The following is a 454,286-nucleotide window of genomic DNA, read 5'->3' on the forward strand; positions in this document are numbered from 1 at the left end:
CCTCTATGGCCTGGGTGCCGGCGTCTGGAGCCGCGATGCCAATACCTGCTACCGCTTCGGTCGCAATATCCAGGCCGGGCGCGTTTGGACCAATTGCTACCATGCCTATCCCGCCCACGCGGCCTTTGGCGGTTACAAACAATCGGGCATTGGCCGCGAGACCCACAAGATGATGCTGGACCATTATCAGCAGACCAAGAACATGCTGGTGAGTTACAGCCCCAAAGCCCTCGGCTTCTTCTAAACCCGTTGTAAATCCGCCCCGCTGGGCTGCAAATGGTCATGTTCTGCGCTTCCGGTGCTCACGTACTTATGTACGCTCCGCTCCGGTTCTCGAACATAACCATTTTCGCCACCTCCAGCCGCGAATCTCGACGGGTTTAGCCGTCGAGTTCTTGGTTTTATGGGATTCGCGAAGGTTTGCGGTTCTTGCATTCTTCTCCCCAGCGGGGAGAAGGTGGCGGCAGCCGGATGAGGGGGGCGAAGCCAAGACGGACTTCTTTCATTTTGAAACGAGGCAGTTATGGACACGATTTTGGATGGTGAACCAAGGGTCGTCGCGACAGCGGCGGCCATCGATTTGATCGGCGAGATCCGCAGGGATTATCCGCAGATCCTGTTTCATCAGTCCGGGGGCTGTTGCGATGGGTCATCGCCGATGTGTTATCCTGTCGATGATTATATAGTCGGGGATACCGATGTGAAGCTCGGCGAGATTGATGGCGTGCCCTTCTATATCCATCAGAGCCAGTATGAAGTCTGGAAACACACCCAGTTGATTATCGATGTCGTTCCGGGGCGAGGGGGCATGTTTTCACTGGATAATGGCCGCGAAAAACGCTTTCTGACCCGCTCTAAGCTGTTTGGGGGTGAGGTCTGCGCCTTGCCTGCCCGCTAATAATTTAGCCGGAGCGTTGACATCTCGCTCTATAGCAAGCCGCATTTGGCGCAGGCGGTGTCGATAATCTCGAGCTTTACGGTTTGTGCCCTTTCATATTCTCGCCGGAATTGGTTGGAAACCCAGAGTTCCGAGCGCCCGCGCCGTCCTTTCCAGCCGATGGTCCCGACGTTTGCTGCATCCAGCAGTTTGCGGGTGAGGTGTGAGCGAGACAGGTGGAATGTCTCGGCCATGGTCTGGATCGATACGGTGCCGATTAAAATCTGCTCAGCGTCCGCATCGGTATCCTGGCTCTTGGCAATCAGCCAGTCGATAATGATATTGCCGTTGTTCAACCAGACGAAGGGATCAAAAATCTTCGGCTGCTCGCGCAGTTCAGGGGTCTGCATGAAGGCGGAGGCGACAAGCGGATGCAGCTTGCTCATGTCCCGGCCGTTGGCCTCGAAGTTTTGCAGCCGTGCGCCATCGTCAAACCCGTCCAGGCTTCGCAGATGGATTTCCATCCAGCCCGCCGCACTGCCGAGACTGGCCTCGCTCGGCACCAGCGGTCTGCTGCGCCGGTCGGTGGTGGTTGTTTCGCGGGCGATGCCATAGGTTTCCATTTCTTTCAGAAATGAGTCCGCCGTATTGCGGCTGGCCACGCCAGTGGCTTCGACAAAGTCGAAATAGCGGGCAGGTAGGATCTGGCCCGCCTCGAAATATTGCATCAAGGCAATCTGTCCGAGAAGCCAGCGCTGGTGACTGGCAAAAACCCTGGCGATCTGAGGATGCTCCTCAAACCGTTTCAAAAAGGCCTCCGCCTGCACGCGGATGATCGGATGAATCCGCGGATGGGATAGCATGGCGCTGGATGTGAAAGGCATGGCCTGGTGCTTTGTCGGCTGCGCTGGAATGTCGTCTTGAGCTTGCGTGCAGGTCATGGTGTCCGGGCCAGTTTTTCAATGCAAATAGAAGGGTATCCGAAGCTCAACCATTCATCAATGGAATAGCGGCCTGCAACCGTTCTGTTTTGACCGGATTGTTTCTGCTCTTCGTGGATCGCAGCAACGCTCTCGCTCTTTGTTTTTAAGCATTTCCGGTTGGTAAAACCGGTGTCCACCTTTCCTGGAAATGCTCAATAGATTTTTGGTGGAAATTTTTACACCGGATCGGTGCTGACGTCATGCCAGCCGGAAAAGCATGTGCGACGAATAGGGTATTTCCGTTTTGCATCGGAATGCGAAAAGCGCGGTCCGTCTCCCCGAAAAGACAAACGGCAGCAAACGGCGCTGTAACACGTTAAATTTGCCAGGTAATCCCTGAAACCGATTTCGGTTCAGGGATTTATGCAAGTGTGCCGTGACGATTAATCGAACAGGCTGGAAACTGAGGCTTCGGCGCTGGTGCGGTTGATGGCTTCGCCAAGCAGGGTGGCGGTGCTCAGCACCCGGATATTATGGGCCGATTGGACGGCGACGGTCGGCTGGATGGAATCGGTGATCACCAATTCGCGCAGCTTGGAGGAGGTGACGCGGGTAACGGCACCGCCCGAAAGCACGCCATGGGTAATATAGGCGGTAACGCTGGCTGCGCCCATGTTCAGCATCGCTTCAGCCGCGTTGCAGAGCGTGCCGCCGCTATCGACGATATCGTCGATCAGAATACAATCCTTGCCTTCGACATCGCCGATGATGTTCATCACTTCGGATTCGCCTGGACGATCGCGACGCTTGTCGACGATGGCCAGAAGACAGTCCAGACGCTTGGCAAGTGCACGCGCACGCACCACGCCGCCGACGTCAGGTGAAACGACCATGAGATTGGCAAGGTCGTAGTGTTCCTTGACGTCACGGGCGAGGACGGGTGCTGCAAAAAGGTTGTCGGTCGGGATGTCGAAAAAGCCTTGGATCTGGCCGGCATGCAGGTCCAGCGTCAGAACACGGTCGGCGCCCGCCTCGGTGATCAGGTTGGCAACCAGCTTGGCCGAGATCGGTGTGCGGCCAGAGGCGCGACGGTCCTGACGGGCATAGCCGAAATAGGGAATGACGGCTGTGATCCGCCGCGCCGAAGAACGGCGGAAGGCGTCGATCATGATCAGCAGTTCCATCAGGTGGTCATTGGTCGGAAACGACGTCGACTGGACGATGAAGATATCCTCGCCACGCACGTTTTCCTGAATTTCCACGAATATTTCCTGGTCCGCAAAGCGGCGAACGCTGGCTTTTCCAAGGGGAACATTGAGATATTTACAGACCGCTTCAGCAAGTTGCCGGTTCGAATTACCTGCGAAGACCTTCATTTGTGCCCGCCTGTTTGCATCCCGCTACGCGACCCCGTCTGGGCATCCCGCCTCGGATTAAAACTGTTACAACCGACCCCAGCACACTTGTTTCATGCGCGGCGCTGCAATGCGGGCTTTTTAGCGCCCTTGCCCCTGAATGCAAGTGGTTTGCGACAGTTCTCACGGAAATTCGTAAACGAAGCGATTTTCCCGCAGGTGGTGTTCCGAATCCATCTAGGTTCTGTGCGAAAAACAGCGGATTTAATGAACAGGGCGACTATGCGCCAAAAGCGGATGTCGATATCGTCTGGGTATCTGATGAGAGTTGGCCGGTGAAAAAGTAGGATGCCCTCAAGTATTGCCGATAGCGTCATCGACCTTTATCAGGAAAACGCCGTTGCCTGGACAAAACGGCGTGGACGAGACTTAGTCGAGCGTTCTTGGCTTGATATCTTCCTATCCACTATGACGCGGGACGGATCGGACGTCATCGACATCGGTTGTGGATCAGGTGAACCAATAGCGCGCTATCTGATTGATAACGGCTGCCGTGTCACCGGCGTGGATGGTGCTGCTGCGTTGATCGAAGTCGCGAAGACGAATTTCTTTGATCATCTATGGATTACTGCTGACATGCGTAACCTGCCCTCGCTAGGCAAGTTTCACGGTCTTATTGCCTGGCACAGTCTATTTCACCTGAAACCAGAAGATCAGCGTCCAATGTTCGCTACGTTCAGTCATCTCGCTCTTCCGGGTGCCGTTATGCTATTTACCAGTGGTACAACATATGGCGACGCGATTGGCACCTTTGAAGGCAAGCCTTTGTATCACGGGAGTTTGGATCGCGCCGAGTATGAAGAGTTGTTGCACACTAACGGCTTCGAAGTTGTACAGTATGTCGGGAACGATCCTTCATGCGGCGGTGCGACGATCTGGCTAGCACGAAAACGCCCCACCAAACGACCTTGATCGTTTTCCACCGTCACCCGGTATTTTTCGCACGCCAGTCAACATACTCCTCAAGCGTCTTGTTGGCGATGATCTGCATGACGGAGGCGGGGACGGCGGCCCAGGGGTCTTGGGCTTTGCCCGGCACGGTCTGCTGGCCCTGGATGCGGTGCAGGCGGTTGCCGCTGGCGTCGAGAACGTCCCAGACATAGACGACGGTGATCTTGCCGCCCTCGCCGTAGGCGGAGAAATAGCCTTTGAGGATATGGCGAGCCTGTTCGCCGCTTGAACTGCGCATCATCAGGCCTTTGGCGCGGGCCTCTGCCCCCAATTGACGCGAGAGCGGGGTCACTGCTTCGACCGGCGCGCCGATGATCGGCAGGAAGCGGATCGAGTCTGGTCCGGCATCGCCAGCCGGAGCAAGCGAGGCTTGCTGCGAGGGGGCGGGCGAGGCAGGAGCGGCGGCCTCCTCATCGGTTTGCGGCGCGAGAGCGGCCTGTTCTTCAGGCTCCGGTTGGCTGACCGATGATCCAGCATCGGCCTGCTCATGCATCCGGTTCTGTTGCCGCTCGGGCTGCTGCCAGCTTTGCTGGCGGCGGGGTTGGCCGTCCAGTGGTTCGGAGGCAACCGGATTATAGCCGTTTTGGAGAGCTTGCGCCTGGGCTTCAAGCGAATTTTGTGGCTGGGCCTGCTGTTGCGGATAGGGGGAGTAGGCCTGTTCCGGTGCTTGCTCACGCATCTGGCGATGCGGGCGGCGGGGAACATCCTCATTCTGGCGCATGGCCGTCTGCATGTCTTCACCGGTCAGCGGCTTGCTGATCGAGCCGCTGGTGCCGACATCAAGGGGGGGCGTCAGCGTGTCGGAGACGCTGCAACCGGCCAAACCGGCACTGGCCAAGCCAGCGCTGGCCAGACCACCAAGGGCCAGAACGAGCGCGGAGCCGATGCTGGAAGCGGGACGTCTCATTGGCTGCCTCCTTAACGGCTGCGTTCGTATGAGAATCCCGCGATTATCTTCCTAAAACGTTAAATTTTGCTTCAAACGCGACCTACATGTCGCCTTTTATCGCCAAAAATGCATCTTTGATACCAAGGTATCGAAGATGCTTACGCCTTGACGATCAGGTCCAGCGGATGGCGCGACAGCGCACGGGGTGCGCCTTCGGTGGTGAGATAGGTATGGCCGAGCGTCATCGCAGTCTCGCGTTCGGAATCCATGATGATCATGTGGATGAATAGTGACATGTTGGGCAGGATTTGCTGCGGATTGCCGATGTGGAACATCTGGTGTTCCATCCAGGACGGGGAGAAGCGGGCCCCCAGCGAATAGCCGCAGGCATTCAGCCGGTGGCGGGTCAGACCGCGTTCGTCCAGCACTCTTGCATGGGTCTCGAACACGTCCCCGAAGGTATGGCCGGGCCGCAGCACGGTTTCGATTTCCTGGATCGCCTCGCGGCAGGCGGCGTAAAGTTCACGGTGGCGGGGCGAGGGTTCGCCGACCAACACGGTGCGCATCATGGCGACATGGTAATGGGCAGAAGCGCCAGCCCATTCCAGCGTCAGCTGGTCATTGGCCGACAGTGTCCGGCGGCCCGCCTTGTAGCGGCACAGCAGCGCATCCTGGCCGGAACCGATAATGAATTCATTGGCCGGATAATCGCCGCCGCCAGCAAAAACAGCGCCCTGCATGGCCGCGAGAATGGCGGCTTCGTCTCCCCCGGCTGAAATCAGCGGCAGGGCTGCATCCAGCGCGTCATCGGCCAGACTGGCGGCCTTTTCGACATAGGCAATCTCTTCCGCGCTCTTGATCAGCCGCAATTCGCTGACCAGCATCGAGGCGTCGATCAATTCACCGAAGCTGAGCAATTGATTGTCCAGCAGCCGTGCGACCCGTCCGGTCATGCCATGGGTGTCGTATTCGATGCCAAGACGGCAGCCGAGCAGGTCGAGATCGTTGAGCAGATCCTTCAGGTCGCTGGTCGGATCGGCATTGGTACGGTCAACCCAGATCAGGATATTGTCGATGGTCGAGGTCTGGCGGGCCTGACGCAGATCCGCCGAGCGGGTCAGAAGCGTCATCGAGCCATCGGCCTTCACCACCAGCGTCTGAAAGAAGCAATAGCCGAACGTGTCATAGCCGGTGAGCCAATACATGCTTTCCTGGGCAAACAGCAGCATGGCATCCAGCTTCTGTTCGCGCATCCTGTCGGTCAGGCGTTCCAGCCGGGCGGTGTATTCGGCGTTTGAAAAATGCAAAGTCATGCGCGAGGCCCCTGAAGCATGATGGCGGAGATCTGGCGGCCGTAGTCCGGCTCGCTGGCGTGGGTGGTGCGGCGATAGGAGAAGAACTGATCCGGGTCGCCATAGGTGCAGAGGCCGAGCATGTCGGCGGCAATCCCGGCATCCGTCAGCCGCTTCACGGTCAGTCCCGGCAGGTCGAACATCGCGTGGCCGGGTTTGGTCGAAGGCGTGAAGAAGTGCTGATAGGCCGGATCATGGGCCAAAAACCGCTCGACGAATTCCGGGCCGACCTCATAAGCTTTGGCGCTGATCGATGGGCCAAGCGTGGCGACGATGCTGGCACGGTGAGCGCCAAGCGCGATCATTGCCTCGATGGTGTTTTCCAGTACGCCGGTCAGGGCGCCCTTCCATCCGGCATGGGCAGCCCCGATGATCCGGTTAACCGGATCGGCAAACAGGATCGGTCCGCAATCGGCGGCAAGCGCGCCAAGAATGAGACCGGGTTGGTTTGTGACCATGGCATCCACCTGTGGCCGATTCGAACCGAAAGGCGCGGTCACCGTCACCACATCGGGGGAATGGACTTGATGAACGGTAACAAGATCCGCTTCGGTGCCGCCAAACCAGCCAGCGACGCGGGCGCGGTTTTCATGCACATGCGCCGGATTGTCATTTGATCCGAGCCCGATATTCAGCCCGGCGTAAATGCCGGTGGAGACGCCGCCATGCCGGGTGAAAAAGCCGTGAACGATTCCGTCCGATCCGCAGGGAGCCAGAAGGGTACTCTGCAAGGGGGATGGTTTGGTTTCGGGTTGAAGGTGGGCCACATCGTGTGTCGAGGACGGCATCGGTGTCCCTTTCGCATGTCTTAATCCGAATCAATCGGCATTATGTCCAGGATTTTGCCCGCAGCGTGGTCAGATCCGGCGATTTGGCCGGATGTGACCATCACTGCGGTAATCTGTCAATCCAGGGTCAAAGCTCGGCCAGGGTCAAAGCTCGGCGTGAGCTAAAGATCCGCCTGGGGCAGGGGCCGGAACGGGGCGAGAGACAGGGTGGGGCTGGAGAGGGCAAGCACCTTGAACAATTCGCCCATCCGCCCGACCCCGGCACCGGCCAGACGGTTGACGGCCTCGGCCAGTTCAAGCTGGGTGACCTCGTCCTTGCCGCGTCCAAGAATTCCGGCTCGTTCCTTGATGCCAAGGCCGAGCAGGAAATCGCCCTGGCGCAGGCAACCGCTGGGCGTGACCCCGGCGGCAAGGGCGGTGCGGGCCAGATCCTCGAAATCGACATGGCTGGTCAGGTCGGCAATGCCGGGATTGGCCAGCGGCGGATCGTAATCATGGGCGCGCAAGGCTTGCAGCGTATCGCCGAAACCGGTGGAGATATGGCCGTAATCGATGATCAGTGCCGCCCCGCCTTCGGCCTTCAGCCGCTCGCACATGGCCGCCATCACGGCGCGGCGGGCAGGTGAAAACTCAAACACCGTACCGTCAGGCTGGGCGCTGGCGCCCGGCGGCAGAAGAGCCGGATCGAGTGTCGCAACCCCGGTCGAGAAGATCAGCTCGTCGTCTAAGCCGAGGCTGACCATGCGTTCGCGGTAATGCGGGCCGAGCTTGACGAACTGGCGGATGGGAATGGCGTCGAACAGCTCATTGGCCACCACCAGCACGAAGCCTTCCGGCACATCGCCAAAGCTGTCATGCCAGTCAATCTTTTCGATATGCGGTTCCAGGCTGTTGCGCTGGATCTGGCGCAGCCGGTCGCTGGTTTCCACCAGATGCACAGTGGAATCCCGGTAGAGATCAGGGGCAAGCCGGGCGATCACCCGCAGCATGTCGCTCATCATCGTGCCGCGTCCGGGGCCAACCTCGGCCAGCCGCACGGGGGCGGGCAGGCCATGGCGCTGCCAAGCATGGACAATGAAAACCCCGATCATCTCACCGAAGATCTGGCTGATTTCCGGCCCGGTGATAAAATCGCCCGAGGTGCCGAACGGCTCACGGGTCTTGTAATAGCCGAATTCCGGATCGGCGAGGCAGAGAGCAAAGTAATCCGTGACGCTCAACGGACCGTTCAACCGGATGAGCGCCTTGATCTTATCACCAAGCGTGGTGGTCATGGTCAGCGTTTCCCGATTCATCCCTTTAGTCCTGACGGCTCTTGGCTGCGCCCGGCACGTCTTGCCCGCCAGACGGCCCACAGCCCCAGCGCCAGCATCGGCAGAGAGAGTACCATGCCCATGGTTAACCAGCCACCTACCAGATAGCCGAGCTGCTCATCTGGTTCCCGGAAAAATTCGACAAAAATACGCGCCAACGCATAGCCGCAGATAAACACGCCGCTGATGACGCCAGAGGTTTTCAGCGCGTGGAACTGGCGGGCAAGCACTTGCAGCAGCACAAACAGCACAAGGCCTTCCAGTGCTGCTTCATAAAGCTGGCTCGGATGGCGAGTGAAGGGACCGCCGGTCGGGAACTGCATGGCCCAGGCGACATCGCTGATCCGGCCCCACAATTCGCCATTGATGAAATTGGCGATCCGCCCGAAGAAAAGACCGATGGGGGCGACACAGGCCACAAGGTCGAACAGCATCCATACGGGCAGACCGTTGCGGCGGGCAAAGACGATCATTGCCAGCGTAGCCCCGGTCAGGCCGCCATGGAAGGACATGCCGCCGCGCCAGATTTCCAGTGCCACGACAGGATTGTCCAGCACCGGTTGCAGGTCATAGAACAGGATATAGCCGATCCGCCCGCCCAGCACTATGCCGATCGCCGCCCAGACCAGAAAGTCATCCAGATGCTTTTCGGTGATCGGAGTGGCATTGCCGGGCCAGAGCGACAGATTGGCGATCATCCGGCGCGCCAGCCACCAACCGATGAGAATGCCCGTAACATAGGCCAGCCCATACCAGCGAATGGCAACGGGGCCGATGCTGAGGGCAATCGGGTCGATCTGCGGATAGGGCAGAATGGCGAAAAGGCTGGCTACTGTGTTCAAGGATATGCTTTCATTCGATTTCTCCGAAAAATGGCGGGCAGGCTTGCGCTGGTCAAGGTGAATCTGCCTGATGGATGTGATCCGCTCTGATTAAGGTGAAAATTGCACCGAGAGCTTAAAAAAAGACATGAGATCCGGAATGATCTGTGCAAAGGGCGGTCAGGTGCTTTTGAGCGATGTTTGGCACGTCCTGCCCTGTGTTGAGGCGGTGAATGCAAAGACCGATCATCCCCAGGGCGTTTTCTCTTGCATAGCCTGCCCCGAATCCCTACCTCCAGAGAATGCCGCGCCCCAGTCGGGCGCCTTGTGGTGGAGCGTAAGGAACACGATCATGAGCACCGGAACAAGCCGTATCATGGATGAATTCGCCAAGTTGATGACCGATGCCGCTGGCGCCGCCCAGGGTGTGCGCAAGGAAGCGGAAACCGCCTTGCATGCCCAGGCCGAGCGCTGGCTGAACAGCCTGGACGTGGTGCGCCGCGAGGAATTCGACGTGGTGCGCGAAATGGCCTTGAAGGCATTGGAAGAAAACGAAGCCCTCAAGGCCCGCATCGAAGCGCTGGAAGCGCAAGCCAGTGCGACTGCGATCCCTGATTCGACTCACTGATCACATATACGGAACAATCAGGCTTCGGCCTGTTTGCCCGTAGATAGACTTGCAAATCATCAATCACGCTATCCAGCGGTTGTGCTCGCGCGCAGCCGTTTTTTATGTGCGCTATGGGGGCATCGAAGCGTTAACCGGGCATTGTGGTTAATGATTGCTTACGTTTTTTTTCCACATGTGGATTGTTCCAAAAAAGGCAATTCCATGAGTCAGTTAAGCCTGTGCATCGGGGTGTTGATACACGCGCTGTCCACAGTGACGCTCGTGAAATCGGCGGGGAGGGGCTGGTTTGGGGCAGTGCCCGCTATACACTGATTTTAAATGATGATTCGAAACGAACCCGACCAGTTTCGGGCAGGGTGCCGCAAGCATTCTGGGGCTATCGGGTGTCATTCGAAGCGTATTTCCGGTCAGTGCGTTGTGGTTTGTCGATGGTGTCAGCGTGTCGTCATCACAAGGGCATTCCCGGTTTAGAAGGTGCGGCATGAGCCTAATGGAATTTCAATTTGAACGTCAGTCCAACCCGGTCGATACGATCGAGTATGTGGCCTCCAATAATGACTGGTCTTTCGAGCGGTCCGGCGAAGATGAAATCGCCATGACCGTGGATGGCCGCTGGGCTGCCTATCACGTCTCCTTCTCCTGGATGGAGGAATGCGAGGCGCTGCATCTGGCCTGCGCCTTCGATATCAGGGTGCCGGAACCCAGGGTCAACGAGATCATCCGGCTTCTGTCGCATATCAATGGTCAGGTGCTGATGGGCCATTTCGATCTGTGGCGCCAGGAAGACGTGGTGATCTTCCGCCAGTCGCTGCTGTTGGCCGGTGGTGCCGAGCCGACCAACCAGCAGGTTGAAGTGCTGTTGTCCAGCGCAGTCGAGGCCTGCGAGACCTATTTTCAGGCGTTCCAGTTCGTCGTCTGGTCGGGGCTCGATGCCAAGTCAGCCATGGATGCGGTGCTGTTCACCACGGTTGGCGAGGCCTGATCATGGGAAGTGCGCAGACCTCGGGTCCGATCGTTCTTGTCGGCGCCGGCAATATGGGCGGCGCCATGCTGTCCGGCTGGCTGAAGAACGGCGTCGATCCGTCGACGGTGATCGTCATCGATCCCGGCGCGAGTGATGCCGCCAAGGAGCGGTTTACCCAGGCTGGCGTGCGTCATCTCACGCAGGCACCGGACGATATCGTGGCTGGTCTGCTGTTTCTGGCCGTCAAGCCGCAGGTGATGGAGGCGGTACTTGCGCCGCTCAAGCCGCTGGTGGGTGCCGATACGGTTGTGGTGTCCGTGGCTGCCGGAAAGACCCTGTCTTTCATGGAAACCCATTTGGGGGTTGCGGCCATGGTCCGCGCCATGCCCAATACGCCTGCGATGGTTGGGCGCGGTGTGACCGGCGCTTATGCCAATAGCGAGGTCAGTGAAGATCAGCGGGCTCGGGTGACGGCGCTTTTGGCCGTTTCCGGTCCAGTGGAGTGGGTTGCTAGCGAAAGCGATATCGACGCGGTCACCGCCGTTTCGGGCAGCGGTCCGGCCTATGTGTTTTATCTCGTCGAGTGCATGGCTGAGGCAGGCCGTAAAGCCGGTCTGCCAGCGGACCTCGCCATGCGTCTTGCGCGGGAAACCGTCGCGGGGGCTGGTGAAATGTTGCACCAGTCCCCGGACGATGCCGCCACGCTGCGCAAGAATGTTACCTCGCCGGGCGGCACCACCGCCGCAGCCCTTGCAGTGTTGATGGCTGACCAGGGCATGCAGCCATTATTCGACACGGCGATAGCCGCCGCGAAACGCCGGGCCGAGGAGCTTGCCTCTTGAGCGGGACGGAAAAATCCTCCGACGAGATCACTTATGGCGATTTCGAAAAAGTCGATATCCGGGTCGGGACGATCATTGAGGCAGAGCCTTTTCCTGAGGCCCGCAAGCCAGCCTACAAGCTGCGGATTGATTTCGGGCCTGAGATCGGCATCAAGCGATCATCGGCGCAGATCACCGTACATTATACGCTGGAAAGCCTTGTTGGCCGCCAAGTGCTTGGCGTGGTCAATTTTCCGCCGCGCCAGATCGGGCCTGTGCGGTCCGAGGTTCTCACCCTCGGTTTTGAGGATGAGGCCGGAGCCATCGTGCTGGCTTCGGTGGAGCGCGGCGTGCCGAATGGGCGCAAAATGATGTAGTGTGCCGCGCTTGGGCGTTCCGTAACCGGCCTACGGTGTTAAACTGGAATACGGATCGTGGCGCGCAGGCCCCCCAGTGGGCTGTCGCCAAGCGTGACATTGCCGCCATGGCTGCGGGCGATGTCGCGGGCAATGGCAAGGCCAAGTCCGGTGCCTGACGCATCCTGGTTGCGGGCCTCGTCGAGCCGGAAAAACGGCTTGAACACATCGTCGCGGGATTGGGCGGGAATGCCGGGACCATCATCATCGAAGACGATGGTCAGCCATTTGGCCCCGTGGCGGGCTTCGACATGCATGGTATTGGCATAGCGGCGGCCATTGGCGGCAAGATTGCCCACCAGCCGCCAGAAGGCATTCGGACGCACCCGAATCTGCTCGTCCCCCTCAATCACATAGCTGAAGGTCTTGCCGTGCAGCCGGTAATCGGCGCTGATTTTCTCCAGCATGTCCTTCAGGCTGAAGGGGCCGAAATTCTCCTCGGCCTCACCCTTGGCAAAGGCCATATAGCCTTCCAGCATCGTTTGCATGGCCTCGACATCTTCATTCAACGGTTCAAGATCGGGATTGTCGCCTGCTAACGCCAATTGCAACTTGAACCGTGTGAGGATGGTGCGCAGGTCGTGACTGACGCCGGTCAGCATGGCGGTGCGCTGTTCCATCTGCCGCTCGATGCGCTCACGCATCAGAATGAAGGCGAGGCCTGCCCGGCGGATTTCATCGGCGCCACGCGGACTGAACTCTTTGGCGGGCTTCTGCCCCTTGCCAAAGCTTTCGGCGGCCTCGGCCAGCGACAGGATCGGGCGGATCTGGCCGCGCAGGAACAGTGTGGCGATAACGATCAGCACCAGCGACGTGCCGAACATCCACAACAGGAAGATATGGGTATTGGAGGCATAGGCCTGGTTGCGCCGGGCGAAAATCCGCAGCACCTCGCCATTCAACTGGATACGGATTTCGATCAGCGGCGAATCGCCAACGGTATCGATCCAGAAGGGCCGCTTGATCTGGTTGCGCAATTCATCGCTGAGCAATTGATCGAGAATCGAAAAGAATGGCTTGGGGCGAGGGGCGGGCAATTCGCCGTTCTTTTCCAGCGAGGCGACCAGACCCAGCTTGGAATTGGCAATTTTCAGCGTGTTGGCTGCGTCCTGGGGATAGGTTTCAAGCAAGACGATCACCGTGGCAATGTCACGGGTGACGGCGGCGGACAGGCGTTGCGTCACCATCTGCCAGTGGCGCTCCATGAACACGAACAGCAAGACGGTCTGGAGGATCAGCATCGGCAGGATGATGATCAGCAGGGCACGGGCAAACAGGCCGGTCGGAAACTGGCGGCGCAGCCAGCGGCTGAACCAGCGCAGGTCGATCCACGAAATGCGCCGGTATTTCAATCGGCTGAAGGCTTGCCTGAACGTCATGGTCGTTTCCGTTATGGTTGACCGCTGCTGGTCGGATGCAGCCTTTAGAGCATCAGAACGATGCTCTAAATTTTTGTTTGCGCATCGGATTCATCCGAAAACCGGTTCCCACTTTTCGGTCCGATGCTCTAATCCCGGCTGAGGCGATAACCGATGCCGCGCACGGTTTGCAGCCAGACCGGATTGGCCGGGTCGTCTTCGATCTTGCGGCGCAGCCGGTTGATCTGCACGTCGATGGTGCGTTCACCGACATCGGTATCCTCGCCCACCAGCTCGTGGCGCGGAATGGTATCACCGGCCCGGTTGGCAAACAGCAGCATGATATCCTGTTCGCGGTCGGTCAGATGAATGACCTCTGGCCCCTTTTTCAGCTCCTTGCGCAGGATGGAGAATGTATAGGGGCCGAACATTACCTGTTCGATTTTCGGCGTATCGGCGCCGGTGTTGCGCCGCAGGATATTGTTGATGCGCAGCACCAGTTCGCGCGGGTCGAAGGGCTTGGCCAGATAGTCGTCGGCGCCTGCCTCCAGCCCGGCGATACGCGAATCGGCTTCTGTGCGGGCCGTCAGAAGAATGATCGGCGCATTGATCTCGCCGCTCAGCGATTTTGTCAGCGACAAGCCGTTTTCGCCGGGCATCATCACATCAACGATCAGCAGGTCATAGGCCAAGCCCGCCAGCTTGCGGCGGGCTTCCTGCGCTTCAGCAGCGACAGTGACGCGAAAGCCCTGCTCGGTCAGGTAGCGATGCAAGAGATCGCGGATGCGTGTATCGTCATCGACAACAAGCAGGTGCGGGGCATCGTCGGTCAGGTCAATACGCTTCATACTGCTCAAGGCTCCTGATCTAGCGGGGTTGCCGCGCCATTCTCACTGCGCATGGCAGCCAGAAAAGTGCGAACGGCCTGTCTCTGTTCGCCTGAAAACCCTTCGAAGGCACGGGCAATCCGGCGCGATTGCGGGTCCGACAGAGCCAGCGCCAGTTCGCGTCCGGCCAGTGTCGGGTAGAGGCGGCGTTGGCGCCGGTCGGCGGGGCCGGTCATTTGTCGAATATAGCCCTCGTCGATCAATTCCTTCAGAACCCGGGCGAGGCTTTGCTTGGTGATGCGAAGCAACCCCAGAAGGTCGGCCACTGTCATGCCCGGCTGGCGGTTGACGAAATGCACCGCCCGGTGATGGGCGCGGCCATAGCCCAGCTTGGCCAAAATCTCGTCCGGATCGGAAATGAAATCACGATAGGCGAAGAAGAATGCCTCGATCGTTTCGAAATCGATGCTTTTATCGTCGATATGCGGCATGTCCGGCAGCTGTTTTTTCGCCGTTCTTACCGATGACGTTTTCTGCACGTGTTTCAATTCCTTTTTCTACCGGTCATGGCACCGCGGCGGTGCTTCGGCGTGGTCCATGCACTTGAAATTCGGTGCAAAACTATGACGAGTGCGATCAAAACGCTATTAAAAAAGCCGGTTTTCCAAAGATGCCGTCAAAAGAGGCTTTTCTGCCTGAGAAATATTTTCAAGGCCATGCAACCAAAGCTCCGCTCAAGGCTTTATGAGGACAATAGATGGGGAACGGGGTGGCGATTGTCGATGGAGACAGTCGCGATCCCTTCAAGGCGATGAGGATGCTTTGGCATTTTCATGCACTGGTAGAACAAGAGGCTGACTGCAATGTCATCAAATCTCGCGTCGGAGACCGTACCGGAATTCTCGTCCGACATTCCTGTCGCACAGGCCGTCGAAAACACCCTGAAGCCGGTGATGATCCTGGTTTTCACCTTAAAAATCGCCGTGGCAGCGCTTCTGGTCGGCAATGTAATGATGCCGAACCTTCATTCGGCCGAAGCCGAAATGGTCGCCGTACCCTGACCATCTTCGATGGTATGAGACGCTGCTTGATGCGAGATTACTATAAGCTTTTCCGCGAGACCGCTGTCCACTTTTCAGTTTGATGCTGTATATGACGTATCAAGGCCGCCATTGGTTCGCGGCACGCCGATCGTCAGAGGTTAAGTATGGGACAGCTTCAGGCCGGGATTATTCCCGTTACGCCATTTCAGCAGAATTGCACGGTTTTCTTCGATAGCGAGACAAAGGAAGGTGTGGTGGTCGATCCGGGCGGCGATGTCGAGGAGATCCTGCGCATGGTGCGGGAAAACGGCATTACCCTGAAGGAGATCTGGCTGACCCACGGCCATCTCGATCATGCCGGCGGCGCAGAAGACCTCAAGGACGCGCTCGGCATCCAGATTATCGGCCCGCATCGCGACGACAAGGTGCTGCTGGATGCGCTGGAGGGGCAGAGCGCCCGCTTCAATCTTCCCATCAAGCTGCGCAATGTGACGCCCGACCGCTTTCTGGAAGAGGGCGACGTCGTTGGCTTTTCCGGTCATGAATTTGAGGTGCTGCATTGCCCCGGCCATGCACCTGGTCATGTGGTGTTTTTCAATCGCGTCCAGAATTTCGCCCATCTGGGCGATGTGCTGTTCAACGGTTCCATTGGCCGCACAGATCTGCCGGGCGGCAATCATCAGCAATTGCTGGCTTCGATCCGAGACAAGGTCTTGCCATTGGGGGACGATGTCGGCTTCATTTGCGGTCACGGCCCCGGCAGTCGGATCGGCGACGAGCGCCGCAGCAATCCGTTTCTGAAAGGCCTTTGAAAAGGTCTTTGAAGGGTAGAAAAAACCCGGCAAAACTTGCCGGGCCGCTGGGCGAAATGAAATGTGTGAACGAGGGTCTCAGCCTGCGATTTGCAGATTGACGGCCTTTGGTCCCTTGCCGCGGCGGTCCGGTTCCGTATCGAAGCTTACTTTTTGATTTTCACTCAGCCCGTTCAGACCGGAAGCCTGAACGGCGGAGATGTGGACGAAAATATCCGCACCGCCATTGTCCGGCTTGATAAAGCCGAAGCCTTTGTCGTTGTTGAAGAATTTTACAATGCCAGTTTCGGCCATGCGTCAGGTCCTTTTGTCTCTGTCCGGGATCGGCGGACAGCATTGCTCAATCCCGCCCAGGGTCGAGGCAGGGGTCTAGGCGAGCAAGTTTAAATTGTGAGGAAAGGTCCCTGTTACCGCAGCCACAAGCTGTGAACGACGCCAGTCGTATCCCCTTATGGATGCCCGGAACTTCTGCGTCTCCGGTGCCAGTCGAAATTTAGATCTTTCCGCGCCTTTAAATTGCCCGAACCCTTCAAGAGTGCTTGGTTTGTGGGAAATTGGCAAGCAAAAGTTTTTTTACCAATCTATGATCTGGCATGGTTCAAGCCGGAGCAATTCGTGCCTTTCCGGGCCAAATCTGTGCTGATTTCGCCGAAAATTGCGGAAACTGCATCGTGGACGATGTAATTCATCCTCAATATGCCGGTTGCAGCGGTAAAGTTTTTCAAAGTTGTAAAATAAGGCGTGACTTAAAATTTATTGCCTGACAGCGCGCTGTTTGCCCCATTCAGGTACGATTTCCACTGCCAGCATGGCGAGAAACATCAGGGCACAGCCGAGATAGCCGATTGGCGCCAGGGATTCATGCAGGATGACAGCGCCCAGGAGCGCACCAAACAGCGCCTCCGACGACATGAAAATCGCCGCCTGAGACGAGGATGTGTAGCGCTGGCCAATGATTTGCAGGCTGAAGGCCAATCCGCTCGACAACAGGCCGCCATAAAGGATCTGCGTCATCGAATTCTCGATATCGGCAAAGCTGATCGGCTCCAGGCTGAGGGCGGCGAGCGTGCAGAGCAGGGCGGTGACGGCAAACTGGATGGCGGCAAGCGCCAAGGGCCGCGACAGGGTCTGGATAATCCGGCCTGTCAGCAGGATTTGCACCGCGAAAAACCCGGCGCACAGGATGGTCAGGCCGTCGCCGGTACTCAGTGCTGACAGGCTGCCGCCGCTGAGCAGAAGGATGCCGAGCAGGGCGGCCAAAGCCGCTGGCCAGATGATCCAATGGGGCCGGTGCCGAAGAAACACCACCGCCATGACTGGCACGATCACTACATAGAGGCCGGTGAGGAAGCTGGCATTGGTGACGGTGGTGGTTTTCAGGCCAAATTGCTGGGCGGTCTGGGCGGCAAACAGCAGGACGCCGATAATGACGAACATCCTCACGTCACCCACCGACAATCTGTCGCGGCTACGTCGGCTTTCGAGCACGGCAAAAGGCAGCAGAACGAGTGTTGCAATGCCAAATCGCAGGGCGTTGAACCAGTTGGCGCCCAGATGATCCATGGCGGTGGATTGCGCCACGAACCCACCGCCCCAGATGGCGGCAGCCAGAAGTAGAAGGAGATTGGCCTGAATACGGGTCACTGAAACATCCTGATCCTGCCCTGCGGCTGGTATTTTGGCTACGCAGGCAATGCGGTGCCTCTATCAGGCGTCATCAATGGCCGCAAGAACAGCGATGGCTGTTTTGGACCATCCCAGGGTTGTTTTCAGGTGTTTCAAAAAATACGAAACTTCCCTGCGGAAACGATCTACAGATCCTGATTGTTTTTTGGCGGTGCCCGGTTAAGCCAGACGACCAGCAGACCGAACAGGCTGAGCAGGGCAAGAACGCGGCGGTCGGCCAATACCGAGAGATAGCCCGGGACATGCACGGAGGAAACGGTGCCAGCCACGGCTCGGTCGACGCCGTTGTTGCGGGCAAGTGTATTGCTCAGCAGATCTTTCTGGGTGATCGGCAGGGCAATGCTGCCGGTTTCCATCGTATCGACGGATGGTTGGCCGGGCGTCGTGCTTGCCGCCACTGAAGGGGCCGATTGCCCGCTTGCCGGGGCTGCCGAAACCCATGCGGTCGGCAGGGTCAAAGCCGCCAGCGCAATCCAGGCCGCGAACATGGTTTTCCGGCTAAAATCCCAGGGTTTCGAGGGGGTATTTTCCGTCCTGTTCCGTCTCATCTCGCCGCTTCCTTCTGCCCAACCGCAGGATGATAAAAGCCGGTCGAAATCGTCGGCAAAGGGACCGAATTGCGGCACTGCACTGCAAAAATTGAGGCGATATTGTGGCGCGTTAACATTTGGCCATTCCGACCGGTTAACGGAGCTTTCTGTCGTCCTGGCCAGCATCCTTGGTGGTGGTTTTTGTGCGGTCCTGTCACGGTGACAAGAAAAGCATCGGCACTGGCCGTTTCCGCTTGATCCGGGCAGGCAGAATTGTCATACAGCTGTAACCTGAAGCCTTGGGCAAACCAAGGTTTGCAATCGATCAACAGCTTCAGGATAATTTCATGGCTTTTCTTGCCGACGCCCTTTCCCGTGTTAAGCCTTCCGCCACCATTGCCGTGTCGCAGAAAGCTCGTGAACTGAAAGCGAAAGGCCGTGACGTGATCGGCCTTGGCGCGGGCGAACCGGACTTCGATACGCCCGACAACATCAAGCAGGCCGCCATCGACGCCATCCATCGCGGCGAGACCAAGTACACGCCGATCTCGGGCATTCCGGAACTGCGCAAAGCGATTGCCGACAAATACAAGCGCGAGAACAATCTGGACTACAAGCCGGAGCAGACGATTGTCGGCACCGGTGGCAAGCAGATCCTGTTCAATGCCTTCATGGCGACGCTGAACGCCGGCGATGAAGTGATCATTCCGACGCCTTACTGGGTCTCCTATCCGGAAATGGTGGCGCTGTGCGGCGGCATGCCTGTCTTCGTTCCCACCACGCAGGAGAATAACTTCAAGCTGACGGCTGAAGATCTCGAAAAGGCGATCACGCCGAAGACCAAGTGGTTCCTGTTCAACTCGCCGTCCAACCCGTCGGGTGCTGCCTATACCGAGGCCGAGCTGAAGGCACTGACCGATGTGCTGTTGCGCCACGAGCAGGTCTGGGTCCTGACCGACGACATGTACGAGCACCTGGTCTATGGTGACTTCAAATTCACCACGCCAGCGGAAGTGGAGCCCAAGCTCTATGACCGCACGCTGACCATGAACGGCGTGTCCAAGGCCTATGCGATGACCGGCTGGCGGATCGGCTATGCCGCAGGCCCGCTGCCGTTGATCAAGGCGATGGACATGATCCAGGGTCAGCAGACGTCGGGCGCTTGCTCTATCGCTCAGTGGGCGGCTGTGGAAGCGTTGAACGGCACCCAGGACTTCATTCCGGAAAACAAGAAGATCTTCGAAGGTCGCCGTGATCTGGTGGTCTCGATGCTCAACCAGGCCAAGGGTATCGTATGCCCGTCGCCGGAAGGGGCTTTCTATGTCTATCCGTCCTGCGCAGGCCTGATGGGAAAGACCGCGCCGTCGGGCAAGGTTCTGGAAACCGATGAGGATTTCGTCACCGAACTGCTGGAAACCGAAGGCGTAGCCGTGGTGCATGGCAGCGCCTTTGGTCTTGGTCCGAATTTCCGCATTTCCTATGCGACCTCGGAAGCCCTGCTGGAAGAAGCCTGCAAGCGCATTCAGCGCTTCTGCGCCGCCTGCAAATAATCATTGTTGCAAGACATAAAAGGAAAGGGCGGGATGGTGATGCCATCCCGCCCTTTTTCTATTGATCTATCTGCAGCACCGGTCAGGCGTTCTGCATCTGCTTTCCTGCCGGGGCGGGAGCCGGAACCGGTTTTGGTTGCGGGGCCGGGGCAAAATGGATGTCGCGTTCGCGGTAAAGCGCTGGCAGAGCCAGAAGCGACACGCAGAACACGGCAATCGCGGTTTTCGACAGTTCCGAGAACGGTCCGATCCGGCCATCGATATAGCGCACCGCAAACACCACCAGAACATGCCAGAGATACACATGCAGGGAGTGACGGCCCAGCAATTGCAAGAAGCTGAGGCTGAAGACACTGTTGACCACGCTTGCGGTCTTGCGGACGATAGCGCTGTCATATTTCGGACCAGCAATCAGCAACCAGGCAACCAGACTGGCCATGGCGGCGAAATTCAGCAGATAGACCGGGCCGAAATCGGCGCGCACTTCCATCGTGCCGAACTTTTGCAGCACGACATCCGGCATCAGCCCGTGGGCGGTCATGATCCTGAGCGGCAGGAAGAAGATGAGGATGGCGAGGGCCGTCTTGGGGATCAGTGTCTTTTCCGGGCTGAACACCTTGCTCCAGTTGATATTGCCCGTCGCCGTCAGGCTTCCGGCAATCAGGCCACCGAAAAATACGATCTGCCAGCCCAGCAGGTTGAAGCTGGCGCGAATACCTTCCTTTTCGGCAGCACCCAGCCAGGCATCGAGCGGGTAGGTGATCAGGCGGTGCAGACCAAGCTGGCCTGCCATCCAGACGACCAATGAGCCGATAGCGACGCTGGCCCAGCGACCGGTAATGCAGAGCCAGATCAAGACCGGCGCAAACACCATGTAGATGATATATTGCGGCAGGATATCCATATAGGTCGGCTGGAACAGGAATGTGGCGATTGAGGCGAGGCGCAGTGGATCGCTGAGCGACACTTCGCCCAGCCAGTCGTGCCAGATCCCTACGGCACCCGGCAGCACGAATCGGGCCACGAGGACCAGCAGAATAATGCCCATGGCATAGCGATAAAGCTCCAGCGCTCGCGCCCAGATCCGCTCGCGTCCCGCTTCATAGCCGCTTTTCAGCATCTTGCGGCCATAGACCATGCCGACCAGCAGTCCGGACATGAACACAAAGCCCTGCGCATCCTCGACAAAGGTCAGGTTGCGGTGATTGACCTCTACCAGCAGATAGCCGCCCGTGAAGATCAGGTGGTTCAACATCATGAATACAAGGAAATATCCCCGCATTCCGTCTAGGACATCTAATCTTTTCAAGGTCCCGGCTCCCGGTTTGCGTCCTGCCCAGCAGGTCGGTTTTTGCCCTTCATCGTGGTGACAATGCGGCGGACCGGGTAACGACCCGATCACATAACCGCAACGAGTGTTTGCAAGAAAGGTTCCGGCATCAAAATCTTGTGACTGGATTTTGACCGGAAACCGCTGCCATCAAAGGCCCAGAGCAGACAGCATGATGAAGGTGGCAAACAGGATGAAATGGGTCATGCCCTCGATGGCATTGGTCTCGCCATCGTTGAGGTTGATGGCCGCCGCAACAAGGGTGATCAGCACCATCACCGTCTGCACCGGGGTCATCGCCATGATGAAGGGCTGGCCGGTGTAAAGGGCAATGGCCTCCATGACCGGCACTGTCAGGATAACGGTCGACAGCGATGCCCCCATGGCGATGTTGACGGTGGCCTGCATACGGTTGCGCAAAGCCGCCTTCAGGGCGGTCATAATTTCGGGGGCAGCCGAAATGGTGGCAACGACGATGGCCATGATTGTCGGCGGCGCGCCGGTATCGCGCAGACCCTCGGTCATCAGGGCGGACATGAATTCAGCGAGAATGCCGATCAGCACCACGCCAAACAGGATGACGGCGATGGAGGATGCAATGCTGCCTTCTTCCTCGTCATGGGCTTCGCTCTCATGCGGGGCCTGCTGTGGTTCTGCGGCGTTTGTGGTGGTGTCGATGCCAGAGGATGGGACCTTCGCGGTTTTGGGCGCGGCGCGCCCTGTATAGCTGTAGCTGAAGAAATAACTGTGCTGCCCGACCTGCATGCGCAAGAACAGCCCATAAAGCGCCAGCATGGCAAAGATGGTGAAGGTTGAATAATAGGTCCATTTATCGACGGGGATGAATTCGGGCACGATCATCGAGATGCCCATGGCCGTCAGGATCATCACACCATAGGTCTTGCCGCTATCGTCATTATAGGGCTGTTCGCCGTGTTTTAGCCCGCCCAGCAGGGCGGCAAGGCCTAGAATGCCGTTGATATCCAGCATCACAGCCGAATAGATCGTGTCGCGCACCAGGGTAGGAGAGCTTTCGCCCTGCATCATGATGGCAAGGATCAGCACTTCCACGGCCACGGCTGACAGGGTGAGGATCATTGTGCCATAGGGATCGCCAACCCGGCGAGCCAGGATTTCCGCGTGATGCGCGACCCGGATCGAGGCCACCAATATGCCGCCAATCAACACTGCCGCAGCGATGAGGCTGATGGTTGGCCCGGCCTCAATCAGGGAATGTTCGAGGAAGAACACGGCGATCGCCAAGGCGATGGGGATCAGCAGGGACTTTTCCCGGAGCAAAACTGTCACGTCTCTTCATCCTTTGAAACCGCAGGCGCGGCATTATTTGTCATTCAAGCAGGGTAGTCGGGCAAGCAAGAGCCATTCAGGGGCTGAGTATGGATTTCTGTATAGCGATATAGCGATTCGCCATTGCGGTGCGTCCATTCTCTTTCGCACCTGCAACGTGCTGAGGCAATTTGCAGTTCCGTCCTCAAGATGCGATAGTTACACCAACGGCATTGAAAATGGCCGTTGGTGTTCCTCTTTCGAATATCTCAAGCCGTTGACGCATTTGAGATATTCGAAACGCCTTCAAGGTGAGGATGCGGTAGCATCTTCGAGCCTTGGTATCAGATGACAGGGAGCTCATTCATTGCACAGGGAGAAGATACATCATGGTCAAGGTTACCTATGAAATCGTTCCGCATGATGAAGGCTGGGCCTATCGGCTGAATGGTGCCTATTCCGAACGCTTCGATACGCATGACCAGGCATTGGAAGCGGCGCGGATCGTCATGCAGGAAATCGCCCAGGCCGATGAGCCGGTGCGGATCGTCTATCAGGATGAGAGCGGCAAGTGGCGGGCGGAAATGAGCAATGGCGATGATCGGCCCGAGGTGGAAATCCTTGACCACTACGACCAATCCCGCACCGCCTGAACGACCGGCATCGCCTGAACGGCCCGCACTGGCTTAACAGGTTACGCAATCCAGGTTGGCTCGCGGACCAGGACTGCATTGCGCGTTCGCGGTCAATGTCATTCGCGCAGATAGGCCAATAATCCCTCGACCACGGCGTCGAACACCGTCCGGCAGCGGCGGCTTAGTTTCAGGTCCTCATGCATGACCACGAATGTGTCGAGCGCGATATTGAGGGCTCCGGGCAGGACTTCGATGAGATCCGCATGGCGGCGGGCGAGGCCGGGCTGACACATGCCGATCCCCAATCCGGCGCGGATGGCTGCAAATTGTGCCAGGTTGCTGTCACTGCGAAACTGAAAATGCAGGGCATGCAGATCCGGGCGGGTTTTCAGCAGGTCCCTGATATAGGCCAATTGCCGGTCGAAACCGATGAGGCGATGATCCGCAAGCTGCGCCAGACTTGATGGCGTACCATGACGCTCGAGATAGCGCCGATGGGCATAAAAGCCGATGCCAATCGCCCCGATATGGCGGCTAATCAGGGCGAGTTGGGTTGGCGCTACCATACGCACGGCAATATCCACTTCCCGGTGGAGCAGATCCTCCATCTGGTCGGTGGCCGATAGCTCGATTTCCAGCCCGGGAAACTGCTCCTGCAAACGGGTGAACATTGGGGGAAGCACTTCCACGGCGATCATTTCGCTGGCGCTGATCCGCACCGGTCCGCGCAATTCTCCTGCCTCTCCCTGCTCCCCGGCTGCGATGCGCGCCAGCGATGTGCTGGTGGCGGCCATCAGGGCAGCGTGGCCCCGCATGGCAAGGGCGGTTTCCGTTGGCAGCAAGCCGCGCTGGCTGCGCAGGAACAAGGGCGTGCCAAAAGCCTGCTCCAGCATCTCGATATGGCGACCGACTGTCGGTTGGGTCAGGCCGAGCTGACGCGCTGCGGCAGACAGTGAACCCTCCGTGATTACGGCGAGAAGACTGCGATAGAGATCCCAACTCAGTTGATCTGCGTTCATGCATTTTTGTATAGCATGGATAAGAAAATATACAATTTCGAATACATCAGTCATGAGGGATGATCGGCAATCGAAACAGCACACGCCTGGAGATTGCTATGACAGAGATCGACAATATCATTGGTTCTGTTCCGCAGCCCGGCCCGATTGCTCTCGTGCTTGGTGCAACGGGAGGTGTCGGGGGTGCCGTCGCACGGGCGCTGGCCGGTCGGGGATACCATGTGCGGGCTTTGCACCGCGATGCGGCCCGAATGGTGGCAAAACATAAGGAAGGGCAGTCAGCACTGGAATGGGTGCAGGGCGATGCGATGAATCGCGACGATGTCATCCACGCGGCCAAAGACGCCTCAGTTATCCTGCATGGCGTCAATCCGCCCGGCTATCGCAACTGGGGGACACTGGTGCTACCGATGATCGACAACACTATTGCCGCCGCCCGTGCCAGCGGTGCCTGTATCCTGATGCCGGGTACGATCTATAACTACGGCCCGGATGCCTTCCCACTGCTCAGCGAGGCGAGCCCGCAACATCCGCGGACGGTCAAGGGCGAGATCCGGGTAGAGTTGGAGCGGCGGCTGGAACAGGCGGCAGGCGAGGGGGTGCGGGTCATTGTTGTCCGGGCTGGTGATTTCTTCGGGCCTGAGGCGGGAAACAACTGGTTTGCTCAAGGGCTGATTACCCCCGGCAAGCCCGTGACCCGGGTTAACCTGCCGGGCAGGCCGGGCGTCAGCCATAGCTGGGCCTATCTGCCTGATGTCGCGGAAACCTTTATCCGGCTACTGGAACGCGTGCCTGATATGCCAGCCTTCGCCCGTTTTCACATGCAGGGCCATGTCGATACGGACGGATATGCAATGGCACTGGCGATCCGGCGAGCAAGCGGCAGCGATTCTGTCCGGTTCAAGCGCTTTGCCTGGTGGATGGTGCCGCTGTTGTCACCCATCCTGCCTGTGTTCAGGGAATTGCTGGAAATGCGCTACCTGTGGCGCGAACCCATTGCGCTGGATAACCGACGTCTTGTCGAGGTGCTTGGCGAAGAACCTAGGACGAAGCTGGACGTGGCGGTTGCCACGACCTTGAAGAGCCTGAAGTGCTTGCAAACCTCTGCGGTTCACCCTGACGGAAGCCGTTCGATGGCATCTGAAACCGCGCCGCAATAATGCAAAAAGACCCCGCCGGATGGCGGCGGGGTCTATATTAAGGTCTACGATCAGTCGTCGAGTGTCGGATAGTCGATATAGCCCTTTTCTCCGCCGCCGTAGAATGTGCTCTGGTCGGCTTCGTTCAATGGTGCGTCTTCCTTCAGGCGGCGCACCAGATCCGGGTTGGCGATGAAGGGCTTGCCAAAGGCGACCATGTCGACCTTGCCGGATGCAATGTCATCCATGGCCATCTGCCGGTCATAGCCGTTATTGCCGATCCAGACAGCCTTGCCGCCCGCATTGCTGTAGGCGCCTTTGAAGGCATCCCAGTCGAAGGGCTTGTCGCCCTGGCTGAAATCACGCGGGCCGCCGGTCGCACCCTCGATCACGTGAATATACGCTAGATCGAAGGCCGCCAGCTTTTCCACCAGCGTGGTATAGACCGACTGCGGATCGGGATCTGAAACGTCATTGGCGGGCGTGACCGGCGATAGGCGGATGCCGGTGCGGCCGCTGCCGATTTCACGGGTCACGGCCTGGACGACCTCAATCGTCAGGCGGATACGGTTTTCAATCGAGCCACCATAGGCATCGCTGCGCTGATTGCTGCTCAGCCGCATGAACTGTTCCAGCAGATAACCGTTGGCGGCATGGATTTCGACGCCGTCAAAACCGGCATCAATGGCGGCGCGCGCCGCCTTGCGGTAATCCTCGATCAGGCCGGGGATTTCCGAGAGTTCCAGGGCGCGGGGCTCGGAAGTGTCGACAAACGCACCGCTGCCATCCGGATTGATCACATAGGTCTTGCCCTTGGCGGTGATCGCCGAAGGTGCAACCGGCTTGCCGCCATTTGGCTGAAGCGACGTATGGGAAATGCGCCCGACATGCCAGAGCTGGGTGACGATCTTGCCTCCCGCCTCATGCACCGCCTTGGTGACGGCCTTCCAGCCTTCAAGGGCTTCAGGCGTATAGAGGCCCGGAACATCGGCATAACCCTGGCCCTGATGAGAAATAGCCGTGGCTTCGGTGATCAGCAGACCGGCGGTAGCGCGCTGCTGGTAATAGGTGGCGGTGATTGGCTTTGGAACGGCATTAGGGGAGCGGTTGCGCGTCAGCGGCGCCATGGCGATGCGGTTTGCAACAGCGATATCGCCGACTTGCAAGGGGTCAAAAAGAGTGGCCATTGAAATGTCCTTCTTGGGGTCATGATGAGAGTGTGATGGGGGAGGTCAGAGTTCCAACGACAGCCGGGATAGAAAAGCCGCAATGGCTGCCTCGTCCCGCTTGTAGAAAATCCATTGTCCGACCTTGTGTGAGGTGATCAGTCCGGCCTTGTGAAGGCTCGCGAGATGGGCCGATACGGTGGATTGCGACAGGCCGCAGCGCTCGAACTGCCCCGCGCAAATGCCCATTTCCAGCGGATGAGCCTGATCGCTGAAATGCTTTTCCGGTTCGCGCAGCCATTGCAAGATCTCACGCCGAACAGGATGCGACAGCGCTTTCAGCGCGTCATCCATGTCCGGCTTGCCAAGGTCTTCCAGCGTGTCAGAGTTCGTATCGTCCATGAACGATATATGGATCGTAAAAATCCGATATCAAGAGAGGTGACCTCTGTTTTTGGAGCGGCCAAAAAAAAGCACCCGCGAACGGATGCTTCAAGTGTGAAGGTCGTCAAACCTCCAGAGGGGAACAGCTACAAAAAACTACCAATGATAGTTTCTTCGCAACTATACAATTATATAGATTAATCCTTAGAACTTTCAAGGGTGCGTGCAAAAGTTTGCTCCCCGTAAAAACGAGGACCCAAAAAGAAAAAAGCCAAAAAAAAGGGGCCACCGGATTACTCCAGGGCCCTTAAAGTGTGAAGGTTAAAAACCTCCAGAGGGGAACAGCTGGTGCGGTGGGAACTGGGAGGAAGCCACCGTGTGCATCAGCTATGAGCGATATGGTGGTTTTTTGTGCAGTGAACAATGCTTTTTTGTGCATAGGAGGCATGCAAATGTCGCATGTCTGCTATTTGCGTCGCAATTGAAAAACGATTTGACGATGATTCGCGACCTTGCTGCGACTGCTCAGTAAGGCCTATGCATAGATGCGCATAAGACGATCTGACGGATTCAAAAATTCCAGTTGCGCGCCTTGCTAACGATGAAGTCGCGGAAAACTTTTAGCTTGGCCGCATTTTTCATCTCGTCCGGATAGCAGAAATAGGTATCGAAGGACGGAACTTCGGCATTGATCGGCAACTGAATCAGTCCCGGATCGCGTCCGACAATGTAATCGGGCATGCAGGCGACCCCTATGCCCAGCAGGCAGGCGCGCTTGATCGAGGTTTGGCTGTTGATTTGCAGATGGGGAATGCGGCGATTGTCGGAGGAGCGCCCGGCCACTTCCAGCCAGTTAACGTCAAGCAGGTAATTGGGCGCTGGTTCGCCAAAGCTGATGATCCGGTGGTTATCGAGATCCTCGATGGTCTGCGGCTCCCCATAGCGATTGATATAGGAGGGCGCGGCATAGACATGCATATGCACGGTAAACAGCTTGCGCTGGATCAGGTCCGATTGCTGCGGCTGGCGCAACCGAATGGCGCAATCGGCGTGGCGCATGTTGACGTCCAGTTCCTCGTTGTCGAGGATCAGCTGGATCGACATATCAGGGTAAAGTTGCAGGAATTCCTGCACTTTGTCGGTCAACCAGCCCTGGCCAAGCCCGACCGTGGTGGTGACGCGCAGCTTGCCGCTCGGCTTTTCGGTGGTCTCAGTCAGCTGCATTTTCACTGTTTCCAGCTTCAGCAGCACGTCATGGGCGGTGCGATAGAGCAATTCGCCCTGTTCGGTCAGAATCAGGCCGCGGGCGTGGCGGTGAAACAGCTTCACCCCCACATCCTGCTCCAGCGCGCTCACCTGTCGGCTGATTGCCGATTGCGAGAGATGCAGCTTATCTGCCGCATGGGTAAAGGACCCGGCTTCGGCTGCGGCATGGAAAATCCGCAGTTTGTCCCAATCCAGCGGTATATTGCTGCTGCCTCGCATCATGCCCTCACCCCGCGGCCTGAGCCGGGATAATCTCCGCGGCAAGATAACGTTCTGCCTCAAGGGCGGCCATACAGCCCATGCCGGCAGCAGTAATAGCCTGGCGGTAGATATCATCCGTCACGTCGCCGGCGGCAAAAATGCCGGGCACGTCGGTCGCGGTCGAATCCGGGGCGGTCCACAGATAGCCATTTGGCTTCAATTTCAGCTTGCCCGTGAACAGTTCCACCGCCGGCGCATGGCCGATGGCGACGAAAACGCCGTCGATGGGAGTATCGGTAACGATGCCGCTGTCGAGGTTCTTCAGCCGCACGCCGGTGACGGAGGGCGGCATAGGCGGCTTGGCCGGGATGCCGGTGACTTCATCAATAACGGTGTTCCAGAGGACCTTGACATTATCCTTGGCAAACAGCCGCTCCTGCAAAATCTTCTCCGAGCGGAAACTGTCGCGGCGATGCACGACGGTGACGGTCTTGGCGATATGCGACAGGTAGAGGGATTCCTCGACCGCCGAATTGCCGCCGCCGACCACGATCACATCCTTGTTGCGATAGAAAAACCCATCGCAGGTGGCGCAGGCCGAAACCCCGAAGCCCTGGAAATGCTGTTCGCTCTCAATGCCCAGCCATTTCGCCTTGGCGCCAGTGCAGATGATCAGCGTATCAGCGGTCCAGACGGTGCCGGAATCGGTCTTGACGGTGAAGGGGCGGCGGGTGGTTTCCACCTCGGTCACCAGGTCGTTGACGATTTCCGTACCGACATGGGTGGCCTGTTTCAGCATCTCACCCATCAGCCAGGGGCCCTGGATCGGATCGGCAAAGCCGGGATAGTTTTCCACATCGGTGGTGATCATCAGCTGGCCACCCTGTTCCATGCCGGCGATCAACACCGGTTTCAGCATGGCGCGGGCTGCATAAATGGCGGCGGTATAACCGGCGGGACCAGAGCCGATAATCAGCACTTTGGTATGGCGGGCGGACATGGTCTTTCCTTTCCGTGGCGAGGGACGTGTGGTGTGCGGCATATAGGATGCCTGCCTCGCCTTTTCTTCATTTCATTTATGAAGGCTCCATGCATTTATTCAAGGGCAGCTCTGCGTTTATAACAGGGCAATTCCATCCACCGTAATTTTACTGCGGCAAACGGACATTTTCTTGCGTTGGAACCCGGTCAGGGTCATAAGCGCGCATGGAGTTTGATAAAAGGGTGACCGCGTGTTTCGCGCTGATTTGGATGCCATCGACATCAAAATTCTAAGAGAGCTGCAACGCGACGGTCGGATGACCAATGTCGAGCTTTCGGAGCGCGTCGGTATTTCCGCACCGCCCTGCCTCCGCCGGGTGCGCAAGCTGGAAGATTCTGGCATTATTCAAGGCTATCATGCGGCTTTAAGCGGCCCCAAACTGGGCTTCGATCTGGTTGCCTTCTGCATGGTAGGCCTGAAACATCAGTCGGAAGCCAATCTGAAGAGCTTCGCCGCTGCCACCGAACAATGGCCGCTCGTGCGCCAGGCCTGGATGGTGAATGGCGAAAGCGATTTCCTGCTGCACTGCGTGGCCGAAAACCTCACCAGTTTCCAGGATTTCGTCATCGAGACGCTGACGGCCAATAGCCATGTCGATACGGTGAAAACCCTGTTGACGATCCGGCAGATCAAGCGGCTGGGTCTGGTGGATATTTGATGCTGGTGGATATTTGATTGCGCCTTGCCGCAAAATCATCGTCCATGATTCGCGTTGTTATCTCTCAAGACTTGATGTGGGCTTGAGCAGGCCAATGATCTGGTCGATCAGCGCATCGACCGAGTAGAGCGCCATGACATGCGGCGAGATTTCGACGAAGGGCGCCTTGCAGAAATCCTCTATTCCTTCCAGGCCCTGTGGGCGGTTTGAATGCTCACCGAGAATGAAGACATTGTCTGGATGATAAAATTCCTCGTCGCGCACAGACCGATTGTTGGTCATGAGCTTGCGTCCGTAGAGAGCGGCTTCCAGCGGTCGCAGCGTTAAGCCCTTCTGGCCGTCCTGGACGATATCAATGATGCAGCGTGCGGCAAGATTTTCGGCGAGATAGGCGGGATAGGGCTTATTGACCGGTTTCTTGGCGAGACGTTCGGTCAGTGTCTTGCGGTGTTTTTTCACCTCGGTGAAGCGGATAGACGTGCTAAAGCCCTTTTGTGTCAACTGATCGCTGAGTGTCTCTATCAGATCCTTGCGTCCCTTGTCCTTGCCCAGAAAGGCGAAGTCGTAGACTGGAGTGACCGAGCGGACACCGTCTACCGCGGCGATAAATTGCCTGTAGAATTCAAAGCCGTAGCGCTCGCAATCGGCCTGGTCGAAGGACAGAACCGGATAGCCGGCGGCATGAAGATCGCGCAGCAGAGGTCCCATGCCGTTCTTTGTGGCAATTGGATTGCGCACGACCACGGCAATAGAGGCCCTGGGGCGCGTGCGGTGAAGATAATCCACGATCTCCTCGCGCTCGTTGACGATGAACAAGGCGTCGGGATGGCGGGCAATATGATCCGTGAGTATCCTCTCGTAAACGTATTTCCGGCAGAAGCGCGGCAGGACCTTGAAGATCAGCTGACGGCGCGCTTGCTGTTTGACGTTGACGACTTCGACATTAAAGCGCGTGGTATCGGCCTTGGTCCAGAAATAGTCTTCATAATCTGCCCAGAAGCCAATGCATACGACTTTCAGTCGCGCGTGGTGTAAGGGGGCAGATATCACGTTTGGCTCCTCGAAATCCGACGCTGTTCTGCTTACGGTCAGCGCCCTGATTTTATCTCAAACAGATTTTCTACGAAGAGTCATTGAAAATGATCGCGTCTATCATTTTTGCAAATATCTCAAGCGATGCAAGCGTTTGAGATATTTGCATGCCTTCACGGCGAGGACGCGGCTCACATTTTCGGGAGTGGGTATCAGGAGCCGAATGTATAGTTGAACACGCGGATTTCCTCCTGGAAATGGGCCTCAACAAAGGCTCTGGTTTCCTCATCGAAATAGCGGGTATAATTGCCGCGTTTCGAGCTGTTTTTCTTCGGCACCGGGCTGGTCAGACGCAGTCTTTCCATCAAGGTCGGCTTCAATCCGATCCGTTTGCGGATATGGCGGAAATCCGAATTGATGTTTTCGATCTTTCCGATGAAGTCGCAGCCGGATAACCAGAATAGCTGCGAGCGGCGTTGAAGAGGGGGCAGGATTTCATCCGGCCAATGTTCGTCATGCCGCGAATAATATTCATCTTCAAGCAGCCAGGCTTTGAAGCCGATATCGCGAATATGCTGTTGATAATCGGGGCACTCATAGGCTTGTAGCCGTTTCTGGCAAAGAAACGAGTAAAGGGATACCATTCGGTCCCATGGGTTTCGAACGAAGCCGAAGCTGAAACGCTTGTCGATGCCGAAATTGGCGAGCTTCGTGTACGGCGTATGGGTCGGAACCCCTTGCGTCTCGCCACCCAGCACCCTGGTGATGGATCTCCCGGCGGATTTCGGAACATGTACAAAGACAAAGTTTGGCGCAACGACCGTCATGGTCCCCCCTTTTGAAGTGATAGCGCTGTCCCAGCGCCTCAACATCCATACATTTTCTCAAATGCATGATGCTGTAATGTTCCCAATCTGCTGCGCGATTCCTGATGCCGTATACCGGCACAACAATCCCGCATCGATAGAGGGATCAAGTTCATCTTGATCCCAACATCTGACGTTATCCGCTTTGCGCCAGATGCGGCGCTTGGAGGATAGAATGCTCTGATATTGTAGTAACCAATAAGTTACTGATTCGCGCCAGGGTTTTTTAAAAAAATCACAAGTTCGTCCGGGGCTGGGAAGGCCTGTTCAAAAATACGGGTGTATCCGCGTTTCTTTTCAGGGAAAACTGGGAGAAATCGCGGTTGTCCAGTGAATACAAACACGAATTGATTGGTCCCGTGACAATCACGGGTTTATGATCAGTAGTTTGGAATCCCGGTACTTTACAGCCTGGAGATTGCCGTGTGACGGGCAAGAGGACACCGAAATGCAGGTATCTGATGCGATAAACGTCAATGTGTTTCGGGCAACCAAGAAGGAATTCCCCTTCGAGGCCTTTGCGAAACATTCTCATCCGTCTCTTCGCGTGTCGCTCGTGGAGGACGCGAGCTATAAACCCTGCGACGTCGCCGTGATCTTCGGATCTTTCGGACGTGACTCGACGCCGGTCCATGCCTTGCGCACCGCTATTGCCGTTCAGCATAAGGGGCCGTTGCTGACGGTCGAAGTCGGCTTCTGGGGGCGTGAGACCAGCAAGCGATCGTTTAACTGGTATCATACCCTGCTTGGACATCGCCGCAGCCTGTATAAATTCAAGCATAATTTCTACCGGATCGCCCTTGACGGTTCCCTGCCCGGCGAGGGTGATTTCTGTAATGCCAATAGCCCGCCGGACCGCTGGGAACAGCAAAGTGCTGCGCTGAATATTCGGCTGAAGCCCTATCGCAGTGCTGGTGAGCATGTGTTGATCATCGGGCAGATTCCCGGAGACGCGGCCATGCGTGGCATGGATGTTCGGCAGTGGTTGGTGGCAACCGCTCGCCACGTGCGCAGGCTGACGGATCGGCCCATCATCGTGCGGCCACATCCGGGCATGAAAAACGAGGATTTCGCGGCGCTGGAGGCAGAGCTTGCGACAGTTTCCGGCCTGCACCTTTCCGGGCTATCGTCCCTCACCGTTGTCGATGAGCTGGCGCGGGCGCATTGCACCATATGCTATTCCTCGTCTTTTTCGCTGGATTCCCTGCTGCAAGGCGTGCCGGTCATCACGCTATCACGCTTCAATATCGCCGCGCCGATTTGCTCCAAACAGATCGAGGATGTGGTCGATCCGCCTTTGCCGGAACGCGAGCAACTTTTCTATGATATCGCTTATGCCCACTGGACGCTGGACGAAATCCGCGCCGGAGATGTGTTGAAACGGTTTGCACCTATTCTCGCCATGCGGTGCGCCAACATTAGCCGTCAGGCGCGCCATAGTCTTGCCCATTCCGTTCTGCCTGGTTTTCAGCTACAGGGACTGTGACGCGCCTTGTTGCGCTTTGTGTGGCTGCCCCGCATCAGGCTGCCGCGACCTTCGTGACAGGATAGGGCATGTTCGGCAAGAAAACCCGACCTCGCAAGAAAACCCGGCTTGAGCGGTTCTTTTCCCTTAACCAGCATCGCAAGCGCTGGGGCGCGGCGCGCTATGCTGAGGGGGATCTGGATTACCAGGCACTCAAACATCAAATGGTCGAAGGTGACACTGCGCAGCAGACGCGCGGCTCGGAAAAATCGCTCGATCTGCATCTGGAAAACCTGCGGAGGGAGTTTGCGGGCCAGCCGGAACTGCTCTGGCATCATGCCCGGCTGATCGTGCTGCTGCGCCGGGAATTCCAGGTGGAGCAGACATTTGTGCAATTGCAGGCACTGTGGGAGGCGGAGGCTGATTTCCTCTGCGAAAACCTCAATCTGCGTTGGCTGGTTTCGGCTGCTGACAGTTTTGTCGATCATCACCCGGATGCCGGGGAGCGGGCAAGAGCCATGCTGGTGTCGCTGCTGGTCAATACGGTGAAAATCTATGAGACCGAGCGGGTGCTGGCGACAGCTTCGGCACCGGCCGACGCGCAGAAGCTGGAGCGGCTGCAATCCGAGCTGATTCCGCTGTTTTCCGGCCTGTCCTGCTTTACCATCGGCACTGACGATACCCTGCGCAACATGCGCTGGCGGCTGGACGGATTGATGGCGCAAGGCCCTGTTGGACTGATGCTGAAAACCGTCTTCGACCGGTTGCAGGTGGAAGATACCGCCTTTTCCCGCCTCAAGGCGCAGCACCACCGGGGGCGGACGGGCTGGTGGTCTGAGTGACCGCCAAGCTCTTCAGATAGTCGAAATCCTCGCGCCGGACCGGCACCTGCCGCCGCTGCGCATTCTGGCTGTGGCAAAGCTGACGCAGGCCCATTCGCAACTGGGCCTTGATTCGCCTGAGCCGAAAGGCGAGAGCAGGGCGCTGCTTTTCTGATTGAGCGGGGGAAATCGAAGACTGCGTTTCGATTGGTTCGGGCAGGCCATAGGGCGCGCAGCGGTCCAGTTGCACGGCCAGAGCCGGATCGGCCTGGAAAGAGGCAAGCTCATAGGCCGCGCAGATCACCGCATCGGCAATGGCGCCGTGGCGCGAGCTGCGCTGGAGAAGCTTGGCGGCTCCCGTTGGCCAGAGAATATAGGCCGCAGCCCCGGAACGATCCTGATAGAGCCGGCGCAGTGACAGATCGGAGAAGTTGGCGCGAGCGACAAGTTTTTTGCGGCTGCGCGTTTCCAGCGTCACATGGTCGAGATCGGTTCGATGGCGCAGTGCTTCCAGAAGAGCAGGCACCTTATCGGACAGAACCGCATCGTCTTCCAGCACCAACACGGGGTTTGCGCCTGCGACAATGGTCTCCCAGATCTGGCGATGGCTGAGCAGGCAGGCCCGTTCCGCAGGGCGAATCGGTCTTTCCCAACCGCTCCAATAGGCCTCGTCCAGCTCGGGAAGATGGTCGGCATCCAAGGCTGCTATGCGGGTGAAGGCTAGCCCAAGTGCCTGCATCTGCGCTTGCTGGAAGGCTAGCCGCTCACGGGCACGGTCGAGATTGATGATCATCACCTGCATGGCGTCGGCTTTACGGTTGGGGCTTTGGCGGCGCGATGACCGGCCTGCCGAGCAGCTGACTATAGACTGCCTCCAGCCCTGCCGCTTCTCTGGCAAGCGCAAAATTTTCCCGCACATGGGCAACGGCAGCCTTGCCATGCAGGCAGGCGCGACCGGGATCGGCCAGATAAGGCTCGATTGCGTCACGCAGCGGTGCATAGGCATCAGCGGCAACCACGGCGCCAGTTGCGCCTTCGGCAATCAGTTCCGCATAGGCCCCGGCATCCGAGGCGACCACAACGGTTTCGGACGCCATGGCTTCCAGCGGCGTTAGTCCAAAACCTTCATTGCGCGAGGGCGCGACATAAAGCGTCAGCCGCCGATACCATGGCTTGATATCCTCGACTTCGCCCAGAAAAACGATCCGCTCCGTCAGACCGGCAGCGGCGATTTGCGCCTTAAGGCCTTCGGCAAAACTCTTGTGTTCTGGCGTGACGCGGCCGGAGACCACGGCTGTCCAACCGGGATAGCGGGGTAGAAGTTCGATCATTGCCTTGACGAACAGATCGGTACCCTTCTGATGGCGCACCCGACCGAAGCAGCCAATCAGATAATCGCCCGGCAGGTTGGTGGCTGGCATCCTGTCCTCGGCACCTTGCGGCGGATGAAACAGCTCAGTGTCGATACCGTGGCGGATGACGCTATGCGGCACCTGCAAAAACGAGCCGGAGCGGGCGCTGGTGGCAACCACGGCATCCATTTTCGAGATCAGCCAACGGGTATAGCGGCTGTGGTGACGCTGGGCCGCCGAGGTAAACAGCAGTTTCAGCGGCATGCGCAGCACATCGCGCAACACCACGCCTGCCAGCATTTCCAGATTGCGCCGGGCATGCCAGACGCGATGGGAAGCGCCGCGCGGCTTTTTCCACAAGGCTGGCATTTGTGCGAAGGTGAGGGCGGGCATGGTCTCCGGCAGGCCGGGACCAAGTGTGGCAATGGCCAGCCCACGGCGGCGCTGCTGCGGGATCAATTGCACCACGGTGGAGGTTACGCCCGAGAGTCGCCGCTTGAAATGAGGAGCCACCACAAGGATTGAAGCAGGATCAAGCACGCACAGGGTACCTTTCGCCATCATGGCTACATTTGATGTTACGCACTCACAGAAAAAAGACGCACCTGCAAGGCGCGCCTTTTTTCAATAGCAGAGGCTGTAGATCAACCCCAGTTGACCGCGATAATTTCGTAAGCCTTTGATCCCCCGGGAGCAACGACTTCGATACTGTCGCCGGCTTCCTTGCCAATCATGGCGCGGGCAATCGGCGAGGAAATCGAGATACGCCCAGCCTTCACATCGGCTTCCTGATCGCCGACGATCTGGTAGATTTTTTCCTCGTCGGTATCTTCATCGATCAGCTTGACGGTGGCGCCGAACTTGATTTTCGAGCCGGACATTTTCGACAGATCGATGACTTCCGCGCGCGCAGTCAGATCTTCGAGTTCGGAGACCCGGCCTTCATTATGGCTCTGGGCTTCCTTGGCGGCATGATATTCGGCATTTTCCGAAAGGTCGCCATGGGCGCGCGCTTCGGCAATGGCCTCAATGATCCGAGGACGTTCTTCTTGTTGACGCCAGCGCAGTTCCTCCTGAAGCTTGGAGAAGCCGTTCTGCGTCATCGGTACCTTATCAACCATGTCCTCTTCCTTCACCTTTCATGCCCGCATGGCGTGGCCATGAAAATAAAACAGGTTCCGAAGCAAAGCTACGGAACCAGCCACATATCCAACTCGTGACATTATAGCAGACTGTAACAGTCAATTTCCAGAGATTTCGAATGGACGTATTTTCAATCTGTCCATCAGGCACAACTGCCCAGGCGCAACCCATGTCACTGCGCTGATATAAGGTTCCAGATGTCGTTAACAAGGGCAATGGCGACAAGCCACATCGCAATTGAAATCGCAAAGACCAGAAGCAGGTATTTCATCCTTGGGGTCATTATCTCTGCCGTCTATCGCCGGTTCTACGCTCAACTCTATGCGATGATTCGGCCTGCGTGGATGTTAACCTTCGATCAAGGATGATTTTTTGTAAATGCGAAGGCGGGGCTGTCTCGTTTTGGTTCATGGAGCGCTCTGCCGGTCAATCTTCAATCGGCTTGGTAGACCAAGGCTCGATTGAGTAATCGCCGGGCGGCGGCATATTGGGTGGCCTGTAGGGGGTCGTCCTCGATGGGTGGTCCAGCCGGTCGATGACGGATTGATGGATGACGCTGCCTTTTTCGATAGAGCGAGGGTCGCAGAGCGGCAGATACCAGCCCTTGGGAGGCCGGCAGCGCCAGGAGGAAAAGGGTACGCGACGCGGCACGATCTCGAACGGCAGCCAGGACCAGGTCATGGAATCATGGATCGGGGCCAGGGGATCGAGCTTCACATGGTCGTTGTCGTCATCTTCGCCATAGACGATGTCATGGACGGTGTCTTCGTCATAATGCAGCCCGAATGGCCTGCTTTCGGCGATCATCCAGGCCAGCGGAATCTTGGCCGTCGCGCTCTGCGCCTCGCTATAGCCGCCGCCGACATCGCCATGGGAGCCAGCAAACCAGACCTGCTTGAAATCCTGAGGCTTGATCATATGCGGGTCCTCCGGCTTGAACGGGCTGCCCCAGAATGGCTGGCCGGACTTCCAATAGACCGGTCGAAACATTGTGCGCCGTTCATCAATGGCCAGGGCCTGGCGGACAGCGGCTACGCTCGGATTGCGGGTCGTGAAGGGAAAGGTCTGGAACGTGAGACCTCTCTGTGTCTGGTTGATCACCGTCGATACGGTGTCGAACAGGCCGAGAAAGGCAATCGCCGGACGGTAGCCGCGCAATGTCCGCTCATAAAGTCGCATGGCGGCAAAGGCGGAGGGTGCCGAGTGGCTGACGATGTCAGCCGTTTCGCCATGCCGCTCGCTTATGGGAATGGTTTTATAGGTCCGGTAGGCGTAGTCCACAAGATTGAGAAAATTCGGCGTAATAATGCCCAGGCTGTTGATGAAGCCGGCCAGAACCCTGGCGCTATAGGCGCCGCGGCTGAAACCGAGGATGTAGATCCTGTCGTCCTCGCCAATTGTGTTGCCGGCGTCGTCCCTCGGTGCGGCCCGATAGTTCTCAACAAGAAACCGGTAGGCGCGCTTGACATTGCGGTCGAGACCCCAGCCCGTTGCCAGGCCCCAGACTTCGGCGGATTGGCGTGCAAGTCGCAACCAGGCGTCGTCTGCACCGAACGTGCCGACGCCCGGCTCATAATAGACCAATTGCTCGTCGCTACGGGTCAGGCAGCCAAGCAGTCTGACGATATTGGTTCGGCTGGCTGAAATTTCATTCGACGTGCCGTCAAACAGGATGACGATGTTTTTGCCCACGCTGTCCCCTTGCCAGATAAGAGGCTTTTCATAGCATTATCAGCGGGGTACGGCATCCCTGGCTTTTGAAGGGTCAGGCGGAAAGCCTCACCCTTCGGTCGCATTCGCTCACAGTCTGTTCAAGAACGGCCATGTGCTGACGGACAGCGTCGATTATTGGGCGGGCTGTCAGAAATAGCTTTGCAGCGGACGAACTTCCAACTGGCCCTTTTTCAGCGCCTCAATGGCTTCGGCAGCGGCAAGCGCACCGGCCATCGTGGTGTAATAAGGCACTTTCTGCATCAGGGCCGCGCGGCGCAGCGATTTGGAGTCCGAGATCGCCTTGTTGCTATCGGTGGTGTTGATCACCAGCTGGACCTGCCGGTTGCGGATGGCGTCCTCGATATGCGGACGGCCTTCCAGAACCTTGTTGATCTTGACCGCCTCGATGCCCTGTTCGGCGAGGAAGCGTTGCGTGCCACCGGTGGCCAGAACCTTGAAGCCGATGGAGGTCAACAGCTTGATGGCGGGCAGAATGCGGACCTTGTCCTCATCACGCACCGACACAAACACCGCGCCGTCGCGGGGAAGCTCGACGCTGGCACCAAGCTGGCTTTTGGCGAAGGCCAGCGCAAAGCTGGTATCTAGGCCGATCACTTCGCCGGTTGAGCGCATTTCCGGGCCGAGCAGCGTATCGACGCCGGGGAAGCGGGCAAACGGGAACACCGCTTCCTTGACGGCAATGTGCTTCAAATTGCGCGGATCGGGCTTGGCGCCGTAAGCGGCAATTGCCGCATCCAGCTTTTCACCGGCCATGATCCGGGCAGCGATCTTGGCAATCGGCGCGCCGATGGTCTTTGCCACGAACGGCACGGTACGCGAGGCGCGCGGATTGACTTCGAGAACGTAGATAACCCCATCCTTGATGGCATATTGCACATTCATCAACCCGCCAACATGCAGCGCCTTGGCCATGGCGGCTGTCTGGCGCTCCAGCTCGTCAAGGACTTCGGTGCTCAGCGAGCGCGATGGCAGCGAGCAGGCGCTGTCGCCGGAATGGATGCCAGCCTCTTCGATATGCTCCATGATACCGGAGACGAACACGCTTTCGCCATCGCACAGCGCATCGACATCCACCTCAATTGCGTTGGTGAGGTAGCTATCGAACAGCAGCGGGTTCTTGCTGAGAAGGGTGTTGATCTGGCCCGTCTTGTCATTTGGATACCGCTGCTTGATGGCTTCCGGCACCAGGCCCGGCACGGTATCCAGCAGGTAGCTCTGCAACATGCTCTCACTATGGATGATCTGCATGGCCCGGCCACCCAGCACGTAGGATGGGCGCACCACCAGCGGGAAGCCGATTTCAGACGCGACAAGGCGCGCCTGCTCGACCGAATAGGCAATGCCATTGTTGGGCTGGTTGAGGTCCAGCTTCATCAACAGCTTCTGGAACCGGTCGCGGTCTTCGGCCAGATCGATCATGTCAGGCGCGGTGCCGAGGATCGGGATACCATTCTTTTCCAGGGCCTCGGCCAGCTTCAGCGGGGTCTGGCCGCCAAACTGCACGATAACGCCGACCACTTCGCCCTTTTCCTGTTCGGCGCGCAGGATTTCGATGACGTCTTCCGCCGTCAGGGGCTCGAAATACAGGCGGTCGGAGGTGTCATAGTCGGTGGAGACGGTTTCCGGGTTGCAGTTGATCATGATCGCTTCAAAACCTGCATCCTTCAGGGCAAAGGCGGCGTGGCAGCAGCAATAGTCGAACTCGATGCCCTGGCCGATGCGGTTCGGGCCACCGCCGAGGATGACGATTTTCTTGCGATCCGACACGTGCGCTTCCGAGCGCAGCGCGCCGACGAACGGTGTCTCATAGGTCGAATACATGTAAGCCGTCGGTGACGCAAATTCGGCCGCGCAGGTATCGATGCGCTTGAAGACCGGGCGGACATTGAGGCCGTTGCGCAGCTCGGCCACTTCCTTCGGACGCTTGCCCGACAGGCTGGCAAGACGGGCATCGGAAAAGCCCTTGGCTTTCAGCATCCGCAGGTTTTCAGCGTCTTCGGGCAGGCCATGCTCACGGATGCGGGCTTCCAGATCGGTGATTGCCTTCAACTGGGCGATGAACCACGGATCGATCTTGCAGCCTTCATGCACTTCGGCTTCCGACATGCCGAGCCGCAATGCCTGGGCCACCATGCGCAGCCGGTCCGGGGTCGGCGTGCCGATGGCGGCGCGGATGGCGTTCTTGTCGTCGCCCTGGCCAAGGCCGGGGATCTCAATTTCGTCGAGGCCGGTCAGGCCAGTTTCCAGGCCACGTAGCGCCTTTTGCAAGGATTCGGCGAAAGTGCGGCCAATCGCCATGACTTCGCCCACCGACTTCATCGCAGTGGTCAGCGTCGGTTCGGCACCGGGGAATTTTTCAAAGGCAAAGCGCGGGATTTTGGTGACGACGTAATCAATCGATGGTTCGAATGAGGCAGGCGTCGCGCCACCGGTAATGTCGTTGTCCAACTCGTCCAGCGTATAGCCAACCGCAAGCTTGGCGGCGATCTTGGCAATCGGGAAGCCGGTCGCCTTGGAGGCCAGCGCCGACGAGCGCGACACGCGCGGGTTCATCTCGATGACGACGAGGCGGCCGTCCTTGGGGTTGACCGCAAACTGCACGTTGGAGCCGCCGGTCTCAACACCAATTTCGCGCAGCACCGCAATCGAAGCGTTGCGCATCATCTGGTATTCCTTGTCCGTCAGCGTCAGAGCCGGGGCAACGGTGATGCTGTCGCCGGTATGGACGCCCATCGGATCGATATTTTCGATGGAGCAGATGATGATGCAATTGTCCGCCTTGTCGCGGACAACTTCCATTTCATATTCTTTCCAACCCAGCACCGATTCCTCGATCAGCACTTCGGTCGTCGGCGATGCATCAAGGCCGGAGCCGATGATCTCGAAGAATTCCGAGCGGTTATAGGCAATGCCGCCGCCGGTGCCGCCCATGGTAAAGGACGGGCGGATGATGGTGGGCAGGCCGACAACATCAAGCGCCTGGGCTGCAACCGCCATCGCATGGTTCATATAGCGCTGCTTGCGGTCGGTTTCGCCGAGGTTCCACTGGTTTTCCAGCTCATCCAGCGCCTTGTCGAGCGCGTCGCCGGAAAGCCGTGCCTTTACTTCGTTGCGGGCAATCTCATGGGTCTTGCGGTCAGCATCCTTGATCTCGGTGGCATTGGCCAGCATGGATTTCGGCGTCTCAAGGCCAATGCGGGCCATGGCTTCCCGAAACAGGGCGCGGTCCTCGGCCATGTCGATGGCGGCAGGCTTGGCGCCGATCATTTCGACATTATAGCGGTCCAGCACGCCCATCCGCTTCAGGGAGAGCGCGGTGTTCAGTGCCGTCTGCCCGCCCATGGTCGGCAGGAGCGCATCCGGGCGTTCCTTGGCGATGATCTTGGCGACCACTTCCGGGGTGATCGGCTCGACATAGGTTGCGTCGGCCAGGCCCGGATCGGTCATGATGGTCGCCGGGTTGGAATTGACCAGGATGACCCGGTAGCCTTCTTCCTTCAGCGCCTTGCAGGCCTGGGTGCCGGAATAATCGAATTCACATGCCTGGCCGATGACAATCGGTCCAGCGCCGATGATAAGGATGGATTTAATGTCTTGGCGCTTTGGCATGTCTCTATCCGATCTCTTCACCTGCGCGAAAAACCGGCCAAGGTGAGGGGCATCACCGGTCGGGCGCAGATCCATGGTATTTCAGGCTAGAAGCGGCTTATAGGGAATTGTGGCGATCAGCGGAACCCCCGTTTTCGCTTTTTCTACGGATAAGTGAAGGGCAGGCGCGGCGGGGATGTGGTCCGGCAATTTCCCCTGGGATATTACCGTGAAAAATGGACCCGTTTGTCACATGCCATTTGCGCAGGCGCTGTAGAAAACCTGTTCGGTTTCAAAGGAGATGGCCCTCATGCCGCAGACGCAACTGTCGTGCGACCTCATTCGTTTCTCTGCGGCTGGCCGCCCTGGACCATCGAAACATCTCGGCATCCGTTTCGATGCTGAAGGCAATTTCCTACCCGAACCGGGCAACACCATTGTTTGTCATCTTCGCCCGGGAAGTGAAAGCCAGAAGGCGATTGTCGCCTTGCAGGAGCGCTACAAGCAAATGCCGGAGGCTGACCACCTGGCCGTTACCCCTGCCTCCAGCCTGCATATGACCCTGTTTCAGGGCATTATCGAATATCGGCGCACCGCCGCTTTCTGGCCAAAGGATCTGCCGCTGGATGCGCCAATCGACGACATGACGGAAATCCTCGCGCAGCGGCTGACATATTTTGCGCCCGGGCCAGATTTTCGCATGAAGATTGCCCGGATGCTCCCGACGGGGCTTCGGTTGGAGCCAGTGGGTGAGGCGGATCGCCGGGCATTGGCCCAGTGGCGTGACAGGTTGGCGGATCTGTTCGGCTATCGCCATCCAGACCATGAGACTTACGAATTTCATATCACCTTTGCCTATGTCATCAGGCCATTTTCCGAGGCGGCCCTTTTTCAGTGGCAGGCCATGCTGGAGACGGCGCGAGAAGAATTCCTGGAGCAATTTGAGGATATCGCCCTTGATCCTCCGGCTTTCTGTGCCTTTAACGACATGAAACATTTCGAAGAACTGATCGTATTGCAGGATAATATCGAGTGAAAAAAACGACTGTTAAGCAATACGATATTGTACCGTTTTCGCGTCGCAGGTATCTAAAACCCTGTTGGCTTTTCCAGATCGATGCCATGGGGTTTTTATGCTTTTCGCAAACAGAGTCTGCCGCCGTTTTGCGACATTCCTATGCTTCTCTGGCCTCGGTTTTTTTTAGAAATTCTCAACAAGACGACTGTTTAACTATTTGATCCCACGGGAATTTATGGGAAACGGACGCCGTCCTCGACCATTTCCCCTAGCTGCCCCTTTTTAGTGGCGCCTTCAAGGCGAATGGCATTTTTTAATGCACTGTCAGGGTTGCAAAATTGGATATCGACTTGCCAGGGCAAGGGGTGCAGCCTGATTTTCGTCATGTCCCGTGCCTGTTCTGGCAAATGCCAGGGGCATGACAGCAGATTTTAAAAATCCAAGGTATTTTCATGAGACATTTTTTCAATCATCACCTTTGCGGACGTAAAACCGTTTCACACTTATCCTGGAAATGCTCTGGCTGCGGCCTATCTGCCCAGGCAACCGATATAAGCCAGGAGACCTGCCGATGATTACCGTCCATTATCTGGAGCATTCCAGGGCGCACCGCATTCTCTGGCTGCTGGAAGAGCTGGGATTGTCTTATGAGGTGAAAACCTACAAGCGCGGTGCTGATATGCATGCCCCGGCGGCATTGAAGGCCGTGCATCCGCTGGGAAAATCACCTGTCATCGAAGACGAGGGCCGGATCTTCGCCGAAAGCGGTGCCATTATCGAATATTTGATCGACACTTATGGCGCTGATACCAATGACAAGACGGTTTTGCGTCCGGCACCGGGCAGCGACGCTTTCCTGCGCTACCGTTACTGGCTGCATTATGCCGAAGGCTCGGCCATGCCCCTGCTGGTGATGAAGCTGGTATTCTCCCGGTTGTCCAAGCAGATGCCGTTTTTGTTGCGCGGTGTGGCCCAGCGGATCTCCGATGGCGTTTGCGGCAAGATGATCGATCCGCAGATCGGCGAACATCTGGCCTTCTGGCAGACGGAATTACGCAAGGACGGCTATTTTGCCGGGCCGGACTTTACCGCCGCCGATATCGCCATGAGCTTCCCGGTGGAATCGGTGCTGTCGATTTCCGGCGATACGGGCGATGTTACAGTCCTTCGTTCCTATCTTTCCACAATCCGCGCCAGGCCGGCCTATCAGCGCGCCCTGGAACGTGGGGGTGCCTATATGTTCGCCAAGACCTGACCGGTTTTTTCTTCAAACCCAGTGTTTGGAACACTGTTGAGCTTAAGAGTGTTTGGAACACTGTTGGCCCCAATCCGTTACCAGCCTGCCGCCGTTGCTGTTGCACGGCGGCAGTTTTTGCTGAACATAAGCGTTCTGCATATGCGGCCGGGGAGAGAACCGATGGAATTGGATGGGCGTCGTCAGTCCGAAAATGTCGAGGATGTCAGGGGTGCATCAGGCGGCGGCGGCTTTGGCCGGCGGGGCATCCGGCTGCCGATTGGCAGCCGCGGGCGTGGTTTGAGTTTTTCAACCATCATCGTTCTGGTGCTGATCTATTTCGGTCTTCGCCTGATGGGCATCGATATGTTGCAATTGCTGGAGGAGGGCAGTGGGTCCGCGCCATCCTCCTCGCAGCAGCAGGTCAGTGACACGCCAGAACAGGCGGACATGAAAGTATTCGTGAGCCGCGTGCTGGCGTCTACCGAGGATGTCTGGACCACCGCATTTCAAGAGCGCGACGCAACCTATGAAATGCCGAAGCTGCGGCTGTTTTCCGGTCAATATCCCTCTGCCTGTGGCGCAGCCTCTGCTGCGACCGGGCCGTTCTACTGCCCTGGAGATCGCCGTATCTATCTCGATACCGCGTTTTTCACGGAGCTTTCCAAACGGTTCCAGGCATCAGGCGATTTTGCTCAGGCCTATGTGATTGCCCATGAAGTCGGCCATCACGTGCAGAACCTGACCGGGATTCTGCCGAAATTCAACGAGATGCGCGCCTCGATAAGCGCTGCCGACGCCAACCGGATGTCGGTCCGTGTCGAATTGCAGGCCGATTGTTTTGCCGGGATCTGGGGCCGGAAGGCCGACCAGCAGGGATTGTTATCCGCTGGTGATCTTCAGGAAGCGATGAATGCAGCTCAGCAGATTGGCGACGATACGATTCAGAAGCGTTCCCAGGGCTATGTCGTGCCTGAGAGTTTCAACCATGGCTCCGCCGCACAGCGGATGAAATGGTTCAAAAAGGGCTATGACCAGGGCCGGATGGATGCCTGCGACACCTTTTCCGGCCCGATTTGATGGTGGCTACTTCTCGCTGTCCAGATGCGCCATCTGCGCCTCTGCATAGCGGGAACCGGCGGCGCTGCCTTTGGGGACTGCCGCCTCGAGGGCGGCGATATCCTCCTGTGACAGGGTAAAGTCGAGCGCGCCAAGCGATTCCTTCAACCGGTCGCGGCGGCGAGCACCAATCAAAGGTACGATATCCTCGCCCTTGGCCAGCACCCAGGCAATGGCGGCTTGCGCTGTTGTCATGCCTTTTGATGTCGCGACCTGCGTCAGGGCTTCGACGAGCGCCAGATTGTGGTCGGCATTCTCGCCCTGGAAGCGTGGGCCTTGGCTACGGAAATCCGTTGGCGCCGTCGGTGCGGTCCAGTGGCCGCTGATCAGACCGCGCGACAGAACCCCATAGGCGGTAACACCGATGCCGAGTTCACGGCAGGTCGGCAGGATCTGATCTTCGATGCCGCGGGATATCAGCGAATATTCGATTTGCAGGTCAACGATCGGATGAACGGCTGCTGCCCGACGGATGGTATCTGCGCCGACTTCCGACAGGCCGATATGCCTGACATAGCCGGCCTGGACCATCTCTGCGATGGCGCCGATGGTTTCCTCGATCGGCACATTGGGATCGAGCCGGGCCGGGCGGTAGATATCGATATGGTCGGTGCCCAGCCGTTGCAGCGTGTAGGCCAGCGCCGTCTTCATCGCTGATGGGCGTGCGTCGTACCCGATCCAGCCGCCGGCCGGGTCGCGCTGAGCGCCAAATTTGACGCTGATTTGCACTTTGTCGCGCAGGCCGCCCTTCAACCCTTCACCAATCAACATTTCGTTGTGGCCCATGCCGTAGAAATCGCCGGTATCGATCAGCGTTACCCCGGCATCTATGGCGGCGTGCAGGGTAGCGAGGCTTTCCGTGCGGTCGGAAGGCCCATACATGCCTGACATGCCCATGCAGCCTAATCCAAGGCGCGAGGTCTGAGGGCCGGATTTTCCAAGTTTTACCGTTTGCATATCCAGTTTCCTTTTCTGCTGTCTGTCTGAAAACAGGTTTACGCTGTTTGGTTTTGTGCGATAATCCTGTTTATTCCGCATGCGTTGTTTGGAATTATGCACAATGAGTGATCTACCGCTGGCCGATCTCGATGCTTTCGCCACCATTGCCCGGTTGAGAAACTTCCGGGCAGCCGGAAAGTTGCGCGGTGTTTCGGCCTCGTCATTGAGCGAGGCGATGCGGCGGCTGGAGGCGCGGGTTGGCGTGCGGCTGCTGAACCGCACCACCCGCAGCGTGACCCTGACCGATGCCGGAGCGCGGCTGTTGGAACGGTTGTCGCCGACGCTGGCCGATATCGAGCTGGCACTTGACGATATCAACCAGTTTCGCGAGCGCCCCTTCGGACGGTTACGGCTTAACGTGCCGGGTATCGTCGCCCGCTGTGTGCTGCCGCCGATTGTGACCGGCTTTCTGGCTGCCTATCCAGACATTTTGCTGGAGGTGACGGTCAATGATGCGCTGATTGACGTGCTGGCTGAAGGCTGCGATGCGGGCATTCGCTATGAAGAGGCGCTGCATCAGGACATGATCGCGGTTCCCATTGGCCCGCGCCGCCAGCGCTATGTTTGCGTGGCAGCCCCGTCTTATCTTGCCCAGTATGGCCGACCGGAACATCCGCGAGACCTGATCCATCACCGCTCCATTTTGCATCGTTTCAACAGTGGCCGGGTGAATGAATGGCATTTCGAACGCGAGGGTGAGGCGATCAATGTCTCCCCGCCACCCCGGCTGATCGCCGAGACAGTCGATTTGGAACTGGCCGCGGTGCGGGCTGGACTAGGCATGATGGGCACATTCGAGGACTTCGTGATCGAGGATTTGAATGCCGGACGGCTGGAGCGGGTGCTGACCGATTGGGAAGACGAGTTTTCCGGTCCTTTTCTCTATTATCACAGCCGTCGCCACATGCCCGTACCCTTGCGGGTTTTCGTCGATTATATCCGCCAGCATGGCGATCCCGGTTGATCGCCCATCAACAACTGTGATGAGACGACGAGTTTTTCTGAAGCATCTGCTTGTGTCTTGAAAACGTCACGGCTTTGACGTACCGAGGCAATTGCATATTATTTCCTCACGCCGCCGTCGGTTGAGCAGAAAAACGTCGGTTGAGAAGAAAATATGCATTGCAGCTGACCTGTATGCGCCATGTCCGGTATACGATGCTGAAATCCCGCCGCTCGTCCAGCCTGACTGGAAGCGGCTTTTTTTCGTTTTGGAAGTTCTCATGACTTATGCCTCGTCCCAGCGCATTGACGCGCCCATTGAAAGTTGGCTTAGCCATGTTCGCGCCACGCTGGCGCTGGGCATTCCCCTGGCGGGTGCGCAACTGGCGCAGCTGGCAATCCACACGACCGATGTGGTGATTGTCGGCCGTCTCGGAGCCGAGTCGCTGGCGGCTTTGGTGCTGGCCGGGCAATTCTTCTTCACGGTGTTCATTTTCGGTTCTGGTTTCTCTATCGCGGTCATGCCGATGGTGGCCAATGCCTATGGCAAGGGCGATGTGCGGCTGGCACGCCGCTCCATTCGCATGGGTCTGTGGGTGTCGCTTGCCTATAGCGTGGTGACGTGGCCGCTCTTCCATTACTCGCGTGATGTGCTGCTGGCCCTGGGGCAGGTGCCGCAGGTGGTCGAGCTTGCCTCAAGCTATATTCGCATCATGTGGCTGAGCCTGCCAGTGGCGCTGATGTTTGCGGTGATGCGGGCGCTGGTCAGCGCTATAGGGCGGGCGCAGATCGTCCTCTATATCACCATCGCCACGTTGGTGCTGAATGCCGCCCTGGCCTACTGCATTGTGCTGGGCCATTTCGGCTTTCCGGCTTTCGGCATTCTGGGGGCTGCCTGGGTGGCGGTTTCGGTCAACGTCTTCGCCATGATCACCATGGGTCTCTATCTGCATTTCAACAGTGTCACCCGGAAATACGAATTGTTCGTGCGCTTCTGGCGGCCCGATTGGGATGCGTTGCGCGATGTGATCAAGCTTGGCCTGCCGATTGGAGTGACGGTGTTGGCCGAAGTCAGCCTGTTTACGGCTGCCTCCCTGTTGATGGGCAGCATTGGCACGATTGAACTGGCTGCACATGGCATTGCCCTGCAATTGGCCTCCATCGCTTTCATGATCCCGCTGGGGCTGGCGCAGGCCGCCACCGTGCGGATCGGCGTTGCCCATGGGCGCGGCGATTTTACCGATGTGGTGCGGGCCTCTATTACGGTTGTCTGCATGGCAGCCCTGATCTCGGTGATCGGCGGGTTGCTGTTCTTCTTTTTCTCCAATGAATTGAGCGGAATGTTCCTCGATCGGGGCCGCGGCGATGCGGCGGCGGTGCTGGATTATGCAGCGCCGCTGGTGGTGGTCGCCGGTATCTTCCAGCTGGTGGATGGCATGCAGGCGGTTGCCACCGGGCTGCTGCGTGGCCTGAAGGATGCCAGCGTGCCGATGGTCCTGGCGCTGATTTCCTATTGGCCAATTGGCTTTGGCCTGGCCTGGTTCATGGCGTTTCCCTTGGGGATGGGCGGCCTTGGCGTCTGGTTCGGTTTCCTGATCGGGCTTTCCAGCGCCGCCGTCATGATGGGGCTGCGGTTCTGGCTGCGCCTGCGCCACGAGATGAGGATGATGAGCCGGTAAAGCTTTCTGGTCTTGTCATAAGGCTCTGCATGAGAATCAAATAAGCCGACCAAGTGATTGGTCGGCTTATGTTTTTTATGGGCTATTATCTGTGGTTCAGCGTTCAGCCAAAGCCGGTTCGCCCTTCTTCTCGCGCACCATGTTGATGAAGCGGCGGAACAGGTAGTGGCTGTCTTGCGGGCCGGGCGATGCTTCCGGGTGATGCTGGACAGAAAACACCGGCTTGCCGGTCAGGCGCAGGCCGCAATTGGTGTTGTCGAACAGCGAAATATGAGTCTCTTCAACGCCTTCCGGCAGGGACTTCGAATCCACCGCGAAGCCGTGGTTCATCGATACGATCTCCACCTTGCCGGTGGTGAAATCCTTGACCGGATGGTTGGCGCCGTGATGGCCCTGATGCATCTTTTCTGTCTTGGCGCCCAGCGCCAGACCTAGCATCTGATGGCCAAGGCAAATACCGAACAACGGGATGTCGGTGTTGATCAATTCCTTGATGACCGGCACGGCGTATTCGCCGGTTGCCGCCGGATCGCCGGGGCCGTTGGAGAGGAAAATGCCATCCGGCGACAGCGCTAGGATATCTTCGGCGCTGGTATTGGCGGGCACAACGGTGACCTTGCATTTCAGGCCGGTAAACAGCCGCAGGATATTGCGCTTCACGCCGAAATCCACGCAGACGACGTGATAATCGGCATCCTTGTCAGCCAGTTCGGAAAAGCCTTCGTTCCAGACCCAGGGCTTTTCACCCCAGGTCGAGGACTGGCCGGAGGAGGCGACCTTGGCAAGGTCGAGACCTTCCAGCCCGCTCCAGGCCTTGGCCTTGGCCTTCAGCGCTTCGATGTCGAAATTGCCGTTCGGGTCATGGGCGATGACGGCGTTCGGCGCGCCGTTTTCGCGAATCCAGGCGGTCAGTGCCCGCGTATCGACACCTGACAGGCCGATCATGCCGCGTGCCTTCAACCAGGCATCGAGATGCTTGGTGGCGCGGAAATTGGATGGTTCGGTAATGTCGGCCTTGAAGATCACCCCGACCGCGCCGTGGCGGGCGGCGGGCGTCAGGTCTTCAATGTCTTCCTCATTGGTACCGACATTGCCGATATGGGGAAAGGTGAAGGTAACGATCTGGCCGAGATAGGAGGGATCGGTGAGGATTTCCTCATAGCCGGTCAGCGCGGTGTTGAAGCACACCTCGGCCTGAACATCGCCGGTGGCGCCGACGCCCTGACCTTCGATGACGGTGCCGTCAGCCAGAACCAGAAGCGCTGTCGGCTTGGTTGTTGTCCAGGCTGCGGTGGGCAATGGCGATGTTGCGGTCATATCCGTTCCTTTTCCAGCCGCTTGCCCCGGCCGATGCAAACCGGCGGCGCGTGGCTATCTGTGTGTGCCAGTATCTAAGTGTGCCAAGGCTCCTCGCGCAGCAAAAGATGCGCGTGCGGGAACCTGATGTCGATGTCTGTGCAGGCGATGGTACATAGACGAGAAGCGTGGGCCGGGTCAATTGTTCCTCAGGTAAAAGAGGTGTTTTCCCTTGAAGTCTTGAAAGACCCCCGCATTGCGCGGAACCTCCGGGAGGGGTATCACCACGCCTGAAGCGAGCCGCGATGCCGTTTGAACGGCGGCCAGGGGCTCCACAGTCACCCAAGGAGATGAAGACATGCTACGCGAGGATCTGACGACTGCGCTGAAGGAAGCGATGAAAGCCAAGGATAGCCGCCGGCTTTCCACCATCCGCCTGGTGCAATCGGCCATCAAGGACCGCGATATCGCCAATCGCGGCGAGGGCAAGGATGAGGCCAGCGACGACGACATCCTCCAGCTGATGGCCAAGCTGGTGAAGCAGCGTGAGGAATCGGCGAAGATTTACGAAGACAATGCCCGCCCCGAGCTTGCCGCCCAGGAGCGCGAGGAAGTGGCGATCATCAAGGGTTTCATGCCCGAGCAGATGGATGACGATAAAGTCCGCGAAGCGATTTCCGGCATTATCACCGAAATCAGCGCCGAAGGCGTGCGCGACATGGGCAAGGTGATGGCCGCTTTGAAAGAACGCTATGCCGGTCAGATGGATTTCGCCAAGGCGTCCGGCTTGGTGAAGGAGTTGCTGACGAAGTAAGGCTGAAGCCTCCGCATACAGCGTTGTGCGCCATAGATGGCGCACAACGGGTCGCTACTGCGCTTTATATCTATAGCGGCTTCCCCTTTTCTTTATTCTGCGGCGAGTGGCACAGCCTCGTGTGGCAATGGGCCGATGGCGGCAAACAGCGCCTCGTCCTCACCTATTCCGGCATTGGGCGTGGTTAGCAGCGTATCACCGTAGAAGACTGAATTGGCACCGGAGACCAGGCAGAGGATTTGCGCTTCCCGATTTAATGTCGAACGCCCAGCCGACAGGCGAACCGTGGATCTCGGCATGACGATCCTCGCCGTCGCCACCATGCGCACCAGCTCCAGCGGATCGATCCGCGGCATGGCGGCAAGCGGCGTCCCCTCCACAGGCACCAGCGCGTTGATCGGTACGCTTTCGGGATGCGGGTGCATGGATGCCAGCACCTGGAGCATGGAGGCGCGATCGCGGATGGTTTCGCCCATGCCGATAATGCCGCCGCAACAGAGGTCGATGCCGAAAGAGCGGACGATGGACAGGGTTTCCAGCCGGTCTGCATAGCTGCGGGTGGTGATGATCTCACCGTAAAATTCGGGACTGGTGTCCAGATTATGGTTGTAAGCCGTCAATCCGGCCTCGGCCAGTTTCTCAGCCTGATGCTTTTCCAGCATGCCAAGTGTCACGCAGGCTTCCATGCCGAGATCGCGGACGCCGCGCACCATGGTCAGTACCGCGTCAAACTCCTTGCCATCGCGCACCTGCCGCCATGCGGCTCCCATGCAGAAGCGCTCGGCACCGGCATCCCTTGCTCGCTTTGCAAGCGCCAGCACGCTCTCCGGCTGCATGAGGCGATCCTTTGTCAGCTTCACCTCCCGGTGATGGGCCGATTGCGGGCAATAGGCGCAGTCTTCCGGGCAACCGCCGGTCTTGATCGACAGCAGGCTTGCCTTCTGCACGGCATTCGGGTCGTGGTGGCGGCCATGGACAGCGTTGGCATGGCCGATCAATTCCAGAAGGGGCAGATTGTGAAGGGTGACGATCTCTTCCACGCTCCAGTCATGGCGAATTTCGCTCGCCGCCCCACTCATTGCTCCGTCTCCTGCTGGCGTTTTGCCTTTGGTGGCCACTGGCTGGCGATCAGCGCCGCAAGCACACATTTCACCACGTCGCCGCCCAGAAAGGGCAGGAGGCCAACGGTCAGCAGTGTTGCGGCAGGAACGAAGAAGACAAGCCATGCGAGACCTGCCGCATAGACCAATGCCAGACCAGCAAAACTGGCAACAAGGTGCATCGCCAGCCCGCGTCCATGGCCGATCAAACCGGTTAGCCACGCCGCAAGCCAGTATCCGGCAAGATAGCCACCGGTTGGCCCCATCATATAGGCAAGGCCGATGCCGCGTTCCGGAGAGCCGGAAAACACGGGCGCACCAACAGCACCGACGGCCAGGTAGGTGGTGAAGATGGTCAGCGACATCTGCGGCCCAAGCATCAGCGCGAACGCCATCACCGCAAAGGTATGCAGTGTCATTGGGACCGGCCAGAAGGGGATTTGCACTTTGGCAGCCAAGGTCATCAGCAGCACACCGGCTGACACAACTATTATTTTATCGATAAAAATTGAAAATTTATTCTTATTGGTTCGAGAAAGAAGAGAAATGTCCATGTCGTCTCCAATTTTTTGTCTATTTTAAAAAATTATCGATAAAATATCGGGCGTGGGCTTAATGTCAATCCCGACACTCGCTCATCCGGAGCCGTTGTCTCTTTTTGAGGCCCGGTGATTTCCCTCATTGTCGACTGGGATGTGCCCTTATGATGGGCGAAAGGCCGGAAAGGGATTGGAGACGCTGGAGCTTGGAAGGCGCAAAGGGGGAAGCGCATGTGAATAGCGGGTACATTCCATGAAAGCCGTGGCGCTTGTCTTTCATACCTCCTATATAACCAGATCATTCCTCAAGGTTGCCCAATGCGCTTTTCAAACGACTTTCTCGACGAGATCCGCGACCGCGTGCCGATTTCGGCCGTGATTGGCGCGCGTGTGCCGTGGGATCGCAAGAAAACCAACGTGTCGCGCGGCGATTACTGGGCCTGCTGCCCGTTTCACGGCGAAAAAAGCCCGAGCTTTCACTGTGAGGATCGCAAGGGCCGTTACCATTGCTTCGGCTGCGGGGTGTCCGGCGATCATTTTCGCTTTCTGACCGATCTGGAAGGCTTGAGCTTTCCAGAGGCGGTCGAGCGGATTGCCGACATGGCCGGTATCGCCATGCCCAAGGTGGATGTGCGCGACATAGAGCGTGAGCGCGAGCGCACCAGCCTTCAGGACGTCATGGAAATGGCCACGCTGTTTTTCCAGGACCAGCTGCAAGCAGCCCAGGGCGCCAAGGCCCGGGCCTACCTGCGGGAGCGCGGGCTTTCGGGCCGCACCATCGAGACCTTCCGGCTGGGCTATGCGCCGGAAAGCCGCAACGCGCTGAAGGAACATCTGGCTGGCAAAGGCGTGCCGAAGGAGCAGATCGAGGCTTGTGGGCTGGTGGTGCATGGGCCGGATATTCCGGTCTCCTATGACCGTTTCCGCGACCGGATCATGTTTCCGATTCTGTCTTCCCGCGACAAGGTGATTGCCTTTGGCGGTCGGGCGATGTCGCCGGATGCGCCAGCCAAATATCTCAATTCCAACGAGACGGAACTGTTTCACAAGGGCAATGTCCTCTATAATTTCTCCCGCGCCAGGCGGACGCTTCAGGGTGCCGATGGGGCAGAGACGATCATTGCCGTCGAAGGCTATATGGATGTGATCGCGCTTTATCAGGCGGGCGTCGAAAATGCCGTTGCGCCACTCGGCACGGCGCTGACCGAAAACCAGCTGGAGCTGATGTGGAAAATGACGCCGCAGCCGGTCCTGTGTTTCGATGGCGACGGTGCCGGGCAACGCGCAGCGTTTCGCGCCGTCGATCTCGCCCTGCCGCATCTGAAGCCCGGCAAGAGCGTCCGCTTTGCCATGCTTCCGGATGGCAAGGACCCTGACGATCTGGTCAAGCAGGATGGTCGCGCGCCTTTTGACCGGGTATTGGCCGAGGCCCGCTCGCTGGATGAGATGGTCTGGGTACGCGAAACAGGCCAAGGCCGGTTCGATACGCCAGAGCAGCGTGCCGAGTTGGAGGCGCGGTTAAAGCAGATCGTCAATATCATTGCCGATGAGAATGTGCGCCGCCACTATCAGCAGAATGTCCGTGACCGGCTCTATGGGTTCTTCCAGGGGCAGGGGACGGCTCGCGCCGGGCGCGGCAATTTCGAGCGGGGTGGTGGTGGCTTTGCCGGCAACCGGCCCGGCGCTGGCCGTTTTCAAAACGGGGCGGGCGGTCGCGGCGCGCCGGGTGGCCAGCGTCCCGGCAGTACGGTGGCCTCCGACCGGCTGACGCGGTCGGGCATGGTCAGCCGCAGCCATGACCAGCCAAGCCTACGCGAAAGCGTGCTGGCGCTTACCATCGTCAATCATCCGCAATTGTTGCAGGAGGATTATGACGAGATTTCCTGCATCGATTTCGACAGTCGCGATCTGCAAAGGCTTTGGCCTGCGGTGCTGACGGCGGTTGCGCAAACCGGGGCGCAGCTAACCCGCGAAGATCTGTCCGAACGGCTGACGGCAAGTGGTTTCGATACGCTGTTGAAGGCATTGGACCAGCAGATCCGCAATGCCAGGCTGTGGACGGCAACCACGGTGGCGGCGCTGGAAGATGCCCGCGAGGGCTATACCCAGGCACTGTCCCTGCATAAGCGCGCCAAGGCGCTGCGCCGCCAGCGCATCGAGTTGGAACGCGAGATTGCCGAGGCGACCGAAGCCGATGACGCCGGGCGGATTGATGGGCTGATGTCGGTTTTGCAGGAAGTGCAGCTGGAAATCGTTCGGATGGAGAACCAGGAAGCGATCATCGATGGCTTTGGCGTGATGTCGGGCCGCGTCAAGGGACCGGCTTATGGTCACAATTCATAACGGTTTTGCAAGCTTTGTTATGGCAGATACCAACCGCGCCCCTTGTATCGGCGGCGTGAGTGCCTAGATTTCAGTTCAAACCGGGTGAAGTTCCTGAGATCGAGGCCGTGCCTGTCCCGAAAGGATGTTCCCAAAGGACAGGTTAATGACGTGACGATTGAATGGCTCCCTGCCGCTTGAGGCGCGTGTGGAGGCGTTTGGATAAGGAGCGTAGAGCGAGATGAATGGTTTTTTCGCGATATCAACAGGCACAATCGCTTTAAAAGGCTTGACGTATCGATAAATTGTGGGAATCACGGTCAAACGAAAAAACAAGGTGACGCAGGTTGCGCCGGGTCTATGCTGGCGGGCTTCGTCGCCTGTTTGTGTAGTTATACCGCAATCGACGGGAACCGTGGTGGTCAACCGGGAATTAGACATTGCTTGGTCAACGTGCCATTTCCTTCAGGAAAGCACCAAGGCTGACGGAATGTTTCGCATCTAAGGCATGGTTTTTCTTCGGCCTCATCTGGTTTGAGAAGTTGTGCTGCACATTTAAGGTTTTACAGCGTGTTTCGTGCGTATGGTCCGCGCATGGCGCTGTAGGTCATAACCAGTGATTCGTAGTGGTCGGTGCAAGGCTATGCCCCATCTGGCGCGTGACAGCACTGCGGAAAATTGAAGCGTCAGGGAAAGCGACGAGATACATGGCAACCAAGGTCAAGGAAAACGAAGAAGCCGAGAACGAGCGCGATGGCGCGACCGACGGTCCGCTTCTCGATCTTTCGGATGACGCGGTCAAGAAAATGATCAAGGCCGCCAAGAAGCGCGGCTACGTCACTATGGATGAGTTGAATTCGGTTCTGCCGTCTGAGGAAGTGACCTCGGAGCAGATCGAAGACACCATGGCGATGCTTTCCGACATGGGCATCAACGTCGTCGAGGACGAGGACGCTGAAGATCCGGCGGCCGAAGAAAGCGATAACGACGAAGAAGCCGAAAGCGAAGGCGGCGAACTGGCGCCTGCTGGCAATACCGCTGTTGCCACAGCCAAGAAGAAAGAGCCGACCGACCGCACGGACGACCCGGTTCGCATGTATCTGCGCGAAATGGGCTCGGTGGAGCTGTTGTCGCGCGAAGGCGAAATCGCCATTGCCAAGCGCATCGAGGCTGGCCGCGAAACGATGATCGCCGGTCTCTGTGAGAGCCCGCTGACCTTCCAGGCGCTGATTATCTGGCGTGACGAGCTGAACGAAGGCACGACGCTGCTGCGCGAGATCATCGATCTCGAGACCACCTATTCCGGTCCCGAGGCCAAGGCCGCGCCGCAATTCCAGAGCCCGGAAAAAATCGAGGCGGACCGCAAGGCTGCCGAGGAAAAGGAAAAGACCCGCCGGGTCCGCTCCAGCGAAGATGACATCACCAATGTCGGCGGCGACATGCCCATGCCGGAAGAAGAGGAAGAGGACGAAGACGAGTCCAATCTTTCGCTGGCCGCCATGGAAGCCGAGCTGCGCCCCCAGGTCATGGAAACCCTCGACCTGATCGCCGATACCTACAAGAAGCTGCGAAAGTTGCAGGACCAGCAGGTGGAAGCGCGCCTGGCCTGTGCCGGCACGCTGTCATCAGGCCAGGAGCGGCGCTACAAGGAGCTGAAGGATCAGCTGATCACGGCAGTCAAATCGCTGTCGCTGAACCAGAACCGGATCGACAGCCTTGTCGAGCAGCTCTACGACATTTCCAAGCGCCTGATGCAGAACGAAGGTCGACTGTTGCGGCTGGCTGAAAGCTACGGCGTCAAGCGCGACAGCTTCCTGGAGCAATATCAGGGTGCGGAACTTGATCCCAACTGGATGAAGTCGGTCGGCAATCTGGCTGCCCGCGGCTGGAAGGATTTCGCCCGCGAGGAAAACAACACGATCCGGGAAATCCGTCAGGAAATCCAGAATCTGGCGACCGAAACCGGCATTTCCATCGCCGAGTTCCGCCGTATCGTCTCCATGGTGCAGAAAGGCGAACGCGAAGCCCGGATCGCCAAGAAGGAAATGGTCGAGGCCAATCTGCGTCTGGTTATTTCGATTGCCAAGAAATACACCAATCGCGGCCTGCAATTCCTCGACCTGATCCAGGAAGGCAATATCGGCCTGATGAAAGCGGTCGATAAGTTCGAATACCGGCGCGGCTACAAGTTCTCCACCTATGCGACGTGGTGGATCCGGCAGGCAATCACCCGTTCGATTGCCGACCAGGCCCGCACGATCCGTATTCCGGTGCATATGATCGAAACGATCAACAAGATCGTTCGGACCTCGCGCCAGATGCTGCACGAAATTGGCCGCGAACCGACCCCGGAAGAACTGGCTGAAAAGCTGGCCATGCCGCTCGAAAAAGTCCGCAAGGTGCTGAAAATCGCCAAGGAGCCGATCTCGCTCGAAACCCCTGTGGGCGACGAGGAAGATTCGCATCTCGGCGACTTCATCGAGGACAAGAACGCGCTGCTGCCCATCGATGCCGCCATCCAGGCCAACCTGCGCGAAACCACCACCCGCGTGCTGGCCTCGCTGACACCCCGTGAAGAGCGTGTCCTGCGCATGCGCTTCGGCATCGGCATGAACACCGACCACACGCTGGAAGAAGTCGGCCAGCAGTTCTCGGTTACCCGCGAACGTATCCGCCAGATCGAAGCCAAGGCCCTGCGCAAGCTCAAGCATCCAAGCCGGAGCCGCAAACTGCGCAGCTTCCTGGATAGCTAAGTTTAATGAAGAGACAAGAGTAGAAAACCCGGCGGAAACGCCGGGTTTTTGCGTTTAAGGGTGGGGAAGGATGATTGCTGATGGAGCGGGGTTTACCCCCCTCTGTCCTGCCGGACATCTCCCCCTCAAGGGGGGAGGTCGACGTGGAGCAGGCCTCTCATGCGCATGACAATCGATTCTATTTCGCAATAGGCTTGATGGGGAAACGGGTATGCACCACCATCCGATCTCCCCCCTTGAGGGGGAGATGCCTGGCAAGGCAGAGGGGGTAAGCGGCATATTAAAACGTTTGCTCCGTGTCCTGTGGTTCAATCTGAACCTGACAAAGTCTAGCGAAGAGACAAGAGTTGAAAACCCGGCGGAAATGCCGGTTTTTTGTGGCCAGAATTATCAGTGTCTCTTCTCCCGGATTAGGACTTTCGCGTCACATTATCACTGCCAACGCATCGGCAATCACGCTCTATCGGGAACCATAAGAGGCTATGCCTATCCGATCTCCCCCCCTTGAGGGGGAGATGCCTGGCAAGGCAGAGGGGGGTAAGCGGCATATCAAAACGTCTGCATCGTATCTGTCGTTCAATATGAACCTGCAAACTCTCGCTGCCGAGTGCTCACGTATCGCGGACGGATAGGGCGGCAATGGTAGACGGAATGCTGGCGGCAGACGAGGTGGCCACAGTGGGTTTTGCAATGGGCGGCGCGGGGTTCGCGGCAATCAAATATCCCGTCCGGGAGGGGGCTGGTGGGATGCTGGCTGCTATGGCGGATGCAGATGTCATTTTGTTCTCCTGACCGGCCTTTTCCGTATCATGTGGCATCGTCCGGTTGACAGCGAGGCCGTCATCGCCCCGCCAGAATAACCGGGCTTGCCCGGCGCACGACAATTTCCTGTACATCCGTAAGTAAATTCTAATTTTAAAAAGGATAATTTTATCGATTGTGCATAATGCAGCGCAAAAATTGCTGCTATGGCGAAATTCTCGCTCTCCTTGTGTGATTTCTCAAAAAAGCGTGCCGCAAGCCCGCGCGGTAAGGGGCTGATCTTGCTGCATCAACGCCCTCGTCCCTGCCCAATAAAATCCCATCTGCCCCACTTCCAATCCCCACCCTTTATGCGCTAAACATTGGGTGAGATCGGTTGTAACGCGCCGATCTTGGGGCGTGGAAACCCCTTACACAACGGCCTGTGTCGGTCGTTATAAAGACACCCCTCAGCCATAGGTTTGTGGCTGAGGCGGTGAACTGTATCTATACGGTTCGCTCTCTACCATTCTCTATGGTCGGGGAGGCCTCGGCGTATGTCCAGAGCTTCGGCTTAAAGGTCGGGGCGGTCGTCTTGTGTACGGCTTTCCAACTCCCCGATCACCAGAGGGCAAGACCCTCCGGTGATCGCTCGTGTTGTTCACAGGGAGCGCCTCAATGGAGACTTACGATATCTGGGCTGACCTTCTCGCTACCTTCCGCGCCTCACCGGATGCGATCAAGGCCCTCTGGCTGCTGATCCCGCCGGGCATGTTTCTGGCCGTCCTGGCACTGCTGCTCCGCTACCGCCTGCGACGCAGAGAAACAGACAAAAACACCGAACTGACCTACACCGTCATCCGCCAGGACGACCAGACCGTGCAAATCTACAGCCACGGCCCCGGCAACCCCCACACCGACCCAATTTTCCTACCCGTAACAAGAGCCGACAGCGGCAAATTGCTGGAATACTGGGAGCGGTCCGAGCATTCTTAGTGGTGCAGTGTGGTTGGTTCCGGGGCGAAACCACCGTTGCATTTGCTTTATGGTGGAAAACGGAGAGCGAATGATGGTTGGAGCAACTTTGCCTTGTTGGTTAGGGCTCGGTTGTGCATGTTGATGTCGGGGCTAAGGGCAGGGGTGTTTATGGCAGATCAGGTGCCGACGATTGATGAGATTGATAATGTGGATAAGCTTGACGCGTATCTGAGGGGAAGGCCTGTCGAAGAGGCGCAAGTAATTGCGTTTCGAGCGGCATTGCGAGTTATGCCTTTGCTTTCCTCAAGCCTGAACTCCAAGCGAGATGTAAAAAATAAAATTACTAATGAAGCGATTATGCGAGTTTTCCGTGCAAGCGTCGTGTCATGGATTTCGGTTGCTTTTGCAAATACAGAAATAAATGCCTCTCCTGCTGCACTTGAAGTTAAAAGTGCCAAGCCTTTAAATTATGCTAAAGCTATGGCTGGCATTAGCAGAAGAGGATTAGTTAAGATATCCACCAGATCAGCAGCGATGGCTGCTTTTGCCGGCAACAAAAAATCAGCTATAAGGTTAACCTGCCGTTCGGTTTCTATGGCGGAAAGAGCTATTAGCTCTACTGGTATCAACTCTGAAACTATCTGGCATGCTGTTCGATACGATCTTACTGGTATGATAAATAGCGCTGTTCGGAGTACTTTTTATTCAGCGTTGTGGTTGGATGTCGCAACATTATATCAATTTGATATATTGGAAACTGAATTTAAGGATTATCTTTTCGAAACTGGTGATGACTGGTTTTATGTTATCTGGAGTTGGTACTCATCTTTTCGATTAGGAGTGCTGCCTTACTCACATTTGGAACATAGGCTTGAGACTGTTATAAGTCAGGTTGCTAAAGAATTAGATGATTTCTGGGAGCGCGATCCTGATGCGGTGATGCTGGATATCTCTGGAAAACTGCATTTCACAGAATTACAACCAAAAAACATTGACTGTACCGCAATCGAACAAATCGCGGACCAGCTTGTCCAAACTCCGGCGGACTTTCGGTTTTCCAGTCATGACAATCAGCCAATTGATGCGGTGCCGTTCAAGGATGCAGCAAGCAATAGGGCGTTTGCCGAAACAACACTTATTGATGCCGTCGAGAAGGCGCAGGAGTTCCGTGAAGGACTGGAGAAGGCGAATGCTGACCCGAGTGTAAAGCGGTCGGTTGATCGTTTGCTTGCCGTGTTGCCTCCGCACCTTGACGCTCTCAATCCTGCACTTATGCGTTCTAAAACGCGCAGTTTGGAGGCGAGTGCTCTTGCCTATGCCTCGGCAGGAGCGGAAGCTGAGTTGTTTCCTAATGCGGTGGCCGAGCTGCTTGACTTGGTTGGTACCCTCAAAGACCTGCAAGGCTGTTTTCCGCAGATTGCCGAGGTGGAACGCAATACGGTTGCGATTGAAATCGCTGGTCGTGAACAGGAAGTTGAAACCGCCCTGTCTGCCATTACGGCATCCGCTAGGGCGTTGAGCGCGAATTATCCAGGCATTATCACGGCATCAGCGGTGGAGGCAGTCGCAATATTGGATGACGATATTGCTGATGCATCAAATCAGAAGGTCAAACGTAATCTTCTTGCTGGGTCAGCGCTTATCAAGCACAATTATCTGAGCGCGGTCTATCGAAGAGTCCTGTCTCCGATTGGCGTTGAAGCGGTGAGAGTTGGAAAATTATATTATAAAAATACTGTAGACGGCTCCGTCGTCGGTGTGAAAACAGCCGCTGAAAAAGCTTTTCCGGCTTTCGTGGCTTACCAAATAGGCGGGACGCTTGCTGCGGCCGCTGTTTTTCTTCCAGATCTTTTTAAAATCTTGAAGCAGGCCAATGAATTTGCAGAGGATTTGGCGAAAGACAATGAAAATGAGCCAAACGCACAGTGATCTTCCGACGCCGCTTCTTGATGTGGAAGTGGGTGAATGCCGAACATTCCACCACCTCCAGGGCTTGCTCAAAGACAAAACCAACGGTCGCGCTCTCTCTATCGAAGAGATCAACGAAGCCATCATTGACGGTTGCCTCGCGGCCAATCACCCCAATCTCCCCCGCACCACCCGCATAAACACCCTCGCCCCAACCTCAATCAACGCATCTGGAAAGTCATAATCCGGGTTGTGCAGGGCCGGGTGTGTCTCGCCTGCGCCGAGGAAGAACATGGCGGCCGGGGAGGTGGTGCGGAAGCGGCCGAAGTCTTCGGAGGCGCGCATTGGTAGGGCGCGGGCGTCGTGGGTTATGCCTTCGGCATCGAGAGCGGTGGTGAGGGCGGTGACGGCTTGCGTGGCGTTTTCGCAGTGCAGGAAGATGTCGTGATAGGTGAGGGTCAGGCCAAGGCCGTGCTGCTCTGCGGTTGACTGGGCGAGGGCTTCGGCTTGGCTGCGAAGCCCGTCCATGCCCTCATCGGTCAAGGTTCTCAGCGTCACCCAGATTTCGCCGTCGCCGGGCGCGATGCCGAAGGCCGGTTCGCCAAGTTTTGCGTGGGTCACGGTGGCGAGGCGGAAGTCTGTGGCGGGCGGGGCGCTGTGGGAGAGGGCGGTCAGGGCTGGCATCAGGCTGCTGATCGCCTGCATCGGCGACAGGCCGGTTTCGGGCTGCGAGGCATGGGCGGTCTTGCCGGTGAGCGTGATTTTCAACCCGCGTGAGGCGCAATTGACCGGGCCTGCCTTCAGCGCCACATGGCCGAGCGGAATGCCCGGCAGATTGTGCAGGGAAAAGGCCAGATCCGGCGCAATCTCAGCAAAGCGCGGATCGGCCAGCACAGCGGCGGCACCCGCGCCATTTTCCTCGGCAGGCTGAAACAGCAGCACAACACGGCCCGTGGCAGGCGGCTGGCGCGACAGGCCAAGCGCCAGCGCCAGCAGAATGGTCGAATGGCCGTCATGGCCGCAGAGATGGCCTTTTCCCGGAATTGTCGATCCATAGGGCAGGCCGGTTTTTTCCGTAATCGGCAGGGCGTCGAGTTCGGAGCGAAACAGCAGGGTCGGACCGGGTGCCGCGCCCGAAAACACCGCTGCCACACCATGGCCGCCAAGCCCGGTCAGGATGCGGGTGGGGTTGAGCGGTGTCAGTGCCTCGACGATCCGCCGGGCTGTCTCTTGTTCCTCACCGGAGACTTCAGGATAGCGATGAAGCTCGTGGCGGATGGCGGTGAGAGCGTGCAGATCGGTAGGGCTGAGGAACATGGTGGCTCCGCAATGGCGTGGCTGACATGCGTCTGTTAGCACGCCCTTGTGTCGGTCTGAAAGTATTGTGTCGGGCTGAAAGTGTCGAAACGCGGCTTGCGGGTTTGCGGCGGGCATCAGCCCCGTGTATGGATCGTGCAATGCAGGAAAAGCCGCAACCGATGCATAAACGCTTTGTCTGGGGCGTCGCCGCCTCGGTGCTGCTGCATGGGTTTTTGGTTCTGGCATTCCTGGCCCATTGGCCCACCCCGGCGCCGGATGCACCGGAGGAAGAGGTCGTATCGGTTTCCATTGAACCGCCACCAGAGGAAAAACCTCAACCTGATAAGCCAAAACCGGAACAGCAATTGCAGCTGGAGCTGAAGCCGGAGGCCAAGCCGAAGGAAGAACCGGCGGCACCAGCCCCCAAAGCCCCCGCACCGAAAGCAGAAGAGAAGAAGCCCGAGGAAAAGCAGGAAGCCAAACCGCCTGCACCCGCACCACCGGAGCCGCCAAAGCCTGCCGAGGATAAGCCCCAGGCCTTCGAATCCGCGCCGAAGGACGAGGAGGCCCCGAAGGAGGATGCGCCGCCCGTGCCACCGCCTGCCGAGGAACCGGCAGCGCAAACCCAGTCACCACCTCCCGATGCCCCGAAAGCCGGGCCGGACAAGTCTGCTGCAGGCGATCCGCAAAAACCCGATCCGCCACAACCGCCCGCGCTGCCTAAAGATGTGACGCCGCCGGATGCCGGGCTGGCTGGACAATTGCCGACGCCGGACAAGGTGGAAAAGCCGGGCGGCGGGCTGGTGACGGAGCAACGCTTTGCGCTGGATGAGGAGAGTGCCACGCAGCCACAACAAAAGCGCGAGGCGTCGCCTTCGCCTGTTCTGGCGGACAAGAAAGCCGGACCGGTTGCGGCGTTGAAGCCTGCCAAGCGGATTTATTCCAAGGCAACGCTGTCCGATCCGCGGGTACGCCAAGCCCTCGGCACACTGCCGCCGGAACGCCGGATCGTGCAGATTTGCAGCATCGAAATGCTCGAACAGATCCGTCGCGCCGTGCCCGGTGCCGTGCCGGATGTGATCGCGGGATCTCCGACGACACGACAGACCGTTACGGCTCGGTTGATGGATGTGTCGGGCGCTGCCTTCCGCAGCCGGGGCCAATGGTATGATATCGGCTATCATTGCGAAACGGATGCCAAGACCCAGGCAATCACCAGTTTCAGCTATTCACTCGGTGCCGCCGTGCCGAAAAGCCAGTGGCAGGCGCGGCGGTTTCCGGTGAACTGACGCTTACGAATGCCGGAGCAGCCCGATGGCGATCCAGGCCATGACCACGGCGATGATCGCATCCAGAATGCGCCAGGAGATGGGCCGGGCAAAGACCGGCACCAGCAACCGTGCACCATAGCCGAGCGAGAAGAAAAACAGGAAGGAAGCTGAAACCGCGCCAAGGCCGAAGGCTGTCTTGTGATCCGCAAAGCGGCTGGAAATGGAGCCGATCAGCAGCACTGTATCCAGATAGACATGCGGATTGAGAAAGGTGAGGGCGAGGCAGGTGGCAAGGCTGGCGGTGAGCGTGCTGGTCTTTGCCTCGCCGGGTGTCAAGCCGTTCTCGGGTTTCAATGCGGCCAGCGCATGCCGGGCGCTATAGGCCAGAAGAAACGCCGCGCCACCATAGCGCAGCACCGGCTCAAAAGCGGGCAGAAGTGCGGTTACTGTCGCCAGCGCGGAAATGCCAAGCACGATCAGCAAGGCATCGGAGGCGGCACAGGTCAGGCAGAGGACAAAGACATGCTCGCGCCGCAAGCCCTGGCGCAGCAGGAAGGCGTTTTGCGCACCAATGGCGACGATCAGGCTCAGGCCGAGAAACAGGCCGGAAAAATAGGCGGTTTGCATAGGCGGCTCCAGGTTGGGAGCCTTTGACTAATGCAAATGAATTCATTAGAAAAATTAACAAATATAACCAGGCATAAGAATTTCTAATGGCATTTGATGGTGAGCATTTATCGGCGCTGGTGGCTGTGCTGCGCAGCGGCAGTTTTGAAAAAGCCGCCCGTCAGTTGGGGGTAACGCAATCGGCGATCTCGCAGCGGATCAAGCTGCTGGAGGAGCGATCCGGCACGGCGCTGATCATTCGTGGGCAACCTTGCTTGCCGACTTCGGCGGGGGCGCGGCTGTGCCGCCATGCCGAGGAAGTGGCCCTGCTGGAGCGCGAGGTGATCGGTGATCTCGGTCTTGCGCAAGCGGCCCAGGTGACGGTGCGGCTGGCAATCAATGCCGATAGTCTCGCGACATGGTTCGTGCCAGCCATGGCTGCGGTAGAGGGCCTGTTGTTCGATCTGGTGCTGGATGATCAGGACCACAGCGCCGATTGGCTGCGGCGCGGTGAGGTGCGGGCGGCGGTGACCTCGCTTGCCGCGCCCGTTCAGGGCTGCGATTGCCGACCGCTTGGTTTGCTGACCTACCGCGCCACGGCCAGCCCGGATTTCGCGGCGCGATGGTTTCCCCAGGGCGTCACCGCTGAGGCTCTGGCTGTCGCCCCTTGCCTTACTTTCAACGCTAAGGATGGATTGCAAACCGCCTGGATGGAGCAGGTGGCCGGATGTCCATTGTCACCCCCTTGCCATTGGCTGCCCTCCAGCCAGGCTTTTATCGACGCGTCGCGTCTGGGGCTGGGCTGGGGCATGAACCCGGCGGTCGCGGTGGCGCCTTTGATTGCCGAGGGCGCGCTGGTGGATCTGATGCCGGATCAACCGCTTGCCGTGCCGCTTTATTGGCATTGGAGCAGGGCGCTGGGCCGGGCGCTCGATCCGCTAACGGCAAGCGTCCTTGCCGCAGCACGCCAATGCTTGCTGCCCATGGCGCGTAAACTTCCATCAATGCGGTAAGACTGCATTCACCACAAAGTATATTTGGGTCGTAGAGATGGATGGTACAACGCTTTGTTGTTAAGTTTTCCCTCATATTGTTGCCTCGCGTCGATAGCTGGGAGGCATTGGGATAGACTATGAAAGGGATGGTTTTTACGGAAATGCTCGAATTCGTCGCCGCGACCTGGAATGAAGACATGGCCGACGACATTATCGAAGCCTCTCTGCTGACCAATGGGCTTGCCAGTGGCGGAGCCTATACCAGCGTCGGCACCTATGACCATCGTGAAATGATGGCGCTGCTGGCTGCGCTTTCGCAACGCTCCGGCCTTGGCGTCGATGCATTGATGCAGGCGTTCGGACTGCATCTTGCGGGACGTTTCGCCGTGTTGTTTCCAGGCTTTTTCGACCGCAGCGGCGGTCTCTTCGGCTTTCTCGCCAGCATTGACGCCCATATTCATGTCGAGGTGAAAAAGCTCTATCCCGACGCGGAATTGCCTTCCTTTGAAATTCTCAGCCAGAACGGTACGTCCCTGTCCATGCTCTATCGGTCCGGGCGGAAAATGGAGGCCCTGGCTGAAGGCCTGATCCAAGGGGCTGCCCGGCATTTTGGAAGCATTGTTACGGTCGAACGCAGCGCGCGCGACGATGGGGCTACTCTGTTTGTGATCGCCGAGAGCGCATCGTGATGGTAAATCAGCCACTTGAGGTTTCCGAGCCTGATCGGATCGACCGGCTGACCCGCCGTCTGGAGCGCGAGCGCGCGGCCCGCCGCCAAGCCGAGACATTGCTGGAAGCGCGTGCGCGTGAGCTTTATATGGCCAATTGCCAATTGGCACGACAGGCGGAAGATCTCGAACAGCGGGTCATGCAGCGCACGGAGGAGCTGGTTCAGGAGCGCGAACGTGCCATTGCGCTGGCCCAGCAGGACCAATTGACCGGGCTTGCCAATCGCCGCAGCTTTACCGCGGTTTTGACCGACGCTTGCCAGAAGAGCCGCCTTCGAGGCGACCGTGTTACGGTTGTTCTTGTTGATATGGATAGGTTCAAGGCGATCAACGACGCTTATGGTCATGAGGCGGGGGATGCGGTGCTGCGGGAATTTGCCCGCCGGCTGATGGTTGCGGCTGGACCTGGAACGGTGGCACGGCTGGGTGGTGACGAATTTGCATTGATTCTCGACCATCTGTCGGATGTGACGGCCGATCATGCCTTTGTCTCGAGTTTTCGCGCCAGTTTGCAGGAGCCAGTTCTCTTCAACGGCAAGCGTCTGGAGGTCTCGGCGTCCATCGGATATGCGAGCCTGCCGGATCATGCCGCATCGTCCACCGAATTGCTGCGGCATGCCGATATGGCGCTTTACGTTTCCAAGAAAGCTGGGCTGTCGCTGGCGACCGCTTTTGACGACGACCTTTGGGCCGAGGCCAACGAGCGACGCTTGCTGGAACTGGAACTGGTGCTGGCCATGGACCGCCATGAAATCATGCCCTGGTACCAGCCGATCGTTGATGGAGCCAGCAAGCGGATACTGGGGGTGGAAGTGCTGGCACGCTGGCAGCATCCCTATCGCGGTCTGGTGCTGCCGGGTGTATTTCTGCCACTGGCGGAAGAGCGCAACCTTCTGGATCGGTTGTTTGCGCAGGTCGCCCGCGCCGCCTGTGCGCAAACAGCGCCGCTGGTCAAGGCCGGCAAGCTCAACTACGTGTCGGTCAATATTTCTCCAAGCCAGTTCAAGTCCGGTAATCTGGCGATGGTCATCGCGTCCATCCTGGAACAGACCGGTTTTCCAGCCACGGCATTGGTGGTGGAGATTACCGAGGACCTGATCATGTCGGACCTGCTGCGGGCCGGGCGCGAGCTTTCCGAACTTTCGCGGCTCGGCGTTCGGGTCGCGCTCGATGATTTCGGCACCGGCTATTCGAATATTTCCTCTCTCAGCAGCCTGCCGATCCAGTGGTTGAAGCTGGACCGTAGCCTGATCAGCCGGGTTGGGGACGACCGGGTTGGGCAGGTTATCGTTCAGGCCGTGCTGCAAATGGCCCAGGCGCTCGGCATTGATGTTGTCGCGGAAGGTATCGAAACGGAGGTGCAGGCACGCTGGCTTGTGGAAGCCGGATGCCGCAAACATCAGGGTTTTCTCTATGGCCGCCCGGCTCCTCTGGAAGACTTGCTGTGTTTCTCCCAACCGGAACGTCTAAGCCTTGCAGCTGGAAAGAGCCCTTGACGCAGGCGTTCTATGGGCCATTTCCTTGACGGAGCGCAATTCGAGGACCATGCCATGCCGCAAACCAGCCTGTCGATTTCCACGCGTGGCCAGGGTCTGTACGAATTTACCGATCAGGTCGGTGATTTTGTCAGGCATGCGGGCGCCCAGGAAGGACTATTGACTGTTTTCGTGCGCCATACGTCCTGCTCGCTGATCATCCAGGAAAATGCCGATCCGGATGTGAAGCGTGATCTCAAAGTGTTTTTTCAGCGCCTGGTCCCGCCGTGTAACGATTCGTCCATGGCATGGATCACCCATCGCCAGGAAGGGCCCGATGATATGCCGGCCCATATAAAAGCGGCGCTGACGCAGGTGTCGATTGGTATTCCGGTGGCCAATGGACGGCTTTTGCTTGGAACCTGGCAGGGTATTTACCTGTTCGAACATCGCGACCAACCCCATACGCGCCAGGTAGTAATGCATCTAAGCTCTTGAACCACAAGCTGAAATTAATGAACCGAGACTGAATGGGCGCTTCTGATGGCGTTCAGTATTGCGGCGTTAATCTCTCAATCAATCGCTTACGGAAACGGGCTGTCCGACGCGAGATCTTGGTTGGCTTTTCTGCGTCGGTGTTCTGCGCAGATCAATCAAACCCATGATTAGATAAGGGTTTTCGGGGCGGTGAGCCGGTTTTTCAAAGAGAAACCCATGCCGTCCTTCGAGGAGAAAAACAATGCGAAGCATTTTTGCGAAAACAGCTCTGGCCGGACTGGCCTTGATCGGCGCGGTGGTTGCCACGGTTGGCCCGGCCGCGGCCCAGCCGGACGTTCGCCTGGGCGTCTATATCGGCGGCGATGCGCCGCAACTGGTGCAGTCCTGGGACGGTGACGGTTATCGCCGTCCACCACCGCCACCGCCGCCGTGGGGTGGTCCGCCGCCTCCGCCATGGGGTGGCCCACCGCCTCCGCCGCCACGGCGTTGGGATGGTCCCGATCCGCGTTACGGTGGCGTTTGCTCGCCCGGTGATGCGATCCGTCAGGCCCGCCGTGATGGCTTGCGCCGGCCGAATATCGAACGTGTCACGCCGCGCCGCGTGATTGTCGGTGGTATCCGCTACGGCGAATACGATCGCGTCGTTCTCGCAAACCGCCCCGGCTGCCCCTTCGCGAATTGACTGTGAAGCCGGTCTTGAATTGAAGAGTTATTTTAAATGATTGGCGGCGCGCGTCCCGACAGGAGGCGCGCCGTATCTACGTTTGTCTGGTGATCGCACATTTGTAATCGCGCTGGACTTATTGTTTTATTCGTCTGACTATGGATACGGATCAGATCAAAAGGCGCTGTCGTATCGATACGAGAGGCAATGGCGATGTCATAGAGTGTGTCGCTTGGTCTGATCGAAGCATTTCAGAGCCTACTGCATCATGTGTGTTTTTATAAACCGGACACAGGATGCGAGTAACATTCACATTAATATTTATATTTAGTAATTTTTAAAATTCGTTGCTGGAGACATGTCTCAATGGACAGGCTTTCTTCTGAAAACACCGCAGATTCCATTTCTGAAATAACCGATATGACTGTCAGCGCGCTTCACGCGCTTGCCTATCCAATCGATACCCATCTGGATTCGCTGTTTCTATCGCGACTGGCCGGATATGATTTCTGGAAGGGAGACTGGAAGGCGCATCGGCGCTCCCTTGTGGTCTGGCTGATTCGCAAAACCTCACCCAGAGGGCGCAACAGGCCATTGTCCGAACATGTCAGCGGGCCTGATTTTCTGGAAGGCGGTTATGGTGGGGCCTGTTTCAGCGCCCATGCCCTGTGGGAAAACCTTATCCCGGCTCCCTTCCTCGACCCCTGGAAAAACTGGGTGGATCATCACCGCTATGTGGAAGAGGTTATCAGGCGGAGCCAGGGCCGGATGCGGCTGGCGCGCAACGCCCACGAGGTCCGCGCCGCCAAGGCGGAGGGTGCGCGATGCGCGATCCTGTCCATGGAAGGCGCACATATGCTGGGGCCGGGCGGTGCGAAAAGCCAGGCCCTGCGGCTGGACAGGTTGGGAGAGATTGCCAGGGCCGGTGCCGCCTATCTGACCCTCAACCATTTCAGCCATACCGATATCTCCGAGGCCGGTTATGCGCCGGTCAATCCGTGGGGCAAGATCGATGGTGGCGGGTTGTCTGCCTTCGGCAGGCAGGTGGTTGAGCGCTGCGTCGATGTCGGACTGCTGGTGGATGTCACCCACACATCCACGCAGGGGATTCTCGATGCTTGTGAGATTTGTGTTCGCCGCCATGTTCCAGTCTTGGCCTCGCACGGCGCATCGCGCACGGTGACACGGGGCGGGGAGGAGAGACCTTCACGTCATCTCGATCGGGCCTTCAGCGATGAAGCCATCCGTGCCATTGTCCGGACCGGCGGCTGTATCAGCGTTATCCTAGCACCGTATTTCCTTCAGAACCGCTATCTTGCGGATGGCAAGCCGGACATGGACGCCGACATTGCCTTCGTGATCGCCTATTATGAAGCGTTCGCGCAGCTCATCGCCAGTATGGACATTGTCGAGGATCCCTGGAAGCACCTGTCCTTTGGCAGCGATTTCGATGGTGGCATTTCCAGCCTGCCGACCGGCATGCAGAGCGGCGCCGATCTACCGAAACTGACCGAAGCCATGGTGGCCGCCGGTTGGCCGGCGCAACGGATCATCGATGTCTATAGCGGCAATTTCCTGCGTGTCTGGGAACAGGTTAGGCCCTGAGGCCGCCGATTTTGTCTTCGGCAGAAAATAGAGCAGCGCCGTCCGCAAGATTTGGCGGGCGGCGCTGTAGCGCTTTATATGTGCCGCATAATTTTCTCCTTAAATCGATGCCGGTTTAAGAAATTATGCAGTGTCTTCGAGCCGTGGTGTCAGTCTTCCATGCCGGTCCAAAGCCGCTTGTCGGGAAGCAAGGGTGTGTGCCTGTTCCACTTGGCAAGCTTTTCCCGGTAGCGCTGCCGATAGGTGTGATCGTCCTCGAAATCGATATTCTCCATGGCGAATTCGACACCGATCTCGTAATAGGCTTCCATATTGAGCAGCTCGGGCTTGGGTGTTTCCCCCCGCTCGCATTCGCCTTGCATCTGCCAGAACAATTCTTCGAGCCGGCGGGCGAGGCCGGGCATGTCACGCAGGGCGCTGGTTTCGAATTGTCGGCTCAGGCTTTCCTTGACGGCCATAAGGCTCTGGCGATCCTGGGCGAAGGCGATGGCGCGCCGCACATAGTCATCTGGAGATTGGCAGATCAGCTCCGGCGCTCCCGCTGATGCCACGACGCTGGCGCAGAAACGCGATGCGAAGCTTTTGCCGGGGAAGGTCAGGACCGGCAAGCCCATATTGATGGCGTCGGCCGCGGTGGAATGCGCACCGTAAGGGAAAGTGTCGAGAAAAAGATCGGCAACAGCGATGCGGGCAAGATGCTGCGCATTACCGGCCTTGGCCGCAAACAGCAGCCGAGCCGAATCGACGCCGCACCGGGTTGCCGTATCGCGCAGACGCTGATTGACCTCTTCGTTGCCGGACAACAACCAGAGCACACTGCCGGGTGTCGCCTGCAGGATGGTCATCCAGCGGGTAAAGCCGCTTTGCGTAATCTTCTGCATCCCGTTGAAGCAGGCAAAGACAAAGGCGTCTTCGGGTAGGCCCACTTCGGCGCGTGTCGGGCGCGGCGCCACCTTCCGCTTGCGATCGACCGGCTGGTTGCAGGCGATCCGCAATACTTTTTCCGAGTAATAGATCTCGTGTTCAGGCGGAACAATATGATTATCCGCAATCATATATTGATGGAAGGGGCTCGCCATTGAGCCGGGATAGCCGCAGAAATTGACGATAACAGGCGCGGGCCGATAGGCAAAAATCCGGGTTCTTGCATGTTTCGTATAGCCGTTAACATCGATCAGCACGTCGATTTCATCGGCTGCGATCAGCCGGGCGGCATCGACATCACTCAGCGCAAAAATATCGCGCCAGCCATCGACCGCCTGTTTGATACGTTGCTGGGTTTCGTCGAGTGCTATCGGTTCGCCACAATAATAGGCGAACACTTCGATACTGGTCTTGTCATGTAACTCCAGAACTTCGCGCAGCGCAAAGCCGACCGCATGGTCGCGAAGGTCGGATGACAGATAACCGACACGTAACCGCTGGCCGGTTCCGGTCTTTTGGCGTGGCGACTGGCGTGGTACGGCGCTGAGATCCGGACGGCCGATCATTGTTTTGTTGCAGCGATAGGCCTTGGCCAGATGAAACAGCGGATCGTCTGAGTAGCAAGAGATCGTCAAGGGCGACACCGCATCCAGCAATTGGCGCATGGTGACATAGGGAGATTCTTGAAGGACAGGCCATTTGCATTGACGCAACCGTATGGCCGACCAATGCTGACCGGCCTCAGTCTTGTCGGGCCGCAGCTCGATTGCTTTCCACAGGGAGGCTTCAGCCTCTTCCATCAGACCGGCATTTTCCAGCACGCGACCAATATGCTCCAGCACCATGATGCGATTGGCAAGCCGGTCAGGCGAAATATCCGTGGTCATTTCGGCAAAGCTGCGCCATTGTTGCAGGGCATCGTTGAGCAGCCCGCTGTCTTCCAGAGACCGGCCCAGATTGACATGGGCTGCGCCGAATTCCGGATCAATCTTCAGGCAGGCGCGCAGGGCATTGATCGCCCCTGCCATATCGCCAAGCTGTCTCAAGGTGACGGAATAGTTGAAATAGACCATGTGCACCAGCGGATGGGCGCTGTTATAGGCAATCCAGGCCTTGTAAAGTTCCATGGCCTGATCGACCCGACCTGCTCTGGCGAATTGCTCGGCGGTCTCGAACAACTTTGTCAGCGAGAGCTGTTGAGTGCGTGCCTGCTCCACGAAGTCGGCAGCAGGTGTTGCGATAGTCGATGTTACAATGCCAGTGTCCATATCCACCCCAGGAACAGTCGGCCGCAAGGCCGGGTAACGACAGCAGGCCTATGCCGATGGGCATGAGGCATGACGCATAACACTTTTCCACGGTAAAACTGGATCGCAATGTCATGCTTGGCCTTGGTAGCGGCATTAGCTTGCATCGGGCTTGACGAAGGGTTGCCAGCAAAAAACACGGGCAAAACATTGCATTTGGGCGGAATGGAGCCTGTAAAAGCAAATGCGGCGCCTGTATGAGGCGCCGCATCTGGTCTTTGTATCGAAGGTTTTGCAAGCGCGGCCTAAGCCGCGCCTGTCAGCAGTTAGATGCTTTGATATGCCAGGATGATGGCCTCAACCTGCGACGAACTGAAAGCCTGGACCTGCGAAGTGGTTAGAGACTGCAACTGGTCGCTGGTCAGGACGCCGATATCCTGGGTGGTCAAGCCGCTGATCGATTTGACGTTGATTGCAGCAATGTCGCCGGTGGAGAAGGTGACGATATCGGCGGTTTCGATCGCAGAAATCTGCTTGGAGCTCAGGTTGGCGACTTGGCTGGTTGTCAGAGCTTCCGCTTGAGCGGTCGTCAGGGCCGCAATCTGGCTTGTCGACAGGCCGCCGATTGACTTGGTGGAGATCGATGCGACCTGGTCTGTCGACAGGCTGGCTACGGTATCGGTGGTCAGAACCCCAACCTGGGCTGAAGACAGGGTTGCGACCTGGGTTGTCGACAAGGCAACGACCTGGTCGGAAGACAGGGCCTTGACCTGTGTAGTGGACAATGCGGCGATCTGTGCCGTTGTCAGGGCAGCTCCATCTGCAGTTTCCAGTGCAGCCACCTGGCTGGTGGTCAGGCCGCTGATGGATTTGGCGCTGATTGCAGCAACCTGGGTGCTGGAAAGGGCAGCAATAGCGTCGGTGGTCAGGGCGGCGATTTGCTTTGCGCCGAGGGTAGCGATCTGGCCGGACGACAGCGCGCTGACCTGATCGGTGGACAAGGACCCGATCTGCGTGGTCGTCAGGCCGACAATGGTCTTGGTGCTGATGGCAGCGAGATCGGCGCTGTCGAGCGTTGCCACATCAGCTGTGTCGAGGCTGCCCAGCTGAGCCGAAGAGAAGCCGGAAATCTGCGTGGACGACAAGGCCGAGACCTGGTCGGAAGACAGGGCTTTGACCTGTGCAGTGGACAATGCGGCGATCTGTGTCGACGTCAGGGCGGCTTCATCCGCGGTCTCCAGCGCAGCTATCTGGCTTGTGCTCAGGCCGCTGATGGACTTGGCGCTGATTGCAGCAACTTGGGTGCTGGAGAGGGCGGCAACTGCATCGGTGGTCAGGCCAGCGAGCTGCTTGGCGCTGAGAGCGGAGATCTGGCCGGTTGACAGCTGAGTGACCTGGTCTGTGGACAAGGCTCCGAGCTGCGACGAGGTCAGGCCGGTGATAGCCTTGGTGCTGATTGCCTGGATCTGGTCGGAGGACATCACGGCGATATCATCGGTGCCGAGTGCAGCGACTTGTGTCGCGGACAGAACCGAGACTTGCGATGACAACAGATTGGCTGTTTGCGTCGTGCCGAAATTGCCGATCTGGGACGCCGTCAGTGCTGCCACAGCCTTGGTGCTCAAGGCGGCTTCCTGACCCGAGCTCAACGCGGTCAGCTGGCTGAGCGTCAGGCCGACAACGCCGGTAACGGAAATCGCGCCCATCTGGTTGGAGTCCAGCACAGCCAGGTCTACCGTTTCGATCGCGGCGATCTGCTTGGAAGACAATGCGGCAACCTGAGTGGTCGATAGTGCAGCTGCATCTTCGGTATTCAGTGATGCGATCGCTGTGGTCGACAGCGCCTTGATTTGTGTGATGGATAACGACGAAACAATAGAAGTCATTGAGATGTGCCCCTTGGGTTAACGGAATGCCAACATCACCCTCCCACCATGGATTCTAACGGGTCACGACACGTCGCACCGTCGAATCAAATCGCGTCAGAAGAGAAAATGCTACTCAGGACATGGCTCGGATGAGCCGGCACGTTAGGAGCGCATCATGCATAAGAGCTCACAGAAGCTCTGATCCTACGTCAATTGGCGATAACGTGTTGCAAAGGTGCATGTCGTTTCGCCAAAATTTGCCTTTAACATAGTCCACCTCCGTTCTGCACGAGAGATCGACTTATGCGATCATATGTACCCGAGGAATTACTAATTTTCATTTAATGGGCGGCGGTAGAGCGATGGTGCAACTTCTGTTGTTAGAAACGTTATTTGATCCCTGATGTCTCTCGTGGCGCAATTCTCAAAAAACATTGCATTTGTTGAATGTGTTGCTCTGGAAATAGATTATTGACAATAGCAAATTCCAGAAACCCGCGTTATCTGGTGGAGATGTAGATCTCTTGTTGATCTCGGCCTTCTTATCGCAAACACAATGATTTACCATTCGCCTTGAACAGCAATGGGGAATCGGGGTTGATGAAAGAAATTGCAATTGTCGGCGCAGGACTTTCAGGAGCGGTCATCGCTCGCGAACTCGCCGCAGCGGGGCACAAGGTCTCCGTATTCGAGGCGCGCGACCATATCGCCGGCAATTGCCACACGGCGCGCGACCCTGAAACAGGTGTCATGGTGCATGTCTACGGGCCGCATATTTTTCATACCGATAATGAGACTGTCTGGAACTACATTACGGGATTCGATACTTTCCAACCCTATACCAACCGGGTGAAGGCCATAACCGAAGGTCGGGTCTTTTCTCTGCCGATCAACCTTCACACGATCAACCAGTATTTCGGTAAGACCTTCAACCCGACTGAGGCCCGCGCCTTTATCGAATCGAAGGGCCTGAAAATGGATCAGGAGCCGCAATCCTTTGAAGAACAGGCGCTGAAATTTATCGGCAAGGAGCTCTATGAAGCATTCTTCAAGGGGTACACGATCAAGCAGTGGGGTGTGCAACCGGACCAGTTGCCGGCCAGTATTTTGAAACGGCTTCCGGTCCGGTTCAATTACGATGATAACTACTTCAATCATCGTTTCCAGGGCATGCCAAAGCATGGTTATACACAGATCGTCGAGCGGATACTGGATATCGATGGCGTTGAAGTTCACCTGAACAGGCCCTTTTCTCCGGCAGAAAAGGATGATTTCGACCATGTTTTCTATAGTGGTCCGCTGGATGCCTGGTTTGATTATCGCGAAGGCAGGCTTCCTTATCGCACGCTGGACTTCGAAATCCTGCGGGGGGAGGGCGATTTTCAGGGAAATGCAGTGGTGAATTATTGCGGCTCTGACGTGCCCTATACCCGGATTACTGAACATAAGCATTTCTCGCCCTGGGAAACGCATGAGAAAACCATCTGCTACAAGGAATATAGCCGCTCCTGCACGGAGAAGGACATTCCCTATTACCCGGTACACCTCACCGGTCTGTCGGATAACCTCACCCGGTACCAAGAACTGGCTGCAGCTGAGAAAAATGTAACCTTCGTCGGCCGGCTCGGCACTTTCCGATATCTCGACATGGATGTCTCCATCGCCGAAGCGCTTGATTGCGCAAAGAAATTTGTGTCTGGTTGAGAAAGGGTAAACTCAGAGGTGAGGCAGAACTCTTGAGTTCATTGAGGTCTTCAGGTCTCTATAGCTGCGGTGGGAGAAGGACAATGCCAAGCTGAAGCAGATCGTCACCGATCTGTCTTTGGATAAGGCTATGTTGCAGGCCAGTTCTGTCGGCTATGACGAGTGCCGCGATAATTTTTGCGACGTCACCCAGGTCGAAGCGGTGTTGAAGACCTATTTTAAAACCGGAAGAAGCAATCAATTCTGCCAATTAGCTTTCTATCTCTGTGTTGGTGGTTGATCGACAGGGGATCACGCTATAAAAGTCTGGCGCGGAGTCAAACGGCTACGGGAATTCAAGAGGAAATGTCATGCCTACTGGTACTGTGAAATTTTTTAACGACGACAAGGGTTTTGGTTTTATCACGCCCGAGAATGGTGGAACGGATGTATTCGTTCACGTGTCTTCCCTGCAGCGCGGTGACTCGCTCAGAGAAGGTGACAAGGTCAGCTTCGAAATCGGGCAGGACCGTAAGACCGGGAAGTCGAAGGCTGAAAACGTCAGCGTGCTTTAACAACGGACTCGCGTTCACTGCACAGCGATGCGCGCAAACGTATTGCGTGGTTTGAACCCGAATTTGTCGACATGCTCGAGTAGAAGGCGAGAAGATATTCTGATCGCCTATTCTAGCTCGATCTGTTCCTAAAGAATCAGACCGAAAAGTGGTTACCACTTTTCGGTCTGATCGTTTAGCCTGTGCTAACAGCGATGGCTCGTGTTTTCCCGGTCGTTAAGCGCGCGGCCTTTCTTCCCATACATCTGGATTGACGACAAATGCCATCTGTCCGCAGCGAGGCAATTGCATTGTCGTGTGTTGCGTCTTGGTTTTAGTATTGCCAGCACCAACAACTTGTAATGCCGTCTTCGGCGTTAGCCCTAAGGGCTTCTACATCCGCAGTTCATCGACATCCTGAAGTTCCAGATCACCAGCCGCCGCGAATTCGAGCGTCTGAAGGCCTGTGATCCGGCAACGCTGACCGATCTGGAACGGGCGGCGCGTTTCATCTATCTCCAGAAGCTCGCCTTCGGCGGCAAGGTCGCAGGCCAGACCTTCGGCGTCCAGCACGAGGGCAGCGCCCGGTTCAACCTGACCCGCCTCGCGCCGCTCCTGGAAGATGTCCACGAGCGCCTCTCTGGCGTCGTCATCGAGAACCTGGACTGGCTGGCCTTCATCAACCGCTATGACCGGCCGGGCGTGCTCTTCTATTGTCAATCGGCGCGGAAAGTTGACCCCATATCGGCGTCCAATGTTGACCCCCGTGTTGACGATCAGCACCTGGATCGCCCGGCGCTGGCCGGGGTTGCAGAGGGCGAAACAGGTGCGGGTGATGGGGCTCTTCGGCTTTAGCTTTGAGAGCGGTTTTTGAAGCGCCAGGACTCGTTGCCGGTTTCGACGATCTCGCAGTGATGGGTGAGCCTGTCGAGGAGCGCGGTGGTCATCTTGGCGTCGCCGAAGACGGTTGGCCATTCGCCGAATGCCAGGTTGGTGGTGACTATGATGGATGTGCGCTCGTAGAGCCTGCTGATCAGGTGGAACAGAAGCTGGCCGCCGGCCTGGGCGAATGGCAGGTATCCGAGTTCGTCGAGGATGATGAAGTCGAGGCGGTTGAGATAGTCCGCCGTCCGGCCCTGCTTGCCGCTGCGCGTCTCCGTCTCCAGCCGATTGACCAAGTCGACGACATTGTAGAAGCGCCCGCGTGTGCCGTTGCGGATGAGCGCGCGGGCGATCGCGATGGCCAGGTGGCTCTTGCCGGTGCCCGTGCCTCCGACGAGAACAACATTGCGCTGATCGGCAACAAAGGCTCCGGTGGCCAGGTCGCGGACAAGGCCTTCATTGACGGGCGTGTTGGTGAAGTCGAAGTCGTCGATATCCTTGGCGAGCGGCAGCTTTGCGCCAGAACCGGTCATTGCTGCTAGTGCAAATTCCAATAAGGGGATTATGAATGGCAGGTCACAGTCCAAGCCGTGTAAGAGTGATCCTTCTGTCTCCGCTTGAGCGGCTTCTGCTTATCCGGTATCGCAATACTGATCGATCTGGCGTCGACAACCCCTGTTGGACAACAACGGGTGGCGGAATCGAACCGGGAGAGACCATCATCGAGGCTGCATTACGCGAAATCACCGAAGAAACCGGTCTTGTAGATGTTCGATTCGGCCCTGTCGTTTGGTATGGAGAGGACAGCCGACGCAGTGGTGATTGGGGTATAACGTTCAAGGAGCATTTTATCGTTGCTCATTCAACGAGCGAGTCTCTTAGTAACGTCCAATGGACTCGCCATGAGCATAACCAAATATTGGAAATGCGATGGTGGAGTATTCAAGAAATTGAGAATAGTAGCGATGTTATTTACCCTATAGACCTTCATCGTTTTATGAAGCCTATATTTGATGGAGATTATCCAATAAAATTATTTGAAATTCCGTCTATCTAAAGACTGGCTCCTTCTTGGAGGCCGCACAACGCGGTTCAGCATGAACTTATAAGAAGGATATCCTGTGCGGGTGGCGGCTTCAATGCACAGTTAGGAGAGCTACGTGACATTGGTTTGATATCCGCTTCGGGCCGAAAGCCGCCATGGCCGGTTCGCGCCAGAAGAAGACGTGTTCCCTTTCGCAACGCTTGACCTTGAGGCCAAGCAAGCAAATTATTCTCGGTCTCAGGAGGCGGATTAACCGCTGATGTCGGAGGTCACGAGGTGATTATCGTATTCATTGTTTTTCTTGTCTTGGCTTGCGGTGTCGTCGGTGCGACGATGCCGCCTCGTAGATTGGGGTCTGGGTTCACCAAGCTCGATTACTCCCAAGCATATGAAAACTTCCAGAAGCCGATTTCTCGTAAAACGGCATTCTGGATGAAAATACGGCTTCTTCTTTTGCTTGTCGCGTTGATTGGATTGATCGGATTTCTCTGTATAGTTCTGTAGGGTTTTGTCCCCGATGCACCGTAACCGGTGTGCTGCCCCCACATTGTGCGCTGTCGCCTGATCTGTGATCGACGTTCCATGGACAAGCGATAAGGAGTTTCTCCATGGAGTCTACATTGGAGTTTCTCACGACGCGGCGAGGTCGACGTGAGATGCATCGCCACTGGCCTGATGAGATGAAGGCGCGGATCGTTTCGGAGAGCTTGCGTCCGGGCGTTACGGTGAACGAAGTGGCGGACCGCTACGGGATGAAGGCTAACCACCTGTCGAGTTGGCGCACGCTGGCGCGGCAAGGCAAGCTGCTCTTGCCACAGCCGGAAGACGTGGTCGAATTCGCAGCCATGATTGTCGAGCCGCCCGCGCCAATTTACGCGCCGGAGCGCCCATCTGCCAAATCAGTCTCCCGCGCGGAGATCGTGTTGGGTCCGGTCACGATCCGTCTTGAGGAAGGTGCGTCGGCTGCTCGGATCGCCGCTATTGCGCGTGCCTTGGCGTCCACGGCATGATCTTTCCGTCGAACCGCGTGCGGATCATGGTGGCGACCAAGCCGGTAGACTTCCTTAAAGGTCACGACGGATTGGCGGCGCTGGTAAAGAACGAGCTGCACAAAGACCCGTTTACCGGAACGGTCTTCGTGTTCCGGTCTCGTAAGGCAGATCGGCTGAAGCTGATCTATTGGGATGGCTCCGGGATCGTCCTGGCCTACAAGAGGCTGGAAGAGCACACCTTCACCTGGCCCGGTATCAAGGATGGCCTGATGACGCTGACACACGCCCAGTTCGAAGCGCTGTTTGCGGGCCTCGATTGGCGGCGGGTTCATGCCGTCAAGACGAGAACGCCAGAGACCATCGAATAGCTGCGGCACGATGACTCAGGACTGTAGATTCCAAAGGCAAATCGGCGCGGTATTTGGTAGATTCCGGCCATGCTTGATACCGCCGACCTTCCTGATGATGTCGCTGCCCTGAAGGCGATGCTGATCGCGGCGCAGGCACGCGAGGCAGGCAAAGATGCCCAGATTGCCCGCAAAGATGAGCGGATAGTACGGCTTGAGAAGCTGGTCGCGGCCTTCAAGCAGGCCGCCTTTGGCCGCAAGTCCGAGAGGACCGATCCCGACCAATTCGATCTGGCACTAGAAGACCTGGAAACAGCCATGGCAGCGATCCGTGCCGAGGATGAGGCGGACGCTCCTGCTGGAAACAGGATTAGCAAGCCACGTGCGATCAATCGTGGCTCCCTTCCAAAGCATCTTCCCCGTATCGAAGAGGTGATCGAGCCGGAAAGCCTGATCTGCGCCTGCGGAGGTTGCCTGCATTGCATCGGCGAGGATGTCTCCGAGCGTTTGGACGTCGTCCCGGCGCAGTTCCGCGTCCTCGTCACCCGCCGTCCCAAATATGCATGCCGTGCTTGCACCGACGGCGTCGTCCAGGCCCCAGCTCCAGCACGGCTGATCCAGGCAGGCCTGCCGACGGAAGCGACCGTCGCCCATGTGCTGGTTTCCAAATATGCCGATCACCTTCCGCTTTATCGACAGGCCCAGATCATCGGCCGCCAGGGCATCGATCTCGACCGCTCTACCCTTGCCGATTGGGTCGGCAGGGCAGCGTTCGAATTACGTCCCGTCTTCGATGCACTGATTGCCGACCTGAAGCGGTCAACCAAGCTGTTCATGGACGAGACCCGTGCTCCGGTGCTTGATCCCGGCTCGCGCAAAACCAAGACCGGATACTTCTGGGCGTTGGCACGGGATGATCGTGCATGGAATGGTGGTGCTCCGCCGGGCGTCGCCTTCACCTATGCTCCCGGTCGAGGAGGCATTCATGCCGAACGGATACTGCAGGGCTTCTCCGGCATCCTGCAGGTCGATGGGTATGCCGGATACAACAGACTGATCGCATCTGACCGTATCGATGCAGAAATTCGGCTTGCCTATTGCTGGGCACACGCACGTCGCAAGCTGGTCGAGATCACTCGAACCGGAGCAGCACCCATCGCCGAGGACGGCGTCAAACGGATCGGTGAACTGTATCGGATCGAGGGCGAATTGCGTGGCCTCGATCCTGAGGCTCGCCTCGCCGGGCGACAGGAACGGTCTGCGCCCCTGGTCGCCGACATGCATGCCTGGCTCGTCCATCACCGTGCCCGTATCGCGGTCAAGTCCCCAATCGGCGAGGCTCTGGCCTACATCGCCAAATACTGGGATGGCCTGAAGCTCTTCCTGTCTGACGGACGCATCGAGATTGACAACAATACCGTCGAGCGAACCATCCGGCCGATTGCTCTCAATCGCAAGAATGCACTTTTTGCCGGACATGACGCCGGGGCTGAGAACTGGGCGACTATCGCCTCGCTCATTGAGACCTGCAAGCTCAATGCAGTCGATCTGTTGGCCTATCTCACCACTACGCTTACTGCCATAGTCAACGACCACAGGCAAAGCCGGGTCGATGAGTTGCTGCCATGGAACCATCCGACCACGAACCTTAGTGATCGCCGATAACGTAGCAACGCTCATCCGTTCCTTCTCAAAATGTCGTCCAAGACCTCCTCACCGAGGACGTCTTCGTTTCCGACAAAGCGAGATATCTCAATGTGGTCGTCGTCAAACACGGAGATTTCTACGCGCTCTCCGACAATCGTGGCCGTGATATCAATCGTGTCAGGGCGATACCGGCCGATAAAATAGTGAATCTTCGCATCATCGAGGCGACTCAAAACTTCGAATACCTTGGACATCGATTAGAAGCTCCTCACACCACGTAACGGAACGACTTTAGCTGCTCAGAAGATTATCTCAACGAGTTTGCTGCCAATGTGGGAGCGGAACATCGCTTACGATGCACCACGTCAACACCCGAGGTAAATGGCCATTTGAGCGGCCTTCAAACTATGTTCGAATCAACGTTTGGATATGCGATCCGGAATTTTCATTTTTCCGGTTCTGCGTTGTTGTCAGTCAGGCAGATGTGGAATTGGCGGGAATTTGCGAAATTTCATGGGAACAGGTGGGAGTGGTTGTTTCAAAAAGATATTTTGCCAATCGAACTGCGTCATTGCCTGGGTAAAATAAGCGGGATGGGCGTGTGATCTGGGCGTAAGCGTAGTTTATGACCAAACTTAACGTGTGCCTTCAAAAACCCTTCAGAGCAGGTGTGACGTTTTTCAACGGATTGATATTGCAGGAACATTGCACCAGCGTAGGTCGCTACGCCTCGCCACATTTGCCGTTAAACTCAGACAGTAAAAATTTCGCGCCGGAATTATCCTTTGCGAGCCAAAAATGCATGGAAATGAATGACTTGTTCGATGCTGGCCATTGGAAGAAAATTTCACGGCGGACCTTCGGCTCCAGGCTATACTGAAGCGCCGCTTAGGTTCCATATTTGCATCTTATCTGACAATCAGGCTCAAAATGGCGTCCATTGCCACGCCAGAAAGACGATGCGATCGCGTCTGCGGCTGGGTTATTCGTCGTCAGAGGTTGTGAAGGCGCCAAGATGGAGTTCTCTGTTTGCGCTTCGACCAAGGACCTCGAAATGAACGGTGGTTTTAACGCGCTTGTAGGAGCAAACCGGCCTTCCGCCATCCTCAAGCGATCGCGCCATCATATAGTGGCCAAGACTTCGAAATGGCATGTCACGGTAAGTGCCAGGCTTGACTGGCACGATACCGCCTCCGAAATAACCGACCGGGATGCCATCGTAAGAAAAGATCTGGTTTGCGTTATCATCGAACGGCAGTTTTTCCATCTGACGTAAGCTAGTGGAGCGACAACGCACTTCAATGCTTCTGATAGCGGGGTGATCTGACCTTATTTGGGGGTACCAGTCTCGCTAGTGCTCCGAGGACCTGAGAATCAGTGCCAGAACAACAGCAGACCAATCCCGACGACAACAGGCACAATCCACCCGTAATTCTTGATGCGTTTTTCGATCTTGGTTTTTGCCGGCGCCGCCCCGAACAGGCTGCCGATGATCATTTCGATGAATGTGCCCATGCTGACCAATTTAGCAGCGACGCATCCTTGATCAAGGCGAAGGGAGTTTGAGACGTGTTTTAAAGGGAGATTAAGTGAGTGGTCATGACGTTGTGCCGCTATGCCGGTTCAAATTTCGACCTTATCTAATGTCGGAGCCGATTTAGAAAGTATTCCATATTGGACTATTGTCTTATTTTGAAGCCGGTTTTCGTGGGCCAGCTGCTTCGGCAGGGGCATCATGTCTTCGACATCGGAAGTGTTGGCCTAGAAGAGGCCATGAAGAGTGTTCGCGATATCAAGGAGACCCCGGTCCTGCCGCCGGTAATCAGCATCAACTGCCCCCTTCGAATATCAGTTCGCCAAGGTTGCCCAAATCGGTCATTTCTGTATAGGGATTTCCATCACCGAGTGGAGCGCGGGCCGACCAGCCGCGGCTATTCCTCGATATGGTTACAATCAGATATGATAAGTCGCTTTACTATGCCGTTTGACGACTCGACTTTTCTGGCCTCGATCTCGAGTTTCTTCTTTGTGTCGAGATTGCTTCCGTGAAGGGACCAGCTTAGCAACCCTCGCTTTCCCTCGGGGAAATCGATGCTACGCTTGAACGGAACGATTATACCGAACGAGTCGATGAACGCTCGACCGTTAGGAGATACGGAATTGAAGCGTGTGATATTTCCGGTGAAAATCTGGGGAAATGCGTCCGTAGACCGCGTATTGACCCAAAGACTTGTCTCCTGATCAAACTCGACAAGCTGTTCCCCCCGAGGTCTTTGAACAGATACTTCAGTTACTCCGCCTTCGGATATTACGCGGTGAGCTCTCTGTAAGCTGCCTTCCAGATGTTCAGCCAAGTCATCGAAAAAGGGCTTATCCGGACCAATCAAGCTGTCGACATATGCAGTCTTGGGCGCGGTAGGCGTCCGGCCTACTGCCTGATTGAAAGCAAATGTAATAAAATCATAGAAAGTTGGGGCGTTGACCGTTACGCCTTTGGGTTTCCGAGTAATGACTGTCGTGAAGTCAGCTATAAAACTGCCCTGCCGTGCTGGCCGCATATAGACTTTTGCGTTCTTCAGTGCCGTCGAGTAGTTTGTGATATCCTGGTTGATATAGGCATTCGTCGCAATTTGAAGCGCCTGTGCAAAGCCATGTAAAGACGTAGATCCGTCATATGCATCAAGCATATGATGATTCGCGTCACCGCCGCTAAAGTGTAAACGCAGACTAAAACTTTCTTCAGTCATCCCCAACCCCTTGCTAATAACAACCAGGACGGTAATAAACCTATTTGGAAAAATCAACTCACGCGGCAATCGAATGATTGAATTCATTAGAAAATCTTTTGTGTCTGCATCCGAACTCATAAAACCTGAACCGAAGTTCGGAAGCTACTGGATCAACCTTCTTTTCGACTGGCAAACGCTTGCAGCCGCCATTTTGGCCGGCGTCCCAGCAACCGTAGGCGCTTACCTATTGTGGAGACAAATCGAGATTCAGCGGCTTGAGCTCGGACGTGTCCGACGGAAAGAAGAAATGAGCGCCCGTATCCAATTAATTCCGGTGCTGGCTTTACTAACGAGATATTACAAAAGCTGCATCACTCCGATTATGGATGGCTCTTACGTACTGGTGGATGTTCCGGATCAATCGCTGGCAGTGCTTATGTTGTCTGCGCCTACGTTGGACGACAAGGTGTTTCGACACATTCAAAGTCTGATTGTGGAATTTCACATTTTTACGTCTCGGTATCATTCAACCTCTGGACCACTTGCCAACGGCTTGCAAGAGATCATCCTAGTTGACCTTGGGCGACTTCACTCTGCAACTAACGCTCTATATCCGTACGCGCGCTTCGAAACCGATACCGTTGAGCCAGCAGCATCGACGAAAAATACTATTCGCGATGCCATCAAGAACCTGATCTCTGTCACGAACCGTCCGGTCAGCGAAAATGACATCAAACTGATCGGGCGAGCTCTTGACGTCCGATTTCCTCCCAAAACGTCTTCAATGATACCCAATGTTGAGGCTTGAATCGGCGACGGCTATCGCCTTCCCAGCTTTGGTTTTTGCTGGTGCCGCTGCGGACAGGTTACCTTTTATCATGTCAATGAATGTCATCCCGACTACTTTGCAGCGACGCATGCTTAATCTAGACAAGCGAATTTGAGAAGCATTCGAAAGCCGTCCTTTTTGCGGCTGTACATCGCCGCGTGCGCAACCGATAGTTTACGTTTAGGTGGTAGTGGTCGATACGACTTATAAACAAGAGATCACCATGTCATTTGAACGCTCCCGCTTATTTTCCGAATCGTTTTTGCAGGACCGCCCCGGAATAGATTCCAATGAGCAGGAACGTTTTAAAGGATATTTTTTGGCAATGAGGGCGCGAGTCGAGCCCCTTGTCGCTCGAGTGCTCCGGGATATGCCCGAATACACCGTTCACGATATAACCCATCTTGACGCATTATGGGAAACTGCAAGTTTGGTTGCCGCTGATGATCTTTGGCTAAATCCGGCTGAAGCGTTTGTATTTGGCGGCGCTATTCTTCTTCATGACGCATCGATGACGATTGCTGCTTATCCGGGTGGCATAGATGATTTAAAGATGTTGCTCGAATGGCGGGATTTTGCTGCGCTGTTTAAAGCGCAAAACGGATACGTTCCTGACGACAAGTTTGTGCTGACGAATGTTCTAAGAATACTTCATGCAAGGCATGCAGAGGAGTTAGCAGGTCAATCTTGGCCAAGCCCGAGTGGCGGTGCGAGGGAGTATTTGATTGAGACAAGTGAAATAAGACAATACTACGGACCGACAATTGGCAAAATAGCCTACAGCCACTGGTGGCCCATTTCTCAAGTTCAAGCAAAATTAAGCGGTCACCTTGGGCCTATGCCGCCGTTCACTCAATATAGCGTCGACAGACTGAAGTTGGCTAGTCTTCTGCGGGTTGCGGACGCAATACATTTAGATAGGCGTAGAGCGCCACCATTCGTCCGGGCGTTAGATCGTCCAAAGGGATATTCTGACCTGCATTGGATTTTCCAAAGCAGGTTGGGGTTTCCTCGTGTCGAGGGAGACGCCCTGCAGTTCTCTGCGGGCGAAGCCTGCCCTGTAGAAGAGTCTGAGAGTTGGTGGCTTGGATATGATGCGCTGACTCTAGCTGACCGGGAATTAAGAGAAACAGATTTACTTTTAAAAGATGCGGGGCATTCGGGGCTTAGGGTTCGCAGAGTGAAAGGTGTTCAAAATCCCTCTGATCTTGCTCATGATGTCCCTGTTGTCGGCTGGAAGCCCGTAAACTCGCCTTTTCATATTTCTGATGTTCCACGGATAATTTCTATATTCGGGGGAGAGAAGCTCTACGGGAGTGAGTGGTACGCCCCGCTTCGAGAACTTATTCAAAATGCCGCTGATGCCATCCAAGCTCGAAGACTGTTGCAATCTCTCGATGGCATTGGTGTCATAGACGTCACATTGGAAGATCGCGACGACGGTAGTTGGCTAATTGTAGAAGATGATGGCGTCGGCATGTCAGAAACTGTGCTGACGCAAAATCTTGTCGATTTCGGAAGCTCGTTATGGCGGACAACCGCAGTTAATGGAGAATTCCCCGGACTCGCGGCGAACGGTATGAATGCTGTAGGCCGGTTTGGCATCGGGTTCTTTTCAGTTTTTATGATCGCCAAAGACGTAAACGTTGTTACGCGTCGATATGATCAAGCCTCTTCCAGCGCGCTCAAGTTATCGTTCAATAATGGCTTCAACTCGCGTCCAATTTTAATGGTAGCCGGAAATGTGGAAACGCCAAAAAACGGTGGAACGCGTATCGAACTTAAATTACTAGGGAATCCTCAAGGCGAAGACAAATTTAAATTCGTAGTTGATGGTAATATTCGTAACAGTGAAAAATCTTCTGGGTCTATTTTTGAATATAATATGGCTCCCTCTGATCTTTGTCAGCTTATAAAGGAGATTGCTCCTTGTAGTGAAAGCCGCATTCGCGTCACAGTAAAAAATCAGACAGACATTGTGGTTGAGGCAAATGATTGGCTCACGATTGATCCTCTGTCGCTCTATGGGCGGATTTCTGATGATATACCAACTCATCTTTCCAAAAATATTAACAAACTTATGAGGCCTATTCGAGATACATCAGGTAATGTTATTGGTAGGGCGGCGATATGGCCATCTATTGGATATAGCAAGCAATCTGGTGTTTTGGTCTCAGGAGGGTTCCGCATTCAGAGCGTATCACATTTAGCGGGTGTGCTACTTGGTGAGGTTCAAACTGCAGCACGGAGCAGTGGTACTGCAATAATCGATAATGCTGAGATAAAGGAATGGGCGGCCGAGCAGTCTAATTTGATTTTAAAATGTGACATCTCTGATGAGAGACGTGCATTGATGGCTGAGGTGATATTAGAGCTCGGAGGAGACATCAACCGTCTGCCAATTGTTCAGCGTGATGGAAAATGGTATAATGAAATACAACTCGCTAAATTATTTAGGAGTTTGGATGAAGTTACTTTTCATTTGGGGGATGTGATTTATGATGATGATGACGATACATCCAGTTCAGCATTTGAAAACAATTTTGAGATTGACGACCAGGTTTTTTTCATACCGACTTTATCTAATAATTTTGGCGTTAGTCGGAGTAGAGTGGGCAGAAATCGGCGATCACAACTTGAATCAATATTCGTAAAAACGTTGGCTAAATCCTGGAAAATCGAAGCGACAGTTTCAGAAGATTGGACAGTTGTAGGTAAAGTCGGTTATACTGATATTTTGCGCCACACAACTACTTTTGCAAAGTGACATGAGTTTGGCGGCGGTAAAGCCCGTAATCATCTCTGTTAGATTTAGTTATAACGCCAATCACGGTGGATGCCCCACAAAAATCACCCGTCCAACAACTGCCAGATCCTCAACCCGGTTCGCGTCGAACGTCTCCACCGGATACTTCCCGGCCGTGTTGTCTGAGATCAGGTCTAGTCTTCCGTCCATTCGCCAGTTTGCGCGTTTGACCAGGACGGCGTTGCCGACGCTGAAGACGTAGATGCGGCCGTGGTCGACGGTGGTTTGGCTGGCGTCGACGATGAGGAGGGCGTTGTCGGGGATGGTGGGCAGCATGCTGTCGCCGGTGGACCACATGAGGAAGCAGTGGTCAGGGGCGCCGCCGAGATCTCGGAGGAATTTTCGCTCGAATGCTGTTTCGCTGGTTGGCATCTGGTTGACAGGGAGGAGGCCAGTTCCGGCTGAAGCGCAGACATCGTATTGGGGCATCATGACGAAGTCGGGTTTAACGACCTCGGGCAGCTCAATTTGTGAGGTGTTGGCAAACATGGCGCCATTGCCGGTGATCAGCCAGCTCAGATTGACCCCAAACAGGTCGTTGTAAGCGCTTAAGAGCGTCATATTGGGTTCGCTCACGCCGCGCTCGTAAGTTCCCAAGGTATCGGCAGGAATCCCAAGAAGCTCCGCGAAGCTCTTCCTATTGTCATGCCCTATCGCTTTCCGGACATCCGTAAGCCTTTGGCCGAGCGGTGTTTTTATGTTTTCTGGACGCGCCATGCCATTAAACGAAGAAATATCGTTTACAAAACGATGAAACTTCGTTATCCTCTCTATAAATACAGATCAAATCACCCATGAAAAAGGAGGCCAGTCAGGGCCTCCCCGTTCACAACGAGGAACTATTATGCACCGTGCCCGTGTTACGGACAAGGCAGCGAAACTGCGCCTTGATGAGATAAATCGCATAAAAGCCAGGCTCAATGTGGCCGGTCTCACGCTGCTGGCGATCGACCGGGAATATGGCTTGCCGCGCGGCACGGCCGGGAACACGTTGCAGCAGGCCAATCTGGCCGGAGAACGGGCGATTGCCGCTGCCTTGAAGACCCGCCCGCATCTGTTGTGGCGCAGCCGGTATCATCCTGATGGTCAACGCCGCGCACCGCAGCCGCCTGAAAACTATCAGCGCCCGCCCAACATGGAAAAGCGCCGCCTTGAAAGCTCCGGCACCCGCAAGGCTGCCTGAATTGGTGCGGATCGCTTGCTGTTCTAGCCTTTGGCATCCGGGTTTTCACCGGCAGAGCAAAAGCACGCCCTCTCAGAAGTTCCTTCGTTCCGGCTGTCCAGTCCAGCGATCCACGCCACACGCAAACATTCACCCAGAACATCGAGACGAACAATGACAAATCGACACGCTCAAATTGTCACCGAAAACCCTTCCATCGCGGAGGATGCTGCTGATGCCGTCCTTCGGAAGCTGATTGGTGCAGCCGGTGAAGATGAAACCGCCGCCCGGCTTGTTGAGCTTGCCCTTGAAGCTTTGCTTTACAAGCAAGATGAGGCCATCGCCTCGCAGCTTCTTTCCTCAATCCTTCTTCACGACAATCTCGCGGAGGCGCTCAATGGCCGCCTCTGAAAATTCCCGTCGCAATAACGCCGAAGCATTGGTTTCCGTAACCTCCGGATGTGCAATCAGGCTTTCGATCGTCACTGGCTTGCCGTCTTCAAGAAGGTCTACGGTCGCGTCTGCCAAGGGATGCCGCCATAGCAGCGGGTCGAGCGCACGTGCGCGTTTCATCGTGGCCGTGATGCGCTCTTCTATCGTTCTCTTCATTCGGATCGTCTCCTCGTATCCTCGTTGCGGGGTGATGACAGGTCTCGGCGCTGCGTTCGGGCAGCTCCGAGACCGCTATGCTCCCCTGATTCGCCCTGACCAAAACAGCCGGTTGGGTTACCGGATGTTTCGCCGAGTAGGGGGCGTCCCATGCTGAACCTCCACTCCCAGGCGTCGCTGCATGACGGGGCGTTTCATGCCTGCGTGATGGCTGTGCATGAGGGTTTTCCGCATCTCACAGTCCAGGCCATCATCGATCCGCCGCATGAATGGTTCGATGCGGCACTGGCCCGGCAGGTGGTTATTCACCTGATGGTTCGGGTGTTTCTGATCCCCAAACGACGGGTGGTGGAGCATCAGGAAAGATCCCGCGAGGCCGTGAACCGGGCGCTTCGAACGATCGACCGCCGCCTGCTGACCCCACGATTTGAACAGCATTATTGCAGGATGGCGGCTGCGGCTCGCGCCTCACTGACTGCCCGCATGGAGGACGCCGCCTGATGGCCGAGTTCAAAACCATCCCTATCGACCAGATTGTGGTTCCGGAGCGCCTGCGGGCGGTCGAGGAAGATCATGCACTGGCGATTGCCCAGAGCATTGTCGAACATGGGCTGCTCAACCCGATCACCGTGCGTAGCACCCGGGCTGCCAAGGGCGGAAACTATACGCTTGTCGCCGGCGCTCATCGCCTGCGGGCCATGGTGCTGAATGACGAAAGTGAAATCGAGGCCATGGTGGTCGAGGCCGACAAGGCCGAGGCGCAATTGCTTGAGATCACCGAGAACCTGTTTCGCAACGAGCTTTCGGTGATTGACCGGGCGATTTTTGTGCAGAGCTACCGCGATGTGTGGGAGCAGAAGTATGGGAAAATTGACCCCGCGAACAACCTCAAGCAGTCGAAGGGCCAAGTTGGCCCTTCGGTAGGACACCGAGCAAATTTGGTGCAATTGTTTGAGGACGAGGCCGAGCGTGGGTTTTCTGCGCACGTTGCCCAACGTATGGGGCTTTCGAAGCGGTCCGTAAAACGGCTTAATCAGATAGCCCAGAGCCTTTCCCCCGCACTTCGTACCGCGCTTCGCGGCACCCCTGCCGCCGACAACCAATCGCTTCTGCTCAAGCTCGCTAAAGCTGGTCCGAGCAAGCAGGCCGGGATTGTTGCCGGGCTGGAGAAGGAACCGGATATCAAAAAGGTTCTGGCCTGGGCGAAAGATCCAGCACCTCCGATCTCGGAGGCCGACAAACAGGCGATCGCGCTTCACCAGCTAAAGACGGCCTGGAAGGGAGCCGACGAGGCGACACGCCAGCGCTTCCTGCAATCCATCGGTTTGCTGGATGATGTTCAAGAGGCTGCCCAATGAGCAAGCCCGATCCTTCCCAGCTCGACTTTTTCGCCCAGCCGGTGTTCCCGGTGCGCGATGGCGCAAAGCAGGTCGATATCGATCGCTACCGCGCCAAGATCAAACGGGCGATGGCCCGCGCCATTCGTGAATGCGACTATGACCGGCCCACCATTGCCGCCCGCATGGCGCACTATCTCGGCCTGCCGAATGTCAGCAAAGCCACGCTGGACGCCTATACCGCCGAAAGCCGCAATGGTCACGATGTAACGCTGATCCGCTTCACGGCCTTTGTTCATGCCACGGGCGCGCTCTGGCTTTGGGATGAGGTTGCCTCTGTTCAGGGCGTGACCGTGTTGATCGGTGACGAGGCACGGCTGGCCGAAATCTCCAGGCTGCGGCAGGAGCGCAAGCGCATCGAGGCGGAAATCCGCCGCCAAAGCGCGCGCCCCGTGACGCTGGTTTCCAGGGGGCGGTCATGAAGGAGTGGTTTTCGCTGGCCGAGCTTGCGGAGCTGAAGCTGCCGGATCTGCCGCACAATGTTGCGAGCCTGCATCGGCTTGCCACCAGCCAATATTGGAGGGGCCATGACGGCCTGGCGCGGCAGGTCGCAGGCACGACCAAAAAGGTCTGGGAATATCATGTCTCCCTTCTGCCGCACGCTGCGCAGACACGGCTGACGATTGCTGAGGGATCGCAAACGCCTGAGAAATGGCAGGCGATCATGGCGCGTAAGAACCGGATTTGGGCGCGGTTTGAACGGCTTTCAAACGAACATCGAGAGATCTGCAAAAGCCGGCTGGATGTGCTTTGCCGGGTGGAAGTAATGGCTGCCCAGCCGGGTGTGACCCGCGCCGCTGCGATTGCCATTGCCACCGCCGATGCCGGTGTCCAGAAGTCGGCCTATTATGCCTGGAAGGCGCTGACGAAGGATCTGAGCCGCGAAGACTGGCTGGCGGCTTTGGCTCCGTCTCTGTCGCCCAGCTTCGAGATCATGCCTGAAATGGCTGACATCCATCCCGAAGCATGGGTGTTCCTGAAATCCGATTATCTGCGGCCGGAAAAGCCTGCCTTTGCAGCCTGCTATCGCCGAATGATGAAGGTCGCCAAGCGCGAACATTGGTCGCCGATACCCTCCGAGCGGTCGCTGCGCCGCCGTTTTGACCGCGAAGTCGGCAAGGCCGTGACACTGTTGAAGCGCGAGGGCAGGGACAAGGCAAAGGCACTCTATCCGGCCCAACGCCGCAGCCGCGCCCACCTGCATGCGATGCAGATGGTCAATATGGACGGCCACAAGATCGACGTGTTCGTTTCGGTTCCCTGGTCGAAAAAGCCGGTGCGCTTCTTCATCATCGGCATTCAGGATCTCTTCTCCGGCAAGATCGTCGCATGGCGGCTGTCGGAAGCCGAAACATGGGAAGCGGTGCGGCTGGTGATCGGCGACATGGTCGAGGCTTTCGGCATCCCGGAAGACATTTACATCGACAATGGCAGGGCCTTTGCCAGCAAATGGATCACTGGCGGCACGGTCAATCGTTTCCGTTTCAAGGTGAAGCCGGAAGACCCGCGCGGCCTGCTGACCACGCTTGGCGTTGAGGTACATTGGACCCGGCCTTATTCCGGCCAGTCCAAACCGATCGAGCGCGCCTGGCGCGATCTGGCGGAAAACATCTCCAAGCACCCGTTCTGCGCCGGGGCCTATACCGGTAACAAGCCGGACGCCAAGCCGGAAAACTATATGGAGCGGGCCATTCCGCTCGATGATTTTCGCGCCCATGTGGCGGCGCAGATTGTCGAGCATAATGCACAAGAGGGACGCCGGGCCGAGAACTGCAAAGGTCGCAGTTTCGATGAGACCTTTGCCGCCTCGATGGCCGCGCCGACCACGATTGTTCGGGTTCCATCCAAGGCACAGTCCTCGCTTTGGATGTTGGCGTCTGAGGCGATCAGGACCCAGAAGTCGAATGGCGGGATTCATTTCCAGGGGAACCGCTATTTTGATCCGGCCCTGAACGAATGGGCTGGAAAGCAGGTCATCATCCGGTTTGACCCCGATGCCCTTCATAAGCCGATCAGGGTTTATGACTTGAAGAACCGGTTGATCTGCGAAGCCGGCTGCATGGATGATGCGGGCTTCAGCAGCAGGGACGATGCGCGTGCGCATTCCCGTCTTGCCAGCACTCACAAGAAAGCCGTCCGCCTCAAGGCGGATGCGGAAGCAGCCCTCAGCGCCCAGCAGCTTGGCGAGATCTATTACAAGGGATCCAAGCCCAAGCCGGTGGAGGCACCAGAGCCGATCCGGCCAGCCGTGACGCGGTTGATCACCCGCAGCCAGCAGGTGGAAGCCCCGGTCGAGGCGATTTCCGATCAGCATTTCGAAGACAGTTTTTCCCGCGCGCTGGGCCTGGTTCAGGGCGGCGGGGTCATTGAATTCCCGCGAGGGAATAGCCCGGTGTCGCGTGTTTCGGACGCCGGGAACAACGAGCCGAAGAGTAATGCGTACGGTTCCGGAAAAAAGAAGGGCAGTCCTAAGACTGCCCGATAACAGGCCCGAATGGGCTATTTCACGGAGCTATAATTAGATGAACAAACATGCTTTCACAAGCCCCCCGACCGGTCAGTTGAATGGCGGATCGTGGGAGCGGCCATTGCAGGCCCCGGAAGTCTCGGCCAACAAGAGCGAGGCCGATATCGAAAAATGGTGGGAGCTGGTCGACCGGGTGATTGCCGTTGCCCGCCAGTTTCGCTGGACAAAGGCCGAGGTCACTCGCCGTTCAGGCATGAAGGACGCAACGTTCAGCCAGTGGTTTTCCGGGCGTTACGAAGGGCGGCTGGATAACCACAACGCGATGATCGAACAATGGCTGGATGCACTGCAGGCCGCCGCCAGCGTGGCCGCGATGATCCCGCAGGCACCCTCATTCATGCAATTGCGCGGGTCGGCCGAAGTGCTGGAAACCCTGACCTGGGCGCAGATCTGCCCGGATCTGGTGATGATCACGCTGGGCGCTGGGATGGGCAAGACGGCAACCTGCGAATATTTCACCAACACGCGCCCGCATGTCTATCACGCCACGGTCTCGGAAAGCACCAAGACGGTGCATGGCATGTTGACCGAGCTGGCCGAGCAATTGGGCGTTCAGGAGAACAATCCCGCTCGACTGGCGCGCGCCATCGGCGGCAAGCTGAAACGTACCGGCGACGGCACTCTGTTGATTGTCGATGAGGGCCAGCATCTGAATGACGAAGCGCTCAACCAGTTGCGCCATTTCGTTGACGTCTACAGATGCGGGGTGGCGGTTGTCGGCAATTCCGAGGTTTACAGCCGTTTTACCCGCGGCAGGCAGGGGCCATCCTATGCCCAGCTGAAAAGCCGGATCGGCAAGCGTCTTCAACGGGTGCAGCCATACCCCGAGGATCTGCAAACCTATATTGCCGCCTGGAGCGTGACCGATCCGGCCTGCATCAAGTTTCTGATGGGCATTGGCATGAAGGGCGGGGCGTTCCGCCAGATCGAAAAGACCATGCGCATGGCCCGGATGGTGGCAACCGGTGAGGGGACCGAGGTCAGCCTCAAGTTCATCCAGGCTGCCTGGAAGAACCGCGACGTGGAGGACATGGCATGATCAGCCTCCACAAGGAAATTCACGCTGTCGCCGGTCGCATTCGCCGTCTGGCAGACCGGCCAACGATCCAGACCACCGAACTGCTGCTGGAAGCTGATTTTCTCGACGGCCTGACCAGGCTTGCCCGAAACATGGAGCAGGAACTTGCCGTCCATCGGCTGACGGAGGCGGGCAAAGCAGGGCGACAGATTGTCGATGAACTGGCCAGCGAACAGTTCGCCGGTCTGGCCAAGGACGCCGATGCCAAGGTCATCCGCCCGGATTTCGGAGGCCGCTCATGAATTGCGCTCCACGTCCTTCGGATCTGATCCACTCGATCTGCCAGCGCTTGCGCGAATTCGAACAGACCGGCCTTCAACTGGCGCCTGATCATGTCACCAAGCTTTTGACCAATCTCAGGACGGTTCGAGAATTGTCGCGGGATATGGAAGAGGAGATGCGCATCCTCGAGCATCGCCTTCAGATGGCCGGTGAGGGGGGATCTGACCGGCGCAAATCCGGCCCGATGATCGATATCTCGGCCGGTAACGTTGTGCGCTTTCCAACCCGGGTTCGTGTCATCGATCCCTGCGGCAGCGGGCCATATGACGGTGGAGACGCCGCATGAAAAAGCTCGTCGTTCCCGTGGAGATCCCTGTCGATCAGTTGGCCGATGCCGTCGGTCCGCTGGTGATCAAGGCCCTGCGGGCGGCAGAGCGCGAGGACGAGGCGGCCGTTCTGCGCCGCCCTCCTATCCAGGCATTGATCCAGGCGGGCCGCACACTCTGGCACGCTCTCAACCGGTACGAAGCCAGCGAAGGCACACGCGATGAAAGACGCGCGCTGAACGCCCTCCTGGCGGCTTCAAAAGGCGTTCGAAACGCCGTCAAAACCATCAGGGATTAGCAACATGGAAGCGATTATTCTCGAAGAAACCAGCGATGACGGGATCACGATCATCAACGGTCGGCCGTTCATGGAAGATGCCAAGGGCAATCTTCTGCCCACGGCCAATATCAAGCCGGAAGACAAATTACAGGACGAGACCGTCCGCAAGATCATGAAATACGCCATTGAGCTTTCAGCCCGGATTGCCCGGTTTCGAGGGCATACGGTGGCCGATCTCGGCGCGTTCGATGCGCTGCTAGCCCAGGAATACGGTGCCAAGATTGGTGGGCAGAAGGGCAACCGGACCTACCAGACTGTCGACGGAAAGATGAAAGTCGTGGTGCAGGTTTCCGACCAGATCAGCTTTGGTCCGCAGCTTCAGATCGCCAAGGGCCTGATCGACGAATGCCTGACTGAATGGTCGGCGGAAAGCCGGCCTGAAATCCAGGCCATCGTGACGCGCGCCTTCAACACGGACAAGGAAGGCCAGATCAACAAGTCCGAACTGTTCATGCTGCTGCGCCTCGACATTGAAGATCAGCGCTGGAAGCGGGCGATGGAGGCGATCCGCAACTCGATCACGGTGACAGGCTCCAAGGAATATGTGCGGTTTTACACGCGCCAGAGTGCGGCCGATGGCTGGCAGGCGGTGACGATCGATCTGGCGAAGGTGTGAGGAGAATGGTGATGATGGCTCTTTATACAAAGCTGAAGGCTGAAAAAACCTGCCCGGTCTGCGGGCAGCCCGCCATGCCTGTCACCGAACAGCAGGAGCGCATGCTGTTGGTACGCTATGAATGCGGTGCGACCTTCGGGGTGAGCGGCATCCTGAATGTTATCAACGCCAACGAGCCATGCCCGACACCGTCGCAGGTGGCGGCGGCTCATTTGATGGTGGAAGCGGATTTAGCGGGGGCGGCATGACCTCCTCCATCGCCGCCATTCACGTCGCAAAGAAGCAGCTCGGCCTGGATGAGGATACCTACCGGGCCAAACTCAAAAACATTACCGGCAAGCCATCCGCCAAAGACATGACCGAGGCCGAGCGTCAGAAGGTCCTGAAGGTGTTTCGGGGTGAAGGTTTTGCTCCGGCTCCGGCCGCAGCAGGCAGGCGCAAGCCGCTTGCCGGCCGATACGCAAAGAAGCTCCAGGCGTTGTGGATCGCCGGCTGGAACCTCGGTGTTGTCGAGAACCGTGACGACAAAGCGCTGATCGCCTTCGTGACCCGGCAGACCGGATTGGATCATGTTCGGTTCCTGCATCATGCCGACGATGCGAAATCCGCCATCGAAGGCCTGAAACGTTGGCTCTCCCGTGAAGCCGGCGTCGGTTTCGGGAATACCAATGGATATGATTGGCTGGCCAGCGACGGGGCAAAGATCGCCTGGGCGCAGTGGAAGATCCTGCATCGCGGCTGTAGCCTGATGGTTCGCCAGGGCTTTGATGCCGAGGTTATCGCCCTTGCCGGTGAACAGGTGAGCTGGATCGGCGATCTCAAGGCAAGCCATTGGCAGATGGTGATGAATGCGCTCGGCGAGCGCATCCGGCATCGAGGAGACCAGGTCCGTGGCTGAGATCCGCGTCCCCGCCCATATCCAGCCCTATGTGACGGCGATCGGCATCGAAAGGACCGTCCAGTTCCTGTTGGCTTTTGGCGGGTCCTACGTCTATCTCTCGGAAAACCCGCAGGATCGTTCGCCGGTGGCGCGGGCGATCGGCAAGGTGGCGGCAACTGAACTTGCCCGACACGTCGGTCCCGGTGGGTTCCGCTGCCCGACCGGAAAGCCCTTTATTGCCGCCCATTTAAAGTATAATAAGGGCTTCACCACCAATGACATCGCTCGGGAACTTCACACCACAGATGTCACCATTCGCAACTGGCTTAAAGCCGGCGAAAGCTCTCAACTCGACCTTTTCGGCCTCTGACCCGCAAACCCTTGCGGCTGTTTTGATGCGCCCATAACGATCAGAATCGTCCTCAGCAAAGCCGGTCTTGCCCGGCTGTTTTCTTATGCTGGGAACGATCATGACCAATTGGCCTCAACAGTCTGCCGCTGCCGATTTCTACGGCAAGAACCTCAAAATCTCCAAAGGCGTTGCCGGACCTGATCCGGCCTGGGAAAGGGCAAACCTCGTCCTTGTTGCGATCCCGTGGAAGGCAGTAGCGGCCTGGGACAAAACCATCCCGCTTAAATCGTTCCGCGTCCACACCAGGGTCGCTGGCAGTCTTGGTCGCGTTCTTGGCAATATCTGGGATGTGTTCGGCAAGTCCCAGAAGGCCATTGAAGCCAAGAACCTGCATCTGATCGGTGGTGGCTATAACTGGCGGCTGATGCGGGGCAAGGCGGCTCTGTCCATGCATGCCTATGGCTGCGCCGTCGATATGGACCCGACGCACAATGCGCTTGGCGATCCGACACCGGACATGGACCCGCGCGTTGTCGAAGCCTTTGAAGCCGAGGACTGGATCTGGGGCGGCCGCTGGTCGCCGCAGCGCCGTGACGGCATGCATTTTCAGGCGGCGATCGTATGAAGATCAGCCTCAAACGCAAGATCGGGATCACGGCGTTTTTTGTCGCGGTCTACCTGTTTGTGTCCGTCGCTTCAGGCTGGGTCATTGGTACCGGCTTTCTGCACGCGGTTGCCTGCGGTTTGCTGGCCATCCCCTTCGCCTGGATGGTCAACCAGACATGGAGTGACGACTGATGCAAAAGCCGTCCTACACCACATCAAAGCAATGGCTCTGGTGTTCCGGTGCCTTGGCCTGGACTGTCATTCTGGCGCTCACTATCGCCGCTTGCCTTGGCTCTGAACAGGCTGTGGCGTTCGGCACCATTGCTGTCCCGAGCATGGTCGGCCTGATCGTTGCGCTGCTGGGTGTGCATCGCGCCTTCGGCTCTCTTGATATGCGGGCAATGACGCGGGGCGCAAAACCGGATCCGCCATGTGTTGAGCCTCCCGCCGGAGGTCAGTCATGAGCCGTTACGTTATCGCCGGTCTGGCTGCTCTTGCGGTTCTCGCCGCCATCATCTGGGGCGGAGTGGCCGGGATCAGCAAAATCAAGACCATGGTGGACACAGCCGCCAAAACGGCCCGGAGCGAGCGCGATGCTTACTGGAAAGGCGAGATCGAAAAATCGAACGCGCAGGCCCAGGCCAAGATTGCCGAGACCCTCAAGCAAACCATGGCAGCGCAGGACGCCGCCCGTGATCAGATCGAGGCCGCCAATCAGCGCGCCGATGCACTGGAGAAACAGAATGCGTCTCTGCCGGATGATGGCACTGGTGGCATTGGCCGCGACCGCGTCCGGCTGCTCAACCAACGCTGAGAGCCCGCCCGTGGTCAAGACTGTTTATGTCGAGCGTGAAGTTCCCGCCGCCGCCAAGGTGCAATGCGCCCCTCCCGTGCCACTGCCGGATCGAAGGCTGAACGAGCGGGAAACCCAGACCTATTGGGGCAAGGACAGGACGGCTCTGAGGACCTGCGAAGCGCGCCGGGCTGCCGCTGTTTCGGGGGTGATCCATGCTCAGTAACCTTCATTTCGAGTTGGCCGAGGTGCGGGTCGAACAAGAGCGTGACGCCAAGGTGGCAGCGGCCCGCGCCGACCTGAAGAAGGCCGGGGCAACGGAATGCCTGGATTGCGGCCGAGCCATTCCGCAGGCGCGCCGGTTTGCCTATCCATCGGCCATCCGGTGCTTCGACTGTCAGGTATCGATCGAGCGCGAGGTCTACTGCCGATGATTCTGGATATGACAGCCATCGGCGTTCTGATCTCGTTGGCGCTCAACAGCATCAACCTGCTCACGCAGTTTCGCACCATGATGTCGACCGGCGAAAAGAAGCTCGAAGAACGCATGGTGAAGGCGGAAGCCAAGCTGGTTGAATACGACCGGCGTATCCAGTCGCTCGAAAGCGAGCTGAAACACCTTCCCGATCGCGGCACGACCCACCGTCTTGAACTGTCGATGGCGGAAATCGCCGGACGTCTCAACACGATCGAAGTCGCACAAGCAGGCCGATTTTCGGCCATGGAGCAAAAACTAGCCCCCATCCAGGCCATGGGCGAGCGGTTGAACGAAGTCCTTTTGGAGCAAGCAAAGAATGAGCAGCATCGCGGTTGATTATGAAAAGTTGACCAGGGAGAAAGCCCGCCTGGTCATTCTCCAGGAGCTGGCAAAGCAGCAAAGCGAAAGCCTTTCGTCTGCCTTGCTGGCTCCGGCACTGCGGCTCAATGCGATCTATCAGGATCGGCCCTGGCTCAACCAGCAGATCGAATATCTGCGGAACCTCGGCGCGCTGACCGTCATCGATATCGATGAAGACATCAAGCTCGCGGCCTTGTCCGATCATGGCAAGCGGCACCTGGATCGTGAAATCACCATTGAGGGCGTTGCACGCCCGCGTCGGCCGGGGATCTGATCATGGGGCGCGGACGCTTAAGTGGCATCGAACTGTTGCCGGAAGAATGCGGACCGATCGTTGCCTGGGCATCCGAGGCCCTGCAGGACCGCGACCGGACGCAGACCGACCTTTATAAGGAGTTCGTCGCCAAGCTTCAGGCGCTCGATCGGGAATATCGCGGCGAGCTGGAGATCTCTATCCCGTCCTTCAGCGCCTTCAACCGCTACTCCGTGCGCCTGGCATCGATGACCCGGCGGCTGGATGAAACCCGTGAGATCGCAACGGCGATCGCTGGCAAGTTCGACGCTCAATCCAGCGACGATCTGACGTTGATCGCGGCTGAAGCCATCAAGACGCTGATTTTTGAACTGCTCACCAGCAAGGGTGAAAGCGGCATTGATCCGAAGGGCGCGATGGCTCTGGCCAATGCGCTGCGCGCCTCCACCCAGGCGCAAACTGTGTCTACGGATCGCAGGCGCAAGGTCGAGGCTGATTTCGCCGAGAAGGCGAAAGCGGCCGTTGCAAATGTCGCCAAGGCGAGGGGCCTGACCTCCGACACGACGGACGCGATCCTGTCGCAGATCCTGGGCGTGGAAAAGGATCGGCCATGAGCGGTCCGATTACCAAGGAGGAATGGGCGAACGCCCGCCGCCTTTCCACCGACGAAATGCAGAACGTCATTTCCTTGGTCGGATTGCCGAAGGCGCTCCTTGGATACCAGCAGCGCGTGGTCTCGCTGTTGGAGAGTGCTGGCGTCGAGGTTCTGTTTGTCGAAAAGTCTCGCCGTATTGGCCTGACATGGGGCTTTGCCGCCTATGCCGTGCTGCGGGCCGCTCGCGAGAAAAAAGCGGGCGGCATGGATGTCATGTACATCTCCTATGCCCAGGACATGACACGCGAATTTGTTGATGCCTGCGCCATGTGGGCTCGGGCCTTTTCGCACGCCGCCATGGAGGTGGAAGAAACCTTTTTCGAAGACAAGTCGCCTGATGGTGACAAGTCGATCCAGGCATTCCGGATACGGTTTGCCTCGGGCTTTGAGATCATGGCGCTGTCGTCGGCGCCACGCACTCTTCGCGGCAAGCAGGGCGTGGTGATGATCGATGAGGCCGCCTTTGTCGATAAACTTGCCGAGCTGCTGAAGGCGGCGATGGCCTTTCTGATGTGGGGCGGCCAGGTCGTCGTCTGCTCGACCCACAATGGGTTTGAAAACGAGTTCAACACCCAGATCCAGGATATCCATGCGGGCAAGCTGCCCTATGAGCATATCAAGATTGATCTCGATACGGCGCTGAAGGAAGGGCTTTACGAGCGCATCTGCTTTGTCACGCGAAAGACCTGGTCGCCGGAGGCCGAGGCCGAATGGCGCGAAAAGATCATCAAGTTCTATGCGGCCGGCGCTGACGAGGAATTGTTCTGCATTCCGTCCCAGTCAGCCGGTGCCTACCTGTCGCGTGCGCTGATCGAGGCTCGGATGAACCCGGCCGTGCCGATCATCCGCTGGATGCCGCCGAAGGGCTTTGTCGATTGGCCGGAGCATGTGCGCAAAGCCGAGGCACTTGCCTTCTGCCAGGAACACCTGAAACCCGTTCTGGATCAGGTCGAACGCTCGTTTCGCTCCTGCCTCGGCCAGGACTTCGCGCGCAACGGCGACCTGTCCGTCGTGCATCCGATGCTGGTGACCACCAACCTGCAACGCCTGACACCGTTTATTCTGGAAATGCGGGATGTGCCGTTCGAGACCCAGAAGGAGATCCTGTTCTTCATCATCGACGGATTACCTCGGTTTTTCCATGCCGCGCTCGATGCGGGCGGCAATGGTGCCTATCTGGCGGAAGCCGCGCGCCAGAAGCTCGGTCCGTCCCTGGTGTCGGAAATCAAGTTCAGCCTGGACTGGTACATGCTGAACATGCCCAAGCTGAAGGACGCCTTCGAGAACGGCTACATCGAGTTGCCACGCGACGATGACACCATGGGCGATTATCGCCTGATTCAGATGACGCGCGGCGTGGCGAAGGTTCCCGACAATGTCCACACGGTCGGCTCGGATGGCCATAAGCGCCACGGCGACAGCGCGATTGCAGGCGCTCTCGCCTACTTCGCATCCAACCAGGACACCGGGCCGATCGGTGGCGAGGCGGTTGGCGGCAACAAGGACAGTACCCACCAATTGGCTGACTTCGTCAAAGCGATGACTGGAGCCTCCCTGGGTGAGAGCCTGACCAATTTTTTGAGGATGTGAGATGGCCAAGCCTGACGTCGCGGAAATCGCAACCATACAGTCGGATCCGTTCGTTCCGATCTATCAGACGACCATGCAGCCGACCGATGAAGTGCTTGTCTCACGAGGTGGCGCGTCGGCTTATAAGGTCTATGATGAGATCCGACGTGACCCGCATGCTTTCGCCGTTCTGCAGAAGCGAAAGCTGGAAGTCGTCAGCCGGGAGTGGGACGTGTTTCCGGTCTCGGAGCGACGCATCGACAAGAAGATCGCGGACGAGGTCAAGCAGTGGTCGAAGGCGATCAACTTTGACCGGCTGACCAAGGGGCTGATGGGCGCGGTGCTGAAGGGGTTCGCGGTCGGCGAAACGATCTGGACGAACGATGGCGGTCGATGGACGCCAGCCGCGATCAAGATCAAGAAGCAGCGCCGGTTCCGGTTCGACATGGACAGTCAGTTGCGGATGTTGACCCGCTCGGCTCCGGCCGATGGCGTGGAGGTGCCTGATCGCAAGTTCATCGTGCATCGGCATTCTGTCGATGACGACGATGACGATCCCTATGGCATCGGCATCGGGTCCGTGCTGTTCTGGCCTGCCTGGTTCAAGCGGCAGGTTCTTGCCAACTGGCTCCAGGCTACCCGCAAACATGCAGCGCCGACCACACTCGGGCAGTATCAGGGCGCTTTCGACAAGACCAAACAAGACCAGCTTGCAGCGGTCTTTTCTGCCATGCAAGGGTCTGACAGCCTGGTCTTTCCCGAGAACGTGAAAGTCGAGCTGCTTGAGGCAAAAAGCACCGGCGACCCGTTCAGCAGCATTGCCCGCTATCTGGATGAGTTGATGAGTGAGGCCGTGCTTGGCGAGACACTCAGCACCAATTCCGGCGAGCGCGGCGCTCGTTCACTTGGGGATATTCATAACGAAGTCCGCGTTGCGATCGCCAAGGCTGACGCTGATCTTGTGTGCCAGACCTACAGGGATAGCGTGGTTTCCTGGTACGTTGGCATCAACTATCCCGGTGAAGCCGTACCGGATATCTGGCGCGATTTTTCAGAAGCTGAGGATTTGAACGAGAAGGTTGGTCGGGACAAGTCGATTTATGACATGGGCTATAAGCCAGCGTCCGTCGATTACATCAATGAGACCTATGGCGGCGAGTGGGTTGAGCGGCAAGTGCAGTCGGCCGATCCGGAAAAGCCGGAGCCAAAGCCTGGTGCAACGGCGGGGCTGGCATTCACCGATCCGGTCCGGCCGCAAACGCAGGCAGAACAGACAGTCGGCGCCCTATCGCAGCAGATGGGCGAGCTTGGCCGACCGGTCATCGACGCGATGATCGAGGATGTCAGGGCGGCGTTTGCCGAGGCGATGTCTTACGACGATTTGATGGAGCGCCTGGCGCGACTGTCCGGCGATCTTTCGGTGGACGAGCTGGCACAACTGATGGCCCAGGGAAACCTGCTTGCCAATCTCGAAGGGCGGGCCAGCGCCGATGGCTGACCAGCTCCCGTTCCAGGAGGCGATCGACTTCCTGAAAGGCAAGGTCAATCTGCCGACCAGGCGCTATGACGATGTGATGCGTCAGGGGCAGGTTCGAGGCTTTACCGTTGCCGGTGTGACGCGCGACGACATGCTGTCGGATTTCATGGCAGCGGTGCTGAAGGCCAGATCGCAAGGCACGGGCTTCAACGAGTTTCGTAAGGATTTCGACGCCATCGTCGATCGCACCGGCTGGGCGTTCAACGCCAAGGGCGCAACGGAGGAAGAGCGGCGCGATTGGCGGGCGCGGATCATCTATACGACCAATATGCGCACCTCCTATATGGCCGGGCGCTGGGCGCAGCTCACAGATCCGGACGTTTTGAAATACCGGCCCTATTTGCAATATGTGCATTCCGGCGCCCTGCATCCGCGTCGCCAGCATCTGGCCTGGGATGGGTTGGTGTTGGCCACGGAAGATCCGGCCTGGAAGATCATGTATCCCCCAAACGGCTGGGGCTGGGGCTGTGGCTGTGACGTAAAGGCCCTTTCAAAGCGCGATTTAAGCCGGCTTGGAAAGGATGGTCCGGACCCGGCTCCCGATCTCAATCCCTATGAGAGTGTCGATCCGCGCACGGGCGTTCCAGAGGTGCGTTATCCCGGCATCGATCGTGGCTGGGATTATAACGTCGGTGAGGAATGGCAGACCGGCATTGTGCCGACGGAGCTGCGCAAACCACTGCCAGCCGTTGGCGCGACGATCCATGAAAACTTGCCTCCCTTGCCAGCCCCGGCACGGGCAAAGCCTGACGACATACTTCCCGCCGATCTGGAACCCCAGGCTTACGTTAATGCGTTTCTCACGCGGTTCGGGCTGCAGGGGAATGAGGCAGGTTATTACCGCGACGCTTCGGGTGGCCTTATCGTTATCGACAAGGCGATGTTCGAGCAGCGCATGCCTGATGGTACGGTTGTCGGTCTGAAGAGCGGCAAGCGCGGACGCGGCCAATATGCCGGGCTGCTGGCCGATGCCATCCAGTCACCGGACGAGATCTGGGTCGATTGGGCCGCTGTCAAATCCGGTATCGTGCTGCGGCGTGCCTATCTGAAGCGCGTCTTGCTGCCAGACGGCAAGAGCCTGTTCGTTCGATTCGAATGGACCAAGATGGGGTGGACGGCGATCACCGGTTTCGATTCAACGGATGCCTATATCGAGGGCTATCGCCGGGGTGCTTTGCTCTACCGGAAAAAGTAAAGGCGCGCATTCCGGTGCGCGCCTTGGCAGGTCGGCCGATCTACGGAGGGGTCCGGAAACCCTCGATCAGTCAAGACCTATAATACCACGCGGAAGCGCCCAAAACAACGGAGAGCCAGATGGTTGCCACGACGATCACGATCAATGCCACGCAGGTCGAGGATGCGCTTGAACGCTTTCTGGCCGCTGCCGCCGATCTGGCGCCGGTGTTCAAGAATATCGGTGAATACGAGGCGCAAGCGACCAAGCAACGGTTCCGGGATGAGAAAGACCCCGATGGCAATGCCTGGGCGGCTCTCAATCCGCTTTACAAAGAGACCAAAAAAGGGCCGCGGATCCTGACGGGCCAAACCGGCGACCTGTCGCGCATCATCTGGCAATTGGCATCCTCGACCTCGGTCGATATCGGCTCTGACATGATCTATGCCCGCATCCATAACGAGGGCGGAACCATCGTTCCCAAGAGTGCAGCGGCACTGATGTTTTCGATGGGCGGCAAGAGCTTTGCGGTCAAAAGCGTGAAAATGCCGAAGCGGCAATTTCTTGGGATCAACAATGAGGATCGGGTGCGGATCGAGGAAATCATCGAAGACCATTTTCTCGACGCTATCGAACAAGCCGGCGCTTAAAATTAAAGCTCAGGGAGCGCCTTCAGACCCCAAAGACGATCAGTTGTCGCACTGGGCGCGCAAAACGCGCCTAAGGGCTTCAAATCGGGTTTGAATTCGATGCCTTGTCCTTGTGGTCGGCTGTGATATGTAAACCAGGTGCCGATCATACCTATCGGCCATCTCCCACAAACCGTTGCGGCTGTTTTGGGAGCCTGCTTTGAGCGATTCTGCTCGGCATGAAACCGATCAATATTTTCCGTTCTGGCACCCATACCGACAGCCGAGGCAGGCAGTTTGCTTTCTCGGATGCCGATCTGCAGGCTGTTGCCTCCCAATATGATCCGGCGCTGCACCATGCGCCGATCGTCGTCGGCCATCCCAGGGATGATCATCCGGCCTATGGCTGGGTCAAGTCGATCTCGTTCCAGGACGGCCAGCTGGTTGCCGAGCCTGAGGATATCGAACCTCAGTTTGCCGAACTGGTCAAAGCGCGCCGGTATCGCAAGGTGTCCGCCAGCTTCTATTCGCCTGACCATCCCAACAATCCGGTTCCCGGAAAATACTATCTTCGCCATGTCGGCTTTCTCGGGGCAGCTGCGCCGGCCGTCAAAGGCCTGAAGGCGGTCGAATTTGCCGACGACGAGGATGTGATCGCATTCGATGATGTCGTTGCACCGACGCGGGCAACCTCAGGCTTCGACATGGTCTTGAAGGCCATTCGAGGCATGCGGGATTTCATCGTCGCCGAAAAGGGCGCCGATTTTGCCGATGGCCTGATCCCGTCCTTGCAGATCGATTCCATCACCGAGACGGCCGACCCATTGCGCATGGCGGACGATATCGCGCCTGCGCCTGACGCCACCAACTACTCAGCCAAAAAAGAGGACGACATGGACAAGGAACAGGAAGCCGCCCTGAAGGCGCGCGAAGAAGCGTTGGCCAAACAGGAGGCGGACTTTGCCGAAAAGGTAAAGACTGATGTCGAGGAACGGCGCAAAACGCGCGCGGTGGAAGATGCCGCCTTCGTTGAGCAGCTGTCTGCTGCCGGAAGGCTGCCGGTTGGCCTCAAGCCGCTGGCCACTGTACTGTTTGCTGACCTGAGCGATGGCACGATCTCGTTTTCCGAAGACGGAACCGAGAAGTCGATTTCTCCGCGCCAGGGCCTGCGGGATCTGTTGAGCAAGCTGCCTTTGCCGGTCGCAACCGGAGAACTGGCCACCGGCGACGGTCCGGATTTCTCCGATCCGCTTCACGTCAAGGACGCCATCAATGTCGAAATCGCGGCGGCAAAGGAGCGTGGCGAACACTTGTCGGCCGCAGAAGCCGCCATGCGTCTCACCAAGCGCTGAGGCCGGAAAGGGTCAACCATGAACAAGCTTATCAAGTCCTTCATCGCCTCGACGGCGATCGGTCATCAAGTGCAGGTCAAGGCTGGAGCCAATGATGGCGAAGTGACGCTGGCGACGGCATCCACAGACACCATCATCGGCGTGACCGATTACCCGGGCGGAGCCGCCATCGGTGAGCGGATCGACGTGGTCCTGCTCGGCGAAACCGAAATCCAGGTCGGCGGCACGATCGCGTTCGGTGCGTTTTTCACAGCCGACGCCAACGGCAAGGCCGTCGCGGCCGCACCTGCTGCCGGCGTCAATGCCCGAACCGGAGGCATTCTAACGGTCAATGCCGTCCTGGGCGACATTGCCCGCGTCCTCGTCACCCCGAACCGGATCCAGGGCTGATCGCCCTAAAGCCCAAGGAGAGCACCTATGAGCGGCACGCCGTTCCCTATCGATCCGGTCCTGACCGGCATTATCATCGCCTACAAGAACAATACGCTGATCGCCGATCAGGTCTTGCCGCGCCTGACGCCAAACCTTCCCAAGAAGAAGTTCACCTGGTGGCAGTTCGACTTCGGGCAGTTCATCACCGTGCCTGACACGAAGGTCGGCCGCAAATCCACGCCGAACGAGGTTGAGTTCCAGGCTGAAGAGGTCGAGGACAAGACCGAAGACTACGGTCTCGATGACGTGATCCCGCTCGATGACATCAACAATGCACCGCCCGGCTATGATCCACGTGCCTTCTCGGCGCAAAAGCTGATCGACCTCGTGCTGCTCGATCGGGAGGTCCGTGTCGCCAGCAAGGTCTTCAACAGTGCGACCTATGACGCGGCAAACAAGGAGACCCTGACTGGAACGGACAAATGGTCCAATGCTGCAAGCGATCCGATCGCACAATTTTCTCAGGCGGCCGACAACATGATCATTCGTCCGAACAACCTGGTTATCGGCCGGGTCGAATGGACGGCGCTGCGCACCAACGCGAACGTGCTCAAGGCTCTGAATATCTCCGGATCCGATAAGGGCATGGCGCGAAAGGACGCGGTCGCGGATTTGTTGGAGCTGGATGACATCATCATCGGCGAAGGCTGGATCAATCGGGCAAAGAAGGGCCAGCCCGTGACCCGCCAGCGTGCCTGGGGCGACAAGGCGCTGCTGATCCACAAGGCGCCGCTCGCCAGCTCCATCGATGCAACGCCGACATTCGGCTGGACCGCTCAGCATGGCGACCGCATCGCCGGTTCGATCGACGAGCCGAAGGTCGGTCTGAAGGGTTCAGTGCGCGTCCGCTCCGGCGAAAGCGTCAAGGAAGTCATCTCTTCCAGGCAGCTCGGCTACCTGTTCGAAGGCGTCATCTGACGGTCCTCAATGTGATGACGGCCTCCAGCGGCATCTGTGCCGCAGGAGGTTCTTTTCCCAAGCATCGCCAGGCGTCGTCGTTTTGGCAAGCAACCTCAGGAGACCATCATGGCTACGAAGAATACCGAAGCGACCGGCTCGGCCGAACCGAAAACCGAAGTCGTGCTGATCAAGCCGGCGCGCATCGATGGCGTCAAGTGCATGCCGGGCAAGATGGTTTCCGTCGACGCGACTGTGCTTGAGCAACTCCGCGATAATGGTGCGGTCGTCAAGCCGGACGAGGACGCCAATGCAAAGCCGACCGGGAACGCCGAATGACCATCTATGCAACGCTGTCCGATATCATTGAGAGGGCCGGGGAGGACGAGATCCTTCAGGTCGCCGATCGTGACCGCGACGGCGTTGCAGATCCAGATGTGATCGCGGCGGCAATCGCAACTGCCGGCAGTGAGATCGATGGCTATATCAGCGTTCGCTATCGCTTGCCGCTTCCAGCCGTGCCGAACCTCATCAAGACATGGGCGGTGTCGATCGCGCGCTACCACCTGCATATCAACGGCGCGCCGGATCATGTCGTGCGCGATTGGAAGGCGGCGATGGATGGCCTCAGGGACGTTGCACGTTCGGTTATCAACCTGCCTGTCGATGAAGCCGGCAGCCAGCCGGTCGATGGTGCCGGCCGGGTCATCCTGGTGAGGCCGACGAAAGATTTCGGAGGCTTTCTATGATCGGCCAAATCATCGTGCGGCTGAAGGCCAAGACCTCGATCACCGACATTCGGCCGGCCGAGGATCTGGAAGCCCTTTCCAACGGCGTGTTGCCGCCCAATCGCACGGTCTTCGTTTTACCGTTTCGAGAGGCAGGAAACCCGAACCAGTTTGCGACGGGCGGGTTTCGCCAGTCGGTCGATGTCTGGTTCATCGTCGCCTTTTTCATTCGCCGCTATGACGACGCCAAGGGCGGCAGCCGGGTGACCGAATTCGAGCAAATCCGACAGGAGATCGAAACTGCGCTCGCCGGCTGGGCGTGGGATGAGCACGAGGACTTGTTCGAGCTTGTCTCCAGCCAAGCCAGCGCGTTCGGCAAAGGCACAACGATCTTTGCCCAGACCTGGAAAACCACCAGAACCCTGGAGGCATCATGACCAACCCGCAGACGGGCGGCAGCTATCGCCGCAATCCGGACGGCAGCCTGACCCTGATCGAGGCCGACGCGCCAGCCCCAATCGATCAGGAAATGACTGCGGCCGAGCCAAGAACCGAAACCCAAGACGCGGCAGACGAGAGCAGCGGCAAGAAGGGAAAGGCCTGAGCCATGACGAAATACGCACGCAACAAGGCCCTGCTGGTCAAGATCGAAGGCGCCTATGGCACCGATGCCGCACCGACCGGGGCCGCCAATGCCATTCAGGCCAGCAATTTCAATTTCGAACCGCTGCTGGGAACCGATGTCAGCCGCGATCTGATCCTGCCCTATATGGGTCACCAGGGCGTGATCCTGACCGGCAACTATGCGCGGGTCGGATTCGATGTCGAGGTTGCCGGTTCAGGCGCGGCCGGGACAGCGCCGGCCTGGGGCGTGCCGATGCGCGCCTGCGGCATGGCCGAAGTGATCACGGCGGGAGCCGACGTCAAATATACGCCGATCTCCAACGGGTTCGAATCCGCCTCGATCTATTTCGTGCAAGACGGCACCAGGCATGTCCTGCTTGGCGCGCGCGGTACGTGGAAACTCTCGATGCAGCCGAGCCAGATTGCCCGCTACAGCTACACGCTGACCGGTTTGCTTGGCACGATCACCGATGCCGCCAATCCAGCCATTGATCTGACCAAGTTCATCAAACCGGTCCCGGTTTCCAAAGCCAACACGACATTTTCTTTGCTCGGCTATGCCGGTGACTGCGAAGCGTTTTCGTTCGATCTGGGCGGAGACATTCAAACACGCTTGCTGATCAACGCTGAGAGCGTCGAATTTACCGATCGGCAGATGACGGGCGAAGCAACGATGTCGGCGACGACGCTTGCAACCGTCAACTGGTTTGCCAAAGCCCAGGCGCACGAGACCGGCGTGATGGCCGCCCAACACGGCACGGTCGCCGGCAATATCGTCCAGTTTGATGCCGCCCGTGTGCAGATCGGCCGCACGACCTACGAGGAAAACCAGAAGATCCTCAACAACAAGATGCCGCTGATGGTCCTGCCGACCATTGGCAACGACGAATTCACCATCACCGTCAAGTAAGCCCCAAGGGCGTTTCAAAGAGGCTTTGAAGCATGTTCAAACTCGTTCCAACCCTGACTGCCTGGTGGCCGGTTTCCGTGCTGGAACCGGACAATGACCATCCTGGCACGCTGAAGGAGAGCACGTTCGACGTTGAGCTGGTGATCCGGGGCAAGGACGAACTGAAACCCTATGACGACAAACGGGCCGAGCTGGTCAAGCAGCTGCCGACCGCCGAAGAGTTCGCAGCCGATTACAAGGCCGCGTCGGCAAAGGCGGATGATATCCGCAAGCAGATCGAGGCGCATGACCAGAGCATGTTCCATCTGATGGTCAGCAATTGGCGGGGTGTGATTGACGCCAACGATCAGCCGCTGCCGTTCTCGGCCGACAATCTGGATATGGCGCTCGGCTTGGACCGGATCCGCGTCGGCCTCAACCGGGCTTACGAAGAAGCGGTGTCAAACGACAAGGCACGCTTGGGAAACTCCAAAGCCTTGCACTGAGCTGGGCATGTCATCGGACAGGCAAGACAGACCGAACCAAGCCGCAGCAAATGACGGACACTGTCCGCGACGAGTTCGCGGCCTTCGGTCTTCAGATCGAAGCGGATGACGATGGAGGCGATGAGGGCTTCGATCCTGTCGCCGCCTGCAATTGGAACAGCCTCATGGCGTTCCTTGCCTGCGACACGCAGTGGCGCGTCGTCGGTGTCGGCCGTGGCGGCATGATCTGGATCGGCCTCGATTACACCGCCTGCGATGTGGTGTTTCGCAGGGGCAGATACGGCGATCCGGTATGGGATGATTTGCGGGTGATGGAAGAGGCGGCACTGCCCGTCCTCAACAGTGGAGACGAATGATGGCCACCCCTTTGAAACTTGCCGCCACCGTCACGCTCGATGCCAGCCAGGTGCCGGCTGGCGCACAGGCGACCAAGCAGGCGATTGCCGGTATCGGCACTGAGGCATCGACCAGCACCACCAAACTCCAGCAGATGATTGCCGCACAGACCGGTTTGGGATCTCCTGCCGCCAATCAGAATGTCCGCGAGTGGACTGGCGCTCTGGCAATGCAGGGGCGTTCGCTTGACGAGTTGCGGGCCAAATACAATCCGTTGTTTGCGACCATTAATCAGTACAAGGCGTCGCTGACCGAGATCCGCACCCTTCATGCTCAGGGCGTGCTGTCCACCGACGAAATGACGGCTGCGATCTCGCGCAATCGGCAGGCGACGCTTGCCTCGATCGATGCGATCAAGGGCCGTAATTCGGCGATGAATGGCGATCGGGAAAGTCAATTCCGCCGCCAGAACCTGACCTATCAGGTCTTCGATATCGGGCAGTCGGCGGCACTTGGCATGCCGCTCAGCATGGTGGCCATGCAGCAAGGCCCGCAAATCATCCAGATGTATGCCGGCCAGGGCGGCGTGAATTCGGCCCTGAAGGATCTCGGCACCATTGCGTCTGGGGCAGGGCGGTTGATCACGCCGCTCACGGTTTCAATCGGTGGCCTCACGGCCGCTGCACTGGTCGGTGCCAGCGCCTGGAACGGCTATCTCACATCCACCAAAGAGGTTTCGACGGCAGCCAATGGCCTGGGCCGCGCCGTTGCCGGAACGGCCACGCAAATGGAAGCGGCTGCTCAAGCCGGAGCGGCCAGCGCCGGCGTCTCGGTCAAGTCGGCGCGCTCGATGGAAGCGGCCTTCTTACGCACCGGACGGATCGGCAATGAGAATTTCGAAGGCTTGATTTCGATCAGCAAGGATTTTGCCGCAACGATTGGCACGGATGCCGCCTCGGCCGGCCAGGCGCTGGCTGATTTGTTTGCCGATCCGGCCAAGGCTGCCCAGGTTCTCTACCAGCAATATGGGCTGATCGATGCGGCCACGGCCAAGCAGGCGACCAATCTGGCCGCGCAGAACCGGCAGTCCGAGGCGCAAGCCGTGTTGCTGAAGGCGCTTCCCCCGCAGCTGGCGTCAGCTACGCAAGCGACAACCGCCCTGGGTCGGGCTTGGGAAGGGGTTAGCACGGCGTCCAGCAATGCCTTCGATTGGATCGGAAAAACAATCGATAAGGGAGCAGGCATCAAGACCCTGGCAGAACGGATTGCCGGGCTTCGAAACCAGCTCTCTGTCGGTGGACCGACCGGGCGCGGCGCGCGCGGGTCTGATAAAATCCAGGCTGAACTCGACGCCTTGCTGGCGCAGCAGGCCAGTGAACAGGCTGCCGAGGCTGAACGCCAGCGCAAGGCCGCCGAGATCCGCAAGAGCCAAGCCGCCTTGAGTGCGGCCGACGCCGTGCCTGCCAATGCAGATGCCGCCAAGCGCCAAAGCTTGACCAACAGCATTGCGGCCATGCAATCGGGCCTGACCATCCAGTCACTCAGCCCCGAGGATCGTGCCAAGCTGACCGCTGGCATCGAGGCGCAGACGAGGGCGCTCGATGCGCTCAACAATCGCCAGGCCCGCGCAGCGGAAATGGACCGGCTGGATATCCAGATCCAGAACGAGCGCAATCCTTTGGTTCGTGCCGATCTGGAAGCACGCCGTACCCGGCTGCAAATGGCCGACCAGGAATTGAGTGCCGAGCAGGTCTCGGCCGAGGCCGCTCGCGCCCGCAATCGGGTTATTCAGGAGACGATTGCATCGTCGCAGGCGCAGGCGGCGGATATGCAAGCGGAAGCGTCGATCCGGGAAAAACTCAATGCCCAGGTCGCGGCTGGCACGCTGACCAGCGAACAGGCGCAGACCCGTCTTGAAGCCGAATTGCAACTGCGTCCGCTGATCGCTGCTGCGGCCCTGGCTGAAGGGGATGCAAAGACCAAGCTGCTCGACACCATCAACCAGCTGCGGGCCGGTTATGAGGGACTTGCCGCCTCGCAGCGCGATGCCAGTGCGGCCTCCTATCTCCAAAGCCAGACCGCCACGGTTGATCGGCTGCGCTACCAGACCTCGATTGCCACGAGGCCGGCCTCCGATCAGTCCGCTTTGCTGGCGCAGTATGACGCCGAAGTCAAAATCCGCGAGTTAGGCACCGACCCGACATCGAAGCGGGCCGACGATATCCGCCGCGTCGCCCGCGAAACCGCTGCCTGGAATACCCAGCTCGCCAAAACCACGGAAGCCTGGAATTCAGTCCAGCAATCGGCCGGCAACACGATCGACAGCATTGTCGACGGCCTGTCGTCCGGCAATATCAAGGATGCGGCCAAAAACATTGTCAGCGACATCAACAAGACCTTCCTGGAACTGGCGGTCAAGAACCCGTTGAAGAATGCCCTGCTTGGCACATCCTCGGGAACCCTGAGCGATGTCGGCGGGATCAGCGGCATCCTGTCACGGTTGTTTGGCGGTGGATCGGATACGGCTTCGATTACCAGCAAGGCGTTGGGACAATCGGTCGGCTCGATGCAGGTGACGGCTGGTACCGTCATGTTGAATGGCGGAGTAACCAGTGGATTAACCGGCCTGCTCGGCGGCTCGCAATCGGCTGCCAACAGCAATTCGAACATCCTGGATTTGTCGGCGTATCGCAAAGCCATCAGCTCGATTGAAAGCGGCGGCAATTACTCGGCGCTTGGTCCGGTGACGGCCTCCGGCGACCGTGCTTACGGTGCGTATCAGGTGATGGGGTCTAATATTCCTTCCTGGACCAAATCAGCGCTTGGCACCTCGATGACGCCGAACGAATATCTGGGCAGCTCGCAGGCGCAGGACGCGGTGTTTAACAAGTATTTTGGCGCGTCGGTTTCTAAATACGGCAATGCCCAGGACGCGGCCTCTGTCTGGTTTTCCGGCAAGCCGATGGCCAGCGCCGGCAATGCCACGGACGTTTTGGGGACCACCAGCACAGCCTATGTCGATAAATTCAACTCGGCCCTGGGCAATGTCACGGGTTCCACCAACAGTGCGGCCTCCGGACTTGGCGGCTTGAACAGCGCAACCGGCGTTGCCGCCAAAGGCCTCGACGGTCTCGGTTCCGGCATGGGCAAGTTCGGCCAGGTGCTGGCCCAGGCGCAGGCATCGGGCAATGGCGGACTGGCCTCCTTGCTTGGCGGCCTGACTTCGTACGGTCAGTCGGTCTTTAACTCATCAAGCCAGTTCCAATCGGCGATCCTGAGCGGCGGGATCGGTCTTTATTCGGGAGGTGGCTATACCGGCGCCGGCGGCGTCTATGAACCGGCCGGCGTGGTCCATAAGGGTGAGATCGTCTGGAGCCAGTCCGATATTGCCCGTGCCGGTGGTCCGCACACGGTTGAAGCCATGCGGCTTGGCAAACGCGGTTACGCCGATGGCGGCGTGGTGGACAGCTATCCGACACCGAAGCGGCTCTGGTCTGCGGCCAACGGCAATGACCAGCCGGGGGCAGGGGTATCGGCGCCGCGCAGTGCCACCATCACCCTCAACATGGCCGGAGCCTATGGCAAGGATGAGATGCGGGCCGAAGCCTATGCCGGCATGCAGCAGGCGCTCGATGAATATGACCGGGCGATGCCGGACCGCATGCAGACGATCAGCGCGCATCCGAGGTGGCGATAATGGCGGCTCTTGCCCTATCCGAGGTCTTTGACTTGTTAGCAATCTCGTCAGTGACCTGGAGCATCCAGCGCAATGACGAATTCGACAGCCTTGGTTCTGGCGATGTCTGGCAGGCAGAGCTTGCCGCACCGCTCTGGACGGCCGAGGTGACGCTCGGCACATCCCGAAACGATCAGCTGACACAAGTCGCCGCCGTGATCCGCAGCCTGGATGGTGTTCGCATCGCCTTCCTGATCTGCGACCTGATCCGTCAATATCCGTTGCTCGATCCCAAAGGCACAGCGATCGCGGGCCGCAACATCACGGTTCGGGAAATCGGCGCTGACCGCGTGACAGCGAGAATGACCGGGTTTCCGGCAGGCTATCAGCTATCGCCGGGCGACAAGCTACAAATCACCTATGGCGACCAGATTGCTTTTGCCGAGGTGTCGCGCCCAGCAGCGGCCGATGCGAACGGCAATCTCGATGCACCGATTTTCCCGCGCCTTCCTTTGGCCGTTGCGAGCGGCATGGCGGTCATATTGATCCGCCCGGCCTGTCCGGTGGTCATCGTTCCCGAAAGCCATAACCCCGGCGAAGCCAAAAGGACGGTCACGTCGGGAGCCGGCTTCAAAGTCATTCAAAAGCGGAGGGTCTGATGCGAGACATTGACAGTGCCACGCTGGCCGCGCTGGAGCGCGCACCGATCGACAGCTTTGCTCCGAGAACGCTCGCCTGGTTCACCGCAAAGGAAAGATCCACCGGCCATACCGTGGGACGCGGTTTCTGGTCCGGCGACGAGGATCTCAACCTCACAGTCTTTAGCGGCCTGGACGGGTCGCTGGTCAGCCGTTCCTATATCGCTGCTGGCAATTTGTTGAAGGTCAGCGATATCCCGCAGACCTCCGACTTCACCGTTCAGACGATCACCATCGACATTTCCCAGATTGCCGATGCTGCCCGTCAGCTCGTGCGCGAATATGATCTGCGGCTCGGCAAGGTCGAAATCCACGAGCTGCTGATCGACCCGAAAACCGGCGAGCAGATCGCGCCGGGCATGATCATCTTCATGGGCGAGATCGACGGTGCACCGATCAAGACGCCGCGTTCGGGCGGCACGGGATCCGCTTCGATCAAGGCGGTCTCGGACGTCATGTCGATGCTGACCCGCTCCAACCCCGTGAAAAGCTCCTATGAGGGCCAGAAGGCCCGCAGCAACGATCAATGGGGTAAGGACACGGCCGTCATCGCCACCTGGAAGATCGCCTGGGGCCAGAAATCCACCTGACCGGCGTAACCGGCAATCTTGCTGTCTCGCCATTGTGTGCTATGTCTTCGAAGAGTGTTTGAAGCGGGTTTGAAAGCCCGCTAACGCCGCCCCCACAAGTCCTTGCGGCTGTTTTGACGGGCTGCCTTGAGCCACTTTGCTCGGCATGAACCCGACCCCAAAAGACCATCAGTTTCTGCCGTTCAGCGATCCCGCGAGGTCGCGCTGATGCAGACGCTTGTGCGCTTGAAAGACTGGCGATCGCGTTTCGAGGTGGCGATAGACGAGATCAAGGCCAAACCCTTCGAATGGTATGTGCATGATTGCGGACCAGGCCTTGCCGGCCGGCTTGTCCAGGCGCTGACAGGCGTCGATCTGGCAACTGACATCATCGCCAATCCCTATCATGACGAGGAAAGCGCTGCCACGATCGTTCGGGCGGCCGGGTTCGAGACGCTCGGTGCGCTGGTCGCGTCCTTGCTGCCGGAAATCCATCCCAGCCAAGCGCAAATCGGTGATATCGCCGCCATCGCTCATGACGGTCCTGTCGGTCATGCGCTGGGCGTGGTGAATGGTGAGCGGATCTTCGTGCTGCGACCGCAGGGCCTGGGGACTGTCAGCCTGCTTCATGCCACCATGGCCTTCAGGGTGGGTTAAATGGCGGTCAAAGCCCTCTTAATCCTGGTTTACCTGTTGCTCTCGGCCAATGCGGCCCACGCCGGACCGGTTGCTGGCGCGGTTGCCGCTATTGGTTCGTTTTTTGCGACGGGCATTGGCAGTGTGGTCGCGCGTGTTGCGGTCGGCTTTGGCTTTTCCCTGCTGCAAAAGGCATTGACCGGCAAAACCAAGACGGCGGCTTCCGGCCAGGTGCTGGAAATCAAGATGGGTGAAGACCAGCCGATGAGCTTTATCATCGGCTCGCGGGCCGTCGGTGGCCGGCGCAAATATATCGGCACCTGGGGCAGCGATGGCAGCACACCCAATGCTTATCTGACCGACGTCATCGAGCTTGCCAACCTGCCGTCCTATGCCGGACCCCAGGGGCTGAACAGCGTCTGGATCGATGACAAGAAATGCACGGTCGACTGGTCAAAGCCGCATGCGGATGGACGTGGTTATCCCGTGACCGAGTTTCGCAAGAGCGGCAAGGATTACCTCTGGATCAAATATTACGACGGCACCCAGACCGCAGCCGACAGCTTCCTGGTGGCGAAGTTTGGCGGCAATGCCGATCGACCCTACGGATCGGACCGCATCGGGCGTGGCGTTCAATATATCATTCTGACGGCCCGCTATAATTCCGATCTGTTTTCCGGGATGCCAACCGGCATCTATGAGCCGAAACCGACGCCGTTCTACGATCCGCGCAAGGATAGCACCAATGGCGGCAGCGGGACGCATCGCTGGAATGATCCTGCGACCTATGAGGCCACGCTCAATCCGATCACCGCCGCCTATAACATCGCCCGTGGCATCTACTACGGTGGCGACTGGTTTTACGGCGGCCAGAATGTTTCCGCGCACCGCCTGCCCAATGCCTCATGGTTTGCCGCCGCCAATGAATGCGACCGAACCATCAAGAATGCGCCACAGTTCCGCTGCGGCCTGGAAGTCACGCTCGATACCGAACCGCTGGACGTGCTTGAGGATCTGCGCATCGCCTGCGCCGGGCGCTTTGCCGAGGTAGGTGGTTTCATCAAGCCGCTGGTCGGCGCGCCTGGCTCTGCCGTTTATTCCTTTGACGATGACGGCATCGTCATCACCAAGGATCAGGATTTCGAGCCATTCCCGTCGCTAAAATCGACCCATAACCGCGTGACCGGCACCTATCCGGAGCCGGCCGAGAAATGGGCGACGAAAGACGCCCCGGAAAACCGCAATCTGACGCTGGAGGCAGAAGACGGCAGTCGTTCGCTGCCGGTTTCCGTTTCCTTTGCTGCCGTTCCCTATTCGGCGCAGGTCCAGTCGCTGATCGAAACCATGGTGAAGGAGCAGCGCCGGTTTCGAACCCATGTCGTCACCTTGCCCCCTTTGGCAGCAGCCCTGGAGCCGAATGACGTTGTCGCCTGGACCTCAGCGCGCAATGCCTATTCGAACAAGAAGTTTCTGGTGACGGGAAACACCGGTCAGTCCGGCATGTTGCGGCAGGTGGCGCTAACGGAGATCGATCCGTCCGATTACGATCCTCCGGAAACCATCGTGGCGCCGGTGATCGGCTGGACAGGACCGGTCGCGGCTCCGGTGCAAGCGATGACCGGCTTCCAGGTTTCGGCGGGTTCGGTCACCGATAGTGCCAGCCAGCAGCGCCGTCCGGCCATTGTGATCTCCTGCGCCAGCGATCTCGATGACGTTGCCCGTGTGTGGGTCAAAGTCCGTGTCAAGGCGACCGGTGTGATTGTTCTGGACAGCGACGCCAATCCCTATGGTGCGCCCGCCAGTTGGACGCTGTCGGGGAGTTGGTGCCTGGCGCTGACGGAATACGAGGTGCAGGGCAAACTGGTGCCGGTCAGCGCACGTCAAACGGAGGCTTCCGCGTGGATCGCGGTGACCACGCTGAACCTGTCGGAATCGTCTGACGTTCTTGACGGCTCGATTGTGTCGTCGAAAATTGCCGACGCTGCGGTGACGGCGTCCAAGATCATGGACGAGGCGGTCACCAATCTGAAGCTGGCGGATGCGGCGGTCGGCACGTCCAAGCTCCAGGTCGAGGCGGTGACGCAGGAGATCCTGGCGGCAAAGTCTGTCATTGCCGACAAGCTTGCCGATGCAGCGGTGACGGGTGCAAAGCTTGCTGCCCAGGCGGTCGATGAGACCAAGTTTGCCGCCAGTATTGAACCGGTGCACGTTGTCAGCGCCCTGCCGACCAGCCGCGTTTCTGCCTATGTCACCTTCAATGGCGAGGCTTATCGCTGGAACGGTGCGGCCTATGTGAAGACGGTGGCCACGGCTGAACTGACCGGGCAATTGATCGGTTCGCAAATCGCTGACCTTGCCATTGTCGCCTCCAAGATTGCTGACGGGATTATCACCGGGACCAAGGTCGCCGCCGACACCATCGGTGCCAATAACCTGGCGGCGAACTCGGTCACCGCCAAACAGTTGGTGCTGACAGACTTTACCAATCTGGTGCCTGACAACCAGATGCAGAATCCCGGCAGCTCTTGGGTTGGGTCCGGCTGGTCGTCCTGGACGGACCCCTATCTTGGCGGCATGGCATCCCGGTCGCAGATGAAGTTCACCTATGTGGCAGGCACCACGGGATACGGCAACGAGCTGCTCGGCAAGGCGTTTCCGGTCCAGGCCGGTGCGCAATACCGTGTGACCGGATCGGCCTATTCGAACGGCAATCAATCGCCGCTCTTGCGGATAAAATGGCTGGATCGAACCGGCGCCCTGATCAACTACATCGATTTCCTCCTCGGGGATCGCGGGGCCGGGCCGGTCACGGCAACGGTCAATCTGACGGCCCCGACAGGTGCCACGCAGGCGGTGATGGCCGCATATGTCTGGCGCACGACGACCAACAGCGATGTCTATGTCGGCGGTTTTGTTGTCCAGAAACGCAATGCGGCCGAGCTGATCATTGATGGCACGATCCTCACCAACATGCTGACGGCAGGCTCCGTGACCACGGACAAGCTGGCAGCCAATTCTGTCATCGCCGGCAAGATTGCTGCCGGCGCTGTCAATACCGACCAACTGGTTGCCGGTGCAGTGACGACGGCAAAGGTCGCCGCTGGCGCCATCACCACCACTCTGCTGGCGGTCGGTCAGGGCGCGAACTTCATCAAGAACTCGGACTTCTCGGCCGGGATCACCGGCTGGGGTGTGGAATATGCCAATGCCGATCTCGGCAAGTGGACCATGACCCTTCGGACCGACACCTTCGCTCCCGTACCCGGCGCCCTGGAAATCCGCCAGGTCAATGGGACGCAAGGGCTTGAGATCGGCGCTACCTATAAAAAAGACGGCTCCAACTACGACTATATCTCTGTGGAGGGCGGCAAATGGTATGAGCTATCGACCTATTACCTCGGGCATCGCTGCAACGGCATCCAGCCTTACATCGCCTTTGCCAATGCGGCCGGCAATGTCCTGGCCTTTGCCAATGCTGGCGTGTTTCCCGCAAACCAGAACATCGATCCGGGCAAGCAGCTGTCAAATTATCAGCGCGCCTGGTTCAAAGCCCAGGCACCGGCTGGCTCGGTCTATGCCTGGATTTTCTTCCGTCACAAGGGAACGATCAACGGGCAGAACGATAGCTATCTCTGGATCCACAAGCCGTTCTTCGGGGAGGCGACCGCCAATCAGAGCGAACCGACGCCGTGGTCTGCGGCCGGCGTCACGCTGATCCAGAACGGCAATATCGTTGCGGGATCGGTGCAGGCCGATAGCCTGGCTGTCAATTCGGTCATTGCCTCCAAAATCTCGGCCGGTGCGATCACCACGCCTGCCATTGCGGCCGGTGCTGTCGTTGGCACCAGCATTGCTGCATTGACGATCACCGGGACGAACATTGCAGCCGACACTATCGGTACAGACAAGCTGGCGGCCAATTCCGTGACAGCCAAACAGCTTGTTCTCACCGATTTTTCCAATCTGGTGCCTGACAATCAAATGCAGGACTTCGGAAACTCCTGGTCAGGCGCTGGCTGGTATCCTTGGACGGATCCGTATGTTGGCGGAATGGCGTCCCGCTCCCAGGCGAGGTACCCCTATGTTGCGGGCGCGACCGGCTATAGCGCTGAACTGGCGGGGAAGCTTTTCCCCGTGCAAGGCAGCACGCAGTACCGGGTGACGGGAACAGCTCTTGGCATCGCCAATCAATCTCCTCTTTTGCGGATCATTTGGTACGACGCAGCCGGCAACCTCATCTCCTTTATCGACTATCTCGCTGGGGATTCGGGGCCTGGGTTTCGCACGGCAACCGTCAATGTAACATCGCCCGCAAATGCCCGGCAGGCCCGGATGACGGCTTATGTCATGCGGACAACAACAACCGGGGACGTCTATGTCGGCGGCTTCGTCGTCAACAAGCGCAACGCCGCCGAGTTGATCGTTGACGGCGCGATCACCGCCAACCAGCTCTCGGTCAACAGCCTCTCCGCCATCACCGCAAATCTTGGCACCGTGACAGCCGGCGAGATCCGCAGCTCGAACGGCAAGATGATCATTTCCCTCAACGCCGGCACGATCCTGATCACCGATTAAATGGACTGGAGATTTCTATGAGCAACAGACTGTCCATCACACCGGGCCGGATGATCGTTACCAAAGCGGGATACGATGCGGCCGATCTGTCCGTTGCCGATCAAAACAAGGTCTTTGACAGCAATTGGGGCTTTACCGGCCTGATCATCGCGCGGGGTCAGATCACCGACCCCGCGCCCGCCAACGGCTCCGGGTCTGAGGCGTATTTTACAACGACCAGCACGCCGCTTGTCATCACGTTTCCGACGATTGGTTATGTGCCTGCGGCCTATGTGCTGAATGACTACACCCCTAACGCCAACAGTTTTCAGTCGCAGGGTGGCGTTGGCATGATGTGTACGGAGCCGGTCGGCAACAAGTTTGCCAGCACCCCGCCAACCATTGCCGATGGCTCGATCACTATTCCCAGACGAAACCACAACAATGGGAATTATGAGCGCTTCACCGGCGTCATCCGATACATCGTGTTTGCGATCTCCCAATGACCAACAGAATTCACATTGGCAGCCTGAACGGCGAAGTCGGTATCTTCATCAGTCAGCCCGGCGATGATGTCTATGCACCCACCAAGAGCCGCTTGCTCGATACGCGATTTGAGACGCTGGACCTGCACGTCAAGGGCAGCGTCAATATGCAGAACACCTATTACAACACCTCGACGCTGACAGCGACGATCTACTACAGCGAGATCACCTTCCCGGATCTGGGCTATACGCCGATCTTTCATGCCTCATTTTACAATCGTCTGAGCGGGCTTTCCGATCTGCCGGTCGGCAGTTGCTTTTACCCGACCACCTGGGGGCAGAACGACCGGCGCAGCAACATGGCGAACGCACTCAGCGCCAGCGACGGGCAGAGCAATATTCTCCGCTATACCGGGGCCTGGCTCGCCAACAACACGACGCTGCGGGCCAAGGTGGTCATTCTCGATACGTCGACCGACACCAACAGGTTTCAGTTCTGTTACATGATTTTCAAAAACCGGGGCGCGTGATGACCAACAGGATCTTCATCGGCCAGAACGGCAACAGCTATCAGATCCGGGTGTCGAAAGCGGGCTATGACGTGACTACTGTCACCGACCCCACGCAGCTCGCGTTCTATGAGACGCTTTCCGGCCTCGTACCCTTCGAGCAGGGGCTTGTGACGGTTGGATCAGGGGCGACAGTCAGCGTCACCCTGACCGGCACCTATACCTATTACCCGTTCATCGTGCTGCGCAACAACCTCAATCAGGTGCCGGGCAATTGGTATTACGCCCGCCTGACCCTCTCCACCAAATCACTCACCTTCAAGAACAATTACAGCGCCAGCATGGTGATCAAATACTGCGTGTTTCGAGAACTCGACTGGTAACGAAAGGAAATCCGACATGTACAATATCAGCAGCATGTATGAGGCCATGGTCGATGGCGTTATCGTCGAGGTCACGGCCGGCCGCTCCAGCCGCTGGGCAGCCATGGCCGCCTGGTGGCTTGGTCGCCAGCAGATCCTCAATGCTCGCACCTTCTGGTACGGCGTCGCGGCCCACATGACCAATGGCCTGACTTCGGAAGAGCAGACCGCTATCCAAGATCAGCTATTGAGTGATGAGCGGGCCTATCTCTCTGCTGTCACCGAACTGCCGGCCATTCCCGACTTCGTTGCCAGCACGGTGGACGGCTGGGTCAACGTGCCGATCTCCGACGAGACGTTGAAGGCGCGCTATCAGCTGGCCATTCAGCAGTTCATGAACGCCAAGGCGCGTGAGCGGGGCTATGACAGCCTGACCACCGCCGTCACCTATGTGGGCGACAAGCACGCGACCTTCGCGGCCGAGGCCGCAGCGCTCAAAGACTGGCGCTCCGATGTCTGGGTTTATTCCCTTGCCGAGCTGGAGAAGGTCATCGCCAAACAGCGGCCGATCCCGACGGTCGCGGATTTCCTCGCCGAGTTGCCGGCCTTCACTTGGCCCGAAACCCAAAGCGCGGAGGCTTGATCCATGAGCATTCTCGAAACGGCGTTGCGTGAGCGCAACAAGATGCTGGAGCAGCAGGCCGATCAATATGCGGGTGCAGTGGACAGCCTGTCGAACAGGTTGGCCGAGGCACTGCGGCGGCTGGCTCCGCACGATCCTGATTATGTCAGGGGCGAAGCGCCGGACCTGGTTCCGGTTGCCAGCGATCCGCCGACATCGGACGACGCTTCCTGATTTCGATTTGGGCTTGCGGCCTCTTTGGTCGCAAGCCGGATGCCGGGCGTTAATTCGCCCGCGACGGGCCTAAGATTGGCGTCCAAACCCGTCCGACAGCACTCTACGATAACCGTCGCACCCGTACCCTGCAGGGCGGGGCCTGTGTGACTGAGTCGTGAGATTTTTGAAATGGTGAATCATGAAGCCTTCCGGCCCGTCCCCAACACTCAGCCGCCGGCCGCCTGGATCGGTGGCAAGCGCAGCCTGGCACCGCGCCTGGTCAAGATGATTGAGGCGATACCGCACCAGACCTATGCCGAGCCGTTTGTCGGCATGGGCGGTGTGTTCTTTCGGCGGCGGAATGCGCCCAGGACCGAGGTGATCAACGACCGCAGTGGCGAGGTTGTGAACCTGTTCCGCATTCTTCAACGGCACTATCCGCAGTTCATGGATACGCTCAAATTCCAGATCACCAGCCGGCGCGAGTTCGAGCGGCTGAAGGCATGCGATCCTGCAACGCTCACCGATCTGGAGCGGGCCGCTCGTTTCATCTACCTCCAGAAGCTCGCCTTTGGTGGCAAGGTCGCAGGCCAGACCTTTGGCGTCCAGCACGAGGGCAGCGCCCGGTTCAATCTAACCCGGCTTGCTCCGCTCCTGGAAGATGTCCACGAGCGCCTATCCGGTGTCGTCATCGAGAACCTGGACTGGTTGGCCTTCATCAACCGCTATGATCGGCCGAGCGTGCTGTTCTATCTCGATCCGCCGTATTTCGGATGCGAGGACGATTACGGGAAGGCGCTGTTTGGACGCGATCAGTTTGAGGTTCTTGCAGGGCGTTTAAAGACCCTTCAAGGGCAATTTATCCTGTCCATAAATGACCGTCCGGAGGTCCGTGAGATATTCGTGGGCTTCAAGGCTGAAGGCGCAGAACTGACATATTCCGTTTCTGGCGGTAATGGGACCGAGGCGCGAGAGTTGATCTACTATGGCGGGCTGGAAGCAATTCATGATGGCTTTGCAGCTTGATGGTTGAGCGCGAGTCAGATTTACTCTCGGAACGCTAAAAAGGTTGGGGGGCTCTGCGTGTCAAATTCTATCGTGTCTGCAGTCGTTCATGATTTGAAACGTGACGATACAGGTTTCTCAATCAAGTTGGCCGAAAAACCTCTCGAAATCGGGAGTACTGCGCAGCGCGTGATTGATACGCTTTACGAGCTTTATGGACGTAGAGGATCCAAATCACACGGACGTTTTTCTGAGAATGAAGACAACTTCCCTACGTCTAAGCATCTGCGCAGTTATGTTGAAGATGACGCGATAGATTTTGCCGAGCTTACCGCCTCAATGATGGAAACTTTGCGTAAAGAGGCTAGTAGCCGACCTGCCGCGCAGCCTGGACACGTCTTTTTCGCTCATTTTACTCGGGCGGATTTGCATTACCTTCTTGTGGCTATCATTACCGACAAGTTGGGTGCCGCCTTGACGAATGATTTTGGCGTAATGGACGTGGAGCATTTGGATATCGAAGGTTTCCGGTTTGCGGGGCGAATCGGAATCTCCGCGTGGCTCGCCAATGAGCCTCGCTACATCAGCTTTCTCAAGGGCAAGGGGAATGTCGCCGATTATTTTCGCGATTTCCTCGGTTGTGACGCGTATGTCCAAGAACGCGAAGATACAAGGCGTTTGATTGGAGCTCTTAAGAAATTTGCCACCGATAAGGGTATGTCTCCTACGGAAAGGGATGAATTCTTCAAGCGGACGAAAGAAGTCTGCCAGCGGTACGCACGAAAGAGGGAAGAAATTTCGCTCGCGGCTCTTGCAAACGAGTTATATCCAACCGATCCCGGACCTTTAACTGACGCATTGTCTGATACGGACCTCGGGCTAAACGACAACTTTGTTCCAAACTCTCAGGCACTCAGTGCTCTAACTCGAATTAAAGCGTCTACGAAAAACTGGACGCTTGATTTTGACAGAGATGCTCTTGCTACTGGCCAGATCGTCTATGATAAGGATGCTCGCTCGCTACTGATCACCAACCTCCCCGACGCGACGGTCCAAGATTTAGAGGACGAGTTCAACGATGGAACGGGTCACCTTTGATCAGCTTCTCGAGCTTTATCGAAATACCGAATTTCTGTCCGTTGGTCGGGAAGGACTGCTGTCTGTTTCGACAGAAGAAATTCGAGGAATTTTGGGTCGGATAGATGCTGACCCTCGGGAAGCGGATCGTATTGGGTTTGCTTTTCAGGACGATATAAGTTCATGCGAAGTTGGCGACAAAATAAATGTGGAAGTAGGTAGTCCACGTCCTGGAATCGGCATATTGGTCGACAAGTTTGATGACCTTCTCCGCTCACCAGAGGCGTGTTTTTCTGAGCCTCAAAATTACTTTGTTATTGAATATAAAATTCACCGCAAAACTTCGCCGCCACACCGCCTTCAAACGATCTATCGTCAAGTCTTGGCTGTAATTTCAATTATTGCCGAGGCCGCCACATTCGCCGACCGGACTCGTCGGGAGTTGGTATTTATTGGAGATGGCAGAACGGTCATTCCTGCACTGTTTCAAAAGGCTGAGCTTGACGTTGTCGATCTAGGACAATGTTCAAAATTTTTGTCCTTGTTTGACAGTGTAACCCACAGGGATCAGAAGCTGGGCATTCTTAATGCTACGATCGTTAGAATGGTTCAGTCACTTCCGCGAGAAAGCAGATTACACCACCTTCTTTCGAACTTGGATGTTATCAACGATGACATTCAAAACGGTTACCGGCTTTTTGCATCCAGCTTCTCGTACTCAAAGGTGCGAAGCGAGCTTGCTGCCGCTAAACTTGAGTTCACCGGAAAGATTCATAAAACGATTGTCGACATCCAGGGGCAATTGCTCGGAATTCCCGCTGCCACGATCATTGTTGCGACTCAGATGAAAGAGCCCGGCTCTTGTCTTCAGTCATGGACGAACACGGCTATAATAGTTGGAGCATGGCTATTTGTGGTGCTTCTCCTCTTGTCGCTCATTAATCAATGGCTGACGTTGGCAGCCATTTCGGCTGAAATAAGCCGTCAAAAGCAAAAACTAGAGACGGATTATGCTGATCTTGGCAGCGAGTTGACCTCTACGTTTAACGGGGTAGCGGATCGGATTTGCTGGCACCGGATCGCCCTCGTGATAATTGGCTTAGTTAGTTGCGGCGGGGCGATGATTGCAAGTGCGGCGTATATTTACATCAAGCCTCTCTCGAACATCTGTTCTTGAATTAGGCTAGCGAAGTTGGGCGAATTATTTCGAGCAGTTTCTACGAATTCATTTTTCCGGTTCTGCGTGTCAAAATTCCGGAACTTCGCGGCGAGCTACACCGGAAGTGCGCGGCGAGCTACATTAATTTTTCCAGATCTTGGTGTCAAAATTCCGGAGGTGCGCGGCGAGCTACACCGGTGATATAAGAATGGTGGGCCTGGAGAGACTCGAACTCCCAACCAAGCGGTTATGAGCCGCCGGCTCTAACCATTGAGCTACAGGCCCGGCCTGGCGCGAGGGCCGGCGGTGGGGTTGGCAATGGTTCCAACGTCCATGGTGACGCTCTAGCGGAAAACGTTGGGTGCGACAAGTGTTTGCCGCAATGGTTTCGCAATAGGTTGTTTAGAGAGCGATTGAGCAATCAGAAAGCGGAGCCTGGGAGACGAGATGGTGAATTTGGGTGCGGTTTTGGGCCTTGGACGGTTTGGTTTTATGTTGGCGTCTCTGGCTTTTGTTTCTCCGGCTATGGCGCAGGAGGCCTCACGGCAGGAGGCGGTCATCAATGTGTCGGGTGAAGGAGAGGTCAGTCTGGCGCCGGATATGGCTTTGATGCAATTGGGTGTCGTGACTGAGGCTGCCGAGGCGGCCCAGGCGTTGAAGGACAATAACGAGGCTTTGGCCAAGGTGTTGAAATCTCTCAAGGACAAGGGATTGGCGGATCGCGATCTGCAGACATCCGGCTTTCAGATTACGCCGCGCTATCGGCAGGAGCCGGAAGACAAGGCCGATAGCCGCCCGCCGGTGATTGAGGGCTATTCCGTCAGCAATGGGCTGACGATTCGGGTGCGTGATCTGTCCAAGCTGGGCGGGGTAATCGATACGTCTGTTGGGCTTGGCGTCAACCAGGGTGGAGAGATCCGCTTCACCAATGACAAGCCGGAAACGGCCATTGATGAGGCCCGCAAATCAGCCATGGCGGATGCCTTGGCCAAGGCGAAAGTGCTGACGCAAGCGGCTGGCGTTAAGCTTGGCCGAATCATTTCCATCAATGAAAATTCAGCGCGGCCCTTCGAGCAGGGCATGATGATGAAAGCCAGCATGGCCCGGGATATGGCGCCCGCCCCAACGCCGATGGCGGCGGGTGAGAATACCTATCGCATCACTGTGAATGTCAGCTTTGCATTGGAGCAATAGTCAGCAATCACAAAAACAGCCCCGGTCGTTAAGCCGGGGCTGATGTCTGAGGCAGTCTATCAGAATTTGATGCCGATGCCGAGATTGACGACATTCTGCTTGCTGTCGAAATCGATGCCGCTAATATTCTTGGTGCCGTAATCGTTGTAGCGATATTCGAGGCGGGTAAAGATGCGATTGGTAATCGCATAATCGACACCAGCGCCGATGGTCCAGCCGTTCAGGGTCTTGTTGAAATCGCCGGACGAAGATTTGATATAGGTTCTGTCTGCCGTCCAGCCGCCAGCCACAAACAGCAGGGCGCGGTCAATGGCGTAACCGGCGCGGGCGCGGGCAGAGCCGGAGACATCCATGCCTACCTTGACGCCGGAATAGTTGTTTTCGTTCCAGTCGTAGTTCACATCGGCTTCTACGCCGAGAATCACGTTGTGGCCGACATCGAAGTTCCAGCCGCCAAAGCCGCCAATGCGGCCGCCATCGAAATTATCCGAGAGCGATGCGCCGCCCTGTGACAGTGTGGCATCCAGCCAGCCGTAACCACCGTAAACGCCGATATAGCCGCCTGCCCATGAAAACGCCGCAGGGGTTTCAACAGCAGCAGGAGCTGTCGGAACCTGGTCGACTGCATCGGCGGCCATGGCAATGCCTGTCGATACGAAGAGGGTTGCAGCGGTTGCAAGGAGGGTCAGTTTGTTCATAGTCGTCTCCACTCGTTTAATGAGTGAGTGAGATATAATCTATTCATTTGCGTGTATGTAGCAAAAATATCACGGTTTATGCAATTATGAGCTTTAAATTCCGCAAATGAGGCCAGTGCGCAGCTTATTCGTGTGTTTTCCTGTCAAATTTTCCGGGTTTTTGCTGTTTCTTTCCCTTCGATAGGGCGGGGAAAAGCCTGTGCATTTTGCTTTTGTGATGAATTTTTAGTTATTGGGGGCAGGGAAAGCCAAGGGCGCTCAGCGCCTTGGTATTTCCTGGCCGGTGTTTTGGTGAAGGCTATAGTGTAGCCCTTCTGGCACCAGTGACGCAGGCTACGATGGCAAGGGTGGTGACCAGCATGGAGGCGCTGACGGTTTCGTGGAGAAGGGCGGCGGCGAGCGCCAGGCCGAAAAACGGTTGCAGCAATTGCAATTGACCGATGGCGGCAATGCCGCCTTGGGCAAGGCCGCGATACCAGAAGATGAAGCCGATCAACATGCTGAACAGCGAGACATAGCCAAGGCCGAGCCAGGCACCAGCCGTGACACCACTGAGCGTTGATGGCAGGGTGAAGGCGGCGGCCACGACGCTGATAGGCAAGGCCAACGTCAGCGCCCAGCAGATCACCTGCCAACCACCCAACCGCCGCGATAGTCTCGCGCCTTCGGCATAGCCAAGGCCGCAGATTAGGATGGCGAGGATCATCAGCATGTCGCCGTAGGATGCGGTGGCGGCCCCTTGAGACAGGGCAAAGCCGATAACCAGCGCACTGCCGAGGCTGGAAAACAGCCAGAAGATCGGCCGCGGACGCTCACCGCCGCGCAGAACGGCAAACAGAGCGGTGGAAAGCGGCAACAACGCGATGAAAACCAGCGAACGGGCCGAGGGTATATGTTGCAAGGCGTAGGCCGTCAGCAAGGGAAAGCCAATCACCACGCAGAGTGAGACCATGGCGAGCGCTGCGATCTCCGCGAGGTTGGGTTTTGCCGGTCGAAACACCAGAAGCAGGCCGCAGCCGAGCAAGCCGGCGATGCTGGCGCGGGCGACGGTTAGAAAAACCGGATCGAAACTGCCGATCGCAGCCCGGGTTGCCGGGAGCGAGCCGCTAAAGATCAGCATGCCCAGAAAACCATTGATCAGCCCGCTCGTCGTCTTGTTCATGTGATGCTCCTGTTTTTGTTGTTCTTGCGCCGAGGTGATGGTTATGCCAGAGACGGTACAATACAATTTTGCCAAACTGTTATGGGTGTTTGAGCAATACAGAGGCGATGGTGAGCGATTTGGACGCGCAGGGAACAAGCCGGATCGAGACGGTAATGGCGGCTATCCGCACGCGTATTTCCTCCCGAAGTCTGGCGACGGGCGCGCGACTGCCCTCTGTGCGCGGCTTTGCCAAGACCATGCAGGTTTCGGTATCCACAGTGGTGGAGGCTTACGAACGGTTGGCGGCGGAAGGGTTGATCCGCTCGCGGCCGGGTTCCGGGTTTTTCGTGGCAGCCCCCTTGGCACCGCTGTCCTTGACCAATCTCGGACCTCGGCTGGAGCGGGAGATCGATCCGTTCTGGGTTTCTCGCCAATCGTTAGAGGCCGGTGGCGATCTGCTGAAACCGGGATGCGGCTGGCTGCCGCCTGATTGGTTGCCGCAGGCAGCTCTTCGCCGCGCCATGCGTATCCTTGGCCGTGCCGATGGTGCGGTGCTAACGGATTATGGTTCTCCGTTGGGTCTGCCGGGGCTTCGGCAATTGCTATCGCGGCGGATGGCCGATCATGGGCTGACGGTTGCGGCGGATGCGATCATGCTGACGGAATCGGGGACCCATGCCATTGATCTGGTCTGCCGGTTTTTTCTGGAGCCGGGCGATTGCGTTCTGGTCGATGATCCCTGCTATTTCAACTTTCATGCTCTACTGCGGGCGCACCGCGCCACCATCGTCAGCGTGCCTTATCTGGCGGATGGGCCGGATCTGGAGGCCTTCGCAGCCATTGTTGAGGCGCATAGGCCGCGGCTTTATATTACCAATTCGGGCGTGCATAATCCCACCGGCGCAAGCCTTTCGGCGGTGAATGCCCATCGTTTGCTGACACTTGCCGACCGGGCCGACCTGACCATCGTCGAAGATGATATTTTTGCCGATTTCGAAGATGTCCCCTCGGCGCGGCTATCGGCTTTCGATGGATTGAACCGGGTGGTGCAGATCGGCAGTTTTTCTAAGACATTATCGGCTTCGGTGCGCTGCGGTTATATCGCCGCCCGGCGTGATTGGATCGAGGGTCTGACCGACTTGAAGATCGCCACGAGTTTTGGTGGCGGGCGGCTTTCCGCCGAGCTGGTGCTGGCCGTGCTGACGGATGGTGGCTATCGCAAACATCTTGAAGGGCTGAAAACCCGGCTGGCCGGAGCGCGCAGCTCCGTGGCGGCGGAGTTGTCGTCGCTTGGCTTCACGCCCTGGCTCCAGCCGAAGGCAGGCCTTTTTCTGTGGTGTCGAATGCCTGACGGGATCGAATCAGGCGCTCTGGCCCGCCATTGCCTTGACGATGGTGTCATCCTGGCACCCGGTAATGTCTTCAGCCTGTCGCAGAATGCGGGCCGGTTCATGCGTTTCAATGTGGCGCAAACCATGGATGCGAGGGTTCTTGGCTCATTAAAGGCGGGTTTGCAGCAATTCCGGTGAAGGGTACGGCGCGTTCAGAGCGCTGTCAGCAATGATCATCATAGGTGGTGTCAGAAGAAACCCAATCAGGAGTTTACATCATGATGTTCAAGACCGGTCTTTACGCAGCCCTTATTGCAACGAGCCTGACGGCATCGGTGGCTTTCGCGGCTGAAACCCAGATCAAGGTCACCGAAACCGGTGAGGGTGGTGGCGCCATGGGGCTGAAGATGGAGCCTGCAACGGTTGCCGCTGGTCCGGCGGTGTTCCACGTTCATAACGATGCCATGTCGGAAGACCATGAGATGATCGTGGTAAAGCTGGCGACGCCGGATGCCAAGATCCCGCTCGATACAGCCAAGCACCGCGTTGACGAAAAGAAGTTGAAGAGCCTTGGTGAAGTGTCGGATTTGAAGCCCGGCGCCGATGGCAAGCTTAAGGTGACGCTGAAGCCAGGCAGCTATCTGGTGTTTTGCAATATCAAGGGCCATTACGAGGCCGGTATGCAGGGCACCCTGACCGTTACGCCCTGATCGGCATCCGATAATTTGATTGCCTCTTAATGATAAGCCCGCAGCGCTGCGGGCTTTTTCATGTCTGTGTCCTGGGCCGGTGCAGGGGCATGCTGTTTCATTTTGGAAGAGCTTTTCCCTTGAAGGCGCCAACCTTTTAGAAACTCTTAACGACGATAATGCCGCCATTCGATAAGGAGTTAAACATGGCGGCTAGAAAAGCAGCGGGAGGGGCAAGGCGCGGGGGCGCAAACAAACGCCGGTCATCCGGTGGGACGAGAGCAAAACGGACCGGGTCGGGCGGCAGCCTTTGGCCATGGTTTGGTGCGCTTGTCGTGGTGGTGGCCGGTGTTTCGGCCTATGACCACCGCAAGGAATTGCCGGGACTGATCGACAAGACGTTCGGAACAGGTGGCAAATATATCGCGCAATTGCAGGGCCATGCACCCCGCGAGACCAGTAGCCGCAGCGAGACTGGCCCGGTTCCGCCCGCAAGCGTTCCAACGCCGATGGCCCGCAGGCTTGATCCGACGCCACTGCCACCTGCCACGACGATGATACCGACAGCATCGATGATGCCGCGTTCAAGAGATGACAGTCCCTTGCCGCCCGCTACCACGCTGGTACCGGGACAGGTCGTTGCCTCGCTACAGCCGCGCGGGGTCGATAAGCAGCGGGTGTCCGGCAAGTTCTACTATTGCGGCACGAGTGGGCTCGACAATTGCGTTGTCGATGGCGACACATTCTGGGTCAACAAGACCAAGATCCGGGTTGCCGATATCGATGCGCCGGAAACCGAACAGGCGAAATGCAAATCCGAGCGCGACCGGGGCTTTGCCGCCAAGGTCCGGTTGCGTGATCTTCTCAGTGCCGGCAGTTTCGATCTTTCTCCCTTTGGCATGCGGGATGAAGACCAATATGGCCGGAAATTGCGCGTGGTGAGCCGCAATGGTCGTTCACTCGGTGCGATGATGGTCGATGAGGGATTGGTCAGACCCTGGACCGGCCATCGCCAGCCCTGGTGCTGAGAGAGTTTGCCTTAGGAAAAGTGGAACCCGGCTTTCCCGAAAAGACAAACGAAAAAAGCTAAGAGTGTGTCTGGTTCAATCTGAACCTGACACACTCCGGATGTTTTTTCTGTGCCGTTTTGAGGGATGCACGCCTATGTTGTGCCATTTCGTGTCGCACGCCTCCAAAACTTGCCAGTCTTGCCACTTTTGCGCCATCTGCACGACATCAGATCGTAACACCTTGGCTTTATGCTTTCCTCCATAAGCAGAGAATAAAAAACTTTTGGAACTCATGGAGCAAAATCCGGTTTGCGGCGTTCCTAATTGTTTGCTGACTTCAAAGAAGCCTAAGGCAAAGATTGCGCGGCACGCACAGCACGGACAAAGGGAGAAAAGACCAGTGACCTACGATATGACTGACCTGACCATGTCCGAAGTTCTCAAGGACCCAATGATCCGTCAGCTCTTGCGGGCAGACGGAGTATCCCTCAGTGCTTTTGCCGTCCTGCTGGACGATGCAGCCCGCCAGCGTAATCTGGCCTTGCGTTGCCGCAAAGCTGGCGTTCCGGCAGCCCATGTGATCGACAGTCTTTCCCATGTGCAGGGACCAGCCGACTGCCTGTAACGTTTGACGTAATCTGTGCCAGCAGCCCCATTTTCAATGGCCGCTGTTATTCTGCCGCGATGACCACGCAAGGCTCGCGGCAGTTTCGTCTTCTACCACGATTCATGGTCCGAAGTTGAGGCGAGCGTAAGGGTTGGCAATGAAGATAGCTCGGTTGTTTTTGGCGCTGTCCGTGGCTGCAATTGGTTCTGCGACAGTTGTCCATGCCGCAGGTGCCAAGGAAACGGCCCAGCCGCAGTTTGCGTCGGTCAAGGGGCGATGCCTGCGGGTTTCCATTGGCGATCAGGATCTGACCAAGGCCTGCTCTTCCGAAATTGGCCGCAGCCTGCATAGCGATGGCCGCTCCGGCCTTTATTTCTTCATGGGCACTACGCATATCATTACCTTTACCGGCGTCCCCTCCAAGGAAAAGCCGCGCGACAAGGGCCAGATTGAGACGCTCAAGCTGGACGAAGTCATCCTCAATGATGGAAGCACCAAGAGCGGCTTGCAGCGGATCGCTGCCAATGGCGCCTGCAATACCAGCCAGATCAATAATGATCGTTTCTTGGTGGCTTGCACCGGCACGCTGCAAAAAGGCACGAAATTCGCGGCCAGTTTTGAAATCGACAAATCGCTGAAATAGAGCATTTCCAGGAAAAGTGTGAAGCGGTTTTCCGTCCAGAAATGCGTAAATGTTTCAGATAACCCGCCTTCGGGTTGAAGGCGGGCTTGCAACAGGTGCTTGTCGCTCTTGAATTACACGTCCAGCGGATATTCCTGGATAACCTTGGTCAGGCTGCCTTCGGCTGGAAACAGCGGAATAAGGCAGGCTTGAAGGGCGTGATAGATGTCACCCTTGCCCGGAAACAGGCTGTTTGATGGCACAAGGTCTTCCGTCATTTCTTCGTGCCAGCCACCGAATTGCTTGTCGATGGTGTTGTTGGCGATGAAATTCCAGATCTTGCGGTAGTTTTCCTCGTTCAGGTCGCGGCCCTGGTGCTGGTTGAGGTAATGGGCAGCGCCTGCGGCCTCGCAAAGCGGCCACCACAGTTTGAAGGTTTTGGCGGGGACATTGTCCCAATCCAGCGTGTAGTAAAAGCCGCCTTTCTTGCGGTCCCAGCCCAGCAGCATCGATTGGTAGAACAAGCCGCTTGCCGCTTCCGGCATCCAGTCATGCTGCTTGCCGGTCAGCACCCAGAGCTGCAACACCAGGCGCGCCCATTCCAGCCAATGGCCGGGTGTGGTGCCAGCGGGGCGGAACATTTCATTAGGGTGATAGTAATTGCGGTCCACCACCCATTCCTCATCGAAATGTTCGGCAACGCGGAAGGCTTCTTCGCGGGCGCGGCGGTTGATGATCAGATCGGCGATCCGGGTGGCCTTGTCGAGATAATGCTGCTCGCCGGTCGCCTCGAAGGCGGCCATCAGCGCTTCGGTGAGATGCATGTTGGAATTCTGGCCGCGATAGCCGGCGACCGGCTGCCAGTCCTCCGAGAATTCCTCGGCAATGGCGCCGTGGCGCTCCTCCCAGAATTTGGTCTCCAGCACCTCGGTAATGTCTTCCAACATCCGGTCGGCCAGCGGATGGCCGACGGTTTTGGCCGAAGAGGCGGCCAGCAGCACGAAAGCATGGCCATAGCCCTGCTTGGAGCCATCGGCGACGCCATCGTCGTTCAATTGCCAGACATAGCCGCCGTTCTTTTCATCACGGTGTTTGCGCCACAGATAACGCATGCCGTGGTCCACCACATCGGCAGCGCCGGGACGGCCCAGCAGATCGCCGATCGCATAGCAATGCACCATGCGGGCGCTGGCGTGGATGCCGCGCACCGGATTGTCTGTCGTCAATGGTGTGCCGTCGCGGGCAAGATCGTAGAAGCCGCCCTTGGGGTTGATCGCAGCGGTTTGGAAAAAATCAAACAGGCCATCGGCCTGATCCAGCAGCCATTTGCGATGGTAAGGCCGTCCGCTCCATTGGTCAGCTAGCGGTTTTCCTTGATTGACGTTCGACATATCATCCTCCACGCGGTACAAAATCGCCCGTGTCTATACTGCATAATGGACGAAATCGAAATCGATTTAAGGAGAAAATTATCCAGCAGCCATAGAGTGTTACCGCTCCGTTCACCCTTTATGATAGACTGTGCCGCGATGCGTTTGGAAGGCACGGTGCCGGCTGAACGGCGCGATCTAATGGTGTGGTCGTATATTGACATAAACATATCTTTATGTGATTGGGTACGTAACCCTGGGAACGGAAGGAAGTCGCTCATGCTCGATCAATTGTTTGGACGTGAAGGGGCGAACCGCGACGGCGCAGAGATCCTCAAAGCTCTGCAACAGGCGGCGCGTGAGCGTATTCTGATCCTCGACGGTGCTATGGGCACGGAAATTCAGGGCCTTGGCCTGGATGAAGATGATTTTCGCGGCGAGCGTTTCATTGGTTGCGCCTGCCACCAGAAGGGCAATAATGACCTTCTTATCCTGACCCAGCCGGAAGCCATTGAAGACATCCATTTTCGCTACGCGATGGCGGGGGCGGATATTGTCGAGACCAACACCTTCTCATCGACCCGAATCGCGCAAGCAGATTATGAGATGGAAGGCGCTGTCTACGATCTCAACAAGCATGGCGCGCAGGTCGTGCGCCGCGCGCTTCTTCGTGCAGAGCGCGAAGATGGCAAGCGCCGTTTTGTGGCCGGTGCGATTGGCCCGACCAACCGCACGGCGTCCATTTCGCCCGACGTCAACAATCCCGGCTACCGCGCTGTGTCGTTTGATGATCTGCGCCTTGCCTATGGCGAGCAAATCGATGGCCTGATTGATGGCGGTGCCGATCTCATCCTGATTGAGACGATTTTCGACACGTTGAACGCCAAGGCGGCGATTTTTGCCTGCGAGGAGCGCTTCCTCGCCAAGGGCATTCGTCTGCCGGTGATGATATCAGGCACGATCACCGACCTTTCAGGCCGCACCCTATCTGGCCAGACGCCTTCGGCGTTCTGGAACTCGGTGCGCCATGCCAAGCCATTTACCATTGGCCTGAACTGCGCGCTGGGTGCTGATGCCATGCGTCCGCATTTGCAGGAACTGTCGGGCCTTGCTGATACCTTCGTTTCTGCTTACCCCAATGCCGGCCTGCCGAATGAGTTCGGCCAATATGACCAGAGCCCGGAATATATGGCAAAGCTGGTGGAAGGCTTTGCTGAGGAAGGCATCGTCAATGTGGTTGGCGGCTGCTGTGGGTCCACACCTGCGCATATCCAGGCCATTGCCGAAGCGGTAAAGGGAAAGACGCCACGCCAGCCGGTTGAGCACCGCCCGTTCATGTCGCTTTCGGGCCTTGAGCCTTTCGTGCTGACCAAGGATATTCCCTTCGTCAATGTCGGCGAGCGCACCAACGTCACTGGTTCGGCCAAATTCCGCAAGCTGATAACCGCTGGTGATTACAACGCCGCCCTCGTGGTGGCGCGTGATCAGGTCGAAAACGGCGCGCAGATCATCGACATCAACATGGATGAAGGTCTGATCGATTCAGAAAAGGCCATGGTTGAATTCCTCAACCTGATTGCCGCAGAACCGGACATTGCCCGCGTTCCTGTGATGATCGATTCATCCAAGTTCCAGATCATCGAATCTGGCCTGAAATGCGTGCAGGGCAAGCCGATCGTCAATTCCATCTCGCTGAAGGAAGGCGAGGAAAATTTTGTCGCCCAAGCCAAGCTGATCCGCAATTACGGTGCCGCTGTTGTTGTCATGGCTTTTGACGAGACAGGGCAGGCCGATACTTACGAGCGCAAGGTTGCGATCTGTGAGAGGGCCTACAAAATTCTCACCGAAGAAGCGGGCTTCTCACCGGAAGACATCATCTTCGACCCGAACGTGTTTGCCGTTGCCACCGGCATTGAAGAGCACAACAATTACGGGGTTGATTTCATTGAGGCGACCCGCACCATCCGTCAGCGTATGCCACTGGTGCATATTTCCGGCGGTGTCTCCAACCTGTCCTTCTCGTTTCGCGGCAACGAGCCGGTGCGCGAGGCCATGCATGCGGTGTTCCTCTACCACGCCATTCAGGCGGGTATGGACATGGGCATTGTCAACGCTGGCCAGTTGGCGGTGTATGAAAGCATTGATGCCGAGCTGCGCGAAGCCTGCGAAGATGTGGTGCTGAACCGCCGCCCTGATGGCACAGAACGCCTGCTGGAAATCGCCGAGCGCTATCGCGGCACGGGCGAGGCGAAAGCCCGCGTGCAGGATATGTCTTGGCGCGAACTCCCTGTGGAAAAGCGGCTGGAGCATGCGCTGGTCAACGGCATTACCGAATTTATCGATGCTGATACTGAGGAAGCGCGGCAGAATGCGGCGCGGCCTCTGCACGTCATCGAAGGTCCGCTGATGGCGGGCATGAATGTGGTGGGCGATCTGTTTGGCGCGGGCAAAATGTTCCTGCCGCAGGTGGTAAAATCCGCCCGCGTGATGAAGCAGGCCGTGGCTGTGCTGCTGCCTTACATGGAAGAAGAAAAGCGCGCCAATGGCGGCACGGGCGAGCGCGAAGCCGCAGGCAAAATCCTGATGGCCACCGTGAAGGGCGACGTGCATGACATTGGCAAAAACATTGTCGGCGTGGTTTTGGCCTGCAACAATTACGAGATCATCGACCTTGGCGTGATGGTGCCTGCGGCCAAAATTCTGGAAGTGGCGATCAAGGAAAATGTCGATATCATCGGTCTTTCCGGCCTGATCACCCCATCGCTGGATGAAATGGTGCATGTGGCCGCTGAAATGCAGCGCCAAGGCTTTAACGTGCCGCTGCTGATCGGTGGCGCCACCACCAGCCGGGTGCATACGGCGGTGAAAATCCATCCGCAATATCAGAAGGGCCAAGCGGTTTACGTGCTGGATGCCAGCCGCGCCGTGGGCGTAGTCTCGTCCTTGCTGTCGCCGGATACCCGCGACACGACGATTGAAACCTTGCGCACTGAATATGCCAAGGTGGCCGATGCCCACGCCCGCGCCGAGCTGGAAAAACAACGTCTGCCAATTGCCCGCGCCCGCGCCAACGCCGCCAAGGTGGATTGGACCAATTATAAGCCGAAAAAGCCAAGCTTCACCGGCATCAAGGTGTTTGACGATTACGACCTCAAGGAATTGGCACAGTACATCGACTGGACACCTTTCTTCCAGACATGGGAGCTGAAAGGCCGTTATCCCGCTATTCTGGAAGATGAAAAGCAGGGCGAAGCCGCCCGCGCGCTCTTTGCCGATGCGCAAGCCATGCTGACCAAGATTATTGACGAAACATGGTTTCGCCCCCGCGCCGTCATCGGCTTCTGGCCAGCCAACAGCGTTGGTGATGATATCCGCCTGTTCACGGACGATGCCCGCAGGCAAGACCTCGCCACCTTCTTCACGCTCCGCCAGCAGCTTTCCAAGCGCGATGGCCGCCCGAATGTCGCCCTGAGTGATTTCGTGGCCCCGGTTGATAGCGGCGTGGAAGATTACGTTGGCGGCTTTGTGGTCACGGCAGGTATCGAAGAAGTGGCGATCTCTGAGCGGTTCGAGCGTGCCAACGACGATTACTCCTCCATCATGGTCAAGGCCCTTGCCGACCGCTTCGCCGAAGCCTTCGCCGAGCGCATGCATGAGCGCGTGCGCAAGGAATTCTGGGGTTACGGTGCAGACGAAGCCTTTGCGCCAGAAGAGCTGATCGCAGAATCCTACGCCGGTATCCGCCCAGCCCCCGGCTATCCTGCCCAGCCTGACCACACCGAAAAGGTCACGCTGTTCAACCTGCTGGACGCCACGGCCACGACAGGCGTAACACTGACGGAAAGCTACGCCATGTGGCCCGGCTCCTCCGTCTCCGGCCTCTACATCGGCCATCCGGATAGCTATTATTTTGGCGTGGCCAAAGTGGAGCGCGATCAGGTGGAAGATTACGCGGCCCGCAAGGGGATGGAAGTGCGCGAGATTGAGCGTTGGCTTGGGCCAGTGCTGAATTACGTGCCGAAGGCAGCGGTGGATGAGGATGCTGCGGCGTAACGTCTCAAGGCGTATCGGTTGTTGTGCTGCATCAAAGCGATATGATTTGGCATAGCAACCTTTAGCCTTGGAGGTCACGATGACGCTGCTTGCAACGTATCTTCCAAACTATAGCTTCCGGGAAGTGCACTCCTGCGTGATTTCAGCATCGACGGATACGGTCATTAGCGCAGCGGCAGACTATTCACCGGAGGCTGACCCAATATTTCGAAAGATGATTGGTCTTCGGGAATTACCTACGCGCTTTGCCAGCTTTCTGAGAGGGAAGCAGTCGCAACTGCCGCCACCCTTCGGTATGCACAATTTTACGCTGCTGGAACGGCGCGATGGTGCCGAACTGACCTATGGTCTGGTTGGTCGGTTCTGGCGGCCTGATTTTGGTCTTGTTCCTATCAAAGATGGAAGCGCGTTTCTCCGTTTTGATACGCCGGGCGTGGCAAAGCTCGCCCTGGGTTTTTCGGCTGCTCGCCAAGCGGATGGCACGACCCGCCTTGTCACGGAAACCCGCGTATTCTGCCCGGATCGCGCCTGCTGGCTGAAATTCGCACCCTATTGGTATGTGATCCGTCCTGTGAGCGGCCTTATCCGGGGTCGGATATTGGCTGCGATGAAGCGAGCGAGCGAAAGTGTCCCTCCATCCGTTATCGTCTAAGATTCTGATTTTGCGTATAAAATTCGCACAATGGCGTAGGTCGATGGGAGCCACATAGGCTGCTTATTGCGGCCTATGATATTTTCTCCCGCTCTATTTCCGTCTTCTTCATCCTATTGAAATTGCAGGTTCGGCTTGGTAGGCGCGGTGGAGCAGCTCCGTTAACGTGCTGGTCTCTGTGAAATTCGTAGTCTCTATGCTGCTGATCGCAATGCCGGGTGTCCATGAATTCATCAGGGCGGCGCTTGTCATGTTTTTAAGGTCTTCCAGCCTGACCTCCTGTTGCCGCTGAGGAATGCCCAGTTTTTCCAACTGACGGCGAATGATGCCCATTGTTACGCCATGCAACATATCGGCGCGGGGCCAGACAACGGCTTCACCATCCCAAAACACCAGATTCCAGATTGTTGCCTCACTCAGCCGACCTTTTGTATCCAGAAAAGCAGCATCGTCAAAGCCACGTTCAACGGCTTTGCGCAGGTAATATGTTTTGGTAGATTCGCCAACATGCTTAATCGAGGCGAGAGGGCGTTCATGAAGAACGACATCCAGTCGCAAAGGTCCTGCTGGGCCATTCGAGGGGCGGGCTGTGCGCACCAGAATGGCGAGATTGTCTGGTGCAGCAGGAACTGTGAATTCACCGCTGCGGGAGAATATCGTTGCGGTGAGTGACAGATCATTTGGCGCTCCATTGAGCACTGTGCGCAAATGGGCGCGGACCTGCTCATCGGGCAGTGCCATTCCGAACATTGCAAGAGATGCCAGACGCAGGCGTTCCAGATGCAGGTCAAGTCCTCGCACGCGCCCTTGCCGCACTTGCATGGCGGTGAAATGCGCAAAGCCTGAGAAGGCGAGTGGGGCGAGATCGTCCGCCGATACGGCGTGGCCATTGAGCGTGGTCTTGCAAGGAAAACAATCGGACATGGTGTTGCTCCTGTGTGGGTTCACATTGGTGAGCATTGGCTCTACACTGTGACAGCACTGTCAGGGTCAAGAGGATTTATGAGAATTGGCGAATTTGCCCGGCAGACGGGCACGAGCATACGCATGCTGCGTTATTACGAGGCGGAAGGGTTGTTGACACCCACACGAACGGCCAGCGGATATCGCGACTATGGGCAAGCGGAGAAAAATGTTATCGAGCGCATCAAGCTGCTTGGGGCTGCCGGCATGACGCTTCCTGTGATTTTGCAGTTTTTGCCATGCGCCCTTGATGCCCGCGCTGAGTTTGAGCCTTGCGACGAGCTTCGGTCAATCCTGCGCCAGCATGTTGCGCTTGTTGACCAGCGTGTCGATAAGCTGGTGCAAAGCCGTACATTGCTCTCGGAGCTTTTGACCACGCTGGATGAGCAGGACCCAAATCTGGTTGAAACCCAAGCTTGATTTGATCTTGCCGTATGGTTGCAGCTTGGCTCCAAAGGTAGAAGCAGTATTGTTGTGTCCCTGTGATATTTGGAGAACAGTTGACAATGTTAATCAGACCTTCGACCTCTCTTGATGCACAAGGGATGAGCGATGCCCTGAACGAGATTTTTGCAGCAGGCTTGCGCAAAAGTGCTGGTGATCCGCAATTGGTGCTGGCGAACTATATTGAGCACAAGGACCGTATCGAGTGCTCAGTCGCGCAGGATGATGAGGGCCGTATTTTCGGCTTTCAGTCACTACGATTTGCGACTGTGGATAATCCTTATGGCACGCCAGTGGGGTGGGGCATTATCGGTACGCATATCAGTCCGCTTGCGGCCAGAAGAGGCATTGGTTCGGCCCTGTTCCGCGCAACATTGCAGGCCGCAAAGAGTTTTTCGCTGGATAATATTGAAGCCGCGATCGGTGCCGATAACGAAGCAGGCTTGGCTTACTATGAGGCAATGGGTTTTCGGACCTATCGCTCTTCAGAAGTGACGATTTGCAAGGTGTATCGTATCGAGGCTGATGCGCATAAGCCTGTTTGAGGGTGCATTTCTGCGATGGGGTGGATCGCAGAAATGCTTTTATGTCACGCTGATCGTGTAACGGCAGCAGCCTGTGGCAAAACTTCCTTCTCTTCACCCTTCTGGGCCGTAAAGCTGAATTTCTTCCTTAGCCGCAGGATCGGTTTTTCAATGAAATGCCACGACCCCATGGCAATTACGGTTGCGATGGGAAGGGATATGGCAAAGTGCAGCCATGGGGATGTCAGCTTCGGAAACAGGTTCACCAGGGCCTGCTGAAAGGGATATCCATAGAGATAGATCCCGTAGGAATAATCTCCCCGATGGTAGATCGGGATGGGTGGAATGCGCACCATTCCGACATAGACGGTGAGATAGACCAGCATTGGCGCAAAAATGGTGCAGAGCGTGCTGCCGCTGACGTCAGGAAGCGCGAAAGAGGTGGCAATCGGAACGATGCAGGAGATAACTGCCAGCAGCCAGTGCTTCGGAATGAAGCGGCGGAACAGGAAGAACACCGATCCCAGCATGAAATTGACATAGAGCATCAGGCCGCGCAGGCCGATAAAGTGGTTAAGCAGGGTGTAGCCGGAGCTTTCGGGTGCAAAAAGACCGCCCATGCTCGAGGGGCTGATGTTTTCGACCTTCAGGGCGATGATGATCACGGCGACACATGCCGTCGCCACCAGTGCCATCATAGGGCGCTTTAGAAAGCCAAAAATGATCAGCGCAGACATGATGGCATAGCAACCGATCTCATAGGGAACGGTCCAGAGAGAGCCATTCACGGTGGCCGGAAAGGGATTGTGCTCGAAGACGCCCGGTAGGACATAATGGATAACGCCAAATATATTGGCGAAATAGGCCCAGAATTCATAGGACTGAAAATAGGTCGGCAGGCTGACCGTGGTAAACAGTGGACCGAGGATCAGGGCAGCAAACACAATGTCGACCGCAAGAGCGGGCACGATCCTGATGCCGCGATTGAGCAGGAAGTCCTTCAGGCGCAGGCGGATGGCGCTGCCGGTAATCAGAAAGCCGCTCAGCGCAAAAAACATCGGCAGGATAGCAGCCTGCAAGACCGTGATTCCGGGCTGCGAAAACTGATATTTTTCACCTTCGGCAATCAGGAACGAATGGTCGAGTAAAACCATGACTGCCAAGAAAATTCGCAGAAAATCAAATCCCGGACCGATGCCTCGATGCTCATCCAAGACAGAACCAATCGACTTCATCTGAAATACCTCGATTACAAAAGACTAGAATTAGTTATATTGTAAAACTGATATGAACTAATTCGTTATTTGATCAATTAATTTCCATATTCAGGAAAATACTGTTCAAATTTTGATCGATATATTTAGTTGAAGTTTTTGATACTGCAATTTCGTGGGAAGGGGGCTGCTTTGCCCAAGCGATGGACCAGAAAATGTACGGTGCTCAGGCCTCGGCGCTGCCATCAAATGCCGGGACTAAACAGTTAGGCCTGGTATTTTACCGGCTTAAGGAGCTTGGAGGTGCGCGGACTTTGCCGCCGTGCCGGCCTAGCTCTAACGGGCAGATGCAATCTGCTCGATAATGGAAATAATGATTTTGCGTGTATTGGAGTTTTTAATGCTGGCGAAACATGTGTTGAGTTCAAGCGCGTCTGAACGCGATGTCGCTTTCACCAGATCTGTCAGCTCGCTTGTGGTATCCTTGGGCGGTGCCACGGCACTATCGGCTGTATAGAAAAAATCGGGGTCCATTCCCAAGAGAGTGGCTGCAGCGGCAAGTCTGCTGGCGCTCATGCCGTTGATGCCCTTTTCATATTTATGCAGCTGTTGGAATGTCACCCCCAGTTCTCTTGCAACGTCGGCTTGGCTCATCCCCTTATTCTTGCGGGCGCTTTTCAAACGTTCACCCGCCAGAATGTTATAATCGTGCACGTCTGGTGTTTTTTTGAGCAATGTCATTGGCTATCTCAATACATTACAGCGGAAATTATCTCATGTTTCGATCTGTGTTTTACAATATGATCGATGGTCAAAAAATGAGAGAATATTGTCGGCTGTCCGTCCTATTTTAAGACGTAATATTGTAAATTGTGTTTATTTTTTGAGCTTGCTAATCAATTATCGGGATTTTATGTGTTGAAAACCTTAGGTAGAATTTTTTAATCAGCGTTTTAATCATTTGAACGGTTGATTTTGGCGTAAGTATTGAAAATTTTAAATAATACAAAAAATTTGAAATCCGCGTAGTAGAGGAAAAGCCACCTTGACAGATTTCAGCATATCAATTTTTGCCGGAAGGCTTCTGCAATGGCGTGTGATCTGCTGACGGCGCCGAGTTTCATCATGATATTGCCAACATGCTTGGTCACGGCCTTTTCGGAGACTCCGAAAATCACGCTGATTTCCCAATCCGTCTTGCCATTGGCAATCCAGCCGATGACTTCCCTTTCCCTCGGGGTCAGTCGAGTGGTCTGTTTCTGGTTTGCGCCATATAGTTCTAGCGCGCGTGCGAAGACGAGGCTTGCGATCAGCGCCATGCCGGTTCTTGCCTGGGGTGAATCATCGATGTCGCTGCCGGCGAATGTGACACCAGCGCAGCGTCCGTCCAGGGATAGGATGGGGAGAGTGAAGCCATTGCTGACAAAAAACTCCTTGGCCTGATCCATCAGCCATTTTTCGTCACGGCTTATAGGTAATGTTTTGGAAAAATCCGACCAGACAAAGGAGGGTTCCGAGTTGACGATGTGTCGGATGGCAGGGTCTTGAAATGCAAGGTTGTCGCGAAAATAAAGATGCGACCATTCGTCAGGCCAGTCTGCAAGTAAAATACCCTGCATTTGCTGGCTGGGTAGCATTCCGATTTCTGGTGGAAATCCTATAACGATATTTTTAACACCGTATCGGCTTGTCGCATGTTTTGTTAAATCTACAAGATTTTTGACTGTGTCTGTTTGCTTTATTTGAGATAGAAATGATAGGGTTTTATCAAGGTTTGGCGATGTCATGTCTTCAGTCATGGCTACCCCCATTTTTTAATGGGTTTATATTACTTGTTTTGTGTGAAAATTATATAAGACATACTATCAAAAAAAGTCAAACCCCGCGAGAGAGGATCATTTTGGCTTAAGCTTTTGGGTTGTGAGCGCAGTCGCCATTGAACCTGGTGAATAGTGTTTTTCTTGCGGCATTCGAACCGGCGGCAATGCCGAAAGCGGTATGATGCATCAGCATCTCCGGTGCCTTGGCATCAATCTCCGCCTGAGATATCAAAAATGAAAATTGATTGCCGCCGCACTCTATTCTTCCTTCTATCCGTGGAGAATTTCCATGAGCAGATTCTGGAGCCCGATCGTTCGATCCCTGATGCCTTATGTGGCGGGCGAACAACCCGCCATCAGCGATCTGGTCAAGCTGAACACCAATGAAAGCCCTTACGGTCCTTCGCCGCATGCGATTACCGCGATGCGACAGGCAGTGGATGACACGCTTCGGCTTTACCCCGATCCGACTGGCCTGCCGCTTCGCCATGCGATTGCCAAGAGCCACAATCTCGACCCGGGCGAGGTGTTTGTCGGTAATGGTTCCGATGAGGTCTTGGCGCATACGTTTCAGGCCCTGTTGAATCACGATAAGCCGCTGCTGTTTCCGGATGTCAGCTATAGTTTCTACCCAACCTATTGTCGGCTCTATGGTATCGATTTCCGGGAGGTTGCCTTGGACGATGCCATGCGAGTGCGGATTGAGGATTACCGGCAGCCGTGTGGGGCGATCATCCTGCCCAATCCCAATGCACCGACGGGTATTGCCCTGTCGCTTTCGGAGATTGAAACTCTCGTGCGTGACCATCCCGATCAGGTGGTGGTGATTGATGAGGCCTATGTGGATTTCGGTGCGGACAGCGCCATTCCACTGGTCAAAACCTATCCGAACCTGTTGGTGGTTCAGACCTTTTCGAAATCGCGGGGCCTTGCCGGATTGCGGGTTGGCTTTGCTGTTGGGCAACGGGCGCTGATCGAGGCCTTGGAGCGGGTCAAGGACAGTTTCAATTCCTATCCGCTCGACCGGCTGGCGCTTGCTGGGGCCGTTGCCTCCTGGGAAGACCGGGAATGGTTCGAGCGTCACCGCGATCTGGTTGTCGCCAGCCGGGAGCGTCTCTCCCTCGGTCTTCAGGAGTTGGGTTTCGAGGTCCCGCCATCCTCAGCCAATTTTGTGTTTGCCCGGCATTCGGACCGGAGTGGTGCGGATCTTACATTGGCGCTGCGACAAAAATCCGTGCTGGTGCGCAATTTTCAAAAGCCACGGATCGGTGATTTTCTACGCATCAGCATCGGCACGGATGCCGAATGCGACCGGCTACTGGGGGCTCTAAGAGAGATATTCGGCTAAGCTTAACGATCGATCCGGCAGAGGATCGCCGTCGTGTCGCCACTTTGCTTGAAGCGCGGAAATTGTAGCCCGTCTGGATCGACCTCGCGTTCCAGATGTCGCAATTCGGTGACCAGGGCCTTCAATCCGGCGGTAGCGGCGCGTTTGACCAGACCGGCAGGATCATAGGCCTGGTATAGGCTGACGAGATCGGCCAGCCCATCCGAGCAGATTAGCGCGGTGGCGCCCGTCTCGATGGTCAGGGCTGTACGAACCAGATGATCGGCGGCATCCGGCACCAGGCCAAGCGACCATATCCAGCCGTCCGATGTGTTTTGCTTTTCTCTGGTGCGGCGGAGTTCTTCCAAAGTTTGCGGATCATTGGCGGCCATGCCGCTTGCGCCGATGCCGCCCAGCCGCTCCACATGGGCGCGGGCGGCTTGCTGTTCACGCTCGAATGCATCCGGCAGGGCCATATGAGTTTCCACCCGGCCATCATCATGCAGAAGGTAGAGCACGCTATCGCCAAGGCCAATGAATTGCGCACCATCAGGCGTTACCCGCAAGGCGGCAAGAGCCGCCAGCGGCCAGGCGTAGCGGGGCTGGTCACCTGCGGCTGCGGTAAAAAGCTCATGGGCGTCGAAAGCGATGGCGCGGATCACCTCGGTGACATTGGTGTCGCAGGTTAGTTCCGTGGTCAGCCGCTTTGCCGCAAACTGGGCGATCCAGGCAGCGTCGGAACCGTAACCGTCCATGAACTGGTCATCGCCCAGCCCGGTTGCGCCGTCGAGCACGAAGGCGGCCTGCTCGTTATATCCTAGTCTGTCCTCGTTGCTGCGGTCGCTTTTTCCCGGATCGCTGATCGTGTCGATGATGGCCAGGGCAGGGGTGGTCAAGGCTGGCTTGGCAGACATAGGCACTCTTTCGTTCAGCCGCAGCTTGGAAGATGCGCGAAAATTGGCCTATCGCCTCACGGACCGCAAAATAAAAATGCCGAAAACGAAACACACTGCCGATGTTTTCGCCAATGTGTTGCTGAAAGGTGGTGTGCTGGCTCAAAGGTCTTTCAGTCAGGCTGCGGACCGGTTGTTTTGCCGCCTGCTGCCTTCGCGCATCGCAGCGGAGCTTTCCGGCCCACGGATCGTTGATCGTCTGTTCAGCTGGAACCGGCTGGCCAGTTCTGTCAGCTTGGCAGCGCCGCTGGAAAGCGCGTCGCTGATGGTGTTGATCGTATTGACCATGCCGGCGTTCTTTTGCGTCATCTGATCCAGCGCATTCACTGCGGAACTGATTTCGCCAAGGCTGGTGGATTGCTTTATTGCGGCTGTGGCAATGGCCTCGATATTGTCATCGATGGACTGAACGAAGGATTCGATCCGGTTCAGAGCACTGCCTGTTTCCCCGACCAAACGCACACCGTCTTTTACTTCATTGCTGGATTTGCCGATCAGCTCCGAGATTTCCTTGGCGGCCTTGGCGGAACGCTGGGCCAGTTCGCGCACTTCTTGTGCCACGACAGCAAAGCCCTTGCCGCTTTCGCCGGCACGGGCGGCCTCCACGCCCGCGTTCAAGGCCAGGAGATTGGTCTGGAAGGCGATTTCATCGATGACGCTGATGATGTTGCTGATTTCCTTCGAAGCACCCTCGATGCGGCTCATCGCGTCCACCGTCGAGTTGACGACTTTCACGGATTCGGTCGCTGCCTGACGCGCATCACGCACCAGATCTCTGGTGTTCTTGGTGCTCGCACTGGATTGATTAACGACAGTGGTAATGTCCTCCAATGCGGCTGAGGTTTGCTCAAGTGCGGCGGCCTGTTGTTCAGAGCGTTGGGCGAGACTCGTGGAGCTTTCCTGGACTTCCCGGCTGTTGGCGGCCACGGATGCCGTTTCCGTCAGCACCTGTACAAGTGTCTCCTGAAACTTGCTGATCGACATGTTGAAGTGTTTGCGCAGGTGGTCGAAGGTCGGAATGAACGGTTCGTCGATTGTCATGCGGATATTGCAGTTTGAAAGACGTTCCAGACCGGCAGCGATGGCGTCGATGGCTTTGACGCGGCCAGTCACATCGGTTGCGAATTTCACAACCTTAATGACTTTCCCCTTTTCATCGAAAATTGGATTGTAGGTGGCTTGAATATGAACGTGTTTTCCACCGTTGCCGATGCGCAGAAATTCGTTGCTCTGATATTCGGCGGCAGCAAGGCTGCGCCAGAATTGCTTGTATTCAGGCGAGGCAGCATAGGCGGGTTCGCAGAACATCGAATGATGCTTGCCGACGATTTCGCTTAAGCTGTAGCCCAATGTTTTGCAGAAATTCTCGTTGGCTGTGAGAATCTGGCCGGTTGGCGTGAATTCAATGACGGCTTGAGAGCGCATCAGCGCATCAATCTTGCCGTCACTGTCCATGGTCTTGGTCTTCGCAGCCGTTATGTCGGTTGCGATTTTCACGACCTTGTAGGGCTTTTTGCCCCGAAAAACCGGATTGTAACAGGCTTCGATCCAGATCGATTCCCCGGTCTTGGTCAATCGTTTGTACTGCCCTTGATCGAACTGACCGGAGCCGAGTTTCGCCCAGAACTCTGCATAGGCTGGATTTTTCACGTCTTCGGGATCGACAAAAATCCGGTGGTGCTTTCCGACGATCTCCGATCTTTTATAGCCGATCGCTTTGCAGAAATTTTCATTCGCATCAAGGATATTGCCATTGAGGTCAAATTCAATAATGGCCTGGGACCGATTGACGGCTTCCAAAACGCCTTTATTGTCCGCACCGAAGCCAAACGACAACAGTCCCATTTAAGATGCCTCCTACGTGATGAGGCTTTATATTTGATTTCTATTGATAATGCGTAAACACATGAATTAGCATGTTTAAATTCAATTCATGGGTGGACTTTTGCGCTCTGTCAATTCTGGGTATGGTGCGGAAAGATCATCAATCCGCCACCACCATCAGGTCGTCACCTGCAAATTTCAGGGTGACAGTTTCGCCAATCACTGCCGGCGTAACGCCCGGATCGTTGAACATGTCGAAGGACAGGGTGGCGCCGCCGACATCCAGCCGGGTACGGATCACCGAGCCGAGAAAATGGCTTGATGTGACTTTGCCGCTGATCCGCACATCGCCCTTGGCGCCTTCGGCGGGCGATCCTGCCTCTGGGCGCAAAGCCACGGTGACGGTTTCACCATTGGTCTTGCCCAGCGGCTTTTTCAGGCTCACCTGCTGGTCGCCGATCAGGATTGTATTTGTGGATGTATCCGTGACCTTTGCGTCAATCAGGTTGAGCGTGCCGACGAAGGAGGCAACGAAGCGGGTCTGGGGATGGTTGTAGATTTCCGATGGTGTGCCGATCTGGTCGGCGCGACCGCCATTCATCACCACGATCCGGTCGGAAATTGATAGGGCCTCTTCCTGGTCATGGGTCACGAAGACAGTGGTGATACCAAGCTGACGCTGGATCTGGCGGATCTCCTCGCGCAACGACACGCGGATCTTGGCATCCAGCGCCGACAGCGGCTCATCCAGCAGCAGAACCTGCGGCTTTGGTGCCAGTGCCCGGGCCAGCGCGACGCGCTGCTGCTGGCCGCCGGACATCTGGTAGGGATAGCGCTCGGCCAGATGATCCAGATGGATCAGCTTCAGCATTTCCATCACCCGGCTGTGGATTTCCGCTTTGGGCTTTTTGGCGATCTTCAGGCCGAAGGCGACGTTGTCGAATACATTCATATTGGGAAACAGCGCATAGGCCTGGAAGACCATGCCGATCCGGCGTCGATTGGGCGGCAGTTTCGTTACATCCTGTCCGTCGATGACAATCGAGCCGGAGGAGGGCGTTTCAAACCCGGCCACCATGCGCAGAACGGTTGTCTTGCCACAGCCGGACGGTCCCAGGAAGGAGATGAACTCGCCTTTATTCACCGGGAGATCGAATTCCTTGACGACGGTATTGGCAGCGAAACTCTTGCTGACCGCTGCGATCCTGAGGAAACTCATCGGGTTGCACTCCTTGGGGGCATGGAAGAGGACATCGGGGCCTGGCGTATCATACGGCGTGGCAACCAGCGCTGTCCGGGTTTTTTATTGGCGAATAATTGCATCAGGACCATGCAGCCCCAGGTGAGCGCGAAGGACAGAACGGCGAGCGCTGCCGGTTCATAGGCGCGGTCCTGGCCCATCTTGACCATATAGGGGCCGAAGGCCGGGCGATTGAGCAGGCTGGCGAAGACGAATTCGCCCAGCGAGATCGAAAAGGTCAGAAAGGCGCCGGACACAATGGCCGAGCGGACATTGGGGAAAATCACCTCGGCAATGGTGCGCAGCCGCGATGCGCCGAGGCTTTCGGCGGCTTCCGTCAGAGTGGTGATGTCGATGGCGGCCATGCCATTGTCGACGGCCCGAAACATATAGGGCAAGGACAATGTGACGTAGCCAATCACCAGCAGGATATTGGTGCCGTTTTCCGACATGGTGAGCGGCAGATAGGAATTGGAACCAAACAACCGGATATAACCGAACACCAGCACGACGGGCGGAATGATCAGCGGCAGGAGGCTGACGAACTCGACGATTGGCCGCAGTTTCGGCAGACGCAGCCGCACCCAATAGGCGGTGGGCACGACGATGACGGCACCGACCACAATCGCCATCAGCGAGGCAAAGGCCGAGTAGCCAAGGGTGGACAGAAACTCGTCGCTGGAAAACACCGAACGGTAAGCGGCAAAGCTCCACTGGCCCCGCAGCATTTGCAGGGAAAACTGGAATGTCGCATAGAGCGGAACGAGGAAATAAGCGGCGGCGACAAGGACGATGACGGTCGAGACCAGCGGAAAGGGCTTTTTCATTTTTGCCACCGTTCGGCGCGGCTGCGCAGGATAAGATAGAGGGTGTTGGTGACGGCCATGATGGCCACCATGCCAACCGCCAGCGCATAGCCAAGATTGGGATTGTAGAGCACATTGCCTTGAATCTGCTGGTAAAGCACGATGGGCACCACGCCGAAGCTCGAGCCGGTCAGGGCATAGACGGTGACCAGCGTGCCAAAGGCATTGGCAAACAGCAGCAGGAAACAGCCGAGAATGGAGGGGGTCAGCACTGGCAGGGCGACCATTTGCCAATATTGGCGGCGGGTGGCGCCGAGAATTTCCGCCGCTTCGCGCCATTCGCCCTTTAAGCCGTCGAGGGCAGGAGTGATGATCAGAACCATCAGCGGCAGCTGGAAATAAAGGTAGGTGATCGCCAGGCCCCAGAAGGAGAACAGGCTGAAGCCCGTGCCATAGAGGTTGAAGCCGAACATGTCACGCAACAGAACGGTGACAAGGCCCAACCGGCCGAGCGTTGCTATGAAGGCGAAGGCCAGCGGAATACCAGCGAAGTTCGAGGCAACGCCAGAAAAGGTCATGAAGGCCGTGCGCACCCAGCGCGGCAGGCCACCGAGAATAATGGCATAGCCCACCAGAAGACCAGCCATGGCGCCAAGACAAGCTGCGGCCAGGCTCAGGCGCAGCGACAGGGAATAGGCGGCCATGATATTGGGTGTGGCCAGGCTGATGAAATTCTCCAGCGTGAAATCACCCGCCGGATTTTGAAACGAGCCTTTGACCAGATAAAGGATCGGGCCGATCAGAAACAGAACGGCAAACAGGAAAAACGGCAGCACACCCAGCCAATCCCAGTTTACCCGGCTTTTGGGGCGAGGTGCTGGTTGCTGTCTGGAGCCTTCGACGATGGGTAGGCTGGGCAGGGGGGCGTTGAGCGTCGGTGCACTGGGCCTGGATGAATTTGGCACGGATGCACTGGCTGGCGAATGAAGCTCGGTCTCCGCAACGGTCATGCCACTTTTTCCCTTCAAATTAGGCACGCAGGCCGGTAAAAACCGGCCTGCGCAAAGGTGGAGTGAAATTTCAGCATTGGCGCTAACTTATTGCGCGCCCATCTGCTTTGCCCAATCGGCGGCAACCACTGCCTTGGCAGCGGACTGTTCGTCCAGAGTGGGGAAGATCGCCTTGGCATAGCCTGCGGCATCCGGCATCTTGTCGAGCAGGGCCTGCGGAATCTTCTTCTTTTCAGCCAGATCGTTGAAGCGGATCGGATGGCAATAGCCAGCCAGCCAGCCGAGCTGACCTTCGTCGGAATAGAGATATTCCATCCACAGCTTGGCAGCGTTCGGATGTGGCGCGAAGGCCGAAATCGCCTGAACGTAAACGCCGGCGATGACCGAATCCGAGGGAACGACAACGTCCATCGGCGGGTTGCCAGCCAGCTTGTCGCGCATGGCAAGCACGTTATAGTCCCAGTCGAACAGGATCGGCGTGGTACCCTGCGCCATGTTCTGGGCCGAGCCGTTGACCGGCACGAGATTGCCCTTTTCCTTCAGCGACTTCATGAACTCGATGCCTGCCTTGGCGGCATCGGCACCAGTCTTGCCGGACTGCGCGACGCCAGCGGCATATACCGTCATCATCGAGCTATTGCCGGTGCGTGGATCGCCAGGCATGGCAACGGAATTGGCATATTTGGAAGCGGTCAAGTCGGCAAAGCTCTTCGGCACATCCTTGACGATATCCTTGTTCACACCGATGGCCAGAACGCCGTAATAATCGCCATACCAATAGCCGTCGGCATCCTTGGCCGAAGCCGGGATCGAATCCCAGGTGGAGACCTTGTAAGGCTGAACGAGACCGTCTTTCTTGGCAGCAGGACCGAAGGACAGGCCGACGTCGATAACATCGGGAGCCTGCGGGCCGGTATTGCCCTTATTGGCCTTGATCGCTTCGATTTCGTCGCCGGAACCTGCATTCGGGTTCAGTTCGTTGACCTTGATCTCAGGGTATTTTTTCTTGAAACCAGCGATCACATCGCCATAGCCGCACCAGTCATGGGGCAGGGCGATGGTGGTCAGCATGCCTTCTTTTTTGGCAGCTGCGATCAGCTCGGCGCTTGGCTCGGCGCTCGCATAGGCGGCCGATGCGACGACCATGGCGGTCGAGAGGGAAAGAATGCGGTGCAAACGGATGTTCACGGGTGTCCTCCTTGTGGATCTGCAAATCTTCGATCTGCAAAATTGTCTGCGGTAAGCCGAGCGACTGCATAGGGGGCGCAGATGATAGTTATGTGACGGATAGGGTGGGTGAGCACTGCTATAACGGGCATATCTTCAAGTATTTCTGCAACGGTATTCTTGGAGACAATCTGCGGTATCGCTGATAGCACGGATGACCCGGCCGAGCAGGTAAAAGCCATGACCCTGGATTTTGCGCGCGCTGCTGCTGAGATGACAGGTATCTGCAAGCGTCGATTGTTCCCCTCCGGTCTTTGCCGGTTTATTGCGCAAAGATAAGACGACAGAGGGTCATCGAGTCAATCTGCCCCAACTGGAAAAAATGACTTTTCCCTGTTCAGCCTAAGGCAACATCGGGAAACTGGCGCTTAGTTCCTTGATTTAAAAAAGAAAATAAGTTCTTTGTCTCGAAGATTCAGTCCTTTGGCTTTGTTGTGCAGGCAGGCCCGTGGGGTACTCGTTGTCATTCGCGCCTCTGTGCCTGTGCAAATAGCGGGGTTTCATGAAGCGCTTTTCCAGCATTCCCTGTTGTTACGACGGTTGCAGGCTGGGGAATGACGCGAACAGGCATGTGAATTGCATTGGCATTTGAAAAGCTGGAGATTGATTTTTTTCTCGACTGCAATTGATTTTAGGCAAAGACTAAAAACAGGGGCCTGCATCACAGGATCGTGACGGGTCTCCAAGCCATTCGGCCATGCCGGTCCGGCTCAAGATAACAAGATCCAAAGGGAGCAGCGAAGACTGCGTGCGGCTTGCAACGGTAACAACCGGCAAACCGAAAGGCAGAGGCTGCCGAGGTGTTTTGCCTCGGCTTAACTGGGGGTCATCATGACCGGTTATAGCGACGTCGATAAGCAGGAAGACCTGCATATCCTCCATTCCATGGGCTATGCGCAGGAGCTGGAGCGGCGCATGAGTTCGTTTTCGAACTTTGCGATTTCCTTCTCGATCATTTGCATTCTGTCCGGCGGCATCAATTCGCTGGCCCAGGCGACATCCGGGGCCGGTGGGGCGGCCATCGGCATCGGCTGGCCGTTGGGCTGCCTGATTTCCGGCGTTTTCGCGCTCGGCATGGCACAGATTGCCTCGGCCTATCCCACGGCGGGCGGGCTTTACCATTGGGGTTCGATCCTCGGCAACCGGTTCACCGGCTGGGTGACGGCCTGGTTTAACCTGATCGGTCTGGTCACTGTGCTCGGTGCCATCAATGTCGGCACCTGGGGCTTTTTCGCCGGATCGATTGCCGGCTGGTTCGGCATCAATGTCGATACGACGACGGCAGGCGGCTTTGCCAATCAGATCCTGTTCGTGGCGGCGATCACAGCGGCGCAGGCGCTGATCAACCATCTCGGCATCAAGCTCACCGCCAAGCTGACCGATCTCTCAGGTTATCTGATCTTAATCACCGCCATCGCCTTGACAATCGTCTGCCTGATCGGCGTGAAAACCTGGGATTTCTCTCGCATCTGGACCTTCACCAATTATTCCGGCACGCCGGCTGGCGATGCGCCAGTCTGGCCGCAGACCGGCAGTGTCTGGTATATTTTTGCCCTCAGCCTGCTTTTGCCGATCTATACGATCACCGGCTATGATGCTTCGGCCCACACGTCTGAGGAAACTATCAAGGCTTCGGAATCGGTGCCGAAGGGGATTATTTCCTCGGTCTTCTGGGCATCGCTGTTCGGCTACATCATGTTGCTGGCCTTTCTCCTGGCTATTCCCGATATGAATGAAGCCGCAGCCCAGGGCTGGAACGTGTTCTTCTGGACGTTGAACAGCGTCACCCACCCGGTTGTCGCCAATATCCTGTATCTGGCGATTTTCATCGCGCAGTTCATTTGCGGTCTGGCAACCGTCACCTCGGTGTCGCGGATGATCTATGCCTTTTCGCGTGATGGCGGCCTGCCTGCCTCCAAGGCGCTTTCCAGCGTCAGCCCAAGGTTCCGCACCCCGGCGACAGCCATCTGGGTCGGGGCTGTGCTGTCGGTGCTGTTTGTCTGGGGTGCCTCGCTTGTCACCATTGCTGGGGCCTCGGCCTATACGATTGTCGTGTCCTGCACGGTGATTTTCCTGTTCCTGTCCTTCGCCATTCCGATCGTGCTCGGTATGAAGGTGATCGGTACGGCGAAATGGCCGAAAATGGGACCGTGGAATATGGGGATCGGCGCTTACCGGTTTGTCGGTCTGCTGGTCATCCTGGCCATGGTTGCCATCTTTATCATCGGGGTGCAGCCGCCCAACCAGTGGGCGCTGTATATCACTGTCGGTTTTCTGGCGCTGACGGCGCTGATCTGGGTTCTGTTCGAGCAGCGTCGCTTCAAAGGCCCGCCGATTGGCGATGAAGTGGCAAAGCGGCAGGCGGAAATTGCCGCTGCGGAAAAAGCTGTCGGCCAAGCCTGAATAGCCTGACCTGATACGAAGAGGGGTCGCCCGGATCGGCGGCCTCTGTTTATCTAAATGAAAGCGTGAGATTGTTTTCTTTTGAAATTTGAAATTGTGGTGGCGAAGCCACCGATTTTCCCTTTTTGATTAGTAGTTATTTATATTAGATACCCTACCATGGCCGTTGTGGGTGAGGAGGAAAGCCCGCATTCGGGAGGTTCAAATTCTCTGAGGTTTGCACTGGTCAGACGCAAGCAGCGGCATGACCCGCGCTAATCCTTTTTGCCTTTTCCGATCCCCTCTTCGATCCTCCGGTGGAAGGAGTGATGCGATCATGAAAATCTTTGCGAATTGGAGTTATCCGACCGACATCAGGGTCGGGCGCGGTCGGATAGAAGAGCTGGGTGAGGCCTGCAAATCCTTGGGCATGCGCAATCCTTTGCTGGTCACTGACCGTGGGCTGGCAGCGCTGGCGATTACCAGGGTGGCGCAGGAAACGTTGAGTGACGCAGGGCTTGAGCATGCGCTGTTTGCCGATGTCGATCCCAACCCGACGGAGCTTAATCTGGAAGCCGGGCTTGCGGCCTTCCGGCAAGGCGGTCATGACGGTGTCGTTGCCTTTGGCGGAGGCTCCGGCATTGATCTTGGCAAATGCGTGGCGTTCATGGCGGGGCAGACCCGCCCGGTCTGGGATTTCGCTGCTGGCACTGAGGGCTGGCGTGATGCCAACGAGGCGGCAATCCTGCCGGTGGTGACCGTGCCGACCACCGCGGGAACCGGTGCCGAAGTGGGGCGTACCTGCGTAATCACCAATACAGTCACCCACGTCAAGACCGCGATCTTTCATCCGAAAATGCTTCCGGCAATTGTCATTTGCGACCCGGAACTGACAGTCGGCATGCCGAAGTCCATCACCGCTGGCACCGGCATGGATGCCTTCGCCCATTGCCTGGAAGCCTATTGTTCGCCGGTCTACCATCCGCTCGGCCAGGGTATTGCTATCGAGGGGATGCGGTTGGTCAAGGAATTTCTGCCCAAAGCCTATCGTGATCCGGTGGATCTGGAAGCCCGGCTCAACATGATGTCGGCGGCGGTCATGGGGTCGATTGCCCTGCAAAAGGGGCTGGGGGCCATTCACGCGCTGTCGCACCCGATCGGCGCGGTCTATAATACCCATCATGGCACAACCAATGCGGTGTTGATGCCGATGGTGGTGTCTTTCAACCGCAAGGCCATAGAGCGCAAGATCGAGAAACTGGCGGGCTACCTGGAAATCCAGGGCGGCTTCGATGGTTTCCATGATTTTCTGATGGTGTTTCGTGAGGATCTCGCCATTCCTCATAATCTGAGCGAGCTTGGCGTGCCGGGTGACCGGCTGGACGATCTGGCTGCCATGGCGATCCGCGATGCAAGTGCCGCGAGCAATCCTGTCAAGATGACTTTGGAAAATACCACCGCATTGCTGGCGGAATGTTTTTGAAAATCTGGCTCCAGCTTACGGCAAGCAAGGTAACCTAGAATTTCATTCACAAGAACTGATATATGTCATTTGCTATTTATTAACCATTTTTAGCAAGGATGTATTAACCGGGCGCCATGAATAGCCGGGTGCCTGTTAGAGCGATGAGTGGCTCAATCATAGCATCGAGGACACCAATGCCAGTCATCTCATTTGCCAATGCCAAGGGCGGCGCAGGTAAAACCACCGCAGCTCTATTGCTTGCCACAGAACTTGCTCATCAGGGCTACCGGATCTGTATTCTCGATGCCGATCCGCAACGCTGGATTACCCAATGGTCGGAAGCCGCGGGTTTGCAGCACAATATCGAAGTCATTTCCGAAGTAAGCGTTGGGTCGCTGCAGGGCCATATCCGGGAAGGCCGCAAAACTGCCGATTACGTTATCATCGATCTGGCCGGTGCGCGGGACGCCATCGTCACCATGGCGATCGGACTTTCCGACCATGTGATGATCCCTGTTCAGGGTTGTGCCATGGACGCCAAGGGAGCCGCCCAGATCCTCGACCTGATCGAACAGATGCGGATCGCCGGTAATCTTGTCATCCCGCATTCGGTGGTTCTGACACGGGTTGCCTCGATGGTGACGACACGGGCACTTCTCGCCATAAAGGGCCTGTTGGCGGCGCGTGGGGTGAATGTTATCAATACTCCGATTGCCGAGCGCAACGCCTTCCGCGATATTTTCGAGACCGGTGGTACTGTCTATTCGATGGACCCGGCCAAGGTCAGCAATCTGGATAAGGCGCAGGACAATTCACGCGCCTTTGCTGCTGAAGTCGTGCATCTGCTTCCGGTAAAAGTGGTGCGCAGCCTGCGCCCGCGCCTTTTGCGGCTGATCGGCGATGCCGCCTGAGACTTATAACTGATAGAAGCCACATAAAAACGCCCCGCTACGACAACCGTCGGCGGGGCGTTATCTGTTGCGTAAAACTTCCTGCACTCAGTCCACGAATTCCACAGTGACGCCCGGCTGCACCATCTTGGCGAGTTCCGTTGCATCCCAATTGGTCAGGCGGATACAGCCATGGCTCTGGGTGCGACCGATCTTCGAAGGCTCCGGCGTGCCGTGGATGCCGTAGGTGGGCTTGGACAAGGCAATCCAGACGGTACCAACAGGACCATTCGGGCCTGGCGGAATATTCAGCACCTTGTCATTGGCGCCCTGCTGGAAATTGACTTTCGGATTATAGGTATAGCCGGGATCGAAGGCGACGCGCTGCACCTGCACGGTGCCGGATGGCGATGGCGTGTCATTGGAGCCGATGCTGGCCGGATAGGCGGTGATCAACTGACCATCCTCGCCGTAAGCCAGAACCTGTTTGCGGCCCTTGTCGGCAACGATGCGGGCAACCCGTCCACTATGGGGCTGGCCGATGCTGACCACTTTGACCGTGCTGCCGGGAACAGTGAAATCGACACCGGGATTGAGTGCCTTCAGATAGCCCTCATCCATATGGAATTTCTCAGCCAGCATTTCCGTCGTGGATGTATAGCCAAGCGACGGCATCGCAGCCTTCTGGCTGTAATCCTCGGGGATTTCAGCCACATAGGGACCTGCAGCGTCGGCAGCGGTCAGCGTATAGCTGGTGAAGGGCAGGCCGCCATTCATCCGCAGCCGCTCCATGATGGCGTCAGTGTCGTTAGGGTTCAGCGTTTCGCCGGTCTTCTGCTGCCAGGCTTCCAGAGCCTTTTGAACGTTCATGCCCATATGGCCGTCGATAGCGCCTGGGGAAAATCCTTCGCGGGCAAGAAAGACCTGAAGCGCGGTGATTTCCGGCTTGGCCTTGCCGCTGCTGCCAAGCGTCGACGGTGCTGCGGTCGAAGGAGAGGCCGGCCGCGCCAAGGCATCGTCGCTCACCGAAGGATCGTGGTTGACGTTTTGTGGGTAGCCTTGATCGAGGGATTGGCGCTCAACGGGTTGGTCCCCGGGAATGCCGCCGGTCGCCATGTCCTCGTCGTCATAGCCGCCGCCAGAAGGAGCTGGCGGATAATAATCATTGGGATAGCGGTTACGGTCGGCACGGCCATACACCATGTCGGCAGGCATTTCCGTGGCGATCAGATTGCCGGAGCGGTCAATCAAAACCGTGCGGCCCATGCGGTCGCGGCTGATCATCACCGAGCCTTGTTCGGGTACGAAATCCAGAACTTCTCCCGAGGGCGTAATCAGCACGGTATTCGCGTTCTGCCCCGTATAGGGGCTGCGCGCCAGCGCGGGCTGCGACACGGTTGAGAGAAGCGCGACGACGATGAGACCAGTTTTCCAAAGCGGCTGCACGGGTGATCTTTCCGGTTGGTTTCTTGCATAACGCCCCAAACCCTATCCGGTTCAGGGGAAATCGAGGCGCTCGCGCCAAAGCATGGACAATTGCTTATCATGCGCTGAAACACCGTAATTTTGACGCTAATATGGAAAAATGAAAACGAAGTGAAGAAACTGTTAAACCCGTGCGCATCGCTCCAGATGGACGCCCCAGCCAAGCTTGGAGAAATCGTTGCATAAACAACGTGCTAACGCATGGTAGGACGAACCACGTGAATACATCAGTCCATCAAAATTAACAGAGTTTTACACGGGAAAATCATAGGCTACTGCGTTTTTACACGGTTTAGGACATGGCATACGCCGCTATCAGCGCGGTAATGCTGAGCGGATTGTAGGAGGAGACGAATCATGAAGCTACAGGCAACCAAGGGACCAATCGTTGAGCTGGACCCGACATCGGTTCTGGATATTCGCACATTGATCATCGATGGGGTCGATCTGTCGCCGCATCGGGCCATCCCCGATGATGGCGATCCGCGCATTGACCATTCCCTGGAAGGCTTTCTTTTCACCTGCGGCCCGGACCATATTCGTCACCCGGAACCGATTGGCGATGGCAGCGGTCGTCGCTATCCGCTGCATGGTTCGTTTTCATCACATCCGGCAACGATCCTTCATCAGAGCGACAGTGAGTGCCGGGCTGAAATTCCGGTGCGCCATGCCGATGGCGGCCAGTCGCTTCTGGAGCGCCATTGGCGGATCGACGGTGAAACCGGTGTTGTCGCGCTGCGCGACCGGATCACCAATAGCGGCCATGCGCCGTTTCCCACCATGTTGATGTATCACATGAATGTCGCCGCTAAACTGTTCGACGATGCAGTGCGGTTGGAAGGGGCAATGCTGGACGAAGGCGGTTTCGGTTGGCGTTTCGGCGTAGAGCCGGGCGGAGTGTTCTGCGTTGCCGCCAACGGCGACACGGCGGGAGCGGATGGCTGGGCAGAGTTTCGGCTCGGCCCAATTGCCTCGGTTGGCGGGCTGACGTTGGTGGTGCGTTTTGACACGGCAAGCCTGCCCTTCCTGCAAATCTGGCGCAACCAGCAGGCTCCGGCCAATGTCGTGGGCATCGAGCCGGTCTCGCATCGCTGGGTCGGACGGGAAGATCTCGCCAAGTGCGGCGAACTCGATCTGCTGGCGCCCGGTGAGAGCCGTGAATTCGGGCTGGATTTCTTCTTCGTATAAGAACTGGCGCGTCTGGAATCCGCTTGCAGCGTTGACGCCCCGGTATCCACATCGTAAATGTTTGGCCGGTTTCGATTAAGCCGGTTTTGAAAAGGATGCGACGATGAATATCAGGCCGATCAACGAGGAATATTCCGTCAGCGGTCAGATCAGTCTGGATGATCTGGATGATATCAAGGCGCTGGGTTTCAAATCCATCGTTTGCCATCGTCCGGATGGCGAAGAGCCCGGCCAGCCGGATTTTGCCGCCATTGCTGCCCGGGCCGAGGAACTTGGGCTTACTATCCGCCATATCCCCGTTGGCCCGATGGGGGTCACGCCGGATGCCGTCGCCGCCATGGTCGACGCGCTTGATGATCTGGAGCGCCCGATGCTCGGCTATTGTCGTTCGGGTGCCCGCTCCACGGCAACCTACGAACACAGCTTGCGCCAGCGTTAAGCGGTCAAAAAAACTTACCCACGCTGCGGCAAGTTCCGCAGTGTTTTCGTGTTTCACAACCTCAAGGAGATATTCCATGTCCATCAAGCGTATCGAGCCCGGCAAGCGTATGAGCGGTGCTGTCGTCCACGGCAATACCGTCTATCTGGCTGGCCAGGTCGGCGAAGGCACTGGTGTCACCGAACAGTCCAAGTCGGCGCTGGCCGAAGTGGATCGCCTGCTGGCCGCTGCCGGTTCCGACAAGTCGAAGATCCTGCAAACCATCATCTACCTCTCCGACATGTCGACTTTCGCTGAAATGAACGCTGTCTGGGAAGCCTGGATCGACCCCGCCAACCCACCAGCCCGCGCCACCAGCGAAGCTGCTTTGGCAACCCCGGATTACAAGGTCGAGTTCATCGTGACGGCTGCGATTTAAGGGGCTTTTACAAGCCGCTTAGGGGCTCTCGGTAATGCCATAAAGTCTTTAGATGGACACTTCTGCTTCTACACGAGGCAAAAGTGTCCTTCTTAAATCGTAGCACTCCATCATGCCTTTGTTGCAAAAGGAGATGCAGTTGTCAGTTTTTATTGATCCTAAAACCCTTTTTTTTCTGAAGATAGGGACTTTTGTATCTTCAACCTTGTGTGCACTTATTCCTTACGGATATTATTCCAGGTGTGAATCAGAAAGCCCGTTTACAATTTTATCAGTTTATTCAATTTATTTTTATTTTTTGATTTTTTATCTTTTTTCCTCTTTGATGGCCGAATATTTTAATAAAGGATATTTATTTTTAATTACCGATGTTATTTTCTGTGTTTTTATTGTTAAACATGTTGTTGTAATCGAAATACTCATGCCTTTGGTGCATGGAGTTTTATCTGAAATATTTGGAAATATAGAGGATTCGCTGACGGGCAGAGGCCCATGCAATGCCGACGTCGTATTCCATTATCAGTGGGGCTATCTCTTCTATGTTCTTGCCGTTAGCAGTTTCTTTTTATCGACGATTCTGGGTTTAATTGTATTCCTATCCGATCGGCGACATGAAAAGCATTGATCACCTACTTGTTTGGATTAGCCCTTTTGGAGATGTCTAATTCGGCGTTGAAGTGCTTTTCCTTGCGGTGAGGGGATTTCATGCCTAACTGATTTTATCGGCGGATAATATTATGGCTTCCTTACTGAATTCCAGGGTTAACTTACTTCTTAGATTTTTTGCGCTGTGTGCGTTCGTACTGTCTGTTTACTACCCACAAGGTTATTACGCGACTTGTCATCTAACCACGGATATCTCCTGGTTTCAGGAAAAATCCTTCTTATTTTATGGGGTTTTGTTGTATCTTCTGACCTCATTTGTTTCTGCTGTTTTAAAATATGAAAAATGGCTTTTGATACCTGATCTATGTTTTCTAATGGCTCTTCTGTATTATTTTTTATTCGACTTTGTAACGGGGTCGATTTTGCACGGCGGAGCCAACCTCATTTTAGATTATTTTTTCAGCTCGCTTTCCAATATCCTTACGCAGGATGTCGCCTGCGGTAGGGATGTGGGCTTACATTATGAAAACGGATATTTGTTCTATATTGCGTTTATCATCAGCTTTTCGCTATCCGCGCTACTCGGTTTGGTTCTTGTTCTCAAACGGCCACGGGAACACCAGCAGTAGCTGAAGTGGTGTCTGCTTGTGTTCCCGGTGGCCGCTTCCGTCCTCAGCTCTTCTCCCTGATCTGTGTCAGCGTGCGGGTCGGCGTAATTGCTTCTGCATCCAGCTTGATTTCGATGATCGACGGTTTGCCAGAAGCGCGTGCCCGCTTAAACGCCGCCGCGAAATCCTCAGTCTTTTCCACCAGCTCTCCATGTCCGCCATAGGCCTGCGCAAAGGCCTTGAAATCCGGGTTCACCAGATCAGTGGCGCTGACGCGGCCCGGGTATTCGCGCTCCTGATGCATGCGGATCGTGCCATAGGTGCTGTTGTTGATCAGCAAAACGATAATCGGAAGGTTATACCGCACGGCAGTGATGAATTCCTGGCCGTGCATCATGAAGCAGCCGTCTCCGGCAAAGCAGATGACTTCACGTTCGGGAAACTGCGCCTTGGCGGCCACGGCAGCGGGCAGGCCGTAGCCCATGGAGCCGGAGGTGGGGGCTGCCTGGGTGTTGTAGCCCTGAAAACGATGGAAGCGGTGCAGCCATGTGGCGTAATTGCCCGCGCCATTGGTGAAGACGGCATCTTTGGCGGTATTGGCTTCGATCCACTCCATGATCGGCCCCATCTGCACGGCACCGGGTCCGGTCTTAGGCGGCGTGGACCAGGTCAGATAGGCGGCATGCATGGCTTTTGTCCGCTCGGCCCAATTGGGCGAGGCTGGCGCTTTGAGGCTTGCCAAAGCCGCGACAAAATCCTTGGGGCTGGCGCAGATGGCGAGATCCGGACGATAGACGCGGCCAAGCTCTGACGGGTCGGGATAGACATGCACCAGCTTTTGCTTGGGGTAGGGGATGTCCATCAGCGTGTAGGACGATGACGGCATTTCAGAGAAACGACCGCCCAGCAACAGGATCAGATCGGCCTCCTTTACCTCTTTAGCAAGGGCTGGATTGATGCCGATGCCGACATCGCCTGCGTAATTGGGATGCAGATGGTCAAACAGCATCTGGCGGCGGAAGGAGCAGCCGACCGGCAGTTTCCACTGCGCGGCAAAATCTTCAAACGCCTTCACTGAGGCCTCGTCCCAGCGGGTGCCTCCGAGAATGACCAGCGGGCGCTCCGCCTTTTCCAGCATCGCGCCAAGCGCGGCAATCTGGCTAGGGCCGGGATGCGCGTCCACCGGCATATAGGGGCGGGCTTCTGGCGCGTCCGCCTCTTCCACCAGCACATCTTCCGGCAGGGTCAGCACCACAGGGCCGGGACGGCCCGAAGTGGCGACCGCAAAGGCGCGGCTGATAAATTCCGGGATACGGGCGACATCATCGATCTCGCCGACCCATTTGGCAAATTCAGTAAAGGCGCGGCGGTATTCGACTTCCTGAAACGCCTCGCGTTCGCGCATGTCGCGGGCAACCTGTCCGATAAACAGGATCATCGGCACCGAATCCTGCCGGGCGATATGCAGGCCCGCCGAGGCATTGGTGGCGCCGGGACCGCGCGTTACCATGCAAATGCCGGGCTCGCCGGTCAGCCGGCCCCAGCAATCGGCCATCATCGCCGCCCCGCCTTCCTGACGGCAGACGACGGTTTCAATCTGGCTATCGACCAGCGCGTCCAGCACCGCCAGATAGCTTTCGCCCGGCACGCAGGCAACGCGCTTCACGCCATTGGCCTTCAGGGCTTCAACGATCAATTGTCCGCCGGTTCTTTTCATCGCGTAATCCTTGGATGTGGTTTGGCCGAATTTAAGGTTGTGGCGGCCCGCTGCTGTCGGAAATAGGCCGGGATGCGTGTTTGCGCTCCCGCCAGATGATGGTGAGGCCGGAGCCGATGATGATGGCGATGCCCAGCCATTTCAGCGCATCCGGCAGGTCATGGAAGACCAGCCAGCCAAACAGGGTGGCGGTGACGATTTCCAGATATTGCAGCGGGGCCAGCATTGAGGGTGGTGCTGCGCGATAGGCAAACACACCCAGCACACCGCCGACGGCGGCAGTGGCCCCGGTGCAGACAAGCCAGATGGTGCCGGTCAGGTCCGGCTGGACCAGATCGAACATGGCGAGGTCCATCGTCTGGCCTATGGCGATCATGATGGTGCAAAACACCATGGCCCAGCAGCCGGTTTCCACCTGCATGACGAAGGGGTCCTGATGACGCGACAAAAGCCGCGTCAAAATTGCAAAAATGGCGATGCAAAAGGCGGTGATGATCGGCAGGAAGGCGACAGCTCCGACTTCCTGGAAGCTGGGCTGCACCACCAGCATGGCGCCGATAAATCCGGTGCCACAGGCGAGGTAGCGGCGCCAGCCGATTTTTTCCTTGAGGATAATGCCGCTCAAGATCGTCAGGATGATCGGCTCGACGAAAAAGATTGCCACGGCATCGGCCACTTCCATGGTGCGCAGCGCGGTCACGAAGGTCAGCATCGACAGGCACAGCACCCCGCCACGGATCATGTGCAGGCGGGTGTTGGACCAGGACAGTTTCGGCCAGGTGCGGCGTATCATCAGCACGGGAAGCATGAAAAGGATCTGAAAGAAAAACCGGGCAAGGCTGATTTCGGCAGCAGGCATGGTTTGCGTTGCCAGCTTGGAAAACACATCCACCAGCGGCGTGACCAGTACCGACAGCACCATCATGCCAAGTCCGAACGTGACGCCGGAAAACAACGGCGTTTGGCTGGATGTGCCTGACGTGGCACGCGGTGGAGTGGACATGCGGAATTGTCTCGCTTTTGATCGTCTGTCTATACCGTCCATCATGCCGGACGGCACGTGACTTTCTGTTATAGGGTCATTCCAAACCGGAATGAACTGCCGTTAGGCCCAGTGCCTTTCGTGCCCAATCCCGAAACGCCGCCATGGCCTCGTCACGACCAATTTCGTTCAGCGTTTCATGCCGCATGGCGGGATAAAGGGTCAGCGTGACATCGGTCAGACCGGATTGCCGCAGGCGATGATCCAACGCGCGGGTGGCCTCGCCGCCTTTGGTGGCCGGGTCCTGCCCGCCACCGACCAGATGAATGGGCAGGTCGGTCCGCAGCCGGGCAAGGCGGGGCAGGGTGGCGGTCTGCGCCGTCAGGTCAAGCACGTCCATCCATAGGGAATTGCTGGCCTGAAACCGGCAGAGCGGATCATTGGCATAGAGATCGACTTCCGCGTCATCGCGGCTCAGCCAATCGAACAGAGTGCGCCTGCCGGGTACGGACTTGCCCCAGGCCTCGAAGGTCGCCTTGGCCATCAGCAGGCTTGGCACGTCAGAGCCTTTCAAGGCCCGCTCGATCTTCAGAACCAGCCGGGCGAACCGGGTCTCGATGCTGTTGTTGAAATTGGAATTCCACACCGCCAGCGCCTGAAAGCTTTCCGGGAACTCCGTGGCAGTGCGCAAAGCGATCAGCCCGCCCATGGAATGACCGAACAGCAGAACTGGCAGGCCGGGATGATTGGCAATGGCAAGATCGCGGATTGCCTTGGTATCTTCGATCACCAGTGACACCCCATCCTTTCGCGCAAAGCGGCCAAGCGGCGCATTCGGGGCTTGGGTTTCTCCATGGCCACGGTGGTCATGGGCGTAAACGTGAAAGCCCGAAGCGGCCATGAAGGCGGCAAAGCGGCGATAGCGACGCGAATGTTCGATCAGCCCGTGATTGACGAGCAGAATGGCCTGCCCATCCGTTGCCTGATGGTAGTGGTAGGCGATCCGGGCACCATCCGGCCTTTCCAGGTAAAGCGTTTCGTCAAACATGCTGTCCTCCCGATAGTGCCGAACGCGAATGGTATATCGCGAGTCTCAACTCGTTCTGCCCCGAAAACCGGCCCGCCCCGAAAAATGACGTGATTTTGCTGCCAAGTGCAATTGCTGAAAGGCAGGTTCATGCCTTTATTCAAGGTTGCAAGCCTGTTTCAACCGTTCCATGAAGACCTGAAGCGATTCGGTGGAGAGAACATCATGAAGCATTTTCACTATCTGGGTCTGGCTGCGGCGGTCTTTTTGGCCGGTCATCCGTCTTTCGCAGCGGAAAAAGGCAGGACGACCAGCATTCTGGCCGTCAGTTGGCAGCCGGGTTTTTGCGAGACCAAGCCGGACAAGCCGGAATGCAAGAGCCAGACGGCGGACCGCTATGATGCCAGCCATTTTACCCTGCATGGTCTTTGGCCGATGCGCCAGAACTATTGCGGTGTTGATCAGGCCGATATCGAAGCCGACAAGAAAAGCCGCTGGACCGATCTGCCGGAAGTGACACTGTCTGCCTCCACTCGTCAGGCGCTGGACCGGGTCATGCCCGGCACGCAGTCATCATTGGAACGGCATGAATGGATCAAGCATGGCACCTGCACCGGTCTTAATCAACAAGACTATTTTGCCGAGGCGATCGCGCTGATCGAGACCCTGAACGGTTCGGCGGTCAACGGTCTGTTTGCCGCCAATGTGGGCAAGACGGTCACCCAGGAAGATGTGCAGACATCGTTTGATGCCAGCTTTGGTCCGGGCGCTGGGCGGCGGGTGAAAATGAGCTGTGAACAAGACGGTAACAGACGGATTGTGACGGAATTGACCATAGGACTTGGCGATGGCGATGCCGGGACGCCGCTACAGGAGCGCATCCAGGCGGCAGGCTCAACCAAGTTTGATTGCAATCAAGGTATTGTCGATCCGGTTGGGCTGCAATGAGCCTGCTTTAAGACCCAATATTGCGCCCGCATCCTCTCCCGTAAACAGGGCAAGACCTGAAGGAATTGCGCGGGCGGCATTGCCCCGGCTTGCGGTTTCGCCTACATAGCGGGCAATTCCATTTACCCGTGCGGAGCATTTTACCGATGGCACGTCAGTTCATCTACCACATGTCCGGGCTTAACAAGTCCTATGGCGCCAAGAAGATCCTTGAGAACGTCAACCTGTCCTTCTATCCCGATGCCAAGATCGGTATTCTCGGCCCGAACGGTGCCGGTAAATCGACGGTGCTGCGCATTATCGCCGGCCTCGACAAGGAATATACCGGTGAAGCCTGGCTCGCCGAAGGCGCGACTATGGGCTATCTGGAGCAGGAACCGAAGCTGAACCCGGATAAGACCGTGTTCGAAAACGTCATGGAAGGCGTTGCTTCCAAGACCGCCGTCCTCGACCGTTACAACGAGTTGATGATGAATTACTCGGACGAGACGGCTGACGAGGGCGCAAAGCTTCAAGATATTATCGACAGCCAGAACCTCTGGGATCTGGAAAATCAGGTCGAAATGGCCATGGATGCGCTGCGTTGCCCTCCGGGCGACAGCGATGTAACCAGCCTTTCCGGTGGTGAGCGCCGTCGCGTGGCGCTGTGCAAGCTGCTGCTGTCAAAGCCCGACCTGCTGCTGCTCGACGAACCAACCAACCATCTGGACGCTGAAACCATCGGCTGGCTGGAAAACCATCTGCGGGAATATCCCGGCTCCGTGCTGATGATTACCCACGATCGCTACTTCCTCGACAATGTCACCGGCTGGATTCTCGAACTCGACCGTGGCCGTGGCATTCCTTACGAAGGCAATTACTCGGCCTATCTGCAAGCCAAGGCCAAGCGCCTGATGCAGGAAAGCCGCGAAGATGCGTCGCGCCAGAAGGCGCTGTCGCGCGAGCAGGAATGGATCGCATCCAGCCCCAAGGCCCGTCAGGCCAAGTCCAAGGCCCGTATCAAGTCCTATGAGCAACTGGTGGAAGCAGCTGAAAAGCAGCGTCCCGGCGATGCGCAGATCATCATTCCCGTTAGCGAGCGACTGGGCCAGGTGGTCATCGAGCTGGACGGGATTTCCAAATCCTACGGCGACCGTCTGCTGATCGACAATCTGAGCCTGAAACTGCCGCCGGGCGGTATTGTCGGCGTGATCGGCCCGAACGGTGCCGGTAAGACGACGCTGTTTCGGATGATCACCGGCCAGGAAACGCCGGATTCAGGCTCGGTCAAAGTCGGCGACAGCGTGCAGCTCGGTTATGTCGACCAGAGCCGCGATACGTTGGCTGCTGACAAAACGGTCTGGGAAGAAATTTCCGGTGGCGCCGAAATCATCAAGCTCGGCAAGTTCGACATGAACTCCCGCGCCTATTGCGGCGCCTTCAACTTCAAGGGCGGCGACCAGCAACAGAAGGTCGGCAATCTCTCCGGTGGTCAGCGCAACCGCGTGCATCTGGCCAAGATGCTGAAGGCTGGCGGCAATGTTCTGCTGCTCGACGAACCGACCAACGACCTCGATACCGAAACGCTCGGCGCGCTGGAAAATGCGCTGGAAAGCTTTGCCGGCTGCGCGATCATCATTTCGCATGACCGCATGTTCCTCGACCGTCTGGCCACCCACATTCTCGCCTTCGAAGGCGATAGCCACGTGGAATGGTTCGAAGGCAATTTCGAGGACTACGAAAAGGACAAGATCCGCCGGTTGGGTGCCGAAAGCGTCAACCCGAAGCGCGTCAGCTACAAGCGCCTGACCCGGTAATTGTGATTATTGGCAACCCTGAGATGGTTTTTTCATCTCAGGGCTGTTTCTCGGATATCGTAATTTTAACAGTATATTAGTTGTTTACGTGATGAAATTCATCCAGGGGTTTAGTGCCTTTGGGGGGAATTATGTTTTCTATACGGAACGTTCTGGTTTCAGTTTTTCTTATTATCAGCATTGCCTTGGGCGCCATGGTGTCGCGATCGCTCTATGTCGCTTACAACCAGTTCGGTGTGTTCCGCGATGTCGCAAAACTGACGGCGGTCAATAAGGCGCTGTTTGATTTTCTGTTGAATTACCGCCTGGAACGCGGCCATACCAACACCGTCTTTATGACAAGCCCGGAAAAGGCTGGAACGACTGCGAAGGATGTTCCTGTCGATCGCCAGAAGGTCGACGCGGCGATGAAGGATTTTACCGCAGCGGTCACCGTTGTCGGTACGCCAGAATTTGCGGCGATGTTGAACAAGATCAAAGGACATTACGACACGATCGTCTCGATGCGCCAACCGCTTGACGCGCAGTTTTCCCTTCCTCTGGAAAGCCGCAATAAGGAGCTGAATGCAAAGCAGCTTTCGTATGGCGATAGCGTGCTTGATGATCTCGAAAAAAGCTCGGTTTTTACCGAATCCACCATTCGTTCGCTGGATAACAGCCTGACAGATCTTTTGCAGGTCAGGACCAATGCATGGGTAACCCGCTCAGCGGCCGGAGCGGAAAACATCCTGCTCAACAAGGCTATCGCTCTACAGACGCCTCTCGCTATGCCTGATGTTCTTGAGGTTGCGAACCAGCATTCAAAAATCATCACCGGCTGGCTTCAGGTTCGCGCACTCGTCAATCATTCGACGATGCCGGAAGAATTGAAACAGGCGCTTAGCAAGGCTGAGTCAGTCTATTTTGGTGGCTCATTCGCGGATATGCGCGATACCCTCTACAAAAAAGTCGTTGCTCGCGAACCAGCTGATTTGACGCTGGATCAATGGTTGTCTCCGAGTTCCAAAGCGCAAGCCAGCATAGCCGATGTCGTGGTTACGGCCATGAAGGTTGTGAATGATAAAGCGAATTCGTTGGCTAACGCCGCATTCTCCTTGGTCATCTTGTATAGCGCCTTGCTGGTTGGCTCAATCCTCCTGACCATTGCAGGCATGGCGATTGTCGTGAGACGCGTTGTTGCTCCCATCGGCACTCTCACACAGTCCATGCGAGCCCTTGCCGATGGCGATACGCTGAAAAATATCCCCTTCACCATCCGTCAGGATGAAGTGGGAGCCATGGCCCGCTCGGTTGAGATTTTCCGGGAAGCGGCCATTCGTAACAAGCAGCTTGAATCTGAAACCGAAGAGATGCGGCACCGTGGTGAGCTTGAACGCATTGAAGTTCAGCGCGTTGCGGAAGCGGAGGCCGAGGAGCGTCTGAACCGCGCGACGGGTTCGCTTGCAGCCGGGTTGAAGCGCTTGGCGTCAGGGGATATGCTCTGTGAAATCCGCGAGGAATTCGCTCCACGGTTTGAAGCGCTTCGCCATGATTTCAACCGCTCTGTCGAGCAATTGCGTACAGCTTTGCTGGACGTCGGCAGTGCCGCGCATGCGGTGCGCAATGGCAGCGGGGAAATCTCCCAGGCGTCCGACAATCTGTCAAAGCGGACGGAACAGCAGGCGGCCTCCCTGGAGCAAACCGCCGCCGCACTTGAGCAGATTACCGTTAATGTCAGGGCAACGTCGCAACGCACGAGCGATGCGCGAGATCTGGTGCGCAATACGCGCACGCGCGCCGAACACTCCGGGGCGGTGGTAGGCAATGCGGTCACTGCCATGGGGCGTATCGAAGAGGCCTCCTCAAAGATTACCCAGATCATCAGCGTCATCGATGAGATCGCGTTCCAGACCAATCTCTTGGCGCTCAACGCGGGCGTCGAGGCAGCGCGCGCCGGGGAGGCCGGTAAGGGTTTTGCCGTCGTTGCCCAGGAAGTACGCGAGCTTGCGCAGCGTTCCGCCAATGCGGCCAAGGAAATCAAGGCGCTGATTGCCAATTCGGAAGTGGCAGTCGGCGATGGCGTTAGGCTTGTGAACGATACCGGCAAGGGCCTGAGCGAAATCGCCGAACTCGTGCAGGCCATCAATGCGCATATGGATGCCATCGCGACGGCGGCGCAGGAACAGTCGGTCGGTCTTAGCGAAGTCAATACCGCCGTCAATCACATGGACCATGCCACCCAACAGAACGCGGCCATGGTAGAGGAAATGAGCGCGGCGGGGGCGGGCCTTGCCAGTGAAGCAACCAGGCTTGCCTACCTGTTGGCAAATTTCGAGACGGGCGGGCAAAAGGCTGGTTTGTCTCTCGCCTCGACAGGTGGCGTGCAGCGCTCCACCCGACCGGCTGCGGCGGCCCCGGCCCGTACGGAGCGGCAGCCAGCCAGCCTCACGCGAGCCAGCCGACCGGTAGCAATTCAGAGCCGAGGTAACGCCGCCGTTGCCGTTTCAAAGGATGCCTGGGAAGAATTCTAAACCCCTCTTCAACCCAGAAAAGCCGGCACCGCTCAGGTGGGGGCTTTTTTGTTCAAGGTGAGGACTGGCCCGATGCCTTGCCCGCCGCTTGAGAGAATTGTGCTCGAAAAATTTCAAGGGCATTTTTCGATTTATATGACGCAAAGCTTATTATCCCTGCGATTAATAAAGAAAAAAACATCTCCAAGTTGATTCCGTTTGTTGTAATTTACTTACGGAAAAATAACAAATTTCTCGCAAATTGACAATCAATATGAGCGTTTGTTGCCCCGTGCAGCAAATTCTGTAATTTTTGGGGGGTATTTATGCGAATTATTTCGGCTTTGCCGTTTAAGGTGCTTTTGACGAGCCTTGGGATCGTGCCTTTATTGGCGGCGATCGTGCTGGGTGCGATCCTGAGTTGGGAGGCCTGGGAAAACTATACGAAAACGTCCAAGGCCGTGACTCTGGAGCAACTGGCACGGGCCGGGGGCAATCTGTTGTTGGTCATGCCCCTGGAGGGCGCGGCGCCGCCGGCAGCCAGGACCGAGGCGCGGGCAACATCGGATGCGGCCTATGCGAAGGTGGTGAGCGCCTATGACGACGCCATCGCTGCTGGCTATGACGATGCAATCCTGAACGGCCTGAAGAACCGGCTTGTTGATTCTTTCGCCAAGATCGGCGAATTCCGGTCCGCTGTCGATGCCGATCGCGTTGACCCGATCATGCCCCTGAAATATCTCCAGCCTATTTCCGCCATGGGAATGGAATTGGCCGGCCGTGCTGCCAATCTGGTTGATGATCGCCTCCTGTCACAAGGCATCCAGGGCTATTATTCCTTGTTGCAGGTCAACGATTCCTATCTGATCATCAACCGGATCGGCCAGGTTTATACCCAAAAAGGCACGCTTTCTCCAGAAGAGTCGGCCCGTTTCCATGCTGGTTTCAATAAGGCCATGATCTACTTGAAGCCGATGCAGCAATTCCTGCCCAAGCCATTGAACGATCAGTACGACCAGTTCTGGCGAGGAAGCGATGTCGCGCCTGTCCAGAACGCCGTAGATGCGATGGCCGTGGGTCGTACCTATACCCCCGCCACAGGCGATCTCGACACCTGGAACACCATCATGGCCAAGCGACGGGATTTCGTTGCCAACCTGATCAAATCCACGTCGCAAGATCTGGGCGCATTTGCCGATGCGCAGCTGTCGGACGCGCGTAACTCCCTCTATTTCATGGTGACGGCCCTCGGCATCCTGGTTTTGGTCACCGCACTGTTCAGCATTTCGGTCCTGCGGATTCTTTCGAATGCCATTCGCCGGATATCGGGCCGGATGACCGGCCTGGCCGAGGGAGACAAGGCTAGCGCTATTCCCTATCTTGACCGGAAAGATGAGATCGGCGACATCGCCCACTCCGTCGAGGTGTTCCGCCAGGCAGCACTTCGCAACGATGAACTGGAACGGTCGGCCCAGGAAAACCGCCGTCGTGCCGAAATAGAGCGCGAGGAAATGCAGGCCAAGGCCGAGGCGGAGGCAAATGAGCGTCTCGCCCGCGCCACCGGTGCCCTGGCCGCAGGGCTGCGCCAGCTGGCGGCGGGTGATTTGCTCTGCGAAATCCAGGAGCAGTTTGCACCGCAATTCGAGGCATTGAGGCATGACTTCAATACATCGGTCAACCAGCTGCGGTCCGTTCTGATTTCCGTCGGCATATCCGCGACTGGCGTGCGCAACGGCAGCGGTGAAATTTCCGATGCCTCCAACGATCTTTCCAAGCGGACCGAAACCCAGGCGGCCTCACTGGAGCAGACAGCCGCGGCTCTGGAAGAAATCACCGCCAATGTGAAGGCGACATCGCTGCGAACCGGCCAGGCCCGTGATCTCGTTCGGGATGCTCGCGGCCGTGCCGACAAGTCCAGCAACGTGGTCGGCAATGCGGTGACCGCGATGGGCCGGATCGAGAATGCGTCTCGGCAGATTGTTCAGATCATCGGCGTGATCGATGAAATCGCGTTCCAGACCAATCTCCTGGCGCTCAACGCGGGCGTCGAGGCAGCGCGCGCTGGAGAAGCGGGCAAGGGCTTTGCTGTCGTTGCCCAGGAAGTGCGCGAGCTTGCGCAGCGTTCCGCCAATGCGGCCAAGGAAATCAAACAGCTGATTGGTAATTCGGAAGTTGCGGTTTCCGAGGGCGTCAAGCTGGTCCACGATACCGGTGAGGGCCTGGGTGCCATCGCGCAGGTGGTCGAGGAGATCAATGCACATATGGATGCCATCGCGACAGCCGCTCAAGAGCAATCGGTGGGGCTTGGCGAAGTCAATGTCGCCGTCAACCATATGGATCAGGCCACGCAACAGAATGCCGCAATGGTCGAAGAGATGAATGCTGCGGGTGCAGGGCTTGCCGATGAAGCAGCCAAGCTCTCGGAACTGCTGGCGAATTTCAAGACAGGCCACCAGAACTCGGGTCGTGCTGCGATCTCCTCCGGACGGGCGGATTTCGCGCGCCAGCGGGTCGCCTAGAGTTCGTCAGGGAAAATCCAACCGATTTTTCCGAAAAGGCAAACGATGCCGAGCCTGTTTGGTTCAGCACGCAGGGCTTTCAATACCGCCGGTGGCACTCGTCACCGGCGGATTTTTGTTGATTCACTGTGCCGCAAGGATGGGCAACGGCAATTTGGGGCTTGCGAAAACTCCGCGTATCACATAAAGATATGTTTATATCTTGATTGACGGAAGCGACATGAGCATGTCTTTTACATTGGACGGTCTGGTCGATCTTCTCAAGGCTGCAGGTGAACCAACCCGCCTGCGTCTGCTGGCGCTTCTGGCGGCGGGAGATCTGACTGTATCTGACCTGACCGACATTCTCGGTCAATCCCAGCCGCGTATCTCGCGCCATCTCAAGCTTCTGGCTGAGGCGGAATTGGTGGATCGTTACCAGGAAGGTGCCTGGGCCTATTTTCGTTTGAAGCAGGAGGGGGCGGCGGGCGATCTCGCGCGTCATCTGCTGGCGGTTGCTTCCACGTCCGATCCTGTTTTGGCGCGTGACGGCGAGCGGCTTGGAGCAGTCAAACGGGCGCGGGCGGAAAAGGCGCAGGCCTATTTCAGTCGCAACGCCGCTGAATGGGACGAGTTGCGTCGGCTGCATATCAATGACCGCGAGGTCGAAGATGCACTGGTGAAGCTGATCGGCGAAGACACAGTCGAGGCTTTGCTGGATCTTGGCACCGGGACCGGGCGTATCCTGCAATTGCTGGAAAGCCGCTATCACCGGGCGGTGGGTATCGATGCCAGCCGCGACATGCTGGCGGTTGCCCGGGTCAATCTCGACAAGGCTGGTGTGGCCAAGGCTGCCGTACGCCAAGGGGATATTCTCAATCTGCCGCTTGATGGTGGCGAGTTCGATGTGGTGATTATTCATCAGGTGCTGCATTTCCTGGTGGAGCCGGAGCTGGCGCTGAATGAGGCGGCGCGTATGCTGAAGCCCGGCGGTCGGCTGGTGATCATCGATCTCGCACCACATAAGCTGGAGCATTTGCGCGAGGATCATGCGCATGTGCGGCTGGGCTTTTCCCATCAGTTAATGGAGGGCTGGCTCGTCAAGACCGGTTTTGACGTCACAAACGCAATCGATATTGCGCCGAACCATAGGGATGGGGAGGCGCTTACAGCAACAATCTGGCTGGCGACCTATGGTCAAGCCGCAGCATCCGTGGCGCAACAGGCCGCGCGGGCGGGAGTTTACTGATGGCACACACATCTTCCAAAAGAGATCAGGCACGGCCCTTCAAACTGTCCTTTGAATTCTTTCCGCCGAAATCCGAGGAGATGGAAGCCCAGCTCTGGGCAACGGTCGATGAGCTGACCGGCTGGGCGCCGGAATTCGTCTCGGTTACCTACGGCGCTGGCGGCACCACCAAGGCGCCGACCCTGGCCGCTGTGCGCCGCTTGCTGGCGGAAACGCCACTCGCCACCGCATCGCATCTCACATGCGTCGGTGCGACACGCGAGGAAATCGCCCAGGTGGTCGAGGATTTTCGGGCGGTTGGCGTCAAGCATTTCGTGGCACTGCGCGGCGATCCACCGACCGGTGTCGGTTCGGCCTATCAACCCCATCCGGGTGGTTTTGAGAATGCGGCAGCCTTGGTGAAGGGCTTGAAAGAGCTTGGCGATTTTGAGATCTCCGTCTCGGCCTATCCGGAAAAGCATCCGGAAAGCGCCGATCTCGCCATGGATCTCGACATGTTGAAACGCAAGGTCGACAACGGCGCGACCCGGGCGCTCACTCAATTTTTCTTCGATAACGAACTTTTCGAGCGCTATCTCGAAAAGGTCCGGGCCGCCGGGATCAGCATTCCTATCGTGCCGGGCATCATGCCGATCCTCAACCTCACCCAGTTGAAGCGCTTTGCTGGAATGTGCGGCACATCCGTTCCCGCCATGCTGGACCAGCGTTTCGAAGGGCTGGACGACAAGCCCACTGAGCGCGCCAGTGTCGCCGCGGCACTGGCTGCCGAGCAGATCGCCGACCTGCAGGCGCGCGGTATCGACGAATTCCATATCTATACGATGAACCGGGCCCCGCTGGTCAATGCCACGCTGGAACGGCTGGGATTGCAGCGATCTGATACCAAAGCCGCCGACCGGGCAGGGGTGGTGGCGTAAAGCGTGCAACAATTTTGCGATAAGGATAAAGCAAAAACGCAAAACCTTAAAGCGTGAGACGCTTACCTGATCGCGACATGCTTGATAGCGGAGACGAGGGCGGTTTTCTGCTGGTTCTCCGCAATTGACGAGCCATTTGTTGGCTCATCAATCTCGCTCAATAAAAACCGCCGTGCGCCATCAAGGGCGCACGGCGTTTTTAGCATAGTTGATGATGAAAAGTGTCATGGCGGTCCATGCCGCCGCCGCATACGGTGTTGGAGTTGTTGTCGTCCTCAGATGAAAAGCATCGCTGCGACAAAAAGAAACGCTACTCCGACTGCCAGGATGTTGAACGAACGTGTCAGTCCCATCTCGGTCTCCCTTGCGTTAACAGTTAAAGAATATGACCGTTTCGTGTCATTTGAAAAGCGAAATTTGTGCTGCGATGCAGCAGCCTGTCTGTATAAGCCCTTGGAAGAAAAGGTAACGTACGGAAACATATTGTTAAAATTGCGTGATAACGAAATATTTCATCGTTAATGGCGGCAATGTCATCGGCTTGAATCTGCACCGTTCCAGGACGGACGACTCGGTTTTGGTGAGGTCAGGGACTGCGCAATGCTGTTGGCGTTCCGCCGTGCAACTTTTTCCAGGCGCGGCGCATGTGTCGGGTGGATGCAAAACCAGAGCGTTGCGCAACGGTTTCCATATCCAACCGCGAAGCGGTGACCAGCTGATGGGCCAAGGCGACCCGAAGGCGGTTGACATAATCGGTTACGCTCATGCCGGTTTGCTCGTTAAACAGGCGCGAGAGGCTACGGGCGCTGGTGGCCGCAATGGCTGCCATGCTGGCAACCGTCCAGTGAGCGGCGGGGTCAGCCGAAACCGCATCCTGCACCTTGTGAATGACGGGATGGATATGATTACGCCCCTCAAGCCATGGGGAGAGTTGCGGGTCGTTCCCCGCCCGGCGCAGATAAACGACCAGGTAACGGGCAACGTTGAGTGCTATCGTGTGTCCTGCCTCTTCTGCTACCAAGGCCAGCATCATGTCGATACCGGCGGTGATGCCTGCCGTGCTCAACCTGTCCCGGTCCTGGATATAGAGGCGATTTTCCGCCACTTTTGCGGTGGGTGCCAACTGCCGCAACTCATCAATCTCGGTGTGGTGAGCGGTACAGGTATAACCTTCCAATAGTCCGGCGCGGGCCGCCAACAAGGCGCCAGAGCAAATGGTGACGAGCTTTACACCTGGCCGGACAGCAGACCGCAACCAGGCGACGATAGCGGCCTCATGGAGAAGATCGTCCGGCTCCGGCTCCGCATCGATTGCACCGAGCGGATGTGCGGCATTGCCCAGGACGATAATCATCGCGCCGTCGGCTACGGCATCCGGCAGCGGTTCGATCCCGGCAAGCGCCAGGCCGACCGAGCTGTTGACGTGGGGGGAGGGACCGACATATCGAACCGTGAACCGCACACTGTCCTGCTCAAGATTGGCCTTGCGCAGGACTTCCATCGGCCCTGCCAGATCCAGCAGCAGCAGGCGTGGCGGCACGACGACGATCATTTCGATAAGGCGCTGCGGCGGGATCAGTCCTGTCATCAAGTCTATGCCGCGAGTGTTGTGGGTGGGAGTGACAATGCCTGCTCGACCGTGGCAATGCGCGCGAAGCGACCGGCCAAAACCAGTTCGGTGCGGGCGCGGATCTCCGCCGCGCTCCATTCACGGCCCTGATCGTCGGTCATCGGAAAGGTGAGGGTGGCTTCACCAACAAAATCCACGCTATAGCCCAGGTCCGAAGCATGACGTGTCGTGGTTTCGCAACATTGCTCCGTACGGATACCTGATACGATCACATGGCGGATATTGTTTCGGGTCAGCCAGACATCAAGCCCCGTACCAACCAGCGCGCTATGCCGATGCTTGCGGAAAACCGCATCCGGTTCAATCGTCAAAGGGGACAGTGTGGAGACGAATCCGGAGGCCTCGCTAAAAGGGCCAGTGTCGTTCAAATGGAAAATCTGCACGGTGGCAATGCCCGCCTTGCGGGCGCCATCAATCAACGCCTGCTGCCGCTCCAGATAGGCGGGCAACTCGTCCTCGCGGAAATAGGAACTGTGGCGGAAGGATTGCTGTGCGTCGATGACCAGCAGGGCGGTGTCGGAATGTGTCATGGCCATTGCCTCCAAGGGAGCTTTTATCGTGAAGATGATGTCAGTCTAACGATGAAATTCCCCGGCGAAATACCGCTTTCTGACGAGGATGGGACAAATCGCGCCAATCTTTATTGACGATGCGCTCTGCTCTGTCGAGCATGAAAAAGCCGCGCACTCATGAGAATGCGCGGTTAAAACAACCGGAATTTTTGCTGAGGCTTAAAGTGCGGCCAACAGCGCCGGCGTTGGCCAGCCATCGGCAGGGATATTCCGCTTCAGCTGTTCCTTCTGCACGGCGTCACGGGTGCCGCCGCCCAGAATGCCGTCGATCTCGCCGACATCATAGCCGAGACCCTTCAGCTTGGTCTGCAATTCCTTCATCTGCACATCGGTCAATCCCTGTTCCGGATTGCCCTTCAGATAAGCCTCGGCACCTTCGAGACGTGTGGCGAAATAGGCGGCAGAGGTCGTGTAGATAAACGACTTGTTCCATTCCAGATAAATGCCGAAATTGGGATAGGTGATGAAGGCCGGTCCCTTGCGGCCCTGCGGCAGTACCAGTTCGCCCTCCAGATCGGCAAATTTGGTATTGCCATCGCGCGGCTTGACGCCGAGCTTGAACCAGTCGCCTGCCTTCATGCCGCTGTCGAAGCCGCTCTTTTCCCAGGGCAGGGTGTCCGGCACGGTGACTTCCTGAATCCACGGCTCACCGCGTTTGAAGCCGAGGTGCTGGATGAATTTCGCCGCCGTCATGATTGCATCGGGTGAGCTGGATTTCAGCGCCACATGGCCATCGCCATCGCCATCGACGCCGAAGGCAACGATATCCTTGGGCAGCATCTGCACCTGGCCAACTTCACCGGCCCAGGCACCGGTATTGGTGGCGGGGTCGAGATCGCCATGCTGAACCATGGTGATCAGAGCCAGCAATTGCGGGCGAAACAGTTCCGGGCGGCGGCAATCATGCGCCAGCGTTACCAGCGCATTGCGGGTGTTGAAATCGCCTTGGACAGCGCCGAAATCGGTTTCCATCGCCCAGAAGGCGGCGATCACGCCGGGGGCAACGCCGTATTCTTTTTCGGCCCGGTCGAAGACCGCGCTATATTGCTGCAATTTCTGCTTTCCCTGGTCCAACCGGCCTTTGGAAACGGTGCGGGAGGAAAATTCGGTAAAGGTCTGTTTGAACACGCCCTGGGCGCGGTCGCGGCCCAGCACTTTCTGGTCGATTTGCGCACCGGCCAGTGCCTTGTCGGCAGCCTCGGCCGACGCGCCATTGGCAACAGCTTCCGCCTTGACGCCAGCCAGAAAAGCGCTGAGATCACCGCCGCATTGCGGTGCCTGGGCAAAGGCCGTGCCGGCCATAAGGCCGCTCAACATGGCTGCGAGCGTGAAGCGAGACAGGATATGCATGGATAAAGCCCCCGGATATGAAAAGAACATGCTCCGCTCTGCCCAAGCTTTGTGACGGAAGCATGGAGAGGAGCCGGGTTTTGCCCGGCATGACGCAAAACTCCGGTCTGGAATTGTCAGTTTGCTGCGGTTTGCTGGGTCGGTAATGAGACGGCCTGCACCCATTTGCGCCAGTTCTGCTGGGTACCCGCAAAGACGTTTATGTCGGTATCGCCCTTGATGCCGGGGATGACGCCGGTCGAGGTATATTGCCAGAAGGCCCAGCGGCGGTCTGGATAGATTTCCGAGGGGTGCTTGGCGACGGCGCGGACCCAGAAATAATGATCCTGGAACGCGCCTTGCAAATTGTCCTTATGAAAATCGACCGATGTATAGATGATCGGCCGCTTGCCGTAATAGGCTTCCAGCCGGTCCATGAAGCGTTTCATCTCGCTGCGCACCACCTCAGCCGGGGGGCGTTTGGTGCAGGTCTTGGACGTGTGGTTCCACTCAACATCCAGAACGGGCGGCATGTCCATCGAGGCCTTCGGCACATTGGCGATGAACCAGTCGGCCTGCTCGTCGGCGCTGGAGCAGAAATAGTAGAAATGATAGGGCGCATGTGGCAGGCCAGCGGCATTGGCCTGCTGCCAGTAATCCGCAAATTTCGGATCGATCACATCCTTGCCTTCTGTGGCCTTGATGAAGGCGAAGGAGACGCCGGACTGGCGGACCTGCATCCAGTTGATATTACCGTTCCATTTCGACACGTCGATGCCGTGCACCTGATGGCGATGCGGGGAATTGATGCCGAAGTCCTGCGGGTCCTTGTCCTGGAATTTTGGCTGGATCGAGCCGGTTTCCATGAAATCGTAGCTCGTCGAAGTACAGGACGCCATTGCCAAACAAATCGGAATAAGTGCCAGGACCAGCGACCGCATCGAAAACCCATTCATTCAACTGTTATGCCAAGGCAGCGCATGCCCATGGCAAGATCAAAAGACGCGGAAAATCAGGAGATCACCGATCCGATGAAGCCAGACTGGGAAACCTCCAGCCTGACTTTGCTTCATCATCGTTAAAATGTGGTTATTTTCAACCGCTCATATCGATAGATCGAAAATACCGGCCTATTGGGCCGGAAAGAGCAGCGAACTCTCAGGCCGCTGGGCGGCGGATAATGGCATGCCACGCATAGCCACGATAGAGCGGTGAAAAGCTCAGTGTTGCGCCTGCGGCTTCAGTCTGGGCGGCCAGTTCGTCGCGCAGATTGGCCCGTGGCGTGACGTGAAACCGGGCAAGCCAGGCATGTAGGCCTGTTCGGAACCAGCCTGGCAATTGTTCCTGCTGGCCAAAATCGACGATATGCAGCGAGCCGCCGGGGTTTAAGGCGGCAAGCGAACAGGCAATTGCTTTTTGCCAGTCGGGGATCATCGACAGGGCATAGGAAATCAGCACGCGGTCGAAACCGGTCACGGCAAAATCCGCGGCGGTGAACGCCGAAGCGTCGGCGATGCGCAGATCTGGCTGGCGGGGGCGACCGCGAAAGTTACGCCTTGCCTGCACCAGCATTTCGCTGGAAATGTCGAGACCATAGAGATGCGACATCGGATAGAGCCGTTCGGTGCAGATCAGGTTGCGGCCTGTGCCGCAGGCCACTTCCAGCAGGCTACCATCCTTTGGCAGGTCCAGATCGACAATGGCGGTGTCACGCCCGAGCAGGTAATATTTGCGGGTCAGGTCATAGATATGACGCTGGCTGCGATAGACCTGATCCATCTTGCTGGCATGGTGCCGGTCCAAGTTCGGGCCGGAATGGTCCTGACCAATACGGGCATCGCTCATGCCGTCTTCTCATAGATATGGAAGCCGCCGTAAATCGCCGAGCGGTCAAGCGCGTTGAAATGCACGGACAGCTCTTTCAGATAGGACCATTGCTCGGCGAGCGCCGGGGAAATCCGACCTTCGATTACGCTTTTTTCGGCGGCGGTCCGGAAGATGACCCGCGCATCCTTGGCGGCGGTGCGGGTGATTTCGGTCCAGAGATCGTTCAACTGCTCGTCGGTCATCCAGTCCTGGGCATCGAGAAGAATGAAGCGGTCGACGCTGGCTGCGGGCTTGGTGGAGAGCAATTCGGTATAGCTGGCATGATGGACATTGACGCGGTCGACGCTGGTGCGGATCGTGCGGTAATAATCGGCCCGCAGATAATCCGGCAGCGCGCCTTCATGGGATTTTGGATAGCGGCGGGCGAAGGCCTGCCAGGCAAAATAATTATCCCGCAGCGAGAAGTGACAGGCGAGCTTTTCCAGCCGACCTTTCAGCACCGGGGCAATGGTGCCGGTTTCCGAAACGCTGGCCAGTTCGTCATATTGCTGCGGCGGAATGCCGAGGCCGAACAGCGAGCTTTTGCGATTGGTCAGCCAGCGGATAACAGGCTTTTCAAACAGCGGCGCGATGCGGGTTTCGAAAAACTGCCGTTGTTCGCGCGGGGTGCGGCACTGGGTGATTTCTTCCAGCTTGACGCCATGCAGGCGGGCCAGAAGATGCGTGGCGGTGATGAAGCGGCCCAAGAGGCCGGTACGGTAGAAATTGCCGTTGAACACCCGGATGCGGCGGCGTCCGGTCAGGGTGCGGCGGCTCCAGTAGCGCCGCGTGGTGGCGTCCAGATGCGGTGCCACATATTGCTCGACCATGGAGGCATTGCTGCGGGCATTGTCGGTTCCCAGCAGGCGCACCACGGCGGTGTGATCGGGCAGATGCCGGAAGGCGGCGAGCTTCAGCTTGTTGAGGGCGATGTGATGCGGGTTGAGATCGACGACGTCGATGCTGTCAGGCTCGCGCGACAGATAGGCCAGCATGTTGCAGCCACCGGAGCCGATGGTAACGATACGGTGTCCAGCGCCAAGCTGCATGGCCTGCATGTCGACATCCGGGTCTTCCCAGATCTGCGGATAGACCAGGCCGGAAAACAGCAGGCCGAACAACCGTTCCGACAAGCCCTTGCGTGACAGTGCATTGTGTTGAAGCAGCGCCGATTTCAGCTTCTGGTTTTTGCGGAATCCGGCATCTGGAACAAGTTCTGTCATGTGAAGGGTGCCCCGTTCTGAAGTTTTTATCGGAATAGTGGTTGTCCACTACAGTTTGATGACGGGGCCTGTTGACCAGTGGCCGGGCTGCGCGCCCGGTGAAAATACCGTGGTTTTTCAACCGTCATCCCCTTTCATGCCCGCTGTAATCATGCTTGCATGCAGACCTCGTGTGGCGGGTTGTGAAACAGAATCACCTTTCCGCTCCAGGTTATTGTTTAAGCATCGGATTTTCCGGATGTCGGTTCACAGTTCCCGATCCGCGACACCATCCGGGGCGGGAGGAAATCGCATGCGTTTGCTGATCAGGTTTGTCCAAGGACTGTTGCTTGGTGTCCTGGTGGTTATCGTCGGGGCTGCCACGTGGCTTTGGCTGGCTCCGCCGGAATTGCTGCGAGTCGGGACAGGCTACGCCGCCAAGATTGTTTGCTCAAATGTGTTCATCGCCAAGCGTGATCCGATGGACGTTTTGGCTGAGGATGTGCAGGCGCCGGGCCATCCGCTGTTGCGTTTCCTGCGGCTGGATGTCGACAGGGATGCAGGCATGGTCACGGCTTATATGTTTGGGGCTTTTGTACCCAGCACGGCCATTGCCCGACCCGGTCTGGGCTGCGCCAACGTGCCCGATGGAAAAATCGATGCGGCTCGCAAGGTGCATCTGCCGCAGCCGCTTGCCGTTGCGGCGGCCCCGAACCCGAACCCGGCACCCTGGCCGGATGGAACGGGCGCACCGCACACTGACCCGGTGCTGGCGGGCATTCTTGCTGATCCAGCCCTGACCGGGCCATCGATGCGCGCCACATTGGTGATTCGGGATGGAGAGTTGCTTGGTGAGGCCTATGGTCCGGGCTTTGGCCCCGATACGCCACTGATCGGCTGGTCAATGACAAAGACGGTCATGGCCATGCTGATCGGCCAGCGGATGGGGGAGGGCGGGCTTGACCTCGACAAGGACCATCTTTTGCCGCAATGGACCGACGGGCGCGCGGCAATTACCCTGCGTCAATTGATGGGCATGGAAAGTGGCCTGCGGTTCAACGAGGATTATGGCGATGTCAGCGATGCAACGCGCATGCTGTTTCTGGAGCCGGATCAGGCGGCATTCGTCGCCTCTCAGCCGCTGGACGCGACGCCCGGGACGCTGTTTCACTATTCGACCGGCACCAGCGTGCTGCTGGCCCGCCTGCTGATGGACAGCTTGCCGCCGGAACAGGCACTGTCTTATCCTCAAACATCCTTGTTCAAGCCGCTCGGCATGGCCAGCGCAGTGCTGGAGGCCGACGAAACCGGCACTTTGGCAGGTGGGTCCTATCTCTATGCCAATGCCCGCGATTGGGCCAAGCTTGCCCAATGCCTGTTGCAGGACGGTGTCTGGCAGGGGCGGCGTCTGTTGCCGGAAGGCTATGTAACAACCATGGCGACCCCGACAAAGTCATCCGGCGGCACCTACGGGCAGGGGCAGATCTGGCGGAGCGGGCCGGGCCGGGAACCTGATTCCACCTTCGGCATTACCGAAGAAACCCTCTGGTTTCAGGGTCATGATGGACAAACAATTGCGATTGTCCCGTCACGTAAGTTGATTGTGCTGCGGATGGGGCTGACGCCTGCCTGGGATAACTACAGGCCGCAGAAATTGCTGAAAGCGGTTCTGGACGCAATGCCGTAGGAAATCGAATCGACAGACAGGGACAGTGGTCCGTGTCGGCATGGACGAAGTGGTTTACTGCACTTCGTCCAGCAGGCCCTTGCGCTTGGCATCGAAATAATAGCCACGGGCATAGAGGCGAACGGCGTTGTCATTGTTGTTTTCGGCCACCATCCACGCACCGCGCAGATATTTGATCGCGTATTTCAGGTTGGTTTCCGGGTCGAACAGACCCTCTGCCGGACCTTCATAGCCTAGAGAACGGGCCGTATTATAGCGGATCTGCATCAGCCCGTAATTGCCACGACTATAGGCCGACGGATTGTAACGGCTTTCGCGGTGAATGACCCGGTGGATCAACGCGGAGGGCATTCCGTATAAGGCGGCATATTTGTTGACCAGGCCGTTGATGACCGTCGGGCCGCGGCTTGCCGTTTCACTTGTGCTTGAAGCGGAGCTTTTGGAGGCTTCCGGCGTGGCGCTCGGCACGGGGCCGGGGGCGCTGGTGTCGAATTGTGCATCAAGCAGGGCGAAGGATTTGACGACCGGCTTGGCCGGTGAGGCATAGGCGACCGACGATGAGGCAACAGAACCCGGGCGCGGCGTGGGAACGGCGGAATGCATGGCCATCACATCCGGCTGCAACGCTTCGTTTTCAAGGCCGATCGGCTCGTTGTCCGAAATCCGGGCTGGTGCATTGGCGGAAGACGGCACGGTGCTGACGGTTGGTCCGAGCGATGCGACCTGCGTCAGGCCTGGCTTCTGAATAGGATAGGGGCCTTGGCCAGTCGCGAGATTGACCGTCTGGCCTGTGCCCGAAGCGCCATTTATGGCGGCCAGCGCATTGTTTCCCGATGCGGTATTGGCAAGCGCGGTGACAGCAGATTGCGATGGAGGCGTCACGGCCTGCGTGCCAGGAACGACCGTCGTCATCGTGCCGTTTGCGGCGGCTACAGGTGTCGAGGCGCCTGTTGCGACGGTGCCATTTGCCGGTGCTACGGTACTGGCGCCCGGCTGTGTGACGCCTGGCTGCGCTGCGGCGGCAACGGCTTGATGAGCCGATGCGGGTTTTGGCGCTATATCGGCTTTGGAATTGTCATTGACATTGGTGCAACTGGAAAGGGCTGCGACGATGACAGCAGTGATGCTGATGGCAATCGTGCGGTCCGTTTTCGCTGTCATGCAGATGTCCGTCGGCTATTGAAACGAGCGCTGCCCACAGGCAACGCACGAACTATTAACATCGGATTCACAAATTTGACAGCCCCCTTGAAGTCTAATGCTAACGATCACTGAAAATGACCGTTGGTATTCCCTTTGCAAATATCTCAAGCCACTGATGCATTTGAGATATTTGCAATGCCTTCAAGGCGAGGATGTGGTCCACATCTTCGATGCCTTGGTCTAAAAGGGGATAACCTGTCAAAGACCGTGATTCAGGCGGCAATCCGGCGATAACCGGCGCTGACGGAACGGGCGGAAATCAGCATGGATTTGCCCTTTGGCTGCACCATACGGCGTGCCGAACGGCGGCGAATTATCCGGTCGAAAGAGTGTGCATAAATTGCCTGAAGCCCACAGACTAAGGCCGCGAGAGCCATGAAAGCCAGTTCCATGGTCAGAAAATCTCCGCTGAACGGCGAAAAGCCCGATGTGATCTGAGTGGTGATCGCCAACAGAAAGACCAGTGTGCGCGCATCCAGAGCCGAACCGATCACGGCCTGCGACACAATGACCATGGCGCGCCGGTCGGCCAGATTGTCGTTATCGGCCACCGGGCCAATATGCAGCGGCGCGCGCCAGAGTCTGAGTGCCAGAACCATCAATATGGCCATGCCTGGCCAGCGCAGGGCAGAGAGTGCCGTGGCGTTGATATTGCTGAGCGCTTGGGCCATTCCGAATACCAGGCACGCGGCGATGCCATAGCCTGTCATGCTGCCCAGCACGCAGAGTGTGGCAGCCCGACCGCCGCCCGCTTGCCGGCAGGCGATGATCCGCTTGGTATTGCGTCCAGGCACAACAAGGAAGGCAGCGCTTGCTGCTGAAAACAACAGCCAATCCTGAAATGTCATGGGCCTGCCTCCGTGTTCGGTCTGCCTGTGGCGGGATATCATCAACCTCATCCCGGCCCGGGCACTCCCGATATAAACATAGCAGCGCCGCATGCCCTTGGCACCGGCGCTGTCACAATAAATAGTCTGTCATTTCCGTTTCAAAACCCCAGGCGGATCCGAACAGTCATGCAGGCATGCTTCGGGCAATTACGCCGTCAGCATCGCCTGCAAACAGAAGCCACCATTCGCCGTCAAGGTCAATGTGCCGGACGGAATTTCTGGCCCAGATGGTCCATCACATCTTTGAACCATGGCGTAGAGAGGTCGAAAGCCTTGCCGCCCTTGATGCGGGGGAATTCGATGGCGCGCAATTTGCCGCCCTGGTCCTCGTCATGACCGGTGACGCCGGAGACGCCGTTCAATCCACTTTCAACAGCAAGGTCCACCATGCTCTGGATCAGCCGCAAGTCCTCGTAATTGGCCGGAGCCGAACGGGCGTAATAGCCTGACTTCTGCACCATAGAGCGCTCGGCATCGAGCAATTTGGCGAAATGCTTCTGGAACCAGCCGCCGACATTGATCGTATCGAGCTTTACATGGCCGAAAGCGTCGCGCTTGATCTCTTCGCCGGCCTTTTCCCGGTCGGCGATGATTTCATCCATGCAGGCGCCTTCCGAGACGAACAGCGTGACGAAGCCGGTGCGGTCCATCAGTTCCTTCAGCCGCTCGGCCTCGGCTTCCATATCGAAATGTGTCTCGGGCAGATAAAGACCGTCGATTGTCTTCAGTTCTTCATTCATCATGAAGCCCTCGACATATTCATTATGCTGGATGCGCTGGATATAGGCGCGGGCGGTCGCCGCAGTCAGCCAGCCGCAATGGCGGCCCATGACCTCATGAATGACCAGCGTGCGCGGCGCGGCACTCTGTTCGTTGGAAACATGGTCGAAGAAGCGGGCACCGACTTCCGCCGCGGTCCAGGCACCGAGCGACTGGCGGATCGGCACGACATCGTTATCGACGGTTTTGGGCAGGCCGACGACGGTCAGGTCATAGCCATTGGCACCGAGATAGGCGGCGAGATCGGCAGCCGTCGTATTGGTATCGTCACCGCCGATTGTGTGCAGAATGGTGATGCCATCGGCGGCCAGGCGCTCGGCGGCCACCTGCAACGGGTTCTGGCCTTCCTTGACCAGGCCGCGCTTGACGCAATCGGCGACATTGGTGAGCTTGACGCGGCTATTGCCGATGGGCGACCCGCCATAGCGATGCAGGACATGGGCCTGTTCGCGCATATGCTGGTTGATCTCGATCTTGTAGTCCATCAACAGGCCGCGATAGCCGGATTTATAGGCGACGATCTCGGCATCGGGTGCGATGTCGCTATAGCGCTCGATCAACCCGCCCACTGCCGATGAGAGGCAGGGTGCAAGGCCCCCGGCGGTCAGCAATGCGACTTTGGTCTTGGCCATCAAATCCTCCTTCTTGCGGACAAAGTGCCGCAGACGTTTACGAAATGGTGCCAATGGATGCGACAGAGGCCGGATGCTGTAAAGCGAAAAATTGAACAAAATCCGCAGTTTCGTGGAAATGTCATCAGCCACGGAAATATAATCGTTTCAAATGGAAAGCCGTAAGCGGGAGGCTTGTGGAAAAGCTAGTATGCCAACGAAGACGTGAAGCATTCGCTGATTCTGCACTGCGGTAAAACCTGGAAAGTGAACAAAGTTTAACCCGAAACAGTGGGGTGCTTCTCTTGCATTTCAAGTGATAATTTGGTCAATCTGTCAAAATGATTTTCGATTTCGCCTGCCAACAATTATCGTCCCTCTGGGAGCGGCTGCTCGGCGCGGTCAGCGACGCGGCCGGCAATGCCTTGTCGTCGATTGTCGAAGCGATCCGTACCGTCTTTGAGGGTGATCCGGAAACGCGCAGGCGCGTGTCTTTTTCCGTGGCGATCATCGCGCTTTCGGCCAAGATGGCCAAGGCCGATGGCGTCGTGTCGCAGGCTGAGGTCAATGCGTTTCGCAGCATTTTCGATTTTCCGCCGGAAGAGGCCCGCAACGTCGCGCGCCTTTATAATCTCGCCAAGCAGGATATTGCCGGTTACGAAGCCTATGCTGAAAAGCTCGCCAATCTCTGCGGCTCGCGCACCAGAGGCTGCCCGGTGCTCGAAGAGATCGTCGATGCCCTGTTTCACATCGCCACGGCGGACGGGTTGATCCACGAGAAGGAATTGGCTTTTCTCTCCCGCATCGCCGAAATTTTCGAGATTGGTGAGGATCGGTTCGAACAGATTTCCGCCCGTCATCTCGCGCCCGACCAGGACCCCTACGGTATTCTCGGCGTGTCGCGCAGCGATGATTTTGGCACGATTCGCAAACGCTACCGGGCTCTGGCCTCCGAGCACCATCCCGACCGGCTGCATGCGCGTGGCCTGCCAGTGGAAATGCACGCTGCCGCCCATCAACGGATGGCCAGTTTCAACGCGGCCTATGCCGCGATTGAAAAGGAACGCCGGGCCGCATGACTGCATTCATCGCCGATTATCCAGACGCCGTGGTGGTGCCATCCCCGAATCACGGTGAGCGCATCGAATGCGCGGCCCCTGACACCATCATTCTGCATTATACCGGCATGCCGAGCGAAGAGGCAGCACTCTCGTGGCTCTGCACTGTGGAAAGCCAGGTTTCCAGCCATTATCTGGTGCGTGAAAACGGTGATGTCGTGCAGATGGTGCCGGAAAGCCGCCGAGCCTGGCATGCCGGCAAGAGTTTCTGGGCGGGCGCGACCGATATCAATTCCCGCTCAATTGGCATCGAGATTGCCAATGCCGGACATCCGTCTCTGCCGGATTATCCCGAAAAACAGGTGGATGCCGTCGCGCAATTGTGTCTTGATTGTGCAAGTCGCTGGTCCATCGCCCCGGAGCGGGTGCTGGCCCATTCCGATATTGCGCCTGTTCGCAAGGTCGATCCGGGCGAACATTTCCCCTGGGATCAGCTACACGCCCTGGGCGTAGGGCATTGGGTGGAACCAACCGCGATGACCGGAGGGCGCTTCTTCCAGAGAGGGGATAACGGCCAGCCGGTCGAGGCATTGCAATCCATGTTGTCTCTCTATGGATACCCTGTTGAAATCAATGGGGATTTTGATGCAGTGACCGAGGGTGTCGTCAGAAGTTTCCAGCTGCATTTCCGCCCCTCCAAGGTCGATGGCGTGGCCGATTATTCGACCATCGACACCCTGCATCGTCTGCTGGCGGCGTTGCCGCGTTTCAGCTGAGGATTGCGGGCTGTTGTCGTCCGCAGACGGCTTTCGGCAGGGTCGAAAATCACCTCTTTTTACCATGCCATAGGATTTCCTTATTGAGTCTGTCTAACAGCAGCCGTCGCAGCCATGGTATTCCTCGGCAGCGGTTGAGATGAACAGCGAATGTGATTTCCAAAATGGAAGTCTTTCGCAAATATCAACGATGAGGGCGATGAACATCGCTGTCCTTTGCTGGGCAGTGGACGGGTAAATAGTGCGCTTTGCTGGCATCCGTGTCCGCCCCTTTGTCTGGAGACTGACCTTTTTCATGAAAACTTCGCTTTTCGCTGCCGCGGCATGCATTGCCGTTTCTATGTCTGCCGTTTCCCAAGCCGAGGCGGCTGATGCCGGCAAGGGCTTGACCCTGATGGACATGTTGCGTGCCAATAAACAGCAAGCCGACCTCGCCAAGCCTCTGGAGAAAACCAGGCTCTCGAATAAAACCGGGACTGATGATCAGAAAGCCGATATGCAGGGGGCTGCTGGCAAGGCGCCCTATCATGCCCTGATCTCGTCCTATGCCAAGCAATATGGCGTGCCGGTGGAACTGGCCAGCGCCGTGGTGAAAATCGAAAGCGGCTTCAACCCGAAAGCGCGCGGCACGCATGGCGAAGTCGGCCTGATGCAGATCAAGCCCGCCACCGCCCGCGCCATGGGCTATACCGGTACTGTTGCCGGGCTTTACGACCCATCCACCAATCTCAAATACGGGATGAAATATCTCGCCATGGCCCACCAGCTTGGCGGTGGTGATACCTGCGGTGCCATCTTGCGCTACAATGCCGGCCACGGCGCGACACGCATGAACCCGGTTTCCAAGCAATATTGCGGTCAGGTGGAAGCTGCGCTGGAAAACAGCTGAAAAGTTGACAGCGTCCCTTCTACCACTCTTGTGGGGTGAGGCGACGTGGTGATCACGCAAGAACCGTCGTTTCTGCCGGTTCTTGCGTCAGATCAATCAAACCATGTGGCAAGTCTGATCGATAATGCTATCCAATTGGCAAATCATTTTGGACGAGCGGTATGACGGATCAGGTCTTTAAATATCTCATTATCGGACGCGGTATGATGGGTGCGGCGGCGGCGCGGCATCTGGCACTGCAAACGGATGGCGTGGCACTGGTCGGGCCGGATGAGCCCGCTGACAAGCAAAGCCACGAAGGCGTCTTTGCCAGCCATTACGACGAAGCGCGAATCACCCGTACCATCGATAGCGATCCTGTCTGGGCAAAGCTCGCTCATGCGTCGATTGCCCGCTATAGTGAAATCGAACAGCAGAGCGGCATCCGGTTTTACCACGAGGCTGGTTGCCTGATCGTCGGAACGAGCCCGGATGGTCATTCCGACTATGTCGCCAAGGCGGCGCGCGCTGCCGAAGGGCTCGGCGTTTCCACCCAGTCTTTCGACCATGCCGGTCTTGCCGAGCGTTTCAGTTATTTCCGGTTCGAGCCTGTTTCCATTGGGATTTATGAGGCGCATCACGCCGGCTACGTCAATCCGCGCCGTTTGGTGGAGGCCCAGTCGGAGCTGGCTGCTCGGGCGGGGGCATCTCTGATCAACGATGTGGTCATAGGCATTCGCGACGAGGGCGGCCATGCGGTGGTCACGACCGCAGGCGGCAAGGTGTTGAAAGCCGAAAAACTGTTGGTTGCAGCGGGCGGGTTTTCCATTGCCGACACGCTGTTGCCGCGCCGGATTGATCTGTCGGTTTATGCTCGAACTGTTACCTTTTTCGAAATCGCCGATCAGGATCTGCCCGCCTATCACGGCATGCCGTCGCTCATTCACGAGCCGTCCAATCCACGCGATCACATCTATCTGCTTCCACCAGTGCGCTACCCTGATGGTAAAACCTATCTCAAGATCGGCGGCGATCCCGATGATGTCAGGCTGAAGACCGAGCCCGAAATCCGCGCCTGGTTCAGGGGTGGCGGACGGGAAAGCGCACGCGATCATCTGGCGCGCATTTGCAGATCGCTGGTGCCGGGTGTTGCCCAGGCGCCGGTGTCGATGGCGCCCTGCGTGACCTCCTTTACGGGCAGTGGCTATCCGGCCATCGGGTTTAGCGACAGCCCACGCATCGCGGTGCTGACTGGCGGCTGCGGGGCGGCGGCGAAAAGCTCGGACGAAATTGGCCGGCTGGGTGCCGAGTTGATCCTGCGCGGCACGATTGTCCATGAGGAGTATGATGCAGATTTCACGCCTGTTTTCGTGTGAGCGCATGATTTCGGTGGCTTTCTCCAGATGTCTCCGTTAATCACGCCGAACCAGTCGGCCGGGCAGCCGCGCTTTACCAATGCCGAAAGGCGGTAGGGTGAGGAAAGTCCGGGCTCCACGGAAACACGGTGCCGGATAACGTCCGGCGAGGGCGACCTCAGGGAAAGTGCCACAGAAAGCAGACCGCCCCGTTTATCGGGGTAAGGGTGAAAGGGTGGGGTAAGAGCCCACCGCGTCGCTGGTGACAGGGACGGCATGGTAAACCCCACCGGGAGCAAGACCGAATAGGGATGACGCGGGTGCAACGCAAGTTGCGCTACAGCCGGTTTTCGGGCCAGTCATCCGGGTGGGTTGCGAGAGGCGGTGCGCAAGTATCGTCCCAGATGAATGGCTGCCACGTTCCGGGAAACCGGGGCCATACAGAACCCGGCTTACAGGCCGACTGGTATTTCCTGCCAAGGGCCGTGCGGAGGCCTTGCTTGAGGTTGAAAAACCATAAGCGCCGTTGCGCCCCTTTTTCCCTCTTTTGCTAATTTTCGTTTATTTTCATATTATTAGAAAGCATACTTGCGGATATGGGTGGCTTGCTTCCGTCAAGCCATAATAACCATTCATTAATCTTAACGGGTTATAAATTTCCGATGAAGTAGACTGGTTTGCCAACCCTAATCCCATTGACGCCCATGGTGTCCCATGTTATCCCATAAGTGCACTGCCGAGGGGCGGATAACAGCCCCGACATGCGAGACTGAGAAGCAGGCCTGGAGTGGCTATTTTTCCTGTTTCGTCCTAGCGGCAAGGGGCTTGTCGGCTCGGGTGTATCAATGGAAATGCGGGTGTGTGGACCGCGTTGATCGAAAAGGGGCGGCGGTAGCGCGTAATGAACCGCTTCTTGTCCAATGCGACGAACCGGATCGATACGAAGGGGCGGGTTTCCGTTCCGGCGGCGTTCCGTGCTGTTCTGGTGGAGCGGGGCATCCAGGAGCTTTATTGCTTCCAGGATTTCACCTTTCCGGCGATCAGTATCGGCGGGCCGGATCTGTTGGAGCGCTACGAACGGCAGATTGTCGGCGAGGATCCGTTTTCGCCGGTTGCCAACGAAATGTCGCTTCTCGTACATGGGGGCGGCGTTTTCATGCGCCTCGACAGCGAGGGGCGTCTTATGGTCACGGATTTTATCCGCGACTTTACGGGTATTGCGTCCGAAGTGACCTTTGTCGGTCGCTCGGATCATTTTCAAGTGTGGCAGCCGCAGGCGTTTCACGAGGCGCAGGCGGCGGCAAGAAAGGGACTCGGTCTGAAGAGGGCGGGTTCCAGTTAGAGCATTTCCAGGAAAAGTGGAAACCTGTTTTCCGTCCGGAAATGCGCAAATGCAATGATGTAGACTACCTCCCTTTTTCAAAGAAAAAGGGAGGTAGTCTAAGGCGGAGAAGCGGAATGGTGACGGATCTTGGCGGAGGGTATGCTGAAGCCGAAGGCGGACCGGTCCGTCACATTCCGGTTCTTCTCGAGCCTGTCATAGATGCCCTCGAGCCCTCTGCCGGTAAGGTCATCCTGGATGGCACGTTTGGGGCGGGTGGTTATACGTCAGCTATTCTCGATACTGGTGCCGATGTCATCGCGCTCGACCGTGATCCGAATGCGATTGCTGGCGGGCAAGCCATGGTTGCCGCTCGCGCCGGTCGTCTCACGCTTCATCATACCCGGTTTTCCACGCTGGATAATTTTGCCCCCGAAGGCGGGCTGGATGGCATCGTTCTCGATATCGGCGTCTCCTCCATGCAGATCGATGAGGCCGAGCGTGGGTTTTCCTTCCAGCGCAACGGGCCGCTCGATATGCGGATGTCCGGCACGGGTGTGTCTGCCGCCGATGTCGTCAACCGAGCCAAGGTTGGCGACCTCATCAGGATTTTCGGCTTTCTGGGCGAGGAAAAGCAATCCGGCCGCATTGCCCGCGCTATCGAAAAGCGCCGGGTCAATCATCCTTTCCAGACCACGCGCGATCTGGCGGGCATGATTGAGATCGTCACCCCACGCAAGGCGAAGGACAAGATCCATCCGGCGACGCGGGTGTTTCAGGCGCTGCGGGTTTTCGTCAATGACGAGCTTGGCGAATTGGCCGAGGCGCTGTTTGCCGCCGAGCGGGCCTTGAAGCCGGGCGGACGGCTGGTTGTCGTCACCTTTCATTCGCTTGAAGACCGTATCGTCAAGAAATTCTTCTCAGACCGTTCCGGCAAGGCCGCCGGTTCGCGGCATATGCCTATGGCGTTCGAGCGCCCGGCAACTTTTGAGCCGGTCGGTAAAGGAATGGTGACCGCGACAGAAGAGGAGGCCGAGATCAATCCTCGGGCCCGTTCTGCAAAACTACGTGCGGGCATCCGTACCGCGCATCCAGCCATGAAGGCCGATTTTTCCATTTTCGATTTGCCGGATCTCGCGGAAATCGAGCGATTGGGGGCCTGAGCCATGCTGCGAACCTTTGACATCGTGATGATCGGCGCCATGGCGGCAGCGGCCGCCGTAACGTACCAGATCAAGCACAATACCGATGAGAAAGTGCAGGATCTGAAGCGTATCGAAGCCGAGATCAAGCTGGAGAAGGATACGATCGAGCTTCTCCAGGCCGACTGGGCCTTGTTGACCCAGCCGAACCGCCTCGAAAAACTGGCCAATACTTTCGGTCAGGAGCTGAAGCTCCAGCAAACCGATCCCAACCAGTTGGCGCGGGCCAATGAATTGCCGATGTTGAAATCCCAGGTGCCTGTGGTACAGGCCCCGGCGGCAAAGACAGGCGGTCCCAAGATCGCCGATGGTATTAAGATTGTGAATGGTAAGCCGGTCCCCGTGCCGATGGATAAGGTCATAACCGGATCGGTGAAACGCTGATGACTTTTCTTTCCCGTATGATGCTCCTGAAAAGCCGGGCCCATTTCTCCACCGATGTGCGCCGTGGCGCTGTGCGCGGCAAGGGCCGCGCGTTCGAAGGCGCTGGCAAGCGCAAGGCCGATATGGCCAAGCGCCGCGTCGGCCTGTTGATCCTCGGTTTCACGCTGGTCTATGGCGTGATTGGCGGTCGGCTGGTGCAATACGGCTATGCCCATCCCGAAAGCACCTCCAGCATCATGCCGCCGGATCGGTTGATGGCGGCGCGTCCCGATATTCTCGATCGCAATGGCCAGGTTCTGGCCACCGATATCAGGACGGTGTCGCTGTTTGCAGAACCGCACAAGATTGTCGATGTCGATGAAGCCGTTGAAAAGCTGCAAACGGTGCTGGCCGACCTAGACAGCCGCGACACCTACAAGAAACTCTCGTCGAAATCGCATTTCCAGTGGCTTCGCCGTCAGTTGACGCCCAAGCAACAGAGCCAGATCCTGGCGCTGGGCATTCCCGGCATTGGTTTCCGGCCGGAAATTCGCCGTTTCTATCCCGGCGGTTCTACAGCGGCCCATATTGTTGGCTTCGTCAATATCGACAATCGCGGCATGGCCGGGATGGAAAAATATATCGACAACCAGGGCCTGGCGGATCTGGCCGATCTCGGCATGACCAGCAATGCGCCGCTGGAGCCGGTCAAGCTCTCCATCGACCTGCGCGTCCAGAATATCGTTCATGATGTGGTGGCCGCTGCCCAGGTGAATTTCAAGGCCAAGTCGGCTGGTGCCGTGGTGCTGGATGTTGAGACCGGCGAAGTGCTGGGCATGGCGTCCTACCCCGATTTCGATCCCAACAAGCCGGAGGAAGGTGCCAAGGAAGGCTGGTTGAACCGGATGTCGAACGGCACGTTCGAAATGGGCTCGACCTTCAAATCCTTCACGATGGCGATGGGCCTGGATACCGGTCGGGTAAAACTGAGCGACGTGTTCGATGCACGCTATCCGCTGAAGATCGGTGGATTTACCATTCACGACTTTCACGGCCAGAGCAAATTCCTGAGCGTTCCCGATATCTTCAAATATTCCTCCAATATCGGCACGGCAAAGATCATCGACGTGGTCGGCATTCCCGAACAGAAGGAATACCTGAACCGTCTCGGCCTTTTGACCAAGATGAAGACGGAATTGCCGGAAGTGAAAATGCCGTCTCAGCCAAGGGGTGAGTGGAAGAAAATCAGCTCGGTTACGATTTCCTTCGGCCACGGTGTCGCGACGACGCCGCTGCAGACGGCGGTCGCCGGTGCGGCGCTCATCAATGGCGGCAAGTTGATCCAGCCGACATTCCTGCCGCGCACTGTGGACCAGGCAAACGAGGTGGCAGAAGCCGTGCTGAAGCCATCCACCAGCGCCGATATGCGTTATCTCTTTGAATATAATGGCATTAACGGTTCCGGCCGTGGGGCGCGCGTCCCAGGTCTCGATGTCGGCGGCAAGACAGGCACTGCCGATAAGGTCGTTAATGGCCGTTATGACAGCAAGCTGAATTTCAACGCCTTTCTGGGTGCATTCCCGATGAGCAAGCCACGCTATGTGGTTCTGAGCTTTATCGACGAACCCTTGAGCGGCGAGGGCGGTGGTACGATTTCGGCCTTTACCGCTTTGCCGATCGTGCGCGACGTTATTCGCAGAACTGCCCCAATTCTCGGTGTAGAACCCAATTACGGACAGGTGGGCAATGATATGCTCGTCTCATATTGAGGACGATTGATTCGCCGTTGCCGCAGGGCTCTGCTCCTGCTGCGCGGCAGGGGACAGGTAGACGATGAAATTGCGAGATCTCGCCAGCGGCGATTTTGGGGATCTGACCGGACCATTGGATGGGCCGGTCGGCGACGTTGAGATCACCGGAATAACCGCCGACAGCCGCAAGGTTGAACCCGGCATGCTGTTCGTGGCTTTGCAGGGCGTTAAGGCTGATGGTGCGGGTTTCGTTGCCGATGCGGTAGTGCGGGGCGCGGCTGCCGTGCTCTCCGGTTCTCATCTGGATATTGCCGTTCCGGCTCTGGTCACCGACCAGCCACGCCATGCGCTGGCGCTTCTTGCTGCCCGCTTCTATCCCGGCCAACCTGACATCATGGTGGCGGTAACCGGCACGGCTGGCAAGACATCGGTTGCCTCGTTCACCCGCCAGATTTGGGCATATGCCGGACTTGCCAGTGCGCAGATCGGCACGACCGGGGTGATTTCCCCAACCCGCAGCGATTACGGTTCGCTGACCACGCCCGATCCGGTCGCCCTGCACCAATTGCTGGCAGACCTTGCGCAAGAGGGCGTGACCCACGCGGCCATGGAAGCCTCCAGCCACGGTCTCGACCAGAGTCGGCTGGACGGCGTGCGGCTTGCCGCTGCCGCCTTTACCAATCTTGGCCGCGACCATATGGATTATCATCCAACCGTTGCCGATTACATGGCCGCCAAGATGCGCCTGTTCGACACCCTGCTGCCCAAAGGGTCTCCGGCGGTGATCTTTGCCGATGACGAATGGTCGGCGGAAGCAATCCGGGTGGCAAGGCAGGCGGGTCATGATGTCCGCACCGTTGGCCGGGCCGGGGATTTCCTCAGCCTGAAACGGGTCGAGCATTTTCGCCACAAGCAGATTGCCGAGATTCATCATCAAGGGGCGATTTATGAGGTTGATCTGCCGCTGGCGGGGGATTTCCAGATTGCCAATGCGCTGGTGTCCGCCGGTCTTGCCATTTCGACCGGCGTCGAGGCTTCGGTCGCCCTTAAAGCACTGGAAAAGCTGCAAGGTGCTTCGGGCCGCCTTGAGCTGGTCGGGCAGGCGAAAAGCGGCGCGCTCGCCTATGTCGATTATGCCCACAAGCCGGATGCTTTGGAAAAGGTGCTGACGTCGGTCAGGCCCTTTACCAGCGGCAGAATTATCGTGGTGTTTGGCTGCGGCGGCGACCGCGACAAGGGCAAGCGGCCGATCATGGGCGAGATCGCCGACCGGCTGGCCGATATCGTCATCGTCACCGATGACAATCCACGCTCGGAAGTGGCTGCCACCATTCGCGGTGAGGTGATGGCAGCGACACCGAAAGGCATCGAGATCGGGGACCGCGCCCAGGCAATTCGCGCCGCTGTGGCAATGCTGGCGACTGGCGATACGCTGATTGTTGCAGGCAAGGGCCATGAAGAAGGTCAGATTGTCGGGGCGCAGACGCTACCCTTTTCCGACCACGCCGAAATCCGCAAAGCCATGGAGGAGTTTCACCCTTGACCTTGCTCTGGACCATCGAAGATCTGGTTGCGGCCATGACCGGACGACCGGTTGGCACCATGCCACCGGGCATTACCGGCATTTCCATTGACAGCCGCAGCATCCAGCCCGGAGAAGCCTTCTTCGCCATCAAGGGCGACCGGGTGGACGGGCATGATTATGCCAGTATTGCCGTGGCCAATGGTGCGGCGCTGATGGTGGTCAATGAGGCCAAACTGCCCGCGCTTGGCCGGTTGACCGTGCCGATGATCGTCGTTGACGATGTGTTGCAGGCGTTGGGAAGGCTGGCCATCGCCGCCCGCTTGCGATCCCGTGCCAAGATTGTTGCTGTGACCGGTTCGGTCGGTAAAACGACGACCAAGGAAATGCTGCGTCAGGTGCTGGCGCCGTCTGGCGAAGTGCATGCGGCTGTCGCTTCCTTCAACAATCACTGGGGCGTGCCGCTGACGCTGGCGCGGATGCCCGCCACTGCGCAATACGGTGTGTTCGAGATCGGCATGAATCATTCCGGCGAAATCACCCCGCTGGTGCAGATGGTGCGCCCGCATCTGGCTGTTATCACCACCATTGCGCCTGCCCATCTCGGCAATTTCACCAGTGTCGATGAGATCGCCGATGCCAAGGCGGAAATCTTTTCCGGTGTCGCCGCCAATGGCGGCGTGCTTTTGAACCACGACAATCCCTATTTCGAATATCTGGAACACAAGGCGCAGGAAGCGGGCATCACCCATATCCATTCCTTCGGTCAGCATGCCAAGGCGGAATTCCGGCTGGCGGAATTTGATGGCGCTGCCGAAAGCTCGACCGCCTGGGCGATCATCGACGGTGAGACCCGTGAAGTGGTGATTGCCGCGCCGGGCCGCCATATCGCAGAAAACGCCATGGCGGCGCTGGGCGCTGCCCGTCTTCTGGGTGCCGATCTGGATGGTGCGGTCGATGCATTGAGCAGACTGTCACCGGTCAAGGGCCGGGGTGAGCGCCATCGGCTGCGCTGCGCCTCCGGTCTCTTCACGCTGATTGATGAAAGCTATAACGCCAATCCGGCTTCCATGCGCGCCGCCATTGCTGTCCTGGCCGCCGCCCAGCCGCGTGGTGAGGGCCGACGCATCGCCGTGCTTGGCGATATGCTGGAAATGGGCGAGTTTTCCGAGGAATTGCACGGAGATCTGGCAGGGCCGCTGCTGGCTGCCGGGATCGAGCATGTCTGGCTGGCCGGACCCGCCATGGCAGCACTGCGGGCGCAATTGCCGGAGATCGTTTCGGTTGCGTCTTTCGACACCGCTGAAGATCTGGCCGCTTTTGCCGTTGCCTCGGTTCACGGTGGCGATGTGGTGATGGTCAAGTCGTCACTGGGCATCGGTTTTGGCAAGATTGTCGCGGCTCTGCTTGACAACTATCCCCCATTGGACGACACCCGCCGCCCAGAATAGGCTAATGCCAGACCCGCGTCGCGGGCTGGATAGATGTTAGAAAGTGCCTTTATGCTGATTTGGCTTGTTGAACTCGCAAACCACGTACAATTTTTCAACCTGTTCCGGTACATCACCTTCCGGACCGGGGCGGCGATGTTCACGGCAGCCTTGATCGTCTTCCTGTTCGGGCCGAAGATCATCGCCTCTCTCAAAGTGCGCCAGGGCAAGGGCCAGCCGATCCGCGCCGATGGGCCGCAAACTCATTTCAAGAAGTCCGGTACGCCAACCATGGGCGGGCTGATGATTCTGGCCGGTATTGTCGGCTCCTCACTGCTCTGGGCTGATCTGTCCAATGTCTATGTGGTGGCAACACTGCTGGTGACGCTGGGTTTTGGTGCCATCGGTTTTTACGACGATTACCTGAAGGTCACCAAACAATCGGACAAGGGGTTTTCCGGCAAGGCGCGGCTGGCCATCGAGTTTCTGATTGCCGGTATCGCGGTATTCTTCATGATGGAAGCGGCAAAGATTTCCGCGCCGCAAGGCCCGCATCTGGCGACCTCCATCGCGTTTCCGTTCTTCAAGGATGCGCTGCTCAATGTCGGTTATTTCTTCATCGTGTTTGGCGGCTTCGTCATCGTCAGCGCCGGGAATGCCGTCAACCTGACGGACGGGCTGGACGGTTTGGCCATCGTGCCTGTGATGATCGCCTCGGCGGCCTTCGGGCTGATTGCCTATCTCGCCGGTAACGCGGTGTTCTCAGGATATTTGCAGATCAATTTCGTGCCGGGTACCGGCGAACTGGCCGTCATTCTCGGCGCGGTCATCGGGGCCGGACTTGGCTTCCTGTGGTTCAATGCGCCGCCAGCGGCAATTTTCATGGGCGATACCGGTTCACTGGCTTTGGGCGGGTTGATCGGCACGGTGGCGGTGGCCACCAAGCACGAGATCGTCATGGTAATCATTGGCGGGCTGTTCGTGATGGAAACCCTGTCGGTCATCATCCAGGTGTTCTGGTACAAGCGCACCAAGAAGCGTGTGTTTCTGATGGCACCGATCCATCATCATTTCGAAAAGAAGGGCTGGACGGAAAGCCAGGTCGTCATCCGGTTCTGGATCATTGCTGTCGGCCTTGCCATGCTGGGCCTTGCCACGCTGAAGCTGCGGTGAGGGCGCGATGATTCCGGTTACCAGCTTTTCCGATCGCAGCGTCGCCCTGTTCGGGCTTGGCGGCTCCGGCCTCGCCACGGCTCGCGCCCTGGTGGCTGGTGGGGCAGCGGTGACGGTCTGGGATGACAATCCTGATAGTGTCGAGAAGGCGCGGGCAGAAGGGCTGGAGGCGCGGGATCTGCGCCAGATTGACTGGAGCGGGCTTTCCGCTTTTGTCTTGTCGCCGGGCGTGCCGCTGACCCATCCGAAATCGCATTGGACGGTGGAACTGTCAAAGGCAGCAGGCGTCGAGATCATCGGCGATATCGAGCTTTTCGTGCGCGAGCGGCAGGGGAAAGCCCCGGATTGCCCGTTCATCGCCATTACCGGCACCAATGGCAAATCGACCACCACGGCGCTGATTGGCCATATTCTGCGCCACAACGGCTATGATGTGCAGATCGGCGGCAATATCGGCACGGCGGTGCTAACCCTGGAGCCGCCCGCACCTGATCGTTATTATGTGGTGGAATGCTCATCCTACCAAATCGATCTTGCGCCGGGCATTGACCCGACGGCAGGCATTCTTCTCAACCTCACCCCCGACCATCTCGACCGCCACGGCAGCATGAAGAATTATGCGGCGGTGAAGGAGCGGCTGGTCTCAGGCAGCGGTGTGGCGATCATCGGCGTCGATGACGACTATTGCCTTGAGATCGCCAAGCGTTTGGAAGAGGCGGGCAAAGAGGTCGTGCGGATTTCCAAGGGCCAGCCTTTGACCGACGGCCTTTATAATGACGGCCAGCGGATTGTGCGTGGCTCTGGTGGAGCCGCCGAGGTGATCGCCGACCTGAACGGGATAGCCACGCTGCGTGGCAGCCACAATGCCCAGAACGCGGCAGCCGCCATCGCCGCTTGCCTGACGGTCGGTTTATCGAAAGAGCAAATCCAGGCTGGCTTGTCCTCCTTTGCAGGGTTGAAGCACCGGATGCAGCCGGTTGGGCGGCGGGGGCATGTGGTGTTCGTCAATGACAGCAAGGCGACCAATGCCGAGGCGTCAGCACCGGCCTTGTCCAGTTACGAGCGGATCTATTGGATTGCTGGTGGCCTGCCCAAGCAAGGCGGGATTGCCAGCCTTTCACCGCTGTTTGCGCGCATTGCCAAGGCCTATCTGATCGGCGAGGCGGCGTCCGGCTTTGCCGCCACGCTTGGCAATGCCGTTCCTTACGAGATTTCCGGCACGCTGGACCGGGCGCTTGCCCATGCCAGCGCCGATGCGCAAGGTGATATGAATGGCGGCGAAGTTGCGGTGATGCTCTCCCCGGCTTGCGCAAGCTTCGACCAGTACAAGAATTTTGAAGTCAGGGGCGAAGCCTTCGTTTCGCTGGTAGCCGGGCTTGACGATGTGACGATGCTGATCCAACAGGCTTCAGGAGAGACATGACATGGTAAGCCGTGCAGAACGTGGAGCTTTGGCGGATTGGTTCTGGACCATCGACCGGCTCTTTCTGGTAACATTCATCGTGCTTCTCGGCATTGGCTTCATGCTGTCCTTTGCCGCATCGCCGGCGGTGGCCGAGCGCATCGGGCTGGACAGCTTCCATTTCGTGCGCCGTCAGGCCGCCTTTACCATTCCCTGCCTTGCGACCATGGTCGGCCTGTCCTTCCTGTCTCCCCGGCAGGTGCGCCGCGCCGCTGTCCTCATCCTGCTTGCCTCGATCGCCCTCATGATCCTGGCGCTGTTCTTCGGGCCGGAGGTCAAGGGCGCGCATCGCTGGATCAATTTCGGCAGCCTGTCGATCCAGCCTTCGGAATTCATGAAGCCCGCCTTCGTGGTGGTTTGCGCCTGGCTGTTCGCCGAACATGCCCGCCAGCCGGATATTCCGGGCAATTTCTTTGCTATCTTGCTGTTCATGGTCGTCGTGGCGCTGTTGATGGTCCAGCCGGATTTCGGCCAGACCATCCTGACGTCCGTGGTGTGGAGCGGCATGTTCTTCATGGCGGGCGTGCCGTGGATCTTCATCATCGTGCTGGCCTTGGTCGGTGGAGCCGGTTCGACAATTGCCTATTATACCATGCCGCACGTGGCTGGCCGTATCGACCGCTTCCTGACCGGCGAGGGCGATACGTTTCAGGTGGATACGGCGCGTGAGGCGATTATTCGCGGCAACTGGTTTGGGGTCGGGCCGGGCGAAGGCATCGTCAAGCGGATCATTCCCGATGCCCATACCGACTTCATCTTTTCGGTGGCTGCCGAGGAATTCGGCATCATTTTCTGCCTGCTGCTGGTGTCGATCTTCGCCTTTCTGGTCATTCGCGGTCTCGGCCATGCCTTTCGTGAACGCAATGACTTCAATCGGTTCGCGGTGGCTGGCCTGATCCTGCAAATCGGTGTGCAGTCGATGATCAATATCGGCGTTAACCTGGAGCTTCTGCCCGCCAAGGGCATGACGCTGCCCTTGATCTCCTATGGTGGGTCTTCCATGGTGGCGATCGGAGTGACAGCGGGCTTCATTCTGGCGCTGACGCGCCACCGGCCGGAAAAGCGCTCGCAGGAGCGACGCTTGTTCAGGTCGGTCCAGGGTGTTCCAGCAGAATAGGGGCCAGCGGAGTAAATCATGACCAAAGGTCTCATTCTTCTTGCCGCCGGGGGAACCGGCGGCCATTTGTTTCCCGCAGAAGCGCTGGCTCACGAGCTGAGAGCCAGAGGCTATAGCGTGCATCTGGTGACCGATAGCCGCGCCGAACGCTATGCAGGCAAGTTTCCAGCCGACGCCATCCATGTCGTGCCGTCGGCCACCATCGGCTCTAAAAATCCTGTTGCCATTGCGAAAGCGCTGCTGACCTTGTGGCGCGGTTATCGTGCCGCTCGCACCCTGATCGCAGGCTTGAAGCCTCAAGTGGTGATCGGGTTTGGCGGCTATCCGACCATCCCGCCCTTGCTGGCGGCCCGCGCTCTTGGCGTTGCCACTGTTATCCATGAGCAGAATGCTGTGATGGGGCGGGCCAACCGGTTTCTGGCGCCCAGGGTCAAGGCCATTGCCGGTGGCTTCTTGCCAGCGGGCGGCGCCTATGCCGACAAGACCGTGGTGACTGGCAATCCGGTGCGGCCTGCCGTGCTGGCTGCCTCCGAGACGGATTATCAGCCGTCCGGCGATGGCGATCCATTCGAGCTTGTGGTGTTTGGCGGCAGCCAGGGCGCCCAGCATTTTTCCAATGCCGTGCCGAGCGCCATCTGCATTCTGGACGATGTGTTGCGGGCGCGCCTGCGGGTGACGCAGCAGGCACGGCCGGAAGATGCCGACCGGGTGAAGGCGCTTTATGAGAAGTTGAAGGTTCCCGCGTCGGTCTCGCCGTTCTTCGGCGATATGGCCGAACGGATCGCCACATCGCAAATGGTGATTTCCCGCTCCGGCGCGTCTACCGTATCGGAGCTTGGCGTGATTGGTCGCCCTGCGGTCCTGGTCCCCTATCCCTATGCGCTGGATCACGATCAGGCCGCCAATGCGGCAGCGATTTCCGGTCAGGGCGGTGCGGTTGTCGTGCCGCAATCGGATCTGACGCCGGAAAAACTGTCGGCACTGTTGAAGGACTGGATGACCAGCCCGGCCAAGCTGGCCCAAATGGCGGCCTCGGCGCGAAGTGCGGGACAACCGCAGGCAGCAGGCTTGCTTGCTGATCTGGTTCAGACTATTGCCGAAGGCAAGGACGTGAAGACTATGAAGGACGTGAAAGCATGAAAATGCCGAAGAGCATCGGTCTGGTGCATTTCATCGGGATCGGCGGGATCGGCATGAGCGGCATTGCCGAAGTGCTGCACAATCTCGGCCATCGGGTACAGGGATCGGACCAGGCTGAAAGCGCCAATGTGCAGCGCCTGCGCGCCAAGGGCATCGAGGTTTTCGTCGGTCACAAGCCGGAAAACCTTGGCGATGCCGAGGTCATTGTCGTTTCCACCGCCATCAAGAAAGACAATCCAGAACTGGTGGCCGCCCGTGAAAAGCTGCTGCCGGTGGTGCGTCGCGCCGAAATGCTGGCCGAGCTGATGCGGTTCCGCAATGCCATCGCCATCGGCGGCACCCATGGCAAGACGACGACCACGTCTATGGTGGCGGCGCTGCTAGAGGCGGGCCAGCTCGATCCGACTGTGATCAATGGCGGCATCATCAATGCCTATGGCACCAATGCCCGCATGGGCGAGGGTGAGTGGATGGTGGTCGAGGCCGACGAATCGGATGGCACCTTCCTGAAACTGCCAGCCGATGTGGCTGTCGTCACCAATATCGACCCTGAGCATCTGGACCATTACGGCAATTTTGACGCCGTGCGCGCCGCGTTTCGGCAGTTCGTCGAGAATGTGCCGTTCTACGGTTTTGGGGTCATGTGCCTTGATCACCCCGAAGTGCAGGCGCTGGTTGGCCGGATCGAGGACCGTAAGGTCGTGACCTATGGTGAAAACCCGCAGGCCGATGTGCGGTTTTCCAATGTGCGCAATGAAGGCACCAAGTCGATTTTCGATGTGGAAATCCGCCGTCGCCGCACGGGCCGGGTTTTCAGCTTCAAAGACCTGACCCTGCCGATGCCGGGCCGCCACAATATTTCCAATGCCTGCGCGGCCATTGCGGTGGCCAACCGGCTGGATATTTCCGAGGAAGCAATCCGCAAGGGCCTGTCCACCTTCGGTGGCGTCAAGCGCCGCTTCACTTTGACCGGCACCTGGAATGGTGTGCAGGTGTTTGACGATTACGGCCATCATCCGGTGGAAATCAAGGCCGTGCTGAAGGCGGCCCGCGAGAGCTGCAAGGGCAGGATCATCGCCGTGCATCAGCCGCATCGCTTCTCGCGCCTGTCGAGTCTATTCGAGGATTTCGCCAATTGCTTCAACGATGCCGATAGTATTCTGTTGTCGCCGGTCTATGCTGCGGGAGAAGATCCCATCGAGGGCATCGATTCTGAGGCGCTGGTATCGCGCATCCGGTCGGGCGGTCATCGGGATGTGCGCTATCTGGCCTCGCCGGATCAGCTGGCCGGAATTATTTCGACCATTGCACAGCCGGGTGATTTTGTGGTCCTGTTGGGGGCTGGAAATATTACACAATGGGCAGCGGCGCTGCCTTCAGAATTGCAAGCGCTTTCGGGAAAATCGGAATGAAACAGGTGGATGGGGAAAAGCTGCTGGCCCGCTTGGGGCCGGGTGTGGATGCGCTGCGGGGACGGTTGACGCCGGACGCGCCGATGGACCGGGTCACCTGGTTTCAGGCGGGCGGTTTGGCGGAACTGATGTTCCAGCCGCATGACAGGGACGATCTGGTCACCTTCCTGAAACTGCTGCCCGATGATGTGCCGCTGACCGTGGTCGGTGTCGGCTCCAATCTTTTGGTGCGCGATGGCGGCATTCCCGGCGTGGTGATCCGTCTGTCAGCCAAGGGGTTCGGCGGACTGGAGCTGGAAGGCGAAAACCGCATCCGCGCTGGTGCCATTTGCCCGGACAAGCATATCGCCGCCATGGCGATGGACAATAACATCGGTGGTTTCGCGTTTTATTATGGCATTCCTGGCTCGATTGGCGGTGCGCTCAGAATGAATGCCGGTGCCAATGGCGGCGAGACGGCTGAGAGGGTGGTTGAGGTCGAGGCCGTGGATCGCCAAGGCAATCTGCATGTGCTGTCAAAGGCTGACATGGGCTATGGCTACCGTCACTCCTCAGCGCCGGAAGGGTTGATCTTCATCAGCGGTCTGTTTGAAGGCTTCCCGCAGGAGAAATCGGCGATCCGGGCTGAAATGGACGCCGTGCGCCAGCACCGCGAAACCGTGCAGCCGGTCAAGGAAAAGACCGGTGGCTCGACCTTCAAAAATCCGGAAGGCCATTCCGCCTGGGAATTGATCGATGAAGTTGGCGGACGCGGTCTGATGATAGGCGGCGCACAAATGTCGTCGCTGCATTGCAATTTCATGATCAATGTCGGCCATGCCACGGCCTATGATCTTGAATATCTGGGCGAGACAATCCGTGGTCAGGTATTCGAACAGTCTGGCGTCAAGCTGCAATGGGAAATCAAGCGTCTCGGCCTGTTCATGCCCGGCAGCGAAGTGAAGCCGTTCATGGGCGTGACAAGCGAATAAACCAAACGGCTAATTCATAAAAAACGCCGCCAGGTGAATCACTTGGCGGCGTTTTTTATTGTTCAGAATCTGATTCAACTTTGCATTCGATGCCCGGCAAGCCGGGCATCGACACCTTAAACTTCACCTTTACGCGAGGCGAGAATGCAGACCAGCGTGATCACGGCGGCAAGGCCGAGATAGTAGCCGACATAGGCCATGCCGTAATTGGCCTGGAGCCAGGTGGCCGCATAGGGTGCCAGCGACGCGCCGACAATGCCTGCGAAGTTGAAGGTCAGCGAAGCGCCGGTATAGCGAACATTGGTCGGGAAGGGGGCCGACAGGGCAGCCCCGATCAGCGCGTAGGTCATGCCCATCAAGGCCATGGAGCCTGCGGCGAAGATTGCCACGCCTGTCTCACCTGCGGTCAGTAGAACCGGCAGTAGGAAGGAGAAACCGGCGATCATTACGGTAATGCCGATCAGTGCCTTGCGGCGACCGATCTTGTCGCCGACTTTGGCTGTCAGCGGAATGAAGATGCCGAACACCACCGAACTCATGATCTGGATTTCCAGAGCGTCGAGGAAGGGGATCTGCAAGACCTTGATATTGTAGGACAGCAGCCAGGCCGTACCGATGTAGAACAGCACGAACGTCACCAGCGCCACGAAAGTGCCAAGGAACAGGCTGCGCTTGTACTTCCCAAAGATCTCGGCGACCGGCACGGCCACCCGCTCATGGGCGTCCATGGCTTTCTGAAAGGCTGGTGTTTCTGAGATCGAGAAACGCACCCAGAGACCGATGACGATCAGCAGGGTTGAGGCCAGGAATGGAACGCGCCAGCCCCAGGCCATGAGGTCGTCCTTGGAAATCACATGCAGCAGCAGCCAGAAAATGCCCGAGGACAGGAACAAGCCAACCGGCGCGCCAAGCTGCGGGAACATCGCATACCAGTTGCGCTTGCCTTCCGGGGCGTTTTCGGTGGCCAGCAATACGGCTCCACCCCATTCACCGCCAAGGCCAAAGCCCTGGCCGAACCGGCACAGCGCCAGCAGCAACGGCGCAAACACGCCGATCTGTCCGTAAGTCGGCAGAAGGCCGATCACCACGGTGGAAATGCCCATGGTCAGCAGAGCTGCCACCAGCGTCGTCTTGCGACCAATACGGTCACCGAAATGGCCGAACACCACAGCGCCCAGCGGACGGGCGAAAAACGCGATGGAGAAGGTTGCAAACGAGGCCAGGAGAGCCGTCATCGGATCGCTGTTGGGGAAAAACAGCGCCGGGAAAACCAGCACGGCCGCCGTTGCATAGACGTAGAAATCAAAGAATTCGATTGTGGTGCCGACCAGGCTTGCCGTCAGGACTCGTGCAGGGGAATTCAATGCAACAGGTGCCAGCGGCTCGGCGGACGGCGATACGGTGCGTATCGCATCAGTCATGATGATGGGGTCCAATTTGAGTTCAATGGTGGTTTTTCGCAATCGTGCCGTACGTTCAAAGAGTATGCGGCACTTGTCGTTAGTGGTTGGCTTTACGCATTTGCATGGGCAATTTCAACTGGTTCTGCTTATTTCGGCGCTATAAGCGGTGTTTTCCTGGTCAATCCTCATGCGAGGAACACCGCTTGAAAATCATCCGAAACCATCAGGATGACCGATCTGCTCATCTCTGTGTGCCTTTAGACGAACGAAGTTTAGATTGACTTTTATCATTGTTGTTGTTTATAAAATATTTATATAATTGCTATGTCGACAAGTGCAACCTGTGGGATTTGTTGACTTAATCGCTCCGATATTTTCCCGTCATCAATGATAGGATTTAGTCATTAATGACAGGATTTATTCGGTGCGGCTTCCGGAGTGGATTTATGAGACGTTTTCTGTTTGTCTGTTCTATGGTGCTGATGGCGGGACAAGCCATCGCGCAAATGCCGCCGCCGCCACCAGGCCCAGGTCCTGTGCCACCGGGTCCGGGCGCAATGCCGCCACCGCCATCCTGTGTCGCTCCGCCGCCTCGCCGCGGTATGCCGCCCCTGGTTTGCCCGGTCCGCAGGCCACTGCCGCCTGGCGCGCCTTGTAGCTGCCGGCTTCCCGATGGTCGGCGAGTTCCAGGCGTTGTGGAACCCTGATACGGATGTGCGGCTTCGCATCGAACGTATTAAGTTGCGTTTCGATATTGGGCTGCTCGTCTGTTTCCAAGCCTTGATGAAGCGTTGACCCTCTTCGGGTTGACGTGATCGATGAATTTGAAGCCGTGCTGTATAGGGTTCTCATTGTTCCCTCGGCACGGCTTTTTGTTATTCCGGCCATCATGTCGCTGCCGGTACCCAGTGTGCTGTCTCTGTTCTCACCCATCGGCATGGCCTGCTTCACTGAGGGCCTGCGCCTTCCGTTCTGGGGCCGCACCCATCGGGTGCCTTCGATAACTCCCAGAAAAACAAAAGTAATTTTTGCCCGTTAACACCTGTAAACGGTTCGTTAACCTTAATGGCGTTTTATCATGTCAGGTGCATGAACCGGCGCGATTCGCGCCGCAAGTCGGGCGCAAAGGTAAAGCGGAAAACCGCGATTGTTTTGTTTGGGTGCGTGAATGGCTAAGAAGCATGTTGCCGTATTGCTGGGAGGATTTTCGTCGGAGCGGCCTGTCAGCCTGGCCTCTGGCGCCCCTTGCGCATCGGCGCTTGAGGAGCACGGCTACCGCGTGACACGGGTCGATGTCACCCGCGATATCGCTAGCGTGCTTCAGGAATTGAAGCCTGATGTGGTCTTCAATGCTTTGCATGGTCCATTCGGCGAAGACGGCACCATTCAGGGTATCCTCGAATACCTCTCCATTCCCTATACGCATTCCGGTGTGCTGGCCTCGGCGCTGGCAATGGACAAGACGCAGGCAAAGATCGTGGCGGCGGCGGCGGGCATTCCCGTGGCTTTCGGTCGCCAAATGTCGCGTTTTGAGATCGGCAATGTTCATCCGATCGAGCCGCCTTACGTCGTCAAGCCGGTGCGGGAAGGTTCCAGTTTCGGCGTGGTGATCGTCAAGGAAGATCAGTCGCATCCGCCGCAGATCCTTGGCTCGTCGGAATGGCGCTATGGCGATACTGTCATGGTCGAATCCTACGTGGCTGGCCGCGAGCTGACCTGCGGGGTCATGGATGGCAAGGCGCTGGCTGTGACCGAGGTGATCGCCAAGGCTAATACATTCTACGATTACGACTCCAAATACGCAGCAGGGGGTTCGACTCACGTCATTCCGGCGCAACTTTCACCGAAAATTTACCAAAAAATACAAGACTTGTCTGTCAGGGCCCATAACGCGATCGGGTGCCGTGGCGTCAGTCGGTCCGACTTCCGTTACGACGACCGTTTTTCTGAAGATGGTGACTTGATCTGGCTGGAAGTGAATACCCAGCCGGGCATGACGCCAACCTCGCTTGTGCCTGAAATGGCTGCGCATGCGGGCATTTCCTTTGGTGAATTCGTCAGCTGGATGGTGGAGGACGCGTCGTGTTCACGGTGAGCGGCAAAAAATCTGCAAAGGGCAGCAAGGCTGCACCTTATCGCGCCCCGAGCCTGGCGGACGATGGCTTGATGGCCTTGCCGCGTCCGGTTCGTCGGCTGATGCGGTTCGTCGTCGCTCTCTGCTCGGGCAGGGTGGCTGTGCCGGAACATCTCGGCAAGATTTCCTTCGCGGCCTATATCCTTGCTGTCGGTGGCTACGGCATCGTCAAGGGTGGTCACTGGCCGGACTTTGCCGAGGCGATGACCTCGACGGCAGGTTTTGCGGTTGAAGATGTCAAGCTGTCGGGCAATGTTCACACGTCCGAAATCGATGTGCTGCAATCGCTGGGTCTGGATGGTGCGACCTCCCTGGTGGCTATCGACGCCGATGACGCGCGCCGCAAGGTTGCGGGCCTGCCGTGGGTAGAGCAAGTCGAGGTTCGGAAGATCTATCCGCGCACCATTGAGGTGAATATCAAGGAGCGCGAGGCCTATGGTATCTGGCAGCATGGCACCGACCTGTCGCTGATCGAAAAGAGCGGCAGCATCATTGCGCCGCTGCGTGACAATAAATTTGCCACCCTGCCATTGTTCGTTGGTCGTGATGCCGAAGTGGCAGCCCAGGACATCGCCGGAGAGTTTGCCACCTGGCCGCAGATTACCGGCCGCGTCAAAGCTTATGTTCGCGTCGCCAGCCGTCGCTGGGATCTCTATCTCGACAATGGCGTCGTGGTGAAGTTGCCTGAAGACGATGTCGATGGCGCCATGGCGCGTCTGGCCAAGATGGAAGCGGATCACCAATTGCTGGACCGCGACATCGCCGCCGTTGACCTTCGGCTCTCAGATCGCATGACCGTCCAATTGACACCCGAGGCGCTGGTGCGCCGTCAGGCTGCGGTGACGGCTCGCGCCAAGGCCCTCGCCAAGGCGGAGAAAGAGACATGAGCGTCTTCGGTTCCTCTTTCGGATTGCCCCGTATGAAACCTCTCTCGCATAAGCGCAGCCATGTCGTTTCGGTTCTCGATATCGGCTCTACCAAAGTGGTCTGCATGATCGGCCGGCTGACGCCGCGCAAGGAAAGCGATGTCCTGCCGGGCCGGACCCATCATGTCGAAGTGATCGGCATCGGCCATCAGCGTTCGCGTGGCATGAAATCCGGCGTGATCTCCGATATCGAATCGGTGGAAAGCGTCGTGCGGCTGGCAGTCGATGCCGCCGAACGCATGGCGGGCCTGACCGTCGACAGCCTGATCGTCAATGTCTCGGCTGGCCGGATCGGTTCGGACGTCTATACCGCCACCATCGATCTCGGTGGCCAGGAAGTCGAAAGCGCCGATTTGAAGCGCGTCCTGTCTGCTGCCAGCCACCAGTCGCAACGCCGTGACCGGGTGCTGCTGCATTCACTGGCGACCGGCTTTTCGCTGGATGGCGAGCGCGGTATTCGCGATCCACTCGGCATGTTTGGTGATACGCTGGGTGTCGACATGCATGTGGTGACGGCGGAACGTCCGGCGCTGAAAAATCTCGAACTTTGCATCAACCGCGCCCATCTGACGGTCGAGGGCCTGGTGGCGACACCTTACGCCAGCGGCCTTGCTGCTCTGGTGGACGACGAAGTCGAGCTGGGCTGCGCTGCCATCGACATGGGCGGCGGCACCACGACGATCTCGGTGTTTGCCGAGGGCAAGCTGATCCATACGGATGCTATCGCCATTGGCGGTCATCATGTCACCACCGATCTGGCGCGTGGTCTTTCGACCCGCATTGAGGATGCGGAGCGGTTGAAGGTCGTGCATGGTTCGGCCTTTGCCAATGGCTCGGAAGAGCGCGATGTTGTTGCAATTCCGCCAATCGGCGAAGACGATCGCGATTTACCGATCCAAGTTCCACGTTCTTTGCTGACGCGAATCATTCAAGCGCGTATTGAAGAGACTCTGGAGATGATTCGCGACCGAATCCACGCATCGGGCTTTAGCCCCGTGGTCGGCAAGCGTTTGGTTCTGACCGGTGGCGCAAGCCAGTTGACCGGTCTTCCGGAAGTTGCGCGGCGGATGCTCGCCCGCAATGTCCGGATTGGCCGCCCGATGGGGGTCTCTGGCCTGCCTGTGGCGGCCAAGGGACCGGCTTTCTCCACTGCGGTAGGTCTGATGATCTATCCGCAGGTGGCCGATCAGGAGATCGCCGTGGGGCAGGGAGGCTTGTTCTCCTCTGGCTCCGGCAACAGCCGCATGATGCGCGTGGGACAATGGTTGAAAGAGAGTTTTTGAGGACCTGCGCCTTGCGGGTGAAAAATCGATTCGGGGCGCGCGATCAAGAGACAAGACATGGCTAGCGTGGCGATGCGGCCAGGGAAAGAAGGAACGGGTAACATGACCATCAATCTGAACAAGCCGGATATTACCGAACTCAAGCCGCGCATCACCGTGTTCGGCGTCGGCGGCGGCGGCGGCAATGCCGTCAATAACATGATCACCGCTGGTCTTCAGGGGGTGGATTTCGTTGTTGCCAACACCGACGCCCAGGCCCTGACCATGACCAAGGCGGAGCGGATCATCCAGCTCGGCGCCAATGTCACCGAAGGTCTCGGCGCCGGTTCGCAGCCGGAAGTCGGACGCGCTGCTGCCGAAGAATGCATTGATGAGATCATCGATCACCTGAACGGCACCCACATGTGCTTCGTCACCGCCGGCATGGGCGGCGGCACTGGCACCGGTGCGGCTCCGGTCGTTGCCCAGGCTGCTCGCAATAAAGGCATCCTGACGGTCGGCGTCGTCACCAAGCCCTTCCATTTCGAAGGCGCGCGCCGCATGCGTCTGGCTGAAGCCGGTATCGATGCACTGCAGAAGTCGGTCGATACGCTGATCGTTATCCCGAACCAGAACCTGTTCCGCATTGCCAACGACCGGACGACCTTTGCTGACGCCTTCGCGATGGCCGACCAGGTTCTCTATTCCGGTGTTGCCTGCATCACCGACCTGATGGTCAAGGAAGGCCTGATCAATCTAGACTTCGCCGACGTTCGCTCGGTGATGCGTGAGATGGGCCGCGCCATGATGGGTACCGGCGAGGCTTCCGGCCCAGGTCGTGCGCTTCAGGCTGCCGAAGCCGCCATTGCCAACCCGCTGCTCGACGAAACCTCGATGAAGGGCGCGCAGGGCCTGCTGATCTCCATCACCGGTGGTCGCGACCTGACGCTGTTCGAAGTCGACGAAGCCGCAACCCGTATCCGCGAAGAAGTCGATGCCGACGCCAACATCATCCTTGGCGCCACCTTCGACGAAGCGCTGGAAGGCCTGATCCGCGTGTCGGTTGTTGCCACCGGCATCGACCGCGCCGCCAATGCGCTGGAAGCACGCGGCGCTGAAATGCGCACGATCTCTGCCAAGCCAGCGATTCGTCCTTCCGCTGCCTTTACGCCTGCTCCTGCGGCTCCTGCGCCTCAGCCAGCACCTGTTGCTGCTGCCCCGGCACCAGCTCCGGTTGCCGCAGCTCCGTCGATCTTTGCAACGCGCCCACTTGATCCGGTCGCCGAGCAGATCCGCAATGCTGAAGCTGAAATGGAACGCGAACTGGAAATCGCTGTCGCCCGTCAGGCCGCCATGCATGCCCAGCCTGAGGTGCAGCAGCCTGCCGCTGCTCAGCCTGCTGACGATTTCCGTCCGCAGAGCAAGCTGTTTTCCTCGTTTGCCGCTCCGGAACAGCCGGTTGCCCGTGCACCGCAACCAGCGCCTGCCATGCAGCCTGCTGCTGCTGCGCCACAGCCAACCTTCCGCCAGGAGCCGGTTGCTCCTGTCATGCGCCAGGAACCTGCCGCGCCGGTCATGCGCCAGCCAGAACAGTCCCGCATGCCGAAGGTCGAGGATTTCTCACCGGTCGTGCAGGCCGAGCTTGATCACCGCAATCAGCCTGCCGCTCAGCAGGCGTCCGAGGATCGTGGACCGATGGGGCTGCTGCGCCGCATCACCAACTCGCTCGGCCGTCAGGAAGACAATGTTGCCTCCGATATGACCGCAGCAGCGCCAGCCGCCGCCTCCCAGCAGCGTCGACCGCTGTCGCCGGAAGCCAGCCTTTATGCACCGCGTCGTGGCAATCTGGACGATCAGGGCCGTCAGGTGCCGCAGCAGCGTGCGGCCCATGATGACGACCAGCTGGAAATTCCGGCCTTCTTGCGCCGCCAGTCGAACTAAATTTTGCCTTAGGGAAAGTGGAGCCCGGTTTTCCCGAAAAGACAAACGATACAAAAATCCAGTGTCTGGCGGGTTCAATTTGAACCTGCCAGACACTGAGTCTCTCGCCAGAGATGCGTTTTGGAAACCCGGATCGAACGATCCGGGTTTCTGTTTTTATAATGGCTGTTTCAGATGCTGATTTCTTGTTGAGACAGTGCTGTTAATCCACAGTTTTCCAAGGTTTTTTCAAGGATTCGGTTTCGTAACAATCGGAAAGAAACATTGATTTGGATTGTTGCGTTTCCAAACGTATATCCCTGATAACGAAGAGTGCCAGGCAGACCGATGAGCGGTTGGGTGGCGCTTCAGAAGCGACGAGGCCGGGCGGTTACGCAAGGGCATGGACGGGCAAATGACTAGCCGGTCCAGCCTTAAAGGCCTCGGATCGGATTTGAAGACTTGAAAGGTGAATGTGAATGGCAATCGGTTTGTTGAGCTTCCAGACGACTATCGCTCAACCGGTCACCCTGAAGGGGATCGGCGTGCATTCCGGTCAGCCTGTTACCATGAGCTTTCTGCCTGCCGAAGCCGGAACTGGCATCGTGTTCCACCGCCAGCATGCCAATGGTTCCGTTACCGAGCTGAAGGCTGTCGCCTCTCAGGTCGGCAATACCGATCTCAGCACCGTTCTGGGCTCTTCGCCAACCCATTGGGTCGCCACCGTCGAGCATGTGATGGCGGCCATCTATTCGCTCGGTCTCGACAATCTGGTGGTTGAGGTCGATGGACCGGAAACCCCCGTCATGGATGGTAGTTCCGCCGTCTATATCGATGCCATCGAGCAGGCTGGCATTGTCAGCCTCGGTGTCAAGCGCCGCTATATCAGAGTGATGAAGCCGGTTCGGGTCGATAATGGCGCGTCCTGGGCTGAGTTTCGCCCCTATGAAGGGACGCGCTTTGAAGTGGAAATCGATTTCGATTGCCCGCTGATTGGCCGGCAGTCCTGGCAGGGCGACCTGACACCGCAGAGCTTCAAGCAGGAATTGTCGCGCGCCCGTACCTTCGGTTTCATGCGCGATGTGGAGCGCCTGTGGGCCGCTGGCCTGGCGCTTGGGTCTTCGCTTGAAAATTCCGTGGTGATTTCCGATGACGACAAGGTCGTCAATATCGAAGGTCTTCGCTATCCCGACGAATTCGCCCGTCACAAAACGCTGGATGCCGTTGGTGATCTGGCTCTGGCCGGTGCGCAGTTCATCGGCTGTTACCGCTCCTATCGCGGCGGTCACAAGATGAATTCTATGGCGTTGAAAGCGCTGCTGTCGGATGCTTCGGCCTATGAAGTGGTGGAAGCGCCCGGCGCACGCAGTGGCAAGGCAAGGGTCCGGGAATTCGTGGCAGTCAATGCACCGGGTTTCGCGCCCTGGACGGCTTGACGATTCGCTGCATCATGTCGCTCGGATTTGGGCTTGGCGAAGTGGTCCATAGAATCAGTTGAATTAAAACGGCGCCGGTAGGCGCCGTTTTCGTGCGTTCGGTTTCGGGCATTTCACCTGATGCTACAGCATCGGAGCGAAAGTTAAGAACCGGTTTTCGGATAAATCCGATACGAAAGCAAAAAGCTTACGCATCGTGCTGATTCCGGGTTTCTGCTCGATGCTTATTGTCCAAAATAAAACAGCAGATTGTGGCGTTACGCCATAAAAATGCGTTAAAACATCACCATTGCGTTGCCCTATCGTTATCTTTATGGCTAAAACGCCTAGCGGAAGCGATGGCTTTCTAGAAGCACCGCTGCAATCGGGATCTGTCGTATGAGTGAAGTGAAGTCTTCCATGATCAACAAATCAGCGCGGATGCTTGCCGTTTGCCTGTCTATCGCCGGCGTTGCGCCGCTGCTCAGCGCCTGCAATACCGACAAGGATATCGATATTACCAAGCTCGGCGCTGAGACCGATCCGCCGGAGACGCTCTATAATCAGGGTCTGGCCAATATCAAGGCGGGCAATCTTGCTGAAGCGTCGCGTAAGTTCGACGCCGTCGACAAGCAGAACCCGTTCTCAGACTGGTCGCAGAAGGCGCTTGTCATGAGCACCTTCGTCAAATACCGCCAGGGCAAATATACCGAGGCCATCTCGACCGGCACGCGCTACATGACGCTGTATCCGTCGACCAAGGATTCGGCCTATGTGCAATATCTGATCGGCCTGTCCAACTGGCGCCAGATCCCCAACGTCACCCAGGACCAGAAATTCTCGTCCAGAACGCTTGAGGCGATGGACAAGGTGGTCAAGAATTACCCGACGTCTGAATATGTGTCCGACGCTCAGGAAAAGATGCGCTTTGCCCGCGACCAGCTGGCCGGCAAGGAAATGCAGATCGGCCGCTATTATCTGGAGCGCAAGGAATACCTGGCCTCGATCCAGCGGTTCCGCAATGTGGTTGAGCAATATCCGACGACCAACCAGATCGAGGAAGCGCTGTCGCGTCTCGTGGAAGCCTATTATGCCATGGGTGTGGTGCAGGAAGCGCAGACGGCCGCGGCCGTGCTTGGTCACAACTATCCTGACAGCAAATGGTACAAGGATAGTTTCGAACTGCTGAAAACCGGTGGTCTTGAGCCGCGGGAAGCCCAGGAGAGCTGGATTTCCAGAGCCGGCAAGAAGATTCTGGGCTCATCCTGATTTTCCAGACGGTTTAGCCGTCGCCTTCGGAGAGATGTGAACACTCATGCTCGTCCAGCTTTCGATCCGCGACATCGTCTTGATCGAGCGGCTCGACCTTGACTTTTCGGCCGGTCTGTCTGTGCTGACCGGCGAAACGGGGGCGGGGAAATCCATTCTGCTCGACAGTCTGTCGCTGGCCCTTGGTGGGCGCGGCGATGGCTCCCTTGTGCGTCATGGCGAAGACAAGGGGCAGGTGACAGCGGTGTTCGATGTCGCCATCAGCCATCCTGCCCGCATCATGCTGCGCGAAAACGGCATCGATGACGATGGCGATCTGATTTTCCGCCGGGTGCAATCCGCCGATGGCCGCACCCGTGCCTATGTCAACGACCAGCCGATCAGTGTGCAGCTGATGCGCCAGGCCGGGCAATATCTGGTCGAAATCCATGGACAGCATGATGACCGGGCGCTGGTGGATACCGCCGCCCACCGCCTGCTGCTGGACGCCTTTGCGGGGCTGACCGAAGAAGCGCAGGCGCTGGGCGAAAGCTATCGCCTTTGGCGTGAGGCCGAGCGCGCCTTCAAAATCCACAAGGCCAAGGTCGAGGCTGCAGCCCGCGAGGCGGATTACCTGCGCGCCTCGGTCGAGGAGTTGGAAGGCCTGAGCCCACAGGATGGCGAGGAAGAGGATCTGGCTGAGCGCCGCTCCCGGATGCAGAAATCCGAGCGGATCGCTGGCGATATCGCCGAAGCCAGTGAATTCCTGAATGGCAATGCTTCGCCCGTGCCGATGATCGCCTCGCTGATGCGCCGCCTGGAGCGCAAGAGCGGCGAAGCCCCCGGTCTGCTGGAGGACACAGTCAGCCTGCTAGGCACGGCATTGGACACCTTGTCGAGCGCCCAGATGGAGGTCGAATCGGCGCTGCGCCGCACCGAGTTCGATCCACGCGAGCTGGAGCGCGTCGAGGAACGGCTGTTTGCGCTGCGGGCCGCAGGCCGCAAATATTCTGTCGCTGTAGCAGACCTTCCGGCCCTTGCCGAAAAGATGATCACCGATCTGGCCGATCTCGATGCCGGTGAGGAAAAACTCGGCGCGTTGGAAAAGGCTGTGGCCGAAACCAAGGCTGTGTATTTCGCCAGTGCGCAATCCCTGTCGCAGAAGCGCCAGAATGCAGCCTCTTCGCTGGCTGAAGCCGTTATGGAGGAATTACCGGCGCTGAAACTGGAGCGCGCCCGTTTCATGGTCGAGGTGACAGCGGATGCTGATAATGCCACCGCTGATGGCATCGATCTGGTCGAATTCCACGTGCAGACCAATCCCGGCACACGGCCCGGCCCGATCATGAAAGTCGCCTCTGGTGGCGAGCTGTCGCGGTTTCTGCTGGCGCTGAAAGTGGCGCTGGCCGATCGCGGCTCCGCCCCGACACTTGTGTTCGACGAAATCGATACCGGCGTCGGCGGGGCTGTGGCCGATGCCATTGGCCAGCGGCTGAAACGGCTGTCGGAGCGTGTCCAGGTCCTGTCGGTGACCCATGCCCCACAGGTGGCCGCCCGCGCTGCCACGCATCTGCTGATCTCCAAGGGACCGGCCAGCGGCAACGCAGAAAAGATCGCCACCCAAGTGGCGATGATCGGCCCCGACCACCGCCGCGAGGAAATCGCCCGGATGCTGGCAGGCGCTTCGGTGACGGATGAGGCAAGAGCAGCGGCGGCCAAGCTTCTGGCCGGAGACCATTGACGCTGACGGATTGCCGATCGATCTTGTGATCCTGTCGTTAGGCCGAGGTGTAGGGGAGGAACAAATCCTCACGTCAGACGTTTGCGCCAATCTTCGTTTTGCCGCATGCTGCGCGTCCGCGCGGCTTTATCCTCTTCATACTGGTAAGTGATGCTCGACCTTATTTCCCATTATTGGCCGCATCTTCTTGCCGTGATTTCCACTGTAATGGGGACGGTGGCTGCCGTGCATGCGGCGATGACCAAGCGTGATGTGCGTTCGGCGCTGTCCTGGGTCGGGGTTATCATCCTGTCGCCGATTATCGGTACGCTGATCTATGCGCTGGCGGGGATCAACCGTGTGCGCCGCGCCTCCTATATGGCGCGCCGGGCATTGCGCCGTAGCCAGATGGACGGCATTCTCGCCCATTATGCCGTGCCGGAAGGCGAGGTGAAGGCAAAATTCGGCGGGCGCTTGGAAGCGCTGCGGCATCTGGGCGAGCGTGTCACCCGCCATCCGCTGACATCCGGCAATCGCCTGACACCGCTTGCCAGCGGCGATGAGGCCTATGACGCCATGTGCGCGGCCATAGATGCTGCGCAGCATAGTATCCTGTTAGAAACCTATATTTTCGACAGGGACAGCGTTGGCCTGCGCATTGCCGATTGCCTGATTGCGGCGCGCAAGCGGGGCGTTGAAGTGCGGGTGCTGATTGATGCGGTGGGCGCACGCTATAGTGTGCCGAGCATTGTCGGCTATCTCGCCGATGGCGACATCACGGTCGCGTCCTTCAACGGCAAGGTCATTGTCGGCTTGAGACTGCCCTATGCCAATTTGCGCACCCATCGCAAGATCCTGGTGGTGGATGGCGCAGTCGGCTTTTTCGGCGGCATGAATATCCGCGAGGCCTTTGTGGGTCCGAATGCGGCCCGCGACACGCATTTTCACGTCACCGGGCCTGTCGTGGCCGAACTGTTTTCGGTGGCTGCCGACGACTGGCATTTCGAGACCGACGAGGCCCTGAACGGCGAAGCCTGGCAATTGCATCTTGCTGCCGGTGAGGCCGGCGAGACGCCTTACGCCCGCGCCGTGGTATCCGGTCCGGATGCGCATCTGGAAAGCAATCACCGGGTGCTCACAGGAGCATTTTCCGTCGCCGAGCGCTCCATCCGCATCCTGTCGCCTTATTTCCTGCCGGACAATATTTTTCTGTCGGCACTGGCGACGGCGGCCCGGCGCGGGGTGGCGGTGGAAATCATTGTACCCTCGAAAAACAATCTGGCTGTCGTCAGCCATGCGATGACCGCGCAATTCGAACAGATCATTCGCGATGGCTGCCGGATTTTTCGCTCAACCGGGCCGTTCGATCATTCGAAACTGCTTGTCATCGATGATAAATGGGCCTTTGTCGGTTCATCCAATCTCGACGCCCGGTCGCTCAGGCTGAATTTCGAAATCGACCTGGAAGTCTATGATGATGATTTCGCCGCCTTCGTGGCGCGACGCATGGATGAAAGCCGGGAAGGGGCCGAGGAAGTGACGCTGGAAAGCTTGCATGCCCGCCCGTTCCTGTTGAAACTGATGCAAAGAGTGCTTTGGCTGGGCTCTCTGGCTTTGTAATGCGGGTGGACATTGGCGTTCCGCCTCCTATTTTTTGAGTGAGCATGAAAAAGCAAACCCATACTCTGCGTGCGCAAATGCTGACATCTCTGCGCAATCGCCGCAGCCGTCCTACCTCGCCCATCAATGGGGAGCGGCCCGCTGGCTCGCCGGGGCTGCTTGTCGCCTCCTATAATGTCCATAAATGTGTGGGCGTCGATGGCCGGTTCGATCCGGAACGGGTGCTGCATGTGATCCGCGAGATCGGCCCTGACGTGATCGCCCTTCAGGAGGCCGATCAGCGGTTTGGCGACCGTATCGGGCTGCTTGATCTCGCCCGCTTGCAGGGTGAGGCTGGCCTGACCCGTATGCCAGTGGCGGGCCTGCCGAAAAGCCATGGCTGGCGCGGCAATGTACTGCTGTTTCGCGAAGGCGTGGTGCGTAATGTCCATCCTTTCGTGCTGCCGGGGCTGGAGCCACGCGGCGCGGTGGTGGCGGAAATCGATCTCGATGGCGGGCGTGAACTCAGGATCATTGCTGCCCATCTCGGCCTGTTGCGCTGGGCGCGGCGTCAGCAGGCGGATTTCATCCTGAAGCTGATGCGCGAGCGGGCCGATTGCCCGACCGTGCTGATGGGGGATTTCAACGAGTGGCGTGTCGGGCCAGGCTCGGCGCTCACCCGTTTTGAGTCGCTGTTCGGCCCGCTGCCACCGCCTGTTCCCAGCTTTCCGGCCCGGCTGCCGGTTCTCGCACTGGACCGGATTATGACCAACCGCCCCGGCCTGATTGCTGACATGCAGGTGCATGACAGTCCGCTGGCGCGGCTTGCCTCCGACCATCTGCCGCTGAAAGCGTGGATCGATCTGGACAAGACGGTAGAAGCTGTCGGATGAGAGTTTTTAATCTGGAAATTTTCATTTAAGACCGGACAAAGACTATAGTCAGGAGACAGTCATGGCGGATGCATTGATCCCGGTCGAAGACCTCAGCGAAGAGCAGGCCGGGCAGGAACTCATCCGGTTGGCCGCCGCTATTGCCCATCATGATGCGCTTTATCACGGTAACGACCAGCCGGAAATTTCCGATGCTGATTACGATGCCTTGAAGCGGCGCAACGATGCCATCGAGGCGCGGTTTCCGACTTTGGTGCGCAGCGATAGTCCGTCGCAGCGGGTGGGTGCGGCACCTGCCGGGATTTTCTCGCAGATCACCCATGCAAGGCCGATGCTGTCGCTGGACAACACGTTTTCCGATGAGGATGTGGCGGATTTCGTGGCCTCGGTTTACCGCTTTCTGGGCGTGATGCCGGATAATTCCATTGCCTTTACAGCCGAACCGAAGATCGATGGTCTGTCGATGTCGATCCGCTATGAGAACCGCAAACTCAAGACAGCGGCGACGCGCGGCGATGGCACGACGGGCGAAAATGTCACTGCCAATATCCTGACCATCAAGGACATCCCGACCGAATTGCCCGCTGATGCCCCCGACGTGGTGGAGGTGCGCGGCGAGGTCTATATGGCGAAAAGCGACTTTCTGGCGCTGAACGCTCAGATGGAGGCCGAGGGCAAACAGACCTATGTCAACCCGCGCAATACGGCTGCCGGGTCGCTGCGCCAGTTGGATGCAAAAGTTACCGCCAGCCGCAAGCTGAAATTCTTCGCCTATGCCTGGGGGGAGATGAGCACCATGCCTTCAGATACCCAATCCGGCATGGTCGAGACCTTTAGACGCTGGGGCTTCCCGGTCAATCCGCTCACTCGTCGTCTGACGTCGGTCGAGGAGATCATCGCCCATTACCGCGACATCGGCCTTCAAAGAGCCGATCTGGATTACGATATCGATGGCGTGGTCTATAAGGTTGATCGGCTGGATTTGCAGGCGCGGCTCGGCTTCCGGTCCCGCTCGCCGCGTTGGGCGACAGCCCATAAATTCCCGGCGGAACAGGCCTTTACCAAGGTGGAGGCCATCGACATCCAGGTGGGCCGCACCGGCGCGCTGACGCCGGTGGCGCGGCTGGAGCCGATTACCGTTGGTGGCGTGGTCGTCACCAATGCCACCCTGCACAATGCCGATTACATCGAGGGTATCGGCAATGGCGGCGAGCGTATCCGCCCGGAGGGCCACGACATTCGCATCGGCGATACTGTCATCGTCCAGCGGGCCGGTGACGTCATTCCGCAGGTGCTGGATGTGGTGCTGGAAAAGCGCCCTGAGACCTCGGCAAAGTACGAATTTCCGAAAACCTGCCCGGTTTGCGGCAGCCATGCGGTGCGCGAGAAGAACGACAAGACCGGCAAGCTGGATTCCGTGACCCGCTGCACGGGCGGTTTCGTCTGCTCGGCGCAGGCCAAGGAGCACATCAAGCACTTCGTCTCCCGCAATGCCTTCGACATTGAAGGGCTGGGTACCAAGCAGGTGGATTTCTTCTTCGACAGTGAAGACCCAGCGTTGATGATCCGCACCGCGCCGGATATTTTCACCCTCAAACAGCGGCAGGAAGCCTCTTCGCTGACCCGACTTGAAAATATCGACGGTTTTGGCCGGGTCAGCGTGCGCAAATTGTTCGATGCCATCGACGCGCGCCGCGAGATTGCCCTCAACCGCTTCATCTTCGCGCTTGGCATCCGCCATGTCGGTGAAACCACCGCCAAGCTGCTGGCCCGCTCCTATGGCTCTTACGCGACGTTTGCCGAGGCCATGCAGGAGGCCGCGCCGAAATTCGGCGAGGCTTGGAATGAGTTGAACAGCATCGATGGCATCGGCGAAGTGGTCGCCGCCTCCATGGTTGAATTCTTCAAGGAACCCCGCAATCTCGAAGTTGTCTCCCGCTTGTTGAAGGAAGTGACTCCACGGGATGCGGAGGCTGTTACGGCAAGCAATAGCCCGGTAACTGGGAAAACCGTGGTCTTTACCGGTTCACTGGAGCGCTTTACCCGTGATGAGGCCAAGGCCAGGGCCGAAAGCCTCGGTGCCAAGGTGGCTGGATCGGTCTCGAAAAAGACCGATTATCTGGTGGCTGGCCCTGGCGCCGGCTCCAAGCTGGACAAGGCCCGTGAGGTGGGCGTGACTGTCATGACCGAGGATGAGTGGCTGGCGTTGATTGGCGGGTAACCTGATCCTCCCGGCTATCAGGGATTGGGTATTTACCGTGTTGGAACAGGCCCCAAAATTGCTCGATCAGGCCTGTTGCAATGTTCCTTGTCCGGGTGCATGTCTCTCATTGCACACAGAAAAGCTGTGCCAGGGTTGCTCCCGCCGAGGGGTATCGGGAAGGGGTGCCTTGAGGTTTTGATCTGTTATGCCGACTTGTAACGCCGCCCGACGGTTTTGCGACGGCATGTTTATCGTGGGGACATTATGCGTTTATTGACAGGTTTGGTGTTTGGCTTGGCCGCTATGGCTATGGCCACGACTGTTTCTGCGGCTTCCGGCAGCCATCGTTTTCTGTTCGTCAACAAGACCCAGTCGGCGATTGTCCGATTGACCTTCCGTTCTTTGGACGGCAAGGGCGGTAAAGTGGAGGTCTTGAACGGCCACAGCCTTGGCAAGGGCCAGAGCCGCGTTGTCTCTGTTCCGAACGATGGTACCTGCAAATATGGTGTGCTGGGCGAGATGGAGCAGGATTCTGGCTATTATGACTTGATGACCAAGGCCGATCTTTGCAGACTTGGCCAGTTTGTTTTCGGAGCCAAGTGAGCTGAGGAGCCATCTATCTCCTTGTTGGCAGCCAGATCTGGATACAAAGCCAGTTTTTGCTCTGCCAGGACACAGGGTCTGTCGGGTTCACTCTGAACCGGGCAGACTCTACAACTGCGGGGCTCTGACAAATCTCTGCTCCAGCACTTCGCTTCCCCACTGATTGCCGGTGCGCTCCTCGACGCAAACAAAACCGTGGCTTTCGTACAGATGCCGCGCCGCCGTCAGGCCGCTGAACGTCCATAGATGCGTTTCTTCAAAACCTTTCTCATCCGCAAAGGCGAGGGCGGCGGAGAGCAATTGACGCCCGACACCTCCACCGCGCATGCCGTCATCGATGATGAACCATCGCAGATGGGCTGTCCTGGCTCCCAGGTCCTCGCCATCGATTGCGATGGAGCCGACGATTTCACCCGCTCGCATGGCAAGCCAGATGGAATTTTTCGAGTTTCCCAGACGAGTGCAAAAGTCGGCGAGGCCAGTTGCGACAACGCATTCGAAATGGAGTCCGAAGCCTGCCAATCGTGCATAGTAGAGCGCATGCATTTGCGTGATACGGGCAATGAGACCCGGTCTGTAGCCTTGGGCAATTTCAATTTCGGGTGCGGTCGCGTCGCCCCGATTGGCAAGAGCCTGAACATACAGGCGAAGCCCATCAAGAACCATGAGATTTTCGTGGGGTCTCAATCGGTTCAATGCATTTGAAACCTGATGGCGCGCAAACGCATGAATGGTTTCGGTTCGCTTCTGCCCATTCTCGCTCAAGCGCAACCGCTTGATCCGGGAATCGTCTTTATCCACCTCTTCCAACAGATCGCCCGATGAAATGAGCCTGCGGAGCATCCGGCTGACGCTTGACTTCTCAAGGCGAAGACGATGCCCGAGGTCGCGGGCGGTGATATCAGGACACGCATCGATCTCGATCAAGGCATGCACCGCCGAGGGCGGAAGATCCGTTCCAGCAAAATCTCCCCCCATAAAGCCGAGTTCACGGACCAACTGGCGTGATGAGGCTCGGATAGCTTCGACTTGTGAATGGTCTTGCATCATACCAGTTCCATATTGGTTGCATGATGCAACTTTATTGGCATGTGCTGTTTGCCGCAAGCGATTTCGTTTTGGAGGTAAGGTTGCGGGAACAAGGAAGCGTTATTTGACAGCCGCCGGTAACTCCGTCCCCGGCGGCGATCGTTTTATTGGAAGCAGGCGCAATCACTGTATTTGGCCGGGTCCATGGTCCGGGCGATGGCGTTGACGGCGCAATAGGCTGACGTGACGGAGCCTTCCTGCCAGCCGGGCAGGTAGCTCCAAGTATCGCCCGCGCAGAAGAAGCGGCCGTTCTTCTCGAAGGTGGTGATCTGTTGATAGGCTTTTTCGTCTGTCGTCGCCGTATCGGAAGCCCAGCCGCCGACCTGGTGTGGCATATATTGCCAGGCAATGGAGACGCCGCGATAGACCTGGTCGGTCTTTCCCGGATGCAGCAGGCCAAGCCCCTGGCGGGCGGTTTCGACGCGCTGGGTATTGTTCAGTTTTGCGTAGTCTACCGCCAGCGGTCCACGGTTATAGGCACCGGTCAGCACGCCGGTATGGGCGGTGAAATCCTCGGAAGGATACCAGATCTGGCCGATAATATCCGTTGTCCAGGAAATACCGCCATAGATCTCACTGTCGGTTTCCCAGAAACGATCCTTGCCCTGCCAGCCGACCTTGATAGCGGGCGTCCAGAGATTGGGGGTCTTATCATTCCAGTTTCCGGTCTTGGAAAAAGCTTCGAGGCCTTTGCGGAAGTCGGGCGGGACCGGGTAATCGCCAATGATGGTGTTGAGCAGGGAAGGCGCCATGGTGGAAATGCAGAAATCGAACTGCGCCTGTTCTGCTTTCCGGCCAGCCGTTTCATAGGTCACGACCACTTTTTCCCCAGCGGAGGCGATCTTCGACGCTTTGGTCTTGAGCAGCACCAGATGGCCAACTTTGGGGTGCCGAGGTTTGCTGCCCTTTTTCCATAGGGCCGTGGTCGGAACATCCTGAAGCAGCAATTGCTGCCAGATCCGGTCCATGCCGCCAACCGGCTGCATCAAGGTTGGCTGCCAATCCGTGTTGAAACTGTTGAACAGGAAGGAGCCGGGCGTCAATTCCGGATTGGCCGTGGGGTCGCCAACGAAGCCCGAATCGAGGATTTTTTCGAGCCCGATGGCATTCCGCGTCTTTGGCGCATCGCGCCAGCCGCCGGGCAGATGGCTGAAGCCGAGCCGGGTCGTTGTCTGGATCTCGCCGGTGCCTGTCAGGTCGCCGAAAACCCGGTAGAGATCCTTGAGCTTATCGCGGGTCACGGCATTGGTCTCGCCCTGCAAAAGCACGCCTTCTTTCGTCACCTTGTACATCATCGCCGCCATTTCACTATAGAGGCTGAATGTGACCTGGGCGAAGGATACCGGCGCACCGTTGTTGAAATCTTTGCTTTGCATCAGGTTGGACATCGACTGGAAGAAGTAAGGCTCCAGCGACACGCCGATTTCCTGGCATAGCGCGATAAGATTGACATGGTTTGAGGGAATGCGGCCCGGACCTGCATTCAGGTATAGCTCGACAGGGTTGCCAGCATATTTTTTCGCGGCCCAGGCGTCGTCCATGAACTGGCAGATTTGCAGGTCAGGTGCCGGGCTGTCCGCTGTCTCCTGATAGCGGTCCACATACATCTCGGAAAATTCCTGGGTGCCAGGATAGTTCTTGAACCACCAGCTCTTGTAGTGCTCGTTCGTCGGCCGAACGGTCAGGCTGCGGCCGCCATAGCGGTTGTCGGCCTCGAAGACCTGAACGGAAAAGCCGCTTCGGGCCAGCGTCAAGGCAGCCGTTAACCCGGCAACACCGGCACCGAGGATGGCGACGCTTTTGCCTTTGCCGAAACCGGTCGGCAGATTGGGCTTGCTGGTCCGGTAGGCAGCTTGGGCAGTGCTGAAACCGGTGATGAGAGACGGAGCCGCAAAAGAACCGGCCAGGGCTGTCATGCCGCGCAGCAGCGTGCGGCGGGAAATCGAGTAAGACATCGCAATCCTGTCATTGAAGAGAGGGTGGCGAGCGGCCGGGAACGTCATGATCAAGGTCGGCTCGATCGGAAAAAGAGCCCCTTCCTTCATGGAAAGGAGAATGAGATTTTCTGTGAAATTTCGAGGGTTTTCCTGCGCTCTGCGTTAAGCAGGCAGCACAAATTTGCAACCTTCGGGCGCAATCATGAAGTTTCTAAAATTCCCCGTCAACTCTTGATGGACGGAAAGGATAAACTATTTTTGGTTGTAATATCTGATCTCGCACTTGGCGCGGTTTTGAAAAAACAAGCCTTCAACGCAGCAGCCCGGAAATCAGGTGTGATTTCCGGGCTGCTGATCTATCAAAATGGCGGGTATAATCAGCCTTTCGGCTTGAAGCTTTTCTTGGCGCCGCCAGCCGGTCCTTCGAACTTGCCCTTTGGCTTTCCTGCATAAGCGGGCTTGTCGCCCTTGCCTGCATAAGCGGGCTTATCGCTCTTGCCCGCATAAGCTGGCTTGTCACCTCTGGGCTTGCCCGACCAATCGGCCTTGGGCTTGTCCCAGCTGCGGCTGTCGCCAGCGGCATTTGATTTTTTCTTGAAGGAAGACGCAGGCTTGGGGTTGCCCCAGACATCGTCATCAGCCTTGGCCAGGTCGTCCTTGTAGGGGCGGCGCTCGGTGGCTTCGGCCTTGGCGGCGTATGGCTTCTTGTCGCCTTGGGCAGCGCGGGGCTTGCGCTCGGCAAAGTCGCTATCATCGCGTGGCGGGCGGGCCGCACGTTCCTTTGGCGGCGCGTTGAAATCCGGCATGCCGGGCAATTGCTTGACGATAATGCCGCGTTCCAGAGTCTTGTTGGGGCCAAGAGCCGTCAAGAACTGGTCGAGATTGGCCTGGGCAATCTCCACGAAGGTTTCTTCCGGCTGCATCTTGATCGCGCCGATTTCGTTCTTGGTGATATTGCCGTTGCGGCACAGCATCGGGATCAGCCAGCGCGGCTCGGCGCTCTGGCGGCGGCCGACCGACAGCGAGAACCAGACGCTGGGGCCAAACTCGCTGCGCGGACGCGGCGGGGTGTTCGGCTCATAGGTGTCATTCTCGCGGCGCGGACGTTCCGCCTGGATCTTGACCTCCATAAGGTCTTCGGGGGCAGAGCGGGTGCTGCGATAGGCGCGCAGATAGGCAGCCGTGATCTTGTCGGCACCGTGGGCTTCCAGCAGCCGGGCGATGGTGGCGGCTTCTTCCTCGCTGATGGCTTCGCTGAACACCGGATCGGCCAGCAGGCGCTCATCGTCGCGGGCAATCACTTCATCGGCGGAAGGTGGCTTGACCCAGGCAGCCTGGACATTGGCGCCGCCCAAAATACGTTCGGCCTTGCGGCGCTGGCTCATCGGTACGATCAGCGCCGAAACGCCCTTGTTGCCAGCGCGGCCTGTGCGGCCTGAGCGGTGCAGCAAGGTTTCGGAATTGGTCGGTAGATCGGCATGGATGACGAGTTCCAGGCCCGGCAAGTCGATGCCACGGGCCGCAACGTCTGTCGCGACGCACACACGGGCGCGGCCATCGCGCATGGCTTGCAGCGCATGGGTGCGCTCGCTCTGCGAAAGTTCGCCTGACAGGGCCACGACGGAAAAGCCGCGATTGTGCAGGCGGGCGGTCAGATGGTTGACATTGGCGCGGGTGGAACAGAACACGATGGCGTTGCGGGCTTCATAAAAGCGCAGCGCGTTGATGATCGCGTTTTCCTTGTCGGCAGGCACGGTCAGCATGGCGCGATATTCGATATCGATATGCTGCTTCTGTTCGGAAACCGTCTCGATCCGCTTGGCATCGCGCTGATAGCTGCGGGCCAAATCGGCGATAGAGCGCGGCACGGTGGCCGAGAACATCAGGGTGCGGCGCTCGTCCGGCGATTCCTTCAGGATGAATTCCAGATCCTCGCGGAAGCCGAGATCCAACATTTCGTCAGCCTCGTCCATCACCACGGCGCGCAGGCCGGAGAGGTCGAGCGCCCGGCGGGTAATGTGGTCGCGCAACCGGCCCGGCGTGCCGACGATGATATGGGCTCCACGCTCCAGCGCCCGGCGCTCGTTGAGAATGTCCATGCCGCCAACACAGGTGGCGAAAATCGCGCCGGTGTTTTCATAAAGCCATTCCAGCTCGCGCTGCACCTGCAAGGCCAGCTCGCGGGTAGGGGCAATGCACAGCGCCAAAGGCTTGACGGCCCGGCCAAAACGGTTCTCACCGCCCAGCAGGGTCGGTGCCAGCGCCAGGCCGAAAGCCACTGTCTTGCCGGAGCCTGTCTGGGCCGAAACCAGCGCATCCCGGCCTTCAAGATCGGTATCGATCATTGCTTGCTGAACGGGGGTGAGGGTGGCGTAGCCACGTTTGCGCAAGGCCTCGGCAATCGCCGGGACGATGCCGTCATAATCGGTCATGGGGGTCATCTCTCGAAATGTCTGTCTTCAGGTCGCGCAAAAAGCACGACGCCCGCCGATTGCGGGCATGTTTGGGCTGTTCCTACCCTCCAAACCACGGAAAGTACAGGGGGACGGTGGAAAAAGGGGTGAAATGGTGAAGAGGGGTGGGCGCGGCCCCCGTCACCTGCTCGTTTAAACCCGCACTCGCGCCATGGCATAGGCATCGACAAAGGCGCCAGCCCGGAAGGCAAAGGCGCGGTGGGTGCCTTCACGGATGAAGCCGAGGCGTTCGTAAAGGGCGATGGCGGCGGCATTGTCTGTAAAGACCGTCAGCTCCAGGCGACGAATGTTCAGCCAGTCCTCGGCAATCGCCACCAGCTCGCTCACCAGCGCCCGGCCAATGCCGCGCCCCTGATAGGCATCGTGAACGCCGATGCCGAGACTGGCCGTGTGGCTGCGGCGACCGATGCCCTGCATGAAGCCTGCATTGCCAACCACGATATCATCCATCACCGCGACCAGCGATACACCGTTCGCTTGGCAGTTTTCGATATATTTGCGGACATCCTGTTCCGCCGGATAAGGCAGGCGCAGCGTACCGGCGCGCACGCCGGGCAGGCTTTGCAGGGCGGCAATGCCAGCGGCATCATCAGGGGATTGGGCACGAATAAGCAGCCCATCCGTCCAGCTTGCATTTGCTGCCACAGGGACGTGTGTGGCCAGAGGGGCATTTGCAGCAACGGGTGAGGCGGGTGGTGCGAGAGAGGAATTGTCCGGCACGGCTGATCTCCAGGTGAGGCGAGGGAGCAGCGGTGCTTTCAAAACCCTGCTCTACTCGGCAGGGTTTGTGGGATGATCGCTTTTACATCGTGACGATGTGACGACGGTCCCACGTTCCCTGCGGAACGGTGGTGAGGACGGTCATCAGATGGGTCGAGCGATTTGCGATCATGTGATGAATTGTCCCGCACGACATGACGTATGTCAAGACATCCGGAGGCATTGATACGAAAAGGCGTTTTTCTCTTCGATCTACAATTTAAACTGCACATTTATTAGCAATATTTAAACAACTATCCTCGAAAACCAACGGTTATATTAGCGTTCGTATTCGCTCAATCATCTCGATTGCACAGACGGCAAATGCCCTCGCTTGGCTATTGATGGAGTAAGACAGCATGGCACGATTGAGCCTTTCCCGCAGCCTTGCGCTTTTCGGAGCCAGCCTGTTTCTCGGGCTTTTACTGTCCAGTGGCATTATGTTTTATGCTTTGGTGACACTGAAGGTGAATGGGCCGGTCTATGAGCGGATTGTGTATGCCAAGGACATGATCGCCGATATCCTGCCGCCGCCGCTTTTCGTCATCGAGGCCTATGTGGCGGCAGTGGATGCAGGCGCCGAGCCGCAAAGGCTTCAGGCCAATGCCGAGGAGCTGGCGCGGCTGCGGGTAAGCTTTGACACGCGTATTGCGTTCTGGCACGGCGTGACGCTGCCGAAGGCACTGGACACTCTGCTGCGCAATGAGGTGGAACCCGCGAGCGCCATCTTTTGGCGGGAAGTGGAAACAGTTCTGCTTCCGGCCTTGAAAGCGGATCGCGCTGCCGATGCCGGGCAAAGTCTGGTCAAGCTGCGTACGCTGTTTCTGGCGCAAAAGGCCGCGGTAGAAAAGCTGGTGCAGGCCTCCAATGAAGATTTGCAGACCGTGGAACACGATGCAGCGTCGAAATCCATGACCTGGCAGGTGCTTGCCGGCACGGCGACGGCGGTTTCCATCCTCGTTCTCTGCGTCGGCCTCTATGCTTTCCGCCGCTCCGCCATCGGGCCGATGCAGGACTTCCAGCGGTTCATGACAGTGCTTGCGGAGGGGAATTTCGATCTGACCGTGCCGTTCCTGAACCGGCATGACGAAGTCGGAAAAATGGCGAGAGCCGGTGCCGTGCTGCGCGAAGCCGCCATCGAGCGGCGGCGGATGCGCGAAGCCGAACGGATGCGCGCCGAAGCCGACCTGCAGCAGGGGACGGAGCGATTGGCAGAGCAGGCTGTGCAGGCTGCGGCGCTCAAGCATGTCGTAGACGATCTCGGCGCGGCGTTGGAGCGGCTGGCGCAATTCGATCTGCGCATGACGCTCGATCATCCTTTTGCCGATGATTTCGAACCGCTCCGGGTCAATCTCAACAAGTCTCTCGGACTGTTCCAGGCGACCGTCGCGGATATCCTGGGCAAGGTGGAATATGTGAAAGCTAACTCCGCTGATCTCTACAACCAGGTATCCTCGATTGCCGAGAGAACCGAAAGCCAGTCTGTGGCTCTGAAGCAAGCCGCTGCGGCGATCAGCCAGATCAGCGGCAATGTCGATGTCAATTCGTCGCGGAGTGCCGAAACGAAAGGCCAGACGATTGAGGTGCGTGGTGCCGTGGAACGTTCGTCCACCGTGGTGCAGCAGGCGGTGGCGGCTATGTCCCGGATCGAGGATGCTTCCGGCAAGATTGCCTCAATCACCGGTGTTATCGATGAAATCGCCTTTCAGACCAATCTGCTGGCCTTGAATGCCGGCGTGGAAGCAGCCCGGGCCGGAGAAGCGGGCAAGGGCTTTGCCGTTGTGGCGCAAGAGGTCCGCGATCTGGCGCAGCGCTCTGCCAATGCCGCCAAGGAAATTGACGCCTTGATATCGACCTCCAGCGCGGAGGTTACGCAGGGTGTCGAACTGGTTCGGCGGACCGGGCAATCCTTAAGCGAAATCCAGAACCGGATCACGGGGATCGCTGTCGGCATTGAGGCGATAGCCGATAGTTCCGCATCACAATCCGCCAGCCTCAAGGACATGACCGACATGGTCCGGCAAATGGACCAGATGACCCATGAAAATGCAGATCTGGCCAATGCCTGTAGCGGCACAGCCCACACGATGAGCGACAGTGCCGAAGGGTTGAAAAAGCTCGTCGACCGCTTTCTTCTGGCCGACAGGCAAGGCGGGGTCACGACGGGGCGGCGTGATCGGGCGGCCTGATAGGCATTCCGCTCGCTCTGTTGTCCCATCCTTGACTCTTGCGTGTCAGCTCGGATCAGGAACCGGACACGGCGCGTCTCGTCACATGTCGCAGCCATTCCTGCATCAAGGCCAGATCCCGTTCCTGCGGGTCCCAGCCATGTCCGCAGGGCAGAAGATGATAGGAGGTCTGTGCACCGGCTGCCATGAGTTGCGACGCGAGGATTGCTCCGTCCTGCGGGGTGCGACGGCTGTCGGTTTCGCCTGATATGACCAGCACCGGACAGGTCACGGACCGAGGAAAGGGTGAAGCCGGAGCCGGTGATAAGCCCCGCAGCAGGATGGCGCCCTCGATCAAATCCGGAAAATCGCGAAGAACGGCTGCGGAGAGAATTGCGCCGTTCGAATATCCGATCAGGACAGGCTTTCGCTCAGTGAACCGTTGCGTCAGGCTTTCGAGCAGCAAGCTGATTTCGCTGGCGGAGCGTGCCAGGTCGGCCAGATCCAACGTTCTATCTGGATTGCGCCGGAAAAATGCGTATTTGCCTTCCCAGATGATATTGCCGCGCACACGGACGATGGGCGAACCGGGGCCGATGCGTGCCGGAATGTCTCCCCAGCATGTTTCATCCTGGCCGCTGCCATGCAACATGACGATTGGGCTGCCGGTTTCATCCGGTCCGTCTATTTCGCAGTGGAATCCGGAGATTTTCGACATGTCCGTCCCTCCTCACATTGCTCGAATCGCTCTCGCACCATAAAGGGGATCGATGTCAACGCCATTGCAGCCCAAAATCATCGCAATCGATTTCGAGACCGCCAATGAGGAGCGCTGCAGCGCCTGTTCTGTCGGTCTGGCCTTTGTCGAGGACGGGCAGGTGGTGCGGGTGGAGGAGCGGTTGATCCGGCCAAAGACCATGCGGTTTTCCTCCTTCAACATCGCCATTCACGGGATCAGGCCTGATCATGTCGAGGATGCGGGCGAATTTCCAGAAGTGATGGACGAATTCGCCGATGATTTCTCGGGCGCGATGGTGGTGGCGCATAATGCCGCCTTCGATCTGTCGGTATGGCGGGCAAGTTGCGATCTCTATCGCCAGCCCTATCCAAGCCTGTCTTACGTATGCAGCGTCAAATTGGCGCAGAAGGTCTGGCCGCATCTGCCCTCCCATCGGCTTAATGTGTTGGCGGCGCATCTGCAATTGTCCTTTCGGCATCACAATGCAGCCGAAGATGCATCCGTTTGTGCGCAAGCGGTGATCGCGATGATGGAGCGCCGGGGCTCGCAGGACTTGGGCGAGCTTGCTGGCATGGTGGGGATTTCCATCGGGCGGCTGTTTCCGGGTGGCTATCAAGCCTGCTCGGTGCGCAAGCCAGCGCGGGTGTCTGCTTGACAGTTTTTGGCATGGCATTGCCGCGCATCTTGTAACGTGATGGCGAAAGCATATCTCTGACTGAGTATTTCTCGGAGGCTGTTATGCTCAAATCACCCAAGCTGCTGTTCGCCGCTGCTTTTGCCGGACTTCTTGGTGCGCCTGCCATGGCCGATGTGGTCGGCAAGGTCGGTGTGGACTGGGTGGGCAACGATATCGTCGTTGAGGCGGTGGCCGATCCGCAGGTGAAAGGCATTACCTGCCATGTCACCTATTTCGACCGTTCGCTGATTGACCGGCTGCATAAGGGCAATTGGTTCGAGGACCCCTCCAACAATTCCATCGCTTGCCGCCAGACCGGGCCGATCGAGATTGGCGATATCAATCTGTCAAAAGGCGGCGAGGAAGTGTTTCGCCAGGGCCGGTCGCTGATCTGGAAGACGCTGGTCGTCAACCGGATCTATGACAAGGATAATGACACGCTGGTCTATCTCATCCACTCCCGGCAGGTGGTGGACGGATCCGCCAAAATGGCGATTTCGACCGTGCCGCTGTTCAATCAGAGCGTAACTTGGAAGAATGGCAAGCCCTGATTGTAGGGCTTGCTTTGACGAATGCCAAAGCAAATACCAAAAAAGGTCAGGATTCGTAGCGGATGAGCCGCGAATTCGGGCGTGACGCGGCTTTATTGGTGCGCCCTTATGGTGCAGATTAATCCCCAGCGGGGCGCTGGGGAGTTGCAGCGTCATGGGTTTGTTGTAACGCTTTTGTCTGCGGATCGTCTGTTCCTTAAGCCGTTACCGGCTTGAGAGCGTTTCCGATAACGTGACGGTTGTTACGAAGCTCGTGATCTACCGCTTGTCTGCCAAGGCCGTTGATCCTTCTCCTGGGATCACCAGTCTGGAGATGTTGAAAGTCGCCTCCATGCCACCGGGGTGGACTTCTATATTCGAGAGTCTGTCCGGCTCAGATTGAACCGGACAGACTTTCGATTGTTTTGTTTTCAACTGTCTTTCTCGAAAATCAGGTCCACTTTTCTTGAGGTGAGCTCCGAGTTGTCTGTTCCATCCGCGCAGACAGGTTTGCCAGTCGGTGCGGCATCTCGTGAAGTGCCAACCTTGTTTGACCTACTTGACGTAGACGATCTTGCCGCCATTTGCGGCGGTTTGTACCCAGATGACGTTTTTCACCAAAATGCCCCGAACCTTCATGGCCTCGCGCAACACGGGGCTGCCATTGACTTCGGCCTGTGATGTCTCGATCCGCTCGCGCGAGGGGTAGCGGACCAGAAGCGGCAGATCATTGCCATGGCCGGGCGGATGCTGAGCGATAAACTCCACCGAGACGCCGTCATTATAGCGCTTGCCAAACAGGATGTCGGGGAGGGTAAGCTCGCCCGCCATTGCGGGCACTGTAAAGCCTATCGCCAGGCTTGCTGCGATTAGAAGTGCCGAAATCTGTTTTTTCTTCATCATTATTCTCCTTACAGGCATGTCGCGCAAAAGTGTGCAGCGGTTTTGCGATCACGATATGCCCAAACAACCCATGTCGCGCAAAACTCCAAGGCCGTTTTGCGGCGGAACCCCGCGTTTCATGACTGCGACCAGCGTGCAGATCTCTTAAGACATATAGAGAGCCGATAGCGGCAATTTCAGCCCTGTCACCGTCATAATTTTAAACGCACGAAACCACCGGTTCGGTGCCATCACGTCCGAACCGGCGGTTTCTTGTTTTTTCGACTTTTCAACCGAGCTTACGCTCGACCGACCAGACACCTTGCCGATCAGGCGGCGTTGGCCAACTCGTCGGCGATAACCGTGTCGAGGTTGAGGAAGCAGACCATGGATTTTTCCAGCGCCACGATGCCGCGGCAGAAGGCACGCTGCATTTCCGGGATGATTTCCGGAGCGGGCTGCAAGTCTTCACCGCGAATGGTCATCATGTCAGAAACCTGTTCGACCAACAGGCCAACCAGCTTGCCGGCGATGTCGGTGACGATGATGGCCGAGCGCTCGGACGGTTCGGTCATGCTCATGCCCAGCCGGCAGGCCATGTCGATGACCGGGATGACGGCGCCGCGCAGGTTGATCAGGCCCAGGACGTATGGGGGGGTATGCGGCATCGGGGTGACCGGTGCCCAACCGCGAATTTCACGGATCGCCATGATGTCGATACAGAATTCCTGATCGCCAAGATGGAAGGAAACGATTTCAAGATAGGCGCCGGACTGCTTGATGGCATTGGACATGGTTTAGAACTCTTCCCATTGGTCGGTTGATGGGGCGGCTGCCGTTGCACGGGCTGGCGCGGAGCCGCTGCCTTTGGTGAAAGCCCCCGCAACCTTGCTCATGAGCTGCTTTGCGGGAGACTGCGTCGGTGCTGAGGTCGGTCTTGCCGGCTCAGGTCTGCTTGATGTCGGTCGCGCCTGGTGTGATCCTGGCCGCGTCTCGCCCGCGCCGCCGATCTTGAATTGCCCAACGAGCTGTCCAAGATTGTCTGCATCGCTGGCAAGCGTATGACTTGCCGCATTGGTTTCTTCGACCATGGCGGCATTTTGCTGCGTTACCTGGTCCATCTGTCCGACGGCGGAATTGATTTCACTCAGGCCAACTGATTGTTCGCGCGCCGAGGTTACAATCGACTTAACGTGATCGTTAATTCGCAGCACATCTTCGCCTATTTTATGCAAAGCCTCGCCGGTGGCGGTCACAAGCTCGACCCCGGTGCGCACTTCGTCGCTTGATTTGGTGACCAGATCCTTGATAGTGCGGGCGGCTTCCGCAGCGCGTCCGGCCAAGGCGCGCACTTCCTGGGCAACCACGGCAAAGCCTTTGCCGGCATCCCCGGCGCGGGCGGCTTCGACGCCGGCATTCAACGCCAGAAGATTGGTCTGGAAGGCGATCTCGTCAACGACGTTGATGATCTTGCCGATTTCGCCGGTGGCGCTTTCAATCCGCTCCATGGCCGCCATGGCGTCGGAGACGACGGCACCGGACTGTTCAGCATAGGTCTTGGCGTTGTCGACCATGTGGCTGGCATCTTCGGCGCGCTGGGTGCTGGTGCGGACCGTTTCGGTAATCTCGGTCAGTGCCGCCGATGTTTCTTCCAGCGATGCGGCCTGCTGTTCGGTGCGGCGGGCCAGATCGTCGGCGGCGGAGCGCATCTGATTGGCATTGGCCTGGATGGAGCTGGAATTGATGGAGATCTCGCCCATGACATTGCGCAGATGCGTGGTGACAAGGTTGAAATCCGTGCGCAGGCGTTCGACTTCTTGCGGGAAAGCTTCATCGACCACTGCCTGCAAATCGCCCTCGGCCAGTCGGTTCAGGCCCTTGCCCAAGGCATCGACGGCGGCTTTCATCCGGTCACGCTCGGCAGCGGCTGCGGCCTCGCTCTCGCGCATCTCGGTTTCGCGACTCTTTCGGCCGTCTTCAGCCTCGGCTTCCAGCGTGCGTTTGTCGATGACGGCTTGGCGGAAAATATCAGCCGATCGGGCAATGTCACCGATTTCATCGCCGCGCGCCAGACCGAGGATCTCGCTGTCATAATTGCCGTCGATAATATTCTTGAGGCTGGTGCGGACATTGCGGATGCCGTTGACGACCGAACGGGCATGGATGATCTGCAATCCGAGAACCAGGAAAAATGCAATCAAACCGATGGTGATCTGCATGGTGATGGCGCTTCTGGACGCCTCAGTCGCGGCAGCCACGCGGCTTTCCACCAGTTTGCCTGCGGCGGAGGAAAGATTGGCCAGCGTGTCGCTCAGCTTGCCGCCGGCGCCATCGATGACATCGTCAATCCGGGCATAATCCTCTTCCGGAGCCTGGGTTTCCACCAGTTTCTTCAATTCTACCGTGACTTCCTGGCGGAGCTTCTGCACATCGCTGTCATAGCTTGCTATATTTGCGGACAGTCCGACATCTGCGGCGACCTGCTTGACGGTGGCAGACCCATTGGCAAGCGCCACGCCAGCCTTGTCGAAAATGCTCTGGCGGTCCGGCTGGACTTTGCCTTCTTCGCGGTCGATGATCGTATCCATTGCGGCAAGGGTGATCTCACCATTGGCAAGCCGCAATTCGTTGACAATCTCGAGCTTGTTCTTGAGTTCTATCGCCCGGTTCAAGGATTGATCCAGCTGGCTACTTTTGTAGTAACCGACCGCCAGCATGGCCGCGATGGCGCAGATGGCAGCGCCGCCCAAGGTCATCAGACGCTGGCCGACGGAAAGGCCTCGGCCGGAAATTGCGTTGCTCATGTATATCCCCGCATGGCTCAGTTGACGTGACCGGGTCGGTCCTATGGAACATGCTGTGCGGAGTTTAGAAGGACTGCGCTCTCCCCAAGGAAGGGCTGCTGTCATTGCTGAAACCGCCGCATCTTTCACGTCCAGCCTTTTGCCGGTCAGCGATCTTTGCAGCAATCCTCCAAGGACATCATGTCCTGACGGCGTAAGGCCGACATGCAGGTTGACTGTCTCTCAAGACTATTAAGCTTGTACTAATACTATTCCCGATTGATGATTTAATTCTATCCAGCACCACGCAACCCCTGTGGTTTGGTCATATGCATAAGCCCGCAGCACGGTTGCAGGCGACGATATGTCTCGGGGGCGTAGCATTGGATTTTCCAGCTTTGCGGTTTGTTTGATTTGCCTTGCCTATCCCTCGGCTTGTATGGAAGAGCGTGGACCGGGCGCGTTCAATCATGCAGCCGGGCTTTGGAAATGCTGGTCTTTGGAAATAAACATTGAGTGAAGCGATGAAGAGACTGCGGATCGGGCTTTGGATATTGGTGGCGGCCTCGGCAGCTTTGCTTGGGTATCTGACGCTTGAAATCGGCCAATCGAGCCGCACGGTGGGCGAGGCGGCCTATGGTGTGCCCTTTCAACTGGTCGACCAGCGGGGACAGGCTGTCAGCGAGCAGGTGCTGCGCGGCAAGCCGAGCGCGGTGTTCTTCGGCTTCACCCATTGCCCCGAAGTCTGCCCGACCACCCTGTTCGAGCTGGATGGCTGGCTGAAACAGGTGGACCCGCAGGGCGGCCATCTGAATGCCTATTTCGTTTCCGTCGATCCCGAACGCGATACGACCGAGATCCTGAATACCTATGTTTCGAATGTTTCCGACCGGATTACCGGCATTACCGGAGCGCCCGACAAGGTGATGGAGATGGTCAAGGGCTTCCGTGTCTATGCCAAGAAAGTGCCGGTCGATGAGGCCAATCCGAACGGCGATTACACCATGGACCATACAGCCTCTGTGTTTCTGCTGGATGCGCAGGGTCGGTTCAAAGGCACGATTGCCTATGGTGAAAACCCGGAAACCGCCGTCCAGAAGCTGCAAAAGCTGATGAAGGGCTGACCGCTCGCCGATACTTGGAGAGGCGATGCCTGTCCTGCTTTGATGTTGCAACGGCGCGTCAGGCATTGTACCGGAAGCGCCAGGAACGTGGGCGTTTAATCAGCCCGCCCCATAGGGAATATCGACCGTGAGCGAACTTCGTTTTTTCACCAGCACCACCGAAGTGCAGGCCAATCACATTCTCGACCTGTTGAGCCTGGAGTTCGGCGAAGAGGATTATGCGATTGCCACCACGGAAGTCGATGAAAAACGCGATATCTGGGAAACATCGATCTACCTGATGTTCGATGAGGAAGACGATATACTGGCGCGGGTGAAGGCGGCGCTGGTCGCGGAATTTCCGGACCTGCCGGTCGAGCGTGAAGTGATCCCCGATATCGACTGGATCGCCAAATCGCTGGAAGGCCTGACGCCTGTCAGGGCCGGGCGGTTTCTGGTGCATGGCTCCCATGACCGCGATAAGGTCCGTCCCCATGATCTGGCCATCGAGATTGATGCCGGTCAGGCTTTCGGCACCGGCCACCATGGCACGACCGCTGGCTGCCTGGAAATGATCGATAGCGTGGTGCGTGCCCGCAGGCCCCGCAACGCGCTGGATCTGGGCACCGGCAGCGGTGTTCTGGCCATCGCTGTGCGCAAGCTGGTCAACGTGCCGGTACTGGCCACTGATATCGATCCGATCGCGGTGCGGGTGGCCAAGGAAAACGGCACGCGCAACGGCGTACCCAACGGTATCGAATGGCGCACCGCTCCGGGCTTCCATTCAACGGCTTTTGGTGAATTCGGGCCTTTTGACCTGATCATCGCCAATATTCTTGCTCGCCCACTGATGAAGATGGCGCCGCAGCTCGTCACTCATCTGGCTCCGGGCGGTTCCGTCATCCTCTCCGGCATTCTGGCATCGCAGCGCTGGAAAGTGATTGCCGCCTATAATGGCGCGGGGGTGAAGCATGTGCGCACCATCTGGCGCAATGGCTGGGTCACTATTCACCTGCAATAGTCGGACCTTTAAGTGGTTTTCGGCTTGCGATGATTGTGTGCGGTGCAGCAGTGAATAACGCGCATGGCTTGTGCGGGCCAACTCCCATCAGACTGATGCCGGCAGACTGGCGCTTTCAGAAATGTCGCTTTTCACAAAAAACAAAAAAGGCGGCACCGCCATGCCGCCTTTTTCTCGATCAGGTTTCCCTGATCAACCCGCGAACCCTGGGAGGAGAGGCTCAAGCGGGTCCCGTAGCCGGGACTGTCTTCGACAGGTAAATGGCCGCTCGACCCGCCTCCACAGCGGTAGCGTCGCATTGGCCATTTCAGGATGGTATTAGATTGCAGCGCGAACCGAGCCGTTGCGGACGGTGCCAGTGCGGGTTTCGCCAGCCAGAATGTCACGCGACAGGGAAGAAGCGCCGCTCAGACCGTTGCGGCCAATCTGACGGCCGAGCGGCATGGCGCGGGTCGGAGCAGAGGTGCGGATCGGGCTGGTCATCGGAGGTCTCTTCGGTTTTGTTTAGCATGTTGCGTTGCGGTGCTTCTAATCGGTTTAGCTGATTTGCGACAGCGTTTTGCTGGCATGGGAGCCATGCGCTCAGCGCATCGATTATGATGCTGTCAGACTCTTTGTGGTCAAAAAACCGTCACAATCTGCCTCTGACGGGCCGGGTAGGGCGAAAAGCGGGGCAAAGGTGATGGAAAGGCTGTCATTTCAGCGCCGCTGTTATAGGTTGGCAGCAGTTTTTGACAGTGTCGGACAGGTCTCATGTTCCAAAGTTTTGACGTTACCTCCACTCCTCAATTCGGTCGCGACCGTGTCGCGGCGCTGCGTGACCGGTTTTCGGGGCTGGGTATCGATGGTTTTCTGATCCCGCGGGCCGATGAATATCAGGGCGAATATGTCCCAGCCTCAGCCGAACGCCTGTCCTGGCTGACCGGCTTTACCGGCTCGGCGGGCGAAGTTCTGGTAACGCAGAGCCAGGCCGTGGTCTTTGTCGATGGCCGCTATGTCACGCAAGTGCGCCAGCAGGTGGATCTCGACGTGTTTACGCCGGGCGACCTGATCGATGAGCCTCCGGCCAAGTGGATCCCGGCCCATGCGCCGAAGGGCTTCCGGCTGGGCATCGATCCATGGATGCATACGGTGGCGCAGGTGTCGCGGCTGGAAAAGGCGCTGAACGAGATCGGTGGAACGTTGGTGCTGGTCGATGAAAATCCGCTCGATGCGGTCTGGACCGACCGTCCTGCCGAGCCGTTGGGCGCAGTATCGATCCAGCCGATCTCGGCCGCCGGGGTCGACGCAGGTGAGAAGATTGCCAAAATCGCCGATGGCCTCACAGCAAAAGACGCAGCGGCGGTGGTGATCACCGATCCATCGTCGGTGGCCTGGATCTTTAATATTCGTGGCCAGGATGTGCCTCACACGCCGCATCCGCTGTCGCGTGCGATCATTCATGCCGACGGCAAGGCCGAGCTGTTTCTGGACCGGCGCAAGACGAATCTTGAGGTCGAGACCTATCTCGATGGTCTTGCCACCCGGCTTGATCCGCAGAATTTCGTTTTGCAATTGGCAATGCTGGCGCAGACCGGCGCCCGCATTCTGATGGACCCGGATCTCTCGCCAGCGGCATTGGCACGTCTGGTGGCCAGCCGGGGCGGCAAGGTCGTGGACGGTGCCGATCCGGCCAAGCTTGGCCGGGCGGTGAAAAACCTGGTTGAGCTGAATGGCTCGGCTGTCGCCCATGTACAGGATGGTGTGGCCGTTGTTGAATTCCTCAGCTGGCTCGACCGGCAACCGGCGGGCAGCGCGACGGAAATCAGTGCAACGCGGGCGTTGGAAACCATCCGCGCCAAGGTGGGCGAGCGGATGCAGAACCCGCTGAAGGATATTTCCTTCGATACGATTGCCGGGGCAGGCGAACATGCCGCGATCATGCATTACCGCGTGACGACGGAAAGTGACCGACCGATCCGGGCAGGCGAAATGTTCCTGGTCGATTCAGGCGCGCAATATGTCAACGGCACCACGGACATAACCCGCACGCTTGCGGTCGGCGCGGTGCCGGACGATCAGAAACGGTTCTTCACGCTGGTGTTGAAGGGTATGATCGCCATCAGCACGGCGCGTTTTCCCAAGGGGACGCGCGGCTGCGACCTCGATCCGCTGGCACGCATCAACCTGTGGAAGGCCGGGGCGGATTTCGCCCATGGCACCGGCCACGGTGTTGGCTCGTTTCTGTCCGTGCATGAGGGGCCGCAACGCATTTCCCGGCTCTCCACCCAGGAATTGCTGCCTGGCATGATTCTCTCCAATGAGCCTGGCTACTACCGGCCCGGTCATTTCGGCATCAGGATCGAAAACCTGATCTATGTGCGCGATCTGGAGCCGGTCAACGGCGGCGACCTTGATATGATGAGTTTCGAGACGCTCACCTTCGCGCCCATCGACCGCTACCTGATCGTTGAGGACATGCTGACCCGTGAGGAGCTGCGCTGGCTGGACGATTACCACGCCCGCACACGAGAGCAGCTTTTGCCGCTGGTGGAGGGAGATGATGCCCGAAGCTGGCTGATCCGGGCAACCGAGCCACTGACGCGGTCCTCTACTGCATAATTCTTTAAACCGAAATCGGTTTAAAGAGAAAATTATGCAGCAGATATAACGAGCTACAGCGAACCTTTTTGCGCCATATATGGCGCACGGCGCTGTATGTAAAAAAGCGAGGATGCATATGCATCTTCGCTTTGAAAAACAATAGAGGTGGAAGGAGGGTGATTAACGCCCTCTTTCTTCGCTTTCGCGGATGGCCTCATCCAGTGCCACTTCCAGCAGATAGCTCAACATCTCGCAATGAGCCGCTTCCGACGCTTTGATCAGCTTTTGCAGGTCCTCGGCAATCTGATGGATGGAATGGGCGTTCGCTGCCGGTTCCTTGCCGCCAGCAATCAGTTCCAGTCGATGACGTTGATGACCCATTTTAAAACCCCTCTCAATGCATTCCGCCTTTTTGCCGCATGACGCCATCAATCAGATTGCCCTCACGTGGTTACGAGACGAATCGGCAAGGCAAACGGTTGCGACGACAGGGTTCTACCATAGGTTATTTATATTAAATATAGCTGAATAAGAGATACGAACTGTAAAGCAAGCCTCACCCCAGTTTCAGTGGCTTTGGTGAGGTGATGGCCGGGTTGTGAAGCGGATAGGGATCAGGCCATGAACTGGCGGATCAGCACGGCGGCACCCCAACCGGTCAATAGCATGGGGATGAGTGAAAAGCGCAGGCCAACGACGAGACCAAGCAGCATGGCGAATTTCACCTCCATGCCACCGGCGTAAAAGGCCGGGGCGACCAGCGTGGTCAACACGGCGGCAGGAACGGCGTTCAACGCTGCATCAACCCTGGGTGGCAAAGTCTTGAAACGGCTGATCACCAGATAGCCGCCAGCGCGGGTGAGGTAGGTGGCAAGGGCGGCAGCCAGAATGATCGCCACCATAGAGGGGTCAAGATCCATCATTGCGTCACCTCTTGTCGATCATCAAGGGTCGCCTGCGCCTTCGGCGGCAGCAGGGCTGCGGTAACTATGCCCGCCAGTGCGCCAAGGCTGACATGCCAGGGCGAACCGACGGCATGCATGGCGAACACTGCGGCCACGGCGCTGACGGCAACCACGATCAGGAAGTTCGGGCGCTTGCGAAAGCCAAGCACGCTGCCCATGAAATAGACGGGCAGCAACACGTCGAGGCCAACCGCTTTCGGATCACCGATCAGGCTGCTGAACAAGGCGCCAATCGCTGAAAATCCGACCCAGGGAATATAGATGGCCAGCGCAAAGCCCATATACCAGCCGAAGGAAACGGACTTGCCACTTTCGGCATGTTTGACGGTTTCGGCAAATTGCGGATCGGTCATGAAGAAGAAGGCGACGGCCTTTTGCAGTCCGCTCAGCCGTTGGAAATAAGGGCCAATGGCCGCCGAATAGAGGATATGGCGGAAATTGACGGCAAACACCGAAAGCACGATCAGCCAGGCTGGAACATTATTGCCGAACAGATCGATGCCGACCAATTGACTGGCGCCTGCAAAAACCGTCGCACTCATCAGCGTCGCCTCAGCCACCGATTGGCCATGGGCGGCAGCCACGGCACCAAACAAGGCGGCGAAGGGCAATGTGGAAAGGGTGATGGGAGCACTTTGGCGCGCACCATCGGTAAAGTCTGACATCGTCTTTTCCTAGAGCATTTCCAGCAAAAGTGCGGTGCGGTTTTGCGTCCGGAAATGTGTTGAAACAAGCAGTTAGAGTATTTATGCGTTTCTATGAAACGCGGAAATTCTCTAAATGGGCATATGTCTTGGGGTGGGCTGTTTTCAGGTGGGATCTTCTTTTCCCTCCCAAGAATGAGGGGTGGATTAGAACATCATTGCGAAACGAGCAAATCAATAGGAGTGATCCTGCGTTGATTTCCATTGATGCGTGCTCGTTGTCATGCCCTATTCCAGCTGACCATTCTTGTCGAAAAGGAACGTTGTGAATGCCGAAGCCCGATGATGTGAAAGCGGATTTTTCAAAAGACGAACTGGCTCTGCTGGTCTCACGACTGCAAAAACACTTGGCGAGTGAGCATGAGGTCGAGCTTGGACGGTTCGAGGTCGAAAACCTGATCGATTTTCTGGCCGGAACGGTCGGTGTGCATTTCTACAACAGAGGCCTTGCCGACGCCCAGACCCTGCTGGCCGAGCAGATCGATCGCTTCAATGACGGGATCTATCAATTGGAGCGGACGGTGGCGTCTTGAGGGGCGTCTTGAGGTTTGCGCCATGGTGGGCGTATTTTTTCTGATAAATTTGTTTGATTGAAAAATGGGCATAATGCAATTAAAAGGGGCATTTTTCGTTGACTTGATGCTTTCTAGAATTTAAAGCGCACCCTATTGATCTGGCAACCTTTGCGAGTATTTGACGCATGGGAATTGTCGAAGCGCCTGATCTGCTTTTTTCCGGGGGGAGTGGAATATGATGTTTTCAGACGGGACTGAGGATTATTACGACGTTCTGGTGATTGGCGCCGGATTGGCAGGGCAGACGCTGGCGTTATCTGTGGCGGGGGAAAAGCGGGTTCTCATCGTCTGCAAATCCGATCTCGGGTCTGCCGCATCGAATTATGCCCAGGGTGGCATTTCTGCGGTCTATGCCGATGATGACACCCATGACAAGCATGTCAGCGATACGTTGATTGCCGGATGTCATCTGAACGACATCGACAATACCCGCTATATTGTTGAGAATGGTCGTAAAGCTGTCGATTGGCTGATCGAGCAAGGCGTTCCATTCACCAAACAGGATGGCGACTATCACCTGACCCGCGAAGGCGGCCATGGCGAACGGCGCATTTTGCATGTCGATGACATGACCGGTCGCGGAATTCAGACCAGCCTGACCTCCCATCTTCTCTCTCATCCCAACATCACCGTGCTTGAGAATTGCGCAGTCACGGATCTCATCCGGGGCGACGCCGAGAAAAACACCTGCATTGGCGCGGTCTTGATTGATCTGAAGGGTGTCGAGCGCCGCATCGCTGCCAGTTTCACGGTTTTGGCCACAGGTGGCGTCGGCCCGATTTTCTCTCATACGACATCGCCAGCTCAATCGATCGGTGACGGTATTCCTCTGGCCTGGAGAATGGGTTGCCGTGTCGCCAACCTGGAGTTCATGCAGTTCCATCCAACCTGCATGTACTATCCCGGAGGTGACGCCTTTCTGATCACGGAGGCCGTTCGGGGCGAAGGTGGCATTCTGACGCTTCCCGATGGGTACCGCTTCATGGCCGATTATGATGAGCGCGCAGAGCTTGCGCCAAGAGATGTGGTCTCCAGAGCCATTTACAGCGAGATGAAGAAAAACGGCATTCCATCCGTCAATCTCGACATCAGCCATAAGCCAGCGGAATTCATCAAGGGTCATTTCCCGAACATCTACCAGAAGTGTCTGGAGCGGGGGATCGATATGACGAAGGAGCCAATCCCGGTGACGCCCGCTTCGCATTATACCTGCGGTGGTGTCTATGCCGAGATAGACGGACGAACGGATGTCGATCGCCTGTATTGCCTCGGGGAAGCCGCCTATACCGGCTTGCACGGCGCCAACCGGCTTGCATCCAACTCCCTGCTGGAATGTGTGGTCATGGCACGGGCCGCGTCACTGGATATCTTGAGCGGCAGCGACCTGCTGAACGTCTCGCTGGCACCGGCCAAACAGCATCCGCATATCATGGCGGCGGATGGAATGAAGCGTGATGCCATGGTGCTGATCAAGCAGGAAATCAGAACCGTGATGTGGAATTATGTTGGTATTGTCCGCAGCCTGGATTCGCTTCACGCGGCCCGCAGAAGGATTGACCTGCTTCATTCGGAAGTCGAGGCGATGTTGACATCGCATCCCCACTCTTTCGACCTCAGCGACTTGCACAACATGGTGGTGACGGCGCGGATTGTCATCGACAGCGCCTTGTTGCGGTCTGAAAGTCGCGGCTGTCATTACAACAGCGACTTTCCAAATTCTCGTCAGGAGTCCGGCCCTACCGTCCTCTGCTTGGCTGACCAACACGCCAGCGTCGCGGCATAGGATTAAACACGATGTTGATGAGTGTTATAGGCGTTCCCTTCGGCGCGTTGCTCGGGACGGCGGGAGGCTTCCTGGGAACCGGAGGCGGGACATTTGCAATCCCGCTCCTGGTTTTATTTGCGGCCTATGACCAGAAGCTGGCCCAAGGGACAGCTTTGGTCATGGTTGTCACCAATGTTCTCTATGCCCTGGTGAAATACCGCAACAAGGGCAGCTTCGATCTCAAGACGGCCCTTGTGCTGGCTGTCAGTGGCAGCGTCACGTCGGCGATCAGCTCTCTCTGGGCCTTATCGCTGTCGAGCGAGACATTGAAGCTCTGGTATGGCGTGTTTTTGATGTTGCTCGCGGCGTTTGTCGCCATCACGCGAAACATAAAATTCGTCTCACATGGCCTTGATTATCGATGGGCCTTCTTGCCAGGCGCGATTGGCGGCATATCGCTCGGCTTGTTTGGGGTGGGAGGCGCCATGCTGGCCGTTCCCTTGTTGGTGATGTTCTACGGGCATTCCCAGGTTCGGGCGCAAGGCTTGGGACTGGCGCTGGCGCTGCCGGGATGCAGCATCAGCCTGATGCAATACGGCTATTATGGCCATGTCGATTGGACCCTCGGCCTCATGTTGGCAATCGGCGGGCTTTTAGGCGTGCCAGCAGGCGTTCATTTGGCCCATAAGGTTGATGAACGCACCCTGGTTCTGTCGTTTTGCACATTGCTGATTGCAGCGGGCCTGCTTGTCATCGTCAAATAGCCGCAGCACCTCGCGCCGGATGAAGGCGCGAGGTGCTGCCGTCTCTTTAGCGGTTACGATTTACGCGGCTGGAACGTATGCTCCGGCCCGGGAAATTGCCGCGACTTAACCTCGGTCGCATAGTCTTCCACGGCCTTTGAAATCACCCCGGCCAGTTCGGCATAATGCTTGACGAAGCGCGGTTTGAAATCGTTGAACAGGCCCAGCATGTCGTCCGAGACCAGGATCTGGCCATCGCAGGCAGGCGAGGCGCCGATGCCGATGGTGGGGATGGCAAGGGTCTGGGTTATGTCCCGCGCCAAAGGCTCCACGGTGCCTTCGATGACCAGCGCGAAAGCGCCTGCCTTGGCTATGGCGGTGGCGTCGGCCCGGATCTTGTCGGCTTCCGCCTCATCATGGCCTTTGGAGCGGTAGCCGCCTGATGTGTTGACCTGCTGCGGCATCAGCCCGACATGGCCCAGCACGGGAATGCCGCGCTCCACCAGAAAGGCGACGGTCTCGGCCATTTCCGTGCCGCCTTCCAGCTTGATGCCATCGCAGCCGGTTTCCTTCATGATCCGTGCCGCATTGCGGAAGGCCTGTTCCCTGGATTCCTGATAGGAGCCGAACGGCATATCGACGATCACGCAGGCGTGATTGACTCCACGTAACACGGCTTGCCCATGGGCAATCATCATCTCCAGGGTGACGCCAACCGTGGTGTCCAACCCGTACAGCACCATGCCAAGGCTGTCGCCGACCAGCAGCAGATCGCAATGCGCATCCATCAGCCGCGCCATCGGCGTGGTATAGGCGGTGAGGGAGACAATTGGGCGCTGATGCTTCAGCGCGGCAATGGTGGTGGGCGTCAGGCGTTTCTGGCGGGGCGGGGCGCTCACTCGGCGGCTTCCTTCTTGCTTTTGATGGTGATGACCCGGTTATCCAGCAGCTTGGTCGTGCCGATCTGCACGTAAAGCAGCACCAGAAACGGCTGGTCCAGGTGGGGCAGAGTGGCCAGCGTATCGGGGTGACGCACGGCGACCACATCGGGCTTTGCCTGCGGCTCCCGGGCAATGAAGGCGGCAAGGGCTGCTTCCATCTCCGCCGCATCGCGCATACCGGCGCGATAGAGCCGTTCCGCCTCATCCAGCGCCTTTGGCACGATGGTGGCGGCAGCGCGCTGCTCCTCGGTCAGGTAGACATTGCGCGATGAGCAGGCCAGCCCATCGGCCTCGCGCACGGTTGCCACCGGCACGACACGCACCGGCATGGCGAGATCGTCCACCATGCGACGGATGATTGCCACCTGCTGATAATCCTTCTCGCCAAAATAGGCGGCATTCGGCTGGACGATGTTGAACAGCTTGGTGACGACGGTTGCCACCCCAGCAAAATGGCCGGGCCGGGCCTTGCCTTCCAGCTCACCGCCAAGCCCAGGCAGATCAACAACAGTCTCCATCGGACGCGGATACATGTCGGCCACGCCAGGCGCGAACAGGAAATCGACGCCTGCCGCCTCCAGCATTCCACTGTCGCGGGCGAGATCGCGGGGGTATTTCTCCAGATCCTCGCCCTTGCCAAATTGCAGCGGGTTGACGAAGATCGACACAACGGTCACGGCATTTTCGGCCTTGGCTTGGGCGACCAGCGTCAGGTGACCCTTATGCAGATAGCCCATGGTCGGCACGAAGCCGATGGATTTTCCAGCCTTGCGGCATGCGTCGAGCCTTTGGCGCAGCGCTGCAATCGTGTTGATAATCTCCATGGCGGCCCTCCCGAACCCATTCTTTTTGCAGGTGCAGATGTTTCTTAGGCGAGGACATCCGCGCTGGTGATAAGCCTTGCGCCGTGAGCCTGCATGTCGGCAATCGCCGCCTCCACCGTCTGCGGATCGATGCCCCGGCTGCCATCGATAATCAAGCGCACCGTCACGCCCGGCAGCATGTCCAGCGCATCCAGCACGGAAAACTTGACGCAGTAATCGGTGGCAAGGCCCATGACATCCAGTTCGGTGACGCCATTGTCGATCAGCCAGGTGCCAAGGCCGGTCAGGGCAGACTGATCGTTGTCGCGGAACGCCGAATAGCTATCCACCAGCGGATTCAGCCCTTTCTTCTGCACATGATCAATCCGGGAGAGGTCGAGGCCGGGGTGAAACTCGGCATCCACGGTCCCCTGTACGCAATGGTCCGGCCACATCATCTGCGGCTTTCCGGAAAGGGTACCCAGTTCGAAAACCTTGGCGCCGGGATGCTGGGAGGCGAAGCTGCCGTGATTGGCCGGATGCCAGTCCTGCGAGGCGACGATCAGGTCATAGGCCCCGCTGGCCATTAGGGCATTGGCGATTGGGACGATCTGATCGCCTTCCGCCACCGGCAGATTGCCGCCCGGGCAAAAGCCGTTCTGGATATCGATGAGAAGCAGCGCCTTGGTCATGATCCCTCCTGCTGATTTTGCGCCAGACCATGGCAAGGCCGATCGATGCGCGCAAGGGTATGGGTAAGAGTATTTGGTCTCAAAATTTGATTTGCCGGTAAGATCGGTAGGAACCTAACGGTCGCTCATGCGTTTGCAGTTTACCTATGCGTAAATTTTTGACGCAGCCCCGCTTATTTTCAACATGCATCGGATTTGTCCTATGATCCTCATCGTTACAGCGGTCGTTTTCGCCGTCATCGGGCTCGCGCTCGGCGGCGGAGGCGGCTATCTCCTGTCGCTCGGCGGTAGCCCGTTTTACCTCATCGCCGGTCTTGCCTTCATTCTCGTTGCACTGCTGCTGGTGATGCGCAAGGCGGCTGCTCTGTGGATCTATGGGCTGTTCATTCTCGGCTGCCTGGGCTGGGCGATCTGGGAGGTCGGCTTCGACTGGTGGCAGCTTGGCACGCGCGGCGGGCTGGTTATCGTGCTCGGCTTTGTGCTGCTATTGCCCGCCGTCCGCCGCAGGCTTGGACCGCTGCACCGCCGCGAAGGCGGCATTGCCGCCAGCGCCTGGCCGGTAGCGCTGCCGGTGCTGGTCGCGCTCGTTGTCGCGGGCTATTCGATGACCCAGGACCCCTATGACAAGCCCGGCACGCTGCCGATGGATGTGGCCAGCGCAACGCCCTCCTATGGCGGCGACATGGCCGATGGCGAATGGCATCAATATGGCCGCACACCCTATGGTCAGCGATATTCGCCGCTCAGCCAAATCACCACCGACAATGTCAAGACGCTGAAGACCGCCTGGACCTACCAGACCGGCGATGTGAAACTGCCCGGCGATGTTGGCGAGACCACCTATCAGGTCACGCCGCTGAAAGTGGGCGACACGCTCTATCTCTGCACCCCGCACAATTGGGCCATTGCCGTGGATGCGGCGACCGGCAAGCAGAAATGGAAATATGACCCCAATGTCGGCCTGAACCCGGATCGCCAGCACCAGACCTGCCGTGGTGTCACCTATTATGCCGATCCCGCGGCCACAGCTGGTGCGCCCTGCGCCACCCGCGTCTATCTTCCGACCTCGGATGCACGACTGATCGCGCTCGATGCCGCCAATGGCAACGTCTGCGAGAGCTTTGCCGACAAGGGTACGCTGCATCTGGAACAGGGCATGCCCTATAATCCGGCTGGCTATTACTATTCCACTTCTCCGCCGGTGATTGCGGCTGGCAAGATCATCATTGGTGGGGCGGTCAACGACAACTATTCCACCAAGGAACAATCCGGCGTGATCCGCGCCTTCGACGTCCAGACCGGCGCGCTGGTGTGGAACTGGGACAGCGGCAATCCGGGCCAGACCCAACCGCTGCCCGAAGGCCAGACATACACCGCCAACTCGCCGAATAGCTGGTCAGTATTCTCGGTCGATGAACAGTTGGGCCTCGTCTATATCCCGCTTGGCAATCAGGTGCCGGACCAGTTGGGCATGAACCGCAGCGCCAATGTGGAGAAATATTCTTCCTCGGTCGTGGCGCTGGACCTCAATACCGGTGCCGACCGGTGGGTACAGCAATTCGTCCATCACGATCTCTGGGACATGGATGTTCCCGCCCAGCCCGTGCTGCTCGATATTACCCGCGAAGGCACCACTGTTCCGGCGCTCGTTGCCTCCACCAAGCAGGGCGATGTCTATGTGCTGGACCGGCGCACCGGCCAGCCGATCATTCCGATCAAGGAACTTCCAGCCCCCGGCGGCACTATTCCAGAAGATCATGCCTCGCCAACCCAGCCGATTTCGGCCTTAAGCTTCCGTCCACCGAAGCTGGAAGAGCGCAATATGTGGGGCGTGACGCTGCTCGATCAGCTGGCCTGCCGCATCAAATTCCATCAGTTGCGCTATGACGGCCAATATACCCCGCCATCGTTGCAGGGCTCGATCATCTATCCCGGCAATTTCGGCACGTTCAACTGGGGTTCGGTTGCTGTCGATCCGGAAAAACAGGTGATGTTCGGCATGCCGACCTATCTGGCCTTCACCTCGCAGCTTGTGCCGCGTGATCAGGTTCCGGCCAAGGGCCAGGGCGAAAAAGGCTCTGAACAGGGGCTGAACCGCAATGATGGCGCACCTTATGCTGTCAAGATGGGTCCGTTCCTGTCGCCCATCGGCGTTCCCTGCCAGGCCCCGCCATGGGGTACGGTTGCCGCTGTCGATCTGAAGACCGGCAAGATCGCCTATCAGCACCGCAATGGCACCGTGCACGACATGACACCGCTGCCGCTCCCCTTCACGGTCGGCGTACCCGGTATCGGCGGGCCGATGATTACCAAGGGTGGCGTCGCTTTCCTCGGTGCTGCCGTCGATAATTATCTGCGTGCCTATGACCTCGCCACCGGCAAGGTTCTCTGGGAAGGCAGGCTTCCGGCTGGCGGCCAGGCGACACCGATGAGCTACGAGCTGAACGGCAAGCAATATGTTGTGATGGTTGCAGGCGGCCACGGCTCTATTGGTACCAAGCCGGGGGATTACGTGATCGCCTATACGCTGCCGTAAATCACGGAAGGCATGACAATCTCCTGACCTCACATGGAGTTCAGGGGGGGCTTATTGAGTGCCAGGTTTAGCTTCGCCCCCCTCATCCGCCTGCCGGCACCTTCTCCCCCCAATCCTCAGAAAAAGAAGGGGGAGAAGAGGGCAGGAGCCGCAACGCTTGTTGCCTCCTCTCCCCAGCGGGGAGAGGTCCGCTGAGCGAAGCGGAAGCGGGGTGAGGGGGCGGTACGCACTGACCTTTACCAGATACGAGGAAAGCGGACCCCTGCCGGCTTTGACCGGGAGGGGTCTTCTTTTGAAACAATTGATTCAAATGTCCTTCCGCTACGGCAACCAAACCTTAACCATGAAGCCGTAAAACGAATCATCAGTATAAAGGATGGTTCGTATGCCCAACACTGCCGCCAAGCTTGAGCCCGTCGCCTCGACGCTGGCCTTCTTCCCGCTGGCCAGCCGCCGTGACATGGTGCGCGGTGCCGCCGTGACACTGGACCGCCTGCAAGGCAACGATGCCACCATCTACTGGCGCGCCACCTGCCGCCAGCTCGGCGCCGAACTCCTCGACCTCGGCTGCCCCGAAGACGTCATGCGCGGCGAGATCATGAATTTCCAGGACGCCGTGCAAATGGAACTGATGTGGCTGCATCGGAATGAAGAAGCGCTGGGCTGAGCGTAACGGGTTATCAAGGATGACTCGAGACTGCTGGCAAATTATGCATTTATCCTCGACGTCATGCTCGGTCTTGTGCCGAGCATCTAAGCACGTTAATTTACTCCAACAACGTCAATGACTTATTTGGCGACAGCAGACCCTCGGGGGCAGGCCCGAGGGTGACGAAATGCCGAGATCTGGGTTTGTCAATAAACTGGGTCATCAAGGATGACTGTTCACGTCACGCAGCCCAAGGGTTGATCAGCACGACGCCGGTCCCCTCAAAATCCTGAATATTGCGTGTCACAACTGCTAGCCCATGCACCAAGGCCGTCGCTGCGATAAGCGCATCACTCTCGTTACGGCGATCCGGGATATGCAGATGGGCGCAGCGCGTCGCCACTGCATCGTCGATAACCAGAATTCGTTCGGCAAATTCTGGACGAACCCGACCATCCATCCATGTCCGCAAACGAGAACCCTGCGCCGCATCGCGCCGCTGAAGGCTCAATATGCCACGCTCCAGTTCCAGGATGGTAATCGCTGAAATGAACAGGGTGCGAGAATCCTGCGCACCAATCCATTCCGTCACATTCCGGTCTGCCTTGCCATCTCCCACTTTGCGCAGTTCCGAGACGACATTCGTGTCCAGCAGATAGTTCAAGACAAATCGACCTCGCGGCCCGAAACCATGACGCGCGGCGGATCGAAATCGATGGACGACAAGCCGGGCATGGACAGAGCCTCAACAAGGTTACGGCGTTTGCCGGTCAACCGCTCGAAATCCTCATAGGTCATCAGCACATGCGATGGTCTGCCGCGATCCGTAATGACAACAGGCCCCGTCTCAGCAGCGCGTTTTGCGCGGCTGACGTCTTGATTGAGTTCTCGGCTGGTTAAACAGTTTGCGGCCATTGCAGCCTCCATGTAGGTATGTAACTACATATAGCCTTTGTCTGTATTTGATGCAAGACTGAAGTGCTTCTGAATTTTGAAAGTGGTACGGCTGGTGGCTGATCGATTGAAGCGCCACCAGCATTTCATTGGGTCCAGAACAGCTTTACCAATCCCCGTTTTACCAGCACAAAACCGTGCTTGCAGGGTATGTATGAAGCTTTAAATTGCTGTCATCTCTATTTACATGGGCTCTCAGTTGAAGCAGTTTTCCTTCGATTGCATCTCGGCTGCTGTTAAACGATGCATAAATATTCTTAATTTCTTCATTTCTAAATATTTTTTCTATAATATGGCCGTCGGATGCTAAATCCATTGAATGGCCAAATATGAAGAAATTCTCCTTCGCGGTTCCGATTTTTTCAAAGGCATAATTTAAGTAAAAGCTCTTTCTAATTGCTTTTAATTTTTGACTGTGTGAGCCATCGCTAACAAATAAGGGGAAGCTGCCCTGCTCCATGTTGTTTGTTATTATTTCTAGTAATTTTTTTTCTTTAATTGCCGCTTGCGGTTTTAAAACATCACCGTTTTCTTCAAATAAAAATAAAGCGTCATGAGGAAAAAGAAAATTCACGGGCTTTGGACACATGTCTCCAAGGAAGTACACACTGCCATTATCCGGTGCGCCAAAGCCGTCAGCGAATTTACCCTTAGTTGGCGAGTTTGTGAACCATCTTAGCAATGCCCAGTACAATAAGGCATCGTAGTTCAGGGAGTAGACGCAACCTTCATCTTCGAAAAAAGACGATAAAAATTTTTGTATGTTTTTGCATTGATCGTCAGTTACGCAATTTTTGTCTTCCGGATGCGTGTTTTTTACAGCCTCAATCAGATTGTTTTTCAATTCTTCTATTTTCTGATCTAATTCTTTTGCAAAATCATCATTTCCAAGCTCATGTGATATATTTCGTGCGATCAAGATAGCGCCGGCAACAGTTTCAAAGTCTTTTGTATTGAGTGCTTTGAATATTGCTGCGATTTTTGGATTATTATCTTCGAAATTTGCCGCATCGAACAATTTTGCGTACTTAAAGTTATCGCTAAAAGCGATGCTTAGCCCGTTGCCTACAAGCAGATTTTTCTGACCAATTGCCTGGTTCACTGCCTCATCATATGTGTTGAACGCCGTCATATGTGCCCCCTAGTGCAATCTATTGATTGCCATCTAGGGTTTAAATATTAAAAATTTCCCTCAAGGCTATGCCCGCTCCACAAACCCATCGAGCACCCGCTTTTGCCCCGCCCGGTCAAAATCAATCGTCAGCTTATTCCCCTCGACGACAGACACATTGCCATTGCCAAATTTGATGTGGAACACGCGGTCGCCGACTGTGAACTTTGATGGTTCGGTGCTGGTGGACTTGGCGACTAACTGGCCGTCTATGGTTTGGCCGCGGGGGCCGCTTTCGCCGTAGCCGATGCGTTCCACCGCGTGGCCGGAGCGGCTGCCCCAGTTTTCGCGGGTGGCGTCGGTTTTGTTGGCCTGGGCGCGTTTCCAGCCGGGGGTGGAGTAGGAATTGGTGAAAGGTTCCTGCTTATCGAAGCGGGATTGGCCGTAGCCGCCGCGTCCATAGCCGCCGTAGCTGGTTTCCACTTCGGCCACTTCCACATGGGCGGGCGGCAGTTCATCCAGGAAGCGCGACGGCATGGTCGATTGCCACAGGCCATGGATGCGCCGGTTGGAAACGAACCACAGGTGGCAGCGGCGCTTGGCGCGTGTCAGGCCGACATAGGCCAGCCGCCGTTCTTCCTCCAGCGCGGCGCGTCCGCCTTCGTCCAGCGCGCGCTGATGCGGAAATAGGCCTTCTTCCCAGCCGGGGAGGAACACGGTCTCAAATTCCAGCCCCTTGGCGGAATGCAGCGTCATGATCGATACGGCGTCGAGATTTTCGTTGGTCTCGGCATCCATCACCAGCGAGACATGCTCCATGAAGCTGCGCATGCTCTCGAAGGCTTCCATCGAGCGGATCAGTTCCTTCAGGTTTTCCAGCCGCCCCGGTGCTTCCGCCGATTTGTCGTTCTGCCACATGGCCGTATAGCCGCTCTCGTCGAGGATCTGCTCGGCCAATTCGGTATGCGGCGTGTTTTCCAGCAGATCCTGCCAGCGGCGGAAATCCGTCACCACGTCAAACAACGCCTTGCGCGCCTTCGGCTTCAGCTCATCGGTCTCGATGATGTCGGACGCCGCTGCCAGCATCGGAATGTCTCGTTTGCGGGCATAGTCATGCAGGGTGCGCACCGTGGTGTCGCCCAGACCGCGCTTTGGCGTGTTGACAATCCGCTCGAAGGCCAGGTCGTCAGCGGGCTGGCAGACCATACGGAAATAGGCCATGGCATCGCGGATTTCCAATCGCTCGTAAAAGCGCGGGCCGCCGATAACCCGATAGTTCAGCCCAAGCGTCACGAACCGGTCTTCAAACTCGCGCATCTGGAAGGAGGCGCGCACCAGAATGGCCATATCGTTGAGCTTATGCTGGTTGCGTTGCAGCTGCTCGATTTCCTCGCCAACCGCACGGGCTTCCTCTTCGGAATCCCAGGCGGCATGCACCACGACTTTTTCGTCGTTCGGATCGACCCGGTCGGTAAACAGCGTCTTACCCAGACGCCCCTCGTTATGGGCAATCAGAAAACCGGCAGCGCCGAGAATATGCTCCGTCGAGCGGTAATTCCGCTCCAGCTTGATGACTTTTGCGCCCGGAAAATCCTTCTCGAAGCGCAGGATGTTGTCCACTTCGGCGCCACGCCAGCCATAGATCGACTGGTCATCATCGCCGACGCAGCAAATATTCACTGTGCCGTTTGTGACCTTGCCGTCAGCGGCTTTGGTGCTTGGCCGCTGTGCCAACAGCCGCAGCCACATATATTGCGCCGTGTTGGTGTCCTGATACTCATCGACCAGGATAAAGCGGAAGCGCTGGTGATAGTCCTTCAGCACATCCGGGTTGGCGCGGAACATGCGGATGGGGTGGAGCAGAAGATCGCCGAAATCGCAGGCATTCAGGCTTTTCAGCCGGGCCTGGTAGGCGGCGTAAAGCTCGCGGCCCTTGCCATTGCCAAAGGCACGGGCGTCGCCCTCGGGGATCTGCGCGGGGTCGAGGCCTTTGTTTTTCCAGCCGTCGATCATTCCGGCAAACATCTTGGCGGGCCAGCGCTTGTCGTCCAGCCCTTCGGCCTGGATGATCTGCTTGATCAGCCGCACCACGTCATCGGTATCGAGAATGGTGAAATCCGAGGTCAGGCCGACCAGTTCGGCATGGCGGCGCAAGAGCTTGACGCCGATGGAGTGGAATGTGCCAAGCCAGGGCATGCCTTCGACTGCACCGCCAACCAGAACGCCGACGCGCTCTTTCATCTCGCGGGCCGCCTTGTTGGTGAAGGTGACGGAGAGGATCTGGCTTGGGAAAGCGCGGCCGGTGGCCAGAATATGGGCGATACGGGTGGTCAACACTCGCGTCTTGCCGGTGCCGGCACCCGCCAGCACCAGAACGGGACCATCAAGGGTTTCGACCGCTTCACGCTGTTCCGGGTTGAGGCCTGCGAGGTAATCCGGATTGCGGTTCTGGTCGCGCGCGGCCATGGCACGCGCCGCGATGCCCAATCCGCCCCCAGCTTTGGTGCTTGCCGCAGGGCTGCCTTCCTGTTGGGGCGCAGGCGCATCCGTGGCTTTCGCTCCTTTTGCGGAGGTCCGGGGTGCAGGCTCTTCGTCAAAGAAGGGGATATCGTCAAAACCGTTGCTCATGCCCTTCAATGTAGTGATTCTACCTTGAAAGGCCAGTGAAAACGTTCTTGTTTCATTCCAATCCCGGCAGCGGGACGGTGAATTGAGAAAAAACAGGCGGGAAGAGGGGAAGGGAAACCTGATTGCAAATGGAAGGAAAATCACGCCAACTTTACGCTTATGGGCCTGAAAATCACAGCCGCGTGATGCCGCTCGCTGGCCGGAATTTTGTCACGAAAGCTTCATGGAAGCGACTTAGGCCAATGCCAGTGTCGCTCGAAAAGCCGCTGGGGCTTTAAGAGATTGCTCGACGAACACGGGGATTATTCCGATGACTTTCATGAAAAAGATCGCCACGGGTGCGGCGCTTGCCGCCTTTTCGGTCGCCTTTACCGGTGCGGCTTTTGCTGCCGACATTTCCGGTGCCGGTTCCAGCTTCATCTACCCTGTGTTTTCCAAATGGGGTGAAGCCTACAAAGCCAAGACCGGCATCAGCCTGAATTACCAGTCCATCGGTTCGGGCGGCGGCATCAAGCAGGTTGAAGCCAAGACCGTGACCTTCGGCGCTACTGACAAGCCGCTGAGCGACGAAGAACTCACCAAGAACGGCCTGACCCAGTTTCCGATGGTGATGGGCGGCATCGTGCCGATGTACAATATCGAAGGCGTCAAGCCGGGCGAGTTGGTGCTGGATGGCAAGGCGCTCGAAGGCATCTATATGGGCACGATCACCAAGTGGAACGACCCGGCGATTGCAGCCCTCAACAAGGGCGTTAAGCTGCCCGACCAGGCCATCGTTGTCGTGCATCGCGCCGATGGCTCCGGCACGACCTTCAACTTCACGGATTACCTCAGCAAGGTTTCCGCTGATTGGAAGAGCAAGATCGGCTCCGACACCGCTGTTGAGTGGCCGGTCGGCATCGGCGCCAAGGGTTCTGAAGGTGTTGCCAACACGGTCAAGCAGACCGCTGGCGCCATCGGCTATAACGAATATGCCTATGTGATCCAGAATAAGCTCGGCTATGCCAAGATGAAGAATGACGCGGGCAAGGTGGTCGAGCCTTCGCTGGACAGCTTTGCCGCTGCCGCTGCCAATGCCGATTGGGCCGGTGCCAAGAATTTCAACGTCGTCATCACCAATCAGCCCGGCGAAAAGAGCTGGCCGATTGCTGCTTCCACCTGGGTGCTGATCCATAAGGACCCTGCCGACAAGGACGCGACCGAAGCCGCCCTGAAGTTCTTCGCCTGGGCCTACAAGGATGGCACCGGCGAAGCCAAGGCGCTGGAATATGTGGCTATTCCGAAGCCGGTGGTGAAGCTGATCGAAAACTCCTGGGACAGCATCCAGAAGGACGGCAAGCCGGTCTTCAAGGCGATGTAATCGCCGCTGGTCTTTCTCTTCCAAAAACAGCGGACGGTCATCGCCCGCTGTTTGCATATTTGAACCACTCCGCTGCCTCGTCCCTTCGGAAAGCCCTGCATGACTGCCACCCATCAACCGACCATCAGCGAGGACGAAGCCCGGTCCACTGCCGCCAAGCGGGTGCGCTTTGCCGATGCATTGTTCATCCGCGCCACCTGGCTTTGCGCCATGCTGGTGATGGTGGCGCTTCTCGGTGTTTTCCTGTCACTGCTGATCGAATCCCTGCCGACCTGGCGTGAATTCGGCATATCCTTTCTGTGGAACGAACGCTGGAGTCCGGCCAAGGACATTTACGGGGCAGCCGCTCCGATTTACGGCACGTTGATTACCTCGGTCATCGGGCTTGTTATTGGCGTTCCCGTCAGTTTCGGCATCGCCATCTTTCTCACCGAAATGTGCCCGCCGCTGCTGCAACGGCCCATCGGCACGGCCATCGAGCTTCTGGCGGGTATTCCCAGCATTATTTACGGGCTCTGGGGCTTCTTCGTGCTGGCGCCGGTCATGCAATCCGTGGTGCAGCCCGCTTTGATCGCCACATTCGGAAATGTGCCTGTTCTCGGCCTGCTGTTTAGCGGCGCACCCTATGGCATCGGTCTTCTGACGGCGGGGATCGTGCTGGCGATCATGGTCATTCCGTTCATCACGTCTGTCACCCGCGACGTGTTCGGCACGGTGCCGGTGCTGCTCAGGGAATCGGCCTATGGCATGGGCATGACCACCTGGGAAGTCGTCTTCCACATCATCATTCCCTATACCCGGCGCGGCTTGATCGGCGGCGTCATGCTGGGCCTTGGCCGGGCGCTGGGCGAAACCATGGCAGTCACCTTCGTGATCGGCAATTCGCACCGGATCGCCACCTCGCTGTTGTCGCCCGCCACCACGATTTCCGCCTCGATTGCCAATGAGTTTTCCGAGGCGACGTCGGATCTCTATACGTCCAGTCTGGTGGCGCTTGGTCTCATCCTGTTCTTCATCACCTTTGCAGTGCTGGCGCTTGCCAAGTGGCTCATCGGGCGCAGTGAAAGTTTTTGAGGCCAGCCGATGTCGATTGTTTCTCGCCGCTATCTCGTCAACCGTATCGCCCTTGGCCTGTCGCTGGCCTCGGCCATTCTTGGTCTCGCCGTTCTGGCGGCAATCCTTTGGACGCTGTTCAGCAATGGTCTGCAAGCGATCACGCTTGACCTTTTCACCAAGATGACGCCGCCGCCCGGCTCCGATGGCGGTCTTGCCAATGCCATCTACGGCTCATTTATGATGACGCTACTGGCAACCGTGGTGGCAACGCCAATCGGTATCCTGGCCGGTACCTATCTTGCGGAATACGGGCGCGGCACGAAGCTTGGCACGGTGGCGATCTTCGTCAACGATATCCTGCTGGCCGCACCGTCCATCGTCATCGGCCTGTTTGTCTATACGCTGCTGGTCGTGCCGTTCCGGCATTTCTCCGGCTATGCCGGGGCCGCCTCGCTGGCGTTGATTGCCATTCCGGTCATCAACCGCACCACGCAGGATATGCTGGCGCTGGTGCCGGATGCGATGCGTGAGGCGGCGGCAGCACTTGGCGCGCCCCGCTGGAAAATCATGACCTCGGTAATCTGGCGCAGCGCCCGCTCCGGCATGTTGACCGGCGTGCTGCTGGCTGTCGCGCGTATCAGCGGCGAGACCGCGCCTTTGCTGTTTACCGCGCTCAACAATCAATACTGGACCGCCGATCTCAGTCAGCCGATTGCCAATCTGCCGGTGGTGATCTTCCAGTTTGCCATGAGCCCCTATGAGGATTGGCAGCGGTTAGCCTGGGGCGGGGCGCTGTTGATCACGGTGACGATCCTGTTTTTGAATATCGTCGCACGAAGCCTGTCGGCGGGGCTATTCTTCGGAAAGAAGGAAAGATAGATGCAAATGTCTGACACGGGTACAAGGACGCCCCTGATGCGCGCGCCTCTGCAAGCCTTCAATCCGTCCGATATCGGCCGCCCTATCAAGGTTGAGGCCAAGCAGCTGTCATTTTATTACCAGAACGGCTATCAGGCGATCAAAAATGTCGATCTCGGCCTGCGTGACCGCACGGTCACCGCCTTTATCGGCCCGTCAGGCTGTGGGAAATCCACCCTGCTGCGGATTTTCAACCGGATGTACGATCTTTATCCGGGTCAAAAGGTGACGGGTGAGGTTTTGCTCGACGGACGCGATATTCTCAACCCATCCGAAGACCTGAACCGGCTGCGCGCCAAGATCGGCATGGTTTTCCAAAAGCCGACGCCGTTTCCAATGTCGATCTATGAGAATATCGCCTTCGGCATCCGCCTTTATGAAAAGCTGTCCAAGCCGGATATGGATCATCGCGTTGAAGCAGCACTTCAGGAAGCAGCACTTTGGAGTGAGGTGAAGGACAAGCTGCACCAGAGCGGCCTTGGTCTTTCCGGTGGCCAGCAGCAGCGCCTGTGCATTGCCCGCGCCATTGCCGTCAAGCCGTCCGTGCTGCTGCTGGACGAGCCAGCCTCGGCGCTCGATCCGATCTCGACCAGCAAGCTGGAAGAATTGATCGAAACCCTACGGTCCACCTATTGTATCGCCATCGTCACCCACAATCTGCATCAGGCGGCGCGCATTTCGCAATATACAGCCTTCATGTATCTGGGCGAACTGGTGGAATTCGACCGCACCGAGGTGATTTTCAGCGCCCCTGGTGACCAGCGTACCAGCGACTATGTCACCGGGCGGTTCGGCTGACTGTTCTTTTAACCCTGACATGATATCGGCATTTCCTGCCGCAATGACTGGACAAGCCTGTCTGCTCTGGCCATACCTGCAACCAATTGACAAAATGGTTCGAGATGCAGGGAGACGGGCATGAGCAGGAAGGATGTCGTGGCGGGAATGCGCAACGAAGAGGGGATTGCACTCGTTCTGGATCTGCTCAAGCAGTCCTTCGGCGAGCGGTTCCAGACCGGCCAGTCCTTCCGGGAACAACATGCCCACACCACCACCTATCTGCCGGCGCAATTGCCCGATGGGGTGGTTTTCGTCGAAAGCGCCGAGGACGTGAAGACCGTGGTGCGGATCTGCACCCAGCATAAGGTGCCGATGGTGCCGTTCGGGGTTGGCTCTTCGCTGGAGGGGCAGGTCAATGCGGCGCATGGCGGCATTTCCATCGATTTCACCCGGATGGACACGGTTCTCGAGGTCAATGCCGAGGATCTCGACTGCACCGTTCAGCCCGGCGTGACGCGCGAGGCGCTGAACACCTATCTGCGCGATACCGGTCTATTCTTCCCCATTGATCCCGGTGCCAATGCCTCGATCGGCGGCATGGCCTCGACCCGTGCTTCCGGCACCAATGCGGTGCGCTATGGTACGATGAAGGACAATGTCATGGCACTGACAGTGGTGACCGCCAATGGCGAAGAAATCCGCACCGCCCACCGCGCCCGTAAATCCTCGGCGGGCTATGATCTGACCCGGCTGTTTGTAGGTGCTGAAGGCACGCTGGGCGTGATCACCTCGATCACCCTCAAACTGCAAGGCATCCCGGAAAAGATCGGTGGCGGTGTCTGCGCCTTTGCCGATGTCAAATCGGCCTGCGATGCTGTGATCATGACCATCCAGATGGGCATTCCCGTGGCGCGGATCGAGCTGCTCGACGCCATGCAGGTCCGGGCCTGCAATGCCTATTCCAACCTTAGCCTGCCGGAAAGGCCGACGCTGTTTCTGGAGTTTCATGGCACGGAGCAGACGGTGGCCCTGCAGGCGGAGCAATTCGCCGCCATTGCCGAGGAATATGGGGCCGAAGACCTGCGCTTCACCTCCGATCCGCAGGAGCGCGCCCAACTGTGGAAGGCACGTCACAACGCCTATTGGGCAGGCCGGGCGCTTGCCCCGGAATTGGCGGGCTTGTCGACCGATGTCTGCGTACCGATCTCCAGGCTGGCGGAATGCGTGGCTGAAACCCAGGCCGATATTGCCGAGACCGGGCTTCTGGCGCCGATTGTCGGCCATGTCGGCGATGGCAATTTCCATCTGCTGATCCTGTTTGACGACAAGGACGCCGAAAATGTCGATAAGGTGGAGGCGTTCATGGCGCGGCTGAACGAGCGGGCGCTGGCCATGGACGGCACCTGCACTGGCGAACATGGGGTCGGCCAGGGCAAGATGTCCTATCTGGAAGCAGAGCTTGGCGGTGCATTGGATGTGATGCGTCAGGTAAAGCGTGGACTGGACCCCGACAATCTGTTTAATCCGGGCAAGATCTTCCGGCTTTGATCCGCAGGCTTAAAGCCGTTACGATAATGAGTAAGCCGTTATGATAACGGGCATGAAACAACAACATGAAACAACATAGGGAGTCGCAGTGCTAGGCAGACTGTTCATCGCGTTTGGCGGATTGGTCGTGGTGGCGCTGTTTGCCGCGCTTCTGGCGCCGCTTTTCGTCAACTGGACGGATTTCCGCAAGGATTTCGAGGATCAGGCCAGCCGTCTTCTTGGTAAAAAGGTGGTGGTCCACGGCGCTGTCGAGGCGCGTATCCTGCCGTTTCCGTCGATCACGATGAATGACGTCACCGTCGGGCCGGGTACTGACGGCAAGACGCTGGCGCATGTGGCGCGGTTTTCCATGGATGCCGAGCTTGCGCCGTTTCTGTCCGGCGAAGCACGGATTTTCGCCATGCGGATCGAGCAGCCGAATGTGCGGCTGAGATTGTTGCCGGACGGTTCGCTGGATTGGTTGCAGGGCAGCCAGCCAAGCCTGCCGGGCCGCAATGTCGTGCTGGAAAAGGTGACGGTCGTCGATGGTGCCGTGACCCTGGTCGATCAGCAGACAGGCCGCACCCGTGAGATCAGCGGTCTCAATGCCGATATGACGGCCCGCTCGCTGGCTGGTCCCTGGACGGTGTTGGGGCAGGGGGCGCTGGATGGCCAGTCCGGCAATTTCTCGCTGTCCAGCCTTCAGCCGGATCCGGCCAAGGGGGCCGTGCCGGTGAAAATCCATATCGCCCCGGATGCGACGCCCGTCGATATCGACCTGTCCGGCGATCTCGCGCTTGTCGACAAGCGTCCGACATTGCAGGGTAGCTTCCTGGCTGCCTTGCGCGCCAATGTTGAGGACGGTCAGGTCAGCGCACCAATGGGCAATCCGGTGCTGCCGCCGCGCATCAAGGGCAAGTTCGAACTGGCCAATGATCGGGTGCGGATACCGGAATACCGGATGGAAATCGGCGCCAGCGACCAGCCCTATATCATCACCGGCGAGGCGACGCTGGATAGCGGCAAGGCACCGGAATTCTTGCTGACAGCCGAGGGCCAGCAGATTGACGTCGATAAGCTGACGCCCAGCCTGCCCAAGGGCAAGACCGGTCGGCAGATGCAGAATTCCGCCCGTCAGCGCATCCAGTCGCTGATCGCGCTCGCAGACCGGATCCCCATTCCCGACATGCCGGGTCGCGCCAGCCTGAAACTGCCGGCGATTGTCGCTGGCGATACCGTGATCCGGGATATTACCCTGGATTTGCGGCCAGCCGGAACCGGCTGGCAGGTGGACAAGGCGGTTGCCACCCTGCCGGGCCGCACCCAGGCGGAAGCCGCGGGACGGCTACAACTGAAAGGTCAGGCCTCCTTTAACGGTTCGCTGCTGGTTGCCTCTAGCCAACCGTCCGGGCTGGCTTCCTGGCTATCGGGCGATGTTGATCCGGCTATCCGGCAATTGCGTACGGCGGGCTTTTCCGCCAACGTCAACCTGACGTCCGACCTGCAACGGTTCGACAAGCTGGAATTGGCGATCGGGCCAGCCAGCCTGCATGGGCGTCTTGAACGGCAGTCGGCCGATGGCGTCATGCCCAGCCTGTCCTTTGATCTCTCCGGCAATGCCTTCGACTTCGATGCAACGAAAGCGCTGGCTTCGCTGGTATCCGGTGATGCCAGCGACGATGCGCTGCTGAGCCACCAGATCGCCGGTAACATCAAGGTTGATGCGTTTTCGGCCTTCGGCATTACGGCGCGCGATGTGGATGGTCTGTTTACCTACAAGGATGGCGGGTTTTCGGTGCGCAAGCTGGATATTGGCAATCTTGCCGGCGCCAGTATCAAGGCGACGGGCGAGGCCACTGGCTCGCTTGCCGATTATAACGGCAAGGCCCAGGTCATGCTGCATGCTGACGACATCAGCGGATTTCTGGCCATGCTACATCAGCAATTGCCGCAGCATCCGCTGCTGGCCCGGCTGGCTTCCAGTGGGCAATGGTATTCCGATGCCGATATGGTGCTGAATGCCCGTTTCGGCGATGCACAGTATGGCGGCTTGCAGGTCGATCTACAGGGCAAGGCCAATGGCACGGCGGTCGACGCTGCCTATAGGCAGGACAGCCTGTTCGATGTGTTCGACGATTCTGAAAAGAGCTTTTCGCTGACCGCTGCCAATGAAGAACCTTCGGCGCTGCTGGGTCAGCTTGGCTTCGATCCGCTGCCGGTGCCGATGGATGGCGGAGCGAAACTGAGCCTGCAACTGAAACAGCAGGGGACTGCGCCAGCGGATGGCCAGATGTCGCTGACGGCGGGGGCGACCCGGCTTGGGATGAGCGGTACGGTCAATCTCGGCGCGGACCTGTTCTTGCAGGGCAAGGGTAAGGTGGAACTGGCCAGCGACGATATTGCCCCCTTGCTGATCATGAATGCAATCAGTCTTCCCGGTATCGACACCGGTCTGCCGATGACCCTGACAAGCGACATCGAGCGGCAGGGCGACAAGACGCAATTGCGTGATATTAAAGGCGCGGTTGCAGGCGATGGCTTGTCCGGCGCGCTGGTGTTGGAGCCGACGGCTTCTGCGGTTAAAATCAGCGGTGCGGTTGGGCTGGAGACGGTTGATCTTGAGTGGCTGGCATCGACGGTGATCGGCCCGGTCAAGGATCCCGCATCCGATGCGTTATCGGCTGCGAAGGTGCAGACGCCCGTCTGGAGTGACATGCAAATGGACATTGCCCTCAAGGCTGGCACACTCGATCTTGGCCCGCTGCCCGCCGCCCGTGATGTTGCAGCGCGCCTGACGCTGGTGGATGGCGGCATGGCGCTGGAGGATCTGTCCGGCACTCTGTTCGGCGGCGCGCTGTCCGGGCGCATGTCTCTCGCCAACAACCAAGGCACGGCTTTTCTGCGCAGCAGAGTGTCCCTTGCCAATGCCGACTTGGGCAAGATCTGGCCTGACAGCGGCCTGTCCGGTCAAGCTAGGCTACAAGTGATGGCGGAAGGCAGCGGTAGCAGCGCCCAAGGCCTGCTTGGATCGGTCAACGGTTCCGGCCAGGTCGATCTCTCCGCCTTGGCTATCCCGGAACTGGACCTCTCCAGCTTTCCGGCGCTCTCGGCGGCTTTTGGGGCTGCGACCAGTGAGGTGACGCCGGAACAGGTCTCCGCAGCCCTCACACCGCTTTTGGCCCGCGCACCAGCCCGACTGGGCGACGTGACCATGCCGTTTACGCTGAGTGACGGTAAAGCCCGAATGCAGGAGGTTAAAGTACCAGCCAAGGATGCGGCTATCGAGACGCAGGCCGTGGTGACGGTTGCCTCTGGTGACGTCGATGCCAATGTCCAGATCGCCTTCGATCCGGCTACGGCGGTCTCTGCGCCTGGGGAGGCTATCGCAGCCCAGACGGGTTCTGGGCAGGCAACGACAGGAGATGCCGCGCCGACCGTCCACCTGCTGTTGAGCGGCCCTCTCGCTGCGCCCAAGCGGCAGCTGGATGTTCGTGAAATGGCAAGCTACCTATCGCTCCAGGCTTTTGAGCGTGAGCGCCGACGGGTGGAAACATTGCAAGCGGCTGTGTTGGAAAAGCAAAGGCTGCGGCGAGAAGTGGCCTATTATACGGCATTGGCCACGGAGCGTGCGGCGGCGCAGGCCAAGGCTGCGGCAGCGGCGGATGCCGCGGCACGGGCTGCGGAGGCGGCGGCGAGAGCGGCGGATCGTGGTGCTGGCAATGCTGCGCCATCAACACCGCGCGATGGGCCGAATAGTGGTTTTAAACTGGAGTTGCAGGATTTGCCCGGCGTGCAATGACGGGAGCGCAGTAACGGCGGCTTGCTGCCTGATGAGCTTGCTGCGCGCACCCTTGCGGCCTTATGAACTTGGCGCCTGGCGAAAAGACAAAAAAGTACCGCTATGCCATCATGGCAGAGCGGTGCTGCGTCTCGATAGAGATCGATCAGAAAATTTCAGAGAAAGGCTTCGCGCTGGCCAAACGGAGGCATGGCGCCGCCACCCATATTGCCGCCACCGAAATTCGGGAACTTGCCTTCAAAGCCTTCGAAACCCTCAGGTGCGGAACCTTCGGCGGACGACGATGTCTCGGAAGAAGTGCTGGCAGACGCTGTGGTGGTGGTGCTGGTCGATGCTGTCGCGTCGGTGGTGGTCTGCTCTTCGCTAGGCTTCTGCATGCGGCCCATAGGCGGCATCATCGGCATGGACATCTGGGAAGAAACTGCGCTTGTCATATTTGAAATCCTTTTCAAATGAAGTTGGCGCTGTTGGAGGGGGCGTATCGGGTGGAGAAATTCTGCACCATTCCCGGGCGTCCTGCAGCTTTCAGCGCAGCCTGACCATAGTAGTCGTTCCCTAATGAAACGTTATTCAACATAACCTTTGTCCGGAGATGTCGGTCGGATTAACATAACTTTACTTCATAGGCCCCTGAAACGGACCAGCTTGGTTAACCAGGCAGTAAACTGGAATACGACAGGCCCCTGGTGGGGCATATAAAATGCCCAAATTGTCGCGTTGGCGAATCGATTGCCGAATCACTGGCCCATTTACGGGCAAGCGCATTTCAATGCGAATCGGAACCCGATTGTTTGAGCCATTCCAGCACATAGAGCCGCAGCGCTGAGGAGAGATTGCAATCAGCCGGGCGTTTGCTGTCAATATCGGCAATCAATGCAGCAATCGCAACATTGCGGCTTTCTGCAATCGCCCGAATTTCCTGCCAGAAGGCATCTTCCAGAGAAAAGCTGGTGCGATGGCCATGCAGGGAAATAGAATGTTTGCGGATCAGCGGCATAGACTGCGCCATTCAGGGGACATAAAAAGGCAAGCAACTGGTTTGGCACGTCCGCATCCTGGCTTGGGCAATGTTGGCTTGGACAGTGCTGGCAGGAGCAATAGAAACAAACGTCGCTTTCAGCCCTGTTCGTCGGGCGCAGGACTGGTCGGTGTCGGTTCCAGCTTTGAATTTTCGAGAGCAGCGCGGGCCTTGTCGTTCAGTGCGCTGGTCAGATTTTTCTCAGCCTTGCTTCGCCCGAAACTCACGCGGTTCTGATCCGCGATCTTTTCCTTTTCGGTGCGCGCTTTGGCTTTCCTGACCTGACGCAGATTAACGACTTCGCCCGACATGCGCTGCTTTCCTTGGCTGCCCCGCCTTACTGCTTCTTTCGAAACGCATCCAGGGAGACGACAGAGCCTTCCTTCTTTTCGCCTTCCGGCTTGTCGGCAGCGCCATCCTCGGATTTTTCCGATTCGGCGGCCAGCGGATAGGCGGTGATTTCGGCAGAGTTTTCGTCTTCTTCCACCTGCGGCACATCGAATTCCAGTTCAAAATTCACCGAAGGATCGTAGAAGCCGCGAATGGCGTTGAAAGGAATGACCAGTTTTTCCGGCGTGTCGGAGAAGGATAGGCCCACTTCGAACAGGCTATCGGTGACCTTCAGGTCCCAGAACTGGTGCTGGATGACGATGGTCATCTGCTCGGCATATTTCGCCTTGAGGTGCTGTGAGATGCGCACACCCGGAGCGCCCGTCAGGAAGGTGATGAAAAAATGATGTTCGCCCGGCAGCCGGCCCGTTGCGGCGACTTCGGTCAGCACCTTGCGGATAACGCCGCGCAATGCGTCCTGAGCCAGAATGTCGTAACGGATGTGGTCCTGCCCCATATGGTCCTGTCTTTCTTCTGCGTCCGGTCATGTGCATCACGAATGATGCGCGGGTCTGTTGTTTATAAGCCATGCAAGGCTTTGGCGCAAAGCCCGATTCCGCTTCTATCTATATCACTATAAATCAAACTCAAGGGTGAGGGTAGGGGCGCGGCTCAGGACGAGACAAGGAGCCAGGGGAGAACGCGCCAATGGTTGGATCGCAAGTACGCATCGGATGACAAGCCATTCCGCCGTCAGGCACGGCATTGGTCAGCGCCAGGCAAGGGGATATCAAGGAGGGAGAAAGTGGAGGTTTCTGTTGCCAGGTACCTCCGAACCCCGCCTTACGGTGCTACCCGTAAGGACTTAGTTTGGGTTTCTGGCACCGCGATTAAGCAGCGACAGCGTAACCCTGAGCGTTGTTGTCATTTGCAACTACACTTGTGACCCGATGACGGTGGTATCATGCCGAGCAAAAGTTCGATCTTTACGCCCTTGTCGATCCTATTTCGCCCCCATCAAAAGCCGGTCATAAAGACCGACCGGTTTTTGGTGGAGGCGCCGGGTACCGCCCCCGGGTCCAATAGGTTTATTTCACCGACCGTTTATTGCCATAGCCGATGCAAGCACCGGCAAGGGGGATATAGGTGTTTTCCGCACGGATGAAAAGACCGGCATCACCTGAATTTAACGGGTTCGTGACAAATGCAGATAATACCCTTGGAAATGCTGGGATATGACGGTGTTTGATGCTGTTTCGACTTCCGTTGGCACGGGTTTCGGAGGTAAAGCTTGTTTCAAACGACAAACGGCAGGCACCGACCATGAAGCAATATCTCGATCTCCTGCAGCATGTGATGGAAAACGGCTCCGACCGTGGCGATCGCACCGGCACCGGCACGCGCTCGGTGTTTGGGTATCAGATGCGGTTTGACCTGGCGGAGGGCTTTCCGGTCCTGACCACCAAGAAGCTGCATTTGCGCTCGATCATCCATGAACTCCTGTGGTTTTTGAAGGGCGATACCAATATTGCCTATCTCAAGGAAAACGGCGTTTCCATCTGGGACGAGTGGGCCGATGAAAACGGCGATCTCGGACCGGTCTACGGTGCGCAGTGGCGCTCCTGGCCAAAGCCCGGCGGTGGCCATATCGACCAGATCGCCAATCTCGTCGAGAACATCAAGACCAACCCCAATTCTCGTCGCCATATCGTCTCGGCCTGGAACCCGGCCGAGGTGGACGAGATGGCGCTGCCGCCCTGCCATTGCCTATTCCAGTTCTATGTGGCCGATGGCAAGCTCTCGTGCCAGCTCTACCAGCGCTCCGCTGATATTTTCCTCGGCGTCCCCTTCAATATCGCTTCCTATGCGCTGCTGACCATGATGGTGGCGCAGGTGACGGGGCTGAAAGCCGGCGATTTCATTCATACGCTGGGGGATGCGCATCTCTACGCCAATCACTTCGAGCAGGCCCGGTTGCAATTGACCCGGCAGCCGAAACCCTTGCCGGTGATGCGGATCAATCCAGACGTGAAGGATGTTTTCGGCTTTGCCTTCGAGGACTTCAGCCTGGAAAATTATAGTGCCGATCCCGTCATCAAGGCGCCGATTGCCGTGTGATACAAAGTCTCTGACATGCTCACGCATCCTCGCCTGGAAGGCATTGCAAACATCTCAAATGCTTGCACCGCTTGAGATGTTTGCAAAGGGAATACCAAAGCCATTTTCACCGGCATTTGGTACGATACAATTTTTCGATGGTGGTCACGACAACGTTATGAAGAATTTCAGTGACAGAATGCCGCAGCTGTGGTTTCGGTCTCACATCGTTTCTTCCTAAAAAGGTTTAGGTTTCATGATCTTCACTCGACTGAGCCCTTGGGCTCCGACCGTCCTCAGCATCCTGCGTATTATTGCGGGCCTGCTGTTTCTTGAACATGGCATGAGCAAGCTTCTGGGCTTCCCACCCTCTGATATGAACCCGGCTGTGATGTCGCTGCCCTGGATTGCCGGCTGCATCGAACTGGTTGGCGGCGCGCTGATCACTATCGGCCTGTTTACCCGCCCAGCCGCCTTCATCGCGTCCGGCATGTGCGCCTTTGCCTATTTCCTCGTGCATGCTCAGATGGGCTTCTACCCAATGAACAATCACGGCGAGCCGGCGATCCTGTTCTGCTTCGTGTTTTTCTACATCGTCTTTGCCGGTCCCGGCCCGCTCAGTGTCGATGCGGCGATGCGCAAGGAATAGTTTGTCTGCAAGGGATGTATTTCGGGCCGCCGTCGTGTTGACGGCGGCCTTTTTCATGGACGTTTACGGTGGCCTGTGACACCACTCCGCCCGGTAAATATAGAGAGCAGATCATGCCGAAAATCTCCATTGTTGTTGCCGTCTCAAACAACGGCGTGATCGGTCGCAATGGCGACATGCCCTGGAAACTGAGCACCGATCTCAAGCGGTTCAAGGCGCTGACGCTTGGCAAGCCACTGGTGATGGGCCGCAAGACTTTTGAGAGTTTTGGCTCCCGGCCGCTTCCCGGTCGCCCGCATGTGATCGTCAGCCGCCATGCCGAGATCACCATGCCCTCGGTGGAAACCGTGCGCAGCCTTGAGGCGGGGCTTGAGCGGGCAGGGCAGATTGCCGGGGATTTGGGGGTTGAGGAGATCTGCGTGATCGGCGGCGGTGAAATCTACCGGCAGGCATTGCCGCTGGCTGATGTCCTGCATGTGACCCATGTGGAAACGCAGATTGCCGATGGCGATACAGTTTTTCCGGCAATCGATCCGTCACAGTTTGAAAAACTGCATGAAGAGGCTGTGCCGGCGGGCGAACGCGACAGTTTCGCCACGCGCTACGCGATCTATCGGCGAAAAGCGGCTTTATAACCGTTTATTTCCATAGAAATCGAAGAAGTTAGGGCCTTTTCGTTGAAAGGCGTCGCCGCGATCCCTATAACGGGATTAATCCGGGTGGATGCCTTTTTGACGGCGCCGTTGCGGGCCTTTGCACAACAGTTATGGACTGAAATAGTCTTTATCGTGGATTGTGCAGGAGACTAGAGGTTTTGCAGCGTCGTGCCGGGTTTACGAGCTCCATGGCGCTGTTGGGAGCATTCTCAGAAAAAGAGGTTTTGATGCCTTGGAGTAATCAGAACGGCGGCGGCCCCTGGGGCGGCGGCGGTGGTAATAATAACAATGGAGGACCGTGGGGGCAGGGACCGAACCGGCCTCGCGGCAATGGCGGTGGCGGCGGTGGCAAGCAGCCGCCGGATCTGGAAGACATTATCAAGCGCGGGCAGGATCAGTTCAAGAACCTGGTTCCCGGTGGTCTGGGCGGAGGCATGGGCCTGATCGTCGTGCTGGCTGTGGCCGGTCTCTGGTTGACCCAGGCGGTCTATACCGTGCAGCCGGATGAGCGCGGCGTGGAAATGCGCTTCGGCAAGCCGAAGGACGAAATTTCCGCCCCCGGTCTGCATTTCCATCTCTGGCCGTTTGAAACGGTGGAGAAGGTCAAGGTGACCGAGCAGCAACAGAATATCGGTGCCAAGGTGGCCTCCAATTCCACGGCTGGCCTGATGCTGACCGGCGACCAGAATATCGTCAACGTGCAGTTTTCCGTGTTGTACACGGTCAGCGATCCGAAGGCCTATCTGTTCAATCTCGAAAGCCCGCCGCAGACTTTGCAGCAGGTGGCGGAGAGCGCCATGCGCGAAGTCGTCGGACGTCGCCCGGCCCAGGAAATTTTCCGTGATGCCCGTCAGTCTATCTCTGTGGACGTGCGCAACATCATCCAGGGCACGATGGACAACTACGGGTCCGGCATTTCCATCAATTCTGTGGCTATCGAGGATGCGGCGCCGCCGCGCGAAGTCGCTGATGCATTCGATGAAGTGCAGCGTGCCGAGCAGGACGAAGACCGGTTCGTCGAGGAAGCCAACCAATATTCCAACCAGAAGCTTGGTCAGGCCCGTGGTCAGTCCGCGCAGATGCGGGAAGAGGCTGCTGCCTACAAGGATCGCGTCGTGAAGGAAGCCGAGGGTGAGGCACAGCGCTTCATCTCGATCTACGACCAGTATACCAAGGCGCCGGACGTGACCCGTACGCGGCTTTACATTGAAACCATGGAGCAGGTTCTGAAGAAATCCAACAAGGTGATCGTCGATGAGCAGGGCCAGGGTGTCGTTCCCTATCTGCCGTTGAACGAAATCGGCCGCATGGGCAGCCAGCCAGCACAGGGAGGCAAGTAAGATGACCAATCGTCTTCCTGCCGTGCTGATCGGCTTAGCCATCGTTCTGCTGCTGGTCTATTCGTCGGTTTTCGTCATCAACCAGCGCCAGCAGGCCGTCGTCGTGCGCTTCGGCCAGATCAAGGCGGTCTATAGCGAGCCTGGCCTTTACTTCAAAATGCCCTTCGCCTTTGCCGGCGCCGACAAGGTGCAGATCATTTCCGATCAGTCTCTGCGGTTTGATCTCGACAATATCCGTGTCCAGGTTTCCGGCGGCAAGTTCTATGAGGTCGATGCCTTCCTGATCTACAAGATCACCGATGCCCGCCGCTTTATCGGGATCGTTTCCGGTGGTGACCGCGATCTGGCGGAAGCGCGGCTTCGCACCCGTCTCGATGCATCCTTGCGTCGGGTCTACGGTTTGCGCGGCTTCGAGGCTGCCCTGTCGGATGCCCGTTCGCAGATGATGCAGGAGGTTGCCGACGATCTGAAATCGGATGCGGAAAACCTTGGTATCACCATTGAGGACGTGCGCATTCGCCGCACCGACTTGACCCAGGAGATTTCGCAACAGACCTATGCCCGGATGCGCTCCGAGCGTCTGGCCGAAGCCGAACTGATCCGGGCGCGTGGTAATGAAGAGGGCCAGCGTCGCCGGGCCATCGCCGACCGTCAGGTTGTCGAGTTGCAGGCCGATGCGCAGCGCGATTCGGAAATCCTGCGCGGTCAGGGTGATGCTGAACGCAACCGGGTGTTCGCCGATGCCTATCAGCGCGATCCGTCCTTCTTCGAATTCTACCGTTCGATGGCAGCCTATGAGGCATCGCTCGGCACGACCGGGACGTCCATGGTGCTGTCGCCGAATTCGGAATTCTTCAAGTTCTTCCGTTCGCAGGCTGGAACTGGGGCGGCAACGCCCACAGCACCTGCCGCCAACTGATAGACACATCTTTAAAGTCAAAAGGGGCCGGGTCATTCCGGCCCCTTTTTCTATGGGCCGGCCCCTTTTCTATGGGTATGTCATTTGCAAATATCTCAACCGCCTGATGTAGTTGAGATCGCCGAATTCTTCGAAACGACGATGCCTCAGCATTTGGGGGGGGCGGGTATAAACGGTACTCCGCGCCATGACGCCGCCCTATACTCAAGATAGCGTGAACAAACCCGGCAAGGCGGTTTCGGTTTGTAACCATGCGTCCTATGATCGGTCGGATGCGAGCAGGAATGAAACTCACGATGAGGAAGCTTATGATCAAGTGTTGCGGACCGGCCACCCGCCTTCTGACCTCTCTTGTTGTCGGGGGCATGGTCAGCTTTGGGCCTGCGGCCACGAGCACGGCTGCCTTCGGCCAGGTCAAGACCGCAGCCCCGGTTCCCCCGCCGCCGCCAGCCTCTGGCGCGTCCGCAACGCCTGGACCCGCGCAGGGTGGCCCCGCACCCGTGGCTGATCTCGCCGAGGGACTTCTCGGTGCGGTGGTCAACATCGCGACGTCGCAGAATGTGGATGATGACGATGCAGCGCCGCTGCCACAGGTGCCGAAAGGGTCGCCCTTTGAGGATCTGTTTGAAGATTTCTACAAGAATCGCGAGGGCAAGGGCAGCAACCATAAGGTCAATTCGCTCGGCTCCGGCTTTGTTATCGATCCCGCTGGTTACATCGTCACCAACAACCATGTCATCGAGAATGCCGATGACATCGAAGTGATTTTCTCCGACGGTTCGAAATTGCAGGCCAAGCTGATCGGCACCGACACCAAGACCGATCTTTCGCTATTGAAGGTTGAACCGACGGAACCGCTGACAGCGGTAAAATTCGGCGATTCGAAAGTGATGCGGATCGGCGATTGGGTGATGGCGATCGGCAATCCCTTTGGGCTCGGCGGTTCGGTAACGCTCGGCATCGTTTCGGCCCGGGGCCGAAATATCAATGCCGGACCCTATGACAATTTCATTCAGACCGATGCGGCGATCAACAAGGGCAATTCCGGCGGCCCACTGTTCAACATGCGTGGTGAAGTAATCGGCATCAATACGGCGATCATTTCGCCCAGCGGCGGTTCCATCGGTATTGGCTTTGCCGTGCCGTCGGAACTGGCCGAAAATGTCATCAAGCAGCTCCGCGACTTTGGTGAAACGCGGCGCGGCTGGCTGGGCGTGCGCATTCAGCCGGTACCGGATGATCTCGCCAAGTCGGCAGGCCTTAAAGTGGGCCGAGGTGCGCTGGTCAGCAGCATTATTGAAGACGGTCCGGTGGCCAAGGGGCCGCTTAAAACCGGAGACGTGATTATTTCCTTCGGCGGCAAGGATATTGCCGAAAGCCGCGATCTGGTTCGCACGGTGGCCGAAAGCCCGATCAATCAGGATATCGATGTCGTGGTGTTTCGTGACGGCAAGCGGGAAACACTGAAAGTGAAGCTGGCGCAATTGCCTGACGACAAGGCGACGGAAGCCAAGGACAGCGAACAGGCCGATCCGAAGGCCAGCGACAGCGAGGACACGGATGAAGCGGCCAGCGGCATGGTGCTTGGCATGAGTGTCGAGGCGCTGGACGATGAGAAGCGGGCCGCCAATTCGATTGCCAAGAGCGTCGAGGGCTTGCTGATAACAGATGTGCAGCAGGGCTCCGCCGCTGACCAGAAGGGCTTGAAAACCGGTGAAGTGATCGTGGAAGTGGCGCAGGAATTCGTCGCCACGCCAGAAGCCTTGGCAGAGAAAATCGACAAGCTGAAATCCGATGGTCGTCGTGCCATTCACCTGATGGTGGCAACCCCGCAGGGCGACCTGCGTTTCGTGGCCGTGCCGCTGGAATAGAGTATTTTTGAGAGTCGATTCAGCGGTCTATGGCGGCGGGTTCAGAGTTTGAATCCGCAGCTTCAAGTGATTTGTTGGGACGCCCAAAGCTGTTTTGTTATCCGGTAAAGCACATGTGGTTTCAGGTGCGGATGGGTGTCGGGGACGCGCGGGTGGTCGAAATCGCCGTTCAGGTCACGGATCATGCCGAGCCTCTGCATGACGGCGGTGGAGCGGTGGTTGGTGGCGACCGCAAAGGAAACGATTTCGTTCAAGCCTTTGGCTTTGAAACCGTAACCGAGAAGACCGCGTGCCGCTTCCGTGGCATAGCCATGGCCCCAGAAGCGGGTGGCGAGTCGCCATCCGATTTCTATTGTGCCTTCCGTCAGAATGTCCGGCATCATCGCGTCCGACAATCCGCAAAAGCCGATGGGCTCTTCGGTTTCCTTCAGTTCGACCGCATAGAAGCACAGGCCGGTCTCATCGATCAGCCTGTTGACGCGGTCCATCATCAGGTCCGCTTCTTCATAGGTGCGGCGAAAGGGGAAGAACTGCATGACTTTCGGGTCGGCGTTGATTTCCCGAAATAGATTGCGGTCGCTATCCTTCCATCGGCGCAATAGCAGCCGGTCGGTTTCGAGAATAATCATCGGCTCAACTCATGGAGTCATGAAATCGGTCTTGCGGTAGCCCTGAAGATAAAGCAATGCCGTCAAATCACCATGGTCAATGCGAATTTTCGCCTGAGCCGCGACTGTGGGCTTGGCATGCAGCGCTACGCCCGAGCCGGCGACACCGAGCATGCCAAGATCATTGGCGCCGTCGCCGACGGCTATCGCATCTTCTGGTGAAATCCCGAGACGACTGACAATGTCCTGCAACGCATCCACCTTGGCTTGCTTGCCGAGGATTGGTTCAGCCACTTCGCCGGTCAGCAGGCCATCCTGTTCCAGCAGGATATTGGCGCGATTTTCGTCAAAGCCCAGGGTGGCTGCAATTTTCGAGGTGAAGACGGTAAACCCGCCGGAGACCAGCGCGGTATAATAGCCCTTGGCCTTCATGGTGGCGATCAGTTCCAGCCCGCCGGGGGTGAGTGTGATCCGCTTGGCGATCACTTCGTCCACGACGGTGATGGGCAGGCCTTTCAGGAGAGCGACACGCTCGCGCAGCGCCGGTTCGAAGGCGATTTCGCCATTCATGGCGCGGGCGGTGATCTGCGAGACCTGGTCTTTCAAACCGACTTCGGCGGCCAGTTCATCAATGCATTCCTGGCCGATCATGGTCGAATCCATATCGGCAATCAGGAAGGCCTTGCGGCGTGTGTCGGCCTGTTGAATGGCGAGATCAATGGGTTGACCTTCTATCACCTTGCGTAAAGTCTGTTCCGTAACGTCAAGATCGCTGCCATCCTTCAGCGCGATATCGCAGGCTACACCATCCGCCAGCCAATAGAGGCCAGAGGCTGAAACCGAGGCTGCGGCTTGCTCGGCAAGGGCTGGGGTCAGAACAGGATTTGACGGATTGGCAATAAGCGTGGCAACGAAAGCCATGATGAACAACCTTGATGACAATTTTGATGCCATCCTGATAACCGGACCGACCGCCAGCGGCAAGTCCGCGTTGGCGCTGAGGCTTGCGGCTGAGGTGGGTGGTGTGGTGATCAATGCCGACAGCATGCAGGTCTATGACACGCTGCGTGTGGTGACTGCACGCCCAAGCGAAGAGGATATGCAGGGCGTGCCGCATCGCCTCTACGGCCATGTTGCGGCGGGTGCTGCCTATTCGACCGGCGACTGGCTGCGCGACGTGACTGTGTTGCTGCAAGATCTGCGGGCGCAAAACCGGTTGCCGGTCATCATTGGCGGCACGGGGCTGTATTTCAAGGCGCTGACCGGTGGCCTGTCCGACATGCCTGTCATACCCGAGGCCTTGCGTGCGGCCCTGCGCCAGCGTGAAAAATTGGAAGGAGCGGAAAGTCTGCATAGCGACCTGACTCTGCGTGATCCTGCCGTTGCGGGAAGGCTCGACCCGCGCGACGGCCAGCGGATCATCCGGGCGCTGGAGGTGCTTGAGGTCACTGGCCAGTCGATTTCCGTCTTTCAAACCCGCTCCGGGCCAATGATCGTTGATCCGAGCCGGGCGAAGAAACTGGTTGTGCTGCCGGATCGCAAACTGCTGCACGACCGCATCAACCGCCGCTTTGCAATGATGATGGATGAGGGCGCGGTGGAAGAGGTAGAGGCACTGCTGGCGCAGAACATTTCCCCGGACATGCCCGCCATGAAGGCCATCGGCGTCTCCCAGATCGCCGCCATGCTGCGAGGTGAAATGAGCCGCGCGGACGTCATCGAAAAGGCCTCCGCCGCCACGCGCCAATATGCCAAGCGCCAGATGACCTGGTTTCGCAATCAGATGGATGAGAGTTGGGAGAGGGTCGATCCTGCTGCCAGCCGTTCAGGCTGAGGTGACCTGCGGTCACATCCGAATCTTGTTCGGTGTGTTGAACCGTGATTTCATTGTTGCGAAACAATCGATCACGGAGTTCCCATGAACCACTTTCTCGCCAGAACCCTGTCCGCCCTCAACATCCTGTTTGCTCTGCTGATCATCACCATCGCGGCCGCATCCGGTGCCACGCGTGGCATCTATTATACCGGCGAACTTTCCATTCCCGGTGCTGTCATCGGTGGCTTGGGCGGCATTCTGGTTGCGGCCCTGGTCTGCGGCACGATTGCCTTCCTGACGCTGATCGAGCGGCATTTGAGCGTGCTGGCCGATGCGGCGAAGCGGAATGTGGGTGGGTGAGAGTGATGTAGCAGCCGGACCGGTTCTCCCTAGGAACCAAGCGTTCCACAAGAGCATCGTTCTGTTTCCGATTTTCTGTACGATGCTCTAAGAGATTGAAGCAGCGCCTGACTCGATATGAATCGGCAGAATAGTTGGAGCAAGCTTCTACTATTCCTTCACCCCACCCAACGGCTTCTTCAAAATACTTTCCCTTAGCGTCATGCCCGGCTCGCGCCGTGTTGGAACGGCGGGTGAGGGGGCGGCGGCAAACAGGGTTTGGGCATCCGGTTTGCGCAGGCCCGCATAGGCGCTGGCAGGGCGAAAGCCGGAGGCGGGTTCAGGGCGGGGTGCAGCGGGTGAGGTGCCAAGTTCGGTGCCGGGCAGCATGTCGGGCCGGTAGGGCTCGATAGGCGGGCTGGGCAGGATCGGGCGCGGTGCTTCTGGAGGCTCGGCGGTCGGGGCGCGGAATGGTTCGGCGAGTGGGGTGGTGATGGTCGGCTCAGGATTGGGCGCGGGCGGCCTGTACGCTTCCGGCTCCGGTACGCGATAGCTCTGTTGGAAGCCCGAAATGTCCGGTTCTGCGCTGGCGCGCATCCGCGAGATGACTTCGCTGAGATCTATATTATCTGGCATGTCTTCGGAGGGTGCCAGTGTGCTGCCGCTGGCTTTGGGGAGGTGGCGTTGGTCCACCCGGTCAAACCGCATGCGCATCGGCACGGCAATCGCTTCGCCAAAGGCAATCGCCTCGCCATTGCCAATCGAGGAAATGAAGCTTGTGGCGGAGATCGAGCTGTCGGGCAAGGCCTTGCGAATGATGGCCTGGTCGCTGTCGTTGGAAAGCCGCATGGCAAACACAGTGGAGCATTGCGACAGGATGGTTTGGTCGAGCTCACCCGGTCGCTGGGTGATGATGCCGAGCGAGACGCCGTATTTGCGGCCTTCCTTGGCAATCCGCGCAATGGCCTGCCGGGTCGGGAAAAAACCAAGGCTGGGGTCTGCCGGCACATAACGATGCGCTTCTTCGCAAACCACCAGCATATGGATCGCGCCATTCGACCAGAGCGCCAGCTCAAAGGCCATGCGGCAGAGGACCGACGCAACGGAATTGACGATCTCCGATGGGATGCCAGCCAGTTGGAACGTGGAAATCGGCTTACCATGGCCCGGCACGCGAAAGATATGCGCGACGGTTTCCATGATCGTATCGCTGATCGTGTTGCTGGAGAACATGAAGCGATAGCGCGGGTCGTTGACCGCCGACATGATCCGCATTTTCAGCGAACGCAGGGCGGGCTTTTCGTCGCGGCCCTCCAGCCTGCCGATCCGCTCGTCAATGGCGGCCAGCAGGTCCGACAATCGGTAGGGGACAGGTGTATCGGCAGTAAAGCCAGCTCGCTCGCTGCGGCGCGTCAGGCCAGCTTCGGCGCCCTTAAACGCACGTTTGGCCTCCGGGATCAGATCGCGCAAGACGTCCAGTTCTTCGACGACGGCGGGTCTGCCTCGATAGAGCACTTCGGTCAGTTCATCGAGACGCATCAGCCAGAAGGGCAGGTCCAGCGTGTCGGTGTCGATCACCACGGCCTGGCTGCCAAAGGCTGCGGCAAATTCATTATGGGGATCGAGGATCAATACCCGCAGCTTGGGGTCGGCGGCTATTGCCTTATGCAGCAACAAGGACACGGCGGTGGATTTTCCAACGCCGGTGGAGCCGACCACGGCGAAATGCTTGGAGAGCATGGAAGGGATATGGATCGTGGCGTCGATGGAATCGTCCTGGCTCAAACGTCCGATCTTGCAGCTGCCGCCTTCTTTTGAATCATAGATCCGTTTCAGGTCGGCGACGCGGATGCGGTGGGCAACGGCGCCGAGATAGGGATATTGCGTAATGCCTGAGGTAAAAACTTCGCGGCCATCCGGCCCCCGGCTGACCTCGCCCATCAGTTCGACATCGACGATGAAGCCGTTATCTTTATCTTCGCTCCACAGGCCAGTTTCGGTGCGCATGGCATAGACCAGCGCGACGACACGGTTTTCCCCGACGGTAATGGAAATCAGCCGCCCGACAGACCACAGCGACGTCAGGTCGGTGCCGCCTTCCTGGGCGGTGGCGGCAATCGTGGCGCGTGCGCCATTGCAGGCAACGACACGGCCCAGAAAACGATTGCCAGGTGTCATCTGGTCACGGCGATCCTGTCCGGCGGATGCGCTGGAAAGGGAGGAGCCTGAAGGTGGAAGATCAGGGTTTTGCAAAAGGCGCTCATCTGTGATGGACCGGGGTCCGGCGAGGAACCGGCAGGCGATGGTAGCCGCCTGCTGTTAAGATCCGGTATATCATCTTGACGGCAACACCGGCGCAGATGCTTCGAAAATGTGCGCCTCCTGCCGCATTTGCAGGCTTTTTGCCGTTGACGCTTGCGGTCAGACTGGCTATCACTTTGCCCATGATCAATTTTAACATTCTTCTCGTGGTGGGTACGCGCATGGGCATGACGGTGTGACCGTCAGGCAATAGCCTCCCATGCGCGACAGACAGGCTCCTTCCAGGGGCCTTTTTTTATGGCCAAAATCACGATAACAGCAGCATTCGGGAAATAGCGGGAGCAGACATGACTGGCACAGACAACAGGATGACCGGCGCAGAAATTGTTTTGAGGGCGCTGAAGGATAATGGGGTCGAACATATATTCGGCTATCCGGGCGGCTCAGTCCTGCCAATCTATGATGAAATCTTCCAGCAGGACGAGATCCAGCATATCCTCGTGCGTCATGAACAGGGCGCTGGCCATGCTGCTGAAGGGTATGCCCGCTCGACCGGCAAGGTCGGGGTCATGCTCGTCACCTCAGGTCCTGGCGTCACCAACGCCATTACGCCGCTGCAGGATGCCTTGATGGACAGCATTCCGCTGGTTTGCCTGTCCGGCCAGGTGCCGACCACGCTGATCGGCTCGGATGCGTTCCAGGAATGCGATACGGTTGGCATTACCCGCCCCTGCACCAAGCACAATTGGCTGGTCAAGGATGTCAACGATCTGGCCCGCATTATCCACGAAGCCTTCCGTATTGCCAAAACCGGACGTCCCGGCCCTGTCGTTGTCGATATTCCGAAGGATGTGCAATTTGCCACCGGCACCTATACACCGCCGGAAAACCACACGATCCAGCGCAGCTATCAGCCGAAAATGCAGGGTGACTCCAGGGCGATCCAGGCGGCTGTCGAGCTGATGGCCAGCGCCCGGCGTCCGGTGATCTATTCGGGTGGTGGTGTTGTCAATTCCGGGCCGGAAGCCTCCAAGCTGCTGCGTGAACTGGTGAGCCTCACCGATTTTCCGATCACCTCGACCCTGATGGGTCTGGGCAGCTATCCGGCATCGGGCAAGAACTGGCTGGGCATGCTGGGCATGCACGGCTCCTACGAGGCCAATATGGCCATGCATGATTGCGACGTGATGGTCTGTATCGGCGCACGGTTTGATGATCGTATCACCGGTCGTCTCAATGCGTTTTCGCCCAATTCCAAGAAGATCCATATCGATATCGATCCGTCCTCGATCAACAAGACGGTGCGCGTCGATATTCCGATCACCGGCGACATCGCCCATGTTCTCGAAGACATGGTGCGTCAATGGCGTGCGCTGGCGAAAAAGCCGGATGCGGCCCAGACGGCGGAATGGAAGGCCAGTGTTGACGGTTGGAAGGCGCGCAAGTCCTTCTCCTATACGCCCTCCAGGGACGTGATCATGCCGCAATACGCCATCGAGAGGTTGTCGGCGCTGAGCCTTGGCCATGATACCTACATCACCACGGAAGTCGGCCAGCACCAGATGTGGGCCGCCCAGTTTTTCGGTTTCGAACAGCCGAACCACTGGATGACGTCCGGCGGTCTCGGCACGATGGGCTATGGTTTCCCGGCAGCGATCGGCGTGCAGATCGCCCATCCGGAAAGCCTGGTCATCGACATTGCCGGTGATGCTTCGATCCAGATGTGCATCCAGGAAATGTCCTGCGCCGTGCAATATAACGCGCCGGTGAAGATCTTCATTCTCAACAACCAGTATATGGGCATGGTGCGGCAATGGCAGCAATTGCTGCATGGCAACCGACTGTCCAACTCGTACACCGAAGCCATGCCTGATTTCGTCAAACTAGCGGAAGCCTATGGTGCGGTCGGCATTCGCTGCGAAAAGCCGGATCAACTGGATGATGCGATCCTGGAGATGATCAACGTGAAGAAACCTGTGATCTTCGACTGCCGGGTGGCGAACCTCGCCAATTGTTTCCCGATGATCCCATCGGGCAAGGCGCATAACGAAATGCTGTTGCCGGACGAGGCGACGGACGATGCGGTGGCAACTGCCATCGATGCCAAGGGCCGTCAGCTCGTTTAACACCAGGAGGAGCCAAGAGTTATGAACGCACATCTACAACCGACCGGTTCGGCCTATTTTATCTCCCCGGAAACGGCGGCCGTCGAAAGTCATACCCTGTCCGTGCTGGTCGATAACGAGCCGGGCGTTCTCGCCCGTGTCATCGGTCTGTTTTCAGGGCGTGGCTACAATATTGAAAGCCTGACTGTCTCGGAAACCGAGCATGAGGCGCATCTGTCGCGCATCACCATCGTCACCCGTGGCACGCCACTGGTGCTGGAACAGATCAAGGCGCAACTGGAACGGATCGTGCCGGTCCACCGGGTGCTGGATTTAACCGTGCGCGCCCGCCAGCTTGGCCAGGAGCGGCCAATCGAGCGGGAAGTGGCGCTGGTCAAGGTGGTGTCCACTGGCGAAATGCGGGCCGAAACGCTACGGCTGGCCGATGCCTTCCACGCCAAGGTGGTGGATGCCACGGTCGATCACTTCATCTTTGAGCTGACCGGAAAATCCTCGAAGATCGACCAGTTTGTGTCGATCATGAAGCCGCTGGGGCTGAACGAAGTCTGCCGCACCGGCATCGCCGCCATGAACCGCGGCTCGCAGGGTATGTGATTGCTACCCTGTCCCTGCTGAACCATTTGAGGGCGTATCCGGCTTCAATCCGGATGCGCCCTTTGTTTTCCCCAGAGCTGTTCGTTCACGCCTCTTGACAAGTAGGCTGCAATACACGGGCTTGTGATTTTCGCTTTACGCCCTGATTTGAACAAAAGTGCTAATGGCGCGTTAACGGCTTACCAAACACGGGAGCCTGCCATGAAAGCAGCAACAGTCGTAATACTTATCGCATCCTTGTCTCTTCCGGCTGGTCTTGCGGCAAAGGGACTTGTTGAACGCCAAATACCTTCGGCGTCTTTTGCCAGCGCGTCACCAGTGATTGATTCTCCATTTTCCGAGGTCAAGCTTCCAAAAACCTCTCGTCTTCCCCTTGAGCATGAGCCGTCGCATGATGAGCAAAGCGCCCTTGGCGACGACGGGTCGAGTGAATGGGCGCTGGATTGCTACGATGCCTATGGTGCGGATGGTGAGGCGGCTAGCCAGGCCAGCCTGCAGGCCTGTTTGAAGGGTTGATGCGTATAGTTGTTTCGATCACAGCATTTCCAACGGCTGCTTTCGTTGCGGTGGTGGAAATGCAGCATCGAGCCGCGCCAGATCGTCTTCCGTTAGTTCTAGATCGACCGATCCACGGTTTTCTTCGATGCGGGTTGTGGCTGTAGTCTTCGGGATCGGCAACACGTTGTCGCGCTCAAGCAGGAAAGCAAGCGCCACTTGCGCAGGCGTTGCCTGATTGGCCTTTGCCACATGGATCAGTTCTGGGTGCTTGAGGAGCCGCCCCTGCTCAATCGGCGAATACGCCATAATGGCAAGGCCGCGTTCCTGACACCAAGGAAGAAGATCGTATTCCACGCCACGGCGGCTCAGATTGTAGAGGATCTGGTTGGCTTGGCAGTTTGCGCCGTTCTCCACGGCAAACAGTTCCTCCATGTCGGCGACATCGAAATTCGAGACGCCCCAGGCTTTGATCTTGCCCTGACGTTTCAATGTCTCAAACGCATCGACCGTGTCTGTTAACGGGTGTTCGCCGCGCCAGTGCAGCAGGTAGAGATCGAGGCAGTCGGTGCCGAGCCGTTTGAGGCTCCCTTCGCAAGCGCTCATCGTGCCCTCTCGGCTGGCGTTCCATGGCGCGACTTTCGAGACCAGGTAGGTTTCGTTGCGCCGTGTTTTCAAGGCTCGCCCGATAATCTGTTCAGTACTGCCATCTCCATATTTTTCAGCGGTGTCAATCACTGTCATGCCGAGATCGAGGGCATGATTCACGGCGGCGATTTCGTCTTTTTCCGCGGCCGCATTCTCACCCATCATCCAGGTGCCTAGGCCAAGAGCTGGCACGATCTGGCCGGAAGGCAGGGAAATCGTGGGAAGGGAATTGTTCATGCTCTTGCTCCCAAATTGATTGGTCAGGATAGCAGCGTGGTGGGAACGGGCAAGTTGGAAACGGCTGGTGTGTTCTTGTTGTCGTTTATCTTTTGAGGAAAATCTGTTCCCGATTTAAAGAGGAAATTATGCAGCAGGGCTGACCGCATCGCTTGCAGCAAAGCCGGTATTTTGCCACGGGATGAAAATTGACGGTGTCTTTAGAGCATTATACAGAAAATTGGAATCAGCACGATGCTCTAAGTTTCTGTTTACGTATCGGATTTATCCGAAAACCGGTTCCCACTTTTCGGTCCGATGCTCTAGCTGTTATGGATTGCCTGGAGGATCTGCTACGGCTGAAATGGTTCAATATGATGATGGCCGTGTTCTTGGCTTTGAGCCTTTGGCCTCTGTTGCGATAAGGCTTTATGCCGGTCGCAGGACTCTTCTGTGGGGTGCCCGTTCTGAAATATCAATATTTTCCTTGGGTGTGTTCTTTTCGAATGGCAACTATTGATTGTTTATTCTGTTTGTTGTATACAGTGATTGTGCGCAAGGTGTTGCTTTGATCGTCTAGGGTCTGGCACAATTTGTTATTGCACAGCGCGCAGGTGGGGCGTCGCGGTTATCAATCATTAACGCGAGAGTTCCATGCAAAATTCACAAAACCGCACGAGCCAGAGTGCTCTTTCGGCGACGCCGTCGTCCGATAAAATATCGTATCATAAAAGCCTCTTGGCGTTCGAGAGCAATTTGATCGATAAGCTTTCCTACATTGATGGGTCATTTACGGTCGCGGCCAGCCAGCCCTTCCTCACGCCAGCGGTGGACCGTGCAGAAAATGTCTGGATGATTACTTTTGATTGTGATGGCCGGTTAGATCCGCAATTGGCAATTGAATTCACCAATCTTTGTGGCGGCGCGGACCGCATGTGCACCATCGATGGCGATAAACTGACGCCCGATACACTGAATTTTTATGCCAAGATTGATCTGACGGTAAATTTAAACGATGACAAAAGGGATGTCAGCCTTTTTGTCGGGCAGGGTGCCAATAAGTTCGGACCGGTCTGGTGGCTCGGAGGTCTTCCTCTTGCCAATGCCAATGCCACGATCTTGCTCCCATTTGTGAACCAGGCAGAAGCGGTGGTGCAGGTCTTGCAGGTCACAAATCGTGATGGCGATCTCTTCCAGTTAACGCCCTGGCTCTAAAGCTTCTGTGCCCGGTGTTTGCGTTTCGCTCAGCACCGCGCTGAAAAGCCGATAGAGCTTCCCTCCCTCAACTTGCTAATGCCGCTGGTTCCCAGTTGCTGTCGCCGCCACCTGTGGTGTGGCTGGTGGGTACGCTGTTGCCAATGGGCAGGCAATTTCCATTTCTACAGGATTTAGAAGATGAGCAGCCTTTATTTTACATGCCCGGCTATCCGGACAATTACCTATACGCCCGGCTCGTTTAACACGGTCAATGGCGTCACAAATGCGGTGGTTCCGCAGATCGGCCACACTAATGATGTCTGGACCGTGACGGTCGACGACGATGGGATCGTCGATCCCGCCGACGATCACGTGGTCAACCTGTTCAAACAAAACACTGGTGGGTCGGGCCATATTATTGGCGATGTATCGACCGTAGGACCACTTCCCCAAACGCTGAAATTCGCGTTTCAGCTCACTATTCAACTCGCTGTTGGTGTTGAAAACTTTGATCTCGATATCTGGGTCGGTCAAGGGGATACGAATGGAGATGATTTATGGTGGATTGGCAGCCCCTCTCTTGCCGCTCAACCTCATTCTTTGAACCTTGCTTATGTTCCTGTTTTTGATGCAACCAATCAATTGGTGCAGGTTTTCAACCTGGGTAGCCTGCTGGTCTCTCATTTTCTGTTCGTAGGTCAGCTTGTCGTGGCCCAGGATTCCCCCGATCAACCAAACTGGCTGGGTGGGCTTCCTGACAATCTTTTTCTGGACCAGATCAACCTGCCTGGAACGCATGACAGTGCTGCGATCAATTCGAATATTTTACCGCTGTATCCTCGCCCCACTGTCATTGTTTATGCTTGCCATTATACCACTTTAACCGCGCAGATGACGAGCGGTGTTCGGCTGTTTGATATCCGCATCAGCGTGCATGAGTCGAACGGTGCCTTTACATTCGTGACATGCCACGGCGCGATTGGCAGCAGCCGCGGCTTTAATGAGTTTCAAACACTGCCGTCCGCTCTTGATGAGTTCCATGCATTTTTGGCCCAGAACCCAACAGAGTTTTTAGCTATATCGCTGAAAGTTGATGCGTGGAACACCGTATCACCCGCGCAGCAACCTGCCGCACTCAATGCTTTGGCAGCACTGCTTCATCAATACCCCGTTCTTGCACAGGAGGCGATGCCAACACTCGAGGAGACAAGAGGCCTCATGTATTTGCTGAACCGTATCAATGATGAACTGCGGTTTGGTGCGCCGATCAGTTGGGTCGATAATACAGCCGGGCAGCTTTGTGAGCCTACGACTGGGCGGGATTTCGAACTCTATGTTCAGGATCAATTCAAGGGGTTGCCGACTTTCGGTGCAACAGAAGAGAAGTTTCGAGTCTGGACCGCTGCACTCCCCAATATCAATCCTCCGGTCGTTGATAATAATAGAAGACGCCTGTTGTTGAACTATGCCAGTGCAACGTATTTCGGCGTCACGGGCATTTACATAATGCAGGACGTGCTAAACTTTTTGGGGGATGCCACCTTGGCACCCGATAATATGCGCCTGGGATGGTCATTGTTCGACTATGAAGAGACGGCTTATCCGCTCAGCACAGGCGGTAGAGCGAATGTGGTACAGTTATTCATAGCATCCAACGCTCACTATTGGAATTATCCGCGTCCGTTCCGTGCTGGCTGATGTCGTAGGCGTTCTTCAAGCAAACTGTCCTGCGCCTGCGAAGGGCGCAGGACACCTGCCACGGGGGTGCCTATTCTCTTCTTGCATTTCGTCTGCGAATCCGCGCATTTCCTCACTATGGAATTTGCACCTCAACAAGATGAAGCTCTCAAGGCCGTTGCCAAATGGCTGAAGGAGGGGAAAACCCCGGTTTTCCGTCTGTTCGGCTATGCCGGAACCGGCAAGACCACGCTTGCCCGGCACTTTGCCGAGAATGTCGATGGCGATGTATTGTTTGCGGCCTTTACCGGCAAGGCGGCGCAAGTGTTGCGTTCGCGCGGTGCGACCACGGCGCGCACCATTCATTCGCTGATCTACCGTCCGCGTGGCGAAGAGGAAGTGTCGGACGAGGAAACCGGCAAGACCTCGATGACGCCTATGTTTTCCGTCAACCGGCAAAGCCCGGTGGCCAAGGCCGCCCTGATCGTCATCGACGAGTGCTCAATGGTCGATGAGCAGCTTGGCCGCGACCTGATGAGCTTTGGCACGCCGATTCTGGTTCTTGGCGATCCCGGCCAGTTGCCGCCGGTGACGGGCGGTGGTTTTTTTACCGAACAGGCGCCGGACTACCTGCTGACGGATATTCATCGCCAGGCGCGAGACAATCCGATCATCCAGCTTGCCATGCAGATCCGCGAAGGCAAGGAAATCATGCATGGTGATTACGGCAGCACAGCGCGGGTGATTTCCAAGAATGAGGTAACGCAGGATCTGGTGCTGAATTGCGATCAGGTTCTGGTCGGCACCAACAAGACCCGGCGACGCTACAACAAGCGGCTGCGCGAATTGAAGGGCTTTACCGCCGATTACCCGCAATCCGGCGACAAACTGGTATGCCTGCGCAATGATCAGGTCAAGGGTCTGCTGAACGGCTCGCTCTGGCAGGTGATGACCTCGTCGCGGGAGACGGTGAAACCGGGTATGAACCTGCTGATCAAGCCGGAAGATGACGACATGGATCGCGGTGCTGCCAAGATCAAGCTGCTGAAAGCGGCCTTCGAAGACGTCGAGACTGAAATTCCCTGGACGACGCGCAAGCGCTATGACGAGTTTGATTATGGCTATGCGCTGACGGTGCATAAGGCCCAGGGCTCGCAGTGGAATAATGTCGTGCTGTTTGATGAAAGCTGGGCGTTTCGTGATACGCGCGAGCGCTGGCTCTACACCGCCGTGACCCGTGCGGCAGAGACGCTGACCATAGTCCGGTAATGGGGGGGCGGTAAGGGGACTGGTCGGCTTTGCTAATTGGCGACGATGCCCAGCAGAACCGCTTTTGCTACCGCCTGGAATCGATTTGTCGCCTGGACCTTGCGCATGATGCTGGCTTCCAGCGCAATCACGGCTTCGAAAGTCATTTGCATGGTTCGTGCCACCCGCACCTGGGTATAGCCTTCCGCCATCAGCGACAGGCAATGATGCTCCAGTTCGGTCAGATCTATGCCATGGCGCAATATTGGCATTTCTGTTTCGCCCTGATCTTCTTCGCGGGTGAGAAGGTTGTTGATCTGCTCGATCTGGCGAAACATCATCGATTGCGATGCAATCAATTCTCGTTTCCGGGCCTCCAGCGCTGTGTTGAGAAGCTCATTGGCTTGTGCCTGAGTGATTGTGCCGCTCAGTTCGGCAAACAGATCCTGAATGGCGGCTATCGGCATGCCGATCTCCCGGCAGGTGTTGATCAGCGCCATGCGGATAATGTCACGATGGTAATAGACCCGCATCAACCCCATGCGACTTGATGAGAGGAGATTCTTTTCCTCATAGAAATGCAGGGTTCTGTGGGTGACGCCAAACAGATTGGCCATTTCGGAAATTGCCACCGGCTCCGGTGGTAGATCTTCGGGCAAAGGCAGATCCGGCATCATGGCAAGACCTGCTTTCAGGATGGGAGTGATGGATTCTGTAACGTCAAGAAATTCGGGTTGGCCTGCCATGCGATAAGTCCCCCTTGTCCCGATAATATCGGGAAATATTTTCAATTCGTTCCAATATCGTTCGCGGTTGATCTATCCAATGGTTGCAGTGTTCTGTGATGCTACCCTGGAGAGGTGGTTGCCTGATGCTCGAAACCTGGAAATACTTGAAGCCCCCGCCGAAGAATTTCCAAAACGTGATGATGTCCGATCTAAAGATACTCGATCTAAACTCTTGTTTGCAAAGATATCATCAGTTTTACTAAAATTCAAACCCATGGTTTTTAGGGCTTCGGATGGTTTCTTCGACGTAATTTTTCGGACATAAAGATTCGAACACGCTTTCACGCTTGCCAGTGCTGTTCGCCCTGGATGGATTTACGGTTCGGTTGGCCCAAAACAGGCGTCAGCAAAGCAAGTCCCCATTCTGTCCGACAATTTCTGGCGACCGATCATCAATTTCCATCGATTTATTGCATAATCTCGTTGGTCTTTTCAGCGTCAAGGTTTTACAGAAGTGGATGGACGGCGATGACCGTCTGGGTGCGGACTTTGAGCGCCGCAGCAAGAAAACGGGTTTCGCCAATGCCAGCAAAATTATCCGTCAATCTGAATGCCATCGCCATGCTGCGTAACCGGCGCGATCTTCCCTGGCCGGATGTCCGGCATTTCGGTCGCCTGGCGCTTCAGGCGGGCGCTCAAGGCCTGACTGTTCATCCCCGGCCCGACCAGCGGCATGTCCGGTTCAGCGACCTGCCGCTGCTGCGGGCGTTGATCGATGACGAGTTTCCAAAGGCCGAGTTCAATATCGAGGGTTATCCCAGCGAAGATTTTCTACAGCTTTGCGAAGAGGCACAGCCGGAGCAGGTGACGTTGGTCCCGGATGACCCGTCTCAGGCTACCTCTGATCATGGCTGGGATTTCGCCGCGCATCAAGTGTTTTTGACAGATGTCGTTGCGCGATTGAAGGCGGCAGGCATGCGGGTTTCCCTGTTTGCCGATGGCGATGGGAATGCGCAGGCGGTTGCCACGGCTAAGGCGACCGGCGCCGACCGGATCGAGCTTTACACCGGGCCATATGGCAGCTGCTACGATGCGCCGGAAAAAGCGGCCCGTGAACTTGCGCTTCTGGGTGCTACGGCGGATGCCGCGCATGCGTTGGGCCTGGGCGTTAATGGCGGCCATGATCTGACGGTCGCCAATCTTCCGGCGCTGGCGGAGCGGATTCCCTTCCTGGCCGAGGTGTCTATCGGTCACGCGCTGACGGCGGACGCGCTGGAATTCGGCATGGCCGAAACCGTTCGGCGTTTTCGCCGGGCCTGCGGCGAGCTGACCTGAAGTCCACTTGCCAGTTAGCCAGATCTACATATTTCAAAATGACGCCATGCTGAGCAGAGATTGCTTGGCGTCATTCTGAGGTGACGAGAGCCTGTCTCAGTTGATCGATATCGATCGATCAGCCGATGAGGGAGGCCTTGTTTGCTTCGATGAAGGCCTCTAGCGACAGCAATGGATGGCCCGACAAGCTTTGCGCATCATCGGTTATCACATCCAGGTCACCGGCGCGGATGGCCGTATCGATTGAAGCGAACACCGGCGCTACGGGTTTGGGAATGCCGGCAGCGACCATGCCGTCTTCCAACTGCTGGTCGGTGATGTCGACCACGGCAAGCGGCTTGCCCGTGGCTTTTTCGGCCAGGGCGGCAATCTCTCTGTTGCTATAGGCGCGGCTGCCGCTGAGCGTATAGACGATGTTTTCGGCCACTGGCTTGGCCAGGGCGCTGGCAATGGCGCGGGCAATGTCTTCTCGGGCGATATAGGCGGTCTTGCCCTCTCCGGCGGATGTGTGCCACTGGCCGCTGGCCAGCGCCGATGGCAGCGTCATGAACAGATTTTCCATGTACCAGTTGTTGCGCAAAATCGTATAGGCAAGGCCGGAAGCCTTGATGGCCTGTTCGGTTTGCGCATGTTCGGGAGCAAACAGGATCTTGGATGTCTCCGGATTTGGCATGGATGTGTAGAAAATCCGGCCGACCTTGGCATTGGCGGCGGCGGCAACCGCTGCCTTGTGCTGCTCGACGCGCAAACCGATGGCATCGGTGGAAATGATCAGCAGCCGGTCAATGCCGGAAAAGGCCTGGTCAAGCGATGCCGGATCGGTAAAGTCGGCCTGACGTGTTTCGATGCCTTTTGCGGCAAGATCCGCCAGACCCGACGGGTTGCGGCTGGCAGCGACGATATCAGCAGCGACAACATGCTGGCTTTCCAGCAAATGGTTGATGACAAGTCTTCCAAGCTTTCCGGATGCTCCGGTAATCAGTATTTTGGTCATATTTCTCTATCCCATTTCCTGCATAATTCCCTGAACCGGAATTGGTTGAAGGGAAAATTATCCAGCGGATATAGAGTGTTACAGAGTTGTCTCCGCGTTTTATAAAACGCACGGCCTGTAAAACTCGATACCCTATTATCTTGTTGCTCTCTATTTGAGACCAGCACTATAATCAGCCTTTTGGAACTGCTGTAAAGAAGGCAGTTTTAGCACCTTTGGTTACAGAAAGGGTACCATCATGAACGATGCCACGCAGCGGGCTCCCTCGGAGGCAATGACGAGGGGGGTAAGCAAAAGCAAGCGGGCGGAAGACAATTGCCCGGTGCGCTCGGTGATTTCCCATGTCGGCGACAAATGGTCGACGCTCATTCTAGGTTCGCTTGCCGAGAAACCCTATCGCTTCGGTGAGCTTCGACGCCTGGTGCCGGACATTTCTCAGCGTATGCTGACCCAGACCCTGCGGGACCTGCAACGCGATGGTTATGTGCACCGGCAGGTTTTCCCCACCAAACCGCCCAGCGTTGAATATGGTCTGACGGAGATGGGCGAGCAGCTGGTATTTTCACTCAAATATCTCGTGGAATTTGCCATCGACAATCATGCCCGCGTGGTCGAGGCCCGCGCTCGGTTCGATAGGCAGAATGTTTGAGGCTGAACGCCTGCATAATTTCCTAAATCGGCGTGGATTTAAACAGACGATTATACAGCAGATATAAAGAACTATAGCGCCGTGCGCCATATATTGAGCACGGCGCTATGGGTGCCAAGACCCCGCCGAATTGGCTTCTCGGTAAAGTTAGTTTCTGGCGCCTGCCAGACTGATGTTGGACTAAAAAAACCACCCATGGTCTGTGGTCGAATGTCACAATATCCTGCGTCTTCTCAAGAAAATATTCTGTAAGTCGCTGCTTTTATTGTGTAATCTCTACGGAATTTTCAAATTCCATATATTTCGCGTTATCTAATTTATTAATAAATTATAGGGAGATTGCCACTACACTTCATGCTGGCAATGTCATTTTGGTTGGTATCCGTGACGCTCTCGACAGAACAGAGCCTGTTCTCGCGCCTTCCTCAGTTCGTCGGAAAGGGACTATACGTAATGTTTGGAACTTCTAGTGTCGCTCGGATGCAGACCCAATCTTTGAAACTGATTACAGCGAATATTATGATCTCGGATGTTGATCTAAACATTCGTTATATGAACGAATCCGTCATGGAACTGCTTAAGGAGGCCGAATCTGACCTCAAGAAGGAACTTCCCCGCTTCGATTTTAACAAACTCATTGGCAGCAATATCGATATTTTTCATAAAAATCCTTCCCATCAGCGCAATATGCTGGCGGCGCTCAAAACGCAGCATAAGGCGACGATTTGGGTTGGCCACCGGGCGTTCGATCTCATCGTTACGCCTTTGCGGGAAAGTGGAAAAACCACTGGCTTCGTTGTTGAATGGGCCAATGCCAAGGAGCGATTGCAGAACCTGGATTACCAGGGGCAGATGATGGCGATCAGCCGTTCTCAAGGCATTATCGAGTTTACCACGGAAGGTGAGATCGTTACCGCCAACGAAAACTTCCTCAAATCCATTGATTATAAACTGGACGACATAAAGGGTCGTCACCACAGCATGCTGGTTGACCCCGAATACGCAAAATCAGCCGACTACAAAGAGTTCTGGGCTGGCTTGCGCCGCGGAGAAGTTCAATCGGCAGAGTTTGTTCGCTACGGCAGGAACGGAAAGAAGGTGGTTATCAACGCTGCCTATAACCCGATCCTTGATGCCAAGGGCAAGGTTACAAAAGTCGTCAAGTTTGCCACGGACGTGACCGAAAGAGTGAATGCGGTCAATGCGATTGGCAGCGCCCTGACGCGGCTGGCGCAGGGTGATCTGACCTTCACTCTGGACAACCCGTTTGCGCCGGATTTTGAAGAACTGCGCCGCACGATGAATGAAGCATTGACGCAGATGCGCAACACGCTTGGCGCGGTGGCGCATTCAACCAGCCAGATCGACAATGGCACGCGCGAAATCAGCCAGAGCGCAGAAGATCTGTCCAAGCGAACCGAGCAGCAGGCCGCCTCCCTGGAAGAGACCGCTGCGGCGCTTGACGAAATTACCGTCAATGTCTCGAATGCATCAAAACGGGCAGAAGAAGCCCGTCATTCGGCATCGACAGCCAGCGACAATGCGGTGCGCTCTTCAAAGGTGGTTGAAGATGCAGTTGGCGCGATGTCGCGCATTGAAAATTCGTCCAATCAGATTTCCAATATCATTGGGGTGATCGACGAAATCGCCTTCCAGACCAATCTGCTGGCGCTGAATGCCGGTGTCGAGGCCGCTCGTGCCGGTGAAGCAGGCAAGGGCTTTGCCGTGGTCGCGCAAGAGGTTCGCGAACTGGCGCAAAGATCCGCTCAGGCAGCCAAGGAAATCAAGGAACTGATCCGCAATTCTTCAAACGAGGTCAGCACCGGGGTAAGACTGGTGAGCGAAACAGGCGAGGCGCTTCGGACGATCCAGCAGAATATTGTTGCGGTCAATGAACATATGGAGGCCATTACCAGCTCGGCTCGTGAGCAGGCCACCGGCCTTTCCGAAGTCAATGCGGCGGTCAACCAGATGGACCAGGTAACGCAGCAAAATGCGGCGATGGTGGAAGAGACAAATGCCGCCAGCGCAACGCTTGCCCAGGAAACGGCGCGTCTACGCGAGTTGATTGAGAAATTCCAACTGGGCGGTACCGGCATGAGGCCTTCGTCACGCCAGCTTGGCGCGGCGACGTCAGCGCATCGGCCCACGGCCTCGCCAGCGCGCGAATTGATGTCGAAGGTGGCGGGTTCGGTCGCATCCCAATCCGGCGGCGGGTGGAGTGAGTTTTAAAGACATTCAGTCGATTTAAAGCGTTACAGCGCCGTGCGGTTATAAACCGCACGGCGCTTCCCGTTAGACTCTTTATACTTTTGCCGTTTGCCGCCGTTCCGTCAGTAGCAGCACAAGTGATGCGGCGGGAAAGCAGAGGCCGATCCAGGCGGTCAGTGACCATCCGCCTGTGGCGTAGGCCCAGCCGCCGATAGCTGAACCAAGCGCACCGCCAAGAAAGAATGTCGCCATATAGAGACCATTCAGTCGGCTGCGATGGGCGGCAGTCATTGAATAGATGATACGCTGGCCGCTGATCAGATTGGCCTGCACGCCGAAATCCAGGGTGATTGCCGCAAGTGTCAGGCAGATCACGCCGGTGATTGGGGAGGTTTCAATCGCATAGCGGCCAAGTAGGAACGCAGCGATGCCCAGCACCATGGCGCCGATTGAAATCTCCCGGGTCAGGCCGCGATCAGCCATTCGTCCGGCAATGGGGGAGGCAATGGCGCCAGATGCCCCGGCGAGTGCAAACAGCGCGATACCATTTTGGCTCAGGCCAAAATGCGGGCCTGACAGCAGCAGCGGCGTCGTGGTCCAGAACAGGCTGAAGGCACCAAACATACCGGCCTGATACAGCGCCCGGCGCTGGAGTACGCGGTTGGTCAGCGCCATATGGGCCATGGAGGACAAAAGGGCGCCGTAGCCGATCTGCGCATGGGGTTGGCGGCGGGGCAGGGTCATGCCGAGCACAACCATCAGTCCGATCATGGCAACCGCCGAAAGGACGTAGATGACATGCCAGGACGAGGCCTCGGCGATGAAGCTGGCAATGGGCCGGGCCAGCATGATGCCGCAGAGCAGCCCGCTCATGACATTGCCGACAACCCGCCCGCGTGAGGCATCCGGCGCCATGCTGGCGGCAAACGGCACCAGAACCTGGGCGGCTGCGGAGGCAAGCCCAATGCCAAGGCAGGCCAGCAGGAAAAGGCCCGGTGTGGTGGAAAGCGCGCCGCCCAGCAGGGCCAGCGCGGCAAGACCAATCAGGATGAGCACCAGCTTGCGGTTTTCGATCAGATCACCCAGCGGCACCAGCAGCAGCAGGCCGAGACAGTAACCGAGCTGGGTAAGGGTGACGATCAGGCCGGTCGCCTGGGGTGAGAACCCCAAATCCGCACTGATCGGTCCGGCCAGCGGCTGGCCGTAATAGAGATTGGCGGCGATAAGCCCGCAGGCCAGGGCGAAGATAAAGGTCAGGGCTGGCGACAGGGCGTGTTCGGAATCGTGCCGCAAGAGCGGGCTGGAAAGGGTCATGGTGGTTGCTTCTCGGCTTGGGGCGCCATGGTCTTGGGAGGATGCCATGGTACTGTTGTGAGTGGCGACTGTTGAATGGTTCAGCGAATAGGCAGTGTTATGGCGAACCTCACTGCACCATGCTGCTGCACGCCGCTGTAAGGGATGAGATACGGCTCAGTCCAAAAGCCGCAGCGCCGCTTGCGCCACGGCCTGCATCTCTTCTTCTGTCCGGCCTGTCTTGCCAACCACGCGCATGCCCATCGTCAGGCAGAGCAGGGTGCTGGAGATGACATCGGCATTGAGATCGGCCCGGATCGAGCCATCGGCCTGTCCGATGACAATCTGGTCCTTCAGGCGCTGCTGGTTGGCGGTAAAGGCCTGTCCCACGCGGGCGGAGGCTTCCGCATCCAGCAGTGACAGATCGTTGGCGCCGCCGACTACGAGGCAGCCGCGCCGGCCTGCCGCACCATGGGCGTGTTCGGCGTAATGCTGCAAAAGGGCAAACAGCTTTTCCCGCCCGGTCTTAAGCGGTGCCATGCGCTTCAGGATCATCGCATGGCGCACCGACCAGTAGCGATCAAAGGCGGCCAGAAACACACCGCGCTTGTCGCCGAATGCCTTGTAGATACTGCCAGCCGTTAACCCCATGGCTTCGGCAAGTTCACTGATCGAGGCGGCTTGGTAGCCCCGCTCGGAAAACACCACCAGCGCTGCGTCCAGCGCCACGTCCGTGTCGAATTCCCGAGGGCGGCCCGCTGGCCTGCCGGATTTTGTTGGCTGGTTCATCATGGCTTTACAATAGGAAATGATCGTTTCCAAATCAAGTAAAAAATTGACTGCGATCAACAAACCGCAGTCAATGCGTTCAGGCGATCTTTTTAACTTCTTGCGGAATCAGGGAAAACTCTACCGCAGACGCACAGTGAATGGCGGTGGAATCAAAGCCCGGCAGGCAAAGATTTTTGGGATCGAGCAGAAGGCAAATCTCGGTGCAGCCAAGGATGACGCAATCGGCGCCGTCTGCCTTGGCCTTTTCAATGATCGCCAGATAGGCAGCCCGCGACTGTGCTTCGACGCGGCCCGCGCAGAGTTCATCGAAAATCACATCATGGACGATGCCGCGATCCGCTGCGTCTGGCACCATGGGCAGCAGGCCGAGGGCGCGCATGCGATCGGTATAAAAGCCATGCTCCATCGTGTAGCGGGTGGCGAGCAGCAGGGGCCGCTTGAAGCCGGCGTCTTTGATGGCCTGGGCCGTTGCATCGACAATATGGATAAGCGGCACGGAAACACGGGCTGCCACGGCATCGGCAATCAGATGCATGGTGTTGGTGCAGATCAGCACGCATTCGGCACCGGCGCGCTCCAGGGCGGCAGCGGCATCGCCCAGCACCTTTTCCGCCAGATCCCAACGGCCTGCCTTTTGATAGCCAACGATCTGCGAAAAATCGACCGACCGCATGACGATTTCAGCCGATGCCAAACCGCCCAACTGATGGCGAACTGCCTCATTGATGAGCCGATAGTAAACCGCCGAGCTTTCAAAGCTCATTCCGCCAATCAAGCCGATCATCCGCATTGTCGTGTTCCCCTAGTGTCTTTGGTGGTGATGAACAAAACTATGCCAGTGGATTGAAGCGGTTGATTTGCAAACTTCTCGAAAATCACCATAAGTTCCGCACAAAAATTGCGAGAAAAATGTAAAATGCGCGTATGATTTGCGTATTCATCCTGGAAGGCGGAGGATTAAGGCGTGATTGACGAAAGAGACAGGAAGATTCTGGATCTGCTGCAGCGAGATGCAGCCATTGCGGTGAGTGATCTGGCGGACAAGGTTGCCCTATCGGTTTCGGCCTGTTCGCGCCGTATCCTGAAACTGGAAGAGGGGGGCTATATCGAGCGACGGATCGCCGTGCTCAATCGCGACAAGGTGGGTGTGCCGACCACTGTCTACGCGCTGGTCAAAACCGCGCATCATACCGATGAATGGACGGAGGAGTTTCGCCGGGCGATTACCGATATCGCCGAAATCGTCGAGGCACATCGCCTGACCGGCCACCATGATTATATCTTGAAGATCGTCCTGCCACGGGTCGAGCATTACGACGTGGTTTATCGGCGGCTGGTGCGGCGTATCGAGCTTTTCGATGTGTCCGCCTCGATCTCGATGGAGACGATGAAAAGCGGGTCCGCGGTGCCGGTGGATTATGCGGTGTGAAAGCAGGCGAAACGCCGCAGACCGGCGTTTCGTATCAATGACGCATCCCTATCGAGATGGTCGCGGCAATCAGCCGTTATATTCGTTGCGGTGATGCGGCTTCTTCGTGGGGGCCTTGAACTGCCATTCGCTGCTGGACGACTGCTGGCTGCTGTCGTTCGTGTTCAGTTGCGCCGCCGTTTGCGTGGACGCAGTGGACTGGGCGGGCTGGGTGGTGGTCTTTGCCGTGGTTGCCGCAAACGATGCGGATGCACCGATCAGGCTTGCGAGCACGGCTGTTGCGATAAAGGTTTTCATGGATATCTCCAACTTTGTAAGTGGATAAAATTAAGTCGAACTATTTGGTTCGATGCCTGGAATCTGGGCGTTTTTGCTGTGCTTTGCAACGGCGCGCGCCTGTCAGAAAAAGCATTGCAGGCATGCGTTGGCGTCTCTTGTCGAATTGTGGATATAAAAATCTATTAAAATCAGCCTGTTACTTGTTCTGCCTCCAGGGATTTCCGCCTTGGATGGTCTGCTCTCGGCAGTCTCACTTCCTTTTGATAGATGACGGCGCTCAAAGGACATGGATGTGATGGAAAATTGTGCAATTGTGACGTTACGGGATGGTTCTGCCTGTATGGTTCAAATAAGCGCCGGGGATTTCAATCCCGCCTCACTGCACACGCTTTGGTTTTGCGGGGAGGGAACAAACCTCTGCCCCGTTGGTTACCTCTACAGTACAAACAAGGAGGATAACCCAATGAATCATACCAATCACGTTCGTCTCACCACTGCTGAACTTACCCCTGCCGTGCTCGAAGGTGCAACCATTTATGGTGCTGACGACCACAAGGTTGGCAAGCTGGATCATGTTCATGGTCTGGGTGCCAGCGGCACAGCGATCATTGATGTCGGCGGCTTCCTAGGCATCGGTGCAAAGCCGGTCGGTGTTCCGCTGTCGGATCTGCAGTTCATGCGGGATGAAGATGGCGACGTCCATGCTGTTACCACATGGACAAAGGATCAGCTTAAGGACATGCCTGCGCATAAGGACTAATTGTCCTAGGCATTTGAGGCGCAAGTTTTCCACGACTTATGTTATGTGAAAATTCGCTTAAATACGATATTATGGCCATCCTGGGGATCAGGGTGGCCATTTTTATGGGATATATTGTCGTTCTAATGGAAAGGGCCATTACAAGTGCCGCTTTTCATTGCCTTCAAGGCGAGAGTGCTTCAGCATCTTCAAGACATGATGTAAATCTACGGATGACGACCGTCGCGTTGATGATTTTCTCAATGGTCGTTGGTGTGATGCCGACCCTTTCCTATGCTGCGAATTTGCCGTGCAGTGGGGAAAAGGAGGTGTCGCAATGTGTCGCGGCGATTTTTTTGTCTGTAATGATGGATCGATCAGCGCCAGTAAGAAATCCTGCTTAAAGTATATGGGCGGAGCCGCAGATGGGATGGACAGTCCCGCCTTGGACATGACTCCATCCTTGGAACCCTCTCCAGAGGGAGGATGTTCTTGCCGCTCTGGCAAAATTTGCGTTGGCCCTCGGGGAGGGCGGTTCTGCCTCACCGATAGCGGCGCAAAAAGCTACCTGAGGAGATGACAATTCACGTTCTATCGGCGGGTGAGGGCGGATTTATTAACGCTGTCATCACCGGTAACACTGTCCCCATCTCCATTGGCCGCTGGAAACAGGGTGCTATAGTTCCTACATAGAATGCATTCCAACCATAGGAGTTACGTCCATGACGAGTGAACGCGCAGTGTTGGCAGGCGGTTGCTTCTGGGGCATGCAGGACCTGATCCGCAAGCTTCCCGGGGTCATCGCTACCCGAGTGGGATATTCCGGCGGCGATGTCGCGAACGCGACCTATCGCAATCATGGAACACATGCCGAGGCGATTGAAATTATCTTCGATCCATCAAAGACAAGCTTTCGCGATCTCCTGGAATTTTTCTTCCAGATTCATGATCCAAGCACGCCTAATCGTCAGGGAAACGATGTCGGCGTCAGCTATCGTTCCGCGATCTTCTACACGAATGAAGAGCAGAAAAAGATTGCCGCGGACACCATTGCCGACGTGGATGCTTCCGGCATCTGGCCTGGCAAGGTCGTGACCGAACTGGCGCCTGTGGGTGATTTCTGGCAGGCCGAGCCGGAGCATCAGGACTATCTTGAGCGCATTCCAAACGGCTATACCTGCCATTTTCCGCGGCCGCATTGGAAACTGCCGAAACGTCAGGCTGTGGCATAACAGTCCTCCAAAGACGTTGCGCCTTTTGACGGCGGCAGATTCTCGGCTTCCCTTCTCAGCCCCTCACCTGAGATCATTGAGCATTTCCGCTTTTCAGTGAAGCGCGGAAATGCTGCTTTTTCCGTTTTCAAAGTCTTCCTGCTGCCAAGATCGATTGGCGCTTTCGCCTGAAATTCCCCCTTTTTCATGTCGCCGCTGCATTGTTGAGCCTTATCGGTCACTCTGGCGCTTGACGAGCATTGCGAAGCGCGTTAACAAGAACCGTACCGTACGGTACTTAGATTGAAGGGCTTTCACCGTGTCGACCAATGCCATGCCAACAGCAGAATTTTCTGCACGCCAGAGCGCGGTTCTGGCGGAGGCCCTGCGCCTTTTGGTCGAAGGCGGCGATAAGGCATTGACCACGGCCGGTTTGGCGCGGGCGGCCAATTGCTCCAAGGAGAGCCTTTATAAATGGTTCGGCGATCGCGACGGTCTGCTGTCAGCGATGATTTCCTATCAAGCGAGCAAGGTGCGCACCTTCGAGCGCGCCGGCGAGCGCCTGACACCGCAGATGCTGGCCGATCATTTGCAGGTTTTCGCTCGCGATTTGCTGGATGTCTTGTCTGGTGAAATCTCGCTGGCGCTGAACCGTCTTGCCATTGGCCAGACTAGTCGCGACGGCTCGAAATTGGGGCAAATGCTGCTGGAGCGTGGCCGCCGCCAGATCGACCGCCGGGCGAGGGCGCTGCTGGATGCCGGACGACGCGATGGCCTGTTGCGGTTCGAGGACGGCGAGGATGCCTATCGGACGCTTTACGGCCTGATCGTTTCCGATCTTCATGTTCGCCTGCTTCTGGGTGAAAAACCCGAGCCACGAAAATTCGACGCTCGCGCACACAAGGCGGTGTCCGCCTTTCTTGTGTTGCACGGCACGGACAAGACATCGTCAGCGTAAATCCTGGCGAAGGATAAAACACTCAACATCAGACATAGCATAGGGAAGGATAACACAATGCGCGTCTATTATGATCGTGATGCCGATTTGAACCTCATCAAGGCGAAGAAAGTCGCCATCATTGGCTACGGCTCCCAGGGCCGCGCTCACGCGCTGAACCTCAAGGATTCGGGCGCACAGAACGTCGTGATCGCTCTCAAGGCTGGCTCGGCCACCATTGCCAAGGCTGAAGCCGATGGCTTCAAGGTCATGACCGTTGCCGAAGCGGCTGCCTGGGCTGACCTGATGATGATGGCAACCCCTGACGAATTGCAGGCTGACATCTATAAGGCCGACATCGCTGGCAACATCCGTGATGGCGCTGCGATTGCTTTCGCACACGGTCTCAACGTTCACTTCGGCCTGATTGAGCCAAAGAACACCGTGGACGTTGTGATGATCGCACCGAAGGGCCCTGGCCACACGGTTCGTGGCGAATACCAGAAGGGCGGCGGCGTACCTTGCCTCGTTGCCATTCATCAGAATGCCTCCGGCAATGCCCTTGAAGTGGCTCTGTCCTACGCTTGTGGCGTTGGCGGTGGCCGTTCGGGCATTATCGAAACCACATTCCAGGAAGAATGCGAAACCGACCTGTTCGGTGAGCAGGTCGTTCTGTGCGGCGGTCTGGTTGAGCTGATCCGCGCTGGCTTTGAGACGCTGGTTGAAGGCGGCTATGCGCCTGAAATGGCCTATTTCGAGTGCCTGCACGAAGTGAAGCTGATCGTTGACCTGATCTATGAAGGCGGTATCGCCAACATGAACTACTCGATCTCCAACACAGCTGAGTGGGGCGAATACGTCACCGGTCCGCGCATCATCACCGCTGAAACCAAGGCTGAAATGAAGCGCGTGTTGCACGACATTCAGACCGGCAAGTTCACATCGGATTGGATGCAGGAATACCGCGCTGGTGCTGCTCGCTTCAAGGGCATTCGCCGCATGAACGACAAGCACCAGATCGAAGAAGTCGGTGCCAAGCTGCGCGGCATGATGCCTTGGATCGCCAAGAACCAGCTGGTTGACAAGGCTCGCAACTAATTAACCTTGAATGTTCTTGGCGCTCCAAGCTTTTTTGTCTGCATGCCTTGGGCATTGCGGGGGATCGCCAAGAACCAGCTGGTTGACAAGGCTCGCAACTAATCAGCGTGAACGGTTCTTGACGATCCAAGTTTTTTTGTCTGCGTGCCTTCGGCATCGCGGGGGATCGCCAAGAACCAGCTGGTTGATAAGGCTCGCAACTAATCAGCCTTGAAGGGTTCCTGGCGCTCCAAGCTTTTTTGTCTGCATGCGTTTGGCATTGTGGGGGGCGCCAAGAACCAGCTGGTTATAAGGTCCGCAACGAAGATAAAGCGCCGCTGTCAGCCGACATGCGGCGCTTTATCGTGTCAGAAGCTTTCGCCTTGCAAGGCGATGACGGCCTCTTCGAACTGTTCCATCTGTTGAAAATAGCACACGCCCTCGATGGGAGGCAGGTTCATGAAGGCCGCTCCGCCCAGCCAGAGCGGGATATCCAACGGTAAGCCCTTTCGGATCTCCTTGATCTCTAGCTCAAAATTGCGGATGCGTTTGAAGGCGCCGCTGATGCACACGACGGTCGAGCCGGATTGCCTTGCCATTGCGACGAAATCCTTGGCCGGAAGCTGGGCGCCGAGATATGTTGTGTGGATGCCATGGCTGCGGGCGATCAGCGCCGCCACTAGCCCGCCGATATCATGCAATTCGCCTTCAAGCGTGGTGAAGACTATTCTGTGTGAACCGCGCGGCGACGCCAGAAGTTTGAATGCGCCGTTCAACAGCACCCTGACCGACGAAGAGGCGAGATGTTCTGACGCGATGGACAGGTGGCCTTCCGCCCAGCGCCGGCCGATTTCTGCCATGAATGGCAGGACGACGTGCTTTGTAAAATCAATAGGCCCAAGCGCAATGAAGCGGGTGCTCAGCAGCCGGTCCAAGGTCTCTCCGTCAAGGTTTTCCACGGCTTTAAAAACAGGCTCCAGGTCGTCCAAACGCGCCTGGTTCATCGCGGATCGTTTCAGCTCCTCGGTCGATAAATGGATAATGGAGCCGATCCGTTGCCCATTGTCGACGCAGGCCTTCAGCAGTTGCAACCGGACAAGATCTTCATGCCGGTAGATGCGGCGGCCACTGTCGGTGCGTTTGGGCACGATTGCTGCATAGCGGCGCTCCCAGGCATGCAAGACCAGCTTCGTCAGGCCGGTCTCGTTCACGACTTCACGAAGCGAATACGTCTCCTTCATAGCTCGTCGCCTTAATTTTTATTGTAGTTGAAAATAATATACGGAATGGTCGATGAGATTGCAAATCGACTTTCTGTCTATGTTTGGATAATCGGCAGAGCGCCCTCCCCAGCGCGGAGACGACAATTTTGTCGATGCCTGAGGGGCTGAATGCCCTGTGCCGGACGGGCCGTCTTTCTTCTGTGCGTTGACTATTTCTGTTTTTTTTAAATCACTTAGCGATTTTACCATTAAAAATTAGGGGTATTTAAGTGTCCAGAATAACCCGATATTTACTTGGTTTGCATAATATAAAATTTTTAGAGATTGCTTCTAATTTAGGAATTGATTGTATATATTTCTGTGTGACACTGATGTCATCAAAGGCGCAGTACGACGCGCTTGCAGATCAAAGGTCGAAGGATTCAGGCATGACTATTTTTGGACTGGGTGCTGATGCCAGATCGGAAGTTTCGGCTCTTCGCAAGTCGCAGGCCGTCATAGAATTCAGCTTGGATGGCACCATTTTGGATGCCAATGACAATTTCTGCCGGGCGCTCGGCTACAGTCTGGCTGAAATTAAAGGCAAGCACCACCGCATGTTCGTCGATGCCAGCGAGGTTGAGACCAGCGATTACCGGAATTTTTGGGAAGGGTTGCGGCAGGGTAAATTCCAGCGCGCCCAATATCGTCGTATTGCCAAGGACGGCCGAGATGTGTGGATCGAAGCCTCATACAATCCGATAATGAAGGGTGATAGGCCCTATAAGGTCGTCAAATATGCCACGGATATCACCGCAGTAAAATTGCAGGCGTTGGAGGATGATGCCAAGCTGAAGGCGATTTCGACCTCGATGGCGGTCATCGAGTTTACCCCTGATGGCAAGATCATCACCGCCAATGAAAATTTCTGCAAGGCGATGGGCTATAGTCTGACGGAACTTGTCGGGCGCCATCACAGTCTGTTTTGTGACAAGGCCTATACGTCTTCCACAGACTACACATCTTTCTGGCGCGATCTGGCGGCTGGGCGGACCTTGGCCAATGAGTTCCGGCGCATCGCCAAGGATGGCCACGATGTCTGGATACAGGCCTCCTACAATCCGGTCTTCGACGCACGGGGGAAAGTCTACAAGGTCGTGAAGTTTGCAACCGATGTGTCGAGCCGGATGGATGCTATTTCCCATCTGGGTGCCGCATTGAAGGCGCTGGCGGGCGGCGATCTGACCGGCACGCTGAACAACATGTTCGTGCCGACCATGGAAAAACTGCGGATCGATTTCAACGAAGCCCTCAGCCATTTGCGCAAGACAATGGACGGTGTCGCCCTCAGCGCCCGGTCCATCGCGTCGAGCACCAATGAAATCAAGGAGGCCGCCAACGACCTGTCGCGCCGTACCGAAGCACAGGCAGCCTCCGTGGAGGAATCAGCTGCGTCTCTGGAGGAAGTCACCACGACGGTTGCCGACTCCGCCAAGCGTGCCGAGGAGGTTGGCCGGTTGATGGAGCAGACCCGGCTGAATACGGAGCAATCCAGCGTTATCGTCAGGGATGCCGTGGTTGCCATGAATGAGATCGAGCAGTCGTCCGGGCGGATTTCGAGCATTCTGGGCGTCATTGATGAAATTGCCTTCCAGACCAATCTTCTGGCGCTGAATGCCGGTGTCGAAGCGGCCCGCGCCGGTGAAGCAGGCAAGGGTTTTGCGGTCGTCGCCCAGGAGGTCCGCGAGCTGGCGCAGCGCTCGGCTTCATCCGCCAAGGAAATCCGGCAGTTGATCAGCACGTCCGGCAAGCAGGTTGACCGTGGCGTGGACCTTGTTGCCCAGACCGGCTCGGCTCTGGAGAATATCCTCAATCAGATCCGTGCCATCGATACAAATGTCACAGCAATTGTTCACGGCACCAAGGAACAGACCACCGCGCTGCGGGAAATCAACAGTTCCGTCAATGTCATCGACCAGTCCACGCAAAAGAATGCAGCGATGGTTGAGGAAACGACGGCAGCGGCATTCTCGCTGTCCAAGGATGTTGATGATTTGTTCCAGATGGTCGCTCAGTTCAAGACCTCTCCGTCTGGCTCATCGTCATCCTATCCTCGCGCCGCCTGACCCCACAATCCATCTATTGGTGTTCAATAAGGTGCCGTGCGCTCCATGCGCGCGGCGTTTTGTTTTTTTTGCTATCTATGGATGTATGGGCGGTATGAAACATGGGCAAAACGTGAGGACGTGACGAGACCGTCATCTTTTTGCGCTGCGATGCCTTTACAAAGTCACTCGATCGCAGCGAATAAAGAATGATCTGGTGTCTTTTCAGATCTGCGAGGTCCGTGAACTGCCAGAGACTGGAAAAGAAAGTTTCATCCATGCTGTCCCATGCAAAAGCCATTATGCCGCAAGCCGCTGACGATCATGTGTCCTGGCCGGCGGATGGGGAAATATTCGATGTGAACCGGCTGGAATTGCGGGTCAAGCCTGGAGAACATCCGTTTCATAGTGCGCATCGCGATGCCATTCACCGAAATTGGCAGGCCGAGTCGGCGGCCAATCCGGCTCTTTTCGATGGCGCCATGGTGTTGTTTGACGAATTGCAGATCGGGCAGGGAGCGGTGACTGGCGCGGGACACCTTATCCCTTATTCGACCTTTTTGTTTTGGCGTCGTCAGGCTGAGCCACAGAGTGGCTATCACCTGTTTGGGTTTCCTGTGCTGATTTCGGCCGATGGTGCCTTGATCGCGGTGGAAATGGCCGCTCACACCGCCAATGCAGGCCGGGTCTATTGTCCGGCGGGATCGCTCGATGCATCGGATATTATCGATGCGATGGTCGATGTCGATGCCAATATGCGCCGCGAAGTGCAGGAAGAAACCGGACTGTCGGTGGATGATGCGGTGATCGATCCGCAATTGCGAGGCTATCGTCGAGGCCGTCGGGTCACGCTGTTTCGGGTGTTTCGTCTGGCCTTGACCACTGAGGCGGTTTTCGAGCGAATCGCGGCCCATATGGCTGTCGATGAAGAGCAGGAAATTGCCCGCGCCGTAGCCATTCGCTCGGCTGATCGCAATGCGCATGATTACACGCCAGACATGTATCCCCTACTGGATTGGATTTTTCCCGGCTAAGTGGCTGGTTCGCCTTGCATGGCTGGCGCTGCTCGTGCAGTTTGCTGGCATTGTAACGGCGACTGGAGGCTTGTTTGGCTCGACACTATTGCATTTACGACGTCTTCACTGACAAAAAGCTGTGCGGCAACCCTTTGGCAATCGTGTTCGATTGCGAGGATCTCGATGACGATGCGTTGCAGGCGATAGCGCGGGAATTCAATCTCTCGGAAACTGTTTTTGTCTTTCCGTCCGTCAATGTCGCGCATGTGGCGCGTATCCGGATTTTCACCCCCGGGCGCGAGCTTCCCTTTGCCGGTCATCCCACGGTTGGCACGGCGATCGGCCTGGCGGAAAAGGCGCATCAGGATCGTGAGGGGCCGCTCGATCTGGTGTCGGTGATCGATGAAAAGATTGGTCCGGTGCGCTGTGCCGTCAGCCTGAGGCCGGGTGAGGCGAGTTTTGCCGAATTCGATCTGCCGAAAACCTCCACCCAGATTCAACTGCCGCTCGACCGCCAGGGCATCGCCGATGCGCTTGGCCTGAAGCCGAACCAATTGCTTTTCGAAAACCATCTGCCGTCGATCTGGTCGGCTGGTGTGCCCTTCCTGCTCATTCCGGTCAGCAGTCTGGGAGATGTCGAAAGCATCGAATTTGATCCGCAGCTCTGGGAGCGGGCCGCCCCTTTCTGTGACGGCGCGCTGACCTCGGCCTATGTCTATTGCCGTGGTGGTGTTCACCACGCGGCTGACTTTCACGCCCGGATGTTTTCCCCCGATATGGGCATAGCCGAGGACCCGGCCACTGGCTCCGCGGTGGCGGCGCTTTCAGGCGCCATCCAGCATTTCGATGCACTGCCGGACGGCCATCACCCGTTGCTGATCGAGCAGGGCGTGGAGATGGGGCGCCCCTCCTTCATCCATCTGCATATCGACACCAAGGAAGGCAAAGTTTTCCGCGCCCGCATCGGCGGCACCGCCGTGCGCATCGCTTCCGGCATGCTCGACATTTGATTTTCCTTGGTTTTTTCGAGTTTTGATTTTTTTTGCTGTTTCATGACATTTTTTTCGAAACGGCGCTGGACAAGCAGAGACAACCCCTTTATATCCCCGCTCACGGCAGCGATGAAGCACAAACGAAGCGCTGCAGGCGGGTGATTAGCTCAGTTGGTAGAGCAGCTGACTCTTAATCAGCGGGTCGTAGGTTCGAACCCTACATCACCCACCATTTCAATGACTTAGCCGGGAATTTTATATGCTGTTTTATAGCATTCCCGGTATTTTACACTTTCATTCTCGCCTTGTTCCCTGACCGATAGCGTCGACCACTTCCTGACCGGCCAGATAGTGCTTTCGGATGATCGTTTCGGCATCGCTTTCCGAGTGGCCGGAGATCTCTGCAATCAGTTTAATTTTCTCGTCATGGGACCGATCCAGCTTTGCATAGGCGAAGGTGATGGCCGTTCCCCGCAGGTCATGAAACGTCACGCCATGGATGCCGAGGCGGGCCATTTCCTTACGCCACGATGCGCGAAACCCGCTCGATGTCCAGTTTTGGCCGAATGAGTTGACCAAAACCCGCTGGCGCTGATCTTCCTTGGCTTTTCTTAACATCGGCAGCAGATCCAGTGCGGCGGCCACGCGCACGCGGGCGCCGGTCTTGCCTTGCCGAATCGAGATCCGTTCTCCGTCGAAGGCCAGCGTCGGCATGGAAAGGACATCCGCCTGTCTCTGCATGGTCCACAGCGCGACCATGGCAACGTTTCTGATATGCGGGGATGCTTCGGCCAGCAATGTGTCAAGCTGCTGGCTACTCCAGATTATGTCACGGCGTGTGCCTTCGTGCAGCCTTTCCACCCGTTCCAGCGGATTGCGCAGGATGATCTCATTGTCTTTCGCCCAGGCGAAGACACGGGAGAGGAGGGCCATATGCATGTCGGCGGATCGGGGCGCGTCCTTCATGGTGTCGCGCCACCGCAGGAACAGCATCCGACTGCCTCTGGCCTCGATGGCCTGGATCGGGAAGGTTTCATATTCTAGGCGGATGGCTGAAAATTGCCGCTCATAATCGCGGCGTGTTGCCGGTGCGAGCTTTTCAAAACTGGCTGTCTTGCGAAAATCGTCAATCAGTGAACCGATTGTGCCTTGTATCGCTTGCTTCTGCCGATCACGGGTCAGCCGCAGGAATTCCTGCGTGAATGCCTTTGTGCCTGGCTTGGAGGCCAGCCTTGGGGCGCCTTTGCCGCGCCAGGCGTAGTAATAGGTTTCTATCCCGCCGTTGGCCAGCCGGACCTTGACCTTATGAATTCCCACCAGTTTGCCGTCCATCCATCCACCTATTGAGCGCGGCTTCCGCGCTATCGTCTTTTTCGGGCTTGATCGCAAAGCGGCGAGGGGAAAACTCGATTTCCCCTGTCGGATGCATGATGACACGCACGTCATGCATCGCTGCCGCCGCAGCAGCATCGGCGATTTCTGATTTTGTGTAAGTGCGGGCTCTGCTCATTGAGGTTCGTCCACATTGTTTCCACAGGCTGGCTCTGGCCCGCTGCGGATGGTTTTCGGTCGTGGTCCCATAGTTTCAGCATTCATCAGGTACGCCGCCAGGTTCGTCCCAGCGTGACAGACACCGGCAACGGTGATTTCACCGTTGGTGATGGTGAAACTGGCGTGGCACTTATAGGTGACGACTGCCCAGGCCTTGGCGGTGTCAATATCCAGCATGATGCGGTCGGCGCCGCAGCATGGGCGGCGGGTGGTGGATTGGAGTTTGTAGGTGCGGGCGGTGGTCATGGTGCGCCCTCTGCCGCTTCCTCGGCCATGATATCGCGGCCTGTCCGTAGTTCTTCGATCTGGATAAGCATGGCTTCGGCGCGTTCGACGACATCCGGGCGGTTGTTTGCCTTGCCCCACGCTATTTCCAAGCGCTTTGTGTGTTCGACCGGGCCATATTTATCAGTGAGAACGGCACCAGCTGATATCGCGGCTGCCTTCTTTGAGAGCGCGATATCGAAATGGACCCACGATGCGTTGCGGTGCTTGCCGAAAGACAGGATTTTGTGGCCCTGTATCCATTTGCGCTGGACACCGATTTTGTCCACCATGGCAAGCAGCTCTTCATCGGTGTCTGCCCACAGGTGGCACATCACCATATTGCCGAACTTATGGCGAACGTCGTCAACATAGACGGTCACCGGCTTTCCTCCCAAGCTGCTACGCAGGCCGGAGCGATGGTTTTGGCGATATCGCGCATTGCTTCAGCATAGACACGGATCTCATATTGAGCATGCGGATCGACGCGCAGATCCAGAAACCCAAGCAGATTGCGCAGGTCGACCTTAGCAAACATATGGCTGTAGGTATTGACCGGCAGCACAGATCTGGCGAGTTCGCGCGGCCATCCTTTGGCAAGCAAGTTTCGATAAAGCTCAAAAGCTTTTTCGCAGTGTTCGCGCATCAGGTGGGTTTCGAAACGTCGATCCGACAGGATATTGTCGGCTTCGGTGTATTCCTCAGGGTCGCTGATATCACGGGCCTGTTTGCTGCTCGCCGATTGAACCCCAATCAAGTGTGGTTCCGGAACATAGAACTCCTCAGGCAACTCGCGGTATCGAGCCGACAATTCGTTGAATGACCATGTGCGATGACGATGCCACTGCCGGAACACGAAGATCGGAGCTTTGACTTCGAACTGGAATTCTACGGCTTCGAATGGACTGGTATGCCGGTTTTTCCAGAGATATCGGATCAGCCGGATATCGGACCCTTCATCCGTTCCGGCCCGCCACGCCGCATCATAAGAGACGCGAGCCGCGCGAACGACAGATAAATCGCTGCCCATATGGTCAACGTGGCGGACAAAGCCATGATCGAGAAGATCGATTTTCATGCTGGGTTCCTCTTTAAGAAATCATCAAGATAGGCCGCGTACCAAGCGGATTTTGCGTAGTCCTGCGCGCCATCCTTCTTGTTGGCGCGCGCTTGATATTTGATGATGTTGAATTTTAGAGCCCCTATAAACTCCTCGCGCGAGAGCCATGCTTTGAGGACTTTGATCACCTCATAGGGATCGGCGGCGCTACCATAGTGAGCGGGATGATCGACGGTTTGTGCATTCTCATGCATCGGCGTTACCCTCCATTGCAGATGTGGGTTTGCCAAAGTCCTTCAGCGCAAAATCGCGGACAGTTTGCTTTCCGAGATCGAAGGCGGTGAGGAGCCATTGCGGTTCCGGGTGCCACTCGGTCGAGCCAAACCAGATATTCTTGGGCAGGATGGTGCGCTCTGATGTTTCGCCGCGATAGTTGGTGTAGGTGAGAGTGACTGGATTGGCGCGCTCATGGTCATAGGCCCGATAGCCAATGACTTTGGCCTGTTGCAGATCCATTAGGATTGCGCAATGTCCATCAATCTCCCGGACGGAATACGGCTGATCACTGTTGAGGAATTCGGTAAAGCCCGCATCGTCGTTATGATAGGTAATTGGCCCCTGCGCTGGCGCTGTGGCGAAGCTGGCAGGGACCATATCTGCGGGAATTTCCCCATTAATGGCCCTACGCGCCGCATCGCCATAATGACCACTACCGCCACAACATGGGCAAGCGCTCCATCCGGGGATTTTGTCATCAGGCCCTCGCCAAACCGCCACCGTCTGCGGCTGGGCGGCAATGGCGGCTTGAATAGCCATGCGAATAACGTCATCGGGGATACCGGGACGAGACCTGGAAAGGACGCTGTCGGCGGCATCAACCATTTTGTCTGTGATTTCCATGATCTCTCTCCAATCACACCCGCATCGGCATCAGCACGATGAGGTTTTCTTCGTGGTCGCCATCGGCCCGCAGGATGGCGGGGCTGCCGGCGGTTTCCATGGCGAGGGTGAGCGGGCCGTCGCCGAGGTGGGTCAGGGCGTCGAGGACATATTTGCCGTTGAAACCGGCTTCGATTTCCAGCGGGCCTTCGACCGGAATGGTTTCCTCGGCCGATCCGGCGTCGGGGTTGTTGACGGATAGCTGCAACTGGCCATCCGAAAACTTGAACTTGACGGCCCGGCCTTTCTCGCTGGAAATGACGATGACGCGCTCGACGGCGGGCCTGATGGCCTTGGCCTCAAACTCAGCCTTCGCCGCGCCCGCCTGCGGAATGACGCGGGTATAATCCGGGAAAGTGCCGTCGATCAGCTTTGAGACGATCCGCAGGCCGGGCATGGTGATAGAGATTCGGCTATCCGTCGCCTCCAGCGTCACGTCGCCATCGGGCAGGTGTGCCAGCAACGCAGTAACCAGCTTGCGCGGCAGGATAATGCGATCAGGGGCAACGCCCTCGATGCGAAGCCAGCGCTTGGCCAGGCGGTGGCCGTCCGTCGCCACCAGCAAGGCCCCATCGGCGCCTGGCTCAATAAACACACCATTCAGATAATAGCGGGTCTCTTCCGTGGAAATGGCGAAGGCGACGGAGGTGAGTGCGGCTTTCAGCCCCGACCCGGAGGCGGTGCAACGGGTGGGGTTATCGGCGGTAAAATCCGGCATGATCGGCAGATCGTCCAGCGGCAGCACCTGAAGCTGAAACTTCGACCGGCCAGACGAGACGATGGCTTGCGTCTTGTCCGCGTCCAGCTTGATCTTCACCTGCACGCCATCCGGCAGCTTGCCAACGATATCGTCCAGCAGCTTGGCCGCGATCGTGAACGGGTGGAAATCCATATCAAGATCGGCCGCGAGATCGACGGTGCCTTCAATGTCGAGGTCCGTCATGCGCAGTTGCAGGCCGGACGGTCCGCGCTCAAAGCCGACATTGGACAGAATCGGGATGGTGTTGCGGGTCTCGACAATGCTCTTGCGGATCTTCAACGCGGCGGCGAGGGCGGATTTGCTGGCGGTGATCATGATGTGACCCTGTCGATATTGGATTTGATGACGCGGAACGTGTAGGCAGCGACCCATGGGTTCGGCCACATGCTCGGGTCATCGCCGTATTTTTTGGGGAACTTGTTCAAGGTGTGGAAATAGTTGAGGAAAGCGCCGCCCGCTGTCGATAGGCAATGATCGATATCCAACACCTTGCCGCTATCGATCGGCCCCCAATCCATTGACCAGCCGATGTCTTCCAAGGCATCGCCGCGGCATTCCAGCCGGTAGGTCGCGCCTTCTGCAATGGCATCGGCATCCGTGATATCTTGCATCCGCATAATGCGGACATCGGTGACAATAAGTGTCAGGCGGGATGCCCAGCGTGGCATGAACATGCCTGACACCCAACGGATCGTACCCGGCTCTATCAGCCCATCGGCAGCGAAAATGCAGTAGTCGCTATCGCGCAGCTTCGCGGGAATGTCCTTGAGGCGTGAGCCGCAACCGCTCCATTCGACATAGGTGGCGACATTGTCATTCCACGACGGATCGTCCGATGGTGGATCGGGGATGAAGGCTTCCTTGACCCAGAGGCGATCGCCGATGGAATACCGAATGTTCTTTTGTGCCCAAGCGTCTGGCGGATTAGGTTTGTTGCTGACAATTGAGAGGCCAGGGCCGATAGGCCATTCTACATCCCCCTCCCGCAGAATAGGATGACGATAAGGAATGGCGACCGGCTGTGCCTTGGCGGCTCGTCTGGTCTGGGTTTTCCGCCCGTCCAGCATTGCGCGCACCATCGGGCCGCTGAAAGGGATTGGTTTATCGGCCATCACGCACCCGCCTTTCCAGCGTCATGAGGTTCTTGCGCCACTCGAAGAAGCCGAGCGCGCCTTTGACAGGGATGAATTTGACGGGCTGCACCTTGCGAAGGACAAAGCCGAATGTTCCAAAAAACCACGGGCTAGAAGACTGATCGACGCAGTCAACGATCTCGGCTGTCGCGACAATGCCGCCGCGCTGCATTTCGTTGATATCCGGGAAAACATTGCCCTGCGGGAAAGGATGGATAAGGCTGATCTCATGAATGGTTGCGACGCAATCCTCATATTCGGCGCGCGTCATGCCTTTGGCGGCATGGATGCAGACCGGCCCGCGAAACTTGGTCGGCCAGTCGCGGTTTTCAATATCTTTGCCGAGATTGACGATGCACCACGCCCATGGCTGGCGAATCGACAGGGCGAATTTTGGGAGGGTGTCCATCATCTCAGCCTTTCAGCTTGTCGGCGGCGAGTTCGCCGGCCGTGGTCAGGGTCAAGGGGTTTTTGTTGCCCCGCTCCAGCACCAGCCCGTGGTTGATCAGGGCCTTGATGGTGGCTTCGGTGACGGGGATGTTTCCCACTCGCCAGTGACGCCGCGCGTGAACATTGAAGCGATAGAATCGGATGGCCAGCAGGGCTTCCCGCTGGGCTGGCGTCAGGGTCGCATTCGGATCGGTCACGGCGGGGTTGCTGGCGAGTGGGGTCATGGTGTTAGACCGTCACTTCCGGCTTGCCTTCATAGGCAGGCAGGGCCGTCTCTTTTTTGGCGCTGTCCAGATCGGCACGCACCTGGTCGGTAATGTGGGTGTCCGGCCGGTAGAGGTGGAAGCTCCAGACCACGGCCCCATTCTTGACGCGGTAGCGCAGGCGCACCGGAATGCGGGCCTTGGTGCCCATGAAGAACGGCGCAATGGAAAGAATGAACAGGCCAGGCACGGAAATCTTGGCGCCGGTTGCGTCCCTATGCACTTCCTCGAAAGTGATCTGGCCTTCACCGCTTTGCAGGGTGACGTTGTTCTTGACGCTGCTTTCAACATTGACCTGCAAACCGCGCGACAGAGTAACCAACTCGTTCGGATAGGCGGTTTTCAGGCTGAACACGTCCAGGTATTCGTCAACTTCCTCCTGCGTCGGCGCGGCCAGATCGGGGATATGATCTTCGATCCACTGTGCAAAATCCGTCTGGTTCATGGGCTGACCGTTTTGAGCGACCCATGCCTGCCATTCTTCCGACAACGGGAATGGATATTTGATCCGGTGCTTGCAATTGTCGGCTTCGCCGCCGCTTACCGCCTGATGGTAATCGATCACGGCGGTGATGCTGGGTTTCTGCCAGTCGGTTTCGGCGAAAATCACGCTGTCGCTGGTCTTGTGGCGATTGACCAGACTGATGAAGCTTTCCAGCGTTTTGACTTCCGCTGTGCCGAGTTTGGCGCGGGGCTTTTCACGGTATTCCTCCAGCAGCGGCTTGACGGAAGTCGCCTTGCCGGACTTGCGGTCGATCAAGACCGGGATCTGGGATGGCAAGCCGTGAATGGTTTCCGGCAGTTCAACGCGCGCCAGAGTGGTGCCGGCGTCGTCGGCCATCTCGCGGATGGCGCTGATATCGAGGGTCAGCGGTTGCAGGCTGCCGACGAGGGTGTCAATTTCTGTCATGGTCATGCTCCTTGGGGTTTAAAGGCTGTGAAACTTTGAAAGCGAAGAGGTGAAGGGGTCAGTTCTGGCGTGTGCTTTCGATGACGCGCGGGCCGCCGAACATGTCGCGCTGGCTGGGATGCTCGGTGGAAAGCGCACCTTCATCTGTTGCCCAGAAGACATCGCCCCGGCGCTGCACCTTCGGCGTCTTTGTCTTGATCTCGTTGCTGACGTTGACCATGTCGTTGTGCATTTCGAACTTCATGATCAGGCTGACTTCGCCCTTGAATTTCGTCTTCGGGCTTTCCTGCGAGAGATCGTGCAGAATGGTGATGACCTCTTTCAGCGTGCGCGACAGGTCGGTGTTCAACTCCCCCTGCTCGAGCACGCCCAGCAACACGCTGGCTTCATTTATGACTTTCATCGGATTGGTCCTTTCGGGGTTGGGAAGGCGCTAAAACGGGATGTCGTCATCCATATCGCCGCGGAAATCGCGCCCAGCAGGCGCAGCGCGGCTGCCGGTGTCGCGGCTTTGGCCGTAATCATCCGGGCTATCGGCGGCGGGCGGGCGGTTGGAAGAGTTGCTGCCCAGCATGGTCAGGGTGGCGTTGAAACCGTTCAGCACGATCTCGGTGCTGTAGCGGTCGTTGCCGCTCTGGTCCTGCCATTTGCGGGTTTGCAGCTTGCCTTCGATGTAGACGTGAGCGCCCTTTTTCAGGTACTGCTCGGCAACCTTGCAGAGACCTTCGGTGAAAATCACCACGCTGTGCCACTCGGTCTTTTCCTTGCGGTCACCGGATGTGCGGTCGCGCCAGGTCTCGGATGTGGCAACCCGCAGATTGGCAATCGGCTTGCCGTCCTGGGTACGGCGGATCTCCGGATCGGCGCCGAGGTAGCCGATGAGAATGACTTTGTTGACGGAACCGGCCATTATGCAGCCCTCCCAACGGGAAAGCCGTTATGCTCGACGCCATCCAGCATGCGACCGGCGGCTTTCTTGCCGAGGCGGTGCATGATCGTGACGGGGAATGTTCCTTCATCGCGAGCGCGCATGAAGTCGCCACCGATCTTCAACTGCCGACCAGTTCTATCAAGGCAGATGCCGCCGTTGATCCATGTGCTGGCTTTGTTGACCCACTGATCGAATGTGGTGAACTGACGAAATACGGGCTCTTCATCAGTTGTCCGATAAGCAGCGGTGTGCCACTCGCCCCATTGCTTGAACAGGAATGGCACGCCCGCCGCTGCGCATTGGTCGCGGAGGGATATTACCCAATCGGGATGCATGGGCCGGGCGTTGCGCCCGCTTTCGCCTCCGGCAACAACCCAATCGAGCCATGGGTTTACGACTACAGGTCCAATAAGCGGCTCTGCACTCATCCAATGGATAGCGGCTGGGGTCTCCAGCAGGATGGTAATGCGCTGATCGGCGCGCGCCTGATCTTCAACGGATACGCCAAGCCAGACGTTCGGAAGTGGAAATACCGGCTGTGTGCGATTGTAGAGCGCCCGCATGTCGTCCGAGGCGTGCGGATGGATCGCGGCATGCGCCTCTGAAACGGAAACTGGCCATTTCCCGGCTGGAACGGATTTATACCAGCGATCTCGCAATATCTCTGGATCAACCGAAAGATAGCCCCGCATCCGTTCGGGGCGCTTGGTCAGCACCTGAAAGGTATGGTGTGGCGCCAGCGCCATGACGGCAAAGACCTGATCAATCCATTCGTCCGGCACACCTTCGGCAAACAGATCGCCGTGGGCGCAGACAAAGATCATGCGTGGACGCTTCCATTTCAGCGGCTCGGTCAGCCATTGTGCGTTGAAACGAACCTCTCCGGTCCACACCGGTCCGGCCTTGCTGTCCTTTGTCAGGCCCGCACGGCTGGGATGGTGCTGCAAGCGCGTGCCTGCCAGCTTCATGGCGTAGCAATTGGTGCAGCCGGGTGAGACGATGGAACACCCGGTGATCGGGTTCCATGTGGCGTCGGTCCATTCGATCTTGGTGTTATCGGCCATCACTCACCTGCCTTTTCATTCGCGGCATGGTCGCGATGCAGCCGGAGCGTAACGGCGGTGATGTTCTCCGCGACAGCCGCAATCTTCTCGGCCGCTTCTTCAATGCTGCTTGTGTTGCCGAAGATCAAAACCGCCAGAATGCCGCCCAGTGCCATCACTGCGGCTTCTGGGTTCTCATCCTCGATAAACTCTCCGATATCGTCCGCGAGCCGGGTGGCATTAGCGCGAATTTCAGGATCTTCCATTGTAAAATCTCCTCCAGTTCACCGGCCTTTAGCCGACTTGGAAATATGGGCGAGGTGGGCCAGTCGGCAGGCGTCTATGCGGTCCTGGCCGATCAGGCGGATGGCGAGTTTGATGAAGGCCTCTTCGGCCTTGGCCGGACCCCATGGGGTGATCGCGCCTTTCAGCTTCGGCTGCGGATATTTGCCGATGGGGTAAAGCTCCTGGCCGCGCAGAAACAGCGCGCGGGCCTCGGCGCCCAGCATCATCAGGTCCATATCGTGGACCAGCTTGCGGTGATTGTTGCGCCATGCGGCGGGCGCGGGCAGGCCGAGCGCGGTGTAGATCACCGTGTCCCAGCCGGTTTTCAGCGTCTGCATGGCGCGGCGGAAGGCGACGGCATAGGCGGGGTCTGCCGTCTGCTGGGTGATGATCGCGGCCAGCGCGTCCTGCACCGGGCGGGTCCAATCCCCCACCAAGTATTCATGCCCGTCGTGAAGCAGAAACAGCGCGGCCACAATGGGATCGACGCGCTCGTGCAACAGCGCCTCGGTGCCCATAACGCTGTGCTGGGCAACGCTAAACCCGCCCGCTTCCGGCACGCCATTGTACCGGTTGATGCGCGAAAGCCCTGCGGCCATCTTATAGACGCAGACCTCGCCGACATCAGGCGCAACCATATCCAGCACCGACCCATCGGCGCGGAAAGATGAAACCGGGGCGCGGGCGAGGCGGGTCATGAGCGATTGTCCAGCTCAACGTTGATGCGCGCCTGGAGAAATTGCGGCCAAGCTGGATAGCCAACCGCAGGCGTGCCGCCGAAATGGTATTGCCAGATGAATTCGGCCCGGTCATCCAACGGCAGGTTGGCGGCAAAAGACAATGCCGCCTCTGCCGTGATGCGGCGAACGCGAGATTCGATGTTGTCTTTGCGCAGCCTGCTGTTGTCGCTCCACAGCCAAAAAACCAAGCTGCCGCACCCGAAACCAAAGCAAATCCAGCCCGAGATTGTCCCTGCAAGAATTGTCGCACCGCTGATATCCATCATCGCGCATCCTCCAGCACCAGCATCCGCAATTGATTGCGCAGCATGAAGGGCAGCTCGCACAGCTCGTTCAGCGGGCTGTTTGTGTCGATCATCGTCGATGAATTTATTTCGCGGAACGTAAGGACGATGGCCATTTTCAGGCGGTGGTTCTCGCGGAACATGGCGTCTTGCTCTTGCGGGGTCATGGCGCCACCTTGCGGCAGCCAGTCATATTGAGCTGCCCGGCCTTGATCTGGCGGGCGTAGCGATCGCGCTGGCGCTGACTGGAATGAGGGTGAGCGTATCCGGTATTGATCCGCGTCGAAGATTTGCGCCCGGGTCCAAAGGACCGCCAAAGGCTCATCGTGTGAACCACCCGCAGCATTTCGCGGAGGGCGATTTGGAGAATGTAAGGATTGTTGCGTTGATGAAGCATGGCTGCCTCACACGCTGCAAGCAATCATGAAGCCGATGGCGAGAGCGCAGGGCAGCATGAAAATGATCTGGTGGCGGGCGATGAAAGCGCCGGTGCGGCGCAGGTCAAAGCGGGTGGCGGGCGAAGGGACGCAAAAAGGCACCATCACCAATTGCAGTGATTTGAAAGACATGATCTGTTCCCCGTTGAAGGCCCGGGTGCCCGCCGCCCGGTGGATCTGTAGGGGCAATGGCGGCGGGCCTCGGGGTAGCCACCGTGTGGTTTCGGTGGATGAAGCGGAATATGATGCGGAATGAATTCCGTGTCAACGGGAAATGCGGAAAGAATTCCGTTTTCTGTGGGGAGGGTGTTTGTGGCGACATTTAGAGTCGGCTTTGTCTCGGCAAAAACCGGCAAGCGGAATAACCGGACCATTAAGGCTTTTGATGACTTTGAGGCGCGTGAAAGATTTAAGGGCGAGGCTGTAGAGGGCAGCCTAGTGGCCCAAATGATCCCGCCGGAACCGGCGACCGAGGCGCAGCTTGACTACTTGACGGTTCTTGGGGCTGTCATCCCGGCTGGGTTATCTAAGGATGAGGCTATCGACTTTATCGACGCGACTTTGCGCAAGCAGTCTCCGGCAACGGAAGAGGAGCTGGAGAGAGCGGCCTATTTCCGGGTGACAATTACCAGGTATGCTTCAAAGGGGATGGTCTTTGAGCGTATTTTCCAGCGGCTATTCCATGGCGAAGATTGGCATGGATTGACGGTTTGGTTTGTCTGGAGGGTCTGCCGCGATATGTTTTACCATAGTGGTCAGATCCCGGAAGTTGAGCTTACCGATCCTAAAGTTTCAACGGTGGCCGAAATGCTGATGGCGGATCGTGAATGGCAGCCCGCGCTTAAGCGTTCTTCGAATAAGTCCGTCTGCATGTTTCGATGGTTCGGGGCCTATAAAGGGAACCAGGGCGAGAGCCGGAAGACGCGCGCCTATCAAATGGCGCAGGGCGCCATTGTTAAGGGTGAGCTAGAAATATCTGATAGTTCAAGCGATTAAGACGAAAGCAATTCGTTGACGCTCAAGACGCGGTGGATGCTGACAACGAATTCCCTTGGGAGGCTCACCTCTGATTTCGCAGGATTGTGCTTGCCGATGATGACATGGTTCTCTGTCTTCCGCAGGAAAATTCCGAGCGATGCCTCGACATCAATGTGGTCGCTGGTTTTGCTTTGGACGACGACGACATCGCCCGCTCTGGCTGGGCGGTGAGGGTTGAGGTAAATCAGGTCACCCGGGAAAAACTGCGGCTCCATCGATGACCCTTCGACGTACAGGGCATAGATGTCGCGAGCGCCCATCAAAGCTGGCGGACGGCGGACATAGTCGACGACACCTGGTTCAAGCTTGAACGCGCCCCTGACGAGAGATCCTGCGGCGGTCCCCATGACTGGAACATCCATTGCCATAGTTTGGGGAATTGATGTCGTGGCCTGGACGCTGGAGACTTCCGGCTGCCCAGCGTCCTGTTCCTTTAACGCCTGCACTTCATCGCCGGCTTTGCCGTGCATGATAAACTGCTCGGTGACATCAAAGAATTTCGCCAAGGCGGCGATTGTCCGCATGCTCGGCACCTGATCGGGCTTTCTGAGGAGCTTCGGCAGCGTCTCCTTGTCCAGGCCAATCTCCTTCGACACCCACTGCGGGCCTTTCCCGGTGGATTGGATGAGTTTCGATATTCGCTGCTGAATGCTTTCTGTCATGAGCGGAATACTATCCGCGTTTTGTTTTTCGGTAAGACGGAAAAAATTCCGTTGACGATGCGGAAAACGTTCCGTATCCTTCGTGACCATGATGACATTGCGCGAAAAGCTCATTCTGATTTCCGATACCTATGCTGCGTCTCGCGGCGTTGGTCGCCAGCGCATTTCGACGTTGGTGCTAAATCGCGGCTCGACCCTTGACGCTATTGCGGATGGCCGGGCCGATGTGACGACCGGAACATTTGAGCGCGCCATGCGGTGGTTTTCTGATCGTTGGCCCGATGATCTGGTTTGGCCAGATGGCGTTACCCGTCCAGATCGAGCTCTTGTCCCGGAGGTTGCCGAATGACGCCGCGCCCCGCTGAACGTTCCTCCCGCGCCGGGTTTGGGTATTCCCCGGTGCAATCTTGCCGCCGGATTGGGGTTTCCCGGTCGTTGTGCGGCTCTCCTGCCGGGGTTGGGGGCTCCCGGTTTCGGCAGGAGGATTTGTCTGGGTCATATCGGCCTCGCAAATAAGTAAGTTCTAAAGTTAAGTCCCTGTTTCTGTTGCGGTTTTATCCGCCTGCGCGGGGCAGTTCACGAAAACAAATCGGCAAAAAATATCCTTGACTTCTGAGGAGGGAAACGTGCGCGCAATTAACAAAGATCAGGCCGCCGCCTTGAAGGGCGCCACCCGCCGCGCAGTGCAGATGGCGGGCACGGCGGAATGCTTTCAGCACACAACCCGCGTCGGCAAGGCGCCGCTGTCCAACTATGCCAGCACGTCCGAGGATAACGCGGAAAAATTCATGCCGCTCGACATCGTGTTGGAAGCGGACCTTGAGGCCGGATCACCCGTCATCACCGAGCAGCTGGCCCGCCTGCAGGGCTATCGCCTGGTCAAGGATGAGCCGGAAGCGGCGCCGAGCGGGCTTGGTTTTATTGATCTGCTGACCATGGACAGTTTTGCCGCCGCGCTCAAGACCGCCGTCGTCGAGGCTTTGGACGATGGGCATATTTCCACGGGTGAGGCCCGCGATATCGGTCGTGAGGGCGAGCGGGTCATCAAAAAAGTGCGTGAAATCATGTGCAAAGCGGGGGCAAGCGTATGACCCCGGTTGAACAAAAACTTCACGACGCCCGCCGTCGCCATGACCACGAAATCAACGTTGCGGCCTTTGCGCCCAGCCCGCCGATGGACCGGCGCACCTGCCGGAAGTGCGGATCGACGCTGACGATGGCCGAGGTAATCGAAAAGCACTGCATCCGCTGCGCCGAAATTGTCGAGGAAGTGCGGAGGGCGCTGCTGTGATGGTCGCGGCAGAAGCGGTTCTCGACCTGCCTGCATCGGTGACGTTTGACGCCGGATCTGGCGTCGTGTCCGGCGCGGGCTTGAGCGTGCGGCTTGCTCATCGTGAAGCGCAGATCTTCGAAGCGCTGTGGGATGCCAAGGGTCGCAATGTTTCGTCTGGAATGTTGGTCGAGCTGGTGTACGACATGAATGACGAGCCGGAAGATCCAGCTGGAAACATCCACACCTTTATCTCAAGGATGCGGCGTCGGTTGGCTGTTTATGGGATTGCGATCCATTCGCGGCGTTTCCAGGGCTATTGGGTTGAGGTATCACGGGGTGGCCGTGAAAAGATTGCTCCCATTGCATTGCAGGAGCATATGGGGTTTCAGCGATCGCTCGGCGTGATCATTTACGACAAATTGGTGATTGCCGCCCTACGTGCCAAGGCCGAGCAGCATGATTGCCTGCCGCAGCATGTGGCGCTGGCGCTGCTGAAGGCAGTCGTCACCGCCGATCTGATCGACGCGGTGTTCGACGGCGACCCGCCGCAAGCCTTCGTGCGGGTGCCTGCCGTCGTGGCTGGACCGCCTGCCAAAGCGACGCAACGCCCGCCCTTGAGGCTCGGGGCCACGCAACGCCGCTTTCTGGAGTGGTTTGCCAGCCAGCCGCCCGGGCCGGTGGAACTCTCAACCAACCAGATCGCCGAAACGCTCAGTGCCGAACGCTGGCGTGCGCACGAAATCCTCCAATCGCTGACGCGGCGCGGGTTTCTTGAGGTTGCACAGCAAGGCAAGCGCGGCGGTCAGCCGACATTCTATCAGCTGGTGCGGGGTGACGTGGCATGAACTACGTCGATTTCCTCAAAAACAAAGTCCAGATGGCCCCGCAAGGCGGGTTTGATGTCTCGCTGGACGAAATCAATCCCATTCTCCTGCCCCATCAGAAGGCGATGGTCGTCTGGGCCTGCCGTGGTGGACGGCGGGCGGTGTTCGCCAAGTTCGGCCTTGGCAAGTCTGTCATTCAGATCGAGATCCTGCGCATCATCACTGCCAGGTTCGGCGGTCGCGGGCTGATCGTCACGCCGCTTGGCGTACGGCAGGAATTTCGCCGCGATGCGCATATGCTGGCAACCGGCGATCACCCGCGCATTACCGATGCGCAGCGCGCCGAGCTGCGAGCTTGGCAGGCGGGTCGGCCTGATCGTATCCCAACGTTTGAATTCATCCGGTCGATTGATGATGCCAGTGCCACCGGCCTCTACATGACCAATTACGAGACGGTGCGCGACGGGAAACTGGACCCGCACCTGTTTGAGGCTGTCAGCCTCGACGAAGCGTCCTGCCTGCGCGGCTTCGGCGGCTCCAAGACGTTTCGCGAATTCATGCGGCTGTTCGATGGGGTGCGCTTCAAGTTTGTTGCCACGGCCACGCCAAGCCCCAACCAGTTCATTGAGCTTCTGGCCTATTCCGCCTTTCTCGAAATCATGGATGTCGGGCAGGCAAAGACCAGGTTCTTCAAGCGCAATTCCGAAAAAGCCGACAGCCTGACCATCCACCCGCACAAGCAGCGCGAGTTCTGGCTGTGGGTGGCGAGCTGGGCGCTGTTTGTCCAAAAGCCGTCCGATCTCGGCTTTTCCGATGAAGGGTATGACCTGCCTGCCATGGTGGTGCATTGGCACGAACTGCCTGCCGACCATACCAGCGCCGGTGCGGAAAAGAACGGCCAGTCCCGGCTGTTTCGCAATGCCAGTGCATCGCTATCGGATGCCGCCCGCGAAAAGCGCGACAGCCTGCCGGTGCGGATTGCCAAGATGATGGAGTTGCGGGCGGAAAACCCCGATGCGCACCGGTTGATCTGGCACGATCTGGAAGCCGAGCGGCTTGCCATCGAGGCGGCGATCCCCGGCATTGCCACTGTGTATGGCAGCCAGGATCTCGATGCGCGCGAAGAGACGATTTGTGCCTTTTCCGATGGTCGGTTGCCGGAGCTGGCGGGCAAGCCGTCGATGCTCGGGTCCGGACCCAACTTTCAATACCATTGCTGGTGGGAAATCTTCCTCGGCATCGGCTTCAAGTTCAACGACTTCATCCAGGGCGTCCACCGCATCTACCGCTTCATGCAGGACCACGAGGTGCGCCTCGACCTCATCTACACGGAGGCCGAGCGACCGGTGCGCGACAATCTGCAAGAAAAATGGCAGCGCCACGAGGAGCAGATGCAAATCATGACCGACATCATCAAGGAATACGGCCTTTCCAGCGCCGCCATGGCCGCCACACTGCAACGCTCGCTTGGCGTCGACCGAATCGAGGTGTCCGGCGACGGTTACCGGCTGATCAACAATGATTGCGTGCTGGAAACCCAGACGATGGCCGCCGACAGCGTTGACCTGATCGTCACCTCCATCCCGTTTTCGACCCAATACGAATATTCGCCGAACTACTGCGATTTCGGCCATACCGACGATAACGATCATTTCTGGCAGCAGATGGATTTCCTCATTCCCGAACTGCTGCGGGTGCTGTCACCGGGCCGGATTGCTGCCATTCATGTGAAGGACCGGATCGTGCCGGGCGGCATGACGGGGCTGGGCTTCCAGACCGTCTATCCTTTTTCGGATGATTGCGTTGCCCGCTTCAAGCAGCACGGCTTTGCCTTCCTGTCCCGCAAGACCATCACGACGGATGTGGTGCGGGAAAACAACCAGACCTACCGGCTCGGCTGGTCGGAGCAGTGCAAGGATGGCAGCCGGATGGGCAACGGCATGCCGGAATATCTGCTGATTTTCCGCAAGCCGCCCTCCGATGCCTCAAACGGCTATGCCGATCGGACGGTGAAGAAGGACAAGCGCCAATGGAGCGGCGCCGATGGTGCGTGGTCGAATGAGACCGGCTATTCCCGCGCCCGCTGGCAGCTCGATGCCCATGGTTTCATGCCAAGTTCCGGCAATCGGCTGTTGCCCATTCAGGATCTGGCCGGGTTGGAGCATCACCAGATCTTCAAGCTCTGGAAACGCTACTCGCTCGAATCTGTCTATGATTTCGAGCATCACGTGAAGATTGCCGAACACCTGGAAGAGCGGGGCATGCTGCCCTCGACCTTCATGCTGTTGCCGCCGCATTCCAATCATGACGACGTCTGGACCGATATCACCCGCATGCTGTCGATGAATACGCTGCAGGCGCAGGCGGGCAAGGAAATGCACCTCTGCCCGTTGCAATTCGACATCGTCGACAGGGCTATCAGCCAATATACCGAGCCGGGTGAAACGGTCTTCGATCCGTTTGGCGGGCTGATGACGGTGCCTTACCGGGCCATCAAGCTCGGCCGCAAGGGCATCGCGACGGAATTGAACCCGGCCTATTTTCTCGACGGCTGCAAATATGTCGAGGCGGCGGCCCGCGACATGGCCATGCCCAACCTGTTCGACCTGCTGGAGGCGGCACAGTGAGCAGCGCCAGCAGCAAACCACCAGCCGCGCCAGGCCTCTACGTCGTCACCAACAACCCGCAGGCGGCCGCCATCGATTTCTTTCATTGCGATCTGGAGCTGATGCCTGCATGGGCGCGGATCGTCAGTGATGTCTCGGGTATCCCGGCGATCCCGACCGACGCCAAGGTGATCAATCGCTGGTATGGCGCGGGCGGTCTGTTTGAACAGCTCTGGCGCGAAGAGCGCCAGCGGCGGAAATTCGATATGGATTATGCCGCCCATGTGGCCACGCTTCAGGCCTGGCATGACAAGCGGTGGGCCGTCGATGCGCCCGCCACACCGGCGGAGCCGTCACCCGCACCCTCCGCGTCGGTTTCCTCTCCCTCGGCGGCCAGTCATCCGGACCAGGCCGCCCCGTCTTCCCTTCCCAGAAAATCGAGGTGGTCATGATCGCACTGGATCTCTTCGGGCCTTGTTCTTTGTCCCCGGTAAAATTCGCAAGCCTTTCCCCCGCAGATCAGACGCTTTGCGTCCGCCTGATGTTTGAAAAAATGTCGGAAATGCCCGCTGCCACGGGCTTGAAAGGTGATGGTATGCAGCGGATCGGCGCGGCGCGCCATCAGGTCAACATGCCAGACCAGCGGGAACGCCACCGCTGCGAACGAAGCGATGATGACGATCTGTCTGCGCCCGCCTCGAAAATCCTGCGGCTGTTTTGTGCCGAAGATGGGCCGATCAGCATGCCTCATGCTGAAATGGAGCGTCGGGCGGGCCTGACCAAAGGTTCGGTGCGCTGGATATTGGAAAGCCTGAAGGAACGCGGACTGATCATCTGCCTTCGCGCTGGCAAAGGCCCGCGTCAAAGCACCTGGTCGGTCACCGACGCCGGTCGTCTTGCCATCGCGGCCATTGCGCCGGAGGCGGCCGATGCGTGAGGACCGGAAAATCACCCTGATCATCGCCCCCAACCGGGATGCGGCGGCAAAGACCTGTGATGCCTGGCAGGTGCCGCGTGGCCGCCTTGGCGATGGCCGCGCGCTTCGCGTCATCACCTGCCCGGAAGGCCTTCGCGGCTGGCACGAAGGCACGGCCTGCCTGATCGATTTCAATCTGTTCGGCCGGGAAGACGTGCGGCTGAAAGACCTGGCGCAAAGCCTGCTGGCCAGCGGCCGGTTGCGGCGAATCGGCTTCAAGGAATTGCGCGAATTGCGTGGGGAGATGGTTTGATGAGCGGATTTCAACCAACGCTATTCGGTGGCGCTGCCAAGCTCGCTTATGACGATGCGGTCGAGATGACGCTCCAGTCCATGCAAGCCTATGGCAAGGATCATGACCACTGGGTTTTTGCGTTCTCCGGCGGAAAAGACAGTACCGCAACGCTAACCGTCGTCATCCATCTGGTCGATGCTGGGCTTTTACCCATGCCGAAGACGATCAGTGTCCTTTATGCCGATACGAGAATGGAGTTGACGCCGCTGTCAATCGCGGCGGCCAGCTTGCTCGACAGGTTGCGGGCGCGCGGCATTCATTGCGAGACGGTCTATGCGCCCATGGACCATCGGTTTCTCGTCTATATGCTGGGCCGCGGCGTTCCGCCTCCAAACAATAACACCTTCCGCTGGTGTACGCGGCAGATCAAGGTCGAGCCGATGACTGCGGCCTTGGAGCGGCGCATCAATGAGCTTGACGGCTCCATTCTGATGATTACCGGCGTGCGCCAAGGCGAAAGTGCCATACGAGATGGTCGCATTGCCATGTCCTGCGGCAAGGATGGTGCTGAGTGCGGGCAGGGCTGGTACCAGCAAGTGGTGCCGGAAGCGAAAGGCATCAAAGGCCGGATCGCCACCCTTGCGCCCATTCTCCACTGGCGGGTCTGCAACGTCTTTGACTGGCTAAAAATCTACGCCCGTATGGAGGCTTACGGCGCTTGGGACACTGTGGCCGTCGTCGATGCCTATGGAGGTGACGAGGCGCAAGAGATCAACGCTCGAACCGGCTGCATTGGTTGCCCGCTTGCTACCAAGGATCTGGGCTTGATGACCGTGATCCGCGTTCCATACTGGTCATACATCGAACCATTGATGGGCCTGAAGCCGATCTATCGCGAGCTTCGTGAGCCTCGCAACCGGCTGAAAAAGACCGGCATAGACAGCAACGGTGACGTTGCCACCGCCAAAAACAAGCAGCGCATGGGGCCTCTGACCTTCGAAGCCCGCTTGAATGCGCTCGACCGCATTCTGTCTATCCAATCCCAGATCAATGTCGAAGCTCTGCGTCTTGGTCGGCCCTTTGTCGACATTCTCAACGCCGAGGAAGAGGCGAGGATCAGGGAGCTGATTGCTTTGAAGACGTGGCCGAACGGTTGGGATGGTGATGAGCCGATAGCTGACACGCCCATGGATACCGTCTTCGCGGACGGATCTGTCCAACCGTTGTTCTTGTGAGGCCGAAATGCAACGTTCCCTCCCACTGCTTATGCCAAGGACTAGCGTTACACGGTCCTTACGTGTCCTCGTTGGATGCGAGTTCACCGGTACAGTCCGAGATGCATTTCTGGATCGTGGCCACGATGCGTGGTCTTGTGATCTCCTCCCCGCTGAAAATGGACATAATCGACACATTCGGGGCGATGTCCGCAATTACCTCGCTGATGGATGGGATCTTCTCATCGTCGCCCATCCGCCATGCACTCGGCTTTGCCGCTCCGGCCGCCGATGGCTTTCAGGTCCCGGCGACATGACCCAGCCGAAGAAGTTACCGAACGGTAGGACGTGGGAAAGCATGAAAGCGGAGTTCGAAGACGGCGTGGACCTTTTCGTCTCGTGCTGGCGGGCGCCGATTGACCGGGTGGCCATTGAAAACCCGGAGATGCATGATCTCGCTAAGGCTCGTATGCCAAAGGATCTGCCGCGTCCTCAAATCGTTCAGCCCTTCTGGTTTGGCCATCCAGAATACAAGGGCACGGGGTGGTATCTCCGCAATCTCCCTTCGCTGCAGGATACTGATAGACTTCACGAGCCGGCAAAGGGCAGCCCTGAGTGGAAAGCATGGAACCGGGTTTGGCGCATGTCGCCCGGCCCCGACCGTGGCAAGGAGCGAAGTCGTTTTTTCCTCGGTATGGCAGCGGCGATGGCCGACCAATGGGGTGGCTATGCTCACGAGCAGTTTCATTTGGAGGCTGCCGAATGACCAGCCCCATCATCGACGATTTCGTCACCCGGGCCCGCGATGTCACCGTGTCGGATGCTATGGATCGGCTCGGGATCGTAGAGCCCAAAGGCCGCACCGAATATCAGGGGCCGTGCCCGCGCTGCCATGATGGCACGGACCGGTTTTCCGTCAATCGCACCAAGAATGTCTTCAATTGCCGGACCTGCGGTGGCGGGCGCGATGGGATCGGTCTGGCGGCTGTCTGGCGCGATCTCGATCTGCGCAACCGGGCGGAATTTCTGATGGCCTGCGGCCATGCATTGGGCGAGACGGTGCCAGCCGAGGGCGAGCAGGAAACGGAAGAACAGCGCCTGGCGCGCGAACAGCGGGCAGCCGATAGCCGCGCCAAGGCCTACAAGAAGCGGGCCGAAAACGATGCCAAGGCCGATCAGCAGCGCCAGAAGGCCATCAACCTCGGGCGCAACCTCTGGCTCAATGCCCTGGATTGCCTTGCCGCTGGCCAGCGTGAGGCGGAAGGCTATGCGCTGATCCGCAGTTACCTGCGGTTTCGCACCGGCTTCTGGCCGCATGATGGCGTGTTCGAGCATATCCGCTTCCTCCCCCGCGCCACCTATTATGGTGTCGACGAATGGAAGCGGCCCATGTCGATCTATGTCGGCCCGGCGCTGTCCATTCCCTTCGTCAACCTGGACTTCCGGATCACCGGCAGCCAGCAGCTCTGGATCAATCTCGCCAACAAGCCGAAATTCCGCCCGGTGTTGCTCGATGCGGAGGGCAAGCCGCTGTCATCGAAGAAAATGCACGGCGTCAAGAAAGGCTCGATCCTGCCGGTGTTCGGCAATCCGGAGGCCAAGCGCTGGGTAGTTGGCGAGGGGATTGAAAATCCCGCAGCCTGGGCCGGGCCGGAAGGCTGGCGCGAAGACACCTTCTACCTCGCCGCCGGCGACATCGGCAATCTCGCCGGTCCACGCGACCCGGCCTCGGATTTCAAACACCCGACGCTGACGACCGTCGACAAGATCGGCCGGGCGCGTCGTGTCAATGTGCAGGGTCCAAAGCCAAAGCCGGACCAGGCGCCGGACGATGCCATGCAGGTTCCCGCCCATGTGACCGAACTGCTGGTGCTGGCCGATGGCGATAGCGAGCCGGTGCAAACCGCCGCCTGCCTCGCCCGCATGGCCGCCCGCCTGAAGCGACCGGGGCTGGATATCCAGATCGTCTATCCGCCCGAAGGGACGGATTTTTCAGAAGCGTTTGCTGATGGTGTCCGCCATTGGGCTGCCTCAGGAAGAGAATTCCCGGCTTTTTTGGAGTGTGATGATAATGGCTGATCCAAAGAAGCCGGATCTCCCGCAGGAAGTCCATCAGATTTTGCAGATGGCAGCCGCCCAACGCCAAGGCTATGCGCCAAACCCCGAAACCCCTGAAGACCCCTTAGGTGATGCCCCCGCTGCGTTGGCCGGTGACAGCGATCCTGATGAGGCCGTGGTGGAATTCTGCGCCGAGCTGGACCATTCCGACACCGACAACGCCACGCGGCTCCGGCTGCACTTCGGCGACGACATGACGGTGATTGCGCAGGAAAAAGCCAAAACCCCGCTTTATGCCGTCTGGACTGGCAACCATTGGGATGTTGCAAATGGCAAGCCCAAGGCCCTGGCCATTGCGCAGCGCCTTGGCAGTCGGATCGCTGCGGAAATCAAATACATAAAGCCGAACGAGTTTGAGCAGTTTCTGATCGATACCGCCAAGGATGCCCTGGCAAAGAAAGAAAGCGAGCGCGATGCAGACGAGCGGAAGCTGGTTTCGGCAGCACAGGCGGCGTCCGAATCTCATGGCAAGCGGGTGGCGAAGCGGCTGAACCATGCGGTCACATCCAAGAATGTCGCCCGGCTGAATGCGATGCTGGAATGCCTTTCGCCGCATATCATGAAGTCGCCGGACGATTTCAACGCCGATAAGTGGATGGTCGCGGTCAAAAACGCCACGCTGCGGTTTGAGCGCACCATGACCCGAAAGAAGAACGCACGTCACAAGAGCGTCGAGGAAACGCCGGATGCACCGGAATATCTACAGGTTTGCACCAAGGCTGAATTGAACGTCACGCCCGGCCATCGCCGCAAAGATCTGATCACCCATGTTGTCCCGGTCCGCTATGATCCGAAGGCAAAGTGCCCGCAATGGGATGCGTTTCTAAACAGCAAGCTACCCGACGAATCGGTCAGACGGCTGGTGCAGGTCAGTTCCGGGCTCAGTTTGCTGGGCGTATCGGTGCAATATCTGTTTTTCCACTATGGCAACGGCGCCAACGGAAAATCCGTCTACATGGAGACTTTGTGCCGGATTATCGGCGAAGCCTCGGTGACGCTGCCATCAAGCAGCTTGATCGGCGAGGGCGGATCATCGGGCAGCGCCAGCCCCGATGTGGCCCGCCTGTACGGAAAGCGGCTGCTGCGCGTCAAGGAACTGCCCGAGGGTGAGGATCTGCGCGAGAACCTGGTGAAGGAACTGACCGGCGGTGAGACCGTCACGGCACGTGACCTGTTTTCCGGCTATATGGACTTCCAGCCCTTGTTCATCGCCATGATGAGCGGCAATGGCTATCCTAAGATTAGCGGCACGGATGACGGTATCTGGCGGCGTATGGCGGTTATCCATTGGCCGCGCCAGATCGCCATAGAGGATCGCCGCGACTTTGAAGAGGTCGTCCAATCTTTCGTGCCAGAGCATTCCGGTATTTTGAACTGGCTGATCGAGGGCGTGTTCATCTACCTGCGGGAAGGTCTTGTCATCCCCGAAGCCGTCAAGGTGGCAACGCAGCAGTATCGCGATGACATGGACCGCACGGCGGCTTTTGTGGCGCGCTGCGTGGTCAAGAATGAGAACGCCGAGCCTGTAGAGGGCAAGGTGCTGTATCAGGCCTATTGCGACTTCACCATCGACCAGGGCGGCAAGCCGATGAATGTCACCGTCTTTGGCCGGGAAATGGGCAAAAAATTCGCCAAGGATCGAACCTCTGGTATCGTGCTGTATCGTGGCATATCTCTCGTCAACGTCCCAGATGTACAGCAAAGCGCCCCGCTGTCCCGCCATTCCGACGAACCGTTCCCGAGCGGCCCGGACAGCTATGGAAGCCCATTCTGACCGGCATTGACGCTTAAGGTTGCATCATGGCATCAATTCAGGCCAGTGGGTTCTTTGCAGTTTTTGCAAACAATGGAGGGGATGAGGATGAAGCGCGCTGGTTTGGTCGTGGGTGTATTATTGGCAACTGTTGGCGCACCCTCGGCCGCTGATAAGCCCGGCAGTGAGTTTCTGACCGGTTGCGCCTTGGCGGATGACATGAAGATGTGCGAGGTGCAGCAGGCTCAATTCATCAAATGGTATCCACTGGCGCTGAAACGAAGTTATCAAGGCCAGAGGAATGTTGCCTACTGCCAGCGCACTGGTTGTGACAGCGCCGTGCAGGTCGATGTTGTCAACGCTTGCGCATGGCGAATAGTCATTATGGCGTCCGATGCGACGTTGGATTCGAGTGATGCATCCAACTATCGGATCGATTGCGCGGGGGTCGGCTCTACTGGATTTGCCGACGCCACCATCATCGCCAAACAACTGTTTCGAAAAATATACAAGCGTCCGATGCCTGATGTTGATCCGCCTATGTGAGCAAACCCCGCAACCCCTGAAGCTGCGCAGGCTATCGCCGCAATTTCCGCCGAATTACGTTCGGCGCAACACAAAAGTCTTGGCTTATTCGAAAACCTCAACTACCACGGTTGTAGCGCGCGTCTGTCGCGTCGGCCCTTAGGCTCAACGCCCTTCCCCGGAACCCCCTCGCCGACCGGGAAAGTCGAAATAACTGTCTGAAATCTGACAGTTTTGACAGTTCATCTGACAGTCACACCGACAGTTTAAGGCGAAATTCACCAACGATATCAACAAATCCTGACAGTTCGGATAGTTTTTCGACCCTATACGTATAAGGGTTTGGGGAGGTCGGGAGGTTGGGGCTGGATTTTCTCTATATGTATGTGTGAAATAACTGTCAAAACTGTCTAACTTATTGTAATATATAAACATAACTGTCAATAAACTGTCAGGTCAACTGTCAAAACTGTCAGAAAGTATTTCTCATGAAGAAAATGAGCATTGAAGCCTTTCTGAATTGGGCTTTCACGAAAGAACTGTGCAAAGTCGGGTCTGGATCAAATGTCGGTCTGGCCTCAATTCCATCGTCTTGGGGGATGATCGGCTCATACGCGGCTTTGGGCACGATGATTGACCGCAGCCCGAACGGGTACGGTGTGATCCCGGATTTCATTGAGGATGGCTTGCCGCACGCCGACGCAGTGCGGGCAGGGGACGCTGTGCGGCAATTGGCTTCTGTCGCCCAGGATATTCCAGAAGGCTGGAACCTCTTTCCGGAATGGTCGGATGACCATGGTCTGGTTGCCGCCGAGGTTGAGCGTGTGCGAGCCGAGGTGATGATCAAGGGCGATAGGCTGGCTGGCAGTCATGTGGCCGCGCTGGTCACCACATGCGCCATTCTCAACCGTGGCCCCGATTGGCAGGCATCGAAACCACGCGAAACCATGATTGCCGACAAGGATGGCACGCCACGCTGGTTTTGCCAGAGGACATCGAAGGATGCCTTTGGCCGGTCCTACACCATCGAAACGGACGGCTATAACCGCCGTGCCCGCAAACCGCACCGTGGTGCCTACCACAAATACCAGCTTGCATCGTCCATCCGGGGCGCAATCCTCGACCGGATGGAATGGCAACAATGGCAAGCAGCCCTCGCCATCCTCGCCGCTGATCTGCAAACTGATTTGCTAGCCCATGAAATTCTGCCCTTCGAGCCGGATCTTGAGCCGTGGGTGAGCGAAGAAAAAATGCAGGAATGTGCATAGTTCATTGAAAATACATCGAAATAATCGCAATTGCGGTCAATGGACGTCGGCCAAAGTTTGACATAGGTTGAACACACTGAAAAAGGTAAGAAAAACCCGCTGGCGGAAACGCTCGGCGGGTTTCGCATTTCCAGCCGATGGAGGCGACCATGAGCCCCGCCGCTGTAATGGCGGCTTTCAGTGAGAGGCGATGATGCCTGGTGCTGTTCTGGGTTAGCAGCAAGGTACACGACCAGACATCTATAAGCGGCCCAGCGGTCGCCTCGATCAATTCGGAGTGTATGTCATGGCTGATCTGACCGTTCGTTGGGGCGATGTATCCGGCGTAAAGCGTCTGGAAAATGCCATGGGGCGGCTGGATGGCCCGCAAAAGCGGATCGTCTTGCAGCGTGCGGTCAATCATACCGGTGACAAAGCCCTGACACAGGTCAGTCGCACACTGGCAAAGCAGACCGGACTGCCATACGGCGTCATCAAGAAGGCGTTGAAGGTTCGAAAGGCGACGGGAACGGGTATAAGCCGGGACACTGGCGAGATCGTCTCGTTTACCGATGCCTCGTTCAACTACACGATCACATCTCGGGGCGGCGATATCGCCCTGAAATACTTCAAGGCCCGGGAAACCAAGGCTGGTGTGACCGCTGCCCCATTCGGCAAGCGCACCCTGTTCGCCGGCACATTCATGAAGGGCGGGCGTTTCCCTGGTCGGGTGAATGCACCTTCCCTTCACGGTCACGTCTTCCGCCGGGCGGGAAAAGGTCGCAACCCTATCGAGCTTCAAAACTCTGGTGTGGTCATTCCAGCCGAGATGGTCTCAGGCGCAAGCGCCAAGGTCTTCACCGAGACCGTCGAGACTAACCTGCCGACGCGCGTCATGCATGAGATCGGGTATCTGATCCCCGGTTTCTTCGAATAAAAACAATAACTTGAAAGCGAAAACGTTGCATTTTTGCATCGATTTCGACCCCAAAAGCAGGGTGTGGCAACCCTGCCACACCCCCCCCTGGTCTAGGGACCGTACCCAAGCCCGACAGACCCACGAACAGATTTGTGCCCGGGTTTCTGGCAGTCTCAGTGGTTTGAATGTTGGGTTAACGGGGTTGACGGGGTTAACGGGGGCGGTTGACGGGGTTGACGGCTGAAAGGTGATGGTGATCGATGTCTGATGTGATGTGGTCAATCACCGAAATTGCGGCGCGGGACAGTGTTTCGAAGGCTGCGATTTCCAAGGCGGTCAAGAAGTTGCTGGAAGCCAAGCCGGATACTCCGGTTGATCGGGGTCCGCAGGGGCAGGTAATGCGAGTGTCTCTGGCGCACTACGACCATTACCGGGCGCGCTATATCAACCCTGCCAAGGCCTCTGCGCCTGTTCGGCCTATTGGGTCAGATGAGGCGGCGGCAGGCGCAGGGCCGCAGGTGCCGCAGGGTGACAGACTGGAGGAGGCTCGCCGGCAGAGAGAGTGGTTGGCTCTTGGCCGTGAGCGATTGCGGGACCAGGAAGAACGCGGACAACTTGTTCGAAAGGACAAAGTGGACGCTGCGGTTCTTGCCATTGGCGCAGAATTACAGGCGATTCTTCGGCGGCTGCCAAACCGGGCGGACGATATTGCCTTGGCTGTCTCGAAAGAGGGCGTGCATAGCGTTCGGGTCTTGTTGCGGGAAATCGCTTTCGAGATGGGTAACGAGATGGCGAACAAGCTGGAGGCGATTGCCAGCGAAGCGCCGACCGGTGATCCGTTGATCGAGGAAGAGGAAGCGTGACCGTTCATCCTGGTGCGCTGCGTGGTGTTGCGTCTTCGTTGGCGACAGCCATCAGACCGACACCGCCAGTGCCCTTTGATCGCTGGTTGACCCATAATGTCGTGCTGGTGGACGGGCCGAAAAAGGGTGAGCTTTGGTCAGCGGCGGATGCGCCATATCTGGTCGAGATCGCGCAATGTCTGAGCCAGGAGCATCCTTGCAATCTGGTTTCGGTACGAAAGTCGCAGCAAACGGGCGTGTCCATTCTGGCTTTGTCCTGGATGATGTATATTGCGGAGACCTGCCCGGATAACGCGCTGTATGGCGTTCCCGGCATCGATGCTCTGCAAGACATCAACTCTGGCAAGCTCCAGCCGTTGATTGACGCCTGGCAGAAGAAGACGAAAAAAGAGACGATCTACCCGTCGACCAGCCGTTCCGGTGTTGGATCGACCACGTATGAGAAGAAATTCGCCGGCGGTGCGATCTATCTGGCCAATGCCAACACGGTCATGGATCTGTCGGCGAAGACGGCGCGGTTTGGCGTCAAGGACGAGGTGTCCAAATGGAACATGCTGCCGAATGGCGCTGATCCGGAAAACCTGTTCTTCGGTCGCTTCACGGCGTTTCGCCGTCAGAAGACCTATAAGATTTTTGAGCTGTCCACGCCGGAATTGGACAGTGGCGATGCGCTGGGCGAGGGGCCTGGCCATTGCCGTATCGACCGTTCGTTCCGGCGTTCGGACCAGCGATTCTGGCATATCAAATGCCCGGAATGCGGTGTTGAGCAGGTCCAGGACGATCAGAATTTTCTGATCAACCGGGGCCAGCCGCATAAATCTATGATGCGTTGCGTGAAATGCGGGCATCATATTTCGGAAATGGAGCGGGTATCTGCGGTGCGGGAAGGGCGGTATATTCCGTCTCTATCCGGGCCGGATCGTCATCCTGGCTTCCATGTCGACGCCTTCATGTCGTTGATGATGTCCTACGAGGCGATTGCCGAGGACAAGATCAGCTACGAGGCAAAGGGTGAGGCCGGCGCGAAGGACTACCATAATCTGATCCTGGCCAAGCCATATCAGATGAAGGGCAATGCACCGGACCACAAGCGGCTGATGGAGCGGCGGGAAGACTACAAGCCCGGCGTCATCCCATCTGGCGGACTGCTGTTTGTGGCCGGTGCAGACGTTCAGGGCTACGGCATTTACTGCGAAGGCGTTGCTTTCGGGGAAGATCGCCAGAGCTGGAACGTCTTTGCCGAATTCTTCGAAGGCGCGACGGACAACCCGCAAGCGGGCGCTTGGCTGCTGTTTGAGGAATTCGTTTCGCAGGAATTTCCGGATGCGTTCGGGGTGCTGCGGAAAATCGATGCACTGGCGGTTGATGCTGGCTGGCGAACCAACCAGGTCATGGAATGGTGCCGCCGCCATCCGAATGCCTATGCCACGAAGGGCCAGCCAGGCCGAGGCCTACCGGCCATCGGCCTGCCGTCGCGCAAGACCGTTACCAAACGGGGCAAGCGCAAGCGGTTCGGTTCGGCGATGTCCTGGCCGGTCGGCACATGGTCATTGAAGGCAGAGTTTTACGGCAATTTGCACAAGATTGGTCTAGCGGCTGGAGAGGCGCAGGACCCATCCGGCTATTGCCATTTCCATAAGGAGCTTGGCGAGGAATATTTCCAGCAGATCACCGGGGAATATTTTCATCAGGCTTTGGTGAAGGGCAAGCTGCACGAAGAGTGGAAAAAGCGGCGGGAGCATAACCACTTTCTCGATTGCCGCATCTACGCGATGGCCATGGCGGAACACCTCGGCCTGTCAAAAATGAATGCCAGCGAGTGGGCAAGACTGCGAGCCATGCTGGAGCCGGAGATTGTGCCGGATCTGCTGTCCTCGGCCAGCCACAAGGTCTTGCATGAGGATCGGCCAGCGGAGCCGCAGAAAATACCGGTTACCGCGCCCGCGTCGTCGGTACCGGCGCAGGCCAGAGCAGACAAACCGACTGAAAACAGGTGGAAAAAGCGCAAATGACGGAAAAGCCACGGGTGAGGGTGAAGGCGGGTAGCGTGAGCGCGCCCGCAGTGCGCCCAACTGGTGCGCCCCGCAACGGGCGCGCTTCGTCCGCCTATATGCGCGATAGCCAGTCCGGTATCATTGCCTCGCGTCCCGCGTCTTTGCGGGAGCATCGTGACGAGGTTCGGCGCATCTGGTGGCGGGCGGCGGGCCTTGCCATGGATATGTTGCAGAATTCCGGCCGGCTGCGCGGGACCGCTGACCAGATCCTGGTCGATACCATAGGTGTCGAGCTGCAACTTAATCCGATGCCGGATTTGAGCCGTCTCGGCTACGATCAGATGGAATCTATAGCCTGGACACGAATGGTGAAGGCGGAATGGAAGCCTTGGAGCTGGAACCCGCGTGAGTGCGATTTCCGTGCCAAGCTGACCATTCCGCAGCAGACAGATGTCGGCATGCGCAACTGGCTGGCATTCGGCGAAAGCACCGGCGTGGTTTCGTATCTGCCGCGTGCGCAGCGCCTTCCTGGCTGCCGCACCGGTACAAAAATGTTGATGCTGTCGCCGCAAAAGCTGGTGCAGGATACCAGCGAAATGAGTGGTCTCTATCAGGGCATATACCACGATGCCTATGGTCGCCCGCAGGTCTATCGTTTCAAGGAATGCCGGGACGGCATGACCTATACGGTGGACTATGCGGCGGCGGATGCGGATGGACGGCAGCTTGTCTTGCATGCATTCGACCCGTTTTCTGCCGAAGATGTGCGTGGGATTTCCCCTTTGGTGCCGACATTCCGGAAATATTTGATGGCCGAGAACACGGATGACGCTACGGCGCAGATCATGTTCATGCAGACCATCTATTCGGCGGTTCTGAAAAGTGACAAGCCCAGCGCTGAGGTATTTGAAGCGCTTGAAAGCCTCAAAGACAGTCCTTTGGACGGGGCTAAGGAAATGGCGCAGGACGTTGTCGATTACTTTCGTGCGCAGATGGACCGTGCTGCCGAATCGGAGATCCGTATGGGTGCCGGAGCAGGTGTTTCGCATCTCGCCCCCGGCGAGGAACTTGAATTCAAGAACATCACGGCGCCTGGCTCCTACTACAAGGATTTCATGGCGTCTCTGCACCGGGAAACGGCCCGCGCGCTTGGTGTCAGCTATGGCGGGTACACGCTGGACTATACGGCTGCCACCTATGCCTCGACGATGATGGAGAATTCGGCGCTTTGGCCGATTGCCCAACGCCGGACCCAGCGGATTGCAGCGCCGCATGTGCTTGTGCCTTACGGTAGTTGGCTGGATGAGATGATCGAGGAGGGGCGTATTCCCTTCAAGGGCGGTCTCGAAGTCTACCGCGCCAACCGTGATGCGGTGCAATGGGCGCTGTGCAACGGCCCTGCCAAGCCGACAGCCGACGATTTGAAGCGGGCCAAGGCTTCCAGCGAGCGGATCGCCAACGGAACCGGCGACCTAACCGAGGAAATCAGCGAATTGGGCGGCGATGCCGAGGAGCGGTTTGAAAGCCGTCTCCGGTGGCATAATCGCTACAAGGAAGCGGGGATGGCTTCACCTTTCGAGCGCGGCTTGCCAAGCGATCCAGCCGGCACCAACGAATCTGGCGCAAGCCAGGAACAGACGGCGGGTGCGTGATGGCGCTGGTGAAGATCAACGGTGTCGAGGTCGACCAGGACGATCCCTGCGCCCTGTTTAAGGCGCTGTATTCGGTGAAGTTGAGGGCTTTGGCGGGCGAACATGTCAGCCAGATGTCGATTCAGTCACCTGTCACCCGCGACCAGGTGGTGTTTTCATCGGCCAATTTGTCGGCGCTTGACGCCGAATTGAACCGGCTTGCCGCCGCCTGCCAGGAAAAGACCACCGGACGGCGGCCCAATCGCCGCTGGCGGCTTCGGTTTTAGAGGGAAAGTCATGAGTTTTCGCTATGGCCATATCGCGCAGCGGGTGTTCAACACACCGTTGCTCTACGATCCGCGCAAGGCGGAAGCTTTCTTGCAGGGCATGGGCAGCCGGATCGCCGGTGATACCATCGTCATCGCCAACCCGGCGGGCGCTGCGGATCATGTTGCTTTCGGCAATGGCCGTCCGCTGGCGGGCAAGGTTGGCAACCGACTGGAGCGAGCCTATCAGCGCGCCAATATGTTGCCGTTCGACATGATCGACAACATTGCGATCATCCCGGTCGAAGGCAGCCTTGTCCATAAAGGTGGGTGGGTCGGTTCGGCCTCTGGCGAGACCTCTTACCAGGGTTTGCAGGCTCAAGTCGCGGCGGCCCGTAAATATGCGGGCGTCAAAGGCGTGGTCTTCGAATATGACAGCTATGGCGGCGAGGTGAACGGCGGGTTTGAAACAGCCGCCGCCATGCAGGCGCTTTCGCGGGAAAAGCCGACCCTGGCGATCCTGACAGATTTTGCCTATTCGGCGGGGTATCTGCTGGCATCGCAGGCGCGGGGCATCGTCATGCCGGAATTTGGCGGGGCGGGGTCCATTGGCGTGATCATCATGCATGCCGATTATTCGCAAGCCCTTGAGCAGGATGGCATCAAGGTCACCATCATCCGCTCCGGCAAGAAAAAGGCGGATGGGAACCCTTACGAACCATTGTCCGCCGATGTTGCCGACCGCTGGCAAGCGCAGGCCGACCAGATGCGGGATAAATTCGCCGAAACCGTCGCCAAGGGCCGCAAGAACCGGATCACCAAGGCGAAGGCGCTGGCGTCTGAAGCCGATGTTTATGACGCAAAGCAGGCCCTTGCCATGGGTTTGGTGGATGCCATCGGCGATCCCATCGAGGCGTTCGACGCCTTCGTGAAGGAAGTTAACCGGAGTTGATCCCATGACCAGTTTGATTGCCACGATCCGGGGGATTGTTTCTCCGGGATCGCACCCCCTTGCCCTCGACGAGGGTGAGCTGGACGCAAATGCGTCCTTATCCGAAGCGCCTCTGATCCCTGAGGCATCAACCACTGGAGGTGACATGTCTGTAAATCAGACAGTGCCCGGCGCGGCTTCCGCGACCGGAGCAACCGCCGCCGTCGTTCCCGCCGTTCAGGTTGGTGCCGATGGCGTACAGGCTGCCATGACCCGGATCAATGCGATCCTGTCGGCAGACGGCATCAAGGGTGACGGCGCCCGTATGAGCGCCGCCCTCGAACTCGCCAGCACGGCCCCCGGCATGACGGCCGATCAGGTCGTAGCATTTGTGACGGACAATGTTGCCGGTGCCAACACCGCCGCACCTGCTGCGGCTACGGCTCCAGCGCCTGCCGCCGCGGCTCCGGTTACCCAGCCAGGCGCATCCTATGAGCAGCAGCGTATTGCTGCCGCCAATCTTGCCATGCCCGGGGCTTCTCAGTCATCGGCCAAGGCTGGTCCGAAAATCAATGCCACGGACATCTACGCGATGCGCCGTGAGGCCCTGAAAGGAGCCTGACCATGGAAACATTTACCGAAAAGGCGCGTCCTCTCGCGTTCCTCCTCTCGGAGGGCAACGGGTACATTTCCCGTGAGGTTCTGACAATTGCTTCCGGTTCCGGTGTTCTGGAAGCGGGAACCATCCTCGGCAAGATTACGGCGGGCGGCAAATATACCTATTCGCCGAATGCTTCGGTGACCGCCATTGCCGGCGCGGAAGCTGCTGTGGCCATTCTCTGCTACGGCGTCGATGCGACCGACGCGGACGTGGAGGCGCTTTGCGTCACCAACGATGCGGAGGCGAAGGAGCCGATGCTCCTGGTGCATAGCAGCGTCGATGACGCCACCAAGCGTGCCGCCAAAATCGCGCAGCTGCGCACCGTCAACATCAAGGCTCGATAAGGAGACCCGATCATGCCTGCACCGAATGTCCATACCGGCGATCCTTTCAGCCTTGAAAGCCTGACCGCCGCTGTCAACTCCATCCCTTATCGTCCTGGTCAGGTTTCCGCTTCCCGTATCTACGAGGAAGACGGCGTCTCCACCACGATGGTTTCCGTCGAAATGCGCGAGGGGAAGCTGGCGCTTGTCGAGCCGACCGCGCGTGGCGGTGCTGGTGAAACAACGGATGACGAAAACCGAACCAAGGTGCCGTTTATCATCCCGCATTATCAGCGTGATGACAGCATTTTGGCTGATGAAGTCCAGAACGTCCGCGAATTTGGCACGGAAGATCAGCTTGAAGTGCTGGAGGATCGGGTCAACCGCAAGGCACAGCGGCATGCCGCCGATTTGACGATGACTCTGGAACACCAGCGCGTTGGTGGTATCAAAGGCATCGTCCTATCGAAGAGTGGCAAGGTTCTCGCTAATCTCTACGATAAATTCGGCATTGCTGTTCCGGCGTCTGTCTCTCTGGAGCTGGATGTTGAATCGACCAAGGTCGGCCAACTGTTTCAGAACGTTATTTACAGCATCGAAGACGCGCTCGATGAACCGTATGAAGGCATTCACAACTTTACAGGACGTGATTTCCATCGTGCTCTTTGGACGCATAAGTCGGTGACCGATACATTCCTCTACCACTCTGGCGCTGCGGTGTTGCGCGAGGATGTGCCGGATGTGTTTACTTGGGGTGGCGCTACCTGGGAACGCTACCGGACGGGTGCAAAGGCCACGGCAGATCTCGGTTCTCCTTATATTGCCGCCGATGAAGCGCGGGTGACCATTAAGGGTGTGCCTGACCTGTTTATCACTCGGTTTGCACCGGCCGATTACGAAGAAACGGTGAACACGCGCGGTTTGCCGTTCTACAGCCGTGCGACACCCAAGCCGAACGGCAAAGGCCGGGATCTGGAAGTGCAGATGAATGCGATTTCAATCTGCACTCGGCCTGCTGTCTTGCGGACACTGAAGCTCACCTAATCAGCCCCTTGCCAAAATGATCGCCGGTTTTCCGGCGATTTCTCCCCCTCTCACAGGAGTTGATCGAATGGCTTCGAAAGAGACATTGAAGATCGCATTTAAAACCGGCGGTATTCTGCCTGCATCCGTCATGTCTGCGGAAAAGGACGAACGGGTTGCTGCCCGCGTCCCGCGTGATGTGCCGGCTGATTATGCCCAGCAGCTCATCGACGACAAGTTCGCCTATCTCTATGAGGATGACGACGAAGAGGACGATGCGGCGGCATGGGCCAAAGCACAGCAGTACGCAGCCGTCAACAAGGCTGCCGAGGAAGCTGCTGCCAAGGCAAAGGCCGAAGAAGAGGCCGCCGCGAAGGCCAAGGCTGAACAGGATGCTGCGGACAAGAAGGCGGCTGACGAAGCCGCTGCCAAGGTGAAAGCCGAAGAAGAGTCCGCAGCCAAAGCCAAGGCAGAGCAGGCCGCAGCTGATAAGAAGGCGGCTGATGAGGCCAAGCAGCTGGATCTGTCCAGCCAGGGCAAGGCCTGATCCATGGATATCGCTGCTGCCCGTGCTGCCTTGCCATCGATGACGCGGGCTCTGCTTGGTGAGCCCGCGACCATCACGCCGATGACGATCAGCAAAATGAAGTCGGGGCGCGACCTGTCCCGCGATTTGCAGACCGGCGTCATGGCGCGGTTCGATTCCGTGCCTGACGATACGGCATTGGGTGGCGGTGATGTGGTGCGCAGCCGCGCCACCGTGGGTGCGGCAACCAAGACGGTCAGCTTTGACCGGGCAGCACTTGCCTGGTTGCCCAAACAGGGTGACCAGATCTCGCGTGCCAACGGCGATGTCTTCGAAGTCGTGCGACCCGGCGAGGATGCTGGCGCCGGCGTGATTTTCTGGCTGTCGGAGGTCTAATCATGGGTGTTGTTCGCCAGCTGATCCAGATTGCCGCGACGGAAGCACTGCTTGGGCGGACCATTGCCGAGGATCGCGTCAAGGACAGTTTGATCATGGCGTTGCCATTAATCATGGATGATGACCCGAAGCCAATCATCGCCGTTTCTGTCGAGGACAGCCTCAGCCCATCGACTGGCGACGGCCTGTTTCGCACGGATGTCAGCATGACGCTGCAATTGCAGATGGCCGTGGCGAAATCTGTTTCGGTCGCGGTGGAAGATGAAAACGGCGGTCCGGGCAGCATGTCCATGCTGGAAATTGGCACCACGGATGCGGCGCTGGAAGCAAGTTTGAACCTGATGGACCGGCAATGGCGGCTGGCTTTGTCGGACCCGGCAAATGAATGGTCCCAGATCCTGCTTGGTCTTATCGGCGATTTCGGGCGGATCAGCGATGTTCGCATGGTCGATCCGGAAAGCGGGCGAAAGCATGCGGCCCGGATCATTGAAGTCACGCTCGACCCGATTGCCGAGCCATCATTGAGGCAGGATGTTCCAGAGGTGATTGCGACCGGGTTGGCGAAAATGACCGCAACGGACGAATATGCCGATCTGGCGCGGATCTTCTCGGCCTCGCTGGCTGGTGGCGCCGGTCTTGCCAAATGGGAAGAGGTGCAGGCGATGCTGGGCGTCACCAAGCCGGTTCCCGCCCTGATCGGGGTTGGCACGCCGGATGATGGCATCGAAGTTCTGATCAGCGACGTGTCGTTGAACATCGCCGGGGAAATCGAGGTTCCGGGCGCATGAGCGACCAGGTGCTTGTCAACATCATCCTTGAGCTGAAGGCCGAGGTTGCAGGCTTGCGCCGTGCGGTGCAGGGCATGCAGCGGGTCGGCACGGTTCACGCGGTCGACGGCGATAGCCGCCGCCTGCGGATGAAACTGGCGGGCGATGCTGGCAACGAATTCCTGACGCCATGGCGGCCATGGTCGGAGGTGGCGGGTGCGGAAAAGAGCTGGCGGCCACCATCCGAGGGTCAGCAAATGATATTGCTGTCGCCGTTTGGCGATATGCGCCAGGGCGTGGCGGTACCGTTGACGTTTTCGGATGCCAATGGCGCGCCGTCTTCGGCGCTTGATGCCCGCATCCTGTCGTCGTTCGGTTCCGGCCTGATCGGGTTTTCCGACAATGGCGGGGTAACAGAGCTGCATGGAGAGCGGGTCAATCTGGCCGGGACGGATGGCAAGCGGGTGGCGCGGCTGGGTGACCGGGTGCGCGTATCCAGCGGTTCGTCTGCCGGTCTGTGGCCTATCGTCGAGGCTTCGGAAAAGGTTTTTGCGGAATGAGTACGCAATACGGCATGGACCCGGAGACTGGAAAGTGGGTTTCCGGCTGGGATAGCGTGGTGGTTGCCATCGGCAAGCTGCTGACCACCCGGTATTTCGAGCGGGTCTTGCGCGAATATGTCGGATCGCCCGTGCCAACCATTCTTGGACAGACGGCGAATGTGCAGACGATCCTGAAATTCCGCTGGGCCTTGGTGTTGGCTATCGAGCTGTTCGAACCGCGCTTCAAGCCTACCAAAGTCACCATGGACGCGCTGGATCGCAAGGGAAACTCGACCTGGACCATTCGCGGCACCTATCGGCCACGGGCGCATCTTGGCGACCTGACCGAAGCCGGTGAAGTTTCGCTTTCATTCGGTTCTGACGGAACCTCAACCATCATCGCAGGGTAAATCATGGTCGATCTGACGACACTGCCGACCCCGCAGATGCTGCAAAGCATCGATGCGGAGGCGATGATTACCACCATGGCGACCGCCTTTGTTGCATGGGCGCAAGACAATTACGGTGTGGATGTGACCGGGATTGTCTCGCTGGAGGGTGAGCCGATTGCCGTGCAGATCGAGTTTCAGGCCTATCAGCGGGCGGCGCTGTATGCGTCTTTCAACGATGTGCTGAAATCCAATCTGCTGGCGTTTGCCGCCGGGGCCGATCTTGATGCTCTTGCCGCCGACCATGGCGTGACCCGCTTGACCGGTGAGACAGATGCGCAGTTGCGGTCGCGTATCGTGCTGGCCGATCAGGGATCATCCACGGCAGGGTCGGAAGAATGGTATGCCTATCAGGCCCGGTCGGTTTCGTCCGAAGTGGATGCGGTTGCGGTTTACCGGACTGGCAGCGGCCCGGAAATTGAGGTTGCCATTCTGTCGACTGCGGAGGGTGGCGTGCCATCTTCGGCGCTGCTGGCGCAGGTCTCGGCGAAAGTCACCTCCAGCGCGGTCCGGTGCGTGAATGATATCGTGTCCGTTGTGTCTGGCACCAAGACCACGGTTGATGTCGTGGCGGATGTCTGGCTGTTGCCGGATACGCCGGTTGCCGTGTTCGATGGTCTGGAAGCCGTGTTGCGGGCTGCGCTCGATAGCGAGGGAGGCTTCGGCTTCGACATAAACCGGGCCTGGCTGATTGCCAAACTGATGGTGTCAGGTGTCTCCAAGGTGTCGATCACCGCGCCCGCCGTCGATGTGGTAATGGATAGCAATTCTGCGGCGACATTCGGCACGATCACCCTTGCCTATAAGGGTCGCTCGAAATGACGGCGGTGATTGTTCCCAGCAATTCGACGGTGCTGGAAGAGGCGCTGGCCGTTGCCACCGATCCCTACGACGCCACGCTTGGCGATATCGAGGCGGTGCGCGGGTTTCGCTACCAGCGCCCGCTGAATGCGACTGTGGCGCCCTATCTGGTGCAGGAATATGGGCTCGGGCCGATTGCCGATTTCTTTGCGACAGCAGAAGACCTGATCGATACCGGCCGGGCCTGGCAGAGAATTCGCGGGACGCCGAAAGCCGTTCTCGATGCGCTGCGCTGGATTGCCTATTATGGCGCGCGTCTCGAAGACCAGGTGAAGGGCCGCCGCCGCTGGCATCTTTATCAGATCGCCATGGGTGAATTGCCCGGCGATGACGAGGTGCAGCGGCTGTATAATGCCTGGTATCTGGCCGATCTATCGGACCCGGCCCGGGCGGAATTCTTCCGCGGCTATTTCGGTTATGACGTTCGGGGCCTTGCCTGGAGCCGTCAGCGCTGGGGCGGGGCCTTGTGGGGAGATTCGTCGGGTACACGGATCGATGGCAATCCGGTGAAATGGAGCCATGGCCGCAGCCATTCGGTTGCCATCGAGGATACGTTCTACGAATGGGAATTGTTCGGCTGGAATGATCTGCTTTCGGCTTTTGGCGATGGGGGATGGCCCGGCATTGCGTGGTCGCAGGCGACAATTCCGTGGTCGGCTGCCGGATCGTCGACGACCATGAAGGCATGGCTTTTGTTGCAGCAGACTGCCTTTATCGCATTTTATGCCGCTGGTGGGGATGTGATCGGCTATGCCCGGGTGATCATGGCGGCGGAAAACCAGACGGACGCAGACGATGACCTGGTGACCGTCGCTTATAAGGTCCGGACCAGATTCGGGAATGGGGCCGGGAAGACCGTGTCGAAGATCAGCATCATCTACGGGCTGGAGCTGTCCGATGGCGTCAAACCTTACAAGGCCTGGCTGGAGCCTTCCGAGGTGATTGCCGGATCTGGTGTCGAGGTTGGGAAAACCAATTTCGCGCTGACATTTTTCAGGACGGTGCGCGAGTTGATGACCGTGACGCTGACCATCAATCCGATCCAGATCGTGCCGGTGCATTACGCAAACCCTGCTCTGAGCCTCGGCTAATAGGATTTATCCATGACAACCAATGTTTTCGATACCGGGACGTACCCGGATCTTGCCAATGTGCATGACCGGTCGGCGGATCGGCCGGGCATTGATCGCGTCTATTTCGGCGAAGGTGACTTTGCGCAGGGTGCCGATATCAATGAGGCATTTTCCATCGAGGAAAAGAAACGCAGCGCGATTGGTGATCTGGTCGCCTCCGATGGCGACCGGCTGTCTGGCGCTGATATTGTCGTCGACGTGGATACTGGAACCGTGCTGATCACGCAGGGCTCGATCTATCTGAAGGGTGCGCCGCGTAGCGTTGACGCCCGGACGTTGACGGGTGTTGCGATGACCGGCGATGTTTCCTTGGGTGTACGGGTTGTGACTTCGCCCCTGACGGCGGCGGATGACAGTATTTTCTATGGCCTTGGCGCTGGCACGGAAGGCTACGGCGAAGAAGGTGCGGTGCGCACCAATATGGCGATCACCTGGGCGACGGCGACGGATGGCGGCGAGGGCGATTTCTACAGCTATGCCATGTTGCGCGACGGTTCTGTGATTTCGCAGGATGCCCCGCCGACGCTGACCGGTGTGCAAAAGCAGATCGGCACCTATGATTATGATGCCCATGGCAATTATGTGGTGCGTGGCTGTGTCGTCACGGCGCTTGGCAAGACAGGAGCCGCGCAGGTGTTTTCCGTGGGCGCCGGTGTCTGCAACGTGCAGGGGACGAAAGTCACCCGTGGCAGCGACAACCGCCTGACCGTGGCGGAAGAACCTGATGTGGCATCGGTCAGCCTGGAAGGCCATACCTTTGCGAGCGGCGGCACGGGTACGGTCACCATTACCGTTCGCCGCCCGCCGATTGCGGCTATCGAGGATATCGTGATCACCCGGCAGAAGACTGTGACGCTCTCCAAGGGTGTCGGTGGCTCTTCCGACGCGCTGCCCGATACCGGCGTGGTCAGCATCATCAGCGTGGTGCAGCTCTCGACCACCTATGTGGTGGACACCGATTACATCCGATCCGGTGACAGCGTGAACTGGTCTCCCGCTGGTGCCGAGCCCGCGACCGGGTCGAGCTATCAGGTGACCTATCGCTATTATGATAATGTTGTACCTGACAGCTTCACCTCGACCACGATTGTGGTTTCTGGCGGTGTCGATGGGACGGATATGTTCCTCGAATATTCCTACAAATTGCCGCGCTATGACCGCATCCTGATCTCCTCCGATGGTTCGCTATCCTATCTTAAGGGTATATCCTCGGTTGCCAATCCGCATGCGCCCGCCGAGCCGGAAGATGCCTTGTCGCTCTGCACGGTGCAGAATGATTGGTATGGCACGCCTGTTATCAACAACGATGCGACCCGGGCTATTGGATACAAGCGGCTGAACTATCTTCAGGACAGGCTTTCCGAGGTGATCGACTTGGTGCTGATCGAGCGGCTGAAATCCGACGCCAATGCCCGTTCTGCCGGGCCGACGCTGGGGGTGTTTACCGATCCTCTTTGGGATGACAGCTACCGGGATTTCGGGGTCGCCCAGACGGCAGCAGTGTTCGACGGCTCTATGCAGGTGGCAATTGACGCCGATGTGCGGTCCGTTCGGCTGGCTGATTGGGGGTTGCTGGACTACAGCGAGGAAGTGGTTGTTTCGCAGGAACTTTATACGGCTTGCGAAAAGATTAATCCCTACCAGAATTTCAACCCGGTCCCGTTCGAAATCACCATTGACCCGTCGACGGATTATTGGACTGAAACCCAGACGGTTTCGCTTTCGGCGGTTACGCAGGTGTTCGGCTCCGGTAACGAAAGCCGTGTCCGATCCTCGACCGTGTCATCCACCACGACCAGCACGGTGATTGCCTATCTGCGCCAGATCGACATTGGTTTCGAAATCACCGGCATGGGTGGCGGCGAGAACCTGTCGGGCCTCACCTTCGACGGGCTGGACGTGAACCCGGGCGGGATCGTCGCCGATGTGAACGGCAAGGCCACCGGCACGTTCCAGATCCCGGCCAATGTGTCGGCTGGAACCAAGAAGATCGAAGCGGTTGGTGGGGCAGGGCTTTCGGCGTCGGCGACCTTCCGGGGTGAAGGCCGGTTGGAAACGACGACCACGCAAACCACCACCGTCATTGAGCGATTTTCGACTGTGACCGTGACCCGTGAGCATGAGAGTGGCGGCCATAACAGTTCCGACCCGCAGGCGCAGAGCTACGCTTTGACTGAGGGGCGCTATATCACGTCGCTGGATGTGAAATTCTGCGCCATCGGCACCCGCTCCAAGCCTGTTGATATCGATTTCGTGGAAATGGAAAACGGCTTTCCGACCAATTCGGTGTTTGCCAACAAGCGGATCGATATGAATTCCGTTGCCACCGGGGACTGGACGAAAGCGGCGCTGGATTGCCCGGTCTACAATCCTGCCGATACCTATCTGGCCTTCAAGCTGCGCACGGACGATGCCAGCCATTCCATCGGGATCGCCACGCTTGGTGACTTCGATTCTGGCGCGCAGGCGTGGGTGACATCGCAGCCCTATACGATTGGCGACCGGTTTTCCGGGTCGAACAATGAAAGCTGGCTGCTGCATCCGTCCAGCGACATCAGTTTCAAGATGCGGGCCGCCGTTTTTTCGCCGATCACCAAAAGCATTGCCATCGGTGATTTCGTCGTGGCTGACGTGTCCGACATTCTGATCCGCTCCGATGTCATTCTGCCGGAAAGCAGTTGTTCCGTGGTGTTTCAGGTGAAGGTGCCAAAGGTAACCGATGGCGTCACGACCTATACGACCTACACGGTCTCTGTCGATCAGACGCTGGAGCTGGATTATTTTGCCACCGGAACCGTAACTATCACGGCTGTTCTATCCGGCACGTCGAAGGTTTCGCCGCTGCTGAACAAGGATGTCACGGTGATTTTTGGAACCATGCGGGCAATGGGCGACTATGTCGGCCGCAGCTTCACCATGGGATCGGGCGTCGAGCTGAATGTGGTGTTTTCCGGCCTGCTGCCAAATGGGTCAACGGTGGCTGTATCGGCCGATGCGAATGATGGCACATTTTCTCCGGCGTCCCTATCGAAGGCCGAGGCCCTGGACGATGGCTGGGTGGAATACACCTATAAAATTGCCAGCCATGCCGCGCCGGATGGTGGACGATTGAAAATGGTGCTGACCGGAACGCCGGCGGCCCGCCCTGCCATTGCCGACCTGCGCGCCTGGACGTTTTGAGGGTAGAACATGACCGTCGATCTTGAGACAAGCAACCGCGACTATCCGCTGCCAAACATCGAAAACACCATGGCGCATGATGTTGCCAGGCTGATCAGCGCACTGACGGCCATCGATGTAGATGTTGCCAGCATCTTGACCGCTCTGGCGCTGAAGGCTGCCATTGACAGTCCGGCCTTCAGCGGCACCCCGACCGCGCCGACACAGCCGGCCACGGCCAACAATGCTACGCTTGCTACGACCGCTCATGTGAAGGCGGCGCTTTCGCAGTTCCTGTCCGATGCGGAAGGCGCGATTGCCACCATTACCGAGTTGCAGGCCGCACTTGGCGATGCGGATGCGGTGACCGGACTGACGGCGCTGATCAGTACCCGCGCCCCGCTGGACAGTGCCAATCTGACCGGGACACCGACGACGGTCACGCCTGAGGTTGATGATAATTCGCAGAAGATCCCGACGACCGGATGGGTCCAGGCGATTAAGGCGACGATCCTCGGCGGCGTGGTGGCGGATGGCAATACCCTGGCCAAGCTGTTTGCAGCGCTTGGCGGGGACAAGAACTTTGCCGCCTCTGTGGCATCCGATCTTTCGAATAAGGCGTCACTGGCAAGCCCGGCGTTTACCGGCAACCCGACTGCACCGACGCAAACGCCGGGCAGCAGCAACACGAGGATCGCGAACACCGCCTTCGTCGCCACGGCGATTTCAAGTGCCGTGACCTCGATATCGTCGGCGATCTCGAATCTTTCCACCATGTATGCGCCGCTTGTCCGCAAGGTTTCGGCGGGTGTTGGTATGTCGGGTGGTGGTGATCTTAGCGCGGACCGGACGATTTCACTTGGGGCTGCCAAGCCGATCAGCAACAGCACGACCGGCACGGTGGACAATACCGGTCATGACCATCCTCTTGGTTTCGTCGCAGCAGAAGTCTTTCAGGGTGGTGCTGTGAATGAAATCAACTTTCCGGTCGGCAGGGTTCTGCTGGTTTCAACCAATGGCGGGCTTCCGGTGCGCAATACGCAACAGGTGCCTTGTCTCAAGTCGGACAACTCATTCAGCTACGTGACCGCCAATGACAGCAAGGCCGGGGCTGTTCTCAGTGGCATATGGTTTTCCGCAGGCAATGCGGCGGGATCGAATATCTCCCTGGTGCAGAGGGCTGGATAATGTTGAAGCTGAGTTTTGCGCGACTGACTGCCGTCGACAGGACCACGGAAGACAAATTCTATGTGGCCTCCATCGTCTTCAAAAACGAGGACGGAACAGAGGTTTCCGGCACCTATGGCAGCCGCCCCGGCGACACCTATGGAATGGCGGTTGAGGTTCGGGCTGCGATCACCGAGTGGATCGCCGCCGGGAAATCTGTCGGCACCTGGAAACCGCCCACCTGACCACTGACCCCACCCGATCCGGCCGCCTTTCTGGCGGCTTTTTTTATGGCCGTATTTGCCCGCTGGCCGGGGCTTATCAGCAATAGGAGCTTCGGTCATGACCGACCCGACATTTGGCATTACCATCAACCGAAGCGCCAACGAGGCGACGACGGCCTCGAAAGCGCAGATGAGCGTCGTTGGCATTTGCATGCCGATCGATAAGGCCGCCAGCGCCGATCAGACGGCGTTCAACACGGCGTTTCCGCTGAACACCTGCGTCAAGCTGAACAGCAATGACACCAGCATTCTGGCGCTCTGCGATCAGGATGGCGGCTTCATCGACGCGGTCGAAGGCATCAACGATCAGCTTGGCAGCTATCAGACGGCGGCGACCCTGGTGGTTGTCCGTGTTGCCGAGGGTGTCGACGATGCGGCGACCATGGCCAATATCACGGGCACCTCGGTGGCAGGCACGGGCATCTATGCTTTTCTCGATGCCGGTCCGGATGTCGGGGTTTATCCCCGCCTGCTGATTTGCCCGGGCTTTACCAAGACCCATGCCGATGGCGCCGCCAACCCTGTGCTGGCTTCGTTGCCGACCGTGGCTAACCAGATCCTGGCGCAAGTGATTGCCGATGGCCCGGCTGGACTGGACGACTTTACCAACTGGGTCGAAAACCATGCCGGTATGCGGATCATTCCTGTTTCCGGGGGCGTCTATGCCACTGATAGCACCGGCACGGATGTGTTGCGGCCGATGAGCCCGCGTGTAGCCGGTCTCTTCGTGCGCCGCGATTACGAGAACGACGGCTCGCCGTTCAAGTCCATTGCCAACCAGACGGTCTATGGAATTACCGGCGTCGAGAAGAACCTGCGGTTTTCGCTCACGGACGGCTCGACAGAGGGCCAGCAGATCCTGGCGGTGCATGGCGGCATTATCGTCCGGGGTGAGAGCGGCGACGATTTCTCGATTTCCGATGGCGGTTTCGTCTTTATCGGCACGGACAATCTGTCCGAGGAAAGCGTCTGGGACCAGTATCACAAGGTCCGTGGCCGCGACTTTGTCGAGCTGACCGTGCTGCGCACCGTGCGCTCCTACCTCGGCAAGTACAATCTGACCACACAGACCATCCAGTCTGTCGTCAACACCATTTCCACCATCCTGCAGAACCGGCAGTCAAACGGCGATATCCTCGGGTTCCGGGCGCGGTTCGACCCATCCAAGAACAATGCCAGCGACCTGCGCGCCGGGCATATCTACGTGGATATGCAGTTCGAGGAAGCCCCGGTCTTCAAGCGCTTGACCGTGGCCTCGCGGCCTTACGCGGCGGCGCTGGATGCCACCATCGATGAAATCTTGGCGGCACAGAACGCCTGACCGCTGGCGAGATAAGGAAACACGCACATGGCTGAAAAACTGCTTATCCTCGAACAGGTCAACATCTTCGTTGGCGATGCTGACCCTGAGGACACCAATCACGTCAAGCTGCAAAGCCTTGGCCTGCCGACGCTGGAACGCGCCGCCGTCTCGCATCTGGGCGGCGGTGCTGTGATGAGCGTCAACTGGACGGTTGGCGCCTTCAACGCGCTGGAGCCCAGCTTCAAGCTGGCCGGTTTTACCGAGACATCCTATAAATATCTCGGGATCGGCAGCAATGAGAGCCAGAAATTCACCGCCTATGGTGTGCTGCGCAACAAGCAGACGGGTGCCATCTTGCAGGCCAAGGCCGTTATTCAGGGCATTGTCGGCAAGGTGACGCCGGATAGTTTCGACCGGGCCAGCGCTTTCGGCCACGACCACGGCATCACGGAAGTGACCCATTACCAACTGACCGTTGACGGCACAGAGTGGTTCTATCTGGACTATTTCACCTCGACCGTCCGTCAGTTCGGCAATGACGAAACGCAGTCCATCCGCGTAGCGTTGGGGATTGAATGATGGCCGAGCCGCGCCGCAGCCGCAAGCCGGTTGATGATCCCTTGGGACAGGCCCTGGCCGGGCCTGCGCCCGCCGTGCCGGAAGTGTCCCCCACGCCAAAGGCCACGCTGGTCGACCTCGATGCCTTCACCACATCGGTGGGCGAGGTTTACTATTCGCCTGATGCGGATGACGAAGAGCGCGATCCGGTTGTCAACTATGATGATGATCTCGCCGGATCGCGGTCTTACGCGCTGGTGCATAAGCCGAAGGTGGACGGCGTGTTGCTTTCCACCGTTACCATGCGGCTGCCGGAACAGCAGGACATCGATGATTTCTATTCCGGCGAAATCTCTGGCACCCGCGCCATGCTGGCCCGCCTGACCGGGCTGCATCCAGTCGTGATCAAGCGGCTGAAATGGCCAGACGCGGAAGCTGTGTTTCAGCTTTACCGCGATGTCGTGCCGTCCTTCATGATCGGGAATGATCCGTTGAGCAAGTTGCAAGCCTCGCTGGTGGTCGATCTGGTCGACAAGACCGGCGCGAAAACATCGGCTGTGATCGGCAATATGAGCCGTCTGCAAAAGGCAGAGCGGGACTACATGCTGTCCAGCAAAGGCTTGCGGCTGTCTAATAAAGACAGGGCGATGGAACGCCTGATGATGGAGCGTCAGGCTGCCGAGGAAGCGCGGCTTGCCCAGATGAAGGAAACCCATGCCAGAAGCGTGGCTTCGCGGGCGGCGGTTATCGGGCGCCTTGCCAGCGGTGTTGCCATCGCTGGCGCCGCTGCGGGCAAGGCCTATGTTGACTTTGCCGAGCTGGAACGACGGGTCAACCGCATCGTGATCAACGCCGATAAGGGTGCCGATGCAATTCAGCCGACAATTGCCAAGCTTCAGGAAGTCGCGTCTACGACCAAGATGGCCTTTTCCGATGTTGTCGAAGGTTTGGAGACGCTGGTTTCATCTGGGCGGTCGCTTGATGAAGCGATGCAGTTTCTGCCAGCGGTAACGATGACGGCGCAGGCATCCGGTGCGGCTATCTCCGATATGGCGTTGACGGCAGATTCGATGTCCGGATCGCTGAAGATTGGCGCCAAGGACATGCAGCATGCCTTCGATATTTTAGTGGCAGGTGGCAAGGCTGGCAAATTCGAGCTGAAGGATATGGCGTCCGAACTGCCAAGCCTGCTGCCAGCCTTCGCGACCCTCGGTTACAAGGGGACCGCCGGTCTGGAAAAGATGGTGGCGATGTTGCAGGTTTTGCGCAACCAAACCGGCACCTCCGGCGAGGCGGCAACCAATCTGCAAAATATCCTTCAGAAGATGTATTCGGCAGATACGGCCACCAAGTTCAAGAAATTCGGCATTGACCTACCGAAGTCATTGGATAAGGCCCGCAAGAGCGGCAAGGATGTGATCGACGTTTTGCTTGATATGAGCATGATCGCCACCAAGGGCGATCTTTCCAAGCTGACATTGCTGTTTCCCGATGCGCAGATGCAGGCCGGTGTGCGCGGTTTGATCACGCAGCGGCAGGAAATGAACAAACTGAATGCATCCCTGAAAAATGTCGATGGTTCGACCATGCGGGATTTTGCGCAGGTCATTGGCGATAGCAAAGCCAAGTTGCAGGATCTCAATAATGAGTGGGATCGGCTGGTGAAGAATGTCGGCTCCGGTGTTGCCAAGGTGGCAAGCCCGGCTTTGAGCTACATTAATGAACAGATGGATGCGAACCGCAAAGCCAGTGAAGCGGAAAGTGAGCGCATCAAGGCGGTGCAGAGTGAGGCGACCGGATATAAGGGCGCCTGGAATGCCCGCAATCCGAACGCCTGGCCATGGGAGGCGGGTAACGCCTATTTCGAGGCGACCAAACGGGTGAAAAGCGGCGAACAGAAAGACGTGATGGCCGAATTTACCGATGGGCCGCCGCGCCAATGGCCAAAGGCGCCCGGGTCTGTGGCGTCTGCCTTAAGTGAGAATGAACTACTCCAGCAGCAAATGGATGCGGCGTTGGTGGGCACCAATGGTGCGCCGAACATTGGCACTGTGATTTCTGACCAGATCACCCAAGGTGGTGGCGCGGCTGGCAAGGCGGCGGCTGATACTATGCAGAGCCAGGCGGGCGCGATCGGCGCCGCCATAGGGTCTGCCATCGTTTCGAAAATCTCTGGCGCGCTCGGTTCCTTCATGGCCAACCCGGGCGGCGGCATGCCGCGCAGCACCGGGCAGGCCTTGCAGCAACAGACCAACGGCCAATTTTTGGATCAACCCTGATGCTCTATCAAATCGGCGTGGTGACCTTCGATCTCAAGTTCAACCTCGATGGGGTTTCGCGCGAGACGACGGCGGATTTCGTTGACAAGCCCGTCATTGGCGAGCGTCCGCCGCTGGAAGCCATGGGCGAGGGGCCCGAACAGATGACCCTTGCCGGTCGGCTGTTTCCCGACAAGCTCGGTGGCCTGTCCAACCTGAAGACCTTGCAGACCCTGCTGAAAAACCAGGTGCCGCAGCTGGTGGTGCGCGGCGATGGCGAGGTTATGGGCTGGTTTGTCATCACCCGTATTACCGAGGGTCACACCTATCTGAATACCAAGGGTGTCGGCCAGGTGATCGATATGCAGATCGAGCTGAAAAAGTCCGATGCGCCGGACGGGGAAAGTTACTTCTCGACTTTGTGGGAGCTGGTGTCTTGAGCGATACAGAAACCATCACCGTTGGCCGCGACGGGCTTACCCTGTCCGGCGTGCTGGCGCGGCATTACCGGGAGGTGATCACGGGTGCCTGCGAACAGGTCTGGTCGCTCAACCAGGATCTTGCCCGCAAGGGCGCGGAAGTCCCACGCGGGACGGTACTGACCGTGCCGACCAAGGATGCCTTGTCCACCGATACGACCGACAGCAAAGTCACGGGCCTGTTTGACTGATGGCAAAGGCGCATTTTCTGGTGTCGGTCGACGGGCGGGTGGTGACGAAAAACTTCCTGCCCGTCTTGCTGTCCGCCTCGATCACCAAGGGTGTCGACAAGACGGCGGATGCCGCGCAATTTGACCTCGACGACAGCGGCGGCACGCTGCGCTGGCCGCAGACGGGGCAGAAAGTGCACGTCGAGCTTGGCCGGGAAAATGGTGCGATCCGCATATTCGACGGTGAAGTGGATACGGCCAGCTGGTCCCTAAATCGGGGTTCCGGCTCGGTGCTTTCGGTGACCGCCCGGTCTGTTTCGTTGAAGGGCAAGGCGAAGGCTAGTAAGGAAAAACACTGGGACAGCAAGCCTTTGAAGTCTGTTCTTCAGGATGCAGGTGAAGACGCCGGGATATCGGTTGCTGTCCATGCTGATTATGCCGACATGGTTCTGGATTGGGAGGCAATGGATGCAGAAAGCTTCATTGCCTTTGGCGAGCGGCTGGCGCGCGAGCATGGGGCGATCTTCCGGATTTCCGGCACATCCGCCGTATTCGTGCCCTACGGCAAGGCAGTGACCGGGGCCGATCTTTCGGCCTTCACTGTCACCCGGTCAATCCTGCTTTCGGCCACGGGCTTCGCCCCGGTGACGGACCGCCCGCGCATCAAGCAGAAGGTCGAGACCTATTACGACCTCGACAAGGCTGCTCGTCTGGCAGCGCAATATGCCAGCGGCGACAAGGTGGACGCGGATCTGCAATCCGGGTTTTCCGCCTCGTCAAAGGACCATGCCGACCGGCGGGCCAAATCCGGCGCCAGGAAAGCGAGCCGTGACAAGGCCGAAGGATCGGTTGTCATCAATGGCGATGCCACCCCGCAGCCGGGCGGCAAGTGCATTCTTTCCGGCCTCCGCGCCGGTGTGGATGGAACCTATACGATCAAGAGTGTGACCGATGAGCTTTCCCGCTCTTCCGGCTACACGACCTCGATCAGCCTGAGCGAGCCGCAAGGCAAGGCCGGCCAGGACAGCCGGTAGATTTTAACGAACATAAGGAAACGATCATGGATCGCGCGAAGTTTTTCGCGGCGGTGCGCATTTCGCTGTTTAGCGGAAAGCTTTCCGACCCGCAGGTAAAGGGCATGGATGCCATTCTGGATGAATGGGTGGCGCAAGGGCTGACCGATATCCGGTGGCTGGCATATATGTTTGCCACGGCCTTTCATGAGACTGGCCAGGCCATGCAGCCAGTTTCGGAAAACCTGAAATATTCAGCGCTGGGCTTGCAAAAGACCTTTCCGAAATACTTTTCGGCGCGGGATGCGCAGGCTTACGCCGGACAACCGGAGCGGATTGCCAATCGTGCTTATGCCAACCGGCTCGGCAATGGTGATGAGGAGAGTGGCGATGGCTGGCGTTATCGTGGCCGAGGACTGGTGCAGATCACTGGCCGAGGGAACTACGAGACCTTTGGACTGGACAGCAATCCCGACCGGGCGCTGGTCGACCAGGTGGCGGTGAAGATCATGTTCACAGGCATGACTGGCGGTTTGTTCACTGGTGACCGGCTGACAGATCACTTTACCCTCAAGGGTTCCGATTGGGTCAATGCCCGGAAGATCATCAACCGGCTCGATAGGGCGCAGGATATCGCCGGCTATGCCAAGGCTTTCAACAGCGCGCTGGCAGGTGCCCAATGAATGCCGCTTTGCGTCCGCGCGGGCGAGAGGCAAAATCATCCGGTGAGCCGGGTTGGACCTGGCGCAAAAGCCTGATCTTCCCCATCGTCATCTTCGCTTGCTGGCGGCTGATGGAAATGGAGAACGCTCCTGACACGATGGTCAACCAGACCATCGCTTGGGGATGGATGATCACCATTATCTCAATGGCGTTCTTTTTCACGGGTTTTGCATCGGCGCAGGATATCGCCGCGATCATCGCCATGCGCACCGGCACGCCCTACGCGCCAGATCGGCAAGCCGCCGATCCGTGCCCGCCCGAACCATATGAGCCACCAGCCCGGCCGTTTGATGCCAGAGATTCGGGGCGGCCATGACCATCGCCCTCACAATCCTCAAAGCCATTGGCTGGCGCGGCCTGGTGCTGATCGGCGCGCTGGCCGCGCTCTTCGCCTGGCACCTGCATGGCATTTCCGCCGCGAAGGAATCTGGTCGCATCGAAGTCCGCCAGCAATGGGCCGAGGCGCAGCGCCGGGCGGACCTGAAGCAGATTGCCAAGGTCGAAGCCCAGCAAAAGCAGATCAATGCCGCCGACGCGGCTTTGGTCACCACCATTGCCGCGCATGTCGGGCAGGTCGCCGGATTGGAAGCAGCGCTTGCCGATGAGAGGAAACGAAAAAATGCGAAGCCGAATGCTGCTGGCACTTCTGCCTGCCCTGCTATCCCTGACGGGGTGCGGAACGCACTCAATGCCATTGGCGCAGCCAAGCCATGATCGCAAGCCGAACGTATCAGCCGCCGTGATGGCCGATTGCGCCGAGCTTGCATACATCCCGGCCGGAGTGGACCGGGATGACGAATACCGGCTGTGGGGCCAGGATAGAAAGGCACTGGCCGATTGCCGTGCCTTGAATGCCGCAAAGGCGGCTACGATCAATTCATTGCAAGGGAATTAGGGGCTGATGGCGACAGGAGAACAGGACGTGGCAGCCAGCACCAATTTGTTCGACCCGATGGCGTCCTGGGCAAGGTTGAGCGAGCGCGTCGAAAACCAGGGCAAGGACATTGTCGATCTTAGATCGAACATGAACACCGGCTTCCAGAGCGTGCAGTCCTCGATCAATGCTTTGTCGAATGAATTGCGCAGCTCCAGCAAAACGCAGTGGCCGGTGATATGGGCTGCTGCCGGCGTCTGTTTCGGGATTATCGTTGCGCTCGGGTCGCAGGCTCTCAGCCCGATCAAGGAGGCGGTTTCCGAGACGAAGACAGATTTGCGCGTCACAGCGCAAAATGCTCTGTCCGTCGCGGCTTTCACCGACTTCAAAGCGACCTATGAAAATAACCGGGTCGTGTCTCGCAACGACCTGATCGACAAATTCAACCAGGTGAATACGCAGCTCGATACCATCCGCAAGGACCAGGTCCCTCGTGCCGAGCTGGAGCGGACATGGCAATCGGAAGATCAGCAGCGCGCGCAAATGCAAAAGCAGATCGATGAACTGAAGCAGGGGCAGGCCACCACCTATAGTGCCCGCGACCTGCTGCTGGATATGCGCGACCGTCAGGATCGTTTCGAGCGCCAGCTTTATGGGCAGCGTCCGCCGAGCTGACCGCATGCCCTGATCGGGCAGGCATCGCAATGTAATTCGAAAATTCAAACCCTTGATGGAACCGCCAGATCTGGCGGCGAAAGGATTTCCCATGGCCCTGAAAGATGGTGCTGTCTTGTGTCCGGCCTCGCAGTGGACACTGATCGCCGGCGGAGTGCTGAATATTCTCGTCAACCTGCCAAAGACCGGCACGCTCTACATCCGCCGTGTTGAAGTTGGATCGGGCGCGCCGGACGTTGCGCCGGACCCGGATGCCTCGGCCAGTGACTCCAGTTTCCATTTCATGACTATGACCGCCTTGAAGCCCTACGCCGCCAGCTTCACCGAGGCCTGCGATGTCTATGGCTATCCGGAGGGTGACAGTGCCCTGCGGATCGAAATGCAGGGTGATTGATCCATGCCCCTGCATTTTGGCCGGCCCGGTAAATCGCTGGGGTCTCTCTACTCTTGGACACCCATCGTGCCCACCGAGGACTTGCCAGATGGCATGGGGTGGGTCGTGCGCAGCGGTTCCACCGAACTTTACCTGATTGATCGCAACGGGGCCTACGTTTATGCGCCCCTGGAGGCTTCCGCATGAGCAAGGTCCAGAGCAAAGACGCATTTCTATACGACCTTAATGGTGATGCGGGCGAATTGAAGATCGCTTTGCGCGAAGCAATGGATCTGGGCAGCGCAGCTGAATTGGATGCTACCGAATTCGCGTCAGCCGGACAGGGTGGCAAAGCAGACACGGCAATCCAGCCCGACGATCTGGTGACAGAAACAGTCGACGGGCTGATGACTGCTGCCGACAAACTCAAACTCAATGGGGTGGCAGCCGGAGCCACGCAAAATGCCGCTGATGCCGCGCTGCGCGATCGCACGACGCATACAGGTGAACAGGCAATGGCAACGATCACAGGGTTGGTTGCCGCGCTTGCGGCCAAAGCCACGCCCGCTGATATCTCGGCGGCCATTAGTTCGTTGGTCAATAGCTCTCCTGCGGCGCTCGATACCCTGAATGAGCTTGCCACAGCGCTGGGCAATGATCCGAATTTTGCGACAACCACGGCCACGGCGTTGGGCAATCGCCTGCGGGTGGATACTGCGGCACAGGGTCTGGATGCCACGCAAAAGTCGAATGGCCGCGCAAACCTGGATGTGCCTGCAAAGTCAGAGGCGTTGACTGTTGATACCGCAAGCGCTCCTCTTGCGCTCAATATATTAAAGTTATTGCCTCTCGGTTACGTCAATCCGGAATGGTGGGGTTTTTCTGCATCCGCTGCCGCATCTGCCAACACTACGGCTTTGACCAACGCTTTGGCCGAAAATGAAAAAGTGGACCCCCCACGTGGGTTATTCAAGCTTGCAACATTTACGCATGTCCTCGCTGAGGGCGCCGACTGCGTTATAGACGGTGGTGGTGCGCACGCATCCATCTTTAATTTTGGGTCTGACAACGGAGCGGAGATCCAGATAAGTGCGGCAGCATCGCAAATGCAGGCGGATAAGACGCTTATTCAGGTAACGGGGTTATCTTTTCAGACGGAGTTGTCCTCGGGTGCTGGTGTCGGTCTCCATATCAATTATCCAGACTCTCTTGCTGGCACTGATGCCGGATCGTCTGTCAGACGTATCCTAAGGGATCTCAGTTTTTCGGGTCGGTTGGCTGATGCTAAATATTGGGGTTCCGGCCTTAAGATTACCAATGGCTCCTATTTTGACCTTGAAAACATCTATGGATCTGGCCCGGAATCTGGAGTTGGTGGAACTCTGGTGAATGTTCTTGGAAATAAAAACAGCGTCGACAACACGTTTAGGAACCTTCGCGGTCGAAACCTATCAATATTGGCGAACGTAGCCGGTCGGTTTGAGGGATTGACCTTCGACAACCCCATTGCTGTTGATTGTTCCAATGGTCTCAAATGGTATGCAACGCTTGACTCTGGTGAAACAGCGCAGCCGTGGTGCAGGGTCAGTGGCGGTCACTTCAATGTTACGGGTCGGGCCATGGATTTCGACAACGTCACACAAATCAAAGTTCAGGGGACTGTGATTTATCTTAGCGCCAACAACGCAATGGGTATCTACGCCAATAGAAGCGCCGCGACTGAGGGTGTAGCGAACAACTCGTTCACTGAAATAGAAGTGCAAAACAAGGGCTCTTTCACCGGTCAGGCTGGCATACAACTCGGGCAGTATACGGGTAATTCGATCATATCGAACAACAGGGTAACGGGCATGAATAATGGTATCGTGCTTCTCACCAACTCGAACGGAAATATTGGATCGAGCAATCTATCGACATCAACTGGCTCAAATGGCCTCGTTAATAATGGTACAAACAACAATGTGTCGGTCACGGTTTTGTAAGCGCCGAAATAAAATAGAGAATCGAATGATTTGAGGGGAAATTGATGTTTGATTTTGTCTGGTGCGTCATTCGATATTATCTTGTCGCGTCCGTGCTTGCGGCCGATGATAATGGCTTGCAACGATTTCTTCTCATCTGTGTGTTTTTGTGTTGGCACCTCATTACTTTTATAATGCTTTGCCGTTGGGTGATCTCACTTGCTAAGACCATAACAAAATCGATTGCTTGGATAATCAAGCAGTTCCGATTGGAGGCGGTATGATGGTTGATTTTGTCTGGTCAGTGTTGCGCGAACTGATGGCCTGTTTAGTGCGCTACGGAGACGCCTCAAGAAGATCGCGATGTATTGTCGTGGCAATCTTCTTTGTTCATTGTTTAGCGACAGCAATGATCGGATTAAATGGTACCGTAAGCATCGCCGCGCGCTTTTGATGCGCGGCGATGCTTATGATTTTTTCAGGACAGCCACGAATTCGAATATCCCGCGCGGTGTTTCGTTGATCTGCTCAACTGAAAAAGGAATTTCAGTTTGCAATTCATTTATGATTTGACCCAACGAATTGGGTGTGAATTGCCAGCGATGAACATCAACATAACCTCCATCTGCCGCTTGGTATTCAGCTATCGCTGCTAGGGCTCTCTTTGGTTGCGTCTCATGCCAATCATTGTCGAAATGATCACCGTTCCAGTGCCGAATTGGATTGTTGTGTGTCGTGATAGCCCGGTGCTCAATGACCTTGATCAAGGGATGACGGGTCGCGCCCTTGGCCATAACAATGTCGTCTGATGTTGAAACGGGAATGCTGTGATCAAAGCAGTAGCGCTTGTCTGGAACGATCAGATAGTACCGACCGTCATCTTCAAGAGTTGCTGCGACCTGCTGAAAATGATGAATGAGATCGGGTTGATGCTCAATACAGTGGCAGCTGACGACCGCAGAGAATTTTTCAGGGAAGTTTTCTAGGATGCCTGGCTCTCGATGATAGTGGATGGCAGGAACAGTATTTGGATCGATCCCAATTTTGATCGCTCTTTGCCGCAACTCATCAGTGGTCATGATGTCGCAATATCGCGCATTTTCGCCAATTGCTACCGGGCTGTTAAAAGGGCCAATTTCCATGACTAAACGCTCAGACTTTGCGGCAGCGGTGATGTCTGACCTAGTGAGTAGCGGTGGCGGTTCAACTACCGCGTCGACGGCTGCCACCGGGTCCGGAGCTTCAGCATCATTGAGAGTTAGCCCGGTCTTAATCAATCTAGAAAGGTTCATGATCGTCCCCCCAAAATCACAGGTGGCAGCTAACCACCACCTTGGGACGATTGCAATCCAATTTTCGTTCAGCTTGGGATTGGATGTTTATGTGTTGGGCCGCGCATCGCGGTGAAGGTGAGTTATCCACATTGAGCGAAATCTGTGGATTTCATTTTACAATTCGCTCTTGACGGCCTTGGAAAGATGTGGATTTTTTCGGCTGCTTTTTACAGACATTATGCCCGTAAAATGTTGTAATTAATGAATTTACGCCCCGCCTCTTAATCAGCGGGTCGTAGGTTCGAACCCTACATCACCCACCATTTTTTCAGTAACTTCAATGTTTCTGATTTAATTTCCTTAGCTCTGATGTTGCGAACATCGCGTTGAATTGGATGGTTTCTTTATTGAGACTGTTTTGCGGGCGCTGCACTTGCGTTTGCTCGCTTTTGATTATCAGTGCGAAGCCATTCGATCTGCTGGAATTTTCCAACTTTTCTCTGCTATCGTTTCAACGGGAATGATTTTTTTCCGCATCGGACGTGACCTGAAAGCTGGTCTCACGTTTCCGTTCAGTGCTGTAGTGAGGAAAGATGTTTGATATACGTGCTCTGGTATGGCCAGTAGATGACGATACTATGAAGCCTTGGGTGCGTCGGTTTCTCGATGATGTTTTGTCCCGCCCATTATTCAGCAGGATGATTTTGTTTTCTTCGATGGAAAATCGTCTTGCCATTCGAAATCGATTTGCAAGAAAGTATCTCGTTGGCCGGGGCATTGAACTCGGTGCGCAGCAGGTTCCGACAAAAACCTCGGAAAACTGTCAGGTCGAATATGTCGATGTCGTTTCCAACAAGACGTTGGTCGAGCTCCATCATCTGCCTGCGGAGGATCTCGTGCCGCTGACGCATGTTATCGATGGAAACGATCTTTCGGTTTACGCCGATGGGGAGCTGGATTTCGTCATCGCCAATCACGTGCTTGAACATTTCGACGATCCGGTCGGGGGGCTCTGCGAATGGATAAGGACCGTCAAAACCGGAGGCAAGCTCTTCCTAACCTTGCCCAATTTTCGCTGTAACTGTTACGATGTCGACCGCGTGCCGGCGCGGCGTGATCACCTGGACCTCGACTACAGGGATTCGGAAGGTCGGGCTGCCCGTAACTTCCAGCACTATGTAGACATAATGCAAACGCTCTTTCAGCTGTCTGATCCCGTCGAACAAAGACGTCAGGCGCAGGAGTGGATCGACGCAGACCTCAGGCAGCACTATCACGTCTACGACCAAGAGACGGTAAAGGACGTCGCGGCCCTTGCCGCGAAAGCGTCGTCAGTCGGATTGCGGTATGTGGACGGACTTTTCTCCAAGGATGGCTTTGAATTTCTGCTCATTCTGGAAAAGCAACCATCCGGTGGACTGCAAGGCTGGCCTTCGTCACGGCGTAGCGCGATCAGTGCGTTGCTCTGCCACGCACCGTTTCTCAAACATGAAATCATGCGTCGCCAATGATCGCGCGTCGGTCGCGCTATGGTTTCGGACAAAGCCTGCAGCCTGGCCATTTTTGTGGCTGGGCGGCGCCTAGTGCTTCTTCACCATTGAGCTTGTTTTGTTCTCTGTCATCGTCGTAATATTCATGGTTCGTTCTTGATTATTTCAAAGTTTCATCCAAAAATGGCTGTGGATTCCTGTGGATAACTTTTATCGGGAATGTCTGATTCCGGCTGGTTAAGCCGGGATGTTCAGCCTGGATTGCGGCAGGACGAAAGGGAGGTTGGTCGGCGCGCGGCTGACCGTTCCACTCAGTCCATAGACGGAGGCGATGATGTCGTCGCGGATGACTGTTTGCGGCGGACCCTCGGCAATCAACTGACCACCATCAAGCACAATCAGACTGTCGGCGAATTCTGCTGCGAGGTTGAGGTCGTGCAGAACCGCAAGCACCATTCCTCCATCAGCGGCAAAGGTGCGGGCGATTTCCAGGACGGAAATTTGGTGTGTTAGGTCCAGGCTTGAGGTTGGCTCATCGAGAAACAGGGCGCGTGGGCCGGTTTCATCGACCGCTGTTGGCAGTTGCGCCAGGACGCGGGCAAATTGCACCCTTTGTTGTTCGCCGCCAGACAAGGCCTGATAGGGGCGCGCTTCAAAGGTTGAGAGGCCCACCCGTGCCAGCGCCTGTCTTGCGGCCTGCATTGGTCGGGCGGTGCCTGAAGCCATGGCACCCATACGCACCACTTCCAGGGCTGTAAACGGAAACGAAAGGCTGGTGCTTTGCGGCAGGACGCCACGCCTGCGTGCTAGATATTGAGGTTTCAGCCGGGTGATATCCTGACCGTCATAGGCAATCTTGCCGCTGTCGGCCCTCAGGTCGCCGCAGAGCAGTTTCAGCAAGGTTGACTTGCCCGCGCCGTTTGGACCGATAATGACGGTGAAGCGACCCGGTACAAGGCGCAGGCTGATCCTGTCCAGCAGCAAACGCCCGTGCCGGTGCAATGTCAGATTTTCTGCGGTTATCATGGTGTGCTCGCTTTGCCTTTTTTGATGCTCTAATTTTCCATCATGCCGCGCCCTTGGCGGCCAAGCAGCAAGAGCAGAAACACCGGCGCGCCGATCAGTGCTGTGACGATGCCGATCGGCAGTTCCGCCGGTGCAACAATGGTGCGGGCAAGGCTGTCTGCTATCAGCAGGAGGCTTGCGCCGCCCAGTGCGGAGGCAGGTAAAAGGAAACGGTGCGATGGGCCGATGGCCATGCGCAGCAGGTGCGGGACGACGATGCCGATAAAGGCAATCGAACCAGCCACGGCCACAGCGGCCCCGCAGGCGGCGGCAACGATCAGTACGCTGACGCGTTTCAGCCTCTCCACTGGAATTCCCATGTGAAAAGCAGCGGCATCGCCCAGCACGAGTGCGTCCAGTCCACGCGCGATGAAGGGTACGGCGGCAAGCGCACCGAGAATGAAGGGTGCGATTGACGCGGCCTTGGCATAGGTCGCCCCGCCCAGCGATCCCAGGTTCCAGAAGGTGATGTCGCGCAAGGCCCGGTCGTCGGCCATGAAGATCAGCAGGCCCGTTGCGGCCATGCTGAGGGCGCCGATGGCAATGCCTGATAGCACTAGTGCAATGGTCGAGGTCTGGCCGCCACGGGTGGCGATGGCATAGAGCAGGGCGGTGTTGAGTAGGGCGCCGCAAAACGCCATGATCGGCAGGAATTCCTCTCCAAGTACCGTTTGCAGCGGTAAAAGCAGGCCGGGGCCAAGCACGATGGCCGCCACTGCGGCAAGGCTGGCCCCGGAGGTGATGCCGACAATGCCAGGGTCGGCCAACGGATTGCGAAAAAGGCCCTGCATCATCGCCCCGGAAAGCCCGAGGCCTGCGCCCACCAGAGCACCCATCAAGGTGCGGGGCAGGCGGACGGCCTCCAGCACAATACGATCCTGCTGCGCCAGCGCGTCATGCCCGGAGAGATATGTAATCAGATCGCTCAAGCCAACCCCGGTCGGCCCGCTGATCAGCGAGACGAAGCAGGCCGTCACAAGCAAGGCCGCCAGTAGAAGCACGGCTGTCATGCCACGGCGCGAGCGGTCACCCGTCGATGCCGGTAGCCTTGATGATGAGGTCACAGCAATCGTCACTGAATGGTCGCCTCTGGGTACAGCTTGGACGCCAGTTCTCGGGCTGCGTCGGCGGTGCGTGGCCCAAAGCCCAGCAGGTAAAGCCCATCCATGCTAAGAAAGGCTTGCGTCTTGGCAGCCGGACTGGTGGCAAGGGCTGGTAAAGCGAAGATTTCCTCGGCGGATAGCGGGGCTGCGCCATGCTCCATGGTGAGAATAATGTCGGGTGCTGCGGCAATCACGGCTTCATCGCTGAGTGGTTTGTAGCCTGTGCTGTCGCCCACCGCATTGGTGGCGCCGGCAAGCCGGATCATCGCATCGGCTGCCGTCTCTTTGCCGGCGGCCATGATACGACCATTGGCGATGGACAGAACGAACAGGACCCGCTTTTTCTGGGCTGGAAGGTGGGCGAGATCAGTCTTTAACTTATCCAATTGTGTCTCGAACTGGCTTGCCAATGCCTCTGCCTGCGGCCCCTTGCCGATGGCCGCGCCGACGGCACGGATACGGGGAGCTACGGTCTCCGCCGAAGGCTGTTGAGGGATGTTCACCAGCGCGACACCGCTTTGCGCCAGCACAGCCAAGGCATCGGGCGGGCCGGAGCCCGCCTCCGTCAGGATGAGATCGGGCTTCTGGGCCAATATGCCTTCGGCGGAAAGGCGGCGCATATAGCCGACATTGGGCTTTGAGGATGCTTCAGGAGGATAGAGGCTTGTGGAATCAACCGCAACGATGCGGTCCCCGGCACTCAGGTCATAGAGAATTTCGGTGACCGTCCCGCCAATCGAGACGATGCGGTTGGCCTGGGGAAAGCTGTCCGCCGCGAAGGCCGTTGGCGTCATGGTCCAAGGGAGGGGAGGTGGGAGGGTAACAAGACCGAAAAGTGCAAGCGAGGTCAGAAGAGAAGAAGGTCTCATCAAGGTATCGTCCTGAAGGTTGCCCAGGCAACGCCATTTCATGCGTTTTCAGAGCTGGATTGTGTATAGTGATCGAGCCCCTTCGCGGGCGTCGGGTCCGGTCTTCACGTGACGAATGACGACGAACAACAGCGGGCTGGATTTTAACTTGACTATAATGCACAAGTTTTCATAATGACGCAACAGGACAGGTGCATGACAGCGCCGTGTGTTTTGTCAAATACACAAAAGACGCTGTAACGCTTTCTATCTGCTGCATAATTCCTCAAGCCAATTCCGGTTTGAGGAATTATGCAGCATCGCATTTCCAGCCAACGTGTGGAGCAGACTATGTATATTGCAATGAACCGTTTTCGCGTCGTTCCGGGTTTCGAGGACGTGTTTGAAGCTCAGTGGCGTGATCGTCAGGGCCGGTTGGCGGAAGTGCCGGGCTATGTCGAATTTCATATGTTGAAAGGCCCCAAGGGCGAGGACCACTCGCTTTATGTGTCCCATACGGTCTGGGAAAGCCATGAAACCTTCGTTGCCTGGACGAAGTCCGAGCAGTTCCGTGCGGCCCATGCCAATGCCGGGCAGAGCAAGGTTCAATATCTTGGCGGTCCGCATTTCGAAGGATTTGAAGTGATCCTTCATGAAGACAGTACGGGTACGCGCAGTTCCAAGGCGGCCTGAGACGATCATGGCCGCTGTCGATACTGCCCGCCTTTCACCGCTTGAGGTTGCCAGAGCGGCTCTCGCCGAAAAACCTGACGGCGTGGTGGAAACCATTGCAACGGAGGCAGGGGTAACGCCCGCCGAGATTCTGGCCATTCTACCGCCAGATTGTGTGACCATCGCGCCGTCAGAGGCTTTCGAACCGATCTGGACCCATTTGTCAGGTTGGGGCGATGTGCTGACCATCGTCCACACCAAAGATGTCGTTCTGGAAGTGGTCGGCGCTCTTCCGCCGGGGTCCATTGGCCATGGCTGGTTCAACATTCACGGCGACAGTCCGGTCGGCGGCCATATCCGTATCGACCATTGCCGTTCCGTCGCCTTTGTCGACCGGATGTTTCATGGCCGACGGTCCCTGTCGGTGTGGTTCATGAATGGCGAGGGCACTGCAATGTTGAAGGTCTTCGTGCGCAGAGATGCACAAAAGACTTTGATGGCCGAGCAAGTCGCTCTGTTCGAGCAGTTGCGCTCCCAGTACCGGGGTTCGGTGTCGGGATAGGGCTGGTTATTGCCAATCTGGTGACCTTAAAATTCCTAGAGCTTTGCTTAGCCGCCGGAAACCTTCCCGGCGGCTTTTTGCTTTTGCTGTTTGTTTTGAAAGTGCGGGGAATCGAGTATTGAACGCATGCATGGCGCCAATTGAGGGCTGCCGTCCTGCTTGGATGTGGTGCTGTTTTGTGCATAAGGCGGTTTGGTCATCGATTGGCCTGAAATATGCTGCAGGCCAGCATGACGTCGTCTGGAGTGTGTCAGGGAAATAAGCGGAAGCTGGTTTTCCTGATAAGACAAACAAAAACAAAAAACGATGGTCTGTTTAGGTCAATATAAAGCTGACAGACTGTCCTGCATTATTTCTGATACCGGATGCGGTTTAAGTGATTATGCAGCAGTTTTAGGGTGCTACAGCAGGTTTCGTGCAGCATGTCATATGCGCGGCGCTGTAATCGATGCGGACAAAGGGACAGTGATTTGCACAGCCTGAAGAAGTTTCTAGCGCTATTTCCGATCATCCTGCTGATTGCTGTTGGGATAAGTTCTTTCGGGCTTCATGGTTTTGTCGGGACGGCACTGGCGCAGGATAGTAATTTTGCCGATGACGATCCGGTTGCCAAGGCACCTGCGACGCTTGACCAGTTACAAAAGAAAATCGATTCGCTTGCCGGCATTCCGCAAAAGGCTGGAAACAACGACCGCGAGTTGATGGAAGCCAAATCCAGCCTGGACGACATTGTCGGACAATTGCAGGGCATGAAACTGCTGATTTCGCCGCGTCAGGATGATATTGCCGCTCGATTGAAAGAACTCGGCGATCCGCCGAAGGACGGTCAGCCTGCTGAAGCGGCCGAGGTGACCCAGCAGCGAAACAAGCTCAATGCCCAGAAAGCACAGATTGCTTCGGTCCTGAACCGGATCGACGAAGTCAGCAAGGCTGCGAGCGATTTGTCCATCAAGGTCACTGCTGTGCGGCGGGAATTGTTCACACGGCAATTGCTGGCCCATACGGACATTTCCGTTGATAGTATGACGGATGCCGCCTTGTCCTATGGCACGGAAGCGAGCCGCTTTACCGAGATGCTTGAGGGGTGGGCGGGTTTCGCCTGGCGCTTCAAGAAAATTTCGCTGGTCTCGGCCATGGTTCTGTCGCTCGCCATGGCGCTGGGATTACGGCTCGTTCTTCAGCGGATTCTGGGGCCAATCATCGAGCGGGGCAAGCTGGAGGAAAACCCCTCCTATATGAGCCGGTTTTCGGTGGCCTTCTGGGCGACGATCATTCCGTCCTTTGCCTTCAGCTTCTTCCTGATTTCTAGTTACTTCTTTCTCGACACCTTCAGCGTCATGCGGCCAGACATCGAGCCGATTATCGCGTCATTTTTCGGCGTGTTCTGGCTGGTGTTTTTCTCGTCGCGGCTTGCAATCGCCGTGTTTAATCCATGGGCGCCGAAATGGCGGCTCGTGCATGTGTCCGACCGGGGCAGCCGCCAGCTGGTAGCGGCCTTCGTGGCTATGACGGTGATCAACGGTCTCGATTATGGCCTGTCCAGTATTGCGCAGACATTGGGATCGCCAGTCGAACTCTCGGTGTTGAAGGGTATGGTGTCGTCAAGCCTGGTCGGTCTCATCCTGCTCTGGGTTTCCTTCATTCGTCCGCTTCTGCCGAAATCCGAGGATGAAGCCGCCACGGGTGGCCGTCCATGGTCGAAGCGGACAGCCATCGCTCTTCGGGTCTGCGGCGTCTGGCTGATCTTCACCAGCCTGATCGGCTATATTGGTCTGGCCCGGTTCGTTGCCAGCCAGCTTATCCTGACGGGGGGCGTGGCGGCCACCATGTATATCGGCATTCGTTCAGGCCGGGCTGTGTCCGAGCGTGACCGGTTTGCCGAGACGATCGTGGGCCGCTTCCTGCAGCGTCGCTTCAATTTCGGACCCGTCGCCCTCGACCAGTTTGGTATTGCCGCTGGCCTGCTGATCTATGGCTTCGTTTTTGTGATCGGCGTTCCCCTGATCATGATGTCCTGGGGGTTCCAGCCGCCGGATATCCAGACCTGGTTCTATAATCTGTTCATCCAGATCAATGTTGGCGGCATCAGCATTTCCATCGTTGGCATCTTCAGCGGGATCGCCATTTTCCTGATTGGTGTCGTGCTGACCCGCTGGTTCGAGAAATGGCTTGACGGTAATGTCATGGCGCGGTCGCAGGTCGATCCGGGCGTGCGCAATTCTGTCAAAACCTCCGTCGGCTATTTCGGCGCGATTGTTGCCGGTTTCATGGGCCTGTCGGCGGCCGGTATCAACCTGTCCAGCCTGGCACTGGTTGCCGGTGCCTTGTCAGTCGGTATCGGTTTTGGTTTGCAGAATATCATTTCCAACTTTGTCTCAGGCCTGATCCTGCTCTTCGAGCGGCCCTTCAAGGTTGGCGACTGGGTGGCGACGGGTACGAGCGAAGGTTTTGTGCGGCGTATTTCGGTGCGCGCCACGGAAATCGAAACCTTTCAGCGTCAGTCGATCATTGTGCCGAATTCGCAGCTGATCAACGCCTCGGTCGGCAACTGGACCCATCGCAACAAGCTGGGGCGTATCGACATGGAGATTGCCGCCAAGGCCGTCAATGATCCGCGCCATGTCATGGGCATGCTGAGGGAGGTGGCAAGCGATGTACCCGGCGTGTTGCGCACCCCGGAACCGGTCGTCGTCTTCAAGAAATTTGATGGAGCGGATCTTGAATTTGAAGTCCGGGTGTTTGTCGGCGATGTCTTGAACGGTCTTGCGGTGCGCAACGAGTTGAGACTGGGGATTTTCGAGAGGTTCAAAGCCGAAGGCGTGATTCTGAAGGAAGAAGCTGCTGATGCGGAAGAAGTCGTGGCAGCAGCGGCACCGCTGCCACCATCGCCCGCTTCTTGATAGGCAACTGCTCGTCACAGGCAAATCAGCTTGCGACGAGCCGGCTCCTCATATCCTGTGGGTTTCAAACAGCGCGACATCGAGCATGAAGGAGCCGTCGGGTTCGATTTCGAAATGCGCTTTTGTCTCGGCAGCGGCATCCTGTTGCAACAGGCGGATGGCGGTGCGCATGGCATCCGGTGTGTTCATGCGGTCCGTCCAAACCTTGAAATCCATCCGCAACCGGCTGGTCTGACAGGTTTTTATCGCAAACCCAGCCTGTCCCAGCATCTGCGTCCATTCGCTCAGCATATAGTTCCTGACATGCGAGGTGTCGCGCAGCAGTTCGACTGCTTGCAGATGTGTGTTCAGCAATGGCGATTGCGGCGAGACCACATCGATGAAGATTGCTGGGGCGCCCGGCTTCAATACACGCTGGGCCTGTCGCAAGCCGGCATGGACATCGTGCCAGTGGTGGGCGGAGAAACGGCAGGCGAGAAAATCGAACTGACCATCGTCACAGGGCAATTGTTCGGCTGAAGCCCTGATTGTCGCAATATTCGTTAAACCGCGCTCGGTTGCGGTTTGAGAGACTGCGGCCAGCATATCGGCGGAAAGATCGATGGCGGTCACGGTTGTCATATGCGGTGCAATCGCATAGGCGACATGGCCGCCACCACAGCCCAGATCGATGCCGTGGCTGGCATTGGCAGTGCGGGCGATGTCGCCCAGGCGAACCAGATCGGCGCCGGAAGCGTGGACGGCACTTTCCACATAGGCGTTCGCCCTTGGGCCGAAATTCTGCTGCACGTGGTGGTCGTGATTTTCGTTCACTGTATTTTTCTCGCTGGTTGCTGTTGGCATCTAACTGTTCCTGTTAAGCTGGTTTATCCCGGTTCAGACCATGAAACGCTTGAAATTCAGCGTTGCAACTCCATGTCTGGAGTGTAGCGCATCCTTCCTTTGTTCCTGGCGATCCGCTCAGGTCCCGCTGCATGAGCTGTCCGTATCGTATCAAGGCATCGAAGATAGGGAGGCATCCTCGGTGAGTGGAATTGTGACTGTCTCGAAGAGGCCAAAGGCTTGAGATCGTTACAATAAGAAGGCCAAGGGGCATGGTGATGTCGCCTGGTGTAAACAGCATGACGCCAACAATATGCTGTTACAAGAGGAGCAGTTATCCTGTTATAAATACTGCCATGCTGGATGTAGAACAGAGACGTTTGCTGGGTGAGTTCGTGCGCACCCATCGTGAAAAATTGGTGCCGGACCGGATCGGACGGCGCCGCACGCCGGGCCTGAGGCGCGAGGAACTGGCCGAACGAGCGGGCATCAGCGCCACATGGTGTGCCTGGATAGAGCAGGGGCGCCAGGTGCAGGCCTCGCCGCAGGCTTTGGCGAGGCTGGCGCGGGCCCTGGAATTGACCCGGGCCGAACGTGCCTATCTGTTTGAACTGGCATCCCGACGCGATCCCGACGAGGAAGAGGGAGACGCCATTGACGATGTGCCAGCGTCCCTGGTAACGGCAGTCAGCATGGTGCAGCATCCAGCCTATGCGCTTGACCGCAACTGGAATGCCTGCTGTTTCAATTCCGCGGCCGCATCCCTGTTTCCTGATTGGCTTGGGGAGCACAGCAAGGATAGAAACCTGCTACGCTATGTATTTCTCAATCCTGGCGCCCGCGAGATCATTGTCGATTGGGAAATGCGCGCGTTACGGCTGCTGGCCGAATTTCGCGCCGATTACAGTCATGCATTGCGCGATTCAACGGTCCGTGCGCTGATTGAACAGCTACAGCGCGACAGTCCGCTCTTTGCGCAGGGGTGGCGGGAGCAGACGGTGCTGGATCGCGAAGGCGGAGAGCGTGAACTGGTTTCCCCGGATCGAGGCAGGTTGCGATTTCGCCAGTTCAACTACCGGCCCTGCGACCGTCCGGATTGCAAGCTGGTCTTCCTGATACCGCAATAAAGCATGTCTATGATAGGGCTTAGGACGAGGGCTTGCTCCGCGTTTGGCGATTTGCGATTGATCAAGGATCGTTACATCAGCAGTTTTTATCCGCAGGTCGCGCCAGCCCATGCCCATGTCGCAAACGGGCGGCACAGGGAAGCGGGTCTTTATCATAGTCGCGGGATCAATCTTGCGGCGTCATCCGGTCGTTTGCGCCTTGCGCTCGCAGCAGAACAGGGGAAATTCCATGTCGATCAAATCTCATGCACGGGCCGTGGTGATCGGTGGCGGCGTCGTCGGCGTTTCCACGCTCTATCACTTGGCCAGGAAGGGCTGGAGCGATAGCGTGCTGATCGAGCGCAAGGAGCTGACCTCAGGCTCGACATGGCATGCCGCCGGTCTGCTGCCGCTGTTCAACATGAGCTATTCGGTCGGCCAGATCCACAAATACTCGGTGAAGTTCTATCAGGAACTTCAGGAAGAGACCGGCATGAATGTCGGTTTCAGCAAGGTTTCCAATATTCGTCTCGCCCGCAGCAAGGATCGCTGGGACGAGTTTATGTATTATGCCGGGATTGCCGAAACCATCGGCGTCAAGGTCAACATCCTGACACCTGAACAGGTCAAGGAAATCTGGCCGCTGTGTGAAACGGAAGGTCTGCTCGGCGCCATCCAACATCCCGACGACGGTTATATCCAGCCCGCCGACCTGACCCAGGCGCTGGCCAAGGGTGCCCGCGACCGTGGTGCCACCATCTATCGCAACACGACCGTGACGGCCATCGAGTGTCAGCCGGATGGCTTGTGGAAGATCACCACCGACAAGGGTGAGATCACAGCCGAACACGTGATTTCCTGTACAGGCAATTTTGCCCGCAAGACCGGCGAAATGGTGGGCATCAATATTCCGGTCATTCCGGTTGAGCACCAGTATATCGTCACCGAGCCGCATCCGGCCATTGTTGAACGCAAGGCCAAGGGCCTGCCGGAAATGGGCGTGCTGCGCGAGGCCGACAGCGCCTGGTACATGCGCGAGGAAAATGGTGGCCTGTTGCTTGGGCCTTACGAAGTGGGCGCGCCGGTTTGTTATGTCGATGGCCCATCCGACGAGAGTGAATACGAACTGTTCCAGGAAGAACTCGACCGGCTGATGCCGCATATCGAGACGGCCATGGTGCGTGTGCCGGCCTTTGGCGAGGTCGGTATCAAGAAAGTTTATAACGGCGCTATCGCCTATACGCCGGATGGCAATCCGATTGTTGGCCCGGCACCAGGATTGAAGAATTTCTGGCTGAACGAGGGCCATTCCTTTGGCATCACCGCGGCTGGCGGTGCCGGTTGGCAATTGGCGGAATGGATCGTCGATGGCGAATCCACCCTCGACATGATGGGTGCCGATCCGCGCCGCTTCGGTCCTTATGCGACGGAAGGCTATCTGATCGCCAAGAACGAAGAAGCCTATGCCAATGTCTTCACCATGCATTACCCGGATGAGGAGCGCGCTGCCGCCCGTCCGCTGAAAACCACGCCGGTCTATGACCGGTTGAAAAAGATGGGTGCCGTCTTCGGCTCCGTCTATGGTTGGGAGCGCGCCAACTGGTTTGCGCCTGAAGGCTATGAAGTGCCGAAGAACGAGCTTGGCGTTGGCGTCGATGTCATCACCAACCACAATTATGCAGCCCCGACCGAAGATGGCCGGGTGGTGGAAAAATGGTCGTTCCGCCGCTCAAACTATTTCGAGCATGTTGGCAATGAGGTGAAGCATGTCAACGAGCATGTCGGCGTGCTCGACATGTCAGCCTTCGCCAAGATGGAAGTGTCCGGTCCCGGCGCACGGACCTGGCTGGACAGCCTGTTTGCCAACGCCATCCCGAAGAAGCGTGGCCGTATCGCGCTGTGCCACATGCTGACCCAGCATGGCGGTGTCCGCGCTGAATTCACGGTCTATGAATGGGCTCCGAACCGTTTCTATCTTGTGTCGGCTGGCGCTTACGAAGCTCATGACCATGATTATCTGCGCAAGCTGGCTCCGACCGATGGGTCGGTCAAGCTTCAGCAGATCACCCAGAAGCTCGGCGTACTGGTTCTGGCCGGGCCAAAGTCGCGGCAGGTGCTGCAAAAGCTGACGCGCACCAGCCTGGAGAACAAGGATTTCCCCTGGTTGACCGGCAAGGAGATTTCGGTTGGTGTGGCGAGCGCCCATGCGCTGCGCGTCAATTTTGTCGGGGAACTGGGCTGGGAATTGCATCACCCCATCGAGATGCAGGCCTATATTTTCGACAAGCTGATGGAGGCCGGTGCCGAATTCGACATCAAGCCTTTCGGCATCCGCGCCATGCTGTCGATGTCGGTCGAGAAATCCTATCGCCTGATCCCGAGGGAAATGTCGATCGAATACAACGCCTATGAATCGGCCCTCGACCGTTTCATCAAGCTCGATAAGGACTTTATCGGCAAGGAGGCTCTGGTTGCCTATAAGGAAAAGGGTCTGAAATGGAATTTCGCCACCCTGGTTGTTGAAGGCGTGGCGGATGTCGATGCTCGCGGCTCGGAAGCGATCTACAATGAAACGGGCGATCTGGTCGGGCGTGCAACCAATGGCACCTATGGATGGCGCATCGGCAAATCCATCGCGCTCGCCATGCTGCAACCCGGCTATGCAACTGAAGGCACCAAGCTGAAGATCAAGATCCTGGGCGATCTCTATGACGCGGTGGTTGTGGGCGAAAGCCCGTTCGATCCTGATAATGCCGCTCTCAGGGCTTGAGAGTGGTAAAATGGAACCAGATATTGCTTGAAGTGGCGTTTGGAAATAGTTGCTGTTTTCTGAACACTGGACGGATGGCAATGTTTGAAACCTGCCGTCGATAGACGACGCGCTGAATCTATCCAAAAAGGCGGCCACCTCTGGGCCGCCTTTTTGTTCTTATTAAGCATAGAAGGTATAACGCCCCGTTTCGATTAATATTTCAGCAATCGGTCATGTCTATATTGCGGCAAGATCTCTTGTTCAAAGGCGTGTCATGACCTATCTTGGCGTTTCAGGAATGCAATATTCCGGCGAAAAATTTCCGGACGCACGTATTATCGTCGCAGAAGACTCCAATGTCTTTACATCCATGATCACGCAACGTTTGAAAGAGATTTTCAATATTGATGCGGAAATCTGCCGTACCTATGAAGATTTGATGGCCGCAAACGAGCTTTCCGACGAGCCTGTTACATTGGCAATTTCCAACATCAACCTGCCAGGCGCCGAAAATGGCGAGGCTTTGGAATATCTGACCGATCTGAACATTCCAACTGTTGTCTTTACCAGCACGTTCCACGAGAAAACCCGTGAAAAGCTTTTGGCCAAGGACATTGTCGACTATATCCTCAAGGACAATATCTTCGCGGTTGAAATGCTGATCGAGTCCGTCTGCCGCTTTCTCACCAATCACAATCACCACGTGCTGATCGTCGATGACAGCCCGACGGCGCGCGCTTTGCTGTCGAGCCGCTTGAAGCGCTACAATTTCCGGGTCAGCACGGCGGATAACGGTGCCACGGCCCTGCAACTCCTGAAGAGCAATGCCGATATCGGTCTGGTCGTGACCGACTATAACATGCCTGACATCGATGGATTTGAACTGACGCGGCGCATTCGGGCTGTGCGCGGCTCGCATGAACTGCGGATCATCGGCGTGTCGTCCTCGTCGGACCGTTTGCTGTCTGCGCGTTTCCTAAAGGTGGGCGGCAATGATTTCATGCTGCGCCCGTTCATCGACGAAGAATTCTACTGCCGGGTCAATCAGAACCTCGATACGCTGGTGCAGATCCGCGCCGGGCGCAAGAGAAACCAGGCCGCAGCCTGATCTTCCTACCTAATATCAAGATGAAGGTGCATCAGAAACGTCGTCTTGATATTACAGACCAATGCGTTTTTTATAGGCGGCGCTACAACGTTTTCTACATTCTGCGTCATTCCTTAGATCTATTCGGATTTAAGGAATGACGGATTAAAGCGCTAAATAGATTGTGACAGATTCCATCTCGATCTCTCATACAGACAGGTGATGCTGAACAGTGGTCATGTGACGGTCACGGTTTCCATCGGGGTGACGGAAGTGGGTGGGCGTGTGGTCTTCGACTATGACCTGCATGCGGCCGATCAATATCTCTACCTGGCCAAGCCAGGCCGACGAAACCGTGTCTATTGCGACCATTTGCATATGTGTGGATGTGTTCTTTTACAAAAGATTTCTCCTATAGCGGTGGCCGGTTCAAGGAGCCGTGCTATATAGGCGCCTCTGTTGCACATAGTCCGTTTCCGGGAGTGGAGACCGGTGGGGCGCATGGCAAGGTCCGTGTTGTCGCATTGTCTCGACAGTCCAGGAGGCGGACGTTCAGGATTGTCTGCAAGCATGGCGTCTATCGTATCGATCAAGTCCCTCACCAAGACCTATTCCACCGGTTTTTCTGCATTGAAGGATGTGTCGCTGGAGATCGAGGAGGGCGAGATCCTCGCTCTGCTCGGCCCCAATGGCGCGGGCAAGACCACGCTGATTTCCATCATATGCGGCATCGTCAATCCCACATCCGGAACGGTTGTTGTCGATGGTTACGATGTCGTTCAGGATTTTCGCCAGACCCGGGCGCTGATTGGCCTCGTGCCGCAGGAACTGACCACGGATCAGTTTGAGACTGTGTGGAATACCGTGGCGTTTTCGCGCGGGTTGCATGGGCGCAAGGCCGATCCAGTCTATCTTGAGGGAATATTGAAATCCCTGTCGCTCTGGGAAAAGCGCGATGCGGTGCTGCGGGAGCTTTCCGGCGGCATGAAGCGCCGGGTGCTGATCGCCAAGGCGCTGTCCCATGAACCCCGCGTGCTGTTTCTGGATGAACCAACCGCGGGGGTCGACGTCGCGCTCCGCCGCGATATGTGGAACCTGGTGCGTGATCTGCGCAGCCGGGGCGTCACCATCATTCTCACCACCCATTATATCGAGGAGGCCGAGGAGATTGCAGACCGGATCGGCATCATCAACCAGGGCGAGGTGCTGCTGGTGGAGGACAAGGTGGCGCTGATGCGCAAGCTTGGCCGCAAGCAGATGATCCTAGACCTGGCCGAGCCGCTGAAAAGCCTGCCGGGGCGGCTGGACGAATGGCGCCTCAGCCTTGCTGGCGAAGGTCGCCAGATCGTCTACGATTATGAGCCGCAGGCAACACCCGGCGCCTTGATGGCGCTTTTGACGGCGTTGGAAACCTCCAGCATCGCTGTGGTCGACATCTCCACCAGGCAAACCTCGCTCGAGGATATTTTCGTTTCGCTGACCGGGGGGAAATCATGAATTATACCGCAGTCTGGGCCATCTACCGCGCCGAAATGCAACGGATGCGCCGCACCCTGATGCAGAGCCTGATTTCTCCTGTTGTGTCGACCGCGCTTTATTTCATCGTGTTCGGTGCGGCGATTGGCACGAAAATGCAGACCGGAACTGCGGTGGGATATGGTGGGTTCATTACGCCGGGACTGATCATGCTGACGCTGATTTCGCAATGCATATCCAATGGCGCCAATGGCATCTATTTTCCCAAATTCACCGGTACCATCTATGAAATTCTCTCGGCGCCGATTGCGCTGGGTGAGGTTCTGCTGGGCTATGTCGGGGCGGCGACCACCAAGGGGATGATCGTCGGCCTGATCATTCTGGCCACATCGACGCTGTTCGTCGATATCCGGGTGGATCATCCGGTGCTGATGCTGGTCTTTATGGCTTTAACGGCGATGTCCTTCAGCATGGCGGGTTTCATCATCGGCATATGGGCGAAGAATTTCGAACAATTGAGCATGGTGCCGATGCTGGTCATCCCGCCGCTGACCTTTCTGGGTGGGACATTCTACTCGATCAACGCTCTGCCGCCTGTCTGGCAGATGATCAGTCACTTAAACCCGGTCTTCTACCTGGTGAGCGGTTTCCGTTGGAGCTTCTTCGGGGAGGCGGATATCAATCCACTGATCAGTCTGGCGATGATCGGCCTGTTCCTGACCGTCTGCCTCGCGGTGCTGACCTGGATGTTCCGCACCGGCTACAAGCTGAAGGCCTAGAATTTGTCTTGGGGAAAGCGGAGTTTCTGCTTCCTCGAAAGGAAAAGCGCACAAAATACGCCGTAACGCTCTGTATTTTTGCGTAATTTCTTAGCCGTCACCGGCTTGAGGAATTATGCAGTCGCTTCATGATCTGCCATGGTGATGGGCGGCGTGCCGCCGATGATATCCCTCATACAGTTCACCTCATCGATGGGTACCCATCCTCTGGTATAGCCGAGACTGATTGCATTTGACGCAATTGCCAATTGCTGACGCAAATGATGCACATCGTCCAAGAGCGTGGCGATGGCGGCTCTTGCATCGCCGTCGTGCCATTCAATAAGATGAGCAATCCGGTCGGCTTCCGGGGAACCAGACTTTGAGCACATATCGAAGATCTCCTGTGAAAGCAGGCTGTCAGCGTATCGATACGCTATAGTGTTCTTGTTATGTTCTTGCCAATGAAGAGTCAAGGATGATGTGTGGCTCCATCGTTTCTGCACAGGGCATGCCGAACTGGAGGCAATTTTAGACTTTCTGTCTCATTATTCCTGCGGAACCCGGCTCGAATATAGTTTCAGAAATTTTAGAACGAGGTTTTTCGGAAATTCCTCTTGCGCTTCTTTTCGATCCGTTCTAAATGCCCGTCACCACACGCTTTTAAGTTATGGAATGGCCTCGTGGCGGAGTGGTTACGCAGAGGACTGCAAATCCTTGCACCCCGGTTCGATTCCGGGCGAGGCCTCCATTCCCTTTTTCTCCCATATGTAAGTCTCTGATTTGCCGACGTTATTTTTAGCGTGTGGCAGTTCGTTCGCTTCTTGTTCCGCCACACAATTTTGAGGGTGTGGCAGTGCGTTTCTGAACTAGCTGTTTTCGGCTTCTTTAAGCGCCAATAATTGCGGCCCAATTCCATCCCAGTTGATCCGCTCCACGGTCTGGCGAGCAAGTCGAGAGCGCTCCGCGTTGCGGGTGTAGATTTTTGATGTTTTACTATCGCGCCATCCGAACATGGCTTCCAACATGCTGTCGGTCGCTTCGTTGTGTGCAACGTCTGTCGCCAGGCCTTTGCGAACAGAATGGGAGGTCAAGTGCGGCATGCCCGCCTGCGACCACCAATCTGAGATCCTGTTTCCCAGACCCTTTACGCTAAACGGCTTTCCGAATTCCGTCACCAGATAGGTGGGGCCTATTGTCTTGTGTGTTGCCAGGACGGCTTCAAGGATCGGATGAATGGTGATGTTTATATCTACTGGCGTCCTGTTGCGGTTTTTGAACAGGCGAAACCGGAAGGTGTCTTTTTGTCGATGAGCCGGCCCAAGCGCGGCGAGATCGGAGACGCGCAAGCTCGTATACATTTGGATAGCGAGATAGAGTGTCGCTTTTGACCCGGTGCCATGGTGTGCGATGAAGCGCTCCAGGTCGCCGGGTGTTGCCGTTTGGTGGCCATCGGTCTGAGCGCGAAACGGCTTCACTATCCGTGCGATATTGGCCGTGATGGGTTTTCCGTTCTGGGTGGTGTCAAACACCTGCCGAAGCACTTTCAGTCTTTCATCTGCCGCAAACGGCGTTTCCTTCTTACGGTCTCGCAGAACCTCCAGATTTGTGACGTCCATGTGCTGGAGGGGCATGTCTGCAAAAGTGCGTTCGTCGCCTGCTTTCAAGGGTTCGTGCCACATGGCTTCGATGATGTGCCGGCGGCGCGTCTGCGTGGTGTTGTCCAAGGTCGTGAATTCATGACTGCGCATGTATTCCATGCAGAGCCATCGGAACGTACCGGTCTTCACAAGACGAGAAATCGGTTTTGGCCCTGTGTCCTCCTCTGGAGGGCGAACGGTGTCAATCGGCGCGGAAAGTTGACCCCATATCGGCGTCCAATGTTGACCCCCGTGTTGACGATCAGCACCTGGATCGCCCGGCGCTGGCCGGGGTTGCAGAGGGCGAAACAGGTGCGGGTGATGGGGCTCTTCGGCTTTAGCTTTGAGAGCGGTTTTTGAAGCGCCAGGACTCGTTGCCGGTTTCGACGATCTCGCAGTGATGGGTGAGCCTGTCGAGGAGCGCGGTGGTCATCTTGGCGTCGCCGAAGACGGTTGGCCATTCGCCGAATGCCAGGTTGGTGGTGACTATGATGGATGTGCGCTCGTAGAGCCTGCTGATCAGGTGGAACAGAAGCTGGCCGCCGGCCTGGGCGAATGGCAGGTATCCGAGTTCGTCGAGGATGATGAAGTCGAGGCGGTTGAGATAGTCCGCCGTCCGGCCCTGCTTGCCGCTGCGCGTCTCCGTCTCCAGCCGATTGACCAAGTCGACGACATTGTAGAAGCGCCCGCGTGTGCCGTTGCGGATGAGCGCGCGGGCGATCGCGATGGCCAGGTGGCTCTTGCCGGTGCCCGTGCCTCCGACGAGAACAACATTGCGCTGATCGGCAACAAAGGCTCCGGTGGCCAGGTCGCGGACAAGGCCTTCATTGACGGGCGTGTTGGTGAAGTCGAAGTCGTCGATATCCTTGGCGAGCGGCAGCTTGGCGATGCTGAGCTGGTAGCGGATGGAGCGGGCCTGCTTCTCGGCGATCTCGGACTGCAGAAGATCGCCAACGATACGCGGCGGCTCATGCTGGCGCTTGATGCCGTTGCCCATGACCTCGTCATAGGCGCTGCGCATGCCGTAGAGCTTCAAGGTGCTCATCAATTCCAGAACCTGTGTGCGTTCCATCAGCTTGCCCTCCTGAGGCTGTCATAGCGAGCGCAATCGGCGACCGGCTCATGGGTCAGCCGCAGTGCATCGGGGATTTGCAGGGGCGCAGCCGGAGCAGGATCACGACGCCGCGCCAGTATGTTGAGGATGACGGCAGCCGAGCAGACGCCCTGATCAAGCGCCTCCTGGCAGGCGGCCTCAACGGTCGTGATACCGTCGCCCGGTACGCATCCGAGAATGGTGACCATTTGCCGATCGCCGTCATCGACTGTCTTCAATCGCTTGCGGACCTTCTCCATCGCCGCCGGCATTACCCAGTCGCGGAACGGCGCGCCATTGCGAAGAGCGCCGGGTTTACGGGCCAGGACAGGCACATAATGCCAGGGATCATAGACCGTCTCGCCGCGGCCGAAGCTGCGCCGATGTTCGGCGATGACCGTGCCATCCTGCTTGACCACAATCCGGTCGGCATAGGCGTGGACTTCGACCGGGCGGCCGACAGCCGTTGAGAGGACCGAGTATTTGTTATTGTCGAAACGGACCGTGCAGGTCTTCGAGACCGAGGCCGGAACGCAGTGAAAGCCGTCGAACGGACCGACATAGGGGACGAGGCTGCTGCGTTCGGCTTCGAACATCTGCCAGATCGTCTGGTCGGCCTGTTCCGGATGGTTATGCGCTTTGGCATAGGCGACGCATTTGTCGAGCAGCCAAACGTTCAATTCCTCAAGGCTCTTAACCCTCAGGCGCGGCGTGAAGAAGCGTTCGCGCACCAGGCCAACCTGGTTCTCGACCTGGCCCTTCTCCCAACCAGACGCCGGGGTGCAGGCGACAGGCTGAACAAGGTAGTGGCTGCACATCTGCAGAAAGCGGCGATTGTATAGCCGCTCCTTGCCCACGAACACCGCCTCCACCGCCGTCTTCATGTTATCGTAGATGCCACGCGTGCAGGTACCACGGAAGAAGGCAAACGCCTTGTCGTGGGCGTCAAACACCATCTCCTGGCTCTCGCGCATATAGGCACGTGCAAACATCATGCGGCTGTGGCAGAGCCGGACATGAGCAACCTTCACGGTCGTCGTCGTGCCGTTGATCAGCACGATCTCGTGGCTCCAGTCGAACTGGTAGGCTTCGCCGGGTGCATAGTAGAGCGGCACATAGGCCTGCGCCGTCGCTGATCCCCGGTTCTTCGCCCAACCCTTGGCGTAACGGCGGATCGCATCATAGCTGCCGTCATATCCGAGCGCTCGAAGCTCCTCGTAAATCCGGATCAGCGTTAGCCGTTCGCGCGATGGCCTGCCTTCGTTCGTCGCAAGAAACCGCTCGATCTCCGCCTGCCAGGCCCCCGTCTTTGGCAAAGGCTGCCGCTCGCGCTCGTAGGAGAAGTCGGTCTCGTCGCTGCGCAATATCTTGCGGACCGTGTTGCGGGAAACATGCAGTTCACGGGCGATCTTCTTCATCGACCAACCTTGAACATGAAAGGCCCGCCGGACGCGCGCAATCGTATCCACTCGCTTCAACTCCCTCTCCATCCGCCGTCAAAAGACGGATGGTCAGATAAATCCGAAGGGGGTCAAAATTGGACGCCGATTACCCCGCTAATGGGGTCAATTTTGCACGCCGGAACACAGACTGTCATTGTTGGTCAAACTGTAGCTGCATGCCCGGCCCGGATTTACCCCTGTCGCGACCCAGAATGACAAACGGCTCCCGGCCTCTTCATCCGACCATCCAACGACGTCGACCGTCACCTTGTTATAGCTCTCGTAAGATGATTTCCAATTCTTGTCTTCCGGCATCCGGGGCCATCCGAGCTGGTCTCCCTTTTGCTTTGCCTCCTCGACACTTGTGGATCGACAAACGGCAAGAGCTTGTGCGACCGTAATGCGATTTGCGAGAGATACGCTGACCGGGCCAAGGCAAACAATTGCCGCGGCAATCAGCAATGGCGCAAAGCGATGTTAGCTGAAGTCTGAAACGTTCAATAGCGGCTCTCCGCAAATTCATTGGATCATCCAAATAGGATGGCGCGTGGCGGCTTCTTTTCAAGTCAATGGAGGTCTGAGCTTGAAAAGCCGAAAACCCACATCCGAAGCCCGTTCTGGCAATTGACCCAATATCAGCAAGGGTGGTGATAATCGGTTTTGCAAGCTGATCTTAGCTGTCAACGCGCAATCGGATTTCGCAAGACCTGTGGATTGGTGGTCTCCATGTGCTGTAACAAACCATCGATCCGCGTGTCGGTTGGGACCTGCGACTGTTCAAATCAGCGTCGGCATGTAACAATGGCGTATGACGCACGGTGATCTCCACTATATCTTGCAGACGCTTTACGATGCCGGAGGCCGGGACGTGAATGCGAAGGATTTGCCTTGGTCGACAGGGATGACGCCTGCGATCCTGCAAGCATTGAACATGCTCTATATGACGCGCTCGGAGCGGGGAGAGGATAGGCTGTTTTCGCTGACGAGATCAGGCTATGGAGCTATAGGGCAGGAGCCGCCGGTGCTATTTCCATTTTTGCGAAAATTATTTCGATAGTGCGATTTATACTATCGCATGTCGCGTTTAACTGGGATCAATATCAACAATAACATCCATGCGCAAAACAAGGGCCGCCATTTTTAATGACTCTCTGTCTTAAATCTCGGCATCCTGTTGTTCGAATTGCCAGGTCAGCACTTGTGATCCGTGGCGCAGCGTCATGATGGCCGGGTTTGCTGTTGCCTCGTCGGGAGCGCCGATCAACATAGGCCAGCGGCGCAGGAAGCGGATGAGCATGCCCTCGCCGCAATCGTTGACGGACAGGATGATGTCACCGACATATTTCTCTATCGGCTCATCACCAAAGATTGCGGCAAGAGAAGCCGTCAGCCGATAGTGATTGGAGAAAGTTATATGCATGTAGTGCGCGCAGAAGGCCAATTCCTTGATTGAACTTCCAACGATGTCTCTCGGTTTTATCATGGTCGCGCCGTTTGCAACGTTTATTTCATTTGATATGCGAGTGGGATGCTCAATTCGTAGCAAATACGGTATGGTGAATTTCGCGCAGGATGTATCCGCAGCAATCGACATCAAATTTGATGTTGTCATGCCGTCGTAATACGTTTCACCTGCTGCCTGATCCCGGTATTGCTTTGATTCAGTCCCCACGATTTGACTCGTAATCTAGAATGCAGAAAAAATACACTGAATTACTAGGGGTTTTTTGACCAATATTGGGTTGATTCGTGCTTAATGCAATTTCATTGCGATGAACTTCATGTCTCCATGCGCAACGCTTTCCGGCCTTGAACGTTTCAGATCCAGGTTGGAAAAGCGACTGCATAGTTCCTTAAGTCGGAGTCGCTTTAGGAGAAAATTATGCAGAAAATTTAAAGTGTTACTGTGTCCTTTGTGCGTTTTATGAAACGCACGGCGCTGTAAGGGCTTTGCGGGGCTTGATCCATTGCAGGCAGAGATTTTAGAGGCTCTTGCCCGACATGGCTTGAAAGCTGCGTTGCCGCCGATTAAACACGCTATAGCAAATGGTGTGATCCCTTTGGGGATGGCGCCCTTGGCAGTGGCAGCTCTCAGGTTCTACGGCGTTGTTTTCGGTCATCGGAGACGCGGCGAGCGGTGATATGGAGCCGCTTCGGAACATGTCGGGGCGGCGGCTTTGGATTGTTTGCCAGCGGTGTCCCGCGGCAGACGCAACCGGTGTAAAATGGGCAACGATATGATCGATTTTGAAGCAGCGCGGGCGAAAATGGTGGACGGCCAAATTCGAACGACGGATGTAACCTCTCATTCCGTGCTTTCGGCTTTTCTGTCCGTACCGCGGGAAGCCTTTGTGCCGGACAATCTGAAAGCCCTGGCTTATATCGATGAAGATATTCAGGTCGCTCCTGGTCGCTATCTGATGGATCCGTCGCCGCTTGCCAAGCTTTTGCAGCTGGCTGAAATTGGCCGCAGTGAACTGGTCCTGGAAATCGGAGCGGGCACCGGTTATGTCTCGGCTTTGCTCGGACGGCTGGCCGGTGCGGTTTTCGCCGTTGAAAGCGATGAGCAACTGGCCAGTGCTGCAAAGTCCAATCTTGAAAAGCTGGGTGCCGCGAATGTCACGGTCGTTCAATGTCCACTGGAGGCTGGCTATGCCAAAGAAGCTCCTTACGATCTGATTTTCCTGAGTGGGTCGGTCGAGGAAGTGCCTCCGGCACTGTTCGATCAATTGCGTGACGGTGGCCGTTTGATTGGAGTGGTCGGTAGCGGCCGTGCCGTCCGTGCCCATGTCTTCGTCAAGGCCGGTGGTTCGGTTTCGACAAGCTCGCTTTTCAATGCTTCGATCAAGCCGCTTCCCGGTTTTGAAAAAGCGCGCGAATTCGTATTCTGATCATCGCGGCAGGATGTTTGCGAACGGTCATTATGAATGATCGTTCGTATCCATTTTGAATATCTCAGTTCATGAAGCATTTGAGATATTCAAAATGTCTTCAAGGCGAGGATGTGGTCCACACCTTCAGCCTTGGTCATTATTGGCATGGCTTCTGCCATTGCCCCGGACCGGTCCTGCATCCATCCTCGTAAAATGGTTGTGTTTTTTATTTATATCCATTTTGGTTGTGGATGACCGGGTGGCTGTTTCTTGTTTTAAAGTTATTTTCGTTCAATTCTTAACATCATTGATTTTTTGGGCGGCATGAAATGCAAGCTGTCAGGCTCTTGTCAAACTCCTGTAAACCTGCGGGCTCAGCCTATGAATTCTCCTAGGATGATTTGTGGTCAGCTTCACGCAATCTAGGCCCTTAGAATAAGGGCTGTCGTCGTTTGATGGTGAGTCTGTCGTCATCTTGTCAGCAGTGCCGGGAATGGGTGAGGCCCGTTTCCAATGTTGGTGACAAGTTGGAGAGAATCGGCTTCACATGAGAATGCTAGTAAAACATTCAGGCGGTCCTTCGGGGCCGGCCCCTCCATGATGGATAGGGCCTTGGCTTAATTAAAGTTGGGAGATGTATCCTTGTCGAGCCTTCGTAACGTGGCCTATGCCGCAGCATTTCTTCCGCTGTTTTTTCAACCTGCCGTGCTGCATGCCGAAACCATCTTCGGCGCCATGGAAAAGGCTTATAAGAACAATCCTGATCTGAACTCGGTGCGTGCCGCCCTGAGGGCAACGGATGAGAGCGTGACGATTGCCAAGGCCGGCTACAGGCCGCAACTGGGCTTTTCCGTCTCCGGCACTCAGTCTTCCTTTGCCAATTTCAACGGCACCGCCGTCGGCAATATCCCAGCGGATAAATATTCGGCGGATTATTATAAATCCGACGTGCAGGTGACATTGACCCAGCAGATTTTCGATGGATTCCAGACGCTGAACAATGTGCGCTCCTCGGAAGCGGGCGTGCTTTCCAATCGGGAAAGTATGAAGGCGGATGAAATCCAGATCCTGCTCGGCGCAGCCCAGGCCTATGCGGATGTGGCGCGGGACCAGCAGATTGTCAGTATCCGCCGCCAGAACCTGAACTTCCTCAAGGAACAGCTGAAAGCCGCCAATGCGCGGCTGGAGGTGGGCGAAGGCACCAAAACCGATGTCAGTCAGGCAGAAGCGCAGCTGGCGGGTGCCGACAGTCTGCTGGCCTCCGCGATCGCCCAGTTGAGACAGAGCGAAGCATCCTATATGCAGGTGGTCGGCGAGATGCCGAAGGATGTGCGCCAGCCCGTACGCGCCACCAAGGCGATGCCGACCAATCTCGACAAAGCCGTTGCTTTGGGAATCAGAGAGCATCCCAGCGTGCTTGCCGCGCTTCATGCGGTAACCTCGGCGCAATACCAGGTGAAATCGGCTGAAGGCAGCCTGCTTCCAGGCGTCAGCATTCAGGGCAGCCTTGATCGGCACAATACGGATAATCCCAGCGAGTCGACCGACCGCGATTATTCTGCGGCCTCGATTACAGCGCAGCTGAAAATTCCGCTCTACCAGGGCGGTTCGGAATATGGTCAGATCCGCAAAGCCAAGGAAACCGTTGGTGCGCAGGAACTGAAAGTCGATTACGCCCGATTGAGCGTGCGAAAGCAGATCATGACCGCTTTTGCCCAGATGCAAGCCGCAACGGCGGCCATCACCTCGGGCCGCAAGCAGGTTGCTGCCGCAAAGCTCGCCTTACAAGGCGTTATCGAGGAACGCAATGTCGGCCAGAAAATCACCCTTGACGTTTTGAACTCGCAGCAGACCGCGCTCGACGCGCAGGAAAGCCTGGTGAATGCACAGCGCAATGAAGTGGTGGCCAGCTACTCGTTGCTGGCGGCAACCGGCACCTTGACGGTCAGGAGCCAGGGATTGCAGGTGGCGGAGTATAATGCAGAAGAGCATTACGATGCCGTCAAGGACCAGTGGTTTGGATTGCGGGCTGCCAAAGGCAAGTAAACCAATGGGTCATTGAGAAGGGCAGTTGGTATTACCTTTGCAAATATCTCAAGCGTCGGATGCATTTGAGATATTTGCAAAGCGTTCAAGGCGGGGATGCGTCAGCATGTTCTCGCCTTGGTATGATGCCCTTCATCCCGGATAATTCGGTCCGGCTGGCGAAACAATCCTCGATTGAACTCATAAAACTGTGTATTTTGGGCTTTAAGCTTTTGAAGGCGATTTCCTCGAGCAAAGGGGTATCCTAAGGTCAAGCGAATCACATGGCAAAAGCCGATGGGGTTTGAAGCCAAATGGGGAATGTAATGGCCCAGCCGAATGTATCGCGTGAACCGTCCATGGAAGAGATCCTGGCCTCCATTCGCCGGATTATCGAAAGCAATGAGCCGGCACCCGCCCGGTCTTTCGATGATGCCTATGGTTATGACAGTGAAGTGGACGAACTGGATATTGCAGGCAATGCGTTTTCCGTTGAGGCTGTGCCCATGGATTTGCCGGTTGCGGCCAACCAGCCAGGTCCGGTTCAGCTAGCGGCATCTGCTACAAACCGTTTCTCTGAGGGGGCAGGCGATCAGGGTGCTGGTGGACAGCAGATAGCAGATGGCGCAAGAGCAGATAGTCCAAGACATGCCGCGAAGCCGGTTTCGCTTGCCGATCTTGCGGCGCGGGTGCGCGCCACGTCTGAGCGGCGCGAAGAGCCTGGCGTTTCCGAGTTTTCTTCTGAATTTCCCTCCGCTTTTTCCAAGCAAGAGCCACAGTCTCGCGATGGTCGTGGGGCCTCTTCCTACATGTCTGACACTATTGGTGGTTTTCGCGAGATTGCTACGGAGCAAGCGGCGCCTCTGGGGCAGATCCGGCCCATGGCACAGGCGCGAATCGCCGAACCGGAAGCCATGAGCGCCAGCCAGCGCCATATCGAATCTCTATTGCAGTCGGAACCTGTGGCCCAGGCTGCGGTCGCCCCTCAGGAGCAGACCGAAGAGGCAGATACGCAAGGCGATACTCGACAAGGCGCGCTTTTGTCCATGCAGGCCGGTGCGCAGGTGGCCAAGTCCTTTGAGGAACTGGCAGCTGTCGTCGATGGTCAGCAGCGCAGATCGCTGGATGAAATCGCCCAGGATATGTTGCGGCCGATGTTGCAGGACTGGCTTGACGACAATTTGCCGACGCTGGTTGAGCGTCTGGTGCGCGAAGAAATCGAACGAATTGCACGTGGTCCGCGCCGCTAAGAGGACAGTGCCGCAGGTAGTTGTTGGCAAGCGTGCGTTCGAAAACATCGAACTGGAACAATCAGAAGCCGCCTTGTGAATGGGCGGCTTTTTGCTTTCCTTTCTTGACACTGCGCGACCTGTCCGCTTTACCACGTGGTTGACGAAAACAATGAAATCCAACGTCCGCCCGCGTTCCCGTGAACCGGTAGGGCCTTAATGTCTGGTCAGAACATGCTCGATAAGACCTATGATTCCGCAAGCGTTGAACCGAAAATCGCCAAGGCCTGGGATGAGGCGGAGGCATTCCGCGCCGGTGTCAATGCCAAGCCGGGTGCGGAAAGCTTCACCATCGTCATCCCGCCGCCGAACGTGACCGGGTCGCTGCATATGGGCCACGCGCTCAACAATACCTTGCAGGACATCATGATCCGCTTCGAGCGGATGCGCGGCAAGGATGTGCTGTGGCAGCCGGGTATGGACCATGCCGGCATTGCCACGCAGATGGTTGTCGAGCGGCAGTTGATGGAAAAGCAGCTTCCGGGCCGCCGCGAGATGGGCCGTGATGCCTTTATCGACAAAGTGTGGGAGTGGAAGGACGAATCTGGCGGGTTGATCTTCAACCAGCTGAAGCGGCTTGGCGCATCCTGCGACTGGTCGCGCGAGCGCTTCACCATGGACGAGGGCCTGTCCGAGGCGGTTCTGGAAGTCTTTGTCACCCTCTACAAGCAGGGGCTGATCTACAAGGACAAGCGTCTCGTCAATTGGGACCCCAAGCTTTTGACGGCGATTTCCGATCTGGAAGTCGAACAGCATGAGGTCAACGGCAATCTCTGGCACCTGCGCTACCCGCTGGAAGAAGGCGTGACCTACCAGCATCCTGTTGCTTTCGATGAAGACGGCAAGGCGACGGAATGGGAGACCCGCGACTATCTCGTGGTGGCGACCACCCGTCCTGAAACCATGCTGGGCGATACCGGTATTGCCGTTCACCCTGATGATGCGCGCTATCAGTCGATCATTGGCAAGCATGTGATCCTGCCGATCGTTGGCCGTAGAATTCCTATTGTCGGCGACGAATACCCGGATCCGACGGCAGGTACAGGCGCTGTAAAAATGACGCCCGCCCATGACTTCAACGATTTTGATGTCGGCAAACGCGCGGGCTTGAGGATGATCAATATCCTCAATATCGATGCGACCGTGACCATTGTAGAAAATGACGATTTCCTGGAGGGGCTGACCCCAAGCCGCGAACAGCAGATGGTCTGGGCCGAGCTGGAAGGCCAGGACCGGTTCTTCGTGCGCAAGAAGATCGTCGAGATTTTCGAGGCGGAAGGGCTCCTTGACAAAATCGAGCCGCATAAACACACGGTGCCGCATGGCGACCGTGGAGGCGTGCCAATCGAGCCGCGCCTGACCGAGCAATGGTATGTGGATGCCAAGACGCTGGCCAAGCCCGCCATTGACAGCGTGCGCGAGGGCCGCACCAAATTCGTGCCGAAAAACTGGGACAAGACCTATTACGAGTGGATGGAGAATATCCAGCCGTGGTGCGTCTCGCGCCAGCTCTGGTGGGGACATCAGATCCCGGCCTGGTATGGTCCGGATGGTCAGGTCTTCGTTGAAAAGGACGAGGAAACGGCGCTTCACGCCGCCATTCAGCATTATCTGTCGCATGAAGGGCCGATGAAGGCTTTCGTGGAAGACAAGATCGAGAACTTTAAACCGGGCGAAATCCTCACCCGCGATGAAGACGTGCTCGATACCTGGTTTTCCTCGGCGCTTTGGCCGTTCTCGACGCTTGGCTGGCCGGAAAAAACGCCGGAAGTGGCGCGCTATTATCCGACCAATGTGCTCGTCACCGGTTTTGACATCATCTTCTTCTGGGTTGCCCGGATGATGATGATGAGCCTGCATTTCATGAAGGATGAAGCGGGCAATCCCGTCGAACCATTTGAAACCGTTTATGTCCACGCGCTGGTGCGTGACAAGAACGGTCAGAAAATGTCGAAATCCAAGGGCAATGTCATCAATCCGCTGGAGCTGATCGATGAATATGGCGCCGATGCGCTGCGCTTCACGCTGACCATCATGGCAGCCCAGGGCCGCGATGTGAAGCTGGATACGGCACGCGTCGCCGGCTATCGCAATTTTGGCACCAAGCTGTGGAACGCCACCCGTTTTGCCGAGATGAACGGCGTGAAGTCCGATCCATCGTTCCTGCCCGAGGCAGCGACATTGGCCATCAACCGCTGGATCCTGACGGAGCTGACGCGGGCTGAACGTGAGGTCACGGAGGCCATCGCGCATTTCCGGTTCAATGATGCGGCCAGTGCGCTTTATCGCTTTGTCTGGAACCAGTTCTGCGACTGGTATCTGGAATTGCTGAAGCCGGTCTTTGCCGGTGAAGACGAGGTTGCCAAGACTGAAGCCCAGGCGTGCGCTGCCTATGTGCTGGAGCAGACCTACAAGCTGCTGCACCCCTTCATGCCGTTCATGACGGAAGAATTGTGGGCGCATACCGCAGGTGAGGGTGTCGAGCGCGACACGTTGCTGTGCCATGCCGATTGGCCGGTTCTGACCTTCAACGATGAGCAGGCGGCGGCCGATATCAACTGGCTGGTGGATCTGGTCAGCGGCATTCGCTCGGCCCGCGCAGAAATGAATGTGCCGCCTTCCGCCGTCGCACCGCTCACAGTCGTGGGTGCCAACGGCGTGACCCGCTCCAGGCTGGAGCACCATGAAGCCGCCATCAAGCGTCTGGCGCGGGTGGGTGACATTAGCCATGCACCGGAAGCGCCGAAGGGGTCTGCTCAGGTGATTGTCGGCGAGGCCACGGCCTGCCTGCCGCTCGGCAGTCTGATCGATCTTGGTGCTGAGCGAGCCCGGCTAGAGAAGTCCATTGGCAAGGTGGACCAGGATATTGAGAAGGGGCGCAAGAAGCTCGGCAACGAGAAGTTTGTCGCCAATGCCGATCCGGAAGTCGTCGCGGCTGAGCGTCAGCGGCTTGCCGAACTGGAAGAGCAGCGCGGCGTGCTGGCCGTGGCCCTGCAGCGGGTCAACGAGGCCGGTTGACCTCCTGGAGTTTGTCTTGGGAAGCGTGGGTTTCACGTTTCCCAGCAAAACAAACGATAATAGGAAAAATGAAAACCTGTCTGGTTCAAGCAAAACCAAACAGGTTTTCCGTGGCCGTGTGTGATCTAAAACCCACGAGGGATGCCGTAGCCATCCGAAATCACTTCCATTGTGATTGTACCCGAAGGTGGAAACGCCCTCGGTTTTTTTGATCGTGAAACAGCTTACGCCAGTGACTTATCGTCCAGCGGAATGCAGCTTTTGCACTGCAAAAAATCGCGTTGGAAAATCAAGAATAACGAATAAGGACTGCGTTGCAGTTTCGCAACGGTTGTGAAGAAATGTAAAATATTATTCCGCAAACTCGGGGATAATCCTAGTTTGACGCAAAAGGTTCCTTTCAATTTGTCAATTTTACGGCGTTAATAAGACCTTACGTAAAACGATCCATTCATATGGTGCGCTGCAATCGTGTTTCGTGAAGTTGTCATTTAGTTTTAATAGGTTAGGCTTCATTCAACAAAATTCCTATGTGTGGAGGGGACATGTCAAAAAAACAAATTACGCTGAGCGTTTTGGCTTTGGTCGCGGCGGCGCTTTCCAGCACGGCGGCTCTGGCGGGGGGCTTTTCCCGAGGTGAAGCCGATACCGACATTCTTTACGAGGATGGGAAAGTCAAGGCTCGCGCTGGCGCTGTCTTCGTCTCGCCGGAGCGTAAATACGACACGGTGGGAGGATCGAAATCATCTGACGGTAGCTTTAGTGACAGTTACTGGATTCCCAGTGTTGCCGCCAAGGTCCAGATTTCCGATGCATTGGGCTGTGCCTTTACCTATACCCAGCCCTTCGGCGCATCCTCTACCTATGGAACGGATACACGTCGCGCTGACCAGTTGGCCGGGGCTGCTTCAGGCAATTTCAACTATTACACCAAGAAGCATTTCATCACCAATGAATATGGCGGCACGTGCGCCGTGCGTTTCGATGTTGGTCCTGGCAAGCTCTATGTGTTGGGTGGCGGTTTCTTTCAGGATTTCGATTACACGGCCGATTCCTATTATGGAACGCTGCACCTGAAGGATAATTCGTCTGTCGGATATCGCTTGGGTGTGGGCTATGACATTCCCGAATATGCGATGCGTGCCCAGCTGATGTATCGTTCGCAGATCAAGGAAGAGGCCGATGGTGACTTCACGCCGCGTGCCCTGTCGGCGCTACTGGGCACTGGTGCCGTTTCTGCCGATGGTTATGGCACCTTGCCTCAATCACTCAAGCTAAGCTTGCAAAGCGGTATCGCACCCGGTTGGCTTGCCTACGGCTCTGTCAAGTGGACGGACTGGAGCGTTTTGCAAACGCTCAACTACAATATTACTGGCCTCGGCGCCCAGAGGGACGATTTTTTCTGGAAAGATGGCTGGACCATCCAGGCGGGCATTGGCCACAAGTTTAACGATCGCGTTTCCGGTACCGTCAATATCACCTGGGACAAGGGTGTAGGCAATGGCGCCGATATCATGACCGATACCTGGACGTTGGGTGTGGGAACCGAGATCAAGCTTGGCCCAGGCGATCTGCGTGTTGGGGCAGGGGTCAGCTACCTCACCGCCGGGAGCCAAAGCTATTCCAAGGGTGCATCCTATGATGCGACCGCTAATGGAGACTGGGCCTATGCCTTCGGTAGCTCCTACCAGATCAAGTTCTGATATCAGTTCATGACTCTATGAAATGGCACGGTTGCTCTTAAATGAGCGATCGTGCCATTTGCCTAATGGAGCTACGACGAAGCCGACCCAGGCTTTTCAGCATGTCTTACCCCTTGTCCCCTCGTTATGCCGGACGTCGCACTTGAGAGCTTCGTAGCGATCGTGAACATGTGTCCGCTAAATATGGCGCGCGGCCCTGTGGAGAGGGTCTCGCCAGGTGGATGCGTTGCCCTGACTATAGCTGATTTTGCTGTGCTCTGGTTGTCCGTTCTGTGCTTTATTTGCAACATATTTTATATCCTCTCCATGGTAATCCTCTTAGCGCTAAAATGTCTATTTCCCGCCACAAAGAGAGCGCAGCACAAGTTCGTTGCGAAGTTCCGGGTGTGCAATCCCTGCGCTTGCTTGATCGAGAGAAGATGGGTTCGGATGAAAAACCTCGGTTTTTCAGGAGGCTCCGGCTTATTCGGCACAGCAAAAGGCGTGGAGCAGTATACCGGCCGCAGTTTCAGGTCTCAGGCCGCTTTCTCGCCCGAAAGGCATTTTATGTTGGGGAAAATAGAGAGGACGCGAAGAATAATTTACCGGATTTCAATCTGGTTGCGTTCTTTATGGGATTTGGATCTGTACCCGGCTGCGGACGTTGTTGGCTCTGGCGCTGTCGTAAATCCTTCGCTTGTGCGTAGAAGGGCCTTTGGTCGTGGAAATGTTTAAGGTTTACGGTAATCAGGGGCGGACAATCGGACAGTCTTCAGCCTTTCTGCTGCTGTCATTGGCGCTCGGTAATCTGTTTTATACGGGCTGTGCCCATGCATTCGACTTCAAGGCCGGTGTCTCCAAGGAGTCCGGTCCCTTCGATCTGTTCAAGTTCGGCTTCAACGCTCAAAAGAGCGGCAAGACGCAGGATGCCGTTGAAGCCTATCGGTATGCTGCCGAAAAAGGTCATACCGGATCGCGCTGGGCGCTGGCCAATATGTATGCCGATGGCGATGGCGTCGTCAAAAACGATTATGAAGCCTTCAAGATTTATTCCGAAATTGCCAACCAGGGTGTAGAGCCGGGCTCGGAAGACACGGTCTATTTCGTTAATGCGCTGATCTCGCTTGCCAGTTATTATCAGCAGGGCATTGCCGGCAGCCCGGTTAAGTCCGATCTGGTCCAGGCCCGTCAGCTTTATTTTCAAGCGGCGTCCGCCTTTGGTTTCCCGGAGGCCCAGTTCGAGCTGGCGAAAATGCTGTTGGCGGGCGAGGGCGGCAAACGCAATGTTCAGCAGGCCAAGAAATGGCTCAACCTTGCTCGGAAGAACGGCCATGCGGGCGCCATGGCCCTGTTTGGTGATGTGATTTTCGAAGAAGGACAGGCGGCCCGTGGGCTCGCTTTCCTGACGGCAGCGCTTGATAAATGCGCGCCGAAGGATTGTCCGTGGATCGAGGATCTCCAGGAGCGCGCCTTCTCGCTTGCCGATGAAAAGGATCGCCGCGTTGCCGTGGCGCTCGTGCCGCAGGTGCAGGAGCAGCCCTGAGCGGCTACCCTACTACATCCTCTTCATGCTGCGACGAAATTGAAATGCCCGATAACCGGCACATGGTCGGAGGGCTTTTCCCAGCTGCGCACATGCTTTTCGATCTCTGTCGAGACAAGCCGATCGGTGGCCTCCGCCGAGAGCAGAAGGTGATCGATGCGAATGCCGTTGTTCTTCTGCCAGGCTCCTGCCTGATAATCCCAGAACGAGTAAAGCTTCGTCGCATCCGTCGTGGCACGGACCGCATCGGTCAGGCCCAGATTTTCCAGGGCTTGGAATGCGGCGCGGGTTTGTGGCAGGAAAAGCGCGTCCGTGGCCCAGACCGCCGGGTCGAAGCAATCATGCGGATGCGGAATGACATTATAGTCACCTGCCAAAATAAGCGGTTCTTCCAAGGCAAGCCGATCTGCTGCAAAGCGTTGCAGCCGGGCCATCCAAGCCAGCTTGTAGGGGTATTTCACCGGATCGTCGGAGGGATTGCCGTTGGGCAGGTAAAGCGAGCAAACCCGCAACACGCCATCCGCCACCGAAAATACACCCTCGATAAAGCGCGCCTGTTCATCAGCCTCATCGCCGGGCAGGCCGCGATTGACCTCATCTGGCCTGATTTTTGACAGTAGTGCGACGCCGTTGAACCCCTTCTGCCCATGGGTTTCGACGTGATAGCCCAAAGCCTCGATCTCGGCGCGTGGAAAGCCTTCATCGACGGATTTGATTTCCTGGAGACAGACAATGTCAGGCGATGAGCTTTCCAGCCATTGGCAGAGATTGGCAAGGCGGGCTTTCACGCCATTGATGTTCCAGGTGGCAATTTTCATCGGCAGGCTTCCCTTGGTTCAGGCCCCGGTTCTAACGGAAAGCCTGCCGTTTGCCACGGAGAATTATACCGAACCCACAAAAGCCTCACATGGCAAAGCTGGTGCCACAACCGCAGCTGGCCACAGCATTGGGATTGGTGATCTGGAAGGACTGGCCCATCAGGTTATCGACAAAATCGATTTCCGACCCGGCCATGTAGACCAACGATACCGGATCGATCAGCAGCGTGGCGCCATCGCGCTCAATCACCAGATCGCCGTCCTGCGGGCCTTGATCCAGGTCGAATTTATAGGAGAAGCCGGAACAGCCGCCACCTTCAACAGAGACGCGCAGAGCGTGCTTGTCCTGTTCGCTGGAAACGATTTTGGCGATACGCTTGGCTGCATTTTCCGAAACTGTAACTGTCTGCGTGGTCATTTTTGCCTCCTGACGGGTTCAAGGCCCGTAGAAACCTGGGGTTTGTCTATTTTTTCCTGTCAACTTCGCGGCGAAGCAGCAAAAATTGGCAGGAAGTTAGGTCATTATAAAGAGGAAGCCGGTGCCTTGCACGGGATTTTCCTATAGGTATGAACCATAGGCGAAAGCGTCAATGGGCAGGATGAAGAGCAGGCATGACAATCGATAGAAATGCATTGGGATTCGGTGTTGGAGAACGGGCGATTTTTGCTGCCGATCCCTGGAATTCGCGTGGGCGCCTCTATCCGGAAGGCGGCAGCCTGACCCGGTCCGATTTCCAGCGCGACCGCGACCGCATTGTTCATACGACAGCTTTTCGCCGCCTCAAGCATAAGACGCAGGTTTTCATCGGCCCCGACAGCGACCATTACCGCACCCGGTTGACCCACACGATCGAAGTGGCGCAAATTGCCCGGGCGCTGGCCCGCGCCTTTCGTATCGATGAGGATCTGGCCGAAGGCGTGGCTCTGGTGCATGATTTCGGCCACACACCGTTTGGCCATACCGGCGAGGATGCGCTGCACGAATTGCTGGAACCCTATGGTGGCTTCGATCACAATGCCCAGTCGTTGCGAATCGTCACCAAGCTGGAGCGCCGCTATGCCGAATTCGATGGCCTTAACCTGACCTGGGAAACGCTGGAAGGCCTCGTCAAGCACAATGGGCCGCTGATGAATGCGGACGGCGAGGGGACGCGCGGACCGGTGCCTTTGCCCATAACTGAATATTGTGAGATGCAGGATCTCGATATTGCCAGCCATGCCAGCCTGGAAGCCCAGGCTGCCGCAGTGGCAGACGACATTGCCTATAATACCCATGACATCGATGACGGTCTGCGCTCCGGCTATCTGACGTTTGATATGCTGGAGGATGTGCCGTTTTTGGCCGGTCTGATGCGTGATGTGCGCGACCGTTATCCCAATCTGGAGGCCGACCGGTTTACCCATGAGATCATGCGCCGCCAGATCACTCGGATGGTCGAGGATGTGATTGCGGTGGCCCAGGAGCGGCTGACCCGGATTCGCCCGATGTCGGCTGACGATATTCGCCAGGCAGGTGAAACCGTGATTACCTTTTCACAAGAAATGGCCGAGACCGACCGACAGATCAAGAAACTGCTGTTTTCGAAAATCTACCGCCATCCCGATATCATGCGCATTCGCGCTGGCGCGGCCCAGATCGTCACGGACCTCTTCAAGGCCTATATGGCCGATCCGACCTTGATGCGCAGCGACTATTGGGTGGAGCATACGGCAGGGCTGGAAACGCCTGCCAAAGCCCGCCATGTCGGCGATTTTCTGGCCGGGATGACCGACACCTATGCGGTGCGTGTCCACCGGCAGCTGTTTGACCATACACCCGATTTGCGCTAGGCAGCGGGCGAAACGCCGCCTGTTGGGCTGGCTTCGACCTGCATCTGTCTGGATTGATCCTCATGAACCTGTTCGCCGATTTCGAAAATCGAATCAAAACTGCGCTGGAAACCCTTGATCTTGTAAAGGAAAAGCGAAGCGAACTGTCGTTCGACCGGATCGTCGTCGAGCCGCCGCGTGATGCGAGCCATGGCGACGCCGCAACCAATGCGGCGATGGTTCTGGCCAAGCCGCTGGGCGTCAGCCCCAGGGTTCTGGCCGATCTGATCGGCGAAAAACTCAAGGAAGATGCGGATATTGCCGAGGTTTCCGTGGCCGGTCCCGGCTTCCTGAATATCCGCTTGTCCGTTGCCTATTGGCAGCGGCTGCTGGCCAATGTGATTGCTGGAGGCACGGATTTCGGTCGCTCGCAAACAGGTGCTGGCCGCAAGGTCAATGTTGAATATGTCTCGGCCAATCCGACGGGGCCGATGCATGTTGGCCATTGCCGGGGTGCCGTGGTCGGCGATGCGCTGGCCAATCTGCTGGCCTTTGCCGGTTATGGCGTTACCAAGGAATATTACATCAACGATGCCGGTTCGCAGATCGACGTGCTGGCCCGCTCCGTTTTCCTGCGTTACCGGGAAGCGTTGGGTGAAGCTGTCGGCGAGATCCCGGCTGGGCTTTATCCTGGCGATTATCTGATACCGGTCGGCGAGGCGCTGGCCCAGGAATACGGCGTGCGTCTGCACAACATGCCGGAAGAGCAGTGGATGGAGATCGTCAAGGATCGCGCCATTGATGCAATGATGGTGATGATCCGTGAGGATCTTGCCGCACTCAACGTGCATCACGACCTGTTTTATTCCGAGCGGCAATTGCATGCCAATGGAGCCGCCGCCATCCGCACTGCGATCAACGATCTGACCTTCAAGGGCCATGTCTATCGCGGTACGCTGCCGCCGCCGAAGGGGCAATTGCCTGAAGATTGGGAAAATCGCGAGCAGACGCTGTTTCGCTCCACCGAAGTCGGCGACGATATCGATCGTCCACTGATCAAGTCCGATGGCAGCTATACCTATTTTGCCGCCGACGTCGCCTATTTCAAGGACAAGTATGATCGCGGTTTTGACCGGATGATCTATGTTTTGGGTGCCGACCATGGTGGCTATGTGAAGCGGCTGGAGGCGGTTGCCAAGGCTGTGTCCGAGGGCAAGGCCAAGCTGACCGTGTTGCTCTGCCAGCTCGTCAAGCTTTATCGCGATGGCGAGCCGGTCAAGATGTCGAAGCGGTCGGGCGATTTCGTGACGTTGCGCGACGTGGTCGAGGAAGTCGGCCGCGATTCGGTGCGCTTCATGATGCTTTACCGCAAGAGCAGCGAGCCATTGGATTTCGATTTTGCCAAAGTGACGGAGCAGTCCAAGGACAATCCGGTCTTCTACGTGCAATATGCTCATGCCCGGTGCATGTCGATCTTTAGGCAGGCGCGCGAAGCCTTCGGCGATATCGACCTTTCTCCGGATGTTCTGGGGGCAGCCGTGACCGGTATTACCGAGCCGAGCGAAGTGCAATTGATTGCCAAGCTTGCGGAATATCCGCGAATCATTGAAGCTTCGGCCCAGTCAATGGAACCGCATCGCATCGCATTTTATCTTTACGATCTGGCTAGTTCGTTCCATGCTCACTGGAATAAGGGCAAGGATCAGCCGGAATTACGATTTGTTAACGATAAAAACCGACAATCAAGTCTTGCCAGACTTGGGCTGGTGCATGCTGTCGCTTCTGTGTTGCAGTCCGGACTGGCCATTACCGGCACGGATGCTCCGCAAGAGATGCGATAGTATCGTCACCAATTCCCCACATTGCGCTGGCAAGCCGATGGTCGCGTAGCGAGTGGAAGTGTAGGGTTATGGTGCAAAAACAGGCTGCATATAGCAGGGATCCAGCAGGCAGTGCGTTTGCGGACGACGATCCGTTGGCAGAGCTGGCCCGTCTCGTCGGCTACGATGCGCCGGTGGCGCGTCGTGATCCGCCCATGACTCAGAATATGACTCCGCCTGCGGCACCCGAGCCGCACCGGCATTCGCCAGCGCAGGATCAGGTCAATTTGCAGGACGAGCTGCTTCAGGATCTCGATGGTTACGTCGATGCGCCTGCCTATGTCGGCGTGTCCCAGCCGTCAGCCGGGTATTCCCATGAAGCGGTATCGGCGCGCGAGCCGGTGTCATTCGGTGGCGTCGAGGCTCCTGCGTCAACCGGGTCTTCTGCTTCGGATATATCCCTTGCCGATGAACTTGAGTGGTCGGTTGGCGATGTGGCAGTAGAACCGCCATCAGCGCGTTCCGGTGGTGCCGATCCAACCGAAGGCTATGGGCGTCATCGTCTGCCGCTTGCCAACTTTAATCCGGTCAGTGCTGCTACCTCGCGTTCCAGTGCTGCTCGCCATGAAGAGCAGGTCCGCCAGAGGCACGAGCCGGTGATGGAGCCTGCGCAGGTTGATGTGGCGCCGCCTGCCGTCCACGCTGCCCCTAGTGTCCGCCAGGAGCCTGATGCTCCGGAGATGGAGCAGGATTTTGATTTCGGGTTCAGCCCCGAAGCGTCGCGATCACCAGTACAGGCAGCGCCCACGCAGGACGCTTTCGCCCAGCGCCGTGAACCGCCGCTTTTCCAGCCTGTTGCCCATTCGGTTTTCGCAGGCGCGCCGCTTGCCCCGCCATCGCGGGAGGTTCCGAGCTTTTTCGAGGCCCTGGCGCGCAATGAAGAGGTGGAAGCTCGGCCCGTCGCAGCTTCTGCCTATTCGGTGCAAGAGCCTCGATTCGAACCTCAGGCGGCGTCCCCAAGCCTTGACCATCAGCGCCCTGACCATCAGCGCCATGACCATCAGCCCGAGTTCAAGGACGAAACATCTGTCGCCCAGCAGGAGGCCGATCCTTTCGGTGGCGATTTTGATTTCGATCTCGAAGATATCGAACTCGATCTTTCCGAGCTGGAGGCTGACTCTGCTCCGCCGGTGACAGAGCAGAGGCCGCCGCAGCCCGTGGCAGCCGCTGTTGCTGGTCCTGCCGCATTTCAGCCGTCCCGTCCGGCAGAGGTCGCACCTGTTCAGGCGGCAGCGCCCATTGCTGAACCGGCGCCGCAGCATGTGAGTGAACCCGTTCCGCTGCCGTTTGATGCTGCCGAAATTTCCGATCAAGACGAACACCTGGAAGCGGTCGCGCATCTGGACGTTCCCGATTTGCCGCCGGTGGAAGATGCCGCGCCTGCCACCTATCGGCAGGATTATGATTTCGATATCGATTCCGAACTGGCAACATTGCTGGATCAGACGGTGGAGCCGCGCTCGGCGTCTGCGCCATCAAAGCCGGCGCAGGCTGTGGCCGCAGCGGCTGTTGCTGCTCCGGTAGCGCCTATGCCGCCCTTGGCCGAGCAGGTCAAAAATATGCCCAGCGATGATTTCGACGTGTTCGAAAAGGCGCTGGAGGAAGATTTCCGCAAGAGCCTCGATGGTCCCCATAGTTTCGGTGCCAAGCCCGGTGGGCCTGTGCCGATGCCGTTGGAAGCAGAGGACTATGACGATTACGAAGAGCCGCGCGGTTCGCGCCGCTGGGTGGCGATGGCTGCCGCAGCGGTGGTCGTGCTGGTTGGCGGTGGCGGCGTCTATGCCTGGATGAAGACCAGTGGGGGTGAAACGTTCAGCTCCAACGAACCGAAAGTGGTGATGGCTGACAAGGGGCCGGTCAAGGTCGTGCCTGCCGATCCCGGTGGTAAGGCGGTTCCGAACCAGAACAAGGCCGTCTATGACCGCGTGTCTGGTTCGACCCCCGACCAGCCGCAGCAAAAGAGCCTGATCTCTTCGCAGGAAGAGCCGGTTGATGTTGCCCAGCGCACGCTGGAGCCTGACAATCTGCCCCTGGAACAGGAATCAGAGGCTGACAATGCCGGTATGAACGGGGCTGGGATGAGCGGCGATGCGCCACAGACGGGCCAGAATGGCCAGCCGGGCGATCCCGCCAAGCAAGGCGACCAGCAGAGCCTTTCGCCGCGCAAAGTGAAAACCATGATTGTGCGGCCAGACGGCTCGCTGGTTGCGCAGGAAGCCCCGGCCCAGTCGCCTGCGACTTCCCAGCCATCGACCGCGCAAGGTGGCGCTCCTCAACCAGCGGCGGCCCAGCCGGGCTCTGCGGCTCCGCAAAGCGTGGAACAGGCCATGGCCTCTGCGGATACGGCAACGGCTGCACCGGATGCAGCCCAGGATAGTGCAGGCGTTCCGGCTCCCAATATGCCAGTTCCGCGCAACAGACCGGCGTCTGCCCCAGTGCAGACGGCTGCGGCGGCTGCCAAGAGCCCAACGCCTCCTGCTGCTACGCCTGTCTCAGCCTCTCCTGCTTCGGCCAGCACGGCTGCAAGCTCTGGTGGTTATCTGGTGCAGATTTCTTCGCTGCCAAGCGAAGCCGATGCTCAGAAAAGCTACAAGAACCTGTCGGCTAAATTCGGCAGCGTGATCGGTGGCCGGGGCGTCGACATCAAGGCCGCCGATATTCCGGGCAAGGGCACCTACTACCGTGTCCGTATCCCGGCTGGCAGCAAGGATGAAGCCGTGTCGCTCTGCGAACGTTATCGCGGCGCTGGCGGAAATTGCATGGTGGTGCGCTAAAGGCATAGGGGAGCCTTTTTACGGTTCCCTTTGATTGAATGTGACTTCGTTTCAGGGCGCTCTTCTCAAAGAATAGCGCCCTTTCTGCTGCTTTTTCCGTGGATTCCTGTGCATGATCGGCAGTTTTCCCTCGGCTTTTCGCAAAGCTGGACTATTGTCAGACAATGACCCACGCAAAAGCAATGATTTTGGGCTGTTCTGGCCCGGTTCTGACCCCTGATGAGCAGGCTTTCTTTAAGGAGCAGCAGCCCTGGGGCTTCATTCTGTTCGGGCGCAACTGCCTTGATGGCGCGCAGATCAGCAATCTGGTTGCGCAGATGCGCGACACGGTTGGCGGGCGCAACGCGCCAGTGCTGATCGATCAGGAGGGTGGGCGCGTTCAGCGTATCCGCGAGCCGATGTGTCCGCGCTATCCATCGGGTGCCGAGATCGGCGCGCTTTACCGTCAGGACAAGGAGAAAGGGCTTCGCGCCGCCTGGCTGATGTCGCGGCTGCATGCCTTTGACCTTTTGCGCTATGGTATCAATGTCGATTGCCTGCCGGTGCTGGACGTGCCGGTTGAAGGGGCCAGCAATGTGATTGGCAACCGCGCCTATGGTTTCGATCCGGAAACGGTCGGGGCATTGGGCGAGGCGGCGGCGGCGGGGTTGAAGGCGGGCGGTGTGCTGCCGACCGTCAAGCATATTCCCGGTCATGGCCGGGGCATGGCCGATTCTCACCATGAATTGCCGGTGGTGACAGCATCTCGGGCCGAGCTGGAAGCGCATGATTTCCCGCCTTTCCGGCGTCTCAACGGTGAATTGATGGCGATGACCGCGCATGTGGTCTATTCTGCCTATGACCCAGATTATACGGCCTCGACCTCATCCATTGTCGTGGATGAGGTGATCCGCGGACTGATCGGGTTCCAGGGGCTGCTGATGAATGACGATCTCTCCATGAATGCTCTGAAGGGGACGATTTCCGAGCGGGCAGCGGCGGTGGTTGCTGCTGGCAACGACGTTCTGCTGCATTGCCACGGCATTATGGAGGAAATGGTGCAGGTTGCGGAGCGCGCTCCGGTATTGGCCGGAGCGGCGCTTGCGCGGGCAAAGGCTGTCGAGGCGGCCTTCGGCGGTAACGACGGCGCCGATGAACAAGCGATCCGTGAGGAGTTTGCCTCTCTGATGGCGGTGGCTTGATGGCAGAGCCTGTCGCACCCGCTCCGGCTTCCCCCGCTCCGGCTTCCAATGTGAAGGGCGGCACCGCCACGCCGATGGAGAAGCTGTGGCAGGGCGATGCGGCGATTGAGCGGGCCAGCGATGATCCGTCTCTGGTCATTGACGTGGCTGGCTTTGAAGGCCCTCTGGATCTTTTGCTGTTTCTGGCCCGCAATCAGAAGGTCGATCTGTCGCGGATTTCGGTTCTGGCGCTGGCTGAACAATATCTGCTGTTCGTCGAAGAGGCCCGCAGCATCCGCATTGAGCTTGCCGCCGATTATCTTGTTATGGCGGCTTGGCTTGCCTATCTGAAATCCCGGCTGCTGATTCCCCAACAGGCCAAGGACGACGAGCCGTCCGGCGAGGAAATGGCCGCAGCACTGGCCTTCCGGCTGAAGCGGCTGGAGGCGATGCGCGATGCGGCTGGAAAGCTGGTCAACCGCAACCGGCTGGGCCGCGATATCTTTCAGCGTGGCGCGCCGGAGCATGTGCCGGATCGAGTGAACTCGGCCTTTGAGGCCAGTCTCTACGACCTTCTCTCTGCCTACGCAAATCTGCGCCAGCGTCAGGCCTATACGCAGGTCACCATCGAGCGGCGCACAGTCTGGTCGCTTGTTGACGCCAGGACGCTGCTCAACCGGATGATTGGCGAGATCAGCGACTGGACGGCGCTGGACGCCTATCTGCTGCAATATCTGGCCGATCCCACGGAGCGGGTCACGGCGATTGCCAGCGCCTTTGCCGCTTCCCTGGAACTGGTGCGGGAAGGCAAGCTGGAAATTCGCCAGGCGGGCGCTTTCGAGCCGATCTATATGCGGGGCGGCAAGGGCCGGGATGCGGCGGGCATGTTGGTGCCTCATGCGGATGGTGGTCAGGCGTGATGGCAATGACAGGCGACAATCAACCGGATGACGACGACGCCAAGGATGGGGCAGGCGGGCTTGCGACCATACGGGAGCGCGAGGCCTTGCGCATCGTCGAAGCACTGGTGTTTGCCTCGGCAGAACCGGTATCGGAAGGTTTTCTGGCCGAGCGCCTGCCACGCGGCACCGATATTGGCGAGATGATGAAGGCGCTCCAGGCTGATTATGCGCCGCGCGGCGTCAATCTGGTGCGGGTTGATGGGCATTGGGCATTTCGCACGGCTGCCGATCTGGCCTTTGCCATTCGCCGCGAAGACAATGAGGTGCGGAAACTGTCGCGAGCGGCGCTGGAAGTGCTGGCGATCATTGCCTATCACCAGCCGGTCACACGGGCCGAAATCGAGGATATCAGAGGTGTGCAGACCTCCAAAGGCACGATCGATGTCCTGCTGGAGGCTGGCTGGGTGCGGTTTCGCGGTCGTCGCCGCACGCCGGGCCGACCTGTGACGTTCGGCACGACTCGCGATTTTCTCGATCATTTCGGGTTGGAGGAGTTGCGCGATCTGCCGGGCATGGAGGAATTGAAGGGGGCAGGGCTGCTGACCGGTCGCATCCCGGCGAATTTCCATGTGCCGATGCCAATGGATGGTGATGCGCTTGGTGAGGACGAAGACCCTATTACTCAGCTTGATCTGGAGGAACTGGGCCTGCTGGCACCCGCCGATGCCCGTGATGCATAATCTGTTGTTGAGCTTGGACTGTAGAAATGCCCATAAAATCTGCGGGACTGTTGATGGGGCGGCGGCGGTATCTTGCCTCCCGTCATTTCCCATGCCAATCAGGTAAAAGATTTTGTAATTTGAAAAAGATGCACAAACATCTTACATCGGTAATACCGATCAATAAGGAGTGGGGACCATGGGTTCTTTCAGTATGTGGCATTGGCTGATCGTTCTGGCGATTGTGCTGTTGTTGTTTGGCCGCGGCAAGATCCCGGAACTGATGGGTGACGTTGCCAAGGGCATCAAGAGCTTCAAGAAGGGCATGTCGGATGACGATACGGCCCCTGACGGGACGCCTAAGCCCGCTGATCAGTCGAAGACCGTGGACCACCGGGCTGACGATCACAAATAGCCATGCGTGCAATTGAATGAGGCCGGGGCCGATGGCGCCGGTCTGTTTCTGGAATGGGTCGCCGCTTGGCCGACGGCTTCAGGAGACTGAAGAATGCTTGACATTGGCTGGAGCGAATTGCTGGTCATCGCGGTCGTGCTGATCGTTGTGGTTGGTCCGAAAGACTTGCCGCCCATGCTGCGGGCCTTTGGCAAGATGACGACGCGGTTGCGCAAGACGGCGGGCGAGTTTCGCGCCCAGTTCGACGAAGCCCTGCGCGAAGCTGATATGGATGATGTGCGCCGCACGATCGATGATGCCCAGCGGCTGAACCCCGCCAATGCGTTGCGCGAGGCGATCAACCCGCTGCGGCAGATGGGGGCTGATATCAGATCCGATCTCCAGCGCTCGACGCAGGTGGATCATTTCCCTGAAGATGAGAGTAGCCGTCTGCCGCTGGCGGATGAACCGGCCCGGCCGATGACGGCGGAAGATCTTCCACCACTGGCACCGCTGGGCGACACTTTGGCAAAGCCGCAATTGCCGGGTTCGGCTGCTGCCGCACCTGTGACAGCACCGGTCGTCAAAGCTACCGAAACCGTTACCCCAGTGGAAAAAGCACCGGTGAAACGGGTGCGAAAGCCAAAGTCGGACGTCGCGGCGCCTGAAGTGCTGACGTCTGAAGTGTCGGCGCCTAAGGTAGCAAAGACGGCAAAAGCCACGAAAGCCAAGGCTGTTTCCAAGCCAGTCAAAAATCTAAAACCAGCGGCCGTCACCGCGCCGATCACGCAGGCGTCTGTTGATGCGGATATTGCTGTTTCGGATTCGTCGCCGAAGACGACGACGCGCACCAAGCGGCCAGCAACGACAAAGGTTTTACCGGAAACGGTTGCCGTGCCAGCATTGAAAAAGAAAACCGTGTCCAGGAAGAAGACTGTCCCTGGTGAGGCGACGGCCAGCCAGCCTGAGTCGCGTGCGCCAGACACTGAAAAGCAAGACACCAGCAAACAAGACACTGGCAAGCAAGAGACTGGCAAGGGTGAAGCATGAGTGACGACATTGAGGACAAGCCGCAGCCGCTGATCGAGCATCTGATAGAGCTGAGGACGCGGCTGATCTGGTCTTTGGGTGCGTTTTTCCTGGCCTTCATCGTCTGTTTTTTCTTCGCCAAGCATTTGTTCAATCTTCTGGTCATCCCCTATAAATGGGCGGTGATCTGGGCGCATCTGGATGTCAGCAAGGCGGAGCTGATTTATACGGCACCGCAAGAGTTTTTCTTCACCCAGGTCAAGGTGGCGATGTTTTCTGCCATGGTCATCGCTTTTCCGGTGATTGCCGCGCAGATCTACAAGTTCGTGGCACCGGGCCTTTATAAAAACGAGCGTCAGGCTTTCCTGCCTTTCCTGGTTGCCTCTCCGGTCCTGTTCCTGATGGGGGCGGCGCTGGTCTATTTCTTCTTTACTCCGATGGTGATGTGGTTCTTCCTGGCCATGCAACAGGCGCCGGGGGAGGGTGACGTGGCGATTTCGCTGATGCCGAAAGTTTCGGAATATCTCAGCCTGATCATGTCTCTGGTCTTTGCCTTCGGTCTTGTCTTCCAATTGCCTGTGGTGACCACGCTTCTGGCCCGGGTTGGAATCATCGACAGCAAATGGCTGGCCGAAAAGCGCAAATATTTCATCGTCATCGCCTTCATCGTCGCGGCAGTGCTAACTCCGCCTGATCCGATGTCCCAGATCGGTCTTGCACTGCCCACCATCCTTCTCTACGAAGTCTCGATCTATGCGGCAAAGCTGGTGGAACGGGAGCGGTCGAAGAAAGCTGCGGCAGAGGCCAGTACTTCCACCGAGGTGAAATAGCCTGCGTCAGAATTTGGCCCGCTTACATATTTGGAACGACGATGCTTGATATAAAATGGATTCGTGAAAACCCTGCCCTTCTCGATCAGGCGCTGGCAAAGCGCGGAGCTGATCCCCTGTCGCAGAGCCTGATTGCACTTGATGAACAGCGCCGGGCCGTCGTCCAGTCCATGCAGGACATGCAGTCGCGTCGTAATTCCGCTTCCAAGGAAATCGGCGCGGCCATGGCGCAGAAGGATATGGCGCTGGCCGAAAAGCTGAAGGCCGAAGTTGCCTCTCTGAAGGACACCCTGCCGGCTGCCGAAGAAGATGAGCGCCGCCTGAGCGCGGAACTGACCGATGCCCTGTCGCGCATTCCCAATATTCCGCTTGATGATGTGCCTGTTGGTGCGGACGAACACGACAATGTCGTGGCGCGTGTTGTGGGCCAGAAGCCGGGCTGGAACCACAAGGCCATCGAGCATCCGGAAATCGGCGAAGCACTGGGCTATATGGATTTCGACCGGGCTGCCAAACTTTCTGGTGCACGTTTTACCGTCTTGACCGGGCCTTTGGCGCGGCTGGAGCGGGCGCTCGGTCAGTTCATGATCGATCTTCACACCAGTGAGCATGGCTATACGGAAGTCTCCTCGCCGCTGATGGTGCGCGATGAAGCGATGTATGGCACCGGCCAATTGCCGAAATTTTCTGAGGAACTGTTCAAGACCACCGATGGCCGCTGGTTGATCCCGACGGCAGAGGTGACGCTGACCAATCTGGTCTCCGGCGAAATTCTCGATCAGGAAAAACTGCCGCTGCGCTTTACAGCCTTGACGCCGTCCTTCCGCTCGGAAGCAGGGTCGGCTGGCCGTGATACGCGCGGCATGTTGCGCCAGCATCAATTCTGGAAATGCGAACTGGTGTCGATCACCGATGCGCAGAGCGCCTTGGCTGAACATGAGCGGATGACGGCCTGCGCCGAAGAAGTGCTGAAGCGTCTCGGCCTGCATTTCCGCACCATGACGCTTTGCACCGGGGATATGGGGTTCGGTGCCGCCAAGACCTACGATCTGGAAGTCTGGCTGCCGGGACAGAACACGTTCCGTGAAATCTCCTCCTGCTCGGTTTGCGGCGATTTCCAGGGACGGCGGATGAATGCCCGCTACCGCAACAAGGATGGCAAGGGTACGACCTTCGTTCACACGCTGAACGGCTCGGGTACGGCGGTTGGCCGGTGCTTGATTGCAGTGATGGAGAACTATCTCAATGAAGATGGCTCGATCACTGTGCCAGACGTATTGTTGCCCTATATGGGCGGTCTGACGAGAATCGAAAAAGCCAGCTAGAGCATCGGACCGAAAGTTAAGAACCGGTTTTCGGATAAATCCGACGCGCAAACAAAAACTTAGAGCATCGTGCTGGTTCCGATTTTCTGTACGATGCTCTAAAACCGGCTTCAGAAACGTCTTGACGAGGACCAATGCGGATTCTGCTGACCAATGACGATGGCATTCATGCAGACGGTCTGGCCGTTCTGGAACGAATAGCCCACACACTGTCCGACGATGTGTGGATTGTTGCGCCGGAAACCGACCAGAGCGGCCTTGCCCATTCGTTGACCCTGTCGGAGCCGTTGCGACTGCGGCAGCTTGGCGAGAAACGCTATGCGCTGCGGGGAACGCCGACTGATTGCGTCATCATGGCCATCCGCAAACTGCTGCCCGGCAAACCGGATCTGGTGCTGTCAGGCGTTAATGCCGGGGCAAACCTTGCTGATGATGTCACCTATTCCGGCACGGTGGCTGGGGCCATCGAAGGCACGGTGCATGGTGCGCGCTCGTTTGCGCTTAGTCAGGCCTATAGCTACGTGGCTGGCCATTCCATTCCCTGGCATGTGGCTGAAACGCATGCACCAGAGCTGATTGCCAAGCTGATGCATATCGACCTGCCACCCGGTACACTCCTCAACCTCAATTTTCCCAATTGCGAACCGGACGAGGTTGCGGGTGTCGATGTGACTTCGCAGGGCAAGCTTGATTTCGGTCTCAGCGTCGAAGAGCGGTTGGATGGCCGTGGGCTGCCCTATTTCTGGCTGCGATTCGGCGACCGCAAGGGCAATTTCCGCGCCGGAACTGATATCAGCACGTTGCGCGATAACCGTATTTCGGTCACGCCGCTGAAGCTGGATCTGACCGACTACGCGGTTCAGGATATCATCGCCGCCGCGCTAAACCCGGAGGTGGGGTCTTGAAATCCGCAATGCTTGAAAAAGAAGGCTTTGCAGCCCTGGTGCTGCGGCTGCGCTCCGAGGGGATTTCCGACATCAACCTGCTGACGGCGGTGGAACAGACGCCCCGGTCGCGATTCGTCGCTCATCATCTGGCCGAGCACGCCTATTCCCGCCAGACGATCCCGCTTGAATGCGGTGCGTTCATGGAAGGGGCCGATCTTGCCGTCCGGCTGATCGAGCGCCTGCGTGTCAAGCCCGGCCAACGGGTGATGGAGGTCGGCACCGGCAGCGGGTTCATGACCGCTGTTCTGGCGCGGCTATGTGAGCGTGTCGTCTCGGTGGAACGCTACAACACGCTGGTCAACGATGCGCAGGCCCGTCTGGAGCAATTATCGGTCCGCAATGCCATTATTCGTCATGGCGATGGCAGCCTGGGCTTGCCGGGCGAGGGGACATTCGACCGAATCATCGCGACCGCCGCCTTCCCCTCGATGCCAAAAGTCTTTACCGAGCAACTGGTCCATAACGGGGTGCTGCTGGCTCCGTTGATTTTGGACGAAAATCGATGCGTCATGGTGCGGCTCACCCGGACGGGCAGCCGGTTTGAGCGGGAAGACCTGTTCGAGGTTCCCTATCTGCCCCTGACCCCAAATGTTGCTGCCTTCCTCTGATTGGAAGCTTCCATCTCTCTAAATTTACCAAAATAGGAGGGTTTGCTGGTGCTTGGCTCAGTCCCATTAATTTTTATGGTTAATGACATTTCTCCAAAAGCCCGGCACAGCAGGGTTTCCAACCGCACAGCCCCCGGTTTTCTTGAGATTTTTTGCGGAATGTTCATAAGGATTCCACGCGGTTAACCGCCCGGTAACACTAACGCGCTTTAATAAACTCACAAATGGTTGCGTCGTCAGTGGGTTGTATCATGCGTCAGAGTCAGTCTTATAAATCCGGCATGCCTGTTGCCCAGATTCTCTGGGTTGGCCTGATGGCAAGCGTCGCAACTGGTTGCAGTTCCGATTCAAGCCGCTTTTCCGGCCTGTTTTCCAAAACCGATTCGATGACGACCGCCTCGACGGGCGGCCAGATCACTGGAATGGCTAATGCACCGGTGCCCCAGACGGATGTCGATGGCGGCGGCTCTTATGCTCCAGTGGCGTCCGGCGGATCGATGGGTGGCGGTGGTTATGGCAATCGCCAGCAGGCGATGACGCAGCCCTATCCGGCCCAGCAGACCTATTCGCCAGCACGGCGTGCTTCTTCGGCTGTGTCTGTTCAGAAGGCCGAACTTGCGCCGCCGTCCGGTTCCACCGCATCGACAGGCCCGATCTCTTCGCGCCGCCAGACGGCCTCGGCCCAGCCATTCCCCGCGGCCACACACCAGTCGGCTGCACTGGAAGATGGTGATGGTCTGTCCACCAACACCCTGCCGCAGCCGGCAAAGCCCGGCCCAGCGAATGGTCAAGGCGCCAATGGCCAAGGTGCCAATGGATGGAGCACGGTCAATGCACCCCGCGTCGTGCTGAAGCCGGGCGAAAGCCTGGCAACCCTGTCACAGCGTTACGGCGTGCCTGAAAAGGAAATCGTCAAGGCCAATGGACTTTCGACGGCAGGGGCTGCGCGTCCCGGTCAGTCCATCCTCATTCCGACCTTCGGTTCGCGCAATACGCCGACCAGGGCGGCTGCTGCCGAAGGCACGCTGTTGCCTCCAGGTCAGTCTCCTGGACCAACGCCGCGCCAGGAAGAAAAGGTCGCGGTGTTGCCGACCAATCCGAAGCTGCGCGATAAGGTCAAGACCGATATTGCTGCAAACAACACCACCAATGCCGCGGGCACCGGCAAGACGCCGCCTGCCGCTGGCACCTATGTGGTCAAGTCAGGCGACTCGATTGCCAAGATTGCCCGCGAAAACGGTGTTTCCGTTACGGCCCTCAAGCAGGCGAACCATCTCGGCACCCAGGGTGTCCGCGTTGGCCAGACGCTGGAACTGCCGCAGGCCGATCAAAAGTTGGCCGCGACACCTGTCAGCACGGCGCCTGCCAATACCAAGCCGGAAGCGCCTAAGGTGACTGCTGCGGCTCCGGCGCCTGCCGCGCCGACCAAGTCGGTCACCGATGTTGCCTCCGCCGATCCAGGCGACAAGGCCCCGGATGCAACCGGCATTGGCAAATATCGCTGGCCGGTGCGTGGTGCGGTGGTGGCTCCGTTTGGCGCCAATGTCGCTGGTAAGCGCAATGACGGTATCGATATTTCCGTGCCGACCGGTACGCCGATCAAGGCCGCCGAAAACGGCGTGGTCATCTACGCTGGCAATGGTCTGAAAGAACTCGGCAACACTGTGCTTGTGCGCCATGACGACGGCACTGTGACTGTTTACGGCCATGCCGATGCCATTTCCGTTCAGCGTGGCCAGAAGGTGCAGCGCGGCCAGCAGGTGGCGACGTCAGGCATGAGCGGCAATGCCAGCCAGCCCACCCTGCATTTCGAAGTCCGCAAGGATGCGACCCCGGTCAACCCGATGGGCTTCCTGGAATAGGCTTTGGTTCGCAAGAGTTTTTCTTGAATAAGGTAGTGCGTTTCAGGAAAGTTGAGAAAGGCTCGGAGCAATCCGGGCCTTTCTTCATAAGGGGCTTTCGATTGGGCTGGAAAACCTAGCGTCCAAGATCGACACGCAACCGCCCGGCCAGATCCTGGATATATTGCCAGGCGACACGGCCGGAGCGCGCACCTCGCGTGGTGGCCCATTCCAGTGCCTCGGCGTGCAATTGCTCAGGCAGTAGCGGCAGCTTGAAATGTGCGGCATAGCCGTCAATCATCGCCAGGTAGTCGTCCTGGCTGCATTTATGAAAGCCGAGCCAAAGGCCGAATCGGTCGGAGAGCGAGACCTTTTCTTCGACGGCTTCCGACGGGTTGATGGCGGTCGATTGCTCATTTTCCATCATATGCCGGGGCAGGAGGTGGCGGCGGTTGGAGGTGGCGTAGAACAGCACATTGTCCGGACGGCCCTCGATACCGCCATCCAGTGCCGCCTTCAGCGATTTATAGGCGGTATCGTCATGATCGAAGGAAAGATCGTCGCAAAACAGCAGCACCCGCTCTTGGCTGTTTTTCAGCAGGTCCATCAGCGCAGGCAGGGAGGCGATGTCTTCGCGGTGTACTTCCACCAGCTTCAGCCGCACTCCGGTAGCCTTTACGATATCGGCATGCACCGCCTTGACCAGCGAGGATTTGCCCATGCCGCGCGCGCCCCAGAGCAGGACATTGTTGGCGGCAAAGCCAAGCGCGAACCGTTCGGTGTTTTCATGCAGGATGTCGCGCACCCGGTCGACACCCCTGATCAGGCCGAGCGCGACGCGGTTGGGCCTTGGCACCGGTTGCAGATGCTGATTGGTCGGATGCCAGACGAAGCAGTCCGCTCCGCTCCAATCGTTGAGCGCAGGGGCTGGACCGGCCAGCCGCTCCATGGCATCGGCGAGCCGCGTCACTTCGCGCAGCAGATCAGCCAGCGTATCGGTCATGTTTTGCCTCCGTTCACGCGGGAAAAGTGGTCCAAGACCGCCTGTGATCGTTGCGCTACCATGGTCATACAGGGTTCGAAAGTGTATTGACCGGGGATTCGGTACGCAAAGCCGCTGTTTCTGTTGCATTCCCTTGGGGTATTCCTATATTCCGGCGGCAAAACAGGGGGACAGGATCTTTGCTGCCCCGGTTCCGAAGGAGTTTCTCATGTTCATAACACAGGCATTCGCTCAGGATGCAGCACCTGCCGCTGGCGGGATGGGGTCCGGGTTTGAAATGCTTCTGCTTTTCGCACCCTTGATGGTGATCTGGTATTTCCTGCTGATCCGCCCGCAGCGCAACCAGCTCAAAAAGCGGGAAGCAACGCTGTCGGCCATTCGCCGTGGCGACCAGGTGGTGCTGGGTGGCGGCTTGATCGGCAAGGTGACCAAGGTCACTGACGACAAGGAACTGGAAGTCGAAATTGCTGATGGCGTCAAGGTCAAGGCACTTCGCAGCCTGATCGCCGAAGTGCGCGTCAAGGGCGAACCGGTCAAGGCCGAGATTGCCAAAGCCGACGGTTCCAAGACCGACGCTTGACCCAAGTTTGAACACCGGGCCGCCCAACAGGGCGGCCTGACTTTTTTCTGCTGTCTGCTGGAGAAAAGCCGCTTCCGTCCTCTGAAATGGCCGCTTTGTATGTTGAGCGCTGGTTTGCCCTGCGGTAAATTTTGCTCGGCGTATCAAGCCGCCATTTCCGTTTGACGATCCCGGTCTATTTGCCCCAGACCTTACCCTTCGAGATGTCGATGCTGCATTTCTCCCGCTGGAAAACCATTCTCCTCTGGCTTGCCGTCGTGGCGAGCGTCCTGATCGCGCTGCCCGACCTGTTCAGCAAGGATCAACTGGCCCGTCTTCCGTCCTGGTTCCCGAGCAAGCAGATGACGCTCGGCCTCGATTTGCAGGGCGGCTCGCATATCATGCTGAAGATCGAGCGCAACGATATCGTCAAGGAGCGGCTCGAAGCCGTGGTTGGCGATATCCGCAGCAGTCTTCGCGATGCGGGCGTTCGCTATACCGGGCTGAATGGCGTTGGCCAGGCGGTCCAGGTCCGCATTACCGATCCGGCTCAGCTTGATGCGGCGCGCAAGGCCTTGCAGACACTAACCGCGCCTGTCAGCACCGGCGGTTTCGGGTCGAGCAGCGTCCAGGAAGCGACACTGGACGATAGCGGCGATGGGGTGTTGAAGTTTAACCTCACCGATGCCGGTATCGATTACCGCATGTCCTCGGCGCTCACCCAGTCCATCGAAGTCGTGCGCCGCCGCGTCGATGAGCTTGGTAATACCGAGCCGTTGATCCAGCGTCAGGGCTCCGACCGGATCATCGTGCAGGTGCCGGGTCTGGATGATCCACAGCGTTTGAAGAATCTTCTGAACCAGACCGCGAAGCTGAGCTTCCGCATGGTCGATACCAGCATGTCGGCCACCGAAGCGATCAGCGGCCGCCCGCCTGCCACGTCCGAAGTGCTCTACAGCCAGGATGAGGCTGCGGTGCCTTATCTGGTCGAAAAGCGGGTTCTGGTGTCCGGTGAGGATCTCGTCGATGCGCAGGCAAGCTTCAATCAGCAAAATAACGAACCGGTCGTCAGCTTCCGCTTCGATAGCCGGGGCGCACAGCGTTTTGCCCAGGCGACCCAGCAGAATGTCGGGCGGCCTTTCGCCATTGTACTTGATAATCAGGTGATTTCCGCGCCTGTGATCCGTGAACCGATTGTCGGTGGCTCCGGCCAGATTTCCGGCAATTTCACGGTGCAGGGCGCCAATGACTTGGCCGTGCTGCTGCGCGCCGGTGCCTTGCCGGCAACCTTGACCGTGGTCGAAGAGCGCACCGTCGGCCCAAGCCTTGGTGCCGATTCGATCCGGGCCGGGGTTTCTGCCGGCTTTATCGGCGCGGGGCTGGTCGTGGTGCTGATGATCGGGCTTTACGGATTTTTCGGCGTGCTTGCCGTGCTTGCGCTGTTGGCCAATATCGTCATGATTATTGCGATCCTGACGCTGCTTGGATCGACGCTGACGCTGCCGGGCATCGCCGGTATCGTATTGACCATCGGTATGGCGGTTGATTCCAACGTGCTGATCTACGAGCGTATCCGCGAGGAATACAAGAGCGGGCGTTCCCTGATCCAGTCGATCGATATCGGCTTCAACAAGGCCTTGGCGACGATTGTCGATGCCAATGTTACGACGCTGATTGCTGCTGGCGTGCTGTTCTTCCTTGGCTCCGGTCCTGTACGCGGCTTTTCGGTGACGCTGGCCATCGGTATCATCACCACCGTATTTACTGCCTTTGGGTTGACCCGCTGGATGTTTACCGTCTGGGTCAACACGCGCCGTCCCAAGGCCCTGCCCAAGGGGGTTCGGACCGGAATTTTCGACGGAACCAACATCCCGTTCATGGGTGTCCGCCGTTACACGTTCCTGCTGTCGGCGGCCTTGTCTATAGCCGCCCTCGTCGGTTTCGGCACGGTCGGCATGAAGCTCGGCATCGATTTTACCGGCGGTTCGATCATCGAATTGAAGGCGCGTCAGGGCAATGCTGATCCCGCCGCCATTCGTGAACAGTTGAGCAGTCTCAATCTCGGCGATGTCCAGGTCCAGGGTTTTGGCGATCCGAGCAGTGTTCTGGTCCGTTTGCAGGCCCAGGACGAGGGTGAAAACGGCGAACAATCGGCTGTGGCCAAGGTGCGGGGCGCATTGGAACAGGCCTACGAGTTCCGCCGCACCGAAGTTGTCGGCCCGTCCGTGTCGGGTGAGTTGACGAAATCCGCAACCATTGGCGTGCTGATTTCGCTGATGGCGATCCTGGTTTACATCTGGATCCGGTTTGAATGGCAGTTTGCGGCGGGTGCTATTATCGCAACCCTGCATGACGTTATTCTGACACTCGGTCTCTACGTGATCACCGGGGTGGAATTCGACCTCAGCAGTATCGCGGCGATCCTGACGATTGTCGGCTATTCGCTGAACGACACCGTGGTCGTTTATGACCGCATGCGCGAGAACCTGCGCCGTTACAAGAAAATGCCGCTGGATGTGTTGATCGACACGTCGATCAACCAGACCCTGTCTCGAACCATCCTGACATCGGTGACAACGCTTCTGGCCCTTCTGGCACTGTTCCTGTTCGGTGGCGAAGTTATCCGCTCCTTCACCTTTGCCATGCTGTTCGGGGTTCTCGTCGGCACATTCTCCTCTATCTATATGGCGGCACCGGTGCTGATCGCCTTCCGTCTGCGCCCTGAAGGTCAGGGCGAGCCGGATAAGGCTGAAAAAGCAAAGCCGGAAAAGAACGGCGCAGCGGGTAAGGCGGGAGCATAGGCATTGGCAAAGGGCATTATCATCCGCGAGGCGCATTTTCCGGGTCGGTCCCCCATCGATGCCTATGGCAATGGCGGGTTCCGGTTTGCGGATATGTCGCATCGCGGCTCCCTTTTGCTGTTACCATCAGGCATTTATGGCTGGGATATGCGCGAGGGCGAGGACCTGACGGTTGCCGCCCTCCAGCGCCTGCTGGACGAGGCGGATAAGGTCGAGTTCCTGTTGCTCGGCACGGGCACGGAACTGCGCCGTATCCCCAGCGACGTTAAGGCCGCTCTGACCGCCGCTGGTATTGGTTCTGACCCGATGAGCACCGGAGCTGCGGTGCGGACCTATAATGTGATGCTGGCGGAAGAACGGCCCGTGGCCGCCGCATTGATTGCAGTCTGACCGCATGGCGGAAAGCGCTAAACCATCGCCATTGGCCGCCGATGTCTGTCTTACGACACTGCGGGAAATCGACCGCGACCGGTATTTGGCCTGCCTTCTCTCCCCGCCGGAAAAACAGCCTGCCTTGGCAGCGCTCTATGCCTTCAATGCCGAGCTTGCCCGCGTGCGTGATCTGGTGCGCGAACCCTTGCCGGGCGAAATCCGGTTGCAATATTGGCGCGATCTGCTTTCGGGCAAGGGACATGGCGATACCACGGCCAATCCGCTGGCGGCAGGGCTTTTGGCGGCGGTGGACTCCTATCGTTTACCGGTTCAGCCCCTGCTCGACATGATCGATGCGCGGATTGCCGATCTTTACGATGATCCGATTGGGCCAAAATCAGCGCTGGAAGGCTATGCAGGAGAGACCGCCTCGGCGCTGATCCAGCTGGCGAGCCTGGTGCTGGATACCGAGGCCGCGCTGAATTGCGCAACCATCGCCGGACATGCTGGGGTTGCCCAGGCCATTGCCGGACTGTTGGCACTGATGCCGCAACATCGGGCGCGGGGACAGCTTTACATTCCCGACGAGATATTGACTGCGACTGGCCTCGACCGTGATGCCTTTCTGTCGGGCAAGGACGAGATGAGGATCGATGGTGCCATCGAAGCCTTTGCCGGTCTGGGGCTCGATCACCTTTCCAAGGCGCGCGCTGGTGGCAAGCTTCCGGCGTCTCTGGTTGCTGCCTATCTGCCTGTGGCGCTCGCAGGGCCGATTCTGCGGGATGCTCGTCGGCGCGGCGCCGATATTCTGCAAACACCGATTCGCCGAGCCCAGTGGCGCCGCCAACTGACACTGCTGCGCGCCAGCGTGACGGGTCGATTTTAGGGCTGTCAGGTCCCTCCTGAACCAGCCCCTCGGGAAAACCCGGATTCCACTTTTCCTGGCAAACGCTGCACAGGTTCGCACTGAGCCTCCAAACTCACGCAAGGCTCAACCGTTAGATCTTGCCAACTGCAAATCCGCAAGTTGGAATCGTATCAACGGATTATGCAGCAGATATAAAGTGTTGCCGCAATTGCGCGATCCTTGATCGGCAGTGCTGCTCAAGCATCATCCGGAGGTTGCCAGTGGGCGTTGGGATCGGTATTTTTGTGTTTTTGGGCATTATCGCCTTCGCTTGGTATGTCTCGCGCATGGCGGAGCGCAATGACGGCGAAACCCTAAGCGATGTCGGGCTTGCCATCCTGGAATTCGGCCGGGCCTTTCCTGGCGAAGCCATCCGCAGCCTGCATGCCACAGCCGATGGCAAAGCGGTATTCGTCAGGCTGCATGACAACCGTGCAGGCTTCATGCGCAATCTTCGCAATCATTATGCCTGCCATCTGATCAAGCCGGGGCATGTGCAGGTCCAGCCCTTGGAGAGCGTTCACGGTTTCCACATCACGTTTCTCGATGCAGCCCAGCATAACGGCGACTATATTTTCGCCAAGCCCGCCGAGGCAGCAGAAGTTTCGCTATGGCTGCTCGGCAACTATATCGCGCCGAACGATTTGGAGCCGGCAGAAGACAGGTTTGACAAGACATCCTCTTGAGTAGGATGGGATAATCACGTCCATTAAGATCTTCGGGCCTCGGTATTAAAAGCCCGCGTCTTCCATTTCGGCAACCGGCTGTGGGATGTGCGGCGGCAGGCCGAGCCATTCCCGGCAATGGGCGAGGGCGCGGATGGCGATCAACTGGCGCTTCATGACAGTCTTGTCCTTGCCCCGGAAACGCTTCACGCCTTCTGGCTTGACGATGGAGCCGGGCTCCAGATCCGGAAACAGTCCGAAGTTGATGTTCATCGGCTGGAAAGACTTTTTACCGGGTTCGTCATTGGACACGATATGGCCACCGGTAATATGGTTGAGCAGCGCACCGAGCGCCGTTGTCACCGGCGGCGGGCTAAAGGCTTCGCCCTTGCGCTCGGCAGCAGCAAAGCGACCGGCCAGAAGACCGATGGAGGCACTCTCGACGTAGCCTTCGCAGCCGGTGATCTGCCCGGCAAAACGCAGGCCCGGTCTGCTCTTTAGGGAAAGAGACGGATCGAGCAGTACCGGCGAATGGATATAGGTATTGCGGTGCAGGCCACCAAGCCGGGCGAATTCGGCGTTTTCCAGACCGGGGATCATCCGGAAAATCTCGGCCTGGGCGCCGTAGCGCAGCTTGGTCTGGAAGCCGACCATATTATAGAGCGTGCCCAGCGCATTATCCTGGCGCAGCTGCACGACGGCATAGGCTTTCACGGTAGGGTTATGGGAATTGGTCAGCCCCATCGGCTTCATCGGTCCATGGCGCAGGGTTTCACGCCCGCGTTCTGCCATGACTTCGATGGGCAGGCAGCCGTCGAAATAGGGCGTGCCTTCCCATTCCTTGAAGCCGACTGCGTCACCAGCAATCAATGCATCAATGAAGGCGTTATATTGGGCCTCGTCCAGCGGGCAGTTTATGTAATCCTTGCCTGTACCGCCCGGGCCAACCTTGTCATAGCGCGACTGATACCAGCAGATATCCATATTGATGCTGTCGCGGTGGACGATGGGGGCGATGGCGTCGAAAAAGGCCAGCGCGTCCTCACCTGTTTCAGCGCGGATGGCCTCGGCCAATGCCGGTGATGTTAGCGGACCGCTGGCGATAATGGCAAGATCCCAATCGCGCGGCGGCAGGCCGGTGATTTCCTCGCGCACCACGGTTACCAGCGGGTGAGCTTGCAGTGCCTGCGTCACAGCCTCGGCAAAGCCATCCCTGTCAACGGCAAGCGCGCCGCCCGCTGGCACCTGATGGCGGTCGGCGCAGGCCATGATCAACGAGCCGGCCAGCCGCATTTCCGCATGGATAACCCCGACCGCATTGGCGGTGGCATCGTCGGAGCGGAAGGAATTGGAGCAGACAAGCTCAGCAAGGCTATCGGTCTTATGGGCGTCGGTGCCGCGAAGGCCGCGCATCTCATGAAGAATGACCGGCACGCCCGCCTCAGCGATCTGCCATGCGGCTTCGGAGCCAGCCAGCCCGCCGCCAATGATGTGAATAGGGGAATAGGAGTTGTTGTCTGTCATGGCGGCTGCTTATCACGCCTTGCCGCCGCTTCCAATCTTGAACAGAGCAAATTGCACTTTGGAGATGCAAGCTTGGTTTGGAGAGTTAGAAATAGAAAACGGCGCCAAAAGCGCCGTTCGAACATTCAATTCAAATTTTAAAGCCGGGTCCGATTAACGGAACGAACGGTTGGCAATGTGACGGATGTCGTAACGGGTGATGCCGATGTCGGACAGGGTCTGGTTGGACAGGCCGCCCAGCTCGGACAGAGTGCGGCGATAGCTAATCCAGTTTTTTGCAATGCGGATCGGGTTCATGACGTTTCCTCGAGATCTTGTTTGCTGATCCGGCGGTCTCTCCCGCCTCAGCTGTTGACATGCTTATACATCGGGGAAGGTCTTTGTGGCAGTGCAATAAATGGGCGACTGCTATGCGTTTGTGCAGATTCATGGCTATTAATTGTGCTTCGGCTAAGATTTGAGCGTGATCCTGGGACGCTCAAAACAGGCCTTTTCCAAGTGAAATTCTCACCAGTGCGAGGGTGTGGAATCGCCGACCCTAGGCACAAGACGGTCCCATAATGGCTTTGTTTAACAAGAATCCAGCAGATATTTTCTTTTGCGCAGCATTCCTTGCTTTGTGGCCAGCAAAAGGCGGCATAATTCGTCAAAACGCCGTCATCACGTCTATCTCCGTTGCGGACTTATAGCGTAAGCTTGCGGCAAGCTCTGGCTTTGATGGTCCGTGCCATATCTTTGTGCGGAGTATGACCTTGCTGCGGTATTTGCGCGTTCTTGCCTTTCTATCGATCTGCATGGCGCTTGCCGGGTGCATGGCCGGGCTGTTTCAATCAGATCAGAAGAAGTTCTATTATGATATTCGTGCGGTCACCGTGCTGGCTGGTCCGAAAGTGCCGTTGGTTCTGGTTCAGGGGGTGGAGCGGCGTCTGTCGGCTGCCGTCGCTGCCACGGTGCGCAGCGAGGTTCTGCCACGGATGATTCTGACGGTCAGGGTCGAGGCGATGGCGAGTGGGCTTGGGCTGGACAAGCAGCATAACGAGGCCGAGATCAAAGTCAGTGCTGCCTCGGTTGAAACCGGTGATGTGGTCGCTCAGGGTGCGTTCAAGGTGCTGACCATTACCAATGACCAGACGCTTGGCCCTGAAAGCCTGGCGGAAGAAATTTCAGCCCGGATACGCTCGCTGTTTTCCCTGACCGCGCCAAAGCTATAGCGTGTGCTGGCTCATGGCTTGCAGATTGACTTCAAGCTTCATTCTGCTAACCCTAAAGGTGGATGGTTTTCGGCCTGAAGAGATTGAGGCTGGAAAGCAAAAGGGAATGCGAAGGCGTGGACCCAGACAGGGCATGCCAAACGCAGCCGACCCCGCGACTGTAGAACAGCGAGGGTTTTCCATCCGGTTTTGACGATCCTTGCATGGCGGGCCGCGTGGTGTGGCCGGTGCGGTGAGCGGACGGACCGGAAAAGCCACTGGAGTGGCAAAGCGATCTGCCGGGGTTGGACGCCTCTTTATCTACGAATCGTCCGCCTTTTCGCTTTTGCCATGACCTCCGGGAAGGTGAGGGAAATCTGCGAACGGGTGCCGTTATGGTACCGGTTTGACGCTGTGAGCCAGGAGACCTGCCGTCCGTGACGGGCTTTACGCCCAATTGGGGGAGAGATCCCCGACGCCAGCACGGAGGTTGTCGTGGCGCAACAGATTGATCGCGGGCTTTCCAGGCTCCGCTCCACGGTCTTTTGGCCGTTTGTTTTTTCGCCGCCTGCCCCAATAGGAGGCAGGTCATGATGACGCTCGTGTCATCACGCAGCATAGGTGCGGCCTTGGCTCTGCTTATGCTGGCGGCGCTGGTTTTTGCGTTGCTGCCGTTTTCCCGTCATACGCCTTCTGGCCCTTCCGAGCGGCCTGCGGAGCAGCAATTGCGCGCACCGTCCGGTTCCAATTCCACCTTTGGCGGGGCGGTGTCGCAGCCAAGGCCGGATGTGCGGTCTTCTCCGCCATCTGCTGCCGATGCAGCCCCACCCGCATGGCCGGGCTTTGTGCCGCGTTCCAGCGGGCTCTACACGCCGCCTGCGGGTGGAAACTGACGCCATGGCCGAGACAATTTCGAAACGTGTCTTCGTTCTTGGAGGCGCGCGGTCCGGCAAGTCGCGTTTTGCCGAACAGCTTTGTGCCGAGACCGGCCTGGAGCGTCATTATCTGGCGACCGGGCGGGCCTGGGACGAGGAAATGCGCGCCCGGATCGACCAGCATCAGCAGGATCGTGGCGGCCTTTGGGTGACGCATGAGGAGCCGCTGGCGCTGGTGGAGAAGCTTAGGCAGATCGATGCAACAGGCCGGGTGGTGCTGGTCGATTGCCTGACGCTCTGGGTGACCAATCTGATGATGGAGGAGGGGCGCGACATGGCCGCTGAGGCTGCGGCCTTTGCGGATCTGCTGCCCCGGCTTTCCGCCTCCATCGTGCTTGTTTCCAATGAAGTCGGCCTTGGCATTGTGCCGGAAAACCGCATGGCCCGGCATTTCCGCGATCATGCCGGACGGCTTCATCAATTGATCGCGGCAAGCGCTGACGAGGTTTATTTCGTCGCGGCTGGTCTGCCCCTGAAAATGAAAGGCTGAACAATGTTGCAAAAGAAAATTCCCGTCACCGTCATCACCGGCTTTCTCGGCGCGGGCAAGACGACGATCATCCGCAATATGCTGATGAATGCGGGTGGCAAGAAAATCGCGTTGATCATTAACGAATTCGGCGATCTAGGGGTCGATGGCGAGGTGCTGAAAGGTTGCGGTGCCGAGACCTGCACCGAGGACGACATTATTGAACTGACCAATGGCTGCATCTGCTGCACGGTTGCCGATGATTTCGTGCCGACCATGCAAAGGCTGCTGGCACGGGATGTGTTGCCCGACCATATCGTCATCGAGACCTCCGGCCTTGCCTTGCCGCAGCCGCTGGTGGCTGCCTTCAACTGGCCGGATATCCGCACCCGCGTGACCGTTGATGGTGTTGTGACGGTGGTCGATAGCGCTGCTGTCGCCGCTGGCCGGTTTGCTGACGACCACGACCGGATCGATGCCCAGCGCGCTGCCGATGACAGTCTTGATCACGAAAGCCCGATCGAGGAGCTGTTCGAGGACCAGTTGACCTGCGCCGATCTGATCGTGCTCAACAAAACCGATCTGCTTGATGCCGATGGTCTTGCCAAAGTGCGAACCGACGTGACCGCCCGGATGAGCCGCAAGCCAACATTGATCGAGGCGAAGAACGGCGATGTACCTGTCATGGTGCTGCTTGGTATCGGTGCGGGTTCGGAAGCCGATATCGACAATCGCAAGTCCCATCACGAGCTGGAGCATGAGGCGCTGCATGCGAGCGGTGAGGACCATGACCATCATCACGACCACGACGAATTCGACAGTTTTGTTGTCGATCTGCCGCAGGTGCGCGAGCCGGACCGTTTTGTCGATGGCTTGAAGACCGTGATCGAAGCGCATGACGTGCTGCGGCTGAAAGGCTTCGTCGATGTGCCGGGCAAGCCGATGCGGCTGGTGGTGCAGGCGGTCGGCAGCCGCATTGACCAATATTATGACCGGCCCTGGGCCTCTGGCGAGCAGCGGGCGACGCGGCTGGTGGTAATCGGCCTGCATGATCTCGACCAATCGGCGATTGCCGATGCCATCCGGGCGGCAGCGTAAGCCATGCATCTTCTGCTTGCCCAGCAAGGCTCGATCAGCGACGGGGATGACGCGATAGACCTTGGCCAGACGCCAGGGGATATCCTGTTTCTGTCTGCCGCCGATACCGAGCTGTCCGCCATCGCGGCGGCGCTGGCGCGGCAATCCGAGACCGCGACATGGCGGCTCGCCAGCCTGATGGCGCTGAAACATCCGATGTCGGTCGATACCTATATCGAGCGCACCGCCCGCCATGCGAAACTGATTGTGGTCAGGGCTTTGGGTGGGGCCAGCTATTTTCATTATGCGCTGGAAGCGCTGCACGCCTGCGCCCGCCGCCATGGGATCAAAATTGCCGTCCTGCCCGGCGACGACAAGCCGGATGCCGGGCTGGAGGCTTTTTCAAACCTGGATGCCCCGGATCTATCGGCGCTTTGGGCCTATCTGATCGAAGGCGGCGATAGCAATGCCAGCCATTTCGTGTCCTATGCGCAAGCGCTGCTGACCAATGCACCAAAACCGCAAGAGGCCTTGCCGTTGTTGAAGGCCGGGTTGTGGTGGCCGGGGCGTGGGATGATTGACGTTCAGGCATGGCAGGTGCTTGCAGGCGAGGGGCCGATTGCCGCCCTCTGCTTTTACCGCGCCCTCGTGCAAAGCGGCGAGACTGCGCCGGTTGAGGCGATGATTGAGGCGCTGCAAGCGCAGGGCCTGCGGCCTTTGCCGGTGTTTGTTGCCAGTCTGAAAGATGGTGTCTGCGTTGAGACGCTGCGGATGATTTTTAACCAGGCCGCTCCAGATGTGGTGGTCAACACGACAGGCTTTGCAGTTTCCGTTCCGGGTGCCGATGCGCCCTCGACCGTGCTGGACGAGCAGGGCGCTGTTGTGTTGCAGGCGCTGTTTTCCTCGTCGCCACGCTCCGTCTGGGAAGCCTCGATGCAAGGGCTGAGCGCCCGCGATCTCGCCATGAATGTTGCGCTGCCGGAAGTGGACGGGCGGGTACTGACCCGGGCTGCGTCCTTCAAATCGGCTGCCCGCTACGATGCGCGGGTGGAAACCACCTTGGTCAGTCATGCGCCGGACCATGGCCGTATGGCCTTCGTTGCCAGCCTGGCTGCCAATTGGGCGCGGCTGAGGCACACACCTGCGCCAGAACGGCAGGTCGCCCTGATCATGGCCAACTATCCCAACCGGGATGGACGCCTTGGCAATGGTGTCGGGCTGGATACGCCTGCTGCCAGTCTTGAAGTGTTGAAGGCGTTGAAGGCCGAAGGCTATGACACCGGCATCCTGCCCGCCAGCTCTGACGCGTTGATGACGGTGCTGATGGCCGGTGTCACCAATGCGGCGGTGAAGGGCAGGGTGATCCGCGAAACCCTGCGGCTTGCCGATTACCAGCAGTTTTTCGGGAGCCTGCCTGACAAGATCAGGCGGGAGATTAGCGACAGATGGGGGGAGCCGCAGGCCGATCCATTTTTTGCCGGGGATGGTTTCGCGCTGCCGCTGCTGCGGTTCGGCAAGGTGATGGTCGGCATTCAGCCAGCGCGGGGCTATAATATCGATCCGAAGGACAGCTATCATTCGCCGGATCTGGTGCCTCCCCACGGCTATTTCGCCTTCTACGCATTTCTCCGCCAGAGATTTGGCGTTCACGCCATCATTCATATGGGCAAGCACGGCAATCTGGAATGGTTGCCGGGCAAGGCACTGGCGCTGAGCGAGAGCTGTTATCCCGAAGCGGTGCTGGGTCCGGTGCCGCATCTCTATCCCTTCATCGTCAACGATCCCGGTGAGGGTACGCAGGCCAAGCGCCGGGCGAGCGCCGTTATTATCGATCACCTGACCCCGCCACTGACCAGGGCGGAAAGCTATGGTCCGCTGAAGGATCTGGAAGCGCTGGTCGATGAATATTACCAGGCGATGGGCGGCGATCCACGCCGGGTTACCTTGTTGAAATCCCAGATCCTCGATCTGGTCGCCGATATCGGTCTGGATGAGGATGCCGGCATTGCCGGTGGTGAGGCGGAGGAGGTCAAGCTGACCAAGCTCGACGCCTATCTCTGCGACCTCAAGGAAATGCAGATCCGCGACGGCCTGCATATTTTCGGGCAGGCACCGCAAGGCCGGTTGCTGACCGATCTGGTCGTGGCCTTGGCGCGGGTGCCGCGTGGCCAAGGGCAGAGCCAAGGGGGGCAAGGCGGCGATGCCAGTCTGCACCGGGCGATTGCTGCGGATGCGCTTGGCGGTTGCGCCGATTTCGACCCTCTGGACTGTGTGTTTTCCGATAGCTGGGACGGGCCGCAACCGGACCTTCTGAGAAACCTGACGCAAGCCCCCTGGCGCACCAAGGGCGATACGGTTGAGCGGATCGAATTACTGGCCTCAGACATGGTGTCGGGCAGTCTTGCCTGTCCCGAAGACTGGCAAAACACCCGCGCTGTTCTGGATGAAGTTGAAACCCGGCTGCAACCGAGCGTGATCAAATCCGGCCCATCCGAAATCGCTGGACTGCTCAAAGGACTGTCTGGTCGGTTCGTTGCTCCCGGCCCATCCGGTGCGCCGACGCGCGGACGCCCGGATGTGCTGCCGACCGGGCGTAATTTCTACTCTGTCGATAGCCGCGTCGTGCCGACACCCGCCGCTTACCAACTCGGCCAGAAATCCGCCGAACTGCTGGTTGCCCGCTATGTGCAGGATCATGGCGAATGGCCGGTATCGTTTGGCATTACCGCCTGGGGTACCAGCAATATGCGCACGGGCGGCGATGATATTGCCCAGGCGCTGGCGCTGATCGGCGTCAAGCCGCTCTGGGACAGCGCCTCACGCCGGGTGACCGGCTATGAGATCATTCCCCAGGCGATTTTGGGTCGCCCGCGTGTCGATGTAACGCTGCGGATCTCAGGGTTTTTCCGCGACGCCTTTCCCGAACAGATCGCCTTGTTCGACAAGGCGGTGCGGGCGGTTGGCGCTCTGGATGAGGATGCGGCGGATAACCCGATTGCGGCGCGCATCAAGGCGGAAACAGTCTTGTTCCAGCAACAGGGGCTGGACGAAAAGACCGCCAGCCGCCGGGCGGGCTACCGGGTATTCGGCTCGAAACCCGGCGCTTACGGAGCGGGCCTGCAAGCCTTGATCGATGAAAAGGGCTGGGAGCGCCGGGCCGATCTGGCCGAGGCCTATCTGGTCTGGGGCGCTTACGCTTACGGCGCGGGCGAAGAAGGTAGGGCCGAGCGCGGCCTGTTCGAAGAGCGCTTGCAGGGCGTGCAGGCCGTGGTGCAAAACCAGGACAATCGCGAGCATGATCTGCTGGATAGCGACGATTACTATCAGTTCGAGGGCGGCATGACGGCGGCGGTCGAGCAGCTTTCGGGTCGCAGGCCAACCGTCTATCACAACGACCATTCCCGACCGGAAAAGCCTGTCATCCGCACGCTGGAGGAAGAGATTGGCCGGGTGGTGCGCGCTCGTGTCGTCAATCCGAAATGGATCGAAGGCGTGATGCGTCACGGCTATAAGGGCGCGTTCGAAATTGCCGCCTCCGTGGATTATCTGTTCGCCTTTGCCGCCACCACCGGCGCCGTGCGCCAGCCGCATTTCGACGCCGTCTACCGGGCTTTTATCGGTGATGACCGGGTGCGGGCTTTCATGGCCGATAAAAACCCGGCTGCCTTGAAGGACATGTCGCAGCGGCTGTTGGAAGCCATTGAGCGTGGCCTCTGGACGCCGCGCAGCAATTCGGCGAGATATCATCTGTCCCAACTTTCCCAAGCCGAGCTTTTACAGACGATTGAATTGGAGAATGCCCTATGACCGAAACCGTCGATAGCGGAGCCGTTGCAACACCGTCGGACGATCTTGCCCGCCACGCTGAGAAGATGGCGAAGAAAAAAGCGGCGCGCGACAAGATCATGGCGACCAAAACTGGCGAAAAGGGCCTGGTTATCGTCCATACCGGCAAGGGCAAGGGCAAGTCCTCGGCAGCCTTCGGGATGATCTTCCGCCATATCGCCCATGGCAAAAAATGCGCTGTGGTGCAATTCATCAAGGGGGCGATGTCAACCGGCGAACGCGACCTGATCCTGCGGCATTTTTCCGACCTCTGCGCTTTCCACACTATGGGTGAGGGCTTTACCTGGGAAACCCAGGACAAGGCCCGCGACATGGCCATGGCCAGAGCCGCCTGGGACAAGGCCAAGGAACTGATCCGCGATCCCGCCAACAGCATGGTGCTGCTCGACGAAATCAATATCGCCATCCGCTATGACTATATTGACCTCAGCGAAGTCGTCGCCTTCCTGACGGAAGAAAAGCCGCCCATGACCCATGTGGTGCTAACGGGACGCAATGCCAAGGATGAGCTGATCGAGATTGCCGATCTGGTGACGGAAATGGAACTGGTCAAACACCCGTTCCGCTCTGGTATCAAGGCTCAGTTGGGTGTGGAGTTCTGATGGCCCAGAACTGAGTATTCTGGGGCGCGCGCTGTTATTTGATCGGGGCTGTTACAGTCGCTCTTCCAGGCTCATGCGCTGATGAAGGACACGGAGGATGTCGATCCCATCGGCATTGATCCGGTAAAAGATCATGTGCGCGCCCTCGGAAAAACCGAAAAGGCCTTCCCTACTGCATAATTCTTTAAACCGGACTCGGTTTAAAGAGAAAATTATGCAGCAGATATAAAGCGCTACAGCGAACCTTTGTGCGCCATATATGGCGCACGGCGCTGTAATGTGGTCATGCTGTTGTCCAGAATAGGGAAATTCAGCGAGAAACTCGAACCTGCTGAACAAGGCTCGCAGATAATCGTTTCGCTGACGCTTGCCCCAGGTTTTGTTGGTGTAACGACCGATATCCTCGACATCGAGACGTGCTATTTCAGTAATTCGGTAGCCTTTGCCGCTCATTGCTCACGGTCGAGTTTTTCATTGAGTGACTGGAGCGACCAATCCTCTGCAAACTCTCCACGATCTGCTTGTTGCCAACCCTTGTCGATCTGATGGCGCAAAATTTTCAGCTTTTCTTCCCGCTCCTCCAACTCGCGGAGCGCGTCTCGCACCACTTCGCTCGCAGAGGCGTAGCGGCCACTGCTTATCTGCTGCTTGATGAAGCCTTCCCAATGCGGGCCAAGTGTCAGGCTGGTTGTTGCCATGTGTAAACCTCTATCCTGTATTCAAAATGAATATAGTGGATGGTTGTAAACATAGCAACTTGGTTCAGATCCCCATCCACACCCGCACAGGGTTGGTCGGGTCCAGCAGCAGCTTTATCGCCAACCCGATGCAGGTGACGATCAGCAGCGGCTTGATGATTTTGGCACCGCTTTTCATTGCCAGTTTCGAGCCGGTCTGGGCGCCCAGGAACTGACCGATGCCCATGACAATGCCGATTTTCCACAAAACCACGCCATTGAACACGAAGACCAGGAAGGCACCGACATTGGAGCCGAAATTCAGCAGTTTCGTGTGGGCGGTGGCTTTCAACATGCCGAAACCGGCGAGCGAAACGAAGGCCAGCATCAGGAAGGAGCCGGTGCCGGGGCCGAAGACGCCGTCATAAATGGCGATCAGCGGGGCAAGTGTCAGGCCGAACAGGAAAGGTGTCATCCGCTGATGGCTATCGACGTCGGAGATATTTGGCTTCAGGGCGAAATAGGCGGCAATCGCCACCAGCAGAAACGGCATTAGCGCTTTCAGCACATCGCCCGGCACATAGGTCGCGATGACAGCGCCAATCGCGCCGCCCAGCACCGACATGGCGGCCATCGGCAATTGTTTCTTCAGGTTGACATGACCCTTGCGGCCATAGGCGATGGTGGCAGAGGCCGAGCCGAACATGCCCTGCAATTTGTTGGTTCCCAGCGTTTCCAGTGGAGGAATACCGGCAATCAGCATGGCTGGAATGGTAATGAGGCCACCACCACCGGCAATCGCATCGACAAAGCCTGCGATAAAGGCGGCGAAGAACAGGAAGATCAGGGCTTGAAGAGCAATATCGGTCATGGAAAATCCGGAGAAGAGTGGAATACTGAGCCTCTTACTGCATTCCCTGCCAAACGGTAATCGGTTTGAGAGGAAAATTTTCCGTGAGAAGGGTTTTGGCGGTGGGCGGATCGTCTCCGGCTGAAATTGCGGTTTGACCCGGCTCGGGCGCTTCGCTATTCCTGCCCGCCAAGATGTGCGACGGCGCCTGTTCGACAGGCTGGAATCGTCCGGTGCGGCTGACCCAATCAGGGGGCCAATTCCGGAGCTGTCCCAAAGGCCATAGGAGATGCCGGAAAACCGGCAGCTCCGGCGCTTCGTACATAAAACGAAACGAAGCAGGGAGCCTTTTGTCATGGCAGAAAAACTCGGAATCATGGTCTGTGGACATGGCAGCCGCAACCAGAATGCGGCGCGCGAATTCGCTGTCATCGCCGAAGGGCTGAAGGCGCGCAATCCCGACCTGCCGGTCGAGTATGGCTATCTGGAATTCTGCAATCCGGTGATCTCGGCAGGCCTCGACAGCTTGCGGGAAAAGGGCGTGACACGGGTTCTGGCCGTGCCGGGCATGCTGTTTGCCGCGGGCCATGCCAAGAACGATATTCCCTCCGTGCTGAATACTTATCAGGCGCAGAACCCCGGCATGGTGATCAACTATGGGCGCGAGCTTGGCATCGACCTTAAGATGATCCGTGCTGCCGGTGATCGCATCCAGGCAGCAGTAGATGAGGCGAATGCGCAACTGGGTGTCATCGATAAGCATGACACGCTGCTGATGGTGGTCGGGCGCGGCTCTTCCGATCCCGATGCCAATTCCAACGCCACCAAGGTGATGCGGATGCTGTGGGAAGGCATGGGCTTTGGCTGGGGCGAAACCTGTTATTCCGGCGTGACCTTTCCGCTGGTGGAACCGGGCCTGACCCATGCCGCCAAGCTGGGTTACAAACGCATCATCGTCTTCCCCTATTTCCTGTTTACCGGCGTGCTGGTGAAGAGGATCTACAGCTATACCGACGAAGTGGCGGCCCGCTATCCTGATATCCAGTTCGTCAAGGCCAGCTATCTCAACGATCATCCGCTGGTGCTGGATGCCTTTCAGGATCGGGTACGCGAAATCCTCGAAGGGGCGGCGGTGATGAACTGCCAGATGTGCAAATACCGCGAACAGGTTCTAGGCTTTGAGGCCGATATCGGCCAGCCGCAGGAAAGCCACCACCACCATGTCGAGGGCATTGGCGGCGGACTGGAAGACTGTCCGTGCAAGGGCGATTGCGACGCCTCCTGCCGCGATCAGGCGTTCTGTCTTCAGCATGGCCTGCCGTGGACGCCGGTGCATAGCCATGCCGATCCGGCTCCGCTGCAACCCGCCTTCGACTATGGCGCATCGACAACGCTTGGCGGCAAATACGGGCATTTGCTGAATGCCAGCCCTGACGCGGGGCTGGAAGCGGTGATGAATGCACCGTCCAGCGGCAAAGCGCATGTCCACGAGCACGGGCCGGATTGCGGCTGTGGTCATGACCATAGCCACGACCATCATGGGCATGATCATCACGGACATGAGCACCATGACCACCATCACGACCATGGACACGCCCACAGCCATACCCACGCGCCTTACCCCCATGCGGATCATCCGCTGGGTCCGAAATCCATGAAGAAGACCTGATGGCCTTATTCGACCGCATCTTGATCGTGGACTGGTCCGGCGCAACCAAGCCGGTGACGGGCAAGAACTCCATCTGGGCCTGCCTTGCTGATTGCGGCGCGGCGGGAGCAGAGATCGTCTGGCTGGAAAACTTCCCCACCCGTGCCGCCTTCATGGCGCGGTTTGAGGCTGTGGTCAGCGATGCGCTGGCGGCAGGCAAGCGCCTGCTGGCCGGTTTCGATTTCGCCTTCGGTTATCCCACGGGAACGGCTGCGCGGGTGACGGGTGAGCCGGGTTGGCAAGGCCTGTGGCGCGCCATTGCCGGTGAGATTGAAGACGGCGCTGATAATGCTAATAACCGTTTCGCGCTGGCCGCGCGTTGGAACCGGGACTATTTTGCTCGGGAACCGCGTTTTTGGGGCAGGCCGCAGACGCTGGATCTGGACGGCCTGTCCGCAACCAAGCCTCCCACACCGACCAGCGCGCCTTTTACCCTGCGGCTTTCCGAGCGCCATGCGCGCGGTGCAAAATCCGTCTGGCAACTGGCCTATGCCGGGTCAGTCGGCAGCCAGAGCTTGCTGGGTATTGCCCGGCTGAGTGCCTTTCTCGATGGGCATCCGAACCGTGACAGGATTGGGGTTTGGCCGTTTGAGACTGGCTTTGCGGCTGGACATGCGGAATGGCCTCACTCTTTCAATGGCGGCTACAGCGTGGTTTTGGCGGAAATTTATCCCTCGCTGTTTTCGCTGGGGGATCACGAGAATGAAGTGAAGGATGCCGCGCAGGTGCGCCGAGTGGCTGTAGCCTTTGCCGGGTTCGATGCAGCCGGGATGTTGGGTCGGCTGTTTGAACGGCCCCGCATGCTCTCGGATGAGGAGATTGACGTGACGACGCAGGAAGAGGGTTGGGTGCTGGGCATCGGCCATGAAGATCTGGCCTTAACAGGTGCAGAGCTTTCGTTAGGTGAGGCGGATGACGCAACGGAAGACGTCATGCAAACCCCGGCACTCGACTATATCCGCCAACCTGCCGAGATCTACCGCCAGTCCTTCGAGACCATCCGGCGCGAGGCCAATCTTGACCGGTTTCCTGTCGCCATGCAGCCTCTGGTGATCCGCTTGATCCATGCCTGCGGGATGATCGATCTGGCTGATGACATCGTGTTTTCGCAAGGCGCGTTCGAGGCAGGCGCTGCGGCACTTGCCGCCGGTGCGCCCATTCTCTGCGACGCGGAAATGGTCCGGCACGGCATTATCCGCAGCCTTCTGCCCGCGGAAAACGAAGTGATCTGCCTGATCAATGATGTCAGAGTGCGGCCGCTGGCCGCCTGGGCCGGCAATACCCGCTCGGCAGCGCAGGTCAATCTTTGGGCCGGTCAACTGGAAGGCGCTGTCGTTGCCATCGGCAATGCACCGACGGCGCTGTTTCGTCTCCTGGAATTGCTGGATCAGGGCGCGCCGAAGCCAGCATTGATCCTCGGTCTGCCGGTTGGCTTTGTCGGGGCGGCCGAAAGCAAGGCAGAACTTGCCGCCAACAGCCGGGGCGTGCCGTTCATTGCCGTTCAAGGGCGGCGAGGTGGTTCCGCCATGGCATCGGCTGCGGTCAATGCGCTGGCGGGAGGGCTGGGTGCCAATGACTGAGGCCTCCAGCGATCCGTGGTTGACCATTATCGGTATCGGTGATGGCGGTCTCGCCAGCCTGACGCCGCAGCAGCTTGCTCATCTCAGCGAAGCGCAGGTGCTGGTGCTGGGTGAGCGGCTGGAACATGCGGTGGCCGATGCCATTCCCAATGTGCGGCGCATCCTCACCTGGGGTGCTGGGTTTCGGGAAACACTGGATCAGCTTCTGGCACTGCGCGGCACGCCGGTCGTGGTGGTGGCGACCGGCGATCCCATGCATTTCGGCATAGGTGCGACGCTGCGGCGCTATCTGGCGCCAGAGGAAATGCGGGTCCTGCCTAGCCCCTCGGCCTTTTCGCTGGCGGCTGCCCGGCTTGGCTGGCCGCTGCAAAATGTGGCGCAGATTTCGCTGCATGGCCGCCCGCTGTCCTACCTTAACCGGCATGTGCTGCCGGGTGCGCGCATCCTCGCCCTGACCTCCAATGCCGAAACGGTTTTTGAGGCTGCCGACCTGCTGGTGCGGCGCGGCTTTGGGGCCTCCATGCTGCATGTACTGGAACATATGGGCGGCGCGCTGGAGCGCATTCTCCATATCACCGCGCAAGACCTGCTGGCACAGCTGCCGGGGATTGCTGATTTCAACACTCTTGCCGTGGATTGCGCCGCTGCCGGAGTGCTTCTCTCGCCGGTGCCGGGCCTACCGGACGATGCCTTCCGTCACGATGGGCAATTGACCAAGCGTGAGGTGAGGGCGGCAACGCTTGCGCATCTGGCACCGTTTCCCAATGCTTTGCTCTGGGATGTTGGTGCCGGTTGCGGCTCCATCGCCATCGAATGGCTGCGGACTGGAATGGGTACCCGCGCTATCGCAATCGAGCCGAAGCCGGAGCGGCTGGCGATGATGCGCGACAATGCCGAGGTGCTTGGCGTGCCGGATCTGGAGATTGTCGAGGCCGAAGCACCGGCGGGGCTGCTGACGCTTGATCCGCCGGACGTGATTTTCATTGGCGGCGGCATCACCACCGAAGGTCTGTTCGAGGCCTGCTGGCAGGCGCTGAAGCCAGGCGGGCGGCTGGTCGCCAATGCCGTGACGCTGGAAGGTGAGGCGCAGCTTGTGACTTTGCGCGGCCTGCATGGTGGTGAGCTGAGCCGGATTTCCGTGTCGCGCGCAGCACCCGTCGGTCGGTTCTGCGGCTGGAAATCGCTGATGCCGGTGACAACATGGAGTGTTTCCAAATGGAGCTTTTCCAAATGACGGGTAAACTCTATGGCCTCGGTCTCGGCCCCGGCGACCCGGAACTGCTGACCCTGAAGGCGCATCGCATCCTGACCTCCGTTTCGGTGATTGCCTATCCGGCACCTGATACCGGTCCAAGCTTTGCCCGCCAGATTGCCGCGCCCTATCTGCGGGCCGACCAGCTGGAAGTGCCTATGATCGTGCCGATGCGGGTGGAGCGTTATCCGGCTCAGGAAATTTATGACGCCGCCGCTGTCACCCTGTCGCATCATCTGGATGCCGGTTCGGATGTGGCGGTGCTGTGCGAGGGCGATCCGTTTTTCTACGGCTCGTTCATGTATCTGTTCGAGCGGCTGGCGCATCGCTATCCGACCGAAGTTGTTCCCGGCGTCTCGTCGATGATGGCCGCCGCCGCCGCCTATGGCCGACCGCTGGCGGCCCGCAATGATGTGCTGACCGTGCTGCCAGGCCCGCTGGAGGATGATGTCCTACGCGCCCGGATCGAAAGCGCCTCTGCCGTCGCCATCATCAAGCTGGGACGGCATTTCCCCCGCATCCGGGCGCTGATCGATGCCATGGGCCTCACTGCCAATGCCGGTTATGTCGAGCGCGTATCGCTACAAAACGAGCGCCTGTTGCCGCTGGGCGATGTCGCCGAAGACGTTGCCCCGTATTTCTCGATGATCCTTATTTACAAGGGGGCTGAGGGCTGGGCTCTCGACTCGGCTCCGCAGACGGAAAGACTTTGATGACGACGCCCCAAAAAACCATTGATGAGCAAACCGGCCCTGAAAAACCCGGCCCTGAAAAAAACGACAATACAAAACCCGCTATTGTCATTCTGATGCCAACGGCGCTGGCCTTGGCGCGGCGCATTGCCGAGGCTGTTGGCGGTGAGGTTCACGCTGCCGCCTCCCGCGTGGACGGGGCCGATCAGAGCTTTGACGATGTGAAACGCCATGTTCGGGCGTTATTTTCTGCTGGCCGTCCGATCATCGCAATCATGGCATCGGGCGCGTTGATCCGGCTGCTGGCACCATTGCTCACCGACAAGCAGTCCGAACCGCCGGTGCTGTGCGTGTCCGAGGATGGCGCTTCTGTCGTGCCACTGCTGGGCGGCCATCACGGTGCCAATGACATGGCGCGCACCGTTGCTGAGGCTCTCAATGCCCATGCGGCAATTACCACGGCAGGGGATCTGCGGTTCGGTGTGGCTTTGGATGCGCCGCCTGATGGCTATGCGCTGGCCAATCCTGAACAGGCCAAGACCGTCATGGCCGAATTGGTGGCCGGTTCAGGCGTCCGGCTGGTTGGCGATGCCGAGTGGCTGGCGGCTTCGCGTCTAGCCTTTGACGACGAGGGCGCTGTGACGCTGACCGTCACCGATCAGCGCCGAACGGCGGGGCCGCTGGAGCTGGTCTACCACCCGAAAACTCTGGTGCTGGGCATGGGCTGCGAGCGCCATGCCTCAGTTGAAGAGGCGATTGCGCTGGCGCAGCAGGCATTGGATATATCGGGTCTTGCCGCCCAAAGCCTTGGTGCCGTGGCCTCTGTCGACGTCAAGGCCGATGAGGCGGCAATCCATGCGGTGGCCAAGCATTTCGGCGTATCCGCCCGGTTCTTTTCCGCCGAACGGTTGGAGCAGGAACGCCCCCGGCTGCAAAACCCGTCGGACGTGGTGTTTGCCGAGGTCGGTTGCCACGGCGTGGCAGAAGGCGCGGCGCTGGCGGTGGTTGGTTCCGATGGCGCGCTGGTTCTGCCCAAGATCAAATCGAAAGGCGTGACTGCTGCGCTCGGCCGCAGCGCCCAGCCCATCAAGGAGGCAGGTCTTGGCCGCGCCCGTGGGACCTTGTTCGTTGTCGGCATCGGGCCGGGGTCTGACGGTTGGCGCTCGCCGGAAGTCTCCCGCATGGTGGCAGCGTCGAGCGATCTCGTTGGCTACTCGCTTTACCTCGATCTGCTCGGATCGCTTGCCGAGGGCAAGACCCGGCATGATTTTGACCTTGGCAAGGAAGAAGCTCGCGTGGTCCATGCGATGGAACTGGCGGGCGAGGGCAAGACGGTGGCGCTGGTCTGTTCCGGCGATGCCGGTATTTATGCCATGGCGACGCTGGTGTTCGAGCTGTTGGACAAGGGTGGAATTTCTGCGGGTGCGCAGCGGATCGAGGTGCAGGTTTCGCCGGGCATTTCCGCGCTTCAAGCTGCCGCCGCCCGGATTGGCGCGCCGCTTGGCCATGATTTCTGCACCATTTCACTGTCGGACCTGTTGACACCCTGGGAGCATATCCAGCGCCGGGTGAAGGCGGCGGGCGAGGGCGATTTCGTCATCGCCTTCTACAATCCCGTGTCGATGAAGCGGCGTACGCAGCTGGCCTATGCCCGCGACCAGCTGCTGACCTATCGCCCGGCTGACACGCCGGTCATTCTCGCCACCAATCTTGGCCGTCCCGGCGAGACGGTGCGGATCGTGCCACTGGCTGGCTTGAATGTCGATGATGTCGATATGCTGACGGTGGTGATCGTTGGTTCGTCGGAAAGCCGCACCGTCAAAACCGGTGACGGAAAGACCTGGGTTTACACGCCGCGCGGCTATTCCGGCAAGGCGGATACGGCAATGCAGAAGGACGCATGACATGACGGTTTTTTTCATTGGTGCCGGTCCCGGCGCGCCAGATCTGATCACCGTGCGGGGCTTGAGGCTGATTGAGCGCTGCCCGGTCTGCCTCTATGCCGGATCGCTGGTGCCGGAGGAAATCGTCAAGGCCGCGCCTGATGATGCGCTGGTCAAGGACACAGCGCCCATGCATCTGGACGAGATTATCACCGAGATCCAGGCGGCCCATGCCCGAGGTCAGGATGTGGCGCGGGTGCATTCCGGCGATCCGGCCATCTATGGGGCGATTGCCGAACAGATGCGCAGGCTGGACGCGCTGGATATTCCCTATGACGTGGTGCCGGGCGTACCCGCCTTCGCGGCGGCTGCCGCACGGCTGAAAACCGAGCTAACCCTTCCTGAAGTGGCTCAGACGGTCATCATTACCCGCACGGAAATGAAGGCATCATTGATGCCGGAATTCGAGACGCTTGAAATCCTCGGCAAATCCCGCGCCACGCTGGCCATTCATCTGTCGATCCGCAATCTCAACCATATCCGCGAGACGCTCACGCCTTATTATGGCGAAGACTGCCCGGTGGTGATTGCTTACCGTGCCACATGGCCGGACGAATTGTTCATCCGCACCACGCTGAAGGACATGGCGGAGGAGGTGCGCAAGGCGAAGATTACCCGAACGGCGCTGGTCATGGTCGGCAAAGTGTTCGGCGATGTCGCCTTCCGCGATAGCGATCTCTACAATTCTGATTTTTCCCATGTGCTACGCAATGTGGGCAAGAAGGGTGTAACCAAGAAAAACCAGGCCGTCTGACGGCAACAGTGGTTGCGGGATGGCGCAAGGCCGCTATTCTTCCGTCAAACATATGAAGGACAAGTGCCATGCATAAGGTGATTTTCGATACGGACCCCGGCGTTGACGATGCCATGGCACTGCTGTTTCTGCATCACCATGCGGATATCGATCTGCTGGGCATTACCACGGTGTTTGGCAATGCCACTATTGAGACCACGACGCGCAATGCGCTCTATCTGAAGCAGGAATGGAATATCGAGGCGCCGGTTGCCAGGGGTGCTGGCGAAACCTTCATTCCGCATCGTGTTACCCATGAGCCGCCGAAATTCATTCACGGCGATGACGGACTTGGCAATATCGGCGTGCCGGATGCCGTGGACGTGCCGCTTGATCCGCGCCCGGCGCATCGCTTTATCGTCGAGACCATCCGCGCCAATCCAGGCGAAGTGCGGATCGTCGCGGTTGGGCGAATGACCAACCTTGCCAATGCCTTGAAGGAAGATCCTGAGATCGTTTCTCTGGTCAAGGACGTGGTCATCATGGGCGGTGCCTTCGATGTCAACGGCAATGTGACGCCCGCCGCCGAGGCCAATATCCACGGCGACCCGGAAGCGGCCGATATCGTCTTCACCGCCGGCTGGCCGGTGGTTGTGGTTGGTTTGGATGTCACGACGAAAACCGTGATGACCCGCCAGGCGCTGTCCGACATCCGCGATGCGGCTGGCATGCGGGCGCAATTGCTGTTCGACCTGTCGCAGTTCTACATCAAGTTCTACGAGAGCCGGGTGCCTGATGGCATGGTGGTCCATGACAGCTGCGCCTGCGCCTATGTGGTGGCACCGGAGCTGTTCACCACCCGCAGCGGTTCGATCCGCGTGGTGTGCGGCGGCATTGCCGATGGCCAGACCATCCAGAAGCCTGACAGCATGGGCTTCGGCCCCAGCGATTGGGACGACCTGCCAAGCCAGACGATCTGCGCCGATATCGAGGCCGTTGCCGTGCTGAAGCTGATCCACGACACGATCGTGTCAGTCCAGGAAGCGTGACTTCGTCCGCTGCATTCCTTGACCGATGAAGAGTAGACAATAAATCAATATATTCATGGTTTATTAGCCAGGAAACCGGAACGCTTGGCTAATCGGAAAATTGGCACCACTGAATTGGCTGGTGTCTGCGTTGTGTCCGATGAGTGAGCATGTTGCAATAATGTCTGGTGTAATTTCTTATCCAAAGCCTGAGTCATAATTTCTTAAACCGGTTGCAGTTTAAGGAGAACATTATGCAGAAAATATAAAGTGTTACAGCGTCCTTTGTGCGGTTTTCCAAAACGCAGGGCGCTGTGGCGCGGCGTACGGACAGAAATGATCAATAGGTTTTTATCTCAATCTATGCTTTCATTAGAATGTAATGTTAGGGGTCGGATTGAATGTCTTTCGTTTGGAATGCTCCAGTGGCTTCACGAATGGATCTGCCCAAGGGTCGGGTGACCATTTCGCAGGGACAATTTGCCGTCAGCGACGATCCCGATACGGTGATGACGACGGTGCTTGGCTCCTGTGTCGCTGCCTGTATTCGCGATCCCGTGCTGGGTCTCGGCGGTATGAATCATTTCGTCTTGCCGGGTCCGGTTGCCAAGGGCATGAGCAAAAGCGAGGCGGCGCGATATGGCTGCCAGTTGATGGAGCTTCTTGTTGACGGGTTGCTGGCGCGTGGCGCAAATGTCTGGCGGTTGGAGGCAAAGATTTTCGGTGGCGCCAGTCCCGGCAACTCCTTCTATAATGTGGGGGCGCGCAATTTTGATTTCGCGCGGCAGTTTCTGGCAACGAACGGTATTGCGGTCATTGAGGAAAATGTCGGCGGCCCTTATGGCTGCAAGCTCGAATATTGGCCCTATTCGGGCAAGACAAATTGTGTGCCGCTCAGCGGACGTATGGGTGTGAAGCCCAAGGTCACGGCAATTCGGTCGCCAGCTCAGAAGGTGTGAGGATATCGCCTTCACCGTGGCGAAACAAAATCAATATCAATGTGACAACGCAATAGGTCGTCAAGTGATCGGGCGGGCGATCATCACCACGGGCAATCCCAATTTTCGGGCCGCGATAATCTTGCCATAGCTTGCCTCGCCGCCTGAATTGCGGGTCACGAGATGGGTGATGGCATGGCCTTCCAGCAGGGCTTTTTCTGCTTCCCAATCCGCCGCCGCTTTGCCAAGAACGATGTCAGCATGGGTAAAGGGCAGCGGCGTTGAAGGCGCATCCACCATGCGGATCACAAAGTGGCAATCCGTTCGCCGCACAAATATGTCGATATATTGCCGCCCCAGCGCCAGGAAGACCCTGGCTCCCTCCGGCAACGTATGGGCCGCCGCTTCCAGTGTCTCGACCATGATCCAGCGGTCGCCGGGTTGCTCCAGCCATTGCGGGCGCAGATGGACGATGAGCGGTATGTCCGCCTTTTGGCAGGCTTCGACGGCATTGGCGGAAATTTGCCGGGCAAAGGGATGGGTGGCGTCGATCACCCTGGTAATGCCTTCAGTGCTTAGATAGGCCGCCAGCCCATTGACACCGCCGAAACCACCGATGCGGACGTCTCCGGCCAGACTGGCCGGATATTCGGTGCGTCCGGCCAGCGCGGTGATGACAGTGGTTTTGCCTTGCTCCACCAGTTCTGCGGCAAGCTTTGCCGCCTCCGCTGTGCCGCCGAGAATGAGGATGCGCTCAGGAGGCGATGGCAAGGATCGCTCCTGTCCGGTCGGTGACGATCACATCGACCGCGATATCGGCACCGCGCAGGACCGAAAGAGCTGTCTGTCTTGCCCTTTGCGCAATTGGTGTCGCCATGTCCAGATTGTTTTGCCGGGTAACCTCGAGGATTTCCAAGGCGGTGTTGGCGGACCTGATCCTTTCCTTGATGTCTTGCGAGAGAGGATGATTGGACATCAATGTTTCCATGAAGGAATTGTCGATCTGACTGCGGGCGGAATGCAGATCCAGCGCGCCTTGCGCGAGCTTGCTCATCTTGGCAAATCCGCCAGCAATCGTCAGACGGGGCACGGGGTGCTGGCGTAGATATTTGAGCAGGCCGCCGGCAAAATCGCCCATGTCCAGCAGCGCTTCCTCCGGCAGGCCGTAAAGCTGCTGGGCGGCGCGTTCCGATGTCGAGCCGGTGGCACCCAGCACATGCGGAAGGCCCATGGCGCGTGCCACATCGATGCCGCGATGGATGGAGTGAATCCAGGCGGCACAGGAAAATGGATTGACGATGCCGGTCGTTCCCAGCACCGAAAGCCCGCCGATAATGCCCAGGCGCGGGTTCCAGGTCTTTTCCGCCAGGGCCTGACCGCCGGGAATGGAAATGATTATTTCCACATCGGGCGCCACTCCATGCTGTTTGGCCAGCGCCTCCACCTCGGCCACCATCATCGCGCGCGGCACGGGGTTGATGGCTGGCTCGCCAATGGCCAGCGGCAGGCCGGGCCGCGTCACCGTGCCGACGCCGTCACCCGCCACGAAGCGGATGCCAGAACCGGCGGCGATACGCCGCACAATGGCGATCACGGTCGCGCCATGGGTCACATCAGGGTCGTCGCCCGCGTCCTTGATGATTCCCGCCGAGGCCTGGCCACCCGCGATCTGTTCATAGGCAAGTGCAAAGGCTGGTTCCTGGCCGCCCGGCAGGCGGATCGACACCGGATCGGGAAATTCACCGGTCAAAAGCGCCGTCAGCGCTGCCTTGGTCGCGGCTGTCGCGCAGGCGCCCGTGGTCCAGCCCTTGCGCAGCGGTCCACTCGGCTTGCGCGGAGCGGCGGCATCGGCTGTATCGGTGGGCGGCGCGGCTTCGGTCATGGCTCTTTATAGGCAAGGCTTGCGGCGGGGGGAAGATGGGCGTGATCCTTGCCGCTCATTCGGACAAATCATCTTCATGCGGTATAATTTTCCCCGCCAACCGATTTCGGTTTGGGAAATTATGCAGTAGATCTTCTGACCATGATGCAAGATGTTTTCAAGCCTTTGCCCCTGTTGCAGCCGGGCCATGTCTGGCTGGCGGGGGCAGGGCCGGGTGATCCAGGTCTGTTGACGCTTTTGGCGGTGCGTGGCCTTTGCATGGCGGATGTGATTGTGCATGACGCGCTGGTTGATGAGGCTTGCCTTGCCTACGCCAATCCAGGCGCGGTGTTGGAATATGCTGGAAAGCGCGGCGGCAAGCCTTCGGCCCGGCAGCGTGATATTTCTCTGCGATTGGTGGAACTGGCGAAATCCGGCAAGCGGGTGCTGCGGCTGAAAGGCGGCGACCCCTTCGTGTTCGGGCGCGGCGGCGAGGAGGCGCTGACATTGGTCGAGCATGGCGTGCCGTTTCGCATCGTACCCGGCATTACCGCAGGCATTGGCGGGCTGGCCTATGCGGGCATTCCCGTCACCCACCGCGAGGTCAACCATGCTGTCACCTTCCTGACTGGTCACGATTCATCCGGCGCCATGCCTGATGGCATTGATTGGCAGGCGGTGGCCAAAGGTTCCCGGGTGATTGTCATGTATATGGCGATGAAGCATATGGGCCATATCGCCGCGCAATTGATGGCGGCAGGACGCCAGCCTGAAGAGCCGCTGGCCTTTGTCTGCGACGCGGCAACGGACCGGCAAAGAGTGCTGGAAACCACGCTGGGTGAGGCCGATGTCGCCATGCAGGCCGCAGGTATCCAGCCACCCGCCATCGTGGTGTTGGGCGATGTGGTGCGGCTTCGTCCTTCGCTGGACTGGCTGGGGGCCTTGTCGGGCCGGGGTTTGCAACCGGACCCCTTTGCCAATCGAAGCCTAAAGGATACGGCATGAGTGGCCTTCTGATTGCCGCGCCTGCCTCCGGGTCAGGCAAGACCACCGTCACGCTTGGGCTATTGCGCGCCTTGAGCGAGGCCGGTCATAAGCTGGCGCCGGGCAAGGCCGGGCCGGATTATATCGATCCGGCCTTTCATGCAGCGGCAAGCGGTGAGACCTGCCTGAATTTCGACCCCTGGGCGATGCGCCCGGAATTGATCGCCGCCAATGCCGCCCTGCACCGCCAGGGTGGGCGGACCCTGGTGGTCGAGGCGATGATGGGGCTTTACGACGGGGCGGCGGATGGCAGCGGTTCGGCGGCGGATCTCGCCCTGATGCTCGGCCTGTCGGTGGTGTTGGTGGTCGATTGCGCCCGCACCTCGCATTCCGTTGCCGCCCTGGTAAAGGGCTTTGCCGATTTCAGGCCTGGTCTGCTGATGGTCGGCGTTATCATCAACCGGGTCGCCAGCGACCGGCATGAGGCGATGCTGCGCCAGGCGCTGGAGACAATCCGCATGCCGGTGCTGGGCGTGATCCGCAGCGATACGGGGCTTGCCCTGCCAGAGCGGCATTTGGGATTGGTGCAGGCGGCGGAGCAGGCCGATCTTGAAGGCTTTATCACCCATGCCGCGCAGGTCGTGGCAAAAGGCTGTGATCTCGACGCCATTATCAGGGCTGCCGCTCGCTGCCCTGATCCAGTCTCGGAGGCCAATATTGCCCGGCTTGCGCCGCTAGGGCATCACATCGCCGTGGCGCGGGACGAGGCGTTTGCCTTTTGCTATGAGCATATGCTGCTGGGCTGGCGGCGACGCGGCGCGCAGATCAGCTTCTTTTCGCCCCTGCAGGATGAGGCTCCGGCAGGTGATGCCGATGCGGTCTATCTGCCCGGCGGATATCCCGAACTTCATGCCGGAAGGATTGCCAATGCCCACCGGTTCCGGGCGGGAATGCTGGCGGCGGCGGCAAGGCCGGTGAAAATTTACGGGGAATGCGGTGGCTATATGGTGCTGGGTGAAGGGTTGACCGATGCGGATGGAACGGACCATGCGATGCTGGGACTTTTACCGCTGAAAACCAGCTTTGCGACGCGAAAGCGCCATTTGGGTTACCGGCTTTTGCGGCCATTGGCTGGAGATTTCTTTGCCCATGTCATGACCGGCCACGAGTTTCATTATTCGACCGTGATCGAGGAAGGCGAGGGCGACCGGCTGTTTGCCACTGAGGATGCCCTGGGCGTGTCGCTTGGGCAGGTCGGCTTGCGGCGTGCCAATGTGGCTGGCTCCTATATGCATCTGATCGACCGTGCGAGCGAGAACAGGTCATGACATTGCAACCCGGCCAGACCATTGCCCATGGCGGCGGCCTTGCTGCGGCAGCGCACCTTTATGGCGGAAACATTGAGGACTGGCTGGACCTGTCCACCGGGATCAATCCCTGTCCACCGGATCTGCCCGCCATCGATGCCCGCGCCTGGCATCGCCTGCCGGACCGCGAGCGTGAGGATGCAGCCCGGCTTGCGGCACGGGATTTTTATGGCAGCGGGACCGTTCTGCCTCTGCCGGTTCCCGGCACGCAATCGGTCATCCAGCTTTTGCCGAAGTTAATGGATGCGGGCCGGCGCGCCGCTATTCTCAGCCCCACCTACGGCGAATATGCCCGCAGCCTCACGCTGGCTGGTATTGCTGTCGATGCGGTGGACGGGCTTGAGGCCATCACGTCAGTCCATGGGCTGGCGGTGGTGGTCAATCCCAACAATCCGACCGGGCGGCAGATTGCGCGGGCAGACCTGGTCGCCGCTGCGCAGCGCATGGCGGTCCATGGCGGTCTTTTGCTGGTGGACGAAGCCTTCGCCGATGCGCAGCCGGAGCAATCTCTGGCACCGTTTGTGGTGGATCATCCCAATCTCGTGCTGTTTCGCTCCTTCGGCAAATTCTTCGGCATGGCAGGCTTGAGGTTGGGCTTTGTGATTGCCGATCAGGCGCTGTTGGACCGCTTTGCCTGTTGGCTTGGCCCCTGGGCGGTGTCCGGCCCAGCCCTGTCGGTGGCAACGCAATTGTTCAGTGCCGACCACCATGCGCTTCGCACCAGGATCTTTGCCCGCAAGGCGGCGCTTGATGCGGTTTTGGCGCAGGTAGGTTTGAAGGTTATCGGTGGCACGCCGCTGTTTTCACTGGTGGAGCATACGGATGCGACGAAGATCCACGCCCATCTGGCACGCGCGCATATCCTGACGCGGATTTTTGATTATGCGCCGGGCTGGTTGCGGATCGGTCTGACGCCCAACGAAGAGGCCGATGCCCGACTTCTGGCTGCCTTGCAGGACTTCCGGTCATGATGGAAACGCATCTGGTTATCTTAGCTCTGGCGCTGGTGCTTGACCGCGTGGTTGGCGACCCGCCCTGGTTATGGTCGCGCCTGCCGCATCCGGTCGTGGTGTTTGGCACATGTATTTCGGCCTTCGACCGGCTGCTGAACCGGCCTGTTCTGGCCGATCCGTTGCGCAAGGCGGGCGGGGTGCTGACGATTGTGCTTCTGCTGATCGCAAGCCTTGGCGTTGGATATGGTCTGCATCGTCTGTTTGCGGCGCTTGGATTTCTCGGGGTGCTGCTGGAAATTGCCGTCACGGCGGCGTTTCTGGCGCAGAAAAGTCTGCTGGACCATGTGAAAGCCGTCGCCGACGGCTTGTTGCATGACGGGCTTGCCGGTGGTCGCCGGGCCGTGTCGATGATTGTCGGGCGCGATCCCGATGTGCTCGATGAGGCCGGTGTGGCACGCGCCGCGCTGGAAAGCCTGTCGGAAAACTTTGCCGATGGGGTGGTGGCTCCTGCCCTCTGGTATGGCCTGCTCGGCCTGCCGGGCCTGCTTGCCTATAAAATGCTGAACACTGCCGATTCGATGATTGGTCACAAATCCGAACGCTATGTGCAATTCGGCTGGGCTTCTGCTCGGCTGGATGATTTGGCCAATTGGCCTGCTGCCCGGCTGGCGGGATTGTTGACTGTGTGTTCCGTCTGGTTGGACAATGGCGCTCTGGCAGCCCGGCGATGCTTTTTCGTCATGATGGCTGACCATGGCCTGCATCGCTCGCCAAATTCCGGCTGGCCGGAGGCGGCTGCGGCAGGTGCGCTGGATGTGGCGCTGGCGGGACCGCGAATTTATGCAGGAGAAACAGTGCGCGAGCCGATGATGAACGCTGCTGGTCGGCGCGCCATCGGCGGTGCCGATATCAGGCTTGGCCTGCGGTTGATCGATGGCGTCTGGCGTCTAGGTCTGGGTCTCCTGATGGTTTTGACGGTCCTTTGATCGGGTAACAGTTACTTTTTTCACCCTATCAGCACGGAATCTGCCTTCTTTTCGGGCCGGTTACGGATCGCTATCTGTTCGGCGCCGGGCGAATTGCCCGGAATGAGGTTCAGATAGGCCGAAACCGCAGAGCTGTTTCGGCTTCCAGCATGCATAAAGGGGCAGTTGATGACGAAGGTTGCTGTTGTTTTTCACTCGGGCTATGGCCACACCAAACGGGTTGCGGACTATGTTGCCAAGGGCGCTAGCGCCGAACTGATCGAAATCGATAGTGAGGGCAATGTTTCGGAAGCCGGCTGGGACAGCCTGTCTGCCGCCGACGCCATCATTTTCGGGTCGCCGACCTACATGGGCAACGTGACCTGGCAGTTCAAGAAATTCGCAGAGGCGTCGTCGAAGATCTGGTTCACACGTGGCTGGCATAACAAGATTTTCGGTGGTTTCGTCAACAGCGCCAGCTTTAACGGCGACAAGGCGGTCGCGCTGATTTCCTTGCAGACTTTGGCATCTCAACACGGCGGTATTTGGGTTAGCCTCGGTCTTTTGCCGAGCAATAGCAAGGCTGCGCAGCGCACCGACATCAACAATCTCGGTGGTTCGGTCGGGCTTCTGGTCCAGTCGCCCTCCGATGCTAGCGTCGATGAGATTCCCCAGGGCGACCTCGATACCGCTCTCGCTTATGGCGAACGTGTTGCAGACATCGCTGGTCGGTTGAAGTAATCGGCTCTTCCCAAGCGCCGTGCGCCATTGATGTGCACGGCGCTTGTCTTGTCGATTTCGCACATCATCCTGCATGCGCCTGCCGTTTTTTGTGGCATGTATCGCTTCTGTCATGCAGTTATGGTGAAGCTCTTCATTGGCGGTGAGGGATTCGTCTCTTCGCCGCCACGAAAGCGACAGGAACGGGAGCGCGAGCATGAGTGACATCGAAGAGCAAGTGCGCGCGCGCCATTCCCGTGACGAGGAAAAGGCCGATATCTACGACGAGGACGGCTCGATCCGCAGTGATTTCCGCGCGCTTGTTGGCGCCGCTATCGCCGATCGTGATGTGCTGTTCCTGCGCAAAGAAGTCGCGCATCTGCACGAATCGGAAATGGGCGACCTGATCGAGGCGATCCAGCCGGATCAGCGACTAGCGCTGATTACCCTTCTGGGTGACGATTTCGACATGACGGCGCTGACCGAGGTGGATGACGCCATCCGCCTGCAGATCGTCGACCAGATGCCGAACGAGCAGATCGCTGCTGCCATCGGCGATCTCGATTCGGACGATGCCGTCTACATTCTCGAAGACCTCGACGAGGAAGACCGCGACGAAATCCTCGCGCAATTGCCGTTTACCGAGCGGGTGCGGCTGCGCCGCGCCCTGGATTACCCGGAAAGCTCCGCCGGACGGCGTATGCAGTCGGAATTCGTGGCCGTTCCGCCCTTCTGGGCGGTGGGCCAGACCATCGATTATATGCGCGAAGAAGAAGGTCTGCCCGAGAGCTTCACTCAGATCTTCGTCATCGATCCTACCTTCAAGCTGCTGGGCGTGGTCGATCTCGACCGTATCCTGCGCACCAAGCGGCAGGTGAAGATCGAAACCATCATGCGCGAGACCAACCATCCGATCCCGGCCGAAATGGACCAGGAAGAGGCGGCGCAACTGTTCGAGCAATACGACCTTCTCTCCGCCGCCGTGGTCGATGAAGGTGGGCGCCTGGTGGGCGTGCTGACCATCGATGACGTGGTTGACGTGATCCAGGAAGAGGCCGAGGAAGACCTGATGCGCCTGGGCGGCGTCGGCGATGAAGAATTGTCGGACAGCATTCCCGAGACATCCCGCTCGCGCGTGCCGTGGTTGCTGGTCAACTTGCTGACTGCTTTTCTGGCCGCTTCGGTGATTTCGCTGTTTGAGGCAACCATTGAGCAGATCGTCGCGCTGGCGGTGCTGATGCCGATCGTGGCGGGCATGGGCGGCAATGCCGGATCGCAGACCATGACCGTGACGGTCCGGGCGCTCGCCACCCGCAATCTCGACATTCACAATGCCTGGCGGGTGGTGAGACGCGAAGCGGGCGTCGGGTTGTTGAACGGAGTGATCTTCGGCATCTTGATCGGCGTTATTGCCGGGTTCTGGTTCCATGACCCCAATATTGGCGGCATCATTGCTTCGGCAATGCTGATCAATATGATGGCCGCGGCCATTGCTGGCATTCTCATTCCGTTATTGCTGGACAAGATCGGTGCCGACCCCGCGGTTTCCTCGGCGGTTTTCGTGACCACCGTCACCGATATTACCGGGTTCTTTTCGTTTCTCGGGCTGGCCACCTGGTGGTTTGCGATCTAGGCCTTTGAACATCCCATCTGCAATTGGAAAAATCTGTAAAAGCAGCGAGATGTTCCCCGCTTGAGGCAGCGAGGTGAACAAAAATTGACTTTTACGTCAAAGTTAATATGATTATCGACTTGAGCGATACGGAACACCATGGCCTTGAAAAAATCTTACAGCATCACCGAGTTGACCCGCGAATTCGGCGTTTCGACCCGCACACTTCGTTTCTACGAGGATGAGGGGTTGATCCAGCCGGAACGCAAGGGCCGTACCCGTGTCTACCGGGGTGCCGACCGCCATCTTCTCAAAGAAATTCTGCGCGCTCGTCGCATCGGCTTTACGGTAGCAGATATCCGCGAAATCATCCATGTCTATAAGCAGCCACCGGGCGAGGTCGGGCAATTGAAGCTGATGATGAAGCGTATCGATGAAAAGCGTGATGATTTGCGCCAGAAACGCAAGGATATCGAGGAGACCCTGGCCGAGCTGGATCAGGCCGAAGAGGCCTGCCTGACCCGTCTGGTGGAAATTGGTGTCGGTTCATAGAGCGAGCCGACACCCTATTGCATAATTCTATAAACCGAAATCGGTTTGAAGATAAAATTATGCAACAGATACAGAGAGCTACAGCACTGCGCGCCCTATGGGCGCACAGTGCTGTCATCGGTTGACTTCATCGCTTCCGGTATTCCGTCAAAGCCAGCGGCGTGTGTGCTGGCAGTAGCGTTCGAAATCGACGCCGAACCGCACCAATAGATGCATTTCCTCACAGCGGATAGCGATCATCGTGGTTAGCATGGCGGTGAGGGGCGCTGCCAGGATAAGCCAGACATTGCCAAAAATCATTCCCGCCGCGATCATCAGCAGCGTATAGCCGAGATAGATCGGGTTGCGGGAATAGCGGTAAGGTCCCTCTGTCACCAGCCGCCGGGCGCGCTGGTGCTGGCTGAGGGGTGTATAGTTGGACATCAGGGTCTTGATGGCCCAGAAATCGATGGCGATTGCACCGGTGGCGATCATCGCGCCGGTCATCCACATCACGGGCTCCTGCTCCTCGAAAGGGCTGACAGGGGCAATATAGGCGTTGAGAAAAAAAGCAAGGACACAGGCGCCGACATAAAGAAGCGGCGGCCATGGGTATTTTAGCGGCTTCATGCGATAGGCGTTCATGTTAGGACCCTTTATTGGCTGGCGATCGTGCATTCCCGCGCCAGTTTCAGGACCCTTTCATCTTGCGCCGCTATGATTGCCCCAGACTGGAGCGGTTCTAGTATATTTCCGGTCTGCAACTTCTCCAGCGTGCAGCCGCAGAACCGTTGGCAAAAGCCAGCGTCGTTATTGCCTGCCGTGCAGGATTGCTGGCAACTGCGGTCATAGGCTGCCGCTCTGTCGGGTGGCGGCGGGGCGACGACCAGCGTCGCCAGATAGACGAGAGCGATCAGTACCGGCTGATGCACCAGGTAGAAGACCAGGCTATGACGGCCCGCAAGCGAGAGCAATTTGGGGCCGGACGGCCAGGCTGCCAGCTTTTGCCACAGGCCGAACCGCAGGGCGAGGCGGGCGCTGGCAATGCCAAGCAACACCGCGGCAAACCATGGAAACACCGGTACATAGTCATTTGAGCGCGGGATGGTCTCGGATAGGCCAAGCCACCAGAAATAGGGCGCGTCGAACACAGCCGAGCGCGCATAGAATGGCAGGATCAGCGTGGCAATTGCCGCGCCCAGCGTGACGACCACCGGCAGGCGAATGAAGGCCAGGCCGAGCAGGCTCATCAGCGCGATGGCATGCAGAATGCCGAAAAAGATCCAGCCTGCCCCCATGGCCAGATAGGTGGCAACGGATATGGCAAAGGCACTTGCGGCGATCTGCGCCAGCCGCTTGCCGAACGGTTTCCAGCGAATACCATTTCGATGCGCCAGCACCAGGCCGATGCCGACAAGGAACAGAAAGGTCGAGGCGATGCAGCGGGCATAGATCTTCAGAACGCCGGTTTCCGCCGTACCCGATGGCAGATAGCCGAAGAATTCCAGATCCCAGCTGAAGTGATAGGAAGCCATAGCCAGCAGCGCGAGCCCGCGCAGTGCATCGAGCAAGCCGATGCGGGGGGTGGATTTGGCGGGAAGGGGAGATTCGGTTGGAAAAGCCACGCGATGTCCTGAAACAGCTATCTACAGCGACCGGACATGCTGGGATGGCAAGTGGTCACCGGGGCAGATCATGCCCTTGGTTCGAGTTATGCCAAGGTCATTTTAATGACACCTGGCATCACGGTTCTTTACGACATTCCAGATGAGCTGTCGCCATCGGTTCCATGATGGGGGCTGGTTTGAAGGCTTGCTGTCATGTGTCCTGGCGCGGAGAGCGGATTTTTCAGCATGGCGGCGAGCCGGGCATTGGAGAAAAACTGGCGGTGCACCAGCACGAAGAAAATCAGCACTGTCGTTGCCATGAACATATAGGCGTTCAGGAACCAGCCGAGATAGCCCATGGACATAAAAATCGCCCGCAGGCCTGAATTGAAATTCTGCGCGGCGATGACATTCATGGCAATCACGGTTTCGGCCGCGTCTTCGGCTGCGGCCGGGTCCTGGCGAACCTCCGCATGCATGGGCAGGCCGCCAAACAGAATGGTGCAATAGTTGAACAGGCGATAGGACCAGCCGAATTTGAAGAAAGAATAGCCGAAAATCGCAATCAGCCCGCAGACTTTCAATTCAAATGCGGCCCGCCCGCCCGCGCCGAATAAAGGCAGGTCCCGCAACACCAGATCGACCTTTTCGGTGGCGCCCAGCATCGCAAAACAGCCGCCGATGGCGATGATCGAGGTCGAGGCAAAGAAGGCGGTACCGTTTTGCAAGCCGGCGAGAATCTGCGTGTCGATCATCCGCAGGTCGCGCTTCAGCGCATTGAAGATCCAGGCGCGGCGGCGCTCCGCCATGATCCGGCTGAGGCTGAGGCGGGATTTGATCAGACGGCCATTGGTTAAAAAAGCCAGACCGAACCAGCCGCAAAAAAACAGCAGCAGAGCAAGCCAATCCAGAAGGGTCATGTCCGACATTGTCTTTCAAATTTTGCGATAGCGACAGGGATGATGGTTGCGAATCTGCATTTTTCATCGTGTTTTATCATGCTGGGCTGATTTTATCATGATAGGCCGAGGCCAATTCACAAAGCGACAATATCAATTGTCACTGTCGATGATGGAGATGAAGCGCTCATGCCAAGGTGCTTGCGGTATCGTTTAAGAAATATGCGGCTCTGACCGCTGTCAGCGATTGAGCAGGGCCGCCAAATCGTCTATCCATGATGTGCTCGGGGGCTTTCGGGGGATTGGCCTCGTGCCTGCCGCTTTGTTGCGGTAGAAAACCGCTTTACGGCGGGGGACGACAGCGCGGCTGGAGACGAGCCGCGCTGTTTTTGTTTTGCGGTTTTTGTCGCTGCGGTTTCACTCAATGTCGATCCTTCATCACGAATTTGCCGAGGATAAGGCTAGAGTTTAGGCTATTGGCTACGGCTTCACGGGTAGGGTCCTTGCATGTTTCTTTCCGTCTTCGACGTTTTCAAGATCGGCATCGGGCCATCCAGCTCGCACACGATGGGGCCGATGTCGGCAGCAGGCCGGTTTCTTGACCTGATCCTCTCCAATGACTGGCCGCGCCCGGCTGGCGCCGAGGTCGCGGCACTGAAGGTCAGCCTGCACGGTTCGCTGGCTTATACCGGTGTAGGCCATGGCACCGACCGCGCCGTTATCATCGGCCTGACCGGCGAGATGCCCGACAGGGTCGATCCCG

At 57.7% G+C, this 454,286-nt stretch carries 441 protein-coding genes, 3 tRNA genes, 2 other RNA genes, 4 pseudogenes and 1 riboswitch (2 of these 451 only partly in view); of the genes and pseudogenes, 296 read left to right on the forward strand and 154 right to left on the reverse strand.

From position 1 onward, the window contains the following. Together adh and IEI95_RS14285 are read left to right on the forward strand one after the other, a co-directional pair. Window positions 1–244: the end of an aldehyde dehydrogenase gene (gene adh, locus IEI95_RS14280; protein ID WP_156534612.1), read on the forward strand. Its footprint begins 1,271 nt before the window's first position; the window shows 244 of its 1,515 coding nt (coding positions 1,272–1,515); the start codon falls outside the window, past its left edge; its stop codon occupies window positions 242–244. Between the two features lie 279 nt (window positions 245–523). Beyond that, window positions 524–898: a DUF779 domain-containing protein gene (locus IEI95_RS14285; RefSeq protein ID WP_156534610.1), complete on the forward strand. Its 375-nt coding sequence runs from the start codon at window positions 524–526 to the stop codon at window positions 896–898. A 29-nt stretch (window positions 899–927) separates the two neighbouring features. Here the strand turns inward: IEI95_RS14285 and IEI95_RS14290 are convergent, their stop codons facing one another. Together IEI95_RS14290 and IEI95_RS14295 are read right to left on the reverse strand one after the other, a co-directional pair. Further along, the gene (locus tag IEI95_RS14290) at window positions 928–1,818 is read right to left on the reverse strand and encodes a hypothetical protein (protein ID WP_156534608.1); all 891 of its coding nucleotides are present in this window, start codon (window positions 1,816–1,818) and stop codon (window positions 928–930) included. Between the two features lie 425 nt (window positions 1,819–2,243). Next, window positions 2,244–3,176 (reverse strand): ribose-phosphate pyrophosphokinase, encoded by a 933-nt coding sequence (locus IEI95_RS14295; RefSeq protein WP_015916696.1) that lies wholly within the window; start codon window positions 3,174–3,176, stop codon window positions 2,244–2,246. A 327-nt stretch (window positions 3,177–3,503) separates the two neighbouring features. Between IEI95_RS14295 and IEI95_RS14300 the strand changes: the two genes are divergently transcribed. Next, a complete protein-coding gene (locus tag IEI95_RS14300) occupies window positions 3,504–4,127 on the forward strand; it encodes a class I SAM-dependent DNA methyltransferase (protein WP_156534606.1) in 624 nt (207 codons plus the stop codon). 13 nt (window positions 4,128–4,140) lie between these two features. Here the strand turns inward: IEI95_RS14300 and IEI95_RS14305 are convergent, their stop codons facing one another. The 5 genes from IEI95_RS14305 to lgt all read right to left on the reverse strand — a co-directional run bounded on the left by IEI95_RS14305 (window position 4,141) and on the right by lgt (window position 9,350). Further along, window positions 4,141–5,073: a hypothetical protein gene (locus IEI95_RS14305; RefSeq protein WP_194416595.1), complete on the reverse strand. Its 933-nt coding sequence runs from the start codon at window positions 5,071–5,073 to the stop codon at window positions 4,141–4,143. A gap of 140 nt (window positions 5,074–5,213) precedes the next feature. Next, window positions 5,214–6,368 (reverse strand): M24 family metallopeptidase, encoded by a 1,155-nt coding sequence (locus tag IEI95_RS14310; protein WP_156534604.1) that lies wholly within the window; start codon window positions 6,366–6,368, stop codon window positions 5,214–5,216. Beyond that, window positions 6,365–7,195 (reverse strand): peptidoglycan editing factor PgeF, encoded by an 831-nt coding sequence (gene pgeF / locus IEI95_RS14315; protein ID WP_156534602.1) that lies wholly within the window; start codon window positions 7,193–7,195, stop codon window positions 6,365–6,367. The genes IEI95_RS14310 and pgeF overlap by 4 nt, the downstream gene beginning before the upstream one ends. Before the next feature lie 161 nt (window positions 7,196–7,356). Continuing rightward, window positions 7,357–8,469, reverse strand: coding sequence for a class I SAM-dependent methyltransferase (locus IEI95_RS14320; protein ID WP_156534719.1), 1,113 nt, complete (start codon window positions 8,467–8,469; stop codon window positions 7,357–7,359). A gap of 17 nt (window positions 8,470–8,486) precedes the next feature. Next, the gene (gene lgt / locus IEI95_RS14325) at window positions 8,487–9,350 is read right to left on the reverse strand and encodes a prolipoprotein diacylglyceryl transferase (protein WP_156534601.1); all 864 of its coding nucleotides are present in this window, start codon (window positions 9,348–9,350) and stop codon (window positions 8,487–8,489) included. Between the two features lie 331 nt (window positions 9,351–9,681). Here lgt and IEI95_RS14330 point away from each other — a divergent pair, with 331 nt between their 5' ends. From IEI95_RS14330 to IEI95_RS14345, 4 genes are all read left to right on the forward strand, one after another. Beyond that, window positions 9,682–9,957, forward strand: coding sequence for an accessory factor UbiK family protein (locus IEI95_RS14330; RefSeq protein WP_071204546.1), 276 nt, complete (start codon window positions 9,682–9,684; stop codon window positions 9,955–9,957). A 484-nt stretch (window positions 9,958–10,441) separates the two neighbouring features. Further along, complete coding sequence (locus tag IEI95_RS14335; protein ID WP_060719829.1) at window positions 10,442–10,942, forward strand: type III secretion system chaperone family protein; 501 nt, start codon at window positions 10,442–10,444, stop codon at window positions 10,940–10,942. A gap of 2 nt (window positions 10,943–10,944) precedes the next feature. Further along, on the forward strand, window positions 10,945–11,766 hold the full coding sequence (gene proC / locus IEI95_RS14340) for a pyrroline-5-carboxylate reductase (protein WP_156534599.1): 822 nt from the start codon (window positions 10,945–10,947) through the stop codon (window positions 11,764–11,766). Continuing rightward, window positions 11,763–12,122: a tRNA-binding protein gene (locus IEI95_RS14345; protein ID WP_156536973.1), complete on the forward strand. Its 360-nt coding sequence runs from the start codon at window positions 11,763–11,765 to the stop codon at window positions 12,120–12,122. Before proC ends, IEI95_RS14345 begins: the two co-directional genes overlap by 4 nt. Before the next feature lie 38 nt (window positions 12,123–12,160). On the opposite strand, the gene IEI95_RS14350 is transcribed toward IEI95_RS14345, so the two are convergent. From IEI95_RS14350 to IEI95_RS14360, 3 genes are all read right to left on the reverse strand, one after another. Next, window positions 12,161–13,540, reverse strand: coding sequence for a sensor histidine kinase (locus IEI95_RS14350; RefSeq protein ID WP_156534597.1), 1,380 nt, complete (start codon window positions 13,538–13,540; stop codon window positions 12,161–12,163). A gap of 128 nt (window positions 13,541–13,668) precedes the next feature. Further along, on the reverse strand, window positions 13,669–14,367 hold the full coding sequence (locus IEI95_RS14355; RefSeq protein ID WP_156534596.1) for a response regulator: 699 nt from the start codon (window positions 14,365–14,367) through the stop codon (window positions 13,669–13,671). Between the two features lie 5 nt (window positions 14,368–14,372). Next, a complete protein-coding gene (locus IEI95_RS14360) occupies window positions 14,373–14,837 on the reverse strand; it encodes a MarR family winged helix-turn-helix transcriptional regulator (protein ID WP_156534716.1) in 465 nt (154 codons plus the stop codon). Between the two features lie 372 nt (window positions 14,838–15,209). On the opposite strand from IEI95_RS14360, the gene IEI95_RS14365 reads away from it, so the two are divergent. Together IEI95_RS14365 and IEI95_RS14370 are read left to right on the forward strand one after the other, a co-directional pair. Further along, window positions 15,210–15,407: a hypothetical protein gene (locus IEI95_RS14365; RefSeq protein ID WP_041696906.1), complete on the forward strand. Its 198-nt coding sequence runs from the start codon at window positions 15,210–15,212 to the stop codon at window positions 15,405–15,407. Window positions 15,408–15,553: 146 nt separating this feature from the next. Then, a complete protein-coding gene (locus IEI95_RS14370) occupies window positions 15,554–16,201 on the forward strand; it encodes an MBL fold metallo-hydrolase (protein WP_156536972.1) in 648 nt (215 codons plus the stop codon). Between the two features lie 78 nt (window positions 16,202–16,279). On the opposite strand, the gene IEI95_RS14375 is transcribed toward IEI95_RS14370, so the two are convergent. The 3 genes from IEI95_RS14375 to IEI95_RS14385 form a co-directional block, all read right to left on the reverse strand. Next, window positions 16,280–16,495: a cold-shock protein gene (locus tag IEI95_RS14375; RefSeq protein ID WP_015916682.1), complete on the reverse strand. Its 216-nt coding sequence runs from the start codon at window positions 16,493–16,495 to the stop codon at window positions 16,280–16,282. A 459-nt stretch (window positions 16,496–16,954) separates the two neighbouring features. After that, window positions 16,955–17,845 (reverse strand): DMT family transporter, encoded by an 891-nt coding sequence (locus IEI95_RS14380; RefSeq protein ID WP_194416596.1) that lies wholly within the window; start codon window positions 17,843–17,845, stop codon window positions 16,955–16,957. A gap of 167 nt (window positions 17,846–18,012) precedes the next feature. Beyond that, the gene (locus IEI95_RS14385; RefSeq protein ID WP_156534594.1) at window positions 18,013–18,435 is read right to left on the reverse strand and encodes a hypothetical protein; all 423 of its coding nucleotides are present in this window, start codon (window positions 18,433–18,435) and stop codon (window positions 18,013–18,015) included. A gap of 329 nt (window positions 18,436–18,764) precedes the next feature. Here IEI95_RS14385 and IEI95_RS14390 point away from each other — a divergent pair, with 329 nt between their 5' ends. Beyond that, window positions 18,765–19,967 (forward strand): pyridoxal phosphate-dependent aminotransferase, encoded by a 1,203-nt coding sequence (locus IEI95_RS14390; protein WP_156534593.1) that lies wholly within the window; start codon window positions 18,765–18,767, stop codon window positions 19,965–19,967. A gap of 82 nt (window positions 19,968–20,049) precedes the next feature. Here IEI95_RS14390 and IEI95_RS14395 read toward each other — a convergent pair whose 3' ends face one another. Together IEI95_RS14395 and IEI95_RS14400 are read right to left on the reverse strand one after the other, a co-directional pair. Further along, entirely contained in the window at window positions 20,050–21,276 is a 1,227-nt protein-coding gene (locus IEI95_RS14395) for an OpgC family protein (RefSeq protein ID WP_234891077.1), read from the reverse strand. A gap of 171 nt (window positions 21,277–21,447) precedes the next feature. Continuing rightward, on the reverse strand, window positions 21,448–22,596 hold the full coding sequence (locus IEI95_RS14400; protein WP_420481801.1) for a calcium:cation antiporter: 1,149 nt from the start codon (window positions 22,594–22,596) through the stop codon (window positions 21,448–21,450). A 377-nt stretch (window positions 22,597–22,973) separates the two neighbouring features. On the opposite strand from IEI95_RS14400, the gene IEI95_RS14405 reads away from it, so the two are divergent. After that, window positions 22,974–23,237 carry a DUF2188 domain-containing protein gene (locus tag IEI95_RS14405; RefSeq protein WP_071585385.1) on the forward strand — a complete coding sequence of 88 codons (264 nt, stop codon included), beginning with the start codon at window positions 22,974–22,976 and terminating at the stop codon, window positions 23,235–23,237. Between the two features lie 98 nt (window positions 23,238–23,335). Here the strand turns inward: IEI95_RS14405 and IEI95_RS14410 are convergent, their stop codons facing one another. After that, window positions 23,336–24,238 carry a LysR family transcriptional regulator gene (locus tag IEI95_RS14410; RefSeq protein WP_156534591.1) on the reverse strand — a complete coding sequence of 301 codons (903 nt, stop codon included), beginning with the start codon at window positions 24,236–24,238 and terminating at the stop codon, window positions 23,336–23,338. 98 nt (window positions 24,239–24,336) lie between these two features. Here IEI95_RS14410 and IEI95_RS14415 point away from each other — a divergent pair, with 98 nt between their 5' ends. Continuing rightward, window positions 24,337–25,398, forward strand: coding sequence for an SDR family NAD(P)-dependent oxidoreductase (locus tag IEI95_RS14415; RefSeq protein ID WP_156534589.1), 1,062 nt, complete (start codon window positions 24,337–24,339; stop codon window positions 25,396–25,398). Between the two features lie 50 nt (window positions 25,399–25,448). On the opposite strand, the gene IEI95_RS14420 is transcribed toward IEI95_RS14415, so the two are convergent. The 4 genes from IEI95_RS14420 to trxB form a co-directional block, all read right to left on the reverse strand. Then, on the reverse strand, window positions 25,449–26,564 hold the full coding sequence (locus tag IEI95_RS14420; protein WP_156534587.1) for an alkene reductase: 1,116 nt from the start codon (window positions 26,562–26,564) through the stop codon (window positions 25,449–25,451). 45 nt (window positions 26,565–26,609) lie between these two features. Next, entirely contained in the window at window positions 26,610–26,945 is a 336-nt protein-coding gene (locus tag IEI95_RS14425; protein ID WP_156534585.1) for an ArsR/SmtB family transcription factor, read from the reverse strand. 552 nt (window positions 26,946–27,497) lie between these two features. Then, window positions 27,498–28,394 (reverse strand): LysR family transcriptional regulator VtlR, encoded by an 897-nt coding sequence (locus IEI95_RS14430; protein ID WP_041698126.1) that lies wholly within the window; start codon window positions 28,392–28,394, stop codon window positions 27,498–27,500. A gap of 25 nt (window positions 28,395–28,419) precedes the next feature. Then, window positions 28,420–29,394, reverse strand: coding sequence for a thioredoxin-disulfide reductase (gene trxB, locus IEI95_RS14435; RefSeq protein WP_194416598.1), 975 nt, complete (start codon window positions 29,392–29,394; stop codon window positions 28,420–28,422). Window positions 29,395–29,626: 232 nt separating this feature from the next. On the opposite strand from trxB, the gene IEI95_RS14440 reads away from it, so the two are divergent. Next, window positions 29,627–30,094, forward strand: coding sequence for an Lrp/AsnC family transcriptional regulator (locus IEI95_RS14440; RefSeq protein WP_194416599.1), 468 nt, complete (start codon window positions 29,627–29,629; stop codon window positions 30,092–30,094). 57 nt (window positions 30,095–30,151) lie between these two features. Here IEI95_RS14440 and IEI95_RS14445 read toward each other — a convergent pair whose 3' ends face one another. Beyond that, complete coding sequence (locus tag IEI95_RS14445; RefSeq protein ID WP_156534583.1) at window positions 30,152–31,144, reverse strand: WaaS/CpsH family glycosyltransferase; 993 nt, start codon at window positions 31,142–31,144, stop codon at window positions 30,152–30,154. Window positions 31,145–31,338: 194 nt separating this feature from the next. Further along, the gene (locus IEI95_RS14450) at window positions 31,339–31,953 is read right to left on the reverse strand and encodes a sulfotransferase family 2 domain-containing protein (protein ID WP_194416600.1); all 615 of its coding nucleotides are present in this window, start codon (window positions 31,951–31,953) and stop codon (window positions 31,339–31,341) included. A 487-nt stretch (window positions 31,954–32,440) separates the two neighbouring features. On the opposite strand from IEI95_RS14450, the gene IEI95_RS14455 reads away from it, so the two are divergent. Both IEI95_RS14455 and IEI95_RS14460 read left to right on the forward strand, forming a co-directional pair. Next, a complete protein-coding gene (locus IEI95_RS14455; protein WP_156534579.1) occupies window positions 32,441–33,478 on the forward strand; it encodes a hypothetical protein in 1,038 nt (345 codons plus the stop codon). A gap of 68 nt (window positions 33,479–33,546) precedes the next feature. Continuing rightward, window positions 33,547–34,299 (forward strand): hypothetical protein, encoded by a 753-nt coding sequence (locus IEI95_RS14460; RefSeq protein WP_197435616.1) that lies wholly within the window; start codon window positions 33,547–33,549, stop codon window positions 34,297–34,299. Here IEI95_RS14460 and IEI95_RS14465 read toward each other — a convergent pair. From IEI95_RS14465 to carB, 5 genes are all read right to left on the reverse strand, one after another. Further along, complete coding sequence (locus IEI95_RS14465; RefSeq protein WP_194416601.1) at window positions 34,253–35,080, reverse strand: glycosyltransferase family 25 protein; 828 nt, start codon at window positions 35,078–35,080, stop codon at window positions 34,253–34,255. The two genes, IEI95_RS14460 and IEI95_RS14465, sit on opposite strands and share 47 nt — an antisense overlap. A gap of 10 nt (window positions 35,081–35,090) precedes the next feature. Continuing rightward, window positions 35,091–36,194 (reverse strand): glycosyltransferase family 4 protein, encoded by a 1,104-nt coding sequence (locus IEI95_RS14470; RefSeq protein WP_156534575.1) that lies wholly within the window; start codon window positions 36,192–36,194, stop codon window positions 35,091–35,093. Window positions 36,195–36,274: 80 nt separating this feature from the next. After that, complete coding sequence (gene greA / locus IEI95_RS14475; protein WP_015916662.1) at window positions 36,275–36,751, reverse strand: transcription elongation factor GreA; 477 nt, start codon at window positions 36,749–36,751, stop codon at window positions 36,275–36,277. A 448-nt stretch (window positions 36,752–37,199) separates the two neighbouring features. Further along, entirely contained in the window at window positions 37,200–38,465 is a 1,266-nt protein-coding gene (locus tag IEI95_RS14480) for a T6SS phospholipase effector Tle1-like catalytic domain-containing protein (RefSeq protein ID WP_194416602.1), read from the reverse strand. 168 nt (window positions 38,466–38,633) lie between these two features. Continuing rightward, on the reverse strand, window positions 38,634–42,116 hold the full coding sequence (gene carB, locus IEI95_RS14485; protein ID WP_156534573.1) for a carbamoyl-phosphate synthase large subunit: 3,483 nt from the start codon (window positions 42,114–42,116) through the stop codon (window positions 38,634–38,636). 280 nt (window positions 42,117–42,396) lie between these two features. Here carB and IEI95_RS14490 point away from each other — a divergent pair, with 280 nt between their 5' ends. From IEI95_RS14490 to ypfJ, 3 genes are all read left to right on the forward strand, one after another. After that, the gene (locus IEI95_RS14490) at window positions 42,397–43,131 is read left to right on the forward strand and encodes a DUF1868 domain-containing protein (RefSeq protein ID WP_156536968.1); all 735 of its coding nucleotides are present in this window, start codon (window positions 42,397–42,399) and stop codon (window positions 43,129–43,131) included. Window positions 43,132–43,684: 553 nt separating this feature from the next. Continuing rightward, on the forward strand, window positions 43,685–44,368 hold the full coding sequence (locus IEI95_RS14495; RefSeq protein ID WP_194416603.1) for a glutathione S-transferase: 684 nt from the start codon (window positions 43,685–43,687) through the stop codon (window positions 44,366–44,368). 162 nt (window positions 44,369–44,530) lie between these two features. Continuing rightward, window positions 44,531–45,427: a KPN_02809 family neutral zinc metallopeptidase gene (ypfJ, locus tag IEI95_RS14500; protein WP_194416604.1), complete on the forward strand. Its 897-nt coding sequence runs from the start codon at window positions 44,531–44,533 to the stop codon at window positions 45,425–45,427. A 6-nt stretch (window positions 45,428–45,433) separates the two neighbouring features. Here ypfJ and IEI95_RS14505 read toward each other — a convergent pair whose 3' ends face one another. Next, entirely contained in the window at window positions 45,434–46,423 is a 990-nt protein-coding gene (locus IEI95_RS14505) for an aldo/keto reductase (protein WP_194416605.1), read from the reverse strand. Window positions 46,424–46,526: 103 nt separating this feature from the next. On the opposite strand from IEI95_RS14505, the gene IEI95_RS14510 reads away from it, so the two are divergent. Both IEI95_RS14510 and IEI95_RS14515 read left to right on the forward strand, forming a co-directional pair. Then, the gene (locus tag IEI95_RS14510) at window positions 46,527–47,429 is read left to right on the forward strand and encodes a LysR family transcriptional regulator (protein WP_194416606.1); all 903 of its coding nucleotides are present in this window, start codon (window positions 46,527–46,529) and stop codon (window positions 47,427–47,429) included. A gap of 259 nt (window positions 47,430–47,688) precedes the next feature. Next, window positions 47,689–49,086 (forward strand): MATE family efflux transporter, encoded by a 1,398-nt coding sequence (locus IEI95_RS14515; protein ID WP_194416607.1) that lies wholly within the window; start codon window positions 47,689–47,691, stop codon window positions 49,084–49,086. Between the two features lie 96 nt (window positions 49,087–49,182). Here the strand turns inward: IEI95_RS14515 and carA are convergent, their stop codons facing one another. Then, window positions 49,183–50,403 carry a glutamine-hydrolyzing carbamoyl-phosphate synthase small subunit gene (gene carA, locus IEI95_RS14520; protein WP_070164242.1) on the reverse strand — a complete coding sequence of 407 codons (1,221 nt, stop codon included), beginning with the start codon at window positions 50,401–50,403 and terminating at the stop codon, window positions 49,183–49,185. 337 nt (window positions 50,404–50,740) lie between these two features. Between carA and IEI95_RS14525 the strand changes: the two genes are divergently transcribed. After that, window positions 50,741–51,196 carry a GatB/YqeY domain-containing protein gene (locus tag IEI95_RS14525; RefSeq protein WP_015916652.1) on the forward strand — a complete coding sequence of 152 codons (456 nt, stop codon included), beginning with the start codon at window positions 50,741–50,743 and terminating at the stop codon, window positions 51,194–51,196. Window positions 51,197–51,288: 92 nt separating this feature from the next. Here the strand turns inward: IEI95_RS14525 and bioB are convergent, their stop codons facing one another. Together bioB and IEI95_RS14535 are read right to left on the reverse strand one after the other, a co-directional pair. After that, window positions 51,289–52,275, reverse strand: coding sequence for a biotin synthase BioB (bioB, locus tag IEI95_RS14530; protein ID WP_194416608.1), 987 nt, complete (start codon window positions 52,273–52,275; stop codon window positions 51,289–51,291). Beyond that, window positions 52,272–52,844: a biotin transporter BioY gene (locus tag IEI95_RS14535; RefSeq protein ID WP_488656269.1), complete on the reverse strand. Its 573-nt coding sequence runs from the start codon at window positions 52,842–52,844 to the stop codon at window positions 52,272–52,274. The genes bioB and IEI95_RS14535 overlap by 4 nt, the downstream gene beginning before the upstream one ends. Window positions 52,845–53,153: 309 nt before the next feature. Here IEI95_RS14535 and dnaG point away from each other — a divergent pair, with 309 nt between their 5' ends. Together dnaG and rpoD are read left to right on the forward strand one after the other, a co-directional pair. Further along, window positions 53,154–55,178, forward strand: a complete 2,025-nt coding sequence (dnaG, locus tag IEI95_RS14540; protein ID WP_156534555.1) for a DNA primase — start codon at window positions 53,154–53,156, stop codon at window positions 55,176–55,178. Window positions 55,179–55,864: 686 nt separating this feature from the next. Further along, window positions 55,865–57,910 carry an RNA polymerase sigma factor RpoD gene (gene rpoD / locus IEI95_RS14545; RefSeq protein WP_156534553.1) on the forward strand — a complete coding sequence of 682 codons (2,046 nt, stop codon included), beginning with the start codon at window positions 55,865–55,867 and terminating at the stop codon, window positions 57,908–57,910. Between the two features lie 611 nt (window positions 57,911–58,521). Here the strand turns inward: rpoD and IEI95_RS14550 are convergent. Further along, a complete protein-coding gene (locus tag IEI95_RS14550) occupies window positions 58,522–58,689 on the reverse strand; it encodes a hypothetical protein (protein WP_156534551.1) in 168 nt (55 codons plus the stop codon). Window positions 58,690–59,329: 640 nt separating this feature from the next. Between IEI95_RS14550 and IEI95_RS14555 the strand changes: the two genes are divergently transcribed. Together IEI95_RS14555 and IEI95_RS14560 are read left to right on the forward strand one after the other, a co-directional pair. After that, a complete protein-coding gene (locus tag IEI95_RS14555; protein ID WP_156534549.1) occupies window positions 59,330–59,647 on the forward strand; it encodes a hypothetical protein in 318 nt (105 codons plus the stop codon). Window positions 59,648–59,797: 150 nt separating this feature from the next. After that, complete coding sequence (locus tag IEI95_RS14560; RefSeq protein WP_194416610.1) at window positions 59,798–61,558, forward strand: hypothetical protein; 1,761 nt, start codon at window positions 59,798–59,800, stop codon at window positions 61,556–61,558. A 147-nt stretch (window positions 61,559–61,705) separates the two neighbouring features. Here the strand turns inward: IEI95_RS14560 and IEI95_RS14565 are convergent, their stop codons facing one another. Further along, the gene (locus IEI95_RS14565) at window positions 61,706–62,854 is read right to left on the reverse strand and encodes an amidohydrolase (protein ID WP_156534544.1); all 1,149 of its coding nucleotides are present in this window, start codon (window positions 62,852–62,854) and stop codon (window positions 61,706–61,708) included. A gap of 161 nt (window positions 62,855–63,015) precedes the next feature. Here IEI95_RS14565 and IEI95_RS14570 point away from each other — a divergent pair, with 161 nt between their 5' ends. Beyond that, window positions 63,016–64,125 (forward strand): DUF930 domain-containing protein, encoded by a 1,110-nt coding sequence (locus tag IEI95_RS14570; RefSeq protein ID WP_194416611.1) that lies wholly within the window; start codon window positions 63,016–63,018, stop codon window positions 64,123–64,125. A gap of 3 nt (window positions 64,126–64,128) precedes the next feature. Here the strand turns inward: IEI95_RS14570 and IEI95_RS14575 are convergent, their stop codons facing one another. Next, window positions 64,129–64,734, reverse strand: a complete 606-nt coding sequence (locus IEI95_RS14575; RefSeq protein WP_156534540.1) for a LysE/ArgO family amino acid transporter — start codon at window positions 64,732–64,734, stop codon at window positions 64,129–64,131. 86 nt (window positions 64,735–64,820) lie between these two features. Between IEI95_RS14575 and IEI95_RS14580 the strand changes: the two genes are divergently transcribed. The 6 genes from IEI95_RS14580 to IEI95_RS14605 all read left to right on the forward strand — a co-directional run bounded on the left by IEI95_RS14580 (window position 64,821) and on the right by IEI95_RS14605 (window position 70,678). Next, on the forward strand, window positions 64,821–65,726 hold the full coding sequence (locus IEI95_RS14580) for a LysR family transcriptional regulator ArgP (protein ID WP_156534538.1): 906 nt from the start codon (window positions 64,821–64,823) through the stop codon (window positions 65,724–65,726). 119 nt (window positions 65,727–65,845) lie between these two features. Beyond that, complete coding sequence (locus tag IEI95_RS14585; RefSeq protein WP_071203606.1) at window positions 65,846–66,397, forward strand: heme NO-binding domain-containing protein; 552 nt, start codon at window positions 65,846–65,848, stop codon at window positions 66,395–66,397. Continuing rightward, window positions 66,397–67,932 carry a putative bifunctional diguanylate cyclase/phosphodiesterase gene (locus IEI95_RS14590; RefSeq protein WP_156534536.1) on the forward strand — a complete coding sequence of 512 codons (1,536 nt, stop codon included), beginning with the start codon at window positions 66,397–66,399 and terminating at the stop codon, window positions 67,930–67,932. Before IEI95_RS14585 ends, IEI95_RS14590 begins: the two co-directional genes overlap by 1 nt. Window positions 67,933–67,986: 54 nt before the next feature. Next, window positions 67,987–68,409 (forward strand): secondary thiamine-phosphate synthase enzyme YjbQ, encoded by a 423-nt coding sequence (locus tag IEI95_RS14595; protein WP_156534534.1) that lies wholly within the window; start codon window positions 67,987–67,989, stop codon window positions 68,407–68,409. A 241-nt stretch (window positions 68,410–68,650) separates the two neighbouring features. Beyond that, window positions 68,651–69,091 (forward strand): hypothetical protein, encoded by a 441-nt coding sequence (locus tag IEI95_RS14600; protein ID WP_156534532.1) that lies wholly within the window; start codon window positions 68,651–68,653, stop codon window positions 69,089–69,091. A 348-nt stretch (window positions 69,092–69,439) separates the two neighbouring features. Next, the gene (locus IEI95_RS14605) at window positions 69,440–70,678 is read left to right on the forward strand and encodes a membrane dipeptidase (RefSeq protein ID WP_156534530.1); all 1,239 of its coding nucleotides are present in this window, start codon (window positions 69,440–69,442) and stop codon (window positions 70,676–70,678) included. A gap of 149 nt (window positions 70,679–70,827) precedes the next feature. Here IEI95_RS14605 and IEI95_RS14610 read toward each other — a convergent pair whose 3' ends face one another. Together IEI95_RS14610 and IEI95_RS14615 are read right to left on the reverse strand one after the other, a co-directional pair. Continuing rightward, the gene (locus tag IEI95_RS14610) at window positions 70,828–72,870 is read right to left on the reverse strand and encodes an O-linked N-acetylglucosamine transferase, SPINDLY family protein (protein WP_156534529.1); all 2,043 of its coding nucleotides are present in this window, start codon (window positions 72,868–72,870) and stop codon (window positions 70,828–70,830) included. A 305-nt stretch (window positions 72,871–73,175) separates the two neighbouring features. After that, window positions 73,176–74,735 carry a hypothetical protein gene (locus tag IEI95_RS14615; RefSeq protein ID WP_071203616.1) on the reverse strand — a complete coding sequence of 520 codons (1,560 nt, stop codon included), beginning with the start codon at window positions 74,733–74,735 and terminating at the stop codon, window positions 73,176–73,178. A 582-nt stretch (window positions 74,736–75,317) separates the two neighbouring features. Between IEI95_RS14615 and glf the strand changes: the two genes are divergently transcribed. The 4 genes and pseudogenes from glf to IEI95_RS29445 form a co-directional block, all read left to right on the forward strand. Continuing rightward, window positions 75,318–76,421 carry a UDP-galactopyranose mutase gene (gene glf / locus IEI95_RS14620; protein WP_015916635.1) on the forward strand — a complete coding sequence of 368 codons (1,104 nt, stop codon included), beginning with the start codon at window positions 75,318–75,320 and terminating at the stop codon, window positions 76,419–76,421. A gap of 130 nt (window positions 76,422–76,551) precedes the next feature. After that, the gene (locus IEI95_RS14625; RefSeq protein WP_156534527.1) at window positions 76,552–76,701 is read left to right on the forward strand and encodes a hypothetical protein; all 150 of its coding nucleotides are present in this window, start codon (window positions 76,552–76,554) and stop codon (window positions 76,699–76,701) included. Between the two features lie 70 nt (window positions 76,702–76,771). Further along, the gene (locus tag IEI95_RS14630) at window positions 76,772–76,975 is read left to right on the forward strand and encodes a cold-shock protein (protein ID WP_015916634.1); all 204 of its coding nucleotides are present in this window, start codon (window positions 76,772–76,774) and stop codon (window positions 76,973–76,975) included. A 375-nt stretch (window positions 76,976–77,350) separates the two neighbouring features. After that, window positions 77,351–77,668: pseudogene (locus IEI95_RS29445) on the forward strand (DNA adenine methylase); the annotation flags it as partial. 137 nt (window positions 77,669–77,805) lie between these two features. On the opposite strand, the pseudogene istB (IEI95_RS14640) reads toward IEI95_RS29445, so the two are convergent. Then, window positions 77,806–78,354 (reverse strand): annotated as a pseudogene (gene istB, locus IEI95_RS14640) (IS21-like element helper ATPase IstB); the annotation flags it as partial. 50 nt (window positions 78,355–78,404) lie between these two features. Here istB (IEI95_RS14640) and IEI95_RS14645 point away from each other — a divergent pair. The 4 genes from IEI95_RS14645 to tnpC all read left to right on the forward strand — a co-directional run bounded on the left by IEI95_RS14645 (window position 78,405) and on the right by tnpC (window position 81,885). After that, window positions 78,405–78,893, forward strand: coding sequence for an NUDIX domain-containing protein (locus IEI95_RS14645; RefSeq protein WP_156536660.1), 489 nt, complete (start codon window positions 78,405–78,407; stop codon window positions 78,891–78,893). 596 nt (window positions 78,894–79,489) lie between these two features. After that, window positions 79,490–79,891, forward strand: a complete 402-nt coding sequence (gene tnpA / locus IEI95_RS14650) for an IS66-like element accessory protein TnpA (RefSeq protein WP_194416614.1) — start codon at window positions 79,490–79,492, stop codon at window positions 79,889–79,891. After that, on the forward strand, window positions 79,888–80,241 hold the full coding sequence (gene tnpB, locus IEI95_RS14655) for an IS66 family insertion sequence element accessory protein TnpB (protein ID WP_194416615.1): 354 nt from the start codon (window positions 79,888–79,890) through the stop codon (window positions 80,239–80,241). Before tnpA ends, tnpB begins: the two co-directional genes overlap by 4 nt. A gap of 69 nt (window positions 80,242–80,310) precedes the next feature. Next, the gene (gene tnpC, locus IEI95_RS14660; protein WP_194416616.1) at window positions 80,311–81,885 is read left to right on the forward strand and encodes an IS66 family transposase; all 1,575 of its coding nucleotides are present in this window, start codon (window positions 80,311–80,313) and stop codon (window positions 81,883–81,885) included. Between the two features lie 11 nt (window positions 81,886–81,896). Here tnpC and IEI95_RS14665 read toward each other — a convergent pair whose 3' ends face one another. From IEI95_RS14665 to IEI95_RS14675, 4 genes are all read right to left on the reverse strand, one after another. Continuing rightward, complete coding sequence (locus tag IEI95_RS14665; RefSeq protein ID WP_156536667.1) at window positions 81,897–82,121, reverse strand: hypothetical protein; 225 nt, start codon at window positions 82,119–82,121, stop codon at window positions 81,897–81,899. Window positions 82,122–82,849: 728 nt separating this feature from the next. Beyond that, entirely contained in the window at window positions 82,850–83,134 is a 285-nt protein-coding gene (locus IEI95_RS14670) for a hypothetical protein (protein WP_194416617.1), read from the reverse strand. A gap of 107 nt (window positions 83,135–83,241) precedes the next feature. Further along, entirely contained in the window at window positions 83,242–83,364 is a 123-nt protein-coding gene (locus IEI95_RS29625) for a hypothetical protein (RefSeq protein ID WP_273545177.1), read from the reverse strand. A 434-nt stretch (window positions 83,365–83,798) separates the two neighbouring features. After that, on the reverse strand, window positions 83,799–84,701 hold the full coding sequence (locus tag IEI95_RS14675; RefSeq protein ID WP_194416618.1) for a DUF7946 domain-containing protein: 903 nt from the start codon (window positions 84,699–84,701) through the stop codon (window positions 83,799–83,801). On the opposite strand from IEI95_RS14675, the gene IEI95_RS14680 reads away from it, so the two are divergent. Beyond that, window positions 84,688–85,404, forward strand: a complete 717-nt coding sequence (locus tag IEI95_RS14680; RefSeq protein ID WP_194416619.1) for a hypothetical protein — start codon at window positions 84,688–84,690, stop codon at window positions 85,402–85,404. The genes IEI95_RS14675 and IEI95_RS14680 overlap by 14 nt on opposite strands. Before the next feature lie 244 nt (window positions 85,405–85,648). Next, on the forward strand, window positions 85,649–88,192 hold the full coding sequence (locus tag IEI95_RS14685; RefSeq protein ID WP_194416620.1) for an HD domain-containing protein: 2,544 nt from the start codon (window positions 85,649–85,651) through the stop codon (window positions 88,190–88,192). A 60-nt stretch (window positions 88,193–88,252) separates the two neighbouring features. Here IEI95_RS14685 and IEI95_RS14690 read toward each other — a convergent pair whose 3' ends face one another. Then, the gene (locus tag IEI95_RS14690; RefSeq protein WP_194416621.1) at window positions 88,253–88,948 is read right to left on the reverse strand and encodes an XRE family transcriptional regulator; all 696 of its coding nucleotides are present in this window, start codon (window positions 88,946–88,948) and stop codon (window positions 88,253–88,255) included. Window positions 88,949–89,075: 127 nt separating this feature from the next. Between IEI95_RS14690 and IEI95_RS14695 the strand changes: the two genes are divergently transcribed. Both IEI95_RS14695 and IEI95_RS14700 read left to right on the forward strand, forming a co-directional pair. Further along, entirely contained in the window at window positions 89,076–89,414 is a 339-nt protein-coding gene (locus tag IEI95_RS14695; protein ID WP_156590288.1) for a helix-turn-helix domain-containing protein, read from the forward strand. A 153-nt stretch (window positions 89,415–89,567) separates the two neighbouring features. Further along, window positions 89,568–89,804, forward strand: a complete 237-nt coding sequence (locus IEI95_RS14700) for a hypothetical protein (RefSeq protein ID WP_194416622.1) — start codon at window positions 89,568–89,570, stop codon at window positions 89,802–89,804. Here IEI95_RS14700 and IEI95_RS14705 read toward each other — a convergent pair. Beyond that, complete coding sequence (locus IEI95_RS14705) at window positions 89,754–90,002, reverse strand: hypothetical protein (protein ID WP_194416623.1); 249 nt, start codon at window positions 90,000–90,002, stop codon at window positions 89,754–89,756. The genes IEI95_RS14700 and IEI95_RS14705 overlap by 51 nt on opposite strands. A 150-nt stretch (window positions 90,003–90,152) precedes the next feature. On the opposite strand from IEI95_RS14705, the gene IEI95_RS14710 reads away from it, so the two are divergent. From IEI95_RS14710 to IEI95_RS14945, 48 genes are all read left to right on the forward strand, one after another. Beyond that, window positions 90,153–90,503 (forward strand): hypothetical protein, encoded by a 351-nt coding sequence (locus IEI95_RS14710; RefSeq protein WP_194416624.1) that lies wholly within the window; start codon window positions 90,153–90,155, stop codon window positions 90,501–90,503. Next, the gene (locus IEI95_RS14715) at window positions 90,503–91,360 is read left to right on the forward strand and encodes a ParB/RepB/Spo0J family partition protein (protein ID WP_194416625.1); all 858 of its coding nucleotides are present in this window, start codon (window positions 90,503–90,505) and stop codon (window positions 91,358–91,360) included. Before IEI95_RS14710 ends, IEI95_RS14715 begins: the two co-directional genes overlap by 1 nt. Then, on the forward strand, window positions 91,357–91,821 hold the full coding sequence (locus IEI95_RS14720) for a hypothetical protein (RefSeq protein WP_071203634.1): 465 nt from the start codon (window positions 91,357–91,359) through the stop codon (window positions 91,819–91,821). Before IEI95_RS14715 ends, IEI95_RS14720 begins: the two co-directional genes overlap by 4 nt. Continuing rightward, window positions 91,818–93,884 carry a transposase domain-containing protein gene (locus tag IEI95_RS14725; RefSeq protein WP_194416626.1) on the forward strand — a complete coding sequence of 689 codons (2,067 nt, stop codon included), beginning with the start codon at window positions 91,818–91,820 and terminating at the stop codon, window positions 93,882–93,884. The genes IEI95_RS14720 and IEI95_RS14725 overlap by 4 nt, the downstream gene beginning before the upstream one ends. Window positions 93,885–93,921: 37 nt before the next feature. Further along, window positions 93,922–94,965: an AAA family ATPase gene (locus IEI95_RS14730; RefSeq protein WP_194416627.1), complete on the forward strand. Its 1,044-nt coding sequence runs from the start codon at window positions 93,922–93,924 to the stop codon at window positions 94,963–94,965. Continuing rightward, the gene (locus IEI95_RS14735; protein WP_194416628.1) at window positions 94,962–95,246 is read left to right on the forward strand and encodes a hypothetical protein; all 285 of its coding nucleotides are present in this window, start codon (window positions 94,962–94,964) and stop codon (window positions 95,244–95,246) included. Before IEI95_RS14730 ends, IEI95_RS14735 begins: the two co-directional genes overlap by 4 nt. Continuing rightward, on the forward strand, window positions 95,243–95,572 hold the full coding sequence (locus IEI95_RS14740; RefSeq protein WP_194416629.1) for a hypothetical protein: 330 nt from the start codon (window positions 95,243–95,245) through the stop codon (window positions 95,570–95,572). Before IEI95_RS14735 ends, IEI95_RS14740 begins: the two co-directional genes overlap by 4 nt. After that, a complete protein-coding gene (locus IEI95_RS14745; protein WP_041696875.1) occupies window positions 95,569–95,850 on the forward strand; it encodes a hypothetical protein in 282 nt (93 codons plus the stop codon). Before IEI95_RS14740 ends, IEI95_RS14745 begins: the two co-directional genes overlap by 4 nt. Window positions 95,851–95,854: 4 nt before the next feature. Further along, window positions 95,855–96,508: a DUF3164 family protein gene (locus tag IEI95_RS14750; RefSeq protein ID WP_071203644.1), complete on the forward strand. Its 654-nt coding sequence runs from the start codon at window positions 95,855–95,857 to the stop codon at window positions 96,506–96,508. A gap of 11 nt (window positions 96,509–96,519) precedes the next feature. Continuing rightward, window positions 96,520–96,756 carry a hypothetical protein gene (locus tag IEI95_RS14755; protein WP_194416630.1) on the forward strand — a complete coding sequence of 79 codons (237 nt, stop codon included), beginning with the start codon at window positions 96,520–96,522 and terminating at the stop codon, window positions 96,754–96,756. Continuing rightward, window positions 96,753–97,406, forward strand: a complete 654-nt coding sequence (locus IEI95_RS14760; RefSeq protein ID WP_194416631.1) for a regulatory protein GemA — start codon at window positions 96,753–96,755, stop codon at window positions 97,404–97,406. Before IEI95_RS14755 ends, IEI95_RS14760 begins: the two co-directional genes overlap by 4 nt. Further along, window positions 97,399–97,758: a hypothetical protein gene (locus IEI95_RS14765; RefSeq protein ID WP_234934226.1), complete on the forward strand. Its 360-nt coding sequence runs from the start codon at window positions 97,399–97,401 to the stop codon at window positions 97,756–97,758. Before IEI95_RS14760 ends, IEI95_RS14765 begins: the two co-directional genes overlap by 8 nt. A gap of 100 nt (window positions 97,759–97,858) precedes the next feature. Beyond that, on the forward strand, window positions 97,859–98,365 hold the full coding sequence (locus IEI95_RS14770) for a M15 family metallopeptidase (protein WP_194416633.1): 507 nt from the start codon (window positions 97,859–97,861) through the stop codon (window positions 98,363–98,365). Beyond that, window positions 98,362–98,538, forward strand: a complete 177-nt coding sequence (locus IEI95_RS14775) for a hypothetical protein (protein ID WP_194416634.1) — start codon at window positions 98,362–98,364, stop codon at window positions 98,536–98,538. Before IEI95_RS14770 ends, IEI95_RS14775 begins: the two co-directional genes overlap by 4 nt. Beyond that, the gene (locus IEI95_RS14780; RefSeq protein ID WP_194416635.1) at window positions 98,538–98,810 is read left to right on the forward strand and encodes an NAD(P)+ transhydrogenase beta chain; all 273 of its coding nucleotides are present in this window, start codon (window positions 98,538–98,540) and stop codon (window positions 98,808–98,810) included. Before IEI95_RS14775 ends, IEI95_RS14780 begins: the two co-directional genes overlap by 1 nt. Beyond that, window positions 98,807–99,160 carry a hypothetical protein gene (locus tag IEI95_RS14785; RefSeq protein ID WP_194416636.1) on the forward strand — a complete coding sequence of 118 codons (354 nt, stop codon included), beginning with the start codon at window positions 98,807–98,809 and terminating at the stop codon, window positions 99,158–99,160. Before IEI95_RS14780 ends, IEI95_RS14785 begins: the two co-directional genes overlap by 4 nt. A 10-nt stretch (window positions 99,161–99,170) precedes the next feature. Beyond that, window positions 99,171–99,365, forward strand: coding sequence for a hypothetical protein (locus IEI95_RS14790; protein ID WP_194417389.1), 195 nt, complete (start codon window positions 99,171–99,173; stop codon window positions 99,363–99,365). Next, window positions 99,355–99,573: a TraR/DksA C4-type zinc finger protein gene (locus IEI95_RS14795; RefSeq protein WP_156541075.1), complete on the forward strand. Its 219-nt coding sequence runs from the start codon at window positions 99,355–99,357 to the stop codon at window positions 99,571–99,573. Before IEI95_RS14790 ends, IEI95_RS14795 begins: the two co-directional genes overlap by 11 nt. Window positions 99,574–99,581: 8 nt before the next feature. Next, window positions 99,582–99,953: a DUF2730 family protein gene (locus IEI95_RS14800; RefSeq protein WP_234665054.1), complete on the forward strand. Its 372-nt coding sequence runs from the start codon at window positions 99,582–99,584 to the stop codon at window positions 99,951–99,953. Beyond that, window positions 99,934–100,251, forward strand: coding sequence for a hypothetical protein (locus IEI95_RS14805; protein WP_156536930.1), 318 nt, complete (start codon window positions 99,934–99,936; stop codon window positions 100,249–100,251). The genes IEI95_RS14800 and IEI95_RS14805 overlap by 20 nt, the downstream gene beginning before the upstream one ends. Before the next feature lie 2 nt (window positions 100,252–100,253). Next, window positions 100,254–100,844, forward strand: coding sequence for a DUF3486 family protein (locus tag IEI95_RS14810; RefSeq protein WP_194416637.1), 591 nt, complete (start codon window positions 100,254–100,256; stop codon window positions 100,842–100,844). After that, a complete protein-coding gene (locus tag IEI95_RS14815; RefSeq protein ID WP_194416638.1) occupies window positions 100,841–102,475 on the forward strand; it encodes a terminase large subunit domain-containing protein in 1,635 nt (544 codons plus the stop codon). Before IEI95_RS14810 ends, IEI95_RS14815 begins: the two co-directional genes overlap by 4 nt. Before the next feature lies 1 nt (window position 102,476). Beyond that, window positions 102,477–103,952 (forward strand): DUF935 domain-containing protein, encoded by a 1,476-nt coding sequence (locus tag IEI95_RS14820; RefSeq protein ID WP_194416639.1) that lies wholly within the window; start codon window positions 102,477–102,479, stop codon window positions 103,950–103,952. Continuing rightward, window positions 103,945–105,186 (forward strand): PBECR2 nuclease fold domain-containing protein, encoded by a 1,242-nt coding sequence (locus tag IEI95_RS14825; protein ID WP_194416640.1) that lies wholly within the window; start codon window positions 103,945–103,947, stop codon window positions 105,184–105,186. The genes IEI95_RS14820 and IEI95_RS14825 overlap by 8 nt, the downstream gene beginning before the upstream one ends. 119 nt (window positions 105,187–105,305) lie before the next feature. Next, window positions 105,306–105,815, forward strand: coding sequence for a phage virion morphogenesis protein (locus tag IEI95_RS14830; RefSeq protein ID WP_194416641.1), 510 nt, complete (start codon window positions 105,306–105,308; stop codon window positions 105,813–105,815). A gap of 218 nt (window positions 105,816–106,033) precedes the next feature. After that, window positions 106,034–107,146: a peptidase gene (locus tag IEI95_RS14835; protein WP_194416642.1), complete on the forward strand. Its 1,113-nt coding sequence runs from the start codon at window positions 106,034–106,036 to the stop codon at window positions 107,144–107,146. Window positions 107,147–107,164: 18 nt separating this feature from the next. Then, on the forward strand, window positions 107,165–107,536 hold the full coding sequence (locus IEI95_RS14840) for a hypothetical protein (RefSeq protein WP_194416643.1): 372 nt from the start codon (window positions 107,165–107,167) through the stop codon (window positions 107,534–107,536). A 27-nt stretch (window positions 107,537–107,563) separates the two neighbouring features. After that, window positions 107,564–108,496, forward strand: coding sequence for a major capsid protein (locus tag IEI95_RS14845; RefSeq protein WP_194416644.1), 933 nt, complete (start codon window positions 107,564–107,566; stop codon window positions 108,494–108,496). Between the two features lie 108 nt (window positions 108,497–108,604). After that, window positions 108,605–108,814 (forward strand): DUF7210 family protein, encoded by a 210-nt coding sequence (locus tag IEI95_RS14850; RefSeq protein ID WP_194416645.1) that lies wholly within the window; start codon window positions 108,605–108,607, stop codon window positions 108,812–108,814. Beyond that, entirely contained in the window at window positions 108,811–109,224 is a 414-nt protein-coding gene (locus IEI95_RS14855; protein WP_194416646.1) for a DUF1320 domain-containing protein, read from the forward strand. The genes IEI95_RS14850 and IEI95_RS14855 overlap by 4 nt, the downstream gene beginning before the upstream one ends. Continuing rightward, window positions 109,221–109,640 carry a phage tail terminator protein gene (locus IEI95_RS14860; RefSeq protein ID WP_194416647.1) on the forward strand — a complete coding sequence of 140 codons (420 nt, stop codon included), beginning with the start codon at window positions 109,221–109,223 and terminating at the stop codon, window positions 109,638–109,640. Before IEI95_RS14855 ends, IEI95_RS14860 begins: the two co-directional genes overlap by 4 nt. Continuing rightward, window positions 109,637–109,807, forward strand: a complete 171-nt coding sequence (locus tag IEI95_RS14865; protein ID WP_194416648.1) for a hypothetical protein — start codon at window positions 109,637–109,639, stop codon at window positions 109,805–109,807. The genes IEI95_RS14860 and IEI95_RS14865 overlap by 4 nt, the downstream gene beginning before the upstream one ends. Before the next feature lie 3 nt (window positions 109,808–109,810). Next, on the forward strand, window positions 109,811–110,737 hold the full coding sequence (locus IEI95_RS14870) for a phage tail tube protein (RefSeq protein WP_194416649.1): 927 nt from the start codon (window positions 109,811–109,813) through the stop codon (window positions 110,735–110,737). A gap of 32 nt (window positions 110,738–110,769) precedes the next feature. Further along, window positions 110,770–111,222 carry a hypothetical protein gene (locus tag IEI95_RS14875; protein ID WP_194416650.1) on the forward strand — a complete coding sequence of 151 codons (453 nt, stop codon included), beginning with the start codon at window positions 110,770–110,772 and terminating at the stop codon, window positions 111,220–111,222. 50 nt (window positions 111,223–111,272) lie between these two features. Further along, window positions 111,273–111,578 (forward strand): DUF1799 domain-containing protein, encoded by a 306-nt coding sequence (locus IEI95_RS29165; protein WP_204166267.1) that lies wholly within the window; start codon window positions 111,273–111,275, stop codon window positions 111,576–111,578. After that, window positions 111,578–115,255, forward strand: coding sequence for a phage tail length tape measure family protein (locus IEI95_RS14885; protein WP_194416651.1), 3,678 nt, complete (start codon window positions 111,578–111,580; stop codon window positions 115,253–115,255). The genes IEI95_RS29165 and IEI95_RS14885 overlap by 1 nt, the downstream gene beginning before the upstream one ends. Further along, window positions 115,255–115,893, forward strand: coding sequence for a hypothetical protein (locus IEI95_RS14890; RefSeq protein ID WP_194416652.1), 639 nt, complete (start codon window positions 115,255–115,257; stop codon window positions 115,891–115,893). The genes IEI95_RS14885 and IEI95_RS14890 overlap by 1 nt, the downstream gene beginning before the upstream one ends. Then, complete coding sequence (locus tag IEI95_RS14895; RefSeq protein ID WP_194416653.1) at window positions 115,893–116,522, forward strand: hypothetical protein; 630 nt, start codon at window positions 115,893–115,895, stop codon at window positions 116,520–116,522. The genes IEI95_RS14890 and IEI95_RS14895 overlap by 1 nt, the downstream gene beginning before the upstream one ends. A gap of 207 nt (window positions 116,523–116,729) precedes the next feature. Further along, window positions 116,730–117,158, forward strand: a complete 429-nt coding sequence (locus IEI95_RS14900; protein WP_234934227.1) for a DUF6950 family protein — start codon at window positions 116,730–116,732, stop codon at window positions 117,156–117,158. Then, a complete protein-coding gene (locus IEI95_RS14905) occupies window positions 117,159–121,712 on the forward strand; it encodes a phage tail protein (protein WP_194416654.1) in 4,554 nt (1,517 codons plus the stop codon). A 17-nt stretch (window positions 121,713–121,729) separates the two neighbouring features. Next, window positions 121,730–122,197, forward strand: a complete 468-nt coding sequence (locus tag IEI95_RS14910) for a hypothetical protein (RefSeq protein ID WP_194416655.1) — start codon at window positions 121,730–121,732, stop codon at window positions 122,195–122,197. Further along, a complete protein-coding gene (locus IEI95_RS14915) occupies window positions 122,194–122,706 on the forward strand; it encodes a hypothetical protein (protein WP_194416656.1) in 513 nt (170 codons plus the stop codon). Before IEI95_RS14910 ends, IEI95_RS14915 begins: the two co-directional genes overlap by 4 nt. After that, on the forward strand, window positions 122,706–123,068 hold the full coding sequence (locus tag IEI95_RS14920) for a hypothetical protein (protein ID WP_194416657.1): 363 nt from the start codon (window positions 122,706–122,708) through the stop codon (window positions 123,066–123,068). Before IEI95_RS14915 ends, IEI95_RS14920 begins: the two co-directional genes overlap by 1 nt. Window positions 123,069–123,084: 16 nt before the next feature. Continuing rightward, a complete protein-coding gene (locus tag IEI95_RS14925; protein WP_194416658.1) occupies window positions 123,085–123,690 on the forward strand; it encodes a hypothetical protein in 606 nt (201 codons plus the stop codon). A 3-nt stretch (window positions 123,691–123,693) separates the two neighbouring features. Continuing rightward, the gene (locus tag IEI95_RS14930) at window positions 123,694–123,903 is read left to right on the forward strand and encodes a hypothetical protein (RefSeq protein WP_194416659.1); all 210 of its coding nucleotides are present in this window, start codon (window positions 123,694–123,696) and stop codon (window positions 123,901–123,903) included. A gap of 171 nt (window positions 123,904–124,074) precedes the next feature. Further along, on the forward strand, window positions 124,075–124,911 hold the full coding sequence (locus IEI95_RS14935) for a DNA adenine methylase (RefSeq protein ID WP_194416660.1): 837 nt from the start codon (window positions 124,075–124,077) through the stop codon (window positions 124,909–124,911). 57 nt (window positions 124,912–124,968) lie between these two features. Further along, window positions 124,969–125,988 carry a nucleoid-associated protein gene (locus IEI95_RS14940; protein WP_194416661.1) on the forward strand — a complete coding sequence of 340 codons (1,020 nt, stop codon included), beginning with the start codon at window positions 124,969–124,971 and terminating at the stop codon, window positions 125,986–125,988. After that, complete coding sequence (locus IEI95_RS14945; protein WP_194416662.1) at window positions 125,969–127,144, forward strand: hypothetical protein; 1,176 nt, start codon at window positions 125,969–125,971, stop codon at window positions 127,142–127,144. Before IEI95_RS14940 ends, IEI95_RS14945 begins: the two co-directional genes overlap by 20 nt. 191 nt (window positions 127,145–127,335) lie before the next feature. Here the strand turns inward: IEI95_RS14945 and IEI95_RS14950 are convergent. After that, a tRNA-Ile gene (locus tag IEI95_RS14950) sits at window positions 127,336–127,411 on the reverse strand. A 162-nt stretch (window positions 127,412–127,573) separates the two neighbouring features. On the opposite strand from IEI95_RS14950, the gene IEI95_RS14955 reads away from it, so the two are divergent. Continuing rightward, complete coding sequence (locus IEI95_RS14955) at window positions 127,574–128,320, forward strand: SIMPL domain-containing protein (RefSeq protein ID WP_156536903.1); 747 nt, start codon at window positions 127,574–127,576, stop codon at window positions 128,318–128,320. A 59-nt stretch (window positions 128,321–128,379) separates the two neighbouring features. Here the strand turns inward: IEI95_RS14955 and IEI95_RS14960 are convergent, their stop codons facing one another. Together IEI95_RS14960 and IEI95_RS14965 are read right to left on the reverse strand one after the other, a co-directional pair. Beyond that, window positions 128,380–129,018 (reverse strand): outer membrane protein, encoded by a 639-nt coding sequence (locus IEI95_RS14960; RefSeq protein WP_156536902.1) that lies wholly within the window; start codon window positions 129,016–129,018, stop codon window positions 128,380–128,382. 298 nt (window positions 129,019–129,316) lie between these two features. Continuing rightward, the gene (locus tag IEI95_RS14965) at window positions 129,317–130,180 is read right to left on the reverse strand and encodes a DMT family transporter (protein WP_156536901.1); all 864 of its coding nucleotides are present in this window, start codon (window positions 130,178–130,180) and stop codon (window positions 129,317–129,319) included. Window positions 130,181–130,287: 107 nt separating this feature from the next. Between IEI95_RS14965 and IEI95_RS14970 the strand changes: the two genes are divergently transcribed. The 5 genes from IEI95_RS14970 to IEI95_RS14990 all read left to right on the forward strand — a co-directional run bounded on the left by IEI95_RS14970 (window position 130,288) and on the right by IEI95_RS14990 (window position 134,442). Next, the gene (locus tag IEI95_RS14970) at window positions 130,288–131,691 is read left to right on the forward strand and encodes an aminotransferase-like domain-containing protein (protein WP_156536596.1); all 1,404 of its coding nucleotides are present in this window, start codon (window positions 130,288–130,290) and stop codon (window positions 131,689–131,691) included. A gap of 80 nt (window positions 131,692–131,771) precedes the next feature. After that, window positions 131,772–132,203 (forward strand): plastocyanin/azurin family copper-binding protein, encoded by a 432-nt coding sequence (locus IEI95_RS14975; protein ID WP_015916566.1) that lies wholly within the window; start codon window positions 131,772–131,774, stop codon window positions 132,201–132,203. Window positions 132,204–132,388: 185 nt separating this feature from the next. Next, the gene (locus IEI95_RS14980; protein ID WP_015916565.1) at window positions 132,389–133,210 is read left to right on the forward strand and encodes a thermonuclease family protein; all 822 of its coding nucleotides are present in this window, start codon (window positions 132,389–132,391) and stop codon (window positions 133,208–133,210) included. A 382-nt stretch (window positions 133,211–133,592) separates the two neighbouring features. Then, window positions 133,593–133,817, forward strand: coding sequence for a hypothetical protein (locus tag IEI95_RS14985; RefSeq protein WP_141748632.1), 225 nt, complete (start codon window positions 133,593–133,595; stop codon window positions 133,815–133,817). Window positions 133,818–133,956: 139 nt separating this feature from the next. Next, on the forward strand, window positions 133,957–134,442 hold the full coding sequence (locus tag IEI95_RS14990) for a hypothetical protein (RefSeq protein ID WP_156536594.1): 486 nt from the start codon (window positions 133,957–133,959) through the stop codon (window positions 134,440–134,442). 113 nt (window positions 134,443–134,555) lie between these two features. Here the strand turns inward: IEI95_RS14990 and IEI95_RS14995 are convergent, their stop codons facing one another. Further along, the gene (locus IEI95_RS14995; protein ID WP_156536593.1) at window positions 134,556–135,812 is read right to left on the reverse strand and encodes an AGE family epimerase/isomerase; all 1,257 of its coding nucleotides are present in this window, start codon (window positions 135,810–135,812) and stop codon (window positions 134,556–134,558) included. A 258-nt stretch (window positions 135,813–136,070) separates the two neighbouring features. Here IEI95_RS14995 and metH point away from each other — a divergent pair, with 258 nt between their 5' ends. Together metH and IEI95_RS15005 are read left to right on the forward strand one after the other, a co-directional pair. Continuing rightward, window positions 136,071–139,844 (forward strand): methionine synthase, encoded by a 3,774-nt coding sequence (metH, locus tag IEI95_RS15000; RefSeq protein ID WP_156536592.1) that lies wholly within the window; start codon window positions 136,071–136,073, stop codon window positions 139,842–139,844. Between the two features lie 79 nt (window positions 139,845–139,923). Next, a complete protein-coding gene (locus IEI95_RS15005) occupies window positions 139,924–140,496 on the forward strand; it encodes a hypothetical protein (protein ID WP_156536591.1) in 573 nt (190 codons plus the stop codon). Between the two features lie 108 nt (window positions 140,497–140,604). On the opposite strand, the gene IEI95_RS15010 is transcribed toward IEI95_RS15005, so the two are convergent. Beyond that, window positions 140,605–141,420 carry an aminotransferase class IV family protein gene (locus IEI95_RS15010; protein ID WP_194416663.1) on the reverse strand — a complete coding sequence of 272 codons (816 nt, stop codon included), beginning with the start codon at window positions 141,418–141,420 and terminating at the stop codon, window positions 140,605–140,607. A gap of 78 nt (window positions 141,421–141,498) precedes the next feature. On the opposite strand from IEI95_RS15010, the gene IEI95_RS15015 reads away from it, so the two are divergent. Then, a complete protein-coding gene (locus tag IEI95_RS15015) occupies window positions 141,499–141,879 on the forward strand; it encodes a MerR family DNA-binding transcriptional regulator (protein ID WP_156536559.1) in 381 nt (126 codons plus the stop codon). A gap of 125 nt (window positions 141,880–142,004) precedes the next feature. After that, window positions 142,005–142,448: a GNAT family N-acetyltransferase gene (locus tag IEI95_RS15020; protein ID WP_234891191.1), complete on the forward strand. Its 444-nt coding sequence runs from the start codon at window positions 142,005–142,007 to the stop codon at window positions 142,446–142,448. Window positions 142,449–142,492: 44 nt separating this feature from the next. On the opposite strand, the gene IEI95_RS15025 is transcribed toward IEI95_RS15020, so the two are convergent. The 3 genes from IEI95_RS15025 to IEI95_RS15035 form a co-directional block, all read right to left on the reverse strand. Continuing rightward, window positions 142,493–143,662 carry an acyltransferase family protein gene (locus IEI95_RS15025; RefSeq protein WP_156536558.1) on the reverse strand — a complete coding sequence of 390 codons (1,170 nt, stop codon included), beginning with the start codon at window positions 143,660–143,662 and terminating at the stop codon, window positions 142,493–142,495. A gap of 315 nt (window positions 143,663–143,977) precedes the next feature. Further along, the gene (locus tag IEI95_RS15030) at window positions 143,978–144,382 is read right to left on the reverse strand and encodes a helix-turn-helix domain-containing protein (RefSeq protein ID WP_156536557.1); all 405 of its coding nucleotides are present in this window, start codon (window positions 144,380–144,382) and stop codon (window positions 143,978–143,980) included. A gap of 314 nt (window positions 144,383–144,696) precedes the next feature. Then, entirely contained in the window at window positions 144,697–145,440 is a 744-nt protein-coding gene (locus IEI95_RS15035) for a helix-turn-helix transcriptional regulator (protein WP_194416664.1), read from the reverse strand. Window positions 145,441–145,750: 310 nt separating this feature from the next. On the opposite strand from IEI95_RS15035, the gene hisC reads away from it, so the two are divergent. After that, window positions 145,751–146,809, forward strand: a complete 1,059-nt coding sequence (hisC, locus tag IEI95_RS15040) for a histidinol-phosphate transaminase (RefSeq protein ID WP_156536555.1) — start codon at window positions 145,751–145,753, stop codon at window positions 146,807–146,809. Between the two features lie 2 nt (window positions 146,810–146,811). Here hisC and IEI95_RS15045 read toward each other — a convergent pair whose 3' ends face one another. The 6 genes from IEI95_RS15045 to IEI95_RS15070 all read right to left on the reverse strand — a co-directional run bounded on the left by IEI95_RS15045 (window position 146,812) and on the right by IEI95_RS15070 (window position 153,767). After that, a complete protein-coding gene (locus IEI95_RS15045; protein WP_156536554.1) occupies window positions 146,812–147,702 on the reverse strand; it encodes a protein phosphatase 2C domain-containing protein in 891 nt (296 codons plus the stop codon). Window positions 147,703–147,858: 156 nt separating this feature from the next. Then, window positions 147,859–149,586, reverse strand: a complete 1,728-nt coding sequence (locus IEI95_RS15050) for a methyl-accepting chemotaxis protein (RefSeq protein WP_156536553.1) — start codon at window positions 149,584–149,586, stop codon at window positions 147,859–147,861. Between the two features lie 139 nt (window positions 149,587–149,725). Next, window positions 149,726–150,784 (reverse strand): ABC transporter ATP-binding protein, encoded by a 1,059-nt coding sequence (locus IEI95_RS15055; RefSeq protein ID WP_156536552.1) that lies wholly within the window; start codon window positions 150,782–150,784, stop codon window positions 149,726–149,728. Next, on the reverse strand, window positions 150,781–151,632 hold the full coding sequence (locus IEI95_RS15060) for an ABC transporter permease (protein ID WP_156536551.1): 852 nt from the start codon (window positions 151,630–151,632) through the stop codon (window positions 150,781–150,783). The genes IEI95_RS15055 and IEI95_RS15060 overlap by 4 nt, the downstream gene beginning before the upstream one ends. Beyond that, window positions 151,629–152,621, reverse strand: a complete 993-nt coding sequence (locus IEI95_RS15065; RefSeq protein WP_156536550.1) for an ABC transporter permease — start codon at window positions 152,619–152,621, stop codon at window positions 151,629–151,631. The genes IEI95_RS15060 and IEI95_RS15065 overlap by 4 nt, the downstream gene beginning before the upstream one ends. Before the next feature lie 87 nt (window positions 152,622–152,708). Continuing rightward, a complete protein-coding gene (locus IEI95_RS15070) occupies window positions 152,709–153,767 on the reverse strand; it encodes an ABC transporter substrate-binding protein (RefSeq protein WP_156536560.1) in 1,059 nt (352 codons plus the stop codon). 912 nt (window positions 153,768–154,679) lie between these two features. Here IEI95_RS15070 and IEI95_RS15075 point away from each other — a divergent pair. The 3 genes from IEI95_RS15075 (at window position 154,680) to IEI95_RS15085 (ending at window position 158,606) form a co-directional block, all read left to right on the forward strand. Next, entirely contained in the window at window positions 154,680–156,251 is a 1,572-nt protein-coding gene (locus tag IEI95_RS15075) for an amino acid permease (RefSeq protein ID WP_194416665.1), read from the forward strand. Window positions 156,252–156,567: 316 nt separating this feature from the next. After that, a complete protein-coding gene (locus tag IEI95_RS15080) occupies window positions 156,568–157,713 on the forward strand; it encodes an iron-containing alcohol dehydrogenase (RefSeq protein ID WP_194416666.1) in 1,146 nt (381 codons plus the stop codon). Window positions 157,714–157,889: 176 nt separating this feature from the next. Then, complete coding sequence (locus IEI95_RS15085) at window positions 157,890–158,606, forward strand: AAA family ATPase (RefSeq protein WP_015916544.1); 717 nt, start codon at window positions 157,890–157,892, stop codon at window positions 158,604–158,606. An 87-nt stretch (window positions 158,607–158,693) separates the two neighbouring features. Here the strand turns inward: IEI95_RS15085 and IEI95_RS15090 are convergent, their stop codons facing one another. Further along, the gene (locus IEI95_RS15090; protein ID WP_194416667.1) at window positions 158,694–160,031 is read right to left on the reverse strand and encodes a L,D-transpeptidase family protein; all 1,338 of its coding nucleotides are present in this window, start codon (window positions 160,029–160,031) and stop codon (window positions 158,694–158,696) included. 393 nt (window positions 160,032–160,424) lie between these two features. Between IEI95_RS15090 and IEI95_RS15095 the strand changes: the two genes are divergently transcribed. The 5 genes from IEI95_RS15095 (at window position 160,425) to IEI95_RS15115 (ending at window position 163,350) form a co-directional block, all read left to right on the forward strand. Beyond that, on the forward strand, window positions 160,425–161,258 hold the full coding sequence (locus tag IEI95_RS15095) for an aldose 1-epimerase family protein (RefSeq protein WP_194417306.1): 834 nt from the start codon (window positions 160,425–160,427) through the stop codon (window positions 161,256–161,258). A gap of 103 nt (window positions 161,259–161,361) precedes the next feature. After that, the gene (locus tag IEI95_RS15100) at window positions 161,362–161,697 is read left to right on the forward strand and encodes a protein tyrosine phosphatase family protein (protein WP_060717662.1); all 336 of its coding nucleotides are present in this window, start codon (window positions 161,362–161,364) and stop codon (window positions 161,695–161,697) included. 76 nt (window positions 161,698–161,773) lie between these two features. Continuing rightward, complete coding sequence (locus IEI95_RS15105) at window positions 161,774–162,115, forward strand: RidA family protein (RefSeq protein WP_015916540.1); 342 nt, start codon at window positions 161,774–161,776, stop codon at window positions 162,113–162,115. 139 nt (window positions 162,116–162,254) lie between these two features. Continuing rightward, window positions 162,255–162,740 carry a hypothetical protein gene (locus IEI95_RS15110; protein ID WP_194416668.1) on the forward strand — a complete coding sequence of 162 codons (486 nt, stop codon included), beginning with the start codon at window positions 162,255–162,257 and terminating at the stop codon, window positions 162,738–162,740. A gap of 112 nt (window positions 162,741–162,852) precedes the next feature. Further along, window positions 162,853–163,350, forward strand: a complete 498-nt coding sequence (locus tag IEI95_RS15115) for a hypothetical protein (RefSeq protein WP_156533503.1) — start codon at window positions 162,853–162,855, stop codon at window positions 163,348–163,350. 43 nt (window positions 163,351–163,393) lie between these two features. Here IEI95_RS15115 and IEI95_RS15120 read toward each other — a convergent pair whose 3' ends face one another. The 3 genes from IEI95_RS15120 to IEI95_RS15130 all read right to left on the reverse strand — a co-directional run bounded on the left by IEI95_RS15120 (window position 163,394) and on the right by IEI95_RS15130 (window position 167,076). After that, entirely contained in the window at window positions 163,394–165,046 is a 1,653-nt protein-coding gene (locus tag IEI95_RS15120) for a thiamine pyrophosphate-binding protein (RefSeq protein WP_194416669.1), read from the reverse strand. 31 nt (window positions 165,047–165,077) lie between these two features. Further along, a complete protein-coding gene (locus IEI95_RS15125; RefSeq protein ID WP_194416670.1) occupies window positions 165,078–166,049 on the reverse strand; it encodes a DMT family transporter in 972 nt (323 codons plus the stop codon). Between the two features lie 76 nt (window positions 166,050–166,125). After that, window positions 166,126–167,076, reverse strand: coding sequence for an alpha/beta hydrolase (locus IEI95_RS15130; RefSeq protein ID WP_194416671.1), 951 nt, complete (start codon window positions 167,074–167,076; stop codon window positions 166,126–166,128). 204 nt (window positions 167,077–167,280) lie between these two features. Between IEI95_RS15130 and IEI95_RS15135 the strand changes: the two genes are divergently transcribed. From IEI95_RS15135 to metF, 6 genes are all read left to right on the forward strand, one after another. After that, window positions 167,281–168,003, forward strand: coding sequence for a ribonuclease T2 family protein (locus IEI95_RS15135; protein ID WP_194416672.1), 723 nt, complete (start codon window positions 167,281–167,283; stop codon window positions 168,001–168,003). Between the two features lie 146 nt (window positions 168,004–168,149). Further along, window positions 168,150–169,799, forward strand: coding sequence for an energy-dependent translational throttle protein EttA (gene ettA, locus IEI95_RS15140; RefSeq protein ID WP_070164535.1), 1,650 nt, complete (start codon window positions 168,150–168,152; stop codon window positions 169,797–169,799). 131 nt (window positions 169,800–169,930) lie between these two features. Continuing rightward, a complete protein-coding gene (locus tag IEI95_RS15145; RefSeq protein ID WP_156533498.1) occupies window positions 169,931–172,309 on the forward strand; it encodes a methyl-accepting chemotaxis protein in 2,379 nt (792 codons plus the stop codon). A 305-nt stretch (window positions 172,310–172,614) separates the two neighbouring features. Beyond that, window positions 172,615–174,807: a methyl-accepting chemotaxis protein gene (locus IEI95_RS15150; RefSeq protein WP_156533497.1), complete on the forward strand. Its 2,193-nt coding sequence runs from the start codon at window positions 172,615–172,617 to the stop codon at window positions 174,805–174,807. A gap of 226 nt (window positions 174,808–175,033) precedes the next feature. Next, window positions 175,034–176,035 carry a metalloregulator ArsR/SmtB family transcription factor gene (locus tag IEI95_RS15155; RefSeq protein WP_156533516.1) on the forward strand — a complete coding sequence of 334 codons (1,002 nt, stop codon included), beginning with the start codon at window positions 175,034–175,036 and terminating at the stop codon, window positions 176,033–176,035. Next, window positions 176,035–176,952, forward strand: a complete 918-nt coding sequence (gene metF, locus IEI95_RS15160) for a methylenetetrahydrofolate reductase [NAD(P)H] (protein ID WP_156533496.1) — start codon at window positions 176,035–176,037, stop codon at window positions 176,950–176,952. The genes IEI95_RS15155 and metF overlap by 1 nt, the downstream gene beginning before the upstream one ends. Window positions 176,953–177,538: 586 nt before the next feature. Here the strand turns inward: metF and IEI95_RS15165 are convergent. The 6 genes from IEI95_RS15165 to IEI95_RS15190 form a co-directional block, all read right to left on the reverse strand. Further along, window positions 177,539–178,540, reverse strand: a complete 1,002-nt coding sequence (locus tag IEI95_RS15165; protein ID WP_156533495.1) for a GlxA family transcriptional regulator — start codon at window positions 178,538–178,540, stop codon at window positions 177,539–177,541. Between the two features lie 5 nt (window positions 178,541–178,545). Further along, entirely contained in the window at window positions 178,546–179,112 is a 567-nt protein-coding gene (locus IEI95_RS15170; protein ID WP_156533494.1) for an isochorismatase family protein, read from the reverse strand. A gap of 201 nt (window positions 179,113–179,313) precedes the next feature. After that, window positions 179,314–180,504, reverse strand: a complete 1,191-nt coding sequence (locus IEI95_RS15175) for a lytic murein transglycosylase (RefSeq protein ID WP_087728700.1) — start codon at window positions 180,502–180,504, stop codon at window positions 179,314–179,316. A gap of 116 nt (window positions 180,505–180,620) precedes the next feature. After that, the gene (locus tag IEI95_RS15180) at window positions 180,621–181,424 is read right to left on the reverse strand and encodes a glycoside hydrolase family 25 protein (RefSeq protein ID WP_156533493.1); all 804 of its coding nucleotides are present in this window, start codon (window positions 181,422–181,424) and stop codon (window positions 180,621–180,623) included. A gap of 217 nt (window positions 181,425–181,641) precedes the next feature. Next, a complete protein-coding gene (locus tag IEI95_RS15185; protein ID WP_234891027.1) occupies window positions 181,642–182,328 on the reverse strand; it encodes a class I SAM-dependent methyltransferase in 687 nt (228 codons plus the stop codon). After that, entirely contained in the window at window positions 182,325–183,572 is a 1,248-nt protein-coding gene (locus IEI95_RS15190) for a BtaA family protein (RefSeq protein WP_156533492.1), read from the reverse strand. Before IEI95_RS15190 ends, IEI95_RS15185 begins: the two co-directional genes overlap by 4 nt. Window positions 183,573–183,864: 292 nt before the next feature. Between IEI95_RS15190 and IEI95_RS15195 the strand changes: the two genes are divergently transcribed. Further along, window positions 183,865–185,238: a serine hydrolase domain-containing protein gene (locus IEI95_RS15195; RefSeq protein ID WP_156533491.1), complete on the forward strand. Its 1,374-nt coding sequence runs from the start codon at window positions 183,865–183,867 to the stop codon at window positions 185,236–185,238. A gap of 54 nt (window positions 185,239–185,292) precedes the next feature. On the opposite strand, the gene IEI95_RS15200 is transcribed toward IEI95_RS15195, so the two are convergent. From IEI95_RS15200 to IEI95_RS15210, 3 genes are all read right to left on the reverse strand, one after another. Continuing rightward, window positions 185,293–186,399 carry a transglycosylase SLT domain-containing protein gene (locus tag IEI95_RS15200; protein WP_234891026.1) on the reverse strand — a complete coding sequence of 369 codons (1,107 nt, stop codon included), beginning with the start codon at window positions 186,397–186,399 and terminating at the stop codon, window positions 185,293–185,295. 254 nt (window positions 186,400–186,653) lie between these two features. Further along, a complete protein-coding gene (locus tag IEI95_RS15205) occupies window positions 186,654–187,289 on the reverse strand; it encodes a LysE family translocator (RefSeq protein WP_156533490.1) in 636 nt (211 codons plus the stop codon). 239 nt (window positions 187,290–187,528) lie between these two features. Then, window positions 187,529–188,743, reverse strand: a complete 1,215-nt coding sequence (locus tag IEI95_RS15210) for a pyrophosphate--fructose-6-phosphate 1-phosphotransferase (protein WP_015916519.1) — start codon at window positions 188,741–188,743, stop codon at window positions 187,529–187,531. A gap of 320 nt (window positions 188,744–189,063) precedes the next feature. Between IEI95_RS15210 and IEI95_RS15215 the strand changes: the two genes are divergently transcribed. The 17 genes from IEI95_RS15215 (at window position 189,064) to murB (ending at window position 207,643) form a co-directional block, all read left to right on the forward strand. Beyond that, window positions 189,064–189,801 carry a J domain-containing protein gene (locus IEI95_RS15215; RefSeq protein WP_015916518.1) on the forward strand — a complete coding sequence of 246 codons (738 nt, stop codon included), beginning with the start codon at window positions 189,064–189,066 and terminating at the stop codon, window positions 189,799–189,801. Next, window positions 189,798–190,556, forward strand: coding sequence for an N-acetylmuramoyl-L-alanine amidase (locus IEI95_RS15220; protein WP_156533489.1), 759 nt, complete (start codon window positions 189,798–189,800; stop codon window positions 190,554–190,556). Before IEI95_RS15215 ends, IEI95_RS15220 begins: the two co-directional genes overlap by 4 nt. Window positions 190,557–190,851: 295 nt before the next feature. Beyond that, on the forward strand, window positions 190,852–191,445 hold the full coding sequence (locus tag IEI95_RS15225) for a lytic transglycosylase domain-containing protein (protein ID WP_015916516.1): 594 nt from the start codon (window positions 190,852–190,854) through the stop codon (window positions 191,443–191,445). Between the two features lie 161 nt (window positions 191,446–191,606). Beyond that, the gene (locus IEI95_RS15230; protein ID WP_156536893.1) at window positions 191,607–192,800 is read left to right on the forward strand and encodes an NAD(P)/FAD-dependent oxidoreductase; all 1,194 of its coding nucleotides are present in this window, start codon (window positions 191,607–191,609) and stop codon (window positions 192,798–192,800) included. 50 nt (window positions 192,801–192,850) lie between these two features. Then, window positions 192,851–193,250, forward strand: an RNA gene (gene rnpB / locus IEI95_RS15235) — RNase P RNA component class A. A gap of 430 nt (window positions 193,251–193,680) precedes the next feature. Beyond that, complete coding sequence (gene mraZ, locus IEI95_RS15240) at window positions 193,681–194,121, forward strand: division/cell wall cluster transcriptional repressor MraZ (protein WP_071206506.1); 441 nt, start codon at window positions 193,681–193,683, stop codon at window positions 194,119–194,121. Between the two features lie 116 nt (window positions 194,122–194,237). Further along, on the forward strand, window positions 194,238–195,263 hold the full coding sequence (gene rsmH / locus IEI95_RS15245; protein WP_087728693.1) for a 16S rRNA (cytosine(1402)-N(4))-methyltransferase RsmH: 1,026 nt from the start codon (window positions 194,238–194,240) through the stop codon (window positions 195,261–195,263). A gap of 3 nt (window positions 195,264–195,266) precedes the next feature. After that, window positions 195,267–195,686: a cell division protein FtsL gene (gene ftsL, locus IEI95_RS15250; RefSeq protein WP_015916512.1), complete on the forward strand. Its 420-nt coding sequence runs from the start codon at window positions 195,267–195,269 to the stop codon at window positions 195,684–195,686. Beyond that, window positions 195,686–197,434 carry a peptidoglycan D,D-transpeptidase FtsI family protein gene (locus IEI95_RS15255; protein ID WP_156533487.1) on the forward strand — a complete coding sequence of 583 codons (1,749 nt, stop codon included), beginning with the start codon at window positions 195,686–195,688 and terminating at the stop codon, window positions 197,432–197,434. Before ftsL ends, IEI95_RS15255 begins: the two co-directional genes overlap by 1 nt. Before the next feature lie 64 nt (window positions 197,435–197,498). Beyond that, window positions 197,499–198,959: a UDP-N-acetylmuramoyl-L-alanyl-D-glutamate--2,6-diaminopimelate ligase gene (locus tag IEI95_RS15260; RefSeq protein WP_156533486.1), complete on the forward strand. Its 1,461-nt coding sequence runs from the start codon at window positions 197,499–197,501 to the stop codon at window positions 198,957–198,959. Beyond that, window positions 198,956–200,389, forward strand: a complete 1,434-nt coding sequence (locus tag IEI95_RS15265; protein WP_156536892.1) for a UDP-N-acetylmuramoylalanyl-D-glutamyl-2,6-diaminopimelate--D-alanyl-D-alanine ligase — start codon at window positions 198,956–198,958, stop codon at window positions 200,387–200,389. The genes IEI95_RS15260 and IEI95_RS15265 overlap by 4 nt, the downstream gene beginning before the upstream one ends. Before the next feature lie 51 nt (window positions 200,390–200,440). Continuing rightward, window positions 200,441–201,541 carry a phospho-N-acetylmuramoyl-pentapeptide-transferase gene (gene mraY, locus IEI95_RS15270; protein ID WP_060717637.1) on the forward strand — a complete coding sequence of 367 codons (1,101 nt, stop codon included), beginning with the start codon at window positions 200,441–200,443 and terminating at the stop codon, window positions 201,539–201,541. Between the two features lie 7 nt (window positions 201,542–201,548). Beyond that, window positions 201,549–202,964 carry a UDP-N-acetylmuramoyl-L-alanine--D-glutamate ligase gene (gene murD / locus IEI95_RS15275; RefSeq protein WP_156533484.1) on the forward strand — a complete coding sequence of 472 codons (1,416 nt, stop codon included), beginning with the start codon at window positions 201,549–201,551 and terminating at the stop codon, window positions 202,962–202,964. 1 nt (window position 202,965) lies between these two features. Beyond that, window positions 202,966–204,120 (forward strand): putative lipid II flippase FtsW, encoded by a 1,155-nt coding sequence (gene ftsW / locus IEI95_RS15280; protein ID WP_015916506.1) that lies wholly within the window; start codon window positions 202,966–202,968, stop codon window positions 204,118–204,120. 18 nt (window positions 204,121–204,138) lie between these two features. Further along, complete coding sequence (gene murG / locus IEI95_RS15285; protein ID WP_156533483.1) at window positions 204,139–205,260, forward strand: undecaprenyldiphospho-muramoylpentapeptide beta-N-acetylglucosaminyltransferase; 1,122 nt, start codon at window positions 204,139–204,141, stop codon at window positions 205,258–205,260. Further along, the gene (gene murC, locus IEI95_RS15290; protein ID WP_156533482.1) at window positions 205,257–206,672 is read left to right on the forward strand and encodes a UDP-N-acetylmuramate--L-alanine ligase; all 1,416 of its coding nucleotides are present in this window, start codon (window positions 205,257–205,259) and stop codon (window positions 206,670–206,672) included. Before murG ends, murC begins: the two co-directional genes overlap by 4 nt. Beyond that, the gene (murB, locus tag IEI95_RS15295; protein ID WP_156533481.1) at window positions 206,669–207,643 is read left to right on the forward strand and encodes a UDP-N-acetylmuramate dehydrogenase; all 975 of its coding nucleotides are present in this window, start codon (window positions 206,669–206,671) and stop codon (window positions 207,641–207,643) included. Before murC ends, murB begins: the two co-directional genes overlap by 4 nt. 116 nt (window positions 207,644–207,759) lie before the next feature. Here the strand turns inward: murB and IEI95_RS15300 are convergent, their stop codons facing one another. Both IEI95_RS15300 and IEI95_RS15305 read right to left on the reverse strand, forming a co-directional pair. Continuing rightward, a complete protein-coding gene (locus tag IEI95_RS15300) occupies window positions 207,760–209,064 on the reverse strand; it encodes an MFS transporter (RefSeq protein ID WP_156533480.1) in 1,305 nt (434 codons plus the stop codon). Window positions 209,065–209,517: 453 nt separating this feature from the next. Continuing rightward, window positions 209,518–209,979 carry a hypothetical protein gene (locus IEI95_RS15305; RefSeq protein WP_156533479.1) on the reverse strand — a complete coding sequence of 154 codons (462 nt, stop codon included), beginning with the start codon at window positions 209,977–209,979 and terminating at the stop codon, window positions 209,518–209,520. Between the two features lie 235 nt (window positions 209,980–210,214). Between IEI95_RS15305 and IEI95_RS15310 the strand changes: the two genes are divergently transcribed. The 11 genes from IEI95_RS15310 to IEI95_RS15360 all read left to right on the forward strand — a co-directional run bounded on the left by IEI95_RS15310 (window position 210,215) and on the right by IEI95_RS15360 (window position 224,969). Further along, complete coding sequence (locus IEI95_RS15310; protein ID WP_087728684.1) at window positions 210,215–211,141, forward strand: D-alanine--D-alanine ligase; 927 nt, start codon at window positions 210,215–210,217, stop codon at window positions 211,139–211,141. Continuing rightward, window positions 211,129–212,067 (forward strand): cell division protein FtsQ/DivIB, encoded by a 939-nt coding sequence (locus IEI95_RS15315; protein WP_194416673.1) that lies wholly within the window; start codon window positions 211,129–211,131, stop codon window positions 212,065–212,067. The genes IEI95_RS15310 and IEI95_RS15315 overlap by 13 nt, the downstream gene beginning before the upstream one ends. Further along, window positions 212,064–213,389, forward strand: a complete 1,326-nt coding sequence (gene ftsA, locus IEI95_RS15320; RefSeq protein ID WP_015916499.1) for a cell division protein FtsA — start codon at window positions 212,064–212,066, stop codon at window positions 213,387–213,389. The genes IEI95_RS15315 and ftsA overlap by 4 nt, the downstream gene beginning before the upstream one ends. Window positions 213,390–213,491: 102 nt before the next feature. Then, window positions 213,492–215,309: a cell division protein FtsZ gene (gene ftsZ / locus IEI95_RS15325; RefSeq protein ID WP_194416674.1), complete on the forward strand. Its 1,818-nt coding sequence runs from the start codon at window positions 213,492–213,494 to the stop codon at window positions 215,307–215,309. 458 nt (window positions 215,310–215,767) lie between these two features. Beyond that, window positions 215,768–216,724 (forward strand): UDP-3-O-acyl-N-acetylglucosamine deacetylase, encoded by a 957-nt coding sequence (lpxC, locus tag IEI95_RS15330; RefSeq protein WP_156533476.1) that lies wholly within the window; start codon window positions 215,768–215,770, stop codon window positions 216,722–216,724. A 378-nt stretch (window positions 216,725–217,102) separates the two neighbouring features. After that, a complete protein-coding gene (bamD, locus tag IEI95_RS15335; protein ID WP_156533475.1) occupies window positions 217,103–217,972 on the forward strand; it encodes an outer membrane protein assembly factor BamD in 870 nt (289 codons plus the stop codon). Between the two features lie 46 nt (window positions 217,973–218,018). Beyond that, a complete protein-coding gene (gene recN, locus IEI95_RS15340; protein ID WP_194416675.1) occupies window positions 218,019–219,692 on the forward strand; it encodes a DNA repair protein RecN in 1,674 nt (557 codons plus the stop codon). A 150-nt stretch (window positions 219,693–219,842) separates the two neighbouring features. Then, window positions 219,843–221,291: a phospholipase D-like domain-containing protein gene (locus IEI95_RS15345; RefSeq protein ID WP_156533473.1), complete on the forward strand. Its 1,449-nt coding sequence runs from the start codon at window positions 219,843–219,845 to the stop codon at window positions 221,289–221,291. Window positions 221,292–221,335: 44 nt separating this feature from the next. Then, on the forward strand, window positions 221,336–222,163 hold the full coding sequence (locus IEI95_RS15350) for an endonuclease/exonuclease/phosphatase family protein (protein WP_194416676.1): 828 nt from the start codon (window positions 221,336–221,338) through the stop codon (window positions 222,161–222,163). A gap of 61 nt (window positions 222,164–222,224) precedes the next feature. Beyond that, window positions 222,225–224,384 (forward strand): NAD-dependent DNA ligase LigA, encoded by a 2,160-nt coding sequence (gene ligA / locus IEI95_RS15355; RefSeq protein WP_194416677.1) that lies wholly within the window; start codon window positions 222,225–222,227, stop codon window positions 224,382–224,384. A 246-nt stretch (window positions 224,385–224,630) separates the two neighbouring features. After that, window positions 224,631–224,969, forward strand: a complete 339-nt coding sequence (locus IEI95_RS15360; protein WP_156536886.1) for a hypothetical protein — start codon at window positions 224,631–224,633, stop codon at window positions 224,967–224,969. A gap of 108 nt (window positions 224,970–225,077) precedes the next feature. Here the strand turns inward: IEI95_RS15360 and IEI95_RS15365 are convergent, their stop codons facing one another. Further along, window positions 225,078–226,019, reverse strand: a complete 942-nt coding sequence (locus tag IEI95_RS15365) for a helix-turn-helix domain-containing GNAT family N-acetyltransferase (protein WP_194416678.1) — start codon at window positions 226,017–226,019, stop codon at window positions 225,078–225,080. 143 nt (window positions 226,020–226,162) lie between these two features. Then, on the reverse strand, window positions 226,163–228,013 hold the full coding sequence (locus IEI95_RS15370; RefSeq protein WP_234891025.1) for a flavin monoamine oxidase family protein: 1,851 nt from the start codon (window positions 228,011–228,013) through the stop codon (window positions 226,163–226,165). A gap of 24 nt (window positions 228,014–228,037) precedes the next feature. On the opposite strand from IEI95_RS15370, the gene IEI95_RS15375 reads away from it, so the two are divergent. Next, on the forward strand, window positions 228,038–228,448 hold the full coding sequence (locus IEI95_RS15375) for a hypothetical protein (protein ID WP_194417390.1): 411 nt from the start codon (window positions 228,038–228,040) through the stop codon (window positions 228,446–228,448). On the opposite strand, the gene IEI95_RS15380 is transcribed toward IEI95_RS15375, so the two are convergent. Then, entirely contained in the window at window positions 228,373–230,427 is a 2,055-nt protein-coding gene (locus IEI95_RS15380) for a DEAD/DEAH box helicase (protein WP_194416679.1), read from the reverse strand. The two genes, IEI95_RS15375 and IEI95_RS15380, sit on opposite strands and share 76 nt — an antisense overlap. A gap of 174 nt (window positions 230,428–230,601) precedes the next feature. Further along, window positions 230,602–231,084: a GNAT family N-acetyltransferase gene (locus IEI95_RS15385; RefSeq protein ID WP_194417308.1), complete on the reverse strand. Its 483-nt coding sequence runs from the start codon at window positions 231,082–231,084 to the stop codon at window positions 230,602–230,604. 503 nt (window positions 231,085–231,587) lie between these two features. Between IEI95_RS15385 and IEI95_RS15390 the strand changes: the two genes are divergently transcribed. After that, entirely contained in the window at window positions 231,588–233,417 is a 1,830-nt protein-coding gene (locus tag IEI95_RS15390; RefSeq protein WP_156536882.1) for a methyl-accepting chemotaxis protein, read from the forward strand. 55 nt (window positions 233,418–233,472) lie between these two features. Here IEI95_RS15390 and IEI95_RS15395 read toward each other — a convergent pair whose 3' ends face one another. After that, entirely contained in the window at window positions 233,473–234,114 is a 642-nt protein-coding gene (locus IEI95_RS15395) for an alpha/beta hydrolase (RefSeq protein WP_194416680.1), read from the reverse strand. A 52-nt stretch (window positions 234,115–234,166) separates the two neighbouring features. On the opposite strand from IEI95_RS15395, the gene IEI95_RS15400 reads away from it, so the two are divergent. Continuing rightward, window positions 234,167–234,790 carry a 3'-5' exonuclease gene (locus IEI95_RS15400; protein WP_194416681.1) on the forward strand — a complete coding sequence of 208 codons (624 nt, stop codon included), beginning with the start codon at window positions 234,167–234,169 and terminating at the stop codon, window positions 234,788–234,790. Window positions 234,791–234,873: 83 nt separating this feature from the next. Continuing rightward, window positions 234,874–235,362: a CreA family protein gene (locus tag IEI95_RS15405; protein WP_156533462.1), complete on the forward strand. Its 489-nt coding sequence runs from the start codon at window positions 234,874–234,876 to the stop codon at window positions 235,360–235,362. Window positions 235,363–235,896: 534 nt separating this feature from the next. Here the strand turns inward: IEI95_RS15405 and IEI95_RS15410 are convergent. The 3 genes from IEI95_RS15410 to IEI95_RS15420 form a co-directional block, all read right to left on the reverse strand. Continuing rightward, complete coding sequence (locus IEI95_RS15410; protein WP_194416682.1) at window positions 235,897–236,241, reverse strand: hypothetical protein; 345 nt, start codon at window positions 236,239–236,241, stop codon at window positions 235,897–235,899. 311 nt (window positions 236,242–236,552) lie between these two features. Then, a complete protein-coding gene (locus IEI95_RS15415) occupies window positions 236,553–237,017 on the reverse strand; it encodes a chemotaxis protein CheW (protein WP_015916481.1) in 465 nt (154 codons plus the stop codon). A gap of 3 nt (window positions 237,018–237,020) precedes the next feature. After that, entirely contained in the window at window positions 237,021–239,027 is a 2,007-nt protein-coding gene (locus IEI95_RS15420; protein WP_194416683.1) for a methyl-accepting chemotaxis protein, read from the reverse strand. Window positions 239,028–239,530: 503 nt separating this feature from the next. Between IEI95_RS15420 and IEI95_RS15425 the strand changes: the two genes are divergently transcribed. Together IEI95_RS15425 and IEI95_RS15430 are read left to right on the forward strand one after the other, a co-directional pair. Next, window positions 239,531–240,130, forward strand: coding sequence for an SCO family protein (locus tag IEI95_RS15425; RefSeq protein WP_015916479.1), 600 nt, complete (start codon window positions 239,531–239,533; stop codon window positions 240,128–240,130). A 127-nt stretch (window positions 240,131–240,257) separates the two neighbouring features. Next, entirely contained in the window at window positions 240,258–241,130 is an 873-nt protein-coding gene (locus IEI95_RS15430; RefSeq protein WP_194416684.1) for a 50S ribosomal protein L11 methyltransferase, read from the forward strand. 318 nt (window positions 241,131–241,448) lie between these two features. Here IEI95_RS15430 and IEI95_RS15435 read toward each other — a convergent pair whose 3' ends face one another. Then, a complete protein-coding gene (locus IEI95_RS15435; RefSeq protein ID WP_156533459.1) occupies window positions 241,449–241,613 on the reverse strand; it encodes a hypothetical protein in 165 nt (54 codons plus the stop codon). A 270-nt stretch (window positions 241,614–241,883) separates the two neighbouring features. On the opposite strand from IEI95_RS15435, the gene IEI95_RS15440 reads away from it, so the two are divergent. After that, window positions 241,884–243,731 carry an aminopeptidase P family protein gene (locus IEI95_RS15440; protein WP_194416685.1) on the forward strand — a complete coding sequence of 616 codons (1,848 nt, stop codon included), beginning with the start codon at window positions 241,884–241,886 and terminating at the stop codon, window positions 243,729–243,731. Window positions 243,732–243,893: 162 nt separating this feature from the next. On the opposite strand, the gene IEI95_RS15445 is transcribed toward IEI95_RS15440, so the two are convergent. The 3 genes from IEI95_RS15445 to IEI95_RS15455 form a co-directional block, all read right to left on the reverse strand. Continuing rightward, window positions 243,894–244,094: a hypothetical protein gene (locus IEI95_RS15445; protein ID WP_060717913.1), complete on the reverse strand. Its 201-nt coding sequence runs from the start codon at window positions 244,092–244,094 to the stop codon at window positions 243,894–243,896. Window positions 244,095–244,327: 233 nt separating this feature from the next. Beyond that, the gene (locus tag IEI95_RS15450) at window positions 244,328–244,633 is read right to left on the reverse strand and encodes a branched-chain amino acid transport AzlD family protein (protein ID WP_060717914.1); all 306 of its coding nucleotides are present in this window, start codon (window positions 244,631–244,633) and stop codon (window positions 244,328–244,330) included. Next, window positions 244,633–245,343, reverse strand: coding sequence for an AzlC family ABC transporter permease (locus IEI95_RS15455; RefSeq protein ID WP_156533457.1), 711 nt, complete (start codon window positions 245,341–245,343; stop codon window positions 244,633–244,635). Before IEI95_RS15455 ends, IEI95_RS15450 begins: the two co-directional genes overlap by 1 nt. 308 nt (window positions 245,344–245,651) lie before the next feature. Between IEI95_RS15455 and IEI95_RS15460 the strand changes: the two genes are divergently transcribed. The 3 genes from IEI95_RS15460 to IEI95_RS15470 all read left to right on the forward strand — a co-directional run bounded on the left by IEI95_RS15460 (window position 245,652) and on the right by IEI95_RS15470 (window position 248,486). Next, entirely contained in the window at window positions 245,652–245,915 is a 264-nt protein-coding gene (locus IEI95_RS15460) for a DUF2164 domain-containing protein (protein WP_156533456.1), read from the forward strand. Window positions 245,916–246,132: 217 nt separating this feature from the next. After that, window positions 246,133–247,740: an L-aspartate oxidase gene (gene nadB, locus IEI95_RS15465; RefSeq protein ID WP_156533455.1), complete on the forward strand. Its 1,608-nt coding sequence runs from the start codon at window positions 246,133–246,135 to the stop codon at window positions 247,738–247,740. Between the two features lie 11 nt (window positions 247,741–247,751). After that, window positions 247,752–248,486 (forward strand): sulfite exporter TauE/SafE family protein, encoded by a 735-nt coding sequence (locus IEI95_RS15470; protein ID WP_156533454.1) that lies wholly within the window; start codon window positions 247,752–247,754, stop codon window positions 248,484–248,486. Between the two features lie 53 nt (window positions 248,487–248,539). Here the strand turns inward: IEI95_RS15470 and panB are convergent, their stop codons facing one another. The 3 genes from panB to pncA are packed head-to-tail and all read right to left on the reverse strand — an operon-like array spanning window position 248,540 to window position 250,901. Next, window positions 248,540–249,364: a 3-methyl-2-oxobutanoate hydroxymethyltransferase gene (gene panB / locus IEI95_RS15475; protein WP_194416686.1), complete on the reverse strand. Its 825-nt coding sequence runs from the start codon at window positions 249,362–249,364 to the stop codon at window positions 248,540–248,542. After that, the gene (gene panC / locus IEI95_RS15480; protein WP_156533453.1) at window positions 249,361–250,230 is read right to left on the reverse strand and encodes a pantoate--beta-alanine ligase; all 870 of its coding nucleotides are present in this window, start codon (window positions 250,228–250,230) and stop codon (window positions 249,361–249,363) included. The genes panB and panC overlap by 4 nt, the downstream gene beginning before the upstream one ends. A 44-nt stretch (window positions 250,231–250,274) precedes the next feature. Beyond that, a complete protein-coding gene (gene pncA, locus IEI95_RS15485) occupies window positions 250,275–250,901 on the reverse strand; it encodes a bifunctional nicotinamidase/pyrazinamidase (protein ID WP_156533452.1) in 627 nt (208 codons plus the stop codon). A 202-nt stretch (window positions 250,902–251,103) separates the two neighbouring features. Here pncA and IEI95_RS15490 point away from each other — a divergent pair, with 202 nt between their 5' ends. Next, window positions 251,104–253,437: a glucose/quinate/shikimate family membrane-bound PQQ-dependent dehydrogenase gene (locus tag IEI95_RS15490; protein WP_156533451.1), complete on the forward strand. Its 2,334-nt coding sequence runs from the start codon at window positions 251,104–251,106 to the stop codon at window positions 253,435–253,437. A gap of 385 nt (window positions 253,438–253,822) precedes the next feature. Further along, on the forward strand, window positions 253,823–254,104 hold the full coding sequence (locus IEI95_RS15495) for a DUF6074 family protein (protein WP_041696784.1): 282 nt from the start codon (window positions 253,823–253,825) through the stop codon (window positions 254,102–254,104). Window positions 254,105–254,327: 223 nt separating this feature from the next. Here the strand turns inward: IEI95_RS15495 and IEI95_RS15500 are convergent, their stop codons facing one another. The 4 genes from IEI95_RS15500 to IEI95_RS15515 all read right to left on the reverse strand — a co-directional run bounded on the left by IEI95_RS15500 (window position 254,328) and on the right by IEI95_RS15515 (window position 258,779). Further along, complete coding sequence (locus IEI95_RS15500; protein ID WP_156533450.1) at window positions 254,328–254,750, reverse strand: type II toxin-antitoxin system VapC family toxin; 423 nt, start codon at window positions 254,748–254,750, stop codon at window positions 254,328–254,330. After that, on the reverse strand, window positions 254,747–255,001 hold the full coding sequence (locus IEI95_RS15505; protein ID WP_156533449.1) for a type II toxin-antitoxin system prevent-host-death family antitoxin: 255 nt from the start codon (window positions 254,999–255,001) through the stop codon (window positions 254,747–254,749). The genes IEI95_RS15500 and IEI95_RS15505 overlap by 4 nt, the downstream gene beginning before the upstream one ends. A gap of 160 nt (window positions 255,002–255,161) precedes the next feature. After that, complete coding sequence (locus IEI95_RS15510; protein WP_194416687.1) at window positions 255,162–256,172, reverse strand: DUF4917 family protein; 1,011 nt, start codon at window positions 256,170–256,172, stop codon at window positions 255,162–255,164. Window positions 256,173–256,238: 66 nt separating this feature from the next. Next, window positions 256,239–258,779, reverse strand: coding sequence for an ATP-dependent helicase (locus tag IEI95_RS15515; RefSeq protein ID WP_156533447.1), 2,541 nt, complete (start codon window positions 258,777–258,779; stop codon window positions 256,239–256,241). A 310-nt stretch (window positions 258,780–259,089) separates the two neighbouring features. Here IEI95_RS15515 and pstS point away from each other — a divergent pair, with 310 nt between their 5' ends. The 6 genes from pstS (at window position 259,090) to IEI95_RS15545 (ending at window position 268,219) form a co-directional block, all read left to right on the forward strand. After that, the gene (gene pstS / locus IEI95_RS15520) at window positions 259,090–260,139 is read left to right on the forward strand and encodes a phosphate ABC transporter substrate-binding protein PstS (protein WP_071206570.1); all 1,050 of its coding nucleotides are present in this window, start codon (window positions 259,090–259,092) and stop codon (window positions 260,137–260,139) included. Window positions 260,140–260,238: 99 nt separating this feature from the next. Beyond that, window positions 260,239–261,213 (forward strand): phosphate ABC transporter permease subunit PstC, encoded by a 975-nt coding sequence (pstC, locus tag IEI95_RS15525; RefSeq protein ID WP_156533446.1) that lies wholly within the window; start codon window positions 260,239–260,241, stop codon window positions 261,211–261,213. 9 nt (window positions 261,214–261,222) lie between these two features. Further along, window positions 261,223–262,074: a phosphate ABC transporter permease PstA gene (gene pstA, locus IEI95_RS15530; protein WP_156533445.1), complete on the forward strand. Its 852-nt coding sequence runs from the start codon at window positions 261,223–261,225 to the stop codon at window positions 262,072–262,074. 36 nt (window positions 262,075–262,110) lie between these two features. Continuing rightward, on the forward strand, window positions 262,111–262,911 hold the full coding sequence (pstB, locus tag IEI95_RS15535; RefSeq protein WP_156533444.1) for a phosphate ABC transporter ATP-binding protein PstB: 801 nt from the start codon (window positions 262,111–262,113) through the stop codon (window positions 262,909–262,911). A gap of 120 nt (window positions 262,912–263,031) precedes the next feature. Continuing rightward, entirely contained in the window at window positions 263,032–264,441 is a 1,410-nt protein-coding gene (locus tag IEI95_RS15540) for an FAD-binding oxidoreductase (protein ID WP_156533443.1), read from the forward strand. Between the two features lie 88 nt (window positions 264,442–264,529). Continuing rightward, entirely contained in the window at window positions 264,530–268,219 is a 3,690-nt protein-coding gene (locus IEI95_RS15545; RefSeq protein WP_156533442.1) for an AsmA family protein, read from the forward strand. A 155-nt stretch (window positions 268,220–268,374) separates the two neighbouring features. On the opposite strand, the gene IEI95_RS15550 is transcribed toward IEI95_RS15545, so the two are convergent. From IEI95_RS15550 to ssrA, 5 genes are all read right to left on the reverse strand, one after another. Further along, window positions 268,375–268,653 carry a hypothetical protein gene (locus IEI95_RS15550; RefSeq protein WP_015916457.1) on the reverse strand — a complete coding sequence of 93 codons (279 nt, stop codon included), beginning with the start codon at window positions 268,651–268,653 and terminating at the stop codon, window positions 268,375–268,377. Window positions 268,654–268,985: 332 nt separating this feature from the next. Continuing rightward, window positions 268,986–269,210 carry a ribbon-helix-helix domain-containing protein gene (locus IEI95_RS15555; protein WP_071206616.1) on the reverse strand — a complete coding sequence of 75 codons (225 nt, stop codon included), beginning with the start codon at window positions 269,208–269,210 and terminating at the stop codon, window positions 268,986–268,988. A 125-nt stretch (window positions 269,211–269,335) separates the two neighbouring features. Next, window positions 269,336–269,548: a DUF4169 family protein gene (locus IEI95_RS15560; RefSeq protein ID WP_194416688.1), complete on the reverse strand. Its 213-nt coding sequence runs from the start codon at window positions 269,546–269,548 to the stop codon at window positions 269,336–269,338. 26 nt (window positions 269,549–269,574) lie between these two features. Next, window positions 269,575–270,084 carry an SspB family protein gene (locus tag IEI95_RS15565; protein ID WP_015916454.1) on the reverse strand — a complete coding sequence of 170 codons (510 nt, stop codon included), beginning with the start codon at window positions 270,082–270,084 and terminating at the stop codon, window positions 269,575–269,577. A gap of 287 nt (window positions 270,085–270,371) precedes the next feature. Continuing rightward, window positions 270,372–270,739: a transfer-messenger RNA gene (gene ssrA / locus IEI95_RS15570) on the reverse strand. 151 nt (window positions 270,740–270,890) lie between these two features. On the opposite strand from ssrA, the gene IEI95_RS15575 reads away from it, so the two are divergent. The 6 genes from IEI95_RS15575 to IEI95_RS15600 all read left to right on the forward strand — a co-directional run bounded on the left by IEI95_RS15575 (window position 270,891) and on the right by IEI95_RS15600 (window position 277,099). Then, complete coding sequence (locus tag IEI95_RS15575; RefSeq protein ID WP_156533439.1) at window positions 270,891–271,685, forward strand: thymidylate synthase; 795 nt, start codon at window positions 270,891–270,893, stop codon at window positions 271,683–271,685. A gap of 235 nt (window positions 271,686–271,920) precedes the next feature. Continuing rightward, window positions 271,921–272,313, forward strand: coding sequence for a DoxX family protein (locus tag IEI95_RS15580; RefSeq protein ID WP_015916452.1), 393 nt, complete (start codon window positions 271,921–271,923; stop codon window positions 272,311–272,313). A gap of 113 nt (window positions 272,314–272,426) precedes the next feature. Beyond that, a complete protein-coding gene (locus IEI95_RS15585) occupies window positions 272,427–272,948 on the forward strand; it encodes a dihydrofolate reductase (protein WP_156533438.1) in 522 nt (173 codons plus the stop codon). A 248-nt stretch (window positions 272,949–273,196) separates the two neighbouring features. Next, a complete protein-coding gene (gene hflK, locus IEI95_RS15590; RefSeq protein ID WP_041698081.1) occupies window positions 273,197–274,309 on the forward strand; it encodes an FtsH protease activity modulator HflK in 1,113 nt (370 codons plus the stop codon). Window position 274,310: 1 nt separating this feature from the next. Continuing rightward, the gene (gene hflC, locus IEI95_RS15595; protein ID WP_156533437.1) at window positions 274,311–275,228 is read left to right on the forward strand and encodes a protease modulator HflC; all 918 of its coding nucleotides are present in this window, start codon (window positions 274,311–274,313) and stop codon (window positions 275,226–275,228) included. A 365-nt stretch (window positions 275,229–275,593) separates the two neighbouring features. Then, window positions 275,594–277,099, forward strand: a complete 1,506-nt coding sequence (locus IEI95_RS15600; protein WP_420360052.1) for a Do family serine endopeptidase — start codon at window positions 275,594–275,596, stop codon at window positions 277,097–277,099. A gap of 62 nt (window positions 277,100–277,161) precedes the next feature. Here IEI95_RS15600 and IEI95_RS15605 read toward each other — a convergent pair whose 3' ends face one another. Next, a complete protein-coding gene (locus tag IEI95_RS15605) occupies window positions 277,162–277,728 on the reverse strand; it encodes a GNAT family N-acetyltransferase (RefSeq protein WP_156533435.1) in 567 nt (188 codons plus the stop codon). 9 nt (window positions 277,729–277,737) lie between these two features. After that, window positions 277,738–278,628 (reverse strand): phosphoserine phosphatase SerB, encoded by an 891-nt coding sequence (gene serB, locus IEI95_RS15610; protein ID WP_156533434.1) that lies wholly within the window; start codon window positions 278,626–278,628, stop codon window positions 277,738–277,740. On the opposite strand from serB, the gene miaA reads away from it, so the two are divergent. Beyond that, the gene (gene miaA, locus IEI95_RS15615; protein WP_156533433.1) at window positions 278,627–279,541 is read left to right on the forward strand and encodes a tRNA (adenosine(37)-N6)-dimethylallyltransferase MiaA; all 915 of its coding nucleotides are present in this window, start codon (window positions 278,627–278,629) and stop codon (window positions 279,539–279,541) included. The two genes, serB and miaA, sit on opposite strands and share 2 nt — an antisense overlap. 84 nt (window positions 279,542–279,625) lie before the next feature. Beyond that, complete coding sequence (locus tag IEI95_RS15620) at window positions 279,626–279,883, forward strand: hypothetical protein (RefSeq protein WP_087728640.1); 258 nt, start codon at window positions 279,626–279,628, stop codon at window positions 279,881–279,883. Between the two features lie 150 nt (window positions 279,884–280,033). Here IEI95_RS15620 and IEI95_RS15625 read toward each other — a convergent pair whose 3' ends face one another. Next, window positions 280,034–282,115 carry a helicase HerA domain-containing protein gene (locus IEI95_RS15625; RefSeq protein ID WP_420360046.1) on the reverse strand — a complete coding sequence of 694 codons (2,082 nt, stop codon included), beginning with the start codon at window positions 282,113–282,115 and terminating at the stop codon, window positions 280,034–280,036. 356 nt (window positions 282,116–282,471) lie between these two features. On the opposite strand from IEI95_RS15625, the gene IEI95_RS15630 reads away from it, so the two are divergent. The 3 genes from IEI95_RS15630 (at window position 282,472) to IEI95_RS15640 (ending at window position 285,360) form a co-directional block, all read left to right on the forward strand. Further along, window positions 282,472–284,250, forward strand: coding sequence for an acetolactate synthase 3 large subunit (locus IEI95_RS15630; protein ID WP_156536871.1), 1,779 nt, complete (start codon window positions 282,472–282,474; stop codon window positions 284,248–284,250). A 21-nt stretch (window positions 284,251–284,271) separates the two neighbouring features. Next, on the forward strand, window positions 284,272–284,844 hold the full coding sequence (gene ilvN / locus IEI95_RS15635) for an acetolactate synthase small subunit (protein ID WP_015916441.1): 573 nt from the start codon (window positions 284,272–284,274) through the stop codon (window positions 284,842–284,844). Window positions 284,845–285,045: 201 nt separating this feature from the next. Next, on the forward strand, window positions 285,046–285,360 hold the full coding sequence (locus IEI95_RS15640) for a hypothetical protein (protein WP_015916440.1): 315 nt from the start codon (window positions 285,046–285,048) through the stop codon (window positions 285,358–285,360). 18 nt (window positions 285,361–285,378) lie between these two features. On the opposite strand, the gene IEI95_RS15645 is transcribed toward IEI95_RS15640, so the two are convergent. After that, on the reverse strand, window positions 285,379–286,224 hold the full coding sequence (locus tag IEI95_RS15645; RefSeq protein WP_194416689.1) for an aldo/keto reductase: 846 nt from the start codon (window positions 286,222–286,224) through the stop codon (window positions 285,379–285,381). Between the two features lie 633 nt (window positions 286,225–286,857). Here IEI95_RS15645 and IEI95_RS15650 point away from each other — a divergent pair. The 3 genes from IEI95_RS15650 to IEI95_RS15660 all read left to right on the forward strand — a co-directional run bounded on the left by IEI95_RS15650 (window position 286,858) and on the right by IEI95_RS15660 (window position 290,346). Next, window positions 286,858–287,418 (forward strand): hypothetical protein, encoded by a 561-nt coding sequence (locus tag IEI95_RS15650; protein WP_194416690.1) that lies wholly within the window; start codon window positions 286,858–286,860, stop codon window positions 287,416–287,418. Between the two features lie 180 nt (window positions 287,419–287,598). Then, window positions 287,599–289,098 (forward strand): PI-PLC domain-containing protein, encoded by a 1,500-nt coding sequence (locus IEI95_RS15655; RefSeq protein WP_194416691.1) that lies wholly within the window; start codon window positions 287,599–287,601, stop codon window positions 289,096–289,098. A gap of 117 nt (window positions 289,099–289,215) precedes the next feature. After that, complete coding sequence (locus tag IEI95_RS15660; RefSeq protein WP_070150986.1) at window positions 289,216–290,346, forward strand: ATP-dependent DNA helicase; 1,131 nt, start codon at window positions 289,216–289,218, stop codon at window positions 290,344–290,346. A 32-nt stretch (window positions 290,347–290,378) separates the two neighbouring features. On the opposite strand, the gene IEI95_RS15665 is transcribed toward IEI95_RS15660, so the two are convergent. Then, window positions 290,379–291,071, reverse strand: a complete 693-nt coding sequence (locus IEI95_RS15665; protein ID WP_156533426.1) for a MerR family transcriptional regulator — start codon at window positions 291,069–291,071, stop codon at window positions 290,379–290,381. Window positions 291,072–291,635: 564 nt separating this feature from the next. On the opposite strand from IEI95_RS15665, the gene IEI95_RS15670 reads away from it, so the two are divergent. Beyond that, window positions 291,636–292,388, forward strand: a complete 753-nt coding sequence (locus IEI95_RS15670) for a pyridoxine 5'-phosphate synthase (RefSeq protein WP_156536867.1) — start codon at window positions 291,636–291,638, stop codon at window positions 292,386–292,388. Window positions 292,389–292,506: 118 nt separating this feature from the next. On the opposite strand, the gene IEI95_RS15675 is transcribed toward IEI95_RS15670, so the two are convergent. Beyond that, the gene (locus tag IEI95_RS15675; protein WP_194416692.1) at window positions 292,507–293,382 is read right to left on the reverse strand and encodes an SDR family oxidoreductase; all 876 of its coding nucleotides are present in this window, start codon (window positions 293,380–293,382) and stop codon (window positions 292,507–292,509) included. Window positions 293,383–293,656: 274 nt separating this feature from the next. Between IEI95_RS15675 and IEI95_RS15680 the strand changes: the two genes are divergently transcribed. Together IEI95_RS15680 and IEI95_RS15685 are read left to right on the forward strand one after the other, a co-directional pair. Continuing rightward, window positions 293,657–294,031: a winged helix-turn-helix transcriptional regulator gene (locus IEI95_RS15680; protein ID WP_174082366.1), complete on the forward strand. Its 375-nt coding sequence runs from the start codon at window positions 293,657–293,659 to the stop codon at window positions 294,029–294,031. 453 nt (window positions 294,032–294,484) lie between these two features. Further along, window positions 294,485–296,263, forward strand: a complete 1,779-nt coding sequence (locus tag IEI95_RS15685; RefSeq protein WP_194416693.1) for a methyl-accepting chemotaxis protein — start codon at window positions 294,485–294,487, stop codon at window positions 296,261–296,263. Window positions 296,264–296,335: 72 nt separating this feature from the next. Here IEI95_RS15685 and IEI95_RS15690 read toward each other — a convergent pair whose 3' ends face one another. The 3 genes from IEI95_RS15690 to IEI95_RS15700 all read right to left on the reverse strand — a co-directional run bounded on the left by IEI95_RS15690 (window position 296,336) and on the right by IEI95_RS15700 (window position 299,117). Next, window positions 296,336–297,556 (reverse strand): MFS transporter, encoded by a 1,221-nt coding sequence (locus IEI95_RS15690; protein WP_194416694.1) that lies wholly within the window; start codon window positions 297,554–297,556, stop codon window positions 296,336–296,338. Between the two features lie 156 nt (window positions 297,557–297,712). After that, a complete protein-coding gene (locus IEI95_RS15695) occupies window positions 297,713–298,324 on the reverse strand; it encodes a TetR/AcrR family transcriptional regulator (RefSeq protein ID WP_194416695.1) in 612 nt (203 codons plus the stop codon). Between the two features lie 79 nt (window positions 298,325–298,403). Next, the gene (locus IEI95_RS15700; RefSeq protein ID WP_194416696.1) at window positions 298,404–299,117 is read right to left on the reverse strand and encodes an aspartate/glutamate racemase family protein; all 714 of its coding nucleotides are present in this window, start codon (window positions 299,115–299,117) and stop codon (window positions 298,404–298,406) included. Between the two features lie 174 nt (window positions 299,118–299,291). Between IEI95_RS15700 and IEI95_RS15705 the strand changes: the two genes are divergently transcribed. Then, window positions 299,292–299,756, forward strand: coding sequence for an Lrp/AsnC family transcriptional regulator (locus IEI95_RS15705; protein ID WP_070150458.1), 465 nt, complete (start codon window positions 299,292–299,294; stop codon window positions 299,754–299,756). A gap of 69 nt (window positions 299,757–299,825) precedes the next feature. On the opposite strand, the gene IEI95_RS15710 is transcribed toward IEI95_RS15705, so the two are convergent. Then, window positions 299,826–300,053 carry a hypothetical protein gene (locus IEI95_RS15710; protein WP_194416697.1) on the reverse strand — a complete coding sequence of 76 codons (228 nt, stop codon included), beginning with the start codon at window positions 300,051–300,053 and terminating at the stop codon, window positions 299,826–299,828. 445 nt (window positions 300,054–300,498) lie between these two features. Here IEI95_RS15710 and IEI95_RS15715 point away from each other — a divergent pair, with 445 nt between their 5' ends. The 3 genes from IEI95_RS15715 (at window position 300,499) to msrA (ending at window position 302,006) form a co-directional block, all read left to right on the forward strand. After that, window positions 300,499–300,795 (forward strand): PRC-barrel domain-containing protein, encoded by a 297-nt coding sequence (locus IEI95_RS15715; RefSeq protein ID WP_015916427.1) that lies wholly within the window; start codon window positions 300,499–300,501, stop codon window positions 300,793–300,795. 316 nt (window positions 300,796–301,111) lie between these two features. Next, window positions 301,112–301,354 carry a YdcA family protein gene (locus tag IEI95_RS29880; RefSeq protein ID WP_488656267.1) on the forward strand — a complete coding sequence of 81 codons (243 nt, stop codon included), beginning with the start codon at window positions 301,112–301,114 and terminating at the stop codon, window positions 301,352–301,354. A gap of 142 nt (window positions 301,355–301,496) precedes the next feature. Then, the gene (gene msrA / locus IEI95_RS15720; RefSeq protein ID WP_194416698.1) at window positions 301,497–302,006 is read left to right on the forward strand and encodes a peptide-methionine (S)-S-oxide reductase MsrA; all 510 of its coding nucleotides are present in this window, start codon (window positions 301,497–301,499) and stop codon (window positions 302,004–302,006) included. Here msrA and IEI95_RS15725 read toward each other — a convergent pair. Continuing rightward, complete coding sequence (locus IEI95_RS15725) at window positions 301,991–302,227, reverse strand: hypothetical protein (protein WP_194416699.1); 237 nt, start codon at window positions 302,225–302,227, stop codon at window positions 301,991–301,993. The genes msrA and IEI95_RS15725 overlap by 16 nt on opposite strands. A 92-nt stretch (window positions 302,228–302,319) precedes the next feature. Between IEI95_RS15725 and IEI95_RS15730 the strand changes: the two genes are divergently transcribed. Both IEI95_RS15730 and ilvC read left to right on the forward strand, forming a co-directional pair. After that, on the forward strand, window positions 302,320–302,943 hold the full coding sequence (locus IEI95_RS15730) for a TetR/AcrR family transcriptional regulator C-terminal domain-containing protein (RefSeq protein WP_041698078.1): 624 nt from the start codon (window positions 302,320–302,322) through the stop codon (window positions 302,941–302,943). A 57-nt stretch (window positions 302,944–303,000) separates the two neighbouring features. Further along, window positions 303,001–304,020 carry a ketol-acid reductoisomerase gene (gene ilvC / locus IEI95_RS15735; RefSeq protein WP_015916424.1) on the forward strand — a complete coding sequence of 340 codons (1,020 nt, stop codon included), beginning with the start codon at window positions 303,001–303,003 and terminating at the stop codon, window positions 304,018–304,020. Window positions 304,021–304,367: 347 nt separating this feature from the next. On the opposite strand, the gene IEI95_RS15740 is transcribed toward ilvC, so the two are convergent. Continuing rightward, window positions 304,368–305,240 (reverse strand): MerR family transcriptional regulator, encoded by an 873-nt coding sequence (locus IEI95_RS15740; RefSeq protein WP_156533419.1) that lies wholly within the window; start codon window positions 305,238–305,240, stop codon window positions 304,368–304,370. Window positions 305,241–305,650: 410 nt separating this feature from the next. Between IEI95_RS15740 and IEI95_RS15745 the strand changes: the two genes are divergently transcribed. From IEI95_RS15745 to IEI95_RS15760, 4 genes are all read left to right on the forward strand, one after another. Continuing rightward, a complete protein-coding gene (locus IEI95_RS15745) occupies window positions 305,651–307,327 on the forward strand; it encodes a methyl-accepting chemotaxis protein (RefSeq protein ID WP_194416700.1) in 1,677 nt (558 codons plus the stop codon). Between the two features lie 257 nt (window positions 307,328–307,584). Next, window positions 307,585–308,340 carry an NUDIX hydrolase gene (locus IEI95_RS15750; protein WP_194416701.1) on the forward strand — a complete coding sequence of 252 codons (756 nt, stop codon included), beginning with the start codon at window positions 307,585–307,587 and terminating at the stop codon, window positions 308,338–308,340. Window positions 308,341–308,414: 74 nt separating this feature from the next. Beyond that, window positions 308,415–309,332 carry a PhzF family protein gene (locus IEI95_RS15755; RefSeq protein WP_015916420.1) on the forward strand — a complete coding sequence of 306 codons (918 nt, stop codon included), beginning with the start codon at window positions 308,415–308,417 and terminating at the stop codon, window positions 309,330–309,332. Window positions 309,333–309,470: 138 nt separating this feature from the next. Continuing rightward, a tRNA-Lys gene (locus IEI95_RS15760) sits at window positions 309,471–309,546 on the forward strand. A gap of 62 nt (window positions 309,547–309,608) precedes the next feature. On the opposite strand, the gene IEI95_RS15765 is transcribed toward IEI95_RS15760, so the two are convergent. The 21 genes from IEI95_RS15765 to IEI95_RS15865 are packed head-to-tail and all read right to left on the reverse strand — an operon-like array spanning window position 309,609 to window position 320,496. Beyond that, the gene (locus IEI95_RS15765; RefSeq protein WP_194416702.1) at window positions 309,609–310,646 is read right to left on the reverse strand and encodes a tyrosine-type recombinase/integrase; all 1,038 of its coding nucleotides are present in this window, start codon (window positions 310,644–310,646) and stop codon (window positions 309,609–309,611) included. After that, window positions 310,618–310,824, reverse strand: a complete 207-nt coding sequence (locus IEI95_RS15770; RefSeq protein ID WP_174084620.1) for a hypothetical protein — start codon at window positions 310,822–310,824, stop codon at window positions 310,618–310,620. Before IEI95_RS15770 ends, IEI95_RS15765 begins: the two co-directional genes overlap by 29 nt. After that, window positions 310,821–311,111, reverse strand: coding sequence for a hypothetical protein (locus tag IEI95_RS15775; RefSeq protein ID WP_194416703.1), 291 nt, complete (start codon window positions 311,109–311,111; stop codon window positions 310,821–310,823). The genes IEI95_RS15770 and IEI95_RS15775 overlap by 4 nt, the downstream gene beginning before the upstream one ends. Continuing rightward, the gene (locus IEI95_RS15780; protein WP_194416704.1) at window positions 311,108–311,512 is read right to left on the reverse strand and encodes a DUF4031 domain-containing protein; all 405 of its coding nucleotides are present in this window, start codon (window positions 311,510–311,512) and stop codon (window positions 311,108–311,110) included. Before IEI95_RS15780 ends, IEI95_RS15775 begins: the two co-directional genes overlap by 4 nt. Next, on the reverse strand, window positions 311,509–312,207 hold the full coding sequence (thyX, locus tag IEI95_RS15785; protein WP_156536857.1) for an FAD-dependent thymidylate synthase: 699 nt from the start codon (window positions 312,205–312,207) through the stop codon (window positions 311,509–311,511). Before thyX ends, IEI95_RS15780 begins: the two co-directional genes overlap by 4 nt. Further along, window positions 312,204–312,443 carry a DUF3310 domain-containing protein gene (locus tag IEI95_RS15790; protein ID WP_194416705.1) on the reverse strand — a complete coding sequence of 80 codons (240 nt, stop codon included), beginning with the start codon at window positions 312,441–312,443 and terminating at the stop codon, window positions 312,204–312,206. Before IEI95_RS15790 ends, thyX begins: the two co-directional genes overlap by 4 nt. Beyond that, a complete protein-coding gene (locus IEI95_RS29170; protein ID WP_204166268.1) occupies window positions 312,436–313,089 on the reverse strand; it encodes a hypothetical protein in 654 nt (217 codons plus the stop codon). The genes IEI95_RS15790 and IEI95_RS29170 overlap by 8 nt, the downstream gene beginning before the upstream one ends. 13 nt (window positions 313,090–313,102) lie before the next feature. Continuing rightward, the gene (gene dnaN, locus IEI95_RS15800; RefSeq protein ID WP_194416706.1) at window positions 313,103–314,203 is read right to left on the reverse strand and encodes a DNA polymerase III subunit beta; all 1,101 of its coding nucleotides are present in this window, start codon (window positions 314,201–314,203) and stop codon (window positions 313,103–313,105) included. Continuing rightward, window positions 314,200–315,000 carry a hypothetical protein gene (locus IEI95_RS15805; RefSeq protein ID WP_194416707.1) on the reverse strand — a complete coding sequence of 267 codons (801 nt, stop codon included), beginning with the start codon at window positions 314,998–315,000 and terminating at the stop codon, window positions 314,200–314,202. The genes dnaN and IEI95_RS15805 overlap by 4 nt, the downstream gene beginning before the upstream one ends. Beyond that, a complete protein-coding gene (locus IEI95_RS15810) occupies window positions 314,990–315,433 on the reverse strand; it encodes an ASCH domain-containing protein (protein WP_234934228.1) in 444 nt (147 codons plus the stop codon). The genes IEI95_RS15805 and IEI95_RS15810 overlap by 11 nt, the downstream gene beginning before the upstream one ends. A 1-nt stretch (window position 315,434) precedes the next feature. Continuing rightward, the gene (locus IEI95_RS15815; protein WP_194416708.1) at window positions 315,435–315,695 is read right to left on the reverse strand and encodes a hypothetical protein; all 261 of its coding nucleotides are present in this window, start codon (window positions 315,693–315,695) and stop codon (window positions 315,435–315,437) included. Between the two features lie 4 nt (window positions 315,696–315,699). After that, the gene (locus IEI95_RS15820; RefSeq protein WP_194416709.1) at window positions 315,700–316,644 is read right to left on the reverse strand and encodes a DUF2303 family protein; all 945 of its coding nucleotides are present in this window, start codon (window positions 316,642–316,644) and stop codon (window positions 315,700–315,702) included. Window positions 316,645–316,702: 58 nt separating this feature from the next. Next, window positions 316,703–317,047: a YfdP family phage-associated protein gene (locus IEI95_RS15825; RefSeq protein ID WP_070150669.1), complete on the reverse strand. Its 345-nt coding sequence runs from the start codon at window positions 317,045–317,047 to the stop codon at window positions 316,703–316,705. A 30-nt stretch (window positions 317,048–317,077) separates the two neighbouring features. Beyond that, window positions 317,078–317,554: a single-stranded DNA-binding protein gene (locus IEI95_RS15830; RefSeq protein ID WP_194416710.1), complete on the reverse strand. Its 477-nt coding sequence runs from the start codon at window positions 317,552–317,554 to the stop codon at window positions 317,078–317,080. Further along, on the reverse strand, window positions 317,554–318,639 hold the full coding sequence (locus tag IEI95_RS15835) for a phage Gp37/Gp68 family protein (RefSeq protein ID WP_194416711.1): 1,086 nt from the start codon (window positions 318,637–318,639) through the stop codon (window positions 317,554–317,556). The genes IEI95_RS15830 and IEI95_RS15835 overlap by 1 nt, the downstream gene beginning before the upstream one ends. Then, window positions 318,639–318,884 (reverse strand): hypothetical protein, encoded by a 246-nt coding sequence (locus tag IEI95_RS15840; protein WP_194416712.1) that lies wholly within the window; start codon window positions 318,882–318,884, stop codon window positions 318,639–318,641. The genes IEI95_RS15835 and IEI95_RS15840 overlap by 1 nt, the downstream gene beginning before the upstream one ends. Window positions 318,885–318,902: 18 nt before the next feature. Further along, window positions 318,903–319,601, reverse strand: coding sequence for a hypothetical protein (locus IEI95_RS15845; protein WP_194416713.1), 699 nt, complete (start codon window positions 319,599–319,601; stop codon window positions 318,903–318,905). Then, the gene (locus IEI95_RS15850; protein WP_194416714.1) at window positions 319,598–319,909 is read right to left on the reverse strand and encodes a hypothetical protein; all 312 of its coding nucleotides are present in this window, start codon (window positions 319,907–319,909) and stop codon (window positions 319,598–319,600) included. Before IEI95_RS15850 ends, IEI95_RS15845 begins: the two co-directional genes overlap by 4 nt. Beyond that, window positions 319,906–320,094, reverse strand: a complete 189-nt coding sequence (locus IEI95_RS15855) for a hypothetical protein (protein ID WP_194416715.1) — start codon at window positions 320,092–320,094, stop codon at window positions 319,906–319,908. Before IEI95_RS15855 ends, IEI95_RS15850 begins: the two co-directional genes overlap by 4 nt. After that, on the reverse strand, window positions 320,091–320,324 hold the full coding sequence (locus tag IEI95_RS15860) for a hypothetical protein (protein WP_194416716.1): 234 nt from the start codon (window positions 320,322–320,324) through the stop codon (window positions 320,091–320,093). Before IEI95_RS15860 ends, IEI95_RS15855 begins: the two co-directional genes overlap by 4 nt. A 7-nt stretch (window positions 320,325–320,331) precedes the next feature. After that, on the reverse strand, window positions 320,332–320,496 hold the full coding sequence (locus IEI95_RS15865) for a hypothetical protein (RefSeq protein WP_194416717.1): 165 nt from the start codon (window positions 320,494–320,496) through the stop codon (window positions 320,332–320,334). A 180-nt stretch (window positions 320,497–320,676) separates the two neighbouring features. Between IEI95_RS15865 and IEI95_RS15870 the strand changes: the two genes are divergently transcribed. Continuing rightward, window positions 320,677–321,360, forward strand: coding sequence for a hypothetical protein (locus IEI95_RS15870; protein ID WP_194416718.1), 684 nt, complete (start codon window positions 320,677–320,679; stop codon window positions 321,358–321,360). Here IEI95_RS15870 and IEI95_RS15875 read toward each other — a convergent pair. Then, a complete protein-coding gene (locus IEI95_RS15875) occupies window positions 321,357–322,178 on the reverse strand; it encodes a LexA family transcriptional regulator (protein ID WP_194416719.1) in 822 nt (273 codons plus the stop codon). The two genes, IEI95_RS15870 and IEI95_RS15875, sit on opposite strands and share 4 nt — an antisense overlap. Here IEI95_RS15875 and IEI95_RS15880 point away from each other — a divergent pair. From IEI95_RS15880 to IEI95_RS16110, 48 genes are all read left to right on the forward strand, one after another. Then, window positions 322,156–322,413 (forward strand): hypothetical protein, encoded by a 258-nt coding sequence (locus IEI95_RS15880; protein ID WP_156621505.1) that lies wholly within the window; start codon window positions 322,156–322,158, stop codon window positions 322,411–322,413. The genes IEI95_RS15875 and IEI95_RS15880 overlap by 23 nt on opposite strands. Window positions 322,414–322,690: 277 nt before the next feature. Further along, entirely contained in the window at window positions 322,691–323,155 is a 465-nt protein-coding gene (locus IEI95_RS15885) for a hypothetical protein (protein WP_156621503.1), read from the forward strand. Continuing rightward, window positions 323,152–323,355, forward strand: coding sequence for a hypothetical protein (locus tag IEI95_RS15890; protein ID WP_194416720.1), 204 nt, complete (start codon window positions 323,152–323,154; stop codon window positions 323,353–323,355). Before IEI95_RS15885 ends, IEI95_RS15890 begins: the two co-directional genes overlap by 4 nt. Next, entirely contained in the window at window positions 323,355–324,182 is an 828-nt protein-coding gene (locus IEI95_RS15895) for a helix-turn-helix domain-containing protein (protein WP_194416721.1), read from the forward strand. Before IEI95_RS15890 ends, IEI95_RS15895 begins: the two co-directional genes overlap by 1 nt. Continuing rightward, entirely contained in the window at window positions 324,179–326,788 is a 2,610-nt protein-coding gene (locus IEI95_RS15900; protein WP_194416722.1) for a DNA methyltransferase, read from the forward strand. The genes IEI95_RS15895 and IEI95_RS15900 overlap by 4 nt, the downstream gene beginning before the upstream one ends. Beyond that, on the forward strand, window positions 326,785–327,219 hold the full coding sequence (locus IEI95_RS15905; protein ID WP_194416723.1) for a hypothetical protein: 435 nt from the start codon (window positions 326,785–326,787) through the stop codon (window positions 327,217–327,219). The genes IEI95_RS15900 and IEI95_RS15905 overlap by 4 nt, the downstream gene beginning before the upstream one ends. Continuing rightward, window positions 327,216–327,704, forward strand: a complete 489-nt coding sequence (locus IEI95_RS15910; RefSeq protein ID WP_194416724.1) for a winged helix-turn-helix domain-containing protein — start codon at window positions 327,216–327,218, stop codon at window positions 327,702–327,704. Before IEI95_RS15905 ends, IEI95_RS15910 begins: the two co-directional genes overlap by 4 nt. Next, the gene (locus IEI95_RS15915; RefSeq protein ID WP_070150682.1) at window positions 327,697–327,996 is read left to right on the forward strand and encodes a hypothetical protein; all 300 of its coding nucleotides are present in this window, start codon (window positions 327,697–327,699) and stop codon (window positions 327,994–327,996) included. The genes IEI95_RS15910 and IEI95_RS15915 overlap by 8 nt, the downstream gene beginning before the upstream one ends. Beyond that, window positions 327,996–329,213: a phosphoadenosine phosphosulfate reductase family protein gene (locus tag IEI95_RS15920; protein WP_194416725.1), complete on the forward strand. Its 1,218-nt coding sequence runs from the start codon at window positions 327,996–327,998 to the stop codon at window positions 329,211–329,213. The genes IEI95_RS15915 and IEI95_RS15920 overlap by 1 nt, the downstream gene beginning before the upstream one ends. A gap of 125 nt (window positions 329,214–329,338) precedes the next feature. Continuing rightward, on the forward strand, window positions 329,339–329,509 hold the full coding sequence (locus tag IEI95_RS29805) for a hypothetical protein (protein ID WP_420481793.1): 171 nt from the start codon (window positions 329,339–329,341) through the stop codon (window positions 329,507–329,509). Continuing rightward, a complete protein-coding gene (locus IEI95_RS29810; protein WP_420481794.1) occupies window positions 329,506–329,958 on the forward strand; it encodes a hypothetical protein in 453 nt (150 codons plus the stop codon). Before IEI95_RS29805 ends, IEI95_RS29810 begins: the two co-directional genes overlap by 4 nt. Further along, entirely contained in the window at window positions 329,955–331,271 is a 1,317-nt protein-coding gene (locus tag IEI95_RS15930; protein ID WP_194416726.1) for a hypothetical protein, read from the forward strand. The genes IEI95_RS29810 and IEI95_RS15930 overlap by 4 nt, the downstream gene beginning before the upstream one ends. After that, window positions 331,264–333,084, forward strand: a complete 1,821-nt coding sequence (locus tag IEI95_RS15935) for a DNA primase family protein (RefSeq protein ID WP_194416727.1) — start codon at window positions 331,264–331,266, stop codon at window positions 333,082–333,084. The genes IEI95_RS15930 and IEI95_RS15935 overlap by 8 nt, the downstream gene beginning before the upstream one ends. An 87-nt stretch (window positions 333,085–333,171) precedes the next feature. Beyond that, on the forward strand, window positions 333,172–333,609 hold the full coding sequence (locus IEI95_RS15940; protein WP_194416728.1) for a hypothetical protein: 438 nt from the start codon (window positions 333,172–333,174) through the stop codon (window positions 333,607–333,609). 467 nt (window positions 333,610–334,076) lie between these two features. After that, window positions 334,077–334,856 (forward strand): hypothetical protein, encoded by a 780-nt coding sequence (locus IEI95_RS15945; protein WP_194416729.1) that lies wholly within the window; start codon window positions 334,077–334,079, stop codon window positions 334,854–334,856. A 286-nt stretch (window positions 334,857–335,142) separates the two neighbouring features. Beyond that, entirely contained in the window at window positions 335,143–335,772 is a 630-nt protein-coding gene (locus IEI95_RS15950; protein ID WP_194416730.1) for a phage tail protein, read from the forward strand. A 242-nt stretch (window positions 335,773–336,014) separates the two neighbouring features. Continuing rightward, on the forward strand, window positions 336,015–336,617 hold the full coding sequence (locus tag IEI95_RS15955) for a hypothetical protein (RefSeq protein WP_194416731.1): 603 nt from the start codon (window positions 336,015–336,017) through the stop codon (window positions 336,615–336,617). Continuing rightward, window positions 336,614–338,629: a terminase gpA endonuclease subunit gene (locus IEI95_RS15960; protein ID WP_194416732.1), complete on the forward strand. Its 2,016-nt coding sequence runs from the start codon at window positions 336,614–336,616 to the stop codon at window positions 338,627–338,629. Before IEI95_RS15955 ends, IEI95_RS15960 begins: the two co-directional genes overlap by 4 nt. Further along, complete coding sequence (locus tag IEI95_RS15965; protein ID WP_194416733.1) at window positions 338,626–340,263, forward strand: phage portal protein; 1,638 nt, start codon at window positions 338,626–338,628, stop codon at window positions 340,261–340,263. Before IEI95_RS15960 ends, IEI95_RS15965 begins: the two co-directional genes overlap by 4 nt. Continuing rightward, window positions 340,263–340,529: a hypothetical protein gene (locus IEI95_RS15970; RefSeq protein WP_194416734.1), complete on the forward strand. Its 267-nt coding sequence runs from the start codon at window positions 340,263–340,265 to the stop codon at window positions 340,527–340,529. The genes IEI95_RS15965 and IEI95_RS15970 overlap by 1 nt, the downstream gene beginning before the upstream one ends. 10 nt (window positions 340,530–340,539) lie before the next feature. Next, window positions 340,540–341,460: a S49 family peptidase gene (locus IEI95_RS15975; protein WP_156533379.1), complete on the forward strand. Its 921-nt coding sequence runs from the start codon at window positions 340,540–340,542 to the stop codon at window positions 341,458–341,460. Window positions 341,461–341,605: 145 nt separating this feature from the next. Continuing rightward, the gene (locus IEI95_RS15980) at window positions 341,606–342,061 is read left to right on the forward strand and encodes a hypothetical protein (RefSeq protein ID WP_194416735.1); all 456 of its coding nucleotides are present in this window, start codon (window positions 341,606–341,608) and stop codon (window positions 342,059–342,061) included. 2 nt (window positions 342,062–342,063) lie between these two features. Further along, entirely contained in the window at window positions 342,064–342,444 is a 381-nt protein-coding gene (locus tag IEI95_RS15985; protein WP_194416736.1) for a head decoration protein, read from the forward strand. A gap of 12 nt (window positions 342,445–342,456) precedes the next feature. Next, on the forward strand, window positions 342,457–343,467 hold the full coding sequence (locus tag IEI95_RS15990; protein WP_194416737.1) for a major capsid protein: 1,011 nt from the start codon (window positions 342,457–342,459) through the stop codon (window positions 343,465–343,467). Between the two features lie 67 nt (window positions 343,468–343,534). Beyond that, the gene (locus IEI95_RS15995) at window positions 343,535–343,993 is read left to right on the forward strand and encodes a hypothetical protein (protein ID WP_194416738.1); all 459 of its coding nucleotides are present in this window, start codon (window positions 343,535–343,537) and stop codon (window positions 343,991–343,993) included. A 3-nt stretch (window positions 343,994–343,996) separates the two neighbouring features. Beyond that, window positions 343,997–344,368, forward strand: a complete 372-nt coding sequence (locus IEI95_RS16000) for a hypothetical protein (RefSeq protein ID WP_156544815.1) — start codon at window positions 343,997–343,999, stop codon at window positions 344,366–344,368. A gap of 2 nt (window positions 344,369–344,370) precedes the next feature. Continuing rightward, window positions 344,371–345,156 (forward strand): hypothetical protein, encoded by a 786-nt coding sequence (locus IEI95_RS16005; protein WP_194416739.1) that lies wholly within the window; start codon window positions 344,371–344,373, stop codon window positions 345,154–345,156. After that, window positions 345,153–345,695: a phage baseplate assembly protein V gene (locus IEI95_RS16010; RefSeq protein WP_194416740.1), complete on the forward strand. Its 543-nt coding sequence runs from the start codon at window positions 345,153–345,155 to the stop codon at window positions 345,693–345,695. Before IEI95_RS16005 ends, IEI95_RS16010 begins: the two co-directional genes overlap by 4 nt. Beyond that, a complete protein-coding gene (locus IEI95_RS16015; RefSeq protein ID WP_070150702.1) occupies window positions 345,692–346,087 on the forward strand; it encodes a GPW/gp25 family protein in 396 nt (131 codons plus the stop codon). Before IEI95_RS16010 ends, IEI95_RS16015 begins: the two co-directional genes overlap by 4 nt. A gap of 3 nt (window positions 346,088–346,090) precedes the next feature. Then, the gene (locus IEI95_RS16020) at window positions 346,091–346,948 is read left to right on the forward strand and encodes a baseplate J/gp47 family protein (protein ID WP_194416741.1); all 858 of its coding nucleotides are present in this window, start codon (window positions 346,091–346,093) and stop codon (window positions 346,946–346,948) included. Continuing rightward, on the forward strand, window positions 346,945–348,078 hold the full coding sequence (locus IEI95_RS16025; RefSeq protein WP_194416742.1) for a phage tail protein: 1,134 nt from the start codon (window positions 346,945–346,947) through the stop codon (window positions 348,076–348,078). The genes IEI95_RS16020 and IEI95_RS16025 overlap by 4 nt, the downstream gene beginning before the upstream one ends. A 12-nt stretch (window positions 348,079–348,090) precedes the next feature. Then, window positions 348,091–351,300 (forward strand): DUF4815 domain-containing protein, encoded by a 3,210-nt coding sequence (locus IEI95_RS16030; RefSeq protein WP_194416743.1) that lies wholly within the window; start codon window positions 348,091–348,093, stop codon window positions 351,298–351,300. Window positions 351,301–351,309: 9 nt separating this feature from the next. Then, window positions 351,310–352,467 (forward strand): hypothetical protein, encoded by a 1,158-nt coding sequence (locus IEI95_RS16035; protein WP_194416744.1) that lies wholly within the window; start codon window positions 351,310–351,312, stop codon window positions 352,465–352,467. After that, the gene (locus tag IEI95_RS16040) at window positions 352,467–352,691 is read left to right on the forward strand and encodes a hypothetical protein (RefSeq protein WP_194416745.1); all 225 of its coding nucleotides are present in this window, start codon (window positions 352,467–352,469) and stop codon (window positions 352,689–352,691) included. Before IEI95_RS16035 ends, IEI95_RS16040 begins: the two co-directional genes overlap by 1 nt. Window positions 352,692–352,788: 97 nt before the next feature. Further along, window positions 352,789–354,051, forward strand: a complete 1,263-nt coding sequence (locus IEI95_RS16045) for a phage tail sheath protein (RefSeq protein ID WP_194416746.1) — start codon at window positions 352,789–352,791, stop codon at window positions 354,049–354,051. 27 nt (window positions 354,052–354,078) lie between these two features. Further along, entirely contained in the window at window positions 354,079–354,612 is a 534-nt protein-coding gene (locus tag IEI95_RS16050; protein WP_070164786.1) for a phage major tail tube protein, read from the forward strand. After that, complete coding sequence (locus tag IEI95_RS16055) at window positions 354,609–356,870, forward strand: phage tail tape measure protein (RefSeq protein ID WP_194416747.1); 2,262 nt, start codon at window positions 354,609–354,611, stop codon at window positions 356,868–356,870. Before IEI95_RS16050 ends, IEI95_RS16055 begins: the two co-directional genes overlap by 4 nt. Continuing rightward, window positions 356,870–357,289: a phage tail protein gene (locus IEI95_RS16060; protein ID WP_070150712.1), complete on the forward strand. Its 420-nt coding sequence runs from the start codon at window positions 356,870–356,872 to the stop codon at window positions 357,287–357,289. The genes IEI95_RS16055 and IEI95_RS16060 overlap by 1 nt, the downstream gene beginning before the upstream one ends. After that, complete coding sequence (locus IEI95_RS16065; protein WP_156533360.1) at window positions 357,286–357,519, forward strand: tail protein X; 234 nt, start codon at window positions 357,286–357,288, stop codon at window positions 357,517–357,519. The genes IEI95_RS16060 and IEI95_RS16065 overlap by 4 nt, the downstream gene beginning before the upstream one ends. Continuing rightward, a complete protein-coding gene (locus IEI95_RS16070) occupies window positions 357,519–358,532 on the forward strand; it encodes a phage late control D family tail protein (RefSeq protein ID WP_194416748.1) in 1,014 nt (337 codons plus the stop codon). Before IEI95_RS16065 ends, IEI95_RS16070 begins: the two co-directional genes overlap by 1 nt. A gap of 26 nt (window positions 358,533–358,558) precedes the next feature. Further along, window positions 358,559–359,194, forward strand: coding sequence for a hypothetical protein (locus IEI95_RS16075; RefSeq protein ID WP_194416749.1), 636 nt, complete (start codon window positions 358,559–358,561; stop codon window positions 359,192–359,194). Further along, window positions 359,191–359,550 carry a hypothetical protein gene (locus tag IEI95_RS16080; RefSeq protein ID WP_070150716.1) on the forward strand — a complete coding sequence of 120 codons (360 nt, stop codon included), beginning with the start codon at window positions 359,191–359,193 and terminating at the stop codon, window positions 359,548–359,550. The genes IEI95_RS16075 and IEI95_RS16080 overlap by 4 nt, the downstream gene beginning before the upstream one ends. Then, window positions 359,547–359,948 carry a secretion protein HylD gene (locus IEI95_RS16085; RefSeq protein WP_194416750.1) on the forward strand — a complete coding sequence of 134 codons (402 nt, stop codon included), beginning with the start codon at window positions 359,547–359,549 and terminating at the stop codon, window positions 359,946–359,948. Before IEI95_RS16080 ends, IEI95_RS16085 begins: the two co-directional genes overlap by 4 nt. Then, complete coding sequence (locus IEI95_RS16090; protein WP_156533354.1) at window positions 359,923–360,129, forward strand: hypothetical protein; 207 nt, start codon at window positions 359,923–359,925, stop codon at window positions 360,127–360,129. Before IEI95_RS16085 ends, IEI95_RS16090 begins: the two co-directional genes overlap by 26 nt. A gap of 27 nt (window positions 360,130–360,156) precedes the next feature. Then, window positions 360,157–360,783 (forward strand): hypothetical protein, encoded by a 627-nt coding sequence (locus IEI95_RS16095; protein WP_194416751.1) that lies wholly within the window; start codon window positions 360,157–360,159, stop codon window positions 360,781–360,783. A 91-nt stretch (window positions 360,784–360,874) separates the two neighbouring features. Then, window positions 360,875–361,177 carry a hypothetical protein gene (locus IEI95_RS16100; RefSeq protein ID WP_194416752.1) on the forward strand — a complete coding sequence of 101 codons (303 nt, stop codon included), beginning with the start codon at window positions 360,875–360,877 and terminating at the stop codon, window positions 361,175–361,177. A 182-nt stretch (window positions 361,178–361,359) separates the two neighbouring features. After that, window positions 361,360–363,138, forward strand: a complete 1,779-nt coding sequence (locus IEI95_RS16105) for a hypothetical protein (RefSeq protein ID WP_194417391.1) — start codon at window positions 361,360–361,362, stop codon at window positions 363,136–363,138. A 259-nt stretch (window positions 363,139–363,397) separates the two neighbouring features. Then, the gene (locus IEI95_RS16110) at window positions 363,398–363,571 is read left to right on the forward strand and encodes a hypothetical protein (RefSeq protein WP_194416753.1); all 174 of its coding nucleotides are present in this window, start codon (window positions 363,398–363,400) and stop codon (window positions 363,569–363,571) included. A gap of 13 nt (window positions 363,572–363,584) precedes the next feature. Here IEI95_RS16110 and IEI95_RS16115 read toward each other — a convergent pair whose 3' ends face one another. Next, complete coding sequence (locus IEI95_RS16115; protein ID WP_194416754.1) at window positions 363,585–364,409, reverse strand: methyltransferase domain-containing protein; 825 nt, start codon at window positions 364,407–364,409, stop codon at window positions 363,585–363,587. A gap of 575 nt (window positions 364,410–364,984) precedes the next feature. Between IEI95_RS16115 and IEI95_RS16120 the strand changes: the two genes are divergently transcribed. Beyond that, entirely contained in the window at window positions 364,985–365,902 is a 918-nt protein-coding gene (locus IEI95_RS16120; RefSeq protein ID WP_194416755.1) for a methyltransferase domain-containing protein, read from the forward strand. A 216-nt stretch (window positions 365,903–366,118) separates the two neighbouring features. Here the strand turns inward: IEI95_RS16120 and IEI95_RS16125 are convergent, their stop codons facing one another. The 3 genes from IEI95_RS16125 to IEI95_RS16135 are packed head-to-tail and all read right to left on the reverse strand — an operon-like array spanning window position 366,119 to window position 368,918. Beyond that, window positions 366,119–366,907, reverse strand: coding sequence for a heme ABC transporter ATP-binding protein (locus IEI95_RS16125; RefSeq protein WP_194416756.1), 789 nt, complete (start codon window positions 366,905–366,907; stop codon window positions 366,119–366,121). 29 nt (window positions 366,908–366,936) lie between these two features. Further along, window positions 366,937–368,022 (reverse strand): iron ABC transporter permease, encoded by a 1,086-nt coding sequence (locus tag IEI95_RS16130; RefSeq protein ID WP_194416757.1) that lies wholly within the window; start codon window positions 368,020–368,022, stop codon window positions 366,937–366,939. Beyond that, window positions 368,019–368,918: a heme/hemin ABC transporter substrate-binding protein gene (locus tag IEI95_RS16135; RefSeq protein WP_234894679.1), complete on the reverse strand. Its 900-nt coding sequence runs from the start codon at window positions 368,916–368,918 to the stop codon at window positions 368,019–368,021. Before IEI95_RS16135 ends, IEI95_RS16130 begins: the two co-directional genes overlap by 4 nt. Window positions 368,919–369,248: 330 nt before the next feature. Between IEI95_RS16135 and hmuQ the strand changes: the two genes are divergently transcribed. Then, on the forward strand, window positions 369,249–369,590 hold the full coding sequence (gene hmuQ, locus IEI95_RS16140; protein WP_060717864.1) for a heme-degrading protein HmuQ: 342 nt from the start codon (window positions 369,249–369,251) through the stop codon (window positions 369,588–369,590). Window positions 369,591–369,597: 7 nt separating this feature from the next. Then, a complete protein-coding gene (hutX, locus tag IEI95_RS16145; RefSeq protein WP_156536801.1) occupies window positions 369,598–370,131 on the forward strand; it encodes a heme utilization cystosolic carrier protein HutX in 534 nt (177 codons plus the stop codon). A 47-nt stretch (window positions 370,132–370,178) separates the two neighbouring features. Here the strand turns inward: hutX and IEI95_RS16150 are convergent, their stop codons facing one another. After that, entirely contained in the window at window positions 370,179–370,331 is a 153-nt protein-coding gene (locus IEI95_RS16150; protein WP_156536800.1) for a hypothetical protein, read from the reverse strand. Between the two features lie 270 nt (window positions 370,332–370,601). Here IEI95_RS16150 and IEI95_RS16155 point away from each other — a divergent pair, with 270 nt between their 5' ends. Beyond that, the gene (locus IEI95_RS16155) at window positions 370,602–373,031 is read left to right on the forward strand and encodes a mechanosensitive ion channel domain-containing protein (RefSeq protein WP_234934229.1); all 2,430 of its coding nucleotides are present in this window, start codon (window positions 370,602–370,604) and stop codon (window positions 373,029–373,031) included. A 48-nt stretch (window positions 373,032–373,079) separates the two neighbouring features. Here the strand turns inward: IEI95_RS16155 and IEI95_RS16160 are convergent, their stop codons facing one another. After that, entirely contained in the window at window positions 373,080–373,874 is a 795-nt protein-coding gene (locus tag IEI95_RS16160) for a class I SAM-dependent methyltransferase (protein WP_194416759.1), read from the reverse strand. A gap of 335 nt (window positions 373,875–374,209) precedes the next feature. On the opposite strand from IEI95_RS16160, the gene IEI95_RS16165 reads away from it, so the two are divergent. The 5 genes from IEI95_RS16165 to IEI95_RS16185 all read left to right on the forward strand — a co-directional run bounded on the left by IEI95_RS16165 (window position 374,210) and on the right by IEI95_RS16185 (window position 381,053). Then, complete coding sequence (locus IEI95_RS16165; RefSeq protein ID WP_194416760.1) at window positions 374,210–374,980, forward strand: helix-turn-helix transcriptional regulator; 771 nt, start codon at window positions 374,210–374,212, stop codon at window positions 374,978–374,980. Between the two features lie 235 nt (window positions 374,981–375,215). Next, on the forward strand, window positions 375,216–377,729 hold the full coding sequence (locus tag IEI95_RS16170; protein WP_194417312.1) for an FAD-dependent oxidoreductase: 2,514 nt from the start codon (window positions 375,216–375,218) through the stop codon (window positions 377,727–377,729). 256 nt (window positions 377,730–377,985) lie between these two features. After that, the gene (locus IEI95_RS16175) at window positions 377,986–378,819 is read left to right on the forward strand and encodes a response regulator (protein ID WP_015916382.1); all 834 of its coding nucleotides are present in this window, start codon (window positions 377,986–377,988) and stop codon (window positions 378,817–378,819) included. Window positions 378,820–379,368: 549 nt separating this feature from the next. Then, a complete protein-coding gene (locus IEI95_RS16180) occupies window positions 379,369–380,295 on the forward strand; it encodes an ABC transporter ATP-binding protein (RefSeq protein WP_156533341.1) in 927 nt (308 codons plus the stop codon). After that, a complete protein-coding gene (locus tag IEI95_RS16185; RefSeq protein ID WP_087728577.1) occupies window positions 380,292–381,053 on the forward strand; it encodes an ABC transporter permease in 762 nt (253 codons plus the stop codon). Before IEI95_RS16180 ends, IEI95_RS16185 begins: the two co-directional genes overlap by 4 nt. 113 nt (window positions 381,054–381,166) lie before the next feature. Here IEI95_RS16185 and IEI95_RS16190 read toward each other — a convergent pair whose 3' ends face one another. Further along, window positions 381,167–381,508 (reverse strand): hypothetical protein, encoded by a 342-nt coding sequence (locus IEI95_RS16190; protein ID WP_337738351.1) that lies wholly within the window; start codon window positions 381,506–381,508, stop codon window positions 381,167–381,169. 201 nt (window positions 381,509–381,709) lie between these two features. Here IEI95_RS16190 and IEI95_RS16195 point away from each other — a divergent pair. Then, window positions 381,710–381,783 (forward strand) — tRNA-Cys (locus IEI95_RS16195). A 118-nt stretch (window positions 381,784–381,901) separates the two neighbouring features. Here the strand turns inward: IEI95_RS16195 and IEI95_RS16200 are convergent. From IEI95_RS16200 to IEI95_RS16215, 4 genes and pseudogenes are all read right to left on the reverse strand, one after another. Further along, a complete protein-coding gene (locus IEI95_RS16200) occupies window positions 381,902–382,792 on the reverse strand; it encodes a tyrosine-type recombinase/integrase (RefSeq protein WP_194416761.1) in 891 nt (296 codons plus the stop codon). Between the two features lie 217 nt (window positions 382,793–383,009). Beyond that, the gene (gene istB, locus IEI95_RS16205; protein WP_156543945.1) at window positions 383,010–383,744 is read right to left on the reverse strand and encodes an IS21-like element helper ATPase IstB; all 735 of its coding nucleotides are present in this window, start codon (window positions 383,742–383,744) and stop codon (window positions 383,010–383,012) included. Continuing rightward, window positions 383,677–385,243, reverse strand: a pseudogene (istA, locus tag IEI95_RS16210) (IS21 family transposase). The gene istB (IEI95_RS16205) and the pseudogene istA overlap by 68 nt, the downstream one beginning before the upstream one ends. 1,120 nt (window positions 385,244–386,363) lie before the next feature. Then, window positions 386,364–386,879: a hypothetical protein gene (locus tag IEI95_RS16215; protein ID WP_156536244.1), complete on the reverse strand. Its 516-nt coding sequence runs from the start codon at window positions 386,877–386,879 to the stop codon at window positions 386,364–386,366. A 565-nt stretch (window positions 386,880–387,444) separates the two neighbouring features. Here IEI95_RS16215 and IEI95_RS16220 point away from each other — a divergent pair. The 6 genes from IEI95_RS16220 to exoR all read left to right on the forward strand — a co-directional run bounded on the left by IEI95_RS16220 (window position 387,445) and on the right by exoR (window position 397,637). Next, window positions 387,445–388,098, forward strand: coding sequence for a protein-L-isoaspartate O-methyltransferase family protein (locus IEI95_RS16220; RefSeq protein ID WP_162292193.1), 654 nt, complete (start codon window positions 387,445–387,447; stop codon window positions 388,096–388,098). 624 nt (window positions 388,099–388,722) lie between these two features. Then, complete coding sequence (locus IEI95_RS16225) at window positions 388,723–390,126, forward strand: TolC family outer membrane protein (RefSeq protein WP_420360312.1); 1,404 nt, start codon at window positions 388,723–388,725, stop codon at window positions 390,124–390,126. 305 nt (window positions 390,127–390,431) lie between these two features. Further along, window positions 390,432–391,355, forward strand: a complete 924-nt coding sequence (locus tag IEI95_RS16230; protein WP_156536242.1) for a PopZ family protein — start codon at window positions 390,432–390,434, stop codon at window positions 391,353–391,355. A 213-nt stretch (window positions 391,356–391,568) separates the two neighbouring features. Continuing rightward, window positions 391,569–394,412 carry a valine--tRNA ligase gene (locus tag IEI95_RS16235; protein WP_194417313.1) on the forward strand — a complete coding sequence of 948 codons (2,844 nt, stop codon included), beginning with the start codon at window positions 391,569–391,571 and terminating at the stop codon, window positions 394,410–394,412. A gap of 545 nt (window positions 394,413–394,957) precedes the next feature. Beyond that, complete coding sequence (locus tag IEI95_RS16240; RefSeq protein ID WP_156536793.1) at window positions 394,958–396,115, forward strand: OmpP1/FadL family transporter; 1,158 nt, start codon at window positions 394,958–394,960, stop codon at window positions 396,113–396,115. Window positions 396,116–396,821: 706 nt separating this feature from the next. Next, complete coding sequence (gene exoR, locus IEI95_RS16245) at window positions 396,822–397,637, forward strand: exopolysaccharide production regulator ExoR (protein WP_015916349.1); 816 nt, start codon at window positions 396,822–396,824, stop codon at window positions 397,635–397,637. Between the two features lie 23 nt (window positions 397,638–397,660). On the opposite strand, the gene xth is transcribed toward exoR, so the two are convergent. Next, a complete protein-coding gene (xth, locus tag IEI95_RS16250; protein ID WP_156536240.1) occupies window positions 397,661–398,455 on the reverse strand; it encodes an exodeoxyribonuclease III in 795 nt (264 codons plus the stop codon). A gap of 85 nt (window positions 398,456–398,540) precedes the next feature. Continuing rightward, window positions 398,541–398,873: an iron-sulfur cluster insertion protein ErpA gene (gene erpA, locus IEI95_RS16255; protein ID WP_070150521.1), complete on the reverse strand. Its 333-nt coding sequence runs from the start codon at window positions 398,871–398,873 to the stop codon at window positions 398,541–398,543. A gap of 194 nt (window positions 398,874–399,067) precedes the next feature. On the opposite strand from erpA, the gene IEI95_RS16260 reads away from it, so the two are divergent. The 13 genes and pseudogenes from IEI95_RS16260 to IEI95_RS16320 all read left to right on the forward strand — a co-directional run bounded on the left by IEI95_RS16260 (window position 399,068) and on the right by IEI95_RS16320 (window position 414,694). Next, complete coding sequence (locus tag IEI95_RS16260; protein WP_156536239.1) at window positions 399,068–400,285, forward strand: deoxyguanosinetriphosphate triphosphohydrolase; 1,218 nt, start codon at window positions 399,068–399,070, stop codon at window positions 400,283–400,285. 62 nt (window positions 400,286–400,347) lie between these two features. Then, complete coding sequence (gene argS, locus IEI95_RS16265; protein WP_194416762.1) at window positions 400,348–402,105, forward strand: arginine--tRNA ligase; 1,758 nt, start codon at window positions 400,348–400,350, stop codon at window positions 402,103–402,105. A gap of 68 nt (window positions 402,106–402,173) precedes the next feature. Beyond that, on the forward strand, window positions 402,174–404,918 hold the full coding sequence (locus IEI95_RS16270) for an SPOR domain-containing protein (RefSeq protein ID WP_194416763.1): 2,745 nt from the start codon (window positions 402,174–402,176) through the stop codon (window positions 404,916–404,918). 164 nt (window positions 404,919–405,082) lie between these two features. Continuing rightward, the gene (gene nagZ / locus IEI95_RS16275) at window positions 405,083–406,099 is read left to right on the forward strand and encodes a beta-N-acetylhexosaminidase (protein WP_156536236.1); all 1,017 of its coding nucleotides are present in this window, start codon (window positions 405,083–405,085) and stop codon (window positions 406,097–406,099) included. Between the two features lie 74 nt (window positions 406,100–406,173). Next, window positions 406,174–406,998: a segregation and condensation protein A gene (locus tag IEI95_RS16280; protein ID WP_194417314.1), complete on the forward strand. Its 825-nt coding sequence runs from the start codon at window positions 406,174–406,176 to the stop codon at window positions 406,996–406,998. Between the two features lie 5 nt (window positions 406,999–407,003). Beyond that, complete coding sequence (scpB, locus tag IEI95_RS16285; RefSeq protein WP_194416764.1) at window positions 407,004–407,720, forward strand: SMC-Scp complex subunit ScpB; 717 nt, start codon at window positions 407,004–407,006, stop codon at window positions 407,718–407,720. Window positions 407,721–407,898: 178 nt separating this feature from the next. After that, on the forward strand, window positions 407,899–408,114 hold the full coding sequence (locus IEI95_RS16290) for a twin-arginine translocase TatA/TatE family subunit (protein ID WP_015916340.1): 216 nt from the start codon (window positions 407,899–407,901) through the stop codon (window positions 408,112–408,114). A gap of 93 nt (window positions 408,115–408,207) precedes the next feature. Beyond that, a pseudogene (tatB, locus tag IEI95_RS29455) lies at window positions 408,208–408,864 on the forward strand (Sec-independent protein translocase protein TatB); the annotation flags it as partial. A gap of 275 nt (window positions 408,865–409,139) precedes the next feature. Continuing rightward, a complete protein-coding gene (gene tatC / locus IEI95_RS16300; protein WP_015916338.1) occupies window positions 409,140–409,952 on the forward strand; it encodes a twin-arginine translocase subunit TatC in 813 nt (270 codons plus the stop codon). Between the two features lie 41 nt (window positions 409,953–409,993). Further along, window positions 409,994–411,277 carry a serine--tRNA ligase gene (gene serS, locus IEI95_RS16305; protein ID WP_156536234.1) on the forward strand — a complete coding sequence of 428 codons (1,284 nt, stop codon included), beginning with the start codon at window positions 409,994–409,996 and terminating at the stop codon, window positions 411,275–411,277. A gap of 134 nt (window positions 411,278–411,411) precedes the next feature. Then, window positions 411,412–412,182, forward strand: a complete 771-nt coding sequence (surE, locus tag IEI95_RS16310) for a 5'/3'-nucleotidase SurE (protein WP_194416766.1) — start codon at window positions 411,412–411,414, stop codon at window positions 412,180–412,182. Next, the gene (locus IEI95_RS16315) at window positions 412,179–412,832 is read left to right on the forward strand and encodes a protein-L-isoaspartate(D-aspartate) O-methyltransferase (protein WP_156536232.1); all 654 of its coding nucleotides are present in this window, start codon (window positions 412,179–412,181) and stop codon (window positions 412,830–412,832) included. Before surE ends, IEI95_RS16315 begins: the two co-directional genes overlap by 4 nt. 251 nt (window positions 412,833–413,083) lie before the next feature. Beyond that, window positions 413,084–414,694, forward strand: a complete 1,611-nt coding sequence (locus IEI95_RS16320; RefSeq protein ID WP_234891156.1) for a peptidoglycan DD-metalloendopeptidase family protein — start codon at window positions 413,084–413,086, stop codon at window positions 414,692–414,694. Between the two features lie 115 nt (window positions 414,695–414,809). Here IEI95_RS16320 and IEI95_RS16325 read toward each other — a convergent pair whose 3' ends face one another. Beyond that, a complete protein-coding gene (locus IEI95_RS16325) occupies window positions 414,810–415,676 on the reverse strand; it encodes an ATP-binding protein (RefSeq protein ID WP_156536230.1) in 867 nt (288 codons plus the stop codon). Between the two features lie 208 nt (window positions 415,677–415,884). Between IEI95_RS16325 and yajC the strand changes: the two genes are divergently transcribed. The 5 genes from yajC to IEI95_RS16350 all read left to right on the forward strand — a co-directional run bounded on the left by yajC (window position 415,885) and on the right by IEI95_RS16350 (window position 421,001). Continuing rightward, window positions 415,885–416,256: a preprotein translocase subunit YajC gene (yajC, locus tag IEI95_RS16330; protein WP_015916332.1), complete on the forward strand. Its 372-nt coding sequence runs from the start codon at window positions 415,885–415,887 to the stop codon at window positions 416,254–416,256. Window positions 416,257–416,465: 209 nt separating this feature from the next. Continuing rightward, window positions 416,466–419,036: a protein translocase subunit SecDF gene (secDF, locus tag IEI95_RS16335; protein ID WP_194416767.1), complete on the forward strand. Its 2,571-nt coding sequence runs from the start codon at window positions 416,466–416,468 to the stop codon at window positions 419,034–419,036. Window positions 419,037–419,039: 3 nt separating this feature from the next. Next, a complete protein-coding gene (locus IEI95_RS16340) occupies window positions 419,040–419,426 on the forward strand; it encodes an Mth938-like domain-containing protein (protein ID WP_156551433.1) in 387 nt (128 codons plus the stop codon). 4 nt (window positions 419,427–419,430) lie between these two features. Beyond that, window positions 419,431–420,294 carry a phytoene/squalene synthase family protein gene (locus IEI95_RS16345; RefSeq protein WP_194416768.1) on the forward strand — a complete coding sequence of 288 codons (864 nt, stop codon included), beginning with the start codon at window positions 419,431–419,433 and terminating at the stop codon, window positions 420,292–420,294. Between the two features lie 242 nt (window positions 420,295–420,536). Continuing rightward, the gene (locus IEI95_RS16350) at window positions 420,537–421,001 is read left to right on the forward strand and encodes a hypothetical protein (protein WP_194416769.1); all 465 of its coding nucleotides are present in this window, start codon (window positions 420,537–420,539) and stop codon (window positions 420,999–421,001) included. 45 nt (window positions 421,002–421,046) lie between these two features. Here IEI95_RS16350 and trmFO read toward each other — a convergent pair whose 3' ends face one another. Then, the gene (gene trmFO, locus IEI95_RS16355; protein WP_194416770.1) at window positions 421,047–422,504 is read right to left on the reverse strand and encodes a methylenetetrahydrofolate--tRNA-(uracil(54)-C(5))-methyltransferase (FADH(2)-oxidizing) TrmFO; all 1,458 of its coding nucleotides are present in this window, start codon (window positions 422,502–422,504) and stop codon (window positions 421,047–421,049) included. A 153-nt stretch (window positions 422,505–422,657) separates the two neighbouring features. Continuing rightward, window positions 422,658–422,801, reverse strand: coding sequence for a DUF1127 domain-containing protein (locus IEI95_RS29815; protein ID WP_015916326.1), 144 nt, complete (start codon window positions 422,799–422,801; stop codon window positions 422,658–422,660). Between the two features lie 449 nt (window positions 422,802–423,250). On the opposite strand from IEI95_RS29815, the gene IEI95_RS16365 reads away from it, so the two are divergent. From IEI95_RS16365 to cobO, 6 genes are all read left to right on the forward strand, one after another. Next, window positions 423,251–423,715 (forward strand): hypothetical protein, encoded by a 465-nt coding sequence (locus IEI95_RS16365; protein ID WP_156536224.1) that lies wholly within the window; start codon window positions 423,251–423,253, stop codon window positions 423,713–423,715. 46 nt (window positions 423,716–423,761) lie between these two features. Continuing rightward, window positions 423,762–424,144, forward strand: a riboswitch (cobalamin riboswitch). 140 nt (window positions 424,145–424,284) lie between these two features. Next, window positions 424,285–424,587 (forward strand): hypothetical protein, encoded by a 303-nt coding sequence (locus tag IEI95_RS16370; protein WP_156536223.1) that lies wholly within the window; start codon window positions 424,285–424,287, stop codon window positions 424,585–424,587. Window positions 424,588–424,591: 4 nt separating this feature from the next. Next, a complete protein-coding gene (gene cobU / locus IEI95_RS16375) occupies window positions 424,592–425,119 on the forward strand; it encodes a bifunctional adenosylcobinamide kinase/adenosylcobinamide-phosphate guanylyltransferase (RefSeq protein WP_156536222.1) in 528 nt (175 codons plus the stop codon). Window positions 425,120–425,122: 3 nt separating this feature from the next. Then, complete coding sequence (gene cobW / locus IEI95_RS16380; RefSeq protein ID WP_156536221.1) at window positions 425,123–426,196, forward strand: cobalamin biosynthesis protein CobW; 1,074 nt, start codon at window positions 425,123–425,125, stop codon at window positions 426,194–426,196. 3 nt (window positions 426,197–426,199) lie between these two features. Then, window positions 426,200–429,982: a cobaltochelatase subunit CobN gene (gene cobN, locus IEI95_RS16385; RefSeq protein ID WP_194416771.1), complete on the forward strand. Its 3,783-nt coding sequence runs from the start codon at window positions 426,200–426,202 to the stop codon at window positions 429,980–429,982. Continuing rightward, window positions 429,979–430,623, forward strand: a complete 645-nt coding sequence (gene cobO / locus IEI95_RS16390; RefSeq protein WP_156536219.1) for a cob(I)yrinic acid a,c-diamide adenosyltransferase — start codon at window positions 429,979–429,981, stop codon at window positions 430,621–430,623. Before cobN ends, cobO begins: the two co-directional genes overlap by 4 nt. Window positions 430,624–430,674: 51 nt before the next feature. Here cobO and IEI95_RS16395 read toward each other — a convergent pair whose 3' ends face one another. The 3 genes from IEI95_RS16395 to IEI95_RS16405 all read right to left on the reverse strand — a co-directional run bounded on the left by IEI95_RS16395 (window position 430,675) and on the right by IEI95_RS16405 (window position 432,171). Further along, window positions 430,675–431,076: a type II toxin-antitoxin system RelE/ParE family toxin gene (locus tag IEI95_RS16395; protein WP_156536218.1), complete on the reverse strand. Its 402-nt coding sequence runs from the start codon at window positions 431,074–431,076 to the stop codon at window positions 430,675–430,677. Further along, window positions 431,073–431,321, reverse strand: a complete 249-nt coding sequence (locus tag IEI95_RS16400; protein ID WP_015916318.1) for a type II toxin-antitoxin system ParD family antitoxin — start codon at window positions 431,319–431,321, stop codon at window positions 431,073–431,075. The genes IEI95_RS16395 and IEI95_RS16400 overlap by 4 nt, the downstream gene beginning before the upstream one ends. Window positions 431,322–431,385: 64 nt before the next feature. Further along, window positions 431,386–432,171 (reverse strand): TSUP family transporter, encoded by a 786-nt coding sequence (locus IEI95_RS16405; RefSeq protein WP_156536217.1) that lies wholly within the window; start codon window positions 432,169–432,171, stop codon window positions 431,386–431,388. Window positions 432,172–432,505: 334 nt separating this feature from the next. On the opposite strand from IEI95_RS16405, the gene IEI95_RS16410 reads away from it, so the two are divergent. The 8 genes from IEI95_RS16410 (at window position 432,506) to IEI95_RS16445 (ending at window position 442,045) form a co-directional block, all read left to right on the forward strand. Continuing rightward, entirely contained in the window at window positions 432,506–433,819 is a 1,314-nt protein-coding gene (locus IEI95_RS16410) for a sirohydrochlorin chelatase (protein WP_156536216.1), read from the forward strand. Window positions 433,820–434,790: 971 nt separating this feature from the next. Further along, a complete protein-coding gene (locus IEI95_RS16415; protein ID WP_156536248.1) occupies window positions 434,791–435,438 on the forward strand; it encodes a precorrin-8X methylmutase in 648 nt (215 codons plus the stop codon). Beyond that, a complete protein-coding gene (gene cbiE, locus IEI95_RS16420) occupies window positions 435,431–436,672 on the forward strand; it encodes a precorrin-6y C5,15-methyltransferase (decarboxylating) subunit CbiE (protein ID WP_156536215.1) in 1,242 nt (413 codons plus the stop codon). The genes IEI95_RS16415 and cbiE overlap by 8 nt, the downstream gene beginning before the upstream one ends. Continuing rightward, entirely contained in the window at window positions 436,669–437,403 is a 735-nt protein-coding gene (gene cobI, locus IEI95_RS16425) for a precorrin-2 C(20)-methyltransferase (protein ID WP_194416772.1), read from the forward strand. The genes cbiE and cobI overlap by 4 nt, the downstream gene beginning before the upstream one ends. Window positions 437,404–437,498: 95 nt before the next feature. Continuing rightward, a complete protein-coding gene (cobJ, locus tag IEI95_RS16430) occupies window positions 437,499–439,286 on the forward strand; it encodes a precorrin-3B C(17)-methyltransferase (protein ID WP_156536247.1) in 1,788 nt (595 codons plus the stop codon). A gap of 1 nt (window position 439,287) precedes the next feature. Further along, window positions 439,288–440,079: a precorrin-4 C(11)-methyltransferase gene (cobM, locus tag IEI95_RS16435; protein ID WP_156536213.1), complete on the forward strand. Its 792-nt coding sequence runs from the start codon at window positions 439,288–439,290 to the stop codon at window positions 440,077–440,079. A gap of 68 nt (window positions 440,080–440,147) precedes the next feature. After that, window positions 440,148–441,107, forward strand: coding sequence for a nucleoside hydrolase (locus IEI95_RS16440; RefSeq protein ID WP_156536212.1), 960 nt, complete (start codon window positions 440,148–440,150; stop codon window positions 441,105–441,107). A 404-nt stretch (window positions 441,108–441,511) separates the two neighbouring features. Then, window positions 441,512–442,045: a chemotaxis protein CheD gene (locus IEI95_RS16445; protein WP_187152350.1), complete on the forward strand. Its 534-nt coding sequence runs from the start codon at window positions 441,512–441,514 to the stop codon at window positions 442,043–442,045. 60 nt (window positions 442,046–442,105) lie between these two features. Here IEI95_RS16445 and IEI95_RS16450 read toward each other — a convergent pair whose 3' ends face one another. Beyond that, on the reverse strand, window positions 442,106–442,795 hold the full coding sequence (locus IEI95_RS16450; protein WP_156536211.1) for a cobalt-precorrin-6A reductase: 690 nt from the start codon (window positions 442,793–442,795) through the stop codon (window positions 442,106–442,108). Continuing rightward, the gene (locus IEI95_RS16455) at window positions 442,779–443,906 is read right to left on the reverse strand and encodes a cobalt-precorrin-5B (C(1))-methyltransferase (protein WP_234891155.1); all 1,128 of its coding nucleotides are present in this window, start codon (window positions 443,904–443,906) and stop codon (window positions 442,779–442,781) included. Before IEI95_RS16455 ends, IEI95_RS16450 begins: the two co-directional genes overlap by 17 nt. A 141-nt stretch (window positions 443,907–444,047) precedes the next feature. Here IEI95_RS16455 and cobA point away from each other — a divergent pair, with 141 nt between their 5' ends. The 7 genes from cobA to IEI95_RS16490 all read left to right on the forward strand — a co-directional run bounded on the left by cobA (window position 444,048) and on the right by IEI95_RS16490 (window position 451,038). After that, window positions 444,048–444,890, forward strand: coding sequence for a uroporphyrinogen-III C-methyltransferase (cobA, locus tag IEI95_RS16460; RefSeq protein ID WP_156536210.1), 843 nt, complete (start codon window positions 444,048–444,050; stop codon window positions 444,888–444,890). After that, on the forward strand, window positions 444,887–446,197 hold the full coding sequence (locus IEI95_RS16465) for a cobyrinic acid a,c-diamide synthase CobB (protein WP_156536209.1): 1,311 nt from the start codon (window positions 444,887–444,889) through the stop codon (window positions 446,195–446,197). Before cobA ends, IEI95_RS16465 begins: the two co-directional genes overlap by 4 nt. Then, window positions 446,194–447,207: a threonine-phosphate decarboxylase CobD gene (cobD, locus tag IEI95_RS16470; RefSeq protein ID WP_194416773.1), complete on the forward strand. Its 1,014-nt coding sequence runs from the start codon at window positions 446,194–446,196 to the stop codon at window positions 447,205–447,207. Before IEI95_RS16465 ends, cobD begins: the two co-directional genes overlap by 4 nt. Continuing rightward, on the forward strand, window positions 447,204–448,175 hold the full coding sequence (cbiB, locus tag IEI95_RS16475; protein WP_194416774.1) for an adenosylcobinamide-phosphate synthase CbiB: 972 nt from the start codon (window positions 447,204–447,206) through the stop codon (window positions 448,173–448,175). Before cobD ends, cbiB begins: the two co-directional genes overlap by 4 nt. Before the next feature lie 168 nt (window positions 448,176–448,343). Then, complete coding sequence (locus tag IEI95_RS16480) at window positions 448,344–448,895, forward strand: flavodoxin family protein (protein ID WP_156536206.1); 552 nt, start codon at window positions 448,344–448,346, stop codon at window positions 448,893–448,895. Window positions 448,896–449,091: 196 nt separating this feature from the next. Then, entirely contained in the window at window positions 449,092–450,507 is a 1,416-nt protein-coding gene (gene mgtE / locus IEI95_RS16485) for a magnesium transporter (RefSeq protein ID WP_156536205.1), read from the forward strand. A 144-nt stretch (window positions 450,508–450,651) separates the two neighbouring features. Next, window positions 450,652–451,038 carry a MerR family transcriptional regulator gene (locus IEI95_RS16490; RefSeq protein ID WP_060716796.1) on the forward strand — a complete coding sequence of 129 codons (387 nt, stop codon included), beginning with the start codon at window positions 450,652–450,654 and terminating at the stop codon, window positions 451,036–451,038. Window positions 451,039–451,185: 147 nt separating this feature from the next. Here IEI95_RS16490 and IEI95_RS16495 read toward each other — a convergent pair whose 3' ends face one another. The 3 genes from IEI95_RS16495 to IEI95_RS16505 form a co-directional block, all read right to left on the reverse strand. Then, window positions 451,186–451,662, reverse strand: a complete 477-nt coding sequence (locus IEI95_RS16495) for a methyltransferase family protein (protein WP_156536779.1) — start codon at window positions 451,660–451,662, stop codon at window positions 451,186–451,188. Window positions 451,663–451,673: 11 nt separating this feature from the next. Continuing rightward, window positions 451,674–452,642, reverse strand: a complete 969-nt coding sequence (locus IEI95_RS16500; protein WP_194416775.1) for a heparan-alpha-glucosaminide N-acetyltransferase — start codon at window positions 452,640–452,642, stop codon at window positions 451,674–451,676. 128 nt (window positions 452,643–452,770) lie between these two features. After that, a complete protein-coding gene (locus IEI95_RS16505; RefSeq protein ID WP_194416776.1) occupies window positions 452,771–453,544 on the reverse strand; it encodes a DUF599 domain-containing protein in 774 nt (257 codons plus the stop codon). 486 nt (window positions 453,545–454,030) lie between these two features. Between IEI95_RS16505 and IEI95_RS16510 the strand changes: the two genes are divergently transcribed. Then, window positions 454,031–454,286 carry the 5' portion of an L-serine ammonia-lyase gene (locus IEI95_RS16510; protein WP_194416777.1) on the forward strand. 1,148 nt of this gene lie beyond the right edge of the window, so only the first 256 of its 1,404 coding nucleotides appear in the window; its start codon is at window positions 454,031–454,033; the stop codon falls past the right edge of the window.

It is taken from the genome of Agrobacterium vitis, from assembly GCF_014926405.1.
GTDB lineage: Bacteria > Pseudomonadota > Alphaproteobacteria > Rhizobiales > Rhizobiaceae > Allorhizobium > Allorhizobium vitis_H.

Coding starts and splice junctions, on each gene's coding strand:
- IEI95_RS15685 (WP_194416693.1), top strand. CDS start 294,485: ATGTTTGGAACTTCTAGTGTCGCTCGGATGCAGACCCAATCTTTGAAA.
- IEI95_RS14750 (WP_071203644.1), top strand. CDS start 95,855: ATGGAAGCGATTATTCTCGAAGAAACCAGCGATGACGGGATCACGATC.
- IEI95_RS14645 (WP_156536660.1), top strand. CDS start 78,405: ATGGCAGGTCACAGTCCAAGCCGTGTAAGAGTGATCCTTCTGTCTCCG.
- IEI95_RS14995 (WP_156536593.1), bottom strand. CDS start 135,812: ATGTCGAACGTCAATCAAGGAAAACCGCTAGCTGACCAATGGAGCGGA.
- IEI95_RS14910 (WP_194416655.1), top strand. CDS start 121,730: ATGAGCAACAGACTGTCCATCACACCGGGCCGGATGATCGTTACCAAA.
- carA (WP_070164242.1), bottom strand. CDS start 50,403: ATGACCGCAACATCGCCATTGCCCACCGCAGCCTGGACAACAACCAAG.
- IEI95_RS16455 (WP_234891155.1), bottom strand. CDS start 443,906: ATGACCGAAGCCGCGCCGCCCACCGATACAGCCGATGCCGCCGCTCCG.
- IEI95_RS16030 (WP_194416743.1), top strand. CDS start 348,091: ATGACAACCAATGTTTTCGATACCGGGACGTACCCGGATCTTGCCAAT.
- IEI95_RS14465 (WP_194416601.1), bottom strand. CDS start 35,080: ATGCAGGTGATGATCATCAATCTCGACCGTGCCCGTGAGCGGCTAGCC.
- IEI95_RS14490 (WP_156536968.1), top strand. CDS start 42,397: ATGGCCCTCATGCCGCAGACGCAACTGTCGTGCGACCTCATTCGTTTC.
- IEI95_RS14715 (WP_194416625.1), top strand. CDS start 90,503: ATGGCCGAGTTCAAAACCATCCCTATCGACCAGATTGTGGTTCCGGAG.
- IEI95_RS15135 (WP_194416672.1), top strand. CDS start 167,281: ATGAAGCATTTTCACTATCTGGGTCTGGCTGCGGCGGTCTTTTTGGCC.
- IEI95_RS16175 (WP_015916382.1), top strand. CDS start 377,986: ATGACCTATCTTGGCGTTTCAGGAATGCAATATTCCGGCGAAAAATTT.
- IEI95_RS16415 (WP_156536248.1), top strand. CDS start 434,791: ATGCAAACCCCGGCACTCGACTATATCCGCCAACCTGCCGAGATCTAC.
- IEI95_RS16105 (WP_194417391.1), top strand. CDS start 361,360: ATGAGCAAGGTCCAGAGCAAAGACGCATTTCTATACGACCTTAATGGT.
- IEI95_RS15030 (WP_156536557.1), bottom strand. CDS start 144,382: ATGACATTGCTCAAAAAAACACCAGACGTGCACGATTATAACATTCTG.
- IEI95_RS14300 (WP_156534606.1), top strand. CDS start 3,504: ATGCCCTCAAGTATTGCCGATAGCGTCATCGACCTTTATCAGGAAAAC.
- IEI95_RS16200 (WP_194416761.1), bottom strand. CDS start 382,792: ATGGAATACATGCGCAGTCATGAATTCACGACCTTGGACAACACCACG.
- IEI95_RS14775 (WP_194416634.1), top strand. CDS start 98,362: ATGAAGATCAGCCTCAAACGCAAGATCGGGATCACGGCGTTTTTTGTC.
- IEI95_RS14820 (WP_194416639.1), top strand. CDS start 102,477: ATGGCCAAGCCTGACGTCGCGGAAATCGCAACCATACAGTCGGATCCG.
- IEI95_RS14760 (WP_194416631.1), top strand. CDS start 96,753: ATGACCTCCTCCATCGCCGCCATTCACGTCGCAAAGAAGCAGCTCGGC.
- IEI95_RS15045 (WP_156536554.1), bottom strand. CDS start 147,702: ATGTCTGCCAAGCCAGCCTTGACCACCCCTGCCCTGGCCATCATCGAC.
- IEI95_RS14510 (WP_194416606.1), top strand. CDS start 46,527: ATGAGTGATCTACCGCTGGCCGATCTCGATGCTTTCGCCACCATTGCC.
- IEI95_RS14605 (WP_156534530.1), top strand. CDS start 69,440: ATGGACAGGCTTTCTTCTGAAAACACCGCAGATTCCATTTCTGAAATA.
- ypfJ (WP_194416604.1), top strand. CDS start 44,531: ATGGAATTGGATGGGCGTCGTCAGTCCGAAAATGTCGAGGATGTCAGG.
- IEI95_RS14720 (WP_071203634.1), top strand. CDS start 91,357: ATGAGCAAGCCCGATCCTTCCCAGCTCGACTTTTTCGCCCAGCCGGTG.
- IEI95_RS14625 (WP_156534527.1), top strand. CDS start 76,552: ATGTTGCAGGCCAGTTCTGTCGGCTATGACGAGTGCCGCGATAATTTT.
- IEI95_RS14580 (WP_156534538.1), top strand. CDS start 64,821: ATGGCATTTGATGGTGAGCATTTATCGGCGCTGGTGGCTGTGCTGCGC.
- IEI95_RS14305 (WP_194416595.1), bottom strand. CDS start 5,073: ATGAGACGTCCCGCTTCCAGCATCGGCTCCGCGCTCGTTCTGGCCCTT.
- IEI95_RS14295 (WP_015916696.1), bottom strand. CDS start 3,176: ATGAAGGTCTTCGCAGGTAATTCGAACCGGCAACTTGCTGAAGCGGTC.
- IEI95_RS14590 (WP_156534536.1), top strand. CDS start 66,397: ATGGTAAATCAGCCACTTGAGGTTTCCGAGCCTGATCGGATCGACCGG.
- IEI95_RS15790 (WP_194416705.1), bottom strand. CDS start 312,443: ATGCATGAGAATGCACAAACCGTCGATCATCCCGCTCACTATGGTAGC.
- IEI95_RS16185 (WP_087728577.1), top strand. CDS start 380,292: ATGAATTATACCGCAGTCTGGGCCATCTACCGCGCCGAAATGCAACGG.
- IEI95_RS15940 (WP_194416728.1), top strand. CDS start 333,172: ATGAAGCGCGCTGGTTTGGTCGTGGGTGTATTATTGGCAACTGTTGGC.
- IEI95_RS15015 (WP_156536559.1), top strand. CDS start 141,499: ATGAGAATTGGCGAATTTGCCCGGCAGACGGGCACGAGCATACGCATG.
- IEI95_RS15360 (WP_156536886.1), top strand. CDS start 224,631: ATGCGTTTATTGACAGGTTTGGTGTTTGGCTTGGCCGCTATGGCTATG.
- IEI95_RS14575 (WP_156534540.1), bottom strand. CDS start 64,734: ATGCAAACCGCCTATTTTTCCGGCCTGTTTCTCGGCCTGAGCCTGATC.
- IEI95_RS15915 (WP_070150682.1), top strand. CDS start 327,697: ATGCGTGAGGACCGGAAAATCACCCTGATCATCGCCCCCAACCGGGAT.
- IEI95_RS15620 (WP_087728640.1), top strand. CDS start 279,626: ATGAACCACTTTCTCGCCAGAACCCTGTCCGCCCTCAACATCCTGTTT.
- IEI95_RS14735 (WP_194416628.1), top strand. CDS start 94,962: ATGATCAGCCTCCACAAGGAAATTCACGCTGTCGCCGGTCGCATTCGC.
- greA (WP_015916662.1), bottom strand. CDS start 36,751: ATGGTTGATAAGGTACCGATGACGCAGAACGGCTTCTCCAAGCTTCAG.
- IEI95_RS16320 (WP_234891156.1), top strand. CDS start 413,084: ATGCGTCAGAGTCAGTCTTATAAATCCGGCATGCCTGTTGCCCAGATT.
- IEI95_RS15980 (WP_194416735.1), top strand. CDS start 341,606: ATGTCTGTAAATCAGACAGTGCCCGGCGCGGCTTCCGCGACCGGAGCA.
- IEI95_RS15005 (WP_156536591.1), top strand. CDS start 139,924: ATGACGCTGCTTGCAACGTATCTTCCAAACTATAGCTTCCGGGAAGTG.
- IEI95_RS14560 (WP_194416610.1), top strand. CDS start 59,798: ATGGCAGATCAGGTGCCGACGATTGATGAGATTGATAATGTGGATAAG.
- exoR (WP_015916349.1), top strand. CDS start 396,822: ATGTTTAAGGTTTACGGTAATCAGGGGCGGACAATCGGACAGTCTTCA.
- IEI95_RS14385 (WP_156534594.1), bottom strand. CDS start 18,435: ATGAGACGGAACAGGACGGAAAATACCCCCTCGAAACCCTGGGATTTT.
- IEI95_RS16070 (WP_194416748.1), top strand. CDS start 357,519: ATGGCAAAGGCGCATTTTCTGGTGTCGGTCGACGGGCGGGTGGTGACG.
- glf (WP_015916635.1), top strand. CDS start 75,318: ATGAAAGAAATTGCAATTGTCGGCGCAGGACTTTCAGGAGCGGTCATC.
- IEI95_RS16000 (WP_156544815.1), top strand. CDS start 343,997: ATGGATATCGCTGCTGCCCGTGCTGCCTTGCCATCGATGACGCGGGCT.
- IEI95_RS15400 (WP_194416681.1), top strand. CDS start 234,167: ATGTCAACGCCATTGCAGCCCAAAATCATCGCAATCGATTTCGAGACC.
- IEI95_RS16020 (WP_194416741.1), top strand. CDS start 346,091: ATGGTCGATCTGACGACACTGCCGACCCCGCAGATGCTGCAAAGCATC.
- IEI95_RS14610 (WP_156534529.1), bottom strand. CDS start 72,870: ATGGACACTGGCATTGTAACATCGACTATCGCAACACCTGCTGCCGAC.
- IEI95_RS15115 (WP_156533503.1), top strand. CDS start 162,853: ATGGCTTCCTTACTGAATTCCAGGGTTAACTTACTTCTTAGATTTTTT.
- tnpB (WP_194416615.1), top strand. CDS start 79,888: ATGATCTTTCCGTCGAACCGCGTGCGGATCATGGTGGCGACCAAGCCG.
- nadB (WP_156533455.1), top strand. CDS start 246,133: ATGATGTTTTCAGACGGGACTGAGGATTATTACGACGTTCTGGTGATT.
- IEI95_RS14585 (WP_071203606.1), top strand. CDS start 65,846: ATGAAAGGGATGGTTTTTACGGAAATGCTCGAATTCGTCGCCGCGACC.
- cobJ (WP_156536247.1), top strand. CDS start 437,499: ATGCCAACGGCGCTGGCCTTGGCGCGGCGCATTGCCGAGGCTGTTGGC.
- IEI95_RS14700 (WP_194416622.1), top strand. CDS start 89,568: ATGACAAATCGACACGCTCAAATTGTCACCGAAAACCCTTCCATCGCG.
- IEI95_RS14845 (WP_194416644.1), top strand. CDS start 107,564: ATGAGCGGCACGCCGTTCCCTATCGATCCGGTCCTGACCGGCATTATC.
- IEI95_RS15395 (WP_194416680.1), bottom strand. CDS start 234,114: ATGTCGAAAATCTCCGGATTCCACTGCGAAATAGACGGACCGGATGAA.
- IEI95_RS16270 (WP_194416763.1), top strand. CDS start 402,174: ATGGTGCAAAAACAGGCTGCATATAGCAGGGATCCAGCAGGCAGTGCG.
- IEI95_RS14290 (WP_156534608.1), bottom strand. CDS start 1,818: ATGACCTGCACGCAAGCTCAAGACGACATTCCAGCGCAGCCGACAAAG.
- IEI95_RS15050 (WP_156536553.1), bottom strand. CDS start 149,586: ATGGGACTGTTGTCGTTTGGCTTCGGTGCGGACAATAAAGGCGTTTTG.
- argS (WP_194416762.1), top strand. CDS start 400,348: ATGAACCTGTTCGCCGATTTCGAAAATCGAATCAAAACTGCGCTGGAA.
- nagZ (WP_156536236.1), top strand. CDS start 405,083: ATGACCCACGCAAAAGCAATGATTTTGGGCTGTTCTGGCCCGGTTCTG.
- IEI95_RS14310 (WP_156534604.1), bottom strand. CDS start 6,368: ATGACTTTGCATTTTTCAAACGCCGAATACACCGCCCGGCTGGAACGC.
- miaA (WP_156533433.1), top strand. CDS start 278,627: ATGATGAACAACCTTGATGACAATTTTGATGCCATCCTGATAACCGGA.
- IEI95_RS14900 (WP_234934227.1), top strand. CDS start 116,730: ATGCAGACGCTTGTGCGCTTGAAAGACTGGCGATCGCGTTTCGAGGTG.
- IEI95_RS16280 (WP_194417314.1), top strand. CDS start 406,174: ATGGAGAAGCTGTGGCAGGGCGATGCGGCGATTGAGCGGGCCAGCGAT.
- IEI95_RS15630 (WP_156536871.1), top strand. CDS start 282,472: ATGACTGGCACAGACAACAGGATGACCGGCGCAGAAATTGTTTTGAGG.
- IEI95_RS15970 (WP_194416734.1), top strand. CDS start 340,263: ATGGCGCTGGTGAAGATCAACGGTGTCGAGGTCGACCAGGACGATCCC.
- cobM (WP_156536213.1), top strand. CDS start 439,288: ATGACGGTTTTTTTCATTGGTGCCGGTCCCGGCGCGCCAGATCTGATC.
- IEI95_RS16505 (WP_194416776.1), bottom strand. CDS start 453,544: ATGACCCTTCTGGATTGGCTTGCTCTGCTGCTGTTTTTTTGCGGCTGG.
- IEI95_RS15805 (WP_194416707.1), bottom strand. CDS start 315,000: ATGGCCGATAAACCAATCCCTTTCAGCGGCCCGATGGTGCGCGCAATG.
- IEI95_RS15730 (WP_041698078.1), top strand. CDS start 302,320: ATGCCAACAGCAGAATTTTCTGCACGCCAGAGCGCGGTTCTGGCGGAG.
- dnaN (WP_194416706.1), bottom strand. CDS start 314,203: ATGATCACCGCCAGCAAATCCGCCCTCGCCGCCGCGTTGAAGATCCGC.
- IEI95_RS14665 (WP_156536667.1), bottom strand. CDS start 82,121: ATGTCCAAGGTATTCGAAGTTTTGAGTCGCCTCGATGATGCGAAGATT.
- tnpA (WP_194416614.1), top strand. CDS start 79,490: ATGGAGTCTACATTGGAGTTTCTCACGACGCGGCGAGGTCGACGTGAG.
- IEI95_RS15085 (WP_015916544.1), top strand. CDS start 157,890: ATGCCAGTCATCTCATTTGCCAATGCCAAGGGCGGCGCAGGTAAAACC.
- IEI95_RS16465 (WP_156536209.1), top strand. CDS start 444,887: ATGAGTGGCCTTCTGATTGCCGCGCCTGCCTCCGGGTCAGGCAAGACC.
- IEI95_RS14945 (WP_194416662.1), top strand. CDS start 125,969: ATGGAACGGGTCACCTTTGATCAGCTTCTCGAGCTTTATCGAAATACC.
- istB (WP_156543945.1), bottom strand. CDS start 383,744: ATGGAACGCACACAGGTTCTGGAATTGATGAGCACCTTGAAGCTCTAC.
- IEI95_RS14975 (WP_015916566.1), top strand. CDS start 131,772: ATGATGTTCAAGACCGGTCTTTACGCAGCCCTTATTGCAACGAGCCTG.
- IEI95_RS16015 (WP_070150702.1), top strand. CDS start 345,692: ATGAGTACGCAATACGGCATGGACCCGGAGACTGGAAAGTGGGTTTCC.
- IEI95_RS15830 (WP_194416710.1), bottom strand. CDS start 317,554: ATGGCCGGTTCCGTCAACAAAGTCATTCTCATCGGCTACCTCGGCGCC.
- IEI95_RS16395 (WP_156536218.1), bottom strand. CDS start 431,076: ATGAGCGGCAAAGGCTACCGAATTACTGAAATAGCACGTCTCGATGTC.
- IEI95_RS14600 (WP_156534532.1), top strand. CDS start 68,651: ATGCGAAGCATTTTTGCGAAAACAGCTCTGGCCGGACTGGCCTTGATC.
- IEI95_RS15930 (WP_194416726.1), top strand. CDS start 329,955: ATGACCAGCCCCATCATCGACGATTTCGTCACCCGGGCCCGCGATGTC.
- tatC (WP_015916338.1), top strand. CDS start 409,140: ATGAGTGACGACATTGAGGACAAGCCGCAGCCGCTGATCGAGCATCTG.
- IEI95_RS14955 (WP_156536903.1), top strand. CDS start 127,574: ATGGTGAATTTGGGTGCGGTTTTGGGCCTTGGACGGTTTGGTTTTATG.
- IEI95_RS14555 (WP_156534549.1), top strand. CDS start 59,330: ATGGAGACTTACGATATCTGGGCTGACCTTCTCGCTACCTTCCGCGCC.
- IEI95_RS14920 (WP_194416657.1), top strand. CDS start 122,706: ATGACCAACAGGATCTTCATCGGCCAGAACGGCAACAGCTATCAGATC.
- IEI95_RS29805 (WP_420481793.1), top strand. CDS start 329,339: ATGCGTGGTCTTGTGATCTCCTCCCCGCTGAAAATGGACATAATCGAC.
- IEI95_RS29810 (WP_420481794.1), top strand. CDS start 329,506: ATGACCCAGCCGAAGAAGTTACCGAACGGTAGGACGTGGGAAAGCATG.
- IEI95_RS15660 (WP_070150986.1), top strand. CDS start 289,216: ATGGAATTTGCACCTCAACAAGATGAAGCTCTCAAGGCCGTTGCCAAA.
- carB (WP_156534573.1), bottom strand. CDS start 42,116: ATGCCAAAGCGCCAAGACATTAAATCCATCCTTATCATCGGCGCTGGA.
- IEI95_RS14405 (WP_071585385.1), top strand. CDS start 22,974: ATGGTCAAGGTTACCTATGAAATCGTTCCGCATGATGAAGGCTGGGCC.
- IEI95_RS14595 (WP_156534534.1), top strand. CDS start 67,987: ATGCCGCAAACCAGCCTGTCGATTTCCACGCGTGGCCAGGGTCTGTAC.
- trxB (WP_194416598.1), bottom strand. CDS start 29,394: ATGTCCGCCCGCCATACCAAAGTGCTGATTATCGGCTCTGGTCCCGCC.
- IEI95_RS15540 (WP_156533443.1), top strand. CDS start 263,032: ATGAGCAGGAAGGATGTCGTGGCGGGAATGCGCAACGAAGAGGGGATT.
- IEI95_RS15180 (WP_156533493.1), bottom strand. CDS start 181,424: ATGCGGTCGCTGGTCCTGGCACTTATTCCGATTTGTTTGGCAATGGCG.
- IEI95_RS15710 (WP_194416697.1), bottom strand. CDS start 300,053: ATGAAAACCTTTATCGCAACAGCCGTGCTCGCAAGCCTGATCGGTGCA.
- IEI95_RS16055 (WP_194416747.1), top strand. CDS start 354,609: ATGATGGCCGAGCCGCGCCGCAGCCGCAAGCCGGTTGATGATCCCTTG.
- IEI95_RS14515 (WP_194416607.1), top strand. CDS start 47,689: ATGACTTATGCCTCGTCCCAGCGCATTGACGCGCCCATTGAAAGTTGG.
- IEI95_RS14740 (WP_194416629.1), top strand. CDS start 95,243: ATGAATTGCGCTCCACGTCCTTCGGATCTGATCCACTCGATCTGCCAG.
- IEI95_RS14870 (WP_194416649.1), top strand. CDS start 109,811: ATGACGAAATACGCACGCAACAAGGCCCTGCTGGTCAAGATCGAAGGC.
- IEI95_RS15875 (WP_194416719.1), bottom strand. CDS start 322,178: ATGAGCTTTTCGCGCAATGTCATCATGGTCACGAAGGATACGGAACGT.
- IEI95_RS14370 (WP_156536972.1), top strand. CDS start 15,554: ATGGGACAGCTTCAGGCCGGGATTATTCCCGTTACGCCATTTCAGCAG.
- IEI95_RS14350 (WP_156534597.1), bottom strand. CDS start 13,540: ATGACGTTCAGGCAAGCCTTCAGCCGATTGAAATACCGGCGCATTTCG.
- IEI95_RS14335 (WP_060719829.1), top strand. CDS start 10,442: ATGAGCCTAATGGAATTTCAATTTGAACGTCAGTCCAACCCGGTCGAT.
- IEI95_RS15215 (WP_015916518.1), top strand. CDS start 189,064: ATGATTTTCGATTTCGCCTGCCAACAATTATCGTCCCTCTGGGAGCGG.
- IEI95_RS15975 (WP_156533379.1), top strand. CDS start 340,540: ATGAGTTTTCGCTATGGCCATATCGCGCAGCGGGTGTTCAACACACCG.
- IEI95_RS15490 (WP_156533451.1), top strand. CDS start 251,104: ATGATCCTCATCGTTACAGCGGTCGTTTTCGCCGTCATCGGGCTCGCG.
- cobO (WP_156536219.1), top strand. CDS start 429,979: ATGACCGAAACCGTCGATAGCGGAGCCGTTGCAACACCGTCGGACGAT.
- IEI95_RS16045 (WP_194416746.1), top strand. CDS start 352,789: ATGACCGACCCGACATTTGGCATTACCATCAACCGAAGCGCCAACGAG.
- IEI95_RS15350 (WP_194416676.1), top strand. CDS start 221,336: ATGAAAAAGCAAACCCATACTCTGCGTGCGCAAATGCTGACATCTCTG.
- IEI95_RS16115 (WP_194416754.1), bottom strand. CDS start 364,409: ATGAACCTTTCTAGATTGATTAAGACCGGGCTAACTCTCAATGATGCT.
- IEI95_RS15895 (WP_194416721.1), top strand. CDS start 323,355: ATGGTCGCGGCAGAAGCGGTTCTCGACCTGCCTGCATCGGTGACGTTT.
- IEI95_RS15450 (WP_060717914.1), bottom strand. CDS start 244,633: ATGGATCTTGACCCCTCTATGGTGGCGATCATTCTGGCTGCCGCCCTT.
- IEI95_RS16050 (WP_070164786.1), top strand. CDS start 354,079: ATGGCTGAAAAACTGCTTATCCTCGAACAGGTCAACATCTTCGTTGGC.
- IEI95_RS15815 (WP_194416708.1), bottom strand. CDS start 315,695: ATGACCCCACTCGCCAGCAACCCCGCCGTGACCGATCCGAATGCGACC.
- IEI95_RS15775 (WP_194416703.1), bottom strand. CDS start 311,111: ATGACCACCGCCCGCACCTACAAACTCCAATCCACCACCCGCCGCCCA.
- ftsW (WP_015916506.1), top strand. CDS start 202,966: ATGGTAAGCCGTGCAGAACGTGGAGCTTTGGCGGATTGGTTCTGGACC.
- IEI95_RS15515 (WP_156533447.1), bottom strand. CDS start 258,779: ATGAGCAACGGTTTTGACGATATCCCCTTCTTTGACGAAGAGCCTGCA.
- IEI95_RS16235 (WP_194417313.1), top strand. CDS start 391,569: ATGCTCGATAAGACCTATGATTCCGCAAGCGTTGAACCGAAAATCGCC.
- IEI95_RS16005 (WP_194416739.1), top strand. CDS start 344,371: ATGGGTGTTGTTCGCCAGCTGATCCAGATTGCCGCGACGGAAGCACTG.
- IEI95_RS15770 (WP_174084620.1), bottom strand. CDS start 310,824: ATGAGCAGAGCCCGCACTTACACAAAATCAGAAATCGCCGATGCTGCT.
- IEI95_RS15300 (WP_156533480.1), bottom strand. CDS start 209,064: ATGACTGATGCGATACGCACCGTATCGCCGTCCGCCGAGCCGCTGGCA.
- IEI95_RS15225 (WP_015916516.1), top strand. CDS start 190,852: ATGAAAACTTCGCTTTTCGCTGCCGCGGCATGCATTGCCGTTTCTATG.
- IEI95_RS15880 (WP_156621505.1), top strand. CDS start 322,156: ATGACATTGCGCGAAAAGCTCATTCTGATTTCCGATACCTATGCTGCG.
- IEI95_RS16165 (WP_194416760.1), top strand. CDS start 374,210: ATGCTGGATGTAGAACAGAGACGTTTGCTGGGTGAGTTCGTGCGCACC.
- IEI95_RS14565 (WP_156534544.1), bottom strand. CDS start 62,854: ATGTTCCTCAGCCCTACCGATCTGCACGCTCTCACCGCCATCCGCCAC.
- IEI95_RS14615 (WP_071203616.1), bottom strand. CDS start 74,735: ATGACTTCTATTGTTTCGTCGTTATCCATCACACAAATCAAGGCGCTG.
- IEI95_RS15510 (WP_194416687.1), bottom strand. CDS start 256,172: ATGACGGCGTTCAACACATATGATGAGGCAGTGAACCAGGCAATTGGT.
- IEI95_RS14785 (WP_194416636.1), top strand. CDS start 98,807: ATGAGCCGTTACGTTATCGCCGGTCTGGCTGCTCTTGCGGTTCTCGCC.
- IEI95_RS15420 (WP_194416683.1), bottom strand. CDS start 239,027: ATGAGCAACGCAATTTCCGGCCGAGGCCTTTCCGTCGGCCAGCGTCTG.
- xth (WP_156536240.1), bottom strand. CDS start 398,455: ATGAAAATTGCCACCTGGAACATCAATGGCGTGAAAGCCCGCCTTGCC.
- IEI95_RS14415 (WP_156534589.1), top strand. CDS start 24,337: ATGACAGAGATCGACAATATCATTGGTTCTGTTCCGCAGCCCGGCCCG.
- IEI95_RS16040 (WP_194416745.1), top strand. CDS start 352,467: ATGTTGAAGCTGAGTTTTGCGCGACTGACTGCCGTCGACAGGACCACG.
- murG (WP_156533483.1), top strand. CDS start 204,139: ATGACCAAAGGTCTCATTCTTCTTGCCGCCGGGGGAACCGGCGGCCAT.
- IEI95_RS15680 (WP_174082366.1), top strand. CDS start 293,657: ATGACGAGGGGGGTAAGCAAAAGCAAGCGGGCGGAAGACAATTGCCCG.
- IEI95_RS15155 (WP_156533516.1), top strand. CDS start 175,034: ATGTCTTTTACATTGGACGGTCTGGTCGATCTTCTCAAGGCTGCAGGT.
- IEI95_RS15185 (WP_234891027.1), bottom strand. CDS start 182,328: ATGAGCGATGCCCGTATTGGTCAGGACCATTCCGGCCCGAACTTGGAC.
- IEI95_RS15210 (WP_015916519.1), bottom strand. CDS start 188,743: ATGGCCAAGACCAAAGTCGCATTGCTGACCGCCGGGGGCCTTGCACCC.
- IEI95_RS15995 (WP_194416738.1), top strand. CDS start 343,535: ATGGCTTCGAAAGAGACATTGAAGATCGCATTTAAAACCGGCGGTATT.
- IEI95_RS15665 (WP_156533426.1), bottom strand. CDS start 291,071: ATGGCAGGCCAACCCGAATTTCTTGACGTTACAGAATCCATCACTCCC.
- IEI95_RS15440 (WP_194416685.1), top strand. CDS start 241,884: ATGTTCCAAAGTTTTGACGTTACCTCCACTCCTCAATTCGGTCGCGAC.
- IEI95_RS15105 (WP_015916540.1), top strand. CDS start 161,774: ATGTCCATCAAGCGTATCGAGCCCGGCAAGCGTATGAGCGGTGCTGTC.
- IEI95_RS15715 (WP_015916427.1), top strand. CDS start 300,499: ATGAATCATACCAATCACGTTCGTCTCACCACTGCTGAACTTACCCCT.
- surE (WP_194416766.1), top strand. CDS start 411,412: ATGCGGATTCTGCTGACCAATGACGATGGCATTCATGCAGACGGTCTG.
- IEI95_RS16150 (WP_156536800.1), bottom strand. CDS start 370,331: ATGACCAAACCGCCTTATGCACAAAACAGCACCACATCCAAGCAGGAC.
- IEI95_RS15600 (WP_420360052.1), top strand. CDS start 275,594: ATGGTCAGCTTTGGGCCTGCGGCCACGAGCACGGCTGCCTTCGGCCAG.
- IEI95_RS14570 (WP_194416611.1), top strand. CDS start 63,016: ATGCATAAACGCTTTGTCTGGGGCGTCGCCGCCTCGGTGCTGCTGCAT.
- IEI95_RS14685 (WP_194416620.1), top strand. CDS start 85,649: ATGTCATTTGAACGCTCCCGCTTATTTTCCGAATCGTTTTTGCAGGAC.
- IEI95_RS15990 (WP_194416737.1), top strand. CDS start 342,457: ATGCCTGCACCGAATGTCCATACCGGCGATCCTTTCAGCCTTGAAAGC.
- IEI95_RS14875 (WP_194416650.1), top strand. CDS start 110,770: ATGTTCAAACTCGTTCCAACCCTGACTGCCTGGTGGCCGGTTTCCGTG.
- hflC (WP_156533437.1), top strand. CDS start 274,311: ATGACCAATCGTCTTCCTGCCGTGCTGATCGGCTTAGCCATCGTTCTG.
- IEI95_RS16110 (WP_194416753.1), top strand. CDS start 363,398: ATGATGGTTGATTTTGTCTGGTCAGTGTTGCGCGAACTGATGGCCTGT.
- IEI95_RS15740 (WP_156533419.1), bottom strand. CDS start 305,240: ATGAAGGAGACGTATTCGCTTCGTGAAGTCGTGAACGAGACCGGCCTG.
- IEI95_RS15640 (WP_015916440.1), top strand. CDS start 285,046: ATGAAAGCAGCAACAGTCGTAATACTTATCGCATCCTTGTCTCTTCCG.
- IEI95_RS15205 (WP_156533490.1), bottom strand. CDS start 187,289: ATGACATTTCAGGATTGGCTGTTGTTTTCAGCAGCAAGCGCTGCCTTC.
- cbiB (WP_194416774.1), top strand. CDS start 447,204: ATGATGGAAACGCATCTGGTTATCTTAGCTCTGGCGCTGGTGCTTGAC.
- IEI95_RS14780 (WP_194416635.1), top strand. CDS start 98,538: ATGCAAAAGCCGTCCTACACCACATCAAAGCAATGGCTCTGGTGTTCC.
- IEI95_RS14330 (WP_071204546.1), top strand. CDS start 9,682: ATGAGCACCGGAACAAGCCGTATCATGGATGAATTCGCCAAGTTGATG.
- IEI95_RS15445 (WP_060717913.1), bottom strand. CDS start 244,094: ATGGGTCATCAACGTCATCGACTGGAACTGATTGCTGGCGGCAAGGAA.
- bioB (WP_194416608.1), bottom strand. CDS start 52,275: ATGAGTGGGGCGGCGAGCGAAATTCGCCATGACTGGAGCGTGGAAGAG.
- IEI95_RS15945 (WP_194416729.1), top strand. CDS start 334,077: ATGAAGAAAATGAGCATTGAAGCCTTTCTGAATTGGGCTTTCACGAAA.
- murD (WP_156533484.1), top strand. CDS start 201,549: ATGATTCCGGTTACCAGCTTTTCCGATCGCAGCGTCGCCCTGTTCGGG.
- IEI95_RS14885 (WP_194416651.1), top strand. CDS start 111,578: ATGGCCACCCCTTTGAAACTTGCCGCCACCGTCACGCTCGATGCCAGC.
- metF (WP_156533496.1), top strand. CDS start 176,035: ATGGCACACACATCTTCCAAAAGAGATCAGGCACGGCCCTTCAAACTG.
- panC (WP_156533453.1), bottom strand. CDS start 250,230: ATGGAGATTATCAACACGATTGCAGCGCTGCGCCAAAGGCTCGACGCA.
- IEI95_RS16370 (WP_156536223.1), top strand. CDS start 424,285: ATGATGACGCTCGTGTCATCACGCAGCATAGGTGCGGCCTTGGCTCTG.
- tnpC (WP_194416616.1), top strand. CDS start 80,311: ATGCTTGATACCGCCGACCTTCCTGATGATGTCGCTGCCCTGAAGGCG.
- IEI95_RS14815 (WP_194416638.1), top strand. CDS start 100,841: ATGAGCGGTCCGATTACCAAGGAGGAATGGGCGAACGCCCGCCGCCTT.
- IEI95_RS15025 (WP_156536558.1), bottom strand. CDS start 143,662: ATGAAGTCGATTGGTTCTGTCTTGGATGAGCATCGAGGCATCGGTCCG.
- IEI95_RS14505 (WP_194416605.1), bottom strand. CDS start 46,423: ATGCAAACGGTAAAACTTGGAAAATCCGGCCCTCAGACCTCGCGCCTT.
- IEI95_RS15175 (WP_087728700.1), bottom strand. CDS start 180,504: ATGCATATCCTGTCTCGCTTCACGCTCGCAGCCATGTTGAGCGGCCTT.
- IEI95_RS15080 (WP_194416666.1), top strand. CDS start 156,568: ATGAAAATCTTTGCGAATTGGAGTTATCCGACCGACATCAGGGTCGGG.
- IEI95_RS16100 (WP_194416752.1), top strand. CDS start 360,875: ATGGCCCTGAAAGATGGTGCTGTCTTGTGTCCGGCCTCGCAGTGGACA.
- IEI95_RS15020 (WP_234891191.1), top strand. CDS start 142,005: ATGAGCGATGCCCTGAACGAGATTTTTGCAGCAGGCTTGCGCAAAAGT.
- bamD (WP_156533475.1), top strand. CDS start 217,103: ATGAGTGAAGTGAAGTCTTCCATGATCAACAAATCAGCGCGGATGCTT.
- cobD (WP_194416773.1), top strand. CDS start 446,194: ATGACATTGCAACCCGGCCAGACCATTGCCCATGGCGGCGGCCTTGCT.
- IEI95_RS16400 (WP_015916318.1), bottom strand. CDS start 431,321: ATGGCAACAACCAGCCTGACACTTGGCCCGCATTGGGAAGGCTTCATC.
- IEI95_RS16290 (WP_015916340.1), top strand. CDS start 407,899: ATGGGTTCTTTCAGTATGTGGCATTGGCTGATCGTTCTGGCGATTGTG.
- IEI95_RS15460 (WP_156533456.1), top strand. CDS start 245,652: ATGCCGAAGCCCGATGATGTGAAAGCGGATTTTTCAAAAGACGAACTG.
- IEI95_RS14680 (WP_194416619.1), top strand. CDS start 84,688: ATGATTGAATTCATTAGAAAATCTTTTGTGTCTGCATCCGAACTCATA.
- IEI95_RS15580 (WP_015916452.1), top strand. CDS start 271,921: ATGATCTTCACTCGACTGAGCCCTTGGGCTCCGACCGTCCTCAGCATC.
- IEI95_RS15820 (WP_194416709.1), bottom strand. CDS start 316,644: ATGACAGAAATTGACACCCTCGTCGGCAGCCTGCAACCGCTGACCCTC.
- hisC (WP_156536555.1), top strand. CDS start 145,751: ATGAGCAGATTCTGGAGCCCGATCGTTCGATCCCTGATGCCTTATGTG.
- mgtE (WP_156536205.1), top strand. CDS start 449,092: ATGAGTGACATCGAAGAGCAAGTGCGCGCGCGCCATTCCCGTGACGAG.
- IEI95_RS29165 (WP_204166267.1), top strand. CDS start 111,273: ATGACGGACACTGTCCGCGACGAGTTCGCGGCCTTCGGTCTTCAGATC.
- ftsA (WP_015916499.1), top strand. CDS start 212,064: ATGAGCGTCTTCGGTTCCTCTTTCGGATTGCCCCGTATGAAACCTCTC.
- IEI95_RS15390 (WP_156536882.1), top strand. CDS start 231,588: ATGGCACGATTGAGCCTTTCCCGCAGCCTTGCGCTTTTCGGAGCCAGC.
- IEI95_RS14390 (WP_156534593.1), top strand. CDS start 18,765: ATGGCTTTTCTTGCCGACGCCCTTTCCCGTGTTAAGCCTTCCGCCACC.
- IEI95_RS15505 (WP_156533449.1), bottom strand. CDS start 255,001: ATGGCCGCAAACTGTTTAACCAGCCGAGAACTCAATCAAGACGTCAGC.
- IEI95_RS14965 (WP_156536901.1), bottom strand. CDS start 130,180: ATGAACAAGACGACGAGCGGGCTGATCAATGGTTTTCTGGGCATGCTG.
- cbiE (WP_156536215.1), top strand. CDS start 435,431: ATGACTGAGGCCTCCAGCGATCCGTGGTTGACCATTATCGGTATCGGT.
- IEI95_RS15605 (WP_156533435.1), bottom strand. CDS start 277,728: ATGATTATTCTCGAAACCGACCGGCTGCTATTGCGCCGATGGAAGGAT.
- IEI95_RS14670 (WP_194416617.1), bottom strand. CDS start 83,134: ATGGAAAAACTGCCGTTCGATGATAACGCAAACCAGATCTTTTCTTAC.
- IEI95_RS16405 (WP_156536217.1), bottom strand. CDS start 432,171: ATGACCGATATTGCTCTTCAAGCCCTGATCTTCCTGTTCTTCGCCGCC.
- IEI95_RS15345 (WP_156533473.1), top strand. CDS start 219,843: ATGCTCGACCTTATTTCCCATTATTGGCCGCATCTTCTTGCCGTGATT.
- IEI95_RS15365 (WP_194416678.1), bottom strand. CDS start 226,019: ATGATGCAAGACCATTCACAAGTCGAAGCTATCCGAGCCTCATCACGC.
- IEI95_RS14360 (WP_156534716.1), bottom strand. CDS start 14,837: ATGCCGCATATCGACGATAAAAGCATCGATTTCGAAACGATCGAGGCA.
- IEI95_RS14805 (WP_156536930.1), top strand. CDS start 99,934: ATGAGCAGCATCGCGGTTGATTATGAAAAGTTGACCAGGGAGAAAGCC.
- IEI95_RS15055 (WP_156536552.1), bottom strand. CDS start 150,784: ATGAGTTTCCTCAGGATCGCAGCGGTCAGCAAGAGTTTCGCTGCCAAT.
- IEI95_RS29815 (WP_015916326.1), bottom strand. CDS start 422,801: ATGAACCCGATCCGCATTGCAAAAAACTGGATTAGCTATCGCCGCACT.
- IEI95_RS15435 (WP_156533459.1), bottom strand. CDS start 241,613: ATGACCAGCCCGATCCGCACCTCTGCTCCGACCCGCGCCATGCCGCTC.
- IEI95_RS14460 (WP_197435616.1), top strand. CDS start 33,547: ATGTTCGGCAAGAAAACCCGACCTCGCAAGAAAACCCGGCTTGAGCGG.
- ilvN (WP_015916441.1), top strand. CDS start 284,272: ATGAACGCACATCTACAACCGACCGGTTCGGCCTATTTTATCTCCCCG.
- IEI95_RS15125 (WP_194416670.1), bottom strand. CDS start 166,049: ATGTCCACTCCACCGCGTGCCACGTCAGGCACATCCAGCCAAACGCCG.
- IEI95_RS14795 (WP_156541075.1), top strand. CDS start 99,355: ATGCTCAGTAACCTTCATTTCGAGTTGGCCGAGGTGCGGGTCGAACAA.
- IEI95_RS14710 (WP_194416624.1), top strand. CDS start 90,153: ATGCTGAACCTCCACTCCCAGGCGTCGCTGCATGACGGGGCGTTTCAT.
- IEI95_RS14755 (WP_194416630.1), top strand. CDS start 96,520: ATGATGGCTCTTTATACAAAGCTGAAGGCTGAAAAAACCTGCCCGGTC.
- IEI95_RS16240 (WP_156536793.1), top strand. CDS start 394,958: ATGTCAAAAAAACAAATTACGCTGAGCGTTTTGGCTTTGGTCGCGGCG.
- IEI95_RS15405 (WP_156533462.1), top strand. CDS start 234,874: ATGCTCAAATCACCCAAGCTGCTGTTCGCCGCTGCTTTTGCCGGACTT.
- IEI95_RS14410 (WP_156534591.1), bottom strand. CDS start 24,238: ATGAACGCAGATCAACTGAGTTGGGATCTCTATCGCAGTCTTCTCGCC.
- IEI95_RS15910 (WP_194416724.1), top strand. CDS start 327,216: ATGATCGCACTGGATCTCTTCGGGCCTTGTTCTTTGTCCCCGGTAAAA.
- IEI95_RS16495 (WP_156536779.1), bottom strand. CDS start 451,662: ATGAACGCCTATCGCATGAAGCCGCTAAAATACCCATGGCCGCCGCTT.
- IEI95_RS15700 (WP_194416696.1), bottom strand. CDS start 299,117: ATGCGGATGATCGGCTTGATTGGCGGAATGAGCTTTGAAAGCTCGGCG.
- IEI95_RS16230 (WP_156536242.1), top strand. CDS start 390,432: ATGGCCCAGCCGAATGTATCGCGTGAACCGTCCATGGAAGAGATCCTG.
- ilvC (WP_015916424.1), top strand. CDS start 303,001: ATGCGCGTCTATTATGATCGTGATGCCGATTTGAACCTCATCAAGGCG.
- IEI95_RS14960 (WP_156536902.1), bottom strand. CDS start 129,018: ATGAACAAACTGACCCTCCTTGCAACCGCTGCAACCCTCTTCGTATCG.
- ftsZ (WP_194416674.1), top strand. CDS start 213,492: ATGACCATCAATCTGAACAAGCCGGATATTACCGAACTCAAGCCGCGC.
- IEI95_RS14865 (WP_194416648.1), top strand. CDS start 109,637: ATGACCAACCCGCAGACGGGCGGCAGCTATCGCCGCAATCCGGACGGC.
- IEI95_RS14855 (WP_194416646.1), top strand. CDS start 108,811: ATGACCATCTATGCAACGCTGTCCGATATCATTGAGAGGGCCGGGGAG.
- pncA (WP_156533452.1), bottom strand. CDS start 250,901: ATGACCAAGGCGCTGCTTCTCATCGATATCCAGAACGGCTTTTGCCCG.
- IEI95_RS15890 (WP_194416720.1), top strand. CDS start 323,152: ATGACCCCGGTTGAACAAAAACTTCACGACGCCCGCCGTCGCCATGAC.
- cobN (WP_194416771.1), top strand. CDS start 426,200: ATGCATCTTCTGCTTGCCCAGCAAGGCTCGATCAGCGACGGGGATGAC.
- IEI95_RS15495 (WP_041696784.1), top strand. CDS start 253,823: ATGCCCAACACTGCCGCCAAGCTTGAGCCCGTCGCCTCGACGCTGGCC.
- IEI95_RS14800 (WP_234665054.1), top strand. CDS start 99,582: ATGACAGCCATCGGCGTTCTGATCTCGTTGGCGCTCAACAGCATCAAC.
- IEI95_RS14810 (WP_194416637.1), top strand. CDS start 100,254: ATGGGGCGCGGACGCTTAAGTGGCATCGAACTGTTGCCGGAAGAATGC.
- IEI95_RS14365 (WP_041696906.1), top strand. CDS start 15,210: ATGTCATCAAATCTCGCGTCGGAGACCGTACCGGAATTCTCGTCCGAC.
- IEI95_RS14705 (WP_194416623.1), bottom strand. CDS start 90,002: ATGAAGAGAACGATAGAAGAGCGCATCACGGCCACGATGAAACGCGCA.
- IEI95_RS14770 (WP_194416633.1), top strand. CDS start 97,859: ATGACCAATTGGCCTCAACAGTCTGCCGCTGCCGATTTCTACGGCAAG.
- IEI95_RS15675 (WP_194416692.1), bottom strand. CDS start 293,382: ATGACCAAAATACTGATTACCGGAGCATCCGGAAAGCTTGGAAGACTT.
- hmuQ (WP_060717864.1), top strand. CDS start 369,249: ATGTATATTGCAATGAACCGTTTTCGCGTCGTTCCGGGTTTCGAGGAC.
- IEI95_RS15230 (WP_156536893.1), top strand. CDS start 191,607: ATGACGGATCAGGTCTTTAAATATCTCATTATCGGACGCGGTATGATG.
- hutX (WP_156536801.1), top strand. CDS start 369,598: ATGGCCGCTGTCGATACTGCCCGCCTTTCACCGCTTGAGGTTGCCAGA.
- IEI95_RS15370 (WP_234891025.1), bottom strand. CDS start 228,013: ATGTCTTACTCGATTTCCCGCCGCACGCTGCTGCGCGGCATGACAGCC.
- IEI95_RS15965 (WP_194416733.1), top strand. CDS start 338,626: ATGACGGAAAAGCCACGGGTGAGGGTGAAGGCGGGTAGCGTGAGCGCG.
- IEI95_RS14925 (WP_194416658.1), top strand. CDS start 123,085: ATGTACAATATCAGCAGCATGTATGAGGCCATGGTCGATGGCGTTATC.
- IEI95_RS15150 (WP_156533497.1), top strand. CDS start 172,615: ATGCGAATTATTTCGGCTTTGCCGTTTAAGGTGCTTTTGACGAGCCTT.
- cobU (WP_156536222.1), top strand. CDS start 424,592: ATGGCCGAGACAATTTCGAAACGTGTCTTCGTTCTTGGAGGCGCGCGG.
- IEI95_RS15650 (WP_194416690.1), top strand. CDS start 286,858: ATGCAAAATTCACAAAACCGCACGAGCCAGAGTGCTCTTTCGGCGACG.
- pstA (WP_156533445.1), top strand. CDS start 261,223: ATGTCGATTGTTTCTCGCCGCTATCTCGTCAACCGTATCGCCCTTGGC.
- IEI95_RS15425 (WP_015916479.1), top strand. CDS start 239,531: ATGAAGAGACTGCGGATCGGGCTTTGGATATTGGTGGCGGCCTCGGCA.
- IEI95_RS15745 (WP_194416700.1), top strand. CDS start 305,651: ATGACTATTTTTGGACTGGGTGCTGATGCCAGATCGGAAGTTTCGGCT.
- IEI95_RS15985 (WP_194416736.1), top strand. CDS start 342,064: ATGGAAACATTTACCGAAAAGGCGCGTCCTCTCGCGTTCCTCCTCTCG.
- IEI95_RS14935 (WP_194416660.1), top strand. CDS start 124,075: ATGGTGAATCATGAAGCCTTCCGGCCCGTCCCCAACACTCAGCCGCCG.
- IEI95_RS15145 (WP_156533498.1), top strand. CDS start 169,931: ATGTTTTCTATACGGAACGTTCTGGTTTCAGTTTTTCTTATTATCAGC.
- IEI95_RS14355 (WP_156534596.1), bottom strand. CDS start 14,367: ATGAAGCGTATTGACCTGACCGACGATGCCCCGCACCTGCTTGTTGTC.
- IEI95_RS14930 (WP_194416659.1), top strand. CDS start 123,694: ATGAGCATTCTCGAAACGGCGTTGCGTGAGCGCAACAAGATGCTGGAG.
- IEI95_RS16085 (WP_194416750.1), top strand. CDS start 359,547: ATGACCATCGCCCTCACAATCCTCAAAGCCATTGGCTGGCGCGGCCTG.
- IEI95_RS16220 (WP_162292193.1), top strand. CDS start 387,445: ATGATCGATTTTGAAGCAGCGCGGGCGAAAATGGTGGACGGCCAAATT.
- IEI95_RS15670 (WP_156536867.1), top strand. CDS start 291,636: ATGCCAGCAAAATTATCCGTCAATCTGAATGCCATCGCCATGCTGCGT.
- IEI95_RS14915 (WP_194416656.1), top strand. CDS start 122,194: ATGACCAACAGAATTCACATTGGCAGCCTGAACGGCGAAGTCGGTATC.
- IEI95_RS14850 (WP_194416645.1), top strand. CDS start 108,605: ATGGCTACGAAGAATACCGAAGCGACCGGCTCGGCCGAACCGAAAACC.
- IEI95_RS15070 (WP_156536560.1), bottom strand. CDS start 153,767: ATGGTCGTCGCATCGGCCGCCTATGCGAGCGCCGAGCCAAGCGCCGAG.
- IEI95_RS14285 (WP_156534610.1), top strand. CDS start 524: ATGGACACGATTTTGGATGGTGAACCAAGGGTCGTCGCGACAGCGGCG.
- IEI95_RS14450 (WP_194416600.1), bottom strand. CDS start 31,953: ATGACGGTCGTTGCGCCAAACTTTGTCTTTGTACATGTTCCGAAATCC.
- IEI95_RS14425 (WP_156534585.1), bottom strand. CDS start 26,945: ATGGACGATACGAACTCTGACACGCTGGAAGACCTTGGCAAGCCGGAC.
- cobA (WP_156536210.1), top strand. CDS start 444,048: ATGATGCAAGATGTTTTCAAGCCTTTGCCCCTGTTGCAGCCGGGCCAT.
- IEI95_RS14675 (WP_194416618.1), bottom strand. CDS start 84,701: ATGAATTCAATCATTCGATTGCCGCGTGAGTTGATTTTTCCAAATAGG.
- trmFO (WP_194416770.1), bottom strand. CDS start 422,504: ATGACAGACAACAACTCCTATTCCCCTATTCACATCATTGGCGGCGGG.
- IEI95_RS15560 (WP_194416688.1), bottom strand. CDS start 269,548: ATGTCGGGCGAAGTCGTTAATCTGCGTCAGGTCAGGAAAGCCAAAGCG.
- IEI95_RS15900 (WP_194416722.1), top strand. CDS start 324,179: ATGAACTACGTCGATTTCCTCAAAAACAAAGTCCAGATGGCCCCGCAA.
- thyX (WP_156536857.1), bottom strand. CDS start 312,207: ATGAAAATCGATCTTCTCGATCATGGCTTTGTCCGCCACGTTGACCAT.
- IEI95_RS15825 (WP_070150669.1), bottom strand. CDS start 317,047: ATGAAAGTCATAAATGAAGCCAGCGTGTTGCTGGGCGTGCTCGAGCAG.
- IEI95_RS15565 (WP_015916454.1), bottom strand. CDS start 270,084: ATGGGGCAGGACCACATCCGTTACGACATTCTGGCTCAGGACGCATTG.
- IEI95_RS15200 (WP_234891026.1), bottom strand. CDS start 186,399: ATGACAGCGAAAACGGACCGCACGATTGCCATCAGCATCACTGCTGTC.
- serS (WP_156536234.1), top strand. CDS start 409,994: ATGCTTGATATAAAATGGATTCGTGAAAACCCTGCCCTTCTCGATCAG.
- IEI95_RS15935 (WP_194416727.1), top strand. CDS start 331,264: ATGGCTGATCCAAAGAAGCCGGATCTCCCGCAGGAAGTCCATCAGATT.
- IEI95_RS15850 (WP_194416714.1), bottom strand. CDS start 319,909: ATGATGGATATCAGCGGTGCGACAATTCTTGCAGGGACAATCTCGGGC.
- IEI95_RS16075 (WP_194416749.1), top strand. CDS start 358,559: ATGGATCGCGCGAAGTTTTTCGCGGCGGTGCGCATTTCGCTGTTTAGC.
- IEI95_RS29625 (WP_273545177.1), bottom strand. CDS start 83,364: ATGATCATCGGCAGCCTGTTCGGGGCGGCGCCGGCAAAAACCAAGATC.
- IEI95_RS14990 (WP_156536594.1), top strand. CDS start 133,957: ATGAAGATAGCTCGGTTGTTTTTGGCGCTGTCCGTGGCTGCAATTGGT.
- IEI95_RS16365 (WP_156536224.1), top strand. CDS start 423,251: ATGACCTTGCTGCGGTATTTGCGCGTTCTTGCCTTTCTATCGATCTGC.
- rsmH (WP_087728693.1), top strand. CDS start 194,238: ATGGTGACGGATCTTGGCGGAGGGTATGCTGAAGCCGAAGGCGGACCG.
- IEI95_RS15415 (WP_015916481.1), bottom strand. CDS start 237,017: ATGTCCAATGCCATCAAGCAGTCCGGCGCCTATCTTGAAATCGTTTCC.
- IEI95_RS15165 (WP_156533495.1), bottom strand. CDS start 178,540: ATGACAGGACTGATCCCGCCGCAGCGCCTTATCGAAATGATCGTCGTC.
- erpA (WP_070150521.1), bottom strand. CDS start 398,873: ATGACCACGCAGACAGTTACAGTTTCGGAAAATGCAGCCAAGCGTATC.
- hflK (WP_041698081.1), top strand. CDS start 273,197: ATGCCTTGGAGTAATCAGAACGGCGGCGGCCCCTGGGGCGGCGGCGGT.
- IEI95_RS16125 (WP_194416756.1), bottom strand. CDS start 366,907: ATGATAACCGCAGAAAATCTGACATTGCACCGGCACGGGCGTTTGCTG.
- IEI95_RS15585 (WP_156533438.1), top strand. CDS start 272,427: ATGCCGAAAATCTCCATTGTTGTTGCCGTCTCAAACAACGGCGTGATC.
- pstS (WP_071206570.1), top strand. CDS start 259,090: ATGACTTTCATGAAAAAGATCGCCACGGGTGCGGCGCTTGCCGCCTTT.
- cobW (WP_156536221.1), top strand. CDS start 425,123: ATGTTGCAAAAGAAAATTCCCGTCACCGTCATCACCGGCTTTCTCGGC.
- IEI95_RS15100 (WP_060717662.1), top strand. CDS start 161,362: ATGAATATCAGGCCGATCAACGAGGAATATTCCGTCAGCGGTCAGATC.
- murB (WP_156533481.1), top strand. CDS start 206,669: ATGAAACAGGTGGATGGGGAAAAGCTGCTGGCCCGCTTGGGGCCGGGT.
- pstB (WP_156533444.1), top strand. CDS start 262,111: ATGCGCGCGCCTCTGCAAGCCTTCAATCCGTCCGATATCGGCCGCCCT.
- IEI95_RS14630 (WP_015916634.1), top strand. CDS start 76,772: ATGCCTACTGGTACTGTGAAATTTTTTAACGACGACAAGGGTTTTGGT.
- IEI95_RS15380 (WP_194416679.1), bottom strand. CDS start 230,427: ATGACCGATTATGACGGCATCGTCCCGGCGATTGCCGAGGCCTTGCGC.
- IEI95_RS14890 (WP_194416652.1), top strand. CDS start 115,255: ATGGCGGCTCTTGCCCTATCCGAGGTCTTTGACTTGTTAGCAATCTCG.
- IEI95_RS15655 (WP_194416691.1), top strand. CDS start 287,599: ATGAGCAGCCTTTATTTTACATGCCCGGCTATCCGGACAATTACCTAT.
- IEI95_RS15075 (WP_194416665.1), top strand. CDS start 154,680: ATGACCGGTTATAGCGACGTCGATAAGCAGGAAGACCTGCATATCCTC.
- IEI95_RS16410 (WP_156536216.1), top strand. CDS start 432,506: ATGGCAGAAAAACTCGGAATCATGGTCTGTGGACATGGCAGCCGCAAC.
- IEI95_RS14375 (WP_015916682.1), bottom strand. CDS start 16,495: ATGGCCGAAACTGGCATTGTAAAATTCTTCAACAACGACAAAGGCTTC.
- IEI95_RS14695 (WP_156590288.1), top strand. CDS start 89,076: ATGCACCGTGCCCGTGTTACGGACAAGGCAGCGAAACTGCGCCTTGAT.
- ligA (WP_194416677.1), top strand. CDS start 222,225: ATGGCGGATGCATTGATCCCGGTCGAAGACCTCAGCGAAGAGCAGGCC.
- IEI95_RS14980 (WP_015916565.1), top strand. CDS start 132,389: ATGGCGGCTAGAAAAGCAGCGGGAGGGGCAAGGCGCGGGGGCGCAAAC.
- IEI95_RS16345 (WP_194416768.1), top strand. CDS start 419,431: ATGGCGGAAAGCGCTAAACCATCGCCATTGGCCGCCGATGTCTGTCTT.
- IEI95_RS15060 (WP_156536551.1), bottom strand. CDS start 151,632: ATGAAAAAGCCCTTTCCGCTGGTCTCGACCGTCATCGTCCTTGTCGCC.
- IEI95_RS14525 (WP_015916652.1), top strand. CDS start 50,741: ATGCTACGCGAGGATCTGACGACTGCGCTGAAGGAAGCGATGAAAGCC.
- ettA (WP_070164535.1), top strand. CDS start 168,150: ATGGCACGTCAGTTCATCTACCACATGTCCGGGCTTAACAAGTCCTAT.
- IEI95_RS15190 (WP_156533492.1), bottom strand. CDS start 183,572: ATGACAGAACTTGTTCCAGATGCCGGATTCCGCAAAAACCAGAAGCTG.
- IEI95_RS15950 (WP_194416730.1), top strand. CDS start 335,143: ATGGCTGATCTGACCGTTCGTTGGGGCGATGTATCCGGCGTAAAGCGT.
- IEI95_RS16120 (WP_194416755.1), top strand. CDS start 364,985: ATGTTTGATATACGTGCTCTGGTATGGCCAGTAGATGACGATACTATG.
- IEI95_RS14420 (WP_156534587.1), bottom strand. CDS start 26,564: ATGGCCACTCTTTTTGACCCCTTGCAAGTCGGCGATATCGCTGTTGCA.
- IEI95_RS14320 (WP_156534719.1), bottom strand. CDS start 8,469: ATGACCACCACGCTTGGTGATAAGATCAAGGCGCTCATCCGGTTGAAC.
- IEI95_RS15865 (WP_194416717.1), bottom strand. CDS start 320,496: ATGTCTTTCAAATCACTGCAATTGGTGATGGTGCCTTTTTGCGTCCCT.
- rpoD (WP_156534553.1), top strand. CDS start 55,865: ATGGCAACCAAGGTCAAGGAAAACGAAGAAGCCGAGAACGAGCGCGAT.
- IEI95_RS15765 (WP_194416702.1), bottom strand. CDS start 310,646: ATGGACGGCAAACTGGTGGGAATTCATAAGGTCAAGGTCCGGCTGGCC.
- murC (WP_156533482.1), top strand. CDS start 205,257: ATGAAAATGCCGAAGAGCATCGGTCTGGTGCATTTCATCGGGATCGGC.
- recN (WP_194416675.1), top strand. CDS start 218,019: ATGCTCGTCCAGCTTTCGATCCGCGACATCGTCTTGATCGAGCGGCTC.
- proC (WP_156534599.1), top strand. CDS start 10,945: ATGGGAAGTGCGCAGACCTCGGGTCCGATCGTTCTTGTCGGCGCCGGC.
- IEI95_RS16260 (WP_156536239.1), top strand. CDS start 399,068: ATGACAATCGATAGAAATGCATTGGGATTCGGTGTTGGAGAACGGGCG.
- IEI95_RS14905 (WP_194416654.1), top strand. CDS start 117,159: ATGGCGGTCAAAGCCCTCTTAATCCTGGTTTACCTGTTGCTCTCGGCC.
- IEI95_RS14895 (WP_194416653.1), top strand. CDS start 115,893: ATGCGAGACATTGACAGTGCCACGCTGGCCGCGCTGGAGCGCGCACCG.
- IEI95_RS16440 (WP_156536212.1), top strand. CDS start 440,148: ATGCATAAGGTGATTTTCGATACGGACCCCGGCGTTGACGATGCCATG.
- IEI95_RS14835 (WP_194416642.1), top strand. CDS start 106,034: ATGAAACCGATCAATATTTTCCGTTCTGGCACCCATACCGACAGCCGA.
- IEI95_RS14470 (WP_156534575.1), bottom strand. CDS start 36,194: ATGATGGCGAAAGGTACCCTGTGCGTGCTTGATCCTGCTTCAATCCTT.
- yajC (WP_015916332.1), top strand. CDS start 415,885: ATGTTCATAACACAGGCATTCGCTCAGGATGCAGCACCTGCCGCTGGC.
- IEI95_RS14830 (WP_194416641.1), top strand. CDS start 105,306: ATGGTTGCCACGACGATCACGATCAATGCCACGCAGGTCGAGGATGCG.
- lpxC (WP_156533476.1), top strand. CDS start 215,768: ATGGCAATCGGTTTGTTGAGCTTCCAGACGACTATCGCTCAACCGGTC.
- IEI95_RS16080 (WP_070150716.1), top strand. CDS start 359,191: ATGAATGCCGCTTTGCGTCCGCGCGGGCGAGAGGCAAAATCATCCGGT.
- IEI95_RS16060 (WP_070150712.1), top strand. CDS start 356,870: ATGCTCTATCAAATCGGCGTGGTGACCTTCGATCTCAAGTTCAACCTC.
- IEI95_RS15920 (WP_194416725.1), top strand. CDS start 327,996: ATGAGCGGATTTCAACCAACGCTATTCGGTGGCGCTGCCAAGCTCGCT.
- IEI95_RS29880 (WP_488656267.1), top strand. CDS start 301,112: ATGTGTCGCGGCGATTTTTTTGTCTGTAATGATGGATCGATCAGCGCC.
- IEI95_RS16135 (WP_234894679.1), bottom strand. CDS start 368,918: ATGAGACCTTCTTCTCTTCTGACCTCGCTTGCACTTTTCGGTCTTGTT.
- IEI95_RS15065 (WP_156536550.1), bottom strand. CDS start 152,621: ATGACCGTTGCGGAGACCGAGCTTCATTCGCCAGCCAGTGCATCCGTG.
- mraZ (WP_071206506.1), top strand. CDS start 193,681: ATGAACCGCTTCTTGTCCAATGCGACGAACCGGATCGATACGAAGGGG.
- scpB (WP_194416764.1), top strand. CDS start 407,004: ATGACAGGCGACAATCAACCGGATGACGACGACGCCAAGGATGGGGCA.
- IEI95_RS16180 (WP_156533341.1), top strand. CDS start 379,369: ATGGCGTCTATCGTATCGATCAAGTCCCTCACCAAGACCTATTCCACC.
- secDF (WP_194416767.1), top strand. CDS start 416,466: ATGCTGCATTTCTCCCGCTGGAAAACCATTCTCCTCTGGCTTGCCGTC.
- pgeF (WP_156534602.1), bottom strand. CDS start 7,195: ATGCCGTCCTCGACACACGATGTGGCCCACCTTCAACCCGAAACCAAA.
- IEI95_RS15120 (WP_194416669.1), bottom strand. CDS start 165,046: ATGAAAAGAACCGGCGGACAATTGATCGTTGAAGCCCTGAAGGCCAAT.
- IEI95_RS15255 (WP_156533487.1), top strand. CDS start 195,686: ATGACTTTTCTTTCCCGTATGATGCTCCTGAAAAGCCGGGCCCATTTC.
- IEI95_RS14745 (WP_041696875.1), top strand. CDS start 95,569: ATGAAAAAGCTCGTCGTTCCCGTGGAGATCCCTGTCGATCAGTTGGCC.
- IEI95_RS15260 (WP_156533486.1), top strand. CDS start 197,499: ATGAAATTGCGAGATCTCGCCAGCGGCGATTTTGGGGATCTGACCGGA.
- IEI95_RS14730 (WP_194416627.1), top strand. CDS start 93,922: ATGAACAAACATGCTTTCACAAGCCCCCCGACCGGTCAGTTGAATGGC.
- msrA (WP_194416698.1), top strand. CDS start 301,497: ATGACGAGTGAACGCGCAGTGTTGGCAGGCGGTTGCTTCTGGGGCATG.
- metH (WP_156536592.1), top strand. CDS start 136,071: ATGCTCGATCAATTGTTTGGACGTGAAGGGGCGAACCGCGACGGCGCA.
- IEI95_RS16160 (WP_194416759.1), bottom strand. CDS start 373,874: ATGCCAACAGCAACCAGCGAGAAAAATACAGTGAACGAAAATCACGAC.
- IEI95_RS15840 (WP_194416712.1), bottom strand. CDS start 318,884: ATGGAAGATCCTGAAATTCGCGCTAATGCCACCCGGCTCGCGGACGAT.
- IEI95_RS15410 (WP_194416682.1), bottom strand. CDS start 236,241: ATGAAGAAAAAACAGATTTCGGCACTTCTAATCGCAGCAAGCCTGGCG.
- IEI95_RS15130 (WP_194416671.1), bottom strand. CDS start 167,076: ATGTTTGACGAAACGCTTTACCTGGAAAGGCCGGATGGTGCCCGGATC.
- IEI95_RS15195 (WP_156533491.1), top strand. CDS start 183,865: ATGCGTTTGCTGATCAGGTTTGTCCAAGGACTGTTGCTTGGTGTCCTG.
- IEI95_RS15690 (WP_194416694.1), bottom strand. CDS start 297,556: ATGACCCTTTCCAGCCCGCTCTTGCGGCACGATTCCGAACACGCCCTG.
- IEI95_RS14690 (WP_194416621.1), bottom strand. CDS start 88,948: ATGGCGCGTCCAGAAAACATAAAAACACCGCTCGGCCAAAGGCTTACG.
- IEI95_RS15645 (WP_194416689.1), bottom strand. CDS start 286,224: ATGAACAATTCCCTTCCCACGATTTCCCTGCCTTCCGGCCAGATCGTG.
- IEI95_RS14840 (WP_194416643.1), top strand. CDS start 107,165: ATGAACAAGCTTATCAAGTCCTTCATCGCCTCGACGGCGATCGGTCAT.
- IEI95_RS15550 (WP_015916457.1), bottom strand. CDS start 268,653: ATGACAAGCGCAGTTTCTTCCCAGATGTCCATGCCGATGATGCCGCCT.
- IEI95_RS15835 (WP_194416711.1), bottom strand. CDS start 318,639: ATGGCCGATAACACCAAGATCGAATGGACCGACGCCACATGGAACCCG.
- IEI95_RS14495 (WP_194416603.1), top strand. CDS start 43,685: ATGATTACCGTCCATTATCTGGAGCATTCCAGGGCGCACCGCATTCTC.
- dnaG (WP_156534555.1), top strand. CDS start 53,154: ATGCGCTTTTCAAACGACTTTCTCGACGAGATCCGCGACCGCGTGCCG.
- serB (WP_156533434.1), bottom strand. CDS start 278,628: ATGGCTTTCGTTGCCACGCTTATTGCCAATCCGTCAAATCCTGTTCTG.
- pstC (WP_156533446.1), top strand. CDS start 260,239: ATGACTGCCACCCATCAACCGACCATCAGCGAGGACGAAGCCCGGTCC.
- IEI95_RS15860 (WP_194416716.1), bottom strand. CDS start 320,324: ATGCTTCATCAACGCAACAATCCTTACATTCTCCAAATCGCCCTCCGC.
- IEI95_RS14550 (WP_156534551.1), bottom strand. CDS start 58,689: ATGACATCTGCATCCGCCATAGCAGCCAGCATCCCACCAGCCCCCTCC.
- IEI95_RS15955 (WP_194416731.1), top strand. CDS start 336,015: ATGTCTGATGTGATGTGGTCAATCACCGAAATTGCGGCGCGGGACAGT.
- IEI95_RS29170 (WP_204166268.1), bottom strand. CDS start 313,089: ATGGAAATCACAGACAAAATGGTTGATGCCGCCGACAGCGTCCTTTCC.
- ftsL (WP_015916512.1), top strand. CDS start 195,267: ATGCTGCGAACCTTTGACATCGTGATGATCGGCGCCATGGCGGCAGCG.
- IEI95_RS15310 (WP_087728684.1), top strand. CDS start 210,215: ATGGCTAAGAAGCATGTTGCCGTATTGCTGGGAGGATTTTCGTCGGAG.
- IEI95_RS15845 (WP_194416713.1), bottom strand. CDS start 319,601: ATGACCCGCCTCGCCCGCGCCCCGGTTTCATCTTTCCGCGCCGATGGG.
- IEI95_RS16010 (WP_194416740.1), top strand. CDS start 345,153: ATGAGCGACCAGGTGCTTGTCAACATCATCCTTGAGCTGAAGGCCGAG.
- IEI95_RS15470 (WP_156533454.1), top strand. CDS start 247,752: ATGTTGATGAGTGTTATAGGCGTTCCCTTCGGCGCGTTGCTCGGGACG.
- IEI95_RS15170 (WP_156533494.1), bottom strand. CDS start 179,112: ATGACACATTCCGACACCGCCCTGCTGGTCATCGACGCACAGCAATCC.
- IEI95_RS15035 (WP_194416664.1), bottom strand. CDS start 145,440: ATGACTGAAGACATGACATCGCCAAACCTTGATAAAACCCTATCATTT.
- IEI95_RS14860 (WP_194416647.1), top strand. CDS start 109,221: ATGATCGGCCAAATCATCGTGCGGCTGAAGGCCAAGACCTCGATCACC.
- IEI95_RS14455 (WP_156534579.1), top strand. CDS start 32,441: ATGCAGGTATCTGATGCGATAAACGTCAATGTGTTTCGGGCAACCAAG.
- IEI95_RS14970 (WP_156536596.1), top strand. CDS start 130,288: ATGGTGAGCGATTTGGACGCGCAGGGAACAAGCCGGATCGAGACGGTA.
- IEI95_RS15750 (WP_194416701.1), top strand. CDS start 307,585: ATGCTGTCCCATGCAAAAGCCATTATGCCGCAAGCCGCTGACGATCAT.
- cobI (WP_194416772.1), top strand. CDS start 436,669: ATGACGGGTAAACTCTATGGCCTCGGTCTCGGCCCCGGCGACCCGGAA.
- IEI95_RS15455 (WP_156533457.1), bottom strand. CDS start 245,343: ATGTCAGACTTTACCGATGGTGCGCGCCAAAGTGCTCCCATCACCCTT.
- IEI95_RS14725 (WP_194416626.1), top strand. CDS start 91,818: ATGAAGGAGTGGTTTTCGCTGGCCGAGCTTGCGGAGCTGAAGCTGCCG.
- mraY (WP_060717637.1), top strand. CDS start 200,441: ATGCTGATTTGGCTTGTTGAACTCGCAAACCACGTACAATTTTTCAAC.
- IEI95_RS15855 (WP_194416715.1), bottom strand. CDS start 320,094: ATGACCCCGCAAGAGCAAGACGCCATGTTCCGCGAGAACCACCGCCTG.
- IEI95_RS15010 (WP_194416663.1), bottom strand. CDS start 141,420: ATGTCCGATTGTTTTCCTTGCAAGACCACGCTCAATGGCCACGCCGTA.
- IEI95_RS15575 (WP_156533439.1), top strand. CDS start 270,891: ATGAAGCAATATCTCGATCTCCTGCAGCATGTGATGGAAAACGGCTCC.
- IEI95_RS16325 (WP_156536230.1), bottom strand. CDS start 415,676: ATGACCGATACGCTGGCTGATCTGCTGCGCGAAGTGACGCGGCTCGCC.
- IEI95_RS16480 (WP_156536206.1), top strand. CDS start 448,344: ATGACGAAGGTTGCTGTTGTTTTTCACTCGGGCTATGGCCACACCAAA.
- IEI95_RS15220 (WP_156533489.1), top strand. CDS start 189,798: ATGACTGCATTCATCGCCGATTATCCAGACGCCGTGGTGGTGCCATCC.
- IEI95_RS15810 (WP_234934228.1), bottom strand. CDS start 315,433: ATGATGGACACCCTCCCAAAATTCGCCCTGTCGATTCGCCAGCCATGG.
- IEI95_RS16025 (WP_194416742.1), top strand. CDS start 346,945: ATGACGGCGGTGATTGTTCCCAGCAATTCGACGGTGCTGGAAGAGGCG.
- IEI95_RS14825 (WP_194416640.1), top strand. CDS start 103,945: ATGGCTGACCAGCTCCCGTTCCAGGAGGCGATCGACTTCCTGAAAGGC.
- IEI95_RS16090 (WP_156533354.1), top strand. CDS start 359,923: ATGCCATTGGCGCAGCCAAGCCATGATCGCAAGCCGAACGTATCAGCC.
- IEI95_RS16035 (WP_194416744.1), top strand. CDS start 351,310: ATGACCGTCGATCTTGAGACAAGCAACCGCGACTATCCGCTGCCAAAC.
- IEI95_RS15695 (WP_194416695.1), bottom strand. CDS start 298,324: ATGAACCAGCCAACAAAATCCGGCAGGCCAGCGGGCCGCCCTCGGGAA.
- IEI95_RS15305 (WP_156533479.1), bottom strand. CDS start 209,979: ATGGGTGAGAACAGAGACAGCACACTGGGTACCGGCAGCGACATGATG.